Raw genomic sequence first — 461,373 nt, forward strand, 5'->3', positions numbered from 1 at the left:
GGGGCGGGTCCGCTGAGCAGGGCGCTGGTCATCGCCTTGACGGTTTTCTTTTTGTTGAACCATCTGACATCTGGCACGGCGTAGGTGAAGCTGGGATCGTAAAAGTAGATGGGGTAGGCGCCGTAAATCACCTTGAACGTCTGTTCGGGGATAGCGATTCCGTCAGGGATGGCAGAGATGCGCCACTGGCCGTCCACCTGTGTGAGCGTGACCGGGATATTCTCCTTGGTGCCTACGGGAAACTGCGTGGCGATCCCGTCCGCATCCACGGAGTAAGCCACGTCCAGCTCGTAGTTGAAGACATTTTCGACGCCGGTCCGGACCACCCTTGTTGACCGGAATACAAGTGTGCGCTGGTCCGGCTTCCAGGCCACGGAGGCTGCCTGCGTCAGGTATTCCCGCGCCACCGCATAGTCGTCCTCATAACCGCTGCCGGCGAGGTAGAAGTCTTCAATGACTGATTCCGGTCCCGCACCTTCCCGCGGCGCCACGGGAAAGAAGACAGGGGCGTTGTTTGGCTTTCCGGCACTCTCATCCGTGCTCTTGCCCACCGGACCTGACCGCGGAATCTGTGCGCAGGACGCCAGGAGCAGGAGCAGTACAGTCAGCAGGGCCGCAGCCACGGAGCCTGACCTTCGTCGCGCGCCGGTCATGGCCGCTCCTTCGCGTCCATTGTTGAGGCGGGCGCTTCAGCCGGCTCAGCCTGCGTGGGAGCCTCGGCCGGCTCAGGCAGTTCGGATTCTGCAGCCGGAACGGCACCTCCGTCTTCCGGCAGCGGCACCGATCCGTAAAGCAGCATGGTGCCCTGGCCTGTGCCGCCTGGCAGTCCGACGTCGGCAGGTTCCAGCTGGAGGGGAGATTTGGCGATGGCATCGCCTTGCTTCAGCGGCAACGTCAGCCGGAAATTCGAACCCGTTCCCTTGTTGCCCCAGGCCTGCAGCCAGCCGTTGTGGAGTTTGGTGTCTTCCGCCGCGATGGACAGGCCCAGCCCGCTACCGCCGGTGGTGCGCGCCCGCGCGGGGTCGGCCCGCCAAAATCGGTCAAAAACCCTGGCCGCCTCGGACCGCGTCATACCGATGCCGTAATCCCGGACAGCAACAGCAACGGCGGTTTCGTTGGCCGCCACGGAGATGTTGACCGGTTTCCCTTCGCTGTGCTCCAGTGCGTTCAGTACCAGGTTGCGAAGAATCCGCTCTATCCGCCTGTCGTCCATCTCCACCACTATGCTCTTTTCGCGGGAATTGATGGTGACCACAGAACCGTATTCGGCGGCCACGGGCCCTGCGTCTTCCACGACGTTGGCCACGAGCTGCAGGATGTCGGTGGGTTCGGCGTCGAGCATGGCCACGCCCGCATCGAAGCGCGAAATCTCGAGGAGATCAGCCAGCAGCGACTGGAAACGCTCCACCTGGTTGTACAGCAGTTCCGCCGAGCGCTTGTTGATGGGGTCGAAGTCGTGCCGCGCGTCGTACAGCACCTCAGCGGCCATCCGCACCGTGGTGAGCGGGGTGCGGAGCTCGTGGGACACATCGGAAACGAACCGCTGCTGCATCTGGGACAGCGTGGCAAGCTGGGTGATCTGCTCCTGCAGGCTGGCAGCCATGTGGTTGAAGGACGCGCCCAGCCGGGCCACCTCGTCCTCCCCCTTGACCACCATCCGCTCCTGGAGCTGTCCGGCCGCCAGTTTCTCAGAGACGACCGCGGCGTGGCTGACGGGGCTGACCACATTCCGTGTCACGTACCAGGCGATGGCGCCGATGATCAGAACGAGGACGGCCCCGCCGGCCAGCAGCACGTTCTGTATTTCGTCCAGGGTTTTCTGGGCGGTGTTCAGGTCGTAGATAAGGTACAGCTCGTACACCGTGCCGTTGAAGGTGACCTTGTTGCCGACTGCGATGCCGGGCCGGTCCTCGGTTCCCACCGGGAACTCAGTGGACGCCCAGTACTGGTCCTTGCCCGACTCCTGAACGGCCTTGCGCAGTTCCGGCGGAATCACGCTGACAGTCAGTTGGTCCGAAGCCCGCGATTCCACCCAACGGTTGCGGGGCTTGGTCTGTTCAGGCATCGCTTCGAACACATAACGCCGCTGAATGACGCTTCCGCGCCCCTCGACGGCGTTCAGGGTGTCGTAGACCAGCGTAATCACACTGGACTGATCGGTGACCTGGGCGCCGTCAAACGTGTCCTGAACCTGCTTGACGTTGTACAGCGTCTCCGACTCCGCCTGGGTCAGACGCTCCTGGAACAGGTTGTTGGCAATCTGGTTGGACAGGTAGGCACCAACCACCGCGAACGAGCCGATGGAAAGCAACAGCGTGGTGAGGACCGTGCGGAACTGCAATGACCGGCGCCAGCGGCGGCGCACCGCGCGCAGGAGGAACCGGACGCCCGGCAGGAGACGGATGATCCCGGTCCGGACAAGACGCGCCACGCGCAGTCCTACGATTCGGGCTCGGCGCAGCCAGATCCTGGTGCGGAACGGCAGCCCTGTGATCACGCCGGCGAGCGCGTCAGTATGTTCCGGAGCAGCGTGGACGTGGGCGTGATCCGGTTTCGGGGTGCTATTCAGCTCCGGCCCGCTGCCGGGATCGCCACCGGACGGTTCAGGAACCTGCTTTGTAGCCGACACCACGGACCGTCAAGACAACTTCGGGGGCTTCGGGGTCACGTTCGATCTTTGACCTCAGCCGCTGGACATGGACGTTCACCAGCCGCGTGTCCGCCGCGTGCCGGTAACCCCAGACCTGTTCCAGCAGCAACTCGCGGGTGAAGACCTGCCACGGCTTGCGGGCAAGAGCAACCAGCAGGTCAAACTCGAGGGGGGTCAGCGAGATGCGTTCGTCATTCCGGCTGACCAGGTGCCCGGCAACGTCAATCGTGATATCGGCGATGCGCAGGGTTTCGGGGGCCTTCTGGTCACCGGGACGGAGCCGTGCCCGGACCCGCGCCACGAGTTCCGCGGGCTTGAATGGCTTGGGAACGTAGTCATCCGCGCCGGACTCCAAGCCACGGACCACGTCAGAGGTGTCCGACTTCGCGGTCAGCATGACGATGGGCGAATCGGACTCGGCGCGGATCTGCCGGCACACTTCGATGCCGTCAGTACCCGGGAGCATCAGGTCCAACAGCACAAGGTCCGGTTTCGATGAACGAAAGACTTCCAGCGCCTGTCCGCCGTCTGCGCAAAAGACCGGCTCGAAGCCGTCGTTGCGCAGGACAATTCCGATCATCTCGGCCAGCGCCTCGTCATCGTCCACTACCAGAATGCGTGCCTTCATAGTTATATATTCGCCTATTGAATGGGCTTTGTCCCGTTGAAGCCCCACACGGCATGGCGCAGGCATCCGATTGCAGCAGTGCGGAGCGAGGGATGGGCACGGGACGGAAACGCGCCACAGCCGGAACTACCCGCCCGAAGCTATGAGGCATGGTGGCAAAACTATAGGCTGGGAGCGGGCCGGACTGTGCAGACACCGTCGGGCTCCAACAACGGGCAACGGCTCAGGCCGGGGCGTCCGCGGACAGCGTCTTTTGGGGAGGAACAGGTTGTCAGAGCAGGATCCTAACGAACAACCTCGCGGGGAGCAGCCGGTACCGGCACAACAGCCCCCATGGGGCACACCGCCGGAGCACGCCGCAACGCCTCCCGACGGCGGTCAGCCCCCACCATGGGGCGCGCAGCAGCCTTCCAATAACGCAGCCCAGCCCCAGTGGGGCGGACAACCGCCAGGCTACGGGGCCCAGCCCCAGTGGGGCGGACAACCGCCAGGCTACGGGGCCCAGCCCCAGTGGGGCGGACAACCGCAGTGGAACCCCCATCAATGGAGCCCTCAGCAGCCCGGTTTCCCAAACCAGCCGGGGTACGTGGCCCCGCCGAAGCCCGGCATAGTGCCATTGCGTCCGCTGATGTTCGGCGAAATCCTCGACGGGTCGTTTCAGACAATCAGGCGCAATGCGAAGGCCATGCTGGGGGCGGCGTTGCTGGCGCAGGCCCTGGGAACGATTGTCGGTGCCGTCTTCACCGCAGGAGCCGGATCGCAGGGACAGTCCCTCGGGCTGTGGATGGAAAGCCTGACGCCCACGCAAATGGCCGGTGTGGGCATGGGCCTCGCTGCCGCGGGCATACTGCTGGGAACGGTGTCAGTTGTTATTTCGGCCGTTCTCCAAGGCGTCATGGTGGTCCCTGTGGCACGGTCAGTCCTGAACTGGCGCACGGGTTTCAAGCAGATGTGGTCGCTTTCCCGGTCCAGGATCGGTTCCCTTCTGGGCCTCGGCCTCCTCCTGATCCTCGCGACCGTGGCAGTAGTCGTTGTACTGGTGGGAGGCGCGGTCCTCCTGGCGGATGCCATGGGCGGAATGGCAGCGCTGATCATCGTGCCCCTGTTCCTGGGAACGATGGTGGCCGTACTGCTGCTGTACATCCGGCTCCTGGTGGCGCCGGCGGCGATCGTCGTCGAGGAACTCGGTGTGCTGGACGGTCTCCGGAGGTCGTGGCAGCTCACACGGCACAACTGGTGGCGGATCTTCGGCATCACCCTCGTCATTTCGCTGCTCCTCGGTATCATCAGCCAGATTGTCCTGGTCCCCATTACCTTGGCGTCCGCCGGCCTTTCGTCGGTCGTCGCTCCCCACAGCGGCGACGACGGCCAGGTCGCCCTCGCGGTGGGCGTTGGAATTGCCTCGATTGTTGTCTCGGCGCTGGTGGGTGCCGTGGCCTACGCATTCCAGACGTCCGTCATGGGCCTGCTGTACATGGACCTCCGGATGCGCAAGGAAGGACTGGACCTTGCCCTGCTCCGGCTCCTCGAAGCCGGCGGCAGCGAGAGCGGCGTTCCGGGGCGCGGCATCGCACCAACAGGCCATGCCGGAGGCACAGGCACAGGCAGCTGGCCACAATCCCCCTATGGGCCCCCACCGGGCGCCGGATGAGCCCGGTCCTTTCCGCGCTGGCCTCCGCTTCCTGCGTAGCCCTGCGGTCGGCCGGTGGATGGCCCCTGGCCCGGCCTCCTGTTGATCCTGACCGGCAGGAGGCCCGCAAATGGGCCGTCGATGAACTCGCCAAGCCTGTCTACCGTGACGCGCAGCCTGATTGGCTTACTGATCTCTGGCGGCAGTTCACCGAATGGCTGCGATCGCTCAGCACCGGCGAGGCGGGAATCGACAGCGGTGTTGCTGTGCCTGCCATCGGTGTGACCATTGCCGTCCTCGTGGCCCTCGCCATCCTCCTCGCGCGTCCCCGGCTGAACGCCCGCCGGCGCACTGTCGGGGAGGTCGTCGACGCCGATCCCGCAATCACTCCGGCGGAATACCGCCGGCGCGCCGAGGCTGCGGCGGCACGCTCGGACTGGCGCACCGCCGTCGTCGAACAGTTCCGGGCCGTTGTCCGGTCCGCGGAGGACCGGACTGTCATCGACCCGCAACCCGGGCGGACGGCGGACGAGGTGGCCGGCCAGCTGGCCGCTGCCTTCGGTGCACAGGCCGCCGAGCTGCGTCAGGCCGCCGGCCTCTTCGACGCCATCCGATATGGCAGCGCGGCCGCCAGCGCCCTTGACCACAGCGTCCTGATTGCGCTGGATCAGCTCCTGGAATCAGCCAAGCCCTACTTCGCCGGCAAGGCCGCAGACCGCCTGGCGCTGCCGTCATGACCGCCGACGTCGCGACGCAGAGCCCCGCACCGGTAGGGCCGGACCGCGCGGGCGGCTCCGTCGGGACCGTGAGGAGATGGATCCGCAGGCACCGGACCTGGACCCTGGTCTGCCTGGTCTTTGCGCTGGGCGTCACGGTGACGATCATGGCGCAGCTCTCTCCCCACGGCGACGCCATTCCCCTGTCCGCCCGCAACGCCGCCCCGGACGGAGCCAGGGCGGCAGCGGAAATACTGTCGAACCAGGGAGTGGCTGTCCGGCCCACGGACAACTTCGACGCAACGGTGTCCGCACTGGAAGGCGCCTACGCAGACGGGGACGGCACCACATTGCTGCTGTACGACCGGAACGGCTATCTGGACAGCGGGCAGGTGCAGCAGCTGCAGCAGGCAGCCGACAGAGTCGTCGTGGTCACGCCCCGGCTCAACACCCTCAGTGCGCTTGGCGGCGATATCCGGCCCGCGGGAGTCGTCCCGGCCGCTGTTTCCACCCTGGAACCGGGGTGCGAGCTGGACGATCCGGCGAGCGCCGGTGCAGTCACCGCGGAATCCGCGTACCTCTACAGGGCCAGCCAGGTCTGCTACGAGCCGTCGGAGGGTTTCGGCGGCCTGTATGCCAGCAGCGACGACGGCCGGCTCGTGGTGCTGGGCAGTACGCAAGTCATGAGCAACGACCTGCTGGATGAACACGGAAACGCGGCGCTGGTTCTGCGGACCCTCGGCTCGTCTGACACCCTCGTCTGGTACCTCCCCGGCATCGCCGACGTCACCGCCAGCGGGAAACCGAAGACGCTGGACGAACTGGCTCCGCCGTGGGTCGCATTCCTCGGCCCCTGGCTTGCCCTTGTGGCTGTATTGGCCATGTTCTGGCGTGGACGGCGGTTGGGGCCGCTGGTTTTCGAGCCGTTGCCCGTAGTGGTTAAGGCGGTTGAGACCGCTGAAGGCCGGGCCCGGCTCTACCATGACGCCCACGCCGTGGACCGGGCGGCTGACAGCCTTAGGGCAGGAACCCTTGTCCGGCTCGCGAGGGCCCTGCAGCTCGGGCCGGATGCCGGGTCAGCTGCGATAGTCAACGCCGCCGCCCGACATCTGGGCCGTACACCGGAAGAGGAAGCCCGTGTGCTGGAGGGCCGCCCCCGAACCGAGAGTGAGCTGGTCCGCTGGGCCCAGCAGCTGGACACACTAGAGAAAGAGGTAACCGCCCGATGAGTGAGCACACCAACGGATTCACCCAGGGCGGCCACGGCGGCCCGGCCCTTGCGACGACAGACGGGGTTCCCGGCGCGGACCCTGTCCGGCAGGCCCTGCTCGACGTCAGGGTCGAGGTGGCCAAAGCTGTTGTCGGCCAGGACTCCACCGTCACCGGGATGCTGATCGCGCTGCTATGCCGCGGGCATGTGCTGCTGGAAGGCGTCCCCGGGGTGGCCAAGACGCTTCTGGTAAGAACGCTTTCCGCGGCGCTCAGCCTGGATACGAAGCGCGTGCAGTTCACTCCGGACCTGATGCCCGGTGACATCACCGGCTCGCTAATTTTCGACTCCAGGTCCTCCGAATTCAGTTTCCGGGAGGGGCCGGTTTTCACCAACATCCTGCTGGCCGATGAAATCAACAGGACGCCGCCGAAAACGCAGGCATCCCTGCTGGAGGCCATGGAGGAGCGCCAGGTTTCGGCAGACGGCGTATCGAGGCCGCTTCCCGTGCCCTTCATCGTGGCGGCCACGCAGAATCCGGTGGAGTACGAAGGCACCTATCCCCTGCCCGAAGCCCAGCTGGACCGCTTCCTGCTCAAACTCTCCATGCCGCTGCCGGGGCGGGCGGACGAAATCGAAGTCATCCGGAGGCACGCGGCCGGCTTTGATTCCAGGAACCTGGCCGCGGCCGGGGTGCGCGCCGTAGCGGGTGCCGCGGAGCTGGAACAGGCACGGCAGGCCGTGGCCTTGGTGGAAGTGGCACCGGAAGTGGCGGCGTACATCGTTGACATTGCCAGGGCCACCCGTGCGGCACCGTCCTTCCAGCTCGGGGTGTCCCCCCGCGGCGCGACTGCGTTGTTGAGCGCGTCGCGGGCGTGGGCGTGGCTGTCAGGCAGGCATTTTGTCACGCCCGACGACGTCAAGGCCCTGGCGCTCCCCTGCCTGCGGCACCGTGTGGCGCTGCAGCCCGAGGCCCAGATGGACGGCGTGCACGTCGACGGGGTCCTGGCCAGCATCCTGGCTTCCGTGCCCGTACCTCGCTGACCCATGGCCATTTCCGGGCGGTTCGTTCTTCTGGCGCTGGCGGGTCTGGTGCCGGTGATGCTGTTTCCCCACTGGGGCACGGTGCTGCTGGTCTGCGCCGTCCTGGGTGCCTTGCTGCTGCTGGACGTGTCCCTCGCCGCGTCGCTGCGCAGGGTAATCGTGGAACGCACGTTGCCGGGCAATGTCACGCTCACCGGCAGCACCGAATCCGTCCTGATGATTGCGAATACCGGTTCGCGCACCCTCCGGGCCATGGTGCGGGACGCGTGGCAGCCGTCCGCGGGCGCACAAAATTCCCGCCAACCGGTGCAGGTTCCGGCTGGCGAGCGTCGGCGAATGAAGGTACTGCTGAAGCCGGCGCGGCGCGGCGACCTCAAGGCGCCCCACGTGACCCTGCGCGCTTCAGGGCCCTTGGGCCTGGCCGGGCGGCAGCGCACCATCCCGTGCCCCGGAATCCTGCGTGTGCTCCCGCCTTTCCACTCGCGGCGCCACCTTCCGTCCAAACTCCGCAAGCTGCGCGAGCTCGACGGAAAGGCTGCTGTCCAGATCCGGGGCGCGGGCACCGAGTTTGATTCGCTCCGGGATTACGTGCGCGGTGATGACGTGCGGTCCATAGACTGGCGCGCCACGGCGCGGCGGTCCGCCGTCGTGGTCCGTACCTGGCGGCCCGAACGGGACCGGCGGGTGGTGATCATGCTGGACACGTCCCGGACGTCGGCGGCGAGGATCGACGACGAGCCGCGCCTTGACACCGGGATCGAGGCGGCGCTGCTGCTCGCGGTCCTGGCGGAACGCGGCGGGGACCGGGTGGACTTTTTCGCCTTCGACCGGCGGATCAGGGGCCGGGCCGGCTCCGCGGCCAAGGGCAACCTGTTGGGACAGCTCGTCCAGGCCATGGCACCGCTGGAACCCGAGCTCATCGAATTGGACTGGAGCCAGATCCCCGGCCAGGTCCGGCAGATTTCCGCCCACCGCTCACTGGTGGTGCTGCTGACCCCGTTGGAGGGCGGCGCCCCCGAGGAAGGACTGCTGCCGATGGCAGCCCAGCTGGTGCAGCAGCATGTTGTGGTGGTTGCGTCCGTGCGGGACCCGATGCTCGGCACCATGCAAAAGGAACGGGCGACGGCGGCACAGGTGTTCCGCGCGGCCGCCGCCGAACGCGCCTTGCTGGAACGCGAGGCAGTGGCCATCCAGCTTCGCCAAATGGGCGTCGAAGTGGTGGATGCCGAGCCCCACCAACTGCCGCCCGCACTGGCGGACGCATACATCCGGCTGAAGGCCGCGGGACGGCTATGAGTCACATGCCGACAACCAGGAGGTACCGTGAGCACGCCTATCTATGAACGCGCCCTGGGCAGTGACTTCGCCCGGCTCCAGCCCGAGCTCCAGGAGTATTTTTCGCTCGCTCCCGGCTCCGGACGCTACGGCGTCGGCGAGGGAGTTTTCGACGTCGTGGGGTGCCGGCAGCAGTGGCTCCGGCCATTGCTGCGGCTCACCGGCAGGGAGGAAGCGTTCTTCCCCGAATACGGTGAGCGCATTCCCTTCCGGATCGAAAACCACGCACACCTTGATCCCTTCGGCAGGTCGAGTCTCACGGCGCGGCGCGAGATCCACTTTCCCGGACGCACGCGGCTGTTCCATGACACCACCAGCCTTGATGATTCCGGAAACAAACCGGGGCTGGTGGACTATGTCGGCCGCTACCGCCGCCTCGCCACGGACCTCAACCTCAGCGTGACGGCAGACGGCCGGCTGCGCGGTGCCTCCGAGGCCTCGAGGCTTTTCCTCGGCCCGCTGCGCATCCCGCTGCCGGCCGCACTGGACGCCAAAGCCTATGCGGAACAATGGTGGGACCCGTCCGGGGGCAGCCACGGAAAGCACCGGATCCAGGTCAAGGTGATCCAGCCGCAGCTGGGACTCGTCCTGGTCTACGCGGGCAGCTTCGACTACCGGCTGCGCCTCTACCCCGGCCGTCCCGCGGGACAGGGCCACCTCCCCGGCTATGCGCTGCCGGAGCGGTGGGAGAGCCGGGTTTAGCCCATCGCCAGCTGGTTTAGTCCGTCCGCCACCTGCGTCAGTCGGGTCAGGACGGCGGTGGCGGACGACGGCGTGTAACCCTCCAGTCCGCCCGACGGCGTCACCCGGATCGAACTGAGCGAAGAGGCCGGAAGCCCCAGCTGGCGCCATGGCCGCCAGACGTTCTCCACTACTTCAGATACGCGCGGCAGGGCGGCCGATGCGTCTTTAGGCGGCAGTACGCCGGCCCATAGGCTCTTCCCCGCCTCCACGGCACCTGCGAGCTGTTCCCATTGGCGGGACGTCAGGGCTTTGAGCGGGACGGCGATCCCGTCCGCCCCGGCGGTAAGTATCCGATCGAACGGCGCCTCGATTTCGGGCACCGCAACCACAATCTCGGCAGCTCCGGCGGCCCTGGCCGCATCGATCACCAGCCGCCATGTCTCCGTGACTTCCTGGCCAGGGACGGAGCGCAAAGTCCGGTAACCGCTGGACGTGGGAATGGTGCCGGCCAGGACGGCGGCAACGTCGGGTTCATCGATCTGGACCACCAGCCGCGCTCCCGGAACAGCCGCGCCCACACGCGCCAGGAAATCCCCGACGCCGGCAGCGAGCGACGCTGCGATGTCACGCCGGGCGCCGTGGTCGATCAGGGCCCGCTCGCCGTTGTGGAGATGCAGTCCCGCAGCCAGGCTCAGCGGGCCGCGCAGCTGGACCTTGAAGTCCCGCGCGGGGCTTTCTTCCGTTCCGGCCACGTCGGCGAGAACGTTGATGTCGGTGGAGAGCGCCGACTTGGCGCGCTTGAAATCGCGTCCGGGCCGGTCAACGATCCGCCACCCGTAGGGCTGCACATCGACTGACAGGTCCACAAGGAGCGATGCCGTCCTGCCGAGCGCATCCGAGCCGACACCGCGCCCCGGGAGCTCCACGAGGAAGGGCAGGTGTGGGCTGCCGAGTTCGCCGCGGACTGTCCGGGTGGCTTCGATGGGATCCTCACCCGGCCACGGCCCCAACGCAGTAGCGGTCACCTGCGGAGATTCCGTGCCGCGGAGTTCGGCGATCCGGGCCTCGGCCTCGCGCGCTTCGGCGTCGCGGTCGTCGCGCCCCCTGACGTGGCTGCGGGTTGATTCCGGCATGGGCTAGGCGTCGACGGCGGCTGATGGGGCTTCGGACGGTACCCGCGGCGGGCCGGCGGCCGCGCCGTTGCTTTCTGCGGCCTGGTGGTCCTCTGCAATGGCCTCGTGGTGCCGGATGACCTCGCCGATGATGAAGTTCAGGAACTTTTCGGCGAAGGCGGGGTCCAGGTGCGCTTCCTCAGCGAGCCGCCGCAGCCGTGCGATCTGGGCGCTTTCGCGTCCCGGGTCCCCTGCCGGCAGCTTGTGTGCCGCCTTGAGGAAGCCGACCTTCTGGGTCGCTTTGAACCGCTCCGCCAAGAGGAAGACAAGCGTGGCGTCGATGTTGTCGATGCTGGACCGAATGGACAGCAGCTCCGCCATTACCGATTTGTCCACCTGTCCGGCCAGTGAGCTGGCTGAGGGGTCGTAGGATTCGGCGTCTGGAAGTTCTTGGTTCTGCTCGGTCATGGTTCCAGTCTATGGGCACCGCAGCAATTCCCTGTGGCTGTTAAGCGTCCGCGAAACGCTGCCGGAGGAACGGAAATGCCCGCCGCCCCGAAGGGACAGCGGGCATCTCCAACGCCGAACGGACCTAGCCGGCCAGCAGGGAACGGTTCGCTTCCCTGCGCCTGGCCTGCTCGTCCGGATCAGGCACGGGCAGGGAGGCGATGAGCCGCCGCGTGTAATCGTGCTGCGGGGAGCCCATGACCTGGGTGCCCAGCCCCTGCTCCACGAGCTTGCCCTTGTAGAGCACGCCTACCCAGTGCGACAGGATGTCCACCACCGCGAGGTCGTGGCTGATGAACAGCGCCGCGAATCCGAACTCCTTCTGGATGTCCTTGAACAGTTCCAGCACGACGGCCTGGACGGAGACGTCCAAGGCCGAGGTCGGTTCGTCGGCAATCAGGAGCTTGGGGTTCAGGATCAGGGCCCTGGCCAGTGACGCCCGCTGCCGCTGTCCGCCGGACAGTTCGTGCGGGAACCTGTCAGCGTACGACGCCGGCAGCTGCACCGATTCGAGCAGCTCCCCCACGCGCTTGCGCGCCTGGGCCGGGGTCGGGTTGGAGTGGATGATCAGCGGTTCTGCGACGCAATCGCCGATGGTCAGCTGCGGGTTGAACGATGCCGCCGGATCCTGGAACACGAAACCGATCTCTTTGCGGAGCGGCTTGAAGGTCCGCTCCTTGAGGTTCAGCATCTCGTAGCCCAGCACTTTCAGGCTGCCGCCGGTGGTGCGGTTGAGGCCGGCGATGGCCCGCCCGATGGTGGTCTTGCCGGACCCCGATTCGCCCACGAGGCCGAATACTTCGCCCTCCGAGACGGTAAAACTCACGCCGTCCACTGCCTTGAACCCCGGGCTGCCCAGGCGTCCCGGATACTCGATGGTCAGGTTCTTCGCCTCCACCAGCACCTTGCCGCCCTGATGGGCGCGTTCCGTCAGCCCCGCGGAGGCGGAGTTGCGTCCGAGGTGCGGAACGGCTGCGAGCAGCTTCTTGGTGTAGTCCTCCCTGGGCTGGGCGAACAGGACCCGTGAGGGAGCTTCCTCCACCACGTCACCCTGGTACATCACCACCACGCGGTCGGCGAGGTCGGCCACGACGCCCATGTTGTGGGTGATCAGCACAATGGACGTCCCGTACTGGTCCCGGAGGTTCCGGAGCAGGTCCAGGATCTCCGCCTGGACGGTGACGTCCAGGGCTGTGGTCGGTTCGTCGGCCACGATCAGTCCAGGGTTCAAAGCTAGCGCGGCGGCAATGACGACGCGCTGTTTCTGGCCGCCGGAGAACTGGTGCGGATAGTAGTTGGCCCTGGTTTCCGGATCCGGGATGCCCACCTTGCGCAGTGCTTCGATGGCCCGGGCCTTGGCCTCCTTGGCGGAGACACGGTGGCCGCCGGTGCCGGCGTGCGCGCGGATGCCTTCGGCAATCTGCCACCCCACGGTGAAAACGGGATTCAGGGCTGTCGACGGTTCCTGGAAAACCATGGCTACGTCGCGGCCGCGGATCTGCCGAAGCTTTGCCGCGCTGACGCTGATCACGTTGTTGCCGTTGATCAGTACAGCGCCTGAGCTGGTGGCCGTTTCCGGCAGCAGCCCCAAAATGGTTTTGGCGGTGACGGTCTTGCCTGAGCCGGATTCGCCGACGATTGCCACGACCTCGCCGGGGTTGACTTCGAGGCTGACGTCCTTGACGGCGTAGACGTCGCCGCCATCTGTGGCGAAGGTGACTTTAAGCTTGTCGATGTCCAGCACCGGCCCGGTTCCGTGCTCGTCGATGTTGGTGGTCATGAACCTCTCACTTCTGCTTGGAGCGCCGCCTGCGCGCCCGCGGTGGAATCGGGCCCGCTCTTGCCGGTAGCGGCCTTTTTGCGTCCGCGCAACCGCGGATCGTTGAGATCGTTCATGCTCTCGCCGACGAGCGTCAGCCCTAGTACGGTAAGAACGATCGCAGTACCGGGGAAGACGCCGGTCCACCAGATGCCCGACGAGGCGTCGGCCATGGCCTTGTTGAGGTCGAAGCCCCACTCAGCTGCCGATGACGGCTCGATGCCGAACCCGAGGAAGCCCAGCCCTGCAAGGGTCAGGATTGCCTCGGAGGCGTTCAGTGTGAAGATCAGCGGCAGCGTGCGGGTTGCGTTCTTGAAGATGTGGCGCCCCATGATGCGGATGCTGGAGGCACCCACCACCTTGGCTGATTCGACGAAGGGCTCCGCCTTCAGCCGGATGGTTTCGGCACGGATCACACGGAAGTACTGCGGGACAAACACCACGGAGATGGCGAAGGCGCAGGCAAGGATGCCGCCCCAGAAACTTGACTGGCCCCGGCTGATGACAATCGACATAACGATCGCGAGCAGGAGGGACGGGAAAGCGTAAATCGCATCGGCGATCACCACCAGTACCCGGTCCAGCCAGCCGCCGAAGTAGCCGCTGACGAGTCCGAGGGCGACCCCGAGGAAGATCGACATGGCCACGGCGACAATAATCACAATCACGGCCGTCTGGGAACCCCAGATCACGCGGGAGAATACGTCATAGCCGCCCACTGTGGTACCCAGGATGTGGTTGCCCCCTGGCGCCTGCTGGGCGGGGAAGGTTCCGGATGCATCGCTGAGCTGCGAATATCCGTAGGGCGCGATGAACGGCGCCAGTACGGTGGTCAGGAGGAAAAAGATGGTCAGTACCAGCCCCGTAACGAGCATGCCACGCTGGAGCCCCACGCTCTTCCGGAAATGCGAAATCACCGGGAGCCGGTAGATGAGGGGCTGTTTGCGGCCGCTTACTTTGGTTGCGTTCATGGCTAGTACCTCACTCGCGGGTCGATCAGGGCTGCGACGACGTCCACGATGAAGTTGGTGACGGCAACGATGACCGCCAGCAGCACGACGATGCCTTGTACGGCGACGAAGTCGCGTGCGTTCAGATACTGAACCAACTGGTAGCCGAGGCCCTTCCATTCAAAGGTTGTCTCCGTGAGCACCGCTCCTCCCAGCAACAAGGCGATCTGCAGCCCCATGACCGTGATGATAGGGATCAGGGCCGGCTTGTAGGCGTGCTTTGTCACGAGTCGAAATTCGCTGACGCCGCGCGACCGGCCGGCCTCGATGTAGTCCTTGCCCAGGGTGCCGATCACGTTGGTGCGGACCAGGCGGAGGAACACCCCTGCCGTCAGTAGTCCGAGGGCAATGGCGGGCAGGATGGCGTGCGCCACCACGTCGCTGAGGGCTGCTGTGTTACCGCTGCGCAGCGCATCCAGCCAGTAGATCCCGGTGGGTGCAGCGAGGCTGCCCATGGCCAGTTCCGTCCGGGTGGAGGCCCGCCCGGCGACGGGCAGCCAGCCGAGCCAGACGGAGAACGTCAGCTTCAGAAGCAGGCCCGCGAAGAATACGGGAGTGGCGTAGCAGAGAATTGCGAAAAAGCGCAGGACGGCGTCCGGTGCCTTGTCACGCCGGTGGGCGGCGATCATTCCGAGCGGGATGCCGACTACCAGGGCCACGATCAAGGCGTTGACGGCGAGCTCAAGCGTTGCTGTGCCAAAAGTGGCCAGCATTCCCACGACGGGCCGCCGGTCCGTGATGGTGGTGCCGAAGTTACCGGTGGCCATCTGGCCAAGATACTCAAAGTACTGCACCAGGATGGGGCGATCGTACCCGGCGTCGTGAATCCGCTGTGCGAGTACGTCCGGCGGAAGCCGCCCGCCTTGGGCCGCCGTAATGGGATCGCCAATGACCCGCATCAGGAAGAAAACCATGGTGACGAGAATGAAAATGGTTGGAAGGATCAGGAGGAATCGGACCAGGATGTACGTTCCCAGACCACCGCCCGACGATTTTTTCTTTGACGGAAGAAGTCCGTCGGCGTCGCTTGGGGGCGCCTCAATCAGTGTTGTCATTACTACCTAAATTTGTGCTTTCGGGGCCCGTGGGCAGGCCCCGTGAACTGCAGCGCTGCAAATGACCAGGAAAGGCGGGGCGCCCTGGGGGCACCCCGCCTCCTAGGCTGGCTGGAGCAGCAGGGACGCAGCCTTACTTGGAAACAGTTCCCAAACGGAACTTGAAGGATGCGTCGAGGGTGGAATCGACACCCTTGACGCCGCTACCGGAAACGGCAACCTGTGCACCCTGGAGCAACGGAAGCGTGGAGATGTCCTTGGCCAGGGCATTCTGGGCATCCTTGATCGCGGACTCGCGCTCGCCCTTGTCAACGGTGGTGAGCTGCTTATTGATCAGATCAGTGACCGTGGCGTTGTTGTAGTGGTTCTTCAGGAAGCCGCCGTCAGGGAAGAACGGGGTGAGGTAGTTGTCGGCGTCACTGAAGTCCGGGAACCAGCCGAACTGGAACAAGGGGTATTCGTCGGCCCGGCTTGCCTTGCTGTAGGTGACCCATTCCGTGGACTGCAGGTTGACTTTGAACAGGCCGGACTTCTCCAGCTGGTCCTTGACCATGGCGTACTCGTCCCCGAGGACTTGCCGTAGTGGTCGGGGTTGTACTGCAGGTTCAGTGTCACCGGGGTGGTCACGCCAGCGTCCGTGAGGACCTTCTTGGCCTTGTCCAGGCTCGGCTTGCCGGCGTCGCCGTAGGCATCCTTGAAGGATTCGTTGGCGCCGAGGAAGCCGCTGGGGACGTTGGAGTACAGGGGAAGGTACGTGCCCTTGTAGACCTGGTCGGCAATCGCCTGTCGGTCAACGAGGTTAGCCACGCCCTGGCGGACCGCGAGTGCCTTGGCCGGATCCGCATCCGCGGACTTGGCGCCGAACGGCATCGTGTCGAAGTTGAACGTGATGTAGCGGATTTCGCCGCCGGGACCCACATTGACTTTGACCTTGGAGTCCTTTTTCAGGTCGTCGATGTCGGTGGCGCTGAGGCTTCGGTTTGCGACGTCGATGTTACCCTGCTGGATGTCCAGCTTCATGTTCGTCGGATCGGCGTAGTACTTGATCGTTGCGCCATCGTTGGCCGGCTTCCCGAGCAATCCCTTGTAATCGGGGAAGGCCTTGAAGCTGATGAGCTCGTTCTTCTTGTACGTGTCGATCGTGTACTGGCCGTAGAAGGCTTTCTCCTTGACGATCGTGTCGTCGTCGAGCAGCTTGTCGGCCGGGAAAACTTCATCGTCAACGATCGGCGCGGCTGGGCTGCTGAGGATCTGCGCAAAGGTCTGGTCGTTGGCGAGCTTCAGCTTGAAGACAACCGTGTTGGCGTCCGGGGTGCTGACGCTGTCCACGTTGGCCAGCAGGCTCGCGGGACCGGCAGGATCGTTGATTTTGGTCTGGCGGTCGAAGGAGAACTTGACGTCCTTGGAGTCCAGAGTGTGCCCGTTGGCCCACTTCAGCCCGGACTTGAGTTTGACGGTGTACTCCGTCGGCGACGTGAAGGATGCAGAATCCGCGAGATCCGGCATCGGATCTGCGCTGCCCGGCTTGGAGTTGAGCAGGAAGGAATAGATCTGGTTCATCACCATGAACGAACCGTTGTCATACGAACCCGCGGGATCCAAGGCGGTGACCTTGTCAGTAGTGCCATAGGCTATCGGGCCACTTGCCGCAGCCGATGACCCGCCCCCGCCGCCGGACGGGCCCGTGCAGGCTGTCAGTGCAAACGCGGAAACACCCGCAAGCGCGATAGCGCTGCGCAGGGCCTTTTTGTTCATTGCCATCTGTGGACTTTCTGTTCGAAGAGTACTCGCGCGCCGTCCGGCAACCGGATCAGTTGGACTCGAAGGACGGCACGTTGTCCTGATCACACGATTCAATCAGACGACAGGCCAGTGAATCGTTCCATCCTGTGAGTTGAGACACAAAATTTACCTGATTGGGCTTGGACTATCGTTTTCTTCAGCGTTTTGGCCGGATCCGTGCCCGGCCGAACGATGACGCAGCACCATTGAAGCGCCTGCGCCCCCGGGAATAGAGTTGGACTGTGCCCCGCGCACCAACAGATTCCGCATATCAACAGATTCCTGACAACAGCCCGCTGGAAGGAAGCACGCCATGAGCAAGGCCGCCCTATGTGTGGGAATCAATGAATTTGAACATCTCCCAAAATCCAGCTGGCTTCAGGGATGCGCCAATGACGCCCGGGATCTCGCCGGCCTGCTGGAGTCCCGCTACGGATTCGACGCCGGCGAGATCTCCCTGCTGCTGGACTCCGGGGCCACCAAGGAAAACGTGCTTGCGCAGCTGACGTCGCTGCTGGACCGGGCCGCCGCCGGCGAGGTCCAGCACATCGTGTTCACGTTCTCCAGCCACGGAACCCAGATCCCGGACAGGAACGATGACGAGGCAGACCGCCTGGACGAGGCCTTCGCCTGCTACGACATCAACAACACGGGCGATGCCTGGGATCCGGCTACCGTCATTTCCGACGACGAACTGTTCGCTTTGTTTGCCCGGTTGCCTGACGGCGTCCTCCTGGACGTGGTGCTGGACACCTGCCACAGCGGCACCGGCCTCAAATCGCTGGACCTGCTGCCCGGGCGCCGGCCGCGGTTCCTGCCCGCACCAACGCCCAGCGGCGTCGCTGCCACCGAATTCAGCGACAGCAGGGCCCTCCGGGATCTGGTCAAAGCCGGCAGAGGCGTCAAACCGGTCCTCATGGCGGCCTGCCGTGCGGACCAGACAGCAGCAGACGCTTTCCTGGACGGCCGGTACAACGGCGCCTTCACCTACAACCTGATCAAGTCACTCACCGGTGACGGCCAGCTTGGCCGCACGGAACTCCTGAAGCTCGTCAGCAAGGGCCTCCGGTCAGGCGGCTTCGACCAGGTGGCCCAGCTGGAAGGTTCGACGGCGGCACGCAAGGCGCCCTGGGGAAGCTGACGGAGGCTCACTCCCGGCGTTCCTCCTCCGGGTGGAAGGTTGGCGCCGGCATGCTGGTGCCGGCTTCTCGTTTGATGGTTTCGAGCTTTTCCTGCTGCCACTCCGCGTCCATGACCGGCTTGAGCGCGGCGAAGCACAGCCTTCCACCCTCATCAAACCGCAGCAGGCCCCCGCCGCGGACCGTGTAATAGTCGCTGTCCACCCGGAGGCCCAACTTGTTCCTCGCTTCCGATTTGGACAAGGTGACCGACTGTACGAAGGAAGCGCCTATTTCGGAGACCACGAAACCGTCCGGTCCAACACGGGTACTGGGGCGCACCCGGTTCACCATGATGCTCGTGTCCTGATCGATGCCGCTTGCCTCGATCAACCGCGGGTTCTCCCAAATGAACCGGTTCACCTCCTCAGGGTCCGCGGCCAGGGCGGACAACCGGACGGGATAGCGCAGATCGCGCAGATGCTTCAGCCCGTCCAGGAGTTCGTCAGGTTCCGTGGAAAGGTCAATGTCCCAGAAAGCGTCGCGTACGGCTTGCCTGTATCCCATCATGTCTGTCGGCACCAGCACGGCATCTGCTGCGAGGATCCCCCGCAGCAGATCCTCCCAGCCCGGGTCCACCGGCGGCATGTAGGCGAGCCCACGCAGCACCATCCCCAGCATCTGATGCCCGAGGTTCGCCCCCGCTTCCGCCACTTGGTAGCGGCTCGACCGGCCCCCTGGCCTTTCCAGCCGCTGCAGCCAGAGTTTGACGACGGCGTCCAGCACGGCCTTTACGGCAATCTCACCCCGCCGGTGAGGTTCGGGATCCAGCCGCCACTCGAACGGCACGTCCTTGTCGAGCGGCCGCCTGGCCGCGCCCCGTGAAAACAGTCCGTCGGCAAGCCCAAAGAGCCCGGAGGCAAGGACTTCCTTTTCCATGTTCCGGGCGGGCACGGTTCCCGGACGGCCATCCGGGCCAGGGACAGCCACTGATAACTGCTGCTCCACCCGATCGGGCGACGAAAAAACGCTCAGCATTGCCACGAGGTCGGCTATGCACTCGTGCAGGGCATAGCCGTCCAGCAAGGCGTCGCTGTCTGTCCACTGCCGTCGGTACCCGTCCAGGATCGCGTGCGTCACCTCGTGGGCCACGAGATCGTGATAGAGCCCCAGCGGAACTGAACGCTTCGAGCGGTCATCGGTTCTGTGCCCAAATCGGATCAGGCCGCGCTCGCGGTCGTATCCGGTGGATGTGTAGGGGATCTTGTCGTAAACACTGATGACCAGCCGGTGTCCCGAGGCCCATCCCATTCGACGGCCCAGGGTTACCTCGAAGGCATGGAGTGTCGCGGTCGCCACCGCATAAACGTGCTGGGCAAGGAACCGGCTATCGGCCAGCAGGTCCTCAATCCCGGAGGGAGCGTCCTGGTCGTCGATGCACCACTCGTTGCGGTCCACAGAGAGGGAAACCGGCCGGGGCCCGTCAGCCCCGGGCGACCGCACCCGCAATGCGAGCCGTGAGCCCACCGGGCCGTTGATCATTCTCTCCACGGGCACCCGAATGCTGGTGGTAAGGGGTTTTCCCGATTTGCGGGTGAAGGGGCCTTCGGCGAGGGCGGTAAGCGCGACCATTTCAAGGCCATGCCCGATGCCAAGCGCTGCAGAGACCATAGCGGGCCCGCTTTCCTCAACTTTGCCGCCCACCCCACGAAGTGGTGGTCTGCATGAAGCCTGGTTCCCCAGGCCTCAATTATTGCGGTCGCGGAAGCGATTGACCACGGTTACCCGCCGCGGGCTGGTCCTCCCGGTGATATATGGTCACGGGGATGAGGCCCCGCAGCGCCGCCTTCTTCCCCTCAGCCTGAGCGGATCACGTCAGTCCCCGTGCCGCCGGGGACCGCCCCGGCGATAATGGCCGGGGCCGCACCGGCAAGTTCAGGACCACACTTCATCTTGTCGGCTAGAGTGCGGCCCGCTGCAGCGACCGCGCTGCATCGATGGTTGCCTGCCCCAGGACACGGCTGCCCTGGTACAGGACCACGGTCTGTCCGGGCGCCACGCCGCGCAGCGGGGTGGTCAGGGTCACCACGAGATTGGCCTGCTCCCCGCCGTCGCCGTCCGTCAGCAGTTCCATGTGGGCAGTGGCGGGGACAGGGTCCCCGTGCGCCCGCACCTGGGCGTAGCAGTCGAAATCTTCACCGGTGGCGATTTCCGCGACGGGCAGGCCCGCCCAGGAAACCTTGATGCCGCGGATCTCGTCGATGGCAAGGAGCGCTTCGGGGCCCACAACCACCTTGTTTTCCTTGGGCCGGATCTCCAGGACGAACCGGGGCTTCCCGTCGGAAGCGGGAGTTCCCAGCTTGAGTCCCCGCCGCTGGCCCACGGTGAAGGCGTTGGCGCCCGGGTGCTCGCCGACCTTCGCACCGGATTGGTCCACGATGTCGCCCGTGGTCATTTCAATTTTTTCCGCCAGCCACCCGGCAGTATCGCCGTCGGGAATGAAGCAGATGTCATGGCTGTCCGGCTTGTTGGCCACAGACAGGCCGCGGCGTTCGGCTTCCGCGCGGACTTCAGCCTTGGACGGCGTATCTGCCAGCGGGAACATGGAGTGCTTGAGCTGCTCGTGGGTAAGGACACCCAGCACGTAGCTCTGGTCCTTGGCCCAGTCGGCCGCACGGTGGAGTTCCGGATTGCCGTCGGCGTCGGTGATCACCTTGGCATAATGGCCGGTGCAGACGGCGTCGAACCCCAGCGCTATGGCCTTTTCGAGCAAGGCCGCGAACTTGATGCGTTCGTTGCACCGCATGCACGGATTGGGCGTGCGGCCGGCGGCGTACTCGTCGATGAAGTCCTGGACCACGTCCTCCTTGAACCGCTCGGAGAAATCCCAGACATAGTACGGAATGCCCAGGACGTCACAGGCGCGCCAGGCATCACGGGAATCCTCAATGGTGCAGCACCCGCGGCTGCCGGTGCGGAGCGTACCGGGCATCCGGGACAGCGCCAGGTGGACACCGACGACGTCGTGTCCCGCCTCGACGGCGCGGGCGGCGGCAACGGCGGAATCGACTCCGCCGCTCATGGCTGCAAGAACTCGCATGCTGGCTTTCTTTTGGGGGAAGGGTTTGGGTTACCGGCTGCGGCAGCTGTGGGGCCGGCCGGCCGGACAGACTGCATGCCCATCTATTCTACTGCCTGCCAAAAGGGACACCCGAAATCGAACCCCGGCCCTTGACGGCCATCCCTTCGCCTTCTATCGTCAGGATTACCATTTTTAGAAGAGCCGGCCCGCAGCCGGCAGCCCCAGGAATCGAGCGGCCCCATGCCCGTCGAACACAGCATCGAAAGTATCGTGATCGCGGGCGCCGGCCTGGCGGGCGCCACAGCGGCCCGCACCCTCCGCGCCGAAGGCTTTGCCGGACGGATCACGCTGGTGGGGTCCGAACTCCACCATCCGTACCTTCGACCGCCGCTTTCGAAGGAATACTTGCTCGGCAAAGCCGGCGAAGAGGCCGTTCCGGTGGTTCCGGACCCCTGGTACGGGGAGAACGACGTCGGCCTCCGCCTGGGCGTGGCCGTCACCGAAATCAGCCCCGGCCCGCGCACGGTCCGGCTCAGCAACGGCGACGCCCTGAACTACAGCGCCCTGCTGCTGGCCACCGGCGCGGTCCCCCGGCTGATCCCGCTGCGCGGCGGCGGGCTGAACGGCGTGACCACGTTCAGGACCCTGGATGACAGCCGCCTGCTCCGCGAGCAGCTGTCCAAGGGCGGGAAAAATGTGGTCATGATCGGCTCCGGCTGGATCGGCATGGAACTGGCCGCGGCAGCCAGCAGCTACGGCAACCGCGTGACGCTGCTGGGCCTGGAGGACATCCCGCTGGCAACCGCAATCGGACCCGAGCTGGGCTCCTTCTTCCGGTCCCTGCACGAAGCCAACGGCGTTCAGTTCCGGCTGCCGGAGACCGCAGCGGAACTCCGGGGCGAGTCCGGCCGCGTCACGGAAGTCACCACCGGGTCCGGCGAGGTGCTGCCTGCCGACATCGTGGTCATTGCAGTCGGCGTCGTGCCGTCGACCGGGCTGGCGGCGGAGGCCGGACTGGACGTAAACAACGGAATCCTGACTGATTCGGCCCTGCGAACCAGCAGCGCCGGCATTTTCGCGGCGGGCGACGTGGCCAACGCCCTGCACCCTTTCACCGGGGAGCACCACCGCAGCGAGCATTGGTCCAACGCACTGAACGGCGGAAAGGTCGCCGCCAAGTCGATGCTGGGCCAGGACGCCGCTCTGGATACCATCCCCTACTTCTACACGGACCAATACGACGTCAGCATGGAGTATTCGGGATTTCCCACGCTGGCCGCCGGCACCGGGCCGGTTATCCGCGGCTCGCTGGCCGACAGGAAATTCATCGCGTTCTGGCAGCACGATGGCCGGGTGGTGGCGGGCATGAACGTCAACATGCCCCGCACGCAGAAACCGATCAAGGCCCTGATCTCGAGCCGGTCATCGGTCCGGGCCAGCCGCCTGGCTGACGAATCAGTGGCTCTCGATCAGCTGCTGACCGAGGGCTGACCAAGAGGCGGCTGACGGGGCGCAGTTTGACGGGCGGCGGTTTGACGGGCGACGGTTTGACGGGCGACGGTTGCGGCCGTCTGGATCGTCGATTCGTGGCCGGCCATGCCTGCCTGTCTGGCCCGCTCATAGGCGCCCGGAAGTGCCGCAAGGAGGGCATCGACGTCGGCAGCCGTGGACGAGTGGCCCAGCGTGAACCGCTGGGCGCCCCGCGCCGTTTCCTCATCAAGCCCCATGGCCAGCAGGACGTGCGAGGGCCGCGGCACGCCTGCAGTGCAGGCAGAACCCGTGGACGATTCGACTCCGGCAAGGTCGAGGAGGAACAACAGGGAGTCGCCCTCGCAGCCGGGAAAAGTGAAATGGGCGTTGCCCGGCAGGCGTCCGTCGCCGGGCGCTCCCCGCAGGACCGCTTCCGGGACGGCTTCCCGCACACGGGCAATCAGGCTGTCCCGGAGCCCTGCAATGCGGGACGATTCACCCGCCAGGTCCCTGGTGGCCGCTTCCGCCGCAGCGGCGAAGGCGGCGATGGATGCCGTATCCAGCGTGCCCGACCGGACATCACGCTCCTGGCCGCCGCCGTGCTGCACCGGCGTCAGTTTCACCGACCGGCCCAGCAGCAAGGCGCCCACGCCGACTGGGCCACCGATCTTGTGCCCGGAAATCGACATGGCGTCCAGCCCGCTCGTGCGGAAATCCACGGGAACGGACCCGAAAGCCTGGACGGCGTCCGAGTGCACCGGAACGCCCACCGCGTGGGCCGCTTCAACGACCTCCCGCACCGGCTGGAGGCTGCCAACTTCGTTGTTGGCCCACATCACCGAAACGAGGGCGATTGACTCCGGGTCGCGGCTGAGTTCGGACCGCAGCACCGTCAGGTCCAGGACGCCGTCGGCATCCACGGGAATCCACGAGACCTCCGCCTGCTCGTGCCGCTCCAGCCACTCCACCGTGTCCAGGACGGCATGATGTTCGACGGCGGAGCAGAGGATTCGGGTGCGTCCCGGTTCTTCCGCCCGGCGCGCCCAGTACAGGCCCTTGACGGCCAGGTTGTCAGCCTCCGTGCCGCCGGAGGTGAAGATGACCTCCGACGGGTGCGCGCCCGCTGCGGCGGCGATGGTTTCACGGGCGTCCTCCACCGAACGCCTGGCGCGGCGTCCTGATCCGTGCAGGGAGGAAGGGTTCCCCGTCCGGGCGAGCTCACGGGTGAGCGCCGCGAGCGCCTCGGCGGCCAGGGGCGTAGTTGCAGCATGATCGAGGTAGGCGGGCACATGCCAATTCTAGCCGCGGCCCGGCCCCGGCCCGGGGCTCTGTGCAGATTCGGCCGGATGAAAGCCTCGATCTACCTGGCGCTGGCCACCCTTCTTCCGGTCCGGAAACCTTGTGGTGGAACAGTCCGCCGTCAGCACCATGACGCCGCTGGAACCGGCAGTGGACGTCAGGGCGGCGTAATCCTGGCGCAGCACTGGCCGGGGGCACTGTTGCCCGCTATCCGGTCTTCCCCAACGCCGCAGCCCGAGGCCGCACCTTTGAGGAAAGCCCCGTTCATGGCGCAGACCACGGATGTATGGCCGTCAGCCAGCCGGTGGAACGGACAGTTCCGCAACGTGTAGCCGCCAGCGCCGTCAGGTTCGGGCATGTATCCCTCTGCCGAAAGGAATTCGTCCAGGCTTTCGGCCCCTCCGCCATGGCCAGTCCTTTGGCATAGGACGTGGCCAGCAGGGCATTCTGGACCGGTTGGCCTTCGGCGGCGGACTGCTCGATCGCTGTGGCCATCAGTTCGCCGGCGAGATCGTAATTGCGGTCGGGCACGGAGGCGCCAACTTCCGGCTGCGCTGTCCGGTACATCTTGGCCGGCCGTCCTGATCCGGGTCCGCCCCTGCCCCTGAGCTTGCGGAACTCCACGGTGAGCAGGCCGTCCTGGACCATCTTGTCCAGCTGGAAGGAGGCAGTGCTTCGCGGGATGCCAAGCGCACCGGCGGCGTCGTCGCGCCCTACCGGCTGTGGCGAGGACGCGATGTAGCCAAAGAGGCTGCGGCGATTTTCGTCGCCAAGGGAAGCGACGGCGGCGATACGCCGGGCCCACGGAAGTCTGCGCATGGAACACCTTAACTCTAAAAACAAGATCTATTGCTTAATTCCGCAATGGTTTCTAAAATTATGATACCTACTTTTAGAAGGAGTGCATCATGAAATCGTCATCGGTGTTGAGTTCCCCCGGCCGGACAGTACCTTCGGACCCGGGCAGGCAGGCGTTCCTCCTGCTGCGCACAGTGTTTACGGTTGCGCCGATCGTTTTCGGCCTCGACAAGTTCACCAACCTGCTCGCGGACTGGACCATCTACTTGGCTCCGGCGGCAACGGCGGTTGTTCCGCTTCCGGCCCAGACCATCATGTACATTGTCGGCATCGTGGAGATCATCGCCGGAATCGCCGTGGCCGTCCGGCCGCGATTCGGGTCACTGCTGGTGGCCGTGTGGCTGCTCGGGATCATCATCAACCTGATAGTGCTGGGCAGCTTCTTCGACATCGCGCTTCGCGACTTTGGCCTGCTCGTCGGAGCGCTCGCGCTTAACCGGCTATCGCCGCGGCATTCACGCTAGTCACACTGCGGACGGTCAGGGCGCCGGCGGAACCACCACGAGGTGCCGCGCCACATCGGCCCTGGCCGTTGCGAGCGCGGCGGGATCCGAACACGAGACGGAAATGTAAACAGATGATCCTGCCTTGCTGAAGAGCCGCGCCAGCACCGCCGTCGACCTGGCTCCCGCAGCAGCTGCTCCCTGGTAAACCAGCACCTCCGCGCTGGGCGCGGGCTTGTCCGGTTCGCCGCCCCAGCGCAAGGAGTCGGTTTTCAGGTAGGCGGGCAGGATGGTCGGATCCAGATATTTGAAGAGCTCCACGGTGGACGCTTTGTCATCCCCCGCAACGGCAAGCGCCGCCTGGTTGGCCCGGACCCTGGCCGAAACCACGCATCCGTCGGACTTGATGTAGCGGTTCTCCCCCGCCACGTTCGCCTTGACCGGCTTCCAGCCCGGCGCCTCGCGGAGCCCGTCGGAGAGGCCAACGGCAACCCCCGCGGCCAGCGCGTCGCCGGCTGTGAAGGGAAGGTCTTTGGCCGCCACCGCCGCTGCGTCGTGGCCCGGGGTGATCGTGGGTGTTGCCACGGCGGAAGTGGTCTGAACATCCTGCTGGGCCGCAGGATCAGGTATGCCAACGCTGCAGCCGGCGACACCGGCCAGCACCGCGGCCGAAGTAATCGTAACCAACGAAAGGGGCCAGGTCCGCCCGCGTCCGGGCCGCGCCTGACTAAACTCCGGTCCCCTGCCATTCGTTCCCACATTGCCCCCAGGCCCAGTCCGCCGGCGCCGCTGTCCGGCCGGTCCTCCGCAAGAGTCTAGACTGCCTCACGCCAGTATCCGCACTGCGCCGGGCACCACTTCCACCGTCAGCGGCAGGGGACCTATCCGTTCGCCGTCGGCGTACGCAACCACGTTGTCCGCACTGATCTCCACCCGGCGCACCTGCCGGAGGTGTACGGCCCGGTGGCCCGTGTGGCGGCCGGAAAACACTTTGGGGAAAACGGCCAGGAAGCGGGTCCGGGACAACGGTTTGACGATGAACAGATCCAGGAAGCCGTCGTCCAGCAGGGCATCAGGGGTGATCTTCATGCCGCCGCCGATTGATTGCCCGTTCGCCACCGAGATGAGCATGGCCCCCTGCTGCCAGGTTTCGCCGTCGGCCGTTACCGTGTAGTCGATGGCCCGGAAGGCAGCCAGCTCCCGGAGCATGGCAAGGTTGTACCGGCCCTTGCCGCGGGGCCGGCGCCAGGAGTTGGCCCGCTCATTCACGGCTGCGTCAAACCCCGCGGAAACCACCCCGGCAAACCACCGCGTTTCGCCGTTGCCCGTCACGCGCCCCGCATCAATCAGCCGCCCGCCGGTCTTCAGGGCTTCCCAAATCCGTGCGCACGCGGCGGGGGCATCATCGAGCGGAAGGCCCAGTGCACGTGCCATGTCGTTGCCCGTTCCGCTGGGGACGATCCCCAGCGGAACCCCGCCGTACGGAGTGCCGGCCCTGGCCAGGGCGTTGATGCCGAGGTGGACCATGCCGTCCCCACCCACCACAACCAGAGCATCACACCCTCCGGCGAGGGCCTCGTCCACGGCGGTGGCCAGCCGGTCATAGCTGCCCTTCCTCAAGACACGAACCCTCGCCCCGGCGGCACGGAAGAACGCCACCACGGCCTCGCCGGTGTGCTGTTTGCCTCCGAAGGATGCCCGGGGGTTGATGGCAACCGCGATGATCATGCGCTGAATTATGCCAGCCGCGGGGAACCAAGGCCGCAGGCACGGACGTTGAGCCTGTAGACGGTTAAACTGGGCGGACCGGACTGCCTGAGTGGACTGGAATCAACAAGAAAAGGATCAGTGCTTGACCCAGGGCAGCAGCTCCCATTACCAGGTCCTCCGCCTCCCCATGACGGCGACGGACAAAGAAATCAAGGTGGCCTACCGCAAGGCGGCACGGCGGGCGCATCCGGACCACGGCGGTGACGCTGCCGTCTTCCGGCAGGTGACACTGGCCTATGAGACGCTGATCGATCCGAAGCGGCGTGCCGCCTACGACCGTTCCTACGCCCACGGTTCCCAGGGGGCGGCAACGCCGGACGGCGCGCATTTCGACGCACCTGCAGCCGGAAGCCGGGCTTCGGCAACCGTGCACCGGCCCAATACGCCGCGGAATACTGCCGGTGATCTGCCGGTATACGTCCCCCGTTCGGGCAGCCTGAGTCGGGCGAGGTTCCGCTGATCCCCAGGAGTTGGCCAGCCGGCAGGTCCACGGGTTGCCGCGGAAGCGCGGGATCTTCGGGGCGGAGGCCCGGATCCAGCGGGAGATGCGGACGGTCCAGCTGATCAGCCGGCAGATCCTCCCGGCCATCCCTGCCGCCCGGCTGATCAACGGCCTGCAGTCACCGGCCGATAACAGCCACATCGACCACGCCCTGCTGTCCGGCTACCGGCTGGCGCTGATCGGGTCCATGCTGCTGCCCAAGGGCGCGTACGCCTGGAACGGAAACACCCTGACGCATGGTGGCAGGGCCATCTCGCCGCCCCAGCTGGCGCATATCGTCCGCCGCATGCAGGACATCTTCCCCGAACTCAACGTGACGGGATGGACAGTCATCCACAGCCCGGACGGCAATCTCCATGAACCTGTGATCGACCAGCACCGGCGCTCCCCCGCCGGCCTCGAAACCGTGCAGGTGGTCAACGGCGCCGGGTTGGTCCGCGGCCTCAAGGAGTTCCTGACTTCGGGGCCCGCCCCCAATACTGTCAACGTCCCGGCCCTGGCCAGGCTGCTCCGGGGAATGCACTAGCCGTCAACCTGGCTCGGGAGGGACCTGGCGGTGGCTAGGATGGAACGGTGTTCCGCATCCTCTTCCTCACCCCCGAAATCCCCGGCAATACCGGAAACGCCATCCGCCTCGCTGCCATCACGGGCGCCGAGCTGCACCTGGTGGAGCCTCTCGGCTTTGACTTCTCCGACGCCAAGCTCCGACGGGCAGGGCTGGACTACCACGACCTCGCGGTGGTGACGGTGCACAAGAGCATCGGGGCCGCGTGGGAGGCTTTGCGGCCGCAACGCGTCTATGCGTTCACGTCCGACGGCGAAACCTCCTACACGGACATCGGTTACCTTCCCGGCGACGTCCTCATGTTCGGCCGGGAGTCGGTGGGGCTTTCCGAGGAACTCAAGCATGATCCGCACGTGACCACCCGCGTCCGCCTGCCGATGCTTCCTTCCCTGCGGTCCCTGAACCTTGCCAACGCGGCCTCCATCGCGGTCTTCGAGGCGTGGCGCCAGAACGGCTTTGCCGGCGCCACGCTGTAGCGGCCGCCCCGCCCGTGCGAACCTTCCGGGTGCTCCTCCAGCGTGCTGGAATGAGCGGAAGCCTCCTCCCATCCATCCATGGGCGGACTCCGAATCACCTGTAAAGGCCGACCACGGCCCCTTCAGGATCGCGAGGAGCGGCAGGTGACTACATTGCAGGTCCGCAGGTCCCCCGCGAGGGACCTTCCCGCCGACAGCGCTCCTCCGAGTGGTCCCGATGCCGGAAGTTCTTCCCCCACCGACTTATGCTTGACAGTGATGGATACACCCAACGCCCCGAACCCCGAGGCCACCGCTCCCGCGGGCACCTCCGCCGACGTGAACCGCCGGCTCGGTGACCTGCTGGCTCAAATCGCCAACGGGGACCAGAGCGCCTTCGCCGAGTTTTACCAACTGACCTCCCGGCGCGTCTTCGGCATGGCCCGACGCGTGCTGATCGACCCGGAACTCAGTGAGGACACCACGCAGGAAGTATTCCTTCAGGTATGGCAGAACGCCGGAAAGTTCAACCCCGACGCCGGCAGCCCGCTGGCCTGGCTGATGACAATTTCGCATCGGCGCGCTGTGGACAAGGTCAGATCTTCCCAGTCCTCTACGGACAGGGAAGCCAAATACGGTGCCAGCAGCCAGGACATCGACCATGACTCCGTATCGGATGAGGTCGGCAGCCGGCTGGAAGCCGAGGCCGTCGTCAGATGTCTGGATACCCTCACAGAGACGCAGCAGCAATCCGTCCGCCTGGCCTACTACGGCGGCCTGACCTACCGCGAGGTCGCGGAGAAACTCAACGCCGCAGTGCCCACCATCAAGTCCCGCATCCGCGATGGACTGATCCGCTTGAAGACCTGTCTGGGGGTGAGTTGAGATGACCGACATGAACCAACCGAACAGCAGCCGGCCGTCCGGGATGTTTGCCCACGACATCGCCACGGACCTAGCCTCCGGGCGGGCCGTGGACCTGGCCGAGGTGTATGCCCTGGATGCCGTGAGCGCATCAGAGCGGGCCGCCATCGAGGAATACATCTCGGCCGCTCCCAAGCCTGAGCGTGACGTGTTCGATGAGCGCGTCCGCCAGGCACGTGAAACGCTGGCTGTCAGCTTCACCGTGGAAGAGGAACCGCCTCCAGGGCTGTTCGACCGCATCGTAGCGCAGCTTCCCGCGCAGCACCCACCTCAGTCGGAAACAGCCCCGGTTCCCGGCCCCGCAATGCATGAGCAGGCGCCCGAACCTGCCGGTGCTCCGGACACCGATGAGCTCGGTGCCGCTCGGCAGCGCCGCGAAGAACGACGCCGGGCTCCCGGCCTCCGCAACTGGCTGGTGGGTGTTGCCGCCGCTGCGGTCATCGCCCTTGGCGGTGTGGGAGTCGGCGCCTATGTGGCCAACCAGAACGATCCGTTCAACCAGGTGCTCCAGGCACAGGACGTCCGACAGGCGACTGTCGACGTCAGCGGCGGAGGTACGGCCACGGTCTCCATCTCCCCGTCCAGGGACGCCGTTGTGGTCAGGATGAACGGCGTTCCCGCTCCCCCGGCCGGCAAGGTATACCAGATGTGGCTTATCCCCAAGGACGGCTCGGCCCCGGTTTCGCAAGGGCTCATGGACGCCGAAGCGCTGTCCAAACCGGCTGTGGTGAAGGGGATCGCTTCTGCGTCAGCCCTGGGCATCACGGTTGAGCCCGCGGGCGGCTCGGCTTCACCTACGCTACCCACTGTCGCCGCTGCCCCGCTCGGAGCGTAGCAAGCAAGCAAGCCAGCCAACAGCTGGAATCGCCGTCGACCGTCCGCCTTCTGCGACAAAGGCCGCGCAGGCCCTGCCCCCTACTTGTTCGAAGGGATCAAGGCCTACGCGGCCGCACGGCTTACATGAGCCGCAGTCGCCGGAAGTGGGCGCCGGCTAAATTATCAGCGACAGCAGCATCACAAAGCCGAAGCCGACCACGGAGATCAGCGTCTCCATGACGGACCATGTCTTGAACGTCTGGCCCACCGTGAGTCCGAAGAGCTCCTTGACCAGCCAGAAGCCGGCGTCGTTGACGTGGGAGAGGAAGAGTGAACCCGCACCGATGGCCAGCGCCAGCAGGGCCGCGTGCGTCGGGGTCAGTGAACTGGCCAGCGGAGCCACGATGCCTGCCGCCGTAACCGTCGCCACGGTGGCGGAGCCGGTGGCCAGCCGGAGGGCAACAGCCACGATGAAGCCCAGCACCAGGACGGACATGTTCGTCCCCTCGGCCCACTTCTTGACGGCATCGCCCACGCCTGCCCCGATCAGGGTCTGCTTGAAGCCGCCGCCGGCACCCACGATCAGGAGGATTGCGGCGATGGGGCCAAGGCTGGCGCCGACCTTGGACGTGATGCGGCTGCCGGTGAACCCCACGGCGTAACCGAAGGTGACGATCGCCAGCAGCACGGCGAGAGTCATGGCCACCAGGGGCTGGCCTACAAAGTCAAAGAAAATTCGGACCGGCGGCGCGGTCTTAGGGTCCGGCCAGACGATGTCCACCACGGCCTTGAGCAGCATCAGGACTACCGGGAAGATGATGGTCAGCAGGGTCACCAGGAAGGTGGGCTGGCGCTTGACGCCTGCCATGTCAGCACCGTGCTGGGTGTCGATGCCGCCGGCGACGGCAGGCGCACCCACCGGAACCCATTTGGCGGCAAGGCGTGAGAACAGCGGTCCGCAGATGATGACCGTGGGAATCGCAACGAGGATGCCGAGCGCCAGGGTGGTGCCAAGCTCAGCCTTGACCGCACTGATGGCGATCAGGGGTCCGGGGTGCGGCGGTACCAGTCCGTGGAGCACCGAGAGACCGGCCAGGGCCGGAATGGCGATGCGCATGAGCGGCATTTTGGAACGCTGGGTGACCAGGACGATCACCGGCAGGAGCAGGACCAGCCCGATTTCGAAGAACATGGGCAGGCCGATGATCACCGCCACCAGTGTGATGGACCACACCACCTTGTTGCCGCTGGCCTTGTCCAGCAGGGTGTCCACCACACGGTTGGCTCCGCCGGAGTCGGCGAGGAGCTTGCCGAGCATCGCACCGAGGGCGATCAGCAGGCCGACTTCCTTCAGGACGCCGCCTACGCCGTCCTCGAAGTTGGTGATGACCTTGGCCAGCTCGACGCCGGATGCCAGTCCGACGAACGCCGAGCCGAGCACCAGCGCCAGGAAGGGATGAAGCTTGAGTTTGGCGATCAGCACCACGATGAGTGCGATGCCGATTGCCGCAACCACCAGCAGCTGCGTGTCGTGGCCGGTCCAGCCCTCGACGGCAGCAGGTAGCTGCGTTGCTATCTGAAAATTCAAAATGGGGTTCCTAAATGCTTGATGCCGGAGTTACGCGGTCGCGGCGTCTGCCGCTTCCAGGTGGAGCCGGTCGATGATTTCCTGTGCTTCTTCTGCAGGCGAGGCCGAAACGCACAGGGAAATGTGGTTTTCGTCCTCCGTCGGCTCTTCCAGCGCGTCGAACTGTGACTGGAGCAGGGCGGGCGGCATGAAGTGCCCGTGCCGGGACGCCAGCCGGTCGGAGATCTTGTCCTTGCTTCCCTGCAGGAAGACGAACACGACTCCTTCGCCGCGAAGAATGTCCCGGTAGCGCTTTTTCAACGCAGAACAGGTCACCACGGCGGGGGTGCCGGCCGCTGTATGCTCCCGGATCCACTCTGCAATGATTTCCAGCCACGGCCACCTGTCCTCGTCGGTCAGTGGCTCACCGGCCTGCATTTTGGCAACGTTGGACGCCGGGTGAAGGTCGTCGCCTTCAGCGAGGTCCCAGCCGAGCCTGCCGGCCAGGAGGCCGGCCACAGTTGATTTGCCGGATCCTGAGACGCCCATGATCACCAGTACCGGTTGTTGCGCAGTCTTCGCCATCAAAGTCTGCCTTCCTGAATAAATATGATTTAAACAGAGGCCAGCATATGACACGCGTTACATTGGGGCAACCCTAGAACCCGGCGATGGTCCCGGAACCGTTGATTGTGACGACATGAAACGCCTCGGCACTGCGCCCTTCAGGCAGGCCGGCCCGCGTTCCGGTCCCCAGCATGAGTGAGCGCACCGTCCGGTCCATGGCCTCAAGATCCGGGTGCTGGCTGGCGTGGACATGGATCGCTGCGAGCTTGTTGTCCACGTGCTCCGTTACGTCGACGAAGTGGTTTTCCCGTTCCTCCGGCCCGGCGAAGAGCCACAGCCACGGCAGCTTGTACGCCGCCAGCCCGGACTCGGCCAGGTCAGGATAGGCGAACGGGTTTTCCAGGGCAGGATAAACCGCCCGTGTCACGGCCTCGCCCACGGCGAGGTGGTCCGGGTGGCTCTTCTGGATGCGATTCCAGTTGCGCTCGGGATGCATGGAGAGCACGACGTCGGGACGGAGTTCCCGGATCAGCTTCACCACTCCCCTCATGACCTCGTGCGTCGGCTCGAGGTAGCCGTCCCGCTCGTGGAGGTAGTGGATGTTACTGACGCCGACCAGCGCAGCGGCCCTACGCTGCTCTTCGGCCCGCATTGCAACAATCTGGTCCCGCTGCGCAGGGTCGAAGCCGCCGGCATCGCCGTCGGTCATGATGCAGTAGCTGACGTGGACTCCCGCGGCGGTCCACGCAGCGATGGTTCCGGCGGCACCGAAGTCGATGTCGTCGGGGTGGGCGGTAAAACAAAGGACCCGCTCAACCCGGTGGTGGTCCGGGTTGAACGGGCTCTGCGCCGTAGCGTTGGTGCTCAACTAATCAGCCTTTGCGTTTCTTGATCTCTTCGGTTGCCTGTGGAAGGACCTGGAAGAGGTCACCGATGATGCCAAAGTCGGCGATCTCGAAGACAGGCGATTCGGCATCCTTATTGACGGCGACGATGACCTTGGCGGTCTGCATTCCGGCTTTCTGCTGGATGGCGCCGGAGATCCCCGCGGAAATGTAGAGCTGCGGGGAAACCGTCTTTCCGGTCTGTCCCACCTGGGCATCGTGGCCGATCCAACCGGCGTCGGTCGCTGCACGGGAGGCGCCGACGGCGGCACCGAGGGCATCGGCGAGTTCCTCCACCGGGCCGAAATCGCCGTCGACTCCGCGGCCGCCGGCCACGACAATCCGGGCTTCGGTGAGGTCCGGACGGCCACTGGCGGGCTTGTCCTTGCGGCCCGTAATACGGGCTGCACGGGCCGAGGCCGCCTCGGGAACGTCAACAGTAACGACCTCCGGGCTGGCAGCTGCAGCGGCGGGTTCCGGGGTGACGCTGTTCGGCTTGACCGTCAGCACGGAGACGGCCGTGGTGGCCTTGGCGGTGGTGGTGTAGGACCCTGCCAGCACGGATTTGTGGGCGGTGCCGTCGGCTTCAACGGCAACTACGTCGGTGATGACGCCTGCGCCCAGCTTGATGCCCAGCCTGGCGGCGATCTCCTTGCCGTCGAAGGAGTTCTCCAGAAGCACCGTGGTGGCTCCCGAGGCCGCTACGGCTCCGGCAAGGTAGGCGGCCTTCGGGCCGACGAGGTACGCGTCCAGGTCGTCCGACGAGGGCCGGAAGATGGCAGTGGCGCCGTTGGCACCGAGGGCGGCCGCGACGTCGTCGTTCAGCTGTCCGTTGACGGCGACTGCCGTCTCGCCCAGCGAACGGGCAATGGTCAGCAGTTCCAGGCTGCTCTTCTTCAGCGCCGGGCCGGGGTTGTCAATGAATACAAGTGCTTTTGCCATGTCTGGAATCCTCTTAGAGCAGCTTCTGGGCGGCCAGGAACTCGACCAGCTTGATGCCGGCGTCGCCTTCGTCGGTGATGATGGTGCCGGCGGTGCGCGGCGGACGGGCGGCGGCGGTCTGCACTGCGGTCCAGGAACCTGCCTTGCCTACCTGTGCCGGATCGACGCCGATCTCCGCAAGCGTCAGGGTGGTGATGGTCTTGCGCTTGGCCGCAATGATTCCCTTGAAGTTGGGGAAGCGGGGCTCGTTGATCTGGTCTGTCACGGACACCACCGCAGGCAACGTTGCCTCGATGGTGTCGTAGTGCGTGTCGCTGTCACGGCGCGCAATGACCCGGCCGCCGTCGACTTCCAGTTCCGAGGCGAACGTGACCTGCGGGAGGTCCAGGCGTTCGGCCAGCTGCGCCGGGACGAGCGAGGTTTCGCCGTCGGTGGAGGCCATGCCGGTGAGGACGAGGTCCACAGGGCCGTCGGCACCGAGGTGGCGGACGGCTGCTGCCAGGGCGAGGGACGTCGCAGCTGCGTCGGATCCGGCCAGGGCGTCGTCGCGGAGGTGGACGCCTTCGGTGGCGCCGATCTGGAGGGACTTCTTGATGGCGTTGACGGCACCGGCCGGCCCCATGCTCAGGGCGATCACCTGGTTGCCGGCTTTCGCTCCGCCGCGGGCCTCGGTCAGCTGCAGCGCAGCCTCCAGGGCGTATTCGTCCAGCTCGGACAGGATGCTATCGGCGCGGTCCGTGGTGTTGTCCTCGCCGCTGAGGTGACGGTCCAATTGCGCGTCTGGTACATGCTTGACCAGAACGATGATCTTCAATGTCTCTTCCACTTTCTGTACAGCAGCCTTCCATGCTTGTGGATGGCCAGCCGGGTGAGGTTATGGCCGCGGATCTCCCCCGGGGTGCGGGTAGAACCAAGCTAACCATATAGCGGGGCGCCCGCGCCGCCCCGTTAACGCCTGTGTCAGCCACCTCGGTCCGCTGAGACGCCGACGGCGGGGCCACCGTTAGTGGTGGCCCCGCCGTCGCCGTTTGTTCAATGTTTCCACTGTCTCCGGATGTCTCCGGAAGTGATGACTGCGGCTACTGCTCCGCTGCCGCGCCGAGCGTGACGTCCACCTGCTGCTCCTTGCCGCCACGGAGGATGGTGACCTTCACGGAGGCGCCTGCCGGCTGTTCGCGCACCGCGGCCGTCAGCTGGTTCGGATCGCTGATGGCGAGATCGTTGAACTTCGTCACGACGTCGCCCACCTTCAGGCCGGCCTTGGCCGCGGCGGAGCCGGACTCCACGGTGGCCACCTCGGCACCCACCGAGAAGGACGAGCTTGAAGAAGTCGAAGATTTCGGCTTGACGCTCACGCCGAACTGGCCATGGGTGGCCTTGCCGGAATCAATGATCTCCTGGGCAACGCGCTTGGCGTTGTTGATCGGAACGCTGAAGCCGACGCCGATGTTTCCGCTCGAACTCGAATCGCCGCCAGCCGAGGCGATGGCCACGTTCACGCCAATGACCTCGCCCTTGGTGTTGACCAGAGCACCGCCGGAGTTGCCCGGGTTGATGGCGGCATCGGTCTGGATCACGTTGATCGAGATGGACCCTTGGTTGGTGGTGCTCTGGCTCTGGCCGCCGTCCGGCGGTGCGAACTGGAAGCCGCCCTGGCCATCGCCCTGTGAAGCATCCGCTCCGTCTTTCGGTGCAGCCGACGACGCGACGCTGATGGTCCGGTTCAGGGTGGACACGATGCCGTCAGTGACCGTACCGGTCAGGCCCAGGGGCGATCCGATGGCGATCGCGGTGTCGCCCACGTTGAGTTTGCCCGAGTCACCCAGCGTTGCGGGGGTCAGGCCGGAGGCGTTGTCCACCTTGATGACCGCGAGGTCGGACAGCGGATCCGTCCCTACAATCTGGGCGCTGAGCACGCGGCCGTCGCTGGTGCGGACTTCGATGGTCGCTTTGGCCGCCTTGCCGTCCAGTGTCACCACGTGGGTGTTGGTCAGGATGTGGCCCTGGTCGTCGAGGATGATCCCCGAGCCCGTGCCGCCGTCACTCCCGCTGGTTGCCTTGATGGTGACAACGCTCGGTGAGGCCTTCAGCGAGGCCGCGGTGATCACGTTGACGTCGTCCTTGTTGTTCACGATCACCGTGCCGGGCTGGCTGCCGGCGCTGCTGACGGCCGCGGGGGACCCATTGCCCAGCAGGGCATCTGAGGCCGCCACGACGCCACCGCCCACCAAGCCGGCCGCGAGGATGCTGGCCACCAGGGTTCCCACGCCGAACGCAGCTTTGCGCTTCGGGGCACTGGCGGGGTCGGAGGCGTACATGCTTCCTTGCTGGTGCTGGTTGCCCGGGTAGGGGCCGCTGCCATGCGGGGCGCCCGCCCCCGAGTAATTGCTGTTTCCCGATGGGGCGCCGTGTCCCGGTTGGGCGCCGTGCTGGGCGGATGGTCCGGCCTGCTGGCCGTAGAACGGCTGGGGCTGCGGCTGGTGCTGGGGGTAGACCGGGCGTGGCGCGTTGTCTGCCTCGCCCCACCCTGCCTGACCATCGCGTGCCTGGCCGCCGTGTGCCGGACCGCCGGTTCGGGAGTGATCAAGCTGCATAGTCGGGTTGTCCTGAGCTGAGTCCGCAGCCGGCTGCGCTGCTGATTGCGCCTGCACCCGGTGCTCACCGTCCAGCGGCTGCGTGTGCTCCTGAGGAGGCCGCGCCGGCCAGCCTTCTTGAGGCTTTTCCGGATCGCGGTCCTCAGGCGATGCACCCTGGGCTGGGTTCTCAGTCATTAGACTTCCTTTCGTCCTTGTCTGCCTTTAACTATGGACCCTCTGACTGAAGCCAACGCGGATGTTTGCTGGGAGGTTCCTGAACGCCTTTCCGGCGTCTTTTGCTGCGTCCCCAACATAGCGAAGCGCTTTTCGCTGGTGGCATATTCCCCGGTGTGGACGGGCTAATAGGTGCACCATAGAATCAAATGGAATTGCCACAGCGACCTGCGGCTTTACACATGCGTGGGGGCGCTGCTGCATTCTGTGACGACTGGCTCGGCCCGAATCAGTCGCAGAAGTGCTGAAGGGTTGCACATGCGGTCTAAGTTCAAACGTCTCCTCGCCGTGATCGGCCTTGCCGGGCTGCTGGCGGTTCCCGCCACTGCCGCCTGGGCCGAAGATCCGGTGACTATCCCGTCCGGCCAAAACATCGTGGACGACGCAAAGGTGTTAGGAAACCGCCAGGCGGACGTCCAGGACGCCATCCAGAAGCTGCTGAAGGACCACAAGTACAACCTGTATGTGGTCACCGTTAAGACTTTCGAGAACCCCGCGGACCCCAAGACATGGGCCCAGGAAGTGGCGAAAAATAAGGGCATGGGTAAGGCCGACGTCATTCTGGCGATGTCGGACGACGGGAAATACTACTTCGCGCCGAACTCAGCGAGTTCCATAGCCTCCAAAACGAGCACCATCTCGCAGAACGCGGTGGCGAGCAACTTGGGAGCTGGAAAACGCGATTTCGCCCAGGCGGCCATCGACACCGCCTCGGCCGTGGGTGACGCGGCCAGCGGTGGCAGCGGCAACGTGTCCTCGGGCGACGGCGCAGGAACTGCCGTCCTGGTCGGTACCGGGGTGGTTGCAGCGGGCGGTGTCGGGGCCTACCTCTACTTCCGTAACCGCCGCAAGAAGGCCGCTGTGGCCTCCAGTGCCAGCTACGGCCCGCAGGGCGCAGAGCTGGACCCGCTTGCTTCGCTGAGCGTGGAGGACCTGCGCAAGAAGAGCGGCCCGCTGCTTATTGAGGCCGATAACGCCATCAACTCGAGCGAGCAGGAACTCGGCTTCGCCCAGGCACAGTACGGCGATGCCGCCGTCGGGAACTTCACCAAAGCGCTGCAGGAAGCCAAGGGCCACATGTCTGAGTCGTTCAAACTGCAGCAGCAGCTTGACGACCACATCCCGGACACTGAGGAGCAGCAGCGAAGCTGGCTCGGCGAGATCATCCGCCGCTCCGAGGCCGCCCTGGCATCCCTCCAGGAACAAAAGGCCGATTTCGATTCGCTCCGTGAACTCGAAAAGAATGCACCGCAGGCCCTCGCCACAGTGAACGCCGGCGCCACGGAAGCAGACGCCCGGATCGCGACGGCGGAGCAGACCCTTGCGGCGCTCCGCGGGAAGTACGCGGACAGCGCCCTGGTCCAGGTCTCGGACAACATCGGCCAGGCCAAGGAAAGGCTGGCGTTCGTGCAGAATGCCAGCTCCACGGCCCGGGACAAGCTGGCGGCCGGGGAGGGCAGCCTCGCTGCCGTTGCCGTGCGCGCCGCGGAGGAAAGCCTGCACCAGACCAAGGTACTGCTCGAAGCCATCACGAAGGTCTCCGGAAACCTGGACGAGGCACGCAACAGCCTCGAGGCGGCAGTTGCTGACACTTCGCAGGACCTGGCGCAGGCCAAGGCCATCATTCAGTCCGGGGCCCACCCGGAACTGGCGGGCCCCGTAGCCGCTGTGGAAGCAGCACTGGCACAGGTAAAGACCGAAATCCAGGGTGGCAAGATTGATCCGATTGCCACTCTGGAGCGGGTTGAGACGGCCCATCAGTCGCTGGACCAGGCCCTCACCGGCATCCGCGACCAGCAGGAACAGGCCCGCCGCGCGCAGGCGTCGCTGCAGCAGACCATCATGTCGGCACAGGCGCAGATCAGCGCCACGTCGGACTACATCACTGCGCGTCGCGGAGGCGTGGGTACCGAGGCCCGGACCCGTCTGGCCGAAGCACAGCGAAACCTCGACTACGCCCTGTCCATTTCCCGCAATGATCCCGTCACGGCGCTCACGTATGCCCAGCAGGCGCACGCCCTTGCCGCGCAGGCAGCGCAGCTGGCCCAGGGCGATGTGGACAGCTTCGGCTACGCCAACCAGGGCTACGGCCGCGGCGGAATGTTCGGCGGCGGCGGTGGGGGCGGCGGCCTCGGCGGCGCCATCCTCGGCGGCATCCTCATCAACTCCATCCTCAACGGTGGCAGCGGAGGTGGCTGGGGCGGCGGCCACAGCGACGGCGGGGGCTGGGGCGGCGGTGATTTCGGCGGCGGCGGAGGAGACTTTGGCGGCGGCGATTTCGGCGGCGGTGACTCCGGCAGCTTCTAGCTGTTCCAAAAACTCGCGGCGGCCGGGTTGCTGACCGGCTGCCGGGTAGAAGCGGTACATCAACTGTTCACTGAATTCAGTGGCGACCACTGAGCAGGACGAAAGGTAACACCATGAAGCAGTCCATTTTCGGCCGCATGGCGCAGCTCGCGAAGGCGAACATCAACTCCTTGCTGGACCAGGCCGAAGACCCGCAGAAGATGCTGGACCAGATGGTCCGGGACTACACGAACAACATTGCCGAAGCTGAGTCCGCCGTGGCGCAGACCATCGGCAACCTGCGGATGCTCCAGGACGACTACAACGAGGACATCAAGAACGCCCACGACTGGGGCAACAAGGCTTTGGCGGCGTCCCGCAAGGCTGATGAGTACCGGAGCAGCGGCGATGCAGCCGATGCCCAGAAGTTCGACAATCTGGCCAAGGTGGCCATTCAGCGCCAGATGAGCGCGGAGAACGAAGCGAAAGCTGCCGAACCCAGCATCGCCTCACAGTCCGAGGTGGTGGACAAGCTCAAGTCCGGCCTGGACCAGATGAAGGGCAAGCTCAACGAGCTGACCAGCAAGCGAAACGAACTGGTGGCCCGCTCCAAGACCGCCGCCGCGCAGTCCCAGGTGCACGACGCCCTCAAGAGCATCGACTTCATGGACCCCACCAGCGAGGTGGGCCGCTTCGAAGAGAAAATCCGCCGCGAAGAAGCCAAAGTCCGCGGCCAGCAGGAGCTGGCCGCTTCCAGCCTGGACGCACAGTTCAACCAGCTGGAAGACCTCGGCGAACAGACCGAGATCGAGGCACGGCTTGCTGCCCTGAAGTCAGGCGGAGCGAAGCCGGCGATTGGATCATCGGCGAGCTCCTCTGCAGCCAGTTCCACCGTTGAGGAAGCTGACTTCGACAAGCTGTAGTCAGGTTCTGCGGTAAGCAATCCGGAAGGCCGGGTTCCCTTTGCGGGAACCCGGCCTTTCCGCTGCCGGAGGCTTACAGGAAAGAGCCTGATCCGAACGGAACCGTCCGTGGGGAAAAAACGCAGCGGGCAGCTGGGAGCGGGTCTGCGGCCAAGTTACCGTCCGGTAACTAGCACTGTCCGGCGTGTACCGTTGAAACGTGCCTTCCACCATCGTCTGGCTTCGTGACGACCTTCGCCTTGATGACAATCCGGCCCTGGCCGACGCGGCAGCCCTGGGCCAGCCCTTGACCGTCGTCTACGTTCTCGATGAGGAATCAGCGGGTGTTCGCCCTCTGGGCGGAGCCGCCAAATGGTGGCTTCACCATTCCCTTGTGTCCCTGGCCTCCGGCCTGGAAGCCGCCGGCTCGCGACTTGTGCTCCGGCGCGGGCCAGCCGGCGGGATCATCAAGGAACTGGTGGCCGAAGACCGGGGCCAGCCACCTCCGGTGGAACCGCAGGTACGGCGGCCCCGAACGGGACATCGACGCCGGGATCAAGAGTTGGGCGGGAGATCAGGGCCTGGAGGCCTCAAGTTTCCAAGCCAGCCTGATGTTCGAACCCTGGACCGTCCGCACCGGTGCCGGCGGTCCGTACAAGGTGTTTACGCCGTTCTGGCGCGCCTGCCTGGAAAGTGGTGAGCCCAGATTGCCGTCCGATGCGGCCGACACACTTCCCGCGCCCGCCACGGACACTCACGGCGGCCTGCCGGAAAGCGACGATCTGGACGGGTGGGGGCTGCTCCCCCGCACTCCGGACTGGAGCGCTGGCCTGGCCGGGACATGGACACCCGGCGAAGAGGGCGCCCACAACCGGCTGCAGGACTTCCTGGACGGCCCGGTGGAGGAATACGGCACCGGGCGGGACCGGCCCGGCGTCGAGGGCACCAGCCGGCTCTCGCCCCACCTTCGCTTCGGCGAGATCAGCCCCTTCCGCATCTGGCACGCGATCCGTGAACGCTACCCGCGCCAGGCACCGGCCGACATCGGCATCTTCCGGTCCGAACTGGGCTGGCGGGAGTTCTGCTGGCAGCTGCTGTTCGAGAACCCGCAACTGGCCACCCAAAACTACCGTCCCGACTTCGACCGCTTCGAGTGGCAAACGCCGTCGGACGGCGAACTGGAGGCCTGGCAGCGGGGCCGGACCGGCTATCCGCTGGTGGACGCCGGAATGCGTCAGCTGTGGCAGACGGGCTGGATGCACAACCGTGTCCGGATGGCGGCCGCCTCGTTCCTGGTGAAGAACCTGCTGACCGACTGGAGGCTGGGCGAGGCCTGGTTCTGGGACACGCTGGTGGATGCCGATTCAGCCAGCAATCCTGCCAACTGGCAATGGGTGGCCGGATCCGGTGCCGACGCCTCCCCCTACTTCCGGATCTTCAACCCGGTAACGCAGAGCAAGAAGTTCGACGCCGCGGGCCGGTACCTCCGGGAGTTCATTCCGGAAATCGCCGGCATGGACGACAAGAAGATCCACGAGCCGTGGAAGGCGGCCCAACAGCCGGCTGGCTACCCGGAGCCGGTGGTGGGCCTGCCGGAATCACGCGCGCGGGCCCTGGAGACCTACCAGAAGCTCAAGGACAACTGACCACCCGGCTGCTCAGCGGTTGCTGACCTTGCCCATGAGGGACGCAATCGGGCGCAGGAAGAGCGGGCGTGCCAGGAACCAGGCTGCGACCATTACCGCGACCGATGCCGCAAAGATGCCGAACCCGACCCAGCTGACGTCGTCACTGCCCCCGTACATGTGGTTGAGGTTCCGCAGGGCGCCCGTCGCCAGGACCAGGAACACATGGACCACGATGAAGGCCACAAAGTAGATCATCACGGGGAAATGGATCGCGCGTGCCACCTCGATCGGGTAGGCCTTGTTGAGGGCGGCGGCTTTCTTGGGCCACGCGGAAGATGTCCGCAGGCCGGAGATAAAGGCCAGCGGGGCCGCGATGAAGACAGTCACGAAGTAGGTCAGCAGCTGAAGGGCGTTGTAGTTGACCCAGCCGTTCTCCGTGGGCCAGTTCAGGGAGGCGTACTGGAGTGCGGCAGAGAGCGCGTTGGGGAAGACGTCCCAGCTTGTAGGCACGATCCGCACCCACTGTCCGGTGGCAAAGACGAGGATTGCGAACACAATCCCGTTAAGGATCCACAGTGCGTCCAGGGTCAGGTGGAACCATAGCTCCAGGCTGATTTTCGTCGGGGCGTTCCTGGTGCGGACCGGGCCCTTGTTGTTCCGGGTCCAATAGGCCGCAGGCCGGGTTTGGGTACGCACCTGCCACCCGGAACGGATGATCAGCAGCAGGAAGAAGCCATTTAGGAAGTGCTGCCAGGCCAACCAGGCCGGGAAGCCCACTGGAGCGCCTTCGGGCAGCTCCGCATGGCCCGGGTATTCCACCAGGAACTCCTTGACGCCGCCGAGCCCTGTGGCCCACTTCGCGAGCAGCACCACGAGAAGCAGGGCAACGAGCACAGCCGGCACTGCCCAGTACAGCTTGGCCCACTTGCTCTTTGCAGTTCCGGACTTCTTCTTGGTTGGTAGTGACATCGAACAGCATTCCTCTCGAGAATGATCGACAAGTGACGCGGGCGGATCCACCCTGCCGGGCTGCACCGGCGGGAGCGGCGACTGGGTTAGTGCGCCTTAATAGCTTGAATCATGAACAGCGGAAGCGCGAACCCGTGCGCAGCCACGGTCATGCCCCGCAATATTGGAGCCGTTCCACGGAGGCCACGCCCGCCAGTGCGGCGATCATCGTTGAACAGCCACTTGGCACGGTAGGACGTTTGCCCCCGCGAATGAGAATACTAGGAAATGCTAGTAGTTGGAGGCCCTCCAGACAAAGAAAGAGGCCCTGACCGGCTTATTTGCCGGTCAGGGCCTCTTCTGTGGTTGCGGGGACAGGATTTGAACCTGTGACCTCTGGGTTATGAGCCCAGCGAGCTACCGAACTGCTCCACCCCGCGTCGCTTGATCAACACTACCCTACTTTTGCGGCCGTCCCGACCACCGCCCATTCCGTACCGCTACCAGCCGGCGAAGACTGGCCCCAAGGACGACAAAGCAAAAGGCCCGGAATCTCTTTCGAGAATTCCAGGCCTTTCCTTCAGTTGCGGGGACAGGATTTGAACCTGTGACCTCTGGGTTATGAGCCCAGCGAGCTACCGAACTGCTCCACCCCGCGTCGCAAGAACAACACTACCTGCCGGTGAACGTGAGGCCAAATTGAGGGGACGTGATCTGCGTCTCCGCACCACTTGGGCGCTGGTACCGGGGTTCCTGCCCGTGTTGCCGGCTGGCGTTCCTGCACGGTGCTGCCCCCGGATATCGGTGAGGCGCCGGACACGGCAAAGGCCGGCCTCCCCTGTCCTCACGGAAGGGGAAACCGGCCTGTTCCAGGCTATTGCGAGCCCGCCCGCCTGATCAGTTGCCGGGAGAGGACGACGGCGAGGCTGCCGCCGACGGGGCCGCTGTCGGCGCCGGAGTTGCCCCCTGCGTCGGAGCTGCAGAACCAGTCCCGAGCTTAGCTTCGGCGTCGATCGCCTTTTGCAGAGCAGCGGACAGTTTCTTCTGCTGCTCACCGTAGCCTGCAAAATCACCCTTCGCGAGGGCGTCCTGGCCGGCCTTGATGGCTGCGTTCGCTTCGTCCAGCGCGGCCTTGAGGTCCGCCTTGGCATCCGTGCTGCCGGTGGCAGGCGGGGTGCTTCCCCCGGTTGCGGGCGGCGTCTGCCCGTTATTGGCAAAGTCACCGGCCTGGGCGCCCGACTGGCCACCGAAGAGCTGGTTGAGCGCCTCATCGAGTGTTGCCGCGAAACCGATCTTGTCGCCGAAGGCCACCAGCACGCGCTGCAGTGTGGGGTACGAGGTTTCACCCGTGGACCGCAGGTAAACGGGCTGCACATAGAGCAGACCGCCGCCCACCGGAAGGGTCAGCAGGTTGCCGTTGAGGACGGCGGACGCGCCCTGCCGGAGCAGGTTCAGGGCCTGCGACACAGTGGGATCCGAGTTGAACTTGTTCTGCGCCTGGCCGGGGCCGGGCACCTGGGCTTCCGGCGGAATCTGCAGGAGCCTGAGCTGGCCGTAGCTTTCGGCCTTGACGCCCTTCTGGTTGCCGGCGTCCGAATCCGCGGCGAGGAATCCGTACAGCACGTTGCGGGCGGTGCCGTTGACCACCTGCGGAATGAACGACGACGTGAGCTGGAAGGCAGGCTTGTCCTGGTCCGGCATCTTCAGCGACATGTAGAACGGCGGCTGCTTGACCTCGTCCTTGACCGTGGGATCGTTCGGCACGGACCACGCGTCGTTGTTCGTGTAGAAGTTATCCGGCTGGGTGACGTGGTAGCGGCCCAGCAGCTCGCGCTGGACCTTGAACAGGTCTTCGGGGTACCGGACGTGGCTCATGAGTGCGCCGGACATCTCCGAGTACGGCTTCAGGGAAGTGGGGAAGATGTTCTGCCAGGCCTTCAGCACCGGATCCTGGTCATCCCAGGCATACAGCGTGACGGAACCGTCGTAGGCGTCAACGGTTGCCTTCACGGAGTTGCGGATGTAGTTGACCGAGCTGTTCGGCAAGGCGACGGTGCGCCCGGCCGTGGTCTGCGAATCAGCGGTTGCCGCGGAAAGCTGCTCCTGCTGGGAATACGGGTAGTACTGGCTGGTGGTGTATCCGTCCACGATCCACTTGACCCGGCCGTCCACTACTGCCGGGTAGGCGTTTCCGTCGACCGTGAGGTACGGCGCCACCTTTTCAACTCGGTCCCGCGGGTTGCGGTCGTAGAGGATCTGCGAGTCGGCGTTCACTCCGTCGGACAGCAAGAGGTCGGAGGACTGGAACTTGACCGCGTAAAGGACCTTGTTGAAGAAGCTGCCGACGTTCGGTCCGCCGTTTCCGGTGAAGGTGTACTGGGTTTCGCCGTCACCTTCCTTGCCGGCGGGGCGGTCCTGCTCACGGTGCGGCGCACCGTCCGGGGCTCCGACGATCGAGTACTCGGGCGAGTTTTCGCCGAAGTAGATCCGGGGCTGATAGGTCGCATCTGTGCCGAGGACTCCGGTGGACGGGATGCCGGCCTGCAGGAACTCGGGTTTGCCGTCGGCCGTGAACTTGTTGCCTTTGGCCGCCACCACGCCGTAGCCGTGGGTGTAGACCACGTGCCGGTTCAGCCAGGACTGCTGGTTGGCGCTCAGGCCGTCCGGGTTCAGCTCACGGACGGCAATCACGGTGTCCTGGACCTTGCCGTCCACTTCATACCGGTCGACGTTCAGCGCGCTTGGGAACTGGTAATAGGGCCGGTACTGCTCAAGCTGGGCGAACGCGTCCGAAATCAGGTTAGGGTCCAGGAGCCGGATATTGGCAGTGGTCTGTGCGTCCGGTGCCAGCGCGCCGGTGGTGGCATTGGTGGTGGCGTTGTAGCGCTTTTCCTGGATCTTATCCAGGCCGTAGGCAGAACGGGTCATGCTGATGTTCCGCTCAATGAACGGCTTTTCAAGCGTCTGTTCGGACGGGCGCACCTGGAACTGCTGGATGACCCACGGGTAGACACCGCCGGCAAGGATGGACGTAATGACCAGCATGGCCGTGCCGATTACGGGCAGCCGCCATTTGCCGATCACGGCGGCAACGATGAACAGGATTGCCACGAGCGCGGCGGCAACGGCCAGGATCGACTTCGTCGGAATGACCGCGTTCACATCCGTGTACAAGGCACCGGCCCAGCGGCCGCCGGAGTTCTGGACAGCGGAATAGCGGTCCAGCCAGAAGTTCACGCCAAGCAGCAGAAGGAAGGCCGCACCCGTCACGGCGAGGTGGATCTGGGCAGCGCGGCTGGTGAAGATGCCGCGCTCCATGATCCGGATGCTGCCATAGAGATAGTGGGTAAGGATGCCGGCAATGCCCGCCACGATGGCGACGCTGATCAGGAAGCCGGTGACGAAACCCAGGAAGGGCAGCGTCATGAGGTAGAAGCTGATGTCCAGGTTGAACTGGGGATCGTTCTGGCCGAACGGCACCTGATTGAAAAAGAGCAGCACTTTCTGCCACTGGCTGGCGGCGGCGCTCCCGGCAAAGAGACCGAACAGTATCGGCAGGCCGATCATGACCACCCGGCGCACGGGTTCCAGCTGCGCCTGGTAGCGGTTCAGGTTGTCCCTGATTTCCGAGTCCGGGGCATAGACGGGACGGGCGTGATAGGCGATTCGGATGGCGTAGAACATCGCCACGAACATCAGGACGAATCCAGCCACGAAAATGGCGATCCTCGAGAGGTTCTCCGTCAGGAACACTTCAAAGAAACCGAGCTGCTGATACCAGAGAACGTCGGTCCAGACGTTGGCGAAGAAGATGAATCCGACCACAACCAGGGCAACGACGATCAACGTCGGCGTCAAGGCACCTCGCCTTGGCTGGGGTCTTCCGGGCGGAGTGGAGCTGGCGGGACGGGACAAACTCGGTACCTCATAGCTGGTTGTCAGTTACTGGTCTAGTAAAAAGCAGAGCGCGCGTGATGAGTGTTTGCTCTGACTGCGGTCTTGCCGAGCGAGGGTTCAACATCAGTCATAACTGCCACGAGTGGCGGTGGTGCTTAGTTCCTGCAATTAGTCTAGTTGCTGGTGCAGCCCGGAAGGCCGGATGTGTCGCCCCCTGCGCCGACCGCCGTCACCGCTTCCCGGGCCTCTGCCAGGTTCTCGACTTTCACCACCTGCATGCCGTCCGGGATGTGCCCCATCACTTCTGCGCAGTTGGCTGCCGGGGCCAGGAATACCGTGGCTCCGTCTTCACGGGCCCCGTACATCTTCTGGGCGATACCGCCGATGGATCCCACAATGCCGTCGGGAGTGATCGTGCCGGTTCCGGCGATGTGTTTTCCGCCGGTCAGGTCCCCCGGCGTCACCGTGTCGATGATGCCCAGGGCAAACATCATTCCGGCGCTGGGGCCACCAACCTTGTCGAGGGAAATCTTGACCTCGAACGGAAACTTGAATTCGTACTTCAACAGCACACCAAGGATAAATTTGCCCGCGGAATTCTCGGCGGGAGTGATGGTTTCGGTGACCGGCGCACCGTTGCGGTTGACGACGACGGTAGCCGGCTTCCCGCGTCCGGCGGCCAGTTCTTCCTGAACCACGGTCAGTGACGTTACGGGCTTGCCGTTCACTGTGGAAAAAACGTCACCGGCCTGAAGCTTGCCGGCTGAGGCAGACTGGTCCGCGAGGTCGGCGACCAACAGCTTCTGCTCAAACGGAATGTTCAGTTCCTTCAGGGCGGATGCGACGGCATTCTCCTGTGAAGTGGCCATGGCGACGGCGCTCTCCTGTTGGGATTCCTCCTTGGTTACGCCGCTGGGAAAGATGAGTTCCTCGGGGTAGACAGCCTTGGACCTGTCCAGCCACCCGGAGAAGGCTTCGAACACACTCACCGGACCGTTGGGGCCGCCGTTGACGTAAACGGTGGTGAGGTCGAGGTTTCCCTTCGCAGGAAACACCTCGCGGCCCGCCACGCTGATCACGGGTTTGCCGTTGTCGTTGGCGAGCGTATTGAACGTCGGTCCCGGTGACTCCACCACATAGGGAACCGGAAGGCTGGCAGCCGTGATGCCCAGCGCCAGCGCAATCAGCCCGGAAGCCACCATGGCCGCGTACCGGTTATCGCGCTCCTTGGCGCGGCGGGACGTTGGCCGGCCCGATGATGGGCGGCCCGATGTGGACCACCGGGACAGCAGGCCGGGAGTGCTCCTGCCGCTGCCCTGGTCCGCCGGATCCCCTGGAGTCTGGTCACCCTGAGTAATTGTCAATGAAGGACCTCTCCGCACCTGCGCCCGTGGGCACGGCACTGTGGCTGCGTCCAATCTCAATGCCGGCAGCCTGCAAATATTCCGATTACTAACACTACGCGTTGGGCGGGCTGGAGCGCTCTTTGCCTACAGCGAACGGGGCCGGTTTCGGCAGACAGCCGCCAACGCCCCGGGGTACCGTGAAGGTGATCAACAGTCACACCGACGATCGGCGGGATCATGACCTCCAACCCACTCAATCCGTCCAATGGCGACGACGACACCCCGAAGGATCCGCTTGCGGAAATGCTTCAGAACCTCATGGGTGGCAAGGGCATGGGTGACATAGACCCCGCCGAACTGGCCAAAGCCGCGGGACTTCCTAACGACCCGAACCTCCTGGCCCAGATGTTCTCGCAGGTGCAGGCAATGATGAGCACCTCCTCCGAGGGCCCGGTGAATTGGCAGCTCGCGCACGAGAACGCCCGCCGGGTGGCTGCGAGCGGGTCCGACCCGTCCGTCACCGCTCAACAGTCCCGTGAAATCGACGAGGCACTGCGCCTGGCCGAGTTGTGGCTCGACCAGGTAACGGAACTTCCCGCCACCGGCCTGATCGGCAGGGCATGGTCCCGGGCCGAGTGGGTCGAGGAGACCCTCGGTACGTGGAAGCGGCTCACTGAGCCGGTGGCCAACAGTATTGCCAATGCGCTGTCCACTGCCATGACCGAACAGATGCCCGAAGAAATGAAGTCGATGATGGGCGGGGCGTCATCCATGTTGCAGAACATGGGCGGTGCCATCTTTGGCATGCAGCTCGGCCAGGCCATCGGCGCCCTCTCCGCTGAAGTGGTGAGCTCAACGGACATCGGCGTTCCGCTCGCCGACCTCGAAATGGCGCTCCTCCCGGCCAACGTGGCCAAGTTCGGCGAAGGCCTCAGCCTGCCCGAGAACGACATCCGGCTTTTCCTGGCCGTCCGGGAAGCCGCCCACGCCCGGCTTTTCGTCCAGGTGCCCTGGCTCCGCGGCCACCTCCTCGGGGCCATCGAGGCCTACGCCCGCGGCATCCACATCGACACTTCAAAGATCGAAGAGCTGGCCCGGGAGATCGACCCGAGCAACCCCGAAGGCATCCAGGAGGCACTCTCCCAGGGCGTGTTCATGCCCCAGCGGACCCCGGCCCAGGAACAGGCACTCGAAAAACTCGAAACCGCGCTGGCCCTGGTGGAGGGCTGGGTGGACGAACTGACTGCTGCGGCCACGGAGAAGTTCCTGCCCTCGGCGTCGGCACTCCGCGAGACAGTCCGGCGGCGCCGCGCCACCGGCGGCCCGGCCGAACATGCCTTCTCCTCCCTGGTGGGACTGGAGCTGCGGCCCCGGCGCCTCCGCGAAGCTGCCACCTTGTGGGCCTCCCTCAAGGAAGAACGTGGCACCGAAGGCCGGGACGCCATCTGGCACCACCCCGACCTGCTGCCCACCGGCGAGGACCTGGACGATCCGCAGGGGTTCAGTGCACGCCGCAAACTCGCCGAAGCGAACGACACCGAGGTGGATGACGCCCTGCAGAAGCTGCTGAGCGGCGGATTCGATGAACCGGCCAAGGACGACGAAGGATCCGGGAACGACGACGGGGAGACCCCTAAGGCCTAGGGCATAAGCGGACTTAGAAGAGCACCGACGGGACTTCGGTTTCGTCGGTGCTCTCGCCGTGTCCGTCGGCGTCAGGCACCAATCCGCGCGAGGTGGCGAACGCCACGCCCTCGAGGAACGCTTTGGCCCGCTGCGTCTCGGGGTACGCCTCCAGGAGCCGCCAGAACGCGGGATTGTGCCCGGCGACCAGCAGGTGCGCGAGTTCGTGCAGCAGAACGTAATCGGTCACCCACTGCGGCATGGGCCGCAGCTTGTCGGAGAGCCGGATGGTCCGTCGGCGGGCGTTGCCGAGCCCCAGCGGGAATTCTGGTTGCTGACCCAGCGCACAGACGACGGCACGGACCGTCCGCCAAGATACTTCCTCGACAGTTCGGCCGCATGCTCGGCCAGTGCGGCATCCGATGCCGGGCCGCGCCGCCCGGCCCCGCGGGATCGCCGGACTCCCTGCAGCCGGAGTTTCTCCAGCATCCGGTGCACCCATTCGCTTTCCTGGGCCTTGCTGAAATGCGCCGGGATGGCCACGACCGCGGTGCCGTTCTCCCAGAAGGCCGCCACTGTCCGGCGGCGCCGTGCTGAACGCCGCACTACAACCGGGGCGCCGTCGTGCGTCGTCAGCGGGCTGCTTTGTTTGTTCGCGGTTCCGGCCATCAGGCGCTGCCGTTTTCCGTCAGCACTTCAAGCACCGCTTCGCCGTACTTTTCCAGCTTGGAGGGCCCAATGCCGGCCAGCTGTGACAGCTGTTCAAGGGAAGTGGGCCGGGCCTCCGCAATCGCCGTGAGCGTCGCATCGGTGAACACGACGAACGCCGGGACTTCGGCGGCAAGGGCGACGTCCTTGCGCCACTGACGCAGTGCTTCAAAGGTCTGCTCCTCATAGCTCGGCGGGCACTGGCTGCAGCGGCCCACCTTCCGTTCAGCGCCCGTGGACAGCATGCTTCCGCAGACCCGGCACATCGCCGGGGCAGCCGCCTTGCGCCGCGGGGCGGGACCTTTGCCGCGGGCCGTGGAGCTGGCCACGGAATCCGGACGCAGGCCGTCAAGGAAGCGCGAGGGCTTCCGGTTGGCCCTCCCGCCCGGGGTCCGGGCAACGGACCAGGAAAGTGAGAGGTGCTCGCGCGCCCGGGTGATGCCGACGTAGAGCAGGCGGCGTTCCTCGTCCACGTCTTCCGGGGAGTCGGCGAAGGAGATCGGCATGAGTCCTTCGCAGAGCCCCACGAGGAAGACGGCATCCCACTCGAGCCCCTTGGCGGCGTGCAGCGATGCCAGGGTGACGCCCTGCACGGTGGGGGCGTGCTGGGCGAGGGAACGCTCCTGCAGTTCGTTGACGAAATCCGAGAGGGTGAACTGGGGGCCCCTGCTCAGCACCAGCTCATCCGCCAGGGCAACCAGCGCGGCCAGGGATTCCCAGCGTTCCCGCAGGGCTCCCCCGTTGTGCGGAGCGGACTCCGTGTAGCCGAGGGAAGCCACGATGTCCCGGACCAGCTGGCCGAGCGGTTCGGGGGCCGAGGTCTCTGCCGCGGCGCGTGTGGCAGCCCTGAGCTGGAGGATTGCGTCCCGGACTTCCTTGCGGGCGAAGAACCGCTCCCCCCGCGCAGCTGGTAGCCGATGCCTGCTGATGCCAGGGCCTGTTCGTAGGCTTCGGACTGTCCGTTGGTCCGGAACAGTACGGCGATCTCGCTGGCCGGCGTGCCGGCGTCGAGCAGTTCGCGGATCTTGATCGCAACCGTGGCCGCCTCCGCTTCGTCGTCCGCGCATTCGGTGAACTGCGGCAGCGGCCCGGGCTCCCGTTGTGCCACCAGCTTGAGCGGTGCGGCCCACGCCGCGTCCGCGACGGGTCCCCCGCTGCGGCGGCCGGCGAGCAGGTCGTTGGCCAGTTTTACCACTTGGGGCGTGGACCGGTAGTCCCGGATCAGCTTGACGACGCTGGCTCCCGGGTACATGGCTTTGAAGCCCAGCAAGTGCTTGGGTGACGCACCGGTGAACGAGTAAATGGTCTGGCTGGCGTCGCCCACTACGCAGAGTTCGTCGCGTCCGCCCAGCCACAGTTCCAGGAGCCGCTGCTGCAGCGGCGAAACATCCTGGTACTCGTCCACTACGAAGTGCCGGTACTGTTCCCGCACAGTAGCCGCGACTTTCGGATCCTCCTGCAGGATGCCCACAGTAATCAGCAGGACGTCCTCGAAATCGATGACGTTGCGGTCGGTCTTGACGTCCTCGTAGGACTGGAAGACGCGGGCCACGGCGGTGAGGTCGAAGCCGCCCGGGTTGCCCCTGCCCTGCGCATTCTCCAGGTAGTTGGCAGGGGTAAGCATGGACACCTTGGCCCATTCGATCTCCGAGGCCAGGTCCCGGATGGACGCACGGTCAGTGCTCAGCCTGAGACGCCTGGCAGCCTCGGCGATCATCTGAGCCTTGTGGTCCAGGAGATTGGGAAGCGCGCCGCCCACCGCCTGCGGCCAGAAGAACTGGAGCTGCCGCAGTGCCGCAGCATGGAAGGTCCGTGCCTGGACGTTGCCTACGCCGAGGTCGCGCAGCCGGCTTCGCATTTCCGCAGCGGCGCGTGCAGTAAAGGTCACGGCCAGCAGCCGCTGGGGGCTGTAAACGCCCGAGTGCACGCCATAGGCGATCCGGTGCGTAATGGCGCGTGTCTTGCCCGTGCCTGCGCCCGCGAGCACGCAAAGCGGGCCGTTCAGCGTGCTGGCGACTTCCCTCTGCTCGTCGTCGAGTCCGCCAAGAATGCGGTCTTCAAGGGACCGGTTGTCCTGCGGAACTTCCGGGGACGCGCTATCGCCGGCGGCGATGCGTTCAAAATTGTCAGTTGTCACTTTGCTGCTCAGTCGGTCGATGGTTTCCGGTGGAGTGTCCGCTGCTGCCGCGGGGAATCAAGTGTCGGCGGGACGGTCCCGGATGACGCCGCCATACCAATGTTCAATGAGTGACCGGGCAATGGACAGCCTGCTGGAAATGACGATCTCACCCCTAAGCACGGCTTCCTGGAGTTCCGCACGGCTGAACCACCGGGCCCGGGTGACCTCCACGCCGTCGGGCGTTGCTTCCGTGTCGGCTGTTGTGGCGGTGAACCCCAGCATCAGCGAGGCCGGGAACGGCCACGACTGGGAGCCCAGGTACTGGGCGGCAGTGACCCGCACTCCTACTTCCTCCTGGATTTCGCGCACGACTGCCTGTTCGAGGGATTCCCCCGGCTCCACGAATCCGGCCAGGGTGGAATAGTTCTTTGCGTCCAGCGGCCCGCCGCCGCCCAGCAGGAGCCGGTCATCCGGGCCAACCACGGTGACGATGATGGCGGGATCGGTCCGGGGGTAATGCTCGGAGTTGTCCGCGGGGCAGCGGCGGACCCAGCCGCCGGCCTCCACGAGCGTTGCGGCGCCGCACCGAGGGCAGTGCAGGTGTGTGGCATGCCAGTTTGCGATGGCGCTGGCTTCGACGAACAGGGCGGTATCCGTGGCATTCAGGCGGGCCGCGATTTCGCGGAAACCCGTCCACACGGCGTCGGCCGGTATCCCGGCGATCCCCCGCTCAAACTGTTCGGCATGGACTTCGAAAGGTTCGTCCAGGACGAAGAGCACTAGCTCCGTGCCCTCTGCCAGGTCCGAACCTTGCAGGGCGGAACCGAGGTAAATCATCATCGACGGGGGCGATCCGGCCTGATGGAGGCTCTCCGCCAGGCCGGCAGCCTCCATCAGCAGCAGGCTATCGCCGCAGACCAGGGCCTGCCGGTGGGAGAGCACCATGGCGCGTGCTGTTCCGGAGCCGACCACGGCCTCAACCATTCCCGGCTTCATGCGGGCACCGGATCCGCGGTCAACCAACGCAGGGCGGACGGGAAGGACGGTGTCCATCAGATGGTTCGCCGGCAGGCGCTTCAAGGGGGCCGCACCGCCCGGTGACACATTCTCAGCTGCCTTGTTTTGTTCTGCTGTATTTTGGGCTGCCGGGGACTCCGCAAGACTCATGTACCCACCGTACTGACTCCGGCAGACAATTGACATTTGCCCAGGCCGCCCAGGCTGCCCCGGGAAGCCGCCCGACGGCCCCCTTGGCAATGGAAATTGCCACGTAAATCGTCCCGATCTGGAGACTCGCCGTAGTACATCGCCGTCTTGGGCGCCAGTCAATCTACCGTGGATGCGTGAGAAGAAAACCGATCGAACTGGCAGCTGTAGCAACTGCGGCAGTCCCCGGACTGACGCCCACCGCCGTGAGTTCAGCTCCCGACGATCCGGCGGACTTCGATTCGGCACTTCTGCTGGACTCGGAGGGGAAGCAGTGGCGTGTCCGTTCGCCCCGCCACGCCGAAGCCAGTGCACGGCTGGAAACGGAGTTCATGGTTCTTCGTGCCTTCGCGCCGGGCATCAGGGCCGAACTGCCCTTCCTCATGCCCACAGTTGCAGGCACCGTGCGGCAGGGGACACTCAGCACCTTCGTTTACTCCCACCTGGCCGGCACCACACGCAGTGTCGAAGAGCTGACAGCGGGCCCGGAAGGCCTCGCACGGGAGCTGGGTGCGGCCCTGGCCGCCATCCACGACCTTCCCCAGGCCCTGGTCAGCAACGCCGACCTTCCCAGCTACACTCCCAACGAATTCCGGCAGCGGCGACTCAACGAACTCGACCAGGCCGCGACCACCGGAAAGATCCCCCCGGTGCTCCTGCGCCGGTGGGAACACGCCCTTGAGGATGTGTCCCTCTGGCGCTTCAATCCCTGCGTGGTGCACGGTGACCTGCACGAGGACAACATCCTGGTGGACGGCCACCGGGTGACGGCCGTTACCGGCTGGACCGATTTGCGCATCGGCGATCCGGCCGACGACATGGCCTGGCTGGTGGCCTCCAATGAACAGGGCTTCGTCGACGCCGTGCTTCGCCACTACACGTCCAGCCGCAGGGATGCCCCGGACGCCCACCTGCTGCGCCGGGCAGCGCTCTCCGCCGAATTTGCGCTGGCCCAGTACCTCGTGAAGGGCCTCGCCGCGGACGATCATGACATGATCCGTGAAGCCGAAGCCATGCTTGCCTCGCTGGCCGAGGACATCGCCGAACACGGCGGACAGCCCATCAGCGTTGAGCCGTTGCCGCAGGCCGTTCCGGCGGTGAGTGTGGAACCGTTGCCGCAGGACCCGGCGGCCGGTGCCGCCCAGCCTGCTCTTGCCGCCGACCAGATTGCCGGGATGTCCGGAGCACCCTCAGCGGACGCCATGCCCTCCGTGCATGTGACGCCGATCCCGGCCGACGCCGTACAGGGTTCATCTGGCGTGGCCGCACCCCGCGGCGACCTGTCCGGTGGAACCGAAACCAAGCATTCCGGGGAATCCGTATCCTCCGGCGGGGACCAAGCCGGGACTGCTTCCGCCGGGGGCAGCGAATCGGGCCCGGCAGCCGGCGGCGGAAACCCGGCTTCTCCCCCGGCGTTCTCCGCGGACGACACGTCCACCGCAGCCCTCAAGATTGTGGACGCAAAGTTCCGCTAACGGCGGGATTACCGGCCAGTGCTGCGGCTCCGCCGAGGGCCGCGGTGATGATCTCTTCCAGCTGCTCCGCCGAGCCAAGATCATGGGGGCGCACCACCTGGTCCTCGCCCACGTAATAGAAGGCGGCGCGGACGCTGTCCAGCGGAACTCCTTGGAGCCTGGCCCACGCCAGACGGTAGACAGCCAGCTGGACAGCCTTCACCTTCAGCTGGCCTGCAGCGGGACGGCGGCCCGTCTTCCAGTCCACCAGGTCCCAGCCGCCGTCGGCATCCCGAAACACGGCATCGATGCGGCCGCGCACCACTACGTCGCCGATGCGAGTCTCCACCGGAACCTCAACATGGGCGGGTGCGCGGTGCGCCCACTCGGAATTCCGGAACGTCTCCACCATGGAGTCCAGCCCGTAGGCCTCGTCAATGTGGTTGTCCGAACCCGGCGCCTCGTCCAGGTCCAGCATTCCTGCCGAGCCGAAGTACTCCTCCACCCAGGCATGGAAAGCCGTGCCCTTGCGTGCCGACATGCCTGGCTCTCGGGGAACCGGCCGGCGCAGGCGGGCCACCACTGAACCGGGATCGTCGCCCAGGTCCACAAAAGTGGAAGCCGAGATATGCCCGGGCAGGTGGACATCCTGAACGGCGGACCGGCGGTGGCGGCGCTCCAGCAGCAGCGCCGCTTCCCGTGCCCAGTTTGCCGCGAGGCTGCGGGGCTGCCGGGGCTGTTCGGAAACGGAACCCCCAGCGGCATTCACCGGACCACCGGCAGCCACGGCTTCGCGGACCCGCACGGCAGCCGTTTCCATTGCTGCCCGCCGTCCCGGGACCAGCCTGAGCCTGGCGCCGGTTCGCGGGTCGACAGGTCCCTCCAGCGGGTCGTAGGGCCACAGCGCCAGTTCGAGATCCTGGGTCAACGGACTTTCGGCCGGCAACGATGTTTCCTCCACGGATTCAGGGTGCACGACGGCGGCCAGCTCCTGCGGCGCTTCCGGCAACCCGGCGGGTCCGCCCGCAGCCTGCCCGGTGGCGCCTGCAAGAGGCGCCAGCTCCGCAAGGAACGGCGACATCTCGGCCATCCCGGCGCGCGACCCGACCCAGGCGGCGCTGGAAACCCACAGCACGAATTTCGCCCGGGTGTAGGCCACGTAGGCGAGCCGGCGTTCCTCGGCCTCGCCGTGCGCCTGGACGTCAGCCTTGAAGTCCTTCTCGGCATCCAGCCACCCTTTTTGGTCGGGCTGGTCCAGGTCCCACTGCGGCAGATCGGCGCGGTCTCCCCGCAGCGGCCACGGCAGGGCAGCGCTTCCACTGCTCCAACGCGAATCCCGGCTGCTCGGGAAAGCCCCGGCGTTCAGCCCCGGGACAAACACAACGTCCCATTCCAGGCCCTTTGAGGCGTGCACAGTCAGAAGCTGAACGGCTTCATGGTTGACGTCCGGTGCTGCCACGTCCAGCCCGCCTTCCTCGGTGGCCGCTGCCTCCAGCCAGGCAAGGAAGGCGAGGACGTCAACGCGGTGCGAGGTGTGCAGGAAGCCCGCCGCAGCATCATGGAACGCGTCCAGGTTCCGCCGGGCCTGGTGGATGCTGAACCCGGGGCGGGCCGCCACCTCAATATCAAGAAGCATGGCCCGTTCCACCTCGCCGAGCAGCGTGGTCAGGTCATCGCCCATGAATCCCCTGAGCTGCCGGAGTTCGGACGAGAAGGCGTGCAGCCGGTCCAGGGCAGCCGTGCTCAGACTCCGGCCGTGGCCCGACGTCCACCCTTCGCGAGGCAGCCAGTCCAGGGCTTCCACCAGGCTCGCCGAATCGGTGATGTCGCCCTCAATGACGTCGGCGTCGGCATCGTCGCCCTCCTCCGGACCCGGGCGCCCGCGGCGCCGTGCAAGGAAAGCGGACCAGTCCCGGAATGCCATGAGGTCCGCCGGTCCTATCCGCCAGCGGGCCCCGGCAAGGAGGCGCATCAGCGAGTCCGAGCGGCCCGGATCGGCGAGGACGCGCAGCGTGGCTACCAGGTCCACAATTTCGGGGGTGTCCAGAAGGCCTCCGAGACCCACAATTTCATAGGGGATCCCCCGTACTTCAAACTCGCGCCGAACGCACTCCATCTGGGCCCGGCGGCGGCACAGCACGGCCATGGCAGGCGGTACGCGATCTTCCCCGGCTGAGTCCTCGAAGTCGGTGACGCGGTACTTCAGCACATCACCGGCAATGGCCCTGGCCTCGTCTTCGTCCGTCGCAAACCGGCCGATGACCACCTTCCCCTGCGCTGCGGCGGGGCTGGGCTGCAGCGGCGGGACTTCCACGGACTCTGCGGACTCCCGCTCCCCGGCCGGACCGGCCTGTACGGCAGCAGCGCTGAGCGGCGCCGAGATGACGTTGGCCGCGGACAGGATGTTGCGACCGTTGCGCCACGCAGTGGTCAGGTAGGAAGTGGGCGCCACCGTAAACGTGTCGCGGGCCAGAGCGTTCCCAAGCCCATCGGGCCCGGAACCTGGATCGGCCGCGGCGGCGTCCGGCGCGTCTGCATCCACCCTGACCGGGAACTCCCGGACAAAGTGGAAGAGCTGGCCGGCGGACGCGCCCCTGAACCCGTAGATCGACTGGTTGGGATCCCCCACTGCCGTCACGGCATGGCCGCCGCCGAAGAGCCGGGAGAACAGAACGAGCTGAGCGTGGGAGGTGTCCTGGAATTCGTCGAGCAGGACCACCTTGAACCGCTGGCGTTCCACTTCGGCGGCGAGCGGAATCTCGCTGGCCACACGGGCGGCCAGCGCCACCAGATCGCCGAAGTCGAGCGCTCCGCGTGCCCGCTTTGCTTCGGAATACCTGCCCACTATTTCGGCCACGCTGGCCCTCGTGCGCAGCATGGCGCCCAGTTCGCCGGCAGCCTGGGTCGGGTTCTTTTTGGCGCCGGCCACATAAGGCAGGGCGTCATATTCGGCGACCCGGTCCATCAGCCAGTCCTGCACCTGGCCGGGATCCCGGAGGTGTTCGGCGCATTCGCCCGCGAGCTGGATGACGGCCCGCACGAGCGTGGACTTGGCTGCGCGGAAGTGCTCGTAGTCGCCGTCGAAAGCCTCCACCACTTCGCTGGCAAGCTGCCATGCCTGGGCACCGCCCAGCAGCACAACGTCGCGTTCCACACCGAGCCGGAGACCATAGTCAGACACGATGCCGCTGGCGTAGGAGTGGTATGTGGACACCTTGGGTTCCAGGGCGTCCTCGCTGAGCAGTCCAGCCGGGAAGGTCAGGTGCCGGGTGTCCTCCGCTGCGATGCGTTGGAGGGCGGCCAGCTTGGCGCGGATCCGGCTGGCCAGTTCCCCGGCAGCCTTGCGTGTAAACGTGACACCAAGGACCTCCTCGGGCCGTACCCAGCCGTTGGCCACGAGCCACACCACGCGGTCCGCCATCGTCGCGGTTTTGCCCGAGCCTGCGCCGGCGATGACCAGCCGCGGCGTGAGCGGCGAGGAGATGATGGCAGACTGTTCCGCTGTGGGGCTGTTGCGTTCGCCCAACATGGCCGTCAGCTTCTCGGGTGAAAACCGCGGCGCCGGGACGTCGTGGGCCGGCGTCATTCGGTTACCTGCTTTCCGCGGGAGCACAGGGGGCACACTTCAGGCAAGCGGCAACCGTGGCCGCCGTGGCCTGATTTCGCCGGATCGTGGCGTGCCTCGAAAACATTTCCGGACATAAGCTGCGCGGCCTCGTTCACCATGTCCAGCGCCCAGTTCCCGGAAGGGTCCAGCGGTTCCTGGGCCTGGACGCCGGGGCTTTTGCTGCTGGTGCCGAGCTGGGCCAGAACTGCCCCGCCCGGCTGGGCGGCTGTGCCCGGAGCGTCCGGGTCGGTAAAACCGCCCGCCAGCACTGCCGCCTGGTACGCGCCCAGCTGCGGGTGGCGCGACAGATCGCCTTTGGCCGGCTGCCGCTTCCCGGTTTTGAGGTCCACCACCACCAGCCGCCCCTCAGAATCGATCTCCAGCCGGTCCACCTGCCCCCGCAGCACCGAGGATCTCACGGTCTTCTCGGCTTCAGCTTCCGCCGGTCCGTCTGTTTCCTGTGGCGGATCGTCCACGATGTCCGGCAGATTGACCTCAAAGTCGCGTTCCACGCCGACCAGGCTCCTGCCTTCACTGCGCATGACCAGGATGTACTGTGCCAGCTTCCGGACCATGGCTTCGGCCCGCTGGAAATCCAGCTTGCCCTCCCAGTTGTCCTTCATGCCGAGTGTCGGCCAGCGCCGGACCAGCTCTGCAACATATTCGCTGCCCGAAGCGTCAGGCAGATCCTGGGCGATGGCGTGGACCAGCGTTCCGAGGCTTCTGGCGAAGTCGGTGGCGGCTTCGCCCCCGGCAGCCTGGATGAACCAGTCGAGCGGGGACTTCTGGACGGTCTCCACTTTGGACGGCGAGACGAACACTGTTCCTCCGGGCGGCACAATCCGTTCCTCGGAAGACAGCGGCGCGAGCCCCCACCAGGAGTCGGGATGGGCTCCCGGCACGGACGGTTCGACCGCAGCAAGTCCGGCGAGCACCCTGGCTGCCTCGACGGAATCAGCTGCGTGCTTTCCGTCCAGCTGCGCGTATTGCCGCAGCTCCGCCACCAGGGCACGCAGTGTGAGCGGACGTTCCACGGGGGTGAATGTCCGCCGGTCCTGGCCGGCCTGCAGCGGCGCGGCATAGTCGAGAAAGGCCGAGGGCTGTTCGTCCTCGGACGATACCGCGGTGCAGATGAGCACCTCGGTGGCGCGGGAGACCGCCGTCGAAAAGCTGCGGAGTTCGTCGTACCGGATCTCACGCAGCCTGCTGATGGGGCCAAGCTGCAGGGCATGGTCCACGCCGTGCTCCACTGCGTCGGCAAAGAGCGTGCTGCCCAGGAGCTCCCCGCGAAGCCTCGTGTTGGGCCACACGCCTTCCTGCAGGCCGGCGACAATGACCACCGGCCATTCACGTCCGGCAGCACTGGCCGGCGTCATCAGTTCGACGGCGTCCTCCAGCTGCGCCCGGGCCGCGAGTGTGTCCATCGGGAGCTCCTGGCTGAGCAGGTACTCCAGGAACTGCTCAGGGCCGGAACCCGGCAACTGGTCCACATAGCGTTCGGCGGTGTGGAAGAGCGCCATCATGGCATCCAGGTCACGGTCTGCCCTGGCGCCCGCCGCACCACCGGCGAGGGCTGCATCGGTCCACCGGGCGGCGAGGCCGGTGGAGTTCCAAAGTGCCCACAGCACGGTTTCGGCGTTTCCTCCCGGTTCACTGGCGGCTGCCCGCCCGGCATGGATCATCCGGGCGACGCGGCGGGCAGAGTGCCCTTCAATCCCCAGCGTAGCCAGCGCCCCCGGCTCCAGCAGCGACTCAACCAGGAGTGCGTCGCTGGTCCGTCCGCCTCCGCCCAGGATCTCCTCGCGCCGAAGTGACTGCCTGAGGCGGCGGAGCTCGATGGAGGTGGCGCCCCCGATTCTGGAGGTCAGGAGGGAGACAGCCGACTCGGGGGTCAGCGCCGCGGGGTCAAGGGCGACGGCATAGGCATCCAGCAACGGCCGCACTGCCACCTCGTCCCGGACAGCAGACTCGGCAACGGGTACCTGCACGGGGATGCCATGCCCGGCGAGGTGACGCAGCAGCTGGTTCAGTTGCCCGCCGTTGCGGACGATCACGGCAATGTCGCCAAGCTCCCGTCCGTGGTTCAGGTGGGCGTCAAGAATGCGCTGCGCCACGTACCGGAGTTCGTGGACGGGGGACGGCAGGAGATGCCCTTCCACGCTGCCGTCATCTGCGGCAGCGCAACCTTCCGGAGTATCCGCCGGGATTCCCGGGATCTCCAGGCGGCGGGCGGACTGTCCGCCGGCGCGCTGGGAGATGCGCGCGGCCACGGAAAGCCAGGCCTGCGCAACGGCGGGCCGGTGGCGGTGGGTCACCCAGAGCGGACGCTCCAGGGCGGCGCCTGCAGCCGCTGGGTCGCCCGGCAGGCTTCCCGGCGTGCCAGCGGACAAGAGCAGGTGCGGCAATTCAGCAGTGAGGTCCGGCCTCGCGCCGCGGAACCCCTGGACAACGGTGTCCGGAGAGTAGGTCACATAGCTGTCCTTGCCCGTAGCAATGTCCGCCAGCAGCTCGAACACGGCCGGGTTGGCCTCCTGGATGTCGTCCACCAGGATGAGCTGAAGGCGGTCCCTCTCGGCGGCCAGGAAGTCCGGGGCGTCCTGGAATATCTGGCGTGCGGCCGTGATGATTCCGGCGGGATCAAACGCCTCGGGCATCCGCAGGTCCAGTACGTCGCGGTACTCGGCGTAGAGCGCGGCCGCGGCCACCCAGTCCGGACGGCTGCACTGGCGGGCCAGGGTCACAAGGTCATCAGGTGTCCGGCCGGATTCGATGATGCGGTCGAAGAGCTGGCGGACTTCCTGGCGGAATCCGCGGGTTTCCAGCGCTGCACCCAGGTCTTCCGGCCACGGCAGTTCCAGGCCGGGCCGGGCGTGGCCCTCGAGCAGTTCCTTGATGATGAGGTCCTGTTCGGGTCCGGAAAGCAGCCGCGGCGGCCGCGGCAGCGGCAGGATGCCTTCCGCCTTGGCGCGCCGGATCAGATCGAAGGCGTACGACGCCCAGGTGCGGGCCGGCGTCGTGCTGAGGCTCCTGTTGAGCCGTGCGGTGAAGCGGTCCCTGAGGGAATCGGCGGCCAGTCGGCTGGGCGCGAGCACGAGCATTCGCTCCGGGTCCACACCGTCGCGTTCCGCCCGGCGTACGGCCGCTTCGATGAGCACGGTGGACTTCCCTGTTCCCGGGGCCCCGGGGACGAGGACCGGACCGGAACCGTGCGGGACGTCCACGGCGGCCTGCTGGTCCGGCGACAGCACGGGAACAACGCTGTGCACGTGCCGGGGAGGCAGAAGCCGCAGGGCCGCGGCGGCTCCGGCAGGCCTGGCGATCGTTAGCTGGCGTTCCTGCTGTCCTGCCAGCTGTACTGCTTGGGCTCCCGCGGAGTCGGTGGTAAGTGTCACACGGTCATTTCATCATCCGGGGCCGACAATTTATGGAGCTGACGCTCCAGCCGCTCGGCAATGGAGTCAATGAGGTCAAAATCATGGTCATCCGGAGCCCACCGGGCGGCCATCAGGTCGACGCGCCAGCGGCCCTCGCCAGTCCGGATGAAGTCGAGGTAACGGCCCAGAAGGGGAGTCTTTTCTGCCAGGTAAAACTGCAGGGCTTCGGCTCCGAGCCCCTGGGGCGCCTCCCCGCTGGCCCTCAGCACGCGCCACCAGGGGACGGAACTTCCGTGGTGGCTCATGACGGATCCCACCTGCCGCGCGCCGCCGGAGCCGAGAAGCTCGGCGACATCCCCGTAGGCCACGGCTGCTCCCGGAGGAACGAGCTCAACCAGGGCGAGCACCGCCTCAACATACTCCGAACGCATGAACCCAGCTTAACGGTTTCGCCGGCCCCCTCGGCGCCCGCCGCCGTCCGACGGGGGACCAGCGAAGGCACGGCGGCCGGCCGGCGGCACGCCGGTGGCATGGCACAAAACTGTCAGTGGCGGCAGGTAGTTTTGGAGCATGAGCACTTGGAACTCCTTGCCCCGGGCAGCCTTCGACCTGGAAACCACCGGCCGCAACTCGCGCTCCGCCCGGATCGTCACTGCCTCCGTCACCGTGGTGGATGCCGACGGCGGTGTCCTCAAGGAGCACGAGTGGCTGGCCGACCCCGGGGTGGAGATCCCGGCCGAAGCCAGTGAGGTCCATGGAGTGACCACCGAAAAGGCACGGCAGGAGGGCCGCCCGGCTGCGGAAGTCACCCGCGAACTGGCTGCCGTCCTTCAGGGTCTGTTCGACGACGGTGTCCCGGTGATCGCGTTCAACGCCAGCTATGACTTCACTGTGCTGGCCGCCGAGTCCGCCCGGTACGGCATTCCGCAACTGAACCGGTTCCCCGTGCTTGACCCCTACATCATGAACAAGCAGGTGGACCGCTACCGCAAGGGCAAGAGGACGCTGACGGCGCTGTGCGAGGAGTACGACGTCAACCTGGATAACGCCCACACTTCCGCCGCGGACGCCCTGGCGACGCTTCGGATGCTGGATGCCATGGCCGGAAAATTCCCCAAGCTCCGGATGGCGGCCGGCCAGCTCCACCAACTGCAGGTCGGCTGGGCTGCAACGCAGGCTGCGGACTTCCAGACCTACCTCCGCAAGACCAAGCCCACGGCAGTGATCGAGGGTGAATGGCCGGTCCTCCCGCCCGAGGACGCCAGCAGGGGCGACTTCTGAGAGGTGCGACGCATTTCACAGTCGCGCATTCACCGGCCGAGGTAATGCTGATCGCTCTCTGATTCCGCTGCAGGTCGTTCTGCTGGCGGGTTCGGAACGGGGCAGCTAGAAATGCTGCACACCATTCGGATAATAGGGATTATGGGCACGCGTTTCTTCGTCTAACGGTCGCCGGAGTGCCTGGTGAGACAATTAAGTTTTGCGGGCGCGCCCTCTGCGACGCCGGATCTCCGCCGTGGACGGCCTCCCACCGCTCGCCGCCCCTGTGTCTCCCGAACGAAAGTGATGCGTGATGAAAGCCAAAGCCCTGAAGTGGCTGACCACAGTTCCTGTGGCCATTGCCGTGGCCGTGTCCCTGGCCGCGTGCGGCGGCGGCGCCGCCGCCCCAGCGGAACGCCCACCGATGCCCTCGCCGGCAGCGACCAGCAGACGCTGGACAAGTACACCACCGCAGATGTCACCGCGCTGGACAAGATCGACAAGTCCAAGCTCGGCCTCGCCACAGACGGCACGCTGCGCGTCGGCACCCTCTCGGACGCCCCGCCGAACATCTTCATCGACCCCTCCGGCAAATTCACCGGCTACGACAACGAACTCCTGCGCGCCATCGGCGACAAGCTGGGCCTCAAGGTCGAGTTCGCCTCCACTGACTTTTCCGCGCTTCTCTCGCAGGTAGCCAACAAGCAGTTCGACGTCGGGTCCTCCTCGATCTCGACCACCGATGCACGGCGCAAAACTGTCGGCTTCACCAACGGCTACGACTTCGGCTACATGGCTGTCGTGACCAAGACAGACTCCAAGATCACCGGCTTCGCCGATCTCAAGGAAGGCGCCCGCATCGGCGTCGTCCAGGGAACTGTCCAGGATGACTACGTCACCAACACGCTCAAGATCGAGCCCGTCCGCTTTCCGGACTACAACACCGTCTACGGCAACGTGAAGAACGGCCAGATCGACGCTTGGGTGGCTCCGTCGCAGCAGGCTACCGGCCAGGTCAAGGAAGGCGATAACACCAAAATCGCCGAGAAGGTCGTGAACACCCAGAACTTCACCGCTTACGCCGTGAACAAGGACAACAAGGCGCTGATCGATGCCCTGAACGCAGGCTTGGATGCCGTAATCGCTGACGGCACATGGGCCAAGCTCACGGCCGAGTGGTACAAGGACCGTCCGACGTTGGCCGAGCAGACGCCGCAGGGCTGGAAGCCTGGCAGCAAGGCCGTCCAGATCCCCGCCAAGTAACCGGGCGTTCCATGGATATCCTCAACCAGCTCGCCAACACCTTCTTTGACTGGAAGGCGATGGGCGAAGTCATTCCCAAGATGTTCGCCATCGGCCTGCCCAACACCCTCGTATTGGCTGTCATCTCCGGCATCATCGGGACGGCATTGGGAATGCTGCTCGCCCTCATGGGGATCTCCCGGAACGCAGCGGCCCGGTGGATTGCACGGGTCTACACGGACATACTCCGCGGGCTCCCGCCTGTGCTGACGATCCTGGTCATTGGCTTCGGTTTCGGGCCGATCATTCGTGAACTGACTGGCTCCACAAGTCCCTACCCGATGGCCATCGCGGCATTGTCCCTGATGTCGGGTGCCTACATCGGTGAAATCTTCCGCTCCGGCATCCAGAGCGTTGACAAGGGACAACTCGAAGCATCGCGTGCCCTGGGTTTCGGCTACGGCCCCTCCATGCGCCTTGTGGTGGTTCCCCAGGGAATCCGCCGGGTACTGCCTGCCCTCGTGAACCAATTCATTGCACTGATCAAGGAATCATCGCTGGTCTTTATGCTGGGACTGCTCGCGACGGAACGTGAAATCTTCCAGATCGGCAAGGACGCCGCTGCCAACAGCGGCAACCTGTCTCCGTACGTGGCCGCGGCCATCTTCTATCTGGCGCTGACCATCCCGCTCACGCACTTCGTGAACTGGATTGACGGCCGCCTGCGCTCAGGCCGGCCGGAAAAGAAGGAACCGGACGAGGCAGCCGCCGTCGTCGGAAAGGGAGCGCACGTATGAGCGAATTCGCATCCGGAACACTGACAGGGAAGAACATCCACCTTTCCTTCGGCAGCAACCACGTCCTGCGCGGCATTGACCTGCACGTCGAAAAGGGCACCACGGCCTCCGTGATCGGCCCTTCAGGCTCAGGAAAGTCCACGTTGCTGCGGGTCATGAACCGCCTCATCGAACCGGATCAGGGGGACATCCTGCTGGACGGCCGTTCGGTCCTGAAAGACAACCCGGACGAGCTGCGCCGGCGGATAGGCATGGTCTTCCAGCAGTTCAACCTCTTCCCGCATAAGACGGTGGCAGAAAACGTCTCGCTGGCTCTGCGCAAATTGCGGGGCATGTCCAAGGAACAGGCACGTGACGAAGCCCTCGCACAGCTCGACCTGGTCGGACTGAAGCACAAGGCCGATGCCCGGCCGGCCAACCTGTCCGGCGGCCAGCAGCAGCGGGTGGCCATAGCCCGGGCACTGGCCATGAAGCCGGAGGTCATGTTCTTCGACGAAGCGACCTCGGCGCTGGATCCGGAGCTCGTCAAGGGCGTCCTCGCGCTGATGGCGGACCTGGCCCAGGGAGGCATGACCATGGTGGTGGTTACCCACGAAATGGGCTTCTCCCGCAACGTGTCCGACACGGTGACGTTCATGGACGCCGGCGTAGTGGTGGAGTCCGGTCCGCCGGAGCAGCTGTTCAACAATCCGCAAACGGAACGGCTGCAGGGCTTCCTCTCCGACGTCCTGTAGACAGACCCGCACGCGAACCCAAAAAAGATCCCCGGTTACTGACCGCCATCCGCCCAAGGGCGGAGACGGCCAGTAACCGGGGATCTTTGCGTAGCGCAGGAATTCCCCGGCGCCCCCTGAAAGCCCTAAAGCGCCGCTGGCACTGCTGCCCCGGCGGCAGCCCGGGCTGCCGCGGGGAGTGCTTCGAAGATCCGGTTCATGGCGGCGTCGTCGTGCGCTGCGGAGAGGAACCACGCTTCAAAGACCGACGGCGGCAGGTAGACCCCGGAGTCCAGCATGGAGTGGAAGAACGGCGCGTAGCGGAACACTTCCTGGGCCTGCGCGTCGTCATAATTGTGGACGCCGCGGGCCGAGGTGCCGAAGGCTACCGAGAACAGGTTGCCTGCCCGCTGGATGGAGTGGTCCACGCCCGCGGCGTCCAGTGCCGCGGACAGCGCAGCGGAAAGCTCCAGCGAGCGTGCGTCGATGAACGCGTACACCTCCGGGGTGGCATGGGTCAGGGTGGCGACGCCGGCAGCCATGGCCACGGGGTTTCCGGACAGGGTCCCGGCCTGGTAGACGGGGCCAAGCGGCGCAAGGTAGTCCATGATGTCTGCCCGGCCGGCGAGGGCCGCCGTCGGCATGCCGCCGCCGATCACTTTGCCGAAGGTCAGCAGGTCCGGGGTCCACGGTTCGGCAGCATCCGCTGCCCCGCCCGTAAGCCCCCAGTAGCCTGAGTAGCCGGTGCGGAAGCCCGTGAGGACTTCGTCGACAATGAGCAGTGCACCGTGTTCGCGGGTGATCCGCGAAAGGCCCGCGTTGAAGCCCTCGCCGGGCGTAACCACGCCCATGTTGGCCGGAGCCGCCTCCGTGATGACAGCCGCGATGTTGCTGCCGTGCGTGGCGAACGCGGCCTCGACGGCTGCGAGGTCATTGTAGGGAAGCACCAGGGTTTCGGCGGCCGTGGCTGCGGTGACCCCGGCGGAACCGGGCAGCGCCAGGGTGGCGACGCCGGACCCGGCCGCAGCCAGGAGACCGTCGAGGTGCCCGTGGTAGCAGCCGGCAAACTTGATGACCAGGTCCCGGCCGGTAAAGCCGCGGGCCAGGCGGATGGCCGTCATGGTGGCCTCGGTACCGGTGGACACCATCCGGACACGCTCCGCGACGGGAACACGTTCCTGGACGATGGCGGCCAAATTGGCTTCATCCGGCGTCGAAGCGCCGAAGGACAGCCCGCGGTCCACGGCAGCGTGGACCGCTTCGAGGACGGCAGGGTGGGCGTGTCCCAGCAGCGCAGGGCCCCAGGAGCAGACCAGGTCCACGTACTCGGCGCCGTCGGCATCCGTCAGGTACGGGCCCTTGGCGGACACCATGAACCGCGGTGTCCCGCCGACGGAACCAAACGCCCTGACGGGTGAATTGACGCCGCCGGGCATGAGCCGGCGTGCACGGTCGAAGAGTTCCTCGTTGCGGGGAGAGCTGGAAGTCATGGTTCCTATTCTTTCAGTTTGCGGGAGCATGCCCGGACAGGAGCTCGGCCACCCGGGGTGCCACCACGGTGCCGAAGAGTTCGATGCAGCGCATCATGGAGGCGTGCGGGAGCGTGCCGTTGCCGTACTTGAGGTCGAAGCGGTCAACGCCCAGGTTGCGCTTCAGCAGGACGATCTTCTGCGCCACGGTTTCGGGCGAGCCCACATACAGGGCACCTTCCGGGCCGCACATGGCATCGAACTCGGCCCGGCTGGCCGGACCCCAGCCGCGCTCGGCCCCGATCCGGTTGCGCTGCGCCAGCCAGTGCGGGAACAGCTCTTCGCGGGCGGCCTCGTCCGTGTCGGCGATGTGGCCGGGCGAATGGGTGGCGATCTGCTGCATCGGATGGCCGTACTTGGCCATCGCCTCGCGGTACAGGTTGACGAGCGGCGCAAAGGAGCGGGGCTGGCCGCCGATGATCGCGAAGATGATCGGGTAGCCGTACTCGGCGCACCGCAGCACGGATTCCGGTGTGCCGCCCACCCCGATCCAGGCCGGCAGCAGGTGGTGCTCCAGCGGCGGATAGACGCTCAGTCCGCTGACGGGCGGGCGGGTCCGCCCTTCCCAATGCACCGGCTTCTGGGCGCGGACCTTGTCGAAGAGCTCGAGTTTTTCCTCGAACAGGACCTCGTAGTCCGCCAGGTCCAGGCCGAACAGCGGAAAGGATTCAATGAAGGAGCCACGCCCCAGCATGACTTCGGCCCGGCCGTCGGAGATGGCATCAACCGTGGAAAAGCGCTGGAAGACGCGGACGGGGTCATCGGAGCTCAGCACGGTCACGGCGGATCCGAGCCTAATGTGCTTGGTCCTTGCCGCGGCGGCGGCCAGGAACACCTCGGGAGCCGAGACGGCGAAGTCCCGGCGGTGGTGCTCCCCCACCCCAAAGGCGTGGAGTCCGACGTCGTCCGCCAGTTCCGCCTGTTCCAGCAGCTGCCGCAGCACCTGCGCGTGCGGGACCGGGTGCCCGTCCGGATACACGCCGACGTCGCCGAAGGTGTTCAGCCCCAGCAGGATCTTCCCCGGCCCGACGGGCGCGGTGGGGCTGACCGACGCGTGGCTCATCAGGATTCCTTCAGCCAGCCGGCAAGCTCGGACGCCCAGTAGGTCAGGACCATATTGGCTCCGGCCCGCTTGATGCCGAGGACCGACTCCGTGATGGCGGCACGCCGGTCAATCCAGCCGTTGGCCGCCGCCGCTTCGATCATGGAGTACTCCCCCGAAATCTGGTATGCGGCCACCGGAACGGTGCTCATCTCCGCAACGTCAGCGAGGATGTCGAGGTAGCTCATGGCAGGCTTCACCATCACGAGGTCCGCGCCTTCGGCCAGGTCCAGTTCCACTTCGAGGATGGCTTCGCGGCGGTTGGCCGCGTCCATCTGGTAGGTGCGGCGGTCGCCCTTGAGCTGCGAATCCACGGCCTCGCGGAAGGGGCCGTAGAACGCTGACGCGTACTTTGCGGCGTAGGCCACCACGGCGGTATTGACATGGCCTGCGTCTTCAAGCGCCTGCCGGATCACGCCGATCTGGCCGTCCATCATGCCGGAGGGGCCCAGCATGTGGGCGCCCGCGTCCGCCTGGGCCACGGCCATCGCCGCGTAGATTTCCAGCGTTGCGTCGTTGTCCACGTAGCCGTCGGCATCCAGCACACCGCAATGTCCGTGGTCGGTGAATTCGTCCAGGCAGACATCGCTCATGACCACCAGTTCATCGCCCACTTCAGCGCGGACATCCCGTATGGCCTTGTTGAGGACACCGTCGGGATCCAGGGAGGCGGTGCCCCGGGCATCACGTTCGGCCGGGATGCCGAAGAGCATGATTCCGCCGACACCCATTTCAACTGCCTCTGCCGCGGCGCGCTTCAGTGAGTCTGTGGTGTGCTGCACAACACCGGGCATGGAGGCGATGGGATTGGGTTCGGTCAGTCCCTCGCGGATGAAGGCGGGAAGGATCAGCTCCGGCGCCGCCAGGCGGTTTTCCGCCGTCATCCGGCGCATGGCCGGGGTGGTGCGGAGCCGACGGGGGCGGTGGGTCGGAAAACTCATGTTCTGTCCTTCACATGGTGCTCGGATGATGGAAATGGCGATGGGGCGGAATTTCCGGGAGCCAGCGCCCGGATAACGGCGGACACCAGGCCGGAAACGGTCGGCTCCCCGGCGACGGCGGCCACGGTCAGTCCCAGCGACTCTGCCTCCGCCGCCGTCGAAAGCCCGATGGCCACGAAACGGCAGTCCCCCAGGGGCGACAGTCCTTCCTGGATGCGCCGGGCCGCACTTGGTGAAGCGGCGACGACGGCGTGGAGCCTCCCCGCGGCGAGCTCGGCTTTCGCCTCGGGCGGGGTAAGCACCGCGGCCAGTGGCTGGGCGTCGGCGCGGCCGCCGGTGGCGAAGCTGCGGGACGGATCGGCGGGATAATCCACCGTGTGATAGGCGGTGACCGCCTGGACACTGGCCCCGCGCGCCTCCAGTCCTTCGGCCAGGCCACCGTCCGCAATGTCTGCCTGAGGCAGAAACACGCTGCCAGCTCCACCGGGCCAGATGTCAAGCAGCCCTGCCCCGGACTGGAGCCGGGACGGGGCCAGGTCAACTGTGATTCCCCGTGATTCCAGCTCACGTCGTGTGGCAGGCCCGATGGTGGCCACCTGGACGGAGCCCGGCAGCCATTGGGCGAAGGTCACCCCCTTGGCGGCGGCGAGTTCCTCCAGCGCCTGGACCGCGGTGACGCTGCTGATGACCAGCCAACTGTAGGCGCCCGCCCCCAGGGCGTCGAAGGCTACTTCCAGCGAGTGCTGGTCGCGGGCGTGCTCGAAGTCGATGAGCGGCAGCAGCAGCGGCTCAGCCCCGGTTTCCCGCAGGGCAGCGACGAGCGGCGCTGCCCTGTCCGGGCTGCGCGTGACCAGGACCCGGGCGCCCTCCAGCACCCGGAGCCCGGGCTGGCCCTCCACGCGTCGGGCACTGCGCCGTCCCATCATTAGCCGGGGTCCGCCGGGTCAGGACGCGGCCAGGTCCGCGATGTCGGCTGCCCCTGCCGCCAGCAGCACCTCGGCCAGCTCGATCCCCAGCAGCGTGGCGCCCACCTCGGTGAGGCCGTCCGTTGCCCGCTTGTCCCGCACTGAGGCCTTGCCGTCAACCGCGCAGACCACGGCCTCCAGGTAGAGCATGCTTCCCTTGCGGAACGCGTAGGCTCCCACCGGGGCTGCGCAGCCGGCCTCAAGCCGGGCCAGCAATGCCCGCTCGGCCGTGACGGCAAGCCGTGTGTCAGTGTCGTCCAGTGCTGCCAGGGCCTGGGCCAGCGGCCCCTGCGACCCTTCTGTGGACCCGGCCTTCCGCGGCGCATCGGCAGTGCGGCACTCGATGGCCAGCGACCCCTGTCCCGCGGCGGGAAGCATCACGTCCGTTTCGATATATTCGCTGATGGCGTCCAGCCGGCTGATCCGCTCCAGTCCGGCGGCCGCCAGTACGACGGCGTCGAGGTCGCAGGATTTGCCTGCTACGACGGCGTCGGTGGCGTTGCCCGGCAGGCCGGGGACGCGGCCCAGGCGAGTGTCCACATTGCCGCGGATGTCCACGATGTCCAGGTCGGGCCGGGCGGCCCGGAGCTGCGCCGCGCGGCGCGGTGAGCCGGTTCCCACCCGGGCGCCGTTCGGGAGGTCCGCCAGTTTAAAGCCGTCACGCGCACAGAGCACGTCGCGGACGTCAACGCGCTTCGGCGTGGCGGCCAGGGTCAGCCCCGGGGCGGCACCCGTGGGGAGATCCTTCAGCGAGTGCACGGCGACGTCGCACTGGTCCCGCAGGAGCGCATCGCGGAGGGCCGCAACGAAGACACCCGTACCGCCCATCTGGGACAGCGAGCCTGTCAGGACATCGCCGTCGGTCCTGATGTGGACGAGCTCCACGGGGAAGCCGCCGATTGCGGCCAGCTGGTCCGCGGTCTGCTGGGTCTGTGTGAGGGCCAGTTTGCTGGCACGCGTCCCGATGCGGACCGTCACTGGGAGACCTCTCCCGCCGCTTGCGCCGGTGAGCCGGTTTCCGAGGGGTAGGCGTCGTGGCCGGCCCCCACGGTGGTGTCCGCTCCCGCGATGGTGGGCTTCTGGCCCCGGAAGTTGGCACAGCATCCCGGCCGGCAGACGTCGTACCAGGGGCCGAGGTCTGTCACGTGGGGCCGGTCGGCGATGTTGTTGGCCCCGGTGCGCTCACAGATCAGCTCAACGATGCCGCCCACGAACTTGCGGTGGGTTCCGGGCGTTGGCACGCGGGTGGCGGCCAGGTCCAGCTTGGCGCAGGTTTCCAGCGCTTCCGTGTCGAGGTCCCAGACCACTTCCATGTGGTCGCTGACGAACCCCAGGGGCACGATCACGATGCCCTTGACACCCTGGCCGGCGAGTTCCTCAATGGCGTCGTTGATGTCCGGTTCGAGCCACGGCACGTGCGGGGCTCCGGAGCGGGACTGGTACACCAGCGACCACGGCGCGGTCGGACCGGACTCTGCCTCGACCCGGCGGATGACCTCGGCACCGGCTGCCAGGTGCTGCGCGACGTAGGCCGAATCTTCGGCGAACGTACGGGGCTCGTCCGCGGAACGTCCGGCGGCGTCGGCGTCGCGCGTGGGAATGGAATGCGTGGCGAACAGGATGTGGACCGGAGCGTCCGGCGTGCCGGCGGCGGCAAGCTGGGCGCGGACGTCGGCAAGCCCGGCAGCGGTGCCTTCCACGAAAGGCTCCACAAAGCCCGGGTGGTCGAAGTACTGGCGGACCTTGTCCACTTCCAGCTTCCCGTCCAGGCCGGTCTCTGTCAGTGCCATGCCGATGTCTTCGCGGTACTGGCGGCAGCTGGAGTAGCAGGAGTAGGCACTCGTGGTGACCATCAGCACCTTGCGGTGGCCGGCGTCGTACATGTCCTGCAGGGTCTGCGGAATGTACGGCGCCCAGTTGCGGTTGCCCCAGAACACGGGGAGGTCGATGCCGCGGGCTGAGAGCTCCGCTTCGATGCCGGCCTTGAGGTCGCGGTTCTGCTGGTTGATGGGGCTGATGCCGCCGTTGGCGCGGTAGTGGTGCGAGACCTCTTCGAGCCGTTCGTCAGGAATGCCGCGACCCCGGGTGACATTCCGGAGGAACGGGATGACGTCATCCTGGCCCTCGGGGCCGCCGAAGGAGGCGAGGAGGACGGCGTCGTAGTCCTTGGGGGCCATCCGGCCCGCTTCGGTGACGGGGTTGAGGGCAGTTACCGCCGCCCGGGATTCCAGTGGGCTCACGCGAGGACCTCGGCGATCTCGGCGGCGGTGATCCTCCGGCCGGTGTAGAACGGGATTTCTTCCCGGACGTGGTGGCGGGCCTCGGTGGCGCGGAGGTGGCGCATCAGGTCAACGAGGTCCACCAGTTCGGGGGCCTCCAGGCCGAGGATCCATTCCCAGTCGCCCAGGGCGAACGAGGACACCGTGTTGGAGATGACCTGCGGGAAGTCGCGGCCAAGCATGCCGTGGTCGCGAAGCATGGCACCGCGTTCGGCGTCCGGCAGCAGGTACCACTCGTAGGAGCGGACGAACGGGTATACGCACAGCCACTTCGCCGGCGCCACGCCGCGGGAGTAGGCAGGAGTGTGGTTCTTCGCGAACTCCGCCTCACGGTGGACGCCCATGGCGGACCAGACGATTTCGGTGCCGGCAAGGAGCTTGCTGCGGCGGATGTCGCGGACCGCCTGCTGCAGGGCCTCGGGCTTGGGGCCGTGGAGCCACACCATGATGTCCGCGTCGGCGCGCATGGCCGAGACGTCATAGCTTCCCCGGTGGACCACGCCGGCCTCCGCCAGGCGGGCGATCAGCGCGTCAAAGTCCTCGGCAGCATCGGCGCTGCGGAGGACGTCGGCGGAGCGCTTGAACACGGTCCAAAGGGTGAAGAACTGCTCGGCTGTTTCTTCGGTTTTACTGACAGATTCGGCAGAAGTGTGGCTCATAGTTACCAGTCTGCCCCTTCGGTGGGGCTAAGTCGAAACCGAGCACTTCTACAACGCGTAGAAGTGCTTAAATTCACAGCCAGCGGATTTAGTCCCCTATGCGCCCGCGTCCGGGGACCGAACGGCGGGCGCATATTTTCAGGCCCGGCGCAGCCTGACGAAGGCGAATCCGGCGGCGGCGGCGAGGCCCACGAGTCCGGCACCCCACCAGACCTGGGGCGAGACTTCACCCATTGGCGACACGCTCACCGCGGAGCGCATGACGGGCGCACTGGCCACCCCGAAGCCGGGACCGGAAAGCGGCACCACACCGGCCGACGTCAGGGTGGCCATGTTTGCAGGGCCGAACATCCTGGTGCTGGTCCATGCGGATGTGGGGGCCGCCATGGCCGGCCCGGACGACATGCTCCCGGACGGTACACGTGAGGCGCCCTTCGTGGCCGTGGCGTCAGCCGAAGGGGCGGGGGACGTTGCCCCTGTTCCAGGGACAGCCGGCGCCGCCGTGCCGGGAAGGACCGAAGGAGGTGCGGCGGGCGTGCCGGAGGGCGCCGGAGTGCCGGCCGGCTGGGTGGGATCGGCGGACGGCGCCGTGCCCCCGTTGGAGGGCCCTCCGCTTGAAGGCGACGGCGCAGGCGTTGACGGCGGCGCCGTGCCCCCGGACGGCGTGCCGCCGTCTGAAGGCGTGGGCGACGGTGAGGCCCAGTCCGGTTCGGTGGTCGGTGTCGGCGAGGGTGACGGCGGCGTGCGTCGGCCCGGCGGCGTCGGCTCACCGGTGTCCGAGGGATCCGGCTTGGGCGCCAGGACCACGGATGCCCAGGCATCGAGCAACGGAACGCCGGCCTGGACGGTTGCGGTGGTGTCTCCGCCATCGGACGTTGTGTCCGGGGCCGGGACAAGAGATACAGCGTGGGATGCAGGAACACCTGCGGAAAGGACCAGTACCGCTCCGAGCGCCGCTGCTGCCGTGCCGCGCCGAAGACCCCCATGGAAACCAGTCAGCGTTCGAGTTTCTTCGGACTTCTGAATGACCATAGTCATCGACCTTAGCCAGATTTTCGCGTCATTAGAAACTTGCGGCGAAAGCCTACGCAAGGTATCCGCGGGCTAGGGGAGGAGGCCCGCCATCTGCTTCCTGGTGTCCGCGACCACGGCGGCCAGTCCATTGCCGGCGAGCCATCCGCCCACCACGGCAAGTCCCCCGGTGCCGCTGCAGATCCGCCGGACTTCGGCGACCCGCTGCCTGTGTCCGACGGCGGCAAACGGCAGCGCGCCGCCCCAGCTGACGACGTCCCAATCGAGCACATCATCCGCTGTGACAGGAACAGTCAGCAGGGCCGACGCATCCCGTAAGGCCGCGTCAAGAAGATCGCTGTCATTTGCGCCTGCCCCCGTTCCGGCCGGCAGGCGCTCGGCCATGTAGCCGGCGTCCCTTTGCCGGGTTTCCCCCCGGCCGTAGGACAGCCGGACAACATGCGTTCCGGGGCCCGCAGCAGCCGCCAGCCAGTCCCATTTGGCGGTGGCGTGGGTGAGCGCCTTCGCCTGGATACCGGGTGTCTGCGGGGCCACCAGAATGCCGGTCCCCCGGGGCCGGCTGTCCAGTTCAGGTAGATCAACAACGAGTGTCACGAGCTTTACATCGGGCCCGGCTCCAGGCCGGTGGACGGCCAGTTCCGGCACCGCATCCTGGAGCAGGCCCACGGCCGTCGGGCCGTCCAGCGCCACCACCAGCAGGCCGGCGTCGAACGTCCGCTCCCCGGCGGAAACCCGCCAACCGCCCGCTGTCCGGGTCACCGATCCGGCCCTGGCACCGCCGATCAGGCTGACGCCGCGCCGCCGCAGCTCGGTCACCAGGGCAGTGATGAGCGTGTGCATGCCGCCCTTAAGCCCGGCGACGGCGGCCCCGGCCTTTGCAGGCTGGCCGACCGGCTGGTTCGCGGCCCCGGCCTGCTGACCGGCGGGCTGTTGGCCGTCCGGAACACCGCCCTGCCGGGATGCGCCTCCCCGCCGCTGGGCAGCAACCGCCGCCGCGAGGGTGCCGTTGGTGCGGATTCCGGCGCGGAGGCCGGGCGCAACCATGTCCACGTCCAGCAAGGCGGGATCAGCGGAATGGACGCCTCCCACCACGGGTTCCACGAGGCGTTCCAGGACCCGGCGGCCCATCCGGGCGCGGACCAGGTCGGACACGCTGGTTACGGCAGCGCGGGTGCCCACGGAGGCAGGGAGGAGCCTGTCCAGGGATGCCCGGAGGGAACCGGCGAACCCCAGGGTGCGGCGGACTTCGGGGTCCCACGGGTTGGCAGGGATGCCCAGGACGCCGGTCTTGGGAAGTTCCCTGGCGCCCTCCGGGAGCTGCACCCATGCGCCTCCAGGGTGCGGCGCCACGATGTTGCCGCCGAGCCCGAGTTCGGCTGCGAGGTCCGCGACCGCGCTAGACCGCGTCGCGAAAGACTCCGCCCCGCTATCCAGCGTCAGGCCGCCCACCTCATGGCTCCCCACGCAGCCGCCCCAGGCGTCGCTGGCCTCGAGGACGGCGACGTCCTTCCCTCCCTTGGCAAGCTCCAGCGCAGCGAGCAGGCCGGAGATCCCGCCGCCCACCACCACGGCCGAAGTAAAGGACGTTTCCGGTGTGGCTGCGTTCACGTGTTACTCCGGAGAAATCGAGTGGATCAGCTGGACGACGCGGGTCAGCACGTCGGGGTCCGTTTCCGGCGGCACGCCATGCCCCAGGTTCAGGACATGGCCGGGCGCCGCAGCGCCTGCCCTGATGACATCCCTGACATGGGCTTCGAGGACGGCCCACGGGGCGGACAGCAGCGCGGGGTCAATGTTGCCCTGCAGCGGCACCGTGCCGCCGAGGCGGCGGTTCGCCTCGTCCAGGGGAGCCTGTAGTCGACCCCCACCACGTCCACGCCGACGTCGCGCATGGCCACGAGCAGCTCCGAGGTGCCGGTGCCGAAGTGGATCAGCGGTGCCCCAAGGTGGCGGACATGATCCAGGGCGCGGGCCGAGGCGGGGGCAACGAAGCGTTCATAGTCGGACAACCCCAGCGAACCTGCCCAGGAATCGAACAGCTGGCCGGCGGAGGCGCCGGCTTCCAGCTGCGCGCGCAGGAACATGCCCGAGGTGTCCGCGGCCCAGTTTGCCAGCGCCGTCCAGGTTTCCGGGTCGGCGTGCATCATGGTGCGCGGGCCGAGGTGGTCGCGGGAGGGCTTGCCTTCCACCATGTAGGCGGCCAGGGTGAACGGCGCTCCGGCGAAACCGATCAGCGGCGTCTTGCCGAGCTGTGCCACGGTAAGCCGGACGGCTTCCCGGATCGGCTCCAGGGCTTCCCAGGTCAGCTGCGGCAGCGCGGCGACGTCTTCGGCGGTGCGGATCGGCTTGTCAAGAACCGGGCCGACGCCGGGGACGATGTCCACGCCCACGCCCGCCAGCTTGAGCGGGATGACAATGTCGGAGAAGAAAATGGCGGCGTCGACGTCATGCCGGCGGACCGGCTGCAGGGTGATCTCGGCAGCCAGTTCGGGACGCAGGCAGGAATCCAGCATGGCAACGCCTTCGCGCACCTTCAGGTACTCCGGCAGGGAGCGGCCGGCCTGGCGCATGAACCAGACGGGACGGCGGGACGGCTTGCCGCCACGGTAGGCCGTGATCAGCGGAGAATCAGCCGTGCGGCCATCCATCAGCGGGTGGCCTGCATCCAGGGTAGCATCGGAAAACGGGACGTTGGTTACCGTGCCGTCGGAGGTCGCAGCGCTTGAAGTCATGACTCCGATTGTCCCTAAAACCGCCGGCAAAAGATAACGACAGCCTGTCATCGGCACTCCGCGGGGGCCCTCCGTGGCGCGAATCACAGGGCTCCGTGCCCATCCCCACGGCGCATAGTTGTTCTACACCGGAACGAAAAAGCTATGATTGTGGTGCTGTGGTTCTTTTTTCATTGGTGGCTACACACGCCGACATCGACCTCGAGACCGTTGCTCAACTGAGCACCGGCGCTTCAGGGCTTGCTACATCCGCACTCTCCGGGTCGCCGGCAGTGACGGGTGCCGTTGTCCTTGCCACTTGCAACCGCTTCGAAATCTACGGTGAAGCCCCGCACGCCGACGACGTCGAAGCAGCGCGTGCCGCCCTTGTGGCCCAGATCAGCGACCTCTGCGGGCTCAACGAGCAGCTGGTGTCCCGGTCATTCAATACCCGTACCGGCGGCGAAGTCAGCCAGCATCTTTTCGCAGTCAGCTCGGGCCTGGACTCGGCCGTAGTGGGCGAACGCGAAATCGCCGGCCAGGTGCGCCGCGCCCTGATAAACGCCCAGCACGAAGGTACCGCGAGTTCCGGCCTGGTCCGGCTCTTCCAGGCCGCTTCCAAAACTGCCAAGGACGTCGGCGCCCAGACTGCCCTCGGCTCACGCGGACTGTCCATCGTCTCTGTTGCCCTGGACCTCGCCACGGACCTCTCCGAAAACGCCGACTGGTCCACCAAGAAAGCCGTGGTCTTCGGCACCGGGGCGTACGCCGGGGCCACCATGTCCCTGCTCCGCGAACGCGGCTGCACCGACATCTCCGTCTTTTCGTCCTCCGGACGCGCCGAAGGCTTCGTGGCCACCCGCGGCGGAAAGGCCCTCGACGCCGATTCGCTGCCAGCCGCGGTCGCGACTGCGGACGTCATGATCGGCTGCAGCGGCTCCGACACCCGCGTCGAGGCTGACGAACTTGCCCGTGTGCGGGCAGGGGCACTGCAGACCCTGATCGCCATTGACTTGGCCCTCACCCACGATTTCGACCCCGCTGTGGGAGAGCTCGACGGCGTTGAGCTGCTCACGCTCGAATCCGTGCGCCTCGCTGCTCCCCAGGAGCAGGCGGAATCGCTGGCCCAGGCCAGCGGCATTGTCAACGGTGCCGCCGCAGCCTTTGAGCAGGAGCGCGAAGCACGGTCAGTGGACTCCGCCATCGTCGCCCTCCGCCGCCACACCATGAACGTCCTGGACGCCGAAATGGAAAAGGTCCGCGCCCGGCACGGCTGCACGGCAGCTGCCGAAGAGGTCGAGTTCGCCCTGCGCCGGATGGTGAAGCAGCTCCTGCACGTCCCCACCGTCCGGGCCCGGGAGCTTGCCTCCAACGGCCAGCAGGAACACTACATCGCGGCCCTCGAAGCGCTGTACGGGATCACCGTTGAACAGCCCGGCGCCGCACGGGCGGCAGAGTGCCCGGTTGACCACAGCCAGGCAGACCCGGCATCCACCGAAGCCCGGCGGGAAACCGCCTAACCACCGTTCCCCCGCTCTTACCCCGGGCGCCACAGTTCCAACTTGCCGTATCCCCACGCTCGGGGCACGGCCGGGCAGGTCAGCCGAACGCGTTGACGCCGGTCATTTCCGCCGAGAGCGTCCACAGCCTGGCAGCATCTGCAGGATCAACGGCGTGCGCATCAACGCCCCGGATCCGGGCTTCCGGGCTTCCTGCCTTTGTGGGCTCCGCGATGTCGCAGTCCTCGCAGTAGACCCCGCCCTTTCCCAGCAGAAGCGGCGACGTGGCCGCCCATACCGACGTGGCCGCACCCTGTTCCGGGGTCTTGAACCGGGCGTCGACTGTACCGCGCTCATCCATCCATCCGGCGGCCACCATTTCCTCCCGCGGCAGGTGGCGCTGCAGTTCGGTCATGATGCCGCCGGGATGAACGGCAAAGGCCCGCACCCCGGAGTCCCTGCCGAGGAAGTCCAGCTGCACGGCGAAGAGCGAATTGGCAGTCTTGGCCTGGCCGTAGGCTTTCCATTTGTCGTAGCCGGAGTCGAAGTTGATGTCCTCGAACCGGATGGCGGACAGCTTGTGCCCGGTGGATGAGAGCGAGACCACCCTGGCTCCGCGCCCCTCCGAAAGCGCCGGCCACAGCAGGTTGGTCAGCGTAAAGTGCCCCAGGTGGTTGGTGGCGAACTGGGATTCCCAGCCCGGGCCCACCCGCTGCTCGGGGCAGGCCATGATGGCGGCGTTGTTGATGAGGATGTCCAGGCCGGTGCCGGATTCGCCCAAGGCCGAGGACAGGAAGCCGGCAGCGAATTCCCGTACGCTTGCCTGGTCCGCCAGGTCCAGTGCCGCAATCCTGACGGCTCCGCCTTCCGCTCCGGCAGGCAGTCCTCCGGAGGATATTCCGGCCGCCTCCAGCATCTCCCGTGCATGGCCGGGCCTCCGGGCACCCACCAGTACCTGGGCGCCGGCGGACACGAGTGCCCGGACCGTCTCCAGTCCGAGTCCGGAGTACCCGCCCGTGACGACGGCAGTCCTGCCGGTGAGGTCGATGCCGGCAATGACTTCAGCGGCGGTCGACTCCTTGCCGAAGCCGGAACCGGTCTTGCGTTGCGGAGTCCTGCTGTTGTCCTGGCTCATGGCCGTGCCTTTCTCGGGCGGGGGCGGGACGGGTCAGTAGACCGGCTTGCCGGGCTCCACTTCGCGCACCCATGCGAGGATGCCGCCGTCGAGATGGCTGACCCGCTGGTATCCTGCCTTGCGGGCAGCGGCCAGGACAGCGGCGGAGCGGGTACCGGCCTTGCAGTGGAACACGATGTCCTTGTCCTGCGGAAGCTCGGCCCACGCCTCACCCGCGAGGATCCTGCCCTGCGGGATCAGGACGGAACCGTTAATCCTGACGATGTCGTGTTCGCCCGATTCCCGGACGTCCACGAGCTCGAAGTCCTTCAGGCCGGCTTCGCGGGAAGCCAGCATGGTGGCCAGCTGTGTGGCCGTGACGGTGTTTTCCTTGGCCGTCGCTTCCTCGGGCACGATTCCGCAGAACGCCTCGTAGTCGGTGAGTTCCGTGATCCGCTCCGCTTCCGGGTCCCGGGCCACCTTGATCTCGCGCCAGCTGCCGCCGAGGGCATCGAACAGCGCCACACGCCCCAGCAGGGAACGCCCGACGCCGGTAATCAGCTTGACTGCCTCGGTCACCATCAGCGACCCCACGGCAGCGCACAGCATGCCGAACACGCCGCCCTCGCCGCAGGACGGCACCGAACCGGCAGGCGGGGCCTCCGGGTACAGGTCGCGGTAGGTAGGGCCGTGCTGTTCCCAGAACACGCTCACCTGTCCGTCGAACCGGAAGATGGAGCCCCACACGTAGGGCTTCCCGAGGATTGCCGCGGCGTCGTTGACCAGGTACCTCGTGGCGAAGTTGTCCGCGCCGTCCACGATCAGGTCATAACCGGCGAACAGCTCCAGCGCGTTGGAGGCGTCAAGCCGTACGTTGTGGAGCTGTACGTCCACCAGCGGGTTCAGCGCAGCTATGGCATCACGGGCCGACTCGATTTTGGCGCGGCCCACGTCGGCAACCCCGTGGATCACCTGGCGCTGCAGGTTGCTGAGGTCAACGGCGTCGTCGTCGACGATTCCCAGCGTCCCCACACCAGCTGCCGCCAGATACAGGAGGGCCGGTGAGCCGAGCCCGCCGGCGCCGATGACCAGGACTTTTGCGTTCTTGAGCCTGCGTTGGCCCAGCGTGCCGATTTCCGGAATGATGAGGTGTCGGGAATAGCGCTCCACCTCTTCGGCAGTCAGTGCATCGGCCGGTTCCACGAGCGGAGCCAGGGTTGCAGGGACAGCAGTTGCGGTGATCATGGAAGCCATACTTCAATGTATGCCCGAAGATGCCGCAAGGTCATATTACCCGCGCGTAAAGTGTAGGTAACTGCAACGAAAGAAGGCCAACAGTGGTTCACCAGGCACCGGTTGATCGGACTCCGGCCGGGAAGGCAGCAACAGGGCAGCCCAAGGCCGCCGGTGCACGTTCGGCGCGGCTCCCCCGTGATGAACGCCGCGCCCAGTTGCTTGCCGCCGCCCAGGAAGTCTTTGTTGCCAATGGGTACCACGGCGCCGCCATGGATGAGATCGCGGAAACCGCCCACGTCAGCAAGCCGGTGCTGTACCAGCATTTCCCGTCCAAGCGCGAGCTCTACCTGGCGCTGTTGGACAGCCACCTGACCACGCTGACCGGGCTCATGATGGCGGCGTTGAATTCCACCAAGGATAACGACGAACGCGTCCAGGCGGTCATGCGCGCCTACTACCGCTTCATTGCCAGCGACGACCAGGCCCACCGCCTGGTATTTGAATCGGACCTCATCAATGACAGCGACGTCAGTTCCAGGCTCGAAACATTCAACAAGACTTTTGCCGACGCCATTGCGCGGGTCATCGCCGAGGACACCAAGCTCCCCATGCTGGAGGCCCAGCTGCTGGGGCGCGGACTGGCAGGAATGGCCCAGGTCAGCGCGCGCTACTGGCTCGAAACCGACGGCAACCTGGACCTCGATGTGGCCAGCGACCTCATCTATCGTTTAGCTTGGCGCGGAATCTCGCGCTTCCCCAAGGAAACCTAGACTACAAATAGAGAACACCTTTAGAACTTTGATTGGCTGGGAGGCCTCGCTGTGGAAGTAAAGATCGGCATTCAGAACATCGGCCGCGAAATCGTACTGGAATCGGCTCAGGATGCTGACGCTGTTGCCACGCTGGTGGGGGACGCCATGGCCAAGGGCACCGAACTTCGCCTTACGGATGACAAGGGCCGCGTGGTCATCATTCCTGCCAACGTCCTGGGATACGTGGAAATCGGGGCAGAAGAAGCCCGCCGCGTCGGTTTCGGCCAGCTCTAGGCACCCGTGGCCACCCCCGCCGCCCTGCAGCAAGGAGTTCAGAAATGCTTTCCCTGGTAATCGTGACGCTGGTCACCGTGGCCGCCGGCTTTGTTGTCTGGGCCAACGACCGGCGGCATGCGAGGTACGGCATCGCAATGCCGGCGGGGGTGGCCACGGCCGTGGGGATGCTGAGCTGGATCATCTTCATGGCCGCGGGACTGGGATACCAGCCCGGCCTGACGTGGATACCGTGGGTGCTGCCCATGGTTCTGGGTACCGGGGCGGCCCTCGCCGCGGCAGTGTACCTGGGCCGTAAGCGCGCGCTGCACGACACCAGGCACCTGACCGCCGCGCTGAGGCTCTAACCAACGATCCTGGGCATTCGTGACCACCCCGTTGGGTGCGTGGTCACGGCTCATTAAGGCGCCGGCTGCTGACTTCTCCGGTGCCGGGCCGGATTCAGCCTTGCTCCGCGATCCCCGCGGTCGGGTACCGGCCCGGTTCCGCGATCGCTGCCACGGCGGCGGCCGCTGAACTGACCGCCGCGGCTGCCGTGACGTCGCGCCGGGTCACCTCGGTGCCGGCGTCGTGGGAGGTGAAACGGATAAAGACCCGGTTGAACCGCCAGTCGAGGTCGGGGTGGTGGTTCTGCTCTTCAGCCAATCGTCCGACGGCGGCAATCAGCTCAAGCGCCCCGGCCGCCGTCGGCGTCTTATAGACGGTCACGAGCCCTCCCAGCCGGTACAGCCAGTCGGGGAGGTCCGCCAGCGCGGCGTCGATCTGCGGTCGGGTGAGAGTGTCTTCCTTGCCGGTCACGGTGGCTCCTTGGTGGTCCGGAATGAGCCCGCTCCCTAGTGCCGGCGGATGCCGCCGGGCCTACAGGAACTCAGCCCGGCCCTCCATGGCCGACGACGCCAGGGCGTGCTCGCGGCGCGGGATCCGGCCGGCCGCTTTCGCCAGCCTACCCGCGATAACGGCGTGTTTGAAGGCCTCCCCCATCAGGGCCGGATTCTGTGCCCTGGTGACCGCGGTGGCCAGCAGGACGGCGTCGCAGCCAAGTTCCATGGCAAGCGCCGCGTCGGACGCAGTGCCGATACCGGCGTCCAGCACCACGGGAACGGAGGCCCGGGAAACGATCAGTTCGATGTTGTGCGGGTTCAGGATGCCCAGGCCGGTGCCGATCGGCGAACCGAGCGGCATCACCGCGGTGGCTCCGAGGTTCTCCAGCCGCAGCGCCAGCACGGGGTCGTCGTTGGTGTAGGCGAACACCTTGAACCCGCGGTTCACGAGTTGCTCGGTGGCGTCAACCAGTTCCACGGCATCCGGCAGGAGGGTGTGCTCATCGGCAATCACCTCGAGCTTTACCCAGTCCGTTTCCAGGGCCTCGCGCGCCAGTTCAGCGGTCATGATGGCGTCCTTGGCGGTGAAGCACCCCGCGGTGTTGGGCAGGACCCGGATGTTGTGGTCCACCAGGAGCTGGAACAGCGAACCTGTTTCAGCCGGCGAGTAACGGCGCATGGCCACGGTGGTCAGCTCCGTGCCCGACGCGATCAGTGCCGCGCCGAGGCCGTCCAGGCTGGGCGCGCCGCCGGTGCCCATGATCAGCCTCGATCCCAACGGGACACCGTCCACGATGAAGGGATCTGCTACCGCGTGCTGCGCTGCCCCGGTGACGCCGGCAACCGTTGTTCCTGCCATGAAGCTCAACCTCCCTGTACTGCTGTTACGAGTTCGACGTCGTCGCCCTCGGTGAGCGCGGTGACGTACCACTGGCTCCGGGGCACCACCTCCGAGTTCCGGGCCACCGCCACTCCGAGCTTCCGGCCGTCGGCGGCCTGCCCGTTGGGGGCGAGGTTCCTACCGGTGACCTGGCTGATGAGGGTGGTGACCGAAGCGCCGTCGTCGACAGCGTGGACCGCGCCATTCAGTTTGATGTTCATGCTGTTTCCTTGTTCGGGTCAATTGTGACAAAGTCTGCCGTCGTCGCCGGACGGCGGGAAAACCGGTCCGGCCGGAACGGCGCCCAACGCGGGTCGGCGTTGCCGTCCATGAGCTGCCGGCAGATGGACGCCGCCGCGGGTGTGAGCAGGACGCCGTGCCGGAAGAAACCGGTCGCGATGATCAGCCCTGCGATGTCCCGGCCGGTATCGGCAGCGGCAACCCGTCCCAGAAGCGGCGCGTTGTCCGGGGTTCCCGGACGGGCCCTCGCCGTGGCTTCCAGCAGTTCCAGTTCGGCGACGGCGGGCACCAGCACCTGGGCGTCGCGGAGCAGTTGGTAGACGCCGCCGGCTGAAACGCCGGAGTGCGCCGGAGCCGCGTTTCCGGCTCCGCGGTCCGCGGTGCCAGTGCCAGAAAGGGAGTCCTCCCGCTGGGTGGCGCCGATCACCACCGTTCCGTCCTGCCGCGGAACGATGTACACCGGGACCCCGTGGACCATGCCACGGACTGTGGACGTGAGCAGCGGTTGCAGGTACCCGGGAACCCGGAGGCGCAGGATGTCGCCGTACACGGGGCGGAGCGGCAGCTTCAGCCTCGCGGGCAACCCGTCGAGGGCGGCGGAACCCAGTCCGTTGGCAACGATGGTCTCCCCGGCGCGGACGGCATTTCCCCCCGACAGGCGGACGCCGCTGACCCGTCCTTCCTCCCAGAGCAGCCCGGCGGCCGGCTCACGGACGGCGGAGCCAGGAAGGGACTCAGCAATGCGGACCAGGAGCTTGCGGGGATCCACCTGATGATCCGCCGGGATGTTGAACGCGCAGGAGATGCCCGGGCTCAGCAGCGGCTCCCGGGTCCTTGCCTCCCTGACCGTCAGCGGTTCCACCGTCAGGCCACTGGCCTGCTGGACGCCTCGCAGGTCGGCGAGCGCCCGGCGGTCGGCGGCGTCGGCGCCCACGGCGAGGGTCGACGTCGTGAGGTATCCGGTACCGGTGCCCCCGGCAGCAGGCCCGCGTGAATCAAGTCCCGCCGCGAACGCGGGCCACAGGCCCGAAGAGTGGAGCATGAGTTCCAGGAGTTCTTCCTCCTGGTAGTGGAGTTCGCTGACGGGCGCCAGCATGCCGGCCGCGGCCCAGCTCGCACCTGTTCCGGGAGCGTCGTCGATAAGGGCCACGGACCGTCCCGACTGCAGCGCTTCCCATGCGATGCCGTGGCCGATGACCCCTCCGCCTATCACGGCGACGTCCACCCGGATATCCCGGCCGCGCACAGAAGGGCCGTCAGGTGCTGATTGGGGGTACATTCGATTCCTTCCCTACGCCGGTACTAACCGGATCAGGTCAAGCGGTCGGCTCTGACGCCCTCTCAGCCCTGCAGCTTTGTGACAGCTCCAGCGGGCTCCCGCGGTACCTGCCCAGTTTAGAGGAACTAGGCTGGTGCCATGACCCAGCAAGCCGTCCACACCAACGCCCGCCTGTACCTGTGCACCGATGCCCGTGCGGACAGGGGCGATTTCGAAGACTTTGTTAATGCCGCATATTCCGGCGGCGTTGACATCATCCAGCTCCGCGACAAGACCATTGAAGCCGCCGAGGAGCTCGAACTGCTGGAGGTGCTGAAGGCGGCCGCCAGCCGCCATGGCAGGCCGTGGGCGGTCAACGACCGGGCGGACATTGCGTCCCTGTCCGAGGCGCCGGTCTTCCACATCGGCCAGAAGGACCTTCCGCTCGCCTCGGCCCGGACAATCCTCGGCGATGACGCCGTGATCGGGCTGTCAACCCACAGCCCGGAGCAGATCGACGCTGCGGTCGCCGCTTCGCCGGGGCCCGGCGGGCTGGACTACTTCTGCGTCGGGCCGGTGTGGGCAACCCCCACCAAGCCCGGCCGTGCCGCCGTGGGCCTCGACCTGGTCCGCTACGCGGCCAGGGCCACCGGCAAAACACCCGCCAAAACAGCTGCCAGCGCGGCTGAGGGCACGGTTGACAGTCCGCTCCTCCCCTGGTTCGCCATCGGAGGAATCGACCTGGGCAACGTTGAGCAGGTGGTTGCGGCCGGAGCCCGGCGCATTGTGGTGGTCCGCGCCATCACCGACGCCGACGACCCCGCCGGGGCGGCGCGGTCGCTATTGGAGGCACTCGACGCCGCCTAGCTGCGAAGCTAGCCGGTCAGGCGCTAGCCGGTCAGGCGCTAGCCGGTCAGGCCGAGCTGAGTCATACGCTTGGAGTGGTTTCCGGCCAGGCCGGTGATGAGGCCGCCCACGAGTTCCTTCGCGGCGGCGTCGTCCTCGCCGGCGATCAGGCCGCCCAGGAAGGCGTGCTCGTAGCTGACGCGCTGCGCCTGCGTCAGGGCCTCGCCCAGGAGCCGCCTGCCCCACAGGGCAAGGCGGGACGCAAGCCGGGGATCATCGGCCAAAGCGCTTTTCAGCCGTTCGCGAAGCACTTCCGTCGTCTCCTCGGAATCCTGGATCTGCTCGATGAGTTCCCGCGTGCCTGCATCCGCATACCTCGAGATGGCGCGGTAGAAGTCCGCGGAAACCGTGTCGATTACGTAGGCCTTCATCAGCGATTCGTACCAGTCGGCCGGGCGCGTCCGCTCGTGGAAATAGTCAACAGCCGCCTGGAACGGCAGCATGGCGTCCTCGGCGTCGATGTCCATCGCTTGCAGCCGGGCATTCACCAGCTCGTAGTGCCGGAACTCCACCACGGCAATCCTGCCCAGCACGGCGCGGTCGTGGAGAGTCGGAGAGTACCGCGCATCCGCCGAGAACCGCTCAAACGCCGACAGTTCCCCGTAGGCCATCATTCCAAACAGGTCTGACACGAAACGGTTGTAGCGAGCGGTGTCTGCCGGGGATGAGCTCATCATTCAAGACTAATGGCGCAAATCGAGCTAACCTGACTTCGTGTCACATCATCACCTGACTCCGAGTGTCCACGAACAGACCAACCGTCTGAGCGAGGCGCTGAACGCGCTGCGAACGGAGCTTGAGCTTCCCGGGCCTTTTCCCGAGGACGCACTGAAGGATGCCCTGGCAGCTGTCGCGGACCATAAGATGCCGGAATCCGACCTCACCGCCGTGGAATTCGTGACCATAGATCCGCCATCCTCCACTGACCTGGACCAGGCTCTTTTCATTGAACGGACGGGCGGGGGCTACAAGGTCCTCTATGCCATCGCCGACGTGCCCTCCTTCGTGGCGCCGGGCGGGGCGCTCGACGCCGAAACCCGCCGCCGCGGGCAGACCTTCTACGCCCCCGACGGGCGGATTCCGCTCCACCCGGAAGCCATCAGCGAACACGCCGGCAGCCTGCTTGCCGGCCAGTTGTGCGCCGCCTTTGTCTGGGAGTTCGAGCTGGATGCGGCCGCGCACGTGCAGTCCGTGCTGGTGCGCCGGGCCAAGATCCGGAGCCGGGCGAAGCTCAGCTACAGGAACGTACAGGAGGACCTCGATTCCGGCCGCGCCGCTCCGGTCCTGCAGCTCCTGAAGGAAGTGGGGCTGAAGCGCGTGGAACTGGAGAGGCTGCGCGGCGGCGCAAGCCTGAACATGCCGGACCAGGAAATCCAGCAGCTGCCCGACGGCGGCTACCACATCGTCGCGGCGCCTCCACTGCCCGTGGAGGACTGGAACGCCCAGATCTCCCTGATGACAGGCATGGCCGCAGCGGACCTGATGCTTGCAGGCAAGGTGGGCATCCTGCGCACAATGCCGGCACCGGACGAACGCTCCCTGCTGCATTTCAAGCGGCAGACGCACGCACTGGGAAAGCCGTGGGACGGCGAGGCCAGCTACGGCGAGTATCTCCGGTCCCTTGATCCCACCGACCCGCGGCAGCTGGCCATCCTGCACTCTGCCGGCATGCTGTTCCGGGGCGCCGGCTACACACCTTTTGACGGCATTGTTCCGGAAGACGCCATCCAGTCGGCCATCGGTGCGGCCTACGCGCACACCACGGCCCCGCTGCGGCGGCTGATCGACCGCTTCGTCCTGGTGATCTGCGAAGCCCTGAGCAACGGCACCGCTGTTCCCGGTTGGGCACGCGAGGCACTCCCCTCCCTGCCTGAAATCATGGCCGGGTCGGACCAGCTCGCGGCCCGGATGGAGCGCCTGGCCCTTGACACCGTGGGGGCCGCGCTGCTGATCAACCACATCGGGCAGGAGTTCGACGCGGTGGTCATCTCGGGCTCGAAACCGGGCAAGCCGAACGGGAACGGCGGCAACGGGAACGGCAACGGACCGTCCGGCATCATACAGATCGCGGACCCGGCGGTGACGGCCAGGTGCCCCGGCGAGCTTGAATCCGGCACCACCGTCCGGGTCCGGTTGCTTTCCTCGGACATCGCCACGCGTGAGATCAAGCTGGAGCTGGTGGGCTGACTTACGCGGCGTGCCGGGGGCGCCAGTCGGGGATGGTTGCACTCAACAGCTAGACTGAATGAGTAGTAATGGATGCCCGGTCGTTGATTTCCTTGATTTTCGAATTCAACAAGCCCGCCCCTACGCGATCTTGAGATACACCCGCTGGTCACCAGTGCCAGCATTTAGATAGCCCGCGATCGGCTTCCACTGGATTTGCTTGCGCGCCCGAGCGTGCTCCGGAACGGCCTTTTCGGCCGGCCCCGTTGAGCAGGCAGCGCCAATGCCCAAATGAAGAAGGAAACTCCCCTGTGAGCGAACTGCACACGCACCAACTTCTGATCGACGACTCCGGAATAGAGTCGATCGAGCCGGAAGAAACCATCATCTCGGACGAAAAACCGCACGAGATCGAGGAGAAGTCCTTCGCCGACTTCAACGTCCGCGCCGACATCGTGGAGTCCCTGGCCGATGCCGGGATCACCCACCCCTTCCCCATCCAGGCCATGACCCTGCCGGTGGCCCTTGCCGGCCACGACATCATCGGCCAGGCCAAGACCGGCACCGGCAAGACCCTGGGTTTCGGCATTCCCGCCCTGCAGCGGGTCGTGGGCCGGGACGACCCCGGCTTCGACAAGCTGGCAGTCCCCGGCGCGCCGCAGGCACTCGTGATTGTGCCCACCCGCGAACTGGCCGTCCAGGTTGCCAAGGACCTGGAAAACGCCGCCAAAAAGCGCAACGCCCGCATCGCCACGATTTACGGCGGCCGCGCCTATGAGCCCCAGGTCGACGCCCTGCAGAAAGGCGTCGAAATCGTGGTGGGCACGCCCGGCCGCCTGATCGACCTGTACAAGCAGAAGCACCTGAGCCTGAAGAACGTCAAGATCGTCATCCTCGACGAGGCCGACGAAATGCTGGACCTCGGCTTCCTGCCCGACGTCGAGACGCTCATTGCCGGCACTCCGGCGGTACGCCAGACCCTGCTGTTCTCGGCAACCATGCCGGGCCCGGTCATCGCCATGGCCCGCCGCTACATGACCCAGCCCACGCACATCCGCGCCGCCGACCCGGACGACGAGGGCCTCACAAAGCGGGACATCCGCCAGCTCATCTACCGTGCGCACAGCATGGACAAGATCGAGGTCGTCGCGCGCATCCTGCAGGCCCGCGGCCGCGGACGCACCATCATCTTCACCAAGACCAAGCGCACCGCCGCCAAGGTGGCCGAGGAACTCGTGGACCGCGGCTTCGCAGCGGCGGCCATCCACGGTGACCTCGGCCAGGGTGCCCGCGAGCAGGCCCTCCGTGCCTTCCGCAACAACAAGGTGGATGTCCTCGTGGCCACGGACGTCGCCGCCCGCGGCATCGACGTCGACGACGTCACGCACGTGATCAACTACCAGTGCGTCGAAGACGAGAAGATCTACCTGCACCGCGTAGGCCGCACCGGCCGCGCCGGCAACAAGGGCACCGCCGTCACCTTCGTTGACTGGGACGACATGCCGCGCTGGGGCCTGATCAACAAGGCCCTGGGCCTGAGCGTGCCCGAGCCGGTGGAAACGTACTCTTCCTCGCCGCACCTGTTCGAAGAGCTGGACATCCCCGAAGGCACCAAGGGCCGCCTGCCCCGCGACAAGCGCGTGTTGGCCGGTGTCGATGCCGAGGTCCTCGAGGATCTGGGCGAGACCGGCAAGAAAAATGCCCGTTCCGGCGGCCGCGACGGTGCCCGTGACAGCGCCCGCGGCGGAAGCACCGGTGGCGGACGGGACGGCGGCCGCTCAGGCGCACGCGATTCCCGCCGCAGCGAGACCGGTGGCAGCCGGGAGAGCGGCAGCCGTGACAGCGCCCGCTCAGGTGAGCGCCGCCGTCGTACTCCAGACAGCAGCGCCGCAGCCGCTCCGGCAGCCGAGGCAGCACCAGCGGCTGCTGCGGCTTCCGCGCCCGCCGAGGTGGACAGGGCCACCCGCGCCCGCCGCCGCACGCGCACCCGCCGCCGCAACGGCGAAGTGGTTGGCGGCGGTAACGCAGCGCAGGACGGCGCACAACGCGGCAACACCGAGGCCTAAACCCCTCAATGACTGACACCGTCTGGGCGCCGGACGGCAGCAACCTGGTGGTACACGCGGACAACGCGGAATACCTCCCCACGCTGCCGGACGGCGCCTTCACACTCATTTACGTCGACCCGCCCTTCAACACGGGCCGCTCCCAGCGCCGCCAGCAGACCACCATGGTGCGCAACGCGGACGGCGACGGCGATCGCGTGGGATTCAAGGGACGCTCGTATGACACCATCAAGGGCGCCCTGCACAGCTACGACGACGCCTTTAGCGACTACTGGTCGTTCCTGGAACCCAGGCTTGTGGAGGCCTGGCGGCTGCTGTCTGACGACGGCACCCTGTACCTCCACCTGGACTACCGGGAGGTCCACTACGCCAAGGTGATGCTCGATGCCATTTTTGGCCGCGAGTGCTTCCTGAACGAGATCATCTGGGCCTACGACTACGGCGCCCGGGCAAAATTCCGCTGGCCCACGAAACACGACAACATTCTGGTGTACGTCAAGAACCCGGCAAAGTACCACTTCGACAGCGCCGAGGTGGACCGCGAACCGTACATGGCGCCCGGCCTGGTGACACCCGAAAAACGGGAGCTGGGCAAGCTGCCCACGGATGTCTGGTGGCACACCATCGTCTCCCCCACCGGCAAGGAGAAGACCGGCTACCCGACGCAGAAGCCCGAAGGTCTGATCCGCCGCGTTGTGGCCGCCTCAAGCCGTCCCGGCGACTGGTGCCTGGACTTCTTCGCCGGCTCCGGGACCCTCGGCGCCGTGGCCGCCAAGCTCAACAGGAAATTCGTCTGCGTGGACCAGAACCAGCCGGCCATCGATGTCATGGCTGACCGCCTCGGCGCCCACGCGACGTTCACCTCGTTCCCGCCCAACTGACTCGCATTCAACGTCGTCATTCGCGGTTTTCAGAGCGTTAACTGCCAGCTACTTGGGGGCACGCCCAGTTCACGGCCGCACGACGGCGGTCCCGGTGGCGAGCTCCTCGATCCTCGCCAGGACCTCTGGCGACGTCAGGTTCTCGCCCAGCAGGTTCGGTTTTCCCGTGCCGTGATAGTCGGAGGAACCCGTCACCAGCAGGCCGTGCTCTTCGGCGAGCGCCCGGAGGTACGCCCGTCCGTCTTCAGGGTTGTCGCGGTGTTCGATCTCCAGGCCCGCGAGTCCGGCGTCGATCATTTCCAGGTAAGTGCGCCTGCCCACCACCCGGCCGCGGGCGGACGCCACCGGATGGGCGAACACCGGAACGCCGCCGGCTGCCCGGACCAGTGCCACGGCAGTGGCCGGATGCGGCGCGTAGTGCTGAACGAAGTACCGGGAATGCGACGTCAGGATCGAGGCGAAGGCCTCCGTCCTGTCCGCGACCACGCCGGCCGCCACCAGCGCGTCGGCGATGTGCGGCCGGCCCAGCGTTGCACCGGGCGCCACGTGGTGGATAACGTCGTCCCACGTCAGCGGGTAATCCTCGGCAAGGAGGGTGACCATGCGTTCGGCCCGGGTGAGGCGGGCGTCCTTGGCCTTGGTGATTTCCTCGAGCAGGCCCGGATGCGAGGGATCATGCAGGTAGCTGAGGAGATGCACGCTGATGCCCTCATCGGTACGGCAGGAAATCTCCATCCCGGGCACCAGTGCGACCCCTTCCTCGCGGGCCGCCAGGGATGCTTCCGCCCAGCCGTCGGTGGAGTCATGGTCGGTCAGGGCCACCACGTCCAGGCCCGCCGCCGCAGCGGCCGCCATCACCACCGCAGGCGGCTCCGTGCCGTCGGAAACATTCGAGTGGGCATGCAGATCAATCCTCACCTGCCCAGCCTAGTAGATGGGCGCCGCAGTCATTCCCCGGGCATACCGATTACGCCGAGCTGCTGCATGAGGGCCAGATCGTCCCTGTTGGACCAGTGCTCGACAATCCGCCCCTGCTCGATCCGGTGCACGGCCACGGCGGTCTCCCGCAACTTCGCACCTGTGGCGGGGAGGGGACCCGGGAGCTCGGCCTCGTGGGTTCCGTACGCCGTCAGCCGGGTTACCACCTTGTCGCCCTCGGCGATCTGGTCCTCGATCTCGTGCCGCCCGGGAGTCGCCTTCCAGAAAATACGGAAGGCCGCCTTAAGGCCCTCCCGTCCGCCCGGCATTCCTGGAAACGGAGGGTTGTGGTCAAGATAATCCTCCGCAACCAACTCATCCATCGCGTCGATGTTTCCGGCGTCGATTTCTTCGTAGAACCGTCTGATAAGAGCCTTGTTGTCGTCCGTTTCCATGGCCGTCTTTCCGGTTGTTCGCGGACGCCCGCCCATTTGCGGACAATTCCCCGTGGGTGCACATCGTAGACCCAAACGCGGCCACGCGGGAGACCACCCATTCAGGCCCGTACCCATGGGCTGGAGTGACCGTTTCCCACCGTTGGCCTAAGCCGCTCCGCTGGTGAGACTATGGGACGGTGAACGATGCAGAAAACACCCACAACGGTGAAACGACAGCAAACCAGCCCCTCGAAGAGCGCGTCAACAACCGCTCGCAGCGGCCCAGTTCCGACGCCTTCAAGGCCTTTATGGCCAGTAACTGGGCGCCCTCGGCACAGGAGCTCCCCGATCGGGACGCCGTGGCCGACCACGCCGCACTCCGCCGCCGCACCATTTCGGGCCTGTTCAAAGGCGAACGCCTGGTGGTCCCTGCCGGGCCGCTGAAGGTCCGCTCCAATGACTGCGACTACCGCTTCCGCCCGCACTCCGGATTCGCGCACCTGACCGGACTCGGCCTGGACCATGAGCCCGACGCCGTGCTCATCCTGGAACCCGTTGAAGAAGGCAAGGGCGACGACGGCGGGAACCACCGGGCCACGCTCTACTTCCGCCCCCTGGCCGGCCGGGACACCGAACAGTTCTACGCCGACTCCCGCTCCGGCGAATTCTGGATCGGTGCACGCCCCACACTCGCGGAATTCGAGCGGCGGCTGGGCCTCGCCACGGCCCACATCGATCAGCTTGAACTGGCCATCACCAAGAATGTGGGCGCCCCCGAAATCGGCGGCATCTCCATCCGGCTGGTGCGCAAAGTGGACGAGAACATCGACGCCCTCGTGGATACGGCCCGCTACAACACGGCCAAGGACCCGGACAACCTGGACCTGGGCGTGCTGGATGCCCTCGACGAGAAGCTCACCGAAGCCCTGTCCGAACTCCGCCTGCTCAAGGACGCGTGGGAGATCGAGCAGATGCGGACCGCCGTGGCCGCCACCGTGGAAGGGTTCACCGAAGTGGTCAGGGCCCTCCCCCGCGCCCTGACGCACCAGCGCGGCGAGCGCGTGGTCGAAGGCGCCTTCTTCGCCCGCGCCCGGGAAGAAGGAAACGAACTGGGCTACGACACCATCGCGGCGTCCGGAAACAACGCCACCGTGCTGCACTGGACCCGGAACACCGGCAAGGTCAATGCAGGAGAACTGCTGCTGCTGGACGCCGGGGTCGAAGCCGATTCCCTCTACACCGCGGACGTCACCCGTACCCTGCCGTCCAACGGTACCTTCACCGACATCCAGCGGAAGGTGTACGAGGCAGTGCTGGACGCAGCCGACGCCGGCTTTGCCGCGGCGCAGCCCGGCACCAAATTCCGGGACATCCACACCGCCGCCACCACCGTCCTGGCGGAGCGGCTGGCCGAATGGGGTCTGCTGCCGGTGTCCGTCGAGGAAGCCATCAGCCCAGAGGGCCAGCAGCACCGCCGGTGGATGCCGCACGGCACCAGCCACCACCTCGGCCTGGACGTGCACGACTGCGCGCAGGCCAAGCGCGAGCTCTACCTGGACGGCATCCTCACCCCGGGCATGGTGTTCACGATCGAGCCCGGCCTGTACTTCAAGAACGAGGACCTCGCCATTCCGGCGGAGTACCGCGGCATCGGAGTCCGGATCGAAGACGACATCGTCATGACCGCCGACGGTCCCGTAAACCTCAGCGCGGCGCTGCCGCGCAAGGCCGACGACGTCGAGTCCTGGATGGCTGGTATCTACCAGGAAATCGACCACCAGCAGCCGTAAGGCATACGCAGAAGGCCTCCGCCCGGATCTCGTCCGGACGGAGGCCTTATGTGTTCCCCGGGCTACTGCTGTGTGTTGCCCTCGGCGGGCCCCTGCTTGGGGCCTTCCTCCTGTACGGGGGCATCGCTTACGCGGACGCCGTACTGCGGCCGGCCGTCCGGCAGGTCCGGATAGCGCACTGCGGGTGTGGGCGCGGCCCGGTGCTGTCCGTGCTCAGGCGATACTGGCTGCGCTCCCTGGCCAGGCGCCGGAGCGGCTGACGGCCCGCCCGCGGACGGCTCGCTGCCGGTTTCGGGAGCCCGCTGGCCATAGGGGTCGTTCCAGCCCGCGGGACGCTGCGGTCCGGTTCCCTGCTGCGGACCGTGCTGGTGCCCGGGCTGCTGGTTCTGGTAGTCCCGCTGGCCGTACGGCGCGGCACCTGCGGACGCATCAGAGGTGGACATAGGCAGCTGCTGAAGCAGGCGCCGGGCTTCGTGGGCGGCTTCAAACGCCACCACAACGTCGTAATTGGTGGCCACCACCTGGCTGGTCGACGTGAAGTCGCGCTTCCCGCGCTGCATGGCGTAGGTGACGATGCCAAAGAGCATAAAGAACGCCGCACCCATGAGCACCGAGGTCACGATCGAGAAGTAGCCGCCGGTGGGCGAGAAGAAGGACAGCATGACGCCGACGAACAGGCCAAACCACATGCCGCTCAGTGCGCCTGACAACGCGACCCTGGGGTAGCTCAGCCGGCCGGTAACCCGCTCCACCATCTTCAGGTCGTTGCCCACAATAGACACGAGCTGCACGGGGAACTGCTGGTCGGCGAGGTAGTCCACCGCCTTTTGGGCATCCAGGTAGGAGGTATACGAACCGACGGTGTCGCCTACGGGAACCGTACGGAATTCGTCTGGCCCGTTCGGGACACCAGCCTTGGGAGCACCAAAAATGTTTGACATACATCCATTCTTGCCCATCCGGCTGTGCGTGGGCTGAAATTCAGCTAAAAGAGAGCAGACTCGGTAGCCTGTACAAGTGAGCACAAATCTTTCGCGGGTGTTTGTTGCGCGCCTTCTCGGACTGGATGTCTTCGACCCACTGGGCGACCGGCTGGGTAGGCTGCGCGATGTCGTCGTTCTCTCGCGCGGCACCCGGGGCGCCCCGCACGTCGTGGGCATAGTGGTCGAAGTACCCGGCAAGAAACGGGTCTTCGTCCCAATGACGCGCATCACCTCGATCGACCAGACCCAGGTCATCTGCACCGGCCTGGTCAACCTCCGCCGTTTCGAGCAGCGCGGCGCGGAGACCCTCGTGGTGGCCGAAATGTTCGACCGCCGCGTGACCCTCGCGGACGGCAGCGGCGACGCCACTATCGAGGACATCGCGATGGACCGGCACCGTTCCGGCGACTGGTTCGTCAGCAAGCTGTTCGTCCGCCGCGGCCACTCCCTCTCACCGCTGAGCAGGCTCCGCCGCAACGAGACCATGATCATCGACTGGGCCGATGCCCAGCAGGGCGCCCGCACCGAACCGCAGGCCGCCACCCAGTTCGTCGCCACGCACGAGGACCTGAAGCCCGCCGACTTCGCCGAGGCGCTGCAGGAAATGAGCGACAAGCGCCGTTTCGAAGTGGCCAGCGAACTGCAGGACGAACGGCTCGCGGACGTCCTGCAGGAGATGCGCGAAGGCGACCAGGTGGAAATCCTGTCCGCCCTCGACGTCAACCGTGCCGCCGACGTGCTGGAGGAGATGGACCCGGACGACGCCGCCGACCTCCTCGCGGAACTGCCGTCGGCGCAGGCCGAAGAACTGCTCCAGCTCATGGAGCCGGAAGGAGCGGAGGACGTCAGGCGCCTCCTGGAATATGACGAGGACACTGCCGGCGGCCTCATGACCCCCGTCCCGGTGATCCTCCCGCCCGAGGCGACCGTGGCCGAAGCGCTGGCCCACGTCCGGCGGGAAGAACTCTCACCGGCCCTGGCGTCATCGATCTTCATTGCCCGTCCCCCGCTGGAGACGCCCACCGGGCGCTTCCTGGGCGTGGTCCACATCCAGCAACTGCTCCGCTACCCGCCGCCGGAGCCGCTCGGCAACCTGGTGGACAAGACCCTCGAACCCGTCTCGGACCAGGCGCACATCAGCGAGGTGGCCCGGACGCTGGCCACCTACAACTTGAACTCACTTCCCGTGGTCAACGCCGACGGACGCCTTGTGGGGGCGGTGACTGTTGACGACGTGCTGGATCACCTGTTGCCCGATGACTGGCGTGCCCACGAGGACGACGTCCCGATAAGGAAGCTTGGAGGCCGCATTGGCTGATAACACCGCCTCACGAAACTACAGCACCCGGCCGGGCAGCAAGGACGCGGGCAAAGGCAGCCTCGATACGCCCCTGAGCGGGCGGCAGCGCATTCTTCCCAAGTTTTCGCCCAATCCCGATGCGTTCGGTCATGCCACGGAAGGCTTTGCCCGTTTTATGGGCACTCCGCAGTTCCTCGTCTACATGACGATCTTCTGTCTTTTCTGGCTGATCTGGAACACCTGGGCGCCGGAGGACTGGCAGTTCGACTCCAAGGCCCTTGGCTACACGCTGCTGACCCTGATGCTGTCCCTCCAGGCCTCCTATGCCGCCCCGCTGCTGCTGCTCGCCCAGAACCGCCAGGACGACCGCGACCGGGTGTCCCTCCAGCAGGACCGGCAGCGCGCCGAACGCAACCTCTCCGACACCGAGTACCTCACCAGGGAGCTGGCCTCCTTGCGCATCGCGCTCCGCGAGGTCGCCACGCGCGACTACGTCCGCGCCGAGCTCCGCAGCCTCCTCGAGGACATGCTGGAGGCGCAGGAGGAACTCCGCACCCATGATCCGTCCGGCGCCGGAAGCCACGAATCGCCCAAGGACAAAGTCAAAGAGAAGCTGAAGGAACGCCGCGATAAGCAGCGCAACCCGCGCACCCAGCAGATCCCGAAGGTCAAACCGGAAAAGCCCGGTTCCCCTGCGCACCTCAACACCCCTGAAAGCTGAGCACTGACTGCATGAGCACCCCCTGGCCCAGGCAGTGGACACTGCGCTGGCCACTGTCATCGATCCCGAACTGCGGCGCCCCATCACCGAACTGGGCATGGTGGAGTCCGTTGACATCGCCGACGACGGCCGTGTCCGGCTCGTTGTGCTGCTCACCATCGCCGGCTGTCCGCTGCGCGGCACCATCACCGCGGATTCGGAGGCAGCGCTGTCCAAGGTCCCCGGCGTAACGGCCGTGGACGTCGTGCTGAAGGTCATGACGCAGGAGCAGCGGGACGCATTGAAAGAGCAGCTCCGCGGCCCCGGCGGCCTCCGCGGCATCCCGTTCAACCAGGCCGGCTCCCTCACCAAGGTCTTCGCGGTTGCCAGCGGCAAGGGCGGCGTGGGCAAGTCCTCCGTCACCGTGAACCTCGCCTGCGCCATGGCCGCCCAGGGCCTCCGGGTGGGAATCATCGACGCCGATGTGTACGGGTTCTCCGTGCCCGCACTGATGGGCATCGACCAGTCCCCACACGGGTGGACGACATGATCCTGCCGCCGGTCGCTTACGGGGTGAAGGTCATTTCCATCGGGATGTTCGTCAAGGGCAACCAGCCGGTGGCGTGGCGTGGTCCCATGCTGCACCGGGCCCTGGAGCAGTTCCTTACCGATGTCTACTTCGGCGACCTGGACGCCCTCTTCCTGGACCTGCCCCGGGGACCGGGGACATCGCCATCTCGGTGGCGCAGCTGCTCCCGAAGGCCGAAATCCTGGTGGTGACCACCCCGCAGACGGCGGCCGCGGATGTCGCCGAACGGGCCGGCGCCATCGCCACCCAGACCGGCCAGTCAGTGGCGGGCATCGTGGAGAACATGTCCTACCTGGAAATGCCCGACGGCGGCAGGATGGAACTGTTCGGCAGCGGCGGCGGCGCTGTCCTGGCCGAGCGGCTCTCGGCGACGGTCGGGTCCGAGGTGCCGCTTCTGGGCCAGATCCCGCTGGATATCCTGCTGCGCGAGGGCGGTGACGCGGGCGAACCGATCGTGCTCGGCCGGCCGGAGACGCCCGCGGCGAAGGCGCTGGCGGGGATTGCGGGAAAGCTTGCGGCGAGGCCGCGGGGGCTGACCGGGATGAAGCTCGGCCTCCAGCCCCGTTGACTGAAGCCTAGGTTGCCTAGGTTGCTTCGGAGTCGAAGGGGGCCTGCTCGCCTTCGGCCAAACGCTCAACAACTCGGGCGGGGCGCTCCTCGGCATGGGCTGCCGCGGACGCCGACGCCACCGCGGCCACCGCTGCAGGAGCTCCTGCGCTGACCGGCTTGGTGTCGTCGTCGAGCAGCGCTTCCTTGATGATCCGGCGCGGATCGTACTGGCGGGGATCGTACTTCTTCCAGTCGACCTCGTCGATATCGATGCCGACTTCGTCCTTGATCTGTTCCCGGGCGCCTGAAGCCATCCGGCGGACTTCCTTCACCAGGTTTGCCAGCTTCTGGGTGTATTCGGGCAGCCGGCTGGGGCCAATCACCAGAACGCCGATGATCAGCAGAAGAAGAAACTCCGGGCCGTTGATTCCAAACACTTTAGGAAGATTACCCTCTCCGGACTGCTGCTGACGATTCTGACGCTGGCCGCACAACACAAGCCATAGCGGGGCGGCGGCTCATGGCGTGAAAAGCTCCGCGATACGCCCCAGTCCCCGCTGCAGCCTGGCAGGCAGGGCTTCGGCCGCGGATGCAGCGATACTGGCCGTGCCCGCACCTCCCGGGCTTGCCGGCGTCCCTTCCGCGGCGGTGACTGAGCCGGAGCGCACCAGCTCGGCAACGCCGTCGTCGGCCGTGTCTGCGGGCAAATCCGAAATGTAGGTGAATGTGACGCCGGAGGCCTGGTAAATGGCCTTCCACGGAGCCGAGGCGTTGATCCACAGCACACCGCCGGGCGGGACGTCACCGAGCGAGGCCTGCACAAAGCCGTCTTCCGGGGCCGGACGCCCCGTCAGGATATTCGTGGGAGCGGAGGCCGTGACCGCCGACGGTGTGCCGCCGGCCTGGCCCGGTTCCGGGTGCTGCTCCAGGACGGTGGCAAAATGCTGCCCGTCGGACAGCCTCAATTCCAGGACGCCCTGGCCCGACACCGCCTCGCGCCGTGCCCAGAGAACGTGGAAACCCATATCCCGCAGCTCCGGGCAGGACCACCCCTGGGCACGGAGTTCCTGGAGGTCTGCGGGCCCCACAAGGCCGGCGGTACCAACGGCGGAAGCCTGCTGGCCGAATGTGGCGGCCTGCTGCCGGAAGGACGCTCCGGCGGCGCCGTCCGCCACGGGCATGGGATCACCGGCCAGCATGTACGCGGCAACCGTCACCACGCCGGCCGCAGCCAGGGCCCCGCCCGCTGCGAAGCCAAGCCCCCTAAGCGCCGGGGACACCGTGGCGGAGCTCCGGTCGGGCGCCGCTGGAGCGGCCATTGCCAACTGCCGGGTCCTGGCCAGGAGCCTGGCCGTCAGGTCGTCGCTGGCTGCCGGAATGGCGGCACGCTGGAGCCGTTCGAGGTATTGGCGTTCGCGCCACTGGAGCGAGGCGCATTCGGGGCAGGAGTCTATGTGGCTGACGCTGCGGCCGCGCCTTTTCCGCGACAGGAGTCCGCGGGTGCAGTTGCCTCCGAGGCCACGCAGCAGGTTTCTCAGCTGACCCATGGAGCCGATCAGAGAATGCCGGCGATGCGCGGCATCTTGAGCCGCGGCTTGAGGGACTGCCTGGTCCGCGGATCACGGTGTGCAAGCTTCTCCCGGAGCATGGTCCGGCCGCGGTGGATCCTGGACCGCACTGTTCCGAGCTTGACGCCCAGCGCCTCGGCCACCTCGTCGTAGGACAGGCCTTCAAGGTCGCACAGGACGACGGCGGCGCGGAAGTCCGGCGGTAGTTCCTCCAGGGCAGCCTGCACATCAATGTCCAGGTTGTTGAATTCAAAGCTCTGTTCCGGACCGGGCTCACGGCCGGGCAGCCGTGATTCGGCGTCCTCGGCAAGCGCATCGAAACGGATGCGGCTCTTGCGCCGGGCCTGGTCCAGGAAGAGGTTGGTGGTGATCCGGTGGAGCCAGCCATCGAGCGTTCCGGGCTTGAAGTTCTCCAGCGACCGGAACACGCGGACGAACACCTCCTGGGTGAGGTCCTCGGCGTCGTACTTGTTACCGGTCAGACGGTACGCAAGGCGGTAGACCTTCGCGGAGTGGTTGGTGACCACTTCCTCCCACGTTGGCCTGACCCACTCGGCTTCCGGCTGGGTGCCTGGATCTTCAATTGCCGGGACAGGTGCCACAACTGATGCTGACATCGTCCACTCCCCTCGTGGATGGTACTAACGCCTTGACGGTTCTGGTACCCGTTCTTCGGCGCCGATCACCTCCTGGATGAGCGGATAACCATCATTTCAAAGTTGGCTGGGAATTTCCTGACTTTCTCCGGGCTTCAGCCTTGGGCGGAAACCGCGCTACCGGGCAGCGGCGAACAGGTGGTTCCGGTCACATCCGCGCGCTGCCACAGCCTGCCGGGCCGTCACCTCCGGGCCCGGCCGTGCCGGACACAGTACGCTGTTAGAAACAAGCCCCTGCCGCCCAGAAAGCGAATCACTCATGAGCGCCGATAAGTCCACGAGCTGGTCCTATGCAGAAGACCTGCCTGCCGAGGATGACGTCCTGTTGCATGCTCGCGAACGCTCCTTTGAACTGGGAGTCACACCGGTCGGTCCGGGTGTCGGCGCGGTCCTGACGGTCCTGGCGGCGGCTTCCAAGGCCCAGACGGCTGTGGAAATCGGAACGGGCGCCGGCGTGTCCGGCGTATGCCTGCTCCGCGGACTCGGCACGCAGGCAGTCCTCACCACCATCGACGTTGACGTCGAACACCTCAAGGCCGCGCGGGAGGCGTTCCAGGAGGCGGGAAGCCCCGCCAACCGGACGCGCACGATTTCGGGCCGGGCCGGCGACGTCCTGCCGCGCCTGACCGACAGCGCCTACGACCTGGTGTTCATCGACGCGGACAAGCCGGGAATCCCGGGATACGTCGAGCAGGCCGTCCGGCTGCTCAAGTCCGGCGGCCTCCTGGTCATCAACGACGCCCTCGACAAGGACCGGGTGGCCAATCCGGCGGCCCGGGACTCCACCACCGTGGTTCTTCGGCAGGTGGGCAAGGTAATCCGCGACGACGACCGGCTGGCTTCGGCGATGCTGCCCACCGGCGACGGGCTGCTGGTAGCTGTCAAGAAATAAGGAAGGGCCCGCGGCCTTGCGGCTGCGGGCCCTGTCCGAGCAAATCTATTCGGTAACGACCACGAGGCATTCCTTAAGGTTTGCCGCCTCTGCTGCGTTAAGTTCGACCACAAGCCGCCCCCCGCCTTCGAGCGGCACACGCATGATCAAGCTGCGGCCCTCTTTGGTTACTTCCATAGGGCCGTCGCCGGTGCGTGGTTTCATAGCCGCCATGAGGAAAATCCCCTCCAATAGTCCCAGGACCTACCAGCCCGGGCGGGCTGTGGCCGCGTCGTCAATCAAGCCGCTATGGCGGCCTTGCAGCTGCCGCCATGGCTGAACAGTTCTGAATGCAATGGTCTATGCAATGTGTTCATGCTTAACCCCTATTATCCTGTAATTACCCGCCTGTAGCTAATTGATGGATTTTCTTCATCGCTTGGAAAATTGTGGCCCCCGACATATGTCCCGGTCCGGCTCAGGGCGGATAGTCTCCGCCCCCGGGCAGTTGGGCCCAGACCCAGAGCCACACGATCCAGACGATCTGGAGCAGCACAAACATGGTGACCACCGCCCCGCGGTAAGCGCGGGAACGCGATACCAGTGCGGCGCTGAGCGCCAGTGGAAAGAGCGGCAGCAGCATCCGGAACGTGCTGGTCTGGGGGTGCAGGAAAACCAGCAGATAACCCATGTAGCAGACGCACCAGAGCCTGAGCTCGGCGCCCAGTGCCACCACGGGGGACGAGGTCATCAGGAGCCCGAATGCGGCAACAAAGACAAACGGAGCCAGGACGCCCAGTACAGGACCAAAAAGCTGGATTCCGGTGTCGAACCAGGGCTTGAAGGGAACCAGGTCGTGGCCCCGCCATACCGTTTCGGTCTTGGTGTAAGCCGCGGGGTCTCCCGTCACGGCCCACGCGATGGCGGGCCACAGGAGGGCGCTGACGGCACTGGCCGCGGCCAGCCCCGCCAAGGAGGACAGTTCCCGTCCGTTGTGTACCGCGGTATCGGCATCGGGCCCTGCAGGACGGCTCCGCAGCCAGAGCCGGTACACAAACAGCCCTGCCGCCATGGCGGCGAACGGCACCCCGGTGGGCCTGGAGAGGCACATCAGCACAACCACGGGCATGGCCCACAGGTAGTGCCGCCGGACCACCAGGAGCAGCGCAGACGCCAGCAGCAGGAGGTTAAGCGATTCGGCATAAGGCACCTGCAGGACGGGCGATACGGGAAATGTGGAAAAGAAGACCACACCCCACAGTGCCGTGCGGTGGGCTACCTTGTGCCGGAAAAGATTGTAGGCCACGAGGGCGGCTCCCAGGCCCGCAGCCATCGCGATAAACGTCAGCGCAAGGGCGGGGTCGAGTCCCGTCATGGCCGACACGGCCCGGCCCATCATCGGGAACAGGGCGTAGAACGCCCACGCGTTCTCCTGGACGTTTCCGCTTCCGTCCACGGGAAGAACCTGCGGGTAGCCGTTCCGGATGACTTCCCCATACCAGCGTGCATCCCAGATGTTGATGAAGTTCCAGTAATCCGGTTTGGCGGGGAACCACGGATTCACTCCCTGGTGCAGGGCTGCTGCCATGAAAATGCACGCACTGACAATCCGCGAAGCCACATAGACGCAGGCCACCTGCGCCCACCAGGGCCACGTTCCCGCGCGCGCCGCGGCGGACACAAGGCCGCCCCGGACCAGTCCGTTCAGCCCGGGGGAGCCTGCCGGCGTCCTGCGCCCGGCAGCGGTTTCCGGTCGGCTCAAGCCCCGGTCTCCCCCGGGCGCGCCGGTTCAGCCAGCTCGGCCAGTTCAGTTTTCAGGTGTGCAATTTCGCGGTCCCTGGCAGCGAGCTGGTCCCGGAGCTCATCCAGCACCTGGTCCACCTGGTCCATGCGGTAGCCGCGGAGGCCGAGGGCAAACCGGACGCGGTCGACGTCGGCGGGTGCTGCATCAGCGGGAAGAAGCACGGGCGGCAGGGAGGCCACCGGCTCGTCGAATCCGTCCAACAATGCGGCGCCCGTGGGCCGCCGGTTCCGGAAAAGACCAGACGTGAAATCGGCTCCGACGAACAGTGCGGCACCGATCACCGCGATGGCGAGGAATATCAGGAAGAAACTCACAGGATCCATCGTGCCAGACGGCGGGCTGCCGGTTATTCAGGCCGCTGGTTGCCGTTGGGCCTTCCGTTAGCGGCACCGCTGCCGGGCGCCGGCCGGATGGCACCGTGAATGACGAGGTCAACGGCATGCGCAGGCTCATCAACGACCTGGATCAGCCCAAGGTCCTTCTCGGAGATCATGCCGTCTTCCACCAGGGTGCCCCTGATCCAGTCGAGCATGGGTCCCCAGAAGGCGGTACCCAGCAGCACGATCGGGAAGGACGTGACCTTTCGGGTCTGTACCAGCACCATGGCCTCGAAGAGTTCATCCAGGGTGCCCAGCCCGCCGGGGAGGACAATGAATCCCTGTGCGTATTTCACGAACATGGTCTTCCGCGCGAAGAAGTACCGGAAGTTGATGCCGAGGTCCACCCACTGGTTGAGCCCCTGTTCGAAGGGAAGCTCGATGCCGAGCCCCACAGATACACCGTTGCCCTGCACAGCGCCTTTGTTGGCGGCCTCCATGGAGCCCGGCCCGCCGCCCGTAATGACGGCCACCCCGGCCTCGGCAAGTTTCCGGCCAACCTCGACACCCAGTTCGTAGTAGACGGAGCCGGGCTTGGTCCGCGCGGAACCGAACACGCTGACGGCCGGCCCAAGGTCCGCCAGTGCACCGAAGCCTTCCACGAACTCGCTTTGAATCCGGAGCACCCGCCACGGGTCAGTGTGGACAAACTGGCCCGGTCCCTTCGTGTCCAGCAGATGCTGGTCAGACATCTCCACCGCCGCCTGTTTGCGCCTCAGCTCCAGCGGGCCTTTGTGGCGCGTGGCAATGGGAGGTACTGGAGTTGAAGAAGGCTGCGGATCGGTACTCATCCACCTAGGCTAGCGCGGTTCGGCAAGCTCGCCGGTCCGGCGCGTCCACGGCCGCTAATGGGACAGGCGGCGGTGCGCTGACCTGCAGGTATCTCTTGAATTACGATCTGTAGGAAGTTGGAGTGATTGGCGTCATATCGGAGCAATGTTCGCTAGATTCTCTATATGACTACTCAAGTGCCCGGCGACGCGCTCGTCTCCCTGAAGGCCGTGAATAAGCACTACGGCCAGCTGCACGTACTCAAGGACATCAACCTGGACGTCCGCAAGGGCGAAGTTGTGGTGGTCATCGGACCGTCAGGTTCCGGTAAGTCCACTCTCTGCCGTGCCATCAACCGCCTCGAGACCATCGACGACGGGAAGATCGCTATCGACGGGAAGGAACTGCCGGAGGAAGGCAAGGAACTCGCGAAGCTCCGCGCAGACGTCGGAATGGTCTTCCAGTCCTTCAATCTTTTCGCGCACAAGACGATCCTGGAAAACGTCACGCTTGGGCCGACCAAGGTCAAGGGCGTGCCCAAGGCCCAGGCCGACCAGGACGCCATGGCGCTGCTGGAACGCGTCGGCGTCGGACACCAGGCGCCCAAGCTCCCGGCACAGCTCTCCGGCGGCCAGCAGCAGCGCGTGGCGATTGCCCGGGCACTGGCCATGAAGCCGAAGGTCATGCTCTTTGATGAGCCGACGTCGGCCCTGGACCCGGAAATGATCAATGAGGTCCTCGACGTCATGATCCAGCTGGCGAAGGAGGGCATGACGATGATCGTCGTAACCCACGAAATGGGGTTTGCCCGCAAGGCCGCAGACCGCGTGGTGTTCATGGCTGACGGGCAGATCGTCGAGGACGCGACGCCCGAGGAGTTCTTCACGAACCCCCAAAGCAACCGCGCCAAGGACTTCCTCTCCAAACTCCTCACCCACTAAACGCCCGAGTTCGCACCTACAGAGTTCGCACCCAGGCCGTTACCCGCGGCCACCAATGAAAGGTATGTCATGAAGGCATTTATGACCCGACGGAAGTCTTTTGTGGTTGCCGCATCAGCAGCCCTCGCACTCACTCTGAGCGCCTGCGGCGGCGGCGGGGGTTCATCCACCAGCAACCCCACTGTCGCGGAAAAGCCCACCTTCGCGGCCGGCAGCACCATGGCGAAGCTCGCCTCCGCCGGAACCATCAAGATCGGTACAAAGTACGACCAGCCGCTGTTCGGCCAGGTGGGGCTGGACGGCAAGCCCATCGGCTTTGACGTCGAGATGGGCAAGCTGATTGCCGCCAAGCTGGGCATCGCAGCAGACAAGATTGAATGGTCGGAGACCGTCTCGGCCAACCGCGAACCGTTTATTGAACAGGGCAAGGTGGACCTGGTAATCGCCACATACACCATCAACGACAAGCGCAAGCAGGTCGTCAGCTTCGCTGGCCCATACTACGAGGCCGGCCAGGCGCTCATGGTCAACAAGGACAACGACTCCATCAAAAAGCCGGAGGACGTCGCCGGCAAGAAGGTCTGCTCCGTAACCGGCTCCACCCCCGCAGCCACCATCGTGGACAAATACAAGGCCGAGCTGGTGCCTGCCGCCACTTACTCCGCGTGCCTTGAGCCGCTCCGGAACAAGCAGGTGGAAGCTATCACCACGGACAATGTCATTCTGGCCGGATTTGTGGACAAGGAGCCCGATGCCTTCAAGCTGGCCTCGGACGAAACCTTCACCAAGGAGCCTTACGGCATTGGTCTGAAGAAGGATGACACCGTTTTCCGCAACTGGATCAACGACCAGCTGGAGGAGTTTGGCAAGGACGGGTCCTACAAGAAGGCCTGGGAAGCAACCGCCGGCTCCGTCATTAAGTCTGCCCCGGAACTCCCGGCCATCAACCGCTACTAGGTAACGACGGCGGTTGCCAGGATGGGCTCCTGCGCGCATCCCCGGCAACCGCCACCCCGTTTTCTCCCGCCTACGCCCAGAGCCGAAGGATCCTATGGACGTCATCATTGAAAACCTCCCGCTGTATTGGGAAGGCCTTCTCCGCACCCTTTTCCTATCTGTCGTCTCCGGGATCATCGCGCTGGTAGTCGGAACACTCCTGGCCGCAGCCCGCGTGTCGCCAGTTGCAGCCCTCCGCGGTTTCAGCACCGTCTACGTCGAAGTCCTCCGGAACACTCCCCTGACCATTGCCTTTTTCTTTGCAGCGATCGTTTTGCCCCGCCTCGGGGTGACGTTTCCGCAGTTTGAGGTCGCCGCCATCATCGCTCTCAGCGCCTACACAGCAGCCTTCATTGCCGAAGCTGTCCGCTCAGGTGTCAACAGCGTCCCGGTCGGCCAGGCCGAGGCCGCGCGCAGCATCGGCATGAAGTTCGGCCAAGTGCTGTCCCTCATCATCCTGCCGCAGGCCCTGCGGACGGTGATCCCGCCCATGATCAACATCCTGATAGCTCTCGTCAAGAATTCCTCCGTCGCCGGCGCGTTCTTCGTCCTGGAGCTGTTCGGCTACGGCCGCCAAATGGCCAACGCCAACGGAGACCAAGTTATGGCCGTGCTCCTGGGCGTTGCCTTCTTCTATCTGCTCCTCACCGTTCCGCTGGGCGTCCTGGCCAGCACGGTGGAACGAAAGGTGGCGATTGCCCGATGAGTTCAGTCCTCTACGACGTTCCCGGCCCCAAGGCGCGCCGGGTTTCCCTGATCGGCTCCGTGGTCGGAGCTGTCCTCATCGTTGGACTGCTCGCATGGATCGTCATGATTCTCGCGCAACAGGGCATTTTCGAAGGACGCCGCTGGGCGATCTTCACCCGCGCGGATGTGTGGACCCTGCTCGGCAAGGGCATCGGGGCCACACTTAGCGCCGCCGCCCTTGCCGCCGTCATTGCATTTCCCCTCGGCCTCTTGCTCTGCCTGCTGCGTATCTCCCTGGTCGCGTGGATCCGGATTCCCATCAGGGTGGTCCTCGAGTTCCTTCGTGGCATGCCGGTTGTCCTGATGATGCTCTTCGTCCTGCTGGTATTTGGTACGAGTTCCTTCGTTGCAGTGGTGGCTGGGCTTGTCTTGTACAACGCGGCCATCTTCGCGGAAATTCTACGGGCTGGCATTCAATCACTGCCCAAGGGACAGCGGGAGGCCGGCCTGACCATTGGCCTGACCAGCTTCCAGTCCCGGATGCTGATCGAGCTGCCACAGGCCGTCCGACGCATGATGCCATCGCTGGTAGCTCAGCTGGTGGTCCTTCTGAAGGACACATCACTGGGCTACATCGTGGCCTACGGCGAGCTGCTTCGGGCCGTACAGGTCATGGCGGACTTCCTGGGCAACGCTTTCCTGTTTCCGATCTTCTTCGTGGCAGCGGCGATCTACATCGCGATCAACATTTGCGTATCCCGCATCGCTGTCTGGATCGAACGCCGCGGCTCCCAGAAGGCCGCCGGCGGTGTGGCCAAGGCTGAAGCCGCCGCCGTTGAAACGGCCGCCAAATAGTTCCTGGCAAATCAATAAAGGGCCCGGATCCGCGTCGGCGGATCCGGGCCCTTCATTTTTGCTTGCCGGCGTGGGCGAGTTGTCAGCCCAGCCAGGTCCGCAGCGCCCGCAGGCACTCACGGATGGCGTCCGCGTCGACGTGTTCGTTGTCCTTGTGCGCCAGCAGCGGGTCACCGGGACCGAAGTTAACCGCCGGGATGCCCAGCTCGCTGAAACGCGCGACGTCGGTCCAGCCGTACTTGGGCTTGGGCTCCGCCCCGACAGCGGCCACGAAGGACGCCGCCGCGGGGTGGTTCAGCCCGGGCCGTGCCCCGGCGGCGCTGTCCGTTTTGACGACGTCGAACCCGTCAAGGAGTTCGCGGACGTGGGCTTCGGCCTGGTCGGGCGTTTTATCCGGAGCAAAGCGGTAATTGATTTCCACGACGCAGCGGTCCGGAATGACGTTGCCGGCCGTGCCTCCGTTGATCTTCACCGCATTGAGGCTTTCCCGGTAGTCCAGGCCGTCCACGTTGATGGTGGCCGGTTCATAGGCGGCCAGGCGGGCGAGGATGGGCGCCGCCGCGTGGATGGCGTTGCTTCCCATCCAGGCCCTGGCGGAATGCGCCGCCTCGCCGATAGTGGTTGCTTCAAACCGCATGGTGCCGTTGCAGCCACCTTCCACGGTGCCATGGGTAGGCTCCAGCAGGATGGCGAAGTCGCCGTCGAGCAGCCCGCCGTGGTTGCGTACCAGGCGGCCCAGTCCGCTCTTGACGGCTTCCACTTCCTCGTGGTCGTAGAACACGAACGTGACATCCTTGCTGGGCTCCGCGCCGCCGTCGAACACTGACGCCGCCAGGGCGAGCTGAACAGCCACCCCGCCTTTCATGTCCGTGGCGCCGCGGCCGTAGAGGAGGCCCTCCCCGGGGCGCCGGACGGCCAGAACGAGGGCACAGTGCCCAGGGACCCTTCGGTGGTGGGCAGGGGCACTGTGTCCAGGTGCCCGGCCAGGATCACCCGCTCAGCGCGGCCAAGGGCGGTGCGGGCAATGAGCGAATCACCGTCCCGCACGACGCTAAGCTGCGGAATTTTCCGCAGCCCGTGTTCGACGGCGTCGGCCAGGTCCTTCTCGTTGCCGGAGACACTGTTGATATCCAGCAGCGCGGCGGTGAGGAGGGCAACGTCCTGGCGGAGATCCAGGCGGACAGTGGAGGTTTGAGCAGTCACGAAGCCAGTCTAGTTCGAGTCCTGCTCCTGCCTCTCGATAGACTGGAGCCATGACTGAAACCGCTGCTGCTTCCGCTGTGCCCGCTGACCGTTCCGCGTCCGTTGACGCCCGCTCCGCCTATGGCTACGGTGTGGCCACCATTTCGACGCTCAAGGGCGAGGGCACTGTCCTGGACGTCTGGTATCCAGCGCCGGCCCTTGGAACCGCAGCGGACAGCCTCCGGGACGTGGGAAACGCGGATCCAGTGCTGGCCGAGATCGCCGCCGCTGGCGCTGATGCGGACCGCAGCACCGAGCAGCAGGTGGTTTTTGTCCAGATCAAGCTCGACGAAGCCCCGGCCGATACCGCGGACGCCTACCTCCGCCTCCACCTGCTCTCGCACCGCCTGGTCCAGCCGAACACCATCAACCTGGACGGCATCTTCGGCAAGCTCCCCAACGTCGTGTGGACGAACTTCGGCCCGGCCTCAGTTGACGGCTTCGAACTGACCCGGGCAAAGCTGCGCAGGCGCGGCGCCGTGACGGTGTACGGCGTGGACAAGTTCCCGCGCATGGTGGACTACGTGGTACCCGCCGGTGTCCGGATTGCCGACGCAGACCGCGTGCGCCTTGGCGCCCACCTGGCCGAAGGCACCACCGTGATGCACGAAGGGTTCGTCAACTTCAACGCCGGCACCCTGGGCACTTCCATGGTGGAAGGCCGCATCTCCGCCGGAGTCGTGACAGGCGACGGCACGGACGTTGGCGGCGGTGCCTCGATCATGGGCACGCTGTCCGGTGGCGGCAAGGAGAAGATCTCCCTTGGTGAGCGCGTGCTGCTTGGCGCCAACTCCGGCGTCGGGATCAGCATCGGCGACGACTCGGTTGTTGAGGCAGGCCTCTACGTCACCGCCGGGACCCGCGTCCGCGTGATCGGGCCGAAGGACGCCGACGGCGAAGACACCACCCGGGTGGTGAAGGCCGTGGAGCTTTCCGGCGTACCCAACCTGCTGTTCCGCCGCAACTCCACCAGCGGTGCCGTCGAGGTGCTCCCCCGCAAGGGCCAGACCGTGGAACTCAACGAGGCACTCCACGCAAACTGATTCCGCCCGCCCGCAGATGTTCAACCGGCCCGTCCAGGGCCTGAGGGAGTAACTTCTTGTCACGGAGACGTGGCCTGCGCCGCCTGCTTGTGCTGGGCTTGGCCCTGGCCCTGATCGGCGGCGGCGTCTACACCGCGGTGGCTTTCATCCAGCGCTCGGAAACACTTGTGGCCGAGAAGTGCACCGCAACTGTGGGATCCCTGAAAGCCGAGCTGGCTACCGACCAGGCGGCAAACGCCGCGCTGATCTCTGCCGTAGCGGTTCGCCGGGGGCTGCCGCCGCGGGCGGCGAGCGTTGCCCTCGCCACCGCGATGCAGGAATCGAAGCTCAGGAACATCGGGCACGGTGACCAGGCGGGCCCGGATTCCCGGGGGCTGTTCCAGCAGCGGCCCTCGCAGGGCTGGGGCACCGCGGAGCAGGTGATGGACCCCTACCATTCGACCGGGGCGTTCTACGACGCCCTGGTCAAGATCCCCGGGTACGAGTCGTTGGAAATAACGGCCGCCGCGCAGCGGGTCCAGCGGTCCGCCTACCCGCAAGCCTATGCCGAGCACGAGGACATGGGCCGGGCCTTCGCCTCAGCCCTGACCGGACAGGCCGCCGAAGCCCTGGACTGCACCCTCAAGTCTCCCGAAGGCCCCGGCGACGCGCAGGCCGTCCTCACCGAGCTGACGGCCGCCTTCGGCGACGTCCCGGCATCAGCGGACGGAAGCACCATCGTCCTCGAAGCCAGCGGCAGCCAGGCCTGGGCCGTCGGCCAATGGGCGGTGGCGAACGCGAAGTCGTTGGCCGTGACAGACGTGGCTGTGGACGGCCATAGCTGGCACCGGACGGCCAGGAACGGCTGGCAGGCCTCGGACGTGCAGCCGGGCCAGGTCACGGTCACAGTAGCCACGGGCTCGCCCTGATCCTTTCTCAGACGAGCAGCTCCACCACAGGCTGCACGTAACTTCGGAACACCTCGGGCTGGGTCAGGAGTTCATTGCTCATGATGATCTTGTCCGGTTCCAGGTACCACGCCCGTGGTTCAGTCAGCGGGAGTTCGATGATGGTCAGCGTGAAGTCCCGCGAGCCGCGGCCCACTTCCAGCAGCCTGTCCTCCACCATGTCGCCCAGAAGCTGCGGTGCCCCGCTGGCCTCCCGTTCCGCTTCCAGTGCTGCGTACTCGGCCCGGCGCTCCCGTGCCCAGGTCAACGCTGAACCAAAGTGCGCCTGAAGCACCCGACGCAGGGCCGGCGAGTTGCCGAAGGCCTCAAATTCGGGCGGCGTCACTTCCGGGGTCATTTTCGGATGCCCTTTGAGCAGCTGCTCCCACCACGCTTCCCACTCGGTCTTCAGGGCGCTGATCCCGCCCACATCGGATGTGAGATTGCTGTGATCCACCGGACGGATTTTGGGTGCCATGTGACAGAGCGCCGGCTGGCCCGCACTGTCCAGTCCGGCGGCGTCTCGGACATACAGTGCAATGAGCATGGGACCCGAAGTGTCCATCGTGATTCGCCAGCCAGGACCGCCTGTGTGGTGCATCCGAATGGCCTCCCTTGGCATGTTTACTGTCTCAGTGTATTCCTGATGACTACTGACGTTAATGGCTTGCCAGCGACTGGCCAAGGCTCTCAAGATGGGACGCCAGGACGTCCCGGCACATTTCCGCGGTCATCCATTCCGGCTGAAGGAGCGCGTGCATCGTCAGTCCGTCCAGGGTGGCCAGCAGCCGCTCGGCTTCGGTCACCAGCGATTGCTGGGCCTCGCCGTCGTCGCACCCGGCCTTGCCCGGTGCGCGAAGTTCCATGACCAGCCACCCCACGGCAGCGGCCACGGCACGGTGGCTGCGGTCGGCCTCCGCTGCCAGGAACGGCCTGATCCTTGCCGCGTTCTTGAACGCCATCCACACGCAGGCATCCACGGCCCGTTCCTCGTCCAGCGGGAGGAACTGGCCCAGGAGTGTTAACACGCCGTCGCGGTGTTCCTGTGTCCCCGGCACCAGCGACTCGAGGTGCTCCCGGGACCCGGCCAGGCGTCCGGTGACCCTGTCCACCACCACCCCGAAGGAGTGGGCCAACAGATCCTCGCTGCTGGCGAAATAGTGCCGGACGGAGCCAACCGCCAGCCCGGCCTCATCCGCGACTTCGCGGAGTGAGGCACGTTCCAGCCCGTCCGCCGCGATGATCCTGAACACTGCTTCGACAACTTCCTGTCGCCGGGCTGCGGCATCGACAATTTTGGGCACCCCTATTATTTAGCACGGTTGTGCCGCCAAGGTGTGGGCAACACGGGCGGAAGCCCTATTAATTGGGATAGCGTTGAGCCCATGAGAATTCTGGTTACGGGCGGCACCGGCTATATCGGTTCGCACACAGTTCTGTCCCTGCAGGAAGCCGGCCATGAGGTAGTGGTCATCGACAACCTGGTCAATTCAAGCGAGGAGTCGCTGCGCCGCGTGGCCGAGCTCAGCGGCAAGGAAGCGGCGTTCCATAACGTTGATCTGGTGGACGAGGCCGCTGTCGATGCCGTTTTCGCCCGGGAGCGGATCGACGCGGTGATCCACTTCGCCGGCCTCAAGGCGGTGGGCGAATCAGTCCGCGGGCCGCTGAAGTACTACTACAACAACCTCGTGGGCACACTGAACCTGATCCGGGTGATGGACCGTCACGATGTCCGGTCGCTGGTGTTCAGCTCCTCAGCCACGGTGTACGGCGAGCACAACCCCATCCCGTACGTCGAGAAAATGGAGATCGGCGCCAACAACCCCTACGGGCGGACCAAGGAACAGATCGAGGACATCCTCTCGGACCTCGGCGCTGCTGACGACCGCTGGCACATCGCGCTCCTGCGCTACTTCAACCCGGTGGGCGCACACCCGTCCGGCCGGATCGGCGAAGACCCCCAGGGCATTCCCAACAACCTCGTTCCCTTCATCGCCCAGGTCGCAGTGGGCCGCCGCGACAAGCTGATGGTCTTCGGCGGCGACTACGACACGCCCGACGGCACGTGCCTGCGTGACTACATCCACGTCGTCGACCTCGCCGAGGGCCATGTTGCGGCCCTGAACCACGTGGCTGACCGCACGGGGGTGTTCCGCTGGAACCTCGGCTCCGGCAAGGGCTCGTCGGTGCTGGAGGTCCTTCACTCCTTCGAAAAGGCCGTGGGCCACGAGCTCCCCTACGAGATCACCGGCCGCCGGGCCGGAGACCTTCCCGCGTTCTGGGCTGACGCCACGTCGGCGCTGGCGGACCTGAGCTGGTCCACTACGAAGACCGTGGACCAGATGTGCGAGGACCATTGGCGCTGGCAGAAGAACAACCCGATGGGTTACGACTCCTGACGCCCCTGCATCGACGTTAAACTACGACGCCGGCCACGCACCTTGGGTGCGTGGCCGGCGTCGTGATTTGGGCGCTCTCCCGTTACACGGACGGGTAGTTGCGCTCAGGCTCTCCTGTGTAGAGCTGGCGCGGGCGGCCGATCTTGGTGTTCGGATCGCTGATCATTTCGCGCCACTGGGCAATCCAGCCGGGCAGGCGGCCGATGGCGAACAGGACGGTGAACATCTTCTCCGGGAAGCCCATGGCCTTGTAGATCAGGCCGGTGTAGAAGTCCACGTTGGGGTAGAGCTTGCGCTGGATGAAGTAATCGTCATTCAGGGCCTTCTCTTCGAGGCGCAGGGCGATCTCCAGGAGTTCGTCGTTGCCGCCGAGCTTAGTGAGGATCTCGTGCGCCGTGGCCTTGACGATTTTGGCACGCGGGTCGTAGTTCTTGTAGACGCGGTGTCCGAAGCCCATGAGGCGAACGCCGTCTTCCTTGTTCTTGACCTTCTCCATATAGTCCTCAGGCTTGGTGCCGTCGGCCTGGATCTGGCGGAGCATCTTCAGTACGGCCTCGTTGGCGCCGCCGTGGGCGGGGCCAAAGAGGGCGTTGATGCCTGCCGACACGGAGGCGAAGAGGTTGGCGTTGGACGAGCCGACCAGCCGGACCGTGGAGGTGGAGCAGTTCTGCTCGTGGTCGGCGTGCAGGATGAGGAGCAGGTCCAGCGCCTTGGCGACTACCGGGTCCACCTCGTACTGCTCGGCCGGGAGGCCGAAGCTCAGGCGCAGGAAGTTCTCCACGAGGTTGTGGGAGTTGTCCGGGTAGAGCATCGGCTGGCCGATGCTCTTCTTCAGGGCGTAGGCGGCAATGACCGGCATCTTGGCCAAGAGTCGGTAGGTGGAGACCTCCACCTGCTCGGCGTTGAACGGGTCCAGCGAGTCCTGGTAGAACGTGGAGAGCGCGGACACGGCCGAGGACAGCACCGGCATAGGGTGGGCGTCCCGCGGGAAGCCGCTGAAGAAGCCCTTGAGCTCTTCGTGCAGCAGGGTGTGGTGGCGGATCCGCTGGTCAAAGGCTTCCAGCTCGATGGCGGTCGGCAGGTTGCCGTAGATGAGCAGGTAAGAGACTTCCAGGAAGCTCGAGTGCTGGGCGAGCTGCTCGATCGGGTAGCCGCGGTAGCGCAGGATGCCGGCGTCGCCGTCGATGTAGGTGATGGCGGACGTGGTGGCCGCGGTGTTCATGAAACCGGGGTCAAAGGCAACGGCACCGGTCTGCTTCAGCAGCTTGGAAACGTCGTAGCCTTCGTTTCCTTCTACAACCTGGATGCGCGGGAGTTCGAGCTCGCCGCCGGCATGGCGCAGGGTTGCGCTGGTGGTCTCAGTCATGGAGTCTCCTCATGAGGCGTCAGGGCCTCTCTGTAGAAAGCTTGATCCAACATCTGGTGAAGCCGCCCGAGGAGCCTGCATGGACAGGGATTCCAACGGCCGGGCTACCTTCTTGTAGAAAGCCACCATTGATAGTCAGTTAAAAAGTACCGCTCCTGGCAAGGTGGCACTAATCCGGTAGTGCCAAAATGCCCAAAAAACGCCCCACTTGTGTCGCGTGTCACACCATTGTTACGGACCTGCGGCAGTTAGGGCCCGGTGGTCAGCCGCGCCACTGCCGCATCGATCCGTTCGTCCGCGGCCGTGAGCGCCACGCGAATAAACCCGTTGCCTGCATCGCCGTAGAAAACGCCGGGGCCCACCACGATGCCGATCTCGGCGAGCCTGCCCACGGTGTCCCACGTGGCTTCACCGGCAGTGCACCACAGGTACAGCCCGGCCTGCGATTCGTGAATCGTCAGCCCGAACGCCTCGAGTGCCGGCACGATCCGTTCCCGCCGGCCGCGGTACAGGTCCTTCTGGGCCTGCACGTGGGCGTCGTCGCCGAGCGCCACGCGCATGGCTTCCTGCACGGGGTACGGAACAATCATGCCGGCGTGCTTGCGGCTGTTGACCAGGTTCGCCATGATGACCGGATCCCCGGCCACGAAGGCCGCACGGTAGCCCGCCAGGTTGGACTGCTTGCTCAGCGAGTACACCGCCAGCAGGCCCTCGTGGGAACTCCCGGCCACATGCGGATCAAGGATGCTGGGAACCGGCTGACCGCCCCGCTGGACGTCCCACTCCCCCCAGCCGAGTTCTGCGTAGCATTCGTCGGAGGCCACCACGGCGCCGAGTGCTCGGGCCTGGTCGACTATCCGCTTGAGCGACTCCGTGTCGCGGACGCTTCCGGTGGGGTTGGCCGGGGAGTTGACCCAGACGAGCCGAACCCGGGCCCTCGTGTCCTCGTCCAGTTCGTCGAGGTCGTCAGCGGCGACCTGTTCGGCCCCAGCGAAGGTCGCACCAATGTCGTAGGTGGGGTACGCCACGGTAGGACGGACGACGACGTCGCCCGGTTTCAGTCCCAGCAGGAACGGCAGCCACGCCACGAGTTCCTTGGAGCCGACCGTAGGCATCACGTGCCGGGGATCAAGTCCTGGGACGCCGCGGCGACGTTCAAACCAGTCCGCGATGGCCCTGCGCAGCGCCGGAGTGCCATGCACTGTGGGGTATCCGGGCGCGTCAGCTGCCCGTTGGAGCGCTTCCTGGACCAGCGAAGGGGTGTGGTCCACGGGAGTGCCGATTGAAAGATTTACCGCTCCGCCGGGGTGCTGCGCGGCCTTGGCAAGATACGGTGCCATGGCCTCCCACGGGTAGTCGGGCAGGCTGAGGCCAAAGCTTCGTACCGCAGATGTCACGCCTGGCGCCTCAGTGATCCTGGTTCTGGAGCGGCAAGGCGGCAATCATCGGGTGGTCGGTGTGGGTGTTGCCCACCTTGGCCGCACCGCCCGGCGACCCCAGTTCGTCAAAGAACTCGACATTGGCCTTGTAGTAGTCGGCCCACTCGTCAGGGGTGTCGTCCTCGTAGTAGATCGCTTCCACGGGGCAGACAGGCTCGCAGGCGCCGCAGTCGACGCATTCGTCCGGGTGGATGTAGAGGGACCGCTCGCCCTCATAGATGCAGTCGACCGGGCACTCCTCAATACATGCCTTGTCCTTGACATCTACACACGGCTGCGCGATTACGTACGTCACGTCCCTTGCCTCTCCACGTTGGTCCGGCACCTGGCCGGTGATCATTTCCGGCCTGAGCGCCGGACTGCTGACTTCTGAGCCTATTATCTCCCAGCCTGTTCCCGCGAACCTAGCGGCGCGTCATACAAGCCTGACGTCATACAAGCTCAGCGTCCTACTATGAAGTGGTGAGTTCGCAGATCCCCGCTCCCCGGCAGTTCCTTGCAGGCGCCTCCCTGGGCACCAGGGTGGTGGTGCGTTACAGGATATCGGATGGCCTCACGGATGCGCTGGGCGACCTCGTGGGGATGAGCGACGCCGAATGCACTGTCCGCACCCGGCGGTCCGACGTCGTCATCCCGCTGGACCTCGTGGTGGCAGCCAAACCGGTTCCGCCGGCGCCGCCGCGCCGGAACCCGCGCCCCGCTCCCTAAAAGCCCGCTCCCTAGCCGCCCGCTGCCAGGGCCAGCAGGGGCAGGAGCGTGAACACCAGGGTCCCGGAGGAGTTTGTGCCGGCGGTACACATCACGATGCGGCTGGGCGGTCACGGCGTCGGCCTCGCAGGAGTGATTGGCATGTGCCAATCACTTGTTGGTTACACTTTCCCTTATGGATCGGCCAGCGGAGGACGCGGATGCAGATGTTGTGGCCAAAGGCCGCGCCCTTAGCTCTCCGCTGCGGCTGCGGATCCTGCGGTTATGCTTGCACCAGTCCCGGACCAATAAGGAAATCGCGGAGCTACTCGACCTCAATCCGGCCTCGAGCCTGCACCACGTCAGGACGCTCGTGCGGACCGGGTTCCTGGTGGCGGAGCAGCGGCGCAAAGGCAACCGGGGCGCCGTCGAAGTCCCCTACATCGCGAGCCGCAAGTCCTGGCACACGCCCGTCGACAACGTGGCACCCGTGCTGATAGAGACGTTCCTGCAGGAGACCAGGGATCTTCCGCCGGAGGATATCGAGGTCTGGCGGCTCGGCGTCAAATTCAATGCTGCCCGCCGGGACGAAATGCTCGGGAAGCTTCGGGCCGTCATCGAGGAGTACATCGCGCTCCCGGCGGACGACGACGGCGAGGCCACCTCGCTGATGATCGCGCACCACCGGGACCCAACAGCGGGATGACGCGGAACGGATGGCCCCGTCCGCCTGACGCGATGTCAGGACGGCGGCTGCCGCGGCCGGTAGCGCCGGCACCAGGCGAGCATCAGGAGCGTTGCCCCGGCGATGCCGTAAACCCAAAGAGTCCCCGGCAGGTCACCCGAAATGAGGCGTTTGCCCGGCTCCAGTGCCGACAACCAGCCGGCCAGGACATAGCAGAGCACCCCGCACACCGCCGTCGGGATCGCCGACCGGAAGGCGGCCCCGAGCAACAGTTGGACCGAGGCGAGGAGAACCAGCGCCGCCACGGCACCCCACGGGAGGACGACGCCGGACACCATCAACTGCTGGCGGTGCAGTGCGGTACCTGCCGTGGCAGCAAAAAGAGCTGCCGGCACGGCGGCGGCAATGCCGCCTGCCATGCCGGCAGCTCTATTGTTCACGAGGGTGATGATCCGGACGTGCGGGATCAGACCTTGGCGCGGGCGCGGTTGGACTTGGCACGCTCGTTGGTGTCCAGGATGAGCTTCCGGATGCGGATGGACTCCGGGGTAACCTCAACGCACTCGTCTTCGCGGGCGAATTCAAGGGACTCTTCGAGGGTCAGGTCGCGCGGCGGCGTCAGGTTCTCGAAGGTGTCCGAGGAAGCGGCACGCATGTTGGTGAGCTTCTTTTCCTTGGTGATGTTCACGTCCATGTCGTCGGCGCGGGAGTTCTCGCCAACGATCATGCCCTCGTAGACCTCGGAGGTGGGCTTGACGAAGAAGGAGCCACGTTCCTGCAGGTTGATCATGGCGAACGGCGTCACAACACCGGCGCGGTCGGCGATCATTGAACCGTTGGTGCGGTACTCGATCGGGCCGGCCCACGGCTCGTAGCCTTCGGAGATCGAGGCCGCGATGCCGGCGCCGCGGGTGTCCGTGAGGAACTTGGTGCGGAAGCCGATCAGGCCACGGGCCGGAACGATGAATTCCATGCGGCACCAGCCGGTGCCGTGGTTGGCCATGTTGGTCATGCGGCCCTTGCGGGCAGCCATGAGCTGGGTGACGGCGCCGAGGTACTCTTCGGGCACGTCGATGGTCATGTGCTCCATGGGCTCGTGGATCTTGCCGTCGATGGTCTTGGTGACCACCTGCGGCTTGCCGACGGTCAGTTCGAAGCCTTCGCGGCGCATCTGCTCAACCAGGATGGCAAGGGCGAGCTCGCCACGGCCCTGGACTTCCCAGGCGTCGGGACGCTCGGTGGGCAGAACCTTGATGGAGACGTTACCGATCAGTTCCTTGTCCAGGCGGTCCTTCACCTGGCGGGCCGTAACCTTGGCGCCCTTGACCTTGCCGGCCAGCGGGGAGGTGTTGATACCGATGGTCATGGAGATCGCGGGATCGTCCACGGTGATCAGCGGCAGCGGCTGCGGGTTCTCGGCGTCAGTCAGGGTCTCACCGATGGTGATCTCTTCGATGCCGGCGACAGCGACGATCTCGCCCGGGCCCGCGGACTCGGTCGGAACGCGGTCAAGTGCCTTGGTGGCCAGGAGTTCGGTGATCTTGACGTTCTTCAGTTCGCCGTTGGCACGTGCCCATGCGACGGTCTGGCCTTTGCGCAGGGTGCCGTTGTAGATGCGGAGCAGAGCCAGGCGGCCCAGGAACGGCGAGGCGTCAAGGTTGGTGACGTGCGCCTGCAGGACGCCGTTCGGGTTGTACGTCGGTGCGGGGATGTGCTCGATGATGGTCTTGAACAGCGGCTCGAGGTCCTCGTTTTCCGGAGCCGTGCCGTCGGCCGGCTGCTCGAGGGAGGCGCGGCCAACCTTGGCGGCTGCGTAGACGACAGGAACTTCGAGGATCTTGTCCAGGTCCAGGTCCGGAACTTCGTCCGCGAGGTCCGAAGCCAGGCCCAGGAGCAGGTCCATGGACTCGTGGACAACTTCGTCGATCCGCGCGTCGGGGCGGTCGGTCTTGTTGACCAGCAGGATGACCGGCAGGTGCGCGGCCAGGGCCTTGCGCAGCACGAAGCGGGTCTGGGGCAGCGGGCCCTCGGAAGCATCAACGAGGAGCACCACGCCGTCAACCATGGACAGGCCGCGCTCAACCTCGCCGCCGAAGTCAGCGTGGCCCGGGGTGTCAATCACGTTGATGGTGATGGTCTCGCCCTTGGAGGACGGTCCGTTGTAGGCCACGGTGGTGTTCTTGGCCAGGATGGTGATGCCCTTTTCGCGCTCAAGGTCACCGGAGTCCATGACGCGGTCTTCGAGGTGGTTGTGCTCGGCAAAGGAGTTGGTCTGCTTGAGCATGGCGTCGACCAGGGTGGTCTTGCCGTGGTCAACGTGGGCCACGATCGCGACGTTGCGCAGGTCACTGCGCGATGCAGTGGCTACCGCGGTGTTGGTGGTGGTTTCAGACATGCGTTATTGCTCGATTCAGTGGTGAAGTCAGCTGTGGTATCGCGACATTTCCAACCGGAACGCACGACGGAAGAGACCCTTTGACACAGGGCACCTACCTCTAGTCTAAGCGCTAGGTCATTTATTGGCCTAAAAACCCGAAACCAGCCGCCCCCAACCCCTATAACGGCGCCGTTCCGGCCCCTGTTACCGGATCGTCACCGCGCCACGGTGAACAGTCGGTAAAATCGCTGGATTTTCCTAACCCTATGCCCCATCATTACGGTGATAACAGCAAGCAAAGCCCGGAGACCATAGATGCGAAACGCCTCGGCTCTGACCCGCTTGGTCGCACCTATGATCGCCATCGGCGTTCTGATGGCCGGCTGCGGTCAGGCACCAAACACAACAGCTGCCGCCCGGGATTCGACCGCGCCCGCAGCAAGCACGGCGGCCGCACAACCGGCTGCCCAGGCGTCAGGTCAGGCCACTCCCCGCAAATCGGGTGCCGCACCTGCCGCAGCGGCGCCGGGCGAACCGGTGGCGGCCGGCTCCGGAGCGAAATCGCAGCTGGTCCCGGCGCTGGATCCGAGCACCATGATTCCCGGGTCTGTTTACAAGAACCCGGCGAACGGCCGCAACGAGGTCATCGTGGCCAACATCAGGCGGACCGCCGTGCTGATCGGCGACTCCCAGTCTGAACCTGAGCTGGGCTGGCCCCGCCAGGGGCTGGCCGCGATGGGCTACAACGTCTTCTTCTGCGGCCGCGGCGGTACCGGATTTGTGGCCGCGAACGGCAAGACCGGAAACTACATCGATGCCCTGCAGCGCGGTGACTGGCAGCTCCCGTACGGTTCCCCTGCGCTGGTGGTCATCGAGGGCGGCGGAAACGACGCAGCCCGCGGAGCGACGGACGCCCAGATCGTGGTCAATGCCGAGCGGCTGATCTCATCGCTCAAGCAGCGTTACGCTGGCGCCAAGTTCGCCATGATCGGCACGCTGGCCCGCGGCATCAATTACGGCGGCGGCCGCCGGTCCCAGGTTGATGCCCTGCTGGGTACGGTGGCGGCCAAGCACGCCATCCCGTTTGTCAGCGTCGGCGACTGGCTGACCAAATACAACCTGGCCAAAGAGCTGGCGGACGGCGTTCACATGAACAACACCGGCCACAAGGCCCTGGGTGCGCTCCTGGCAACCCGGCTGAAGGAGCTGGGACTCGAGGCCCCTCCTGAACAGGTCACCTCGGCCTTGCCCATCAACTGAACCGGGTCACCGAACGCGGGGCAACTCGATGCGCCAACTGGATTCAGCCTGACCGTGTGCCGGGCAGTGTACAAAGTACAAAAAGGAGCCGGTATCCAAGCCCTTGGGCTTGGATACCGGCTCCTTTGCTATGCGGATGCCTCAGGCAACTTCGGGCGGCAGCATCAGCCGCGCTCCCGGGATGGCGTTAAGCAGTGCCTTCGTGTACTCCTGCTGCGGCGAGTCGAAGACGTCGTCCGTCGACCCGGTCTCCACTAGCTTGCCCTGCTCCATGACACACACGTGGTCCGCGATCTGACGGACCACGGCGAGGTCATGGGTGATAAACAAGTAGGTCAGGCCCAGCCGGGACTGCAGCTCAGCGAGCAGGTTCAGCACCTGCGCCTGCACCAGCACGTCCAAAGCCGAGACAGCTTCATCACAGATGATCACTTCCGGGTCGAGGGCCAGTGCCCGCGCAATGGCGACGCGCTGCCGCTGGCCGCCCGAGAGCTCGTTCGGGTACCGCTGCATGGTGGACTGCGGCAGGGCAACCTGGTCCAACAGTTCGCGGACCTTCTTCTCGCGGCTGGCCTTGTCCCCGATCCTGTGGGTCCGCAGCGGTTCCTCGATGGTCCGGAAGATGTTGTACATCGGGTCCAGGGAGCCATACGGATCCTGGAAGATCGGCTGCACGCGCCGGCGGAACGCGAAGATCTCCTTGTTGTTGAGCGTGGACGTGTCCACGCCGTCGAACACGATCCTGCCTGACGTGGGCTGCAGCAGGTTCAGCACCATCTGCGCGACGGTGGACTTGCCGGAACCAGACTCCCCGACAATCGCCGTCGTGGTGCCCCGCTTGACGCTGAAGGAAACGTCGTCCACCGCGGTGAAGTCGGTCGATTTCCCGAAGCCGAAACGCAGCTTGAAGACCTTTTTCAGGTTCTGGATCTGCAGCACGTCTTCAGTCATGGTCGGCTCGACGACGGCCTCGCCGGGAGCGAGCAGTTCGTCCGACTCGAGACCGAGTTCCTTGGCCACCTGGATGCGCCGGGAAGCAAGGGACGGTGCCGAGGCCACGAGCCGCCGCGTGTACGGGTGCTGCGGGTTCTGCAGCAGTTCCAGCGACGGACCGGCTTCCACCACGTTGCCCCGGTACATCACCACCACCTTGTCGGCGCGTTCGGCTGCGAGGCCCAGGTCGTGGGTGATGAGGAGCACGGACGTGCCCAGCTCCGAGGTCATCGTTTCGAGGTGGTCGAGGATCTGGCGCTGGACCGTCACGTCGAGCGCGGACGTGGGCTCGTCGGCGATGAGCAGCCGCGGCCGGCAGGACAGGCCGATGGCGATCAGCGCGCGCTGGCGCATGCCGCCGGAGAACTCGTGCGGGTACTGCTTCGCCCGCCGTTCGGCGTCGGGAAGGCCCGCCTGGGCGAGAACCTTCGCAACGTCTGCCGGTCCGCTCGGACGGCCGTTGGCCCGCAGCGTTTCCTTGACCTGGTAGCCGATCTTCCAGACCGGGTTCAGGTTGGACATCGGGTCCTGCGGGACCATGCCGATGGTGTTGCCGCGCAGCTCGATCATGCGCTTTTCGGAGGCATGGGAAATGTCCTCGCCGTCGAGCAGGATCTGCCCGCCGGAAACCCGGCCGTTGCCGGGCAGCAGCCCGATGGCGGCCAGCGCCGTCGTCGATTTTCCGGAGCCCGACTCCCCCACAATTGCGACCGTTTCACCCGGCATGATGGTCAGGTGGGCATTCCGGACGGCCTGGACTTCGCCGGACCCGGTTTTGAAGGAAATCGCCAGGTCGCGGATTTCCAGGAGCGGTTTATCCGTGAGGCCGGCCTCACTGATTCTGACATCGGACGTTGTCATGATTGCCTCGTTCATCGTTGACGGCTCTTCGGGTCGAGGGCGTCGCGCAGGGCGTCGCCGAGCATGATAAAGCTCAGGACGGTGACGGACAGCGCCATTGCCGGGTAGAGCAGGATCGCCGGGTTGGTGCGGACAGAGGACTTGGCGGCCGCGATGTCGTTGCCCCAGGACATGATGCTGCCGGGAAGCCCGATGCCGATGAAGGACAGCGTGGCTTCCGCGACGATGAAGACGCCGAGCTCCATGGTGGCCAGGACAATGATCGGCGCGAGGGCGTTCGGCAGCACGTGCCTGACGAGTGAGCCCAGGCGGGAAACGCCGAGCGAACGCGCAGCGGTCACGAAGTCGGCGTTGCGCACTTCGATCACGGCTCCGCGCGTAATGCGGGCCATCTGCGGCCAGCCCAGGACCACCAGGACCATGACCACAGTCCACACGCCCCGGTTTTCACGCATGAACGGAAGCTGCGAGACAACCAGCGCGCCCAAAATAAGCGGCAGGGCGAAGAAGATGTCGCCGAGACGGGCGATGACAGCGTCGATCCAGCCCCCGTAGAACCCGGCGAGGGCGCCGAGGGTGACCCCGATGATGAGGACGAACAGCACCGAGAAGACGCCCACCATCAGCGATGCCTGGGTGCCGTGGATGATGCGGGAGTACACGTCACAGCCCTGGAAGGTGAAGCCGAGGGGATGCCCGGATGCCGGAGCGCCGTCGGAATTCGCCAGCTGGCAGTTGTCGTTGGGCGCCACTTGGGTGAACAGTCCCGGAAAGATCGCCACAATGATGATCAGGGCGATCATCATTGTGGCGATGATGAACAGCGGACGACGGCGGAGCTTGCGCCAGGCATCTGCCCAGAGGCTCAGCGGCGCCTGGTCTGTTTTGAGCGAGTCTGTTGCGAGCAGAGGGGTCTCCTCCACGGGGGCAACAAAGTGCTCGATTACGCGATTAGTTTTCATAACGGATCCTCGGATCAAGCCAGGCGTACAGCAAATCGACCAACAGGTTGGCAATGACGAAGACAAGCACCAGGACGCTGACAATCGCGACGACAGTGGGGCCCTCGCTGCGGATGACGGCCTGGAACAGCTTCTGGCCGACGCCCGGGACGTTAAAGATGCTCTCCGTGACGATAGCGCCGCCCATCAGGCCACCGAGGCTGGCGCCCAGGTACGTGATGACCGGAATCATTGAATTGCGCAGGATATGGGTCACCACAACGCGGGGCCGTGACAGGCCTTTCGCGGTGGCGGTGCGCACATAGTCGGCGTTCATGTTTTCGATGACCGATGCGCGCGTGAGCCGCAGGACGTAAGCGAAGGACACCAGTCCCAGCACGGTGGCCGGCAGGATCAGGTTGCCCCAGTCCGCGCTGGCCCCCACGGTGGGTTTGGCCCAGCCGAGCTGCACACCGACCAGCAACTGCAGGACGAAGCCGAGTACAAACGTGGGGATGGCGATGACCACCAGGGACGCGATAAGCACCGTGGCATCGAAGATCCGGCCCTTGCGGAGCCCGGCGATGAGGCCGAATGTCACGCCAAAGACAGTCTGGATGATGAGGGCTTCGACGGCCAGCATGACGGTGACCGGGAAAATCCGGCCCAGGGACGCCGCAATCGGCTGGCCGGTGAAATCGACTCCGAGGTTGAAGGTGAACAGGTTCTTGAGGAAGAGCCCGTACTGCACCCAGAACGGCTGGTCGAGGTTGTACTGCTGGCGGAGCTGCGCGATGACGGCTTCGCTGGGGGGACGGTCGCCGAACAGCGCCCGGATTGGGTCACCCGGGAGGGCGAAAACCATGAAGTAGACGAGCAGGGTGGTTCCGATGAACACCGGAATGATCTGCAGCAGGCGCCGGAGGATGTACTGGATCACAGCAACGTCTCCTGAGCGTTTGTGGGGCTAAGGGGTTCATATAGACAGCTTTCGTGCCGATTCCAAGGCTATGGGGGCCCGGCTTTGTGGCCGAACCCCCATTAGCTTTTTGACGTGGATTTGTTCCGAGGACTACTTGGCGGTGATGGCCCAGTACTGCAGAACACCGTTCCAGCCAGAGTCAACGTTGCTGACGTTCTGGCTCCAGACGGCCTGGCGTGCGGAGTACCACAGCGGCAGGTTCGGGAGTTCCTGGAAGAGGATCTCCTGGGCCTGGGTGAACTTCTTGTTGGCGTCGTCCGTGGACTTGGCGCCCAGGCCTTCGGTGAGGAGCTTGTCGAACTCAGGGTTCGTGTATCCCTCGTAGTTGGCGCTGGCGCCGGACTTCAGGAGCGGGCCCAGGAAGTTGTACAGCGACGGGTAGTCGGCTTGCCAGCCTGCACGGGTCAGGCCCGGCAGGTTCTTGGCGGTGCGCAGCTTCAGGATTTCAGCGAACTTGGCGAACGGCTGGCCTTCGGCCTTGATTCCCAGGTTGTTCTTGAAGTTGTTGGCAACGGCGTCGATCCATTCCTTGTTGCCGCCGTCAGTGTTGTAGGCAAGCTGCAGGGTCTTGCCAGCGGGCCACGGGCTGATGGCGTCAGCTTTGGTCCACAGTTCCTTGGCCTTGGCGGCGTCGAACTTGAGGACGTCGGAGCCGGCAACATTGTCGTTGTAGCCGTCAACGGCCGGGGACGTGAAGTCCTTGGCAGGGATGCGCGTGCCGGAGAAGATGACCTTGGTGATCTCTTCGCGGTTGATGGCCATGGAGAGGGCCTGGCGGCGGAGCTTGCCTGCTTCGCCCTGGAACTCGGGCATGTAGCCCGGGATGTTCAGGGTGGAGTTGCCTGCGTACGGCTTGTTGAGGTGGTTCTCAGGGAAGTCCGTGGTGTAGGTCTTGAGGGCGTCGGTCGGCAGAACGTCCGTGACGTCGAGGTTGTTTGCCTGGATGTCGGTGTAGGCCGGAGCCGGATCAGTGTAGAACTTGAAGGTCACGCCGCCGTTCTTGGCAGTGCGCGGGCCCTCGTAGTCGGCGTTCTTGACCAGTTCGATCTGGCTGTCGTGCTGCCAGGAGCCTTCCTTGACCATCTTGTACGGACCGTTGCCGATCGGGTTCTCGCCGAACTTCTTCGGGTCCTTGATGGCGTCCGCGGGCAGTGGCATGAAGGCCGAGTAGCCGAGGCGCAGCGGCCAGTCGGCTTCAGGCTGTGCCAGCTTGACGGTGATGGTGGAATCGTCCTTGAGTACCAGGCCTGAGAGAGTCTGCGCGGTGGGGGCCGGAACGTCGGTGTCCTTGCCGTCCGCGCCCTTCTCGGTCTTGGTGGCACTGACGGCGTCGTAGCCCTCGATGGATTCGAAGAAGCTGCTGTTGTTCTGAGCGTTGGTGCTCAGCGCGGCGAAGTTCCAGGCATCAACGAAGCTCTTGGCCGTTACGGCCTCGCCGTTGGTGAACTTGCTGCCTGACTTCACCTTGATGGTGTAGTTCTGGCCGTCCGGGGATTCGATGGATTCAGCCAGCGCGTTGACCGACTTGCCGCTGGGGTCGTAGCTGCGCAGGCCCTCGAACAGGAGCTCAACCACGCGGCCACCGTAAACTTCGCTGGTGTCGGCGGGCATCAGGGGGTGCTGCGGTTCATTGCTGTACGCGGTGATGACCTTGTTGGGGTCGCCGGCAGCCTGGCTGGCACCGTCCGCAGCGCCGCCTCCGGCGCCGCATCCGGTCAGGGCAAGGGCTGCGATGGCAACCATGCCCAGTGCTTTGGAAGTGCGCGAAAAACGCATTCCGCCTCCTATGAGTTGTGGGAGTTGAGTAAAGAAAATCGTGTTTTCCCCGCAGGCCCAGGCACAGAGGTGTCCTGTGACGTGGCATACATAAGTGAGTAGCCTAACCCCAACATGTCCAGATAATGGAACTCTGTTGCCAAACTGTGACCGGGTCACAATTTGACCATTGGAGTCAACTCCTGAGCATTTCAAGTCACATGTTACTCACTGGTATGCTTCCCAGGTGTGACGGAGGCTACTCCACTCCTGTTGCCAGCAACTGGGCCCGGAGCTCCCTGCGCTCACGTTGTTTTTCGGGGTCCGGAAGGGGCACCGCCGCCAGCAGCCGCTGAGTGTAGGCTTCCTGCGGATTGCGCAGGATCTGGTCGCGCGTGCCCTGTTCAACGATCCTTCCCCGCTGCATCACGCAGATGCGGTCGGCCAGAACGTCAACCACTGCCAGGTCGTGTGTCACGAACAGGCAAGCGAACCCGAGATCCTTCTGGAGGTTCTGGAACAGTTCAAGGACTTTGGCCTGGACGGACACGTCCAGGGCCGACGTCGGCTCGTCCGCGACCATCAGCTTTGGCTTCAGGGACAGTGCCCGTGCGATGCCCACCCGTTGTTTTTGTCCGCCGGACAGTTCATGCGGGTACCGGTTGCGGTAGCTCCTGGGCAGCTCAACCTGGTCCAGGAGGGCTTCGATCCGCTTCTGCAGCGCGCTGCCCTTGGCCTCTCCGGCAAGGAACATGGGTTCACCGATGCTCTCGCCGATCGGCAGGCGTGGATTCAACGATGACGAGGGGTCCTGGAATACCATCCCGATGTGGCGCCGGACCTGGTGCAGCTGCTTTCCGTTCCTCTTGGCGGCGGAAATATCCTGGCCAACCACCCGCATTGTGCCCGCCGCGACAGGAAGCAGACCCACGGCGGCACGGCCGATCGTGGTCTTGCCCGACCCGGATTCACCCACAAGTCCCACCACCTGGCCAGGGTAGATGACGAGGTTGGCGCCTTCGACGGCCCTGAAGGCCGGTACACGGCCTTGTTTGGGGTATTCGATGGCAACATCCGTCAGTTCAAGGACCGGATCACCCTGCGGCCGTCCAGCCGCAGCGGCTTCCAGCGCAGCAGCGTTCTCGCGCTCCCGGCGCACCAGTTCGTCATGGTCCACGGACTCAAGCTCAGAGTGGGTGGCCGCCGCCAAGGCGGCAGTGACATCCACTTCGGCACCTTGGTCCGCGCCGCCCTGGCCAAGGTGCGGAACCGCGGCCAGCAGGGCCTGGGTGTATTCGTGGCGCGGGTTGCGGAACACCTGCTCCGCGGTTCCTGTCTCGACGATCAGGCCCCTGCGCATGACGGCAATCCGGTCCGCCAGGTCCGCCACCACACCCATGTCGTGGGTGATCAGCACAATGGCGCTGTCGAGCTTGTTCCGCAGGTTGCGCATCAGGTCCAGAATCTCGGCCTGGACGGTCACGTCCAGGGCGGTGGTGGGCTCGTCGGCAATCAGCAGTTTGGGGTCGCAGGACAGCGACTGGGCGATCATGGCCCTCTGCCGCTGCCCGCCGGACAACTGGTGGGGGTAGGACTTGAAGGCCTTCTCGGGATCCGGCAGCTCGACCAGCTCCAGCATCCTGAGGGCCCGCTCCTTCGCCTCGTCCGGGGACACTTCGTTGTGCAGCCGGACAGTCTCGACGATCTGCGCTCCCACCGTGTAGACGGGGTTGAGCGCCGTCATGGGCTCCTGGAAGATCACTGCCACGTCCTTGCCGCGGACCTCCCGGATATTGGCTGCGTTTGCGCCGAGGAGCTCCTTTCCGGACAGGCGCACGCTGCCGGAGACCCGGCTGTTGCTGGGCAGGAGGCCGAGCAGGGCCATGGAACTGGCGCTCTTTCCTGAGCCGGACTCCCCCACAATGGCAAGGACTTCTCCTGCCCTGACCTCGTAGTTCAGGCCGATTGCTGCCGGCACCCATTTCTTGTCGACGCCGAAATCGACGCTGAGATCGCGGACCTCCAGGACTACCGCCCCCTTGGCAGGCTCCTGAGCCGGGACGGCCTCCGTGTTGGGAGTGATGTTGTCAGTCATGACGGGGGTTCCCTTCCACCCAGGCCACTGCCGCACCGGTGATTAGTGCTGTGGCTTGGAATCCTGAATTATTAGGGGCATGAGCAGTGTGCCGCACGCCGGAAATGTTGAAGTATTCAAAGCCCGAACGAACAAGTGGTTCGCCTGGCTTTCCTGGCTGGTGGCCGGCCTTGGCCTTGCCGTCACTGCGGCGGCGGGAGGGCCGGGAGCACTGCTTGGTGCGGGCCCGCTGCTGTCGATCGGTTTTTTGGGCTGGCTGCTTTTTTGGATGCCCGCGGTGGTAGTTCACGACGGCGGCACCACCTTGGAAAACCCGTTCCGTTCCATCGAGGTCCCGTGGGCGGCCTTGGTGAACGTCGACACCCGTTACGCGCTGACCCTGATTACTCCGATGCGGAGCTATGCCTCGTGGGCCGCTCCGGCGCCCGGTATCTGGGGCGGCCGCAATGCGCGGCCGGAGGACCTCAAAGGCCTCCCTGCGGCAAGCTATGGACCTGCTAAGTCCGTGCGCCCCGGCGACCTGAAAGGCACCGATTCCGGCCAGGCCGCCCGGCTGGTTCGCGGCCGTTGGGAAGAGCTGATCGAGTCGGGCTCCCTGGATGCGGGGAATGCGGACACAACCAACGTGAGGGTGACACTTCGTTGGACGGCAATCGTCACCACAGCGGTCCTTCTGGCCGCCAGCTATTGGGGCGTCACACTCCCCTAGGGCGCATGCCCGGAACGACCGCATTCAGTCGCCCGCAGACCCGTCGGCCGCCACAGCGGGAGCCTTCTGCGCCTCCGCAGCAGGCTTCACATCTTTGGCTTTCTTTGCATTGAATTTCTTCTGCCGTGGATCAAACGCGTCCCGCAGGCCATCGCCGATGAAGTTGATGCTGAGGCAGATCAGGACAATGAAGAGCCCCGGAAACCAGAACAGCCACGGGCGGGTGGCGAACGCCTCCTGGTTTTGCGAGATAAGCAGGCCCAGTGACGTGTCCGGGGACTTCACGCCGACGCCGAGGTAGCTCAGGGCGGTTTCCAACAGAATGGCCGCTGACATTGTCAGCGTGACATTGACGATCAGGACGCCGATGGCATTGGGCAGGATGTGCTTGAAGATGATCCTGGCGTTGCTGGCGCCCGAGATGCGTGCCGCATCAACAAACTCGCGTTCCCGCAGCGTCAGGAACTCTCCGCGCATCAGGCGCGCGAGGCCGACCCAGCTGACCAAGCCAAGGAAGATGCCAAGGATCAGGATGCCGTTTGTGGACGCGAAGCCCGAAAACCAGCCGCCCTGGTCCCTGCGGTTGACGGACTGCGCCACGACGGCGGCCAGCAGCAGCACGGGGATGATGATGATGACGTCGGTGATGCGCATCAGCACGGCTTCCACCCAGCCCCGGAAGTACCCGGAAAGGCCGCCCACCACGGTTCCCAGCAGTCCTGCAATGGTCCCGATCAGGATCATGATGATGATGGATTGCTGAGCTCCGCGCATGGTCATGGCGAAGAGGTCGCGGCCGATCCGGTCCTGGCCGAACGGGTGTTCGCCCCAGGCCGGCGGCCAGAGCGACGCCGTCGGAACGCCGTCGTTGACGAGCGGTGAGACATCAAGGTGGTTGTATTTCCACCAGCCCGGAATCCCCGCCCAGCCCACCGAGGTGAAGGCCATGATGAAGATGATGGCAAAAATGGCCAGTCCGGCGATGGCGCCGCCGTGGCCGAGGAACCGCTTGCGGACAATCTGCCCCTGGCTGAGCCCCTTTGCTTCGGGTTCGAATGCCGCTCCCGGCGGTCCGGGGTGTGAGTGTTCGGCGAGGAATTCTTCCTGCTGTGTTGGCTGGCTCATGCCTTAATCCTTACGCGGGGATCGAGTGCGGAGTACGCAAGGTCTGCTATCAGGTTGAACACCATCGCGGTGACTGCAACGCAGACGAAGACGCCCATCACGGGGTTCGGATCGATGTGCACGATGCCATCCAGGAAAAGGAACCCCATGCCCCGGACGGAAAACACGGTCTCTGTAATGACGGCGCCACCGATGAGGGCCCCGATATCAAAGGCAACGATTGTCGCAATGGGGATCAGCGCGTTGCGGAACGCGTGGCCCATCACCACGGACCTTTCAGAGAGCCCCTTCGCGCGCGCGGTCCTGATGTAGTCCATATTCATGATTTCCAGCATGGAGGACCGCGTAAAGCGGGTGTAGCTCGCCAGCGAAACCAGGATCAGCGCCGAAGTCGGCAGGATCAGGTGCGTAAACGTGTCCAGCGTCAGGATCCAGAAATCGCCCTGGATGTTCGGGGTGCCGGCGCCGATGGTGGCGATGGGCCGGCCCCTGACCCTGCTGTTGCTGAAGTAGCTGGGCCACGCCTGCATGAAGCGGTCCAACATGATGAGTCCGCCCATCAGGAAGGCGGTAACACCGGCGGCCCGCATCGACTGGCCGCGGTCGTAACCGCCCGTCAGGTAGCCGGTGCCCACTCCGACGCCGATTGTGGCGAGCCCCAGTAACACGATCATCAAGGCAGTCGCCTGGTTAAGCAGCGGCTGTACAGCGAAGTAGGCAACCACTCCGAGGCCCACCACGATGAGGGATGCCTGCAGTGCTTTTCGGTTCTTGAGCCCGGAGACCAGGAGCGTCACTGCGAAGGCGAGCCCGACTCCGGCAATGGCAAGGACCACGGGGCCAAGGCCGGGGTTGCGGAACCACTGGACGAGCGAGAGGTAGATGAGGATGAGACTGACCGCGAGGAAGGCGATGCCGCCGGAAACCAGCCGGCGGCGGGCCACTCCACCTACCGCGACGGCCACAATCAGGCCAACGACAGCACCTATCCCCAGTGCCGCTGGCAGCGGGATTTCGGGGTTTCGGAGGAAGTCGTTGAAGCCGATGGCGCCGTATTCCTTTAGCAGCACCGCCACCCAGAAGATGGGCAGGGAGAAGAACAGGAACGCCATGAAGGTAACGCCGTAGTCCAGTGCGCTGTACTGCCGAAGCGCGGTGATGATGCCAAGGGCAATGCCGATGAGAATCGCCAGCACCGTGGCTCCGGTGACGAGGGTGAGTGTCTGGACCAGGGCGAATCCGAGGGCTTCAGTGATGGGCTGGCCAGCGATGTTCTTGCCCAGGTCGCACGATGTGCCGAAGGGCACCAGGCACTGGGCTGCTCCGCCCAGCCATTTGAAGTACCGGAGCGGGGCCGGTGTGTCCAGGTCCAGGAGCGTGCTCCGGGCGTCCATGAGTTGCTGTTTGTTCGGGGCGCTGCTGGCGCGGAATTCTTCTAGCGGATCCCCCGACGACGCTGTCAGGAGGTACACGAGGAACGATGCCCCGAGAAGTATCAGTGCGGCCGTTATAAGCCGCCGGACGATATACGTCACCATGGTGGAAAGCCTCGATATCCGGGCCGGAATCGCACCGGACCCATCGCAGAATCAGGCCGGCTTCCCGAGTGAGGTGAGCGGAAGGCCGGCGGAATGCCGGTGGTGCCGGCAAAGGCGCCGGGACGGTGCTGCAATTGTCCCGGCGCCTTCACCTGCTGTTTCGCTTGCTAAGCGTGGGGTTTACTTCTCTGCCCACTCCCAGAAGTTCCACCAGACACCGGTCTGGTTCGGCATGAACTTAACACCCGTGATGCGGTCGCTGTAGGCGTCCACTCCGACCGACTGGAAGAGCGGAAGACCATAGGCGGAGGCCCAGATCTTCTTGTCGATCTCCTTGCTGAGGTCATCCTGCTTGGCGCGGTCCGTGGTGACGATCAGTTCGTCCATCAGCTTGTCGGCATCAGGATCCGAGAAGAGGTTGAAGTTGGAGCCGTTGCCGCTGCGGAAGATCTGCGGTACGCCGGAAACACCAACGCCCGGATTGATCCAGCCGAAAATGGTGGCGTCATAGCTGCCGTCGCCAAGGGCTTTGCCCCAGTCCGACTTGCCCAGGCCGCCATCCACGATCTTGAACCCGGCCTTGGTGGCTGACTCACGGATCAGGGAGAAGGCGTCAACCCGGTTGGGGTTGTCCTTGTTGTACATGATGCGGATCTCAGGGGTCTTGCCAGCGAGAAGCGCCTTGGCGCCGTCGATGTCGACGTCCTGGTACGCAGAGGAACCGTTGTTCTTGGCGGAGTCGGCGTAGGCTGCCTGCGCCGGAACGAACAGCTGCGAGTCCAGCGGCTTGGCCTCCGGATCGAGCTTCTTCACGATCTTGTCCACAATGTCCTTGCGCGGGACGGTCTTCATGAATGCTTCGCGGACGCTCTTCTCGGCCAGCGGGCCTGAGTAGTTCAGGTCGATGTGATCGTAAGAGAGCTGGTTGCCCTGTTCCACAGTGACGCCCTGGCTTTCAAGGGCCTTGAGCTGCTCGATGGTATCTGCCGAGGCCTGCGGAGCGATAATGTCAGCTTCGCCGTTCTTGAGGGCCTGCACCTGAGCCGGAGCCGAACCGATGTAGCGGACCGTGATTTCGTCCAGGCTGGCTGCCGGGCCCCAGTTGTAGTCCTTGTTGCGGACCATAGTCAGCGACTGGTCCTGGGTGACGCTCTTGACGATGTACGGACCGTTGGAGAGGAACAGGCTGGGGTCCGAGGGCAGGGTCTTGGTGTCGAATCCCGTGTTCCAGAGATCCGCCATGGCCTTCAGCTTCTCATCGGCCGGCTTGGGGGCCTTGGGGTCGCCCTTGGGCTTTCCCTTCAGGTAGTCCACCAGCGCCTGCGCGTCGGTAAGGCCGGCTTTCTTGGCCATGACGTGCGCGGCGATATCGATGCCGGGACCGCCAAGGATGGTTTCCCAGTCAGCGAAAGGCTTCGAATACTTGATGGTCATGGACCGGTTGCTGTCGCCGATTTCGGGGAAGTCGGTGAGTTTGAGGCCGGTGGGGTCGCCGGCGTATGAGAAGTAGGACGTGCCCGTCTTCGCCTCGGAATCGGCGTCATCGTAGTAGCCCGAGAAGGCCGCCCACTGCAGCAGGAGGTCAGCTGCCGTTACCGGCGTTCCGTCAGACCATTTCACACCCTCATTGATGGTGTACTTCACCGTTAGGGGGTCGTCGGAGGTCTTTTCCATCTTGCCGAACTTCTCGTTGCGTACAACGTTCAGCTGGTTGTCGATGTAGTAGAAACCCGAGTGGGTGGCATAGCTGATTTTCGAGTTGATGTCAGTGTTGCCGTCAGCGGTGTTGGGGTTGAACGTGTTGAATGCGTTTACCTCGACAACCGTGGCTGAGCCACCCTGTTTGCCGGCAGTCGCGCTTGACGGGGTTGTCCCGCCGCTATTGCCGGCGCAGGCGCTGAGAGCTAGCGCAGCAGCTGCTGCGACGCCTACCGCTTTGGAAATACGACCTAAGCGCATTCCGCCTCCTATGTTTCTGTGGTGTTGAAAAGACCGCCGCTTTAGGCGCCGGCCAGACCGCCCATTCCCCCAATAAGAATGTGGCTGGTCTCACATGAGCAGTAGCCTAGACCCGAAAGGAATGCCTGTGGGACCAAAGTTGCCTATGAGTAAAGGTTGTTACCGAGCTGCAACAATGGATGCGCGGCGCATGTTTGGGTCGTTGGAGAACACCAACCTCCAAAAGCCTAAGAGCGCACTGTCCAATCACAACAAAAGCCCCGATTCGCGCGGAATCGGGGCTTTCACCGTTAATGCTCAATCACTGACTCTGCAGGAGCCCTGCTACACGTTGAAGCGGAACTCCACCGCGTTCAGTATCCGAAAACCATCAGGTCAAATGGATGTTCACGCCACCTTGCGAGCAGGCATCTATCTGGGTATCTCCTTGGACTGCTCGAACACGCGCCTCGCATAGACGTCCCCAGCGAGAAGGTTGGCGACCTGGTCCAGAGCCGCGGCTGGCAAGTCGTCGAGCTGGTCAGGAGCCCGATTCTTCGTTAGCGTGCCGACGTGCTTGTTGACGATCTGCCCGATGTCCCGCGGGTCCGCCCGGTCGTGCGAGTTGACCAAGAACGTCTCCCTAGGCGCACGCCCCGTCACTGGCCAAGCGCCGGCGCGTCCAGGAGATGCGGGAACGCGTGCGCCATCTCCAGCGCCGCCAGGGTTACTGCTTGGTTCTCGTTGATGGGCCGGCCGAGTAGCTCGGCGGCTCGTTTGACCCTGTACGCCACGGTGTTCGTGGCCAGATGCAGGGCTTGGGCTGCGGCGAGGCGGCTGCTGCCGGCCAGCAGGAAGTGGCGCAGGGTGTCGCGGATGTCGGTCAGTTTCTGGTCCGGACCCAGCAACCCATCGAGCTGGACCTGGACGAACCTGGCGGCTCCCTGGGAATCGGCAATGAGCAGCGCCAGCATGCCGGCGTCGTCGTATTCCCAAAATTTCTGCCGCGGCGAAAGCCGGGCGACCCGGGCAGCCTGTTGGGCCTCAAAGTGGCTGTCCCGTAACCCGACTAGCCCGGACCCGGGCCTTCCGGCTGCGAGGTGGATCCAGTCGGCGCGCGGCACAGCACCTAGCGCCCGTGCCACCGAGCGGTCCGGGCGGGTGTTGAACCCCCACCAGAAGAGCGTGGTGCCCTGGTACTCGACGGTCAGGAAGCCGGCGGCGCCGAGCTCCTGCGCCGCGTCAGTGCCGAATCGCTGGCGCGCCGCCTCACGGTCCGGGATGTGCCCGCTGGTGGCGGGCCACGCCAAGGCGACGAGATGGTGCCTGCCGAGCCGGATGCCGAGAATGCGTTCGGCGTCTGCGCCGGGCTCTTCGCCGTCGAGGATTGCCGTGAGAACCCTCAGTCGTTCGGCTGGAAGCCTGCCATGCCACAGGGAGAGTTCGTCCTCGTAGCCATGCATGAGGTCGCTGACGTAGGAGTTTACGTAAGAAAAAAGGGCCGCGTTGAGCTCGCGCACTTCAGCGACCATGCGATCCGCAGGAACTTCGCGCTCGATGACGGCCAGAAGCGCATCCTGGACCCGGGTATGGCAGGCCCATACCGTGCGCAGCACGGAACCGATCGGGACGCCCTGTCGCACGGACAACCGGACATTCTCCTGTGCACCGCGAGGGGCCACGATGTCCGCTGCCGCGGTGCCGCGGTGCAAGCCGATGAGGGTCGTGAGCAGGCACGCTTCACAGCCCTCCAGCTCGGTGCCGGTCATCATGCCCGGCGTTCCGGCCAGGCTGAAGTCCTCATCGACCTGGCGCACTATCTCCGCAGCGGCCTCTGCCGCCCAAGCAGTAGCGGGCGCGCCGATTTCCGCCTCGGCGCTGGCAATGATCTCCGGATCCGACGCCGGACCGTCAACCGCACCGTTTGCTGTCGGCGGAGACTTTCCATCCAGTTCATCACTGTTGCAAACCACCTTTGGTCTTGGCCACCGGAAGCTAAGTATAGGGATGCGCACAGGGGTCTTTGCTCCCGCACGCCATACGGAACGACCTTTCTTGCCGTCCGGCACCAAGAACCAACCCTGTGTGCCAGACCACACTTGAAGCAATCGGTGTTCGGAGCTGAACACCCGTCAAGCAACGGAGCGTGACACAGCACATGACAACAACAACTGAGACCAGCAATTCATCTTCGGTCCTGACCAAGGCCATTGCGCGGATGACCGAAGTTCTCGGCGCGGACGCCGTCTTGCTGGACGAAAGCCAGGTCAAGGACTTCCGCGACCCCTACGAGGGTGAGGACGCAAAGGACTACCAGCCCTCTTTCGTGGTCCAGCCCTCCACCGTGGAAGAAATCCAGGCCGTGGTCCGGATCGCTAACGAACTGCACATCCAGCTCTGGACCTCCTCCACCGGACGCAATTACGGCTACGGCGGCTCGGCCCCGGTGGTCAACGGCTCCGTGGTCCTGAGCCTGCGCCGCATGAACAAGATTCTGGAAATCAATGAAGCCGCCAGCTACGCGCTGCTGGAGCCCGGCGTGAGCTTCTTCGACCTCTACAACGAGATCAAGGCCCGAGGGCTGAAGCTCTGGATCTCCGTCCCGGACCTCGGCTGGGGCAGCATCGTCGGCAACACCCTGGACCACGGCTACGGCTACACCGTCAACGGCGACCACGCCAACGCCGTCTGCGGCATGGAAGTGGTCCTGGCCACCGGCGACGTGGTCCGCACCGGCCTCGGCGCCATCAGCAACAGCCCTATGTGGCAGCGCCACAAACGCGGCTTCGGCCCCTCCCTGGACAGCTTGTTCATGCAGTCCAACTTCGGCATCGTGTCCAAGATGGGCGTCTGGCTCATGCCCGAGCCCGAGGTATTCACCACGGGGGCAATCATCTGCCACAACGACGAGGACATCGCCCCGCTCATCGACGCGCTCCGCCCGCTGGTGCTGGACGGCACCATCCAGGGCGTCCCGCTGATCACCAGCTCACCGGAACCCCAGGACGGTCGGGCCAACCCAATGCAGAACACCACCGGGATGTCGAAGGCAGCGAAGCTGTCCGCGACACTGCCCCCGGGACGCTGGCACGCCCGCATCGCCTTCTACGGCCACGAAGCCATAGTGGAGGCACGGCGCCGCATTGTCTCCGATGCCGTGGCCCATCTCCCCGGCGTCACCGTGGACCTCAGGTCCTACCGCGGCGACGTCAGCCCGGAAGAAGTGCACCCGCTGGACCTGGTTCCGGCCGGCATCCCCAACATGTTCCTGCTGGACATGATGAAGAAGCACATCGGCGAAAACGTTGGCCACATCGACTTCTCGCCCGCGATCCCGTTCGACGGCGAATCCGCCGCCAAGCACGAACTTATGGTCCGCACCATCCTCGAAGAAGCCGGCCTGGTGGCGGGCTTCGGCTGGATCGCCAACACCCGCAGCCTCGTGGGCGCCTGCATGGTCTTCTTCGACGTGAACGACCCTGCCGAAGCGGCAGCCGCACACGCCGCCGTCGAACTCATGTGTGAAAAGGCCGCCGAATGGGGCTGGAGCGAATACCGCGCCCACCCCTCGCTGATCGAGCACGTGGCAGAGAACTTCGACTTCAACGACCATGCCTTGAACCGGCTCTACACCTCCCTCAAGGACGCCCTGGACCCCGCCGGAACGCTCTCGCCGGGCAACCACGGCATTTGGCCCTCCTCGGCCAAGAACTCCTAGAACTCCTAGAACTCCAAGAATCACAACACCGAAAGGCACCACCATGTGGGAGACAGACAACAAGTTCCTCAACGGACCCTTCACCCCCTGGCATGAGGAGACCGAAGCCTTCGACCTCGAGGTCATCGGCAAGATTCCCGGAGACCTGGACGGAGCCCTGTTCCGCACCGGGTCGAACCCCAAGTTCAAGCCGCGCAACACGGACCGTTATCACTGGTTCGAAGGTGACGGCATGGTCTACGCTACCTACCTCCGTGACGGCAAGGCCGCCTACCGGAACAAGTGGGTCATGACCGACGCCCTGAAAGTCGAGATGGAGGCGGGGGAGGCTGTCTACTCCGGGTTCGTCAACGGCGGCACAGCCCCATCGCTGCCGGTCGGCGCCCCGCCGATGAAGAACGTGCCCAACACTAACGTCGGCGTTCTCGCCGACCGCCTGCTCGTGTTCTTCGAAGGCGGCCTGCCGCACCAGATGAATCCGCAGTCCCTGGAAACATTCGGGACATATGACTTCAACGGCGATGTCCCGTTCACCTGCACGGCCCACTACAAGCTCGACCCGGACACCGGCAATATGCTCTTCTACTCCTACATGGGAACCAACGTCACCTGGTACGAGGCAGACCGGCACGGGACGATCCTCGACACGTTCGCTTTCAGCACCAGTGCCCCGTCTATGTTCCACGACTTCGCGGTGAGCAAGAACTACGCGATCTTCTTCGTTACCCCGGGGCTTTTCCTGGCGCCTAACATCGGCCAGGGCAAGCCGGGCCTTGTGTGGGACCCCGCAGCCACGAACAACGGCGTCGAGATCGTCACCATGCACCGGACGACCCACGAAGTGCGGACCTACCGGGTCGACGAGACGTTCTTCCCGACGCACTTCTTCAACGCCTACGAGCGAGGCAGCGAAATCGTCATCGAAGCCCCGCGCATCAAGGAGCGCTTCGGCACCCCGGCGGACCGTATCACCGGGCCCGTCGACTCCCATGAGTGGTTCATGAACGCAATCCCGTGGCGCTGGACCGTCAACACCGCCACCGGACGCGTTACTAACCAGGCCACCAGCCACATCGCCGGCGAATTCCCCGCCATCAACCCGAACAAGGTCGGGCTGGAACACAAGTTCGGCTACTTCGCCGCCACTCGTGGCCGGGACGCCGACACCATGACCGACGGCCTGGCCAAGACGGACCTCACCAAGGAAACGGTTACGGTGATCGAGGGGCTGGATGATCTGACCAATCCGTCAGAACCCATCTTCGTTCCACGGACCGGGGCCGTGAATGAGGACGACGGTTACCTGCTCTCCATCTGGTGGAACCGCCAGACCGAGCTGAGCGAGCTGTGCATCTATGACACTGCCGATTTCGGGCGTACACCGCTCGCCAGGGTGAAGCTTCCGGGGCGCATTCCCTTCGGCTTCCACGGCAGCTGGTCCGACCGCGAGCAGATCGAAGACTCCCTCCGGGTCCTCGCCAGCGAACACGCCAACTAACCACCTTCATACTTCTCCGCATACCGGATAGGAGCGACATCCATGAGCATGACCACCACCGAAGCCCCCGCGACATTCGCAGAGCAGTCCACCACCCTGCAATACATCGCCGGAAAGTGGCGTGAGGGCCGGTCAGCGAAGACCCTCACCGTGACCAACCCCTTCGACGACAGAGTACTGACAACCATCCGTCAGGCTTCCGTCGCCGACGTCGATGACGCCTATCGTGCCGCGGCTGCCGCCCAGACTGAATGGGCCGGCCTGCCCCCGGCCGAGCGCCAGACGGTGATGCGCCGTGCAGCGCAAATCCTCGAGGAGCGCCGCGAAGAGATCGTTGACTGGCTGGTACGCGAGTCCGGCTCCACCGTGCTGAAGGCCAACATCGAGGTTTCCCTCGCCGTCGGAATCACCCAGGAGTCGGCATCGTTCCCCACCAGGGTCCACGGCAGGATTTTCGACTCCAACACCCCCAACCGTGAGATGCGCGTCTACCGCAAGCCGATCGGTGTGGTGGGCGTGATCAGCCCCTGGAACTTCCCCCTGCATCTGTCGCAGCGGTCCGTCGCTCCGGCCCTGGCCTTGGGTAACGCCGTGGTCCTCAAACCGGCCAGCGACACTCCTGTTACCGGCGGCCTCATCCTGGCACGGATCTTCGAGGAAGCAGGCCTGCCGGCCGGGGTGCTCTCCACTGTCATCGGTGCCGGCTCGGAGATCGGTGACGACTTCGTCGCCCACCCTGTGCCTGGACTGATTTCCTTCACCGGCTCCACCCCGGTCGGACAGAATGTGGGCGCCGTTGCCACCAGCGGCGAGCACCTGAAGAAGGTAGCGCTGGAGCTGGGCGGCAACGCGCCACTGGTGGTGCTCGACGACGCCAACCTCGAAGCAGCCGTAGCCGCCGCCGTCCCGGGCGCTTTCCTTCACTCCGGCCAGATATGCATGTCCGTCAACCGGATCATCGTCGAAGCCCCGGTCTACGACGAGTTCGTCTCCCGTTTTGCCGAGGCTGCCGCGTCCGTGGCGTACGGCGACCCCACGGCCGAGGGCATCCTGGTAGGCCCTGTGGTGAACGACTCCCAGCTTGCAGGACTCAAGCAGAAAATCGCATGGGCCCGGGAGGCCGGCGCCCGCACCGTCGTCGAAGGCGAGATCATCGGTAGGGTCGTGCCCCCACACGTCTTCGCCGACGTCACCCCTGACATGGAGATCGCCCGCGAGGAGATCTTCGGTCCCATGGTCGCCATTCTGCGAGCCGAGGACGAGACTCACGCCCTTCAACTCGCCAATGATCACGTCTTCGGCCTCTCCAGCGCGGTCTTTACCCAGAACCTGGACCGGGGTCTGCAGTTCGCACACAGGGTCAAGGCCGGTATGACCTTCATTAACGAGATGACGATCCAGGATGAAACGCATGTGGCCTTCGGTGGGCAACGCAATTCCGGCTTGGGTCGTTTCAACGGCGACTGGGCCATAGAAGAGTTCACCACCGACCACACAATCGGAGTCACTCGGCTCTAAGCCCAAGCGAGAACATACGAAAGTAGCCTGCCGGGACAAGCATGTCCGGGCAGGCTACTTTCGTGCTGCAAAGCTGTCGGTGAGGGGTACTGAATTAATTGGACATATTCAGGCAGGCGCCACAACCGGGTCAGAGTCACACATTGAATCCGCAAAGGTGCCCGATGGCCGAAAGGTGTTCGTCCAGGAAGATGCTCAGTGAATTACATGCGGCGGTATTCGGTTGTCAGGTTGCCCTCCGGGAAGAAGTCGGGGGGCTGCGTCTGGCTCCTGGCGGCATCCAGGTCTGCCGGCTAGCCAGCGGGTCCCCCGAACCGCACCCCACCGGCGGGATCGGGGATCAGCACCTGATGTGGGCCGCCGACAGCGTCGACGCACTGGATCATTTTGCACAACTGCTCAAGGAGATTGGCTACTAAACCTATGCACATTTCGCCGCGGAGGTAACTTTCGTTGCATTTCAGTATCCGGTGAACTCCTCCGTGCGGATGTCGTCGTCGTCCACGCCCGCACCGTTGAGGAGGCTGCGCATGGCTTTGACCAGGCCGGCCGGGCCGCAAAGGTAGTAGATCGGAGTGCTCAGATCCCCGACGTATTTGGTGATCATGTCCTGGTCGATGAACCCGGTTTCTCCGTCCCAGGGCTGGTGCGAATTTTCGGGTTCGGTCATGGTGGCGATGAAGGTGACGTTGGCAGCTGACTCGTCCAGGCGTTTCAGCTCGTCCAGGAAGGCTGCGTCCTCAGGCCGCTTATTGGAGGAGAACGCAAAGATCGCGTGCCCCGTTTGGTCGTGAACCGACTGCAGGGCAATGCTGCGTACCGGCGTGATTCCGATACCACCGGTGAGGAAGACCGCGGGCCTGGCAACGTTATTGTGCAAGGTAAACGATCCATAGGGGGCATCCAGCTCCAGCTCGGTCCCGATGGGCATGCCCTTGAGAACCCGCTTGAACGCCGTGTCACGCATGCGCGTCGTGCACATCAGGTTGGGCTCATAGGGGGCGCTGGAAAGTGAGAATCCGCGGGTGTTTCCCTCCTTGTCGGTGTCCGGGGGGTCAATCAGCGTGTAGTCCGCGAATTGGCCGGCCTTGTAGCTGAACCCATCAGGCTTCTCGAACTCGAAGGCCATGGTTTGTTCGGCTACTTCTGTCTTCTTGATCAACTTCGTTCTTGGAAGCGACACAATGGAACCTCTATTCGATCGCGTCTGATGAATGTGACTGCCCCTGACGGAGCTTTCTTCTCTGCCTTACCTTGCGACGAGGAGATTCGGGTACAAATAGCCGCCCGACCAGTACGGGGCATAGCCGTAGTAGGCGTACGAGTTCTGGTTGTATTCCCTGTTGTTGATCAATTCGGGGTCGTACGGCGGTGCGCCGGCTACCCGCTGCCTGGAGTGGCCGAGGTGGACCTCGTCCTTGGTGATCAGGCTGATGGCGTCGACGGGGATAAAGGATCTTTTCTCCCCCATTCCGAGAAAGCCGCCGGACTCCACTACCAGGAAGCGGACCTTGTTCTCGGTCAGATCGACGAGCAGGTCATGGACCTTTCCGATGTCTTCGCCGTTCTTGTCTTTCACCAGGTGCCTGCGGACGTCCTCATCTCCGAGCTTGATGGTTTCGTTCGTGTCACTGAGCTTCACGAGCTTGTGGTTGTCCATTGTGGTCATTACTCATCCTTCCGTACTGCAGAGGATCGAATCACCCGCAGCCGGGCCGCCAGTGCCCGGCAGAGGGCCACCTTTTCTTTCTTCACGGCACATCCCCGATTTTGCGGTTCCACCCTTCTGCGGCGGAGACCTGCGGGAGGCTCCGGGCGGCACCACTAATCAATCTACGCCTGTGGACGGAGGCCGGATAAGGTAGTTCGTCCCTGCTGCGGGCACTGTTCAGCCGGCGGCGGTCACCCCAGAGATCGGGGCCGAAGACTTCGTCGTGGATGCGGCTGGCCGGTATTCCGGCGTCAGGGCTTCAGATCGGATTTTCTACATAAGCCGTGACAGTACGCATAAGAAAACCGAAGTCCCCGGCGCGATCTCGATGCTGTGTAATGACACATGTAGCCGGTTGGGCATCCGCGGCCGGCTCCTTGAGCCAGCGTTCGAGGCTGGTGCCGTCCAGGGAGTCGACATCCTGGCGCATCTGCGCTGCCAGTGACTCCTACGGGCGTTGCCCGGCGTTCAGATCAACACTTCCTGCAGGGGTGGCACGGAGTGGACGGGTGGTCGATGACGGGGAGCGCCCCGGTTTGTAGGTCGAGACCGATGGTGCCTCGTCTACCCAGTATCTCCAGGGAAATACTGCTCCGTCGCCGCCGGGCCCGTTGAGACCGACCCGCGGACCCGTGACATGGGGGACCATGGTGTGGTCGTCCGGAACGAGGAACTGCCAGTGGCCGTCGAAGAGGTCGTCACCGTCATTGGTCAGGTCCGCGGCAAAACATTGGGCCACGCAGCCCGGACCGGACGCCAGCCGGCGCTCGGGAAGCGGTGTTTTGCGTGGTTTCGCTTCACGCCGGGTGCGGGCCAGCTCCGCGCCCGCGATGACGTCGCCGGCACGGATGAGGCAACCGTAGGGCTGATCCGGCTGCGCCGTGACGAGATTGATAGCGTGATGCATCCCGTAGGTGAAGTAGCAGTAGATGTGGCCCGCAGGTCCGAACATGGTTTTGTTCCGGTTGGTCTTGCCGCGGTAGGCATGCGCCCCTGGGTCCCGTTCGCCTGCGTATGCTTCGACCTCGGTAATCCGGATGGAGACGGTTCCGTCACCATCCGTGCGTTGAAGGACGCAGCCAAGAAGCTCCGGTGCAACGTCGAGCACGTCACGGGCGAAGAACGTCCGGTCCGCCGCATGGAAGCCGGGGAGAATACTCACGGGACGACTTTACCTCTAAGCCGCCCGGCTCGGCTTCGGTCGCCCCGCCGGAGAATGGGAGAACTCGCCAGGTAGCCTCCTTGAAGAGACTGGAATATTCCGGAACCAAACTCTCCTCTATCGCTACCGATATCACAGGTGTCCACGGCGGAGCGATGCTCCGGGCCCTCATCGATGGCCAGAACGACCCGGCGGTGCCGGTCGACCTGGCGAAGAAGGGCATGCGCCGGAAGATCCGCGCACCGAGGGAGGACCGATGAAAGCTCTCGTCGCCGTGGAACGCTCCATGCTCAACTCCATTTAGCACATGCTCAAAACCGGCAAATGCTACGTCGACCCGGCCCCCGACTAGGCGAGTCTCCAAAATCCGGTGCGTGGTGGCTGGAATGTTTGAAGGGTCTGGCAGACAACTGTCCTGAGTGATGATCAGTGGTCCGGGTCGAGCGTTTGCTGCCGGGCTCGGACGGGCGGCGGGGCTGCCCGTTCCTCAAACAAGACTGCCGGTTTCCACATCGTCACTCACGCGCAGGCCAGCGTTGAGGCACGCCGGGCGGTAGGAAAACCATCCGACCTGACCCTGCTGGACGTCCACCTTCCGGACTCAAACGGTTTGGTCTTCTCCATGGGCGGCGGTGGAGGCGGGACCGGCCCACTGTCTCACTAAGCCGTTCGAATACAGCGATCTGGTCACCGCGGTGGGACGTTTCAAAGAACGTCACCAGCGTTTGAACCAGGACTCGGAAACGGTCCAGGGCGACGGCGAAATGATCTTCGGCTATGCGGACAAACCGCCGCCGGGATGGCAGTCCGGCTCGAATACGGCAAAACCGGACGGCCCGGATGGAGATATAGGCTTTTCGAAGGTTCTGGACGTGGTGGCACCCAGACCATGTCGGACCGCATTCTCGTCCATGGGAGAAGTTCTCAGGTGTGTCCGGCGCGCAGATGGCTCAGAACCAGACCGACGGGGATACTGACGACCAATACAAGGTAGAAGGCCCGAAGGAGCGCGACCGCGATTGGCCGTTGGGCGTGGCGTGTTCCGGCGCCGGCGAGCACCAACCCGGCCACCAGCAGGAGGCCGCCGGCATCGGTGATGACCGGGAAGGAAACAAGTGCGCCGGCGACGACCAGGGCGTTGCCGATGTTCCAGGACCCGAACAGCACCCACCGCTGTGCCGGTCGGAGCGGTGCCGCTCTGAGGATCCGGCGCTGGTTGCTGATGGCACATTGGGCCACGCCACAGACGAGCACCAGGTAGGCGGCAAGCCAGCTGCCGCGGTCGAAATGCAAGGGGCCGGCGACGGCGGCGACAAGGCCGCCGAGCACGATGAAGCCAACGCCGGCTGCGTAACCGACTCGTTCGGGGACCCCGTTCATGCCAGGTACGCGGCCGAGAATTGGAGCCGCCAAGCTTCCGGACCACGGTCGAGGTAGCTGACGGTAAAGCGTCCCGGGGTCCGCTGCTCGACCTGGATGAGCAGGGAGAGGGGATCGTGGGGTGCGACCAGAATCAGTCCCTCGCCGGCGCCGATCGCGTCGAGGGCACCAAAGACGGTGGCGTGCCGGATCGCGTGCGGGACGTTCCGGACATCCAGTTCCACGTATGCGGGTTCGTCTACGATGCCGCACTCGCACTGTGTGGCGCTCTTGGAAGCCGGGGCGCCGTCGTCGACCATCAGCGATTCGATGTCCGACCAGAGCGAACCGAGGGACAGTCCGCCTGTCCGGGCCAGGACCGGGAGGGCGTGGTCCGCGAAGAATCGCAGGTGCTGGCCGAGGTGCATGCGTAGCTCCACGGCCACGCTGGCAACCTCAACATGACCGCTGAGGTTAGCCAGGCGCCAGATGGCACCGGTGACGAGTTCGCGTTCTGTGCGGAGCCGGTGGACGACGGCGACATCGATCCGGCTTATGGCCGGATCGATTACCTCCTGTTCTGCCTCGAGCAGTGCGCCCAGCGTGCCGCGAGACCAGTCAAGCAGCGTTGCAGATGCCCGCCGCGTCCGCTCGTCGTCTCCGCCAACTGCCGCGTCGATGAGTTGCGTGGTGTAAATGGCAGCGCTCCCGGAGAGCTCTGCGTGCCGTGCGGTTACGCGTTCGACGGCGTCCGAATCCGGTCCGCTGGAGGCCAGCACCAGGTTCGACCGTCTTGCCGGCTCCGGCATCGAGGCGGCAGCGGGAGCGTCGACTGTCGCGGGGCTGTCCAGCTTGGGGGCGCGGGTGGTGGCTGGTGCACGTTCGCAGATGGTGAGAAGCAGGTGCGCGCGGGTCAACGCCTCGAGCGAATGCGGCAAGTTCGCGTCAAGGTGGATGATTGCACCGGCGGGCAGATCAACCCGTTCGCCGCCGACGTCGAGGGCTACATGGCCGCTCAGCACCTGCAGAAGGATCGGCGCGGCGGCCGTGTGCTCTCTCATCACCGCGCCCTCGTCGAAGGTGAGGCGGACAACGCCGGCTCCCTCCCCTTTGAAGACCCGCGTGGATCTCACCGCCCCGGCGCTGACCGGAAGTGCCGCCAGCAGAGCTTCGGCGTCAACGGCGATCACTGTGTGGTTTCCCGCAGCCATCATTCATCCTCCGTGGTCTCAAATGTGCTTTAAAAGTAACACCATCATTTTTATTCGATTACACTTGACCCATGAGCGGAGACCTGAAGGACCGGTCCGATGTTGCCCTGCTGGTCGAGGAGTTCTACCGACGAGCCTTTGCCGACCCGCTGATCGGGCCTATCTTCACCCATATAGCCAAGATGGATCTCGCCCGTCATCTGCCGATCATGTGCGACTTCTGGGAGACCGTGCTGTTCCGCGCCGGCCTCTACAGCCGCAACGCCCTGCAGATGCATCTGGTGCTGAACGCCCGTTTTCCGTTGCAGCAGGAACACTTCGAGCGGTGGCTCACCTTGTGGGTTGCGAACGTGGACGAACACTTCGCCGGTGAGAAGGCCGACCTCGCCAAGGTCCAGGCCACGCGCATTGCCGGGTCCATCCACCGGCGGCTTCAAGGCCGTTCCGGCAGCGATTTCGAGACCCTGAAGCCGCGCCAGGCCGAGGGGGAGGAATTGGCGGATGCCCGCGGGATCTGAAGCGGTGCAACAGACCGGGCGTTCAGCGCCGGGCAGCACCCGGAGGAACGAGAACTACCACGCCGCGTTGGCATCGCGCACGCGGCGGGGTGTCCTCGACGCTCTGGCCCGTTCGTCCGAGCCCCTGGATGCGCAGGCCATCGCCGGCGCGCTGGAACTTCATGTTTCCACGGTCCGGTTCCATCTGGACCAGCTCGAGGAGGCGCGCCTTGTCCGGCGCGAATCCGGCGGGGACAGGCGCCGCGGCCGCCCGCGTGTGCTGTATGCGGCGGTCCTCGAGGCTGAACGCGACGAGGGTTCACGGGAGCAGCTGATCGAGGTGCTCGCCGGAGCCCTCGCGCACAGAGACGCGGACCAGGGACGGAGCAGTGCCATTAACGCCGGCCGTGACTGGGCGCGCGGGCTCGTAGCCGAACGCTCCGACTCCGTCGATCGACGAAGCGGGCTCCTTGAGGTCCTTGACGGGCTCGGTTTCGACCCGGCGCCGGACGGCGATGTCGTCCAGTTGCGGGGGTGCCCGTTCCGCGATGCTGCAAGGCGGCACCCGCAGGTTGTCTGCTCGGTCCACCTCGGACTCGTGCAACAGTTGCTCGACGGCGACGGCGACGCGCCGCCGGACGTGCGTCTGCTCCCTTTTGTTCAACCAAGTCTATGCGTCATTACCCTGACCTGAAACGTTCCACCGCTACCGAACCGATTGCTGTTTAGCTCCGGACTTAGATCAATCGCGGTGACGGGGCCGTCCTGTCCTTCGACTATTAGCGGACGACTACACCCGACGCAAGGCGCCGCGCAGCAAAGAAAGAGCCGTTGACAACTCGAAGGTCTCGGCTACCAGGTCACCCTCGAACACCTGCAGCGGACCGGATAGGGGGCCGATACCCCGCGCCGGTGAACCCATTGGCCCGGCCGCACCCCGGCCCGTCAGGGCTGGAACGCGCTGGCTGGGGCGCGGGCGCAGGCCTGCTGGGCGGTCCGGTGCGTTCTCATGGTGATGTGGATTCTCAGGGGATCGGAAGAGCATAATGTCACCGAGGACGAAGACCCACAGGGTTTTTGGCCGCTTCGGGCGTCGCTTTTCCAAGGAAGGTATCAGTGCCGTGCCGCAAGTCAGCGAGGAGGCTGGGGAATGTCGACTGCAACGGATGTTCAGGTGCGCCGGGTCTATGATGCGATCAGGGACGACGACGGCGCACGGGTTCTGGTAGACCACATCTGGCCCCGCGGGATGACCAAGGCCAAAGCGGCACTGGACGAGTGGTGCAAAGACGTCTCCCCGTCAACGGAGCTGCGCAAATGGTACGGCCACGACCCTGCCAAATTCGACGAATTTGCCAAGCGCTACAAGGCCGAGCTCAAAGATCCGGCCCGGGCGCAGGCGCTCGAGCATCTGCGCGAACTCGCCAAGGGCCAACGGCTGACGTTGCTGACGGCAACCAAAGCCGCCGACATCAGTGAGGCCCACGTCCTGGCCGACCTGATCGGACGGTAGCCAACTTACTTCCGGCGCATCCCGAGATAAGGGCTTCGGGAGGGACCCGATTAGTGACTGGGAACGGGATCCACTGACGCGGCCGCTGATCGCCGGACAATGCGCATGGTGCGAGGATCGTGTAGGGGGACGGATAGTACGAATCCCTGGCCGCAATGAATTGAGCCGTTACAGAAGCGCGGTTCCACGGCGTCGGCCTCTCCGCCGACCAGAAAAACACGGGGTGGCGGCAGTTCTGGGAACCGTCGCGGATGCCTCCGGATTCTTTGCTAGCGGCGATGAATGCTGTACCCCGGCGGCAACTGCGCCGCCGCGTTTTCTACCTAGCCCGCTCCTCATGGCAGGTTCCGGGATTCGTCGGGCATGCCGGGTGCGGGGCATGTTGCTAGATGGATTGGCGGTAACCGAAGAATTCGTGGTCGTTGTTGTACCCGCCTTCGCCGCCGCCGACTTGGGAGAAGTCTTTGACGAATTCGATGCCTTTGATCCATTTGACGAGTTTAAAGCCGAGCTGGACCTCGTTGCGCAGACGCAGCGGAGCGCCGTGTCCGTAGGACAGCGGCGCATTGTTCATGTCGTAGGCGAGCATGGTGAGGTGGTAGCTCATCTGTTCGATCGGCTGCGCGTCATAGTAAATGCCGCCGTCCGAGCCTTCGGCGAAGGAGTAGAAGATCACCCACTTCGCCTCCGGGTCCGGCTGCACCAGGTCGATGATGGTTTGCATGGAGACGCCGCCCCATTTGGCCACGCCGGACCAGCCTTGGATGCAGAAGTGTTGGGTGATCTGCTCATGGTGGGCCAGGTCGTGAAGCTGGGCCAGGTCGAGTTCCACCGGGTTCTTTACGAGGCCGGATACCTGGAGGCGGTAGTCGGCGAAGCCTGTGGCCAGAAGCGTTTTGTATTCAGTGGATTCGGGGTACTTCCCGTTGTGCCACATATACGGGGAAATGTCTTTCTCGGTGTACCGGCCCGGTTTGGAATCGAGGTGCTCGAACAGCCGTTGCGCCGGGCCGATGAGCGCAAACCCAATCCGCTGGACCATCCGCGGATGCCGGTAGGTGAGCGGGGTGACGCCCACCCAGATCACGATCATTATGGCCAGGGATGCGGCGAAGACCCAGAACCCGTACCAGTCGCCGGAGTTGCGGCCCGCATACATGTAGTTGAAGTTCCGCAGCGCCTCTGTCGCGACGACGAGGGAGACGTGCATCACGATGAACAGCACGAACCAGACCAGGACCAGGAAATGCAGCGACCGGGCGACCTGGATGCTGAAGACCCTGCTGATCCACCTGAATTTTGTGGACAATGCCGGGGACATGCCCAGCCCGGTGATGAACGCCAGCGGCGCGGCGATAAAGACCGTGATGAAGTAGGCCATGACTTGGAGACTGTTGTAGGCCACCCAGCTGTCGTCGGTTGGCCAGTTCAGGGACGCGTACTGGATGGACATCGAGAGCGCATTGGGGATGACGTCCCAATTGGTGGGCACCAGGCGGAGCCACTGACCCGTGGTGAAGATGAGAATGTAAAAGATCAGGCCGTTGAGCAGCCACAGCGTGTCCATACCCAGGTGCCACCAGCGTGCCAGCCCGATCGAGTGCCGCCGGCCCGGCAAGCCCACGCCGTCGGGGAGGGTGATGGAGTCCTGCTTGGCCGTATACAGCGGGTCCGCGGGTACCGGCGTCTGCATCCGGAACCATTCCTTGCCCGGGGTTGAGTGCCGGGTCCAGTACAGCCGGGGATGATCGGCAAGGATGGCTAACCCGGCCCGGATGATGGGGATCAGGAGCAGCATGTTGAAGAAATGCTGCCACCCGATCCAGGCAGGGAACCCCGCCCGGGCTTCGGCCCCGGGCGGAACAACCCGGCCTGGATATTCCCTGATGAACTCCGCCACGGCGGGGACACCACGCAGTCCCTTGGCCACGGCCACGGCAGTGATCAGCAGCACGAAGCCGATCGGCAGCAACCACAGCAGGTTAAACCATTTGCTGTTCCCTATGCGCACCCGCGGCGCCACCCCGTATTGCGCGGGGGCGGACCCGGCCCAGGAGTCATCGACGACGGTGTTCGCTTCCGTTGAGAGCTCCTCCCGGAAGCTGGCCGGCGTCCGCGGGCCCGGGGCGGAGACGGTGGACCGGGAACCGGCCGGGTTGTCCTGATTATGGTCACGTGCCACGATGTACCTTCGGTCGTTGATGCCGGATACCTGATGCCTGATGCCTGATGCCTGATGCCCAGATTACGCTTCCGCGATGGACAGGCAACGGAAGATCTGGGATGACGGGCGCAAGTTCCCTCAGCGGGGGTCGAGGGGCTGCTGACTATATGCGCAATGGTATGGGCAGCTGGCCGTCCGTGGTCGGTTTCGTCGTCTTCCTTAATGTCCGGCTGTCGTGGATACCCGGGCGCCGGCGTCCCATCCGGGATCCGTGGCCCGATATTGCTCAACGACTTCCCGTTCGTGCGGGCGAGCCGGCCCCGATTATCACCTTTGTCTGCTGCGCCATTATCCCCTCGATCGCCTGCAATCCAATAGCGGGCTGTGCCCGGCGGGTTGACCTTTGCCTAGGCGGTCGTAGACTCACAGGTGAGGCCGCCGACAGACCATGTACGTCCTTTGGTTGCCGGCTCACGGAGCGAGGAGGGGCCGGTGTCAAAGACAGCATCTTGGACCCTTTACCGCGGGCAACAGGGACAGTGGGCGTGGGTTGCCCACCGCATTACGGGCGTTGCTATTTTCTTTTTTCTCCTCGTGCATGTTCTGGATACGTCCATGGTCCGGGTATCGCCCGAGGCCTATAACGCCGTCATAGGCACCTACAAGAACCCGATCATGGGCTTAGGAGAGGCCGGTCTGGTCGCGGCCGTGGTCTTCCATGCGTTCGGCGGTGTGCGGATAATCCTCATCGATTTTTGGAAGAAAGGCCCCAAGTATCATGTTCAAATGCTTTGGGGTGTCCTCGGACTGTGGGCGGTGGTGATGATCCCCTTCCTTTTCATCCATCTTTCCCATGTTTTTGGCGGCCGCTAATAATGTCCGCCATCATGGGAGCCCGGAACGGCGCCAACAGGGAGCGTAAGAGTCCATGAGCAGCCCGCAGACCACCGAACCCGCCTCGAAAATAGATCTGCCGCAGTCTGTTGGAGGCGGCGAGATCCCCACCTTCGAAGTCACTCTGCGGATCCGCCGCTACAACCCGGAAGTCTCCGACGAGGCCCGCTGGGAAGACTACCCGCTGACCATGTACGGCACGGACCGGGTCCTGGATGCGCTGCACAAGATCAAATGGGAAATTGACGGCTCGCTGTCCTTCCGCCGTTCCTGCGCCCACGGGGTGTGCGGTTCCGATGCCATGCGGATCAACGGCCGCAACCGCCTGGCCTGCAAGGTTTTGCTCAAGGACCTCAACCTGGACAAGCCGGTGACCGTTGAGGCCATCAAGGGCCTGCCGGTGGAGAAGGACCTGATTGTGGACATGGAACCGTTCTTCCAGTCCTACCGTGAGATCATGCCGTACTTTATCGGCGCCGGCCACGAGCCGACGAAGGAGCGACTGCAGTCCCCCGAAGATCGTGAACGTTTCGATGACACCACCAAGTGCATTCTCTGTGCCGCCTGCACGGGCGCCTGCCCCGTCTTCTGGACCGACGGACAATACTTCGGTCCGGCGGCGATCGTGAACGCCCACCGCTTCATCTTCGACTCCCGCGACGACGCCGGCGACTTGCGCCTTCAGATCCTTAACGACAAGGAAGGTGTCTGGCGGTGCCGCACCGTCTTCAATTGCACGGAAGCTTGCCCGCGTGGCATAAAGGTCACGCAGGCCATTGCAGAGGTCAAACAGGCCATCCTCTCCCGGCGGATATGACGCTCCGGCGCCGGCGGGCCCCCGCCTTGGCGGGTCAACGGCTCGGACCACGTCAGTCGGCCAGGAGCTGGCGCAGGACGTAGGGCAGGATTCCGCCGTGGACGTAGTAGGCTTCCTCGGCGGGCGTATCGATCCGTATGGCAGCCGTAAAGTATCGCGCGCGGCCGTGGTCCTCGACCCGGACCGTGACCTCCCGTGGCAGCGGGGTATGACCCTCGATGCCGATGATCGAGTAGAGCTCTTTTCCGGTCAGGCCCAGGCTTTCGGCCGTGTCACCGTCCCGGAATTGCAGGGAAGGACGCCCATCCCGATGAGGTTGGAGCGGTGGATCCGTTCAAACGATCCCGCCAGGACGGCTTTGACGCCCAGCAGCAACGTGCCCTTGGCCGCCCAGTCCCGGGAGGAACCGGACCCGTAATCCGTCCCGGCGATAACAATCAGGGGAACGGCCTCGGCGGCATAGGACGTGGCGGCATCGAAAATGCTCTGTTGCCCGCCATCGGGGAAATGCCGGGTGAAGCCGCCCTCCACTCCGGGCACGAGCCGATTGCGCAGCCGGACGTTGGCGAAGGTCCCGCGGATCATGACATGGTGGTTCCCTCGGCGGGAGCCGTAGGAGTTGAAGTCGGCCGCGTCCACGCCGTGTTCGGTGAGGTATCGGCCAGCGGGAGAGTCGTTCCGGATGGCACCGGCCGGGGATATGTGGTCGGTGGTGACGGAGTCTCCCAGGAAGGCCAGTACCCTGGCCCCGGTGATGTCCCGGACCGGCGCTGGCCTGGCGGTCATTCCGTCAAAGTACGGTGGCCGCTGCACATACGTGGAGTGGTCATCCCAGGCGAACATGTCACCCTCGGGCACCTGCATGCCCCGCCAGCGCCCGTCGCCGGAGTAGACGTCGGAGTAGCCTTGCGTGAACATTTTGCTTTCGAGGTTTTGGTCCACGATGGCCTTGATTTCCGCCGTCGTCGGCCAGATGTCGTGCAGATAGACCGGGCTGCCTTCCGGGTCCTCGCCGAGCGGATCGTGGAGCAGATCGGTATGCATGGTCCCGGTGAGGGCGTAGGCGATGACCAGGGGCGGGGAGGCGAGGAAGTTCATCTTCACTTCGGAGTGGATGCGGCCCTCGAAGTTCCGGTTGCCCGAGAGCACGGCTGCAACGGTCAGATTGTTTTCCGCGACGGCGGCGCTGACTTCCGGGATGAGAGGCCCGGAATTACCGATGCAGGTGGTGCAGCCGTAGCCGACCAGATCGAAGCCCAGTCTCTCCAGGTACGGGGTGAGCCCTGATCTGTTGAAGTAATCGGTCACCACCCGGGATCCCGGAGCGAGGGAGGTTTTCACCCACGGTTTACTGAGCAGGCCCCGTTCGACGGCTTTCTTGGCCAGCAGGCCGGCGCCAATCATGACTGTCGGGTTGGAAGTATTCGTGCATGAGGTGATGGCCGCGATGACCACGTCGCCGTGGTCGAGGCTGGCCACGGTTCCGGCCAGCTCAACGCGGACGGGTTCGGATGACCAGGTGAAGTCCGTGGCGTCCTGGTACTGGCGGGGCGGGGCGTCCCGGTGAACGCCGGGGCTGACGGCAATGGGGTCGCTCGCGGGGAAAGAGTGCTCGTCGGCATCGTCGAGGCCGCCCTGCACGGCTTCCTCCTGCGCTTCCCCGGACAGCAGTCCGCGCACGGCACGGGGCACGGCGCCCAGCGGGATCCGGTCCTGCGGCCGCTTGGGTCCGGCGATGGAGGGGACGATCGTGGCCAGATCCAGCTCGATAATCTCGCTGTAGTCCGGGACATGGTCGGGACGGTGCCACAGGCCCTGTTCTTTGGCATAGGCTTCCACGAGTTTTATCTGGTGCTCGGAGCGTCCGGTGAGACGCAGGTAGTCCAGCGTTTCATCGTCGATCGGGAAGATGGCGCAGGTCGACCCGTATTCCGGGCTCATGTTGCCCAGCGTCGCCCGGGTTGCCAGTGGCACGCTGGCCACTCCGGGGCCGAAGAAGTCCACGAATTTTCCGACGACCCTGGTGCGGCGCAGAAGTTCGGCGACGGTGAGCACCAGATCCGTGGCTGTGGTGCCCTCGGGCAGTTCGCCGGTAAGTTTAAGCCCGACTACCTGCGGGATGAGCATGCTCATCGGCTGGCCGAGCATGGCCGCTTCGGCTTCAATACCGCCCACGCCCCAGCCGAGCACACCGAGTCCATTGACCATCGGGGTATGCGAGTCCGTCCCTACGAGCGTGTCCGGGTACGCGATCGGCCCGCGGGCACCGTCCCGGGTGAAGACGACCCGGGCGAGGTATTCGAGGTTGACCTGGTGGCAGATGCCAGTGTCCGGGGGCACCACGAGGAAGTCATCGAAAGCCCGCTGAGCCCAGCGCAGGAGCTGGTACCGTTCCTGATTCCGCGTGAATTCCAGCTCCGCGTTGATTCCGAATGCCTCCGGGCTGGCGAAGGCGTCGGCGATGACCGAATGGTCGATGACCAGCTCCACGGGAATCAGCGGATTGATTTTCTTCGGTTCCCCGCCCAGGCTGGTCATGGCATCACGCATGGCCACCAGGTCCACCACGCACGGCACGCCGGTGAAGTCCTGCATCAGCACCCGGGCGGGAGTGTATTGGATCTCCGGGTTGGACGCCGATCCGGGGTCCCAGCCGCCGAGCGATGTGATTTGTTCGGGCGTGACCAGCCGGCCGTCCTCATTGCGCAGCAGGTTCTCCAACAGGATCTTCAGGCTGTAGGGAAGGCGGTCCGAGCCCTTGACCCGGTCCAGCCGGTAGATCTCATACGTCCTGTCGTGCACGTTCAGTTGGTCGCGCGCACCAAAACTGTTTGGATTCATCACTGTTCCCCTCGTGAGGTTTCTGTCGTGGTAACTTGCGGGCCGTGGACGGCAGCCCGCCACTCGACGAGCTTGCCGGTGCGGACTCGTTGTCGTGCATCAGTACCAGGACCAGAACCCCCGGATCGGCAGGTGCCGGTTCTACCCCTAGGGAGAATCGGCCCTGGCTCTGTCGGGCTCATTGATCCCTAGAGCATGTCGACGCCCGTGCGATGCTCCGGCGGTTCCACCAGCCCCCTCGAGTCGTGCGCGTCTGGGAACCGGATGCCAACCGGTGGCCAGGGAGCCTGTTCGGCCCTTCTTGTCTCATCGCCTGTTCCGGCGGTACGCCTGGCCGGGGCGTGAGGTCATGTGTGGACCGGGCGGCCTCCGCAGGAGGCGGGGCCCGAGGAAGGACGGTCCTGTTGTTCATGAACGACGACCGTCTGATGTGGGAATCGGTGTAGCCAGCGTTGCAGGGCTGGACCTGGACGGTTCCACCTCTACGCTCCGACCAGGGTTCGGGCGGCCGCAGTGATGTGCCGGGCGGAGATGCCGGCCGCATCGAGCAGCTCCGCGGGTTTGCCGGAGGTGGGCAGTCCTTTGACGGCCAGTAGGGTGATGTGCAGGTCGGGGGTATCCGTTCCGGCGAGGGCCTCGAGCACGGCTGAGCCGATGCCGCCCTGGGGGTAGTGGTCTTCGGCTACGACGATGTGGCCTCCGGTGTCCAGACAGGTCCGGCGCAGGGTGTCCGTGTCGATGGGCTTGATGGAATAGAGGTCGATGACGCGGGCGTTGATTCCGGCCTCGGCGAGTTGCCCGGCGGCGGCGAGACATTCGTGCAGTGTCACCCCGGCGCCGATGAGAGCCACGACGTCGTCGGGGCCGGCATTGTGGACTTTGCACCCGCCTATGGGGAATTGTTCCTCCGGGCCGTAGATCACAGGGTAGGCTCCGCGGGTGGCGCGCAGGTAGGAGATTCCGGTGGTGTCGGCCATGGTCTGCACGAGCCGGGCGGTGGAGGGAGCATCAGAGGGGTACAGCACTGTGGAGGTGTGCACGGCGCGCATGGCGGCGATGTCCTCCAAAGCCATTTGGGAGGGTCCGTCCTGGCCGATTTCGACGCCGGCGTGGGTGCCCACGAGGCGGACGCTGAGCTCGGATACTCCTGCCATCCGGATGAAGTCGTAGGGCCGGGAGATGAGGAAGGCGGCGAAGCTGGAGGCGAACGCGAGGTAGCCGCGGACGGAGAGTCCGACGGTGGAGGCGATGAGTTGTTGTTCGGCGATGAACATTTCGAAGAAGCGTTCCGGAGCGGCCCCTTTGAATTCCCCGGCGTGGGTTGAGTTCCCGACTTCGCCGTCCAGGACGACGACTTCGGGGCGGACTGCCATAGCGGCGATCGCGGCCCCGAAGGCCGCCCGGGTTGCCACCCGATCGCCTACCTCCCAGCGGGGCAGGATGATGGCGGCCTGCGGGTCGGGCGTTATGGCGGGAGTGCCGGGTTCGGGCATGCTGGTGGTGATCTGCAGATGGGTGGGTCCGCCAAGGGCAGCCACGGCACGCTCGGCCATATCCTCAGGGAGCGCCTTGCCGTGCCAGCCGTTTTTGTCCTCCAGTTCGGACACACCCTTGCCCTTGATGGTCTTCGCCAAAATGACCGTGGGCTGGTCCGGATCAGAGCGCGCCCGTGTCAGGGCGTGGTCGATTGCGGTGACGTCGTGACCGTCGATGATGATGGCGTGGGCGCCGAAGGCCTTAACCCGCCCGGCGTAGCCGTGCATGTCCCATTGAAGTTCGGTAGGGCCGTCCTGCCCCAGCCGGTTGACGTCCACCAGTGCGGTGAGATTGCCGAGCTTGTAAAAGGATGCTTTGTCCAGGGCCTCCCAGATGGAGCCTTCGGCCAGTTCACTGTCTCCGCACAGCACCCACGTATGGTACGGCAGTTGGTCCAGGTATCGTCCGGCCAGGCATACTCCGACGGCGTCCGGCAGTCCCTGTCCCAGTGATCCGGTCGCCACGTCCACCCAGGGCAGGACCGGTGTGGGGTGGCCTTCGAGCCGGGCCCCGAACTGCCGGTAGGTATTGATCAGTTCATCCTCACCGACCACGCCGACTGCCCGGTACATGGAATACAGCAGCGGGGAGGCGTGTCCCTTGGAGAAGATGAGGTGGTCATTGTTGGGCAGCGCCGGCTGGTCCCAGTCGTAGCGGAGGTGCCGTTGGAGCAGGACAGCCATCAGGTCCGCCGCGGACAGCGACGACGTCGGGTGGCCGGATCCGGCCCGGGTGCTGCACCGGATCGAGTCCACCCGCAGCTGTTTTGCCAGGGCGTCAATAAGACCCGCCTGCCCGCTGTTCATGGGTGCCTGCGTCATGTCCTGATGATCGGTCATTCCGGTGCCTTTCGGAGGCTGTTGGGGGTCTTCTTGTCCGGTCCCTTATCCCTGCCAGGGCCGCCCGCCCCGGGGTTCCGGAAGGTGCCAGCTGGCCGGGGCGACGAGCCGATCAGTCCCGCTCGGACCCCAGGATCCCTTCCTGTAGGGCAGCGGGACGGGCGGGTGCGCCAGCAGTGGGGCGGAAATTTCCCAAAGGCGTTCTATTCCGCCAGCCTGGGTGAACAGGGTGTGGTCCCCGGTCATGGCGTCGTGGAGCAGGCGTTCGTAGCCCAGGAGCCCATGGGCGGCGGTGAAAGAGTCCGCGTAGTGGAAGTTCAGGGACGCGTCATCGAGTCTGGTGTCGGCCCCGGGCGCCTTGGTGCGAAAGCTGATCGAGATCGACCCGGGGTCGGAGAGTTCGAAGATCAGCTCGTTGGGCGCCTCCCGGCCGGAGGTACAGTCGGCCGGGCCGAAGAGGTCCTGCGGGGCTTTGGTGAAAGTCAGGGTGACGGTGTGCCGGCTTTGCGCCATCGCTTTTCCGGTGCGCAGGTGGAAAGGCACCCCGGCCCAGCGGCGGTTGTCGATCTCCATGGTGAGGGCGGCGAAAGTCTCCACCGTGGAGTCCGTTGCCACGCCGGGTTCTGCGGTGTAACCGTCGTATTGGCCCAGCACCGTCCGGGCGGGGTCCACGGGATTCAGCGCTTGGAAGACGCCTTCGGCCTGTTCGTGCAGTGAGGCGGCGTCCAGGCGCGCAGGTGCTTCCATCGCGAGGAAGCCGAGAAGGTGGAACAGATGGGTGACAACCATATCCCTGAAGGCCCCGGTTTGCTCGTAAAAATCGGCCCGGCCTTCAATGCTGAGCCGTTCCGGCACATCGATCTGGACATGGTCGATATGATCGGCGTTCCAGACCGACTCAAACAGACCGTTGCCGAAGCGGAACGCGAGGATATTCTGGACTGCTTCCTTGCCCAGGAAGTGGTCGATCCGGTAGATCCGGTCTTCAGCGAACACGGCGCGCAACTCCCGGTTCAGCGCCTTTGCGGAGTCGAGGTCGTGACCGAAAGGTTTCTCGATGACCAGTTTTGCGCCCGTGCCCAGGCCCGTAGCTCCGAGCATCCGGACCGTCGCAACGAAGGCATCCGGCGGGACGGCCAGGTAGATCAGGCGCTGAACCTTCCCTCCCAGGTCATGCTCGGCCCGGGCGACGGCGTCCAGCAGTGCCTGCGGCTCCGTGGGGGTAGCCGGAGCGAAGTCCAGATTGACCGCGAACGGCTCCCAGCTCCCGGCACCGCGTCCGGTCCGCCCGTAGTCCTCGACGGCGGAGCGAACATGGGCGCGGAAACCATCGGTGCCGGGCGCGTTATACGGCAGACCGGAGCCGATGATGCGGTACCGGGCCGGCATCATGCCCGCGGCGGCCAGGTGGAACAGGCCCGGGAGCAGTTTGCGTTTGGCCAGATCCCCGGTGGCGCCGAAGAGGATCAGCAGCTGGTCCTCCGGGACCGGAGAGTGGACAGCCCAGGAGCCCGGGCCTGTCGTGGTCACGCTGTGACCTCCATGCCTTCCAGCGGCAGCCCCCGGTCAGGGAGGTGATCACACAGTCCGCGCCGGCCCTGCGGGGCTGGTCGGCGATGAGGTAGAGACTGGCGACGCCCAAGCAGGCGATTCCGGCGGCATGGCCGCCTTGCACGTCGTGCGGGTTGTCGCCGCCGACGACGGCCCGGGCCGCGGTGACAGGTTCGCCGTAGGCCAGGGCGGCACGCCGCGGTGCCATCCTGGCCAGCTCGCCCCGGTCGGTGGAGTCCGATCCGTATCCGCCCAAGGCGAAGAAACGGTTCAGCTTGGAAGGGAAAGCAACCATCGAAACCTCGATCACAGGTGTGGAACTCTGGTCAGCTTCTGTGCCGTCAGCTTACTCTCGGGCGCTGGTACTGGCGCAAGGCCCTCAGATTGACTCATCCTCCTGGCTTACCGCCCGCTTCTTCGGCACCGGAACCATGCCCTTGACAGTGCCGGGACGTAGGAGTGGGATGAGGTCACTGCAATCGACGTGAAGGCCAGCCGTGGCAGGCGTATCACCCCGGAGGCCCTTTCCGCCGCGGGCGACATCTACAGGTCTTCGGCGGTAGAGATCCCCGAAAGGATGATGACAATGAGCGAAGTGCGCGGCCGCCCAGGTGCTCGCCATTCACGGAAGGTAGGACCATGGAAACAAGGATCGCCACCACAGCTGGTGGGATCATGAGCCGCCCCGTCGTGACCGTCCCGCCCGGAATGGGGGTCGGCGCGATCGCCGAGCTCATACGCAAGCACCGAATCAGCGGCATTCCCGTGGTGGATCCGGAGGACCATCTGCTCGGGCTGGTCAGCGAATACGATCTGCTGGCCAAGACCGGGGCCACGGCGGCAGAGATCATGACCACGGCCGTGATTAGTGTCAGTCCCGATACTGCCATCGCCGATGTCCGCCAGCTGCTGGTCAGCCAGCACATCGGTCGGCTGCCGGTCTTGTCAGGCGGGCGTCTGGCCGGCATCATCAGCCGCGGAGACCTCGTGGCGCTGCTCGCCACCGAATGGGTATGCGGCGTATGCGGCGAACCTGCCCGTGGTGAGCGTCCGCCGGACAGCTGTCCCAAGTGCGGCGGGGAGAGCACCGGATTCACACTGCAGGAGCAGCCTCCGGGGCCGTGAATGCCGCCACGTTCCCCCATCTGCTGCTGGAGGCGCCAGCTGCAGGTAAGGCAGCGCACCAGCGCGAACACAGCCCAGCACACTTGGAGGAGAGCACATGGCAGAACGACGGAAACCGGCAGCGGCGCGGGGGCACGACCCGGCGGCGGCGCCGACGACGGAGAACTCCGGGCATTCCCTCGCGGACGAAACCCCCGAACGCCTTCTGGGCTATTACGCCGATATGGTCCTGATCCGCAAATTCGAGCTCAGCGCCGACCAGATGTACAAACGCGCCAAGATCGGCGGCTACTGTCACCTGAACCTGGGCGAGGAAGCCACCGTCGTCGGGCTGATGGCAGCGTTGCGACCTTCCGACTACCTGTTTACCAATTACCGCGACCACGGTTACGCCCTGATGCGCGGACTGGAACCTGGGCGGGTGATGGCCGAGCTCTTCGGCAAGTCAACAGGGGTATCCAGGGGCCGGGGCGGATCAATGCATATGTTCGACACCGGAGCCCGGCTGATGGGAGGCTACGGCATCGTCGGGGGCCAGATTCCGCCCGCCACCGGCGCCGCCCTGGCGCTGACCTACCGCGGGGGCCCGGGACCGGACGCCGAGGTCGTGATGTGCCAGATGGGCGACGGCACCACCAACATTGGAGCGTTCCACGAATCACTGAACCTCGCCGCCGTCTGGCACCTGCCCATCGTGTACGTGGTCGTCAATAACCGGTTGGGCATGGGAACCACAGTCGAGGCCGCAGCCGGGGAACCCGAACTATACAAACGCGGCAGTTCATACAGGATCCCCGGTGAGCGCGTTGACGGTACCGATGTCGTGGCGGTGCGCGAGGGTGCCCGGCGTGCCCTGGACCGCGCCCGGCTGGCGCGCGAGCCCGCACTCCTGGAAGTCATGAGCTACCGTTTGCGGGGGCACTCGGTGGTGGACCCGGCGCGGTACCGCTCCGCAGCCGACGTCGAAACCGCACAAGCCGCGGATCCTGTCCCCATGCTGCGCCGGCGTCTGCTGGCGGCGGGCCTACTGGACGAGGCACAAGCACAAAGCATCGAGGCCGACGCAGACAAAAAGGTCACCGCTGCTGTGGCCTTTGCCGACTCCAGCCCGGATCCCACTCCGGATCAGCTTTTCGACTACGCATACGCCAGCCCGGTCGCGAACGCCGCCCACGCCCTGCCCGGCGAGCCCGCGGTGGTGATCCCGTGACCGATGATCCCATGAGCACCGGTCCCGCGACGCGAAGCCCCATCCCCAGCGAAGGAGCCACCATTCCCGTCATCACCTACCGACAAGCCCTTAACGATGCCCTCCGAGCCGAGCTGGCCCGCGATAAGAGCGTCATTCTGCTGGGCGAGGAAATCGGGGTCTTCGAGGGCTCATACAAGATCACCGCCGGCCTGCTAACCGAATTCGGCCCGGAACGGGTGCGTGACACGCCAATCGCCGAGGAAGGCTTCGTTGGGGCCGCGATCGGGGCCGCCATGCTGGGGATGCGTCCAGTGGTGGAAATCATGACGCTGAACTTTAGCCTAATTGCGATGGACCAGATCATTAATCACGCGGCCAAAATCTATGGCATGTTCGGAGGCCAGACGCCGGTACCGCTGGTGATCCGGATGCCCGGCGGTGGCGGCCAGCAACTGGCCGCCACGCACTCGCAGAATCTTGAAGTCTGGTTCGCGCATGTCCCGGGACTCAAGGTTGTTGCTCCCTCCACCCCTGCCGATGCAAAGGCGCTACTGCTCGCGTCGATTCGGGACAACGATCCGGTGATCTTCCTCGAGAACCTGTCCCTTTACAACACCAAGGGCGAGGTGCCCGACGACGATCGCGTGGCCGAGCTCGGCAAAGCAGCCGTGGCACGGGAAGGGTCCGATCTGACGGTGATTGCATACTCCCGGGCGACGACGGTGGCGCTGGAAGTGGCGCGCCAGCTGGGGGACGAAGGCATCTCCATCGAGGTAGTGGACCTGCGCAGCCTCCGCCCGCTGGACCGTCAAACGGTCTGCGCTTCGGTCCGGAAGACCAGCCGGGCCGTGGTCCTCGAAGACGACTGGCTCAGCTACGGTGTCGGCGCGGAGATCTCCGCCACCCTCATGGAGGGAGCCTTCGACTACCTGGACGCGCCGGTCCGTCGGGTGGCAGCGGCGGAAGTTCCGCTCCCCTATGCCAAACCCCTGGAGCTCGCGGCGCTGCCGAATGCGAATGACCTGATCAAGGTCATCCGCGAGCTCCTCGATGCCACCCGCTTCAGCCCGGCAGAAGCAGGCGCCATTGCCACCGCGACCGCGACCGTCACCTGATAGGAAGATTCCATGCCCGAAGTAGTCATGCCCAGGCTTTCCGACACAATGGAGGAGGGAGTGCTCAGCCGTTGGCTCAAAAACGAGGGGGACGTGGTCCGGCAAGGGGACGTGATCGGCGAGATCGACACCGACAAAGCCACAATGGACCTGGAAAGCTTCGACGACGGAATCCTGGAGAAGCTGCTGGTCCCGGAAGGCACCACGGTGGCGATCGGCCAACCCCTGGCCGTGATCGGCGACGGCAGCGGCACCGGCCGTACGCGACCTCCGGCTCCTGCGCCGGTCAGCACCGTCCCTTCGGTCCAGGAGGCTTCCGTCCCGTCCGCTTCGAAACCCGTCCCGGCGCCGGCCGGTGTCGACCCGCAGCGACTGCTGAGCTCCCCCTCGCCCGGCGCGAGGCTGCCCGGCACGGACTGAATCCGGCAATGATCACCGGCACCGGTCCGGGCGGGCGCATTGTGCGCGCGGATGTGGAAGCTGCAATAGCCGCGGGGAAAACGGAACAGACACACCTTGAGGAGCAAGCAAAGCCGACTGCCCAGGGCAAACAGCCGGCCCTGCCGCCGTCGTCCGACACGGACTCGGTAGAGGTCCCGCTGAGCCAGATGCGCAAAGTGACAGCGCGCCGGCTCACCGAAAGCGCAGCCGCACCGCACTTCTACCTAACCGTCGTGGTTGGCGTCGACGCACTGTTCCAATTCCGGAGCGAGGTCAATGAACGGTTCGCGGACCAAGGCATCAAGGTCAGCGTCACAGACCTGCTGGTCCGGGCGTGCGCCGTCACACTGAGGACACACCCGCAGGTCAACTCGTCGTGGGCCGGAGACAGGATCCTGGCGCACCGGCGGATCAACATCGGTGTGGCGGTGGCCTTGGACGAAGGCCTGGTGGTCCCCGTAGTCACCGGCGCCGATGCCAAGAGCCTTGACCAGATTTCCGCCGAAACCCTATCCCTGGCGGCCAAGGCCCGCTCCGGGACACTGGCCCTGCAGGAATTCACCGGCGGAACCTTTACCATCAGTAATCTGGGAATGTTCGGCATCGATAACTTCACTGCGGTCATCAACCCGCCCGAGGCCGCCATCCTCGCCGTCGGGGCGGCCACCAAGGAGCCGTTCGTCCGGGACGGGGAGCTGTGCAGCCGGAACATCATCAAAATCACCATGACCTCCGACCACAGGGTACTGGACGGGGCCACGGCCGCGGCATTCCTCAGCGACCTGAAGCGAAGGCTGGAGGATCCACTGCGGATTGTCATCTGAGCTGTGGAAATCGCCCGATCCAAGCCATGGCTCGGCTGTCGCGGATCTACAGGAATTCGACGATGGCGGGCACGTTGCCGAACGACACCAGGCAACCCGGCGGCGGATCCACAATCTCCGGGATGATCTCGGCGACAGTGGTTCTGAGTGCGGTCAAGTCGGCGATTTGCCGAGGGCGTGAGGTCGCTCGCGTGGCTCCTCACCTACCTGACGGGATGGCGTTCAGAGCTGAATCAATGGCGTGATTATTGCTTGGTGACGTGGATGGATTCAGGGTTGGCAAGGTGGGTGAGGGGTTTTCCCCGGAGGTAACGGCTGAAGTCCGATGCGATGATCTGGGCTGCCTTGATTGCGGTTTGTTTGCTGGCGCCGGCCAAGTGGGGTGTCATCACGATGTTGGGGGTGGTGAGGAGCCTGGCGCCGGTTGGGATGGGTTCTTCGGGAAATACGTTCCGATACCGACACCCGCGGCATCGCAGCGGCGCAGGCCGCCGAGTTGGCAAATCCATGACCTCTCGCGCCAGGGTTCCTGCGGGAGAACGCACCTGATCCAGAGCGCTTCGGGCGCCATCCGCAGGTTCGCGGCTGGGCCCTCAAGTGAGCCGGAATCCTGCAACGGGTTCTGACGCCGCACATTTCCCCTTGATGCGCTGAGCGAAGTGCGGGCCAGAAGCTCGTGCTCAATCTGCGTCCCTCAACCTTCGGCTTACGGGAACAAAGCCAAGTTCATCGATGGTCTGAGCGAGTTGTGTAGACGAGTACTGATATTTGTGCAGACGAGTACGGAAGATGACAAAAATGCCCGATAGCCGGTCCCCCACCGGCGCCAACCGGGCACGGCCGGGACTCCGGGACGCGCTGGCCGCCTCCCGAAACGGGGACACCCGTGTCGTGACCACCCTCGACCGCCTGTCCTCCATGCGGGGGTCGACTTCGGTCGGGGGTCCTTGCTGTGCCGGTTCTTCCGGTTCGACCGGGTGGTTAGGCTGGGTGAATGGCGACAGTTATCCTCGTGCGGCACGGCCGCACCACAGCCAATGCCACTGGACTGCTGGCCGGTCGGGCCGTCGGCGTGACCCTGGACCAGATCGGGCGGGACCAGGCGGCTCTGACCGGAGACCGGCTCGCGCCCGTGCCCTTAGTCGGGGTGGTGTCGAGCCCTCTTGAGCGTTGTCAGCAGACCGCCCAGCTCATCCTCGATCGCCAGACTGGCGCGCCGTACGCGCCGGTCGATCTCGATCTCACCGAGTGCGATTACGGCCAGTGGCAGGGCCGCACGCTCAGTGATCTCACGACCGAGGATTTGTGGCCGCTTGTGCAGTCGCAGCCGTCCGCCGTCGTCTTTCCGGGCGGTGAATCCATGGCCGCGATGCAGGCTCGGTCAGTGGCAGCGATTCGCCGCCACGATGCAGCCTTCGAAGCCGAGTACGGGCCAGGGGCCGTGTGGGTGGCGGTGAGTCACGGTGACATCATCAAGTCAATCCTCGCGGACGCGCTCGGCATGCACCTTGACCTGTTCCAGCGTATTAACGTGGGCCCCGCCTCCGTATCGATCGTGCGCTACGGCGCTGGTCGGCCGAGCGTCTATGCGACCAACACCGACGCGGGGATCTGTCGTGGCTGTCGAACGGCATCCACTCTGGCGATGCGCCGGTGGGCGGCGGTGCAGGGCAAAAGGCGCCATGAACCTCATGTGCCTAAAATACTGACATGCCTACACGTGTTCACGAGTTTGCCTGGCCTGATCGGGTCGTCGTTGGCACCATTGGCCTTCCGGGGGCGCGCACGTTCTACCTGCAGGTGCGCGCAGGGACGCAGATCGTGAGTATTGCCCTGGAGAAGCAGCAGTCGGCTCTGCTCGCCGAGAAGATCGACGAAATTCTCGACCAGCTCATCACCGTCGAGGGCAACCCCTTCAGCGTTCCCACGAGTACTCCCATTGAACTTGTCGACAATGACCAGCTCGAGGCCGTTCAGGAGCAGTTTCGGACCGGCGCCATGAGCTTAGGTTGGGACCCAACGACGGCGCAGGTCCTAATAGAGGCCTACCCCCTCACCGATGTCGATGCTGATGACAACGACGAATCCCTTGATGAGGACGGCGCTAACGAGACCGAAATGCTGCTGGTGCGAATGCCGGTCGGCACCGCCCGCGCATTCGCCCAGCGCACCCGTGAGGTCGTGGGCGCCGGGCGTCCGATGTGCCCGCTCTGCGGTTACCCCATAGACGCCGACGGCCACATCTGCACCCTTCCCGAGCTCTGATGCCAGCGCCGGACCTGGTGACCGCCGAGCTGACGCTCACCGGCCGCATCACGACGGCTTCAAACGCTACATTCCTGGGCAGCATCGGCGACGTGGTGGTCGTCTATAAGCCGATAGCAGGCGAAAGTCCCCTGTGGGATTTTCCCCACGGCACCCTGGCTCACCGGGAGGTGGCCGCCTACATGGTCTCGCAGGTCTTTGGCTGGGACGTCGTGCCGCACACCTGGCTGCGCGATGGTCCGATGGGCGAAGGAATGGTGCAGCTCTGGCAGGAGCAAGACCCCGCCCAAAGCGCCGTGAACCTGGTCGCGACGGACCACGTGCCGGAGACGGGCTGGAAATACGTTCTCGAGGGACGAGATGAGAACGGACGTATGGTCGCCCTCGTTCACGAAGACTCGCCAGCGCTCAGACGCATGGCGGTGTTCGACGTCGTCGTCAACAACGCCGACCGCAAAGGCGACCACATTCTTGCCATGCCGTACGGACACCGGCACGGCGTGGACCATGGGCTCACCTTTCACCGTGACCACAAGCTGCGCACGGTGCTGTGGGGGTGGCTGGGAGACGCTCTGACCACCGAGGAACGCGACAGCATCGATCGTGTCAGCGAAGGACTGCACGGTGAGCTGGGCCGAAACCTGGCGGACTTGCTCAGCGCCGAAGAAATCGCTTCGCTCGCCGCGCGCTGCGCCCGGTTGCGCTTGGCAGGGCGGTTTCCGGCTCCGAGCGGTGAGATGTCGGCGGTGCCTTGGCCGCTGTTCTAAGGGAATTACGGCTACGGGGCTTCGCAGGCTGTGTCACGTCGAGTCGTCCTCTGCGGGCGCGTCCGCGGAGCGGATCCGACGCCAGGCAAGAACGGTGCCTTAAGTCTTTTGACCGACTTTGATTGCGGCCACGAGTTTGGTCACTCGTTCGTTATGCAGCAAAATGCGGGCGGCATCATTCGACTTGGCAACCGGTGGCAAAAAGCGCATGGCCGCTAAGAACACGTGTTCTTAGCGGCCATCGCAGAAGGTCTCAGGGAGGTCAGGACCTACACATTGAACCTAAATTCAACGACGTCGCCGTCACGGAATAACCTCTGCTCTCACAACGCACTCATTATCTGGCCACGCCCCATCCCCTCGGGCAGGAATCCGGGGCCACAGCACCGCCACAACCCCTTCGTTCTCAGCCGTCCAGGTCCAGAACCCTGGTGACCGCCACGCAGACGCCGGCAGGGCGGCACTCCGGGCAGGCCGGGCCCGCAGCACAGCCGCGGGGGCTGGGAACGGAGTCAGCTGTTCAGAGCGTCGACGCCGAATTCAAGTCCTCCCTGCCGAATCTGAGCCGCGGAGGCCAGTTGCAGACGACCGAACTGAACCCGAATCGCAAAGCCTTCCGCCACGAGATCGAATAGCAGCGCTAGGCTGTCATCTCGTTTGCCAGCTCGTGCTTCTCCGGGGTGACTTCCACCGGCAGGTTTGGCCTGACATTGTTGTCGAACCAGGCGTCGTGCTGCGTGGCCGCCTCCCAAATTTCCACAACGGTCATTCCGCCTTCGCTCTCATATGCGTAATGGGCGTTGAATCCGGGGGTGGCCATGAGTTTGTCCCTGAGGGCGGCAGCGATGCCTTCGTACTGTTCCCGGGTCAGGCCGGGCACCAGGTTTTGGACCAGAACAGTCATGGCGGACTCCTTAATAGGCGACTGCCGGCCGGGCGGACGGGTCCCACGGACAGAGCCGGCACAGCCGAAGCCTACGCCGGTAGCGGCGGCCGCGACAGGCTGACAGCATCATTTCGACTTGGCAGCCGGTGGCAAAAAACGCATGGCCGCTATGAACACGTGTTCTTAGCGGCCATCGCAGAGGTCTCAGGAAGCTCGGGAACTAGACGTTGAAGCGGAACTCCACAACGTCGCCGTCGGCCATCACGTATTCTTTGCCTTCGATGCGGACCTTGCCGCGGGCTTTGGCCTCGGCCATGGAACCGGCCTCGATGAGGTCGCTGAAGGACACAACTTCGGCCTTGATGAAGCCGCGCTGGAAATCGGAGTGGATCACGCCCGCGGCCTGCGGTGCGGTGTCGCCCCGGTGGATGGTCCAGGCGCGTGTTTCCTTCGGCCCTGCCGTCAGATAGGTCTGCAGCCCAAGGGTGTGGAAGCCGACGCGGGCCAGCTGGTCCAGGCCGGATTCGTCCTGCCCGTTCATTTCCAGCATCTCGCGGGCTTCTTCCTCATCCAGCTCCACGAGGTCGGACTCGAGCTTGGCGTCAAGGAAGATGGCGTCCGCAGGAGCGACCATGGCCCGCAGTTCCTCCTGCTTTTCCGGGCTGCCGAGGACCCCTTCGTCCGCGTTGAAGACGTAGATGAAGGGCTTGGCCGTCAGGAGGCCGAGCTCCCTGAGGTGCTCCATCTCCAGTTTGTCGGTCTTGACCGACGAAAAAATGGTGTCGCCGCGTTCCAGCACAGCCTGGGCAGCCTTGATGGCAGCCAGCTCGGCAGCTTCCCGCTTCTTGATCTTGACTTCTTTTTCGATCCGGGGAATGGCATTTTCGATGGTCTGAAGGTCGGCCAGGATCAGCTCGGTGTTGATGGTCTCCATATCCGAGCGGGGATCCACCTTGCCGTCGACATGGATGACATCGGGGTCGTCGAACACGCGGACAACCTGGGCGATGGCCTCGGCCTCGCGGATGTTGGCGAGGAACTTGTTGCCCAGGCCTTCGCCCTCCGACGCACCCTTCACGATTCCGGCGATGTCCACGAAGGACACCGGGGCGGGCAACAGCCGCTGGGATCCGAAAATGGCCGCCAGCTTCGCCAGGCGGGGATCCGGCAGGTTCACGACGCCGACATTCGGCTCGATGGTGGCGAACGGATAGTTCGCTGCGAGCACCTGGTTGCGGGTCAGTGCGTTGAAAAGGGTTGATTTGCCGACGTTGGGCAGTCCGACGATGCCAATAGTAAGAGCCACGAGCATTGATTCTACCGGTAATCGGCCCGGAACCATGCGGCCGCCCGTTCCTGTGCACCGCGGGTGTTCACGGGCTTCCACTGTGTTTTGCCGCGTTCGGCGGCATTCTGTCGCGTTGTAGGCGTTGTAGGCGTTGTGCGCCGAGTGGGTCCCGCGCCTGGGTCCGCCGGGTGCGTCCTGCGATCAAAATGTCTGGGGCCCGTGCCAAAGTGAACCCATGGACGCTTTTGCTCTGATACTTGCCCTGCTCATGTTGCTTGTCGGTGCCGCACTTGGTGCGGCCTGCACCTATGTCGTGTTCCGGCGGCGGACCGTTGCCCTGGAACAGGACTTCGACGCCGTCTCCGCCCGTCTCTCGGACGTCAGCTCTCAGTTCGCGGCCGCCGACGCCGAACGGCGCCTCCTGTCGGCCCAGAACCGGGAGCTGGGCGAGTCCCGCAACCAGGACGGCAGCGTGCTTCGGGCCCTGGCACCCGTCGCGGAGAAACTCACGGCAGTCCAACAGCAGGTGTCCCTGCTGGAACGGGACCGCCTGGAGCAATACGGCCAGCTGGCGCAACAGCTCCAGGAAGCCCGCCTCTCCGACGAGCAGCTGCTCCGCTCAACGCACGCCCTTGAGTCCGCTCTCCGGTCCAACAGTGCCCGCGGCCAGTGGGGCGAAGTGCAGTTGCGGCGGGTCGTGGAGGCCGCCGGCATGCTCCGGCACGTGGATTTCCACGAGCAGCACCACAGCACCGGATCCGGAAACGCTGTCCGGCCCGACCTCGTCGTCCAGTTGCCGGGAGACAAGCAACTTGTAGTGGACGCCAAGGTTCCGCTGGCGTCCTACCTCGAGGCCCAGGACCTCGGCCCCTCTTCCGGACGGCAACAGCACGGGCCCGCGCTCATGGGACAAAATGCCCTGCTGACAGCACACGCAAAAGCCCTGAAGTCACACGTGGACGCGCTGAGCAACAAGAAATACTGGGACATCCCGGGCAACTCGCCGGAGCTGGTAATCTGCTTCCTGCCGGCGGAATCCATTCTTGCGGCCGCGCTGGCTGCCGATCCCGGCCTCCTGGACTACGCACTGAACAAGAACGTGGTGCTGGCCTCCCCCAGCACCCTGCTCGCCGTGCTGAAGTCGGTGGCGTTCACGTGGCGCCAGGATGTGCTGACCGACAGCGCCCGGGAGCTCTTTGAGCTGGCCCGTCAGCTTTACGAGCGCATGGGGACCCTCGGCGATAACGTGACGAAACTGGGGTCGTCCCTCAAGACTTCCGTGGACCGCTACAACTCAATGGTAGGAACACTTGAGGCACGCGTCCTTCCCACCGCACGAAAGCTCAATGCTTTGGAAGTCGAGGGTCTGGCCACACCGCCCGCGATCGAAGTGACCACGCGGACGGTGGCCGCCCCCGAGCTTCAGGCCGAGGAATCAGCCGCGTAGCACCGTCGCAACCAGGGTCAGGCCCGCGCTTTGCGTCCTCCCAGGGCGCGGGTCACGTCCCCTGATTTCTTGAGTGTCGCGCGGAGTTCCTTGGGCAGGGAGAAGAGCAGGTCTTCCTCGGCGGTCACAATTTCCTCGACGTCGCCGTAGCCGTAGTCCGCAAGGAGGCGCAGCACGTCTTTGACGAGGACCTCGGGAACGGACGCACCGGAGGTGACACCCACCGTGGCGACGCCCTCGAACCAGGCTTCATCCACCTCGTTCGCAAAGTCCACACGGTACGAGGCCTTTGCGCCGTACTCCAGTGCCACCTCCACGAGGCGGACGGAGTTGGAGGAATTGGCGGAGCCCACAACGATTACCAGTTCCGCCTGCGGGGAAATCTTCTTGATGGCCACCTGGCGGTTGGTGGTGGCGTAGCAGATATCGTCACTGGGCGGATCCTGCAGCGTCGGGAAACGCTCCTTCAGCAGCCGGACGGTTTCCATGGTTTCGTCCACGCTCAGCGTCGTCTGCGAGAGCCAGATGACCTTTTCCGGGTCCCGGACGGTCACCTTGTCCACTTCGTGCGGGCCGTTGATGATCTGGATGTGTTCCGGGGCTTCGCCGGCCGTCCCTTCAACTTCCTCATGGCCGTCGTGGCCAATCAGCAGGATGTCGAAGTCGTCCTTGGCGAAACGGACAGCTTCCCTGTGCACCTTGGTCACCAGGGGGCACGTCGCATCAATGGTGCGAAGGCCGCGGTCCTCGGCCGACTGCACCACCGCGGGCGAAACCCCGTGGGCGGAGAAGATCACCAGGGCGCCTTCGGGAACCTCATCGGTTTCGTCGACGAAGATGGCGCCCTTCTCCTCCAGGGAGCTCACCACATGGACGTTGTGCACAATCTGCTTGCGGACATAGACCGGCGGGCCGTAGTGTTCCAGCGCCTTCTCGACGGCAATAACGGCGCGGTCCACTCCGGCACAGTAGCCGCGGGGGGCTGCCAGCAAAACCTTCTTGGGACCTGACACCGGAGCCGAAGCCAACACGTCCTCAGGCGAACGGCGCCTCCGCGGAATTGAAGGCATGGGGATGGAGACAGCTGAGGTGGTCATTGTTCAATGCTACCGGGAACGCACGGCGCGCCGGGCGCCGGCAATCAGGCGGAGAAGTACTCCGGCGAGGATCAGGACCGCCCCCGCGATGAGGGTTGCCAGGATCCACTGCCCAAACTGTTCGGAGGATGCGCTGACGAATTCACTCTTGAAGATGTCCGCCACTTCGTTGCCGCTTGCCGTTCCGTTAACGGCCAGGCCCGCGGCATCGGAGCCCAGCTTCCAGACCGCCGCCAGCACCAGCGCACCGGCTCCCGTACCCACCAGCACGGTCCAGCGGCGGCGTGCGGCGACGAAAGCCAGCAGCAGTGAAATGGCTGCGCCCGCGGCCAGCGCGTACCCCATTGGCGCGTAGGCCGAGACCTGGTCCACGAGCTGCCGCTGGCTGGGCTGTCCGATATCGATCAGCGTCTGGTCCGGCGCGTCCAGGGGCACTTTCGTAACGTCCGAAATCTGCTTCGTCAGCAGGCCGACCAGTGGTGCCACATCCAGCGTCAGCGAAGTCGATGGTTCGGCCTCGGACCCTGAAGACCCGGGTGCCGCGAAATTGAGCCGGTGGCTCTTCCGCAGTGTTTCCTCCCATGCCGCGGGATAGCCGGGGAGCGTGGTGAGTGATTTGGCGGCGGAATCGAGGATCGGCTGCACCAGATCCGCAAACGGTTCGGGAATCCGGTCGGCAGGATCGATGGTGCCCACAGCCGCCGATGCCAGTCGCTGCTGGAATGCGGCGTCCTTGCCCAGCGGAGCGGCAAGCGAAACGAAGCCGTCTTCCTGCACAATGTTCCGGTCCACCCAGATGGCCGGAACGGCGACGGCTGCCAGCAGCAGTCCAAGGATGACGGTGGCAGCTGAGACAAAAGTGCGCAAGTGATTCCTAGGTTTGGTTGGCGGTACTGCCATCCTAGGGGTGCAGGCGGGGAAGCAAAAATGTCGGCGGACAGTGGTAGAGCTATGGATAGAGTTGATTCGGTTTGATGCCCGCCACCCGCAAAGGATTCCCATGCCCCAGGCCACCACCCCGACACGGTCAGCCCGTGTCTGACAATAAGCCCGCGGCAACCACGCTTCCGGCGACAGCTGCAGACACAAGCCCGGACAATCCGTGGCCCCTGCAGCTGCTGTCCCAAAAGCTCAAGGCCCATATCGACCGCACGCCCCCGGCCTGGGTCGAGGGCCAGGTCATTGAGCTGAACCGCCGCGGCGGCAGCGCCTTCATGACGCTCAGGGATGTCGATGCTGAGATTTCCTTGCCTGCCTCGATCTGGTCGAGTGTGCTGGACCGCCAGGAGGTGCCCCTCGAACGCGGGTCGCGCGTTGTTGCGCTACTGAAAGCCGAGTTCTGGCTGAAGACCGGACGCCTGAACATGTCTGTGAAGGATATCCGCCCGGTAGGGCTCGGAGACCTGCTGGCGCGGATTGAACGGCTCCGCCACGCGCTGTCCCTGGAAGGACTCTTTGCGGACTCCAGGAAGAAACGCCTGCCGCTGCTCCCCCACAGGATCGGTCTGATCACGGGACGGGATTCCGATGCCAAGAAGGATGTCCTGCGCAACGCCGCCCTACGCTGGCCGGCCGTCGAATTCGCGATCCGCGAAGTGGCTGTGCAGGGCAACACCGCAGTGAACCAGATCATCGGAGCACTCAAGGAACTCGATGAGGACCCGCATGTGGACGTCATTGTGATCGCCCGGGCGGCGGCGCATTGGAGGATCTGCTCCCGTTCAGCAGTGAGGACCTGATCAGGGCAGTCTCTAACGCGTCCACGCCCGTTGTCAGCGCCATCGGCCACGAGGCAGACCGGCCCATCCTGGACGATGTCGCCGATCTCCGGGCTTCGACGCCGACTGATGCCGCCAAGCGAATCGTTCCGGACGTCGTCGAGGAACTCGCCAGGGTCCGGCAGGCCCGCGACCAACTCCGGCGCGGCGTGACTCTGCTCGTGGAACGTCAATCCGAGCGGCTGGCCTCCCTGCATTCCCGGCCGGTGCTAGCCTCGCCGGAGGTCATGGTCAGTTCCCGCGCGGAGGACGTGGCCCGGCTCAGCAGCCGCTCCCGGGCGGCCATCAGCACCGCGGTGGTGAGGTCCGCCGACCAGATCCTGCACCTCCGCAATCAGGTACGGTCGCTCTCACCACAGCAAACCCTCGACCGCGGCTATGCCGTGGTGCAGGTGGCCGGGCCGGACACAGGAGCGGAAGGACCGAAGGCAGTGGTCCGGCACCCGTCGCAGGCGCCGGAGGGCTCCGATCTGTCCGTACGCGTCGCAGGCGGCAGCTTTTCCGCCCGCTCGACCGGCGGCCACCACATTTCCGACAGCTGAATCAGCGCAGGGCCGTAGCGGCGCGGCACCACAAAAGCGCAGCGCCCTCCAGTGCGGGCGTAGATACCATCCAACAACCAGATGCAGGGAGCAACACAATGGCAGCAGAACAGAAGCCAAACGCCGACATTGAAACACTGAGCTATGAGGAAGCCCGCGAGCAGCTGGTCGCCGTCGTGGGCAAACTTGAAGCCGGCGGCGCAAGCCTGGAAGACTCACTCGCGCTGTGGGAGCGGGGCGAGGCCCTGGCCAAACGCTGCGAGGAATGGCTTGAGGGCGCACGCAAACGGCTCGCCGCCGCGAGGAACCAGGCCGGTCCGGAGTCCTAGTCCGGGCTCCTGCGCCTGCACTGCACTGCACTGCACGGCACGGCACGGCAATACCGGCCCGTCAGGACCTCTCCACCAGGCTGCGCTCCATGTCCACGTCGAACTCGGCGGGAGGCCACTCCAGTTTCAGGTCTTCCATTGCCTGCAGGAGCAGTTGCTGTACGGCGATGCGCGCGTACCACTTCTTGTTCGCCGGCACCACGTGCCATGGCGCAACCTTGGTGTGGGTTTTATCGAAAGCTGCCTGGTAAGCGGCCATATAGTCGTCCCAGAAGGCGCGCTCCTTCAGGTCGCCGCTGCTGTATTTCCAGTGCTTCGAGGGATCGTCCAGCCGCGCAAGCAGGCGGGATTTCTGTTCATCCCGGCTGATGTTCAGCATGACCTTGATGATTCGGGTGCCGGAGGCCGAAAGCCTGGCTTCGAATTCGTTGATCGCGGTGTAGCGTCGCTCCAGTTCATCCGGGGAGGCCCAGCCGTGAACGCGGTGAATGAGCACATCCTCGTAGTGGGACCGGTCGAAGACACCCACCATCCCGGCCGCGGGAACTTCCTTCTCGATCCGCCACAGGAAATCGTAGGATTTTTCCTCGTCAGTGGGTGCCTTGAATGCCTTGAGCTGCACACCCTGCGCGTCCATGGCACCCACCACGTGGGCAACGATGCCGCCCTTGCCCGCCGTGTCCATGGCCTGGAGGATCAGGAGGATTCGCTTGGTGCCACCAAACTTGGCTTCGGCGAACAGCTTCTCCTGGAGGGTAGTGAGCTTCCCGTCCAGGTCGGCAAGAAGTGCCCGGCCATCCGCTTTGTCGCCCGGATAGCCCGGGGTGGAATCAGGATCCACATCGGCCAACCTAAATCCGTCACCCGCGGCCAGGATCCCGGAGGGGTGTTTGTCGAAATCTTCGTTGCCTGCCATGTGAAGCCTTCCGCCGATGTTCCACCAGACCTGGGGCCGCCTCAACGCGGCACGTTCCGGCTGCCGCCGCCCGGGATATACCGGGCGGCATTGCTGCCATCAGGCTAGTTCCCCTGGTACCTGCTCAGGAAGTCCCCATGCGGCCAATTGCCTCTTCGATGTCCTTCACATTGGGCAGCGTGACCATCCGGAAGTGGTCGGGCCGGACCCAGTTGAACGCCCTACCGTGCGAAACCAGGATTTTCTGCTCGCGGAGCAGGTCCAGGACGAACTTCTCGTCGTCGCGGATGTGGTAGACCTCGGGATCCAGTTTGGGGAATAGGTACAGCGCACCCCTTGCCTGCTGTGTGCTGACGCCGGGGATGGCGTTGAGCAGATCGTAGGCCTTGTTGCGCTGTTCCAGCAGCCGCCCGCCGGGCAGTATCAGGTCGTTGATGCTCTGGTATCCGCCCAGTGCCGTCTGGATGGCGTGCTGGGCGGGCACATTGGCGCACAACCGCATGTTGGCCAGCAGGCTGATGCCTTCGAGGTAGTCGGAGGCGTCCTTCTTCGGCCCGGAGATCGCCATCCAGCCGGCCCGGTACCCGCACACCCGGTAGGCCTTGGAAAGGCCGCTGAAGGTCAGGCACAGCACGTCGTCACCGGTCAGGCCGGCCAGGTTCACGTGGACGGCGTCCTCGTAAAGGATCTTTTCGTAGATTTCGTCCGCGAACAGGACCAGACCGTGCTTCTCGGCCAGGGCCACAATTTTCTTGAGGGTCTCCTCCGGGTACACGGCACCGGTGGGGTTGTTCGGGTTGATCACCACGATGCCCTTGGTGCGCGGCGTGATCTTGGACTCGAGGTCCTCCAGGTCCGGCTGCCAGCCCGATTCCTCGTCGCACAGGTAGTGCACGGGCCGCCCGCTCGCCAGGGCCACCGAGGCAGTCCACAGCGGGTAGTCCGGGGTGGGAATGAGGACCTCGTCACCGTCGTCGAGCAGCGCCATGAGGGACATGGTGATCAGTTCGCTGACACCGTTGCCCAGGTAGATGTCGTCGACGTGGATGTTCTGGATCCCGCGGGTCTGGTAGTACTGGGACACTGCGGTCCGGGCAGAGAATATGCCGCGCGAGTCACTGTAGCCCTGGGCGTGCGGCAGGTGGCGGATCATGTCCACCAGGATGGCGTCCGGCGCTTCAAAGCCAAAAGGGGCCGGGTTTCCGATGTTCAGTTTGAGGATGCGGTGACCCTCTGCCTCCATCTGCTGGGCGGCCTGAAGGATCGGTCCACGGATGTCGTAGAGGACATTATGAAGCTTGGTGGACTGCTTGAATTCTGCCATCCATCAAATATGCCATATGGAGGATGTTCTTCCGCTGAGACTTGACTCACATCGGAACGGGCAATGTAGCGGCCGTGCAAACACAGACGGAAACGACGGCGGCGCCTTCCGGACCCGTGAGGTCCGGGAGGCGCCGTCGGTCCCGGGTTACTTAACCAGGCCCTTGTCCTTGAGCCAGGCGGCCGCAGCGTCCTTCGGGTTCTGCTTCTGGGTGCCGCTGACTGCGCGGTTGAGGTTGATCAGGTCATCCGTGGTGAGGATCTTGGACACGGAGTTGAGTGCTTCCTTGGCCTTGTCCGTCATCTTGGACTTGTTGTACAGCGGGAGGACCTGCTGGGCGATGAAGTTGTCCTTCGGGTCTTCCAGAACAACCAGGTCATTGTCGGCGATGGCAGGCGTGGTGGTGTAGATGTCGGCTACCTGGACCTGGTCCTCGAGCAGCGCCTTGACCGTGATGGGGCCGCCACCGTCGCTGAACGGTTCGAGCTTCTTGGGCTCGCAGTTGTAGTTTTTCTTGAGGCCGGGCAGGCCGTAGGCACGCTCGGCAAAGGTTGCCGGAGCACCGACCACAATTTGGCTGCAGACCTTGGCCAGATCTTCGATTGACTTGAGCTGGTACTTTTCAGCCGTCGCCTTGGTCACCACCATGGCGTCTTTGTCTTCGGCCTTGGAGGCCTCCAGTACGGCCAGGCCCTCAGGCAACTTGCCCGGCAGTGCCTTGAATATATCCTCGGCTGAAACTTCGGTGGCTTCCTTGTTTACATGCAGCAGGAGGTTGCCGCTGTAGTCGGGGATGACGTCCACGGAGCCGTCCTGGACAGCTTTGAAGTAGACCTCCCGTGAGCCGATGTTGGGCTTGGTGCTTGCGGTCACGCCTGCGGCGTTCAGGGCACCGGCGTAGACCTCGGCAATGATCTGGCTTTCCGGGAAATCCGCAGAGCCGATCACCAGCGCAGACCCTGACCCCGAACCGCCCGTGGCCGGCGCACTTCCAAGGGGGTTAGAGCTTCCCCCGCATGCCGAAAGTGCCAGGGCCAATCCGACGCCGGCGGCCAGACCGCCGAATGCGCGCCTGCCCAGGACTCTGTGGTGGGTTTCCTTCATGACGTACCTCCTTGAACAACAGGCTCCGCGGACACGGGCTCTGTGAGATCAGCCGGAGCCTGCTGGCTCCGGCCTGGCGTGGCAGGGGCTCCCCTGGACAGGAACAGCCTCTGGAATACAGCGAGAACCAGGTCGACGGCGATCGCCAGTCCGGCTATCAGGAGCGAACCGCCCAGCATCTGCGGAAAATCGGACAGCACCAGGCCGTCGAAGAGGTACCGGCCAAGGCCGCCGAGGTTGATGTAGGCAACCACAGACACGGTGGCGATCACCTGGAGCACGCCGGTCCTGAACCCGCCGAACATGACGGTCAGGGCATTGGGGAATTCGGCCCGGAACAGGACCTGCAGCTCTGTCATGCCCATGGCACGGGCTGCGTCCACCATATTCCGGTCCACGCTGGCGATCCCGGCATAGGTTCCGGCGAGCAGCGGTGGCACGGTCAGAATCACCAGCGCCCAGATGGGCGGCATCAGGCCTATGCCGGCGAGGAGGACGAACAGGGTCAGCAGGCCGAGCGTGGGCAGGGCCCTTAGCGCGCCGGCCAACGCCACAACGGCCACCCGGCCGCGGCCCGTGTGGCCGACGTAAAGTCCGATGGGGACCGCGATGGCGGTGGCGATCAGCATCACGAGCCCCGTGTACTGCAGGTGCTCGGCCAGGCGGGCAGGGATTCCGGCGCTTCCTGTCCAGTGCAGGGGGTTGCCAAGCCACGCGAAAGTGTCCGTGAATACGTTGCTCATGCGGAGGCACCGCCGGCCTGGACATCGGACAACCGTTCCGCCGCCGAGGCGGTTCCGGCCTTGTCCGTTCTCGCCGCCGCCCTGGTCCACGGCGTGAGGAGCCGTTCAAGCACCACCAGGATAGCGTCCATCACCAGCGCCAGGACCAGGATGGCAATGATTCCGACCAGCACCTCCGTGATGAAGCCCCGTTGGAGGCCGGAAGTGAAGAGCATCCCGAGATTGCCGATGCCCAGCAGCGCAGCCACGCTCACCAGCGAGATGTTGCTGACGGACACCACGCGCAACCCGGCGAACAGCACCGGCAGGGAGAGCGGGAGGTCAATCTGGACGAACCGTGCCGCGGGCTTGAAGCCCATGGCCACGGCAGCCTGGCGGAGGTCCTCGTCCACTGAGTCAAAGGCGTCCAGGGCGGCCCGGACCAGGAGTGCCACGGCGTAGATAGTCAGAGCAACAATCACGTTGACCGGGTCCAGGATCCTGGTGCCCAGGATGGACGGCAGGATGATGAACAGCGCAAGCGAAGGCACGGTATAGAGCAAGGACGTTGCCGTGACCACCACCGAGCGCAAGGTCCTGTTGCGCCGGGCGAACTGGGCCAGCGGAATCGAAAGGAGCAGCCCAAATGCCATGGGCAGGACGGCCAGCACCAGATGCTGGCCGGCGAGCTCAAACACCCGCCCGCTGTTGGCCAGGAACCATTCCATCAGAGAGCGTCCTGCCGGATCAGCCGGGCCGATTCGATGACGGCGAGCACCTCGTCCGCCTTGATGACACCGGCAACCCTGCCGTCCGCATCCACGGCAACGCCCACCCCGAAGGGGAGGACAGCGCTGCATCCAGTGCCCGCCGGAGGGTGTCGCCCTTCCGGAAGAGCGAACCGCCCGGAACGAGGACCGACCCGTCGCCGGGGCCGGTCCAGCCCAGCGGGCGCAGGTCAGCATCCACCACCAGCAGCCAGTCACCGCCGGCAGGGCCAGCCGTCGCGGACCCGAGGTCCGCCTGGCTTACCGTGGCAGCCTCGTGGAGGACCACGCCGTCGGACGGGCTGAACGCCAAGTGGCGGAAACCCCTGTCCCTGCCCACGAAGGACGCTACAAAGTCGTTGGCCGGGGCCCGGAGGATCTCCTCCGGGGTTGCGTACTGGGCCAGTTTGCCGCCGGTGGCGAAGACGGCGACTTTGTCACCGAGCACGGTGGCTTCGTCGATGTCATGCGTGACGAAAACGATGGTTTTGGCCAGGTCCCGCTGGAGGCGGAGGAGCTCCTGCTGGAGCTCGTCGCGCACCACGGGGTCCACGGCGCTGAAGGGTTCGTCCATCAGCAGTACCGGCGGATCTGCCGCGAGCGCCCGGGCCACGCCCACGCGCTGCTGCTGGCCGCCGGACAGCTGGGAGGGGTACCGCTTGCCGAGCACCGAAGCGAGCCCGACGACGTCGAGCAGTTCCTGGGCGCGCTTGCGCGACTCAGCCTTGGAGACCCCGTTCAGCCGCGGGACCGTGGCGATGTTATCCAGCACCGAACGGTGCGGCATCAGTCCCGAGGACTGCATGACATAGCCCATGGACCTGCGCAGCTGCGCGGCGGGCACGGAGGTGACGTCCTTCCCGTCCACAGTGATGGTGCCAGTGGTTGGTTCGACCATGCGGTTGATCATCCGGAGGGAGGTGGTCTTCCCACAGCCGGACGGACCAACAAACACCGTGATGGAGCCTTTGTCTATGGACATGGTCAGGTTGTCCACGGCCGGCTGCCCGCTCTGGTACTGCTTGGTGACGCTCTGGAATTCGATCATGGCTTCAGCCATTTCCGGGCTTACCTAACTGTTGGCGGCAACATCGGACGGACAAGCCAGAAGATCATAAGCTCACTGATTTTCGGCTGTAAAGCAGGTAGTACACAGCGTATCGAGCGGTCCCGCCAAAGTCAGCGGTGCCGCGGTTACCGTAAGCATTCGGTGACCTCCGTATTTTGGATGGGTGGCAGCCCCCTGCCACCCATCCCTGCCACGCATCCCGCGGCCGCCTATCCCGCGCGCTACCCGGGCTTCCGCCAGCCGCGCTTCCCGTCCCGGGCGGAACGTTCGTCGGCCTTTTCCTGCCCGTAGCGCTCGGCCGCACGTTGGCTCTTGCCCGCCACCACCACTTTCTGGTGCCACTCGCGCTGGTACGCACGCCGGGCAGCCGCGTCATGCCGCCGGTTAAGGGCCGCGAGCTCGCGCTGAAGCTTGAGGTAGCTCTCCCACCGGCGCGCATCAAGGGTTTCGTCCGCCAGGGCGGCCTGCACGGCACAGCCAGGTTCCCGGTCATGCGCACAGTCGGTAAAGCGGCACTGGCCGAACAGCTCTTCCAGGTCGCCGAACATTTCGCCCATGCCGTCGTCCGCGTCGAAGAGCCCGAAACCGCGCACCCCCGGCGTGTCCATGAGCACTGCTCCTCCGGGCAGTGGGACGAGCTCGCGGGACGTCGTGGTGTGCCTGCCCTTGCCATCGCCGGCCCGGGCTGCCCCGACCTCCTGGACCCTGTGCCCTGCGAGGGCGTTGATCAGGGTGGACTTTCCGGCACCGGATGGTCCCAGCAGGACGAGCGTCCCGCCGGCCGGGATGTGGCCGAGCAGTTCATCGAGTCCGTCGCCGTGCTCGGCCGATGTGGTGACAACGGCCACGCCGGCGGATTGCCGGATGACCTTGCCGACGACGTCATCCGCGATGTCGGCGAGGTCGGCCTTCGTGATGACCACCAGCGGCGTGGCCCCCGAATCCCAGGCCGCCACCAGGGTCCGTTCCAGCCGGTTATGCGTCAGCGGCCGGTCCACCGGGACGACGACACCCACCACGTCCACGTTGGCGCCGAGGACCTGCGCTTCCGAGGACGCCTCGAACGCCCGCTTGCGGGTCAGCGCGGAGTGCCGGGGCAGCACACTGACAACGGCCGGTTCCCCCGCCGCGTTCACGCCGAGCCAAACCCAGTCCCCGGTGGCAGGAACATCACCGCCCGAGGGGTAGGGCAGGTGGCAGAGTTCCGCGGCGGCCGCCACGAGGACCCTGTTCCGGTCAACGCGGACAACCCTGCCGGGTTTCTCGCCGCCCGGAACGGGATGGGCGCTGAACAGCGCGGCTATCGAAGCGGTGTAACCGAACTCCGCCGGGCCCGCCGTTTCCGGGCCCGGGTTCGCCGGATTCTGGTTGCGGGGTGGTGATGTAGTGGTTGATGAAGAATCTGCGGTGAGCAATTGACCTGAAGTAGTTTTCAATGAAGAACCTCTGTTGGGGCCCCCGTTGCACGGACTCCGCCGGTGATCCGGTCAGGCGGTTCAGCCTGGCTGATTCAAAAGGTGCGGGTCAGGACGTGCGGTTGGCCGGGGCAGGATTAATGACTTTGCTGATGCGCCGGGCGCGCAGGAATATTGCAGTCATCATCTCCACCTCCCCCTGTTGCCGTGTTAGATATCGGGGTCCAACCGTCCTCTTCGCCGGCGCTCTGTCCGGCGGCTTTTCAAGGGTAAGCCGTCCGCCCCCGGCTTGGCTAGGGGGAATGCGCGCCTGCCTGAGCCTGGGTTTGCCTTCGCTCCGGCTTGCCTCCACTGCGGCCGGCACCCCCACTGCCGGGAACCAGCCCTTCGTCCTAGAGTTGGTCTGTGACCAACCTTGAAGTAAGCCCCAGAGAAGAACTGTGCCCGCCCGGACAGCCGGGAGGCTACGCCGGGAACGGTCCGTGCCTGCAGTTGTGGCCCGCCCGGGAAGTTCCGCTGGGCGGAGTCCGGGCAATGAATGTCTTCCGCACGCTTCCGCAGCGCGGCCTGCCCACCGTAGGCGCTTGGTGCTTTTTGGACAGCTTCGGACCGGACCGCGTCGCCATGTCAGTCCTGCCGCATCCGCACACCGGCCTCCAGACGGTGACCTGGCCGCTCGCCGGCAACATCAGGCACCGCGACAGCGTGGGCAGCGACGTCGTCGTGCGGCCCGGCGAGCTCAACATCATGACGGCCGGGCACGGCGTCTCACACTCCGAGTTCGCCGTCCTGCCGCACCGTAATTCAGTGACCGACGACGCCGCCGGCGCCGGGACTTCCGGTCACGGAACGTCCGACGCGGGATTTGAGCTTCCGCTGCAGCGGGGCCTTCAGCTGTGGGTCGCCCTCCCCGATGGTGAGCGCCACCGCGCCCCGGCTTTTGAACAGCACCGGGACCTGCCGGAAGTGGTCGGGGACGGCTTCACCGCGACCGTCATGGTGGGAAGCTTTGCAGGCAAGGTCTCGCCCGCCACCATGTACTCCCCTATCGTCGGCGCCGACATCAGCTGCACCGGACCGGTCGCGCTGCCGCTCAACCCGGAGTTCGAGCACGCCGTGCTGGTGCTCGACGGCGCCCTCACCATCGATGGCCAGGATGTTCTGCCGGGCCCGCTGGGTTACCTCGGCACCGGCCGGCTTGTCCTTGAACTGGATGCACGTCCGGACACGCGTTTCATCCTGCTGGGCGGCGAACCGTTCCAGGAGGAGCTGCTGATGTGGTGGAACTTCGTCGGCCGGACCCACGATGAGGTGGCCCAGGCACGCCAGGACTGGCAGGCCCAGGCGGAGCTGACGGAACAGGACGCCGAGGCGGCGCGCTTTGGCCTGGTCCGGGGTCATGGGCCGGACGCGGGATCCGAAGCCGGGCGCATCCCGGCTCCGGCGTTGCCCGGAGTGCGCCTCCGGCCCCGCACCCGCTCCTGACTGCCCGGGCGCCGAAGGGCCAGAGAAACCCGCTCCTGAGGGCTGCCGCCGCCGGCTATCCCTGTTCGGCCACCAGCTGCAGGACGCCGAAGACGGGGTCCTGCTCCAGCACGCGCACGTCAGTAACGCCTTCGCCGGCCAGGCTCCGCCTGAAGGCGTCCTGAAGCCTCGCGACGTTCATGCCCAGGCCGCTGCCCAGGATCACCGGGCCCTGGATTCCCAGTTTCCGCAGTGCCTGGGCCGCCAGTCCGGCGAGGTCCGCGCCTGCCTGCTCAACAAGAGCCTGGCTGGGGGCGTGGCCGGCGTTCGCCGCCTCCACCACAAGCCGGGCCTGCTGCGCCCAGTAACGGCGCCCCGTTTCAGGCGCGTGGAAGAGTGCTATCAGCTTGTTGGGGTCATCAACGTTGCAGGAGCGCAGCAGTGCCGTGGTGAGTTCGTCCGGTTCCAGGCCCTGGTTCATCCGGCGAAGGCTGTGGCGGACGGCTTCGCGTCCCAGCCAGTATCCGCTTCCTTCGTCTCCCAGGAGGTAGCCCCAACCGCCAGCCCGGGCTTCCTCGCCCTGCGCATTCTTGCCCCACGCTGCCGAACCGGTGCCGGCAATGACTGCCACTCCGGTGCTTGCCCCGCCGGCTGCCAGCAACAGCCTGGAGTCGTGGACCACCGTGACCTTTGCGCCGGGCACATGGGGAGCGATGAGCGCTGCGAGCGCAGCTGCATCCTCGTCAGTGTCGATTCCGCCGGCGCCGGCGTAGACCTGGGCGACCCGGCCGCCGCCGATCCTTCCGAAGAGCTCCGCAAGGTGCAGGGCCGCTTCCTCGCGGCTTACGTTCTGCACATTGGAGCTGCCGACGCTTTCATCAGCTACCGCCTGTCCGTTTTCGAAACGGACGCCGCGGGTCTTGGTGCCGCCGATATCCAGGCCGATCACGGCACCGGCTACTGCACTGGGCTCCGCGCCGTGGCCGGCGCCGGTGGAAGGAACAGAATCCGTTGCCGGCAGGTTGTCAGAATTAGTCACGTGAACAGACTACTGAGTCGCTACAAGGAGCAGGGAATGACGGGCGCCATATTCGGAACCAGAATCATTGCGGCACCCATGGCCGGGGGCACATCGACGCCGCAATTCGTGCAGGCCGTTGCTGAGTCCGGTGGTTTGGGTTTCCTGGCCGCCGGCTATAAGACCGTGGAGGCCATGCAGGCGGAGATGCGCGAGCTCAGGTCCGCCGGGGCCCGGTTCGGCATGAACGTCTTCGTTCCCGACCGGGCACAGCTGAACCCTTCGGCCCCGGCAGTCCGGGAGCTGGAGGACTACCGGCAGAGCCTCGAGCCGGATGCCCGGCGGTACGGGGTAAGCCTTCCCGGGCTGCGCCTGGATGACGATGATCTGTGGCAGGACAAGGTGGACGCCCTGCTCGAAGACCCGGTGGAGTTCGTCAGTTTTACCTTCGGGCTGCCGGAGAGGGACGAGGTGCGTGCGTTAAAGCGGGCGGGCTCCGCGGTCCTGGCGACCGTCACGAACACCGCCGAGGCCCTACTCGCCGTGGAGCGGGGTGCCGACCTCCTGGCGGTCCAGCATGCCAGTGCGGGCGGCCACAGCGGCGCGTTTCTGCCGCCGGCAGGCGGGGCCGCCTCCCCCGGAACCCTGACGACGGCGGAGCTGCTCGCCTCGGTGCGTGCCGCCGTCGGCGTCCCGCTGGTTGCGGCCGGCGGGATCATGGATTCCGCCGGGCTGGACGCTGTGCTGGCCGCGGGCGCATCCGCTGCCCAGCTGGGCACGGCCTTCGTCCGCAGCGACGAAAGCGGGGCACGCCAGCTCCACAAGGACGCCCTCGCCAGCCCCCGCTTCACGGAAACACGCCTGACCCGCGCCTTCACCGGCCGGCAGGCCCGCGCGCTTGCCAACTCTTTCGTGCTGGACCACGGGGATGCCCCCGAGGGATACCCTGCGATTCACCACCTGACTGCCCCGATCCGGGCAGCGGCAGCCGCAGCGGGCGATCCGGAGCGGCTGAACCTGTGGGCGGGAACCGGGTGGAGGCAGGCTTCGGAAGGTCCTGTCGCGGCAATCATGGCAGGGCTGCTGGCGGGGTCGGCGCTGGCCTGAGTTGCCGTCTGCCCAACGGCCGGCGCTGCACGAAACACACCGGATCGGCCGGTCATCACCCGGAGCGCGCCCGGACCAGCCCTGCCAGCAGCGCCGGCCCGTCGGCCAGGACCATCTCGCGGAACAGCCTGACTTGGTCCGGCTCGGCCTCCTGGCCGCCGCGGCGTTCGCGCCATGCAAGACCGATTTCGCGGAAGGCCAGCCCCGATTCCAGCGGCACCTCCACCCAGCCCAGGTTGCCGGTGAGCGGACTCACCGTCCGCCCGGGCGCCAATCCGCCGGGCGGAAGGATGCTGACGCCCAGCCCGGCGGAAACAAGGCCGCGGACCGTGTGGGAGTCCTGGCTTTCGAAGGCGATGCGCGGGCGGAATCCCGCCTCGCGGAACAGTGCATCCGTTAGCGATCGCATCCCGAACCCGGCTCCCATGGCCACGAACGGGTCCTGCCTGATCTCCGCAAGCTGTGCTGTTTTTCGGCCGGCCAGACGGTGCTCATGGTGGACCACCAGCCGCAGCGGTTCCCGGTAGAGTGCGGCCGAGCCGATGCTCCGGCTGGCGGGCGCGACGGGAGCCGTGAGTGCCAGGTCCGCCGTTCCCCCGGCGAGTTCCGCGAGGCAGCCGTCGCGCGCGCCCTGGCTGAGGTCGAAGGCCGTTTGCGGATGGCGGCTGCGGAAGGCACTGATCAGCAGCGGCAGCGTGCCCTCGCCGAAGGTGTGCTGGAACGCCACGGCTATCCGGCCGCGCACCACCTCGGATTCATGCCGGACCAGGTCCAGGCCGGTCCGGAACTCGTCCAGGGCGGCGTCGATGTACGGCAGCAGCGCCTTGGCTGCCGGGGTGAGCCGGACTCCCCGGCCGTCGCGGACCAGCAGTTCGGTGCCCACCACCGCGCTGGCGCGGGCGAGCGCGCGGCTGACTGTGGACTGCGGCACGCCCAGCAGTTCGGCCGTTTCGGTCACATGCTGGGTCCGCCCGAGTTCGGACAGGATGGGAAGCAGCGGCAGCAGCTGCACCAGCTGTTTGTGCTCGATGTCCATCCGGCACCTCCGTCAATCAATCCGTATTCGGCATTTGTTCTATGTAAATCATGCATTGGAAGCATGTCTGATGGCGACCTACGCTGGGTTCATGCCGCTGCTCTCAACGCACACCATGTCCAGGCTGGAGCCGTGGGACGGCCACCCGAAGGGTTCGGCGGCCTACGGACGGCTGCTGGCAGGACTCGCGTTTGCCGGTGTGGCGACGTTCGCGCAGCTCTACTCCACGCAGGCCGTGCTGCCCATCATGGCCACTGAGCTGCGGGTGTCCGCTGCCGAGGCGGCCCTCACCATCTCCCTGGCCACGGTGGGCCTGGCCGTCACGGTCATCCCGTGGTCCTTCCTCGCGGACCGGATCGGCCGCATCCGGGCCATGACCCTCGGCATCTCCGCCGCGACGGTCCTTGGCCTCATGGTCCCCCTGGCTTCCACTTTTCCCATTCTCCTGGGGCTCCGGCTGCTCGAGGGCATGGCACTGGGCGGCATTCCCGCGATCGCCATTGCCTACCTGAACGAGGAAGTCCACAAGGCGCACGCCGCCCTGGCCGCCGGGAGCTACGTCGCGGGCACCACGTTGGGCGGGCTCGCCGGACGGCTGGTGGCCGGGCCTGTGGGTGAACTGTGGGGATGGCGTGCAGCGGCGCTGGCCGTCTCCGTCCTTGCGGCGGTGGCCGCGGTCCTGTTCCTGGTCCTGGTGCCCAAGGCACAAGGCTTCACCCCGGCGGCCGCCAGCGGATTCCGCGGGGCGGCCAGAACACTGGCCGGCCATCTGCGCAATCCCCGACTGCTGGCCCTCTACGTCCAGGCGTTCCTGCTGATGGGCGGCTTCGTCGCGGTCTACAACTACCTCGGGTTCCGGCTCTCCGGGGAGCCGTTCGGGCTCCCCGCTACGGTGATCAGCCTCATATTCGTGGCCTACCTCTCCGGAACCGTGACCTCACGGCTGGCGGCCGGCCTCACCGTGAAGTTCGGCCGCCGGACCATCCTGCTGGCCGGGATCGTGCTGATGGTCCTGGGCCTGGCACTGACCCTGACGCAAGTCCTCCTCCTGATCCTGGCCGGGCTCCTGCTGTTCACCGGCGGATTCTTCGCGGCGCACAGCATCGGGGCGGGCTGGACCGGAGGAATAGCCACCACCGGCCGGGCGCAGGCGGCTTCGCTCTACAACCTGGCCTACTACCTTGGGTCCAGTGCCATCGGGTGGGCCGGCGGCTTGGTGTTCCAGTCCCTCGGCTGGACCGCCCTGGCGCTGACCGTCATCGGGCTGGGATGTACGACGGCGGTGATCACCGCCGTCGTACATCCCGCCTCCGGTGCCCGGCAAGGGAAACCCGGCAGCTAGCGCGTCCCTTCGATTGCCTGCACAAGGTCCGCCACGATATCCGCGGAATCCTCCAGCCCGACGGAAAGCCGGAGCAGCCGCGCATGGGGCTTGGCCTCGGCGGCAACCGGCCGGTGGGTCAGCCCCGCCGGGTGCTGGATGAGGGTGTCGATCCCGCCGAGCGAAACGGCATGGGTGATCATCCTGACAGCCGGCGGGATCCTCTCCGCGTGTTCCGCGCTGGCCAGCTCAAAGGCCATCAGCGAACCGGGGCCTGACATCTGCGTCCCCACCAGGCCCAGCGGATCGCACTCCGGCAGCCCAGGGTAGAAAACATCCTTGACCAGCCCGTGCCCTGCAAGCGCAGTGGCAACTTTGTGGGCGGTTGCCTGTTGCGCCCGCACCCGCACGGGAAGAGTGGCCAGTCCCCGGTGCAGCAGGTAGGCCGGCCAGGGGGTCAGGATGCCGCCGGTGACGGCACGGACCTGGCGGAGCCGCGTGGTCCACTCCGGGCAAGCCGCTATGACCCCGCCCATGGCATCCCCGTGGCCGCCGAGGAACTTGGTGGCACTGTGCAGGACCAGCGTGGCGCCGTGCGCCAGGGGCTGCTGCAGCACGGGGCTGGCGAAGGTGTTGTCCACCAGCAGCGGGACGCCGTCCGCGTCGGCCGCCAGCCGCGCGATGTCCACGAGTTCCAGGCTGGGGTTGGCCGGCGTTTCCACAATCACCAGTCCGGTGTCGGGGCGCAAGGCTGCGCGGACGCCGTCCGCCGAACTGAACGTCACTTCCGTGCCCAGGACACCCGAAGCGAGGATGTGGTCGCTGCCGCCGTACAGCGGACGGACCGCCACAACGTGCTTCTTTCCGGCGGCGACCGTGGCAAGTAGCGCGGCACTCAGGGCGGCCATCCCGGTGGCGAAGGCCACCGCTTCCGGTGCACCTTCCAGGGCCGCGACGCCGTCCTCGAAGCGGGCGACCGTGGGGTTCCACAGCCGCTGGTAGACGGTGCTCTGGCCTTCCAGGTGCACGCCTCCGGTGGCCATCTGTTCGTAGGCCTGGCCGCCGTCGTGGACGGACGGAAGCGGCGCGGTGGTGGACAGGTCAATCGGTACGGCGTGCACGCCCTGTTCGGTGAGGCCGTTCCGGCCGGCATGCACAGCCAGTGAATCGCGAGAAAGCACGGGACTCCTTATGAATTATTCGCCATTGAATCCGGCAAGTATCTGGCAATAATTCGGAGTTTCACAGAGGGAATGAATGGAACTGTCGGAAAGCGGAGTTTATGATGAACTCATAACACTTTGAGGAGGCCCTGTGAGCAGCAGTGCGAAGAATATTCGGCTTGGAGCTGGGACGGAACCGCTGGACGCCATTGACGAGCGGCTGCTGGCCGCCCTGGTGGAAGACGCGCGAATTTCGAACAAGCAGCTTGCCGAGCTCGTGGGCATTGCCCCGTCCACGGCGCTCATGCGCACCCGGGCGCTGTCCGAACGCGGCATCATCCAGGGTTTTGAGGCGAAACTGAGCCTGTCCGCGATCGGCCGGTCCGTTCAGGCACTCATCGCCGTCAGGCTCCGCGCCCACGACCGGGAACAGATTGACCGGTTTACCTCCCGGGTGCCCAAGCTGCCTGCAGTGCTCTCCACCTTCCACACCTCCGGTTCGGTGGACTACCTGCTGCACATTGCCGTGGCCACCACCGAAGACCTGCGCGACTGGGTACTGGACAACCTGGCAACCGACCCCGTGGTGGGCCATACCGAAACCACCCTGGTGTTCGACCACATGCAGGGGAACCACGGCCCGCTGCCCGACTGAGCCGCCGGACTGACTGAGCCGCCGGACTGAGAGCCTTGCGGGTGGGCGCCTGCGGCGCCTAATGCCAAGCGGCGCCTAATGCCAGATGTAGAGCCCCGAATGCGCGGTGCCCATGACGTCGCTCCGCAGGACGTCCAACTGCTCGCGGCGGAGGGTTGCGGCCCGCTCGCGTTCCGCCCAGTCGGAGAGGATGACACGCCGGCGCTCGGCCCAGCGGACCAGCGCTGCACCCAGCCTGGCTGCAGCCGACTCGATGACCGTGGGACGGCGGTAGGGGCCGCACGCGGCTGAACCGGTGGCGGAGAGTGTGCTCATGGCTGTTTCCTTTCGGGACTTTCCTGGGGTGCGGTCCTTGACGTGCGGCTCCGGCTTCCTGCCGAAGCGGGCACGCCGAGGATGGGAAATGCATTGAGATGGATCTGGACTGGCCTGGCGCCTTCCTGCTCGCCCTCGGCACGGATTTCCTCCAGCACGCGGTGGCCGTACGCCTCCAGGGCGTGGGTGTACCTGGCCAGCTGGCCCGCAGTGAGACGGGCATTGGCAGTGCTTATGAGGGCGGCGTGGAGCCATTCGGCGTCGAGGGCTTCACTGCCGTGGGCCATGAAGTCGGCCAGCACGGCCTGCCGGCTGTGCTCGAATTCCCGGGTGACCAGCCTCGATGCCTCTTCCGTTGCCGGGGACGTCGCCAGTTCCGGGGATGTGATCTGGATGGCGCCACGGGGACGCTCCCACCAGCGCTCCCGCGCGGTGCCCTTGCCTTCCACCTCGCGGACAAAGTCATGCTTGGCGAGCTGGCGAAGGTGGTAGCTGGTTGAACCGCTGGATTCGTTGAGCAGTTCACCCAGGCTGCAGGCGGTCTGCGCGCCGTAACGCGAAAGCATCTCCAGGATCTGTACGCGCAACGGGTGGGCGAGGGCCTTCAGGGACACCGTATCCACCCGGCGGACCGGAAACGCGGCTTCCTCACCGGCCGGCAGGGCCGCGTCCGCCGGTGTCGCCGCACTGGACTTCAGTTCCGGCGGTGATGTTTCCGGTGAACCGTTCATAGGTCAAAACTACGCTTGCAAAGAAACCTTTGCAAGCATTTCTTTGCAATGATTTATTTGCAACAGTTTCTTTGCACTGGCGGGCTGCGGCAGGCCGCTGAGACAGGACGGTCAGGCAGGCCGTCGAAGCGCGGCAGACAGCGTCACTGCGGCCAGCACGGACGCCATGAGCGCGCAAAGCACCACAAAGCCGGTCACGGCCGCCTGCAGGCCATAGGCCGCCGTCGCAATTCCCAGGCCGATCACCGGCAGGGCGCTGCCAAGGTACGTGATCACGTACACCGTGCTGATGATTTGGGCGTGCCGCGGGGCCTCCACCTTTCCGGCCACATCGTTGAAAACAGTCCGGAACGACACCCCCTGTCCGACGCCGGCAGCGAGGCTAGCCGCGATCAGCAGCAAGGGGCTGCTCCATACTGCGGCGGCGGCAATCAGGAGCACCGAAGCGGCGAGCACTGCAAGGCCGGCGGGGACCACGAACCTTCCAGTGACGGTCAGCAGCTGGCTGAGCGCGGACGCACCGAGGGTCAGCCCGGCCAGGACGCCGATGAGCGGCCGGGAATCGGCTCCCATGATCTGGGCAAAGTATCCGGGTGCCAGGGAGAGGCAGAAACCGAACACGCTGAAGCTGAGGAACCCGACGGCGGAAGCCAGCCAGAAGGCCCCCCGCGCCTCACTGGACACGGAGGGGCGGCGCGGCGCCAGCACCTTAAGCGGCTGTGGCCCCGCTGCAGACTTTATGGCAGGGCGCGCCTTGAGCAGGTACAGCGGCACGAGCATCGCGACCAGGACTACCGAATGAACGTAGTACGGCGTGGACGTCGGCCCGGGCAGCAGCGACAGGACACCGCCGATGGCCGGCCCGGCAGCGACTCCCCCGGCAGACGCCAGAAGGGTGAACCGCGACGCCCAGTCCGGACGGGCGGGCAGCAGTTCGCGCAGCGCAGCGGAACTTGCGCCGGTGGCCAGGGCAACGGCGACGCCCTGGAGGGCGCGGCCGGCTGAAAGCATCGGCAGGCTGTCCGCAGTAGCGAAAATCACGCCGCCCACCAGCCCCACCACGACGGCGAGCAGCAGCGCGGCACGGCGGCCGATGTGGTCGGACCAGTGCCCGGCCAACATCAGGGTGGCCACCAGCGCCAGGACGTAGGAAGCGAACGCCACCGTGATGCCGAAGGACCCGATGCCAAGCTTCGCCTGGAGCAGCGGGTAGAGCGGGGTTGCGAGGTTCGCGCCGACCAGAAGCGTGAAGATCACAACGCCCGCCATGACCAGCCGGGCCGTGGTGGAAGCGTCCCATGCCCAGCGTCCGGCGGTGGCCGGACGCATGCGGAGTTCGCTGAAGACAGTCATGTGCGTACCTTTGCCTGCAGTGCCTGGCCACGCGCCTTCCTTGTGGGTATGGACGCGGCCCGGACGAAATAATTGGTACCTACAGAATGGGCCATTCATGATCTTGAGGAGCATAATCCGTGCCAAAATTGATCAAAACAGTCAATTACTACCCGCAATAATGAACGGAAGTGACGATTTGAACAGCTTGGACAATACGGATCTGAAGATCCTGCTCGAACTGATCCGTGATCCGCGGGTCCAGATCGGCGAACTCAGTGAGTCGCTGGGCATCGCCCGCAACACGGCGCAGTCCCGGATCCGGCGGATGCTCCGCTCCGGCCTGCTGCACGACGGCGGCCGGGAAATCGACCTCGAAGCGGTGGGATACGACGTCGTCGCCTTCGTGACGATCGAAGTGTCCCACCGGGAACTCGACGGAGTTGTGGGCGCCCTGCGCCTGATCCCCCAGGTCCTTGAGGTCCACGAAATCTCCGGGCGGGGCGACGTCTGGTGCCGGGTGGTGGCCACGGATACGCACAACCTGCAGACTGCGTTGCGGTCGATCCTGAGGATCAAGGGGGTAATCCGCACGGAGACCGTCCTCGCCCTGCACACGCACATCCCCTACCGGACCGAGCCGCTGATCAGCAGGCTCGCCCAAAGCGCCGCGCAGGCGGCCCCGCGCGGCGGATGACTGCGATAATGGCGCGTGACCATCATCGACAACGCCGTATATGTGAACGGCCGCCGGACCGCCGAGCCGCACAACCTCGAGCAGACATTTGAGACCCTCGCGGACCACGGCGGCATGGCGTGGATCGGGCTGTACCGTCCCACGCACGATGAGATGGCTGCGGTCGCCAAGGAGTTCGCACTCCACGGGCTCGCGGTGGAAGATGCCATCTCCGCCCACCAGCGTCCCAAGCTGGAACGCTACGACGACGTCCTGTTCACAGTGCTCCGGCCGGCCAGGTACCTCGACGAAACCGAAACCGTCGAGTTCGGCGAACTCCACGTCTTTACGGGCAAGAACTTCGTCGTCACCGTCCGGCACGCCGAAACCGCCGGTGTCGCCCAGGTGCGGCAGCGGCTGGAAGAACGCCCGGACCTCCTCAAGCACGGTCCGGAAGCCGTGCTTTATGCCCTGATGGACCAGGTGGTGGATGACTATGTTCCCGTGGTTGCGGGCTTGGAAAACGACATCGACGAAATTGAGGACCAGCTGTTCAGCGCGGATCCGGCCGTTTCCCGCCGCATCTATGAACTGGCACGGGAAGTGATCCAGTTCCAGCGTGCCATCCATCCGCTGCCGGCCATGATGCAGCTGCTCAAGCGCGGATTCGACAAATACGTTGTGGACACCGAACTGCAGCACCATCTCCGCGACGTGGAGGACCACGTGGAGCGGCTGATCTCCCGCGCCGATTCCTTCCGCGACATCCTCCAGAATGCGCTGACTTTGGACGGCACGCTGACCGCAAACCGGCAAAATGAGGCCAGCGCCGAGCAGAATGAGCAGGTCAAGAAGATCTCGTCATGGGCTGCGATCTTCTTCGCCCCGTCCTTCGTGGCCGGCGTCTACGGCATGAATTTCGACCACATGCCCGAACTGCACTGGACGCTCGGCTACCCCCTGGCGATCGCCATGATGGCCGGAACGGCAGCACTGATGTACACCATTTTCAAGCGAAAAGGATGGCTGTAGCGGCGATGACCGACTCCGTGGAACACAGCCAACAGACCGGTTACCGCCCGGGACGGATCATCAGCCCCGGCACTGCACGGCAGCTGGGAACCTTCGGGCTGTTCGTCCCGGCGCCGGGCCAGCGGCGCACCCTCGACGTGGGCGGCGCGCCCCTTGAGGCGAAAAGCGCCGAAGGCGGCCTGCTGTGGATCGGCTTCCGCGAGCTCACGGCAGGCACCGTCGCCGCTGCTGATCTGGCATCCGCGGCTGCCCGGTTCGGTGAGTGGGCCGTGGACGGAATCCCGGCTCCGGCGGACGCCCGCGCCGTATCGCCAGAGTGGAAGCGGCTCAGTGAGGTTGTCGAGCTGCTGTTTGCTGCTGGCGCAACAGTGTTCCTTATCGGCGCGCCACTCCCCGGATTTGGCCCGGACAGCCCCTTTTCCCGGCTGCTCCGGGTGCAATCAGACGAGGAACTGCCGGCTGGGCAGACCTCCGGCTGCTAGGCGGGACCGCGCAGGGCACCGAGCGTCACAGTGCCGGCGTCGCCGTCGACCTCCACCTGCTGGCCGCTGGCGATCCGCCGGGTGGCCACCCCGGTGCCCAGCACCGCAGGGATGCCGTACTCCCTGGCCACAATGGAGCCGTGGCTCAGCGGCCCGCCCACGTCCGTGACCACCGCAGAGGCCATGGCGAACAGCGGGGTCCAGGCCGGAGTGGTGATCCGGGCCACCAGCACCTCCCCCGGCTGCATGAGGGAAAACTCTTCGGGGCCAGCCAGCACGCGTGCAGGGGCACTGACCCTGCCTTGGCTGGCGCCAACCCCCTTGAGCGTGTTCCCGAGCTGGTCCTGGGAGCCCGCCGGCATCATTCCCTCCATGGACCGCTGCAGCCAAGGAATCTCGGGCAGCATCTGCGGGGCCTCCGCGTTGCGTTGTCCCCGCCAGACCATCCTGCGCGCGCTGGCGGCTTCGGCGAGGACCGGCCGGTCGGTCCCGGTGATTGCCGCCGTCCGCGCGCCCGAAGCGGTAAGCCCGAATTCGACGGCACTGTGGAGTTCCTGGTGCCGAAGCCAGAACACATCGTCCGGCTCCGTGATGACGCCGGCCGCCACCAGCCGTTTCCCCAGTTCGCGCAGCATCCGCCGCATCAGCGGCCAGCCCAGGCCGACGTCGGCCAGAGCGTCCTCGCGGATCGGCGCGGAACGCTGGGCCCACCGGAGCAGACGCACGAAGGCGGCCCTGCGTGCAGGGTGCAGCCTGGCCAGAATCCTGCGGGTGCTCTCCTCGCGGCGGGCGGCGGACCGCTGCTGGCGCCGGTGCGGGTTGGTGCCCTGTCCGCGCAGGAAGAACTTCACCGCCTCCAGCAGCGGGGACGGGTCATCGGCCGGCACAGGGTTGACGAAGTCCAGGTTGTAGACCGCGTGCCCGAAACGGTCCAGATGGAGCTGGAACCGCTGTTGCCAGCGCTCCCACAGCCCCGGATCCATCCCGGACGGAACCGTTCCTGTTGTCTGGGACCGGGCCAGCTCTTTGGTTGGCGTGCCAAGGATCGCCGCCGCCAGCCCCTGAACTCCACGGGACCACTCGGCAAGGTCGAAGAGGGCCTTCTCCGCCCGGATGGGCTCGCTCTCGTAGCCGAGCAGGAACGTCGGGGCCGGCGGATCGCCGTCTCCGCGCACAAGCCTGTCGTAGAACTTCTGGAAGGCAACCTCGCTCGTGACGGCAAGCGGGATGATCGACTGCACGGCCGTGTAGTACACGGTCCCCGCATCGAGCAGCGCCGATACGCCGTCGAGCAGTTCCTGCCCGGTGTGGTCGGCGACGGGCTTCACCGACCAGGACTCCACCACGCCCGCGTAGCGGGGATGCGAATATTCGCGCCACCCCTTGATTCCCATGTGCGCCTCGCCGCGCATCAGGGCCCGGACAGCTGCCGGAGTCTTCCCCAGCATCCGCCACAATCCGGCCGTCCGGTAGTAGTAGTAGGCGTAGCCGTTGATGGTGGGCAGCGCCAGGTCGCCGTCGCGGAGCCTGCTGTTGCCGAAGGCTTCCGCCAGCAGGGCATTCAGCGAGCGGGTCACCGAGCCGTCGATAAGGTCGGCGAACAATGGGCAGAGCGGGTCGGGCAGTTGTTCCACGATGCTCGCGCGGAAGTAGAGTCCCTTGGCGTACGGCACCGTCCAGTCGGTTGGCGTTTCACCTGCCGGCTCGGGCAGCGCCGTGATGGGCCGGGACTGGACGATGAAGAACTCGCCGTCCGCGAGCGCCCACTCGATGTCCTCCGGGGAGCCGAAGTGCTCCGCAATCCGGGTTCCGTAACCGGCCAGCCTGGCCGCTGCGGCGTCGTCGAGCACCGGCCGAAGGCGGCGGGACTCCGGCACGGGCACTTCCCGCGTACCGTCCATCCCCGTGGCGGGGTCGGCATAAACCGTCATGACCTGTTTGTCGGCGGTCCGCCTGGAAACCACCTTGCCTGTAGCCGCGTCGACGACGATATCGTCCGTTGAAACTGCCCCGCTGACCACGGACTCGCCCAGCCCCCACGCGGCGCCAATGACAATCTGGTCGCGGCGTCCTGTGGCGGGATTGGCAGTGAACATAACTCCTGCGGCATCGGCAGCCACCATTGCCTGAACCACCACCGCCAGCCGGACGTCCCCGGGCTGTATTCCCTCGCGGGCGCGGTAGGCCATCGCGCGGGCGGTCCACAGGGACGCCCAGCAGTTGATTACTGCCGTCGTCAGTGCATCAATACCGCGGATGTTGAGGTAGGTATCCTGCTGACCGGCAAAGCTGGCCAAGACGAGGTCCTCGGCGGTGGCGGAGGACCGCACTGCCACAGTGGCGTCCCCGCCGCCGGTTCCCTCTCCGTCCGGCCTGATGCCCTGGCCAGGACTCCGGCCGCTGGCTTTGCCCTGCCCCAGCCTCCGGTACCCTTCGCGGAGCTCAGCCGCAACCTCCGGCGGCATCGCGCCGCCGGCAAAGAGCGCACAGATGCGGCGGGATGCATCCTCGTAGTCATCCGGCGACGCCGTGGCAGGCAGCAACGCGTGTCCCTGGATGCCAACACCGATCTGGTTCGCCTCAACGAAGGACTCGTAGGCTGCGGTGTTGAGCAGGAACCCCGGCGGCACGGGCAGGCCGGCCCGAACCAGTTCGCCGAGCCCCGCGCCCTTGCCGCCCGCCGCAGCAACGTCCGCCCGGCCGACGTCGACGAAATCACTGATGTAGACCATGACCTGCGGCCTCCTGTCCGGCAGGGGTTGTCCTCGAGACCCCTGATTCACAAATACTGGCATGTGCGGCGGCAGCATGCCATGGCCGGAGGGCAGCGACATTCAGACCTGCCGGAGGTCTTCCGATCTCGGGTCCACGTCCATAAGGTGGGTGGCATGACTGATGCTTTTTCCTCCCTCGTGGAGACGTTCAGGAACGTGGGAGTATCGAGGGCTTACGGCGCGCCCGTGCAGATCGGCGGCGAGGAACTCATTCCCGTTGCGCTGGTGTCCTTCGGGTTTGGCGGCGGAGGCGACGCCGGGACCGGGGGCGCGGGCGCGGGCCAGGCCGCGGAGGGCGGAGGGGGCGGAGGCTTCGTGCTCCCGCTGGGCGTGTACACGCGGAACGGGCATGGCCACGTGGCCTTCCGGCCCAACACCATCATGGTCCTGGCCGGGCTGGTCCCCGTGGTCTGCGCGGTGGGGATCGCGGTCCGCGGTGTCCTCAGGACCATCCGGTCCTGAGGACACCGACCCCGTTGAGCCGTCTTACCGCACTCCGGCGGTGGTCCTGATCCACTCGAGCCCGTAAGGGATGGAGGCGGACAGGTTCAGGTACGCGGGGGCTGGCGGCAATTCGATGGCGTTCGTGACACCCACCAGTTTCTGTTCACCGTGATCGGACCAGATGACGGGTCCGCCGCTGTCGCCCCGGTTGGCCGACGTGTAGGGCGAATACGTGCAGAACTGCCAGGGTCCTGCGATGTCCGGGCACGCCGCGGCGGGAACGGCCGTCAGCCGGGTTTCCTCAAGCCTGCCGGCGTCGCAGGGCGCCGCAACGTTGAAGGGGTCCCCGGTGCAGCCGTAACCGGCCACCGTGATTTCCTCCCCCACCGGCGCGGGTGAGGAGGCCAGTTCGATGGTTGGCTCGGCGACGTCCGACCGCAGGAATATCAACGCAATATCGTCCTTGATCAGCGCCGGGTCGTAGTGCGGCATGGGCACGGCCGAGGCGACGGCGACGGTGTACTGGTTGCGCCTTTCGCCGTAGTGGAAGGTCACGCTGATGGCGGACGGGCTGCGTCCGTTGTTACGGATGCAGTGCGCCGCGGTGACCACAGTGTCCCGCTTGATCAGGGATCCGGTGCACCAGCCTGTTCCTTCGGGGTACGTCAGTTCCACCCTGACCGCCCACGCGTAGTCGTCCGAGTCTGCCCGGCTGCCGTTGAACACCGCGCGGGCGGGCACAGCGGTTGCGGAGAGGAGGACCGCGGCGATAAGAGCCGATATCAGCCGCGGTACGATTCTGCGGCCCCGAAATCCCGGACCCCCTGGTCCCGGGGTTGGACAGGTGCTGTCAGCGCCGTCTCGGCGAAGGGTTTTTGTGGGGTTGCCGTTGCGCATGAGGTGGCTCCTCATATTTGCCTAAGATATTCGCGGATGTTGTGACGGACCCAAGCCATACAGGGTCCGTCAGATGCACACATCTGCCCCCAGTCGCAGCACCCTAACTCTGCCCCCGGCGCAGCCCGCCGTCAAGGCAAAAACGACACCGGCCACCGGCCTGCCCGCCGGTTAACGCTGACTAGGCTGCGCGAACCTCGACTTCGCCGGGCTGCGCTGTGTCGGCACCGAAGATGAGGTGCCGGTTGGCGATCTTCTCGGAGAAGAAGCGGTCGTGGCTGACCACCACCACGGCACCGGGAAAATGCAGCAGCGCCCGCTCCATGACCTGGGTGCTGGACAGATCCAGGTGGTTGGTGGGCTCGTCCAGGAGCAGCACTGAAGCACCTGACAGGAGGCATTGCGCCATGGCGACCCGCGCCTTTTGACCGCCGGAGAGGTTTCCGATCTCTTGCTTGAGGTCCGCCTCGGAGAACTGGAACATGGCAAGGAACCTGTTGACTGATTTCTTGGTGGCGCTGAAGGCCAAACTGTCCGGCAGCGCATTGACCGCGTGGGAAACCGTGTCGCCGTCGTCGAGGTCCTCCAGCATCCGGTTGTAGGAGACAAATCCCGGACCTTTGGCCCACGTCACCGCTCCGGAATCCGCCTCCTCCTCGCCGGTCATGACTTTGAGCAAAGTGGACTTGCCGCTGCCGTTGGAGCCAAGGACCACGATCCGGTTCCCGCGCCTGATCTCGAAACTGAGGTCTTGGAACAGTTCCTTGTCACCGTAGGACTTGGCCAGCCCCTCCACGCGGCAGAGCACGTCCTTCACGTGAAGGCCGCCGTATATTTCCGTGACTATCTGGTCGACGGGCCGGGGTGTGCGGGACTTCTTGATTTTGGCCAGCTGGTTGCCCAATCCGCGGCTCGCGGCCTTGGCAGCTTCGCGGCGGTCTGCGATGCCTTCGGCTTCAAAGGCCAGCAGCTCGGATTCGTGCACAAACTGCTGTTCGAGGGACTTCAGCCGGAACTGTTTCTGCACGACGTATTCGCCGAAGTTTCCCGGGTATTCGTGCAGGTGGAAGTTCTCCACCTCGATGATCCGGGTGACCACGGCGTCCAGGAATTTCCGGTCGTGCGAGACGATGATCGCGGCGCCCTTGAAGTCCCGGAACCATCCTTCGAGCCATTCGACGCCGGCCACGTCCAGGAAGTTGGTGGGTTCGTCCAGAAGCAGCACATCCGGGTCTTCAAGGAGAATCTTGGCCAGCGCGGCACGGTTGCGCCAGCCGCCGGAGAGCTGGTCGATGGCGCACAGGCGGTGGGCCTCGTTGAACCCCAGCGTCGTCAGGACGGTATCGATGCGCCGGGGGTAGTCCCAGCCACCCAGACGGTCCATGTCCTCGAAGAGTTCGGACTGGCGATGGATAAGGCGGTCGATCTCAGCCTCCGAGGGTCCCGCCGCAATGGCAGAGTCGATGCAAGCCAGTTCAGCTTCGGTCGCCTTGATGCCGGTGAAAAGACCGTTGAGGACCTCCGTGATGGATTCTTCCCCGTTCAGTTCGGAGAACTGGGAGAAGTAGCCCACTTTGGTGCCCTGTTCAACCGTGACAGTTCCGGAGTCCGGTGTGATCCGGTCAAGGATCAGTTGGAGCAGCGTGGTCTTGCCCGAACCGTTCTTGCCGATGAGACCCACCCTGTCGCCCGGTTCGAGGCGGAAGAACGCTTCACGCAGAATCTGGGCATTGTCGAATCGTACGCTGACGTCGTGCAGCCGGATCAGGCTCATTGCTGCTGTCCTCTCGAGGGTGGTTCATTCGCGCATTGCCGGAGCGGCAAAGAGAAAGCTCCCCCACCCCGCGCTGGCGCCGGATGAGGGAGCATATTGGGTGGAGCTAAGGAGATTCGAACTCCTGACCTCTTCGATGCGAACGAAGCGCTCTACCAACTGAGCTATAGCCCCGGGCCGCCGCCATCCCTGGGGAGAAACCGAAGGAACAGGCGAACCGGTGTCCCTAGGCTACAAACTATTGGCGTGCTTCGCCAGCCAGCTGCCGAATGTCTCGCTTCCGTAGCGTTGTTCCGGGACAAGGTTCCTGCCTTCGCAGAGGAACCTGCCCACTGCACCAGGCACCGGCAGCCGGACAGGGCGTGCCCGCGAGCCGGTCTGGCGCTTCCAGGTGTCGGCGAGGTCCCGCATGTCATTGACCTCCGGTCCGCCAATGGTCCGCCGCCTGTGGAGTTCCCCGGCGGGCTCCTCCAAAGCTGCTTCGAGCAGGGCCGATGCCGCTTCCGCAGGCGCAATGGTCTGGAAGCGGGCACCCTTGAGAACGGGAATGAGTCCAAGGCTGGAGCCGGCGGAAAAGAACTGGGGCAGCAGGCTGTGGAACTGTGTGGACCGCACGGTCACGGTCTCCAGCCGTGAACGCGCATAGACCAGTTCCTTGTCGGCCTTGGAACGGTAGAAGCGAAGCGGCGCCTGGTCACAGTTGATGATGGAGCAGCACGGCCTTGGCCGTCCCTGCGTCGCGGGCCGCCCGGAGGAGGTTCGCGCCGCCGTCGGCGAACGTCCTGAGGGCCTTCCCCGATCTGCCTTCCAGGCAGTCGATGACGACGGCGGCACCGGCCAAAGCGTCCGCCAGCCCCTCACCGGTGGTGACGTCGGCACGGAAATACCGCGCGCCGTCGTACACGCCGCCCGTTGCAGAACCCACGGCGGCGGAAACCGGCGGGTTGCGGCTGATGACGGAGACCTCGTGGCCCAGCGCCAGGACTTGGGCCACCACCTCGGAGCCAACCTGTCCTGTGCCGCCGGCAACGCAAATGCGAGTCATGCTCCGAGGCTACAGGCCGGCAGCCACGGGGAAACAAGAAACCCCGGGCAGCCAGTGGCTGCCCGGGTCGAAGTCAGTGATCAGGCGCGACGGCGCTGCAGGACGTCGTCCAGATTGCTCAATGCGCTCTGCGCCTTGGTCAGGGGCTTGGCGGCCGGAGCGCTGGCTGCAGGTGCCGCGGCCGGTCCCTGCTTCAGGGACGGTTTGCCTACGGCCTTCGGGGCCTCCGGAAGAGCGAGCGGCTCGGGAGCCGCACGTTCAGCCTTGGCGGCCTCCACATAGGTGGGTTTGGGAACTTCAACCGGCTCCCAGCTGGACTCCCCGGCGACTCCGGAACCTGGCGCTTCTGCGGTCCGGAGGGCCGTGTCACCCGAAGCCTTGGCCTCGGCTAGTGCTGCCTCCCGGAGTTCCTGCGCCGTGAGGGGCTTCACCCGGGGGCGGTCCGCCTCGGCGTCAAACAGCGGGCTTTCCGGTGCTTCCACAGCCGGCTCCCGGTCAGGACGCGGCACGGCGGCCCGCATCTGCCGCGCTGGCGCATGCATGGCCGCACGGAAGGCGGCGTTCATCCTGGCACGCCGATCCCGTACAGCCAGCCGCCGAAGCAGTGCCACTGCCCCGACAGTCGCCATCAAGGCCGCAACAGGTACCCACGATGAGCCGATTCCGAATACCCGCAGGGCAGCGGTCACAATCCCGGTCAGCAAGGACACCAGTGCCACGAGTGCTATGGCACATCGTCCGTAACGGATCCTGAGTGCACCCGGACGTGCCTTCGCCGGCCCCTGGCCGGCGACGGAAGTCAGGGATCCCTGAGCGGATCCGGTGGCCTGCTTGGTTTCCATTGGTTTCTCCTGCTGGGCGGCCATTTTCATGACGTTTCCGGCTTGGGGTTGTGCTGGTTCAGCATCGTTGACATCGAACATCAGCTCGACGGCGGGTTGCAGCTGATGCTGGCGATTCCGGAGTACATACGGGGCCACCCACACAATCCAGAGCGCGACAGCGACAACAAGGATCACTGAGCTGCTAAGGGGGAAGTCCACAATCAAAACCGTATGAGCAATTTGCCTACTGCACTCGCATTAGCTCCGGTGTGTCGCGGGGCAGCTGGCAAATCAATGGATTTATGACCAAAGACACAGCTGGCGGACGCCGGGAAGCCGGAACGGATCAGGCCGGGCGGGTGCTCAACCATCTGGCCAGGAGCCCCTCGGGGACTTCCTCGGAGGTCAAGGCGAAAGACCTGTGGTCCGCCCATTCCCCGTTGATGTGGAGGAACCGCGGCCGGTACCCCTCGTCCCGGAAACCGAGCTTTTCCACCACCCGGAGGCTCGGCACATTCTCAGGGCGGATGTTGATTTCCATCCGGTGCAGTCCGAGGGCTCCGAAGCAGTGATCGGTGGCCATGGCCACGGCCGTGGGCGCGATGCCCCGGCCGGCGCAGGACTTGTCCACCCAGTAGCCCAGGGTGGCCATCATCGCCGAGCCCCAGATAATGGACGACACCGTCAGTTGCCCGACGATGACAGGATCCCGCTGCCCTGGTGTCCGTTCGGTGATCACAAAGGGCAATGCAGTGGCCTGGGCGGCCTGGGCGTTGAGGGACCTGACCATCTGCCGGTAGTCAGGCAACGCTCCGCCGGGAGCGGGATTCGAAGCCTCCCAGGGTGCCAGCCAGTCGGAATTCCGGGAGCGGACCGCCATCCATTCCTTGCGGTCGCGGTACCGGATGGGACGCAGCACAATATCGCCGCACTCCAGTGTCACCGGCCAGATACTGCCCCGCATGGGCCGTTACTTGGCCAGCGAGGCAGTGAACTCCGGCAGCCATTCGCGCAGGCCGGGGCCGAGGTCATCGCTGTCGCAGGCGAGCTGGACGCAGGCCTTGAGGTAGCTGAGCTTGTCCCCGGTGTCATAGCGGCGGCCGCGGAAGACGACGCCGTAGACGCCGTAACCTTCCCCGGTGCCGGCAGCAAGTTCCTGGAGGGCATCCGTGAGCTGGATTTCCCCACCACGGCCCGGTTTCGTGTTTTCGAGAACGTCGAAGACGGCGGGGTGCAGGACGTAGCGGCCGATCACGGCAAGGTTTGACGGCGCTTCATCTGCGTCGGGCTTTTCCACGAGCTTGCGGATCCGCACGTAGCCGTTCATGTCGGTTTCGTCGATGTCGGCGCAGCCGTACGCGCTGATCTGGGAAGGTTCCACCTCGATCAGGGCGACGACGGAGCCGCCGGTCTTGGCCTGGACCTCGATCATGGTGCTCAGCAATTCATCCCGGGCATCGATGAGGTCGTCGCCGAGCAGGACGGCGAACGGCTCATAGCCGACGTGCTGCTTTGCCCGCAGCACGGCGTGGCCAAGACCCATGGGGTCGCCCTGGCGGACATAGTGGATGTCGCCGAGGTTGCTTGCAGCCTGGATGGCTTCGAGCTTGGTGGTGTCGCCCTTGGCTTCAAGGGTGGCCTCCAGCGAGGGTACGCGGTCGAAGTGGTCTTCGAGGGCGCGCTTGTTCCGGCCGGTGATCATCAGGATGTCGGTGAGGCCGACGTTGACAGCCTCTTCGACGACATACTGGATCGCGGGCTTGTCCACGACCGGCAGCATTTCCTTGGGCATGGCCTTGGTGGCCGGGAGGAACCTCGTGCCGAGACCCGCAGCCGGGATGACAGCCTTGCGGACGGAAGTATTGGTGGTAGTCACTGGACTAATCTAACGTCAGGGGCCAAACATTGGGTAATTGCACGAACCGCCCGTTCAGCCCCGCACCGGGGCCGCCGGGCATGGAAGGACAGGCTCTGATGCCATCGAAGCAAGAGATCCGCTCCGCCCACAGAATCGAGCGTGCCGCTGTCTCTCCCGCGGGATTGGAAACCGCCGGAGCAGGCATCGCCCGCCACGGACTCCAGTGGGCCACGATGATTGCCGCGGGAGGGCGCAGCACGTTTGCCGCGTATCTGGGCGTGGGATTCGAGCCCCCCACGGTCCCCCTGATTACCGCGCTTCACGTCACCGGGCACCGGGTGCTGCTGCCTGTCTGCGGCCCGTCCCTGACCTTGACCTGGGTCTATTGGACCCCGGCGACCGAATTCGTCCGCAGCAGCTATGCCCCGATCGAGGAGCCTGTCGGCGAACGGCACGGCGCCGGGATCATGCAGGACGTGGCCGGGCTGTTCGTCCCCGCCACCGCCGTGGATCTCTCGGGAAACCGCATCGGCCAGGGTGGTGGCTACTACGACAAATTCCTGGGGGGCCTCGAAAGCGACGGCCTTCAGTTGCCCGCGGCTGCGGTGGTTTATGACGGCGAAGTCCTTCCGGCCGGCAGTATCCCCGCGGAGCCCTTTGACCGCCAGGTTCCGGTGGCGATCACTCCGTCGGGAATCACGCGCCTGATGTGAAGCACCCCCGCGGCGGATGATAGAATTGGCACTCAGGCCCTGCGACTGCTAAGGCCGGACATCCGTCGATAGACATATCGGCTGTGTTCCGAACCGGGCAGCACGGGACCTGCTCGTTTGTCCCAAAGGAGGATCCCCAGTGCCCACGTACGCATATGCCTGCAAGGACTGCAGCCACGCCTTCGAGATTGTGCAGTCGTTCACCGACAGCTCCCTGACCTCCTGCCCCGAGTGCGAGGGTGCGCTTCGCAAGAAGTTCAACAGCGTTGGCGTCGTCTTCAAGGGCTCCGGCTTCTACCGGACCGACTCCCGCGACACCAAGGGCGGCAGCGTCTCGCCCGCCCCGGCTGCGGCTCCCGCAGCTGCTCCCGCGGCAGCTGCCGCAGCCGCCAACTAACACCGGCGACGGCGTCCGCGGACGTTTCCCCACGAAGCCGTTTTCCACATAGGTCTTCCGTGGCCTGTCCGCAGCCGGCGGACCTTCCGTAGCGTGGCCGGTATGCCAGCCACCCTCCGCAGCAACGGACTTCCAACCACACGTGCCCGCAGCGCCAGGGCCCCGGGCCGCTCCGGCCCCGACCGGACTGCAGCCCCGCATTTGCGCCGGCAACCGTTCCGGTCCGGGCGCCCGGGCCGCACAGGACCGTCCGCGGTTCGGCGTCTCTCCGGGTGGCTTAACCGCAACCGCCGCCTCGCGGTCGCGCTGCTGCTGTGCGCGGCAGCCGGCATCTCCGTCCAGCAGCTGACGCCGGCCCCAGCCCACACGGTGACCGCCGTGGCGTCCGCAAGGGACCTCCCGGCAGGGGCTTCACTGACGGGCGCTGACGTGGTGGAGCTCAACGTGCCGCCGGGCCTGGTTCCTGCAGGAGCCTTCACCGATCCCGCCGCAGTCCAGGGCAAGCAACTTGCGGCGCCGCTGCGCAAAGGCCAGTTGCTGTCCGACGCGCAGCTGCTGGGGCCGGGGTTGCTGGCGGGCACAGCGCCCGGATCGGCAGCAGTGCCGTTGAGAATGGCCGATCCGTCTTCCATCCAGCTCGTGGCGCCGGGCCAACTGGTCAACATCGTCATGACCAACGGGACCGACTACGGCCAAGCGGCAGCATCTGAGGTCCTGGCGGCCTCCGTCCCGGTCCTCTGGACCTCCGGTCAGGGCGGAAAAACCGGCGAATGGCTGGGCACGGGCGAAACCGAAGGACTCATGGTGGTCGCCGCGGATCCCGACCAGGCCCGCAAGCTGGCCGGCGCTTCGACGCAGGGCAAGCTCTTCTTCGTGCTGGTGGGAGCTCCGGGCTGAGTCCTGCCTAAAGGTCGCGGCACTCAGCCCCAGTGCGGCGGCTTCTGTTCCTGGAGCCAGGCATCATGGTCATAGTCCGAGGCATGGTCTCCCCAGCGCTTCGGGTCATCTTCAGAGGCCTTGTTGGGCAGCACGCCGGCGGGCACGCCGGCGCCCACGGTCTGCTGTGTCCTGTTCGGTTCTGCCGTGGCCTCCGCGGTGCCGGCAGAATGGCTGCCCGCGTCTCTGCTATTGATGCTGGTGCTGCTGCTGTGTTCCATGCTGCTTTCCGTCTCGGGTTCCGCACTCGGGGCCGCGTTCCGGCCGGTGCCGGCCTGTTCCAAGGGTACCGAGTCAGGGTCCTTTGAAGCCACGCCGCCGAAACTGCCCGGCTCTTCGGTGCCGGACTCATCCGTACCCGACGCATCGGTGCCGGATTCATCGGTGCCGGTGCGGGACTGTCGGTTTGCGGACACCGCATTGTCGGACTCCGCGCTGTTCAGCGTCAGGTTATCGACGTCGTCCTCGAAGTACCCCTGTGAGGTGGTCTTGAGTCCGGTGACGGCCGGCTTCTCCAAACCCAGGTAGCCGCCGATGCGGTCAGCGCAGGCCGACGGGTCGGTGAACACCTCGATGGTCCACAGCGGCATGTACCGCCACCCCAGCCGCTCCAGCAGCTGCGGACGCAGCCGGCTTCGTTCACGGACACTCATGCGCCGGTACTGCTCGGTGCCGTCGGACTCAATGGCCACGGGTCTGGGGATCTCGGCCTCGTCATGCCCAATGGAATTCACCGGGTCCGCGGCGGCTGCCACGTCCAGGACGCCGTCGTATTGGTGCCAGACCCTGGCGCCCCGGGCGCGCAGCCGGTCACCCAGGTCTGCCACGAGCGGATCGGCCCCCAGCGCCTGTTCACTTGCCGCCGCGCGGGACGCCGGAGTGCCAAGGTCGGTGTTGCCGGCAATCTCACGGTTGAGGAGCTCATACAGGTCGAGTGCGCCGTGGCTGAGGCGGCTGACGTCCAGGTCCTCGGGTTTGAAGCAGCTGAGTACGTGCAGGGAACGCCGGGCGCGGGTCATGGCCAGCGCGAACTTCGCCCGTCCGCCTTCGGCTGACAACGGCCCGAAATTATGCAGCGCACGTCCGTGGGGTGTGCGGCCATACCCCGGGGAGAAGATGACGTGGTCGCGGACCAGGCCCTGGGCGCGTTCCAGGTCCACCACCCGGAACGACTCCGGACCTGCTGTGAAGAAGCTTGCCAGCAGGGGGTAGTTCGGCAACTGCAGGCGGATGGCCTCCCCGATCCGGGCGGCGTGGCGCAGGCTTGCGGTGACCACGGCAAGGGACGTCCGCGGCCGCAGCCGGGCATGCTCGAAGACAAGCCCCACTACCCGGTTCACCTCGGCCACGGCGGATTCCACGCCTTCCTGGTCGGCGCTCGGAAGGCCCGTGCCATCCGGCAGGTACTCGACCAGCAGGGCACGGTCCAGGCCGGTGGCAGTCTGCCCCTCAGGGAGCCGGCGCAGGCTCCCGTCATAGAAGCTCTTGCTTAGCTGCAGCACCAGGTCCTCGTCGACCGCCCGGTAGACGCAGGTCAGCCGCCGGGTGGGCAGCACTGCGGAAAGGGCCGTGAAGGCACTTTCAACGCTCTGATGGGCGGTCTCACCGGCAGCAAGCCGCTCGACTCCCACAGTGAAGGTGCGGGGACTGGCGATCTTGTCGTCGCCAAAGGCGATGACCTGCTTGGCGCGGGCGATGGCCGGGAGGACGGCCTGCAGGGAGGTTGCCTCTGCGTCGAGGATCACCACTGCATCGAAACTCTGCTGGGCAGGCAGCAGCCCGGTCATGAGGTACGGGCTGACGGACCACACCGGGACCAGCATGGGCACCAGCGCCGGAGCCTGCGCCGTGAGGGCGGCCAGGGTGACCCTGCCATCCTTCAGGAGGCTCCGCAGAAGATCGGCCTGGCGGGGGTTTTCGGCGATGCCGGCGCGCCAGCGCTCAGAAAGTGTCCACCGCAGCCGGGCCGCTCCGCTGGCGATGTGGGCGTTATCCGCCAGGCGGTATTCGGCTTCGAGCTGCCGCAGGGCGTCCCCGTCAGACATGGCCAGGTAGTCGTCACCGCTGATCATCGCCTCGAGGGCTGACTGCCACCAGGCAAGTTCCAGCTCGGAGGCGACGGACTCCGCGGGAACCTCACGCTCGGCGAGGTCTGCCAGCAGCTCCCCCAGCCCGTGTTCGCGCATGTTCTCGATGAGCAGCGTACGCTCCGGAAGCGTCTTGAGCGTCCGGGTATCCGCCACCAGCCGCTCCAGGCGTTCCATCAGTTCCTCGTACCGCGTGTTTTGCAGGTCCCCGCCTGCGGCCGTGTGCTTCACCGCCGCGCCGAGCTGTACCAGCTCGCGCTCCAGGCTGCGGTACATCACGTTCACTTCGCCCAGTCCGGATGGCACGGCCGGGTGGCGCTGCGTCGTTGCGTAGTTGGCCCAGAGCGCCCGCTGCTCCTGGACCAGGACCAGCGAGCTGTGGAGATCGGCAATGTGGACGCCAGGACGGACGTACTCTTTGGCAACGCGACGCAGCCGTGAACGCTGCATGGACGGCATCTCGATGTTCCGTTCACGGCGCCACGGGGAGGTGGCGGTCGCGGAGATGAGGTCGTGGACCGGCCTGTCGAAGATGTCAGGGGTAAATTTGTCCAGGCTTTCCCTGACCGCCATCAGCAACTCCAGCTGCGCGCCCCATTCGGCAAATGTGGACCCGAGGCGGATCTGCGCGTGCTCGGCGACGTCGTTCATGCGGCCGCGGAGCACAGGCAGGTTTTTTTCGACCGTGCGCGCGACCTCCTGGGCTTCCTCGGTTTCCTTGCGGGTCAGGAGCCGCGCGCCATGCCAGGGGCTCGTGGTGGAGGCCCGGCTGAAACTGCCCAGCTCCGCGGCGCGGTGGAGGCGGCCGGCCAGTTCGTCACGGTCACGGATGTTGTCCAGCACACTCCGCTTGAGCCGCACGGTGGTGGCAGGGGCGGGCTGGATGGACGTCAGCTCAGCCAGGGACTGCATGGCCTGGTAGGGAGAGCAGCCCCAGCGCTGGCGGACATTGTGCAGCGAGGCCACATGGTCCATGAGCGCGTGGCGGTGCTCCACGAGCGTGGTGTGCAGGTTCTCGAGCTGGGGCTGCAGGGACTTTTCGTTCCGCATGATGGCACGGACCAGCTGGCCCTTGAGCTGCAGGGGTGTTGCTGTTCCGGAGAGGGCGAACAGGATGGACTCCAGGCCCAGCGTCTCCAGTTGCCCTGCGATCTCGCCGAGGCTGGCGCGCCGGTCCCCCACGACCAGCACGGTTCTGCCCTCATCCACGAGGGCGCCGATGGTGTTGATGGCTGTCTGGGTCTGGCCGGTCCCCGGCGGGCTGCTCACGACAAGTGAGTCCCCTGCCCGGACGGCGTCCACCACATACTGCTGGTCGGCGTCGGCGTCGAGAAGCAGCAGCTCATTGGCCGGGTCCCGCTGATCGATGTCCTGGAAGCGCCCTTCCGCCAATTCGGCCACGTCCACGGCTTCGCCGGCCGCGGCGCGGGCCAGCTTTGCGACTACGGGATTGTTCTGGTTGATCCACGGGTCATCGAGGTTCCCGGAAAGATCGGCAAAGGTGGAAACGAGGAGGTTGTGCTCCACCTCGGCGCCGTGAATGGGTTTGATCAGGGTGCCCAGGCGGTCCAGGACCGGCAGTGGATCGAACCGCGCCGTGCTGTAGGCCATCCGGGTCACGGCGTTGACGTCAAAGACGATGCCGTGGATGCTTTTCAGGTGGCGGATGAGCGCCGGGTTGATGTGGGCCTGCTCCGTCAGCTGGAGTTCGTAGTCGTCCTCGCCCGGGCGGATGGTCAGGGATATGGCAGTGAGCATCACCGGCGCGGACACGCGCTGGGGCTTTCCGCCCACGGCCGACGTCCACGAAACCGTCCCGGCGGAGAAATAGCCCGCGTCAATGCCGCGGTCATTTCCAAGCTCGAAAATCTTGGACCGGAGGTTCCGCGAAGCCCTGGCAGCAATCACGTACTGATCGTGGTCGCGGATCAGCGTGGACAGGCGCGTCCGCCGTCCGGCCATGAGCTGCGCCAGGCCGGACGGATGGGCATGCGTGAGATCGATGGAACCTTCCGGCGTCTTGGTGAAGCGCAGCATCGTGTCTGCTCCGGTGACCGGTTTAAGCCCCGACAGCCATTTCCTGAGCTCCTCGGAGCCCTCTGGGAGGCCTTGACCAACTGACACTACTGCCTTCTTTTCTGCGCTTGCGCGTGACGCCCTGGACCATACCGGCATACTTTCGAGCGTAGCCCGAATCGGCGCCCAGTGAGAGACCGCAACACTGGGTCAGGCCAAATTAGGGCCGGTTTTGGCGTGAATAAAGAAAAGTGGCCGGTCTCATCGCTGAGACCGGCCACTCAAAGTGCTATTCCCACTCGATGGTTCCCGGCGGCTTGCTGGTTACGTCCAGCACCACCCGGTTGACACCCTCCACCTCGTTGGTGATGCGGTTGGAGATTTTCGCCAGCAGGTCGAACGGAAGCCGCGACCAGTCCGCCGTCATGGCATCCTCGGACGATACCGGGCGGAGGACGATGGGATGGCCGTACGTCCGGCCGTCGCCCTGGACACCGACGCTTCGGACGTCCGCCAGCAGCACTACCGGCATCTGCCAGACCTCATTGTCCAGGCCGGCCGCGGTCAGCTCGGCGCGGGCAATCGCGTCGGCCTTGCGCAGCAGGTCCAGGCGTTCCTTGGTAACTTCGCCCACGATGCGGATACCGAGGCCCGGGCCCGGGAAGGGCTGGCGGCCGACGATTTCCTGCGGCAGTCCCAGCTGGGCACCGACGGCACGGACCTCGTCTTTGAACAGCGCGCGCAGCGGTTCGACGAGCTCGAACTGCAGGTCTTCCGGCAGGCCGCCCACGTTGTGGTGGCTCTTGATGTTGGCTGCACCTTCTCCGCCGCCGGATTCGACGACGTCGGGGTAGAGCGTGCCCTGCACCAGGAACTTGATCTTCTCGCCGTGGGCAGCTGCCTCGGCGATGATGGCCAGTTCGGCTTCCTCGAAGGCGCGGATGAATTCGCGGCCGATGATTTTGCGCTTGGTCTCGGGGTCGCTCACGCCGGCCAGAGCGGCCTGGAAACGCTCCTGCTCGTTGGCGACGTAAAGCTTGACGCCGGTGGCTGCCACGAAATCGCGTTCAACCTGCTCGGCTTCGCCTTCGCGCAGCAGCCCGTGGTCGACGAACACACACGTCAGCTGGTCGCCCACTGCCCGCTGGACCAGGGCGGCGGCCACTGCCGAGTCGACGCCGCCGGAGAGGCCGCAGATGACCCTGGCGTCGCCGATCTGCTTGCGGATGCGGTCGACCTGTTCCTCGAGGATGTTGCCGGTGGTCCAGTTCGGTTCCAGCTTTGCGCCCTTGAACAGGAAGTTTTCGAGGACCTGCTGGCCGTAGGCCGAGTGCTTCACTTCGGGGTGCCACTGCACGCCGTAAAGGCACTTCTCCTCGTTGGCGAAGGCTGCAACTTCGGCGCCCGCGGTGGTGGCCAGCACTTCGAAGCCTTCCGGTGCCTCGTGCACAGAGTCACCGTGGCTCATCCAGGTGTTCTGGTGCTGCGGCATCCCCTCGAGCACGGAGCGACCCTCGCCGAGGATGGTGGTCTGGGTGGAGCCGTACTCGCGCAGGCCGGTCTTGTCGACCTTCCCGCCCAGGGCATTGGCCATGGCCTGGAAGCCGTAGCAGATGCCGAAGACCGGGATCCCGGCTTCAAAGAGGTCGGCGCCGACGGACGGTGCACCGTCAGCGTAGACGCTGGACGGGCCGCCGGAGAGGATGATGGCGGCGGGGTTCTTGGCCAGGAGCTGCTCGGTGCTGTAGGTATGCGGAACCACTTCCGAATACACGTTGGCTTCCCGGACGCGGCGTGCAATCAGCTGCGCGTACTGGGCACCGTAGTCAACAACCAGCACCGGCTTCTGGGAAGTCTGGGATGCAGTGGGAGTAGTCACCGTCCTAGACTACTTGGGCTGTTGCCGCGTCGCACCTTGAGACGGCCTCCCGCGGCCCGATTGGGCCTCCGGCGTTAGCGATCTCACACCGTCCGGGCCCGGTTGCGCCCCGGCGTCCCGGCTTGCGGGCCGGGAACGACGGCGGCTGCGTCAGTAGCGCTTGGATGCCTGCGGATTAGCAGCGAGCTCCGCTTCCACCTCGGCATGGAACTTCTTCTCCACGATGAACGACAGGAACGGAACCACGCCGCCCAGGGCGAGCAGGATCAGTTTCGCGAACGGCCAGCGCATCAGGGACCACAGGCGGAAGTTGGACATCAGGTACACGACGTACATCCAGCCGTGCACAATCAGCACAACCACCGAGAGGTTCACTCCCCCGAGGACACCCTGCGGCTCGGCGTCGGCGAATCCGAAGCCGAACGGCTGGCCGGTAACCGCGTTGGTTCCGCCGGCGAACAGGTACCGGCCGAAGGCATACCGCACAATCAGTTCGCAGCACAGCAGCAGGAGCATCCCACCGGTGAGGTATGCCAGGACTTTGTAGAACTTCAGGGCGGACCGGATCTGGGCTTCGGTCCCGCCGAAGCGGCGCTTCTTCACGGTGCCTGATCCGGTGGTCTTGGACGGCTCGGGCTGGATGGCCGGCTTGGGATCGATCATGGCTGTACCTTTTGTCCTGATGGGTTGGCTTGTTCAGACGGGTTGACTTGTTCAGACGGGTTGGCTTGTTCAGACGGGTTGGCTTGTTCAGACGGGTTGGATTTTTCTGGCGGGTTGGCTTGCTGTTCGGCCTGCGGAGGCTCTTCGTCGTGTTCGTCGTCGAACTCGTCCTCGAGGCCGCGGCGGTAGTCGTCCTTCACCATGCGCCACCAGATGAACAAGGCGAAGCCGGCAAACACGATCCACTCGACGGAGTAGAACAGGTTGAGCCAATTCACCTGCTGGGGCGGTGGCTGCGGACCTATGCGCAGCGGCTTCAGCTCGCTGCTGACGGCTGCTGCGCTGACGTCCGTGCCTCCGGCGACTTCGGCCGTGGCGGCGACGAAGCCCGGGTAGCTGCTGACTTCCCAGACGTTGATGAGCTCTGCCACTGACACGGCAGTGGCGCGTCCCGGGCCCGGATCGGTGTTGGGCAGCGGCGCTTCGGACGGCAGCAGCCGTCCGGCCAGTTCAATAGTGCCCGACGGCGGCGGGCCGGCGTCCGCGGGGTCTGCAACCCAGCCGCGGGCCACGGGAATCCATGTCCGGGGGGTGGCTCCGGCACCGTTGAGCACCGGTGCGTCCCGAACGGAAAACGCCGACACCACCCAATACCCCGTGGCGCCGTCCTTGAGCCGGCCCGGGACCAGAACCTGCTTGGCCGGATCGTAGGATCCCGTGGCGGTGACCATTTGGTCCGCCACGGAGCCGCGAAAGAAGTCACCGGGCTGCAGCACCGCTGTAAGCGGCTTGAGGTCTTCTGTTCCGGTCGATACAGGCACTTCAGGCTGGGTTGAGCGGCCGAATTGCCACTGGCTGAGCAGCACAAAAACCCCGGAAATGACGATCGCAAAGACCAGGCCTGCGATCCAGCGGGGTTTAAGGGCAGTTTTCAACACACATTAACCGTACTTCGTCCTCGTGTAGAACAACGAAACGGGCCGTGTCGTCGGCCCGGAGCGGGCTAGAGTGGGGCAGCCGGGTCCCTACGTGGCGACGAAGTCGACACGAAAGGGCCTGCCCCAATCTTTAGTGGTCGAAGAAGACCAGGCTGGAGTTGATGAGCTCTGCGATGACCTCGGGGTCGTACGCCCGGCGCAGGGATTCCCGGAAGGATTCCTTGGACAGCGAGCGGGCCAGCGTGGCCAACACTTCAAGGTGATCCGAGAACGAGCTTGCCGGCGTCGCGATCAGCAGGATGACCGTCGCCGGGCCGTCAGCAGCGCCGAAGTCCAGGGCCTTGCCGTACTTGGTGATCCCGACGGCAATGGAGGTCCGGGAGACGAATTCGCTGCGGGCATGCGGCAATCCCACTCCCCCGGGCAGGCCGGTGGCGAGCTGGTGCTCGCGTGCATTGACGTGCTTCAGGAAGCCGTCCAGGTCCGAGACACGTCCTGCCGCGTACAGCCGCTCCGCAAGCTGGGTTGCCGCGTCCGTTTTGTCCTTGGCATCAAGCTCGAGAATCACCATGTCCGGTGTAGTGAGTTCGGCATCATACCGGTCAAGTGGTTCCGCCAAGAGGTGTCCCTTCAGTGAGGCAGGAGGCGCGCGTCAGTCATTAACCCTGTCACCGCAACGGAACGATGTCCTCGACGCCCAGTCGCGCGGCGTCGGCCGATTCATCGTCAGGCTGCTCCTGGCTGAGCCGTTCGGCTTCCACCCTGGCAAGGTAATGCTTGATTTCGCTTTCGCGTTGCGCGTCGCTCCAGCCAAGAATTTCTCCCATCAGCTTAGCGACAACCGGGACGGCGGACACACCCCGGTCCCAGGACTCAATGGAAATACGGGTTCTGCGCGTCAATACGTCGTGTACATGGCGGGCCCCCTCGTGGGTGGCGGCGTAGACGGCTTCGGCCTGAAGGTAGTCGTCGGCGCCCGGCAGCGGTTCGGCCAGGGCCGGGTTCTCCTTGATCAGCGCCAGGACCTCCGTGGCCATGGAACCGTACCGGTTGAGCAGGTGCTCAATCCGGGCCACGTGCACGCCGCTCTCCTCGGCCGTCCGGTTGCGGCGGTTCCAGGCCGCTTTGAAGCCGCTGGCTCCGAGCAGGGGAATGGAATCGGTGCAGCTCGGCGGCACGCGTTCGTCCATGCTCCGGGTGGCCTCGTCGACGGCGTCCTTCGCCATGACACGGTAGGTGGTCCATTTTCCGCCAGCCACCACCACCAGGCCGGGCACGGGATGCGCCACAACGTGTTCGCGGGAAAGCTTGGCCGTGGAATCGTTCTCCCCGGCCAGCAGGGGACGCAGGCCGGCGTAGACGCCTTCCACGTCTTCCCTGGTCAGCGGCCGCTTAAGCACCTTGTTGACGTGCTCAAGGATGTAGTCGATGTCCTTGCTCGACGCCGCCGGGTGTGCCTTGTCCAGGTGCCAGTCGGTGTCTGTGGTGCCGATGATCCAGTGCCGGCCCCAGGGAATCACGAACAGCACCGATTTCTCGGTCCGCAGGATCAGCCCCACGGTCGACTGGAAGCGGTCACGCGGCACCACGAGGTGGATGCCCTTGGAAGCGCGCACCTTGAGTTGCCCGCGGTCCGTCACCATGGCCTGGGTTTCATCGGTCCACACGCCTGTGGCGTTGATGACCTGCTTGGCGCGGATGCTGAAGGTGGAGCCGTCTTCGTGATTGACCACTTTGGCGCCCACCACCCGCTCGCCTTCGCGCAGGAAGTCAACCACCGCCGTCTGGTTGACGGCGTGGGCCCCGTAGTAGGCGGCGGTGCGGATCAGGTTGGCAACGTATTTGGCGTCGTCCACCTGGCCGTCGTAGTAGCGGATCGATCCGACGAAGGCGTCATCCTTCAGGCTGGGAGCAGCGCGAAGGGTGCCGCGGCGGCTCAGGTGCTTGTGGAACGGCACGCCCCGTTTGTGCCCGCCGGATATGGACATGGCGTCGTACAGGGCAATGCCCGCGCCGACGTACGGCCGTTCGAGGAAGGGCTTGGTCAGCGGGTAGAGGAAGGGCACCGGCCTGGCGAGGTGCGGGGCGATTTCGGACAGCAGCAGCCCGCGCTCGTGCAGCGCTTCCTTCACGAGGCCGAAATCCAGCATTTCGAGGTAGCGCAGTCCGCCGTGGATGAGTTTGGACGAACGCGACGACGTGCCGGCCGCCCAGTCGTTGGCCTCCACGATGCCGACGCTCAGGCCTCGCGTGACGGCATCGAGGGCAGTGCCCGTGCCGACGATGCCACCGCCGACGATGAGGATGTCGAGTTCCTTGCCCGGCTCCATTGTTGCCTTGAGCGCCGCAAGCGATGCTTCCCGGGCGGCGGGGCCAAGGGCCCCCTGGGGAAAGGACGAACCACCGGAAGAACTGAACATTTCAAGCCTCCATCCGCATCAAACCTCGTAGTTCACAGACTACTTCCTAGGCATGCTGATGGGCAGGGCCCGCTGATGGCGCTATTGCAGCGGGCCCGGGACGGGGCCGGCCCGGAGCTGTCCGGGGCCGGCGCAACGTCAGTTTCCGGAATAGGGCGACACAACGACGTCGACCCGCTGGAATTCCTTCAGGTCCGAGTATCCGGTGGTGGCCATCGAACGGCGGAGCGCGCCGATCAGGTTGGACGTGCCGTTGGTGTGGTGTCCCGGGCCGAACAGGACTTCCTCGAGCGGCCCCACAGTGCCGACGTTTGCCCTGTCGCCGCGCGGGAGCTCCAGGTGGTGGGCCTCCTGGCCCCAGTGCCAGCCCTTGCCCGGAGCCTCTTCGGCGCGCGCCAGTGCGCTGCCGAGCATCACGGCGTCGGCGCCCATGGCGATGGCCTTGACGATGTCGCCCGAGGTGCCCATGCCGCCGTCGGCAATGACATGCACGTAACGGCCGCCGGATTCATCCATGTAGTCGCGCCTGGCGGCGGCGACGTCGGAAATTGCCGATGCCATGGGCGAGTGGATCCCCAGGGCGCGGCGGGTGGTGGTGGTGGCTCCGCCGCCGAAGCCCACCAGCACGCCGGCCGCACCAGTGCGCATGAGGTGCAGTGCGGGAGTGTAGCCGGCGGCGCCGCCCACAATTACGGGAACGTCCAGCTCGTAGATGAACTGCTTCAGGTTCAGCGGCTCGTGGTCTTTCGAGACGTGCTCGGCTGAGACGGTGGTTCCCCGGATGACGAAGATGTCCACACCGGCAGCCACCACGGTCTTGTAGTGCTCCTGGGTGCGCTGCGGGGTGAGCGAGCCGGCAACGGTGACGCCTGCGGCGCGGATTTCCGCCAGGCGGGACGTGATGAGTTCCGGCTGAATGGGCGCCCGGTAGAGCTCCTGCATCCTGCGCGTCACGGCGGGGCTGTTCGTCTCATCCTCCAGTGCTGCGATCTGGTCGAGCACGGACTGGGGATCCTCATACCGGGTCCAGAGACCCTCGAGGTCCAGCACGCCCAGTCCGCCAAGGCGGCCCAGGGCAATGGCGGTCTCGGGCGACATCGCCGAGTCCATGGGCGCAGCGATGACAGGCATGTCGAACTTGTAGGCATCTATCTGCCACGAGACCGAAACGTCCTTGGGATCACGCGTACGACGGTTGGGGACGATCGCGATGTCATCCAGGGAGTAGGCACGACGCCCACGCTTGCCACGGCCAATCTCAATCTCATAAGTCACGTGACCACTTTACTTGACCACGCGGGATACGGCGGGGCGACTCTCCCCGGGCCGTCCCGGAACGTGCCGGCGGTCAGACGCCCTCGGCCTCGTCCACAGTGAGCTGGGATTCGAACATCCGGAAGTAGCGGCCCCGGAGGGCAACCAGTTCGCGGTGCGTACCCTGTTCAACCACCCTGCCGTCTTCGAGCATGTAGACGATGTCCGCTTTCTCGATCGTGGCGAGCCGGTGGCTGATGGCGATGATGGTGCTGCTGCGGTCGGCGAAGAGCCGTGTGAAGATCCTGTGCTCGGCGAGTGCGTCGATTGCGGACGTGGGCTCGTCCATCACCATGAAGGAGGCGTTCCGGTAGAAGTTCCGGGCCATCGCCAGCCTCTGCCACTGGCCGCCGCTCAACCCGCTGCCCTTGCGGCCACGCGGGTCTTCCATCCAGTTGCTGACGTGGTTATCCAGGCCGTTAGGCAGCTTGTTGATGAACTCGAGTGCCTCGGCGTCAGACGCCGACCGCCGGATCCGTTCATCGTCCCGTGGCGAATCCACATCGCCAAAGAGAATGTTTTCCGCCGCTGTAGCGAACTCGTACTTGAGGAATTCCTGGCTCAGCACCGCCAGATGGCGGTGCCAGGACTTGACGTCGACGGCGGCGAGGTCGACGCCGTCGAGCATCACCTGCCCCGAATCGGGACTGTAGAGCCCTGCGAGAATCCGGATCAGGGTGGACTTTCCGGCGCCGTTCTCCCCCACGATGGCGATGTGCTGGCCTTCGCGGATGGTCATGCTGATGCCACGGATCACCTCGATGTCGCTGCCGGTGTAAGTAAAGCGGATGTCCCGCAGCTCAACGGTCTTAGGTGCCTGCAGCAGCGGCGGCGCATGCTCCGTGTGGACCGGCATGGCCATGAACAGTTCGTAGTCCTTGAGGTTCGCCAGGTCCTCATCGATGGAACTGAGCGAGGAGACCAGGTTGTTGGCCGTGGACAACGCCCGGCTGACGATCTGCTGGACGTAGAGGAACTGCCCCACGGGCTGGGCGCGGGCGATGATCTGGCCCACCACCCAGATCAGCGAAACAACCTCGGCGCCATACTGCAGGGCATCGGCCGCGAGCTGTTTGGGGATGTAACGCTTCTGGAAATCCAGCCGGCGCTTTTCGTCGGCGTCGCGGAGCCGGGAGCGCAGCCCCATCAGGTACCCGACGATCCCGTAGAGGCGCATCTCCGCGATGTGCTGCGGACGCAGGAGGTTGGTTTCGATCATCATCCTCCGCTGGCGGCGCGAATCGACCTGGGTGTTCCAGTGCGCAATCTGTTCGCGCGAAAGCTTGAACTGCAGGTAGACGCTGGGCACGATTGCCACCAGGACGATCACCGCGATCCACCAGCTGACCAGCAGCAGCGCGCCGATCGCCAGGATGACTGACACAAGCTGGGTGAAGATCGCGGCGATGCGGTCCAGGACCCGGGCGTAGGAATCGGAGAACCGCTTGGCGCGGTCGTAAAGGTCCACCGTCTCCTTATCGTCATAGCGCCAAAATTCCAGCGACAGGAAACGCTCGTACATGAGGTCCCCCACGATGGCACCCACCCTGAAGCTCATCAGCTGCTGGATGTAGCGGTCCACGCTGCTGAAGGCGCCCCAAAACAGGCCCAGGGCAGCAGTGATGACGACGTAGACAATGGCCTGCTGGCCGGCGGCCCTATCGCCGGTGTACGCGGCCGCCAGGGCCGTCGTTGTGAGCGAGGCAAAGTAGGTGGTGACCAGCGGCAGGAGGGCCGAGATCAACGAGCCCACAACCTTCATCACGACGGCGGCCGGCGAGGCACGGAAGCTGACCCGCAGAACTTGCGCCACTGCCCTGGCATAGGGCCGCAAGGCAAGCCGCCGCGGAGGGTCCCTCTTCGGGTTCAGTTCGGCGGGATGGCGGGGTTGGGACATAGCTCCAGCCTAGTGCCGTGCACAGACACCAACAGGCCGTAGGGAGAGCCCCCCACGGCCTGTTTGACGAAGAACCGGCGGCTTAGCGCGAACCGTAGTTCGGTGCCTCCACAGTCATCTGGATGTCGTGCGGGTGCGATTCCTTGAGACCGGCCGGTGTGATCCGGACGAACTTGCCGCGAGCCTTCAGCTCGGCAACCGTCGGGGCACCTGTGTAGAACATCGTCTGGCGGAGGCCGCCCACCAGCTGGTAGGCAACAGACGCCAGCGGGCCGCGGTAGGCCACGCGGCCTTCGATGCCTTCAGGAATCAGTTTGTCGTCACCGGACACGTCGGCCTGGAAGTAGCGGTCCTTGGAGTAGGAGGTGTTCTTGCCGCGCGTCTGCATGGCGCCGAGGGAGCCCATGCCGCGGTAGCTCTTGAACTGCTTGCCGTTCACGAAAATAAGCTCGCCCGGTGATTCGTCGCAACCGGCAAGGAGGGAACCGAGCATCACGGTGTCGGCGCCGGCAACCAGTGCCTTGCCGATGTCGCCCGAGTACTGCAGGCCGCCGTCGGCGATCAGCGGAACGCCGGCCGGAATGGCCGCCTTCGCGGACTCGTAGATGGCGGTGATCTGCGGAACGCCCACACCGGCCACAACGCGGGTGGTGCAGATGGAGCCCGGGCCTACACCCACCTTGATGCCGTCGGCACCGGCGTCGATCAATGCCTGCGCGCCTTCGCGGGTGGCAGCCTGGCCGCCAATGATGTCCACATGTGCTGCTACGGGGTCGGACTTCAACTGGCGGATCATGTCCAGGACACCCTGGGAGTGGCCGTTGGCGGTGTCCACGAACAAGGCGTCCACACCGGCGTCGATGAGCGTCATGGCCCGCTCCCAGCCGTCACCGAAGAAGCCGATGGCAGCGCCGACGCGCAGCCGGCCTTCGTCGTCCTTCGTGGCCAGCGGGTACTGCTCGGCCTTGGTGAAGTCCTTGGTGGTGATGAGGCCCTTGAGGCGGCCCTGCTCGTCCACCAGCGGAAGCTTTTCGATCTTGTTGGTTGCGAGCTTGTGCGAGGCTTCTTCGCGGCTGATGCCGACGTGCCCTGTGACCAGCGGCATCTTGGTCATGACGTCGCTGACGAGGCGGAGCGGGAAGTCCGCTTCCGGCACGAAGCGGGTGTCGCGGTTGGTGACGATGCCCAGCAGCCTCATGCCCTCGTCCACGACGGGCAGGCCCGAAACACGGTAATGCGAGCAGATCTCGTCCAGCTCGGCCAGCGTCGCTTCCGGCCCGATGGTTAGCGGGTTGGTGATCATCCCGGATTCGCTGCGCTTTACGCGGTCCACCTGGTCGGCCTGGTCCTGGATGGACAGGTTGCGGTGAACGACGCCGAGGCCGCCCTGGCGGGCCATGGCGATGGCCATCCGGGACTCCGTGACAGTGTCCATGGCCGCGGAGAGCAGCGGCGTCTGGACGGAGATGCGCTTGGAAATGCGCGAGGACGTGTCAGCCTCTGACGGGATGACGTCCGTGTGCCCGGGCAGGAGCAGGACGTCGTCGTAGGTCAGGCCGATGAAGCCGAACGGGTTGTGTTCGGGCTGGGTCATGAGTGCGCCTCTTACCTTATTTTCTGGGGTTCACGGGTAGGGGTTGCAGCTGATGACCAGCCCGTCATTACGGGACTGGCCTGTGCAGAATGTGGTGCGGCCGTTGGAGCCTGTGCGGAAGTGTTGAATAAATTCTAGAACCTCCGCGGCGATCCCCATATTCCGCGGCGGTAATGTGAGGAACCGCACCTGCGGGTTCCGGGGCCGCCGGGCCACAGCCCTGGCCTGCGGGGCCACCGGCCGGCTCAGGTCCAGCCGGTAGCACCCAGCAGCCGCTGTTCGAACATGGGAATCATGCTTTGGACATATGTCTTCGTCAGGTGGTTGTCATCCTTGTAGACGTATACGTTGCCCACCACCGCCGGACAAATGCCGTCAGTGCAAATGAAGTCACTCAGGTCCATCAGGTGGAGGCCGTCCACTTTGCCGCGGTACTCGTCCAATGGAGAGGAGCCAGCGAGCGATTCGCTCAGCGGCGGATTGCACGCTGCCGCGTCCGCGCCCTTCTTCTGCACGCATTCAGGCATGTTGAAAGCAAAGCGCGGATTGTCCCGGACCCCCACGACGTCCATACCGGCGTCGGTAAAAGGCTTGATGCCCTCAAGGTAGCCCGGCACTTCCGTCTCAAACGGGGCATCCTCGTGGGTCAGGGACGCAACCGTGAACACGGCATCCGGCTTGTGTTCGAGCACATATTGCGCGCTGGCCTTGTTAAAGGCGTTGCACTCCGCGTCGCGTTCGGCCGACTCGGCGCCGTAGCGGCAGTTGCCTTTGAGGAGGGTGACCACTTCCCAGCCGTGCTCCTTGGCGACGGGCCCCAGCGCCGCCATGTACTGCTGCGCATGCGAATCGCCCAGCACCACGATCCGTTTTGTGACCACGTCAGGCTTGCTGTTCTGAAGGCAGCCGGACAGCAGCGGATCACTGGGGACGTTGCCGTCAATGCAGAGGCCGTCGATGTCCGCCCACTCGTTCTTCATGGCGGCCGGCGCGGGGATGATCTTCGCTTCGGGCGTCGGCTTGCCGACGTTTTCCGGCGCCAGCGCAGCGGCCCCCGGGGTCAGTTCCCTGGGCTGGGCCGCGACGGCGGCTTCATCGGCGGTCAGCTTGGTCTGCCACAGCGACACCGGTCCCGCGAGCAGTGCGCCACACGCCACGATCACGACGGCGTTCCGCCAGGTCCGGCGCTGCGGCCAGTGCCAATCGCGCAACGGCTTTTCCACGAAACGGGTGGTGAGCACTGCCATCACCACGGAAGCTGCCACGACGGCAAGCCCCTGGACGAGGTTGGGCGACGCCACTCCGGTGCCCGCGAGGACCAGGACCAGGACCGGCCAGTGCCAGAGGTAGAGGGCGTAGGAATTGTCCCCGAGCGCAACCAGTGGCTTGGCACTCAGGATCCGGTCCACGCCGAACCTGCTGCCGCTCTGGCCGGCGACAATGATCGCCGCGGCCGCCAAGGTTGGCCACAGCGCCGCAAAACCGGGGAATGACCGGTCCACCGTGAGCAGCAGGCCGCAGGAGATCATGGCGGCCACGCCGGCCCACCCCAGGATCACGCGAAAGGCCCTCCCGGGCTTCAGGTAGGGAAGGGCCAGCGCCAGCAGGGAGCCCAGTGCGAACTCCCACAGCCGCGTCCGGGTATCAAAGTAGGCATAGGCCTGGTTCGTGGCGGTCTGGTCAATGGAGTAGACCAGTGAGGTTACAAAGATTGCCCCGAAGGCAACGGCCAGCAGTAGCCGGTAGCTGACAGCCGTCCGGCGGCGCACCGCCCGGTGCAGCACGGCAACGCCAGCGAATACCAGCGGCCACAGGATGAAAACCTGCCCTTGGATGGACAGCGACCAGAAGTGCTGCAGGGGGCTCGCGCCCGAGTGGTCCTGGGCGTAGTAATCAACGGCCGAGTCCGCGAGCAACCAGTTCTGCCGATAGAGCAGGGATGCCCACGCCTGGTCCAGGACTTCCGGCCAGCGGCTTTGCGGCAGGATGGCCCAGGTGCCGATCAGCACGCCCAGGATCACGACGACGGCGGCCGGCAGCAGCCGCTTGAAGAGGTGCAGCCAGTGACTGACCAGCCTGAGGGGTCCGCCGCCTTCCACCTTGCGCACGAACGAAAGCGTCAGCAGGAACGCGGAGATGAGCAGGAAGATGTCCACGCCGCCGGACACGCGCCCCAGCCAGACGTGATAGGTAACCACCATCAGCACGGCGAGCGCCCGGAGGCCCTGGACCTCGGGGCGGTAACCCTTTTTGGCTGCCTTATTAGCGCCGGTAGCTGTCCTCGGTTCGGGCGAGGGCCCCTCGGGGGAGGTCCGCGCCGTGCTGGTGGTTTCCGTCGTGGGAGTCGTCGTCATTAATTGTTCCAGCCGGTTGCTGCCAGAAACTCCTTCTCGAAGTAGGGGGTGATGCTGTCCATGTACGTCCGCGTGACGTGGTTGTCGTCCTTGTAGACGATCACGTTCCCGATGACCGCCGGGCAGGTCTCGCCCTGGCAGAAGAAGCGACTGAAATCGAGGAACTTCGTGCCCGGCACCTGCCCCGCTATGGCCGCATCCGGGGATTCAGGCAGGTAGCTGTCGGCCGTCTTGGCAGCACATGCCGCATAGTTGTCCGGATTGTCCTCCAGGCAATCCGGAACTGCCGAGGGCATGCGCGGGGTGTCCCGCAACGCGACCACCGGGATGCCGGCGTCGTTGATTTTCTTGATCTCCGGCACCCAGGCCGGGTCCATGAATTCCGTCTTATTCGGGTTCGGGTCAGTCCTGGTACTGGTGGTCACCACGAGGTCCGGTTTCATGTCCAGGACCTTCTTGAGGGTCTCCTTGTTGAAGTCCAGGCAGCCTTCGGAAAGCTCGGGCGCGGCCGCATCCGTCACCGGGCAGTAGCCCTTGGTGATGGCCTCCACTTTCCAGTTGTACTTGTCAGCCAGGGTGAGTATGGGCGTGGCCCAGACGTGGGCGTGCGAACTGCCGATGATGACCAGGGTCTTGCCCGCATCCGATTTGCCGTTGGTGCAGACGTTTGTGAGTTTCTTTTCATCCGCGGTGCAGCCACCTTGGTACTGCGGCCACTCTTCGGCCACCGTCGTGAGGCTGGGCAGGAGCGGAGCGGATTTGTCCGCACCGTCCACGTAGGCCGGATCCAGCACCCGGGCGCCGGGGTTGTTGGCCCAGGCCTGGCTCGCGGCGGCGGCCGTGGCACTGTTGATCTGGAACTGCCAGCCGGCCAGCGGAACTGATGCCGTAGCCACGGCGGCAGCAACGGCAATGATTGCCCGGCGGCGGTTGACTTCGGGCCACTTCCATTCGCGCCAGGGTTTCTCGACAAACCTGGTGGTCAGGTAGGCCAGGCCCATCGACACGACAATGATCACGGTTCCGGAGAGCGGTCCCGCGTGGTCCCGGCCTGTTGCTGCCAGGGAGATGACAAGGATGGGCCAGTGCCACAGGTACAGGGCATAGGAGTTGTCCCCGAGACGGACCAGGGGGCCGGCGCTCAGGATCCTGTCCACGCCAAACCGGCTGCCGGTTTGGCCGGCCGCGATAACGCAGGCAGCTGCGAGGGTGGGCCACAGCGCGGCGATGCCCGGGAAGGCCGCCTGGACATTCAGCAGGATTCCGCAGCTGAGCATGGCCACTACCCCCAGCCAGCCAAGGACTATCCGGCCGGTCCGGGGAATCCGGAGCCCGGGCAGGAGCAATGCCACGAGGGTGCCAAGGGCGAATTCCCACAGCCGCGCACCGGTATCGAAATAGGCCTGCGCCTGGTTGGTGAGCGTGAAGATGATCGAGTACACGAGCGACACCAGGAAGATGCCGGCGAAGATGTAGGACAACAGGATCCGGTAGTGCAGCCGGTACCGCTTCGCGATGAGGGCTGCGGCGGCGAAGATCAGCGGCCACAGGATGAAAACCTGCCCCTGGATGGAGAGGGACCAGAAGTGCTGGAACGGGCTGGCCAGGCTGTGGTCAGTGGCGTAGTAGTCGGTGGCCTGCAACTGCAGGAGCCGGTTTTCCGCATAGAACAGGGAAGCCCAGCCTTGGTCGATGACATCCAGCCACCGAGTCCGCGGCAGGAAGACGAAGCTCGCGGCCAGGACGGCGATGATGACGGTGACAGCCCCCGGAAGGAGCCGCCGGAAAAGGTGGAGCCAGTGCTTGAACAGTGCCATTGGCCGGCCCTGCTCGTAGCGGCCCACGAACTGCAGGGTCATAAGGAAGGCCGAGATCAGCAGGAACACGTCGACCCCGCCGGACACCCGGCCGAACCACACGTGGTACGTGACCACCATGAGCACTGCCAGTGACCGCAGGCCCTGGATTTCGGGCCTGAACTTTGATTTTCGGCTTGCTTGGACACCGGCGCCACTGCGGCGCGGCGAGGCCAGGGCTCTCGCTAAAGACATAGAAAAACCCTTCAGGCGGACAACCAAAGCATCCATGTTACCGAATCGTAATTTTCAGCGCGAATCGCCTGCGCCGACGGAAATGCCCCCGCCTCCCATTAAGGCACTGCAAGCTGGGAGTATCCAGAGCCTGCCTCCAGTCCCTAAAGGGTCCGGGAAACTAGGCTGGCTCCTGGGCCGGATGGCGAAGCCGGCAAACACTAAGGAGTGGACAACGTGATCGTTCAGGTGCGCATCTGCATACCAGCGGAACTCTCCGACCTGGTGGTGGAAAGCTGCACACAGCAAACCGGAACGGCGGAAGTGGCCGTGCACAAGGGTGCGTCAGTCCAGCCGCCCGGCGATGTCGTGGTGGTCCACGTGGCCAGGGAATCGGTGGAGGAGCTGCTGGAAAAGCTGCATGTCCTGAAGGCCCAGGAGCTGGGCTCCATCGCCATCACCATGCCGGAGCTCGTGCTCTCGCGGCGTGCGGACCTGGCCGAGGCGGCGGCACCCGGCGACGGGGCCGACGCGATGATCTGGGACGAGGTGACCGGCCGGACGGGCGAGGATGCGCGCCTCACCTGGAGCTATTTGGCGTTTCTGGTTTTGGCGACGCAGCTGGCCGCGATCGGCATCGTCACGGATTCGACCATCGCCATTGTCGGGGCCATGGCGGTCGGGCCGGAGTTCGGTCCCCTCGCAGCCTTGGCTGTCGCGCTGGCCCAGCGCAAATGGAAGCTGGGACGCAGTGCCGCACTGGCGCTCGGTGTCGGCTTTCCCGTGGCGATGCTCCTGGCGGCGCTGACCGCATGGCTGTCGGTGCCGCTGGGACTGTTTCCCGCCAACACCCTCGACACCGGATCTGCCGTGGAGTTCATCTACCATCCCGGCCCGTACTCGCTGATCGTTGCAGTGCTGGCCGGCGCCGCCGGGATGCTCTCCATGATCAGCCGGCGCTCGGCCGCCCTGATCGGCGTATTCATCTCAGTCACCACCGTACCCGCGGCGGGTTTCGTGGCTGTTGCTCTGGTCCTTGGCGAGTACCAGAAGGCGGCAGGATCGGCGATACAGCTGCTGCTGAACCTCGTGGGCATTGTGGCAGCCGCCGTTGCCGTGCTTGTTTTCTACCGTGTGATCAGCAGGAGACTGCCGGAGAGCATGGCACGGCGGCTGCGGAGCCAGGCACTGCGCGCCCAAAGCTAGCCCGCCCCGGAGGGCGGACCGCCTACGGCAAAGAAGCAGCCCGGATCTGTCCGGCGAGGTAGCGGGCGTCCCGGCATGAGCCCGGCAGCGTGGCCGACGCCGCGGCGTACATGAATTCCTCCCCCAGGAAGTAGAGGCCGGGCATGTCGGTGGCCACACCGCGGTGCTGCCTGGGCCGCCCGTCGCCGTCGAACACCCTGGGTTCCATCCAGTCGAAGGATTCCCGGTAGCCGGTGCACCAGATCACATTGGACACATCCAGGGGCTGGCTGCCACCAGCGGCTTTCCATCCATCACACCTGTCACACGCGGGACGAACTCGACGCCGGCGGCAGCGAGGTCTTTGCTTTTGGTCCTGATCAGTGGGTTAGCGTGCGCCAGCACGTGCGGTGCGGCCTTCCGGCCAAACGGAGTATCGAGCGTGAGCACATGGAGCCCGAGGAACCGCACCAGGGGCAGGACGAAGCGCGCCGCGGCCCGTCCGTGCCGCACCGGCAACTCGCCGCTCGGCTTTCCGGCTACGACTGTGGGGTGGGTCCGGCTGACCTCCAGCGCAATTTCCGCTCCCGAGTTGCCCAGGCCCACTACCAGGACGGCGCCGTTCTGGAGCTGGCCCGGATTCCGGTATTCGCTGGAGTGGAGCTGAGTGATGGACGGAGCGAGTCCTGACGCGAAGTCCGGGAGCTTGGACGCCTGGGTGGATCCGGTGGCCACGACGACGGTGCCGGCTTCCCACCGGCGGCCGTCCGAGGCGGCAACGTAACGTCCCTGTTCGTGCCACAGCCTCTCAACCCGGATGCCCGTGCGGACCGGAAGGTCAAATACGGCGGCATAGGCCTCAAGGTAGTCCGCGAGCTCATCCTTGGTGGGAAAGGACAATCCGTCTCCCGGAAATCGCATGCCGGGCAGGCCGTCATACTTTGCCGGCGTGAACAGCCTCAGGGTGTCCCAGCGTTGCCGCCAGGCGTCGCCGATTCGAGGGTTCGCATCCAGGATCAGGAATTTCCGGCCCTGCCGCTTGAGATAGTGGCCCATCGCGAGACCGGCCTGTCCCCCTCCGATGACGAGGGTGTCAAGCATTTCGCCTGACCCGCCGTCGTTCCTGGTGTTCATTGTGGTGCCTCCTGTTCGTTTACCACGGACTGATTGGATGAACTTTCCCGGCTGTCCACGGCCTCCCTCGCATCCGGGCCGTGCGCTTCATTCCTGTAGCGCAACCACCACACGAGCATCAAGGCGGACGCCAGCACGTACACCACGTGAAGCAGCCAGATGGGGCCGGCGGGCAGGTTGAACACGTACACCGAGTGGACGGTGTTGGCCACGTTGCTTAGGACCAGGTTGCCCAGGCTGTAGGATGCCAGATCCTTCGTCCGCGCAGCCTTGAGCAGCATCGGCAGCATTCCTATGGCGAACAGCACAGTCGAGAAGGTGCCGGCCAGGACGGGAAGGTTCATAGTTCGACAGTAGGACCGCAGCCCGGAGCCCCGCGTCGGCAGAATTATGCATCTTGGTCCGGGACGGACTGGGTAGTTCTGCGCAGTCCGCGGCTCAGCCTGTCAGTCCGTGTTCGTAGGCATACCGGGTGGCGGCGACCCTGGACTGCAGCCCGAGCTTAAGGAAGATGTTGCTGATATGGCGGGCAACAGTCTTCTCACTCAGATAGAGCTCACCCGCGATCACACGGTTGGCCTTGCCGGCCGCCACGAGGCGGAGCACTTCCAGTTCACGCGGCGTGAGGGGCGTGGCGGGCCTGCCCGGCGCCTGGGCGTGCTGGAGCGAGGCGGCCCACGCGGCCGCCGGGGCTGCGCCGAGGGCAAGGAACTCCGCCTGGGCTGCCTCAAAATCCATCACTGCCGAATTGTCGTCGCCCGATGCGCGGCAGGCTTGGCCCACCAGGGCGCGGCAGCGTGCTGCCTCGAACGGAACGCCCAGTTCCCGCCACAGCGTCCATGCCCGTCGCAGGACATGCTGCGCCCGGACAGGTTCGCCTTCGGCGACGAGGACGGCACCGTCGGCCTGGTGGGAGGCGGCCTCAACCATGGGTGTCGCGTAGTCCTGCACCGCCAAGGCCAGCTCATCGGCGGACCGCCGTGCCGCGGCAATATCCCCAGCGGCCAGTTCTATTTCAACAAGGGCCGGCAACAGGTGGCGGCGGGTGGCGAGGTCAGCGGCGTCGGCTGCCCTGCGGACGAGCGTCTGCGCGGCGGCGGTGTCACCGAGGGCCAGCTTCAGCAGGGCGAGCCCCGGCTGTGGCTCGTAACCGCTGTGCCCGGCCTGCCGGTAGGATTCCTCCGCCGCGGCGAACTCACCCCTCAGCCGTTCCACCTCGCCCTGCTGGTAGTAGCCTCCGTAAAGTGCTTCGTAGTCCCCCGCGGCAGACAGTGCCTGCGCCGCCTTCGCCGCGCCGGCGGCTTCGGACCAGGCTCCGTGCAGGCGGTACAGTTCGGCGCGGTGCGCCTGGCACTGGCCGCTGAAGAGGACCATGTCCGGCCGTCCGCCGCACCAGCGGTCCAGGGCCGCCGTCCATTCGAGGGCGCGGCGCAGGTCGAACGCCAGGTGGCAGTTGCCGATCACGGCGCAGTAGATGATTCCCGACGGAACCGGTGACAGCTCCCCGGCGGTGACGGCAACCATCACCTCGTCAAAAAGCCTGAGGCCCGCGTTGGCGTCCCCGAGCATGAGGGTGGCCTGGCCGGTGCCCAGCAACGAGAGCGAGATGATATCCCGGTCCTGGAACCTTTCCGCGATGGCGAAGGCCTGTCCGAAAACCTGAAGCGCACCGGCAGGGTCACCGCCGAACAACATGCCCAGTGCCGTGGGAATCAACAGCAGGCCCTCGACGGCGCAGGGTTCGTTCAGCTCATCGACGAGGCGCCCGGCACGGGCAAACCAGCCCGCGCTGCGCGCGATCCCGCCCGTGTCCATGAGGTGCATTCCGAGCCATCCGGCGCAGCGTGCGGCGCTGGCCACATCGCCGATGACGAGATACTCCTCATGGGCGCGGGTAAGGGTGTCAATCCCGGCGGCCGTTTTTCCGGTGAGGATTTCCGCGGTGGCCAGCCGCTCGAGATCAGGCGGAGGGAGTCCGCCCCTCCGGTCGGCGTCCAGGAAGTGCTCGAAGGCCTCGGTCCAGCGATGCTCCTCGAAGGCGGAACGGCCCCGGTCAAGACCGGCTTCAGACGATGCCATGGTGCCTCCCCGCGGATCCGCCCGGCCTCGCCGGCACGGTCAGCGTCCCTTCTTTAAGCGCCACGGTACGCCGGGCCTGCCGGGGGCACAAGCTCTGCCAGCGCGCCCGGAATGGAAGGCAAATGGGCACGAAAAAGCCGGCCCGGCGGAGGCCGGGCCGGCCTTTACTGCATTGGCTGCAAGCTAGTGCTTGTGGCCTGCGTGCTCGTCCTCGTCGGCCGGCTTTTCAACAACGAGGGTCTCGGTGGTGAGAACCAGCGCTGCGATGGAAGCGGCGTTGCGGAGGGCTGCGCGCGTCACCTTGACGGGGTCGATGACACCGGCGGCGATGAGGTCCTCGTAGTCGCCGGTTTTGGCGTTGAAGCCCTGGTTGACGGCAGACTCGGCAACCTTGGCCGCGACGACGTAGCCGTCGAAGCCGGCGTTCTGGGCAATCCAGCGCAGCGGCTGGACCAGTGCGCGGCGGACGATGCCCACAGCAGCAGCTGCGTCACCTTCGAGAGCCGTGACGGAGGGATCCTCGTCCAGTGCCTTCAGGGCGTGGATGAGGGCGGAGCCGCCACCGGCCACGATGCCTTCTTCGAGGGCAGCGCGGGTTGAGGACACTGCGTCCTCGATGCGGTGCTTCTTTTCCTTCAGCTCGACCTCGGTGGCTGCGCCGACCTTGATCACGCCGATGCCGCCGGCCAGCTTGGCCAGGCGTTCCTGCAGCTTTTCCTTGTCCCAGTCGGAGTCGGTGCGGGTAACTTCGGCGCGCAGCTGGGCAACCCGTGCTGCAACGTCCTCGGCCGATCCGGCGCCGTCAACGATGGTGGTGTTGTCCTTGGTGACCGTGATGCGGCGGGCGGTACCCAGCACCTCCAGGCCAACGGAATCCAGGCTGAGGCCCAGTTCCGGGGAGACAACCTGTGCACCGGTGAGGGTGGCGATGTCCTGCAGCATTGCCTTGCGGCGGTCACCGAAGCCGGGAGCCTTGACCGCAACAACGTTCAGGGTGCCGCGGATGCGGTTGACGATCAGCGTGGACAGGGCCTCGCCCTCGACGTCCTCGGCAATGATGAACAGCGGCTTGGAGCTCTGCAGCGCCTTCTCCAGCAGCGGCAGGAAGTCCTGGATCGAGGAGATCTTGCCCTGGTTGATCAGGATGAGTGCGTCTTCAAGGACTGCTTCCTGGCGTTCCGCGTCGGTGACGAAGTACGGGGACAGGTAGCCCTTGTCGAACTGCATGCCCTCGGTGAGGACCAGCTCGGTCTGCGTGGTGGAGGACTCCTCGATGGTGATCACACCATCCTTGCCGACCTTGCCGAATGCCTCGGCCAGGAGCTCGCCGATCTCATCGCTCTGGGCCGAGATGGCTGCAACGTTCGCAACCTGCGTGCCTTCAACGGGACGGGCGTTCTCCAGCAGGCGGGCTGCAACGGCTTCGACGGAAACCTCGATGCCGCGCTTGATCTGGCCGGGAGCGGCGCCAGCAGCAACGTTGCGCAGGCCTTCCTTGACCAGTGCCTGTGCGAGCACGGTGGCGGTGGTGGTGCCGTCACCGGCAACATCGTTGGTCTTCGTGGCGACTTCCTTGGCCAGCTGCGCGCCGAGGTTTTCGTACGGGTCGTCCAATTCGATTTCACGGGCGATGGTGACGCCGTCGTTGGTGATCGTGGGAGCGCCCCACTTCTTGTCCAGCACGACGTTGCGGCCGCGCGGGCCAAGCGTCACCTTGACCGTGTTGGCGAGCTTGTCGATGCCGGCTTCGAGCGACCGGCGGGCAGCGTCGTTAAACGCAAGCTGCTTTGCCATGGTTTTGTCCTTTCAAGACAGAAACCCCGCGCGCTGTTCCGGTCTGAGACGGAACAGCAGCGCGGGGATCCAAGAGTTACTTAACTACGATCGCCAGAACGTCGCGGGCGGACAGCACGAGGTACTCGGTGCCGCCGGTCTTGACTTCGGTTCCGCCGTACTTGGAGTAGATAACAACATCGCCAACGGCGACGTCGACCGGAACGCGGTTACCGTCCTCGAAGCGGCCGGGGCCTACTGCGACAACTTCGCCTTCCTGCGGCTTTTCCTGCGCGGAGTCCGGGATGACCAGGCCGGAAGCCGTGGTCTGCTCGGCTTCGAGCGGGCGGACAACAATACGATCCTCAAGAGGCTTAATAGAGACCGACACTCGGACCTCTCCTTCTTCGTCAGCAAATTCATGGACTGGAAAACTGCTGCGCCTCAGCGTGCAAACCGTCGTCGCGGTGCCGGCAGCAGCATGGCTGGCAGTTCTCCATGTGTTAGCACCCTCCTAGGGAGAGTGCTAATGATGACTCTATGTAAGTGGTTAGCACTCGGTCAAGGCGAGTGCCAGAATTTGTTCCCGGGCGACCGGTTAGCGTCCGGCCAGATCCTCGAAGTCGACGTCGTCGCCGTCGTCCGTGTCGTCGTCGTTCGTAACGTTGCGGTTCCGGTAGAGAACGACGGCGGCCGCGGCAGCCGTGACCACCGAGGCAATCAGGAACACCACGCCGCCGGTGCGGACTGCGGTGTACGACTCCCGGATTTCGCGTGCCTCGTCGGTGGCGTCCTGGATGTTCTTGCCGCCCACGGAATACACCGTTGCGTTGAAGGAGTCCAGGAAGAAGATGATTAGCAGGAGCGCGAGGCACACCACGGCGATTGCCGAACCGGCGATCAGCGCAGGCCGGGCGTACCTTGCAAGGCCCGTGCGTTGGTGGTGGTCATTGCCCTGATCATCGACGGGTGGCTGCGGCCCTGCGCTGTCTTCCATGCCCCCAACCCTATCGGCACCGTGGCTGTCCGGCCTCTCGATTAGGCTTGATGACATGGCTGACGCACCGCAGGACCTGATCGCCCCACTCCTGACCAGTGAAGGCTGGGAGCTGCTCGCATCGCTGGGGCCGTACCGCGAGGACGAGGCGTTCCGGCTCAATGACTCGCTTCGGAAGGCCGGCCACTCCCCCGCCCTGGTGTCCGCGGTCCTCACCCAGTCCCGGCTGCGGACCAAGGCCGAGGCGAAGTTCGGCGAATTCGCCCGGCAGATGATTTTCACCCAGGCCGGGCTGGAGCAGGCCACGCGGCTCAACGTTGCGGCCCGGCACGCCGAACGCTTCGCGGCCGCCGGGATTGGCCATGTGGCGGACCTCGGCTGCGGGCTGGGCGCCGATTCGATGGCGCTGGCCTCCATGGACATCAAGGTCACCGCCGTGGAAATGGACGAGACCACCGCCGCCTGCGCCACCATGAACCTCATTCCGTTCCCGCACGCCAGCGTGGTCCACTCCGATGCCACCTCCGTTCCGCTCGACGGGGTGGACGGCGTCTGGCTGGACCCGGCCCGCCGCACCACGTCCACATCCGGGACCCGGAGAATCTGGGATCCGGAGGAGTTCTCCCCGCCACTGTCCTTCGTGGAATCCCTCGCAGCGTCGGGACGGGCGGTGGGTGTGAAGATGGGCCCCGGCATCCCGCACGATTCAGTTCCCGCCGGCTGCGAGGCGCAGTGGGTTTCGGTGGGCGGCGACGTCACCGAGGTCACGCTGTGGTTCAACGCGGTCAGCCGGCCCGGCATCCGGCGGGCAGCCCTGCTGCTCGGCCCGCAGGGCGCCGCCGAGATCACCAGCACGGAAGAGTTCGACGGCGGTCCCGTCGCCCCGGTGGGCCCGGTGGCGGGCTACCTGTACGAGCCGGACGGCGCCGTCATCCGGGCTGGGCTGGTGGCGGATGTCGCGGCCAGGCTCGGCGGCCACCTCCTGGACGAGCACATCGCCTACATCTGCGCGCCCGGGCTCGTGGATACTCCTTTTGCCAGGGCCTACAAGGTCCTGGAGGTCATGCCCTTCAACGTCAAGGCGCTGAAGGCATGGGTTAAACAGCACAACGTCGGCGTGCTGGACATCAAAAAGCGCGGCACCTCGGTGACCCCGGAGGAACTGCGCAAGCAGCTTCTCGCCGGGGGCAGGAACGGCGGGAAGGGTTCGAAGGGCAAAAAGACAGCCACCCTTGTCCTCACCAGGATCGGAGAGGACCGGGTGGCCATCTCGGTGGAGCCTGTACAGGCACAGGCCTAGCCGGCGCCGCAGGCTGCCGGGCCGGAGCTACTGGGCCGGGTGACTGGGCCCGGAGTTACTGGGCCCGGAGTTACTGGGCCCGGGTAAACTCTTCGGCCGCACGGACCTGTTCGTCGGTGGGCCGGATGCCGGTGTACAGGACGAACTGCTCCAGCGCCTGGATGGTGGCCACTTCCGCCCCGGTGATCACCGTCTTTCCGGCTGCACGGCCTGCCTGGATGAGCGGCGTCTCAGCAGGGAGCGCCACGACGTCGAACACCAGCTGCGCGGCATCCACGGCCTCCTGCGGGAAGGACAGCGAGTCCGCATCCGGCCCCCCGGCCATGCCGACCGGCGTGACGTTGATGATCATGTCAGCCGTGCCGCCGGCGTCCGCGGCGGGAAGCTCGGCGCTCCACTTGAAGCCGTAGAGGTGGGCGAGCGCCCGCCCGGCTGCCTCGTTGCGGGCGATGATGGTGACGTCGGTGAAGCCTGCGTCACGAAGAGCCGCAGCAGTGGCCTTGGCCATGCCGCCGGCGCCTTTGAGCAGCACCGAGTAGCTGGTGGGGACCGCGTTGCGTTTCAGCAGCTGCTCGATCGCCGTGTAGTCCGTGTTGTAGGCCGTGAGCCGGCCGCCGTCGTTCACGATCGTGTTGACTGAATCGATGGCCTTGGCCGAGGGGTCCATGACATCCACCAGGGCAATCACGTCTTCCTTGTACGGCATGGACACCGCGCAGCCCCGGATCCCCAGGCCCCTGACCCCGGCAATGGCCTGGGCCAGGTCGGTGGGGGCGAAGGCCTTATAGATCCAGTTCAGTCCCAGTTGGTCGTACAGGTGGTTGTGGAAGCGGGTCCCGTTGTTGCTCGGGCGGGCCGAGAGGGAGATGCACAGGGTCATGTCTTTATTCAGAATTGGCACGGCTCCATTAAACGCCCCCGGCCGCAGTTTTCCCGTAAGCAGGGGACGGTTCGTGGACTATGACGGATGGCCCGGTGCTGTGACACTGCGGGCCAGCTGCTTCAGCAGCCGGTGCCCGGGGCAAAGGGCCCGACGGCGGCGGGCAGCTTTCCGGGGGCGGCTGCCTTGCCCGCCAGGACGGCGGCCAGGACGTTGAAGGCCTCCTGGCTGCGCCCGTACAGGGCCACCTTGGCCGGCGCAGCCGATTCCGCCAGCGGCCACGGCGCGTCCAGGGCGACCACCACGTCCCCTGCGGCCGGCGGCTGTTCGTAGCCGATCAGCGTCACCAGCGGCCCGTTGCCCAGGGCTATGCCCTCAGCCCGGGCCGCATTGGCGAAGCGGGCCCGGTCCAGCGCCGAGCCACCAGCCACCCGGACGCTGCCCGGCACCATCGGCCCGTGGCATGGTCCGGTGAGAACGGTGACCGCTGCGGCGGAAACGCGTTGGGAGACAGCGGTGCTGCTTCCCGGCGCTGTCCCTTGCGGAGGGTTGGTCCGGGCCCGCCACATGAGCATGGTGACCACCCGCTGCGCCGCCTCCTCCAGACGGGATGGCGGCACGGCGCCGGTCTTCACCGCACTGACGACGGCGGCATGCGCAGCAGCCACGTCCCCCGGCATCAGCAGCAGGTCAGCACCGGCAATGAGTGCCCGCGGTGCCGCGGATTCCCCGGGAAACTGCTTCTGGATGGCCCCCATGTTGAGGGCGTCCGTCACGGCCACGCCTTTGAAGCCCATGCCACGCAGTGCGTCGTAGCTGGGCTTGGACATTGACGCCGGCATCCCCGGTTCCAAGGCCGGTACGGCAATGTGGCCTGTCATGATCATGGGCAGGCCGGCGCTGATCGCGGCCTGGAAGGGTTTCCAGTCCTTCGCCCGGAGTTCCTGCACGGTGGCTTTCTGGACCGGCAGGCTCTCGTGCGAATCCACGGCCACGGAACCGTGCCCCGGAAAGTGCTTGGCCGAGGGAAGCAGCCCGGCAGCCAGCATTCCCTGGGCGAACCCGATCCCAAGGCCCGCCGCCGCGTCCGGGTTGCCGGACATGGACCTGGCCCCAATGGTGGGGTCCAGGGGGCCGGCTGTGACATCCAGGGACGGCGCGAAGTCCGCTGTGAAGCCCAGCCCGGCGAGCTCCGACGCGAGGGCCTTGCCGGCGTCGTTTGCCAGGCCCACATTGCCGGCGGCGCCGTAGCTCATGGGTGCGGGCCACTCCGTCAGCGGTGCACGCAGCCGGGCCACCATCCCGCCTTCCTGGTCCACCCCGATCAGCGCGGGCCAGGTGCGCCCGTCGGCCTTGGCCGCTTCCTGAAGCTGGCCCACCCCTGCGGCCATCGCGGCCGTGTCCACCGAGCCGTCCGCCGCAGCCGGGACGTTGTCACCCATGATGATGGATCCGGCCAGGTGCAGCCGTTCCACGGTTGCCGCATGGGCCGCGAAGTCGGTTCCGGCGAAGAACGGCACCAGCACCTGACCGGCCCTCTGTTCAACGCTCATTTTCGCGACGGCCGCGCGGGCCGCATCTTCGTCCTGCTGCTGCGGACCCCAGCCAAGCGGGCGTTCCCCCGGGGAGGGGCTTGCAGGTTTGGGGGTGGACGGTCCGGGTGAAGCGCCCGGTCCGGAGCGGGGTGTGCTTCCCGACGGCGAGGCCGGGGTTGCCGGGGAGCTTCCGGAGGCGGACGGAGCAGGTACGCCCATGCAGGATGCGGACGCAAGCATTGCCGTGGTCACCGCAAGCGTGGTCACTGTTTTATGAAGCGTGCAGTGCGGCGTTCTTGTGTGCGAAGTTTTTGGGTGCGATGTTTTTTTGTGCGATGTTTTTTTGTGAACACTGTCACTGCGTCCTCGAAACCAAGCCATCAACTCGATGCTACCCCTGCACTAGACTTGAACCACCCGTTGGCCGCCCATTAGAGGCTCAGGAAATGGACGGCGGAACAGTGAAGGGACCACATGAAGATTGATTTCGCTTCATCCAGGCAATCAACTCTTGGTGTGGAATGGGAGCTGGCCCTGGTCAATGCCCAGACCGGTGAACTCGCCTCCGTGGCCAACGAGGTACTGCGCGGCGTGGCCGCCAAACATCCGGAGCTCAACGAGGACGACGAGCACCCCCACATCAAGCAGGAACTCCTGCTGAACACCGTGGAACTCGTCACCGGCATCTGTGAAACCGTGGCCCAGGCCAAGGCCGATCTCAACAGTTCACTCGCTGCCGTGCGGGAAGTCACCGATCCCATGGGGGTTGAGGTCTTCTGCGCCGGCAGCCACCCTTTCAGCCCTCCGCAGCTGCAGCCTGTCACGGACAAGGCCCGCTACGCCAAGCTCATTGACCGCACCCAGTGGTGGGGCCGCCAGATGGTGATCTACGGCGTCCACGTCCATGTGGGCCTGGACAGCCGCGACAAGGTCCTGCCGGTGCTCGACGGCCTGGTGAACTACTTCCCGCACTTCCAGGCCCTGTCCGCGTCCAGCCCGTTCTGGGGCGGAGAGGACACCGGCTACGCGTCACACCGTGCCCTCATGTTCCAGCAGCTGCCCACCGCGGGGCTGCCGTTCCAGTTCTCCACCTGGGCAGAGTACGAGTCCTACGTCCAGGACATGTTCACCACCGGAGTGATCGACACCCTCTCGGAAATCCGCTGGGACATCCGCCCGGTCCCGAACCTCGGCACCATCGAGATGCGGATCTGCGACGGCCTGGCCACGCTGGAGGAGGTTGGCGCGATTGCCGCGCTGACGCAGTGCCTGGTGGACGAATTCTCCACCATCCTGGACAACGGCGGCACCATTCCCACCATGCAACCCTGGCACGTCCAGGAGAACAAATGGCGGGCGGCCCGTTACGGCCTCGAGGCGATCATCATCCTCGATGCCAAGGGCAACGAGCAGCTGGTCACCGAGCACCTGCTCGAAACCCTGAACCGGCTCGAGCCTGTGGCCGCGAAACTCGGCTGCTCCGATGAGCTTGCCGACGTCGAAAAGATCATCCGCCGCGGAGCCGGATACCAGCGGCAGCGCCGGGTGGCGGCCGAACACGGCGGCGACCTCCGGGCAGTGGTGCTGGACCTGGTCAAGCAGATGCGCAACGGCCCAACCGCCTGAGCCGGACGCTGCGCTCCAGCCCCGCGCTCCAGTCCTTTTCACGGACTGGCCGCGCGCCAACAGTGCCCGGGGCTACGCCGAGACAGTGGTCACCGGCATGGACGAATCCGGGGCGAAGCCGATCCCGCTGGGCCCGATCCCTGCCATCACCAGCTGGGCCCCGAGTGCGGCAACCATGGCGCCGTTGTCAGTGCACAGCTCAAGCGGCGGAACGGTGAGCCGGATCCCGGCCGCGCTGCAGCGCTGTTCGGTCAGCTGGCGCAGCCGTGAATTTGCTGCCACGCCCCCGCCAAGCAGGAGTTCGGTAATTCCGTTTTCCCTGCACGCGAGCACGGCCTTGGACGTGATCACGTCCACCACGGCCTCTTGGAAGGCCGCAGCGATATCAGCCACCGGCACATCTTCCCCGCGCGCTTCGAATTGCTCCACGCAGCGGGCGACGGCGGTCTTCAGTCCGCTGAAAGACCAGTCGTAGCGATGGGGCCGGGTTCCTCAGCGGTGCCCATGTATTTGGGCTGCGTCAGTCCGCGCGGGAACCGGATGGCTTTCGGGTTTCCGGTCCGGGCAAGTTTGTCGATGGCCGGGCCGCCGGGGTAGCCCAGGCCCAGGAGCCGGGCCACCTTGTCGTAGGCTTCCCCGGCGGCGTCGTCAATGGTGGACCCAAGCAGTTTGACGTCGTCGGTGATGTTCCTGATCCGGAGGATTTCGGTGTGGCCGCCGGAGACCAACAGGGCGCCCAGGTTCTCGGGCAGGGCGTTCTCCTGCAGGGTCCCGGTGAGCGGCCGCGGGCCGCCGTCGCCCGGTTGCAGCAGGCCAACGCCGACGTGGGCCACAAGGTGGTTGATGGCATAGAGCGGCTTGCCGGTGGCCACGGCGAGCGCCTTGGCGGCGCACACACCCACCATGAGCGCCCCTGCCAGCCCCGGACCCGAGGTGACGGCAATGGCGTCGACGTCCTCAAGGACCACACCGGCGTCCGCCAGGGCTTCCTGGAGGGTGGGCACAAAGGCATCGAGGTGTGCGCGGGAGGCGATTTCGGGGATGACGCCGCCGAAACGCACGTGCTCGTCCATGGACGACGACACTGTGTTGGTCAGCAGTACTGTTCCGCGGACGATTCCCACGCCGGTCTCATCGCAGGAGGACTCGATCCCGAGGACCAGGGGCTGTGATTGGTTCATGGTGTGTCTGCCTCCATCGACGGCACGTGGTCAGTTGTCGCCCCGGTGCCCTCCGGCGCGGGTGGCGGGCCGGCGTTCTGCAGCTGGAGCCTCATGATCAGGGCGTCTACGCCGTCGCGGTAATACCGGGGGCGGACGTGGATCTGCTCGAACCCGAACCTGCGGTAGAGCTCCTGCGCACGGGGGTTGTCCGCCCGGACTTCCAGCAGCACGTCCGCCGCCCGGCGCCGCCGGCTTTCGGTAATGAGCCGGGTCAGCAGTGCCGAGCCGATGCCGCGGCCCTCGCACTCGGGTATGACTGCAATGGTCTGCACGTCGGCGATGGGTTCAATGCACATCAGGCCGGCGTAGCCCACGATCCCGCCGTCGAGTTCAGCCACGAGGTAGTGGCGGGTCTCCGCCTGCGCGAGTTCGTCATGGAACATCTGCAGCGGCCAGGCGTCCACGGGGAACAGCCGGCATTCCAGGGCATGCACGGCAGGGATGTCCGACGCGCTCATGGTCCGCAGCGTCACCCCGGCCGGCGCATCCGCGCCGCCGCCGCCCACACCGTGGCCCGCAGTGCCGCTCACAGCGCACGCTTCCTGGGGCCGGGCACCTGTGCATCGGATTCGCGGAGGTAAAGCGGCGTGGAGTCCAGCAGCTTCTCCCCCGCGGCAAGCCTGGCCAGCGCGAACTGGCCCAGGTACAGGGCATCGGGCTGCTCGGAGCTGAAGTCCGGATCGGCTCGCAGGACATCGCTGTAGAGTCCCGCACCCGCCCCGTAGGCCGGCAGGTCCGGAAGGTCGGCAGCGAAGCCCACGTGCGGCCCATCCAGCAGCCGGGGCAGCTGGCCATCCGCGAGTGCATAGCGGGCCCAGTACACCTCTTTGCGCCGCGCGTCCGTGGCCACAAGGAATTCCGCTGCGGCGGCGGTGGATTCTGCCACTTCCAGCGCCATGGCGTCCAGGCTCATGACACCGTAAAGGGGTTTGCCCCACACGAAGGACAGCGTCCGTGCGGTGGCTATCCCGGAACGCAGGCCGGTAAACGGACCCGGGCCCACACCCACCACGATGGCGTCGATGTCCGCCCCGGAAACCCCCGCGTCGGCGAACATGGCGCCGATGCCCGGGGCCAGCACTTCCGCGTGGCTGCGGGTGTCCTCGGTGGAGAAGCTCGCGAGCACTCCCTCCAGCGCATCGTCCGAGACCAATGCGGCACTGGCCACGGCTGACGTGTCGATGGCAAGGATGAGCATCAGGAGTTCCCTTTCAAGGCGGCAGGCAGCACGGCCTGCTCGGCCCAGCGCGGGCCGTAGCCGCGGATAACCACGTTCCGGGGCTCGTCGTCGTCGTTCGTGTCGAAGTCCATCACGCCGTCCTGGGCCCCCGGTGTGGGTCCGTCCGGCGCCAGGCCGCCGAGCGGCCGGTGCAGTTCGACGTCGAGCACGCTGTCGCTCAGGTGTTCCACCCGTCCGCGGCCCCACTCCACCACCGTCACGGTGATGTCCATGGTGTTTTCGAGGTCGATGTCGTCGATTTCCGCCGCACTTTCCAGCCGGTAGGCATCGACGTGCACCAGGTCCGGGCCGCCGGGACGCGGCCCGTCAGGCAGGTTGGGATGGATGCGGACCAGGACGAACGTGGGGGAAATGATCCCGGCCCGCACACCGAGGCCCTCGCCGAGTCCCTGGGTGAATGTGGTTTTGCCGGCCCCGAGTTCGCCCGTGAGGATAACAAGGTCGCCTGCCTCGAGAACGGCCCCGAGGGCGGCGGCCAGGGCGTGGGTTTCGACGGCGGTCTGCACCGTCAGGGACAGTTCCCAGTGCGGGGCGCTCATGTGGCGCCACCCTGCCCGCTGACGAAGGCCTCGTTGATGTAGCGGCGCGGCACGCGCGGGCTGATCCGGGTCACGATCTCATAGTTGTTGGTGCCGGCCGCGCGGGCCCAGTCGTCCGCCGTCGGGCCGCCGTCGGCGCCGTCGCCGAACAGGACCGCTTCGGCACCCAGCACGCTGGCTCCGCCGGATGCCACGCCGCGGGGCCCGAGGTCGATCACCATCTGGTCCATGGCGATCCTGCCCACCACGGGGTAGTTCCGGTCCTCCACCCGTACGGGGCCTCCCGTGGCCACCCGCGGCACGCCGTCGGCGTAGCCCAGCGGAATCAGCCCAAGGGTGCTGGGGCCGGCGGTGCGGTAGTTGAGCCCGTAGGAGACACCCTGGCCGGCAGGGACATCCTTGCAGTGCGACACCATGGTGCGAACCGTCATGGCCGGGCGGAGACCCAGCTCGGCCGGCGACTGGCCTTCGAAGGGTGAAAGCCCGTAGATGCCCAGCCCCACCCGGACCAGGTCGAAGTGTGTGTCCGGGCGCGAAAGCGTGGCGGGCGTGTTGGCCAGGTGCCGGACTTCCGGGTCCACCCCGGCGTCCTCGGCGATGGCCAGAACCTCGCGGAAGGCCGCGAGCTGCTCGTCCGTCTCGGGGCGGTGCGGCTCGTCCGCCACGGCAAGGTGGGAAAAAATGCCCACCACCCGCAGCAGCCCTTCGTCCTGGTACTCCATCGCTTCACCCACGAGGCTGTCCCAGGCATCCAGGGTCGCCCCGTTGCGGCCCAGGCCGGTGTCCACTTTCAAGTGCACCCGCGCCGGTCGTTCCTGTTCGCGGGCCGCAACGACGATCTTCCCGAGCTCCCAGCCGGAGCAGCCGATGTCGATTCCCGCGGCAACGGCGGCGCCGAAGTTGCTCTCCGGCGTATGCAGCCAGGCCAGCAGCGGCGCCTCGATTCCGGCCGTGCGCAGGGCAAGCGCCTCGGAGATATGGGCCACGCCCAGCCAGCGCGCCCCGGCCTCGAGCGCCGCCCGTGCCACCGGAACGGCGCCGTGGCCGTAGGCGTCCGCCTTGACCACGGCCATGACCTTGGCCGGCGAAGCGACGGCCGCAAGGTGGCGGACGTTGTGCCGGATGGCGTCGAGGTCGATCACTGCGGAGCGTTCGTTGGCGGGGCCCGGTGCTGCGTCCGGGACGGGCCGGGAGTCACCGGTTGCTGCTGGGTAAGTCACTCTAGTGATTCTAGTGGCGGCGCGGCATGCGGCTTAATTCAGCGGCGGGAGCGGTGCGCCGGCCGGGCACACCCGGCTTCAGCCGGCCCGGCGCGCTAGGCGTCAGAAAGGTGGGCGATGGTGGCGGTGGCCCGGCGCAGCGCCTGCGACGGAACGTCACGGACAATGTCCTCCAGGAAGCTGAAGCGCCGCAGCCACTGGCTGCTTTGCCGTTCAGGCCTGGCATTGGCCCGCTTCCACCAGTCGGCGATGTCGCCCCAGCCCGGCGCCGCGAGGGACCCGCCCACTTCCTGGACCGCCAGGGACGCGCACAGGTTCGCGAACCGGAGCCGGTCCGCCAGCGGCCACCGGGCCAGGCTGCCCACAATGAAAGCGGCGCCGAAGCAGTCGCCGGCTCCGGTGGGGTCAAAGGCGGTGACCGGCAGGGAGGGTACCCACTCCTCCTCGCCCGTTTCCGAGTCCACGGCCATGGCGCCCTGCGGCCCGAGGGTCACCACCGCCACGGGAACCCGGTCGGCGAGCGCATACAGTGCCGCCCAGGGTGTGTCCCTGCCGGTGAAGGCCATGGCTTCGCGCTGGTTGGGCATGAAGGCGTGGAAGAACCGGAGGTTGTCCAACCTGGTTGAGGACCACTTGCCAGTGGCATCCCAGCCGACGTCGCCAAAGAGCTTGACGCCGGAACTGTGCGCCGTCACCGCCCACGGAGCGAGCTCCTCCTCCAGGTCGGCGACGGCGGCGAGCGCCGTCGGCGGCGAGCCGATCAGTTCCGAGGAACTGACCGGTGCAGGATGGCCGTGGGTCACCATGGAGCGGTCGTGCTGGACGCTGAGGGACACCGTCACGGGCGAGTGCCACCCGGGGATGCGTTTGGAAAGGGACAGGTCCACGTGTTCCTGGGCAGCCAGGATTTTCCAGTTGTAGTCCCCGTAACCGTCGTCGCCAAAGGCGGCTGCAAGCCCGGTGCGGAGTCCCAGGCGCGCCGCCGCGATGGCCTGGTTGGCCACCCCGCCGGGGCAGCTGCCCATGCCGTCGCTCCAGATTTCCGTGCCGGGTTCGGGGGCGTGGGGCAGGCCGGTGAAGATGATGTCCTGGAAGACTGTCCCGGTCAGGAGCAGATCGAAACTGCCGTCCGACGGGGTGCGGACGGCAGCGAGCGGGTCAAAGCGGCGCTCCGGTATCGCGTCCATGTTCGGCAGACTACGCCCTCGCGCCTGCCCTGCAAAGTGCCGCGCCGCCCGGAACCGGGCCCGGGTCGCCTGCCCGGAATAGACTGCCTGGTATGCGGCTCATGATTGCCGGCGGCGGCGGGTTCCGCGTCCCGCTGGTCTACCGGGCGCTCTCCACCGGCACGTTCGCCGGGCTGGTGCGGGAGCTCGTCCTGTTCGACGTCGATCCCCTGCGGCTCGCCGCGATCAATGCCGTCCTGTCAGCTCTGGGATCTTCCCTCGGCGGCCGAGGCCCCGCGGTTCGAACCACCGCGTCCCTGGCCGAGGGCCTCGAAGGTACGGACATGGTGTTCGCGGCCATCCGGCCGGGCGGAACAGCGGGACGGACCGCCGACGAACGCGTCGCGCTGGACCTTGGCCTGCTCGGGCAGGAGACCACCGGCGCCGGCGGCATCTCCTACGCCTTGCGCTCCATCCCCGGGATGCTGGAACTGGCCCACGAAATGAGGCGGCGATGCCCGGACGCCTGGCTGGTCAACTTCACCAACCCGGCCGGAATGGTCACCGAGGCGTTGGTGCCCGTGCTGGGCAAACAGGTGATCGGCATCTGCGACTCGGCCGGCGCTTTGGCGCACCGCGCGGCTCGGGCGGCGGGCGCGCCGCTGCCGGACGGAAGGCTCGACGGCGTGGGCTACTACGGGCTCAACCACCTGGGCTGGCTGTACCGGCTGGAGTCCGGCGGCAGGGATCTGCTGCCCGGGCTTTTGGCGGACGCCCAGGCGCTGTCCGGCTTCGAGGAGGGACGCCTCTTTCCGCAGCCGTTCCTGCAGTCCCTGGGGTGCCTGCCCAACGAGTACCTGTACTACTACTACGACACAGCCCGGGCCGTAGGCGCCATCCGCGCAACGCTGCAGACCCGCGGCGAATCCATCCATGAGCAGCAGTCGGAGCTGTACCCCGCCCTCGCCGCGGCCGGGTCCGGTGCCTACGAACTGTGGGACGCCGCCCGCCGCTCCCGGGAAGAGGGATACCTGGCCGAGGCCCGCGCCAACGGCGAACAGCGGGACGAAGAGGACCTTGCCGGCGGCGGGTACGAACGGGTTGCCCTCGGGGTGATGCGCGCCCTGTCCGTGGACTTCCAGTCCGGGCGCGGGGGCACCGAGCTCATCCTGAATACCCCCAACGCCGGCGCGATTCCCGGCCTGCCGGCGGACGCCGTCGTCGAGGTTCCCTGTGTGGTGACTCCCGACGGCGCGGTGGCGCTGCCGCAGGACCGTCCGGGCGACGCACAGCTGGCCCTCATGCAGCGGGTCAAGGAGGTGGAGCGCCTGACCGTGTCGGCCGTGGTGGAGGGGAACAGGGACCACGCCCGCCGGGCTTTCGCCCGCCATCCACTCATCGACTCTGACAAGCTCGCCGTCGAGCTGCTGGCGGGGTACGAGGCGGCGTTTCCCGCGCTCAGGCTGCTCTGGGGCGGCGAGGATTAGGCTGCCTGGCCAGAGCCTGCCGGACTAAAGCTTCCGGTACATCACGTGCAGGCCCACGTACCCGAGCGCCGGGTGGTGGAAGGCCTCCGGAACCGTCCCCACGATTTCGAAGCCCATGGCCTGCCATGCGGCCACCGCGCGGACGTTGCTTTCCACCACGGCGTTGAACTGCATGGCACGGAACCCCGCCGCCCGGGCCGCGTCCAGCGAGTAGGCACAAAGCGCTTTGGCCAGCCCCTTGCCGCCGTGGTCCGGGTGGACCATGTACCCGGCGTTGGCAACATGGCTCCCTCCGCCGCCCTGGTTGGCGTGCAGCTCCCCTGTCCCCAGCACTGCATCGTCCCGGACGGCCACGAACGCCTGGCCCGGAGAGTCCTTGAACCACCGGACGCGCGCCTCGTCCTCCGCGGTGTCACGGTCCCAGGTGAAGGTGTCCCCGGCCCTGATCACGGGTTCCAGGATGGCCCACATGCCGGGCCAATCAGCTTCGATGGCGGGGCGGATTTCGAACCCGGCGGCGGGAGTGTCTGATCCTGCGGTTGGGTCTGCGGTTGCGCTCACAGGCGACACGTTAGCAGGAGGGCTGAGAGTGCACGTGCCGCCGTGAGGGCCGGGCCGGTTCAGGAGTACTGTTTTATCGGATGCAGTTCCGCCAGCCGAAGGGAGAACCGTGACTCTGATCCGCCGTATTGCGTTCCTTTCCCTGCACACCTCCCCCATGGAACAGCCCGGTTCGGGCGATGCCGGCGGCATGAACGTGTACGTGCGGGGACTTGCCTCCGCGCTGGCCGCCAGCGGCGTGGAAGTGGAAATCTTCACGCGGTCCACATCGGTGGGACAGCCCGCCGTCGAGCACCCGGATCCCGGCGTGTGCGTCCACAATGTGATCTCCGGACCGCCGCGGAAGCTGCCCAAAGAGGAGCTGCCCGAACTGCTGCACAGCATGGTTGAAGAGGTTGAACGCATCCGCCAACGCCAGCCGCACGGCCGGTACGACGTCATCCACTCGCACTACTGGGTGTCCGGAGTGGCCGGGCTGGAACTGTCCAGGCTGTGGGGCGTCCCGCTGGTGCACACCATGCACACCATGGCCAAGGTCAAGAACCTCCTCCTGCACTCGGGCGAAAAGCCTGAACCGCGCCGGCGCGAAGACGGCGAGCACCGGATTGTCGAGGGCGCCGCGCGGCTGATCGCCAACACCCCGGCCGAGGCCGCCGAGCTCGTCTCGCACTACAACGCCGACTTCGACCACATCGACGTGGCTCCCCCGGGCGTTGACCTGACGGTGTTCACCCCGGCGTTCCGGAGCCGTTCCCGGGCGCAGCTCGGAGTTCCCGCCGGCAAGTTCCACCTGCTGTTCGCCGGCAGGATCCAGCGGCTCAAGGGCCCGCAGGTCCTGGTCCAGGCAGCGGCCCTGCTTCGCTCGCGCCGCCCGGACATCGATCTCCAGATAACCATCCTGGGGGCCCTGAGCGGGGCCAAGGACTTCGACCTGAAGTCGCTGATCAGCGCCGCCGGCATGGACGACGTCGTCACCCACCATCCGCCCGTGAACGCACCGGAGCTGGCCGGCTGGTTCCGGTCCGCCGACGTCGTTGTGATGCCGTCCTACAGCGAGTCCTTCGGCTTGGTTGCGCTCGAAGCCCAGGCCTGCGGGACGCCCGTGGTGGCCACCCGTGTGGGCGGCCTCTCCCGGGCCATCTTCGACGGACGCACCGGCCTGCTGGTGGAGGGCCACAAGCCCGCGGACTGGGCCGACGTGCTGGAAGCGCTCTACGACGATCCCGCCACGCGCAGGGACATGGGGATAGCAGCAGCGCTGCACGCCGAAAACTTCGGTTGGCAGCGGACCGCAGCCATCACGCTGGAGAGCTACCATGCCGCCGTCGACCAGAACATTGACAGTCACAGAATCCCGGTGGGCCACACGCCATAAGCCGGGCAGCGCCGGCCGGAAACCCCGGACGGCATACCCCCGAAGCCACGAACTGAAGGACAACGATGTCTGACACCAACGCCATGAGTGACCTTGAAATCGCCCAAGCCGCCACGATGCGCCCCATCGGGGAGATCGCAACCGCGGCCGGGATCAACGCCGACGCCGTGGAACTCTATGGCCCTTACAAGGCGAAGATCGACCCCGCCAGGCTCACAGTTCCGGCCGGCGCCCCGGAACGTCCGCCGGGGCGGGTGGTGCTCGTCTCAGCGATGTCCCCCACTCCGGCGGGCGAGGGCAAATCCACCACCACCGTGGGCCTCGCGGATTCCTTGGCCCGTGCGGGGCAGAAGGTGATGATCGCGCTGCGCGAGCCGTCCCTGGGGCCGGTCCTCGGCATGAAAGGCGGTGCTACCGGCGGGGGCTACTCCCAGGTGCTGCCCATGGAGGACATCAACCTGCACTTCACCGGCGACTTCCATGCCATCACTTCCGCGAACAACGCGCTGATGGCACTGGTGGACAACCATATTTTCCAGGGCAACGAACTCAACATCGACCCCCGCCGGATGACCTTCAAACGGGTCCTGGACGTGAACGACCGCTCGCTCCGCGAAGTGGTGATCGGCCTCGGCGGACCTGCCCAGGGCACCCCGCGGCAGGACAGTTTCGACATCACCGCGGCGTCCGAGATCATGGCGGTCTTCTGCCTGGCCACGGACATTGCCGACCTCCGGGCACGGCTGGGCCGCATCACCTTCGGCTACACCTATGACCGTGAGCCCGTCACGGTGGCCGACCTGGGGGTCCAGGGTGCCCTGGCCATGCTGCTGAGGGATGCGATCAAGCCGAACCTGGTCCAGACCATCGCCGGCACTCCGGCGCTGGTGCACGGCGGGCCGTTCGCCAACATCGCCCACGGCTGCAATTCGCTGATCGCCACGCAGGCCGCCCGACGGTTGGCGGACATCGTGGTCACCGAGGCCGGCTTCGGCGCGGACCTCGGGGCCGAAAAATTCATGGACATCAAGGCGCGCGTGGCTGACGTGGCGCCGTCCGCCGTCGTCCTCGTGGCAACCGTGCGGGCGCTGAAGATGCACGGCGGGGTGGCCAAGGACCGGCTGAAGGAGCCCAACGTGGAGGCTCTTGCAACTGGCGTGGCCAACCTCCGGCAGCACATCCGCAACGTGGAGAAGTTCGGGATCACGCCCGTGGTGGCCATCAACAAGTTCGCCACGGATACGCCGGAGGAGCTGGACTGGCTAATGGAATGGTGCGCCGGCGAAGGCGTGCCGGCCGCCGTGGCCGATGTCTGGGGCCGCGGCGGGGGCGGCGACGGGGGCGACGAGCTCGCGGCCAAGGTCCTTGCCGCGCTCGACGCCCCGCACACCTTCCGGCACCTGTATCCGCTGGAACTGTCTGTGGAGGACAAGATCCGCACCATCGTGCAGGAAATGTACGGGGCCGACGGCGTGGACTTCTCCGTGCCCGCCCTCAAACGCCTGGCCGACATCGAGAAGAACGGGTGGGCCGGACTGCCGGTGTGCATGGCCAAGACGCAGTATTCCTTCAGCGACGACGCCACCAAACTGGGTGCGCCGAAAGGCTTCACGGTCCACGTGCGGGACCTCATTCCCAAGACCGGCGCAGGGTTCATCGTGGCGCTGACGGGCGCGGTGATGACCATGCCGGGCCTGCCCAAGGTCCCGGCGGCCATGCGGATGGACGTGGACGACACCGGCAAGCCCCTGGGCCTCTTCTAGACCCTCTCTCACTTCCTGCCGCCTTTCCCGGGACGCTCTATCACTTTCCGCCGCCTTTCCCGGGACCCTCTCTCACTTTCCGCCGCCTTTCCCGGGACCCTCTCTCACTTTCCGCCGCGTCCCACGATGCCTGTGGATAACTTCTGCAGCATCGCCACGTTTCGGGCCACAATGCCAGCATGCACATGCGCAACAATCTGCCCAAGCCGTTGGCAACGGCACCGTTCACGTTGGATTCGGCGCGGGCCTCTGGTGTTTCCGCCAACAGGCTGCGGCGAAAAGACGTGGTCCATGTGGGTCGCGGACTCTACCGGCCGTCGGATTGGAGCTTTGAGCTGGAAGCCGCGGCTCGGGCGCTGTCTGCCGCATCACCCGGGGCCTGGATCTCACACGTCACTGCAGCACGCCTCAGGTGCCTACTGTTGCCGCCCTGGCTCGCGGACTCGACGGAGTTACATCTGAGCAAGCCCAGGTCGCTACCCTCTGCGCGCCGCAAGGGCATACTTGGCCACACGGTACTGACGCGGGAAGACGAGATTGAATCGGTCGACGGCATCCGCATCAGTACGCGATCGCGGACCTGGCTGGATTTGGCCAGGCGGCTGTCGGTGAGTGATCTGGTGTGCATGGGCGACCAGATCATCCGCGTTCCGCGGATGGAATTCGAAGACCGCTCACTGCCGTTCGATACGTTGGACGGGCTCCGCACCTTGGTCGGCCGCCATCCAAACCTGCAGGGCGTTGTCCGCGCCAGGCAAGCTCTGGACCTGATGCGGGTCGGCGCCGACTCCGCGCCCGAATCCCTGCTCCGCCTGGCAATGGCCGACGCCGGCCTGCCCGAACCTGACCTCCAACTGGCATTACGGGACGGTGATCCCAAATCCCCGACTGCCGATCTCGGTTACCGTCACCGGCGGATCGCCATCCAGTACGACGGCGGACATCACCTTGTTGACGCCCAGGCCCTTAGTGATCGACGGCGTGACAAGGCTTTCGAATCGGCTGGCTGGACTGTCCTGATAGTTCGCAAGGAGGATCTTGCCGATGGATTCCAACGGACCACAGGGAAGATCAAGCGGACACTGCGCACCGCTTGGCTAGATCATCCCTGCGCGTCAGGCTTTGCCGACGCCGGGTAGAGAGGGCTATCTCCAAACATGCAGGAAGCGAGAGAGGATCGCGCCGAAACCGACCAAAAGTGAGCGAGGATCGGGCCTAGACCTGCAGGAAGTGAGAGAGCGTCCGATCCTTCGAATCGCTCGACGGGCCACCCCTGCGGCCGCCGCGCTTGAGCGAAACGAACACCACCGCCACGCTCAGCACCACCAGCCCGGCAACGTAGGCCGCGGTGGCAGGGTCCTCGGCGAGAAGCTGCGGAATGGCCCGGCCCGGCACTGTGGCGGCAAAGATGAACGCCACGGCAATGCCGATGTAGCTGCCAATCATGTTCCCCAGGTGCGACCGGATGTTGCGTCGGATGGCGCTGACCAGCCCCAGAGTCACCGTCACGATGGTGAACGCAGACAGCCCGTGCAGCCAGGTGAAATGCCCGGCCGTCACGATCCAGAAACTGCTGAAGCAGACGTAGTACATGGCCGCCACCCACAGATATCCCATGGTGCGGTGGATGCGGTCACGGCGTCGGCGAAGAATTTGGAAGGGGCCAATCGTGAGGACAAACAGCGCGGCGATCACGTGACTGACAAGCAGTACATTCCAGTGGTCCATACCCTTAAGATAGAGTCACTATCCAATGCGTGTACATCAGGATAGTTGGCCCCGGGTCCGCTATCCAATGGATCCGCGGCCGGCAGGAAGGAAAGCGGGCATGCAGCTCAAGGAGCTGAGCGGGCAGTCGGGAGTTGCGGCGGCCAGCATCAAGTACTACCTGCGCGAGGGCCTGGTGCCGCCGGGCGAGACAGTCAACGCAACCCGCGCTGAATATTCGGCCAGGCATGTCGAGCGCCTCGGTTTGATCCAGGCGCTCCGCCGCATCGTCGGACTGAACATCGAGCAGATCCGGGGCCTTCTTAAAATAGCCGACGACGGCGCCCCGCGACTTGCGCTCTTAGCGGCGGTTCAGCGCGTGGTGCTGAATCTGGACACATCCGCCGGCGGTAGCGGCGACGTCCCCACCCCGGCGGCCGACGCCGTCGTACGCCTCAGAAGCTGGCCCGATTACCCAAGCGACGCCCGGAACGCTCTGAACGTCCATCTGGGACTGATGGACGGCCTGCATATCCCCGTGTCCCGCGAACTCCTGGACACCTACAGCAAGGCAATGGACGATGTCGCCGGGCTCGACATTGCGGCCACGACTGCCCCTGACAGCGTTGACCAGCTTATTCTTACGGCCGCCGTCGGCATGCACATGCACAGCCAACTGCTGCTGAAGCTCCTCGCCCTTGCCCAGGCCAGCCATGCCATCCGGCGCTACGACCAGGATCTTTAAAGCACAACGCTCCCCCACCAAAAGTGAGAGAGCGTCGCGCCAAAACCCACCAAAAGTGAGAGAGCGTCGCGCCAAAACCCACCAAAAGTGAGAGAGCGCCGCGGGCGGAGGACCGAGTGCTTAGCGCTCCAGGTCTCCGCGGATGAAGGCCTCAACCTTTTCACGGGCGAGGTCGTCGTTGAACTGCTCGGGCGGGGACTTCATGAAGTAGCTGGAAGCCGAGAGCAGCGGGCCGCCGATACCGCGGTCCAGGCCGATCTTGGCCGCGCGGATGGCGTCGATGATCACGCCGGCGGAGTTGGGTGAGTCCCAGACCTCCAGTTTGTATTCGAGCGAGACCGGGGCGTCGCCGAAGTTGCGGCCTTCGAGGCGGACGAAGGCCCACTTGCGGTCGTCGAGCCACTGGACGTAGTCCGACGGGCCGATGTGGACGTCCTTGGCGGCCAGCTCGGCCTCGACGTTGGAGGTGACGGCCTGGGTCTTGGAGATCTTCTTGGACTCGAGCCGGTCGCGCTCCAGCATGTTCTTGAAGTCCATGTTGCCGCCGACGTTCAGCTGGTACGTGCGGTCCAGCGTGACGCCGCGGTCTTCGAAGAGCTTGGCCATGACACGGTGCGTGATGGTGGCACCGATCTGGCTCTTGATGTCGTCGCCCACGATCGGCACGCCCGCGGCAGTGAACTTGTCCGCCCAGGCCTTGGTGCCGGCGATGAACACCGGCAGGGCGTTGACGAAGGCTACGCCGGCGTCGATTGCGGCCTGGGCGTAGAACTCGGCGGCTTTCTGCGACCCAACGGGCAGGTAGCAGACCATGACGTCGACTTTGGCGTCCTTGAGGGCCTGGACTACGTCGACAGGTTCTGCCGGGGACTGCTCGATGGTCTCGAGGTAGTACTTGCCGAGGCCGTCCAGCGTGTGGCCGCGCAGGACCGTCACGCCAGTGGGCGGAACATCGGCGATCTTGATGGTGTTGTTTTCGCTGGCCAGGATGGCGTCGGCCAGGTCAACGCCGACCTTCTTGCCGTCCACATCGAAGGCTGCAACGAATTCAACGTCGTTGACGTGGTACTTGCCGAACTCCACGTGCATCAGACCGGGAATCGTGGCCTGGGGGTCGGCATCCCGGTAGTAATGGACACCCTGGACCAGGGACGCGGCGCAGTTACCTACACCGACAATGGCAACACGAATCGGATTTGAAGACACGGAACTCCTTTGAGAACAACTTCAGGTGCCCGGCGCGGCCGCACTCTGGTGCACGGCGGCGGCTGATGGGCACGGCACCATTGGGCGCCCTTTGCATTCTAACCAACACCGCCGGGGCCGGAGTTGTTCCCGGCCCCGGTTATTTGTTAGGGACAGTTCTGTTACGCGTTCGCTGGGTTCTGTGCCCAGAGGTTGATATCGGATTCGACGGCGAACTCGTCGATCGCCGTCAGCTCCTCCTGCGTGAACTCCAGGTTGTTGATGGCGGACAGGGTGTCCTCCAGCTGCCTGACGCTGGATGCCCCCACGAGTGCGGACGTGACGGATGTTCCCCTGGGCTGGTCGCGGAGGATCCAGGCGATGGCCATCTGCGCCAGCGACTGCCCGCGGCCGGCGGCGATCCTGTTGAGTCCGCGGACCCGGTCCAGCTTCTCCTCGGTCAGCGCCGACTCGGACAGGAACCGCTCCTTTGCCGCGCGTGAATCGGCCGGGACGCCGTTCAGGTAGCGGTCGGTCAGCATGCCCTGGGCCAGCGGGGAGAACGCGATGGAGCCGGCGCCAACTTCTTCGAGTGCCTCGTAGAGGTTGGGCGTCCCGTTCTCCGTCCAGCGGTTCAGCATGGAGTAGCTGGGCTGGTGGATGAGCAGCGGGGTGCCGAGCTCCTTCAGGATCCGGGCAGCCTCGAGGGTCTGCTCCGGCGTGTAGGAGGAGATGCCGGCGTAGAGGGCCTTGCCGGAGCGCACGGCGTAGTCCAGCGCCCCCATGGTTTCCTCCATGGGCGTTTCCGGATCCGGGCGGTGGCTGTAGAAGATGTCCACGTAGTCCAGGCCCATGCGCTGCAGTGACTGGTCCAGGCTGGAGATCAGGTACTTGCGGGAGCCCCACTCGCCGTACGGGCCGGGCCACATGTAATAGCCGGCCTTCGTGGAGATGACCAGCTCGTCGCGGTACGGCTTGAAATCGTCCTGCAGGTGGCGGCCGAAGTTGGTTTCGGCGGATCCGTCCGGCGGCCCGTAGTTGTTGGCGAGGTCAAAGTGGTTGACGCCGAGGTCGAAGGCGCGGCGGAGGATGGCACGCTGCTCATCGAAGCGCTTGTCGTCGCCGAAGTTGTGCCAGAGGCCGAGGGAGACGGCGGGGAGTTTGAGGCCGCTGCGTCCGACGCGGCGGTAGGGCATGGATTCATAGCGGTTGTCCGCTGCCGAATAAGTCATACGATCCATCCTGCCAGTTGTGACGCACGCTACAGCCAACAAGACCGTTGTTACGCCGCGGGCTGACACAAACAGCCCGCGGCGCCGCAACAGGGGGCTAAGCCTTCAAGATGGCCGCGCTCCAGGGCGCCAGCACCAGGGAGGCACCATCCGGCCCCGTTGCCCCGTCGGTGGCGAGCAGCAGCGAGCCGCCGGCGTCGTCAAGCTTGACCGCATGCTCCGAAAAGTTGAGCGCCACGGCAACATCGCCCCGCCGGAAGCGCAGCCAGCCGTCCTCTTCGCTGAAGTCCACCGAAGTGTCCGTGAACCCCAGTCCGGCGAGTTCGGGCGTGGAACGCCGCAGCGCCGTCAGCGCACGGTACAGCTCCAGGAGGCGGGCGTGGTCACCTTCCAGGGCCTCGGCCCAGTTCAGTTTTGAACGGCGAAAGGTTTCCGGGTCCTGGGGATCAGGCACGACGGCGGGATCCCACCCCATGCGCTCGAACTCCTTGATCCGGCCTTCCGCCGTCGCCTTGCCCAGTTCCGGCTCCGGGTGGGAGGTGAAGAACTGCCAGGGCGTGGTGGCGCCGTATTCCTCACCCATGAAGAGCATGGCGGTGAACGGGGACGTCAGCGTGAGGACGGCGGCCACGGCCAGCTGGCCGTAGGACAGCGACTGGGACAGCCGGTCCCCGGTGGCGCGGTTGCCGATCTGGTCGTGGTTCTGGCTGCACACCACCAGCGCCGCGGGGTGCACCAGCCCGGTGTTGATGGGCCGTCCATGGTGCCGGCCGCGGAAGCTGGAGTAGCTGCCGTCGTGGAAGAAGCCGTCGCGCAGGACCTTGGCCAGGGCGCCCAGCGAATCGAAGTCACTGTAGTAGCCCTCGGTCTCGCCGCTGATGTTCACGTGGACCGCGTGGTGGAAGTCATCGCTCCACTGCCCTTGAAGGCCGTACCCGTTGACATCCCGCGGGTACAGCAGCCGGGGGTTGTTGAGGTCGGACTCGGCGATCAGGGTGATTGGCCGGCCGCTCTCCGCCGAGATGGCGTCTCCCAGTGCACCGAACTCCTCCAGGAGGTGGACCGCGCGCTCGTCCTTGAAGGCGTGCACGGCGTCGATCCGCAGCCCGTCCACGTGATAGTCCCGGAGCCACATGGCGGCGTTATCCAGGATGTAGCGGCGGACCTCGTCGGACCCGCCCCCGTCCAGGTTCACCGAGTCGCCCCAGGTGTTGCCCGCACCCGACTTCAGGTAGGGCCCGAACCGGGGCAGATAGTTACCGCTGGGACCAAGGTGGTTGTACACCACGTCCTGGATGACGCCCAGGCCGGCGGCGTGCGCGGCGTCCACGAAGCGCTGGTAGGCGGCAGGTCCGCCGTAGCCCTCATGGACGGTGTACCAGAGGACGCCGTCGTAGCCCCAGTTGTGGGTGCCGTTGAAGCCGTTGACCGGCAGGAGTTCCACAAAGTCGACGGCCAGCTCTTTGAGGTAGCCCAGCTTTCCGGCCGCGGCCTCCAGGGTGCCCTCCGGGGTGAACGTGCCGATGTGCAGTTCGTAGATGACGGCGCCCTGCAGTTCCCGGCCCGGCCAGTTCCCGTCCGCCCACTCATGGGCCGACGGGTCGAAAGTGCGGGACAGGGAATGGACGCCCGAGGGCTGCCGCCGGGACCGGGGATCCGGCAGCGGAGTGGTGTCGGTCCCCGGCAGGTAGCCGTAGTCAACCTCGCCGTCGGAGGGGGCGGCCGGGGCCGTCCACCAGCCCTGGCCGCGTTGGCTCATCGGGTATTCCGTGCCGTCCGCGACCAGGGTGATGGCGCTGACGTCGGGGGCCCAGATATCGAAGCGTTCGCTTGCGGGAGTGGTCATCCGTCGTTCTCCGATCGTTGGGAGGTGGCAGGAGCGAGCAGTGCAACGGGGTAGCTGGCCAGGACGTCGGCAACCGCGACGGGACCGGGGCCAAAGCTGTTGCCTGTGAGCTCATCGGTCATTGCCACCGGAAGGTCCACAGTGGTGTCCTTCCACCCGCCGGCCTGTTCCAGCCGCCGCGGCAGCCTGGTGGCCAGCGTGATGGCGCCGGCCGAGGAAGCACCGGAGGCACCGGCGCCGGCATTATCGGCTCCGCGGCTGAACGCCACCAGGTGTGCCGCGGCCGGACCGGTCGCAGCGATCGGCGTGTAGCCGCTGAACAGCTCCGGCCGGTCGCGCCGCAGACGCAGGGCCCGGGAGGTCACCAGCAGCTTGGCGGCGTCGTCCTGGTACGACGCCGGGCGCTCACCGGCGTCGAGGGCGGCGAGAGCCTCCTGCCGCGCGGCAAATTCGACCGTCCGGCGGTTGTCCGGGTCGGTGAGGGAACGGTCCCAGAACTCGGTGCCCTGGTAGACGTCCGGGACCCCCGGCATGGTCAGCTGCACGAGTTTGGCGGACAGCGAGTTCGCGGCGCCGTACCGCTCAAGGAGCGCCACGAAGGCCCCCAGCTCCGCACGGACGTCCGGATTGTCGAACGCGGCGTCGACGGCGGCGGCCAGCTGCTGCTCGAACGCTTCGTCCGGGTCGAGCCAGTCGGTCGAGTTCCCGGCCTCGCGGGCAGCCTTGGTGGCGTACTGCTGCAGGCGTTCCTTTGATGCCGGCCAGGCGCCGGCGATGGCCTGCCACAGGAGGCTGGCCAGCGGCCCGTCGGGCAGCGGTGCCAGTTCCTGGAGCCTGGTCAGCACCTTTTCCCATTCCGCCACGGATTCGGAAATTACGGAAATCCTGGCCCGGGTGTCCTCGCTGCGCTTCGTATCGTGCGTGCTGAGCGTGGTCATGGAGAGGGGCAGCTCAGCTTCCCGCCGCGCCATCCGGCGGTGGAATTCCGCCGGGTCGAGGGCGAACTCGGTGGGGTCGGCGCCCACCTCCGTCAGGGTGCCCAGACGGGTGTAGCGGAAGAAGGCGGTGTCCTCCACGCCCTTGGCCATCACCATGCCGGAGGTCTGCTGGAACCGCTGTGCAAGCGCCGAACCGCCGTCCAGCAGCAGCGGCTGCAGCAGGTCCACCGCCCGCGCCAGCTCGGGCCGCCGCCGTGATGCGAGCGCGCAGGCCTCCTTCAGGACGTCCTCCCCGAACGGGAGGTAGGTGCGGTACACCGGGAAAGCGGCGATGATCTCTGCGATCGCGTCCGCGGCCTGCCCTGCGTCAAACCCCGTCCCGGCGGGAACGGTTTCGGCCGGAATCAACCGTGCCAGCCGGAGGATTTCGGAGTGCAGGATGCCGTCAGTGATCCGGCGTTTGGTTCCGCGGATCATCTCCTCGTAGTCCGCGGGTTCTCCGCCGCGGAGCCTGCCGTCGAGCTGGTCCAGGGCCTGTTGGGCCTCGGCGTCGACGAAAAGCCGGTCCACGTCCGCCAGCGCGTCGTAGCCGGTGGTCCCTTCGCACTCGAAGGAAGCCGGCAGCTCCTCCCCCGGCTCCAGGATCTTCTCGATCAGCAGGTAACTCCCGCCGGTGGCTTCGCGGAGTCGCCGGAGGTAGCCCTCGGGGTCCGCCAGCCCGTCGGGATGGTCGATCCGGAGCCCGTCCGCCAGCCCCTCACGGAACCAGCGCACAACCTCCGCATGCGCCTCGTCAAACACGCGCGGGACTTCAACCCGAATTCCCGCCAGTGTATTGACGGCGAAAAAGCGGCGGTAGTTCAGCTCGTTGTCCGCGCGGCGCCATCCCACCAGTTCGTAGTTCTGCCGGGCATGAACGTCACGGGGGTCGTCCCCATCGGCGAAGCTCCCCTCCGCCAGCGGGAACCGGTGGTCGTAGTAGCGGAGTTCGCCGTCGCGGATTTCCAGCTTGTCGAGGTCGTCGTCGCTGCCCAGCACGGGCAGGCGGACGCGTCCGCCGGCGAAGTCCCAGTCGACGTCGAACGCCTCGGCGTAACGCGACTGTTTGCCTTCCTTGAGCAGTGACCACCACCAGGGATTCTGGTGGGGCGATGCCACTCCCACGTGGTTGGGCACAATGTCCACGAGCACGCCCAGTCCGGCGTCCCGCGCTGCCCGGGACACTGCGGCCAGCCCCTCCGGGCCGCCGCGGTCGGGGTCCACGGTGGAGGGATCGGTGACGTCGTAACCGTGGTCCGATCCCTTCTCCGCTGTCAGGATCGGGGAAAGGTAGATCCAGTCCACGCCCAGCGATTTCAGGTAGGGCACAGTGGCGGCAGCGTCCTGGAGCGTGAACGCGGGGCGGATCTGGAGCCGGTAAGTGGAGACGGGCGTCTTCATGACTTGGACTTTTTCGGCTTCGGCTTTGGCTTCGACTTCATGACTTTGGCCGAGGCTGCCCTATCCGGGACCACCGGGCTGGTCAACGTTGCCGTGTCGCTGGTGGTGGTCTGCGACAATGCCGCGAGCGAGGCCGCCACAGAGTGGTCAGGTTCGACTTCGGGGGTGCTGTGCGCACGGAGCACAACGAGGGACTTGGCGTCCACGGCCAAGACACCGCCAGCCATCACCGGTTCGGTATCGGCATTGTGCCCTGCGGTGTCGATGATGATGTCCCAGGCCGGGGCGTGTTCGTCGGATGGCAGCGTGAATTTAACTTCGTCGTCGTCGGCATTGAAGTACATCACAAAGTTGACGTCGGTGATCCGCCGGCCTCTCTCGTCCCGGCCCCGGATGCCGTCGCCGTTGAGGAATACGCCAACCGAACGGCCGATGCCGCTGTCCCAGTCTTCCGGCGTCATGGTGGAGGCGTCAACGTCCAGCCATTCGATGTCCGGAAGCCTTTCTCCCTCGCCGCGGAGCACCGGTCTGCCGTCGAAGAAGCGGCTGCGGCGGAACGTGGGGTGCTTGTGCCGGAGCGCGTTCACGGCGGCAGTGAATTCAACCAGCGGCTGGTCCACGGTGTCCCAGTTGATCCAGGTCAGTTCGGAGTCCTGGCAGTAGCCGTTGTTGTTTCCCTGTTGGGTGCGGCCCAGTTCGTCGCCGTGAAGCAGCATGGGCACGCCCTGCGAGAGCAGCAGCGAGGCGATGAAGTTGCGTTGCTGCCGGGCGCGGAGCCCGAGGACCTTGGGATCGTCGGTGGGGCCCTCGGCGCCGCAGTTCCACGAGCGGTTGTGGGATTCGCCGTCGTTGTTGTTCTCGCCGTTGGCCTCGTTGTGCTTCTCGTTGTAGGACACCAGGTCTGACAGTGTGAACCCGTCGTGGGCCGTGACGAAGTTGATCGAGGCGACCGGGCGGCGGCCGGAGTGCTCATAGAGGTCGGCGGAGCCGGTGATCCTGGAGGCGAATTCGCCCAGGGTTGCCGGTTCTCCACGCCAGAAGTCGCGGACGGTGTCGCGGTACTTGCCGTTCCATTCCGTCCACTGGGGCGGGAAGTTGCCCACCTGGTAGCCGCCGGGGCCAACGTCCCAGGGCTCTGCGATGAGCTTTACCTGGGACACTACGGGGTCCTGCTGGATAAGTTCGAAGAAGGTGGACAGCTTGTCCACGTCATAGAACTCGCGGGCCAGGGTGGAGGCGAGGTCGAACCGGAACCCGTCCACGTGCATCTCGGTGACCCAGTAGCGCAGGGAGTCCATGAGCAGCTGCAGGGAGTGGGGGTGCCGGACGTTGAGCGAGTTGCCGGTGCCCGTGTAGTCCATGTAGTGCTTCTCGTCGCCGTCCATGAGCCGGTAGTAGGCGGCGTTGTCGATGCCCTTGAAGGAGAGCGTGGGGCCCAGGTGGTTTCCTTCGGCGGTGTGGTTGTACACGACGTCGAGGATCACTTCGATGCCCGCCTGGTGCAGCGAGCGGACCATGGCTTTGAAGTCCTGCACCTGCTGGCCGGTGTCACCCGTGGAGCTGTACGTGTTGTGCGGGGCGAAGAAGCCTATGGTGTTGTAGCCCCAGTAGTTGTTGAGGCCCTTGTCTTCGAGGATGCCGTCGTTGACGAACTGGTGCACCGGCATGAGCTCGATCGCCGTGACACCGAGCTTCTGCAGGTGGGAGATGACGGAGGGGTGGGCCACGCCGGCGTACGTGCCGCGCTGGTCCTCAGGCACTTCCGGATGCAGCTGCGTCAGGCCTTTGACATGGGCCTCGTAAATGACCGATTTGTGGTACGGCACGCGGAGGGCGTGGTCGCCGTCCCAGTCGAAGAACGGGTTGATGACGACGCCCATCATCATGTGCGGCGCGGAGTCGGCATCGTTGCGGGAATCGGGATCGCCCATGTTGTAGGAGAACAGCGCCGGGTCCCAGTCGATCTGGCCGTGCACGGCCTTTGCATACGGATCCAGCAGCAGCTTGTTCGGGTTGAACCGGCTCCCGGAGTCGGGATCGTACGGCCCGTGGACGCGGTACCCGTATTTCTGTCCCGGTTGGATGTGGGGAAGGTAGCAGTGCCATACGTAGCCATCTACTTCAAGGAGTTCGGTCCGGCTCTCCGCGCCTTTGTCGTCGAAGAGGCACAGTTCCACCTTTTCAGCCCTCTCGCTGAACAGCGCAAAGTTCGTGCCAGTGCCGTTAAAGGTGGCTCCCAGCGGGTATGCCGATCCGGGCCAGACTTCCATGTGTACTCCTCGTGCGAACGAACAAATCTTTAGACAGACTACTAGTAAGTAGGATTACTATTGTGGCTTCCGCGCTTCGCGGCCAATGGTTACAGGGCGCGCATCACCTCGGGCAGGCAGTCTGCGATGGCACCGGCGGTCAGGGGACCGCCGGCCGAGGCGCGGGTCCCGGCACGGCCGTGCAGGCTGGCCGCCAGGGCGCCGATGGCGGCCCACCGCTCGTCCGGATCGATGCCCCGCGCAGTGAAGCGTCCGACGTCGGAACCCAGTTGCGCCATCAGCGCCCCAATGATTCCGGCAAGGACGTCCCCGCTGCCAGCCGTGGCAAGCCAGGGCGTGCCGTCCGCCTGGCTGTAGAAGTCCTGGAAGGGCGACGCCACAAGCGTGGTGGCACCCTTCAACAGGATCGTGGCCTCGGTCAGGCCCGCGGCCTGGCGCACGGCGGCAAGCGTGGAGGCCTCAACGGCGGAGCGGTCCAGCTCCTCACCGAGGCGCCCCAGCAGCGCTGACAGCTCGCCGGCGTGGGGCGTCAGGACAACCTGCGGGGCCAGCACATCGGGAAGTGCCGGCAAGGCGCCGGCGTCGGCAATGGTCGGCAGGCCCGAATCGGCGGCGTCACGCGCACGCTGAAGCTGCTGCCCATCGGCCTCGTCCAGGCCGCAGCCCACCAGCCAGGCCTGGACGTGGGTTTCGGTCACGGTCCCGGTGCTGCAGACCACTTCCGGGCAGGCCTGGCGGACCAGCCCAGCGACTTCCGGCGGCCCGAGGTAACGCACCATGCCGACGCCGGCGGCCAGGGCCCCCGGCAGGCAAGCACGGCTGCGCCGGGATACGCGGCGGAGCCTGCAACAACGCCGAGCACCCCGCGGGAGTATTTGTGCGCGCGCCTGGCCGGCCGGGGCAGCAGGGCCCTCAGGTCCTCGGCTTCGAGCCGCCGAAGCGCCGGCCACGGGAGCCGGTCTTCGATGCCGATGGGAATCACCGCAACGCGTCCGGCATGATCTGCACCGGGATCGGAAAGCAGGCCAACCTTTGCACCGCCGAAGGTCACGGTGATGTCCGCCGGCAGAACCGGGGCATGGGCCTCGCCGGTGTCGGCGTCCACTCCGCTGGGAATGTCGCAGGCCACCACCAGGCCGTGTGCCGCAGCACTAAGCTGCTCCACGAGGGACGCGGCTGAGCCGCGGAGGCCGCCCCGGGCGCCGGTCCCCAGCACGGCGTCGATTACGACGTCGGCATGGGCGGTTGCCGCTGCCAGCTCACCCGCGTTGTGGTCGGTTAGGGTCCGGGCGCGGCCGCCGGCCCGTTCAAAGGCCGCGAGGCCTTCCGGGTGGGCGTCCCCAGCGGTGAGCACCGCCGTCGTACGCATTCCGCGGCCGGCCAGCAATGCGGCGGCGAACAGTCCGTCTCCGCCGTTGTTTCCCTTGCCCGCCAGCACCGCAACGCTGGCGCCGTAGGCGCGGATCCCGCGCTTTGCGAGTTCCCGGACTACGGCGTTGGCCAGGCCATAGGCGGCCCGTTGCATGAGAACAGCGCCCGCACCGGAGCCCAGGCTTGCCTGGAGAAAGCGCCGCTCAGCCTCCCGTATCTGGGTTCCGGTGTAGGCGCTGATCATATTCAGTCCAATCGGTGCTGGGTCCGGGCAGGCTGTCAGGTGAAAGTCCGCGTCAGCCCTCCGCGAGGACGGTCGCCGTGGCGATCCCGCCGTCGTGGCTCATCGACAGGTGCCAGCGCTTGACGCCCTTGGATTCCGCAACGGCCAGCACCGTGCCCTTGACCTGGATCGTGGGTCCGTTCTGGTCCAGACCGATCCAGCAGTCCTGCCAGTTCATGCCCGCCGGAGCACCCAGGACCTTGGCCACCGCTTCCTTGGCCGCAAAACGCGCGGCCAGGGAACGCGTGTTCAGCTCACGCTCGGCTGGGACAAACAGCCTGTCCCGGAGTCCGGGGGTACGTTCCAGCTGCCGCCCGAACCGTTCAATGTCTACGACGTCTACGCCAATGCCTACAATCATGCGGCTTATTCTACGGTCACGCTCTTGGCCAGGTTGCGTGGCTGGTCCACGTCGTAACCCTTGGCCGTGGCAAGTTCGAGGGCGAAGATCTGCAGCGGCACGGTGGCCAGCAGGGGCGCCAGGAGCGTGGGCGTCTCCGGGATGTAGAAGACGTGCTCGGCGTAGGCCTTGACCGCTTCGTCGCCTTCCTCGGCGATCACGATCGTCTTCGCGCCGCGGGCCCGGACCTCCTGGATATTGGAGACCACCTTGGCGTGCAGCGAGTTGCGGCCGCGCGGGGAGGGAACCACAACGAACACCGGCTGGCCCTCCTCGATCAGGGCGATCGGGCCGTGCTTGAGCTCGCCGGCGGCAAAGCCTTCGGCGTGGATGTAGGCCAGTTCCTTGAGCTTGAGCGCGCCTTCCATGGCCACCGGGAACCCGACGTGGCGGCCCAGGAACAGCACCGACTTCGCGTCCTTCATCGAGCGGGCCAGCTCCTTGATCTCGTCCGCGTGGTCCAGGACGCGCTGAATTTTCGCCGGGACCTTGCCGAGGTCGGCCAGGATGTCCTTGATCTCGCCCTGGAACTTGTTGCCGCGCAGCTGTGCCAAGTAAAGGCCCAGCAGGTAGGCGGCGGTGATCTGCGCCAGGAAGGCCTTGGTGGACGCGACGGCGATCTCGGGCCCGGCGTGGGTGTACAGCACGGCGTCGGATTCACGCGGGATGGTGGAGCCGTTGGTGTTGCAGATGGAGAGCGTCTTGGCGCCCTGTTCCTTGGCGTAGCGGACGGCCATCAGGGTGTCCATGGTCTCGCCGGACTGTGAGATGGACACAATCAGGGTGTTCTCGTCCACGATCGGATCCCGGTAGCGGAACTCGTGGGAGAGCTCCACCTCGGTGGCAATGCGGCACCAGTGCTCGATGGCGTATTTGGCCACCTGGCCCGAATACGCGGAGGTGCCGCAGGCCAGCACGATGATCTTGTTGATCTTCTTCAGGTGCTCCGGGTCGATGCGCATTTCATCGAGGGTCAGCTTGCCGTCGAGGTCCGAGCGGCCCAGCAGGGTATTGGCGACGGCGTCGGGCTGGTCGTGGATTTCCTTTTCCATGAAGGACGGGTAGCCGCCCTTCTCGGCCGACGCCGGATCCCAGTCCACGTGGTATTCCTTGCCCTGGGCCGGGGCGCCGAAGAAGTCCGTGATCTCCACGGAGTCTGCGGTGATGGTGACGATCTGGTCCTGGCCCAGCTCCACGGCGCGGCGGGTGTAGTCGATGAAGCCGGAGACGTCCGAGCCGAGGAAGTTCTCGCCCTCGCCCAGGCCCACCACGAGGGGCGAGTTGCGCCGGGCAGCGACGACGACGTCCGGCTGGTCCGCATGCACGGCCAGGAGGGTGAAGGCGCCTTCCAGGCGCTGGCAGGCAAGCTGCATGGCCTTGGCCAGGCCGCCGTTGGAGGCGTCACCGTTCAGTTTGTTCCGGAAGATGTCGCCCAGGAGCGCGGCGGCCACCTCGGTGTCCGTTTCGGAAGCGAACGTTGTGCCGCTTTCCAGCAGTTCCAGCTTGAGCTCGGCGAAGTTTTCGATGATGCCGTTGTGGATCAGGGCGAGCTTGCCGCCGTCGGCCAGGTGCGGGTGCGCGTTCTGGTCGGTGGGACCGCCATGGGTGGCCCAGCGGGTGTGGCCGATTCCCGTGACGGAGTCCGGCAACGGATGCTCTTCAAGTTCCGTGAGCAGGTTGCTCAGTTTTCCGGATTTCTTGCGGGACGAAATGGTTCCGTCAGCCACCACGGCGACGCCGGCGGAGTCATATCCGCGGTACTCCAGGCGGCGGAGTCCCTCAAGGACAACGTCCAACGCGCTGTGGCCAACATTTACCCGGCCCGACGAATGGCCTACGTATCCTACGATTCCACACATAGAGCCAAGCTTATATGGCCGAGCGGGGCGCCGCCGTCGGACGTGGCCTCCTTGCCGGGCCGCGGGCCGTCGTTTACGGCGCTTCCCGGGCCCTCCATTTCGCTCTCGGCGTCGCGGAGGGCAGAATCTCTAACGTGACTTTGCAACGCAATGAAGCGAACGGAGAGGGTGTCTCCCCGTTCGTGGAGCTGGACAGGCAGACCTGGTCCCGGCTCGCAGCCCAGATGGAACAGCCTCTGAACGAAGAGGACGTGGTCCGTCTCCGAGGGCTCGGTGATCCGCTGGACATGAAGGAAATCCGCGAAGTCTATCTGCCCCTCTCCCGGCTGCTTCATCTCTATGTGGAGGCCGCGGGCCAGCTGCACGCCGCCACCACAACGTTCCTTGGGGAACAGACCCAGCGCACGCCCTTCGTGATCGGCGTTGCAGGTTCGGTGGCCGTAGGAAAGTCGACCATCGCCCGTGTGCTGCGCGAGATGCTCCGGCGCTGGCCCGGCACCCCGAACGTGGAGCTCATCACCACCGACGGGTTCCTGTATCCCCTGGCCGAACTCAATCGCCGGCACCTCCTGGAGCGCAAGGGTTTCCCGGAGTCCTATGACCGCCGCTCGCTCCTCCGGTTCGTGAGTGAGATCAAGGGCGGGGCCGAGGAAGTCCGGGCGCCCTGGTATTCCCACGTCACGTACGACATCGTCCCCGGCAAGGAAGTGGTGGTCCGCCGGCCCGACGTTCTGATCGTGGAGGGCCTGAACGTCCTGGCACCCGCCCGTCCCCGGCACGACGGCAAGCAGGGGCTGGCCCTGAGCGACTTCTTCGACTTCTCCATTTATGTGGACGCCAAAACCTCCTACATCGAGGAATGGTACGTGGACCGGTTCCGCAAGCTGCGCACCACCGCCTTCGCCCAGCCGGAGTCCTACTTCCACAGATACGCGACGCTGTCCGACGATGAAGCCGAAACCACCGCGCGCGACATCTGGAAGCGCATCAACGAGCCGAACCTGGAAGAAAACGTCCTCCCCACGCGGGGCCGGGCCCAGCTGGTGCTCACCAAGGAAGCGGACCACTCCATCCGCCGCATGCTGCTGCGGAAGGTCTAGCACACGTGTGCCACAACTGTGCTGGGACGGCGGGTACTCCTTCCGCTTTGGGCGCCGCGGTGGCGGCTTCAGCGGCTTCAGCTTTGGGGGCCGGGCCGAGCAGGAGGTCTGTTGCGAGGCTGCTGGCCCTCGGTGCCGGGCTGACTGCCCTGGCAGCCTGCACGCCCGACGGCGGGACCCGGCCGCCGTCGTCGTCCTCCCCGTCCGGAACGTCCGCGTCCGCCTCGCCGGCGGCAGTTTCGGAGTCTGCAGGGCCGGAGACGTCCACTGCTGCCGCCACTGAACCGGGGACGGCTTCAGCGTCTGCGCCCGCGCCGACCTCGGCGCCGACGCCCACGTCGCCCGCGGCCGGCTTAGCGAAGCAGTATTCGCTGACGGATCCCGCCAGCCCGTGGCTGGTGGTCAACAAGCACCGACCGCTGTCCCCCGCCGACTACGTCCCGGCCGACCTGGTCCAGCCCAACATCGCGCTGGCGGTTTCCGGCGAAGCGGCCCAGCTGAACAGCACGACGGCGGCCGCCGCGGAACAGATGTTCGCTGCGGCAGCGCAGGACGGCGTGAGCATGACCCTGGCCAGCGGCTACAGGTCGTATGCCACGCAGGTGGCCACGTACAACAGTTACGTTGCGTCCCGGGGCCAGGCTGAGGCGGACACGGCCTCGGCCAGGCCGGGCTTCTCGGAGCACCAGACCGGCTGGGCGTTTGACATCGGCGACGGCGGCGGGGCCTGCGGGTTCCAGCCCTGCTTCGCCGAGCAGCCGGCCGCGGTGTGGGCCAAGGCCAACGCCAACCGTTTCGGCTTCGTGGTGCGGTACCCGTGGATGCTCCACGAGATCACGGGCTACTACTACGAGCCCTGGCACCTGCGGTTCATCGGGGTGGAGGCCGCCGCGGACATGGCCAACCGCGGAATCGCGACGCTGGAAGAGTACTTCGGACTGGAAGCGGCGCCGGGGTACCTTTAGGACCCACTTGGCTCACGGGTGATCCGCGACACACCCCGTGAAATTACCTTTCAGTCACGTGGTGTTTACAGGGCTGCGCTAGCTTTGGAGCTATGTTGACCGGATTCAAGAATTTCATCATGAAGGGCAACGTCGTTGACCTTGCCGTCGCTGTGGTCATGGGTGCCGCCTTCGGAGCGGTGGTGACCTCCATCGTTCAAGGCTTGCTGACTCCGCTGATCGGCCGCCTGTTCAATGCCAAGGGCATTGAAGACATGCAGTGGGAAGGGTTTATGTATGGCTCGGTGATCTCGTCCATCATTTCGTTCCTGCTCATTGCATTTGCCATCTATTTTGTGGTGGTTCTGCCTATGAACCACATGATCGAACGCCGCAACCGTCGCCTTGGCATCGATACCGAGGTCAAGGAAGAGGCCGCCGAAGACCCCCAGATTGCACTTCTCACGGAGATCCGCGACTCGCTCCAGAGCGGCAGTCGCCGGGTGTAGTTCCTGGACATTACGAAAGCGGTCCGCCTCTGGATGGAGGCAGACCCCTTTTTTTGTCCTTCTGAGGGGCATGGGGTCGAGGGGCTTCTCCTCGGTGGCGGCACACGCCTTGTCCACGTTCATGAAGTTGAACATCGGCTGCGGGAGTCCGGCGAAGGACTGCCATTGCACAGCAGATTCGGGTGCACTACCGTGTCCACTGAACAACCACTTCTTGTGGACCTTGGAACGTCGGTAATTAAGCCGACGCTCTAGTGTGGATATGAGCCACGCGCGCACTCTTCCAAGAAGGGTTTCGCCCGATGGCAAACTGCACCAAGATCACCTATCCGACCCTCTGGCACGCTAACCATGTGCTCCAAACAATCGTTCGCAAGAGCTCGTCATCTGACGGCAAACTGCCCGCTAGCGTCTACCCGTGCTCAGGCTGCAAGGGATGGCATTTGACATCGAAAAAGGCGGCTGGAAAGGCCAAGAAATGGCAACTACAGCCCTCGTGACAATGCCATCACCAAGCCAACGGCCCTTACTGGTCTGGCTCAGACGGCCGGCGCTACCGCCAGGCGTTCCTCCACCACAGTGGCGAGCCGCTTGCAGATGCGTTCGGCGGTGGGCATGTCGGCTGCCTCCACCATGACGCGGACCAAGGCTTCTGTTCCGGAGGGCCGCAGGAGCACCCTGCCGGTCTCTCCCAGCTCTTCGGAAGCCTCGGCCACGGCAGCGAGGACTCCCTCGTCCGTGCCCGCCCGTGCTTTGTCCACGTTCTTGACGTTGATCATCAGCTGCGGGAGCTTGGTCATCACGGTGGCCAGTTCCTTCAACGAGCGTCCGGTGAGAGCCACCTGGGCGGCCAGCTGCAGGCCGGTCAGGAGGCCATCACCCGTGGTGGCGTGATCGGCGAAAATAACGTGACCGGACTGTTCGCCACCCAGGTTGAATCCGCCGTCGCGCATTTCCTCGAGCACGTAGCGGTCTCCCACGGCGGTCTCGCGGATGCTGATGCCGGCGTTGCGGAGGGCGATCTTCAAGCCGAGGTTGCTCATGACCGTGGCCACCAGGACGTTGTCCTTGAGTTTGCCGGATTCCTTCAATGCCAGGGCGAGGATGGCCATGATCTGGTCACCGTCCACCTCGTTGCCTTCGTGGTCGATGGCCAGGCACCGGTCGGCGTCGCCGTCGTGCGCGATGCCCAGGTCGGCGCCGTGCTCCACCACTGCGCGCTGGAGGGGGCCCAAGTGAGTTGAGCCCACGCCGTCGTTGATGTTCAGTCCGTCGGGATCAGCGCCGATGACCACTATCTCGGCCCCGGCGTCGTTGAAGAGCTGCGGGGAACAGCCGCTGGCGGCGCCGTTGGCGCAGTCGAGGACGATCTTCAGCCCGTCGAGGCGGTGCGGCAGAGTGCCCAGCAGGTGCACGATGTACCGGTCCTCGGCGTCGGAGAAGGTCGAAATGCGGCCCACGTCGCTTCCGGTGGGGCGGAATGCGTCCCTACCCATCTGTTCCTCGATGGCGTCCTCAACCTCGTCAGGGAGCTTCTGGCCGCCCCTGGCGAAGAACTTGATGCCGTTGTCCGGCGCCGGGTTGTGGGAGGCGGAGATCATCACGCCGAAGTCTGCGTTGAGGTCGGCCACGAGGTAGGCGGCGGCCGGAGTGGGAAGCACGCCGGCGTCGTACACGTCGATTCCGGAGCTGGAGAGCCCGGCCGAGACGGCAGCGGAGATGAACTCGCCGCTCGCACGCGGATCCCGGGCCACCACGGCGCGCGGCCGGGCACCGTTGGTATTGCGCTTGTGGCCGAGGACGACGGCGGCCGCCTGGGCCAGCTGCATTGCCAGCTCCGCTGTGAGCAGGCCGTTAGCAAGGCCCCGGACACCATCTGTTCCAAATAATCTAGACATCGGGTCAAGTTTAGACGATGGACCCGCCGGCGACTGGCGGTGCCACGTCTGGCCAGATGAGCAGCCTCTGAGGGAGGGGTAGTACGCGACGCTGACCGGCCTCTCGCTTGCGACTACTTGTTTATTGCTTGCGTGTACTCATCTTTGCCAAAAAGCCTCGCCACGCCTATATCCGTCTCTCTACTATTCGAGGCATGACACCTAGCTCTGGGGGCTTGGCGCTCGAAATCGTTGTACCGGTCTTTAACGAAGAGTCGGTGCTCGAAAAAAGCATCAGTCGGCTCGCCAATTACTTATCGCAGGAAATGCCTTCAACGTGGCAAATTACAATTGCGGATAATGCCAGTACCGATAATACGGCTGCCATTGCTATTCGTTTATCGACCCAACTGCCAAACGTTGTATATCGCAGACTCCAGGTCAAAGGCCGGGGCCATGCGCTGAGGGACGCGTGGGGGGCCTCGACCGCCAAAGTCCTCGCCTACCTCGATGTCGACCTCTCGACTGATCTAGCTGCTCTGCCGCCGCTAGTTGCACCTCTTCTGTCAGGCCACTCAGACATATCGATCGGCACCAGGTTGGGCGCTACTTCCAGGGTCAGCCGTGGTCCCAAGCGCGAATTCATTTCACGTTCGTATAACTTCCTTCTCAAGCGGACCATGCAGGTCAAGTTCTCCGACGCGCAGTGCGGGTTCAAGGCCATTCGGGCCGATGTTGCCCGTAGATTGCTTCCACTGGTCGAGGACAATGGCTGGTTCTTCGACACCGAGCTGCTGATCATTGCTGAGCGCTCAGGGCTGCGAATTCATGAAATACCGGTGGACTGGGTTGACGATCCGGATAGCAGGGTCGACATCAAACAGACGGCAGTTGATGATCTTCGGGGCCTAGTCCGGGTTGGCAGCGCGCTTGTAAAGGGGACAATTCCTGTTCAGGCGATCTACGCAGAACTTGGACGCAGACCGTTTGTGCCACCGGGAAGGCCAAGCTTCTTTGGCCAGGTGCTGCGATTTGGCTTGGTGGGAGCCGCGTCGACGCTCGCCTTTGCATTGCTCTACCTTGTTCTTCAGGGACCGATGGGAGCACAACAGGCGAACTTCATGTCCTTGTTGTTGACCGCAATTGGCAATACAGCGGCCAACCGCCGGTTTACGTTCGGCATCCGGGGCCCCACTAGGCTCTTTACCCAGCAAATCCAAGGGCTGGTTGTCTTCCTACTGGCCTGGGGAATTACATCGTCCTCGCTTTCGATTCTCCATGGCGTCTACTTCGATGCCGCTCCGAGCCATGAACTGATCGTTCTAACTTCGGCCAATGTTCTGGCCACCCTGATGAGATTCGTCTTGCTTCGGCTTTGGGTCTTCCGGAAGCACAACTCCAATGAGTCTGTCCGTGGAATCACATTGGCCCCGTCTGAAAAGGCAGCGCTGTGAGTCGCGGAGTTGCCGAGGCTACGGCGTCACCACAACACGGATTGCCATCTCGGGGAGCAGCGTCACGACGCATAATCCAATTGCTGCGGGGTCCTGCCGAAAGCCCGGCGTGGCAGCGTGCGGCATTGATTGCACTGCTGACGTTCACTGCCCTGCTATATACGTGGGGGCTTGATCGCAACGGATGGGCTAACTCTTATTACTCAGCGGCCGCAATGTCGGGTTCACTCGACTGGACCGCGTTCCTTTTCGGGTCCTCGGATCCGGGCAACGCGATCACCGTTGACAAGCCTCCCCTCAGCATCTGGATCATGGCGCTGTCGGTCCGTATGTTCGGGCTCAGTTCATGGAGTCTCCTGCTACCTCAATCGGTGATGGGAGTCCTGAGCGTGTACCTTCTGTACCGAATGGTGCAAAAGCGCTTGGACGCAACTACGGGCCTGCTGGCTGGGACATTCCTGGCGGTCATCCCGGTGTCCACGGTTATTTTCCGCTACAACAACCCGGACGCGTTGCTGACCCTGCTCATGATCGGGATTCTCTATTGCACCCTCGAGTCTGTTGACAATGCCCGCGTTCGATGGCTGCTGCTGGCGGGTGCCCTGACTGGCGCCGCCTTCCTGACTAAACAGCTTCAAGTGCTGGTGGTCCTGCCTGGGATTGCTGTCGCCTATGGCGTGTTCGCACGCGTTTCCGTAGCAAAGCGTCTGCTGCACCTATTGACGGCCCTCGCTACAGCCGCCATCGCCGCCGGCTGGTGGCTCGCAGTTGTCCAAATGACCAGCCCCGCAGATCGCCCGTTTATTGGCGGATCAAGGAACAACAGCGCCGTTGAGCTCACCCTGGGCTACAACGGTCTCGACCGGCTGACCGGCGAGGATGCAACCAGAACCATGTCCCCGGGAATCAACGCCGGGCTGACTGAGAAACTGGACGCCGGATTTCAACGATTCCTGCAGCCGCAGTTTTCGGGACAGTTCGGCTGGTTCCTGCCTTTAGCCGTAGCCGGCCTTTGTATCGGAGCCTGGCTGCTGTGGCGGCGCCAAGGAGAACCAGCCCAACGGGCCCTCCTGCTTATATGTTCGGTCTGGTTCAGTTGTTCGGCGACGGTCCTCGCATTTATGTCCGGGATCCTCCACCCCTACTATGTACTGACGGCGGTGCCTCCCTTATGTTGTCTGGCAGCGGTCGCACTCATGCGCTTACTTCGGGGCCTGGACAGCGGGCGAATTCGCCTCTTCGCAGCGGGAATCTTCGCTGCGACCATGGTTGTCGCGTTCATTACAGCAGTCCGCTCCACCGCGGACTTCCCTGGCTTCCCCGTCGCTGTGCTTGTTATTTGGAGTCTTGCAATTGCTGGGATCCTATTGCGGCCGCCTGGGGAGGTGGTCACACGAGTGGTCAGGATATTTGCAATCCTCGCGCTACTCCTTGGACCCGTACTTTGGTCTCTCAACACAGTCCTAAGCAGCCACATAGGTGCCGGAGTAGTTGCCGGGCCGAGCATTTTCAATATGAGGACAGACGACCGGGATAGGGCTTCTCCCGAAACCCCGCAAAGCTATCTATCAGTGATGTTCGGCGACTCTCCGAACTCCAAATTGCTGCAGCGATTGCAGGAAGCTCCCCCGGAAAGGACATGGACGGCGGCCGTCGTCGGTTCGGAGACGGCCGCAAACTACCAGTTGGAGTCCGGACGCGCCGTCCTACCCCTGGGTGGCTTCGACGGCACGGATCCATTTCCAACTCTGGAGCAATTCCAAGGCCTACTGGATGAAGGACGAGTTCAGTCCGTCGTGATCGAGAACCTGCCGCCGTTGACGCTCGAGGGCCGCGGAGAGTCCGCAAGAATCGTGGACTGGGTAAAGGAGAACTTTAGTGCCGAACAGGTTGGTGGGGCTGAATACTACCGGCTGGTCCGATAACGTCCGGCTATCACCGTGAGGAGGGCGGGGTCCAAGCCCTCCTCCCACATCAATGTACGTGCGGGCCTCGCAGACGGCGGCAGGCCGTCCTGTGGGGACGCCAGGCATCGTAGAGGACGATGACGTCTAAGGATCGCGGTACTCGTCGGCCAGCGCCCGACCCTGAATGGGAGATGACGACCCCCCATTGAGATCAGCCCCTGAGCGAGGCTCGCCGCAGTGATCTGCCTCCGGTTCCTTCCCACCCCACCTCGCTGTGACGCAGCTGCCCTCGGCTAGGACCTACGCGCTTTGTCCTCCAGAAGACTTCCACCTCGAAGCCCGTGCCGGGCGTACAACAAAAGCCCGCCCCGCCAAATGGCGGGGCGGGCTTCCGGTAAGCGCCAAAGGCGCTTGCAAGCGGATTTAGCGCTTGGAGTACTGCTGAGCCTTACGGGCCTTCTTGAGACCAGCCTTCTTACGCTCGATGACGCGTGCGTCACGGCGGAGGTAGCCGGCCTTCTTCAGGGTGGCGCGGTTGTTCTCGGTGTCGATCTCGTTCAGCGAACGGGCGATGCCGAGGCGCAGGGCACCGGCCTGGCCGGAAATGCCACCGCCGTGGATGCGTGCGAAGACGTCGTAAGCGCCATCCAGATCAAGGATCTTGAAGGGCTCGTTGACATCCTGCTGGTGCAGCTTGTTCGGGAAGTAGTTGGCCAGCTCGCGGCCGTTGATGATCCACTTGCCGGTACCGGGCACAATGCGAACACGTGCCACGGCTTCTTTACGACGGCCAACTGCGGCGCCGGCAACGGTCAGTGCCGGGCGTTCCTTCTTGGGCGCTTCTGCTTCCGCAGGACCGCTTTCCGAGGTGTAGCTGGTCAGGGTTTCCTCAGCCGCAACGGCTTCGGTGGTCTCTTCGTTCTGAGCCACGGTTCTCCTTGTATAGATAAGTTGTTTGGTGGCCAGGACTACTGGGCGACCTGGGAAATTTCGAAAGTCTTGGGCTGCTGAGCGGCGTGCGGGTGCTCTGCACCGCGGTACACCTTCAGCTTGCCCAGCTGCTGTGCAGCGAGGGAGTTCTTCGGGAGCATGCCCTTGATGGCCTTCTCCACAGCGCGGACCGGGTTGGATTCCAGCAGCTCTGCGTAGTTGACGGAGGTCAGGCCGCCCGGGTAACCGGAGTGGCGGTATGCGCGCTTCTGCTCCAGCTTGGCGCCGGTCAGGGCAACCTTTTCAGCGTTGATGATGATGACGAAGTCGCCCATGTCCATGTGGGACGCAAAGGTGGCCTTGTGCTTGCCGCGCAGCAGGATTGCGGTCTGGCTGGCGAGACGACCAAGGACAACGTCGGTGGCGTCAATGACGTGCCACTGGCGGTTGATATCGCCGGGCTTCGGGGTGTACGTACGCACGGTGTTTGCCTCGTTCTTGTTCTGGCGTTCTTGTTTAGGTGTCACGTAAGCGTGTGCACCTACTATCTATGCGCTACCGGAACAGAGGTGAGGGCTCTATGAATCCAGTGGTCCCGGAGTCTCGAATGTGCCCGAGGAGTAGTTATCCTGCAACCGGATTCTCAGCGGACACGCATCATCGAGAAAGGACACGCACAACGACTATCAAGAATAGCGGGTACAGAGGCCGCAGGTCAAAATAGGCTCTAGGTAGCCAGCCTGCGCCGGTCCTGATGCTCGGGCCGACGATCTTGACCACGTACAACTCCGAGCTTAGGTGCCCCGTTGACTGAAATGACCCCGGCTCCCTTGTTGGTACTCCTGTGCGCCCTAGTTGGCCTGGCCGCAGCGCCGGCCAGCCAGGCCGCGGCCCTGAGGCTGTACCCGTCCATCGAGCTGGGCGGAGGCCGCTGGCGGAGCGTGGCGAGCTTAGCCGGCACCCCCATTCTATTTGGGGCAATGGCCTGGCGGTTCGGGTGGTCGTGGGTTCTCCCGGCCTTCCTTTTCCTGAGCGCAGCTGGCGTTGTGCTGTCCCGCATTGACCTTGAGCACAAGTTGCTGCCCAACAGGATCGTCCTACCCACGCTTGGAATCGGAGTTGTGCTGCTGCTTTTGGATGCCGGCATGAACCAGCGATGGGGAAATCTGCTCGCCGCCGCGATCGGCTGCACCGTAACTTTCGTGATCTACCTGATTTTGGCGTTAATTTCTCCCCGGGGAATGGGGATGGGCGACGTAAAGCTCTCTGCGCCACTTGGTTTGTACTTGGGTTACATCTCAGTGGGGCATTTGATACTGGGCATAGCTCTTGGTTTTATTGTGGGCGCTGTTACCAGTGTTCTTCTTGTTATGGCCGGATTCGCGGGGCGGAAGACCTCGGTACCCTTCGGCCCATCCATGTTCCTGGGGTCCATAGTGGCCGTGCTGTGGGGCACCGACATCGGGCGGATTATCCTGCCCACCGTGTTCACGCGATAACCCATTCCGAGTACACCAAGTAGCCCTGTACTCCACTACTCAGGATTGCGCTCGCTCGCGGCAAGTAACGTCTAGTTACTGGAGTTAAAAAGACGAGTACAACCACGCGTTGTGTGTCTATTTGCGACTCCTGTATTCCTTAGTGCATCGAAGTTCCAGCAACGCCAAATTGGGGGAAGCGGGAAATTCGGAATCCAATTAGCACTCACAAAAGGAACACAAAATGAACTCTGCACTGGTCTCCATGGTTGCCTTCATCGCCGGCGTCAAGAACCGGCTCACTCGCGAAGAGAAGGGCGCCACGATGGTGGAGTACGGCATCATGGTCGCCTTCATCGCAGTCCTGGTGATGGCCGCGGTCATCATCCTCGGCCCGAAGATCGCCGGCCTCTTCACGGCTGTTTCGACAGCCATCTAGGCTCCTTGGCTGCGGTGGCCCTCCAGGCCACCGCAGCAAGCCCCTTCTTCCGCCGGCTGGGGAACTCTTCGAGTGGCCGGAACCGAAGGTCGAAATTTTGGTCTCACACAAGGAGCAAGTCATGAACTCATTCATTGCAACAATCAATGCCGTTCTTCACACAGCAAAAGGCAAGCTGCAAGAGGAAAAGGGCGCCACGATGGTGGAGTACGGCATCATGGTCGCCTTCATCGCCGTCATCGTAATGGTCGCAGTCATAGCACTCGGCCCCCAGATCGCAAGCCTCTTCACTTCTGTTTCAACAGCTCTCTGAGATTGCTTTCTGAGATTGTCGAAGCCAATGGGCTCTGGCGGTGGGCACAACCGCCGCCAGGGCCCATTCCACTTAATCAGGAAATATCAACCGCTCTAACAAGGTTCGGGGAGACGGTCTTGAAGTCAAAACGGAAAGAACGCGGCGCAGTGGCCGTTGAGATGGCGATCGTCCTCCCACTGCTATTAGTGATTCTTATCGGAATCATCGAATTCGGTCGAGTACTTAATGTCCAGGTCTCTCTGAGCCAGGCCGCCCGTGAAGGGGCCAGGTACGCAGCCATACATTACGACGACGCAAGCCTCAATGTTTCGGGAGCCGCGCTCGGAGGTGCGCCCTCGCTTTCCGGGCTCGCCGTGACGGTGACGGATAACGCAAGCAGTTGCTCCCCCGGGGGAAGCGTGAAAGTGACCACCAAGGTAACCATGCGTTCAATGACCGGTTTCCTCGACGCTGGCTTCTTCGGCCAGCCGGTGATATTTCCGCTGTCCATGTCTGGAGTAGGAGTAATGCGATGCGGCGGTTGAGAGCCCACGGCAAAGCACGGCACCGGGCGACCCGGAGAGCTGCACGCGACGAGCGTGGTGCTGCCTCAATCATCGTGGCCATCCTCCTCGTCGTATTGATGGGTTGCGCCGCCCTGGCCGTCGACGTCGGTGCCATGTATGCGGAGAAGGCCCAGCTTCAGAATGGGGCCGATGCCGCCGCCCTGGCAGTCGCCGGCGATTGCGCAAAGGGAAACTGCGGAACTCCGTCGGTGACGGGCTCCAATTATGCAAACAACAATGCGAATGACAGTACCAGCGGCGCCACCGTCTCATTTCCGAACGCAACGACGGTTCGGGTAGTCACGAAGGCGCGAGCGGCCGGCTCTTCAACAGATGGCTTTCCGCTCTACTTTGCCCGCGCCATGGGCTTCCAGTCCACTGACATAGGCGCAACGGCGGAGGCCATATGGGGAACCCCGTCAAAAGGCACCACCTTGCCATGGACTGTCAGTGAGTGCGTTTTCAAGAAGTACCTCTCTCCCACTCAACTCTCGGATTTGAACTCAACCGGACAATTTACGGGAGACCCAACGCCCACTCACATCCTGCTTCGATACGACACCGGTGCCACAGCGCTTCCCGGTTGTGCCGCCCAAAATGGGTACCAGCCTGGCGGCTTTGGTTGGCTTGTCACCGACACGGGTTGCTCTACGAACGTCAGCATCGGCGCGACAGTCGACGGTCAGCCGGGAAATCATTTCCCCAACGATCTCGCCTGCAACTCGGTTCTCGCCACGATCATGGACGAGCCGGTGCTTATACCTCTTTTTAGTTCGGCCACCGGTAACGGAAGCAATGCAGTCTACTCTCTGATCGGTTTCGCAGCCTTCCAGGTAACCGGGTACAAGTTCAGTGGTTCTGACGCGAATCTTGATCCCGCCGCACCGAACTGCAACGGCAATTGTCGAGGCCTCCAAGGCTTCTTTGCCCGTTTTGTGTCGCTCGACGAATTCACCTTGTCGAATAGCGGGCAACCCAATTACGGAGCCACCGTAGTTGCACTCACGCAGTAGAAGCAGCGCCCGTTCCAATAGCGGAACGGGTGCACTCAACACCAAGAAGGAGAACCGAAGTGAAATCACGCCTACTGGGAGGCATTGCAGCACTGCTGTTGGCAATCACCGGAACCGTACTACTCGTCGTGTACGTACAGGGAGCTGACAACAGGGCGCTGCAGGGGCTCGATCCCGTCAATGTGCTAGTCGTAAAAGAATCTATTCCCGCTGGAACAAAGGCCGAGGACCTCAACGGCAAAGTCCAGCTTGAGTCCATGCCGCAGTCGGCGGTGCCGGAAGGTGCCCTCGACCGGCTTAATGAACAATCAGGCAAAATTACTTCCGTTGCCTTGGAGCCGGGCGAACAACTTCTTGCAGCCAGGCTCGTGGACCCGCGGGACTTGTTGCCCGGAACCGTCCCAGTTCCCGCGGGCCTGGGGGAGGTCACTTTCCTTCTGGCACCTGAGCGGATCCTGGGCGGCCGGCTGGAAGCCGGCGACAAGGTCACCGTATATACGTCCTTCAAATCAGAAGACGGAATGCCGGCCAACGCCAACATTCCCGCCGAGATCCAGGGTTGGAAGCAGTCCACCGGCTTGCTGTTCCACGATGTCCTGGTGACAGCAGTTCAGAAGGCGGCTCCGGAAACCAAGGATACGAGCTCCGGTTCCACAGACAAGACTGTGGCGATGCCGAACGGTTCTGCCTTCGTCACGGTGGCCCGTAGTGACGCTGATGCGGCCAAGATGGTGTTTGGAGCGGAATTCGGCACCATGTGGCTCTCAAAGCAGACCGACACCACGGCCAAGTCCACTCCACCGGTCACGACATTTGGCGGGCTGTACTAATGAGCCGCTTTGTAGCTATCACCGCAGTTCGTGACTTCGAGGGTCGCGTTCGCCAGGCCATTTCGGGCGCGCTGCATGGAGAGCTGCAGACGCTTACACCAGACGTCCTCTCAGGGGGTCCCGACGACGTGTTCAAGCAGCTCCACGGAGCGCCACCGGAGGTTCTCATCCTTGGACCTGGTGTGACTCCCGAAGCCGCCTTGAAACTGGCTACGGTCTTTGATCTTCAGTACCCGGAGATCAGTCTCCTACTTGTTGCGGAGCCCAGCCCAGATTTGGTCTTGAAGGCAATGCACTCGGGGATCCGCGATGTGGTCACGCCCGAAATTGAGGTCAACGATCTCCGCGTGCTCCTGGAGCGGGCGTGTCTTGCCGCGGCTAGCCGGCGGCGCGGAATGGGCCCAGCAGCCGAACCCGACCAGGACCGCGGGCGCGTCATCGCCGTCATGTCCCCCAAGGGGGCGTAGGGAAAACCACCGTCGCAACAAATCTAGCCATTGGATTAGGCAAGGTTGCTCCAATGAGCGTGGTAATTGTGGATCTGGATCTGCAATTCGGTGATGTGGCTTCGGGTTTGCTGCTTGAACCTGAACACTCCATTACAGAGGCCGTCCACGGCGCGGCGTCGCAGGATTCAATGGTCCTGAAGGCGTTTCTGACGGTCCATCCAGCGGGCATTTACGCGCTGTGTGCCCCCCGCACGCCTTCAGAATCTGACTACATCACAGCTGATCACGTGAGCCGTCTCCTTAATCAATTGGCGAGCGAGTTCAAGTACGTCGTGGTCGATACTGCACCGGGTCTGGGGGAACATGTCCTTGCAACCCTCGAGCTGGCCACAGACGGGGTATGGGTGTGCGGCATGGACGTTCCCAGCGTCCGCGGCCTCCGCAAGTGTTTCACCGTCTTGAAGGAGCTCCAATTGCTGCCGCAAGGACGGCATACCGTCCTCAATTTCGCCGACCGCAAGAGCGGACTCTCGGTGCAAGACGTTGAAGCGACCATCGGAGTTCCCATAGACGCAGTGGTTCCACGCTCCCGAACTTTGCCGTACTCGACCAACCGTGGAATACCCGTACTACAGAGCACCTCCAGGGACTCAGCGTCCAAGGGCCTGAACAAACTAGTAGACCGCTTTGATCCCCAGTGGGTCTCCTCTACTCACAATAAATTGCACCGACGGGTGGTTGTCTCATGAAACTCTCAGATCGTCTATCCAGGACACAACGGGATGGTGCCTCGCAGCCTCCCAACGGAACAATCGGTGAAGTACCTGTTGCAGGGCTTGCCCCTTCGCTTCAATTCACTTCTCCGGCTGCCGGTGGCAGCCCCGCCGCCCTGCCGCGGCTCCGTCGCTCGGAGGAGGTCCGGTTGTCCCCGTTGTCGACGCCTTGGCGGGACTCAAACAGCGTGCCGCACTCGCTCTGTTTGAACGGATGGGAACGCGTTTCGGGGATACTTCGTCCTCCGAAGAAGAACTCCGCGCGAGCGCTGTTGAAGAACTGTCGGCTGTGATCGATCAAGAGCAGGTTCCGCTTACGCCGGAGGAACGACGTCGACTCATCCGCGACGTTGCCGACGAAGTCATGGGTCTGGGCCCGCTCCAGCGTCTCCTGGAAGATCCGGCCGTCACCGAAATCATGGTCAATCGCTGTGACCAGATCTACGTCGAGCGCCACGGACATCTGTCTCTGACAGGATCACAGTTCAGCTCGGATGACCACCTGCGGAAAGTAATCGAGCGAATCGTCTCCAAAGTGGGTCGCCGCATCGATGAATCGTCTCCGCTCGTAGATGCAAGGCTGGAGGACGGTTCGCGTGTCAATGCGATCATCCCGCCCTTGGCCGTGAACGGGCCATCACTCACCATTCGCAAGTTCAGCCAAGTGCCCCTGACTGTGCAGAACCTCATCGAATGGGGTTCCATGACGCCGGAAATGGCGGAACTCCTCAGTGCCTGTGTCCGGGCCCGGCTGAACATCATCGTTTCCGGCGGCACAGGAACCGGCAAGACCACGCTCCTTAACGTGCTGTCTTCCTTCATTCCCGAGGAAGACAGGATCGTCACCATCGAGGACGCCGTAGAACTGCAGTTGCAGCAGGACCATGTGGTCCGGCTGGAAAGCCGGCCGCCCAATATCGAAGGCAAGGGCGCAGTTTCCATTCGAGAGCTCCTTAGGAACTCGCTCCGTATGCGTCCAGACCGCATCATCGTTGGCGAAGTCCGCGGCGGCGAATCGTTGGACATGCTGCAGGCCATGAACACGGGCCATGACGGGTCGCTGTCCACGGTTCACGCAAACGCCCCTCGCGACGCCGTTGCGCGACTGGAAACGCTGGTCCTCATGGCCGGGATGGACCTCCCGTTGCGGGCGATCCGCGAGCAGATTGCCTCCGCCGTTGACCTGATCATCCAGGTAACCCGTCTGCGCGACGGCAGCCGCCGGGTCACACACGTCACGGAAGTCCAGGGCATGGAGGGAGAAATCGTCACCCTCCAGGATGCCTTCGTCTTCGATTACTCAGCAGGAATGGACGCCCAGGGCAGGTTCCTCGGCAAGCCTGTTCCTACTGGAATCCGTCCCCGGTTCCTTGATCGTTTCGCTGACCTGGGTATCTCGGTTTCCCCGGGCGTCTTCGGCGCGGCTCCGCTGCCTTCAGGGAGGCGGTAACCATGGACTCGCCGGCAGTCCTGGCATTTGCCATCTGTCTGTGCCTTGCGGCATTGGTAGTGGTCTTCCTCGTGGTGCTCAAGCCCCGGTACGGTGCCATCCCTGTGGAGCGCCGCCGCCTCTCCTCACAGGCCGAAAAATCAACCGTTAGCCGCTTCGCGCAATCAGCCGTAACGGCCGTGGATGGGGTCATTGGCGAATCCGGTGGCCCCTATAACCGGGCGGTGCTTTACAACGCCGGAGTCAAGATGGCGCCGGCTGACTTCACCGTTGCAGTCGGGATCGCGTCCCTCTTGGCAGGTGTATTCGCCTGGTTCCTGACGCACATTCTCATCGGTTTCATCGTCGCTGCCGCTGTGCCGTTCATCGCCAAGCTAGTCCTATCCGTTCTCACTGATAAGCGCCGCGGAAAGTTCGAAGCACAACTGACAGACACCATCCAGATGCTTATTGGCGGACTCCGTGTCGGACACAGCGTTATGCGGTCGATCGAGGCAGCGTCGCAGGAAGCGGACGCACCGACTTCGGAGGAACTTGCCCGCATCGTTAATGAGACCCGGATCGGCAAGGATGCCCGGGTGGCAATCGAGGATGCAGCTGACCGCATGGATAGTGAAGACTTCCGCTGGATTGCCCAGGCCGTCCAAATCAACCGGGAAGTCGGCGGGGATCTGGCCGAAGTCTTGGAGCAAGTGGCGGGAACCATTCGCGAGCGCAGCGACATCAAGGGCCAGATCCGATCTTTGAGCGCCGAGGGAAAGATGTCGGCGTACATCCTGATGGCACTTCCCATCGGTGTCGCACTGTTCCTCGGGGTCATCAATCCGGGGTATCTGAACGTCTTCGTCGAGCACATCGTCGGGATCATCCTGATGGTAACCAGCATCGTCATGTTCATCGTTGGCGGCTTCTGGCTTAGCCGTATCGTCAAGATAAAGTTCTAGGGGGAATCAAGATGAACATCATGGTGTTGTCGCTCATTGCGCTGATTGTTATCCCAATCTCGTTCCTCACGTGGTCGTTGGTGTCGATCGACCGGAGAGGCCTGGTTGCGGTCCAAACGAATCTGGGTCAGGGATTCACCGTTAACGGAAACCCCGTCATCCAGCGGACCCCGGCCTTGCTGGGGGCAGCCAAGAAGCTGACCCCAGGCGGCTATCTCGCAAAACTCGACCGATGGCTGTCTATGGCCGGACGTCCCGCGTCCATGCCGTTGGACAGGCTTATTGTCGCCAAGCCCAGTCTCGCTCTCGCCGGCGCCATGTTCGGGCTGCTCCTCTTCGGCAATTCCCCGTCGCCACAGACGTTTGCCTTGGGGTGGCGATGACCGCGTTCTTCTACTTCGTGCCAGATCTGCTGATCTACAACAAGGGTATTAAGCGCCAGCAGGAAATCGAAATGGAACTGCCCAACACTCTCGATCAGATGCTCATCTCGGTCGAAGCCGGGCTGGGTTTTGAGGCCGCGATGGCCCGCGCCGGACAAAACGGCACCGGGGCCCTGGCCCAGGAGCTGGTCCGGACACTCCAGGACATCCAGGTCGGGCGCCCTCGGCAGGAGGCCTACGCTGCCTTGGCGGCACGGTCTTCTGTGCAGGACCTCCGCAGCTTTGTCCGCGCCGTGGTCCAGGCTGACAAATACGGCATCGGGATTGCAAAGGTCCTTCGGATGCAGGCCAAGCAATCCAGGATCAAGCGGCGGCAGCGGGCCGAGGAGAAGGCCATGAAGCTTCCCGTCAAGGTGCTGTTCCCGTTGCTCCTGTGCATCTTCCCGGTCCTCTTCATCGTGATCCTTGGGCCCGCTGCGATCAACATCATCAAAGCCTTCAGCTAGGGCCTTCAAGCAGCCGGACCTCCGGTCACCAAGCCCGGACTCCCTCGGCACCCAGAACCGAGGGACGTCCGATGCCGCCCGGCACCGAGGAGCGGGATCTCGATCCGGGAGAAGGCCCTGAGCGCGTGTGAGTGCTCGTTCAGGGCCTTCGTGGGGAAACAAATCAAACAATCGAAGATTACGGACTCCCCCAGCCCAAAGCTGAGGGGGTCCTGTTGTGTGCCTAGGAACCCCCGGACGCAGACAATCCGCACGGTACACGCAGGATAAACGCAGGAAACAGGCAAGTTGGGAAGGCTTGGCACAGGGTACGCCAAGGACCGGTCGAAACCCGGAAAGTGGTTGCTACATTTTTGGCAGAGCTGGTGCAGGACCAGCCCACCCAAACTCGCTCAGGAGTCCCAATGCTTTCGACATTCAAGTACCTCGCCTCCCGCCTTCGCCGCGACGAAACCGGCGCCACCGCCGTCGAATACGGCATCATGGTGGGCCTCATCGCCGTTGTCATCATCGTGGCCGTCACCCTCCTCGGAACCACGCTCCAGGACATGTTTGTCCAGGTTCAGTGTTCGATCGGCGGCGGCGCCTACACCGCGGGCGCTGGCGGCGCCTCGGGCACTTGCGTCCAGCCGTAAGGGCAGTCCCCCACCGTCTGATGTGACCGGGTCACATCCCCAACCGCAGAGTGGCGGCGGCGACCAAGCCGCCGCCACTTCGGCTGTAAGCCCCCATTCGCCAGACGGAAAGGCAACTCCATGTCCAGGGCATCCGAGCGCGGAGCCGCAGCGGTCGAGTTTGCGATCCTGGCACCCGTCCTCGTCATGCTGCTCCTGGGCATCATGGAGTTCGGCCGGGCCTATAACGCGCAGGCCTCACTCTCGGCGGCCGCCCGCGAAGGTGTCCGGGTCATGGCCATCTCCAACGACAAAACCGCCGCCCGCACCGCAGCCAAGAACGCCGCAGTTTCACTCAAGCCGGCACTGACGGACGCGAACATCAGCTTCGGCGGTGCCTACTGCACGCCCGGCACTCAGATCACCATCACCATCAGCTACAACCTGTCCACTATGACCGGCATAGCGGGCCCGTTTCCGATGAAAGGCCAAGGGGCGATGCTATGCGGCGGCTGACACATCGGCAACGGCCACAGAACGGCAATCACGACGACGAACGCGGCGCCGTGAGCGTGGTCGTCGCCCTATTGCTGGTAGTGCTTATGGGCTTTGGCGCGATAGCGGTGGACGTCGGGATGCTTTACGCCGAACGCACCCAGCTGCGTAACGGCGCCGACGCGGCTGCCCTAGCAGTGGCACAGAGGTGCGCAAAGAACGCCACCGATCCCGACTGCTCCACCAACTCCACCCTCGCCCGCAGCTACGCCAACAGCAATGCAAACGACGGCCTCAGCAACATCAAATCCACCGTGCTGGACAAGACCAACCGCACCGTAACTGTCACGGCCGGAGCCCAGGAATCGGGCAAGGCCGCCAACGAGGTCTCGCTGTTCTTCGCCCGCGCCCTTGGTATGGACTCCGCCGAAGTCAATGCCCCTTCGACTGTCCGATGGGGCAGCCCGCTGGCGGGACGCACCGCGTTCCCCCTCGCCTTCTCCGTCTGCCAAGTGAAGGACTCCATCGGAGGTGCGCTGCAGCTCCTGCGGGACCATGGCAAGAACCAGAATGCGGACTGCATGTACGGACCGTCCGGAGCTGCGGTGGAAGGCGGCTTTGGCTGGCTTGTGCAGGACGCGGGTGTCTGCGGCGGCACCATCGATCTCGCCATCAATGAAAGCGGAAGCGACCCTGGCAACAACGCCCCCAACAATTGCTCAACAACCCTGCAGAAATGGGCGGACGAGATCACAGCCGGCCGGGACATCACAGTGCTTCTTCCCGTTTACAACGTCGTCACGGGAACCGGTAACGGAGCCAGCTATCATCTCATCGCCTTCGCGGCCTTCAAAGTGAAGGGCTGGAAATTCAGCGGCGACAGCGGAACGCCAAACACTTTCCAGAACAAGGCACCCTTCGTGGATGCCTCCCTTGAATGCCGCGGCGACTGCCGCGGCATCATCGGAAGTTTCGTCAAATACACGTCCCTGGCGGACGGCTACACCCTCGGACCGGTCGACGCCTACGGCGCAACCATCGTTCGTCTTTCCAAATAATCCGTCCCGTAACCACAGGAGCAGTCAGTGAAGTCACGTTTGTTGGCCGGAGTGGCGGCAGTCCTGCTGGCTATCGTCGGGGCGGTCCTCGTGGTCACCTATGCCCAGGGCGCCGACCAACGGGCAGTCAAGGACCTGGACCCTGTAGGCGTGCTGGTGGTAACCAAAGCCGTACCTGCAGGCGCTTCCGCAGACACCGTGAAAGCCTCCGTGGCCCTGGAGCAATTGCCGGGAACCGCCGTCGCAAAGTCCGCACTGAAGACTCTCGACGCGTCCACAGGAAAGGTGGCCGCCGCCGACCTCGTCCCCGGCGAGCAGCTTCTGGAAGAGAAACTCATCGCCCCGGAAGACCTCCAAACCTCCGGCTCGGTAAAGGTGCCGGCCGGCCTGCAGGAAGTCTCCTTCCAGCTGGAGCCGCAGCGCGTCGTCGGAGGTCGCCTTGTCCCCGGTGACCACGTGGGTGTCTTCATCTCCATGAAAGCGGGCGGTGTCGAGTCGAAACCCGATAAAGAGACCACGCAGCTCTCCATCCACAAGGTCCTGGTGACCTCCGTGCAGAGGGCCCCGAAGGAGCCGCCGCCAAGCCGGCGCCGTCGGCGAGCGCCGGAACAGAACCTGACCCCCGGGATGTGAACCTGCCCACCGGATCCCTGATGATCACGGTGGCAGTCAACGACATCAACGCGGGAAAGATCGTGTTCGCTTCCGAGTTCGGCGATGCCATCTGGCTGACTCGGGAACCTCTGGACGCGCAGGACAACGGTCCCCGCGTAATGATCCGGCCGGACGTCTACAAATGAGCCGCTTCGTCCTCATCACGCCCGACGCCGACTTCGACGGCCGCCTTCGCCAAGCCGTTGCCGGCGGCCTCCAAGGCGGCGTGCAGACCTTCCTCACCAGCCTGCTGCCAGCCGACCCGAACGAGCTTTTCGCCCACCTCAACCAGGAACAGCCCGAAGTCCTCGTCCTGGGACCGGGCGTCCCGGTCGACGAAGCCCTCCGCCTCGCAACGGTCATGAATATCCGGTATCCGGAGCTCAGCGTCATCCTGGCCAGCGAGCCGGATCCCGACTTCATCCTGCATGCCATGCGCGCTGGGATCCGGGACATCCTCTCCCCCGACTCCGATGCTGCGCAGATCAGGGTCCTCCTGGAGCGCGTCACTCAGTCCTCCGCCGGCCGTTACCGCCTGCCGGCTTCCCAGCCCACCGCCGAAACCAACAAGGGCCTGGTCATCGGTGTCTTCTCCCCCAAGGGCGGCGTAGGCAAAACCACCATCGCCACCAATATCGCCATCGGTCTGGGCAAGATCGCCCCGATGAGCGTGGTGATCGTGGACCTGGACCTGCAGTTCGGCGACGTCGCCTCCGCCCTCTACCTCGACCCCCAGCACACCGTCACGGACGCGGTCTCCCCCGCCGCCAGCCAGGATTCCCTGGTCCTGAAGGCCTTCCTCACCGTCCATCCGGGCAGTATCTACGCCGTCTGCGCTCCGCCAACCCCCGTTGATGCCGACGAGATAACCCCTGAACAGGTCAGCCGGCTGCTGGAACAGCTGGCCGAACAGTTCCAGTACGTCGTGGTGGACACAGCTCCGGGCCTGCCGGAAATCGGCCTCGCGGCCATGGAACAGTGCACGGATGTGGTGTGGGTGAGCGCTATGGACATACCAAGCGTCAGGGGCCTGCGATCCGGCCTGGACGTCCTCCGCCAGCTGGATATCCTCCCGGAGACCCGGCACGTGGTGCTGAACATGGCGGATCCCAAGCTCGGGCTGACAGTCCAGGACCTCGAATCGACCATCGGAGCACCCGTCGACGTGAGCATCCCGCGGTCCAAGGCCGTGGCGCTCTCCACCAACCGCGGCATCCCCGTCCTGCAGGAGCAAGCGAAGGACCCGGCAACCAAGGGCCTGAATCAGCTCGTCGACCGCTTCAACCCCGCCTGGCGGGCCAAGTCGCAACGCAAACTGCACCGGAGGGTAGTGGTCTAGATGAAACTTTCAGAGCGCATCAGTGCCGTGCAAGCGAAGTCGCAATCACAGCCGCACACGCAAACCGTTCCCCCGCCGTCGCCGTCCGCGCGGGCTGCCACCGCAACCTTGGAACTGGACCGGCCGGACGTGTCCGGCCGGCAGCCGGATCCGTGGGCCGCACCTCGGCCGGAAAAGCGGACGACGACGTCGGCACCGGCTGCCGCCGTCGTCGTTCCGTCAACGGGGACTGATCACACGGACGAGGTGAAACAGAAAGCCCAGCAGCCTGTGGACGCCTTCGCCGCACTGAAGGAGCGGGCAGCCACGGCCCTGTTCGAACGCATGGGCTCGCGTTTCAACGACTCCGCGGTCACGGAGCATGAGCTTCGCACCACTGCCCGTGAGGAGCTCACGCGCATCATCGACGGCGAGCAGGTCCCGCTGTCCGCGGAGGAGCGCACTCGCCTGGTCCAGGACGTCGCCGACGACGTCCTGGGCTACGGCCCGCTGCAGCGCCTCCTCGACGATCCCGCCGTCACCGAGATCATGGTCAACCGGATGGACCAGATCTACGTGGAGCGCAAGGGTCACCTCACCCTGGCCGACTCCCGCTTCAGCTCGGAGGCACACCTGCGCAAGGTGATCGAACGCATCGTGTCCAAGGTTGGCCGCCGCATTGACGAGTCCTCGCCCCTGGTGGATGCCCGGCTGGAGGATGGCTCGCGTGTCAACGCCGTGATCCCGCCCTTGGCCGTCGGCGGATCATCGCTGACCATCCGTAAATTCAGCAAGGTGCCCCTCACCGTCCGGAACCTTATCGACTACGGAACACTCACCCCGGAAATGGCAGAGCTCCTCAACGCCTGCGTCAAGGCAAAGCTCAACATCATCGTCTCCGGTGGAACGGGAACGGGAAAGACCACCCTGCTGAACGTGCTTTCGTCCTTCCTGCCCGCGGATGAACGGATTGTCACCATCGAGGATGCCGTTGAGCTGCAGATCCAGCAGGATCATGTGGTCCGGCTCGAAAGCAGGCCTCCCAACACTGAAGGCAAAGGCGAAGTGACCATCCGTGAACTCCTGCGGAACTCGTTGCGTATGCGCCCTGACCGCATCGTGGTGGGTGAGGTTCGAGGCGGGGAGTCGCTGGACATGCTCCAGGCCATGAACACGGGACACGACGGCTCGCTGTCCACCGTTCACTCAAACTCGCCGCGCGACGCCGTCGCCCGCCTCGAAACGCTGGTGCTCATGGCCGGGATGGACCTGCCGCTGCGTGCCATCCGGGAACAGATAGCTTCAGCCGTGAACCTGATCGTCCAGATTTCACGCTTGCGTGACGGCAGCCGCCGCATCACCCACGTGACCGAGGTACAGGGCATGGAGGGCGACATTGTGACCCTGCAGGATGCCTTCGTCTTCGACTATTCGGCAGGCGTCGATGCCCACGGCCGTTTCCTCGGACGGCCAGTCGCCACGGGGATCCGTCCGCGTTTCATTGACCGCTTCGAGGACCTCGGAATCCATGTCTCACCCGGGGTCTTCGCCACCCCAGCCGGCGAAGGAAAGGCCTAGGACCACCGCCATGCTCATGACCGTTGGAGCCGCGCTCCTCCTCCTGGCACCAATCCTGTTGGCTGCGGCAATCCTCATACCCGGAACACCCGGGATCGCTATCAACCGACGCCGCCCCTATGACTCCGACCCGCCCTCACGGCTTACCAGGCTGGCAGGCATCACAGTCGTGGGCCTGGACCGCTTCCTGGCGGCCAGGAACGTTCGCCTCTACAGCCGTGATTCCCTGGAGAACGCCGGCGTCCGGCTCAGCCAGGCTGAGTACTTTGTCCTGGTCATTGCCGGTGGCATCGTCGGCGCCCTTGTGGGCCTTGTGATCGGCGTGCCGGTCCTCTCCGTCCTCCTTGTCATACTGGCGCCTGTTGCAGGGCACCTGGTGCTGGGCTTCCTGGCCGGAAAGCGGCGGGGAAAATTCGATCAGCAACTCGGTGATACGCTCCAGCTGCTGGCCGGCGGACTGCGGGCCGGCCACAGTATCCTCCGTGCCATCGATGCGGCTGCTACCGAATCCCAGAGCCCGACGTCGGAAGAGATGCGCCGCGTCATCACGGAAACCAGCCTGGGCCGCGACCTCCTTGCCTCATTGACCGACACCTCAGAACGCATGAGGAACGAGGACTTCGTCTGGATAGCGCAAGCCATCCAGATCAACCGCGAGGTCGGCGGGAACCTGGCGGAGGTCCTCGACCAGGTGAATGAGACCATCCGGGAGCGTTCCGAGATCAAGGGCCATATCAAGGCACTCGCGGCAGAAGGCAAGTTCTCGGCCTACATCCTGATTGCGATGCCGATCGGGATTGTGGTGATGCTCATGATGGTGAACCCGGGTTACATGGATTCGATGTTCACCCATCCGCTCGGGTGGGGAATGATGGCGGGATCGGTGGTGCTCATGACCATCGGCAGCCTGTGGATGCGCAAAATCATCGATCTGAAGTTCTGAGGTGCCCATGAATCCCGTGATCCTTTCCTCGCTCCTCCTGGTATGCCTCCCCGTCGGCTACCTGGCCTGGTCCGTCCTGTCCGTGGACCGCAAGGCCCGTGCCGCGACGGTGGCCATCCTGACCCGCGGCAGGAGGGCGGCCGACGTCCCGGAATCAAAGCAAGGCGGCTTCCTCGACAGGATCGGGTATGGGCTGACTCCAGCAGCCTACGTCCGCAAACTCGACAGGCTACTTTCACTTGCCGGCCGCCCGGCAGCGTGGCCGTTGGGGCGCATTTTGGCGGCAAAGCCTGCCCTGGGCCTGGTGGGAGCGTCGCTTGGCGTGCTCATCAGCATGAGCAGCCCCAAACCGATGATCAAGCTTGCCGGACTGTTCATTCTCTTCCTTGGGTACTTCATCCCTGATCTGCTCCTCTACAGCAAAGGCCTGGAACGTCAGAAGGCCATGCAGCTGGAGCTCGCGAACACCCTCGATCAGATGCTGATCTCGGTGGAAGCCGGCCTGGGCTTCGAAGGGGCGATGGCCCGCGCGGGGGAAAACGGAAAGGGCCCCTTGGCCGACGAACTGGTCCGCACGCTGCAGGACATGCAGGTAGGACGCAGCCGCCGGGAGTCCTACCTGGCCCTTGCCGAGAGGACCAACATTCCGGAACTCCGCAGCTTCGTCCAGGCTATTGTCCAGGCAGACACCTACGGCATCGCCATCAGCCGCGTCCTCAGGATCCAGGCCAAGGTCATGAGGGTCAAGCGCCGGCAACGGGCCGAGGAGAAGGCCATGAAGCTGCCAGTCGCGATTCTGTTTCCCCTCCTGTTCTTCATCTTTCCGGTCCTTTTCATCGCGATTCTTGGCCCAGCCGTGATCAATACAATTGACACATTCACCGGTCAATGACGCCATGCGTCGCGCCAGTCCGCCCTCCCAGCCCGCGAAACCGCAAGGTTTCCACAGGATTGGATGAAGTCATGCGAATTGACAGTTTCAGGAAGTAGCGTTGTCATATGTCCATTTCAGGTAGCTGCAGCGGCGTCGGAGGTGCGGGCCCCGCCCACACACTTCGACAGTCCACGGCTGCCCCGAGCCCTGTATCAAACCCGAGCGCTGTATCAAATCGGGATGACGCTGAACTTCCGGGCTCGGAACTTCCCCTCGTGGACCTCGAGGTGCTGCAGGACCTTTCAGACCAGCTGGCCCATCCGGCCGTCGCCCAGAACTTTGCACGGGACTATGCCACTCTCTGGACCCAGCGCTACCAGAAGCTGGCAGGAGCCATGGATCGCCAAGATCTTGCTGCGGCCCTGGACGCTGTCATTAGCATGAAGATCGCTTCAGCCATGGTGGGAGGGCTGCGGCTGTCCCGGCTGGCGGAACAACTGGAGGGGTTCATCCGAAATGGAGACCTCGAAAACGGACTTGCCCTCATTGCGGCCGTGGAAGTCCACGGAAGTGCGACAGTCAAGGAACTTCAGGAAACCTACATACTGGCGGATGAATAGTTAGCCCATCTCCTACCGCTGTTCGTGGACCTCTTGCCGTTCACGCTCCACTGGCGTCAGCTTGTATCCCACGCCGCGCACAGTCTGCAGCCATCGTGGGGATTGGGGATCTTCGTGCAGCTTCCGCCGGAGATTTCCGATATGGACCTCAACGGCCCTCTCATCGGATTCGCTGACGTAAGTATCGTCGCGATCTTCCTCGCCCCTGACTACGCGAACCAGGTCAGTCTTCGTACAAACAGCCCCGCCCACACGCAATAGCTCCTGAAGGAGATCGAACTCACTTCGGGTCAGCGGGAGGGTGTCACCATGGACAATAACGGACCTGGTCTTGCGATTGAGCGCCAAGCCATTATGCCGGAGTACCGATTCCTCAGCTGGCCCCCCACCGGACGACGGGGCGGGGGCGGGTGCCGGGGCAGGCGTCCGGCCTTGCGCCGACCGCGGCCGGGGTCTGCGCAGCATTGCCGCTACGCGCGCCCTCAGCTCCAAAGGCCGAAACGGCTTGGTGATGTAGTCGTCGGCTCCAGAGTGTAGCGCCGTCAGCAGGTCCGGTTCCTCCGTCCTGCCGGTGAGCATAACAACGTAGGCGTCACTAAACTGCCGGATTTGCCGCAGCACCTCGTAACCGTCGATATCAGGCAGGCCCACGTCCAGGGTGACGACATTTGCGTTGTGGTCGCGAACGGCCTCAACGCCCTCCCGTCCGTCCGCGGCTGAGTAAACCTCAAAACCAGCCTGACTCAGCACGGCCTCCAACAGATTCCGCACATCTGCGTCATCTTCAACAACCACTGCAACCCCAAGATCACCCATGGACTCCCCAGCCTGACGAATTGTCCGAATATGCCCATCACATATGCGAAATTCCTCACCACAAATTCACGTTACAACGCAGGAGCTAAATCGTCATCACTTTTTACCCTATGACCCCACACATCACTTCGTTTACTATGACACCAAATGCAACTTCTGCTTCTGGAAAATCGGAGATCGCGGGCAGCGTTGCCCGCATCCCGCCGCCGCTGCAGGCGAAACGAGCGATTTGGCCCCAACGTAAGGAAGTAGCTTCAATGAGCGAGCGGTTTCTGGCACGAAAGGCGGAGCACTACTTCAGCGGTCTCCGGCCACGTGCACAGGTCATTCTTTGCCAGTTGCCCCTGACGGTTTTCATTGCTGTCCTGGTCATCGCAGCGCCCGCCGTTTGGGCCGGGGTACTGACCAGCGGACTATTCCTGGCCGCCCTTGTACTTCATGCGATCATTTTTGCGGCCTGCGTTCTTGTCCCCTGGGAGAAGCTGGCACCGAATGCACCCCTATTGATACCGGTGCTGGACCTCGTAGCGATCTGGCTTACCCGTAACGGGGCCGCCGCAAATCTTCAGGGACTGGGAGTGCTGGCACTATTTCCGGTCATCTGGCTTTCCGCATCCGCCATTTCAGCCAGGACAAGCCTCCTCCTCAGCTTTTTCGGCACGTTGCTCATTGCATTACCGACCCTGTTTTCAAAGCTGCCGAACATTACGGCAGCCGACGTCGCGTCCATCCTGCTCCTGCCGCTAATGATGTTCGCCGTTTCGCTCGCCATTCGTTTTGCCAGCGTTCATATGCAACTTCAGCAACGCAGACTTGAAGCCAAAGACATCGAGCTTCAGGCACTCCTGGCAGAAAGCAAAGAGCGCGAACGGCTCTTGAATATCATCCTGGAAACAGTCGACGTCGGAATCATTGCTGTGGATGGCGACGGCAAGCGCCTGCTTTCCAACCACCAGCAGTCCCTTTTTGACCTGACCGCCAGTCCAGAAGGTTTGCCTGGACTCCCCCAGGAGTCGCTAATGATGGTCTCAGGCCATGATCGAAAGTCACCGGTTCCACCGGACCGGCGCCCTGTGTCCCGCGCTGCCCGCGGAGAAACCTTTGCCGACTATCTGGTTTGGTTAGGTGAAGGTACCCAACAGCGGGCCGTATCCACTGCGGCGCGTCCCCTCAAGAACGACGACGGCGAGTTCGATGGCGCGGTGGTCGTCTTCAATGATGTCACGGGGCTGGTGGAAGCCATTTCGGCCAAGGATGACTTCCTTTCCAACGTGTCCCACGAGCTTCGAACGCCCCTGAATTCAGTGATAGGGAACCTCGACCTTGTGCTCGACGGCGACCAAGGGCTTCCGCCCTTGGCAGTCCAGCGGCTTGAGGTGGCGCAACGCAACACCGAACGGCTCCTCACGCTCGTCTCCGACCTCCTGGCATCGGCGTCAGAGGCCTTGCATGTGCACCCACGCAGGACGGACCTTGCCGGCGTGGTGGAGGCGTCGCTCGGATCTGCCCGCGCACATGCGGAGACATCGAAGGTCTCGCTGCTGATGGACGTTCCCGCACCGTTGTGGGCGCACGTTGACCCGCTTCGGATAGGCCAGGCATTGGACAATCTGGTTTCGAACGCCATCAAGTACTCCCCCGACGGCGGAACGGTTAAGGTTTCGGCGCGGGCCGAGGATGGCTTCATCCGCCTTCAGGTGGAGGATGCCGGAATGGGCATGACAGCGGCGGATACCGCCAAGGTCTTCACCCGGTTCTACCGCAGCCCGGCTGCCCTCGAGGCTGACATCCCCGGCGTTGGACTTGGACTGTCCATTACCAAGGCCATCATTGAACGCCACGGCGGCGGCATTTCCTGTGCAAGCCGACCAGGCGAGGGCAGCACGTTTACCGTGTCCCTGCCGGCCGAGGGACCTCCGCCGGCCTTCTAGAAACAGCCCGCGCCCTACTTCCGCAGCGCCCGGGTCAGTTCGGCGCGGGCCAGCAGCTCGCCGTCGGACGGATACGCAACCTCTTCAAGCACCAAAGGATGCGGTGCGGCCAAGACCGACTTCGCGTCACGCTTTTGCTCCAGCAGCCGCTCGTACAGCCACCCGGGCGCCTCGACCCCCGAACCGACGTAGAGCGCAGACCCCACCAGGGCACGCACCATGTTGTGGCAGAATGCGTCGGCCTGGACTGTGGCTACGATGACGCCATCGGTGCCACGGGCGAACTCAAACCTCTGCAGCTCCCGGATGGTGGTGGAACCTTCGCGAGGCTTGCAGTAGGAACGGAAGTTCTGCAGGCCGAGCAACTTGGACGCACCCTCATTCAGAAGCGACACATCAAGCTGTTCCCTGTGCCACAGGGTCGAGGACCTGCCCAGCGGATCCCACAGGGCAGGCCCGTCGGCAATGCGGTAGCTGTACCGTCGCCACAGCGCCGAGAACCGCGCATCGAACCCCTCCGGAGCCAGGGTGACGCTGTGGACCTCAATGGCGCCGGTGAGGTCGCCCAGTCCCCTGCTCAGCGCGCCGCGCAGACGACGCAAGAGGGCGACGGCGGGGTCCAGTTCCACGCCGCGGTTCAGGCCCACCCACTCCTCTTCGCTGAGGTCCAGGTGGACCACCTGGCCGCGGGCGTGCACGCCGGCGTCGGTCCGGCCGGCTACGGTCACGCGCACCTTTCGCCTGACCAGCAGCGCGAGGGCCTCTTCCAGGACGCCCTGGACGGTGCGCATTCCCGGCTGCACTGCCCACCCGCTGAAGGGGCCGCCGTCGTACGCCAAATCCAATCGGATACGCAAAAACCCGCCGCCCCCCAAAACGGGGGCAGCGGGTTTCTGGTGGTTCATAGACTTAAGTCTATGCGAAGGAATTAGCGAATTACTTCGCGTCCTTTTCCTCTGCAGCAGGCTCGTCAGCAGCTTCCTCAGCGGCCGGGGCCTCTTCGGTTGCAGCAGCTTCAGCTTCCGGAGCAGCTTCGGTCTCAGCGACCTCTTCTTCTGCAACAGGTGCAGCAGCTTCCTCGGCGGCCGGGGCAGCCTTGTCTGCATCGCGCTTGGCAGCAGCAGTAGCCTCGGCCACGACAGCCTGCTTGGCGGAAACCGGCTCGAGGACCAGTTCGATGACAGCCATGGGAGCGTTGTCGCCCTTGCGGTTGCCGATCTTGGTGATGCGGGTGTAGCCGCCATCGCGGTTCTCCACTGCCTGTGCAATGTCGGTGAACAGCTCGTGGACTACGCCCTTGTTGCTGATCAGGCCGAGTACACGACGGCGGGAAGCGAGGTCGCCGCGCTTGGCGAAAGTCACCAGACGCTCTGCGTACGGCTTCAGGCGCTTGGCCTTGGTCACCGTGGTGGTGATCCGCTTGTGCTCGAACAGTGCTGCAGCCAGGTTCGCGAGCATAAGACGCTCGTGAGCCGGGCCGCCTCCGAGGCGCGGACCCTTAGTGGGGGTAGGCATAATTGTTTCTCCTCATATGGAAGCCGGTGGGCTGCGCACACCATGGTGCATCCAGCCAGCCGGCCAAGATCTGCTTGTTAGAGCTCGTCGTCGCTGAACGCGGCGTCGTCCTCTTCGATGGCTGCGGCGCGTGCTGCCAGGTCGAAACCGGGAGGCGAGTCCTTGAGGGACAGACCCAGTTCAACCAGCTTGGCCTTGACCTCGTCGATGGACTTCGCACCGAAGTTACGGATGTCCATCAGGTCGGCCTCGGAGCGGGCAACGAGTTCACCCACGGTGTGGATGCCCTCACGCTTGAGGCAGTTGTAGGAACGGACGGTGAGGTCCAGATCCTCGATCGGCAGGGCCATGTCAGCTGCCAGGGCAGCGTCCGTCGGCGACGGGCCAATCTCGATACCTTCAGCTGCGGTGTTCAGCTCGCGGGCCAGACCGAACAGTTCCACCAGGGTGGTGCCTGCCGAAGCAACGGCATCGCGCGGGGCGATTGCCTGCTTGGTCTCGACGTCGACAATCAGCTTGTCGAAGTCAGTGCGCTGCTCAACACGGGTAGCTTCCACGCGGAAAGTAACCTTCAGCACCGGCGAGTAGATCGAGTCGACCGGAATGCGGCCGATCTCGGAATCGCCGGACTTGTTCTGAGCTGCCGAAACGTAGCCGCGGCCGCGCTCGATGGTCAGTTCGAGTTCGAACTTGCCCTTCGAGTTCAGCGTGGCAATGTGCAGATCCGGGTTGTGGAATTCGACGCCGGCCGGCGGAGCGATGTCCGCGGCGGTGACGACTCCCGGGCCCTGCTTGCGCAGGTAAGCAACAACCGGCTCGTCGTGCTCGGAGGAAACCGACAGGTTCTTGATGTTCAGGATGATCTCAGTGACATCTTCCTTGACACCCGGAACCGTGGTGAACTCGTGCAGCACGCCATCGATCCGGATGCTGGTTACAGCAGCGCCCGGGATGGAGGAGAGCAGGGTACGGCGGAGGGAGTTTCCGAGAGTGTATCCAAAGCCCGGCTCCAGCGGTTCAATGATGAAACGGGAGCGGTTTTCGGAGACGACCTCTTCAGAGAGGGTGGGGCGCTGTGCAATGAGCACTTAGGTTTCCTTTCGGCGAGCATCCGCTATATGACGCAACACAGGTGGTGGAAATTCGGTCTGAAGACTTAACGCGGCTGGGCCTGCCCGGACCCGTGAAGGTCCGGGCAAGCTCCTGCTGCTGGAAACGTCTTAGACGCGGCGGCGCTTGGGCGGACGGCAGCCGTTGTGCGCGCTGGGGGTTACGTCCTGGATGGACCCAACCTCGAGGCCAGCGGCCTGCAGTGAACGGATTGCGGTTTCGCGTCCTGATCCCGGTCCCTTGACGAATACGTCAACCTTGCGCAGACCGTGCTCCTGTGCACGCTTTGCGGCAGCTTCGGCAGCCATCTGGGCAGCGAACGGGGTGGACTTACGTGAGCCCTTGAAGCCAACCTCACCGGCGGAAGCCCAGGAGATGACAGCACCGTTCGGATCCGTGATGGAAACGATGGTGTTGTTAAAGGTGCTCTTGATGTGCGCCTGGCCCAGCGCGATATTCTTCTTGTCCTTCTTACGCGGCTTGCGAACCGCGCCACGAGTCTTCGGGGGCATTATTTCTCCTACAGAAAGTTTATTGGGGGAAAACGCGTTAATCCCTCAGGGATTAACGTGCCTTCTTCTTGCCGGCCACGGTACGCTTCGGGCCCTTGCGGGTACGTGCGTTGGTCTTCGTGCGCTGTCCGCGAACGGGCAGGCCCTTACGGTGGCGAATACCTTCGTAGCTGCCGATTTCCACCTTGCGGCGGATATCTGCTGCTACTTCGCGGCGAAGGTCACCCTCAACCTTGTAGTTGCCTTCAATGTAGTCACGCAGCTCAACCAGCTGGGTATCGGTGAGGTCCTTAACTCGGACGTCAGCGCTGATGCCAGTGGCAGCCAGGGTTTCGTGTGCACGGGTCTTGCCCACGCCGTAGATGTAAGTAAGCGCAATTTCCAACCGCTTTTCGCGGGGAATGTCTACGCCAGCGAGACGAGCCATATTGGCGGTACTCCTTGTATAAACCGGAGGTCGTAGGCAGTACACCCGCACTTTCAGTGCGGCCCCAGCCTCCGACCGGGGGTTAGCTGTCCGGGCTCATACGTCCCAATTCAGCTTGTGCTGCCTTTATTTACTTGCGTGGGTTAGCAACCCAGGGTTTCCCGTGAAGGAAATTAGCCCTGGCGCTGCTTGTGGCGCGGGTTCTCGCAGATCACCATGACCCGGCCATTACGGCGGATCACTTTGCACTTTTCGCAGATCTGCTTGACGCTCGGCTTGACCTTCATGGCGTTCCTTTGCGTGTTGCAGTTGGTCAGCTGGACCGGCCTTCGGCTATTGCTCTGGCCGCCCAGTGTTTACTTGTAGCGGTAGACGATACGACCACGTGTCAGGTCGTACGGGCTCAGCTCCACCACTACCCGGTCCTCAGGGAGAATCCTGATGTAGTGCTGGCGCATTTTTCCAGAGATGTGCGCCAGAACGATGTGCTTGTTGGTGAGCTCAACGCGAAACATCGCATTAGGCAGCGCCTCAGTCACAACGCCCTCGATCTCAATGACCCCGTCCTTCTTGGCCATACCCTCCGCTAACTGTTGTTGCCACAGCCTTCCGGTTGGCACCGGACATGACTGCGAACGTTTTTGATTGATTGGTTTCTGCTATCCGACCGCAAAAGGGCGCAAACAGGGCAGACAACCAACAGACAACACTACGCCATCTTGGCAGGAATGTTAAATCGGACCATGGTAGCGCACTACCGGGCCGTACGCAGCATATTCGCCCGCCGGGGTTCTGACGGCTACAGCCCGGGAGATGCCGTCCAAGATGGCATCGGTCACGACGTCGGCCGCCGCGCTCTGCAGCGCGACGAGGCTGAACTGGCGGGGCGTCCCGGCGCCCTGGTCCAGCTCGACGGCGCCGGTGGCCAGGCAGAACACCGTGTCCCCGTCCGCCAGGGTATGGCTCGGATTCAGCGCCCGGGCCAGCCCGGCATGGGCAGCCGAGGCGGTCCGCTTGCAGTCCGCCTTGCTCAGGACGGCGTTGGTGGCGACGACGACGAGCGTTGTGTTGAGCGGTGGCGCTTCCTGCGCTGCCGGATCCGCGCCCTGCTCGCCTTTCGCCTCAGCAGCTGAAACCCTCGACCCGAAGGGCATCCCTACCGCATTGACGACGGCGATCGCGCCCACCACAACCCCGTTCTCGAGGGTGACTGAGGCTGTGCCGACCCCGCCTTTGTACGTCCCCCGGCCGACTACCGCTCCGGTGCCGGCTCCCACGTTGCCGCGTTCGACGTCGTGGCCTTCCGGCTGTGCGGCGGCGGCAGCAGTTGCCGCGTAGCCCATCTCCTCGTCGGGGCGGGCGGAGAAATCGCCGCCGCGGCCCAGGTCGAAGATGGCCGCGGCGGGGACGATCGGCACCAGGCCGCCGGGCACCGGGAAGCCCCTTCCGTCCTCCTCGCACCAGCGCTGGGCACCGCGCGCTGCGACGAGCCCGAAGGCACTGCCGCCTGTGAGCACCACGGCATCGACCCGCTGCGAGAGCGTTGTGGGATCAAGGGCATCGGTCTCGAAGGTAGCCGGGCCGCCGCCGCGGACGTCCACGGAGCCGACTGTTCCGGGCGGCGGCAGCACCACGGTTACCCCGGTGAGCCAGCCGTCGTCGGGGTGGACACCGCCGTCGGACCGGACACCGCCGTCGGACCTCTGGACATTTCCTGATTTCTGGACGTGGCCCACCCGGATTCCGGTGACGTCAGTGATCGCTCCCATGGCTCCATTGTGCGCCTTCGCCAACAAATGAGTGTCTACTCCCACCCGTTTCGCGACCCGCGGGGGCAAGTCCGGCCGCGAAAACAAACATCATGTAATACTGCCAGCAACACGGCGTTAACGGGCAAGGAAGCCTTGACTAACAATCCTCCGACGAGGGCTTGTGCGGGATTCCGCCCACCAACCATGTGGTGAAGTGAAGCTATCCCCACACCCATTGGCCTGCCACCCGCGGGCCCGGATCCGTTAGAGACCGAATGACAAGACAACTGACTGACCGGCCGCCCGCCGTCGTTGCAGCCAGTCCGGCGCTGCGGCGCCGGGCCAGGTGGTCCGGCAGGACGCGCCGGGACTTCTTCGTTTTCCTGGCCCTGGCGCTGCCCAACCTGGTGCTGATCGGGGTGTTCACCTACCTTCCCCTCATCAACAACGTGTACTACTCCACCCTGGACTGGACGCTGGGGTCTGCGTCGGCCACGGTGGTGGGGCTTGACAACTACGTCACGTTCTTCACCAGCGCCGATGCCGCCAAGGTGCTGGGCACCACCGCAGTCTTCACGCTGGTAACGGTGGGCGGCTCCATGGTTCTTGGCCTGCTGGTCGCGCTGGCGCTCAACTCGAAAGTCCGGGGCACCACGTTCGCCCGTTCCGCGGTGTTCGCGCCCTACGTGCTGAGCGGAGTGGGCGTGGGCCTGGTGTGGCTGTTCATCTTCGACCCCGGCTACGGCGTGCTCGCCTGGGTCCTCCGGGGCTGGGCCAGCAGAGCCCGCAGTGGATCAACGATCCGCAGCTGTCCCTGGTGATGGTGATCATCGTCTACATCTGGAAGAACCTGGGGTACTGCGCCGTCGTATACCTCGCCGGGCTGCAGTCCCTGCCGCAGGACGTCATGGAGGCCGCATCCCTCGACGGCGCCAACGGGTTCCGTCGCTTCCTCAGCATGTCCGTTCCGCTGCTCTCCCCCACCACGTTCTTCCTGCTGATCACCACCATGCTCAGCTCGCTCCAGGCGTTCGACCTCATCCGGATCATGACGCCCCTGGGCAACGGCACCAGCACGCTGATCTACGAGGCCTACCTCCAGGCCTTCGGCGCGTTCAACCGGGCGGGGTACTCAGCGTCGATCTCCGTGGTGCTCTTCGCCATCCTGCTGATCATCACCGTGCTGCAGCTGCGCTTCGTCGAACGGAAGGTGCACTACTCATGAGCACGCACCGCCCGCTGTCCCGGGCCAACCTTGTCCAGACGATCGCCGGCGGCTACGTCCCGCTGATCCTGGCCACGCTGGTGGTGTTCCTGCCGCTGCTCTGGATGATCCTGAGCTCGTTCAAGCAGCCCGGCGAGATCATCACCATGGACCTGAAGATCCTTCCGGAGAGCCTGAACCCGGAAAACTACAACATCGCCATGACCACGGTGCCGTTCGCGCAGTTCTTCCTGAACAGCACCATCGTCACTGTGGTTGGCGCAACCATCAAGGTGCTGCTGGCCATCCTCACCGCCTATGCCCTGGTGTTCGTCCGGTTCCCGTTCAAGAACGCCATCTTCGTGCTCATCCTCGTGGCGCTGATGGTCCCGCCGCAGGTGTCCATCCTGCCGAACTACATCCTCATTGCCGGCATGGGCGGGAAGAACACCCTGTGGGGCATCATCCTGCCCGGCCTGGGAACCGCTTTCGGCACCTTCCTGCTGCGCCAGCACTTCCTGACGCTGCCGGCCTCCATTTTGGAGTCTGCCGAGATCGACGGCGCCGGACACTGGCGCCGTCTCTGGCGGATCGTGGTGCCGGTTTCGGTGCCGTCCATCGCCACCGTGGCACTGGTCACCGTGGTGAGCGAATGGAACGACTACATCTGGCCGCTCATCATCACGGACAGGCCCGAGACAATGACCCTGCCCGTAGGCCTCACACTGCTGCAGAACTCCGAAGGCAACGGTTCCGGCTGGGGCATCCTCATGGCCGGTGCCGTGCTGGTGATCGTCCCCATCCTGGTGGTGTTCGCAGCGCTCCAGCGCTACATCGTGGCCGGCCTCACCCAAGGCAGCGTCACCGGCTAGGACCGCGTCGCCGCAGACCGGCACCGCCAGCTTCACGGCACCCGCCATCATCACGGCAGCAGTTCGTCATCCAACCCGTACAACGAGTCAGCATGAGCAATCACCTTTGAGAGGATCCACAATGGGTATGAATCTTGATCGCAGGCATTTCCTGGGACTGGCAGGCGCCGGAGCCGGCGCCGCCGCGCTGGCAGCCTGCGGCGGCCCGTCCACCGGAGGAACGACGCCCGCAAGCGAAGCCGCCGAGATCGATTTCAGCGGAGTCAAGCCGGCCGCCGCCATCGACTTCTGGACCAGCCACCCGGGCAAATCCCAAGACGTGGAAAAATCCATCATCGCGAAGTTTCAGGCCAAGTTCCCGGACATCAAAGTGAACCTGGTGACCGCCGGAGCCAACTACGAGGAAATCGCCCAGAAGTTCCAGACATCCCAGGCGGCCAAGGAAGCCCTGCCCGGACTGGTGGTGCTGTCCGACGTCTGGTGGTTCCGCTACTTCACCAACGGCAACATCATTCCGCTGGACGGCCTGGTGAAGCAGCTGGACATCAAGGTGGACGACTTCCAGAAGTCCCTTGTGGCGGACTACCAGTACGACAACAAGCAGTGGGCACTCCCCTACGGCCGGTCAACGCCGCTCTTCTACTACAACAAGGACCATTTCAAGGCCGCCGGCATCCCGGACCGGGCACCGAAAACCTGGCAGGAATTCGCGGAGTGGGCGCCCAAGCTGAAGGCAAGCTCCGGTGCGCAGTACGCCTACATCTACCCCGCACTGGCGGGGTACGCCGGATGGACCCTGCAGAACAACCTCTGGGGCTGGGGCGGCAGCTGGTCCAATGAGTGGACCATCAACTGCGACTCGGCGGAATCCGTGGAGGCGCTGCAGTGGGCCCAGGACTCCATCTACAAGGACGGCTGGGCGGGTGTCTCCTCCAAAGAGGCGGCCGACGACTTCGCCGCCGGCATCACCTCGTCCACCATCTCGTCCACCGGGTCGCTGCTCGGCGTCCTGAAGTCGGCCAAGTTCAACGTGGGTGTGGGCTTCCTTCCCGGCGGCCCCAAGGTGGAAAGCGGCGTCTGCCCCACGGGCGGTGCGGGCCTGGGCATTCCCAGCGGCGTCAGCAAGGAAGTCCAGCTGGCGGCCGCCACCTTCCTGAAGTTCATGACCGAGCCGGAGAGCACGGCGGAGTTCTCGGCCGCCACGGGATACATGCCCACACGTGTCTCCGCCGACATGACGTCGGTGCTGGCCAAGACCCCACAGATCAAGACGGCCATGGACCAGCTGACGGCCACCCGCGTCCAAGACAACGCCCGCGTGTTCCTGCCGGGTGCCGACCAGGAAATGGCCAAGGCCGCCGCGAAGATCCTCACCCAGCAGGGTGACGTCAAGGCCACGATGACCGACCTGAAGTCGACGCTGGAGGGCATCTACACGAAGGACGTCAAGCCCAAGCTCAAGAGCTGACGCGCCTTTCCGGACGTCGCTCCGGTTCCGCGATACGCAAAATCCCTGGCGACACCCGGATTCGGGTGTCGCCAGGGATTTTCTGCGTCCCAGGGGTATTTGCGCGTCGCTGCGGGATCGTCCCTTCGGGATCGTTGCTGCGGGATCCTTCTAGGGGATCGGCACGGGGACCACGCCCAGCGGCGCAAGCCGCTCCGCACCGCCGTCGGGCGCCGACAGCACCCAGATGCCCTTCTCATGGACGGCGACCGAGTGCTCCCACTGGCAGGAGCGCTTACCATCGGTGGTGACCACGGTCCAGTCGTCGTCGAGCACGGCGGTCTCGATGCTGCCGCGGACCAGCATGGGCTCAATGGCGAGGCACAGTCCGGGCCGGATCTTGGGCCCGCGGTGGCTGGTGCGGTAGTTCAGCACGTCAGGAGCCATGTGCATTTCCGAGCCGATGCCGTGGCCCACGTAGTCCTCGAGGATGCCCAGCGGCTTGCCCTGCACGGAGGAGACGTAGTCGTCCACCGCACAGCCGATGTCCCCCACGAACTTACCGGTGGCCAGGGCCGCGATGCCGCGCCACATGGCTTCCTCGGTGACTTCGGACAGCCGGACGTCTTCCAGATCGGGGGTCCCCACGATCACGGTCCGGGCCGAATCGGAGTGCCAGCCGTCCAGGATCGCGCCGCCGTCGATCGAGATGATGTCGCCGTCTTTCAGGACACGGTTGCCCGGGATCCCGTGGACCACTTCCTCGTTGACCGAGGTGCAGATGGTGGCGGGGAACCCGTGGTAGCCCAGGAAGTTGGACTTGGCGCCCGCCTCATCGAGGACTGCCGCGAAGACCGCGTCCAGCTGGGCCGTGGTGGTGCCGGGAGTGGCCGCCGCTACCGCAGCATCCAGGGCGCGGCTCAGGACCAGGCCGGCCTCATGCATGGTGCGCATTTGGGCGTTGGTCTTGTATTCGATGCGGGGCTGTCCGAATGCCATGTATACCTCAGTGCTTCGTCTCGCTGGCGGGATGCGTTCATCCCAGGTCTCTGATCCATTCTCCCGCACCCGCGAAGCTACTCGGAACAGGGGCCACTCCCAGCCCCTCCCGCAGGCGGCGCGTGGAGTACGTGCGCTCGAAGCCAAGCTGGCTGACGGCATAGCGGGTAAGCCACGGCGGCTTCCGCGTCACCCCTGCCACCGCCTCAAGCGACGCCGCCAGCGTCATCGCCGCACGCGCCGGGATGAACCCGAGTTCGACGTCGGACCGGCCAGCGGTGTCCAGCACCTCCCGCAGGACTCCGCCGAGGGCCACTGGCCGGTGGTCCGCCACATTGACGGGGCCGGTGACATCCGATGTGCACGCGGCGAGCGCCGCCTGCACGAGATTGCCGATCGACGTGAGCTGGTGCCGGACGTCCGGACCTCCGACGCTCAGGAGCCGGCCGCGGCTCACGTTGCTGATCAGGCGGGGCAGGAGCGTCCGGTCACCCGGACCGTAGACTCCGTGCGGCCTGAGGATCAGCGAATTCCGGTGCCTTGCAGCGGCTCCTTCTGCCAGGGCCTTGGAACTTGAATACGCGTTCAGGTACCGTCCCGCCACGGCTTCCTCCGGCCGGTCCACGCACGGCTGCCACCACGGGTAGACGCTGGAGCTGGAGATGTGGACCAGCCGTGCACGCGGGAAGGTCGCTGCAACCGCTTCGGTCCCCTGTACGTTGACACGGTGGAAGAGCTGCGGCGGGCCCCAGTCGCCTACGTGCGCTCCGGCGTGCACGACGGCGTCCACCTCCGGCGGTGCGGACAGTCCGCCGGCGCCGAGGTCCCACACGCTGAGACCCGGCAAGTGGCGCCGGCCGTACCTGACGACGTCCCACCCACGTTCCTCCGCAGCAGTGGCTACGGCTCCGCCAACGAAGCCGCTGGCCCCGGTCACTGCGATCCTCATATGGCGCTTTCGGGCGGCCGGCCGGGTGTGCGGTCAGCAAAGAGGGCCCGCAGGGCGAGCCGGTCGGGCTTGCGGTGCCGGCCGGACGCCGGCAGTTTGGCCATCATCTCGATCCGGTCCGGCAGCGCCGACTCGTCAATGAGTTTGGGAAGCTCCCGGCGCAGCGTCCGCAGCAGTGCCTCAGGCTCCCGGCCGGTCCGGGGCTCGACGGCGAGCCACACCGCTTCGTCCCCGATGCCGTCCGGCACTCCCACCATCACGGCCTGGCCCACGCCGTCGATCCCGGCGATTACCGACTCGTGGAGGGCCGGATAGATGTTGGTCTTTCCACGTATGATCATGTCCTTCTTGCGCCCCAGCAGGACCAGCCTCGGCTCGCTGGAGGAGCCGGCCGGGCCGGTGCTGGCCGGGCCGGCCGGGCCGCAGCCGGTGGCGGCCGGGCCACTGCCAGCCGGGCCACTGCCGCTCGGAGCCGCCGGGCCGTGGTCCACCCGCACCAAATCTCCGGTGGCATGTTCATGCATCGCGTCGTCGCCGAGGTAGCCCAGGCACATGTTCGGTCCGGAGACGATCAGCTCGTGGTCTTCGGCCACACGGAAGCTCACACCCGGCAGCGGCTCGCCGAGGTAGTCGCCCTCCCCCGACCCGCCGGCCGTGCGGAATTCGGCCGTGCGGCCGGAGGCGAAGTCCAGCTTTTCGCGGCCTCCTGCGATGGCGATGGGAAGCACCTCCGTCATGCCGTAGATGCAGTGGAACCGGACACCTGGCAGGAGCCTGGCTGCCCGGTCAAGGAAGGGGGCCAGCACCGGGGCGGCGCCCAGCATCACCGATTTCAGGCTGTCCGGCCAGGCCAGCTGTGCTGCTTCGACGGCATCGAGGATCGGCGCCAGCTGCGAGGGGACCAGGAAGATGTGGGTTGCCGCCGAATACCCCCTTGTAGCGCCGAGTTCGGACGCGAAGCGCAGCGGATCCAGTGTGGCGGACAGCCCGTACGCCGGCATGGTCCAGTGCGCCCCGGCGATCAGGGCAGGCAGCCCCATCATCAGTTGCTCCGAATGGATGCGGTCTCCGGCCGCGAAGGTGCAACGGGTGCTCAGCTGGCTGAATCCGGCGGCCAGGGTCCCCCGGGTGTGCACCACCCCCTTGGGATGACCGGTGGTGCCGGAGGTGAAGATGATCACCGCTTCCTGCCCCGGCGCGGGCATCATGCGCGGCATCCCGCCGCGGCTGCCTCCCCCGTCGCACGCGCCGCCGCCGTTCTTGGTGCCGCCGTCGTACTTGGTGCCACCGCCGTGTCGGGCCGTGCGGGACAGGGACCTGACGTTCGTGGATCTCAGCGGGACCCCCGGGAGCCACGGACCGGAGTGATAATGCCGGACCTTCATCGCCCCGTAGTCCGGGAGCAGCAGGCCGCGCCGCCGGGCAAGCGGCCGGAGCGGTCCCCTGGCGCTGAGCGCGTAGAGGAGGGACTCGGCTGCCGCCCACCGTGGGGATGCCAGCGCGGTCCTGTTCCGGAAGAGCTCCGGCCCCACGCCCGGGTCGATGAACACGATTGCACCGCCCGCCCGCACGGCGGCAAGAGCCAGGGTGAAAGCGGCCGGACCGGGCCGGACGGAAAACAGCAGACGCTCCCCCGGCCCGAAGCCGTCATTCCGTAAGCCCGCGGCCGTCAACTCGATCCCGGCAGCGAGGTCCCGGTACGAAATGGTCTTGCCGGGCCTGCCGTTGCGTTTGCCGGGCGCTGTGATGGCAGGGTGGTCAGGGTATCTGGCCGCGGCGTCGTAGACGGCGGCAATGAGGTCCAGTTCATTGTCAGTTGGCACGGGCAAGCTCCAGGGCTTTGTAGTGCGGAATGAGCACGTTACGGCTGACGGCGCGGGAGCGGATGTGCCACGGCCTGCGGCTGTACTCGTCCAGGAGCACGGTAAGGGCGCAGTTGATTTCGGCCATCGCCAGCGGCATGCCAATGCAGAAATGTGCGCCTGCTCCGAACCACAGCTGGCGGGCCGCCGCCGGGATGGGCGTTCCCGGGTCAAAACCGCCCAGGCTCTTGACGGCGTGCACAGTCGAAAGCAGGATCCTGTCCCCCGCCCTGATCCTGACGCCGCCCAGCCGGCCCGCCGCCGTCGCCTCGCGCAGCATCATCGGCGACGGCGCCGTGTACCTGAGCCCCTCGTTGACGGCGTCCGGCAGGCCGCTGCGGTCCGCCGCCAGGCCCGGCAGCCTGCCGTCGTCGAACAGCAGGGCCGCCAGGCGCGGAACATACGACACCAGGGTCTCGGTCCCGGCGATCACGAAGGCGCTGACAATCCCCACGGCTTCGTCCTCGCTCAGTCCCAGGACGCGAAGGCGCCCGGGAAACGTTGAGGCGTCGTCGCTGCGGTAGGCATGGCGTACCGGTCCGGCAAGAATTTCGACGGCGGACCTCGCCTTTGCCACCTGCGGCGCCGCCAGCCGCGGCCGGCCCAGCCGGACCAGCGAGGTGATGGAGGTGCCGAGGTTGAAGAGTTCGTTGTCCGGCAGGCGTCCGGGTGCATTGTCGCGGACGCCCAGCAGCCTGCTGATCACTCCCCCGGACAGTTCCTTCACCAGGCCCACGAACTCCACGGATCCCCGCGGTCCAGGCCCGCCGCCAGCCGCTCCCGCAGCCGGACTGCGGCCGGAGCCACTATGGACTCAACCGCCCGCGGCGTGAACAGCCCGTTCAGGCGGCGCCGTAGCTCAAGGTGTTCCTCACCGTGCATGTTCAGGAGGGCACGCGGGCCCACTACGGGAGTCCACAGCGCTCCGGAGGCTTTGCTTCCGGATTTCGAATAGCTGGCGTCCAGGAGGACTTCGCGGACCAGCGAGGCCTCGCTGACCAGCACGCCGAGGCCCGGCAGCCGGACCACGGGCCGCAGCTTCCCCAGGCCGCGGATCAGCGGATACGCCACCGGGTGGGCGCCTATGTGCAGGCGCCGCTCCCAGGCTGCCAGGCCGGGCGCGGCCGGGCTCCAGGCTGCCCCCGCCTTTCCGGCCAGGGCAGTCACCGGATGTCCACGTGCTCGGGGCGGAACCGGTGGTCCGCGTACCAGGCAAGGGTGTTGGGCAGGCCCCAGGCCCTGACCCGGCGGGAGGACCCGAACACCACCACGTTGCGGCGCAAGCCATAGGCGCGGGTGAGCTTCCGGACGCGGTTGGAGAGCGCCCGGTCCTCGTGCAGCTCCTCGATGCTGGTGCGGGGAAAGCCCCCCGAGCGCAGGTACAGCTCCGCCGTGATGGCCATATTGCAGCCGGGCAACATCTGGTAGGGGCCAAGGTACCCTTCCCCTTTGTTACCCGGGCGGATGCGGCCGAAGAACGAGGCCACCTCCACGGCCAGCAGCATGAGCCAGCGACTGCTGCGGCCCAAGCCCTCGTCCAGGCGCGGGTTCAGCTGCCCGGCAATCATTCCCAGCCCGTCGTCGAACGCTTCCATGATCCGCAGTGTCCAGTCCGGCGCCGGCAGGCAGTCCGCGTCCGTGCGGGCCAGCCAGCGCGCGCCGTTCAGGGCGCCGAAGCGCATGCCTGTATCAGCAGCGGCTCCGGTTCCCTTTTGCAGTTCGTGGATCAGGCGGACATCCATGCCCGGGTGCAGCCGGTCAAAGTCCGCCACGATGGCCCGGGTAGCGTCGGTGGAGCCGTTGTCCACCACCACGACAGTGAAGTCCTGGTGAAGCTGGACGGCCAGGGCGTCCAGGGACTGCCGGATCAGCTTTTCTTCGTTCAGCGCAGGCATGGCAACACATAGCGCCCGTACCTGCGGGGTCACAGGCGCACCACGGCGATGCCCAGGCTCACGCCACCGGCGAGTCCCACCAGCGCCACGAGGTCGCCGGGTCCGCACCTGCCCAGGTCCTGTGCCACCTTCAACTGGAGCGGCAGGCTCACCGAGGCCATGTTGCCGTACTCCTCCACGGTCTTGACGAGCTTGTCCTGCGGCACCCCGGCCCCGCGGGCAAAGATGTCCCGGTAGGGTGCGCTCACCTGGTGCACGCACACCACGGCGAAGTCAGACCATGTGAGGCCCAGTCCGCCCAGTGTCTCGTCGAGGATCCCCCGGCCCAGGTCCAGGAATGCGTCCTTGAGCTTTTCACCGTCCATGTTGAAGTACGTCGCCTCCGGGTCCCGCGGGGCAACAGAGCCTCCCGTGGCCAGCGTGCCCACGGCCCAGTGGCTGCTCTTCGCCGTGAAGCCCAGACCCAGCACCCGGGCACCGGCGTCGTCGTAAGGGTCGGCCGGTTCCAGGAGCAGGGCGCAGCCGGCGTCGCTCATGGTGTACCCCGGGAAGGCTGCGGCGAAGGTCTCCTGGTCCGGAACGGACCAGCGCACGGCCCGCGACGGCGACTCCCCGCTGACCAGCAGCACCCGCCGGTAGCGGCCGGTGCCGATCAGGGCATCGGCCACCTCGAGACCGTTCAGCAGGCTGTTGCAGGCATTCTTGACGTCCATCACCGGGCAGCCCGCGCCAAGTCTGGCGGCCACCATGTGGCCGGTGGCCGGTTCCACCATGTCCTGGCTTGCCGACGCGAAAATGATGAGGTCGACGTCGGCCGGCTGGAGACCGCGGCCGGCCAGCAGTTTGGCGGCGGCGGTGGCCGCGAGGTCGGAGGCCTGCTCAGTGCAGGCCATCACTGACCGTGTCCGGATCCCTGTCAGCCGGTCGATGAGGCCCTTCGGCACGCGGAAGTCCGGGCTGGAGGCGGCGAGCCGCCGCTCAAGTTGCCCGGTGCCCAAACGCGCCGCAGGCAGGTAGACCTCAAGGCCGGCGATTCTGGCCGCCCCTTGAAGGGTTTGGTTCATGCAGTATCCCCCACAGACAATGCGTCCGGTGATCCCGGGCTGGACGTGCCAAAACAAGGAAGGGCGCGTCCCGTACTCGATGGTACGGGACGCGCCCTTCACGGCACTGGAGGCAAGCCGGGACCGTTGTCAGTCCCGGGTCTCCGGCAAGTCCTCGATCAGGCTGCCTGTGCTGCCTTGATGGCCTGCATGACGCGGTCGGTGACCTCGTCGATGCCGCCGATGCCGTCAACCCGGGTCAGGATGCCGCGCTCGGCATACTTCGCCACCACGGCTTCGGTCTGCTCGTGGTAGAGGTCCAGCCGGTGGCGGATGACGGCTTCGTTGTCGTCGCTGCGGCCGGTTTCCTTGGCACGGCCCATGAGACGGTGGACCAGTTCCTCATCATCGGCGGTCAGCTGCAGGACAACGTCCAGCTTCTGCTCACCGTTGGCGAGGATCTCATCGAGGTAGTCCACCTGCGCTGTGGTGCGCGGGTAACCGTCCAGGAGGAAACCGTTCTCGACGTCGTCCTCGCTGAGGCGGTCGCGCACCATCTTGTTGGTGACGCTGTCCGGCACGAAATCCCCGGCGTCCATGTACTTCTTGGCCTCGACGCCCAAAGGCGTCTCACCCTTGACGTTGGCGCGGAAGATATCGCCGGTTGAGATCGCAACGACGCCGAGGCGTTCGGAAATCCGTTCCGCCTGCGTTCCCTTGCCGGAACCCGGAGGTCCGATAATCAACATTCTCGTCATCGCAAAAGCCCTTCGTAGTGACGTTGTTGTAGCTGCGCGTCAATCTGCTTGACCGTTTCCAGGCCTACACCCACCATGATCAGGATCGATGTGCCACCGAACGGGAAGTTCTGGTTGGCGTTGATCATGACCAGGGCGACCAGCGGGATCAGTGCCACGAAGCCCAGGTAAAGGGCGCCGGGCAGGGTGATCCTGGAAAGGACGTACTGCAGATAGTCGGCTGTCGGCTTACCGGCCCGGATGCCCGGGATGAAGCCGCCGTACTTCTTCATATTGTCGGAAACCTCTTCAGGATTGAAAGTGATTGCGACATAGAAGTAAGTGAAGAAAACAATCATGGCGAAATAGAGCGCCATGTAGATGGGGTGGTCACCGCGGGTGAGGTTGTTGTTGATCCACTCAACCCACGGCTGCATCGGTTCGCCCTGCTTGGGCCGGTTGAACTGCGAGATCAGGCCCGGCAGGTACAGCATCGATGAAGCGAAGATGACGGGCACGACGCCGGCCATGTTCACCTTGATGGGGATGTACGTGCTGGTCCCGCCCACGGTCCGGCGGCCGATCATGCGCTTGGCATACTGCACCGGAATGCGGCGCTGGGACTGTTCAACGAACACCACGAGGGCCACGGTGAGCAGGCCGATCACGATAACCATAAAGAACGTTCCGGGACCCTGGGCCTTCCAGATGGCACCCAGCGAGGTGGGGAAGCCGGCGGCGATCGAGGTGAAGATGAGCAGTGACATGCCGTTGCCCACGCCCTTCTCCGTGACGAGCTCGCCCATCCACATGATCAGGCCGGTGCCGGCGGTCAGCGTGATGACGATGAGGATCGTGGTGATGACACTCGCGTCCGGGATAATGTCCAGCTGGCAGTTGGGCAGCAGCTGGCCGGAACGTGCCAGCGACACCAGTGTCGTGGCGTTCAGCAGGCCCAGGGCGATGGTGAGGTAACGCGTGTACTGCGTCAGCTTGGACTGCCCGGATGCGCCTTCCTCATACAGCTGCTGGAACCGGGGAATGACCACCCGGAGCAGCTGCACAATGATGCTGGACGTGATGTACGGCATGATCCCGAGCGCGAAGATCGAGACCTGCAGCAATGCACCGCCGCTAAACAGGTTGACGAGCTGGTAGATGCCGCCCGTGGTCTGACCGTTCTGCAAGCATTGCTGGACATTCTGGTAGCTCACACCAGGCGAGGGGATGAAGGCACCCAAGCGGAAGATTGTGATGATTCCCAGCGTGAACAACAACTTGCGTCGCAGATCAGGCGTGCGAAAGGCCCGGCCGAATGCGCTAAGCAAGCGTCCTCCTGATTGGTTTATAAAGTCGTGTGAGATAGGTCAATAAAACCCAACAACCGAGTCTAACGGGTTGATGCGCCCCGCGAACAATCGGTGAGGTCCCAAATGATAAAAAACTCCCGGTACGCAGGGCCTGGGCCCCGCGCACCGGGAGTTCTCACAACGGGCTTCTGCCCCGCCGTCCCCTGTTAGAGAGCGGTGGTGCTTCCGCCTGCTGCTGCAATCTTTTCTGCGGCGCTGGCCGAGAATGCGTGGACCGTGACGTCAACCTTGACGGTGATGTCGCCGGTGCCCAGCACCTTGACGGGCTGGTTCTTGCGAACGGCACCCTTTTCGACCAGGTTGTCCACGGTTACTGCGCCACCTTCCGGGAACAGCTCGTTGAGCTTGTCCAGGTTAACAACCTGGTACTCAACCCGGAACGGGTTCTTGAAGCCGCGCAGCTTCGGCAGGCGCATGTGCAGCGGCAGCTGGCCGCCGGCAAAGCCAGCCTTGATCTGGTAGCGGGCCTTCGTACCCTTGGTACCGCGACCAGCGGTCTTACCCTTGGAACCTTCACCACGACCAACACGGGTCTTGGCGGTCTTGGCACCCGGGGCGGGACGCAGGTGGTGAACCTTCAGTGCGTTCTGCTTCTCAGCAGCGGCGCCCTGTGCCTTTTCGGCGGTGTTCTTCTCTGCCATTTACTTCGCCTCCTCTACCTTTACCAGGTGCGGAACCGTGTTGAGCATTCCAACGGTCACGGCGTCGGCGGTGCGGACAACGGTGTGTCCGATCCGCTTCAGGCCGAGGGACCGAAGGGTGTCGCGCTGGTTCTGCTTGCCGCCAATGGCGGACTTGATCTGAGTGATCTCCAACTGAGCGTCAGAGGGAATCAGGTTCTTAGCCATGACTCAGACACCTGCCTTCTGGTTCAGGAGGGCCTTCACCATTGCCGGCGGAGCGACCTCGTCGAGCGGGAGGCCGCGGCGTGCTGCCACTGCTGCCGGCTCTTCGAGGCGCTTCAGGGCATCAACGGTCGCGTGAACGATGTTGATGGCGTTGGAGGAACCGAGCGACTTGGAGAGGATGTCGTGGATGCCCACGCACTCCAGTACTGCACGGACCGGGCCACCGGCGATAACACCGGTACCGGCGGAAGCCGGACGCAGCATGACGACGCCTGCGGCGGCTTCACCCTGAACGCGGTGCGGGATGGTGCTGCCGATGCGGGGAACGCGGAAGAAGGACTTCTTGGCTTCTTCAACGCCCTTCGCGATTGCGGCAGGAACTTCCTTAGCCTTGCCGTAGCCAACGCCGACCATACCGTTGCCGTCACCAACGACGACCAGGGCGGTGAAGCTGAAGCGACGACCACCCTTGACCACCTTGGAAACGCGGTTGATGGTTACAACGCGCTCTACGAACTGGCTCTTTTCGGCTTCGCGGCCGCCGTCGCGGCCACCACGGCCACCACGATCGCCACGGCCCTGGCCGCGGTCGCCACGCTCGCCACGACGAGCGCCACGGCGGTCGTCAGTGGTAGCAGGCGCAGCGGTCTCAGTTGCCGGAGCAGCTACAGCTTCAGTCACCTGAATGTCCTTTTCGTTATTTTCGGTCACAGTGACAGCCCACCTTCACGTGCGCCGTCAGCGACGGCGGCGATCCGGCCGTGGTACTTGTTACCACCGCGGTCGAAGACAACAGCTTCGATACCGGCAGCCTTGGCACGCTCGGCAACCAGTTCGCCAACGCGCTTAGCCTTGGCGGTCTTGTCACCGTCGAATGCACGAAGGTCGGCTTCCAGTGTGGAAGCGCTCGCTACGGTCAGGCCCTTGGTGTCATCGACAACCTGGACGAATACGTGGCGTGCGGAGCGGTTGACGACCAGGCGAGGGCGTACAGCCGTTCCGGAGATGCGCTTGCGGATACGAAGCTGGCGGCGGCTGCGCTGGGCAGACTTGCTCTTGTTCGTACGCTTCTTGTTAATTGCGATGGCCATGGTTACTTACCAGCCTTTCCGACCTTGCGGCGGATGACTTCGCCGGCGTAGCGGATGCCCTTGCCCTTATAGGGGTCCGGCTTCCGCAGCTTGCGAATGTTGGCAGCAACCTCGCCGACCTGCTGCTTGGAGATACCTGAAACAGAGAGCTTGGTCGGGGTCTCTACTGCAAAGGTGATGCCGTTCGGTGCCGAGACGTTAACCGGGTGGCTGTAGCCCAGAGCGAACTCCAGGTCAGAACCCTTGGCCTGGACGCGGTAACCGGTACCGACAATCTCAAGCTTCTTCTCGTAGCCTGCGGTGACACCCTGGATCATGTTGGCGATCAGGGTGCGGGTCAGGCCGTGCAGCGAACGTGAGGCGCGCTCGTCGTTCGGGCGGGCGACAGTCAGGGTGCCATCTTCCAGGGTGACCTCGATCGGGCTGGGCACAGTGTGGCTCAGCTCGCCTTTGGAACCCTTGACGCTGACGACAGAGCCGTCAACCTTGACCTCAACGCCGGCAGGAACGGTGATGGGGAGACGTCCAATACGTGACATTATTCTCTTCCTTTCCCGTTACCAGACGTAAGCGAGGACTTCGCCGCCCACGCCCTTCTTGCCGGCCTGCTTGTCAGTCAAGAGGCCGGAAGAGGTGGACAGGATAGCGACACCCAGGCCACCGAGCACGTGCGGCAGGTTGGTGGACTTCGCGTAAACGCGGAGTCCCGGCTTGGAAATACGACGAACGCCAGCGATTGAACGCTCGCGGTTCGGACCGAACTTGAGCTCGAGGGTCAGCTTCTTGCCGACCTCAGCGTCTTCTTCTTTCCAGGAGGCGATGTAACCTTCGGCCTTCAGGATGTCGGCAACGCGTGCCTTGAGCTTGCTGTACGGCATAGACACGGTGTCGTGGTATGCCGAGTTTGCGTTGCGCAGACGCGTAAGCATGTCTGCGACGGGATCTGTCATGGTCATGTTGGGCTCTTGCCCTTCCTCATAACGGTTTCCGCCTTGCCATCCCGTGCGGGAAGCGGCAAAGCCGGACCTTCTATGTAGCTAGATTAAGCTTCGGTCTTGAACGGGAAACCAAGCGCCTTGAGCAGCGCGCGGCCTTCGTCGTCGGTCTTGGCGGTGGTCACGACGGTGATGTCCATACCGCGAACGCGGTCAATGGAATCCTGGTCGATCTCGTGGAACATAACCTGTTCGGTCAGACCGAAGGTGTAGTTGCCGTTGCCATCGAACTGCTTGCCACTGAGGCCCCGGAAGTCACGGATACGCGGCAGAGCCAGCGTGACCAGACGGTCCAGGAATTCCCACATGCGGTCCCCACGCAGAGTTGCGTGTGCACCGATGGGCATGCCTTCGCGCAGCTTGAACTGTGCGATCGACTTACGGGCCTTGGTTACCTGCGGCTTCTGACCGGTGATCAGGGTCAGATCGCGGACAGCGCCGTCGATCAGCTTGGAGTCCTTAGCGGCATCTCCAACACCCATGTTCACAACGACCTTGACCAGACGGGGAACCTGGTTGACGTTTTCGTACTTGAATTCCTCAATGAGCGTGCTCTTGATGGAATCCGCGTACTTGGTCTTCAGACGAGGAACGATCTTGCTTGCCGGAGTCTCGAGAGTCTCAGTCATTAGATGTCCTTCCCGGAGCTCTTGGCCACGCGTACGCGCACTTCACGCTTCACGCCATTGCGCTCAACGGTCTCGGTGCGGAAACCGACGCGGGTGGGCTTCTTGGTAGAGGGGTCAACCAGAGCCACGTTGGAGATGTGGATTGAAGCCTCTACGACCTCGATGCCACCGGTCTTGGTGCCGCGCTGCGACTGACCGACCTTGGTGTGCTTGGTTACGCGGTTAACGCCTTCGACCAACACGCGGTTGGTGTTCGGGAATACGCGCAGAACCTTGCCCTGCTTGCCTTTGTCGCCGCCGCGCTCAGCCTTGGCGCCAGTGATGACCTGAACGAGGTCACCCTTTTTGATCTTAGCCATGGACTAGAGCACCTCCGGAGCCAGAGAAACGATCTTCATGAACTTCTTGTCACGAAGTTCACGACCAACCGGTCCGAAGATACGGGTACCGCGGGGGTCACCGTCGTTCTTCAGGATCACAGCTGCGTTCTCGTCAAACTTGATGTAGGAACCATCCGCACGGCGGCGTTCCTTCTTGGTACGGACGATGACAGCCTTGACGACATCGCCCTTCTTTACGTTGCCGCCCGGAATTGCGTCCTTGACGGTAGCGACGATGACGTCGCCAATGCCTGCGTAGCGACGGCCAGATCCACCGAGAACGCGAATGGTAAGGATTTCCTTAGCACCCGTGTTGTCGGCGACCTTGAGTCGCGACTCCTGCTGAATCACTATTTACTCCTTGCGTCGCGCTGGTTCTCAGACCGAAAATCTCCCTACGGAATGAGCCTTGCGGAACGGTTGATCGGGGTGTCTCTTGACCTGCCTGGATTTTGCCAGACCAGGCCTAAACGCCCGTGCCAAAAACATTTGCTTCCCAAGTGGATCCCGACTGCTCGGGACGCGAGGGGCACTATGCCGTGGCACGATTGTTTACGAGGTAGATGACGGCGCACGAACGGCGCCATACAAACTCAAAATCTTAGCACGTTCCAGCCCCTGGGGACTAACCGGTGCGGAGGCTGTGCGTGGACACGGGAAAGGCCCGCTCCCCTTGCGGGGAACGGGCCTTCCTGGTCAGCAGGGACCTTCGCCGGACGGATCCGGACAGGTGCTACTTTGCCTTTTCGAGGATCTCCACCAGGCGCCACCGCTTGGTAGCGGACAGCGGGCGGGTCTCGGCGAGGAGAACGAGGTCGCCGATGCCGGCGGTGTTCTCTTCGTCGTGAGCCTTGATCTTCGTGTTGCGGCGGATGACCTTGCCGTAAAGGGCGTGCTTCACGCGGTCTTCGACCTGGACAACGATGGTCTTTTCCATCTTGTCCGAGACGACATAGCCGCGCTTCGTCTTACGGTAACCGCGCTCGTCAGCCTTGGCTGCGCCGGAAACAGTTTCCGTCACGTTCTCGTCCTTTTCACTCACTTGGCATCCTCCTCGGTCTCAACCGTTTCAGCCTTTTCAGCCTTCTTGGTTGCAGCCTTCTTGGACTTCTTTTCTTCCTTGGCTTCCACAACCGGTGCGGCAACCTCGGCACGAATGCCCAGCTCGCGCTCACGGAGAACGGTGTAGATGCGTGCGATGTCCTTCTTTACCGCACGCAGGCGACCGTGGTTCTCCAGCTGGCCGGTGGCGGACTGGAAACGCAGGTTGAACAGCTCTTCCTTGGACTTGCGGAGTTCTTCAACGAGACGCTCGTTGTCGAAACCGTCCAGCTGTGCGGGTGCGAGATCCTTCGACCCTACTGCCATTTCTATTCACCACCTTCGCGACGCACAATGCGTGCCTTCAACGGGAGCTTGTGGATTGCCAGGCGCAGGGCCTCGCGAGCTACCTCTTCATTGACACCGGAGAGTTCGAAGAGAACCCGGCCCGGCTTTACGTTTGAGACCCACCATTCCGGAGAACCCTTACCGGAACCCATGCGGGTTTCGGCCGGCTTCTTCGTCAGCGGACGGTCCGGGTAGATGTTGATCCAGACCTTACCGCCACGCTTGATGTGGCGGGTCATCGCGATACGGGCAGATTCGATCTGACGGTTGGTGACGTATGCCGGGCTCAGAGCCTGGATACCCCACTCGCCGAAGGAGACCTGGGTGCCGCCCGTAGCAGCGCCGGAACGACCCGGGTGGTGCTGCTTACGGTGCTTTACTCGACGTGGGATAAGCATTTAAGCCTGTCCTCCTTCTGCAGCAGCAGGTGCTGCCTCAGCTGCCGGAGCTTCTGCAGCAGCAGGTGCTGCATCAGCGGCCGGGCGGTCGGTACGACGACGGCGGTCACCACGGTCAGCGCCACCCGGGCGGCCCGGGCGGTCGCTGGCACCACGTCCGCGGGACGGAGCAGCAGCTGCCTGCTGTGCCAGTTCCTTGGAGGTAACGTCGCCCTTGTAGATCCACACCTTCACGCCGATGCGGCCGAAGGTGGTCTTGGCTTCGTAGAAGCCGTAGTCGATGTTCGCACGGAGGGTGTGCAGCGGCACGCGGCCTTCGCGGTAGAACTCCGAGCGGGACATTTCAGCGCCACCGAGGCGGCCCGAGCAAGCGATACGGATACCCTTGGCACCGGCGCGCTGTGCGGACTGCATGGCCTTCTTCATCGCACGGCGGAACGCCACGCGGGAAGTCAGCTGCTCAGCAACACCCTGCGCAACAAGCTGAGCTTCCATCTCGGGGTTCTTGACCTCGAGGATGTTCAGCTGAACCTGCTTGCCGGTGAGCTTTTCGAGCTCGCCGCGGATGCGGTCTGCTTCTGCACCGCGGCGGCCGATAACGATGCCCGGACGTGCCGTGTGGATATCCACGCGGACACGGTCGCGGGTGCGCTCGATTTCAACCTTGGCGATACCGGCGCGCTCCATGCCCGTGGACATCAGCTGGCGGATACGGATGTCTTCGCGAACGAAGTCCTTGTACCGCTGGCCGGCCTTGGTGCTGTCAGCAAACCAGTGCGATACGTGATCGGTGGTGATGCCGAGTCGGAACCCGTGCGGGTTAACTTTCTGTCCCACTTAGCGAGCCTCCTCTTTCTCCGGGGTAGCGACTACCACGGTGATGTGGCTCGTGCGCTTCTTGATCTGAAATGCACGACCCTGGGCACGCGGCTGGAACCGCTTCATGGTCGGGCCTTCATCAACAAACGCTTCGCTGATGATGAGGTCACCTTCGTCAAACGCCACGCCGTCGCGGTCCGCGAGGACCCGGGCGTTGGAGATTGCCGACTGAACTACCTTGAATACCGGCTCAGAAGCTGCCTGGGGGGCAAACTTCAGAATTGCCAGAGCCTCGTTCGCTTGCTTACCACGAACAAGGTTGACGACGCGCCGGGCCTTCATAGGCGTTACGCGGATGTGACGCGCAATTGCCTTGGCTTCCATTGCTTTCCTTCTCTCGTCTTTGACGTAAGTGCAGGCGCCTAGCGGCGCTTGCCCTTACGGTCGTCCTTGACATGGCCGCGGAATGTCCGCGTGGGAGCGAATTCGCCGAGCTTGTGCCCGACCATCGACTCGGTGACAAACACCGGAATGTGCTTGCGTCCGTCGTGAACGGCGATCGTGTGCCCGAGCATGTCGGGGATGATCATCGAACGGCGGGACCAGGTCTTAATGACGTTCTTGGTGCCCTTTTCGTTTTCCCTGTCCACCTTTACAAAGAGGTGCTGGTCAACGAAGGGACCTTTTTTCAGGCTGCGTGGCATGTGTCCAGGCTCCTATCGCTTGTTCTTGCCAGTACGACGGCGACGAACAATAAGCTTGTCGCTCTCTTTGTTGGGACGGCGGGTGCGGCCTTCCCGCTTACCGTTCGGGTTGACGGGGTGACGTCCACCGGACGTCTTACCCTCGCCACCACCGTGCGGGTGGTCAACCGGGTTCATCGCGACACCACGGACGGTCGGGCGAACGCCCTTCCAGCGCATGCGGCCGGCCTTGCCCCAGTTGATGTTCGACTGCTCGGCGTTGCCGACCTCGCCGATCGTTGCGCGGCAGCGCACGTCAACGTTGCGGATTTCGCCGGAAGGCAGACGCAGCTGGGCGAAGCGGCCTTCCTTGGCAACGAGCTGGATCGATGCGCCGGCGGAGCGGCCCATCTTGGCGCCGCCACCCGGACGCAGTTCAACTGCGTGGATAACGGTACCCACCGGGATGTTGCGCAGGGGCAGGTTGTTGCCAGGCTTGATATCAGCGTTGGCACCGGCCTCTACGAAGTCACCCTGGGACAGCTTGTTCGGGGCGATGATGTAACGCTTGGTGCCATCAACGTAGTGCAGGAGGGCGATGCGAGCCGTGCGGTTCGGATCGTACTCAATTTCGGCAACGCGGGCGTCAACGCCGTCTTTGTCGTGGCGACGGAAGTCGATCAGACGGTACTGGCGCTTGTGGCCACCACCCTTGTGACGGGTCGTGATCTTACCGGTGTTGTTACGGCCGCCCTTTTTGGGCAGCGGACGTACCAACGACTTTTCCGGCGTCGACCGCGTGATTTCAGTGAAGTCCGCTACGCTCGAGCCACGACGGCCCGGGGTAGTCGGCTTATATTTACGGATTCCCATAATTTATTTCCTCGTTAAAGTGGTCTCCGCTACGAGAGCGGACCGCCGAAGATGTCGATAGTGCCTTCTTTGAGGCTCACAATTGCACGCTTGGTGTTCTTGCGGGTACCCCAGCCGAATTTGGTGCGCTTGCGCTTACCGGCACGGTTGATGGTGTTGATCGAGTCGACCTTGACGGAGAAAATCTTCTCCACAGCCAGCTTGATCTCGGTCTTGTTCGAGCGGGGGTCCACCAGGAAGGTGTACTTTCCCTCATCGATCAGGCCGTAGCTCTTTTCCGATACGACGGGTGCAAGCACGACGTCGCGCGGGTCTTTGATGGTGGCTGCACTCACTTGGCATCCTCCTCGTTCTTTGCCTTGGCGGCAACGAATGCCTCATAGGCAGCCTTGGTGAAGACTACGTCGTCAGAGACGAGCACGTCGTAGGTGTTCAGCTGGTCTGCGTACAGAACGTGAACATCTGCGAGGTTACGCACGGACAGTGCGGCAACATCGTTGGCGCGCTCGATGACAACGAGCAGGTTCTTGCGCTCGGAAACGCCGCGCAGCGTTGCCAGTGCGTCCTTGGCGGACGGCTTGGTGCCGGCAACCAGTTCAGCAACAACGTGGATACGGCCGTTACGGGCGCGGTCAGACAGTGCGCCGCGCAGTGCAGCAGCAATCATCTTCTTGGGGGTGCGCTGGCTGTAGTCACGCGGGGTCGGGCCGTGGACAACGCCACCACCGGTCATGTGAGGAGCACGGATTGAACCCTGACGGGCGCGGCCGGTGCCCTTCTGCTTGAACGGCTTGCGGCCTGCACCGGAAACTTCAGCGCGGGTCTTGGTCTTGTGGGTACCCTGGCGAGCAGCAGCGAGCTGGGCAACGACAACCTGGTGCAGCAGCGGCACGTTGGTCTGTACGTCGAAGATCTCTGCAGGCAGGTCAACCTTGACAGTGCTAGTCATTGAACTAGGCTCCCTTCACGGCGGTGCGTACGAGTACGACCTGGCCGCGGGCACCGGGAACGGCGCCCTTGATGAGGAGCAGCGACTTCTCGACGTCAACTGCGTGAACCGTGAGGTTCAGCGTGGTGTGACGAACGGCGCCCATGCGGCCGGCCATTTTCATGCCCTTGAAGACGCGGCTCGGGGTGGATGCGCCACCGATTGAACCGGGCTTACGGTGGTTCTTGTGTGCACCGTGGGAAGCTCCAACGCCGTGGAAGCCGTGACGCTTCATAACACCGGCGAAGCCCTTACCCTTGGTGGTGCCAACGACGTCGATCTTCTGGCCGGCTTCGAAGACCTCAACAGAGAGCTCCTGGCCCAGCTCGTACTCGGCAGCATCTGCGGTACGGAGTTCGACAACGTGGCGGCGAGGCGTGACGCCTGCCTTTTCAAAGTGACCAGCCAGCGGCTTGGTGACCTTGCGGGGATCGATCTGGCCGTAGCCGATCTGAACGGCGACGTAGCCATCAACTTCTGCATTGCGCAGCTGGGTGATGACGTTTGAGTCAGCCTGGACAACAGTGACGGGGATGAGCTTGTTGTTCTCGTCCCAGACCTGGGTCATGCCGAGCTTCGTGCCCAGCAGGCCCTTTACGTTACGGGTTGCGGTCATAGTCTCTCAGCACCTCCCTACAGCTTGATTTCGATGTTCACGTCAGCCGGCAGGTCGAGACGCATGAGCGAGTCAACAGCCTTAGGCGTGGGGTCGATGATGTCGATCAGACGCTTGTGCGTGCGCATTTCAAAGTGCTCGCGGCTGTCCTTGTACTTGTGCGGAGAGCGGATAACGCAGTACACGTTCTTCTCCGTCGGCAGCGGCACGGGGCCAACTACCGTTGCGCCTGCGCGCGTGACCGTCTCAACGATCTTCCGTGCTGAAACGTCAATGACCTCGTGGTCGTATGACTTCAGCCGGATGCGGATTTTTTGTCCCGCCATGTCGCCTGACTCTCTTTCAGTCTGTGCTTCCCCTGATTAGGGCTGCCCTGTTCACTTACGTGTTGTATGGCTGCCGAAGCATTTGAAGTCGTAACTACCACCCGCCGCACAAGCTGAATCCGGAAGAATCCGGGTTCCTCAACCTGCCGGCGTAACCGACCCCCGCGGTCGGGCGTGTCGCGCTGTGCACGCGTACTCGTCCGCAATTCCTTGGGGAGTGGGTTATGTTTGGTCTCCTACCTGGACCCTGACACCCGGCATTATCCGGATCGGGACGCGAAGGAGCGCTTGAACAACTCATCTAGTATGCCGGATTTTATGGGCAGAAGCGAATCAGGCCGCAGGGGCACTCCCCCGGCAGCAGCGGGACCTCCTGCCCGTGTCAGCGGAGCCATTTAGATCCCGGGTTGTGCGGGCAGCGCCCGGTCATTGCCTTCAGCAACTGTCGAATGGATGATAGGGGCATGACTGTGCAGAACTCTGCGGCGTTGCAGAGCCTGGCCGAACGCTTGGATCCGGAATTCACCCTGGGCGTGGCGGCAGCCGCGTTCCAGATCGAAGGGTCCCTCAAGGCTGACGGCCGGGGACCCTCCGGCTGGGATGCTTTTGCCGAAAAGCCCGGCAGCATCATGGACGGTCACTCCCCCGCCGTGGCCTGTGACCACTACAACCGTTCCGGTGAAGACGTTGCCCTGATGCGCGAGCTGGGCGTTGATTCGTACCGCTTTTCCCTTTCCTGGCCCCGGATCCAGCCTGACGGCCGGGGCCCGTTCAACAGCCAGGGCCTGGACTTCTACGACCGGCTGATCGACCAGCTCCTCGACGCCGGCATCTCACCGATGGCCACGCTCTACCATTGGGACACCCCGCTGCCGCTTGAGCACAGCGGCGGCTGGATGAACCGGTCCACGGCGGAGCGCTTCGGTGAATACTGCGCGGCCGCCGGTGAACGGTTCGGGGACCGCGTGGCTCAGTGGGTCACCCTGAACGAACCGGTTTCGGTAACACTGAACGGCTATGCGCTGGGAGTCCACGCGCCCGGCCACGACCTGCTCTTCGACGCGTTACCGTCAGTCCACCATCAGTTGCTGGGCCACGGCCTGGCCGTACAGGCACTGCGCGCGGCCGGAGTCAAAGGCGGCATCGGTGTCAGCAACCTGCATTCACCCGTTCGGCCGGCCACCCGCAAGGTCACCGACCGGCTGCTGGCCAGGATCTTTGACCTGATGATGAATAGGGTTTATGCCGATCCCATCTTGCTGGGAAGCTACCCAAAGCCGCCCTTGTTTGCGAGGCCGTGGTTCCGCTCCCTGGCGAAAGCTTCTGACTCGGACCTACGGAACATCCACCAGCCACTGGACTTCTACGGGCTCAATTACTACTGCCCGGTGAAAGTTGCCACCGGACGCGGGCCCGACCATAGCCCTGTCGGCACTACCGAGGCCATGGCCCGCCTGCCGTTCCACACAGCGGACTTCCCCGAATACGACACGACCGGCTTCGGCTGGCCGGTGGCCCCCGACCACCTGGGAGTGCTGCTTCGCGAAATGAAGGACCGCTACGGCGAGGCGTTGCCGCCCATCTACATCACCGAGAGCGGTGCGAGCTTTCCCGAACCGGCACACGTGACGGGCCCCATTGCCGACAACAACAGAATCGATTACCTGGCCAGCCACTTGGAACATGCGGTGGCCGCGACCTCCCCGGGCGGAATCGCCGAGGACGTCAAGCTTCTGGGCTACTACGTCTGGACGCTGCTGGACAATTTTGAGTGGGCGGCAGGTTATTCGCAGCGCTTCGGGCTGGTCCACGTGGATTTCGACACGCTGGAACGCACCCCCAAGGAATCGTTCTACTGGTTCCAGTCGCTGAGCCGGGCACGGAAGGCGGCGCGGCAGGCCTAGCGTCGCCTACTGGTTCTTATTTGCGCGGTTGATGCGCTTGGCGCGGTCGATCTCTTGCCTGAAGTGCTTCTTCGCCCAAAAGACGCCGGCGACGACGGCAGCGGCCACCAAGAGGAAAATAATCCAGCCCATGTTGCTGTCCTTTCGTTGTGTGCAACCTTACCAAGGCTTCATGATGAATGATCCCTGCGGCTCTCGGGCTGCGGCTGCGCTTCCAACGACGGCGGTGCCTCTGCTGCCGCCGGCTTGGCGCGGGCCAGCTTCCACAGGGCAAAGGCAATGAGCCCGACGGCGATCAGCGCCAGCAGCGCGAAAGTGTAGGACCGCAGCGCCCACATGAGGCAGGCGGCAACACCGGCGGCGCCCCACCAGACAAACAGCCGCTCTCCGATCAGCAGGCCGGCCAGCAGCAGCGCCGCATGCAGTGCCAGGACCCAGAGCTGCTGGCCGCCGGATCCGCCGAACAGGATGCCCAGGCCGCTCAGGCCGAGCAAGGCGGCGCCGGAGCCGAGCAGGACGCGGCCCGCCAGATTGAATCCCGCGGCATAGCGCAGGGAGGCGAGGCCGGCGGCGAGGAGGACATACCACTGCACCGCCCAGAAGGGAGCCTGCAGCTGGCCATCCGAAATGAGGACCGCACGCTGTACCGCAACCGTCACCAGGAACGCACCGAGTTCGGCAGCCAGCCTCCTCCCCCGGGCCGGCACCTCCTTCACCACGACGGACACGGTGGCGGCCACGAGGAAGGCCGCCGTCAGCGAAGTCGCGTCCTGCCGCAGGCCCGCGCCAGCGGCAGCTGCCAGTCCCAACACCCCGGCGGAAACGAGGGTCCGCTTCCGCACGACGTCGCGTCCATCAAGGGCGAAGCTGACGCCGTAAAGTACCGCGGCGCCCAGCCCGCAGCCTGCCAGCCAGGGCAGATATGCTCCCCAGGGGCCGCCGGTACGCGCGGACGCGGCTGCAATGAGCGTGGCCCCTGCCAGCACAAGTGCTGCCGCCGGTGGGTACAGGAGCGGGATGCGTTCAACGTGTGACGCGGTGAAGCCCGTAGCGGCCAGGACCAGCAGCGTGGCTCCGGTGATCCAGTCCGCTGCCTGAACGGCCGTTGCCGCGGCCACTGCGGCCGGTGCTGCCGCCCCCGCCAGCCAGAACCAGCGGTCCGCGGGAGCCTCCTGCAAACTGCCTGGGTGGCGCCACCGTCGTGCGATTCCCACGATGTTGAACGCGAGTGATGCCGCAAGCAAGGCGACAGGGACGCCGTCGTTGCTGAGAAGCGGCGCCGCCATGAGCGTGCCGGCACCGAACTCCAGGGCCGGACCCGACGCAACGATGGCGAACACGCCCGCATAGACGGACAGGTATAGTGCACCGCGGGCGGCGAACAGCCGGTGCGCGGCAATGGCACCAAGCAAGAGAAGCAGCAACTCCAGGAGGACAACGCCCCGTCCCCTTCGGCCGCGTGGGGCGCTGAAACCCCGCTGCCCTGAATGACATAGAGGGCGGGCATGACTGTCTGGGCCCCCAGGGTGAACCACACAGCGCCCTGCTGGAAAGGCACCTGCTCCAGCCGGTGCCGCATGAGCCAGCGAATCACGTACTGGAAGGCCAGCACTCCGGCGAAGGTCAGGGACACCGCCGTGCCCGAGTCGCTGATGTCGTAACTGAACACCATGGCCAGGGCTGCTGTCAGAAGGCGGCCCGCAGCGAAGTAGGCGCCCTTCCCATGCCGCGGTTCCACCGCAACAACCATGACCGCGCTGAATAGCGCGAAAATGCCGAGCAGGAGTTCGACGTCGGTCAGGCGGCCTACGCTGCAGACGAGGAGGACTGCCAGTGTCGAGGGTGCAAAGCCTGCCGCTGCCGCCAGGTCACGGAACACGTAGCCGGACGCCGCGGCGCCGAAGGCCATGATGGTGAGGGCGACGGTTCGCTGCCAGTCCCATGCTCCGTCGCTGTTCACTGTGGACGGCAGGATCAGTGCCGCCGCCAGCGTTCCGGTCTGCAGCACCAAAATGAGGGCAACGTCGGCCACCACGGCGTCCGGCGCCCGGTCGCGCACCGTGGCGGCAAGCGGGAAGACCAGTTGCAGTCCCAGGGCCACGATCAGGACCGTGGCGAAAGTAACTTCCTGGCCGCCGAACACTATCGGCCCGGTGGAGTCCTGGAACTGCCGATAGGAGGCCAGCAGCAGGACGGTCGCCGCGCCGCGCGCCATCCACCAGTAAGACCAACGCCGGATGACCGCCGTTGAGCGCAGGGCCGAGACGACAAGATGCAGGACCACAAGCAATAGCAGGCCGTTGCCCAGTCCAGGCGAGGCACTCGTGTAGGCCGTGATCACTACAGCCCCGAAGACGGCCAGCGGCAGGGCCTCTGCGGCCGTCGGCTGCCAGGAGGCGCCCAATCCGTCCGGTCGAAACAGGACCGTGCCCACCGCCAATGAAGCCACCAGCTGGACCCCAAGGGCTAGGGCCAAAAGCACGTTGCCGGCCGTGGAGTCCGTTATGGACAGGGCGACGAGGTCTACGATCCCGGCAGCCGTGAACCCGGCCAATGTCGGTATGGGGGCCAGGGCACTGGCCTCCGCCTGCGCCGCCGCGGCGGATGCAAGCTGCTGCAGCACCAGGGCCAGCGACAGGGCGAACACAGCCGCGGCAAGCGCATCCCCGCTTCCTTCCATCACGGCGGACGTCAGCGCCGGAACCGCCAACGTGCCCGCTATCCGCGCGGCAAGGATCAACTGCGGGCGTAGTGGTGAGCGGGTTCCCGCCGAGCGTGCAGCCCAAAAAAGCGTCGCGGCCGCGATGACGTTGAAGACCAGCCACGGCCCCAGCTGCGCACCTGCGATGACGCCCGTTACCAGCGCTGCAGCGGGTGCCCATTCAGCGGCTCCTCCACTCCTGACCGCGATGATCATGGCCGTCACAGCACAGGCAAGAACCGCCCACAGCTGCAGCTCTTCCGGCCCGGCCGAAGCAGGCAGGAGCATGATGTAGACGAGGACCGTTTGGGTCCCAAAGGTGGAGAGCGAGTCCGCCTGCCAGTGCTGCAGCCCTCCCGGGGCTGGGCACCAACGCTGCAGCCATGATGCCGCGGCGGCCACCAATACCGACTGGATGGCCAGCAGGGACCCAGCCGTCACGAGGGCCCAGCTGACATTGCCTGTCAGATGCCAGGCCCAGGCCGACGCCGACAGTGTCAACGCCGCACGGGCGCCAAACGTTTTCGGGAGTCGGTGGCGGGCGGACGGCACCAGGGCCGCAAGCGCAAAGTACGCACCGCACAGGGCCATGATCAGGGCGAACTCACCACGGTCCAAACGCAACGGCATAACCGTGGCTGCGACGGCCACGGCCGGGACCACGAAGGGGTCAAGAAGCATGACCGGGCGCAGGAACAGGGGCGGGATCCAGCGTGGCTTCACCAGCGTCACCACCGTCATGGCCACCGCGAATCCGATCATGGCCGCGAAGTACCAAACGAGGGAAGCACCTACAACAGATACCCCGGACCAGGCCGTCGACACCACGAAAGTGAGGGACAGATAAACCAGGACCCGGCTTTCGAGCCGGATGGCGGCAGCGACGTAGGCCAGCGTTCCAATGACTGAGGTGAGGAGCCATGCCAGGGGCCCGTCCTGCACGGCAAAGTTGTACATGGCCAGGCCTGCGACGGGGACCAGTGCGAGCCCCGTGCCGGCAAATGCCACGGCGGCCGGCCGCAATCTGGGAGCCTTGGCATGGAGCACGATTCCCGCGCCATAGAAGAGCGCCGTGATGAGGCAGACACCGGCAAACCTGAACACGGCCGGCAGGCTGGTACCGACAAACAGCGTGCCCGCTGCCACCAGCAACAGGCCGGCCGCATAGAGCGTGACATTGATGTTCTGCCGTTCGCGCTTTTCCTTGCGGGCCAGCAGTTCGGCCGGCGACACCTCGAACTGAGCCACGTCCACCGGCGGCTCTTGGACAGCCGGCTCTTCAGACACCGGGTCATCACTTCCCGGTTCATGAACGGGATGGGCCGGTGCGGGCACGTGCGTGGCCGGTTGCCCGGCGGGCACAGCCGGCGCCCGGGGCGGCCCGGCCAGCGCTGTTTCGGCTTCTGCCCCGGCCGGAGGGAAGGGCGGAGGGAAGCTCGGCTGGAACGCCGGAGCGAAGGCTGGCTGGAAGGCCGGCCAGCCGACGGCGGGGCCGGCGGCCGCCGTCAGGGGCGCCTCAGCGCCAACCTGCTGTGGCATCCGGCCGGCCAGATTGGCGTCATGCCACCCTTGGACGTGGCCGGCCATGAACCCACTTCGGTAGGCCTCGCCGGCAGCCGCTTTGAGCTGGCGGATGGAATGCCGGGAGGCGATCAACAGTACGGCGGCAATGACCAGCAGAAGCGTCAGGAAGGCAGACCACATCTCGGTTCCTCTCGGTGTCATCGCCCTAGATGCAAGCTGCAGCAGTTTATCCAGCGACTGGATAAATCTTAGCAAAAAACAGCCCCGCTGCGACATGCGCAGCGGGGCTGTTGATAAGTAGCAGAAGGCCGTTAGCCGGCCACCTGGTACCAGATCAGCAAGTACTACTTGATGATCTTGGTGACGCGTCCCGAACCAACGGTGCGGCCGCCTTCGCGGATTGCGAAGCCGAGGCCCTCTTCCATGGCGATGGGCTGGATGAGCGCAACGGTCATCTCAGTGTTGTCACCAGGCATAACCATTTCCGTGCCTTCCGGCAGGGTGATAACGCCGGTTACGTCCGTGGTGCGGAAGTAGAACTGCGGGCGGTAGTTGGAGTAGAACGGGTTGTGACGTCCGCCTTCGTCCTTGGAGAGGATGTAGACGTTAGCCTCGAAGTCGGTGTGCGGGGTGATGGAACCCGGCTTGACGACAACCTGGCCACGCTCTACGTCATCGCGCTTCAGACCGCGGAGCAGGAGGCCACAGTTCTCGCCGGCCCATGCTTCGTCGAGCTGCTTGTGGAACATCTCGATACCGGTAACCGTGGTCTTCTGGACCGGGCGGATGCCGACGATCTCGACCTCAGAGTTGATGGGGAGGGTTCCACGCTCGGCGCGGCCCGTAACAACGGTGCCACGGCCGGTGATCGTGAAGACGTCTTCGATCGGCATCAGGAACGGCTTGTCACGGTCACGTACGGGGTCCGGAACAGAGTTGTCCACGGCCTCCATGAGTGCCTCAACGGACTTGACCCACTCCGGGTCGCCTTCCAGGGCCTTCAGGCCCGAAACGCGAACGACCGGTGCTTCGTCGCCATCGAAGCCCTGCGAGCTCAGGAGCTCACGAACTTCCATTTCAACGAGGTCGAGGAGTTCCTCGTCGTCGACCATGTCAGCCTTGTTCAGTGCCACCAGCAGGTAGGGAACACCAACCTGGCGGGCGAGCAGAACGTGCTCGCGGGTCTGGGCCATCGGGCCGTCAGTGGCGGCAACCACGAGGATTGCACCGTCCATCTGAGCAGCGCCGGTGATCATGTTCTTGATGTAGTCAGCGTGACCCGGAGCGTCTACGTGTGCGTAGTGGCGCTTCTCGGTCTGGTACTCAACGTGGGAGATGTTGATGGTAATGCCGCGCTGACGCTCTTCGGGAGCAGAGTCAATCGACGCGAAGTCACGCTTCTCGTTGAGAGTCGGGTACTTGTCGTACAGCACCTTGGAAATCGCGGCCGTCAACGTCGTCTTACCGTGGTCAACGTGACCAATGGTGCCGATGTTAACGTGCGGCTTAGTCCGCTCGAACTTTGCCTTTGCCACAGGTTCCTCCTAGAACGTTTTCAAATGACTTACCCTTCGACCGCGCTTGTCGCGGCGAAACTTCAGTAAGTCTACTTGGGGGGCTTTGGATTGATGAAATTGCAGATTCAGGAACTAATACTAGTCCCTCGAGCCTGTTCGCGCAGATGGCCGAAACCCGGCTTGACCGGATTGCATCGGACCGGGAACCGGCCATCTGCACCGGGCTAGTTTCCGGAACCGGAAACGCACCCGAGTTTGTCGCTTTGAAAGTCCGGTGGACTACTCGCCGCGGTTCTTCTGGATGATCTCGTCGGCAAATGCCTTCGGGACCTCGGCGTAGCTGTGGAACGTCATGGAGTACACAGCGCGGCCCTGGGTCTTTGAACGCAGGTCGCCGATGTAGCCGAACATGCCGGACAGCGGGACGTGCGCGCGGATAACCTTGACGCCCTGGGCATCCTCCATGGACTGCATCTGGCCACGGCGGGAGTTGAGGTCACCGATAACTTCACCCATGTATTCCTCAGGGGTGCGGACCTCGACATCCATCAGCGGTTCGAGCAGGATGGGGTTCGCCTTGCGTGCGGCTTCCTTGAAAGCCATACGGCCGGCGATCTTGAACGCCATTTCCGAGGAGTCAACATCGTGGTACGCGCCGTCAATCAGCGTGGCCTTGATGCCGACGACCGGGTAGCCGGCCAGGACGCCGTCGTTCAGTGCATCCTGGATACCTGCATCAACAGACGGAATGTATTCGCGCGGGATACGGCCACCAGTGACCTTGTTCTCGAACTCGTACAGCTCGCCGTCGGAAGTGTCCAAAGGCGCGATGGCGATCTGGATCTTTGCGAACTGACCCGAACCACCGGTCTGCTTCTTGTGCGTGTAGTCATGACGCTCTACAGCGCGCTTGATGGTTTCGCGGTAAGCAACCTGGGGCTTGCCCACGTTTGCCTCGACCTTGAATTCGCGGCGCATGCGGTCCACCAGGATGTCCAGGTGGAGCTCGCCCATGCCGGCGATAATGGTCTGGCCGGTGTCTTCGTTGAGGGAGACCTGGAAGGTCGGGTCCTCAGCGGAGAGCTTCTGGATGGCCGTGGAGAGCTTCTCCTGGTCACCCTTGGTGTTCGGCTCGATTGCAACCGAGATCACGGGCTCCGGGAAGCTCATGGACTCGAGGACAATCTGGTTGGCCGGATCGCACAGGGTGTCGCCTGTGGTGGTGTCCTTCAGGCCGATCGCTGCGTAGATGTGGCCGGCGGTAGCGCCCTCGACGGGCATTTCCTTGTTGGCGTGCATCTGGAACAGCTTGCCGATGCGCTCCTTCTTGCCCTTGGTGGAGTTGACCACCTGGGAACCTGCTTCCACGTGACCGGAGTACACGCGGATGAAGGTGAGCTGGCCGAAGAACGGGTGGGCAGCGATCTTGAACGCCAGGGCCGAGAACGGCTCTTCGGAAGAAGGCTTGCGCGTCAGTTCCTTCTCTTCGTCGCGGGGATCGTGACCGATCATCGGCGGGACGTCGAGCGGGTTCGGCAGGTAGTCAACGACGGCATCGAGCATCGGCTGAACGCCACGGTTCTTGAAGGCAGAACCACAGAACACCGGGTACAGCTCGGAGCTGATCGTCATCTTGCGGATGCCGGCCTTGAGCTCCTCGACGGTGATTTCTTCACCTTCGAGGTACTTCTCCATCAGCTCTTCGGTAGCCTCGGCAACGGTCTCGACGAGCGTTGCGCGGTACTCTTCGGCCTTGGCCTGGAGATCAGCGGGGATCTCCTGGACCTCGTACTTGGCACCCATGGTGACGTCACCCTTGGAGTCGCCGGGCCACACCAGTGCGCGCATCTCAAGGAGATCCACGACGCCGATGAAGTCGTTCTCGGCACCGATCGGCAGCTGCATAACCAGCGGCTTAGCGCCGAGGCGGCTGATGATGGTGTCCACGGTGAAGTAGAAGTCAGCGCCGAGCTTGTCCATCTTGTTGACGAAGCAGATACGCGGAACGTTGTACTTGTCAGCCTGGCGCCAGACAGTCTCGGACTGCGGCTCCACGCCTTCCTTGCCGTCGAAAACGGCGACGGCGCCGTCGAGGACGCGCAGTGAGCGCTCAACCTCAACGGTGAAGTCCACGTGGCCGGGGGTGTCGATGATGTTGATCTGGTTGTTGTCCCAGAAGCAAGTCACGGCGGCAGACGTGATGGTGATGCCGCGTTCCTTTTCCTGTTCCATCCAGTCGGTGGTCGAAGCGCCGTCGTGCGTTTCGCCGATCTTGTGGTTCACACCCGTGTAGAACAGGATGCGCTCGGTGGTGGTGGTCTTGCCGGCATCGATGTGGGCCATGATGCCGATATTGCGGACCTTACTAAGGTCGGTAAGCACGTCCTGTGCCACGGGGTCTCCCTTTCGGATGGACTGCACGTTCGCCGCCGGCTCGTCTGAGCCGGCGGCGTCCGGGAAGTATTACCAGCGGTAGTGTGCGAAGGCCTTGTTGGACTCGGCCATCTTGTGGGTGTCTTCGCGGCGCTTCACAGCGGCACCGAGACCGTTGGAGGCATCCAGGATTTCGTTCTGGAGGCGCTCGGTCATCGTCTTTTCACGGCGGGCCTTGGAGTAACCGACCAGCCAGCGCAGGGCGAGGGCGGTGGAGCGGCCCGGCTTGACCTCAACCGGAACCTGGTAGGTGGCGCCACCGACACGGCGGGAGCGGACCTCGAGGGAAGGCTTGACGTTCTCCATGGCCTTCTTGAGGGCTGCAACGGGGTCGCCGCCGGACTTGGCGCGTGCGCCTTCGAGGGCACCGTAAACGATGCGCTCAGCGGTGGACTTCTTGCCGTCTACCAGCACCTTGTTGATCAGCTGAGTGACCAGCGGGGAGCCGTATACGGGATCTAGTACTAGCGGCCGCTTGGGGGCCGGACCCTTGCGAGGCATATTACTTCTTCTCCATCTTTGCGCCGTAGCGGCTGCGGGCCTGCTTACGGTTCTTCACACCCTGGGTATCGAGGGCGCCACGGACGATCTTGTAGCGGACACCCGGAAGGTCCTTAACACGACCGCCACGGACGAGCACAATGGAGTGCTCCTGGAGGTTGTGGCCAACACCGGGGATGTAGGCAGTAACTTCAACGCCACCGTTAAGGCGCACACGTGCAACCTTACGCAGAGCCGAGTTCGGCTTCTTCGGGGTGGTGGTGTAGACGCGGGTGCAAACACCGCGGCGCATCGGGCTGCCGTTAAGCGCGGGAGCCTTGGTCTTTTTGACCTTAGGCGTGCGGCCCTTACGGACCAGCTGGTTAATCGTAGGCACTCTCGTGTTCTCCGTTTTATCCGGAGCGGCCGCTGACAGCCGCTCTCCTTTTGCTTTGCCCCGCCGCCCGAGCTTTGAAGAATCTCCAGAGCAGCTGAGGCGAAGCCTTAATAGTCGGATCGCACACCGGGGAACCTGACTCACATCAGCTTTGTCCCCTAGGCATGCAAAAATGTGGCATACGTTGCACAAGAACCCTGCAAACCGGAAACGTCGCTCTGGTTCAGCCTTTCAGCTCAACCGGCGCACTCATCCACTGCCACAATAACAATTGGTATCCAGTCTAACATGGACGGCCGCCCAGCCTTAATCGGCGGCCATGCGCCAACGGAAAGGCCCCGCCCCGCTCCGCTGATAGAAGCAGAGTGGGACGGGGCCTGACGACGGACTAACGGTTACCGGAAGTCGTTGCCGAGATCGTAGTCATCCAGCGGGATGGCGTGGAACTCAGGAGCTCCGTCGCCGCCCAGCGTGTCATAGGAGAAGTCGCTGAAAGCGCTGGGACCCGTGAACAGGTTGGCCTTTGCTTCTTCAGTCGGTTCCACCGTGACCTCCGTGTAGCGCGGTAGACCCGTGCCGGCGGGGATGAGCTTACCGATGATGACGTTTTCCTTGAGGCCGAGCAGCGGATCGCTCTTGCCTTCCATGGCCGCCTGCGTCAGGACGCGGGTGGTTTCCTGGAAGGAAGCTGCGGACAGCCAGGACTCGGTGGCCAGGGACGCCTTGGTGATACCCATGAGCTCCGGACGTCCGGAAGCCGGAGTCTTGCCCTCGGACACAACGCGGCGGTTGGCGTCTTCGAAGCGGCTGCGCTCGGCCAGCTCACCGGGGAGCAGGTCGGATTCACCCGATTCGATGACCGTGACGCGGCGCAGCATCTGGCGGACGATAACCTCGACGTGCTTGTCGTGGATACCGATGCCCTGGCTGCGGTACACGCCCTGGACCTCGTCCACCAGGAACTTCTGTGCGGCACGGGGGCCCATGATGCGCAGAACCTGCTTGGGGTCAACCGGACCGTTGATGAGCTTCTGGCCCACCGCGACGTGCTGGCCGTCTTCAATCAGGAGACGTGAACGGCGCAGGACCGGGTAGGCGATCTCTTCGCTGCCGTCATCCGGAGTGATGACCAGGCGCATCTGCCGCTCGGACTCTTCGATGGCGATGCGGCCGGCTGCTTCAGCAATCGGTGCGACACCCTTCGGAGTACGGGCTTCGAAAAGCTCCTGGATACGGGGCAGACCCTGGGTGATGTCGTCGCCACCGCTGGCCGAAACAGCACCACCGGTGTGGAACGTACGCATGGTCAGCTGGGTACCCGGCTCACCGATGGACTGTGCAGCGATGATGCCCACGGCCTCACCGATGTCCACGGTCTTGCCGGTGGCCAACGAACGGCCGTAGCACAGGGCGCAGGTGCCGACGCTGGACTCACAGGTGAGTACGGAGCGGACCTTGACCTCGGTGATGCCGGCTGCGAACAGCTCGGCAATGACGACGTCGCCGCAGTCAGTGCCGGCCGGTGCCAGGACCTTGCCCTTGGAGTCAACGACATCCACGGCCAGGGTACGGGCGTACGCGCTGTTCTCGACGTTCTCGTCCAGCACCAGCTCGCCGTTGGCGTCAGCCACGGCAATGGGAGTGATGAGGCCGCGTTCGGTGCCGCAGTCCTCTTCACGGACGATGACGTCCTGCGAGACGTCCACCAGACGACGGGTCAGGTAACCCGAGTTGGCGGTACGCAGGGCGGTGTCGGCCAGACCCTTACGGGCACCGTGCGTGGCGATGAAGTATTCCAGCACCGACAGGCCCTCGCGGTAGGAGGACTTGATCGGACGCGGGATGATTTCACCCTTAGGGTTGGCCACCAGGCCACGGATACCCGCGATCTGACGGACCTGCATCCAGTTACCACGTGCACCGGAGGACACCATGCGGTTGATGGTGTTCATCGGCGACAGGTTGTCACGCATGACCTGGGCGATCTCGTTGGTTGCCTTGTTCCAGATCTCGATCAGTTCCTGGCGACGCTCGTCGTCGTCGATCAGGCCCTTGTCGTACTGGCCCTGGATCTTGGCAGCGCGCTCTTCGTAACCGGCAAGGATGACCGGCTTCTCGACCGGAACCTCGATGTCGGAGATAGCAACGGTGACCCCTGATCGGGTGGCCCAGTAGAAACCGGCATCCTTCAGGTTGTCCAGCGTTGCCGCGGTAACAACCTTCGGGTAGCGCTCGGCGAGGTCGTTGACGATTCGGGACAGTTCGCCCTTGTCAGCAACAGCCTCAACCCACGGGTAGTCCTCGGGCAGGGTCTCGTTGAAGATGACCTGGCCCAGGGAGGTCTGGACGAGAGCGGTCTGACCCGGCTCCCAGCCTTCCGGAGCTTCCCAGCCGGCGTAAGGGACAAAGCCCTCAAGGCGGATCTTGACCTGGGAGTTCAGGTGCAGCTCGTGCAGGTCGAACGCCATGATGGCTTCTGACACGGAGGAGAAGATGCGGCCTTCGCCAGCTGAACCGACACGTTTGGTGGTCAGGTGGTAGAGACCGATGATCATATCCTGCGAAGGAAGGGTCACCGGGCGGCCGTCAGACGGCTTCAGGATGTTGTTCGAGGACAGCATCAGGATGCGTGCCTCAGCCTGGGCTTCGGGGCTCAGCGGCAGGTGGACTGCCATCTGGTCGCCGTCGAAGTCAGCGTTGAAGGCGCCACAAACCAGCGGGTGCAGCTGGATTGCCTTACCTTCAACAAGCTGGGGTTCGAACGCCTGGATGCCGAGGCGGTGCAGGGTAGGTGCACGGTTCAGCAGCACAGGGTGCTCGGTGATGATCTCTTCGAGAACGTCCCAGACCTGCGGACGGTAACGCTCAACCATGCGCTTGGCCGACTTGATGTTCTGGGCGTGGTTGAGGTCAACCAGGCGCTTCATCACGAACGGCTTGAAGAGCTCCAGCGCCATCTGCTTGGGCAGGCCACACTGGTGCAGCTTCAGCTGCGGACCGACGACGATAACCGAACGGCCCGAGTAGTCAACGCGCTTACCCAGGAGGTTCTGGCGGAAGCGGCCCTGCTTGCCCTTGAGCATGTCGCTCAGGGACTTCAGCGGACGGTTGCCCGGCCCGGTGACCGGACGGCCACGGCGGCCGTTGTCGAACAGGCTGTCAACGGCTTCCTGAAGCATGCGCTTCTCGTTGTTGACGATGATCTCCGGAGCACCCAGGTCAAGCAGTCGCTTGAGACGGTTGTTGCGGTTGATCACGCGGCGGTACAGGTCGTTGAGGTCGGAGGTCGCGAAGCGGCCACCGTCCAGCTGGACCATGGGGCGCAGTTCCGGCGGGATCACCGGGACGGCGTCCAGCACCATGCCGAGCGGGCTGTTGTTGGTGGTCAGGAATGCGTTGACAACCTTCAGTCGCTTCAGGGCGCGGGTCTTGCGCTGGCCCTTGCCGTTGGCAATGATGTCGCGCAGGAGGTCCGACTCGGCCTGCATGTCGAAGTTCTCAAGACGCTTCTTGATGGCTTCGGCACCCATGGAGCCTTCGAAGTACATGCCGTAGCGGTCACGCAGTTCGCGGTAGAGGCCTTCATCACCTTCGAGGTCAGCGACCTTCAGGTTCTTGAAACGGTCCCAGACCTGCTCAAGGCGCTCGATGTCGGCGTCGGCACGCTTACGCACGTTGGCCATCTGACGGTCCGCGGAATCGCGGGCCTTCTTCTTGTCGGCAGCCTTGGCGCCTTCGCCTTCGAGACGGGCAAGCTCGTTCTCAAGGTCGCGGGCGATCGTGGCGATGTCCGAGTCGCGGTTGTCTACCAACTGCTTCTTCTCGATGTCGTGCTCAACCTGCAGGTTGGGCAGTTCCTCGTGGCGGCTGTCGGCGTCGACGCTCGTGATCATGTAGGCAGCGAAGTAGATGACCTTTTCGAGGTCCTTCGGCGCCAGGTCAAGGAGGTAGCCCAGGCGGGACGGAACACCCTTGAAGTACCAGATGTGCGTTACGGGCGCAGCCAGCTCGATGTGGCCCATGCGCTCGCGGCGCACCTTGGCACGGGTGACCTCAACGCCACACCGCTCACAAATGATGCCCTTGAAGCGCACACGCTTGTACTTGCCGCAGTAGCATTCCCAGTCGCGGGACGGGCCAAAGATCTTCTCGCAGAAGAGGCCGTCCTTCTCGGGCTTGAGCGTGCGGTAGTTGATGGTTTCCGGCTTCTTAACCTCGCCGTAAGACCAGCCACGGATGTCTTCCGCGGTGGCGAGGCCGATCTGCATGAGGCCGAAGGAGGATTCGCTGGACATATGGTCCCTGTTCTCTCTTGTTCTCTAAATTCTGAAGTCTTGGGTTACGGGAAGAGGGAGGTGGTGCCTGGGAAAGACAGCGCGGCGGGGCCGCTTGCTTTTCCCAGACACCCCCTGCTAGACCTCTTCTACGGAACTGGGCTCTGCACGAGACAGATCGATGCCCAGTTCTTCCGCAGCCGTGAAGACTGCGTCATCAGAGTCACGCATTTCAATTGTGGTTCCGTCCGTGGAAAGCACTTCCACGTTCAGGCACAGCGACTGCATTTCCTTGATCAAGACCTTGAAGGACTCAGGAACGCCCGGCTCCGGGATGTTCTCGCCCTTGACGATGGCTTCGTAGACCTTCACGCGACCGTGGATATCATCCGACTTGATCGTGAGGAGTTCCTGGAGCGTGTAGGCGGCGCCGTAAGCTTCGAGCGCCCACACTTCCATTTCACCGAAGCGCTGGCCACCGAACTGTGCCTTACCACCCAGCGGCTGCTGCGTGATCATGGAGTACGGGCCGGTGGAGCGTGCGTGGATCTTGTCGTCCACCAGGTGGTGGAGCTTCAGGATGTACATGTAGCCGACCGAGATCGGATCCGGGAACGGTTCGCCGGAGCGGCCGTCAAACAGGCGGGTCTTGCCCGAGGAGTTGATCAGGCGCTCGCCATCGCGGGTCACGTTGGTGGAGTCGAGCAGGCCCGTGATTTCTTCCTCACGAGCACCGTCGAAGACCGGCGTTGCAACAGTGGTCTGGCCACTCTCGCGCGGCAGGTTCGGCAGCTGCTTGACCCACTCGGGCTCGCCTTCGATCTTCCAACCGGTCTTGGCAACCCAGCCGAGGTGCGTTTCGAGCACCTGGCCGACGTTCATACGGCCCGGAACACCCAGCGGGTTCAGGACGATATCAACGGGGGTGCCGTCGGCAAGGAAGGGCATGTCCTCGATCGGAAGGATCTTGGAGATAACACCCTTGTTGCCGTGACGGCCGGCGAGCTTGTCGCCGTCGGTGATCTTGCGCTTGGCGGCCACGTAGACGCGGACCAGCTGGTTGACGCCCGGGGGCAGTTCGTCGTCGTTGTCGCGGTCGAAGACGCGGACGCCGATGACGGTGCCGGACTCGCCGTGCGGAACCTTCAGGGACGTATCGCGGACTTCGCGGGACTTCTCGCCGAAGATGGCGCGCAGCAGGCGCTCCTCCGGGGTCAGCTCGGTTTCACCCTTCGGGGTGACCTTTCCGACCAGGATGTCGCCGGCTTCAACCTCGGCACCAATGTGGATGATGCCGCGCTCGTCCAGGCCCGCCAGGACTTCCTCGGACACGTTGGGGATATCACGGGTGATTTCCTCGGCACCAAGCTTGGTGTCGCGGGCATCGATCTCATGCTCCTCGATGTGGATGGAGGAAAGAACGTCCTCGGCAACAATGCGCTGCGAGAGGATGATGGCGTCCTCGAAGTTGTGGCCTTCCCATGACATGAATGCCACGAGCAGGTTCTTACCGAGGGCCAGTTCGCCCTGGTCCGTTGCCGGGCCGTCAGCGATGATGCCGCCGACCTCCAGGCGCTGGCCTTCGCTCACCAGAACGCGGTTGTTGTAGCAGTTGCCCTGGTTGGAGCGGGCGAACTTGTTGATGCGGTAGTTGGTTTCCGTACCGTCGTCGTTGAGCATGATGACGAGCTCGGCGGAAACCTCGGTGACCACACCGGCTTTTTTCGCGATGGTGACGTCGCCGGCGTCGACTGCAGCGGCGCGCTCCATGCCGGTACCGACGAACGGCGCCTCGGAACGGACCAGCGGCACGGCCTGGCGCTGCATGTTGGCACCCATGAGTGCGCGGTTAGCATCGTCATGCTCGAGGAACGGGATCAGGGCTGTAGCCACGGACACCATCTGGCGCGGGGAAACGTCCATGAACTCGACCTCGCCGGCGGGAACCAGCACAGGCTCGCCTCCACCACCACGGGCGCGGACCAGGACGGTCTCTTCGGCGAACTTCTTGTTCTCGTCCAGCGGAGCGTTGGCCTGTGCAATCAGGACCTCTGCTTCGTCGTCGGCCGTCAGGTACTGGACCTCATCGGAAACGACGCCCTCGGAGACGAGGCGGTAAGGAGTCTCGATGAAGCCGAAGGGGTTGATGCGGCCGTAGGAAGCCAACGAACCGATCAGACCGATGTTCGGGCCTTCAGGAGTTTCGATGGGGCACATACGTCCGTAGTGGGACGGGTGAACGTCTCGGACTTCCATGCCTGCACGGTCACGGGACAGACCACCCGGGCCAAGCGCGGACAGACGGCGCTTGTGGGTCAGACCCGACAACGGGTTGTTCTGGTCCATGAACTGCGACAGCTGGGACGTTCCGAAGAACTCCTTGATGGCTGCAACAACCGGGCGGATGTTGATCAGCGTCTGAGGCGTGATGGCCTCGACGTCCTGGGTGGTCATACGCTCGCGGACAACGCGCTCCATACGGGACAGGCCGGTGCGGACCTGGTTCTCGATGAGCTCGCCGACGGCGCGGATGCGGCGGTTGCCGAAGTGGTCGATGTCGTCGATCTCGACGCGCAGCTCGTGGTCCTGGCCGTCGCGCTTGCCCGTGAGGGTCTTCTCGCCGGCGTGCAGGGCAACCAGGAACTTGATCATTGCGACGATGTCTTCAACGTGCAGGACCGAAGCTTCCTTGTCACCAAGGGAGCGGTCGATGCCAAGCTTGCGGTTGATCTTGTAACGGCCGACCTTGGCCAGATCGTAGCGCTTGGAGTTGAAGTACAGGTTGTCCAGCAGGGACTGGGCAGCCTCGACTGTGGGCGGCTCGCCCGGTCGCAGCTTCCGGTAGATGTCCAGCAAGGCGTCTTCGCGGGTCTCGGTGGCGTCCTTCTCCAGCGTTGCGCGCATGGAGTCGTACTGGCCGAACTCTTCGAGGATCTGGCCTTCGGTCCAGCCGAGGGCCTTCAGCAGCACCGTGACGGACTGCTTGCGCTTGCGGTCAAGGCGCACGCCGACCTGGTCGCGCTTGTCGATTTCGAGTTCGAACCAGGCACCGCGGGACGGGATGATCTTCGCAGTGAAGATGTCCTTGTCACTGGTCTTGTCGGCGGTGCGCTCGAAGTACGCGCCCGGGGAACGGACCAGCTGCGAAACGACGACACGCTCGGTGCCGTTGACTACGAAGGTGCCCTTCTCGGTCATCAGCGGGAAGTCACCCATGAACACGGTCTGCTGCTTGATTTCGCCCGTGTTGTTGTTCATGAATTCGGCTTTAACGTACAGCGGAGCCGAGTACGTTGCGTCCCGGTCCTTGCACTCGGCCATGGTGTACTTGGGGTCAGCAAACTCCGGATCGGAGAAGCTCAGGGACATGGTGCCCTGGAAATCCTCGATCGGGGAGATCTCTTCGAAGATGTCAGACAGACCGGAGCTAGTGGCGACGCTGAGGTCGCCTTCTTCGACAGCTTTCGCAACGCGTGCCTGCCAGCGTTCGTTTCCGACCAGCCAGTCGAAGCTGTCCGTTTGCAGGGCAAGCAGATTCGGAACGTCAAGGGGTTCGTGAATCTTTGCGAATGAGAGCCGGCGAGTGGCACCATCGGTGCTGTCGGCATTGATAGCGGTAGCGTTGTTTACATTAGAGGTGCTCGAGGCGACCAAGAGGGATCCTTCCACAGACCTTCAGGCGTTTTCAGATCTCCCCCGTTGCAAGCCCTGCAGAATGACTCCGCAGCGCTACCAGTCCGGTTCCGCTATATGACCCGGGAACCCAGGCTGTCCATGATGATGCGCGTCTTTGACGGCACGTTAATGGATCAGCTGCTAGGCAAAGCCCACCGCTATATGAAGGCTGAAGGTAAACAGGGAAGACGCAAATATCTACGATACGGCAAAACATCGCAGGTGTCTACCCCACTTCCCCGGTTATTGCAAGCACCGTTGCCGAAGGCACCTATTCCGCCCCCTCTGCCCCTCCGGCAGGCGGCGCTCCCCCGCTACAGCTTTTTGGACGACGACGGCGCAGCTGACGCGCTGGACGGTTCCGTCGTCGGTGCGGCGTTTCCGCCACCCTACTCAGCCGCGTCCGGCGCCGCACACTGGCACCATGGGCAGTTGTCCCCATACCCGGCGGAATGGAGCCGGCCGGAACGGCGTTTGAATGGATAGGTGATTCGGCTCACGATAGCCTTGGCCTACATCGTCACAGATCGGAAGAGATAACCATGAGCAACTCCCCAGACAACAACGATGTTGTCATCCTCGCCGCGGCCCGCACGCCGCAGGGCCGCCTCAACGGGCAGCTGGCCAGCTTCACGGCAGTGGAACTCGGGGCGCACGCAATCAAGGCTGCCCTTGCGGCGAGCGGCGTCGGCGCAGACCGGGTGGACGCGGTGATCATGGGCCAGGTCCTTCAGGCCGGCGCCGGACAGAATCCGGCGCGGCAAAGCGCCATCGGGGCAGGCATCGGATGGAATGTCCCCACGGTGACTATCAATAAGGTATGCCTCTCCGGACTGACCGCGGTGATTGACGCCGCCCGAATGATCCGCAGCGGTGACGCCACCGTCGTCGTCGCCGGCGGCCAGGAATCCATGACAAGGGCCCCGCACATCCTGCCGGGCTCCCGGCAGGGGTGGACGTACGGCGCCATCCAGGCTCTGGACGTTGCCGCGCACGACGGCCTGACGGACGCCTTTGACGGGCAGTCCATGGGCCTTTCGACCGAAAGCAAGAACCTGGTCCTGGGCATTGACCGGACATCGCAGGACAATGTGGCGGCCCAGTCGCACCAGCGTGCCGCGCTGGCGGCAAAGGACGGCGTCTTCGACGACGAGATCGCACCGATCAGCGTCAAGCAGCGCAAGGGTGATCCCATCGTTGTCTCCACCGATGAAGGCGTGCGCCCCAATACAACGGTCGAATCGCTGGCCGGGCTGCGCGCCGCCTTCGTGAGCGACGGCACCATCACTGCGGGCAACTCCTCGCCCCTCTCCGACGGCGCTTCAGCGCTGGTGCTGACGACCAGGAAATATGCCGAAGACAACGGCCTGGACTACCTGGCAGTCGTCGGGAAGCCAGGCCAGGTCGCAGGCCCGGACAACTCGCTGCACTCGCAGCCGTCCAACGCGATAAAGAACGCCCTTGACCGCGCCGGCTGGACCACCGGGGATCTCGACTTCATTGAGATCAACGAGGCGTTCGGCTCCGTTGCCGTCCAGTCGCTCAAGGACCTTAAGTACCCGCTGGAAAAGTGCAACATCCACGGCGGTGCCATCGCCCTGGGTCACCCGATCGGCGCCTCCGGTGCGCGGCTGGCGGCGCATGCCGCCCACGAGCTCAAGCGGCGGGGCAGCGGCAAGGCCGCCGTTTCGCTGTGCGGCGGCGGCGGGCAGGGCGAGGCCCTTCTGCTGTTCCGGGACTGATGGCGGCTTCATCGGCGGACGCGGCGGGGAGCGTCGGCAGGGCACGGTTCCTGGCCGACGCCGCCGCGCGGGGCCTCGACGTCGAAATAGTGGAGCGGCTTGCAGCCAGGAGCCTTGAGGAGGCCGCCGGCATCCTGGGCATTACGCCGGCGGACATTGTGAAGTCCCTGGTGGTGAAGCACAAGGACGGAAGTTTCCTCTTTGCTTTGATACCCGGCGACCGGCAGATCTCCTGGCCCAAGCTGAGGGGGCTGGTGGGGGTCAACAAGCTCTCGCTGCCGCCGGCCGACGTCGCCCTGGAAGCCACGGGGTACGAACGCGGCACCATCACGCCGCTGGGGAGTACCACGCCGTGGCCGGTGTACGCGGACCGGACCATCACTGGGAGGCGCATTTCCATGGGCGCCGGGGAACATGGCTACAGCGCGTTCGTGGACGCCGATGCGTTGACCACTGCCCTGGACGCCGTGGTCGCGGACATCAGCGACGCCATCTAATGGGGCACGCTGGGTTAAACGCAGGAAACCCCGCCCACCGGAGTGGACGGGGTTCCCGGAGCCGTACGGAAAGCTGGAAGCCTTCCGGAGCAGAGAGTGTTACTTGACGGTAACGCGGGCGCCGGCAGCTTCGAGCTGATCCTTGGCCTTCTCTGCAGCTTCCTTGGTGACGCCTTCGAGGACGGCCTTCGGAGCGCTGTCGACAACGTCCTTGGCTTCCTTGAGGCCCAGGGAAGTGATGGCGCGAACTTCCTTGATCACTGCGATCTTCTTGTCGCCAGCAGCTTCGAGAACGACGTCGAATTCGGTCTGCTCTTCAGCTTCTTCAGCGGCGCCGCCACCGGCGGGGCCGGCAACAGCAACAGCAGCAGCGGTAACTTCGAAGGTCTCTTCGAAGAGCTTGACGAACTCGGAGAGCTCGATGATGGTCAGTTCCTTGAAAGCTTCAATGAGCTCTTCGTTGGTGAGCTTCGCCATGGTGTGGCGTCCTTCCTATAGGTGGTGCTTGGCGGCCTGGGCCGTTGCCTTCGCACCGGAGTCTGGTTTGAAAGAGAAAGTTAGTTCTCTTCGGTGGCTGCGGCTTCGGCCGGAGCTTCGGTCTCTGCTGCTTCTGCGGCCGGGGCTTCTTCAGCGGCGGGCGCTTCGGCTGCTGCCGGTGCACCGTTCTCTTCTTCAAGCTTGAGGCGCAGGGCGTCAATGATGCGTACAGCGGCGGCGGCAGGAGCCTTGAGGATCCCTGCAACCTTGGCGAGCTGCAGCTCGCGGGACTCGAGTGCTGCCAGGGCAGCAACTTCGCTGGCGTTCAGTGCCTTGCCCTCGAAGTAACCGGTCTTGATAACCAGCTGCTTGTTGGTCTTGGCAAAATCCGTCAGGCTCTTGGCCGCTGCAACTGCGTCACCCTTGATGAACGCGATTGCAGTGGGGCCGGCGAGCTGACCGTCGAATGCTTCGACACCAGCTTCCTTGGCTGCAATGGCGGTCAGGGTGTTCTTGACGACCGAGAACTTGGTGTCCTGGCCGAGAGAAACACGCAGCTGCTTGAGCTGTGCAACAGTGAGCCCACGGTATTCGGTCAGGACAGCGGCGTTCGATTCCTTGAAATCGTTAGTGATCTCAGCTACTGCTGAAACCTTTGCAGGCGTTGCCATAACCCTCCTTCCGGGGATAGTGCCGGTATACCGGGTCCCCGCTCAGGTGAGCTAAAACTAAAAAACGCCCCGCGCAGATGCACGGGGCTTGGCTCAACACAGTTTAACCGCGGAGCTTTGCTTCGTTCACCTGCGCCGGCCGCCCTATGTTCAGGGTCCTTCGTCCGAAAACCCACTGGCTCTCCCGCACACAACTGCAGTATTGAGCGATGCTCAGGAGAGTGGATTTCCAACAACCGACGGTCTTTGGTAGTTCAAGCTTACGGGCAACGCGGCCCGTACTCCAAATCGGTCTCCACGCGGGAGGCGAGGCTGCTGCCCGGCGCCGCTCAGCTGCTGCTCGGCCCGAAGTCCGGGAGGTCCTTCTGCCAGATTCCCGTGACACCTGCAGTGGTGAAACCCAACTGCTGGTTCACCTTGAGTAAATACCGGTTCTCCGGAGCGTTCCACGTGTAGATGACCCTGGCATCGGGGAACTGCTCCGTAAGGCGTTCCATGTTGGCCACCTTGATCAGCAGGCCCAGCTTGTTGCCCCGGTGTTCCTGCATCACCACCGTGTCGTCCTGGAACACCACGTCCTGCCGCTGGGACAGGACGCTGATGGTGGTCAGTCCCACTAGCATTCCGGTGGCGAGGTGCTCGACGGCGGTGACCACCGTGCGCCGGCCCTGCGCGATGGTGGCCTCTTCAGCTTCCCTGATCATGGCGCCGTCGAACACCAGCTGCTCTTCGGTCCTCGACGATGGTGTGGTGTCCTCACCTGCCTGGTTTTCCAGCGCGGCCACGGCCTCAAGCCATTTGTCCGGGCACCTGTCCGTCCAGTGATGGAGGCGGTACCTGCCGGCGTTAGCCTGTTCGGCCTCGTCTTCGAGCTCCGCGACAAGCTTGGTGTCCAGCGGCAGCAGGCACGAGCTGAACTGCTCAATGTGCTGCAGCGTGTAACCCGTCTTGCGGGCAAATTCGACTTCCCTGCTGCCCATCGGCACAAACCCCAGGCCGGAGCCGGGGACCAACTGGTCGGCCTCGCTGGTGCTCAGGGAGACGCCGGGATGGTTGGTGTCGATCAGGATCATGGTCCGGCCCTCGTCGCGGGCGAACTGCTCCGCCGCCTCCAGGAGCTGGCGGCCCACACCCTGGCGCTGGAACTCCGGCAGGATGTCCAGCGTAAATTCCGCGAGGTCCAGGTTGTCCGCCAGGGGCAGGGCAATGTCCACGGCTCCCACGATGTCACCGTCGACCTTGGCCACCAGAATCACCTGGCGTTCGTAGGGATCGGCAAGTTCCAGGAGCTTTTCAAGCGGGGTGTACGCGAGATCGTCACTCCCCCAGGTCTGCATCCGTACCTTGCGACCGACTTCGACGGCGGCCAGGAAGTCGGTGCAGTCCGGCCCGTCGAGGGAATCGGGAATCCAGAGTTGTTCGATCCGTACGTCTTGTGCCATAGAGGGCGTCATTCCAGTCGTTTCTGCCACTCACCTTCAAAGCCGGCGGGCTTGAATCCAAGCGAAATATTTATCGCCAGCATATGCCGGTTTTCGCTGGCATTCCACGTGATGACGGACCGCGCGGCGGGCCAGACCTCCCCGGCACGGCGGATATTGGCAATCTTGGCCAGCATTCCCAGCCGGTGGCCGCGGTGCGGTCCTGTCACGAGGGTGTCCTCCTGGATCAGGACATGGGGACGCTCCGGACGGTGACTCAGCAGGGTGTAGGCGACCAGTTCACCGGAAGCCCTGTGCTGCACCGCGGCCACAAGTGAATCCACACCGCCCCGAGCCCAGCTCTGTTCCTCGGCCCGGACCCGCGCGGCGTCCCATTCCTCCGCCTCGACTTCCAGGCCGGCCGTGGGCACATCGGCGCTCATCCGGCTTTTCAGCCCGGCATAGGCATCCACCAGCGTGTCCGGGCAACTGCCTTGCCAACCCACTGTGCGGTAGCCGTCCGCATACGCCCTGGCATCGGCCCCCAACCTGTCCAGCACCCCGGACTCGACCGGCAGCGGCAGCATGCTTGACCGCTCCACCTGCTCCAGTTCGTAGCCGCAGGCGAGGGCAAACCGTGTTGACGCCCCATTCAGCGGAACGCCTCCGCTTCCCGACTTCGCCGGCAGCAGGTCCCCCGGCCCGCCGTGGTCATCCGCCATTGCTTTGGAATGCGATAACGGCTCTTCGCAGTAGCCGTCAAACACGGTGCGTCCGCGCTCCCGTGCCACCTCCTCGGCACAGGCGAGGAGCCGCCGGCCTATCCCCTGCCGGCGGTGCGGGGCAGCCACCAGGACCTCGATCCATGCCGTGGCGGTATTCTCTTTCAGCGGCAGCACCACGGAGCAGGTGCCCACTGGTGCTCCGTCCAGCCTGGCCAGGTACTGCAGACGGTCCTCGTACCCGTTTCCCCGCCAGTACTCCTGGTCCTCCCGGAGCGTGGACGCGCGGTCCAGGTTTCCCCAGAGCGCCAGATGGTGGGCATCCCGGAGCGCGCGGCACGCCAACAGGTCGGGTTCCCGCTCAGTGCCTGAGCCCCGGTCTCCGGCCTGGGGGACGGCGACGGCGGTGATCACCAGACCGTTCACGGCGCCTTCTGCCACTCGCCGTCATACCCTGCAGGGCAGAACCCAAGCGCCACGTTGATGGACAGCATGTGATCGTTTTCCGCTGCGTTGAACGTGATGATGCGCTCCACTGCGGGGTAGCCGGACAGCAGCCTGCGGATGTTCAGGATCTTGACCAGCATGCCCAGCCGGTGCCCCCGGTGATGGCTGGCCACCAGAGTGTCGTCCTGGCTGGCCAGCCACGGCTTCCCCGCGGACACCTGCAGGACGGTATAGGCGGCAAGTTCGCCCGTTTCGCGGTGCCTCGCGCTGGCCACGAGCGAATGCAGGCCCGCCTGCTTCCAGGTCTTCTCGACATGGCGGACCCGCGCCACGTCCCACGATTCCGCGTCATTGCTCAGGGCGCCGCTGGGCGCATCGGTGCTCACGCGTGACATCAGGACTGCCAGCTGGTCCGCGTATTCATCGGGACAGCCGTCCGTCCAGTGCAGCAGCTAATACTCGCCAGCCTTGAGCTGCACTTCATTCCAAGGGCAGCCAAAGTGCCCTCCCCGGAAGGCAGGTTCATGCTGCTGAAGCGCTCCACCTGCTCCAGCCTGTAGCCGGTCCGCCGCGCGAACCGGACGCCCCTGGCCTCTCCCGGCACCCCTCCGGTTCCCGTTGCGGGCTTGAGCAGCCGGGGGTCCTCGGGGTCAAAGTCGGCGGGGTGTTCCGTGAAGGTCTGCAGCGTGGTCCGGCAGAGTAATGCCGCCAACTCCTCGGCATGGCACACCAGCGCCGTCCCGATGCCGCGTCCGCAGAACTCCGCAAGCACATTCACGTGAAGGAGCGCCGTGTGGACGTTCTCCTGGAGCCCGAACCGGATCCAGGACCTTGCCACCATGCGTCCGTCCACCCGCACAAAGAAAAGCCGCAACCGGGTGTACGGGTTATCGCGCCAATACTGTAGCCGGGCCTTGGCCGGTGACGAACGGTCCGGGTTGCCCCATGTTTCCAGCACCAGCGCGTCGCTGAGTCCTACGAATTCCAGGAACTCACCGGCGTCCGTTGAATCAATTGCGGCAGGCAGGACGAGTGGTTCGATGAGGTACGGCGCTGTATCCACGGGGGACAGCCTAGCCGCCGGGAGCCTGTGGCACACGCAATGCCTGCACGCGCCCTCGCGGCACATGCGTCCCTGCCGCCGGTTGGACACGCAAACAGGACGAACGCAGAAAGACCGCCCCGCACAAGCGGGACGGTCTTTCTTTCGAGCCTGGTGAGGATTAGACCTCGGTCAGGACCTTGGTGACGTTGGGGTCAACCGAGATGCCCGGGCCGAACGTGGTAGCCACGGTGGCCTTCTGGATGTAGCGGCCCTTGGAAGCGGACGGCTTCAGGCGAAGCACCTCTTCCAGAGCTGCGGCGTAGTTCTCGGCCAGCTTGGCGGCGTCGAACGAAACCTTGCCGATGATGAAGTGCAGGTTCGAGTGCTTGTCGACGCGGAAGTCGATCTTGCCGCCCTTGATGTCGTTGACGGCCTTGGCGACGTCAGCGGTCACGGTGCCGGTCTTCGGGTTCGGCATCAGGTTACGCGGGCCCAGGACCTTACCGAGGCGGCCAACCTTGCCCATGAGGTCAGGGGTGGCAACGGCGGCGTCGAAGTCGGTCCAGCCGGCTGCGATCTTTTCGATCAGGTCATCGGAACCAACGAAGTCGGCGCCGGCAGCGATTGCTGCTTCGGCCTTGTCGCCCGTTGCGAAGACCAGGACGCGGGCAACCTTACCGGTACCGTGCGGCAGGAGGACGGTGCCACGGACCATCTGATCGGCCTTACGCGGGTCTACACCCAGGCGGAAAGCGACCTCAACGGTGGCGTCGAACTTGGACGGGTTGGTGTCCTTGGCCAGCGTCACTGCCTCGAACGGCGCGTAGAACTTCTCCGCGTCGATCTTGGCGGCGGCTGCCTCATATGCTTTGCTGCGCTTTGCCATGCTGCTTATTCTCCTTGTGCAGTTGTGGTCTGCGGACCGCGCTGGGCCCTGCCACAGTCAGGATTCCGGCTGGATTATCCGTGCCGGGTTTCTGACATTTCAATGTTTCAGTGGTGCCGGTCTCCCGGCGGTGCCGTCCGGCGTCGTGATCGATTTCCCGATCCCGAGCCGCATCAGCGGTGGGGAATTAACCCTCGACGGTGATACCCATGGAGCGGGCGGTGCCGGCGATGATCTTCGCTGCGCCTTCGAGGCTGGTGGCGTTGAGGTCTTCCATCTTGGTGGTGGCGATCTCGTTGACCTGGGCCTGGGTCAGCTTGGCAACCTTGACGGTGTGCGGGGTAGGTGAACCCTTGGCAACGCCTGCAGCCTTCTTGATGAGCTCTGCAGCGGGCGGGGTCTTGGTGATGAACGTGAATGAACGGTCTTCGTAAACCGTGATTTCCACAGGAATAACGTTGCCGCGCTGGGCTTCCGTCGCAGCGTTGTACGCCTTGCAGAATTCCATGATGTTGACACCGTGCTGGCCAAGCGCAGGACCGATCGGCGGAGCCGGGTTAGCGGCACCTGCCTGGATCTGCAGCTTGATGAGGCCGGTGACCTTCTTTTTGGGAGCCAATGTAGGGTCCTTCTCTCAAATACGTCCTGGGACACAGGAGCGTGCCTCAGGTTGGTGGCCGCCATGGCGAGGCGACCGGCCGCTTCGGGGCTGCTAAGCGGGCAGCCCCGAGCGAATTCTGTGGGTATTGCTAGATCTTGGAGACCTGGTTGAACGCCAGGGTGACCGGGGTTTCGCGTTCGAAGATGGATACCAGAACCACGAGGGTCTGGGAATCGATCTTGATCTCGGAGATCGTGGCCGGGAGGGTCTCGAACGGACCTTCCTTGACGATGACGGACTCGCCGACTTCAAAGTCGACGTCGACCTGGGCGGCCGCATGCTTGATCGGCTTGCCCTTCTCGGCCTGCTCTTCTTCGAAGACCGGGGCCAGCATGGAGAAGACCTCGTCCAGGCGGAGCGGCACGGGGTTGTGGGCGTTGCCCACGAAGCCGGTGACACCGGGGGTGTGGCGGACGGCGCCCCACGAGGCGTCCGTCAGGTCCATGCGGACCAGGACGTAGCCAGGAATGCGGACGCGGTTGATCACCTTGCGCTGGGCGTTCTTGATCTCCACGACTTCTTCCATAGGAACCTGGATTTCGAAGATGTAATCTTCCATGTCCAGGGTCTGGATACGGGTTTCAAGGTTGGCCTTTACGCGGTTTTCGTAACCGGCGTAGGAGTGGATGACGTACCAGTCGCCTTCCTGGCGACGCAGTTTGGCCTTGAATTCCTCAGCCGGATCGACGTCGGCCTTGGCGGCCGCGGCGGCGAGGGCGTCGGCCTGCTCGTCGTCGGTGTCAGCGTCAGCTTCGTCCGTTTCGGCGTCATCAGCATCAGCGTCAGCGTCATCTTCGGCGTCGGCGTCATCTTCAGCGTCGGCCTCAGAGGAATCGTCGATGGAATCGGGCGCAGCAGACTCAACCTCGGACTCTTCCCCGGCTACCGCCGCGGCGTCTGTTGTGCTGTCCTCGGACCCATCCAGCTCAGTCTCAGTTACCTCGAGCTCCTGCTCAGACACTTGGTCTCCTGCTTCCTCATTGCCTAACATGCCTATTTAAATGGCTCAATTCCGCACACCCCGCGAATGCCTCCGGTTATCGGAAGCATTCCACGCAGTCTGCGGACGGATCGCCTTAGCGGTCCGTGGGGCCTGTGCCGCCGAAGACCCAGCTCACTCCGGTCCCGAAAGCCAAGTCCAGGACGGTGACGATGAGCATCATGATGATCACGAACACCAGCACCACGAGCGTGTAATTGATCAGTTCCTTGCGGGTGGGTGCAACGACCTTCTTCAGCTCACCGATAACCTGGCGGACGAAGAGTGCGATGCGAGCGAAGAAGCCTGCCTTAGCGGCATTCTTGGCGGGGCGGCCCTTGGAGCTGCTTGCAGCCGTTTCGGTCACCTGGTCCTCACTCATCCTCGCAAAGTCGGATACCCGGCTCTGAACTGAACCATGGTTGCTGCGCCGGCTCCGGCTCACCGCCGGAACCGCTTGCGCAGGGCAGACAGGACTCGAACCTGCAACCTGCGGTTTTGGAGACCGCTGCGCTACCAATTGCGCCACTACCCTATGGATCGAAAACCAATCACGCCACACTTCCCGCAGACTTCGCGGGGCGCAGGCCATCATCGTGTTTTCAACACCGGAGAACTAGTCTACGCAACAACTGCGCTTACGTCGAACCAGCCTCATTTCGGACCTTCGTTGCTGCCGCCGGGAACCGACCGGGGCTCCGGTCACATTCCTGGCCGCCACGCTAAACGATCCGCTGAACAGCATAGAGTAGATTTCGTCGAATCCCACATCCAGCCATCGAGCTGCACGCGAAGAATGGACCCGCCATGCCTGCCGCCCGCGTTTCCCAACGCATTTCCGCCATAGCCGAATCCGCCACCCTTGCCGTTGATGCCAAGGCCAAGGCGCTCAAGGCAGCCGGCCGGCCGGTCATCGGCTTTGGTGCTGGAGAACCTGATTTTCCCACCCCCGGATACATTGTGCAGGCCGCCATTGAGGCCGCCGGCCAGCCGAAATACCACCGCTACTCGCCCGCCGCCGGACTTCCGGAGCTCAAGCAGGCCATCGCGGAGAAGACCCTCCGGGATTCCGGTTACAAGGCCGAGGCATCCCAGGTCCTGGTGACAAACGGCGGTAAGCAGGCGGTGTACAACACCTTCGCAACGCTGGTTGATCCGGGTGACGAAGTGATCGTTCCCACGCCGTTCTGGACCACCTACCCGGAAGCCATCCGGCTGGCGGGCGGTGTGCCTGTGGAGGTTTTCGCGGGCCCGGAGCAGGAATACCTGGTCACCGTGGAGCAGCTTGAAGCCGCCCTCACCGAGCGCACCAAAATCCTGCTGTTCGTCTCGCCGTCCAACCCCACGGGTTCGGTGTACTCCCCGGAGCAGGTCCGCGAAATCGGACTGTGGGCCGCCTCCAAGGGACTGTGGGTGGTCACCGACGAAATCTACGAGCACCTGACCTACGACGGCGTTCCCTTCACCTCGATTGCCACCGCCGTGCCGGAACTCGGCGACAAGGTGGTCATCCTCAACGGAGTGGCCAAGACCTACGCCATGACCGGCTGGCGGGTTGGCTGGATGATCGGCCCGGCCGACGTCATCAAGGCGGCCACCAACCTGCAGTCCCACGCCACGTCCAACGTCTCCAACATCATGCAGATCGCTGCCCTCGCCGCCGTCTCCGGCCCGCTCACCGCCGTCGACGAAATGAAGGTCGCCTTTGACCGCCGCCGTAAGGCGATTGTGGCGGGCCTGAACGCCATCGATGGCGTGGAATGCCCGACGCCGACCGGCGCCTTCTACGTCTACGCGGATGTCCGCGGGCTGCTGGGCAAGGAATTCGAGACGGCGAACGGGACCGTCCGCCCGCAGACCTCCGCCGAACTTGCAGCCCTGATCCTGGACGAGGTTGAAGTTGCCGTTGTTCCGGGCGAGGCCTTCGGCCCCTCGGGCTACATCCGGCTGTCCTACGCCCTTGGCGACGACGACCTTGCCACTGGCGTGGCCCGGCTGCAGGGCTTCCTCGGCAAGGCCAAATAAGGACGCTCTCTCACCTTTCGCAGGAAAAACCCCAACGCTCTCTCACCCTGGTGAGAGAGCGTTGGGGTTTAAGCGACCGGAAGTGAGAGAGGGTTTGGGTTTAGGCGACCGGAAGTGAGAGAGCGTTGGGGCTAGAGCAGCCTGCGTTCGGCGGCCCATTTTGTCAGTTCGTGGCGGCTGGAAAGCTGCAGTTTGCGCAGCACGGCCGAGACGTGGGTTTCCACTGTCTTGATGGAGATGAAGAGCTCCTTGGCCACTTCCTTGTAGCTGTAGCCCCTGGCGATGAGCCGCATGACCTCCAGTTCACGGGCGGAGAGGCGGTCCAGTTCATCGTCGGCGATATCCGCCGGCGCAGTGCCGAACGCGTCCAGGACGAACCCCGCCAGCCGCGGCGAAAAAACGGCATCGCCGCCGGCCACCCGCAGCACGGCGTCAGTGATTTCGGTACCCGAGATGCTCTTGGTCACATAACCCCGGGCGCCGGCGCGGATGACCGATACGACATCCTCCGCCGCGTCGGAAACGCTCAGGGCGAGGAACCTGGTGCTGGCCAGCAGGGACGCCGAGCCGGCAATCACCTCCCGCCCTCCCCCGCCCAGTCCGCCGGGCAGGTGCACGTCCAGCAGCACCACCTCGGGCCGTGTCTGTGCGATCACGGCGATGGCCTGTTCCACCGTTCCGGCCTCGCCCACCACCGTGACGCGGGCGTCCAGGTCGGCCTTGAGTCCCGAACGGAAGATGGCGTGGTCATCCACGATGACCACGCGGATAACTGAAACACCTCCTGCATGCGCGCCCGCTGTGTCGATGTTGTTCACGACTTTCCCTCTCCGTTGTCCGCGGCGTCCGAAGGCAGCCTGAGCCGCACTTCCGTCCCGTCCGCACTGCTGCTGATGACGGCCGTGCCGCCGTGGCGCTTCATCCGTCCGACGATCGATTCCCTGACTCCCATGCGGTCGGCCGGAACCGACTGCGGGTCGAAGCCGGGTCCGCGGTCCTTGACGAAAACTTCCGCGCCGCCGTCGGCCACTTCCAGATAGACGGACACGGCACCGCCGCCGTGGCGGGACGCGTTCACCATGGCTTCGCGGCTGGCCTGCACCAGTGCTTCGTGCCGCTCGGTCATGGCGGTGTCGCCCACGCTCACCACGTCGACGGCGTTGCCCAGGGAGTCCTCAACCTCCGCCGCCGCGGCTTGGATGCGCTCCGAGAGCTGCCCGGCCTCCTTGCCGGGGTCGCGGTACAGCCAGCCCCGAAGCTCACGTTCCTGGGCGCGGGCCAGCCGCACGACGTCGTGCTCGTTTCCGGCGCGGCGCTGGATCAGCGCGAGTGTTTGCAGGACGGAGTCGTGCAGGTGGGCGGCAATCTCAGCCCGTTCGGTGGCGCGGACCCTGCCCGCGCGCTCTGCTTCCAGGTCGCGCCAGAACTTCAGGCCCCACGGCAGCAGCACCAGGGCTACGCCGCCGAGGACCGCCACGGATGCCAGCAGGGCCAGCCAGGTCTGCTCCCAGGACCCGGATCCGGAAACCATCACCAGCACACCGGCCACCACCAAGGCCAGTCCAGCGGCGAGCCTCGCCCAGCCGCCGGCCTGGTCCGCCTTGGTCTTGTCGAGGAGACCGGCCCGCCGGGTTTCATCCAGCTGCATCCACGCGATGGCCGCTCCGCCGAGGATCGCGGCGGCAGGGATCAGGGTTCCGAGCGGAACGTCGACGCCCAGCATCCGCGCGGTCAGGATTCCGCCCGCCAGCAAAAGGCCGGCGCCCAGCAGGATTTCCTTGCCGTACGGCATGCGGCGGAAACGGAACCAGGCGGGATTCGCCGTCGTGCTTTCTTTGAAGGCTCCGGCCTCTGCCGGCCCGCTCATCCGGGCAGCAGCCAAGCCGTCCTGACCGACGGCAAGCGGAAGCGTGGCGGGATCCGGGAACATGGCCGCCGGAGGTGGACCGGCAACAAAGTCCGGCGGTACCGGCAGCGGACCCGGCGCGCTGACTGCGGGGGCAATGGGCGACGCCGGACGCCTGGCGTTCCGCTTCGCGTTCTCGTCCGCGGTGGGAACCATGATCCAGAGCCACGCATAGAACGCCAGTCCGGCTCCGCCCGCGAGCGCGGCCACCACCATCCCGATCCGGACCATCCGCACCGGCCAGCCCAGGTGGGCGGCGAGTCCGGAGCACACGCCGGCAATCACGCGGTCGCTGCTGCGGACCAGCGGAGGGCGGGAAACGGCGGTTGTCATGTGTCAATCCAAACACGGATCAGGGTTTCCCACGCCTGTTTTCGGCACGAACCGGGGGTCACTCAGGGACAGCTCAGGGTGTTCCCCAATAGAGCGCAGACCTGACAACCGGCAGGATCGAAGTATGAACCCGCACAATGCAAACCCCAGTGAAGATCCGCTGCCGTCCGGCCGCCCCGAACCCGGTTCTGCCGAAGCAGCCAAAGGCAATTCTGACGCCGGCTCCGGCCCTGCCCAGGACGGCACCTACTCCGGCCCCGATGCTGAACCCAACGCCGGTTCCGCCGCAAAGGACCCGGCTGCAAAGGACTCCTCGACGGGGACCGGCCCGTCCGCCGACGGTCCCCTGCCGGCACCGCCGCTCTACCCAAACGGGGAATACCCGAATGCGTACCCTAACGCCTACCCGCAGTCCCAACCCCAGAACTTCTTCAACTGGGTCCGGGGACACGGTATCCAGCGTGGACGCGACCGCTGGATCGGCGGCGTAGCCAGCGGCATTGCACACCGGCTGGGCATCGACCCGCTGATCGTGCGCGGCGTCTTCATCGTCCTGTCCATCTTCGCCGGCATCGGCGTGCTGCTGTACGGCATCGCCTGGGCCCTGCTGCCCGAGCCCGACGGCCGCATCCATGCCCAGGAAGCAGGCGCAGGCCGATGGTCAACAGGCATGACCGGCGCCCTCATCACCACGGTGATCGGCCTGCCCAGCCTGGGCGGAGGATTCTGGGGCTGGGAACGGAACGGTTTCGGCGGCTTCTTCTGGACAGTCTTCTGGATCGCCGGCGCGATTTACCTCATCTACTACCTCTCGCAACGCGATAAGACCAGGAACGGAGCGCCCACCATGACCACCAGCGCCCAGGCCGGCGCCGCCTCCGGCGGAGCCGCATTTGCAGCCACCCCCACGGTGGACACATCATCCGCAACCGCGGCATCCGGCTCGCCGTATGCGACCGGCTCGTACGGCGGCACCCCCTACTCCAGCGGCCCGTACGACGGCGGCGCCCCAGGTTCCGCCAGCTACGGCCCTTCCGGCGCCGGCCCCGGCAGTTTCGGACCCGGCGGCGCCGGCCCCTCCGGCCCCCTTCCCCCGTACGGACCCAACCAGCCCTACGGCGGCGGCTACGGAGGACCCTCGGCACCCGCCCCCAAAGTGCGCAACATGGGCCCCGGAGCCCCGGCCGTCGCGGTGACGGCCGGACTCGCGCTCCTGGTTGGAGGCGGCATCAAAGCCCTTGAGGCGCTGAACATCACCCATCTCGGAGACGCCACGAACGCGGTGGTCTGGGCCAGCGGTGCCGCAGTCCTGGGCCTCGGCATCCTCATCTCAGGCCTGAGGGGCAGGACCTCGGGAATCCTTGGCTTCTTTGCGGTGGTGGCGCTCATCATCGGCGGCATCTTCAACGTGGTTCCCAATGGTGACCGGTTCCGGTTCCAGGAAGCCAACTGGAACCCGGTCAGCATTGAACAGGCCACGCAAGGTTTTGACGTCACCGGCGGCAGCGGTACCGCTGACCTGACGCGGCTCAACCTCACCCCGCCGCTGCGCACCGACGTCGTGATTCCCCTGGATGTCACGGCCAGCAACCTGACTGTCATCATCCCGAACACCGTCCCCGTGCAAATCAGGGCCGACATGACGATGGGCAATCTCAACGAAGGCTCCAAGAACCACGGGGGCATGACATCGCAGCAGAGCAACTACAACACCGACAAGCCCGGCGCCGCGCTCATCCTCGAGATCGACGGAACCATGAGCAACGTCACCATCCAGGAAGGAAACTGACATGAGCAGCTACGAACCTGCCCCGGACACCACGGCCCTCCCCACGGAACCGGCACGCAGCACCGGAGCGCGGCACGGCGGACCTTCGCCGGCACGCGTTGGCACGGTGGTCTGGGGGCTGATCGTCCTGGCACTGGCGGCTTTGATCATCATCGGCCAGCTGGGCATCGTGGCACTGAACGGCACCTATGTGCTGATCGGCCTGATGATCGGCGCCGGCGCCGCACTGGTGGTGGGAGGACTCCTCTCAGCCCGCGGACGTGACAAAGAAACCACAACAGGGAAGTCTTGAGGCATGGAAAAGTTCTTCAGCATTGTCAGGGGCCTTGGACTGAAACGTGGTCCGCAACGGTGGCTGGGCGGCGTGTGCGGAGGCATCGCTGCGAAGCTCAACGTGGATGTTGCCTTCGTTCGGATCGCGTTCCTGCTCCTCAGCCTGCTGCCGGGACCGGCCTTCGTGTTCTACCTCGCAGCCTGGCTGATCCTCCCGGACCAGCGGAACGCGATCATCCTCCAGAGCTTCCTGGACAAACGATCAATAAACGGATCCTGACTACGGGGTCCCAGGGCCCCTGCTCTCCGGAGCGGGGGCCTTTTGTCTGCCATGGAAGGGGGACGCCGCATGCCATGGAATACAGCCCTTTGTAACCAGTTTGTGTCGTAACCCACACTCACCAGTAGAATCTAGGGTGAGCTCAGCGTGGCGCTCTGCCTGTACACCCTCTCACCAGGATTTGAGCCGAGACATGAAAATTGGAATTCTCACCAGCGGCGGCGACTGCCCCGGACTGAACGCGGTTATCCGCGGCGCCGTCCTCAAGGGGATCGCCATCCACGGCCACGAATTCGTAGGCTTCCTCGACGGCTGGCGCGGCGTCGTCGAAGGCGACATCATCCCCATCCCGCGCACCATGGTCCGCGGCATCGCGAAGCAGGGCGGCACCATCCTTGGGACATCCCGGACCAACCCGTTCGAAAACGGCGGCGGCCCCGAGGTCATCAAGGCCCACATGGACCGGCTGGGCATCGACGCGATCATCGCCATCGGCGGCGAAGGAACGCTGGCCGCAGCCAAGCGCCTGACCGACGCCGGACTGAAGATCGTCGGTGTTCCCAAGACCGTGGACAACGACCTTGACGCCACGGACTACACCTTCGGCTTCGACACCGCCGTCCAGATCGCCACCGAGGCCATCGACCGCCTCCGCACCACCGGTGAGTCGCACCACCGCTGCATGATCGCCGAGGTCATGGGCCGCCACGTGGGCTGGATCGCCCTGCACGCCGGCATGGCCTCGGGCGCCCACGCCATCCTCATTCCGGAGCAGAAAGCCTCCATGGACCAGATCACCGAGTGGGTGCAGGAAGCCCACGACCGCGGCCGCGCGCCCCTGGTGGTTGTGGCCGAGGGCTTCGTTCCCGAGGGCCAGGAAACGCCGCACTCCGAGCGCGGCCTGGATACCTTCGGACGCCCGCGCCTGGGCGGCATCGCCGAGATGCTGGCCCCGAGCTGGAGGCCCGGACCGGCATCGAGACCCGCGCAACCGTCCTTGGCCACATCCAGCGCGGCGGCGTCCCGTCCGCGTTCGACCGCGTCCTGGCCACCCGTCTGGGCATGGCCGCCATCGACTCCGTGGTGGATCAGCGCTGGGGCACCATGGTGTCGCTCAACGGCACCGACATCGTCCACGTTGGCTTCGACGCCGCCCTGGGCAACCTCAAGAGCGTTCCGCAGGACCGCTACGACGAAGCCGCCGTCCTCTTCGGCTAGGCCACAATTGCGCGAACGGACACTTGAGGCCGCACTTCCAAGGGCCTCAAGTGTCCGTTCGCGCTGTTTCGGGCTGGGTAGGGTTGAGGCATGACTCTCCACCCCGGTTCCATAGACATCATCCAGCTGGCATGGGCCCGCCATTTGGGCCTCGATGATGGGGCGTTCGCCGCGGCCCGGAAGATCGACGCCGATTCCGCTGCTTCCGGGGCCGACTCAATTGCGGCCGCAGCACGGATCACGCGCGCGGACGAATCGCGGAAATCGGTGGATTTCGTGCGCTTGTTCGGGGCCTCGGCCCTGGTCGGACCCCAATGGGCCCTTGACGCCGCCGCGGGCATTGCGGACGAGGAACTCGCCCAGCACGTGACACTCCTGACCATCACACGGCAGCACGGCGGCCACGGGCAGGGCGCGGCTGCCCTCTTCTTCGCGGACGACCTCCCGCTGCGGCAGCCGGCGGAGGAGCTGACGGTCTCGCACGGAAACCCTGAGGCAATCGAACTAGAAGGGCTGTGCCCGCCTGACGACGTGAACGAAGTGGGCCTGTCCGACCTCGAACACCGGTTCACGATCCTGCGCGACGACGACGGCCGCAAGGTACCGGTGGCCTGCGGGGCCTACTCCGAGTGGGAAGGAATCCTCGCCCATATGGGCGTGCTGGTGGACCCTGACTGGCGGCGCCGGGGACTTGGCTCCCTGGCGGCATCCATCGCTGCCCATGAGGCACTCGCGGCGGGGCTCACCCTGCAGTGGCGCTCGGACGTCAGCAACAAGGGCGCCCTCGCGATTGCCCGGAGCCTCGGTTTCGTCACGGGCGGGATCCACACCAGCGTCCTGCTGGGCTGAACCGGCGGTTCACCCAGCAGGTTCAGACCACTACGGTTCAGCCCAGCAGGTTCAGGCGGATTTTGCCGGGGCTGAGTTGGCCCCGGCAGCGCCGGATTCCGGGGCGCCGGAGCCGCCCCAGTTTTCCACCGGCTTGGGCTTGGCGAAGAACAGTGCCACGGCGGCGCCCAGCACGATCACTGCAGCCGGCAGCATGATGGACTGGGCCATCGCTGTCGAAAAGGCCTCATGCAGGGCTTCGGGGAGCTGGCCGCCGAAACTCATGGGGCTGGCTTCCCCCGCAGGAGCGCCTGCCGCCGCCGGGAGTTCTGCGGCCAGGCGCGACTGCATCAGCACGGCAATGGCCGCGCTGCCCAGCACGGCGCCGATCTGGCGGGTGGTGTTATAGACCCCGGCGCCCGCGCCCGCCTGGCGCGGAGGCAGGTTGCGCGTGGCCGTTGAGCTGAGCGGCGCCCAGATGCCGGCATTAGCGAAGCCAAGGACGGCGCTGGGCAGCAGGAAGAGCCAGATGGGCGTGTCCGGGCGCATTAGTGCAGAGTTCCAGAACAGCGCAACCGACATCAGCGCCAGGCCGCCGGCGGTGATGTACTTCGGATTCACGCGGTCGATGATCTTGCCCACCACGGGTGCGAGGCCGCCCGAAATGAGCGCCATCGGAATCATCATCAGGGCCGACTGCGTGGGAGTCAGCCCCCGGACCACCTGGTAGTAGAAGATCAGAGGGAGGCTGAAGGCCGTTACCGTGAAGCCCACCGTGGTGATTCCCAGGTTGGCGAGCGAGAAGTTGCGGTCCCTGAACAGCGAGAGCGGCAGCAGGGGCTCGCCGCCGTTGAATTTGGGGTTGAAACGCTGCCACGCCACGAACCCGGCCAGAACCACGACGCCGGCAATGATCAGGCCCCACACCGTGATGGGGCCAGTGATGGTCCCCCAGTTGTACGTCTCGCCTTCCTGGATGCCGAACACCAGCAGGAAGAGCCCGACGGCGCTGAGCAGCACGCCGGGGATGTCGAACTTGTGCGGGTGCGTGGTCAGCGACGGAACGTAGCGAAGTGCCAGGATGAAGCCCGCGATGCCCACCGGCACGTTAATGAAGAAGATCCATGCCCAGCCGAGGCCGTCCACCAGCACGCCGCCGAGGATCGGTCCCACCAAGGTGGCGACGCCAGCGGTTGCGCCCCAGATGCCCATGGCCGCGCCGCGCCGGTCCGGCGGGAAGATCCGGGTGATCACAGCCATGGTCTGCGGCGCCATGATTGCGGCACCGAAGCCCTGGACCACCCGGGCCAGGATGAGGGTCTGGACGTCGCCGGACAGCCCGCACCACAGGGACGCTAGGGTGAACACCACCAGGCCCGTCAGGTAAAGCCTTTTGGGCCCGAACCTGTCACCCAGCCGGCCGGTGATCAGCAGCGGCACGGCATAAGCCAACAGGTAGGCGCTGGTCACCCAGATGACGGAATTGATGTCCGCATTCAGGCCTTCCATGATCCGGGGGTTGGCCACTGAGACGATGGTGGTGTCGATCAGGATCATGAAGAAGCCGATCACCAGGGACCAAAGGGCCGGCCACGGCCTAGCTACGTTTTCCATGTGGGTCCTTCGTGTGTTGTTGTCTTGTGTGTTCTGCTACCACGGGATTTCCCCGGAGCGGAGCTGGTCCTGCAGGCCGCGTATCCAGCCCATTTCGGTCTTCAGCATGGCTTGCTGGTACTGGAGGTCGATCCAGTACTTGCGCTCCACGTCCTTTTGCCGGACTGCCGCCTCCCCTGTTTCCAGGAACTGAAGTTGTTCCTGCAGCAGTTCCAGGCGGCGGTCCAGGAGGTCCAGCACGACGGCGGCCGGCAGGTTGTACGCCTCTGCCACCGCCAGCGGGAAGGTTGGATATTCGTTGATCGGCTCGGCGAGCATGTCCTGCAGCCGCGCGGTAAGGGCCTCGCGGCCCGCAGGCGTGATCCGGTAGGTGGTCCGTTCCGGCCGGTTGCCTTCGCGGTCCGTTCCGGCTGTTTCCACCAGGCCGCGTTCCTCCAGCCGGCCGACGGCGTGGTACAGCGTTCCGGGGCGGACCTTGACCAGCCGGTCTTCGTGCCTGGCCATCAGCAGCTGGTACATCTCGTACGGATGCATCGGCTCCTCCACCAGCAGGGAGAGGGCGGAAATGCCTAGCGGCGTCAAGGGAACTGATCGCGCCATGCTCTGGCCACTCCCCTATTGATCGACGGCACCTGGTGTTTGACGGCACCAGGTGTTCGACGGCACCAGGTGTTCGACGGCACCGTAGTCAATCGACGGCGCCGTGGCGGTTATTCCGCTTCAACTATTCCACATGGAGTATTAGGGCGCAAGAAAGCCCGCGGGTGCAACCACCGCGGGCTTTCCGGCTTCTTGCGCTTCAATCTGGCGGTGTTCAGCCCAGCAGCGCCAGAATCTCTGCGCGGGCAAACATCTGTGCCGCTGCGCGTGCGGAGGGCGTACCGGCGTCGGGATCTGCGCCCGCACCCAGGAGAGCCTCCGCCACGTCCGTGTAGCCCTTGAATGCCGCACCGGCGAGAGGCGTCTGCCCGCGATCGTTGACGGCGTTTGCGTCCGCGCCGTGCCGCAGGAGCAGCTCAACCGCGGGGGCATGGCCATGGTAGGCCGCCAGCATCAGCAGTGAGTCGCCGGATGCGTTGGTCATGTTGGCGGGCGCCCCGGCGTCGAGGTAGCTTCCCAGCAACGCCGAGTCACCCTCCCGTGCTGCATCAAAGAGCGCATGCGCGAGGGCCAGTGTTTCGTCGTCGGGTCCGGCGGTGCTGCTGTCCGCTGCGTTGTCGGTCATCGGTGTGTTCCCTTCAGGAATCCGGTCTGGCGGCCCACCACCTGGCCGGCGTCGGGAGCCACAATGACTTCCTGCGCAGCCGTATATGGTTCGTCGCCGTCTACGACCGTCAGTATTTCATCCGGGGCAACCGAACGCTTTATGACTGCCAGCGCGATGGGGCCCATCTCGTAATGCTGCACCACGGAGGTCACGTTTCCCACCTTTCGCTCACCCAGGCGCACCTCGCTGCCCGCGGCGGGGAGGGTGTGCTGCGAACCGTCCAGCTGCAGGAAGACCAGACGGCGGGGCGGATGACCCAGGTTGTGCACACGGGCGACCGTCTCCTGGCCTTTATAGCAGCCTTTCGCCAGGTGCACTGCGGTACGCAGGAGGTCCAGCTCATGCGGAATGGTCTTGTCGTCAGTTTCCGCGCCAAGGCGGGGGCGCCAGGCGGCAACGCGCAGCGCTTCGGCTGCCCACGCACCGGCCAGCGGCCGCTCGCCCACGGTCGCCTCCAGTTCGTCTGCGGGCACCAGGTATTCAAACCAGGGACGTTCGAGGCCGGGGTGGGATGCTTCGGCGACGACGGAGTACGAGTATCCTCCCGCCCCGACGTGCGGCCACGGATCCTCCCACACCTTCAGGCCGGACCACTCCTCCACCCGCCGGGTGGTGCCAAGGACCGCCCAGCGGTCCGACACGTCGGCAATCTCCACGCGGAGCATGAACTTCATCCGGTTCAGCCACTCCGCCAGCGGTGCCGCTTCGGCGGCCTCGACGATCAGCCAGGTGGTGGCGCCGTCGTCAATTACCCGCGCGTCGAACTCAATCCTGCCCTGGATGCTCAGCAGCAGCAGCTCGCTCGACTCGCCCGGGGCAAGGTTGGTGACCTGCTGCGAGGAAAGGGTGTTGAGCCAGCTCAACCGGTCGGGACCGGTAACGGTTACCACGCCGCGGTGCGAAAGGTCGACGACGGCGGTTCCGGCAGCCAGCGCGCGCTGCTCCCGCAGCGGCTCACCGTAGTGCGAAGCGACGCCGGAGTCGGCGCCACCGGCCTCGACCGCGCCAGGGCGCGACAACAGGGGGCTCTTGATAGTCATATGAAGGGAACATCCTTTGATAGGCAGGTATTCCGGTGCCGGCGGCCCGGCCACCGGGAAAGACGGCGGTTTGGTCTGGCGTCCGGGCCTAGCGGTACTCGGGGTTCTCGAAGTCGAACCTTGTGCCGGCCTTCCATTCCGCCGGCAGGTTGCCGTAGGCCGGGATGCCGCCCGCGTCCTTCAGGATCCGCGCGAGGTGCAGCAGGTTCCATGTCATGAAGGTGGTGTTGCGGTTGGTGAAGTCGCTCTCCGGGCCGCCCGAACCCTCATCCAGGTAGCTTGGCCCCGGACCCACCGGGCCGATCCAGCCGGCGTCCGCCTGCGGGGGGATGGTGAACCCGACGTGCTGGAGGCTGTAAAGAACATTCATGGAGCAGTGTTTGATGCCGTCCTCATTGCCGGTAATCAGGCAACCGCCCACCTTCGGGTAGAACGCCCATTGGCCTTTTTCGTTCAGTTCGCCGGAGTGCGCGTACAGGCGCTCGATCAGTTTCTTGGTTTGGGAGGAATTGTCACCGAGCCAGATGGGACCGGCCACCACCACGATGTCCGCGTCCTTGACGGCGGGATACAGTTCGGGCCATTCGTCGGTTTCCCAGCCGTGCTCGCGCATGTCCGGATACACGCCGCTGGCAATATCGTGATCCACCGTCCTGATCACGCGGGTGGTGACGCCCTGTTTCTCCATGATGAGGCGGCTGACCTCGATCAGGCCCTGCGTATTGCTGGTCTCCGGCGATTTCTTGAGCGTGCCGTTGAAAAAAACAGCTTTGAGATCGCCGTAGCTTGCGCTTTTTGCCTGGCTTGGCTTACCCGGGTCTGGCTGCTGGCTGTTCACGGTCTTGCTCCCTGCACTCGTTGCGGACAACAAAAATCAGTGAGACCCAGCGGCCAGGCTTCCGGGACTGGCCGCGCGGCCTAGGAAGTTTTACTGAGGATGGCCGACGCGTGGGCTTCCAGCCCGCCGCCCGGCGTCGAACCTTTTCCGGTGGCCACGTCCCAGCGCCAGAGGAGCTTTCCGTCTACCAGCCCGAAGATCCGGGTGGCGGCAGTGTACTCCTTGGAATGGCTCCCGCGCATCACCATGTCGGTGCTCAGCTGGATCTGCGGCCCCTTGATCTGGCCGTAGTACAGCTCGGTGATCCCGCCCGGGTGGGCAATGGAAACGGAGATGTCAAAGCCGCCGTCGCTGTTGCGCAGGGCCTCGACTTCGTCGGCGCTCTTCAGGACGGGGACGATGTCCGCCGGGATGAGCCCCGGCCCGCCGTCCTCCTCCCGCTGCTTCCGCTCCAGCGCCCAGAAACCGGTCTCGACCGTCAGTGGCCGCAGCTTCGTTCCGTCGTCGTCCGTCAGCCAGCTTTCGGCACGGTACTGGAGGTACGGCAGGCCGTTGTGCGTGAAGGAAACGTGCTGTAGGAAGTGCTCGGAATCTTCTTCGCCGGCCCCCAGGCGTCCGTTGCCCTCCCACTCACCAATGAGCCAGGACAACGGGACGAGCTCGGGCGTGAGGTCTGTAGGAATTTCAATCGGCACAGTAACTACCTCCGCAGACAACTAACTCTGAACTGGTATTACTTCTGGCCCTTGAACAGGCGGTAGACCACAAAACCTGCGAACCAGGCCATGGAAAGGCTGGCAATGCCAAGCAGGACAAGGAAGAAAATCTCAAATGCAAGTACGGACATGATGCCATCCTAACGCGTTAGTAGATGAGTAGTTTGTCTATGAAGTAGGCCAGCGAACCCACCGCGGCTACAGGCGCGAGGCCCATGCCAAAAGCGGCAGGAAAGTCAATCCGGTCCCCGCGGAGTATAACCAATCTGCGGAGGCTTACCAGAACCGCGCCCACCACAATGCCCACAACGGCGGCGGGTATTACGGCGATGTTCGAGAAGATCAGGCCCGCCAACGGGGCCGTAAGGCCCGCGAGCACGATACCCAGCGGGGCCACGATCCGGTCCGGCCACCGGATGAGGCCGGCCAGCAGTGCGAACGCAGCACTGATGCCGGCTACAAGCAGCATTTCCTTCACTCCGTTGAACCTCGAGGCCGCGATCCAGCCTGCGCCAAGACAGGACAGCAGGACGCCTGCGCTTGAGCCCAGCGTCGACTCCAGGCGCTGCGCCTGGCCCGTGCCCCGAAGGAGCTGCATCAGGAAGACTGCCATGACGCCTGCGGCGATGAAGGCGGGCGTCCAGTCGAGAAACCCTGGCGCCGGGACGTACGTGGCAGCCACGGCGGCACCGACTCCGGGAAGCCCGATGATCGCCGCGAGGGTCTTCTTCGCAGGGATGCCTAGGAAATGGGGCCAGCCGATGCCGACCGCCAGGGCGACGGCCACGGCAACCCCCAGCAGCACTTCCGGTGAGGTGTAAGCGCCGCCGATGAAGACAGCAAGCCCGGCCAGTCCGATGGTTCCGATCGTCCACGGCTTCACTGTTTACCCGCGCTCACTCTCTGCTGACGTCATCTTCGCTGCGTATCCGTCCAGCGCCCGCCCTGCTTTGGTCATCCCTGGGTTCCCGCGTGCGGACTCCGTTGGGGTTGGCAGGCGGTGCCTGACGGTCCAATCCTGCCCTATGTGACCTGCATATGTCGCAAATCGGGAACTGAAAGCAACTGGATCAGTGTCTGTGAAGAGGCTTTTAGGTATACTCAAAGCTCAGCTACGCTTCCTTCGGAGGATGCGGAACCCGCCGGAAATCCGGCTGGCCCACTACCGACGCGGGCGGCCAGTACCGGCCGGTGAAAGCCCGGTTCAGACGCCCAATGATGCGCGGACAGCCCCTTGGAGGAACAATGTCGCACATCCTGCTACTGACGAACAGCACCGGGTCATCGGTGGACATCCTGCCTGCCTTGGAACTACTGAACCACCGCGTTCATATCCTCCCGGCCGAGCCCACGGCGCTGCTGGAAACCGACCCCTGCGATGTGGTCCTCCTGGATGCCCGCAAGGACCTGGTGGGAGCGCGGTCCCTGACCCAGCTGCTCAAGGCCACCGGACTTAGCGCGCCCCTGATGCTGATCCTCACCGAGGGCGGCATGGCGGCGGTCTCCTCGGCCTGGGCCGTGGATGACATCGTGCTGGACTCTGCAGGTCCGGCTGAGGTCGAGGCCCGGATCCGACTTTCGGTAGCCCGTGCCGTTCCTGACCAGGAAGATACCCCCACCGAGATCCGTGCCGCAGGCGTCGTCATCGACGAAGCCAGCTACACCGCCAGGGTCAACGGGGCTCCGCTGAACCTGACCTTCAAGGAATTCGAACTCCTCAAGTACCTGGCGCAGCATCCGGGCCGCGTGTTCACCCGCCAGCAGCTCCTGACTGAGGTCTGGGGCTACGACTACTACGGCGGCACCCGGACAGTGGACGTCCATGTCAGGCGGCTGCGCGCCAAGCTGGGCGCCGACCACGAAAACCTGATCAGCACTGTCCGCAACGTCGGCTACCGCCTCACGCTGGTCCGCCAGCCCGAGGAAGAGCTGACCGAGGCGTAGCCACCGGCAGCGTCGGTGTCATCCGCCCGTGCAGTTCGCCGCACGCAGTTCATCGAAACGAAGAAGCCCCGGACCACTGGTCCGGGGCTTCTTGTTGGGCTTTGCGCCTGCAGTGGAGGACATACGGGTCGAACGTATCGAGGCCACCCCAGTGGTGGATCCCCCTCAAATTCCGCTTCAAGGAAGCCGGAACAGGTAATGACTATACGTGCCGGATCCCGCCTCATCAAATCGGCGCCCAATCCTCCGCCAACCAGACGGGCCGTATAGCCTGTACTCCATGAGTCCTGCGCATCCCGAAAACTGGCCCGTGCTCGTCATCAAAGGCGAAGTGGATGAAGAACTGCTGAGGGATTTCAAGGCCCTGGCGGCAGCCGCCGAAGAATCGGACGGCAACCCTCCCCTTTCCGAGCAGACCTTTGTCACGCTCCAGGCCGGCGAAACCGGAAGCCATTCGCTCCTGGCGCTGGCGCTCTACGCACCGGACGAGGACTCCGATCCCGCAACGGCCCAGGACCTCGCCGGATTCGCGGTGGTGGTCGAAGAAGCGGAAGGCACAGGAGTACTGGAAGTGGCCGTTCACCCGAGCTACCGGAACCAGGGCGTCGCGGACCGGCTGGTGGCCACGCTCAAGGCATCCCGGGGCTTCGACGGACTCACGGCATGGTCCCACGGGAACCACGAAGCAGCGGCCGACCTCGCAGCGAAATACGGCTACGGGCCAGTCCGGGAGCTCTGGAAGATGCGGCTCACCGCTTCGTCCACGGAACTTCCCGACGCCGTGCTGCCGGGGAATGTGGGCCTGCGCGCCTTCGTGCCCGGACAGGACGAAGAGGCCTGGCTGGCGGCCAACAGGGCAGCCTTCGCCCACCACCCGGAGCAGGGCAACATGACCAGGCAGGATTTGGAGGCGCGGAAGGCTGAGGACTGGTTCGATCCGGCCGGCTTCCTTCTCGCTGTTGATCCCGCCGACCGGATCCTCGGCTTCCACTGGACCAAAGTGCACCCCCGCCACGGCAGCCATCCCGCAATCGGCGAGGTCTACGTGGTGGGTGTGACGCCCGAGGCCCAGGGCCTGGGACTGGGCAAGGCCCTCACCGTGGCCGGCATCAGGTATCTCCACGACAAGGGCCTCCAAGCGGTGATGCTGTACACCGATGCGGACAATGCCCCCGCCGTTTCCCTGTACCGCAGGCTCGGGTTCACGCGGTGGGACGCAGACGTTATGTATGGACCCCTAAACGGCCGTTAATCCAATCGGCTGACGCATGCCTGACGGTTCAGGAAATCTGCGTATCCGCCGAATCGAATGCTTGTAAGGTTGAAGGTAAACCGCGCCAGCAAAAGGAGAGACCATGCAACCGGAATCAGCCGGGACCGTCACGTCTGAAGCCAAGGCGCTGCCGGTGCGCGCCCGTTTCGGGTCCTCCGAGGTGCCGGCTTCCCGTGCTACGCAGGACCGGATCGATATCCCGGAGTTCGCGCCGAACCTTGAGCCGGAGGGAGACATCAGCCCGGACCGTTTCCTGGACCGCGAACTGAGCTGGCTGGCGTTCAACGCCCGTGTGCTGGAATTGGCCGAGGATCCCGACCTCTATCTCCTGGAGCGGGTCAGCTTCCTCTCCATTTTTGCCTCCAACCTGGACGAGTTCTTCATGGTCCGCGTGGCCGGGCTGAAACGCCGTATCGCCACCGGGCTGGCCGTCCCCTCCCCGGCCGGCCTGAGCCCCTTGCAGGTGCTGGATCAGATCGGCGACGCCGCGCACCGTCTGGCGCAGCGCCATGCGAGGGTCTACGCCGAACAGATCCGGCCGGCCCTGGCGTATGAGCACATCCACCTGATGCACTGGGATGAACTTGATGACCAGGCCAAGGACCAGCTCAGTGCGATGTTCGCGGAGAAGGTCTTCCCCATCCTGACTCCGCTGGCGGTGGATCCTGCCCACCCGTTCCCCTACATCTCGGGACTGTCCCTGAACCTGGCCGTGGTGGTCCGCAACCCGGTCAGTGACAAAGAGCTCTTCGCCCGCGTCAAGGTTCCGGACCAGCTGCCCCGCCTCATTTCCATCGACGGCCCCCGCGCCGGTTCGGTGCCCGGCCGCGTGGCCCGGTTCATCGCGCTGGAAGAAGTCATCGCCGTCCACCTGGATCAACTGTTCGCCGGCATGGAGGTCCTGGAGCACCACACCTTCCGCGTCACCCGCAATGAGGACGTTGAGGTTGAAGAGGACGACGCCGAAAACCTGCTGCAGGCCCTCGAAAAGGAACTGCTGCGCCGCCGCTTCGGCCCGCCCGTGCGCCTCGAGGTCACCAACGACATCAACCCGAACATCCGGGCACTGCTGATCCGTGAACTGGGCGTGGAGGAATCGGAGGTCTACTCCGTACCCGCGCCGCTGGATCTCCGCGGCTTGTCCGTCATTGCCGGGATCGACCGTGCGGACCTGCACTACCCGAAGCATGTGCCGCACACCTCGCGCTACCTGAACGAGTCGGAAACGTCCAAGGCAGCAAACGTCTTCGCCGCCATGCGGCGGCGGGACATCCTCCTGCACCACCCGTACGATTCCTTCTCCACGTCCGTGCAGGCTTTCCTGGAGCAGGCCGCGGCGGACCCGAAGGTGCAGGCCATCAAGCAGACCCTGTACCGCACCTCGGGCGACTCCCCTATCGTCGATGCCCTCATTGACGCTGCCGAGGCGGGCAAGCAGGTCCTGGCCCTGGTGGAAATCAAGGCCCGCTTCGACGAACAGGCCAATATCTCCTGGGCCCGGAAGCTGGAGCAGGCCGGCGTGCACGTGGTCTACGGCATCGTGGGCCTGAAAACCCACTGCAAGCTGTCCCTGGTGGTGCGCCAGGAAGTCGACGGGCTGCGCCGCTACTGCCACATCGGCACGGGCAACTACCACCCCCGGACAGCCCGCTACTACGAGGATCTCGGGCTGCTGACGGCCAACGAACAGGTGGGCGAGGACCTTTCAAAGCTCTTCAACCAGCTCTCCGGGTACGCTCCGAAGTCCACTTTCAAACGTTTGCTGGTGGCTCCCCGATCGGTGCGTTCCGGCCTTATCGACCGTATCGAGAAGGAAATCCGCAACGCCAAGGCAGGCATCGCGGCCAGGGTGCAGATCAAGGTCAATTCGATTGTGGACGAGGCGATCATCGATTCGCTCTACCGCGCCTCCCAGGCCGGGGTGAACGTTGACGTGATCGTCCGCGGCATCTGTTCACTGCGCCCGGGCATCCCGGGACTCAGCGAAAACATCACCGTGCGTTCCGTGCTGGGACGCTTCCTGGAGCACTCGCGGGTTTTTGCCTTCGCCAACGGGGGCGAGCCCGTGGTCTACATCGGTTCCGCGGACATGATGCACCGCAACCTGGACCGGCGGGTTGAGGCCCTGGTCCAGCTCACCAGCGGAGACGACACCACCTATGTGTTGGACCTTCTCCGCCGCTACATGGACCCGGAAGCCTCCAGCTGGCACCTGGACAGCCAGGGCGAATGGACCAGGCACCACCTCGGCGAGGACGGCCAGCTCCTGGAGGACGTCCAGTCCTGGCTGCTCGCTTCGCGCTCACGGCAGCGCCCGACGATAAGGCGGTAGGACCCTGGCCTTGAAAAGCGACGCAAAAATCGATGCCACCAGCGACACGGGTAACGATTCACTTGTTGCAGACCAGACTGACCACCCCGGCGAAGCGATTGCCGTCACCGCGGCAGGAGCGCTGCCGTGGCGCGTCAACAAGGACACGCTGGAAGTCCTGCTGATCCACCGCCCACGCTATGACGACTGGTCATGGCCCAAGGGCAAGATCGACGCCGGCGAGACCATTCCCGAGTGCGCCGTCCGTGAAATTGAAGAGGAAATCGGCCTCAGCGCAACCTTGGGCATCCCGCTCCCGCCCATCCATTACCACGTGTCCGCCGGCCTCAAGGTGGTCCACTACTGGGCAGTGGATGTGGACGGTGCCATGTTGCGTCCCGATGGCAAGGAAGTGGACAGCGTGATGTGGTGTTCGCCGGAAAAGGCGGCCACCCTGTTAAGCAACCCCGGCGATGTCGCCCCGCTGGAACACCTGGTGGCAGCCCACGCCCGCAAGGAACTGGACACCTGGCCGCTGTTGGTGGTGCGCCACGCCAAAGCCAAGCCGCGGTCCTCCTGGACCAAGGCTGAAGGGGACCGGCCGCTTGCCGCCACCGGCCTGCGCCAGGCGCAGGCCGTCCGCAGGCTGCTGCACGTGTGGAGGCCGCTGCGTGTTCACTCGAGCCCGTGGCAGCGCTGCGTTGCCACGATCGCACCATACGCCAAGTCGGCCGATGCCAAGGTGAAACTGCACGACGCCCTGACGGAGCACCGCCACGCCCGCAGCCCGAAGAAGACCGCCACAGTGGTGGAATCCCTTTTCGACAAGCAGCGCGCCATTGCTCTGTGCACGCACCGGCCTGCGCTTCCCACCGTCTTCAAGCAGCTGGGTGAGCACATGAACGCCCGGCTTCGCGCCCTCCTGCCGTCCTCCGACCCTTATCTGGCGCCGGGCGAAATCATTGTGTGCCACGTGGCCCGCGGCAGCAACCACAAGATCGTGGCCGTGGAACAGTTCCGGCCCTTCGACGACTAACGGCGCACGCCGCGAGCCGCGCGCCGCGCGCCGGAAAGATCCTTTCGGTTGACCTTCACGGCTTTGTATCAAATACTCAGTACATTGATGCAAATCTGGGGGATTTATGCCGGTCCAATTCGAACTGCCGCCGATGATGCTGCTGGGACCGCTGGTCGCCGCCGTCGTTCTCTACCTCATCCTCAGGTGGGTGGTGTGGGAACCCAAGATGGGCGCCTCACCCGAAACTGTTTCCCAGCACGCGCTCTGGGTGGGCGCTATTGGCTGGATGGCCAGTTCACTGCAGGGTGCCATGAACATCGGCATCATCCCGGCGGGCCGAACGACCAACCCTGTCATCGGACCTTTCCTGGTGACACCCGAGACAATGATCCCGGCACTGGCCTGGCCCATTCTTGGGGTCCTCGGGATCCATGCCCTCGGCCAGGTCAGCTATCCGAGGCCCAAACGCCTCCGCCGCAAGGCAAGCCTCCATGTGCGGAAGATCCGCGATTTCCTTCCGCGGCCGCTGGCGTGGACTACCCTGGCTATCTTCGCGGCTGCGGCCGTTTTTATCGCCTGGACGGGCACGCTTCGGGCATACGCACCGCTGCCCTACGGGTCACTCGGGGAGGATCCGGAAGGGTTCCGGACCATCGGCGGCGACGGGCGGATCGCCGGTATCGGACTCGCCGCCTGGCTGGGAACGGCGCTGGTTGTCCTGGCTGCGGGCACGTGGGCCGTTCTGCTGCTCATCTCCCGCCGAAGGCAGCTCGAGCAACTGACGGACCACGACAACTCAATGCTCCGGACGATCGCCATGAACAGGCTCCTGCGCACCGTGGCCACCGTGGCATCAGGGCTGGCCATCATCGCCGGAAACTTCGCCGCCCGGCCGGACCCTGCCGCCGGCAGCATGTCATGGACAAACTTCGCAGGCATACCGGGCATGGCCGTGCTGCTCGCCATGTTGATCTGGGCACCGCCGAAACTGGCCGGGCCGGCGGGCTCCAAGGCCAGGCTCGCCAATCCTGCAGGAGGGTCGCACCCCGCCACACGGCTGGTTGTCTCGATCGGCGCCGCCCTCGGTGTCGCTGCAGCCCTTCCCCTCCTCGTAGGAGTCTTCTTCGTGCCCGCGATCATGGGCGCGGCGGCCGGCTACGGACCACCCGGTTTCGTGGCGCTGGTGACGCTGCTGGTGCTTTTGGTCCTGGCGGCCGGCGAGCTGCTGCTCGGGCGCAATTACTCCGCCCCTGAGGAACGCCGCAGCTGGCCCCGGCAGCCGTTTGGGCCCGCCCTGTTGACTACCGCCATCCTGGCGCTGCTCATTTTCCTGGCGGCACTGGTGGTCACGGCTCACGGGAATTCCCTTCTTGGCCAGGACGGCGGCTGGATCCCGTCGGCGGTCCTTAGCGCCGCCGGCGTGGCTGCGGCATTGCCTGCCTTCTTCGCGGCCCGCTTCCGGTACGGAATACCGGGTGCTCCCCCGGGCCTCGATGGGGCCCTGCGGGCAATCACCGTTTACCGGATAGTCCGGACCCTTGCGGCCATGCTGATGGCACAGGCCGGCCTGTTGCTGTTGGCGAACAGCCGCGCGTTGGCTGCTGTCTTCGGTACGTCACCGGCCCCGCCGGCCATCCCGTGGTGGCCTGCTTCCCTTGCGGGCGCACTCCTGGCCGCCGCCGCTGTTGTCATTGCCGTAATACCCGTCGGAAAGTTCGCGGGATCCAAACGGCTCCCTGCCCGGCGCCCGGACCAGGACCTCGTCACATGAGGGCGGGCATATCCGTGGATCTCGGGTCGGCTGTCCCGCCGTATGAGCAGATCCGCACGCAGATCTCCTCGCTGATCGCCGTGGGATCCCTGGCCGCCGGAACCAGGTTGCCTACGATACGCAGCCTGGCCTCCGACCTGGGCATCGCCGCGGGGACGGTGGCCCGGGCCTACAAGGAACTTGAGCAGGCCGGCCTGACCGAAACGCGGCGGCGGAACGGCACTGTCGTCGTCGGGATGCCCGACGACGACTTACCGGCGGGCGGCGCCGTCAACGCTGACGTCGTGGCCGCCGTCGACCGTTACATCGCGGAAGGCCGCGCGGCGGGACTCGATGACGGCACGCTCGAGGGCATTCTGCGGGTGCGGCTCGGCCTAAGTAGACTGGGACAGTGAGCATCCCAACGCCCTATGAAGACCTCCTGCGTGACGTCCTTGCCAACGGCACGCACAAATCTGACCGCACCGGCACCGGCACACTCAGCGTGTTCGGCCGGCAGATGCGCTTTGACCTCAGCCAAAGCTTTCCGCTGGTCACCACCAAGCGGGTCCATTTCAAGTCCGTGGCAGTGGAGCTGCTGTGGTTCCTGCGCGGCGAAACCAACGTGAAGTGGATGCAGGACCAGGGGGTGACGATCTGGAACGAGTGGGCGGATGCCGACGGCGAGCTCGGTCCCGTCTACGGTGTCCAGTGGCGCAGCTGGCCCACGCCCGACGGCGGCCACATCGACCAGATCGCCGAGCTTGTGGAAAACCTCAAGTCCAACCCGGACTCGCGCCGGCACATTGTCTCCGCGTGGAATGTGGCGGAGCTCCAGGACATGGCGCTGCCGCCCTGCCATGCCTTCTTCCAGTTCTACGTCGCGGACGGAAAGCTGTCCTGCCAGCTCTACCAGCGTTCGGCGGACACGTTCCTGGGCGTTCCGTTCAACATCGCCTCGTATGCGCTGCTGACCTGCATGCTGGCCCAGCAGGTGGGCCTGGAGCCGGGCGAGTTCGTCTGGACCGGCGGCGACGTGCACATCTACGACAACCACATGGACCAGGTGCTCAAGCAGCTCAAGCGGGAGCCGTATGAGTACCCGCAGCTGAAAATCCTCCGCAAGCCGGGCTCCATCTTCGACTACACGCTGGACGACTTTGAAGTGGTCGGCTACCAGCACCACCCTACGATTAAGGCGCCGATCGCAGTATGAGCACCGACCACGCCATGGATCCCCTGGCCTTCACTGAAAAAATTGCCGCCGGCACCACCGGCGTCGGGCTGGTCTGGGCACAGACCACGGCCGGCGTGATCGGCAAGGACGGCGATATGCCGTGGCACCTTCCCGAGGACATGAAGCACTTCACCCTGCTCACCACCGGGCACCCCGTGATCATGGGCCGCAAGACCTGGCTCTCCTTCCCGGACAAATACCGTCCCCTGCCAGGGCGCACGAACATTGTGGTGACCCGGCAGGAAGGCTGGGGGGAGACTGACGAGGCGCAGGGCGCCCTCGCGGTGAAGTCGCTCGACGACGCGCTGCTGGAGTCCCAGTTCGCCCCCGGCCACGAGACGGTGTGGGTGCTGGGCGGCGGGGAAATCTTTGCCCAGACCCTGGACATCGCCGACGTCGCCGTGGTGACCTTCATCGACTCCGAGACCGACGGCGACACCTACGCGCCCGAACTCTCCTACGAGTGGAAGCTGGCAGCGAGCGAGCCGGCCACGGGCTGGCTCACGTCCGCCAGCGGGACGCGGTACCGGTTCACCATGTGGCGCCGGACCGAGGGCTAGGGCCATGCTGAAGAAGCCGGAAACACTCTTTGTCCTGGGCTACATGCTGCTCCCGCTGCTGGCCCTTCTGTCCGCGATCGTGGGGCTGACCATGATCCTGGGCGGCAACAAGATCGCCGGAGCCATCGTGCTGGTGGTGGTCACCCAGGCGTTCGCGTTCGGGGCGTTCTATGCACTGCGCCTCCGCAAGGCGGCGGTCCTCGAGCAGCACGACGCCGAGTAGCGGCACCTCCGTGCCGCCGTCGTACGTTCGGCACCGTGACGTAACCGACTGCGCCGTGCCGGTTCCGAAGTCTAAACTGGACGAATGACTACAGCAGCTACCCCCTCCGTCGGCCTGGTCGGATGGCGCGGCATGGTCGGCTCCGTCCTGATGCAGCGCATGCAGGACGAAGGCGACTTCGCCAACATCAACCCGGTGTTCTTCTCCACCTCAAACGCAGGAGGTGCCGCCCCGTCATTTGCTGATGGGGCCGGCAAGCTCGAGGACGCGTTCGACGTCGAGACCCTGGCGAAGCTGCCCATTATCGTCACCGCCCAGGGCGGGGACTACACCAAGCGCGTGCACGCCGAGCTGCGCGGCCGCGGCTGGGACGGCCTCTGGATCGACGCCGCCTCCACCCTGCGCATGAACGACGACTCGATCATCGTGCTGGACCCGATCAACCGCGACGTCATCGACAAGGGCCTGGTCAACGGCACCAAGGACTTCATCGGCGGCAACTGCACCGTATCCTGCATGCTGATGGGCCTCGGTGGCCTGTTCAAGAACGGCCTCGTCGAGTGGGGCACGTCCATGACCTACCAGGCTGCCTCCGGCGGCGGCGCCCGCCACATGCGCGAGCTCCTCAGCCAGTTCGGCACGCTCAACGCCGAGGTCAGCTCGGAACTGGACGACCCGGCGTCGGCCATCCTGGAAATCGACCGCAAGGTCCTGGCGCACCAGCGCACCGACATCGATGCAACACAGTTCGGCGTCCCCCTGGCCGGTTCCCTGATCCCCTGGATCGACGCGGACTTGGGCAACGGCCAGTCCAAGGAAGAGTGGAAGGCGGGCGTGGAGACCAACAAGATCCTGGGCACCGCCGGTGAAAACCACATCATGATGGACGGCCTGTGCATCCGGATCGGCGCCATGCGCTCGCACTCCCAGGCGCTCACGCTCAAGCTGCGCGAAGACCTGTCTGTTGCCGAAATCGAGAAGCTGCTCGACGAAGACAACGAGTGGGCCAAGGTGGTGCCGAACACCAAGGAAGCCTCCATGGCGGGCCTCACTCCGGTGGCTGCCTCCGGCACGCTCGACATCCCCGTGGGCCGTATCCGCAAGCTCGAAATGGGCCCGGAATACATCAGCGCCTTCACCGTGGGCGATCAGCTCCTGTGGGGTGCCGCCGAGCCGCTGCGCCGCATGCTCAACATCGCCACCGGCACCCTCTAGGCGCCTCCCCCGGTTCGCGGCACCAGGCGCTACGCCGCTTGGCCGAGGAACCTCAGGTACCTCGCGGCCTGCAGCTCAAATGATTTTTGGGCTGCAGGCCGCAGTCCGTTAACCGTGTCAAAGGGTTCAGGCACGACGGCGGCCGTCCGGCCGGTGCCGGTCCGCGCCCAGGTGCCGATCACTTCGCCGCCGGACACGATGGTCTTCTTGAACATCCCGTTGCCGCCAGGAACAACCTTTTGGGCATGCTCAGGCGGGAGCACAAGTGAGCGGTCGGTGTAGCCCAGCAGGAATTCATCCAACCCCGGCAGGGCCAGCAGGGTGCGCTGGCCGGGAACGCCGTCGTCGAGCAGGGCCGCGGTGGCGGGCGACATCCAGTAACTGGTTCCTTCGAACTCCAGTTCAACGAGCTGGTCCTTCACCAGCGCGAGGCCGCTGCGAACTTCTGTTACTGGCGTGTTGGACCACCAGGCGAAGTCGCGTTCGGTGGCCGGGCCGTGGCTGAGCATGTACCGCAACACCAGCTCCGCGATGCCCTCTGCACGGTCCAGCTCCCGGGATTTCGGGATCCACTCGTCGAACGCTTTGATCAGCTGCTGGTTCCCCACCAGCGGCCCCTGCACCAGCCAGGCCCGTTGGCAGAGGACGCCCAGCAGGTGGATGCCGCGCTGGCCGGCGGTGGACTGCCCTGCGGCTTCAAAGGCCGCGAAGAGCCCCTGGCGCGTGGCCGATCCGCCGCCCGCGACGAGTTCCAGCGCCGCCTCACGGCTGGATTCGACGTCCCTGGCATCAATCTCCAGCTCACGGTGGCGCCCGCCCATCCCCCGGAGGAGGCGGTCTGCGGTGATGTCCAGGATCCAGCGCAGGTCTTCCGGAGCCAGCAGGTGAAGGGTCCCGCGCATGGGCCATGAGCGGACGATGAGTCCTTCATCGAGCGCAGCGCGGACGGCGTCGACGCCGGAGCTGCGCATCCTGAGCCCGACAGCCCACAGCGCGGCCTGAATGTCCTGGGCCTGCATGGCCGTCATCCAGCGCACGGCGTCCGGCGCCGATTCGAAGTCCGGTGCCAGCAGCCCCTGCGCGGCCAGGCGCAGCCGGCCGATGACATGCCGGGTGATCCGGGTTCGTGTGCCTGCTCCCATGCACTCATCGTAGGACGGCCCGCGGACATTTCCGGTCCCCAATCGCGTCCGCAATTCCGGAGGCTCCCGGCCCGCGTTACCGGAAGGTCCCACACCGACGGCGCGGTACGGGCAGTACACCGCCTCCTCCCAGCCTGCTTACAGCCGACGTCCCTACGCTGGATGCATGACCGTTGGAGAGCTCTGGCCGCACCTGCGGCCCCTATGCCGGTCCCTGGCCCTGCTGGGCTGGCTCACGAGTGCCGCCGGCATGGCTGCGGGACTCTCGATCGCCATCGCTGGCGGAACCAGCCTCTCCCCCACCATGCAGGCACTGCAGTTGGCTTCCACGGTCAGCATGGGTGTGGCCGTCCTCAGCTTCATCGCAGCCTCGCTGCTGCAGCCCCAGCACCGTGGCTGGCGCGCCTCGGATTCCCGCGGGGCGGATGCGGCGCATGAGCAGGCCGGTGAGCTCCCGCCGACCATCCGGAGCTTCCTGCTGGCGTCCTTCGCTTTACTGGCGGGCGCCGTGGTTTTCGCCTGTGCCGGACTTGTCCTGCGCAGCGGGCCCAGCGCGCAGTCGGTGGCATTCTGCCAGGTCTTCCTCCTTGGCGCCGCGGCGTCCGGTTTCACCTTCATGCTGTTCAGCAAAGTGACCCCGCGCCACAGCAGGAACTGACGGCTACCCGGACGGTTCCCGGAAAATCCCCACTGGACGGACCCGGGAACGCCGCGTCCTAGAGCTCGACGCCGATCAGCAGCGGCTCGGGGTGCAGCTCGATGCCAAACTGCTCGACGACGCCGCGGCGCACCTCGCGCGCCACGGCCACCATGTCCGCCGCGCTGGCGGAACCCCTGTTGGTGATGGCCAGAGTGTGCTTGGTGGACAGGGATGCACGGCCGCCGGAGACGCCAGCGGTTTCCAGCCCATAGCCCTTGCCAAAGCCGGCATGGTCGATCAGCCAGGCGGCGGACAGCTTCACCTGTCCGTCGGCTCCGGCCGGATACCGGGGAGCGCCCTCGGGGAGCGTCTCCGCCGCCTCTGCCGGGACAATCGGATTCGTGAAGAACGAGCCGGTGGAATAGGTGTCCCGGTCTGTCGGGTCCAGGACCATGCCCTTGGAGGCCCGGAGGCGCAGGACTTCCCGGCGCACATCGTTGGCGTAGGCCCTCTTCCCGGGCTCAACACCCAGGGATTTCGCGAGCTCGGCGTACCGGATGGGCGCGCTCATGCGGCCCAGCGGCAGCTGGAATTCGACTGTGAGCACCACATAGCGCGGAGACCCGTGGACGGTGGTCTGTTTGAGGACCGAATCACGGTAGCCAAACTTCAGCTCGGAATTGGTGAAGGTTCGCACGGCGTTCTGTTCCCGGTCCCACGTCCGCACCGCGGCAATGGTCTGGGAGACGTCCGCTCCGTAGGCGCCCACGTTCTGCACCGGGGTGGCACCCGTGGACCCCGGAATACCGGAAAGGGCTTCGATTCCCGACCATGCATGCAGCACGGCATGCTCCACAAGGGCATCCCAGTTGTGCCCCGCCTGGACCACCACGGCCACCCCGCCGCACGAGTCTTCGGCGTTGACGGTGAACCCCTCAGAGGCAATCCTGAGCACCGTGCCGGGGTACCCGTCGTCGGAAATCAGCAGGTTGGAACCGCCGGCGATGATCAGCAGCTGCTCCCCGGCGGCGTCCGCCGAGCGGACAGCGTCGATGATCTCCGACTCCGTACGCGCCTCAACATAGTTGCCGGCGGGACCGCCAACAGCGGCAGTGGTCAGGTCGGAAAGCAAGGTGTGGGTCACCTGTCCAGCCTAGCGGTGATTGGGGCGGGACCGGGATTCAGGAAAGTTTTCCGGGCCACGGGTGACAGCAGGAAACTGACCACGAGCATTACTATCACGGCGAGCAGCGAGTGCAGGATGCCCACGTGTTCGGCCAGCAGTCCCAGCAGCGGCGGACCGCAGAGGAAAGCGCCATACCCGATGGTGGACACCACCGAGACGCGGGCAGCTGCCCTGACCGGATCATCGGCCGCCGCGGACATGCCCACGGGGAAGCCCAGCGAAGCACCCAGGCCCCAGACAGCCAGCGCCACGAACGCCAGCCATGGCACGGGAGCGAACACGAACAGTCCCAGGCCGGCGACTGCCAGCGCGGCGCACCAGCGCATCACGGGAACCCGGTCAAACCGGTCCAGGACCAAGGTGCCGGCGAAGCGGCCGATGGTCATGAAGGTGACGAACAGACCGTAGCCCGCTGCCCCGGCGGCGTCGGTCTGGCCGTGGCCGTCGGCAAGGGCCAGGGCCACCCAGTCGCCTGCCGCCCCCTCGGCGAGGGCAAGGCCCAGCACCAGCACGCCCAGTAGCAGGGTGCGCTTGTCACGCCAGGCCTGGGCGATCTGGCGTTTGTTGTCCAGCGGCTGTTCCGGAACCGCGTCCGTCTGCCGGACGATAGGGATGGGCCCGGTGGACGGGTCCTCGAAGGTATCCGTCCCGGCGGCCCTGAAGGGGCGCTCGCCCTGGACCGGCGTAACGTCAGCACGGAACCAGGCCGCGGCAGTTGCCACCGAGCCGGCCACGAGGAGCCCGCCGGCGGCCAAGTGCCAAAACACCGGGATGCCCGCACCGGCGGCCCAGGCACCCAGCCCGGCTCCTGCCACTGTTCCCAGGCTGAAGGAGCCGTGCAGCCGGGGCATGATGTGCCTCCGGACGGCACGTTCCACCGCGGCACCTTCGACATTGGACGCGGTGTTCCAGCTGGCGGCGCCCAGCCCGATGACCGCCATTCCCGCGGCAACCACCACCGGGCTGGCGAGCACGGAGGTGCCGAATCCCGCCAGGACCAGCCCGAAGCCCACCATGATGCTGCCGATCCGGATGGTCCGCCTGGACCCCAGCCGCAGGACGATCAGCCCCGATGCGGACACTGAAACAAAAGAGCCGGCAGTGAGGCAGAGCAGGAGCAGCCCGATGGTGCCGGGCGTCAGGTCCAGGCCGTCCCGGATCGCGGGCAGCCGGGACACCCAGGTGGAAAACGCGATTCCGCTGGCCCCATAGGCCACCACCACAGCGTTGCGCCAGTGGGTGACCTCGGCGGCCGGGACGAAGGCGCCCTTGGTCACGGCAGCGCCGTTGTTACGCAAGCTTTGTCACGCAAGCCTGACGACTGCCTGGGCCTTCATCAGGACCTTCTGGCCGGCGAAGACAACGGTGAGGTCCACGCGGGCGGTGCCGGCCCCGGCGTCGAGCGCGCCAATGGCGCCGCTTACCTCGATGACGGCGCCCGGCTCATCGGTACCGGTGGTGTCAGTGACCAGGACCGGTTTGGTGAAGCGCGTCTGGAAATCGACGACGGCGGCGGGGTCGCCCGCCCAGTCGGTCACCAGCTGGACTGCCGCGCCCATGGTGAACATGCCGTGGGCAATGACGCCGGGAAGGCCCACGCCGGTGGCGAAGGCTTCGTTCCAGTGGATCGGGTTGAAGTCGCCGGACGCGCCGGCATACTTCACCAGGTCCTGGCGGCTGACGGTGATGCTGCGGCTGCCGAGGTCCTGGCCGACGGCGAGATCCGAGAAAGTGGGGGCAATGGATGCTGTGCTCATGGTTACTGTCCCTCTCCGCGGACCAGGATGGACGAGGTGGTGGTGGAGACGCTCTCGCGGGAGCCGTCTTCTCCGGTGAGGGCGAAGATCTCCGAACGGGTGGTGATCATGGCGCCGCCGCCCATGGCACGGACACCGTCCACGTGCAGCTCCGCCACCAGCCGGTCGCCGGCGAAAATGGGGCGGTGGTGAATGAAGCGCTGGTCCGCGTGGACCACGCGGGAGAAGTCGATGCCGGACTCCGGATCCTCGATCAGCTGCGCGTCGGCGCGCTGGGCAATGATGATGGCGAAGGTGGGCGGCGCCACGAGGTCGTTGTGGCCAAGGGCCTTGGCAGCGTCCAGGTCGAAATGCGCGGGGTGGGTGGCCTTGACGGCCCGGGCGAACTCGCGGATTTTCTCGCGGCCGACGTCGTACACCTCTGCGGCAGGGTAGCTACGGCCCTGCAGATCCGGATTGATAGTCATGGCCTCAAGCCTATCGTTCCCGTGCCGTCGGACGCCGAAGAGGTGGGCCGGCTCACGGCCTGTTACGCGCAGAGGGCCTGGCACCGTTCCCCCGCGAGCGGTATGATGGATTCATCATTCCATCAATTCATGGCGACCGGCACAGGCATCCTCGGCATGAACCCAGCGACAGCAGGTCACAATGCTTTCCGCGGCACAGGCCCCTTTGTACGAAATCAAGGCCAACCTCTTCAAAGCGCTAGCCCACCCGGCGCGCATCAGGATCCTCGAACTGCTTGCGGCCGCCCCCGACACGACGGCCCCCGTTAGCTTCCTCCTGGCCGAAACGGGGCTTGAGGCCTCACACCTCTCCCAGCACCTGGCAACGCTTCGCCGGCACAAGGTTGTCACGTCGGTGCGGACAGCGAATGCCGTCACGTACCGCCTGGCACACCCCAAGATTGCCGAACTGCTGTCCATTTCCCGGACCTTCCTGCTGGACAATCTGGCTGATTCGAACGAGCAGCTCCGGCTGGCTCAGGAACTGCCGAGTGCGCACCTCTCGGGTCCCGCATTGTGAGCGCCGTTCCGGCGGCCTCCCCCAAGTCGCGGCTGCGCTCCGCTCTGACGAAGTATCTGCCGTCCCGCGGGGATTACGACGGTCTCAGCTCCTCGTGGAAGACGGATCTGCTGGCCGGCATCACCGTAGGAATCGTGGCGCTCCCTCTGGCCCTGGCGTTCGGGGTCAGTTCCGGCGTGGGAGCCGAGGCCGGCCTGATCACGGCCGTGGTGGCCGGCCTCGTGGCCGCGGTGATGGGCGGATCCAACGTCCAGGTGTCCGGCCCCACCGGTGCCATGGTGGTGGTGCTCGCCCCGGTGGTGGCGACCCATGGGACCGGAAGTATTGCCTTGGTTTCCCTCATGGCAGGCCTTATGGTCTGCGCCCTCGGCATCAGCGGGCTGGGGCGTGCTGTGGCCTTTATTCCCTGGCCGGTGGTGGAAGGCTTCACCCTGGGGATCGCCACCATTATCTTCCTCCAGCAGGTTCCCTCGGCCCTGGGCACCGAGGGTATCCCGGGCCACAATATCCTCCTCGCGGCCATCGAGAGCGCATCGCTTGCCACTGTGCCCACAGTTGCCCAGACCCTGGCTGTGGTGGCGGGGGTCGCGGCCATCATGCTGATTGCGCCTAGGCTTCACAAGTCGCTGCCCGCGAGCCTGATTGCGGTGTTGCTGGTCACCATTGCAGCGGAACTGCTGCAGCTGGACATCCCACGGATCGGGGCCATGCCACATTCCCTGCCGGCGCCCCGGGTACCGACGTTTGACCCTGCCGCGCTGGGCGGCCTGGTAATGCCCGCGGTGGCAATCGCGATGCTGGCCGCCATCGAGTCGCTACTGTCCGCACGGGTGGGCGCAGGACTGGTTGGACCGGACGGCAGGCTCAGCGGCCCCTACACGCCGGACCGCGAGCTCACCGGCCAGGGGCTGGCCTCCGTGGCGGCAGGCCTCTTCGGCGGCATGCCGGCGACGGGCGCCATTGCCCGGACCGCCGTCAACGTCCGTTCCGGTGCCAAGACCCGTCTCTCCGCGATCGTGCACGCCGTGGTGCTGTTGGCCATCATCTACCTTGCAGCGGGGCTGGTAAGCCGGATCCCGCTGGCCGTGCTGGGCGGAGTCCTGATGGTGACCGCAACACGGATGGTTTCACAGCGGACCGTCACTGCCATTCTTCGCTCCACCCGCTCCGATGCGGCAGTCTTCCTTCTGACGGCACTCATCACCGTGGCGTTCGACCTGATCATCGCCATCGAGATCGGCCTCGCCGCTGCCGCCCTGCTGACCCTGCGAAAGTTCGCATCGATGAGTGGCGTCCGCCGGCAGGACATTGCCGGGGCGCCAGTGGAGGGGGACGAGCACATTGCCGTCTTCACCCTCGGAGGCGCCATGTTCTTTGGCGCCGCGGAACGGATCCTGCAGGAAATCAGCGAGGTGAAGGACATCCAGGTGGCCATCATCCGCCTGTCCCAGGTGCGGATGCTGGACGCCACGGGCGCCCACGCCCTGGTGGAGGTCATCTCAGCCCTCGAGCTTCGGGGCATCACCGTGTTGGTCAAGGGGGTCCAGCCGGAACATATGGCCCTCGTGACCAACGTCGGTGTGATCCGGTCCCTGCGGCACCACAAGCATCTGTTCACCACGCTGCCGGCGGCCGTGGAGCACGCCCGGAGCCACGTGCTGCGGAACGCCGCTGCTAGCGCCTGAGGTTCTTGCGGATCTGCTGCCCGCGCACCACGATGCCCACAACGTGCAGGACCAGGCCCAGCCCGATCACGGGCAGCGAGGCCACGGCGAGGCCCTGGTTGTTCGAGGTGTTGCCCACCAGGTTGAGGATGATGCCGACGGCGATCAGGCCCATGGCGCTGAAAACGAGCACCTTGTAGGCGGTGGATGCGGTGGCCCAGAATTCGTTCAGCACCGTGCCATTCTACGGGCCGGGGTTCAGAACAGGGATTCCTGCACTACCGGAACGTCAGAACCGTAGTCGTCTCCGAGCTCTACGGTGCGCGCCTTCAGCTGGCTCAGGTTCACCACGAACTCGAGCTCCGCGCCGTCCAGGGCGGCCACGGCGATGCCGCCGCTCACCGCGGCAATGCGGAATCCGTGGGTTCCGGTGGTTAGGTCGTGCGGGTAGGAATGCCGGGAAGCCGGCATGCACGCCCTGTCAGCGAGCGCGGGCCGCACCCAGCGCTCGTCCACAACCTCGAAGCCTTCGACGCCGGCGCGCACCAGCAGCGCACGGGCGTCTCCGGCCAACTTCCGGTTCAGGGCATCAAGTTCGACGGCGGGTGCCGGCGCCACCAGGGCGGCGGCCTTGGCCGCCGAGCGGACCTGCTGCGGGAGCCCGGCGTCCCGGGTCAGCATGTCTTCCAGGACCCGGACCACCCTGCCGTCGTCGGCGCGTGCCACGTACCGGGCCACCACGGCTCCCTGCTCGGCCAGCCGGTTCCATTTCCGCAGGTTCGAGGCGGTGCCCACCTTGCTGGCCCCGTTGGCGAAGGTGGCCACGTACAACCAGTGCTGCTGCATCAGGTAGGCGCGCAGGCCCGGAGGGACGCCGCCGCCGCGGTGGAAGTCGTGGATGAGCCGGGAATCGTCCACCACGAAGCAGCGCTCGCACTGGCTTCCCCTGGCTGCCGGCGCCTTGGCCGGGCAGAGGACGTGGTCCCGGCTGGCCGGGCCGTGCACCCTGTGATGCCCCAGGCAGAACTTCCCTTCGACGGCGACCCGGAAGCCCAGCCGGCTGCCGGCGTCGAGGGTCAGCTCCCTGAAACCGCCGGCGGGGTCCTGCAGCCGCATGGCCGGAGTCCCGCCGTCGTGCCTTACTGATCCGGGGCCCTCCGGGGAACCAGGAGGTGCACCATCCCAAAAGACCCCGTGAACCAGATAACGGGTATCGGTCACGGGGTCTCCTTGGTTCTTGCTCAGTGGCCGCTAGAGCGCCGGCTGCACGCCAAAGGCTACCGCGAGCTTCATGATCTTTTCGGCACGGCCCAGGCGAGGCAGGTCGGAGCCGTCGCGGATCACGCGGCCGTTGGCCTCGAAGTCGGACATGAAGTCCGTGGCCCAGGCGACGTCCGACGGCGTGGGGCTGATGACTTCATTGATGACGTGGGTCTGGTCAATGGCCAGGCACAGTTTGCCGGTCATGCCCATCATCACGGTGATGCCGGTCTGCTCGCGCAGGATCGGGTGGTTGGTGCCCACCGTGGGGCCGTCGATGGGGCCCGGGAGGTTGCCCACGCGGCTGGCGACAACCAGCTTGGCGCGCGGGTAGGCCATCGCTTCGGGGGTGGCTGCCATGCCGGTGTCGCGGCGGAAGTCACCGGAGCCGAACGCCAGGCGGAACGCGCCCTGGGCCTTCGCAATGTTGTTGGCTTCCTCGATGCCGACGGCGGATTCAACCAGCGCAATCACGGGGGTCTTGCCGTCCATGCGGTGGTAGCTCTCCGTGACCTGGTCCGCGGACTCGGTCTTGGCCAGCATGACGCCGAGCAGGCCCGGGGTGCCGCGCAGGCCGGCGAGGTCGGCGGCCCAGAACGGGCTCGTGGCATCGTTAATGCGCACCCAGGCCCGGCCGCCGGCAGTCAGCCAGTTGATGACGTGTTCGCGGGCGGTGTCCTTCTGCGAGGGGTCTACCGCATCTTCGATGTCAAGAATGATCGAGTCCGCGCGCGACACGGCCGAGACGTCAAAAAGCTCAGGCTTCATCGCGTTCACCAAAAGCCACGAACGGGCAATTTCGGCGGGGATGTTTCGTTCGGGCCGTACGGTGTCGACGGCGGCGGAGGTAGAGGTGGTCATACTCCTACCGTATCCGCCCGGAGCCCTCCAACGCTAAGTAACAGCCGCCCACCCTTGGAACAATACCGCGAACAATACGACCAAAATCCGGCACGGCGGGCGCGTCAAACTCCTTCACGGGCCGTTACCGGACGAAACGGGGCGTCTTGTGACCCGGAGTTTCCTCGTGTTTCCGCTCGTTTCCGAGGGTTTCCCGGCGTTACAGCCGCCCTTTTTTTGAGCCGGAAGGTGCGCTTACATCGTTCAAGCGGCAGGCAAACGGCCCCGCCGCTTCACCCCATCACTTACCCTAATGCACCACAAAGGAAACCCCCTATGAAACGACACCTGACCATCATGAGTGCCGCGGCCGCCGTCGTCATCGCGATGACGGTGTCGGGCTGCGGCGGAATTGCCAACGGCACGAGCACCGGCGCAAGTGCTGCCGCGAGCGCTGCCCGAGGAGGTTCCTCCGGCGCCACCGAGGTGAAGGAACTGCGCTACCAGGGCTGGGCCAACTCCGTCACGCTTCCCGAGCTGGCCCAGGACCTCGGCTACCTCGGCGACGTCAAGCTCAACTGGGTGGGCAACACCATCAGCGGCCCGCAGGACATCCAGTCGGCAGCCACCGGGCAGACCGACTTCGGCGGTGCCTTCACCGGGGCGGTGGTGAAGCTCGTGGAAGCCGGCGCCCCGGTGAAGGCCGTCATCAACTACTACGGCGAGGACGAGAAGACATTCAATGGCTTCTACGTCAAGGAAGACAGCCCCATCCGCACCGCCCGGGACTTCATCGGCAAGAAGATACCCCAACTAGGTCGCAGTTAATGTCGTTATGAGCGCTCATAACGACATTAACTGCGACCTAGTTGGGTTAAGCGGGGCACTTGGGCGGCCGGGGCTTAGGGGATGTTGCTCCCGCGGGCCGTGACCCACAGCCGGTACCACTCGGCACGGGTCATGGCAGCGGCAACCCGCGCGGCTCCGGCGCAGGCACGGATCCGGTCCGGGTTCGCCGAACCGATCACCGGCGCGATCCCGGCCGGGTGCCGCATGAGCCAGCCGAGGAGGATGGCTTCCCTGGTGGTTCCCTTGTCCCTCGCCATCTCGGCGATGAGCTCCGCCGTGGCGGTTTCCGCCGGCGTCGGGCTTTCCGGCGGGGCGCCGGTGTAATGTCCTTGTGCCAGCGCTCCGTAGGCCTGCAGGGTGATCCCCTGCCGGCTGCAGAATTCCAGGGTGCCGTGCGGGAAGCTGTGGTCCAGGGCCTCGGTATGGTTGACCAGCACGGTGCTTTCCAGCCAGGCCCGTTTCAGCAGGCTCATTTCCAGCTGGTTGGCCACCACCGGGGTTTCCAGGTGGTCCTGCAGTGCCTCGATCTGGGGTGCGGACATGTTGGACACGCCAAGCTGCCGGACTTTGCCTTCCTGCATCAGCTGCCCGACGGCGGACGCCACCTCCGCGGGGTCCGCCAGCGGGTCGGGGCGGTGCAGCAGGAGGACGTCCACGTAGTCGGTCTTCAGCCGCTTCAGGCTGCCGTTGACCCGTTCCAGGATTCCCTCGCGGCTCAGGTCGTAGTGCGTCTCGAGGCCCTGCTCGTTGAGCCGGATGCCGCACTTGGTCTGGAGCCGGATCCGTTCCCGCAGCCCCGGTGTGATCGCCAGGACTTCACCGAAGACGGCCTCCGACTTGCCGCTGCGGTAAATATCCGCGTGGTCAAACAGCGTGATGCCCGAATCCAGTGCGGCGTCGATCGCAGCGGCCGCCTGCTCCACATGCTGGGGTGCATAGGGCTCAGCAGACCAGCTCCCGCCGAGGCCCATGCAACCGTAAATAAGTTCCTGGGTACGGTTCAGTTCCTGTCCGGACGGGTTTGCAGATTGTGTACTCATGTCGCCACTCTTTCACTTGATCCTGCGGATCCGTCGATCCGGCCAGGGCCCAACGGAAAAAGCCCCGGTGGCGGCGCCCGGGCAGGGCACCGCCACCAGGACGAGTTTCATGGTTAAGCTAGCAGATCATGCTTGACCCCGGCCTTAGCGTAGCCAGGCCGTCGCGTTGGCAGGAAGCTTGCCGGCTTCCAGCGGGGCGCTGCTGAGCAGGACCTCGCCGGCCGGGAGTTCCACCGGCTCCGCACCGAAGTTGGTCACGGACTGCCAGCCGCCGTGGCGGCTGAACTGCAGCACGTTGGGGTTGCCGGTTTCCACCCATTCCAGCTCTTCCGCGGTCTGCAGCTCGCGGCGCAGCTTAAGCGCCTTGCGGTAGAGCTCCAGGGTGGAGCCCTCCACGCCGTCCTGGGCATCCACGGCGTAGCGGCTGAACCATTCCGGCTGGGGCAGGTGGGCGTCTCCGGCGCCGAAGCCGAATGACGTGCCCTCACTGGCCCACGGCAGCGGCACGCGGCAGCCGTCGCGGCCGATCTCCACGCCCTTGTTGCGGAAGAACGACGGGTCCTGGCGGTCGGCGTCGGGGATCTCGCCGACTTCCTGCAGGCCGAGTTCCTCGCCCTGGTACAGGTAGGCCGAGCCCGGCAGTGCCAGCATCAGCAGGCTGGCCGCACGGGCGCGGCGCAGGCCCAGTTCCACGTTCAGTTCCTCGGCCGGTGCGCCGGCCAGCAGCCAGCCCTTGCCGTCCTGGCCCTTGGCGTGGACTCCCCCGCCCATCGGCAGGCCGTACCGCGTTGCGTGCCGGACGACGTCGTGGTTGGAGAAGACCCAGGTGGAGGAGGCGCCGGTTGCCGTCGCTTCGGCCAGGTTCCGGGTGATGATTTCCTGGAATTCCTCGGCGTTGAAATCAGCCTGCAGCAGGTCGAAGTTGAAGGCCTGGCCCAGGCCCTGCGGGCTCGCGTAGCGGGCACGGCGGGTGGCGTGCACCCAGGCTTCGGCGACGGCGGTGCGCGGAGGGTTGTACTCGTTGAACACCTCACGCCATTCGGCATAGATCTCGTGGACTTCGTCGCGGTCCCAGAACGGGTGCGAGCCGTCCGGGAAGCCGTCCGTGCCCGTGTTGGCCTCGGTCAGCTCCACCTTGGAGATGAGCGGCTCGGTCAGGTCCTTGGTCAGGGCGTGCGCCACATCCACGCGGAAGCCGTCCACGCCGCGGTCGGACCAGAAGCGCAGGGTCTTCAGGAAGTCGTCGCGGATCTCGCGGTTGGACCAGTTCAGGTCCGGCTGCTCCTTGGCGAAGATGTGCAGGTACCACTGGCCGGGGGTGCCGTCCGGTTCGGTGATGCGCTCCCAGGCGGGACCGCCGAACACGGAGTCCCAGTCCGACGGCGGCAGCTCGCCGTTCTTGCCGAGCCCGTCGCGGAAGATGTAGCGCTCGCGCGCGGCGGAGCCCTTCGGTGCGGCGAGTGCTTCTTTGAACCATTCGTGCCGGTTGGAGGAGTGGTTGGGGACGATGTCCGCAATGAGCTTGATGCCGGCGGCGTGCAGGGCGGCGGACATCTCGGCGAAGTCCTCCAGCGTGCCCAGCTTGGGGTCCACGTTGCGGTAGTCGTCGACGTCGTAACCGCCGTCAGCGAGCGCGGACGGGTAGAACGGGCTGAGCCAGACGGCGTCGATCCCCAGTTCCTTCAGGTACGGCACCTTGGCCGTGATGCCCTTGATGTCGCCCAGTCCGTCACCGTTCGAATCCGAGAAGCTGCGCGGATAGATCTGGTACACGGAGGCCTGGCGCCACCAGTTGGGATCGGCTGCGAGGTTTGAATCGGACAGGGTTGCCAGAGTGGCGGTGGTGGACAAAAGAGATTCCTTTTCTTGGGTTGGTTGTTGTTGCCGGTCTTGGGAAAAATTGATGGGCGCCCGGATGCCTTGCGCCTGTTTCACTGGTTACTTCACTGCACCGCGCATGACTCCGGACAGTACCCAACGTTGCGCCAGGATGTAAACCACCAGCGTGGGCGCCATGGCCATGAGGTACGACGCGAAGGCCAGGCTGTAGTTGGTGTTGAATTCGCCCTGGAAGAGCATTTGCACCACGGGGAGGGTCTGCAGTGCGGGGTCCGCGATCATCATCTGCGGCAGCAGGAAGTCATTCCAGGAGCCGAGGAAGGCGAAGATCCCCACAGTTGCGTTCATGGGAGCCAGCAGCGGAAAGATGATCCTGCGGAACACCTGCCACGTGGTGGCGCCGTCCATGCGTGCCGACTCTTCCAGCTCCACGGGAATGGAGCGTACGAAGGCAATGTACAGCAGCGTATTGAACGAGATTCCGCCGAGGACGTGCAGGAACACAACGCCGGCCGGGTTGTCCAGGCCAAGGAGCGCCGTCTGCTTGATGAGCGGCAGGATGATCACCGGGAAGGGAATGAACATTGCCGACAGCAGGTAGACGAACGAGCCCCGGAAGAACCTGTGGTTCCAGTTCCGGGCAATGGCGTAGGCCACCAGGGAACTGCAGGCCAGGGAACCGAGGACGCTCAACACGGTAACGAACGCCGTGGACATGAAGGCCCGCGGGAAGTTGGTGGCCACGTAGGCGGCGGCGAAGTTTTCCCAGTTCATCGGGTTGGGCCAGGCGAGGCCCGTGCCGGTTCCGATCTGGTCCGGGGACTTGAGTGCCATGGCCACGGTGAAGTAGAGCGGCAGCAGGACGGTCAGCGAGGCCACCAGCATCAGGGCGGTGAGCCACCAGTTGACCTTGAAGCCCTCGCGGTTGGACTTGCGGTTCTTGCGGAAGCCCGACGTGACACTGGTGGGCCCCGCGGCTCCGGTGATGGGCGCGGAATGTGTGGAAACAGTCATTAGAGTGAAACCCCCCGGCGCTGGATGAGGCGCAGCTGGATGACGGAGATCAGCAGGGTGATCAGGAAGTAGATGACGGCGTTCGCCATCTGGTAGGAGTAGTCGCCGCCCGTGAAGCCGGAGAAGATGCGCATGGCCACGGACTGCGTCGCCATGCCGGGACCTCCGCCGGTGAGGCCCACGATGATCTCGTAGGTCCCCAGGAAGCCTTTGAACCCGAGGATCACGTTGATCACGAGGTAGCCCAGGATCAGCGGCAGCGTCAGGCTGAGGAACTGGCGGAAACTGCCGGCACCGTCCAGGTCCGCGGCTTCATAGACCTCGGAAGGGACACTCTGCAGTCCCGCCAGGTAGATGATGGTGGCGCCGGGCGCCGCCTGCCAGACAGTAACCACCACGATGGCGATCCAGGCCAGGTTCTCATTGGCGAGGATGCTGGTGGCGAGCGGGGTCATTCCGAACCGCTCCGCCAGCACCGGGAGGGTGTTGGAAAAGAGGTAGTTGAACACGAAGGAGACGATGAGCGCGGACAGCACCATGGGGATGAAGAAGACGGTGCGGATGCCGGTGCGCCACTTGATCTTCGCGTTCAGGCCCAGTGCAATGGCGAGCGCCACGACGTTGACCACCACTGTGGTGGTCAGGGCGAAGACGAAGGTGAAGATGTAGGACTGCAGGACAGCCGGGTCCTTGAAGATGTTGACGTAGTTCATCAGCCCGATGAACTTCCAGTCGCCGTAACCGGCGTAGTTCGTGAGGCTGAAGAAGACGCCCACGAGTGCCGGCAGCGTGATGAAGAAGGCGAACAGTGCCAGTACAGGCACCACCATCCAGTAGTACGTGGGGTCGATCTTGCTCTTGGACCGGAACGCTCCGGTGCCTGTGGAAGCTGAGGCGGGGGTCTTGCCTTCTGCGGGACGGGCTGTCTGGGCCACCCGGGAAGTTGTAGTCATTTGAACTCCTGGAGTCGGGGTGGGGTCAGACTGCGGTGCGCTGGGCCACGCGGCGCCATTCGTCGTCGAGCGCTGAAAGGAACTGCTCGCCGTTCCTGCCGTACACGAAGGACTGGATGTAGTTGTTCAGGGGCACCGACGGCGGGAAGTAGGTCGCAGCGCCTTGGTAGTAGCGCGCTTCCTTGACTGACTCGCCGAGCCCGCTGATCTGCGGGTTGCTGACGGCGGGAGCGTCCTTGAGGGGTGAGAAGGCCGCGTTCTTTTCGTTGAACGTGTTCACCACGGACGGCTCCAGCAGGTAGTTGACGAACCGCTGCGCCGCGGCCATGTTTGGCGTGTTGCGGGTGATGGAGAGCGCCATGTCCACGTTCACGCGGGCTTTGGTTTCCTCAGGGTTGTCCGTGACCGGCAGCGGGAAGCTCCCGAGCCTGATGTTCTTGTTGGCCGAAACGAGCTGGGACAGTGCCCACGGACCCTGGAGGTACATCGCCGCCTGGCCTTTGGCGAACGCCGCGTTGCCGTCCGCGTAGTTCTTGCTGGCGGCACCGTTCTGGGAGTAGGACGCGAGTTGCAGCATCTTGGGCAGCGCCGGGCCGAAGTTGTTGGAGAATGACTCGGCCGCATCCTTGCTGATTCGGGCGCCCTTGGCATTGATCCTGGCAAAGAAGTCCGCAACGTCCAGCGAGCCGCCGGACACATAGTCGAACATGCCCTGGGCGAGGGTCCAAGTGTCTTTGTACGTTCCGTAGATCGGGGCAATGCCGGCGGCCCTGAACGTTTCGCAGGCCGCGACGAACCCGCTCCACGTGGTGGGGACAGCGACACCTTGGGCCTCGAAAATATCGCGGTTGTAGATGACCCCGGCCGCGGCCAGCGAGAACGGCAACGCACTGATCTCACTGCCGTTGTACTGGCCCCAGGAGCTGATGAGCTCCTGCATTTTCGGGTCGATGCTGGCAGCCACGGGCAGGTCCGAGAGGTCGGCGAAGATGCCTTTCCGGACAAAATCGGCGGTGGCCTGCGCGAAGCCGCGGGTCACAACATCCGGCGGATCGTTGCGGACCAGGCCTGGGACGAAGTTGCCCTCATTGAAGTCCTGGACCACGTGGATGTCCGGGTTCAGCGCCTCGAAGTCCTTGATGACCTGGTTGAAGTAGGCCACCACCTCGGGCTTGTTCTGCATGAAGCGCAGGGTGGTGACGCCGGTCTGCGGTCCGGACGGTGACGCGCAGCCGGTGAAGGGAATCATGGCCGCGGCCCCGGCCAGGCCGGCGGCCCGGAGCAGGGAACGCCGGCTCAGCAGCGATGCGGGCACAGCGGCGTTCACAGGGCAGGGGCTGACGTGCGGAGGTGGCGGGGCTGGTGCCCGGGTCCGGGCGGGCAGTGCCTCAGGGTGCGGTTCACAGTTGCTCCTTTGCAAAAGGCTGAGTGAAGGGCTGGAACTCAAGCCAGTGGTCGGCGGCCGTCCGGTCCACATGCTCAAAGTTTATATGGAATCTAAATTTAGTTCCTCAAGTATTATGTGGTGCAAAGCACAGAGAGGTCAACACCATGTCTGAAATGACCGCGGCAACGCCCCAACTGTTGCGGCGCGTGAGCGCCGGAGCAGTGCTGGAATTCATGCGCGCCTCGCAGGCGGTGACGGTCACGGAAGTCATGGAGGCCACCGGGCTCACCCGGGCCACCGCAATTTCCGTCTGCGAGGACCTCATGCAGCGCGGCTGGATCACGGAACTGGAAAACCAGCGGGCATTTGGCGGCTACCAGAAAGGCAGGCCGGCACGGCGGTTCGAGCTCAACGAACGGGCAGGCTACGTCCTGGGCATGGACGTGGGCATCTCCAAGGCCACGGTGGTGGTGTCCGATCTCCGCGGCAAAGCCCTGGGCCGGTCCAGCCAGCCGTTCGCCGGTGCCGAAATTTCGGCAGAAGAGCGCATCGCCGTCATTGACCGGACCGCCATGCTGGCCCTGCACGGCATCGGCGCCTCACCTGAGGCCGTACTGGCCGTCTGCGCGGGCATCGCCGCACCGGTGGACCGCAACGGCGACGTGCTGGTGACCCAGCACTTCTGGGGACTGTTCGACGTCGGCCTGAAGGCAGCGTTGAGGGACCTGCACGGGTGGACTGTACTGCTGGAAAACGACGCCAACCTCGCCGCCCTGGGCGACCGCTGGCGCGGGGCGGCGGCGGGCGTGGACGACGTCGTGGTCATTCTCGCCAGTGAACGCCTGGGTTCGGGAGTGATCGACGGCGGGCGGCTGCTGCACGGCTGCGGCGGCGGCGCAGGCGAACTGGCGTTCCTGGACATGGTGGAGGGGGTGGGAGACACCTTCGGCATCGCGTCCCTGGCGAGGGGATGGGCCGCGGACGCCCTTGCCGCGAAGGCCAAAACCTCACTCCGCGAGCACGCCGGCGAAGGCGTCGAGGCCGAGCATGTCTTTGCAGCTGCGGCTGCCGGCGACGCCGTGGCCCTGAAAATCCTCGACCGGCTGGCCGACCGGATGGCCAGGGTCATTGGCGCCGTGGCCACCATCATCAACCCCGAACTGGTGGTCATCGGCGGTGCCGTGGCAAATTCTGCGGGCGTGCTGCTTGAACCGATTGCCGAACGGCTGAAGGAGTTCACCGTGACTCCCCGAGGGTGGCGGTCTCCCCGCTTGGCGATGCAATCGTGACCGTTGGGGCCGTGCGATGTGCCCTGGACTATGTCGAGGAGAATTCCCTCGACCTGGAGCTGGCAGCCCCGGCCCAGTCAGCTGCGTCGGGAGAAGCTACTCCGGCATGATCATGGTGCGCAGGTCCAGCTGCCGCAGCACGCGGTCCGCCACTTCCGGGTCCATGTCCGGTTCGTTCCGGGCGGCCACCACTTCCTGGCGCGCGGCATCGAGCGCAATGGTCTGCACGGCGATGGCCAGTTCGCGGCCGCGCTGGCGCTTCTCCACGAGGGATTCGTTCCGCAGGCTTCCGTCCAGGAGCTCCGCGTGCAGCCGCGTCATCTTTTCCTTGACCAGGGCCACCTTCTCCGCCGGGAGCTCCTTCATGAGGTCGTTATCCTTCAGTGCTGCGACGGCGGCCTGCTGCGCGCGTTTGGCCAGCAGGCGGGCGGCGTCACGTTCCTCCGAACCGTCGCCGGTGGCCTTCAGGACCTTCATCAGCCAGGGAAGAGTCAGGCCCGGCAGCACCAGCGTGGCCAGCAGCACGGCGCAGGCGATGACCAGCAGCTCGTGACGCGCCGGGAAGGGCGTGCCGTCCGCCAGGGTCAGGGGCAGTGCCAGGGCGAGTGCCAGCGTCGCGAGGCCGCGCATGCCGCACCAGGTCAGGATCAGGACTTCCTTGGCGGAGGTGGGCTGCAGCAGGTTCTCCCGCTTGCGCGCCGAGGCGGCCAGGAGGCCCAGCCAGAGGAACCGGACCGCGAAGACGATGATGCACACAACCACCGCGGTTCCGATCATGCCGTAGATCCCGGTGCCTTCGTCGTGGATGACCTGCCGGATCTCCAGCCCCACCAGCCCGAAGGCCAGCCCCGTCACCAGGAGCTCCACAACGTCCCAGAAAGCCGTGCGCGTCACCCTCTCGGCGGCGTCCTGCGGCCGAGAATGGCGCTGCATCTCCAGCGCGGTGACCACGACGGCGATCACGCCTGAGGCGTGGACCTCTTCGGCGAGGATGTAGGCGGCAAACGGCACCACAAGGGTGACCGCACTGCGGGCCACCATGGAGGTCACCAGCCGGGTGATCAGCGACGTAACCCAGCCCATGGCAATGCCCACCAGCACCGCCACCGCGGCTCCGACGAGGAACTTGAGGACGACGTCGGGCCCCATCCTGCTGCCCGAAACGGCGGCTGCAACGGCAGCCTGGAAAATGACGATGGCGGCGGCATCGTTGAATAGGCCCTCGCTTTGCAGGACGGTGATCAGCCGGCGCGGCATGTGCACCCGGCCGGCCACGGATTCCACCGCAACAGGATCCGGCGGAGCCACCATGGCGCCGAGGGCAATGGCGGCGGGAATCCCGATTCCCGGGATCATGAGCCAGGCCGCCCCGGCCACAGCAGCGGTGGACACAATCACCAGGGCCACGGCGAGCATGATCAGCGTCCGCCAGCGGACCCTGAACACCGCCCACGAGCTGCGCTGGGCCGTCGCGAACAGCAGCGGCGGCAGGAAGATGGGCAGGATCAGCTCGGGCGAGATGTCCATTTCCGGAAAGCCCGGGATGAAGGTCAGCGATGCCGCCAGGATCAGCATGAGCACGGGATAGGGAAGCCGGAGCCGGTCCCCCAGGCCCACGGCCACCACCGTGGCAAGCAGCAGTCCGATAATGAGTGCCAGCTGATCCATATGCTCACTTTCCCCGAAGTGGAGGCGCCCGCGGGGATGCGCAGCCGCCTCCTCCACGATATCGGGTGCGGGGCGGGCGTTACTCGCTGGTCAGCCGGCGGGCTCCAGTGCCGCGGCCACCGGCAGGGTTCCGTCCCGGAATTCGATGGTGCGCCCGGCGGTTTCCGGCAGTCCCAGGACGGCGGCCGTCACGAGCGCCACGTTCGCCCGTGAAGTGGCGGTGCCCGCGGAGGTGTCCGCCGGGTTGACGTCGATCAGCCCGTTGCCCGGTCCGTCCGTGAGGCTCCCGGGGCCCAGGACGGTCCAGGCCAGGTCCGTGCCGCGCAGGTACTGGTCCGCGGCGGCCTTCGCCTCGGCGTAGGCGTGGAAGCTGCTGTCCGCGGGGACTCCGTGATCGGGTCCCGCACCGAAGTAGGACACCATGACATAACGTCCGACGCCGGCCTCCGCCGCCGCGTCCATCGACCGGATGGCGGCGTCGCGGTCCACAGCGTACGTTCGTTCCGGGTTGCCGCCGCCGGCACCGGCGGACCACACCACGGCGTCGTGGCCCTGGAGGGCGCTGGCGAGTTCCGCCGTCGTCGTGTGTTCAACGTCCAGGACCGACGGCGTGGCGCCTGTCGCCGCGACGTCGTCAGTGTGGTCCGGGTTGCGGAAGAAGGACGTGACGTCCTCACCTTCCGCCGCGAGGATTCTGGCCAGTTCCAAAGCCACTTTGCCGTGGCCGCCGATGATTGCGATGTGCGTCATTGACTCATTCTGTCCCAAACGGATGTCAGTTGGGCAGACGCCCAACTGACACGCCCGGGAATCAGGTTAGGAGTAGTTGAGGCTGAGCAGCAGAACCTTCAGCTGGGCGTACCGTTCGCTCGCCATCCAGGCTCTTGCCGCGTCGGGCGTCGCGAAGACGGGCTGCCTTTCGACGTCGAACACAACGTAGGCGGACATCACCCCGTTGGGTAACGGAATCTGGTTGGTTCCGGAGCCGGTCTGTGTCGGAAGGAACTCCTGGGCCAGCCGCACGTCCATGAAGTAGTAGGAGGCACTGTCCGCCGGCTCCGTGGACTCTGTGGGCTCCGGCATCCCGGGATAAGGGACGGGCAGGATCTGGTCAGAGGCGAAGCCAAACTCGGCAGGGTGCCCTGACGCGTCGGTGATCCCGGGCACGGGCGCGTGGTCGAGAACAGTACGCTTGACGCTGCCCCCCGCCCCGTCGCCGTACATCCCGCTGAGGACCCGGGCCACCTCGGCCCCGGAACCGTCAAGGACCACCGCGGACACGGAACCGGCTTTGGCTTCCTCAGCCAGGTAGGGACCCTGTTCCGTCCGGACGCTCCACCCTTCGGGTAGGTGAAGGAGAGGTGGCCGTCGGGGAACACGAATTTACTGCCCGGTGTGGCCTCCGACGGCGTTGCGGTCGGTGATGCCGATCCGGTGACGGTGGCGGCCGGTGCGGGCACCGGGTTCACCGGACCGAGGTTGGTGGCAGTCAGCACACCCGCGGTGACGGCGGCCGCAGCCAGGGTGATCACGCCGGCGAGCCGGGCGCGCCGCAGCCTGCGCTCCGCGAGCGACGTCTCATGCACCGGGAGGCGGTCGCTGAACGCGGCGGATCCGGACATCATCCTGCGAAGGGCCGCTTCGCCATCCGGTGCGGAAAGATCGTCGCGCACCGGATCAGTTGCGGAAATCAAGTTCTTGAGCGGATCCATTTCAGGCACCCATCCTCTGTGTGATCGTGTCGGCGCCCGCAGGCATCTGTTTCCGGAACGCAGCCCGTGCCCGGTGCAGGCGGACCTTGGCAGCGGACTCGCTGCACTGGAGCACACCTGCGATCTCCGCCATGCCCAGCCCGTCCCAGTAGGCCAACTGGAGAATGTCACGGTCCTTCTCCCGCAACCCGGCCATGGCGTCCTGTACCGCAAGGTTCTCGGATCCGTCCCCGAACCGCAGCACCGCCGTGGCCCGCAGTTTCTCCTGCAGGGCCCGCTGGCGGTCACGGCTTCGGTAGGCGTTACCGATCAGGTTTCGGGCCACGGTGAGCAGCCAGGCGGCATCCGTCCGCGGTTCATCGCTCCATTTCTGCCACACCACCCGGAAAACGTCCGACGCGATTTCCTCCGCCACTTCGGGGGATTCCACCCTCCGGCGCACGAACCTGAAAACGGCAGGATAACTGTCTTTGTGTATGGCTATGAATGCCAGTTCACGCTCGGAAAGCACGGTATCCCCCTGATAACTAGTGTCCTGAGCCGCACGTTATCTGTATTGTTTCCGGCCCGCACGCGGCGGTTACCCATGCCGCAAACTTTCGGCTGATGCCTGGGTGTCCGTCGTCAGGTGACCCGGCCCTGACCAGCTTCCCGGTCCAGGACGAGGGCGTACTGGGCCAAGGTCCACAGATTGGAAACGGTCCAGTAGATCAGGACGCCGATGGGAAAAACGATGCCGCCCACACCGAAGACGAGCGGCAGGATGTACAGGATCACTTTCTGCTGGCGCATGATCGGATCCGCCATAGTGTCATCGGATATGTTCCTGGCCATGATCATCTTCTGCGTGATGAACTGCGCGGCCGTCATGGCGAGGATCATCATGATGGCCAGCACCGGGACCGCAGCTGGGTCCCCGCCGCCGTGGAGCATGGATGCGGACAGCGGGGCGCCGAAGACGCTCGACTGATCGAACTGGAGGGCTTGCGCGTGGCTCATCGCTCCGATCCCTTCGCCGCGGCCGGCCGCTGTGCTGATGCCGGACAGCACCTGGTAGAGGGCCAGGAAGAACGGCGTCTGGATCAGCACGGGCAGGCAGGCCGAAAACGGGTTCGTGCCGTGTTTCCTGTACAGGGCCATCTGTTCCTGCGCCATGGCCTGGCGGGACAGCGGATCGGTCTTGCCCTTGTACTCTTCCTGGAGCTTCTTCAGGTCCGGCTGCAGGAGCCGCATACGGCGCTGGGCGTTGACCTGCTTGAGGAAGACGGGGATCAGGGCCGCGCGGATGACCAGCACCAGCCCGATGATGGACAGCGTCCACGTCCAGCCGTCCGCCGCCGGCAGGCCGATGGCGCTCAGTCCATCATGGAACCCCACCATGATGGCGGACACCAGCCACTTGAACGGAAGCATGATTGCGCCAAAGAAGTCCACTGATTTCCCCATCCGTCAGGTGCTGCAAAGCTACGGCGAAACGGGCCGCTTGTCACGGTCGTGTCCTGCCTTTACCCACGGAGCCCTGGAAAACAGAAAAACCCCCGGAATCTCAAGGATTCCGGGGGCTTGTCCTGTAGCGGTGGGGAGGCTCGATCTCCCGACCTCACGATTATGAGTCGTGCGCTCTAACCAACTGAGCTACACCGCCACGAATGAGAAAAACCTGCATCAAGCCGGTCAAAAACCGCCTTGACACAGGCCCTCATTCAGAGCCCCCCACCGGAATCGATCCGGTGACCTCGTTCTTACCAAGAACGCGCTCTACCACTGAGCTAGGGGGGCAACGAGTAAATACTCTACCGGAAGATTCCCCTCCCAACAAATCGGCGGTGAGCCAGGTCTGCAATGGGGATATGTCCCCCGAAAAGCCCTGAAATCCGGGCCTACAACGGCCCCGGACGGCTTCGATGCGGGCGCGACGGGCGCCTGGCTGTGCCGATGTGATGAATCCAACAACCACGGCGGCCAAGGCAGCAGTGCCGGCCCAAGCGGAAGTCGGCTTAAACGGAAAACGGGCCGGCTCGAAAGCCGGCCCGTTCCTAGTGCCTGGTGTTGCTAGGGCTTACCACTTGCCCTTACGGTTGAAGCCGCCCTGTCCGCCTTCGTTGCCGTGGCGGGGCTTGCGTGAGCCGTCGCCGTGACCGCCGAAGCGGGAGTCACTGGCCTGGCCGCGGGTGGCGCCGCTGTCAGCGCCAACGGTGCGCTCCGAACGGTCGCTGTACGAACGGCCGCCGCGGTCGGCGGAGGAACGCTCGCCGTCGCTCTTGCGGAATTCCTTCTTGAACCCGCCGTTGCCCTTGAAGTTGCCGCCACGGTCTCCGCCGCCGGAGTAACCGCCGCGGTCGCCGCCACGGGTGCCCTGGTAGCCGCCACGCTCGCCGCCGCCACCGGACGGCTTGCGGCCGTTGTCCAGCTCCAGGTGGATCAGCTCGCCGCCGATCCGGGTGCGGGACAGGGCCTTGAGCTGGTCGGCGCTCAGGTCCGCCGGAAGCTCCACGAGGGAGTGGTCCGAACGGATGTCGATGCCGCCGATCTGGGCCGAGGAGATGCCGCCTTCGTTGGCAATGGCGCCAACGATGGAACCCGGCATGACGCGCTGGCGGCGTCCGACGGCGATCCGGTAGGTGGCGTTGCCCTCAGTCAGGGTGCGGGTGGGGCCACGTGAGCCGAAGCCGTCCTTGGCGCGCTCGCGCTTCTGGAACTCGGGGGCAGCAGGCAGTTCCTTGACCAGGAGCGGCTGTCCGCCCTGCGCCATGACGGCCAGCGCGGCAGCGATCTCTGCGGCCGGAACGTTGTGCTCTTCCTCGTAGGACGCGATCAGGTCGCGGAACGCTGCCACGTCTTCGGACTCGAGCGTCTCCGTGATGCGCTCGGCGAACTTGCCCAGGCGCAGCGTGTTGACGGTCTCGGCGGTGGGCAGGTGCATCTGCTCCACCGGCTGGCGGGTTGCCTTTTCGATGGAACGCAGCAGGTACTTTTCCCGCGGGGTCATGAACAGCACGGCGTCTCCGCTGCGGCCTGCACGGCCGGTGCGGCCGATGCGGTGGACGTAGGACTCGGTGTCGTGCGGGATGTCGTAGTTGATCACGTGGCTGATGCGCTCAACGTCAAGGCCACGGGCCGCGACGTCGGTGGCCACCAGGATGTCGATGCGGCCTTCCTTCAGCGCATCGACAGTCCGTTCGCGCTGCTGCTGCGGGATGTCACCGTTGATGGCGGCAGCCTGGAAGCCACGGGACCTCAGCTTGTCCGCCAGGTCCTCAGTGGCCATCTTGGTGCGAACGAAGGCGATGACGCCGTCGAACTCTTCAACCTCGAGGATGCGGGTCAGTGCGTCGAGCTTGTGCGGGCCCATGACCTGCAGGTAGCGCTGGCGGGTGTTCGCACCGGTGGTGGTCTTGGACTTCACCGAGATCTCAGCCGGGTTGTTCAGGTACTGCTTGGACATCCGGCGGATCTGGCTCGGCATGGTGGCCGAGAACAGTGCAACCTGGCGGTCCGAAGGCGTCTGCTGGAAGATCTGCTCCACGTCTTCAGCGAAGCCCATGCGGAGCATCTCGTCGGCTTCATCCAGCACGAGGTACTGGAGTTCGGACAGGTCCAGCGAACCCTTGGAGATGTGGTCGATCACACGGCCGGGGGTACCGACAACAACCTGGGCGCCGCGGCGGAGGCCGGCGAGCTGGGGGCCGTAGGCGGAGCCGCCGTAGACGGGGAGGACGGTGAAGTCGTCAATGTGCTTGGCGTACGAGGTGAAGGCCTCGGCAACCTGGAGCGCCAGTTCGCGGGTGGGAGCCAGGACCAGGGCCTGCGTCTTGCGGGACGGGCCGTTGAGGTCGTGAAGCTCGGCCAGGCGGGACAGTGCCGGTACTGCGAATGCTGCAGTCTTACCGGTACCGGTCTGGGCCAGGCCCACGACGTCGCGGCCTTCAAGGAGCAGCGGAATGGTGGCTGCCTGGATGGGTGAGGGCTTCTCGTAGCCGACATCCTGCAGGGCAGCGAGGACGCGGGGGTCGATGCCGAGGTCCACGAAGCGGATGCCTTCAGCTTCGGTGTCAGTTTCGCCGCTGGTCGGGTCAGCCTTGGGGGCTTCAGCCTTCGGGGCTTCTTCAGACTTCGGGGCTTCAGCCTTGGGTGCTTCTTCAGACTTCGGGGCTTCTTCAGCTACAGGCGCTTCCGCAGCGGCGGGGGCCTCGGTGAAAACAGGGGCAGCGCCGGCTACCGGGGTAGCGTTTTCGGCAGTGGTGTCGACGGTTGCGGCTTCGGCGGTGGCGTCGTTGTGATTTTCGGGCATAGGGGAGTTTTCCTCATCCATAGGGGGCCAGGCGGCACAACCCGAGGTGAGCGGAGCCGCAGTGCATGTGCCGTTTGGACGCCGGGCAGACATTGACCGGCCGGTCACGTAGAAGTCCGGCGCTTTCGCAATCCCGTGGCAGGACTTCCCGCTGCATCTCTTGGCTGCTATCCCAGCAGTCTGTACAGCGTTTTCTTTAGCCGGCTCTCCCTATGAAAATGCCCGCATCGCTTGTGCGGGCCCCAACACTTGCCAGTCCTGCCTCAAAAATTGGGCAGGAATAAGGGATTTCCGGAGTGGGGGATATTTCAAGTGTAAGGCATGGTTCCGGGTTGTACTAACCCGGCGGCCACCCAGGGGCGGTGACGTTGCGCACATGGGCCCGCACAGCGGGCGCACATGGGCCGCGCAGCCCGCCCCCGGGAGGGTGGAACCGGGCCCGCCGAGCTAGACGCCCAGGCGCCGCTGCAGCTTCTCGAATTCCTCGTGGTACTCCGGCTGCAGGCGGATCTCCCCGTCCGCATCGGCATCACGCAGCGCTTCGATGTCCTCCAGGGTGGGATCACTGAACCACTTGCCGATCGTGACGCCGTGGGTGGGGACGAACAGCCGGTGGATATGGTCGCCGGCCTGGACACTTCCGGTCCTGATGACGCGGAGGTAGGTGCCGACGCGGCCCGCGTCGGTGAAACGCTTGACCCACTGGTGTTGGTCCATCCGGCGCTGGAACGTGGCGCAGGGAACACGGGGTGAGGTCACTTCGACTTCGACGTCAAGGCCGATCTTCCAGCGTTCGCCGATGACCGCACTAGTGGTCCCGATGCCCGCGACCCGCAGGTTCTCGCCGAACACTCCGGGCGGGAGCTCCCGCTGCAGCTCCGCCACCCAGTAGTCGGCGTCTTCCTGGGAGTACGCATACAGTGCCTGGTCAACGCCGCCGTGGTGGATCCGGCTCGCCTGGATGTCCCCGTGGAGGCCGAGCTTGTGGACCTTGACCGGGCCGTCCACAGCACGCTTGTCGATGGCCGTGACGCCGACGCTCCCCTCGTCACTCAGAAGCTGGTGTACCCGGCAGACGGCAAGCACAGATGCGGTGTCCATGGCACCAGTCTAGGTTCTTCCGCCGCGATTCCGCGGGCACTGCCCGGACGGACCCGGCACCGGACCGTACGGGCGTCTTCCGCAGGGCTTCACGGATCGAAGCGGTATCCCATCCCGGCTTCCGTGTGCAGGTGCCGCGGCTTGGACGGATCCTGTTCCAGTTTGCGCCGCAGCTGGGCCAGGTAGACGCGCAGGTACTGCGTCTCCTTCGCGTACGCCTGTCCCCACACCTGGGTAAGGAGCTGGTGTTGGCTGACAAGCTTCCCCGCGTTGCGCACCAGAAGTTCCAGGATGTTCCACTCGGTGGGGGTGAGGCGGACTTCCTGCCCGTCCCGGACCACCTTGCGGGCGGCCAGGTCCACCACGAAGTCGGCCGTCTCGACGGTGGGCGTCTCGCGCTGCCCGGGCGACCGCCGCGATGCCGCCCGCAGCCGTGCGAGGAGTTCGTCGAGGCCAAAGGGCTTGGTCACATAGTCGTCCGCCCCGGCGTCGAGGGCGTCCACTTTATCCTCGGAGGCGTGCCGGGCGGACAGGACGATGATGGGCACCGAGCTCCAGCCCCGGATCCCCCGGATGACGTCCACGCCATCCATGTCCGGCAGCCCGAGGTCCACCACCACGATGTCCACCGGATGCTGGGCGGCGAGCTTCAGCCCGTCGGCGCCAAAGCCCGCGGTGATGGCCTGGTATCCGTGGGCCCGGAGGTTGATCTGCATGGCCCGCGCCAGCTGGGCCTCGTCTTCGATGATGAGTACAAGGCTCACGGCAGCGGCCCCTCCCACAGCGGCAGCGTGACCACCATGGTCAGCCCGCCTCCCGGCGTCGGCTCCGCCCCCAAGGTGCCGCCCATCGCTTCGGTGAAGCCGTTGGCCACAGCGAGGCCCAGCCCGATGCCCACGTTGCGGCCGCCGTCGGTGCGCTGGGAGTCGTTCAGCCGCTGGAATGGCCGGAACATCTCCTGCACTGCCGCCGGGGCCACGCCCGAGCCACCGTCCACCACCCGGAATTCGCTGGCGGGGCGGGTGCCCAGCGCGATCCCCTCCCCCGCCCGGGCTGTCAGCACCACGTCTGCTTCCGGTGCGTATTTGAGCGCGTTTTCCACGAGGTTGGCCACCACGCGTTCCAGCATGCCGGCGTCCGCCTCGATCCGGGGCAGGTTGGGCGGCATTTCCACCCGGATCCGGGTGGAAGGCAGCCCCCTCAGCGCGTCGGGCAGCACGTCTGCCCAGCCCAGCCCCCGGAGGAGCGGGTTGACTGAATCGGCCGTGATCCTGGACATGTCCAGGAGGTTGCCAACCAGGTGGTCCAGGCGGTCCGCGGAGTCTTCGATGGTGGCGAGCAGTTCGCGTTCATCCTCCGGGGAAAACCGCACATCCTCCTGGCGCAGGCTGCTGACCGCCAGTTTGATGCCCGCCAGCGGTGTCCGGAGGTCGTGGCTGACTGCCCGCAGGATGGACGTCCGCATTTTGTTGCCCTCGGACAGCCGCTGGTTGTCCTGCATGCTCGCCACCAGTTGCCTTCGCTCCAGGATGGCCACCAGGAACGCTCCGAAGGCGGCCAGCATCCGCTGGTGCTGTCCGGAGAACTGATGGCCGGCCGGCGGGCCGCCGTTGATCAGCAGGGTATAGCGGGAATCGACGGCGGCGGCGTGGTCCGCCGCGGCGTGCGTCACCGGCGGACTGGTCCCGGCGCTGGCGAGCACCGTCCATTCGGCGATGCCGGTGCCGGGACCGCGCCCGGGGGCCGCCTTCCGCGGTTCCCTCGGACCGCCAGGGGAACTGACTGCCACGAGCGTGACGGCCTCCACCCCCAGCCTGCTTCGGACCTTCTCGAGGAACGTCTCCAGGCTGCCGTCGGAACTCAGGATCCGAAGCGACAGCTCGCTCAGCGCCGTGGCTTCGGCTCCGGACCTGGCGGCCTCCTGCGCCCGGCGGGTGGCGAGGCCAACGGCCAGGGCCACGCTGCAGGCGACGGCCAGGAACACCAGCAGCGTGAAGAGCGTGGACGGATCGGCGATGGACAGCGAGCCCACGGGGTCGGCAGAGAAGTAGTTCAGCAGCGTCGTGCCAAGGACTGCAGCCACGACGGCGGGCCAGAAGCCTCCGATGGCGGCCACTGCCACGGCGACGGCCAGGTGCAGCAGCATGATGATGGCGAAGTTCCGGTAGCCCGCTAGCGTCACTCCGACTTCAACGGCGGGCGGCAGGACCACTGCCAGCACCATGCCCAGGACAAAGCGGCTCCACCCTATTCCCTGGACGGCCGAGCGTGCGGTCCCGGAACGGACGGGGCCGGAGCGCGCGGTGCCTGAACCGGCGGATTCAACTGCTGCCATGGCTCCATCTTGGCATGGGTACTTGTACCCCGATTTTCGTTACCCGCACCTGCTTCCAGGTACTAGGCTGACTTAAGGTTTATGCCCGCTCTGTGTTGCCGTCCGGCCTGGCCGGACGGCGTTGCCGGGCGGCGGCCCGCCGCGGCGTGGCCGGTCACAGTTTCAGCATGGACAACCAAGGGGACCCATGGACCCGCAGGACCCGCACCAGGATCCGCACCAGGATCCGTCGAACGATCCGACGAAGGATCCGAAGCGCAAGCGTTCCGGGGAAACCGGCGCGGACGGCGCAGCATCGACGCCCGGCGGCCCCGAAGAGCCAGGTGCCTCCGCTCCCGGCTGGATGACTTCCCCCGAAGATTTCACCCCTCAGCCTCACCACCCTGCGACGGGCCAGCTGCCGCCATGGCAGGTCCCCAAGCCGGAGCTCCGGCCGGACCTGCTCAGCGATTCAGCGGCCGGGAACCAGCGGCCAGATGGCGGGAAGAAGGCAGGGCGGGGAAAGCAGGGCGCCGCCGCAGGGCATGGGCAGGCAACGGCGCCGGGACCGGTTCCCGGAGGGGGACCGATCATCGATCCCTTCGAACGTGAACGCGAGCGTGAGGCAGCGGCACGGAAGAAGCGCTCGCAACGCCGTACCGTCGTCGTCGGCCTCGGCGTGACTGCCCTGCTGGCCGGCACCATCACCGCCATCGTGGCCAGCAACGAAGCGGAAGCCGACTACGCGCAGGTCTGCTTCAACGATGAGACCGGCGAGCGCGTGGACGACACGCAGTGCAACAACAGCAGCAGTGCGGGCCGGAGCTCCGGCATCTACGCCTGGTACTTCTACTCGCGCGGCGCCAGCGTCCCGGCCGTCGGGCAGAACAGGTCTCAGTACCCCAGCTTCACGAAGACCGCGCCGCAGGGTGCCAAGACGTCCACCGGGTACAGCACCAAGGGCGGCACAGTCAGCAGGGGCGGCTTCGGCAGCAGTTCCAAGGGCGGAAGCACGGGTGGCTAGGGCGTGAAGAGACTGCAGGCGACTCCGCGGCCCGACTGGAAGCAAAAAATCGAGGAACAGGGGCTGGTCTTTTCCACCACCACCACGCCGGACGGCAAGAAGATCGAGTACTGGAACGAGTCCGCGTACTACGAATTCAGCATGGACGAGGTGGAAACCCTTGAGAAGACCGCCGAGGACATGCACCTGATGTGCCTGGAGGCAGCCAAGTACCTTGCCACCGGAGCCATGGGCAACATCGGGATCGGGCCGCAGGCACTCGAACTGGCTGCTGAATCACTGCAGGCCGGGGATATGGACATCTACGGCCGCTTCGATTTCGTGTATGACGGCCGGGGCGGTCCGGCCAAGATGCTGGAGTACAACGCGGACACTCCCACGGGCCTGATCGAGGCATCGGTGGCGCAGTGGTTCTGGCTGCAGGATGTGTTCCCGGAGAAGGACCAGTGGAACGGCATCCATGAAGCCCTCATCCGGCAATGGAAGAAGCTGCAGTACCGCACCGGCATGAGCACCCTGCACATTGCCCATTCCGAAGCCGAACAGTCCGGCGAGGACTGGATGACCGCTGCCTACATGCGCGACGTCGCCGGCCAGGGCGGATGGACCACCATCGGCATCAACATGTCCGACGTCGGCTGGGACCCCAACCTGAACCGCTTCGTGGACCTCGACAACTTCATGATCAGCACCATCTTCAAGCTGTATCCGTGGGAACTGATGATGAAGGAGCCCTTCGGCCAGCGCCTGCTCCAGCGTGCCCACAATCCGCGATGGCTGGAGCCCGCCTGGAAGATGCTGCTGTCCAACAAGGCGCTGCTGGCAGCCCTGTGGCACCTCTTCCCGGACCACCCGAATCTCCTCCCCGCGTACCTCAACGAGCCCGGGCCGCTCAAAGAATGGGTGGCGAAGCCCCTGCACGGCCGCGAAGGGGACAACATCCGGATCCACGCCGCCGGCATCAACATGGAGCAGCCCGGCGGCTACGGCCGCGAGGGCTGGTGCTACCAGCAGTTCCATTCCCTTCCCGACTTCGAGGGCAACCACCCCGTGCTGGGCCTGTGGGTGGTGGACGGCGAGTCCGTGGGCTGCGGCATCCGTGAATCCGACGGCCCCATCACCGATTACTTCTGCCGGTTCGTCCCCAACACCATCGACGCCCCGGCACCACTTTCAGTCCAGGCCGCCTCGGCCTCCTCCAGCAAAGCAGGTATCGCACTATGAGCACAGGGACGCCGACGGCGGGAAGCAAGTCCGGCGGTCAGCCGCCGGCAGTTCCGTCCAAGGGACTGCGCGCCGGCATCCTGGACCTGGGCGACTCCGTCATGCTGGGCCTGGCCTCCACCGCCCCCGTCTATTCACTGGCGGCCACGCTCGGCCTTATTGTCGCGGTCAACGGCAACTACACGCCGCTGATCCTGCTCCTGGGGTTCGTGCCCGTGCTCTTCATCGCCTACGCCTTCCGGGAACTCAACAGCGCCATGCCGGACTGCGGCACCACGTTCATCTGGGCCCGGCGGGCCTTCGGTCCGTGGGCGGGCTGGCTGGGCGGCTGGGGAGTTGCACTGGCCGGCATCGTGGTGCTCGCCAACCTGGCGCAGGTGGCCGGGAAGTACCTGTGGCTGCTGATCGGAGACGGTTCCCTGGCCGAAAACGACCTGGTGGTGACGGCCACCGGTGTGCTGTTCATCGTGTTCATGACCCTGGTGAACTACCGCGGCATCCGGCTGGGCGAGCACGTCCAGCGCGTGCTGACCTATGTGCAGTATGTCTCGCTGGGCATATTCGCGCTGGCGATCGTTTTTAGGATCACGGGCGGGGCGCCCGAGGGCCAGGCGTTCGACATCGAGTGGTTTAACCCGGCCGGCGCCTTCGCCGATCCCGGCGCGGTGGTTCACGGGGCCCTGCTGGCGCTCTTTATCTACTGGGGCTGGGACACGTGCCTGGCTGTCAACGAGGAAACGGAAAACCCGGCCCACACGCCCGGCCGCGGTGCCATCATCTCGGCGTTCGTGCTTGTGGCGATCTATGTCTCCGTGGCCCTGCTGGTGATGATGTATGCCACCGTGGGCACGGACGGAATCGGCCTGGGCAACGAGGCCAACCAGGACGACGTGTTCCTGGCCATGAAGGACGTGGTGCTGGGGCCGTGGGGATGGCTGATCGTGGTGGCCGTCCTGGCATCTGTGCTGTCTTCCACCCAGACCACCATCCTGCCCACCGCCCGCGGCACCCTGTCCATGGGCGTCCACGGAGCACTGCCCGCCAAGTTCGGCGAAGTCCACGAGCGCAACCAGACACCGGGGTTCTCCACGCAGGTGATGGGTGCCGCCGCCGTGGTGTACTACGTGGCCATGAGCTTCCTGAGCCAAAACCTGCTCTCAGACTCCATCAGTGCCATCAGCCTGTTCATTGCTTTCTACTATGCGCTGACCGGCTTCGCGTGCTTCTGGTTTTTCCGCGGCACCCTGCGCGATTCCGCCCGCAACCTCTGGTTCCGCGGGATCCTGCCGCTGCTGGGCGCGTTCCTCCTGACCGCCGCGTTCTTCATCTCCGCCGTGCAGATGTGGGATCCGGCCTACGGCGATTCGGAGATCTTCGGTGTGGGCGGCGCGTTCGTCAGCGGCGTGGTGCTGCTGGCCCTCGGCGTGGTGCTGGCGGTGGTGTGCCGCTTCGCCCCCGCCACGCGGGGCTACTTCGTGGCGCGGCAGCCGGTTTCAAGCACGCGGTAGCAGCGGCGCGCAGGAGCAAACCCGTAGGATGCTCCAATGAGCAACGCTGCTGACGTTCCCGCTGTTCCGGACCCCTCTGACGTCCTGGCGCTTGATGCCCTGCTGACCGCTGAGGAACTGGCGGTCAGGGAGCGGATCCGCGACTTCACGGAGCAACGGATCAGGCCGGACATCGCGCGCTGGTACGACGACGCCGTCTTTCCCCTGGACCTGGCCCCGGAACTCGGCGAACTGGGCGTCCTGGGCATGCACCTGGAGGGCTACGGCTGCCCCGGCCGGTCCGCCGTCGAGTACGGCCTGGCCGCGATGGAACTGGAGGCCGGGGACTCCGGGATCCGCACGTTCGTGTCGGTGCAGGGGTCCCTGGCCATGACCGCTATCCACCGGTGGGGGTCCGAGGACCAGAAACAGGAGTGGCTCCCCCGGATGGCCGCCGGAGAGGTGATCGGCTGCTTCGCCCTCACGGAACCCACAGCGGGGTCCGACCCGTCCTCCATGACCACCGTGGCCCGCCGCGACGGGTCCGGGGACGACGCCGGCTGGGTCCTCGACGGCGCCAAGCGCTGGATCGGGCTCGCCTCCGTTGCAGGGGTGATGGTGGTGTGGGCCATGACCGACGACGGCGTCCGCGGCTTCCTGGTGCCGGCAGGCACGCCCGGGGTCACCGCGACGCCGATCGGCCGGAAACTGTCGATGCGCGCCTCGATCCAGTGCGACGTGGTGTTCGACGGCGTGAGGCTGGGACCCGAGGCCCTTCTGCCGGGTGCCCGGGGCCTGCGCGGGCCCTTTACCTGCCTCAACGAGGCGCGCTACGGCATTGCCTGGGGCGCCATGGGTGCCGCCCGCGACTCCTATGAAGCCGCCTTGGAGTACTCACAGGAGCGGCTGCAGTTCGGGCGGCCGCTGGCCGGCTACCAGCTCACGCAGGAGAAGCTGGTCAACATGCTGCTCGAGATCCAGAAGGGTACGCTGCTGGCCCTTCATCTGGGCCGGCTGAAGGACGCCGGCGCACTGAGGCCGGAGCAGATCTCCCTGGGCAAGCTGAACAACGTGCGTGAAGCCCTGGCCATTGCCCGCGAGGCCCGTTCCATCCTGGGCGGCAACGGCATCACCCTGGATTACTCGCCGCTGCGGCACGCCGCCAACCTGGAGTCGGTGCGCACCTACGAGGGCACCGACGAGGTCCACACCCTCATCCTGGGCCAGCACATCACCGGCATCGGCGCCTTCCGGTAAACGCCGTTCCGGCCCAACTAGGTAGCAGCAAGTGTCGTTTTGAGGGCCCATAACGACACCTGCTGCTACCTAGTTGGGTAGGACGCGCCGCTCAGGCCGAGAAACCGCCGTCGGCCTTGATCAGCTGGCCCGACACCCACCGGCCCTCCCGCGAGAGCAGGAAGGCCACCGTTCCCGCCACATCCGCCGGTGTTCCCAGCCGCCCGCCGGGCTGGCGCCGGGCGAGGTCCTCCCGAAGCGGCGCGTCCATCCAGCCGGTGTCCACCGGACCGGGATTCAACACATTTGCCGTGATGCCGAGCGGTCCCAGCTCCCTCGCCGCGGCAATGACCGTCCGGTCCAGCGCTCCCTTGGAAGCGCCGTACGGCAGGTTGAACGCCGTGTGGTCGCTGGTCAGCGCCACGATCGCGCCGCCGTCGTGCGATGCCTGCCGGGCAAAGGCGGCGATCAGCTGCCAGCTGGCCCGGGTGTTTACGGCAAAGTGCCTGTCCCAGCTGGCCAGGGTGGTGTCCAGGATGCCGGAGTCCACGGACTCCGCGTGGCTGAGGACCATGCCCTGCAGCGTCCCGGCCTGATCTGCAACGTCGGCCATGAGCCGGTCCACCGCGAGCGGATCCTCCAGATCCGCAGGCAGGGCGAGTATTCGGGCGCCTGTGGCCTCCAGTTCGGCAATGAGGCGTTCGACGTCGTCAGGCTGGACTCCCCAGGGCATCCGGGAGTCGTACTCCTGCCAGTAGGTCAGCACCAGGTCCCAGCCGTCGGCGGCCAGGCGGCGGGCAATGCCGGCGCCGATTCCGGCGAGGCGTCCGACACCGGTAACCAGCGCGGTCTTGCGCTGCTCGACCGTCTGGGGCTCGGCGGGCTGCACGCCAACGGGCTCCGCCGCAGGCTGGCCTTCCGGGAACAGGCTCACGCCGGCACCTCAGCCAGTGCGCCGCGCCGCAGCACCACCAGCCAGCAGGCCAGGATGGCAACACCGCAAAACACTCCCGCGCTGGAGGCCATGATCCACGGAACCGGGGTCTGGAAGTCCAGGTTCTCCGCTCCGAGGGCAGTGCCGATGCTTTTAGGTGAAAAGAAGAACACCATAATCGATGCCCCGAGCACGCCTCCCATGACCCAGCGGGTTGCCCGGTGGCGGTGTGGTGTCTCCCGCAGGGTCCAGGCGAAGGCCGGGAGGACCGCCGCCATCCAGACCCAGTGGTGGGACCACGAGACGGGGCTGATGAGGAGCATGGTGAGGGCGGTCGCCGAAATGGCCACCACCCGGGCGCCCTGGTCGCTGGCGGCCTTGATGACCAGGGCACCCACGCCCGCCACCAGCAGGCTCAGCAGCAGCCACGGGAGGGTGATACCGGCTTCGGGAACGCCGAAATGCAGCAGCGCGCCTTTGAGGGAGAGGTTGTCCACGTAGCCTGCGCCGCCGATCCGGGACGTGTCGGGGAGGATCTCCAGCCAGAACTGGACGGACTCCGCCGGGCGGACCAGCCAGCCCAGAACCACGGTGAAGGCGAAGCCGCCGGCCATGTTCATCAGCCCCCGCCAGTCCTTGCGCACCAGGAAGTACAGTCCGAACGCCAGGGGCGTGAGTTTGATGCCGGCCGCGATGCCCACCAGGAATCCGCTGCCCGGAAATCCCCGGTTCCAATGCTGGTTCCTGGCCAGGAGGTCGGCTGCCATCAGGCCCATCAGCAGGATGTTGATCTGCCCGAATGCCAGGGTCTCGCGCCAGGGGCCGAGATTGATGACGGCCAGCAGCAGCACCACAGCACCCCAGCGGTTCCGGGTAGCTGTGAAACCGGCGGCCCCAAAGGTGCTGCGCCAGTCCTGTTTGGCGCTCCAGTACCGCACTCCCCGCACCGCGACCCAGACGGCCACGGCCACCCCGGCCGTGTTGAACAGCCTCAGCGCCGAATCCTCCGGCAGCCTGGCCAGCAGGCCGAACAGCAGCGCGGCGAACGGCGGATACGTGAACGGCAGCTCCGGCCCTCCGGCCCAGCCCACTGTCAACCGGTAGAGGCCCGACGGCGCCTGGCCGGCGTCGTTGAGGATCTTGCCGCCGTGCCAGTACACGCTGAAGTCGAGGCCCTGCTCGCCCCAGGCTTCGAGCCTGGAGGACAGGAACACCGCGGCCGCCAGCACGGCCAGCAGGGTCACCAGCTCAGCCGGGATGCCGACTGCCAGCCGGCTCCGCGACCACCTCGCGACAGTCCTGGTTGCAGAAGTCCATGTTGCAGCACTTAGGGCGCGGGGCTGGATGTTCTTGCCGGCAGCGGGCCGTGTTCCGGCGTCGAGCTCTTTTTCGGCGTCGAGCACTGCCATCCGGTATCCCCAAACGTTGTTCCTGCAGAGCTGCGCCACTGAAGGCGCTTTGCGCGCTGTATCGCGATGTTGTGACGGCTGACTCGCGCCGGATTCGGCGCCTCGTCCTCACATCCTACTGAAGCAGCGTCCCAGTCCCGGGTTGCGCAGCACCGGTGTGGCGCGGCAAGCCGAAAGCCGGCCTGCCCCCTAGGAGCAGGGTTCAGCTGCCGGCGGTGCTGGCGGCCACCAGCACCGGCTCCCGCGTTCCGGCGTCCTTGCGGATGGTGGCGCTGATGACGGCGGCAATGGTGCACATGGCTGCTGCGCCGAACCACGCGTAGGTGTACTGGCCGGTGGCGTCACGGATGGCTCCGGCAGCCAGGGCCGCGGCGGCGGCACCGAGCTGGTGGGCCGCGAAGACCCAGCCGAACACCACGCTGCCGTCGGCCCCGAACACCTGGCGGCAGATGGCCGCCGTTGGCGGAACAGTCGCCACCCAGTCCAGTCCGTAGATCACGACGAAGACGATCATGCTGGGCTGGACCGTGGCACTGAGGAGGATCGGCAACACCAGGAGCCCGATACCGCGGAACTGGTAGTACACCGCCAGCAGGAGCCGCGGGTTGAAGCGGTCGGTCAGCCAGCCGGAGGCGATGGTGCCCACGATGTCGAAGATCCCGACGACCGCCAGCAAGCCAGCCGCCGTGGTCTCAGACATGCCGTGGTCGTGGGCGGACGGGATGAAGTGCGTGCCGATCAGCCCGTTGGTGGTGGCCCCGCAGATGGCGAAGCCGGCCACGAGCGCCCAGAACGTCCGGACTTTGCTGGCGCGCTTGAGCACCTGGAGCGCCCTGACAGCGGCATTTCTGCTGGGCTCGGTTGCTGCCGCCGTTTCGGTTCCCGGACTGGAGTCCGTCGCGGCTACCGGTCCGGCGGCGGGGCTGCCCGCGGCGGCCGCGCCGTCATCCGTACCGTCCGCAACTTCCTCAGCGCCGTAAGGCTCCACGCCGGCGTCGGCAGGCGAGTTCTTGAGGAATTTGAGCACCAGCGGCACCACGGCCAGAGCGCCGGCAGCGATCAGCAGTGACGCCTGCCGCCAGCCCGGTTCCTGGGCGAGCATGGCGATGAACGGCAGGAAGACCAGCTGTCCGGCGGCGCTCCCCGCGGTGAGGATGCCGATCACCAGGCCGCGGCTTTTGGCGAACCAGGTGTTGGCGATGGTGGCGGCGAAGACCAGGGCCATGGAGCCCGTCCCGAGTCCGATCAGCAGGCCCCAGGTGAGGAGGATCTGCCACGACTGGTTGACCAGCACGGTCAGCGCACTGCCGGCACCGATCAGCACCAGCGCCACGGAAGTCACGGCGCGGATGCCGAACCGTTCCATAAGCGCTGCGGCAAAGGGTGCGGTGAGGCCGAAGAGCACCAGGTTGATGCTGACTGCGGCGGACAGCACGGTGGTGGACCAGCCGAATTCGTTCTGCAGCGGCACCATCAGGACGCCGGGGGCCGCCCGGAAGCCGGCGGCGCCCACGAGTGCCAGGAACGCGACGGCGGCCACGATCCAGGCCGGATGGAGGCGCTTTTTGGGCGAGGGCAGCAGGGTGGTCTCGGGAGCGCTCATGCTGCGGGTCCGATCTGTGAGGCGGTCTGCGGGGAGTTGGTCTGAAGGCCTGCGTTCCGGCGCGCGGACGGCGAGCCCGCGGTGGCCAGGCGGACCGGTTCCGGGGTGCGGGTGAGGCTGTGCCAGCTGGTGTTTTCGGCGGTGAGCCGCTCGCCGCAGGCCGTGCAGGTGTCCGCCGAGGACGTCCGCTGCCCGCAGGTCGAGTGGATGACGAACATGTGCGCCTGCTGCGACGGTGCCGGCAGGTGCTTTTCGGCCCAGATTACGACGGCGTTGAGCACCGGCAGGGCGTCCTCGCCCTTTTCGGTGAGGACATATTCGCGGCGGGTGCGTCCGCCGTCGTCATACGGTTTCCGCGTCAGCAGACCGGCCTCCACGAGGCCGGCCAGGCGTTTGGTAAGCACGGAATCGGCAACCAAGAGCCGTTCCTTCATGGCATCGAAGCGGCCGTTCCCGAAGAAGACCTCCCGCAGCACCAGCATGCTCCAGGGATCGCCCAGGATGTCCAGGCCGCGGGCCATGGCGCAGGTGCGTTGGGACCAGTCAGAGCGGAGTGCCATGCAGGACACCCTAGCTGACTCTTTTCAAGAAAGCCAGGGTTTCCTGGATGAATTTCCGGGACTAAAACATCAGCGGAGCGTGGCCCTGGACGGACGATAGGCCAGCGCCCAGTAGGCCAGCATGGCGATGCCGCAGACAACTCCGAGGCTGGATACCGTGAGCTGCCACTGCGTCTGCGGGTCTTTGCCCCACTCATGCGCACCCGCCATGACAGCCAGGTACTTCGGCGTCAGGTAAAACGCCACTGCCGAGGCGGCCACGATGGCCCAGCCGGCAAGCCGCATCCGCCCGTCCCTCGACGGGACGCGGTGCAGGGCAAAGGCCATGGACGGCAGCGCCACTGCCATCCACACCCAGTGGTGGGACCAGGAGACCGGGCTGATGAGCAGCATTAGCAGGGCGGTGGCGGACACGGCCACGAAGTTCTCGTCCGCGGCAACAGCCCAGTTGATCACCAGCGCAGCCGCTGCCACCAGCACCAGCGAAATCACCAGCCACACCACACTGGTGACACCGGAGTCCGGCATGCCCAGATGCAGCAGCAGGCCCTTGACGGACAGGTTGTCCACGTAGCCCGGCCCGCCGATCCGTCCGGTGTCCGGCAGGATCTTGGTCCAGAACGTCAGGGAAGCCTGCGGCAGCACGGCCCAGGACATCGCGATGGAACCGAAGAAGCCCGCGGCCATCCAGCCGAGCGCCTTGAAGTCCCGGCGCACCAGGAAGTACAGGCCGAACGCCAACGGCGTCAGCTTGATCCCCGCCGCCAGGCCGATCAGCAGGCCCGCGGGCCACCGCAGCTCACCGGCGCGGGACTTCCCGTACAGGGCGAAGTCCGCGAGGATCAGGCCCATCAGGATGATGTTGATCTGGCCGAAATCGAATGTGTCACGCCAGGGCCCAAGCAGCAGGATCGCCGCCGTCCCCGCGAGCGCCACGGCCCGGAACCGCCAGTCGGCGAAGGCGTCCTTCCAGCGGCGTAGCCCGAAGTAGTGCCGTGCCAGCCAGGCAGACACAACGGCGGCCCCCGCAAGCGCCGTCGTGATGAAGATGAGGCTGCTGGCGCCGATGCTGAGCGTCGCCAGCAGCGCGAACAGCAGCGCGGCGAACGGCGGGTACGTGAACGGGAGGCCGTTCCGCGGCGCGTAAAGCTCGTTGACGCCGGTCTCGCCGGTCTGCAGCACCCGGCTGCCGCCGTAGTAGTACACCTCGAAGTCGTTCATCAGCGGGATGTACGCCGAGTACAGGACCGCAAGGGCGACGACGACGGCGGCAGCGCCGGCCGCCGTCGCGAGCCAGCCGCGCGTGGTGGGCGAAATGGCCCGAATCGAGATGGTCACCGGCTGCTAGCTGCCCGACCCGATGAAGGTGAAGGCATGCTCGAGGTCCGCGATCAGATCCTCGACGTCCTCGATGCCGCAGGAGAGCCGGATAAGGTTGACCGGAACGGCCAGTTCGGTTCCCTTGACGGATGCGTGCGTCATCTCCGACGGGTAGTTCATCAGCGACTCGATGCCGCCCAGGGATTCGGCCAGGGTGAACACTGACGTGTTTTCCGCGACCGTACGGGCAGCCGCTTCGCCGCCCTTGAACTGCACGGAGATCATGCCGCCGAACTTCTTCATCTGCTTCTTGGCGAGCTCGTGGCCGGGGTGCGAGGGCAGGCCCGGGTAGAGCACGGCCTCCACTTCGGGGCGCTCCAGCAGCCATTCAGCCACGGCCTGGGCGTTGTCGCTGTGCCGGTCCATGCGCACGCCGAGGGTCTTGAGGCCGCGGGTGGTGAGGAAGGCATCCATCGGACCGGAGACGGCGCCGACGGCGAACTGGACGAAGCCGATCTTCTCGGCGAGCCCGGCGTCCTTGACCACGATGGCGCCACCCACGACGTCGGAGTGGCCGCCGATGTACTTCGTGGTGGAGTGCACCACGATGTCGGCGCCGAGCGCCAGCGGGGTCTGCAGGTAGGGCGACGCGAAAGTGTTGTCCACCACCAGGAGGGCGCCGGCGTCGTGCGCCAGCTTGGAGAGGGCTGCGATGTCGGTGATCTTCATCATCGGGTTGGAGGGCGTCTCCACCCACACGAGGCGTGTCTTGCCGCCGTTCGATCCGCCCGCGGCGATTGCGGACGCGACGGCGTCAAGGTCCGCCATGTCCACGGGGGTGTTGCCGATCCCCCATTCGCCCAGCACACGGCTGATCAGCCGGTACGTGCCGCCGTAGGCGTCGTTTCCCAGCACGATGTGGTCCCCGGGGCGGGTGAGGGCGCGGATGAGCGAGTCTTCCGCGGCCAGGCCAGAGCTGAAGGAGTAGGCGTGCGAGCCGCCTTCGAGCGCCGCCAGCTGTTCCTGCAGGGCGTCGCGGGTGGGGTTGGTTCCGCGGCCGTATTCGTAGCCGTCGCGGAGCCCTCCGATGCCGTCCTGGGCATAAGTGGAGCTGAAGTGCACGGGCGGCACCACGGCGCCGGTGCGCGGCTCGAAGGCCTGGCCGGCGTGGACGGCTCGGGTGTTGAACCCTTGGTTTTCGTTAGACATGGAGTTCCTTTCGGCTGCCGATCGGGCTTGCAATCAGGACTAGTTGCTGAGGTATGCGAGGAGGTCGTGGCGGGTCAGGATGCCCACCGGGGCGCCGACGAACGTGACCATGACGGTGTCGACGTCGGAGAGGAGTTCGCGGGCGGCGGAGATGGTCTCCAGGGATCCGATGACGGGCAAACGCTCGCCCATGTGTTCGGAAATCTTGTCCGTCAGTTTAGCCTCGCCGCGGAACAGCTTGGACGTGAGGCTGCGTTCGTCCACGGCACCCAGCACCTCGCCCATGACCACCGGGGGTTCCTGGGACAGGACCGGGATGTGGGAGACGCCGAACTCGTTCATGATGTTGATGACGTCGCGGACGGTTTCGTTCGGGTGGATGTGCACCAGCTCGGGCAGTTCCCCGGTCTTCGACTTGAGCACTTCGCCGACCGAGGCCTCTTCGCCGCCGGAGAGGAAGCCGTAGGACCGCATCCACTGGTCGTTGAAGATCTTGGCAAGGTAGCCGCGGCCTGAATCGGGCAGGATCACCACCACCACGGCGTCCTCGGGCAGGTCCTTGGCGACCTGCAGGGCAGCCACCACCGCCATGCCGGAGGAGCCGCCCACCAGCAGGCCCTCCTCGCGGGCCAGCCGGCGGGTCATCTCGAAGGAGTCCGCGTCGCTGACGGCGATCACGTCATCCGGAACGGCTTTGTCGTAGTTCGCCGGCCACATGTCCTCGCCGACTCCCTCCACGAAGTACGGCCGGCCCGTGCCGCCCGAGTACACGGAGCCCTCGGGGTCGGCGCCGATGATCCGGACGCGGCCACCGTCGGCCGCCGGGCGGTTGGCGGAAACTTCCTTGAGGTAGCGGCCGGTTCCCGTGATGGTGCCGCCCGTGCCGGCCCCGATCACGCAGTGCGTGATCCGGCCGTCGGTGTCGTTCCAAATCTCAGGGCCGGTGGTCTCGTAGTGGCTGCCAGGGGCGGCGGGGTTGGAGAACTGGTCCGGCTTGTAGGCGCCGGGGATTTCGGTGACGAGCCGGTCCGAGACGCTGTAGTAGCTTTGCGGGCTGTCCGGGGCGACGGCGGTGGGAGTCACCACCACTTCGGCGCCGTACGCCTGCAGGACGGCGCGCTTGTCCTCACCCACCTTGTCCGGCACCACAAAGATGCACCGGTAGCCCTTCTGCTGCGCCACGAGGGCCAGCCCAACGCCGGTGTTGCCCGAGGTGGGTTCCACGATGGTTCCGCCGGGAAGGAGCTTGCCGTCCCGTTCTGCCTCTTCGATCATTTTCGCCGCGATGCGGTCCTTGATGGACCCTCCGGGGTTCAGGTATTCCACCTTCGCCAGGATGGTGGCTTTGATGCCATCAGTTACGTGGTTGAGTTTGACGAGCGGCGTGTTGCCGATGAGGTCCAGGATGGACTGGGCGTACTTCATAGGTACCAAGTTACCGTCTCGGCTGCCCGCCGGTGTGCCGGGCGACTGCGCAGGCGGGGGCGGGTGGGACGATTGGGCGGTGCAGCGGTTCGCGTGGTTGACCAAGATACGGAGTTACCTCCTGCCGGCCGGGATCCTTCTGGCCGGAGTGGCGGTGCTGGGCCTGGGCGCGTTGCCCTTACCGGCCTTCGCGGAACTGGCGGGCCGCACCGTTCCCATCCTGTCCTTCGTGCTGGCGATGTCCCTGGTCACGGAGCTGCTGGACGAGGCGGGCCTGTTCCGGGTGGTCACGGACCGCCTCGCCGCCCTGGGCCGCGGCCGCGTGTTCTTCCTGTGGCTTTTGGTCATCGCAGTGGCCACCGTCTCTACGATTTTTCTTTCCCTGGACACCACCGCCGTGCTGGTGACGCCCGTGGTGGTGCTCCTTGCCGTCCATGCCCGCATTCCGCCGCTGCCGTTTGCCCTGACCAGCATCTGGCTCGCCAACACGGCTTCCCTGCTGCTTCCGGTGTCCAACCTGACGAACCTGCTGGCGCAGGACAGGCTTGGACTCAGCCCGCTGGGATTCGCGGGCCTTGTCTGGGCGCCCGCCGTGGTGGGACTGCTGGTTCCGCTCACCCTGTTGTGGCTGGCGTTCCATAAAGACCTGCGCGGAACGTACGGCCCGCAGCCTGTCCATCCCGTGCGGGACCGCAGGCTGCTGATCTTCGCGGCTGTCACGGTGCTGGTGTTGCTGCCGGCCCTGGTGTCCGGCGTGCCGGTGCAGTACCCCGCCATGGCGGCCGCTGCCTTCCTGCTGGCTGTGTTCCTGCGGCGGCGCCCGGCTGCGCTGCGGTGGGCCATGGTGCCCTGGCGTCCGCTGATGCTGACGGTGGGCCTGTTCATGGTGGTGGAGGCCCTGCACGCCAACGGCCTCACATCGGCCCTTGCCGGCGTGGCCGGCTCAGGCGAAAGCCTGCCTGCCCTCCTGCAGTTGGCCGGGCTGGGCGCCGGAGCCGCAAATGCGGCCAATAACCTTCCCGCTTACCTGGCCCTGGAACCGGTAGCCGGCTCGCCCGCCCGGCTGGCCGCCCTGCTCATCGGCGTGAACATCGGACCGCTGGTGAGCCCGTGGGCCTCGCTGGCCACGCTGCTCTGGCACGAGCGGCTCCGGACGCTGAATGTCCGGATCAAGTGGGGCGGATTCGCGGTGGCCGGTCTCGTGGCCGCGGCGCTGACCGTTCCCCTGGCTGTCGTGGCGCTCTGGACGGCTTCGGGGATGCACTGAGGCGTTACGCGCCGATGTCGTTCGCGGCGGCGTCCGGGCTGACGGCGGAGCCTGGTTCGGCGTTTTGCCACAAGCCCACGATGTTCCCCTCGCTGTCCTTGAAATACGCGTTCCACCCCATGCCCGGAACCTCCATTTTGCCCCGGAAGACTGAACCTCCCACAGCGGCAATCTTCTCCAGGGCGGCGTCAATGTCCTCCACGTCAACGGTGACCACCGGTGCCGCCATCTCCCCCTCACGGCGAAACATGCCTCCGTTGATGGAACCGGCCGCGGACGGCATGCCGGTGTCATCGACCGGCGTCGTCGTGATCAGCGTGTAGCTCATATCCGGCAGCGGACTCATCTCCCAGCCAAACGCCGAACTGTAAAATTCCCGCGCGCGGCCCTCGTCGTCGGCGGGGATCTCGAAGTGCACTACTCCTCCGGCCATTGTCTTCACCTGGCATTCCACACTCTGGCCGCAATCGGCCCGGCGCGGGCGGTCCACGCCACATCTGGAGTCTAGGCCCGGGTGTCCGTGACGGGCAGGGCCGTTTGGCCTTGCCGTTTCGGGCCCTGACAGCCCTGCGTGGGACGATGGTTCAATGACCATCGCAGACGTCCCCGCCGGCCTGGCCACCGCGGCAGACGCCTCGCTGCGGTGGCATCCGGGCGGCCCGTTCAATCTCCTGCAGACCCTCGGAACGCTAATGCGCGGCAGCGGGGACCCTGCGTTTGCCTCGGCGCCGGACGGCGTCTGGATGGCCTTCGCGACGCCGGATGGACCGGTCACCCTGCGCCTCACCGTCAGCGGGGACCCCCGCGAACCGGCTATCGATGTTCAGGCCTGGGGACCGGGCTCCGCGGAAGCCATAGCGGCCGCGCCGAAGCTGCTGGGCTGCGGGGACGACTGGTCCGCCTTTGACCACCCTGACTTCCACGCCACGCTCCCCCGGATGGTGGTGGAAGCCCGACGCCGGAACCTTGCCCTCCGGCTCCCGGCCACCGGCCGGATGGTTGATGCCCTGGTGCCCACCATCCTCGAACAGAAGGTCACCGTCATCGAAGCCCGTCGGGGCTACCGCTACCTCATGTACCGCTTCGGCACGGCGGCACCCGCTGCCGGAACAGCCGCACCGGCAGGGCTCCGCGTTCAGCCCACACCGGAACAGTGGCTGCACATTCCGTCGTGGGAATGGCACAAGGCCGGGGTGGGACCCCAGCGCTCGGCGACGGTCATGCGGGCCCTGCGTTCCGCCGTCGCCCTTGAGCGTCTGGCAGCGGTCCCGGCAGCGGAAGCGTCCGCGAAAATGCAGACCATTCCCGGCATTGGCATCTGGACCACGGCGGAGGTGGTGCAGCGCACGCACGGCTGCCCCGATTCCATCGCCGTGGGCGACTACCATCTCGCCGCCTACGTGGGTGCCGCGCTGACGGGCCGGCGGACGGACGACGCCGGGATGCTGCGGCTGCTGGCGCCGTGGAAGGGGCACCGGCAGCGGGTGGTGCGGATGATCGGCCTCAGCGGTTTCCGGAAACCCACCTTCGGCCCCCGGATGACCATCCAGGACCACCGCAGCCACTAGGCGTCGCGGGCTGCCGGGCCGTGCCGGCGCCGCCGAAGCAGCCGGACTGACTAGAGCCCCAGCCGGGCCACTGCTTCCTTGCGCATCTCCACCTTGCGGACTTTTCCGGAGACGGTCATGGGGAAGCTTTCGCGGACGTCCACGTAGCGCGGGATCTTGAAGTGCGCCAGCCTCCCCCGGCAGAACTCGGCGACGGCGGCGGCATCGAGCGGCCCGGCGCCGGGTTTGAGGATGATGCAGGCCATGAGTTCCTCGCCATACTTGGCATCCGGGACGCCGATCACCTGCACGTCCTCGATCGAGGGGTGGGTGTAGAGGAACTCCTCGATTTCTCGGGGGTAGATGTTCTCGCCGCCGCGGATCACCATGTCCTTGATCCGGCCCTCGATCACCACGTAGCCGTCGGCATCCATGCGGGCCAGGTCCCCGGTGTGCATCCAGCCGTCAGCGTCGATCGCCTCGGCGGTTTTGTCCGGCTGGTTCCAATAGCCCTGCATCACGGCATAGCCGCGCGTGCACAGTTCGCCGATCTCGCCGCGCTCCAGCACGCTGCCGGTGACCGGGTCCGCCACCTGGCTCTCCAGCTGCGGCATGGTCCTGCCCACGGTCTCGGTGCGGTGCTGCATGGTGTCGCCGTCACGGGTCATGGTGGACACCGGCGATGTCTCCGTCATGCCGTAGCAAATGGCAACGTCCTTCATGTTCATCTCCGAAATGACCCGGTTCATCACCTCGATGGGACACGGGGACCCGGCCATCACGCCGGTGCGCAGCGTAGACAGGTCATAGGAGGCGAAGTCCGGCAGCGCGAGTTCGGCGATGAACATCGTGGGCACGCCGTACAGCGACGTCCCGCCAAAATCCTGGACCGCTTCCAGGGCGGCTGCCGGGGTGAACGACCGTCCCGGAATGATGGTGGCGGCGCCGTGGCTCAGGGCGTTCAGGTTGCCGATCACCATCCCGAAGCAGTGGTAGAACGGCACGGGAATCACCACGCGGTCGTGCTCCGTGTAGCCCAGCAGCTCACCGATGGAGTACCCGTTGTTCAGGATGTTGCGGTGCGTGAGGGTGGCGCCTTTGGGGAAGCCTGTGGTGCCCGAGGTGTACTGGAGGTTGATGGGGTCCTGCGGGTCCAGCCCCGCCAAGCGGGCCTTCAGGACGGAATGCCCGACGCCGTCAGCCCGCTTGAGCAGCTCGGCGTAGGTGAGTTCGGCGTCCGTTTCCGGATCACCCGCCTGCAGCTGCGGCTGCCCGCCGTCCGGGAGGAACACCAGTTCCTTCAGTTCCGGGCACTCGGCGAGCGCCTGCCGGGCCATCCCGGTGTAATCGCTGCTCCGGTCCGACGGCGCCGTGACGAGCATGCGCATGCCGTTCTGCCTGACCACGAACTCCAGCTCGTGGCTCCGGTAGGCCGGATTCACGTTGACCAGGATGGCGCCGATCTTGGCTGTGGCGTACTGCAGGATGGTCCACTCGGCGCAGTTGGGGCTCCAGATGCCGATCCGCTCCCCCGTGGCGACGCCGAGCGCGAGCAGCGCGCGGGCCAGCCGGTCGACGTCGTCGTTCAGTTTTGTGTAGCTCCAGCGGCGGGCATCCGCGCCGGGAACCGGAGCCGCCTCGATCAGGGCGTCGTGGAACGGGAACCGGGCCACGATCCGCTCGAAATTCTGTCCGATGGTCTCTTCGAGCAGCGGGACGTCAGTGTCCCCGGCTGTATAAGCGCGCATGCTGGCACGCTACCAACAGACCACCGGCAAGAGAAGCGCAAAACTAGGAAGTCCTACAAAATATTCAGGCGGCCGGGACCCCTGCCCGGTATTGTGAAACGCATGAGTGCACCAATTGACCTGCAGGCAACGTTCATCCCCAACGACGGCGAATTCTTCCGCGTGAAGCTCGCCCTCGAAATCGCGATCGACGAGGTGGTCAGCGAGCCCGGCTGCATCCGGTACGAACTGACCGAGGCCACCGAGGAAAGGCTGGTGCTGACCGAACAGTGGGCCTCCGAAGCGGACCTCGACAAGCACTCCAAGGGCACCGCCGTCCAGGATCTCAACGAGTCCCTGAGCGCGCTGCTGGCTGAAGCTGTTCAGCTCGAACGGGTGTAGTCCCCAGTACGTCCGGACACAAACAACGCGGGGTTCCTTCCGCCCGACGAACCTGGGTTCGTGGGAGGAGGGTACCCCGCGTTGGAGTTTACGGCGATGGATCTAAAAGCGATGGAAGCCCAGCCGACCTTTAGGCCTCAGGAATCTGGGTGCCGTCCTGCTTGCCGGCAGCGGCGGCTGCCTCAGCCTGTGAACGGGCCACGTGGGCGTGCACTTCTTCCATGTCCAGGGCCTTCACCGCGTCAACAACCTGTTCCAGCTGCTGGGCGTTCAGTGCACCGGGCTGGGAGAACACCAGAACCTTCTCGCGGAAAGCCATCAGCGTGGGGATGGACGTGATGCCGGCCTCGGCCGCCAGCTGCTGCTGGGCTTCGGTGTCCACCTTGGTGAAGACGACGTCCGGGTGCTTCTCGGAAACGGCGGAATACGTGGGTCCAAACTGCTTGCAGGGACCACACCATTCGGCCCAGAAATCAACGAGGACGATGTCGTTGCTCTCGACGGTTGATGCGAACTGTTCACCTGTAATGTCTACGGTAGCCATGGGTCAACGGTACGCGAGCCGCCCTGGGATGTCCCATGCGTTTCGCTCTTGGCACACCTTCACCGCACAGGGACGACGACGCCAGGGCCCCAGGCATGGGCCCTGACCCCGTTCGTCGTCATCAACTGATCTTGATGGTCGGGGCGACGCTGGGCACGCCGTTGCCGTCGACTGCGAAGAGCAGGTAACTGCCCGGCACCAGCACGCCGCGATCCGCCGGCAACGTCAGCGACACTGTGTTGCCCGAGACCGCAGTTGCAGTCAGCGGGATTCGCCGCTGATCGGTGTTCACAGTGTGGGTCACCGTGGACATCCGCATCAGGGAGAACTTGGTAATCTGCGCTCCGGTGGTCACCGCAATCGAACTGCCGGCCGCGGCGGTGGTCGGAGCGGTCACAATCGTCGGCCGGGTGCGCGCACTGCCGTCGGCGTTCAGCAGGTACGGCGGCGTGAAAATCTCTCCATCCAGATGGTTGGTCGTGCAGGTGCCGCACAGCCCGCCACCGCCGGCGAAGACCCGTCCATCAGGGAGCAGCAGGGCGACGCTGTGATACGTCCGGGGGACGGCCATCGGGGCCAGCGTGGTCCACTGACCGGTCGCCGGATTCCAGATTTCTGGGGCCATCCTGGCGCCAGTGTCGGTGAACGGAAGGGGCGTGGCCTGACCGCCGACCACGAACACCTGGCCATCGGGCAGCGCGACCCCGTTGGCGAACGACCGGGTGACGGCCATGTTTGCGGTACGGGCCACAGTGACACCGTTATTGATGTCGATCGTGTACGCCCCCGCCGTGGCATTGGCATTGTCGTAGGCGGTCGCCCCGCCCATGGTCAGAATCTTTCCGACGTCGTACATCACGGCGTCGCCGTTCATCGCGTCTGGGCTATCGGACCGCAGACCGGCTGAGGTGATGCTGCCATTGCCGGTTGTGGAGATCCAGTTCATCTGGCGGCTCGGGCCGGCGTGGAATACCCTGCCACCCCGGGCAGCAAACAACCAGGCGTGATTGTCGGAACGGTAGACGCCACTGGGATCGTTGGTCAGGATGTTGTCGACCGGTACATTTGGCAGCGTTCGCCAGCCGCCTGCGCTGGACCACACCTCTCCGTTCTTGTTGCCAATACCGCCCGCCCACGAACCGCCGATGGTGAACACCTCACCGGTGGACGTGGTCACGTTGGCCTGATAGGCGCGGGCGATCTTCATGTCCGGCCCCGGGGACCAGGTGTTCGTCTCAGGGTTGTAAAGCGTCGTTTTCGAGCTGTTGCTGCCGCCGCTGATCAGGATCTGCCCGTCCGGTAGCAGCGAAGTCCCGGGGGAGAACATTTCGTGACCGGTGTTGGCCACTTGGGTCTGGCTCACCGCACCTGTCGTGAGATTCAGGATGGACGTCTGAGTGATGCCACTGCTGCCACCGAAATTGGTCGGGGAATAGGCGGACCAGGTCAGGAGCCGATTGCCAGGCAATAGCGCCGCCGCAACCGGGACGATCGGGAAACTGATGGTCGGCCCCAGGACCCCAGCGTCCCACCCGGCGGTGGGCCGAGCAGATTGATCTCCGCGGCGCTGCTCCAGGGCCCGCGGTTGCCGGCCTCGGTAGTCGCGGTCAGCCGGACGTACCAGGCGCTAACCGCTGTGAAGTTCGCCGTCTTCTCCGCACTGGTGTCCGGCCAGGTGCCACTGGTGACCACTCTCCAAGTGGCTCCGTTGGAGCTGACATCGATCGAGTAGGCGCCGACCCGTCCGTTCGAACCGTCGGAACGAGGGAGATAGCGGAACCCCGAAACCTGGTTTTCGACACCCATGTCAATGGTCAGGCTTTGCGGCAGTGGGGCCGCGGGCGCCGGGGACCACCTGCTGTGCCAGATCGTAGCCGCACTGCCGTCGAGTACGTTGGCGGCGCGGCCGTTCCCGCTGGTGACCTCTTCGTCGCTGGCGCTCGCCACCCAGCCGGAGCGGGGCAGCACACGGGTTGTAGGCGGTGGAGGGGCGGTTTGCTCGGCGAGCAGGTTTATCGCGGCGGCACTGCTCCAGGGACCTCGGTTGCCGGCTTCGGTGATGGCTCGCAGCCGGACATACTGCGCCGACACCGTCGCGAACGTCACGCTTTTCTCGTCACCGGTGTCCGCCCAGGTCCCGCTGGCCACCAGGGTACCCTGGGTGGTGCCGTTAGTGCTCACCAGGATCTCGAAGCTGCCGATCCGCCCGTTCGCACCGCTGGAACGCGGGAGATAGCGGAACCCCGAGATGCTTTGAGTCACCTTGGTGTCGATCCTTATGGTGTGCGGTAACGGGACGGCGGGTGCGGTCCACTTGCTATGCCAAATGGCGCCTGCTTTCCCGTCGAGCACATTGCTGGCTCGGCCGTTCTCGCCGGAGGTCTCCTCGTCGCTGGCCGAAGCCGTCCACCCGATCCGTGACAATGGAGCCGGCGCCGCCGCCATCGCAGCGGCCGGCAGCATCGTGATGTGCCCGTGATGCGATCCGGTGGCGCTCGCGGAGTGGTGCCAAGTCACCGTTACGTACCCGCTGATCAGCAGTAATCCGACCAAAACTACGGCCGTGTGGCGGATCATTCGCCATTTTGACTTGGACATCAGACACCTCACGTCGTCAGTGACGCAAATCAGCTGCGAAATAGTTGGTCGCCTAGTAGCTTCAAGTCTAAGAATCGGAGGGCTCCCGCACGAGCGGGCCCTACGCGGAACTGCTGGCAAGCCAATTGCGTATTTGCAGCTCTACTCGATGAGTCGGTTGTTCAGCGCTGGAGCAAGCTGAAGTCAGCGCCAGACGTGCGGTGCCGGGCGGAGCGATCCGGGGAGCGCATTGGTTTCGCGCCACTCGTGGATCCACTCCGGCAGTTCAAGCTCCGCAGGTGGCTCACCGAATTCAGCGAAGATCTCTTCCTGGCTGACCGGCTTCCCCTTGCAGACAAGCCGCGTCGCGATGTGGGCGCGTGCGTAGATTTCCCCGTCCACCACCATGCGCTGCTCGAAGTAGATGGCTTTGGTGTCCAGCCCGATGATCCGGGACTCGATGGTGTACCGCTGCCACAGCTGCAGGGACCGGCGGAAGGCGATGGTCTCCCCCGCGGCCACCGGCGACCAGCCCCGCCGGCGCATCTTTGCCCAGGTCCCGCTCCGCGCCATGAGGTCAAAGCGGCCCAGGTCCATCAGGGAGAAGTACATCCCGTTGTTGACGTGCATGGCTATGTCGATGTCCGTTGGCAGCACGCGCAGCGGGAGGGAGGACGTCTCCCAGATGCTCAGGGGCGGGCGGCGGGAGGACGTGAACAGAAGCAGCAGGGTTCGCAGAAGCAAGTGCATGCCACCATGTTACCCATCAGTAACATCGGCGCCAAGAGCCGGGGCGCTTAGGATCTTCCCATGACGCAGCAACGCTACAGGGACATAGCCGAGTGGCCGCTCATGGGGACGGCACTCGTTTTCCTGGCAGCCTATGCCTGGCAGGTGATTGGCCACATCGAAGGACGCCAGGCGGACCTCCTGGAAGGCATCATGTGGATCACCTGGACAATCTTCGCTGCGGACTATGCGGCCAATCTGTGGCTCGCGGACAACAGGAAACACTGGTTCATCCGCAACCTGCACGAACTACTGATTGTGGCCCTGCCGTTCTTCCGGCCGCTGCGGCTGCTCCGGCTGGTCACCCTGCTGTCCGTGCTGCACCGAACCGTGGGTGAGACGCTCCGCGGCCGCGTCATCACCTATGTGGCCGGCTCCGCCGTCCTGCTGGTGTTTGTCGGGGCCCTGGCCGTCCTCGACGTCGAACAGAACGCTCCCGACGCCAAGATCCTGACCTTCGGCGACGCGGCGTGGTGGGCCATCACCACCATCACCACCGTGGGCTACGGTGACCTCTTTCCCGTCACGCCGATAGGCCGCCTGGTTGCCACAGCCATGATGATGAGCGGCATCGCCGTGCTGGGTGTCGTCACGGCGTCCATTGCCTCGTGGCTGGTGCAGAGGGTGGAAGAGAATACCGGGGCGGCCGTGGAAGCTGCTGAACTACCCGTCCGCGCGGAGGTCCGCGAACTGTTGGTGGAGGTGGCTGCACTGCGGCAGGAATTGGCGGAACTGCGCCTCGAACGCGAACGCTAGGGCGATTGCCCCAGGCAGCCACACCCCATAAAGCAGCGGCCGGCATAAGCCCGGACCGCCGCTTTCGTATTTCCATCATCCAGTGGATGAATTAACTATTCACAATTTGATCCCCATCTTTCCGCCATTCCGCAGCAAATCATTAACTAATTAGTGGTCCATTCCGCGCGTGTTCAAGCATTGGCGGGGCCCGACGGGAGGGCATTCAGGCCCCGGCTCCTGGAACCAAGTAATCTTGCGCGCCATTGCGAGTACCCCCGGCGTTGCACAAATATGCCTTTGGGTATGCGCCCCGAATTCGCGGGTGCTGTGCCTGAAGATTCGGGTAATGCCCACTCGTGCGGCCACCCCCGGCCCATTCATAGACTCGATATTCCTAGGGCAAGCAGTAATTCCGGAATATCACATGACCACCCCGTGGCCATGGGTCTTATCAATTGGGCTCCCGTAATTCGTCGTTAAATCGGCAGCCCTCTTCACGCGTCTTCGCGCAACGGGCTGCACCCCTACGTGCGGTCCGGCGCCGGCGCACCACCGCCCTGGGGCCTGCTGTCCGGTTGACCCTCAAGGGCATTGACTCTCGGGGGAACCGATGGATCAAAATGAGCTTAACCACGAGGACAAATATCCTGTCCCAACAACCACAAAAAAACTCCGGGGAAAGACCGCCAAGCTGAGGACCATACTGGCCGCGGGAGCCGTTGCTACGGCAATTGCCGTGACCGCCGTGGCTTACTCGGCCTCCGCCCAGACATCCCAGGTCAGCGAGGCCCATGCCGTAGCGGCACCTGAAACCGACAAACCCGCAGACCCGCCGGCGACGGCGTCCGCAACGGCCGGGGCCGGTACACCGGAGGCCGCCGTCGCCGCCGCCCCGGAACCAGCCCCCCAGCCGCCGGCCGCGGCCGCGGAAGCTCCACCGGCAGCCGAGGCGGCTCCAGCGCCCGCGCCGGCTGCAGCACCGGCACCTGACGCGTCCAACACCTACACGGTGGTTGCCGGGGACACTGTGGGGGCCATCGCGGCCCGCTTCGGTGTCGACATGAATGCCATGCTGGCAGCCAACGGGCTTGGCGTGTACTCGCCTATCGTGCCAGGGCAGGTCCTGAAGCTGACGGGACCGGCCATTGCCGCACCCGCTGCTGCGCCAGCAGCCGCAGCACCGGCACCCGATCCGGCCCCAGCCCCAGCCCCTGCCCCTGCTCCTGCTCCTGCGGTCCGGACCATCTATGTCGCGGGCTCCGGCGGCCAGTCAATGGTGGACGCCTGCATCGGCCCCATCCATTTCACACCGACTGACGCCTACGCCCTCTTCATCACGGAGCACGACTTCTGCGGTGGGTGGGCACGGTTCTCGGGGATCGGCGTCGGCGAAACGGTCAGCATTCCCGGGTACGGCACCTATACCGTCAGCGGGCGGGGACAGGTGCCAAACCCCGGCACTACCAACAATGTCTCAGCCGTTTTCGGGGGCTTTCCGCGGGTTATCCTGCAGACCTGCATCCCGGGTACCAACCAGATGCTGGTGATAGGCCTCAACTGATTTCCTGGGCTGTCCGCGGTTCCGAGCCTTCAGGGCCAGGTGCCGCGGACAAGCTTAGGCCCGATGGCGAAAAACGAAGTAAAACAGAAAAGTCTCCGGAACCTTACGGTTCCGGAGACTTTTCCTTGGGTGGCAGATGAGGGATTCGAACCCCCGTAGGCGTTGCCAGCTGATTTACAGTCAGCCCCCTTTGGCCGCTCGGGTAATCTGCCGAACTTCAAAAGAAGATCACTCGCGGCTTCCGTGTTCAGAACGGCTGTTTCCAGTCCGTTCCGCTTCCAGCAACCGCGGGCAAGACAACTTTACAGAACTTCTGCCGAAGAATCGAATCGGGCTTCCAGGGCACCCCAAAACCCCGGAAATCCGCGGAAAATCAGGCCTCGCCGAGAATACGCCCGGCCAGTTTGGCCTCAAACTTCGCGGCCTGCTCCTCGGTGATCTGGTTCAGCTGCACTGCCCGCATCAGGTCCGAGTGCACACCGTCCAGGCGTGAAGAGGCGTCCGCCACGGGACTGAGGATGATGGACGCGGCCACCGCGGCCGCTGCCACAGAGGTGGCCGCCGTGGCGATGGTTGCGGCTGCGGCGGCAGTTGAGCGGGTGACGTAACGGACGGCCTTTTGGGGCATGTGCTTTCCTTCCGGGGCAACTCTTCCAACACCTTCAACTCTGGAGGCCGAGGCTTCGTTCCCGCCATGCGTCCGCTATGAGGAAACTGTGAATCCCCCGGAACGTTTTTTCATTGTGGACGATTGACCGGGACCCGGCCTTCACTTGGACACCATCCGTACTAGGCTGGAATGCAGACAACACCGCCCTTCAAGGGGTATTCAGGCGATCAGCAGGAGGACAGTTATGGCAGGCGAATCCACATTCGACGTCGTCAGCAAGGTAGACAAGCAGGAGGTTGCCAATGCGCTGAACCAGGCGCAGAAGGAACTGGCCCAGCGGTATGACTTCAAGGGCGTGGGCGCCGAGGTCGATTTCAGCGGGGAGAAGATCCTGATGAAGGCGAACTCCGAGGAGCGGGTACTTGCCGTCCTGGACGTACTGCAGTCCAAGCTCATCCGCCGCGGCATCTCGCTGAAGTCCCTGGACACCGGCGAGCCCTACGCGTCCGGCAAGGAATACCGGCTGGAGGCCTCCATCAAGGAGGGCATCGCCCAGGACCTCGCCAAAAAGATCAACAAGCTGATCCGCGACGAGGCCCCGAAGTCAGTCAAGTCCCAGATCCAGGGCGACGAACTGCGCGTGACCTCCAAGTCCCGCGACGACCTCCAGGAGACCATGAACCTGCTTAAGGGTTTCGACGAGGCCGACCTGCAGTTCGTGAACTTCCGCAGCTAGCGTCCCGCCGTCGTTTTCGACGCGAAAAAATCCTGACGCTACGCAAAGAGGCTGGCGACGCCCGTATACGGGCCGCGCCGGCCTCTTTGCGTGTCGAAGGGTTTTTTGCGCGTCGAAAGGCCCCCTGGCTGTCCCCGCAAAGGGGAAAGTACGACGGCGGCGCTCAGCTGAGCGGGCGGCCCGCCATGAGTTCCAGCCGGGCGATGCGGTCCTGCATCGGCGGGTGCGTGGAGAACATCTTGCTCAGTCCGCCGCCCCGGAACGGGTTGGCGATCATCAGGTGCGAGGCGTTCACCAGCTTCTGGTCCGGCGGGAGCGGCACCATCTGCACGCCCTGGTGGATCTTGCGCAGGGCTGAGGCGAGCGCCAGCGGATCGCCGGTAAGTGCGGAACCGTCCTCGTCGGCGTCGTACTCCCTGGTCCGGGAGATGGCCGACTGGATCACAGTCGCCGCTAGCGGGGCAAGCAGGGCCATGGCGATCATCGCGAGCGGATTCGAATTGCGCCGGTCGCCGCCGCCGAAGAACAGCAGCATCTGCCCCACCGAGGTGATCACGCCCGCCACCGCCGCGGCCACCGATGAGGTGAGGATGTCCCGGTTGTAGACGTGCATGAGCTCATGGCCCAGCACGCCGCGCAGTTCCCGGACGGAAAGCAGCCGCAGGATGCCTTCCGTGCAGCAGACAGCAGCGTTCTGGGGGTTCCTGCCGGTGGCAAAGGCGTTCGGCGCGGGTGTGGGCGAAACGTAGATCCGGGGCATGGGCTGGTTGGCCCGGGCGGAGAGTTCCCGGACGGTCTGGTAGAGCTGGGGAGCCTGGTCCTCGGTCACGGGGTAGGCCTGCATGGACCGGAGGGCGATCTTGTCGCTGTTCCAGTACCCGTACACGGTGGTGCCCACGCCCACCAGCGCCATGATCCAGATGGGAGCGGCACTGCGCATGCTGGTGCCGATCACGGCGCCCAGTCCGAGAAGGACCGCCCAAAGCACCCCGAACAGCGCCGCGGTCTTCAGTCCGTTGTGGTGATTATGCACTGTGCCTCCTCGCGAGACTCCTGCCCTGGAATATGCCTATCCAACGTGCTGCTACGGAACGGGGTTCCGCGCGTCGTACTTCAGGAAGCCCGACTGCCAGCGTGCCACCGCCCAGGCCACGGCAATGCACACCAAGCCGCCCAGCAACAAGACCCAACCTTCACTCAAAAGTCTAGTACCGCCGCCGGCCAGCATGTCCCCGACCCGCGGACCGCCCGCAACCACCACCACAAACACCCCCTGCAGCCGCCCGCGAAGATGGTCCGGGGCGGCGGCCTGCAGGATGGTGGTGCGGAAGACGGCACTCACGGAATCGGAGATTCCCGCAAGGGCACAGCAGAGCGCTGCGGGCAGCAGCCACCATGTCACGCCGCCGGCACCGGAGCGCCCGGCCAGGACCACCACCAGCCCGAACCCGGCGATGGACGCGCCCCAGCCCATCACGGACCACACCACGGCACGTCCCTGCCGGCGGATCCCGCCGAGCGGTCCGGAGAAGAGCCCGGCCAGGAACGCCCCCACGGCCGTCGAGGCCAGCAGCACGCCCACGGTCGCTTCGCCGCCGCCCACCATCACGGCACCGATGGCCGGCATCAGGGCCCGCGGCTGCGCAAAGATCATGGCCACGAGGTCGATCACGAACGTCATGCGCAAGTTGGGGCGGGTGCCCAGGAAGCGGAAGCCCTCCACCACGGAGCGCAGCCCGGCGCGGTGCGATTGCTTGCCCGGCGGCATCGGCGGAAGGCTGAGCAGGGCCCAGAACGCAAAGGCGAAGCTCACCACGTCGATGGTGTAGGTCCAGCCGAAGCCCACCCAGGCCACCAGCACGCCGGCCAGCAGCGGACCGGCTGTCATGCCCAGTCCGAAGGTGATCATGCTCAGTGCGTTGGCCGCGGGCAGCAGCTCCTTGCGGACCAGCACCGGGATGATGGCACTCCGGGCAGGCTGGTTGATGGCCTGCGCCCCGCTCTGCACGGCCACCAGCCCGTACAGCAGCCACACGTTCCGCACCTCCAGCCAGGCCTGCAGCGCCAGTCCGGCGGTGGTCAGCCACAGGACGGTGGTGGCCAGGAGCGCCACCCTGCGACGGTCGTGGGCGTCCGCGATGGAACCGCCCAGCAGGCCTCCCAGCACCAGGGGAACCAGCGCGAAAATACTGAGGAGCCCCACGTAGAGGCTGTCCTGCGTCAGCCGGTACACCTCAAGGCTGACCGCCACGAGGGTCAGCTGGCTGCCAAGGTTGGACACGGCTGACCCGAGCCACAGCCGGCGGAAGTCAGTGCTCTCGCGCAGCGGAGTGATGTCGGCCAGAAGTTTTCCCACTGGCGCAACTCTAGCCGCGGGCACCGACGCCGCCGGATCATCCTGAAGCGGGCACCATGACACGGGCGCTTACCTTGATAGTCTCGGGCGGTGAACACAACGGGGGAAGGAGTGCGCATGGAGCTGTCCAGACGGCTGCTTTTCGGCTCGGCCGTGTGGGAAGTCACCCGCCCGCGCACACCGCTTACCGCCGGCCACCTGATGATCCGCCTCAGCAATCCGGCTACGGCCCTGGACCACCGTTCGGCCGCCGACTGGCTCCGGTGCCACAACGCAGCCCGTGAGGCACTCGCCTCAGTGCTCGGGGCCGGCGCCTGCACCCTCCTGTTTGCACACCGCTGGCACGCCCTCGGTGCCGCCATCGGTGAACCTGCGGCGGAGTCGTCCACGCCGTCCTTCCACCTGTTCGGCCGCTGGGACGGGGAACCTGTCACCCCGGCGGAGCAGCTCGCACTTCCGGCCTGGCGCCGCAGGCCCGTCCCGCACCAGGACCTGAACAAGCACGACGGCGGCCTGCGCGCCGCGCTGCTGCAGGCGGCAGTCGCAGCAGCGGAGGGCCCCGGCCCCGGAGGAGCGGCGCCGCTGCCTTCCGTCCGAGCCTGGACGCCGTCGTCCCCTGCCGGGACACACCACACGGTTCTGGCTCCCGAACGGGCAATCGGTTCCGTCCAGGATGTGACACCCCCGGAGCTGCTGGCCCTGGCCGCGGCGCTGGAGGACCTGGCGGTGAGGCAGCCTGTCACCGGACTCAGCTGCATCGTGCCCGATACCGCCGTGACTGGCGGGCAACTGGAGCTGCATGCGCTGGGCCGCGCCGCCGGCGAATCCGTCAATCCGCTGGAAATGTTGCTCGATTCACCGGAAGTTAACCCAGCCTTATTGTGATTCAGTCATAATAAGTGCTTGAATGGGGTCATGACAGTTCACGTGGCGGGCCAGGATGCATGGGCTGCCGCCCTGCGCGCCCACGGCCGCCGGGTGACCAAACAGCGGCTGGCCGTGCTGACCGCCGTCGAACACCACCCGCACTCGCCGGCTGAAAGCATTCTTGCCGCCGCGCGTGAGGAACTCCCCGAACTGACCGCACAGTCCGTCTACGTGGTCCTGGGCGATCTCACCGATCTGCACATGCTGCGACGCTTCGAACCGCCCCACTCCCCCGCGCTGTACGAAACTCGGGTGGGGGACAACCACCACCACGCCATCTGCATCAGCTGCGGCCGCGTGGAGGATGTCGACTGCGCCGTCGGCCACGCGCCCTGCCTCACCCCGCACTGGAGTCCGGACGCCAAGCCGATGGCCATCCAGATTGCCGACGTGATGTACCAGGGCATTTGCCAGGACTGCCAGCGCACCCAAAAACTTCCTTCTGAACGTCCCTCACAAGTAATCGAGAAATAGGAGAAAAATGACTGCGAACATCTCAACAACCCAGTCCGGCGCGCCCGTCACTTCCGACGCGCACGCACAGTCCGTCGGTGCCGACGGCGCCATCATCCTCACGGACCACTACCTGATCGAAAAGCTCGCCCAGTTCAACCGCGAGCGCGTGCCGGAGCGCGTAGTGCACGCCAAGGGCGGCGGCGCGTTCGGTACGTTCAAGGCCACCTCGGACATTTCCAGGTACACCAAGGCCGCGTTCCTGCAGCCGGGCGCTGAGACCGAGATGCTGATCCGCTTCTCCTCGGTCGCCGGCGAGAGCGGCTCCCCGGACACCTGGCGCGACCCCCGCGGTTTCGCCGTCAAGTTCTACACCTCCGAGGGCAACTACGACCTCGTGGGCAATAACACCCCCGTCTTCTTCATCCGCGACGGCATCAAGTTCCCGGACTTCATCCACTCGCAGAAGCGCCTCCCGGGCACACACCTGCGTGACGCGGACATGCAGTGGGACTTCTGGACCCTGTCCCCCGAGTCAGCACACCAGGTCACCTGGCTCATGGGCGACCGCGGCCTGCCGGCCTCCTGGCGTGAAATGCAGGGCTACGGCTCGCACACCTACCAGTGGATCAACGCCGCGGGCGAGCGCTTCTGGGTCAAGTACAACTTCAAGTCCAACCAGGGCGTCAAGACCATCTCCGGTGACCAGGCTGAAGAGCTGGCCGGCTCGGATGCGGATTTCTACATCCGCGACCTGCAGGACAACATCGCCGAGGGCAACTTCCCGTCCTGGGAACTGCACGTCCAGGTCATGCGATACGAAGACGCCAAGACCTACCGCTTCAACCCGTTCGACCTCACCAAGGTGTGGCCGCACTCGGACTACCCGCTGATCCACGTGGGCACCATGGAGCTGAACAAGAACCCGGAGAACTACTTCGCGCAGATCGAGCAGGCCACCTTTGCGCCGTCGAACTTCGTGCCGGGCATCGCCGCTTCGCCGGACAAGATGCTGCAGGCCCGCATCTTCTCCTACGCCGACGCACACCGCTACCGCGTGGGCACCAACCACGCGCAGATCCCGGTGAACCAGCCGAAGAACCAGGTCAACAACTACAGCCAGGACGGCGCCGGGCGTTACCACTTCAATGCCCCGTCCGTACCGGTTTACGCCCCGAACTCCTTCAACGGCCCCGCTGCAGTTGAGCCGGCTTCCCCGGCCGGCGGCTGGGAGAACGACGGCGAGCTCACGCTCTCCGCACACTCCCTGCACGCCGAGGACGGCGACTTCGTCCAGGCCGGCACGCTGTACCGCGAGGTGTTCGACGACGCCGCCAAGGCCCGCCTGCTGGACACCATCACCGGTGCGGTGGGCGGCGTGAAGAACGCTGGCATCAAGGAACGCGCCATCCAGTACTGGACCAACGTTGACGCCGAGCTCGGCGCCAAGCTGCGCGCCAACCTCGGCGCAGGCCAGACGGAATCCGACGCAGAGGCTGCCAACAAGCTCTGATCCGCGTTGCCCGGCACCTTGACAGTGCCACTTGCCTGACAGAGCACCCCGCCGCGGACAATCCGCGGCGGGGTGTTCTTTTCCACATACGGTGCCTTTTCGGGTGCCTTCCGGTGCTTTTCGGATGCCTTTCCACATACGCGGCGGAGCCTCTGGCCTGCTATGCCTGGCGGCCCTAGGCTCCCTACATGGACACATTCGAGGGCATTCCCGCCGCTGCGACCGGCTTCTACGCCGGACTCGAGCAGAACAACAACCGGCAGTGGTGGCTGGAGCACAAGTCCGGCTACGAGGCACTCGTCCGGGAACCGCTAACGGCCCTCCTGGCCCAGCTGGAGCCGAGGTTCGGTCCCGCGAAGATCTTCCGGCCGAACCGCGATATCCGCTTCTCCCAGGACAAGTCCCCGTACAAGACTGCCCAGGGAGCGGTCGCGTCGTTCCAGGAAGGCGTGGGCTACTACGTTCAGCTGAGCGCCGACGGTCTCCTGGTGGGCGGCGGCTGCCATTCGAGCACGCCCGCCCAGCTCACGCGCCTCCGGAACTCGGTGGACGCCGCCGGGACCGGCGAGTTGCTGCAGCAGATTATCGGCAACGTCACTGCGGCCGGCTTCACCGTGGACGGCGAACAGCTCAAGACTGTCCCGCGGGGCTTCCCGCGCGACCACCCCCGGGCCGAGCTCCTCAAATACAAGTCGTTGTCCGCGGGCCGGGAACTCGGCGAGCCCGGCTGGCTGTCGACTCCGGCCGCCGCTGACGAGGTTGCCCGGCTGTGGGAGCAGATTCGGCCGCTCGTCGAGTGGGTCGGGCGGCACGCGGCACCCTGACGGGGTCAGACGTGCTGGCCGTCGGTGGCCAGGCGGTGCTCAAGGTTGGAGAAGAATACGGCCACCATCAGCTCGAAGGCCCTGGTGGCTTCCTCCGGCTGGTTCATGACCACAAAATCGAACTGGAGGCCGTAGAACGTGGACGTGAAAAGCCGTGCGTCGGTGTCGGCGAACTCCGGACGGATGCCCTGCACCACCAGCCAGTCCCGCGCCTTTTCGTGGAGTAGCCGGAAGTGCTCCTGGGCAGTTCCGCGGGGCGTTGGCGCCACCACGTCCTGCGCCGTGGCCTCGAACTCCAGCCTGGCAAGGTGCCGGTTCCGCTGGGCCATGGTCCACTGCCAGGATTCCATCAGGTAGGCCCGCCAGGCTTCCCGGTCGATGTCGCGCACGTCCGTGGTGCGCATGCTGTCCAGCCGGGATTCGATGGAGCGGATGATCTCATTGACGAGCTGTTCACGGTTGCCGAAGTGATAGACCAGAACGTAGCTGCTGATGCCCAGGCCCTCGGCCAGGCTTCGGAAGGTAAGCTCCGCCAGGGTCTTGTCCATCAGGTAGTCCTGGATGGCGGACAAGAGCTCCATCTTGCGCTCCGGTTTAACTGCTCTGGCCATGACTCCATCTTATGGAATCATGGCCAGGGCAGTTTTCAGGTGCGGCAGGGCGCGTTGCGGCGCTGTACGGGCGTCAGCTGCGTGTCAGCGCGTCCTCGTCCTGCACGGCGTGCGGTGCGCCGTTGACTGCCGCCTTTGCGGCGGCAAACTTCTCGTTGAGCCGCGAGTGCCGCTGGCCGTAGGCGAAGTAGATGCCCACGCCGATGACCAGCCAGCCGGCGAAGAAGATCCACGTCTCCACGGCGAGGTTTGTCATCAGGTAGAGGCACAGGAGTGCGGATACCACCGGGAGGACCTTGCCGAACGGCACCCGGAACGCCGGCTTCAGGTCCGGGCGCTTCTTCCGCAGGACCAGGATCCCCAGGCTGACCATCACGAACGCGGAGAGCGTGCCGATGTTGATCATTTCCTCCAGCAGGTCCACGTTGGTGAGGCCAGCCACGAGGGCAACGCCGGCACCACAGATGATCTGGAGGCGGACCGGCGTCGCACGGATGGTGCTCGTCTTGGACAGCGAGCGCGGCAGCAGGCCGTCGCGGCTCATGGCCAGGACAACGCGGGACAGGCCCATCAGCAGCACCATGATTACCGTGGTCAGGCCAACCAGCGAACCGAAGGCGATGACCTTGGCGGCGTCGGTGTTGCCCACGGCCTCGAACGCGGTGGTGAGGGTGGGGTTCTTCGCCTCCGCCAGCTGCGTGTAGGACACCATGCCGGTCAGGGCGAGGGACACCAGGATGTAGAGGACGGTGACGATAGCCAGGCCGCCGAAGATGCCGCGCGGAAGCGTCTTCTGCGGGTTCTTGACCTCTTCGGCCGAGGTGGCCACGACGTCGAACCCGATGAAGGCGAAGAAGACCAGGGCCGCGCCGGCAAAGATGCCCAGCGTGCCGTACTGGGCCGGAACGGCACCGGTGAGGAACCCGAAGAACGACTGCTTGAGCACGTCCGCCGAGCCGGTGGCGGAAGTGGGCTCGGAGGCCGGAACGAACGGGGCGTAGTTCTCGAACTTCACGTAGCTGAAGCCGACCACAATGACGAACAGCACCACGGCGATCTTGATCAGCGTGAAGATGTTGCCGACGCGGGCGGACAGCTTTGTCCCCAGCACCAGCAGGACGGTGAATACAGCCACCACCAGGAAGGCGCCCCAGTAGAGGTCCACGCTGCCAAGCGAAATGGCGGGCGGAATGTCCACGCCCATCAGGGCGAACACCTTGCTGAGGTAGATTCCCCAGTATTTGGCGATCACGGCGCCGGCCGTGAACAGCTCCAGGATGAGGTTCCAGCCGATGATCCAGGCCAGCAGCTCGCCCATGGTGGCGTACGTGAAGACGTAGGCGGAACCGGCCACCGGGATGGCGGTGGCAAACTCGGCGTAGCACATGATGGCCAGGGCGCAGGTGACAGCCGCAATGGCAAAGGAAACGGTCACGGCAGGGCCGGCGAAGTTCGCCGCGGCCTTGGCACCGACGGAGAAGATACCCGCGCCAACGGCAACGGCGACGCCCATGATCATCAGGTCCCACGTGCTCAGGGAACGCTTCAGTTTGCGTCCGGGTTCATCGGCGTCAGCGATTGACTGCTCGATGGATTTCGTCCGGAAAAGGTTCATAGGAAAGTCCACAATCTCGATAGCTTGTTGGAAACAGACTTATCAAGAGTAGTGTCCATCCAGTGGACGGTCACATTTATCTCAGATAATGAGACAAATAAGCGGGCCGGGCCGGAGTCAACCCAGCGCCAACGAACACTTGAGGCCCCTCTCACGAGGGGCCTCAAGTGTTCGTTCGCGCTGTTGGACGGGTCTCTCAGGGCTGCTGGGCAGGGCCTCTTAGGCCGGCCAGTCCATCAGCTTTGACCGGATCATGAACCGCTTGCCTTCCGGCGCCTCCACCGAGAAGCCGCTCCCCCGGCCCTGGACCACGTCCACGGTGAGGTGGGTATGGCTCCAGTAGCTGAACTGCTCCCGCGACATCCAGAACTCGAGGGGCTGCGGTGCCACGCCGTCGGCGAGATCGAACAGGCCAAGGAGGACGTCCGCATCGGCTGTGATGAACTCCCCGGCCGGATAGCACATGGGCGAGGAGCCGTCACAGCAGCCGCCGGACTGGTGGAACATCAGGGGTCCGTGCTGGATCCAGAGTTTCCTGAGCAGTTCCACGGCCTCGGCGGTGAGCGCCACCCGGGAGATATCCTCCCCGGGCAGCGTCACTGCGGCATCAAGCCTCGCCTCCGTCATCAGTATTTGATGACGACGCGGCCATCGATCTTGGCGTGCTTCATCTCGTCAAGAACGGCGTTGACCTCGGAGAGCTCCCGGGTGGAGACGGTGGGGTGGATCTTGCCCTCCGCGTAGAATTCGAGGGCTTCCTCAAGGTCCTGCCGGGTACCCACGATTGAACCGCGGACGGTCAGGCCCTTGAGCACGATCTCAAAAATCGGCGCAGGGAAGTCGCCCGGCGGCAGCCCGTTGAAAACGATCGTTCCGCCACGGCGGGCCATGCCGATCGCCTGACCGAATGCAGACGGGTGCACTGCCGTGACCAGGACTCCATGGCAACCTCCGGTTTCACGCTGGATGACTTCGACCGGGTCCTCGTGCAGGGCGTTGACGGTCAGTTCCGCACCGTGCTTCTTGGCCAGGGCGAGCTTGTCGTCCGCGATGTCCACGGCGGCTACCCGCAGGCCCATCGCCACGGCGTACTGCACGGCAATGTGCCCGAGTCCGCCGATGCCGGAAATAGTGACCCACTGTCCGGGCCTCGCCTCGGTCATCTTCAAGCCCTTGTACACAGTGACGCCGGCGCAAAGCACGGGTGCGACCTCAACGGGGTCCGAACCCGCCGGGATGCGGGCGGCAAAGCGCGTGTCCACGAGCATGTATTCGCCGAACGAGCCGTCAACGCTGTAGCCGGCATTCTTCTGCGCCTCGCACAAGGTTTCCCAGCCGGTGCGGCAGTACTGGCAGTCGCCGCAGGCGGACCAGAGCCAGGCGTTGCCCACGAGGTCTCCGACAGCCAAATCAGTGACGCCTTCCCCCAGGGCCACCACTTCGCCCACGCCTTCGTGGCCGGGGATGAACGGCGGTGTCGGCTTGACCGGCCAGTCACCCTCGGCCGCGTGGAGGTCCGTGTGGCAGACGCCGGTGGTGATGACCTTGACCAGCGCCTCACCGCGTCCCGGGGTGGGAATGGGGAGGGTCTGGATCTGAAGATCCTTGCCGAATTCGGTTACTACAGCTGCTTGCATTGTCGTCGTCATTGGCGAAATCCTTGCGTCGATGGAGCGTTGGTGTGATTCGTGCGGTGAAGGGTGGTGCTGCCTTCCTGAGGGGTGGCCAGGGTGGTGCGGGCGGGGACGGATCAGTGCTGATCCGTCCCCGCCCGGGCCAAGGGCGGAGAGGGGCGCGAGGGCCCCGTCGTGGCGACGGAGTCGACACCACGGGAGCGCCCCAATCCCTTAGAAGAAGCCGAGCTTGTTCTCGTTGTAGCTGACCAGCAGGTTCTTGGTCTGCTGGTAGTGGTCCAGCATCATGGAGTGGTTTTCACGTCCGATGCCGGAAGACTTGTACCCGCCGAACGCGGCGCCGGCAGGGTAGGCGTGGTAGTTGTTGACCCACACGCGGCCGGCCTGGATTTCGCGGCCCGCACGGTAGGCGACGTTGCCGTTGCGCGACCAGACGCCGGCGCCCAGGCCGTAGAGGGTGTCGTTGGCGATTTCCATCGCGTCGTCGTAGTCACTGAACCGGGCGACAGACACGACAGGTCCGAAGATCTCCTCCTGGAAGATCCGCATCTTGTTGTGGCCTTCGAAGACGGTGGGCTGGACGTAGTAGCCGCCGGCCAGGTCGCCTTCCAGCTGGGCGCGGGCGCCGCCGGTGAGCACCTTGGCGCCTTCCTGCTTGCCGATGTCGATGTAGGAAAGGATCTTCTCCAGCTGGTCGTTGGAGGCCTGTGCACCGAGCTGGGTGTCGGTGTCCAGCGGGTTGCCCTGGATGATCTTCTCCACCCGGGCCACGGCGTCAGCCATGAAGGAATCGTAGATGTCCTCCTGGACGAGGGCACGGGACGGGCAGGTGCAGACCTCGCCCTGGTTGAAGGCAAAGAGCGCGAAGCCTTCCTGAGCCTTGTCGTAGAACGCGTCGTCGGATTCGGCAACATCGTTGAAGAAGATGTTCGGGCTCTTGCCGCCGAGCTCCAGGGTAACGGGGATCAGGTTCTGGCTGGCGTACTGGCTGATCAGGCGCCCGGTGGAGGTCTCGCCGGTGAAGGCGATCTTGCGGATCCGCGGGCTGGACGCGAGGGGCTTGCCGGCCTCCACGCCGAAACCGTTGACCACGTTGAGCACGCCGGCCGGCAGCAGGTCACCGATGAGTTCCATCAGGACCAGGATGGAGGAGGGCGTCTGCTCGGCGGGCTTAAGGACCACGGCGTTGCCGGCGGCCAGGGCCGGGGCGAGCTTCCAGACGGCCATGAGGATGGGGAAGTTCCACGGGATGATCTGGCCCACGACGCCGAGCGGCTCGTGGTAGTGGTAGGCCGTGGTGTCGTCGTCAAGCTGGGAGAGCCGGCCTTCCTGGGCGCGGACGGCGGAGGCGAAGTAGCGGAAGTGGTCCGCCGCAAGGGGAATGTCCGCATTCAAGGTTTCGCGGATGGGCTTGCCGTTGTCCCACGATTCGGCGACGGCCAGCATCTCGAGGTTCTCGTCGATGCGGTCGGCGATCTTGTTCAGGATGGCGGCGCGTTCGGCAACGGAGGTCTTGCCCCAGGACGGTGCGATCTTGTGCGCGGCGTCCAGCGCCAGCTCGATGTCTTCCGCGGTGCCGCGGGCAACTTCGCAGAAGACCTTGCCCGTGACGGGGGTGATGTTCTCGAAGTACTGGCCCTTGACCGGGGCAACCCACTCGCCGCCGATCCAGTTCTCATAGCGGTCCTTGAACGTGACCTTCGAACCCTCGGTACCGGGCTGTGCGTAGACAGTCATTGCTAGCTCCTTTGCTGTGGCAGTTACTATGCCTCCACCGTAGGAGCCGGGAGGTTGCAACCAGGTTGCAACCCTGTGACTCAGCTCACGCCGGCGCCGTCCCGCGCCGCAGGCGCCACCCTTCAGGCGCTAAGTTCGTTTTCCAGCCGTTCCAGATCGGCGACGACGGCGGCCCGCTTGGGCGAGCGCGGCGGCAGGAGCTTCAGCGCGGCGGTGCGGACGCCGACGTCGTCCTTTGCTTCCGGAAGTTCCGCGTACCTCAACAGCGCATCGGCGCTGCCGTCCGTCAGGACCGCCTCGCGCAGCAGCGTGGACACGCGGTCCCGCAGGTCGATGATGCCTGGCGCTTCCGAGCGCGGCAGCACCGCGCCGCGGTAGATCTCGAGGGCAATGCGGTGCGCCCCTCGCTGCAGGCAGTTGAGCACCTGGCTGGAATCCGGCATCAGGTCCATGGGGAGCCGGTAAGGGCGGGAATCGGGGACCGCCTCAGGGCTGAGCTGCTGGAGGACCTTGCGCAGGCGCACCATCTCCGGCCGGAGCGTCATGGAGGAGCCGTCGCCCGGATACAGCAGCGTGCAGAGTTCCTCCGCACTGAGCCCCTCGGGGTGGACGCTGAGCAACGCCAGGATTTCGCTGTGCCGGGCGGAGAGTGCCACGGTGCGGCCTTCGATGCTGAGCAGGGCCTGGTCCCGGCCCAGGAGCTGGAGGCTGTTGCGGTACAGGCTCCCTTCCGCACCGGAACCGGCGCCGTCAGCCCTGCGGGCAGCCAAAGAGGCCGTCCGCCGTCGGGCCGGCGCTGCCTGGCGGGCGGCCGCCAGCTGGAGCCGCTCCACGCGCAGCTGCGCCTGCGCTGCCGCCACGGTGGCCTCCACGAGGGACAGCGTGTGCGGAGCAACCGCGGATTCTGTGCCCGTGATGTCCACAACGCCCAGTAGGGCGCCGGAGTCCGGGTCGTGGAACGGCACCGCCGTGCAGCTCCACGGGTGGACTGAGCGCTTGTAGTGTTCGGCGCCGGAAATCTGGATGCTGCGGCCCAGGGCCAGGGCTGTTCCGGGGGCGCTGGTGCCAACGCTGGCCTCGGACCAGTCGGCGCCTGCCACAAACATCATGCCTTCGGCGCGGCGCTGCATGACGGCGTCGCCCTCCACCCAAAGCAGCCGCCCCACCTCATCGCCCACGGCGACCAGCAGCCCGCTGTCGTGGCTGGGCAGGACCAAAAGCTTGTGGATCACGGGCATGATGGTGGCCAGCGGGTGCTGCCGGCGGTATTCCTCGAGCTCCTCCCGGTCCATGGCCAGGGGCGCCTCGGGGTTGTCCGGGTTGGCACGGAATTGGACGGAACGCTGCCAGGACTCCTCCACCAGGCTGCGCAGCCCGGGCAGGTGCACGCTGCTGACGTGGCCGGCGCTGCTCGTTGAGTCGAGGCCGCCGGCCGGGCCGAAGCCGGTCGCACCGAGTAACTCGTGGCCCGCAAGGGCATGCCGCTGGAGCAGTGCCGCGGCGTCCGTGCCCGGAACTGCTGGCTGATTCGTTTTCCTCATCGAACTCCCTTGCCGGCACAACGGCGTGCCAGGCGTGACGGCATGCCGTGCTGGATTGGTCTGCTCAGTCTATTGCCATCCAGCAAGCCGCCATAGGGTTAGCCCTCCGAGTTCCGGGAGATGCGGATCATTTCCTCGCGGGGCACAACCTTGACGCGTTCACGCACGACGCCGGTGTCCGCCTCCGCTTCGGTCCATTCCTTCCCGAGGGCTGCTTCGTGCGCGTCCAGCCTGTTCCAGCCTTCCCAGGTGGTGTATTCCACGCCGCGTTCTTCCAGCAGCGCAATGATGGCGTGCGGGTCCGGGTTCTGCGCCGGCGGTAGGGTCAGCCGGTCCTCGAGCAGGCAGCCGATGGTTTCCAGGGCGTCGCCCTTGGTGTGCCCGATCAGGCCGACCGGGCCCCGTTTGATCCAGCCGGTGGCGTAGATGCCGGGGACCGGGTTGCCCCCGGGGTCCAGCACGCGGCCGCCTTCGTTGGGGATGACGCCGCCCCGGGCGTCGTATTCGAGCTCGTCCAGCGGCGAGCCGTGGTACCCGATGGCCCGGTAGACGGCCTGGACGGGGTAGTCGATGAACTCCCCAGTGCCCTTGACGTGGCCGGTGCCGTCCAGCTGCATCCGTTCAAACTTGATGCCCGCCACCTTGCCGGTGCCCGCGGTGTTGCCGGCGCCGTCGTAGATCTCCACGGGGCTGTGCAGGAAGTGCAGGTGGAGCCGCCGCGAGGAGGGCACTTCGGCTTCGGCGTGCTCCTCCACGAGCCAGTTGGTCATGGTGTTGACCATCGTCTTGATCTGGTTGTTGCTGCGGATGGCGTCGTCGGAGGCCTCGTCGAATTCGAAGTCCTCCGGGTAGAGCACAATGTCCACGTCCTTGGCGTGGCTCAGTTCGCGCAGTTCCAGCGGGGTGAACTTCACCTGGGCCGGTCCGCGGCGGCCGAAGACGTGCACGTCGGTGACCGGGGAGTTCTTGAGGCCCTGGTAGACGTTGTCCGGGATTTCGGTGGAGAGCAGTTCGTCCGCGTGCTTCACCAGCATGCGGGCCACGTCCAGGGCCACGTTGCCGTTGCCGATCACCGCGATTTCCTTGGCATCCAGCGGCCATTCGCGGGGTACGTCCGGGTGGCCGTCGTACCAGGACACAAAGTCCGCGCCGCCGAACGATCCCTCAAGCTCGATGCCGGGAATGTTCAGGTCCGCGTCCTTGATGGCACCCGTGGAGAAGATCACGGCGTCGTAGAAGGCGCGGAAATCGTGGAGTTTCAGGTCGCGGCCGTAGGTCACGTTTCCGAGGAAGCGGATGTCGCCGCGGTCCAGGACCTTGTGCAGGGCGTTGACGATGCCTTTGATCCGGGGGTGGTCAGGGGCCACGCCATAGCGGATCAGGCCGTACGGCGCGGGGTACGCCTCGAAGAGGTCGATACTGACCTCGAAGTCGCCGCCCTTGACCTCGTTGGACTTGGTCAGGATGTCCGCGGCGTACACGCCGGCCGGTCCGGCGCCGACGATCGCGACGCGGAGGGGACGTTTGGGGGTGGTTTCGGCCGAGTTGGACACCGGGAGCCCTTCTGAAAACTGAGAGACTGCGCCAGGTCACGTGGCGCACAGTGTCCCATTCTAAATGGTCAGCCCGCGTTCCCTGCCGGGCTGTTGAGGGATACTACGTCGCCTTCCCGGTACAGCAGCGCCCGCAGTTCGGATTCGGCCGCGCCGGTCCGGCGGGGGTCGATGGTCTCCCCCGCGGAAAAATGATCCAGCAGCCGCGGATCCACGTAGCTCTTCCGGGCAATGGCGGGCGTGTTTCCCAGCACCGCTGCCGCCTCCTGCATGGCCACACTGATGGCCCTCTTTTTCGCGGCCACCGTTTTCTGCGGCCCGGTGCGGGCCAGGCTGACAGCGGCGGCCACGGTTCCGCGCAGCGTGCGGAAGTCCTTGGCGGTGAAGTCGGCCCCGGTGCGTTCCTTCACGTAATCGTTGATCTCCGCGCTGACCACCGGATGCCAGCTGCGCCCGTTCCTGTACGCCAGCAGCCTGGCGTACCCGCCACGGCGCTTGAGCAGGCGGACCAGGGCGGCGAGGTCGGCGTCGTCGATTTCCGACTCCCAGGTCTTGCCGCTCTTGGCCGGGAAACTCAGCAGCAGGCATTCCCGCTTCACTTTCACGTGGGCGCAGAGCAGGGTGGCCAGGCCGTGGCTGCCGTTCTCGTTGGTGTACCGCTCGGACCCCACCCGCAGTGACCCGCTGTCCAGCATCCTGAAGGCTCCGGCCAGGACCCGCACGCGGGCCGCGCCGTCGCTGCGGAGGTCCAGGGTGACCAGCCTGCGGGCAGTCGGCAGGGATTCGGCGAGCTGGAGGGCACGATCGAACTTGAGCCGGTCCTTCTTTTCGCGCCAGGCCGGATGGTAGATGTACTGCCGGCGGCCCATCGCGTCCAGTCCCGTGGCCTGGATGTGCCCGTTGTCGTAGGGCGCGATCCACACGTCGGTCCACTCCGGCGGGATGCCGATGCCCTCCAGCCGTTGCCGGACAGGGCCCGGGGGAAGCGTGGATCCGTCCAGGTCCCGGTACGTGAAGCCGGCGCCCGCGGCCAGGCGCCCGTAGCCCCTCCCCGAGGCGTTGCTGTGGCGGAGCCTCATCGCGCGGCCGGTTCAGAATGCGAATTCATATTAGTAAGCGTACTGAGCACCACAAGGTTCCGGGAACCGGTCTGCGGCGAATCAGTGCCGGCTTGGCGGAATACGGGCCGCCGTGGTGGTGTTATTGATCGTGTGCCTACACCCGACGGAACCACTGCCCCAGCCCTGACCACTCCGGGTACCTCCGCTGCAGCCGGCGCGTCCGGCGGACAGCCGCCCCGCCCCGACGTCGCCCTTAAGGCAGTGGACAAGGACACGACGGCGGGTGTCCTCTTCGGGATCGGCGCATACGGTTTGTGGGGCTGCTGCCCCTGTACTTCTTTGCCCTGCAGCCGGCCGGTGCGGTGGAAATCGTAGCCAACCGGGTGGTGTGGTCGCTGCTGTTCTGCACGCTGCTGATCACGGTCACCCGCTCGTGGCGCGTCCTAGGGGCGGCATTCCGGGACCGGACCCTCCTTGGCACCCTGTCCATCGCGGCGGCCCTGATCGCGGTGAACTGGCTGACGTACACGTACGGCGTGACCACCGGCCAGGCCGTGGAGGCGTCCCTGGGCTACTTCATCAACCCGCTGGTGTCCGTCCTGCTGGGCGTGTTCGTGCTGAAGGAGACGTTGCGTCCGCTCCAGTGGGCCGCCGTCGGGATCGGCTTCATTGCCGTGGTGGTGCTGACGATTTCCTACGGCAAGCTGCCCTGGATCGCGCTGACACTGGCCGTCAGCTTCGGGCTCTACGGCTTCGTGAAGAAACGGATCGGGCCCAAGGCCGATGCCGTCACCAGCCTGACCATGGAAACGGTGGTGCTCACTCCCCTGGCAGCCGCCACGATGATCTTCCTCGGTGTCAGCGGGGCCGCCACCCTCGGCACGGAAGGCGCGGGGCACTTCTGGCTCCTGGCCGCCTCCGGCATCATCACCGCGGTGCCCCTGGTGTTCTTCGGCGCGTCGGCCCGCCGCCTGCCCATGACCACCATCGGCCTGCTGCAGTACTTCGCTCCCGTGCTCCAGTTCATCGTGGCCCTGGTGGTGTTCAAGGAAACCATGACCCTGGACCGCTGGATCGGCTTCGGCGTCGTGTGGCTGGCGCTGCTGGTGCTGACCGTGGACATGCTCGCGGCAACGCGCAGGAACTCGGTAATCCGGAAGTGCGCGCTGCGGGAAGCGCGAGCGGGCAGCTAAGCCCCGCCCGCCATCCCCACACCCACAACCTCCAAGCGCGAACGGGAAGATAATGCCCTGTTTTTCGCTTTTTGGGGGCCACTATCTGCCCGTTCGCGCTTAGGAGGGGTTGCTTAGGGGCTGTCGACGCGCTGGTAGTCGCGCGGGATAACCACCATCGGCACCGGCAGCGCACGCAGCACCTTGTTGGCCGTGCTGCCGATGAACAGCTTGTACTTCTCGGCCAGGCGTGACGAGCCCACGATCAGGATCTCGCCGTCGTCCCATTCGAGGTCGTCGATGCACTCCTCGATGATGCGGCCGTGGGCCACCTCCACGCTCACCTTGTGGCCCTCCGGAAGCCGGTGCGACGCTTCGGTGAGAACGGTGTTGGCGTGGATGTGCGCGGCGTTCACCACTTCACCGCTGTCCCCCTCGGCGTCGAGCTCCACCAGGGAAACCATGCGGAGCGGAACGCCGCGCCGTTGCGCGGCGTCGATGGCGACGTCGATCGCGGCATCCGCGCCGGCCCGCTGGCCGACGGCGAGGGTCAGCCGGGTCAGGGCCTCGGTGCGGCGGTAACCGCGGGGAGCCAGCGCCACCGGAACCGGCGAGGCGTGCAGGAGCGCGTTGGCCACGCTGCCCACCGTGTGCCGCTTGAACAGCCCGCTGCTGGCCGCCCCGACGACGATGAGCCCGGCCTGGTAGTCGACAGCGGCGTCGATCAGCCCCGACGCAAACGACTCGGCATGGCGCACATGGAATTCCACGGGGACGTCCTCCGGAACCAGCCCGAGCCCTTCCCGTTGCGCGTCCGCCACAGCCTTTTCGCCGGCGAGGGCGTGGCCGCCGGCCACCTCCTGCGCAACGTGCACGCCCTTGTTCACCACATAGACAAGGTCCAGCTGGGCGCCCTGCGCCCTGGCCAGGGCCGACGCGAGGGCAACGGCATCGGCGCCGCGTTCGTTTGGTGTGTAGCCAACTACGTATCGCATGGGTGAACCCCTTTTTGGGTCTGGGGCAGAATCCAGCCTCGCTCGGGATTCCCGGGCGACGTCGGCCGGTCTGCGTTCCTGCAGTGGTACTGCAGACTCTAGTCCAAAAGGCCACGTTTCAGGCGTACCTTTCGGCCCGGCGGGCGGCTTAAACGGAAGAGCCGCGGACGGTCGGTCCGCGGCTCTTCGGTTGGCTCCGGGTGCCCGGGTCAGGCATTCCGGTGGAGTCCCAGTGGATGGGGCCCTGGTGGGGTCGGTATTGGTCGGGCGCGGCCGTGGTTGCTGCTGGCCGTTAGGCGTGCGCCTTGATGGCGGCGGCCAGGACCTCAAGGCCGTCCAGCAGCAGCTCGTCGGTGATGACCAGCGGCGGCAGCAGGCGGATCACGTTGCCGTAGGTGCCGCAGGTGAGGATGATGACGCCTTCCTTGAGGCAGGCTGCGGCTACGGCCTTGGTCAGTTCCGGGTTCGGTTCCTTGGACCCGGCCTGCACCAGTTCGATGGCCAGCATGGCGCCGCGGCCGCGGATGTCGCCAATAACGGACCGCTCAGACAGCTCAGCAGCCAGCTCGCGGAGCCGGCCGGTGGCCAGTTCCTCGATGTGCCTGGCGCGGGCGTTGAGGTCGTACTCCTCCATGGAGCCGATCGACGCCAGCGCGGCGGCGCAGGCAACCGGGTTGCCGCCGTAGGTGCCGCCGAGGCCGCCGGGGTGGACGGCGTCGAGCAGGTCGGCACGTCCGGTGATCGCGGACAGCGGCATGCCGCCGGCGATGCCCTTGGCCATGGTGATGATGTCCGGCACAACGCCTTCGTGGTTCACGGCGAACCATTCGCCCGTGCGGCAGAAGCCGGACTGGACCTCGTCGGCGATGAAGACGATGCCCTTTTCCTTGGCCCAGGCGGCCAGTGCCGGCAGGAAGCCGTCGGCCGGGACAATGAAGCCGCCCTCGCCCTGGATCGGCTCAATGATGATCGCGGCAACGGATTCGCCGCCGATCTGCTTTTCGATCATGGTGATGGCGCGCTTGGCGGCCTCCGCACCCGTGATCGAGGGGTTTTCCTCGCGGTACGGATAGCTCATGGGCATGCGGTAGACCTCGGGCGCGAACGGACCGAAGTTGGTCTTGTACGGCATGGCCTTGGCGGTCAGCGCCATGGTCAGGTTGGTGCGGCCGTGGTAGGCGTGGTCGAAGGCGACGACGGCGTCACGGCCGGTGGCCAGGCGGGCCACCTTGACGGCGTTTTCCACTGCTTCGGCGCCGGAGTTGAACAGCACCGTGCGCTTTTCGTGGTCGCCCGGGGTGAGCCGGTTCAGCTGCTCGGCGACGGCGACGTAGCCTTCGTACGGGGTGACCATGAAGCAGGTGTGGGTGAAGTGCTCCACGGCTTCCTTCACGGCCCCGACGACGGCGGGATCGGACGCGCCGACGCTCGTCACGGCGATGCCCGAGCCGAGGTCGATGAAGGAGTTGCCGTCGACGTCGTGGATGATGCCGCCGTCGGCGTCGGCAACGAAAACGGGGACGCTGGAGGCCACGCCGGCGGCGACGACAGCCTTGCGGCGTTCGGTCAGGGCGACGGACTTGGGTCCCGGGAAGTCGGCCTGGACGCGGCGCTTCTGCTCGAGACGGTAGGTGATGTCATGGGCGGTTGCAGTCATGGGAATGCCTTTCTGGTGAGTGCCGGTCCGGGTCTTGACTAGCTCGACCACCGGGAGGGATGGGGTAATGCGTGCGGGTTAGGCGTCGAGCGCAGACATGACGTGCTTGATGCGCGTGTAGTCCTCGACGCCGTACATGGAGAGGTCCTTGCCGTAGCCGGACTGCTTGAAGCCGCCGTGCGGCATTTCGGCGGTGAGCAGGATGTGGGTGTTGATCCACACTGCGCCGAAGTCCAGGTCGCGGCTGACGCGCATGGCCGTGCCGTGGTCGGTGGTCCAGACGCTGGAGGCCAGGGCGTAGTCGACGTCGTTCGCCAGCTCCACGGCCTCGGCCTCGGTGCTGAACTTCTGCACGGTGATGACCGGCCCGAAGGTTTCCTTCTGCACCACGTCGTCCGTCTGCTTGGCGCCGGTGATGATGGTGGGTTCGAAGAAGAAGCCTTTCTCGCCCGCGCGGTGGCCTCCGGTCACAATCCGGCAGTTCTCCGGCAGGTGCTCCACCACGGAAGTGACCGCGTTGAAGTGGTTCACGTTGTTGAGCGGGCCGAAATAGTTGTCTTCGTCGTTCTGCGAACCGGTGTGCAGGGTCTTGGTGTGTTCCACCATGGCCGCCAAGAGGTCGTCGTGGACCGAGTCCTCAACCAGGACGCGGGTGATGGCGGTGCAGTCCTGGCCGGCGTTGAAGAAGGCGAACTCGGCAATGGCCGCAGCGCTCTTCTTGATGTCGGCGTCCTTGAACACGATGGCCGGAGCCTTGCCGCCGAGCTCCAGGTGGGCGCGCTTGAGTCCCTTCGCGGCGCCGGAGGCAACAGCGATCCCGGCGCGGACGGAGCCGGTGATGGAGACCAGGCCGGGGACCTTGTGGTCCACCATCATGGCTCCGGTTTCACCGGTTCCCAGGACAACGTTCAGGACGCCGGCCGGGAAGATGTCCTTGGCCAGCTTAGCCAGCACCAGGGTGGATTCGGGGGTGGTGTCCGAGGGCTTGAGGACCACGGTGTTGCCCGCGGCGAGCGCGGGACCGATCTTCCAGATGGCCATCAGGAACGGGTAGTTCCAGGGGGCCACCTGGGCCACGACGCCGATCGGTTCGCGGCGCACGTAGGAAGTGTGGCCTTCGAAGTACTCACCGGCGGACTTGCCTTCGAGGATGCGGGCCGCGCCGGCGAAGAAGCGGAGCTGGTCGGCGCCGGCGGCCACTTCCTCGGACGCGATCAGGCTGCGGACCTGGCCCGTGTTGCGGTGCTGGGCCTCAACGAGTTCGTCGCTGTTGGCCTCGACGGCGTCGGCGAGCTTGAGGAGCATGAGCTGGCGCTGGCCCGGGGTGACGTGCTTCCAGGTCTTGAACGCCTCGCTGGCGGCCGTCATGGCGGCGTCGACGTCGGCCTGCCCGGAGATGGGCGACTTCGCCACGACGTCACCGTTGGTGGGGTTCACGATGTCCAGCAGTCCGGTGCCGGCGGGCGTGACGAACTCGCCGTTGATGAAGTTCTGCAAGGTTTGGACCACGGTGTTCAACCTCTTTCATACTGATTTCTGCAACCGGTTCTGAAACGGGCTCAGTGTTGCAACTGCTCATGAGCCTATGCCAGGGCAGATAGACAGGGAATAGCCACCTGCACACCATCCCCCGAACCCTTTAGTGCGGTTGCCCAGCACGCGGTTATCCTGAATCCATGGCAATTTCCCTCGCCGCCCTGTTGGGCGTGCCGTCGCTGAAGCTCATCAAAGCCGGACTGGCCGAGACCACGTGGCACCAGGACATCCAATGGGTTGCCGTCACTGAGCAGGAGGACCCGCAGCGCTTCCTCAACGGCGGCGAGCTGGTGCTCACCACGGGCATGCGGCTGAAGTCCGCGCCCGAGCAGCGCCGCTTTGTGCGGCAGGTCCAGCGGGCCGGCGCGGTGGGGATCGGCTTCGGGATAGGACTGACGCACGACGCCGTGCCGCCGGCGCTGATTGCCGAGGCCAACCGCTGGGGCCTGCCCGTGGTGGAGGTTCCCTACGAGACACCGTTCATTGCCATCACCAAGCTGGTGGCCGATGCCCAGTCCGCGGACCACTACTCCAAGCTGGAACGGCTCATCGCCGGGCACCAGATCCTGGCCCGCGCCCTGCTGACCGGCGGCGGCCTCTCCGAGCTGCTCAAGAACCTGGGCTCCATGCTGCGCACTGACATCATCCTGACCCAGTTCACGGCCCAGCTGTACAACAGCGTGCCCGGCAACCCTGCGCCCACGGCGGACACCTGGGCGTCCTACCCCATCCCCACCGGCCGGCGGGACGCCTGCACCCTGTGGGTCCGGCAGCCCTTCGAGGACTCCGGCATCGTGGGGTACGCGCAGAACCTGATCAGCGTCGAGCTCAACAACATGGTCAAGCAGCGGCAGGCCCAGCGGGCACTGTCCGGCCAGGTCCTGGAGGACGTGATCCACGGGACGCTCGAGGCCAGCGAGGCGTCACGCCGTCTGGCCGGGATCGGCGTCAACAGCACCCGGAAGAACGTGGTCCTGCTCGCCGAGTCCGCGGCGCACCCCAAGCAGCTGGCCAGTTCATCGGTGCCGCGGCCGCTGGAGCACGGGGTGACCGCCGTCGTCGGGAAGGACCTGATCATCGTTGTCGCCGACGACGGCAGCGGTGCCAGCGCGCTCGCGAAGAGCCTCAGCGACCACCTGGCCGAGGCCGGCATCCACGCCACGATCGGCATCGGGGGCGCCTACACCAAACCCAACGGGCTGCGGTGGAGCTACTTCGAGGCCCGGGACGCGGCCAGCCACGGACTGCCCGTCAACGAGCCCGAGCGGCTCAGCCTGACGTCGCTGCTCCTGGCCAGCGAGGACGTGCCGCTGGCGGACATGGCGAATGAGTCGCTCAACCCGCTCAGGAACTTCGATGCCCTGCACGGCGCCGAGCTGATGACCACGCTGGAAAGCTACCTGAACAACAACGGCTCCGTGGCCGCCGTCGCCGAAGCCCTGACGCTGCACCGCAACACGGTGCGGTACCGGCTGGCCCAGGTCACCGAGCTGACCGGCTACGACCCGTCCCAGACGCAGGACCGCGTGCAGCTCTGGCTGGCGCTGGCCGTGCAGCGGCTCTCGCAGCGGCAACAGGGCTAGGCTAGGCGCGCGTTTTGAGCCTTCCGGAGATGTTTGCCACATCTTTACAAACATCAAACGTCTAACGTCTAATGTTTAAGTATGGCTACCACGACGACGGCACCTCCCGGAATTGACACCCCACCCACCGCACGGGTCAGCGCTGCCCGGCCGCGCGCCGTCGTCGTCCTCGGCATCCTTGCCATCGTCCTGATCGGCCTCAACCTCCGCGCCGGCATCACCGGGGCTTCCGCCCTGCTGCACGACCTCCAGGAAGTCCTGGGCTACGGGCCGTTCATTGCCGCCGTGATCCCCTCCATTCCCACCCTGTGTTTCGCCCTTGCCGGCGCCGCCACGTCCTGGCTGACCCGCCGGCTGGGCGTTGAGAAGGCCATCCTGCTGGCCCTGGCAATGCTGGCCGCGGGGCTGCTGCTGCGCGGCATCCCGTCCACCGGCATGCTGCTGACCGGAACGGTGGTGGGGATGTCCGGGCTCGCCGTCTGCAATGTGGCCATGCCGTCCTTCATCCGCGAGCACTATGCGGACCGTACGTCGCTGATGACCGGCCTCTACACGGTGACCATGACCACCGGCGCCACGGTCACCGCGGTGCTGATCGTGCCGATCGCCCAGGCCATGGGTTCGGCATCGGCCGGCATGGGCTCCATCGGCCTGCTGTCCGTGGCCGCCTTCCTGGGGTTCCTTCCTGTTGCGCTGCACGCCCACCGGAACGCTGCACCCGGCCGCGGCACCCACATTTCGCCGTGGCCGCTGCTGCGGACCCGCAAGGGCCTGCTGCTCACCGCCATCTTCACCCTGCAGGCGCTTCTTGCCTACGCCGTGCTGAGCTGGTTTCCGTACATGCTCACCACCAACGGCCTCACGGCGACGGACAGCGGCCTGATGTTCGGGCTGATGCAGCTTGTCTCGGTTCCGGCCGGCATGGTGCTGATCGCCATCGGATCGCGGCCGCGGATGCTGCGCCCGGCCTTCTACCTGGCCAGCGTCACCATGTCCCTGGGGGTGGCCGCCCTGATGCTGCTGCCTGCAACGCTGGCCGCCGTTCCGGCCGTGCTGCTGGGCTTCGGCCTGGGCATCTTCCCGCTGGTCATGGTGATGATTAGCCGCAGCGGACGCACGACGGCGGAAACCACCGCCATGTCCACGCTGGCCCAATCGGTGGGGTACCTGCTCGCCACGGCGGGTCCGTTCGGCATGGGCCTGCTGCACAGCGCCACGGGCGGCTGGACGGTTCCGTTGGTCCTGCTGCTGGCCATCGCCCTGGCCCAGATCGTGGTGGCACACCTGCTGACGGGCAAGAAAATGGCGTCTGCTGCCGCGGGCGCGGCGGCGGGCCAGGTCGCTGGCCTGTCCACCATCACTTCGGCAAGGAGCCGGGCATGACCCTCACCGCTTCGCACCGGCCCGTCCTGGCCGACGAGATCACGGACAAGCTCCGCGAGATGATCCACTCCGGCGAATGGCCGCTGCAGCAGAAAATTCCCGCCGAGCCTGAGCTCATGGCCGGCCTGGGCGTCTCCCGCGGCACCCTCCGGGAAGCCATCAAGGCGCTGGCGCACAGCGGGATGCTGGAAGTCCGCCGCGGCGACGGCACCTATGTGCGGGCCACGAGCGAGATCTCCGGTGCCGCGCAGCGCATGTACAAGGACCACACCCAGGAGCACATCCTCGAGGTCCGGGTGGGCCTGGACACCCAGGCGGCGCGGCTGGCCGCCCGCAACGCCACGGCGGACCACGTTGCCGCCATGAGGGCCCTCATGGATGTCCGCCGGAACGCCTGGAACTCCGAAGACTACCCCGCCTGGGCGCAGGCGGATTGGGACTTCCATGTGCTCGTGGCACAGGCATCGGGGAACCCGCTGCTGCACGAGCTGTACGTCAGTTTCGGTGCCGTGTTCCACGCGGACCTGCTCCGGCAGCAGCGCCGGGGAGGCTTCAACGGACTCCCGGACGAAGGGCACGGGGAGCTGGTAGACGCCATCGAGGCGCACAATGAAGCCGCCGCCGTGGACAGCGTCAACCGGAACCTTAACTCGTGCGCGGAGTGGCTCCGGGAGTAGCCGGTCCGGACGCTGCAGCATGCGTCCGCCGGAGTCAGTAGGCTTGTCTCTTTGGGGGAGTTCGTCATCCGGCCTTGGTCGCGTCCGGCTTGCCCGTTTTCTGCACGCTGACGAATTGGAGTACCCCTTGGCCAGAACAGTGGAAGTAACTGTCGAAGGCAGGGCACCGAACCCCTGGGCGGACAGCCTGGGCCGGGCCGGCGTCCGTTCGGCCCAGATCCTTCTGGTCATCACCGTCGTGGTGGTGTCCGTCTTTGCCCTGCTGCAGATCCGACTCCTGGTCATCCCGGTGCTGATCGCGCTGATCCTCGCGGCGGCGATCGCCCCGTTTGTGAACTTCCTGAAGCGTCGCGGGCTGCCGGCCGCAGCGGCAACGGGCGTGGCCTTTGTGGCCCTCCTCGTGGTCCTCGCCGGCGTGGCCACGGTGATTGTGTTCTCGGTCCGCAGCCAGTGGAATGACCTGGCAACCCAGGCGTCCTCCGGCCTGGACCAGCTGCAGTCCTTCCTCCTTAACGGCCCCATCCCCGTGGACCCGGAGCAGATTGAGCAGGCCCGGTCAGCCGTCGTCGACTTCGCGGCCAGCAGCCAGGTCCGCTCCGGAGCCATCACGGGGCTGTCCGTCATCACGGAGTTCCTGGCCGGCGCCAGCCTCGTGGTGGTGATCCTGTTCTTCTTCCTCAAGGACGGCACCGGCATCTGGAACTTCTTCCTGCGGCCCTACACCGGTGCACGCGAAGCCAAGCTGCGCCGCTCAGGCACCCGCACCATCCAGGTCCTGGGTGACTACGTGCGCGGAACGGCCATTGTCGCCCTGGTGGACACCGTTGCCATCGGCACGGCGCTGCTGGTCCTGCAGGTTCCGCTGGCCATACCGCTGGCCATCATCGTGTTCATCGGCGCGTTCGTCCCGATCGTGGGAGCCACCGTGGCCGGAATCCTGGCCGCGCTCGTGGCCCTGGTGGCCAGCGGACCCGTGGTCGCCCTGATCGTGGTGATCGTGGTGATCGCCGTCAACCAACTCGAGGGCAACCTGCTCCAACCAGTGGTTATGGGCAAGTCACTCCAACTGCACGCCCTGGTCATCCTTCTGGCGCTCACAGCGGGCACCATCCTCGCCGGCATCATCGGCGCCGTGCTGTCCGTTCCCCTGGCCGCCGTCGTCTGGGCCATCGTCCAGGTCTGGACGAGCGACGCCCCGGAACCGGACACTGTGGACCCGGACACCCAGAAGCCGGAGCCCGTGGACCCGGACCTTGTTCCGGCGGACAGCGCGCGGACGTAACCGCAGGCACGCCCCACACCGAAGGGGACACAGCTGAAAGCGGCCCGGACCCGGTAAATGAACTGTTCCCGGAAGTCGGAACTGAATATCTCAGTCCAACTTCCGGGAACAGTTCACAAGGGTCCGGGCCGCTTTTCGACGTCGGGGCGTCCGGGCGTCAGCCGGCTAGCTGGCTAGCTGGCGCGGTGCAGCAGGCCTTGAACCACATTCTTCGGCCGCTGCATTTCACCGTGCCTGGCACCGAGCACTATGACCCAGCCTGCAAATACCGGGATGGCCCACTGCAGGATCTTCAGTTGCTTCTGGGCCGCCTTGAGTTCGTCCGAAGCGCCAGGCTTGGGCTCGGTTGCGCCTTCCGACCCCTCAGCAGCGAGTTTCTCCACCTTGCTGCCCAGGATCCCCGCATACAAGGTCACTCCGGCGCCGGCCAGGGTGACCGCCGTTTTGTACACGTTGAGGCCGGCCACGCCTTCCTGCGCGGCAGTGCGGCCCTTGTTCTCCCAAGCGATGGCCAGGCCGGACAAAAGATGTACCGCGAAGGCTCCGGCCTGAACCGGCGCCCACTTCTTCCAGCCCAGGCTGGAGAGCCTGGTGCGCTCGGTTGAATCCTTTGCCGCGGCTGCCGCCCCGTTGAGTCCGATGGCGCCCATCAGGGAACCGCCGAACCACGCGCCGGCGGTCAGGTCGTGAAGGGACCGTGCAATCAGGTTTCCTGCCATGGTGATCTTTCCTAACGTGAGTGGGAATGTCCCAACATAGTAAGCACACTTATCAATATTTTGGTAGGGTATGGGATGCGTAAGATCAGCCCTATGAATGAATCTGGAACCCTTTTCGGCTGGGCCTTTGGTGACTCGTCCAGAGCCGGCGACGAGGAATATTTAGACCAGCTGCGGCGCGATGCCCTGGCCAACGCCACGCAGGATGCCGCATCACGCGGCTTCGACGTCGAACCGGGCACCGAGAGCTACACGGTCATCAAGCCCGGCGACACCCTGGCGGATGACGACAAAACACCCGACCAGGTCATTGTTCGCTCCACCGTGAAACTCGTGGGTCCGGGCTCCGACAAGGTCCACGCCGAAGGCCCCATGAACGGCTAGTACCGAGGGACGGCCAACACCGCACGGTCAAGGCAGGAGCCAACACATCCAATGGCGGACGAAGATACTGCCCTCGGCGAAGCCGCTGACGCGGTCGAAGCGGCGTCGAACACCAAGGCGCTGGACGTCGTCGCGCGTTCCGGCTTTGCCGTAATGGCCCTGCTGCACATCGTCATCGGGGCCATCGCCATCGCCCTGGCGCTGGGGCAGCCGGGCCAGGCCGAGCCCACCGGGGCCATTGAACAGCTGGCCGCCAACCCCTGGGGGCCGGGCGTTATGTGGGCCGGGCTGGTTGGCTGTGCCGGACTGGCGTTGTGGCAGCTCAGCGAAGCCACCCTCCGTGCCCGCCGCCTTCCGGCAGGCCAGCGGCTGGGCAAGCTCATTTCGTCCGGGTTCCTCGCCGTGGCGTACGGCAGTGTGGGACTGACCTTTGCCGGGTTCGCGGTGGGCATGCGGGGCGACTCCGGCGACTCCACCAAGGACTTCAGCACCGCCCTCGTCCAAGGCCCCTCGGCATTCCCGCGCTGATCGCGCTGGGACTGACGGTCATCGGCGTCGGGATCTATTTCATCGTCAAGGGCGTCCGGAAGAAGTTCAAGGAAGAACTCGGGTATTTCGAAGGGACCCGGCGCGGGCGCCTGATCAGCGGGCTGGGCGTGGCGGGCCACGTGGCCAAGGGCATCGCCCTGATCCTCGCGGGGCTGCTGTTCGTGGTGGCCGCGGCCAAGAACCGGCCCGGCGAATCCACGGGACTGGACGGCAGCCTCAAGGCGCTGCTCGGCCACCCTGCCGGACCGTACCTGCTGGCGGCCATCGGGGCCGGGTTCATCAGCTATGGCGCCTTTGCCCTGCTGCGGGCCAGGTTCGGTCGGATGTAGCATCCGGGCGCCGTCAGCACCCCTCAGGCCGCTTGTTGGCCGTGGGCCGAGGGACTATCGCTGAGCTTGTCACCGGCTTAGGCGCGAGCCCTCCGAGGTGAGCCATGAGTTACATCGCAGTCAGCAGGCGTACCGCAAGAAAACAGCGCGAATCCGAACGTTCCACCCGGCGGCTCGTCGTGGCGCTGTGTATTGCCGCCACCGTTGGTTGGCTGATCTCCCTCCTGATCGCGGGCGCGGTCCGCACGGAGGGCACCCTGCACACAGTTGCCGGGATCATTCACATCCTTGGCCTGGTCCTGTCCTTTGGAGCCATTCTCCTGGTGGACTGGCAAAGGTTTCTGTGGCTCCTCGGACGCCGCGACCTCTCTGAGACCATCCGCCTCGATGGTGCCGCCACGCCGCTGATTTGGGGTGGCGTGGCCGTGTTGTTGGCCAGCGGGTCGCTTCTGGACCCGAAGCTGGCCAGCCCCATGACCGACGTCAAGCTCGCCGCTGTCCTGGTGCTCATCTTGAACGGCATCATGCTCATTCCGCTGATGCGGCGGCTGGTCAAGCTGCCGCATCAGGCTACGTTCAGGGACCTGACCCCCGGCCAGCGGTTCCACATGCTGGCGTGCCTGAGCCTCTCGCAGTTGTGCTGGTGGACGGCCATTGTCATCGGCTTCATCAACGGAGAGTTCTGACCGCATCCGGGCAGGGGTAGGCTGGCGCCACTACCCTGCCCAACACCCCAGACCCAATACCCAAGCTCGCATCGCCCAGGAGAAAGCGAGCACTGAGATGGCGACTGTTTCCAAGACTTTCCTCACCCCACCGGCCGATGTATGGAAAGTGATAGCCGACGGCTGGCTCTCCTCCGGGTGGGTCGTGGGTGCGTCGAGGATCAGGGATGTGGACGCATTGTGGCCCGCTGTCGACGCTGTCCTTCATCACTCGGTCGGGGCGTGGCCGCTGCTGATCAACGACAAAACCCAGATGATGGCATCGGAGCCTGGTAAGTCCATCGAGCTGATTTGCCCGGGGCTGGCCGCTGGGAGAGGCCAAAGTTGTGATCACGGTAGAGCCGGACGAAACCGGGTGCAAAGTAACTATGGCCGAGGACCCCGCCAAAGGCCCCGGCCTTTGGATCCCCAAGTTCATCCGCGACCCACTCATCGCTGTCCGGAACACGGAAACGCTGAACCGGTTGGAACTTATGGCAGCGGGTGGGGCGGGCAGCTAGGCCAAAGCGCGAACTGGCAGCTGATGACCCCAAACACGGAGTTTGCGGTCATCTGCTGCCAGTTCGCGGGGTGGTTAGGGGTGGTGACTAGACCTGCGCGGCCACTCCGTCACGGGAGATGGACACCATGTCCTCGCGGGGCACAACCTTGACGCGCTCACGGGCAACCTCAATGCCGTGCGAACCGGTCTCCGTGGCCTTCTCGCCCAGTGCGCGTTCGTGCGCATCCAGGGCCAGCCAGCCTTCCCAGCTGGTGAACTTCACGCCGCGGGAGTCCAGAAGTTCGACGACGGCCTCCGCCTCGGGGAAGGCGGCAACCGGCAGGTTCTCGCGGTCTTCGAGCAGGTATGTCACGGTTTCGAGGGCGTCGCCCTTGGTGTGGCCGATGAGGCCCACCGGGCCGCGCTTGATCCAGCCGGTGGCGTAGATGCCCGGAACGTGGCTGCCGGCAGCGTCCAGCACGCGGCCGCCGTCGTTCGGTACAACACCCTTCTTGTGGTCGAACTCGACCTCCGGGAGGGCGGAACCGAAGTAGCCGATGGCGCGGTACACGGCCTGGACCGGGTAGTCCACCAACTCGCCGGTGCCGCGGGCGTTGCCCGTGCCGTCCAGCTCGGTGCGCTCAAATTTCATGCCGGCAACGCGGCCGGGGGCGTCGGCGTCGTCGTAAATTTCAACCGGGCTGTGCAGGAAATGCAGGTGCAGGCGGCGGGATGCCTTGAGCTCGGAAACGTCCTCGGGCTGCTCGGCAATCCAGTTGGTGAGCGTGCCCACCATGGTCTTGGTCTGGTTGTTGCTCTGGACCTGGCGGTCTGATTCCTCGTCGAACTCGAAGTCCTCCGGGTACAGGATGATGTCCACGTCCTTGGAGTGGGACAGTTCGCGCAGTTCCAGCGGGGTGAACTTCACCTGGGCCGGTCCGCGGCGGCCGAAGACGTGCACGTCCGTGACGGGCGAGTTCTTGAGGCCCTGGTAGACGTTGTCCGGGATCTCGGAGACCAGCAGGTCGTCGGCGTGCTTGGAGAGCATGCGGGCCACGTCCAGTGCCACGTTGCCGTTGCCGATCACGGCGATTTCCTTGGCATCCAGCGGCCATTCGCGGGACACGTCGGGGTGGCCGTCGTACCAGGAGACGAAGTCGGCGCCGCCGTAGGAGCCCTCGAGTTCGATGCCCGGAATGTTCAGGTCCGCGTCCTTGATGGCGCCGGTGGCGAAGATGACGGCGTCGTAGTGGGTACGGAGGTCCTCGATGGAGAGATCCGTGCCGTAGTCCACGTTGCCGAAGAACCTGATGTCGCCGCGGTCCAGGACCTTGTGCAGGGCGTTGACGATGCCCTTGATGCGCGGGTGGTCCGGGGCCACGCCGTAGCGGATCAGGCCGTAGGGGGCCGGGTAGCGGTCAAAGAGGTCGATGCTCACGGTCAGCTCGCCACTCTTGACGGCTTCGCTCTTGGTGAGGATGTCGGCGGCGTACACGCCGGCGGGGCCGGAACCCACGACGGCGACCCGGAGCGGGCGGGCGGCAGAACCTACGGTGGTGTTAGTTGACACGGCTGTGTTCCTTTTTTCTGTCACGGCCCAACTAGGTCGCACTAAGTGTCGTTTTGAGGGCTCATAACGACACTTACTGCTACCTAGTTGGGTGGGGGCTAGGTGGTGAGGACGCGGGTGGTTCTCGAGGTTTGAGGGCTTGGGGTGGTGCGGGGCTGGTTCGGGGTGGTGGTGCTGTAGTCGGCGGTCTTGAAGTGCGACGGCGCGAACGGGCTGACGCGGACAACGTCGCCGATCACGATCACAGCGGGATTCGCGACGCCGGTGGCCTCGGCCCGGTCAGCGATGGAACCGAGAGTGCCAATGGTCACGCGCTGGTTGGGCAGATAACCGTTCTCAACGATGCCAACTGGAGTGTCCTGAGGCAAACCGGCACCGGCCAGCGCGGCGGCGGATTCGCGGAGCTGGCCCACTCCCATAAGCAGCACGATGGTGTGGTCGGCCCGGGCCGGGACCTCGGAGAGTTCCTCGTGGCCGGTGACCACGCTGAAGCCCTTGGCCAGGCCCCGGTGCGTCACGGGGATGCCGGCGGCTGCGGGAACGGAAATCGCTGAGGTCACGCCTGAGACGACTTCAACCTCGACGCCGTGCTGGCGGCAGTATTCTGCTTCCTCGCCGCCGCGGCCCAGGACGTACGGGTCCCCGCCCTTGAGCCGGACTACCCGGTGGCCGGCGAGGGCTTCGTCGACGAGGATCCTGTTGATCTCGGCCTGCGGTACAGGGTGGTGGCCGGGAGTCTTGCCCACCTCAATGACACGGACATCCGGGGCGAGTTCCTTGAGGAGTTCGCGGGGTCCGAGGCGGTCTGCCACCACGACGTCGGCCTGGCCCAGGAGCCGGCGGCCGCGGACTGTGATGAGGCCGGTGTCGCCGGGGCCGCCGCCCACGAGGGCCACGCTTCCAGCAGAGGCGCGGCGTCGGCGCAGCGGAAGGTCCCCGGTTTCCAGCGCGGTGGCGACGGCGTCACGCAGGGCCATGGCGCGGCGCGGGTCTCCGCCGGCGTTCACGGCGATCTGCACGTCATCCACCACGGCGACGGCGGGGGTCCAGGCAGCAGAGGCTTCGTGGTCGGAGGCGTTGACGCACCAGACGCGCTGCGCCTCGGCGTCGGCCGAAACCCGGGAGTCCACGGCGGAATCGCCGGTGGCGGTCTGGACGAACCAGACGCCGTCGACGTCGGAAGTCCGGTAGGGGCGCTGCTCCCAGGCGAGGAGGCCGGCGTCGGCCAGTTCCTCAAGCCCGGCGGAGGCGGCGGGGGCAACCACGGTTACCCGGGCACCGGCGTCGAGCAGTCCCTTGGCGCGGCGCGTAGCCACGGGCCCGCCGCCCACCACCAGTACGGGGCGGCCCAGCAGGCGCAGTGCCGTGGGGTAAATATCCTGA

The 461,373-nt window shown here is 65.3% G+C and carries 404 protein-coding genes, 7 tRNA genes, 24 pseudogenes and 1 riboswitch (2 of these 436 only partly in view); of the genes and pseudogenes, 163 read left to right on the plus strand and 272 right to left on the minus strand.

The window, feature by feature from the left end:
• From FCN77_RS17510 to mtrA, 3 genes and pseudogenes are all read right to left on the minus strand, one after another.
• A pseudogene (locus tag FCN77_RS17510) lies at positions 1-653 on the minus strand (LpqB family beta-propeller domain-containing protein) (it extends 1,068 nt beyond the left edge of the window).
• Positions 650-2,497 carry an MtrAB system histidine kinase MtrB gene (gene mtrB, locus FCN77_RS17515; RefSeq protein WP_254679037.1) on the minus strand — a complete coding sequence of 616 codons (1,848 nt, stop codon included), beginning with the start codon at positions 2,495-2,497 and terminating at the stop codon, positions 650-652. The pseudogene FCN77_RS17510 and the gene mtrB overlap by 4 nt, the downstream one beginning before the upstream one ends.
• Positions 2,498-2,603: 106 nt before the next feature.
• Positions 2,604-3,278, minus strand: coding sequence for an MtrAB system response regulator MtrA (gene mtrA, locus FCN77_RS17520; RefSeq protein ID WP_137323296.1), 675 nt, complete (start codon positions 3,276-3,278; stop codon positions 2,604-2,606).
• 610 nt (positions 3,279-3,888) lie between these two features.
• Between mtrA and FCN77_RS17525 the strand changes: the two genes are divergently transcribed.
• The 6 genes from FCN77_RS17525 to FCN77_RS17550 are packed head-to-tail and all read left to right on the plus strand — an operon-like array spanning position 3,889 to position 9,915.
• The gene (locus FCN77_RS17525; protein ID WP_175417299.1) at positions 3,889-4,929 is read left to right on the plus strand and encodes a hypothetical protein; all 1,041 of its coding nucleotides are present in this window, start codon (positions 3,889-3,891) and stop codon (positions 4,927-4,929) included.
• Positions 4,926-5,645, plus strand: a complete 720-nt coding sequence (locus tag FCN77_RS17530) for a DUF4129 domain-containing protein (RefSeq protein WP_137323297.1) — start codon at positions 4,926-4,928, stop codon at positions 5,643-5,645. The genes FCN77_RS17525 and FCN77_RS17530 overlap by 4 nt, the downstream gene beginning before the upstream one ends.
• The gene (locus tag FCN77_RS17535; RefSeq protein ID WP_137323298.1) at positions 5,642-6,853 is read left to right on the plus strand and encodes a DUF4350 domain-containing protein; all 1,212 of its coding nucleotides are present in this window, start codon (positions 5,642-5,644) and stop codon (positions 6,851-6,853) included. The genes FCN77_RS17530 and FCN77_RS17535 overlap by 4 nt, the downstream gene beginning before the upstream one ends.
• The gene (locus FCN77_RS17540; RefSeq protein WP_137323299.1) at positions 6,850-7,878 is read left to right on the plus strand and encodes a MoxR family ATPase; all 1,029 of its coding nucleotides are present in this window, start codon (positions 6,850-6,852) and stop codon (positions 7,876-7,878) included. The genes FCN77_RS17535 and FCN77_RS17540 overlap by 4 nt, the downstream gene beginning before the upstream one ends.
• Before the next feature lie 3 nt (positions 7,879-7,881).
• Entirely contained in the window at positions 7,882-9,174 is a 1,293-nt protein-coding gene (locus FCN77_RS17545) for a DUF58 domain-containing protein (RefSeq protein ID WP_137323300.1), read from the plus strand.
• A 27-nt stretch (positions 9,175-9,201) separates the two neighbouring features.
• Positions 9,202-9,915: a DUF4166 domain-containing protein gene (locus tag FCN77_RS17550; protein ID WP_137323301.1), complete on the plus strand. Its 714-nt coding sequence runs from the start codon at positions 9,202-9,204 to the stop codon at positions 9,913-9,915.
• Here the strand turns inward: FCN77_RS17550 and FCN77_RS17555 are convergent.
• From FCN77_RS17555 to FCN77_RS17580, 6 genes and pseudogenes are all read right to left on the minus strand, one after another.
• Positions 9,912-11,030 (minus strand): hypothetical protein, encoded by a 1,119-nt coding sequence (locus tag FCN77_RS17555; protein WP_137323302.1) that lies wholly within the window; start codon positions 11,028-11,030, stop codon positions 9,912-9,914. The genes FCN77_RS17550 and FCN77_RS17555 overlap by 4 nt on opposite strands.
• Before the next feature lie 3 nt (positions 11,031-11,033).
• On the minus strand, positions 11,034-11,477 hold the full coding sequence (locus FCN77_RS17560; RefSeq protein WP_137323303.1) for a chorismate mutase: 444 nt from the start codon (positions 11,475-11,477) through the stop codon (positions 11,034-11,036).
• A gap of 124 nt (positions 11,478-11,601) precedes the next feature.
• Positions 11,602-13,296 (minus strand): ABC transporter ATP-binding protein, encoded by a 1,695-nt coding sequence (locus FCN77_RS17565; RefSeq protein ID WP_137323304.1) that lies wholly within the window; start codon positions 13,294-13,296, stop codon positions 11,602-11,604.
• Complete coding sequence (locus FCN77_RS17570; RefSeq protein ID WP_137323305.1) at positions 13,293-14,306, minus strand: ABC transporter permease; 1,014 nt, start codon at positions 14,304-14,306, stop codon at positions 13,293-13,295. The genes FCN77_RS17565 and FCN77_RS17570 overlap by 4 nt, the downstream gene beginning before the upstream one ends.
• Positions 14,307-14,308: 2 nt before the next feature.
• A complete protein-coding gene (locus FCN77_RS17575) occupies positions 14,309-15,400 on the minus strand; it encodes an ABC transporter permease (RefSeq protein ID WP_137323306.1) in 1,092 nt (363 codons plus the stop codon).
• Positions 15,401-15,533: 133 nt separating this feature from the next.
• Positions 15,534-17,161, minus strand: a pseudogene (locus tag FCN77_RS17580) (ABC transporter substrate-binding protein).
• Positions 17,162-17,495: 334 nt separating this feature from the next.
• Between FCN77_RS17580 and FCN77_RS17585 the strand changes: the two are divergent.
• Entirely contained in the window at positions 17,496-18,323 is an 828-nt protein-coding gene (locus FCN77_RS17585; protein ID WP_137323307.1) for a caspase family protein, read from the plus strand.
• A 7-nt stretch (positions 18,324-18,330) separates the two neighbouring features.
• Here FCN77_RS17585 and FCN77_RS17590 read toward each other — a convergent pair whose 3' ends face one another.
• Positions 18,331-19,971: a hypothetical protein gene (locus FCN77_RS17590; RefSeq protein WP_137323308.1), complete on the minus strand. Its 1,641-nt coding sequence runs from the start codon at positions 19,969-19,971 to the stop codon at positions 18,331-18,333.
• A gap of 289 nt (positions 19,972-20,260) precedes the next feature.
• Positions 20,261-21,400: a tRNA 2-thiouridine(34) synthase MnmA gene (mnmA, locus tag FCN77_RS17595; protein WP_137323309.1), complete on the minus strand. Its 1,140-nt coding sequence runs from the start codon at positions 21,398-21,400 to the stop codon at positions 20,261-20,263.
• A 222-nt stretch (positions 21,401-21,622) separates the two neighbouring features.
• Between mnmA and FCN77_RS17600 the strand changes: the two genes are divergently transcribed.
• Positions 21,623-22,873 (plus strand): NAD(P)/FAD-dependent oxidoreductase, encoded by a 1,251-nt coding sequence (locus tag FCN77_RS17600; protein ID WP_137323310.1) that lies wholly within the window; start codon positions 21,623-21,625, stop codon positions 22,871-22,873.
• Here the strand turns inward: FCN77_RS17600 and FCN77_RS17605 are convergent.
• Entirely contained in the window at positions 22,852-24,141 is a 1,290-nt protein-coding gene (locus FCN77_RS17605; RefSeq protein WP_254678610.1) for a cysteine desulfurase family protein, read from the minus strand. The two genes, FCN77_RS17600 and FCN77_RS17605, sit on opposite strands and share 22 nt — an antisense overlap.
• Positions 24,142-24,415: 274 nt before the next feature.
• Complete coding sequence (locus FCN77_RS17610) at positions 24,416-24,970, minus strand: helix-turn-helix transcriptional regulator (RefSeq protein ID WP_254678611.1); 555 nt, start codon at positions 24,968-24,970, stop codon at positions 24,416-24,418.
• A gap of 89 nt (positions 24,971-25,059) precedes the next feature.
• Here FCN77_RS17610 and FCN77_RS17615 point away from each other — a divergent pair, with 89 nt between their 5' ends.
• Complete coding sequence (locus FCN77_RS17615; protein WP_137323311.1) at positions 25,060-25,473, plus strand: hypothetical protein; 414 nt, start codon at positions 25,060-25,062, stop codon at positions 25,471-25,473.
• Positions 25,474-25,488: 15 nt separating this feature from the next.
• Here FCN77_RS17615 and FCN77_RS17620 read toward each other — a convergent pair whose 3' ends face one another.
• Entirely contained in the window at positions 25,489-26,037 is a 549-nt protein-coding gene (locus FCN77_RS17620) for a hypothetical protein (RefSeq protein WP_368074287.1), read from the minus strand.
• Positions 26,038-26,277: 240 nt separating this feature from the next.
• Positions 26,278-27,180: a diacylglycerol kinase family protein gene (locus FCN77_RS17625; protein WP_137323313.1), complete on the minus strand. Its 903-nt coding sequence runs from the start codon at positions 27,178-27,180 to the stop codon at positions 26,278-26,280.
• 124 nt (positions 27,181-27,304) lie between these two features.
• On the opposite strand from FCN77_RS17625, the pseudogene FCN77_RS17630 reads away from it, so the two are divergent.
• From FCN77_RS17630 to FCN77_RS17645, 4 genes and pseudogenes are all read left to right on the plus strand, one after another.
• Positions 27,305-28,250 (plus strand): annotated as a pseudogene (locus tag FCN77_RS17630) (J domain-containing protein).
• 47 nt (positions 28,251-28,297) lie between these two features.
• Positions 28,298-28,765 carry a tRNA (cytidine(34)-2'-O)-methyltransferase gene (locus tag FCN77_RS17635; protein ID WP_137323314.1) on the plus strand — a complete coding sequence of 156 codons (468 nt, stop codon included), beginning with the start codon at positions 28,298-28,300 and terminating at the stop codon, positions 28,763-28,765.
• A 258-nt stretch (positions 28,766-29,023) separates the two neighbouring features.
• Positions 29,024-29,629, plus strand: a complete 606-nt coding sequence (locus tag FCN77_RS17640) for a sigma-70 family RNA polymerase sigma factor (RefSeq protein WP_137323315.1) — start codon at positions 29,024-29,026, stop codon at positions 29,627-29,629.
• A 10-nt stretch (positions 29,630-29,639) separates the two neighbouring features.
• Complete coding sequence (locus FCN77_RS17645; protein ID WP_175417300.1) at positions 29,640-30,503, plus strand: anti-sigma factor; 864 nt, start codon at positions 29,640-29,642, stop codon at positions 30,501-30,503.
• Between the two features lie 156 nt (positions 30,504-30,659).
• Here FCN77_RS17645 and FCN77_RS17655 read toward each other — a convergent pair whose 3' ends face one another.
• The 6 genes from FCN77_RS17655 to FCN77_RS17680 form a co-directional block, all read right to left on the minus strand.
• Entirely contained in the window at positions 30,660-32,072 is a 1,413-nt protein-coding gene (locus tag FCN77_RS17655; RefSeq protein ID WP_254678612.1) for a gluconate:H+ symporter, read from the minus strand.
• Between the two features lie 30 nt (positions 32,073-32,102).
• Positions 32,103-32,636 carry a gluconokinase gene (locus FCN77_RS17660; protein ID WP_137323317.1) on the minus strand — a complete coding sequence of 178 codons (534 nt, stop codon included), beginning with the start codon at positions 32,634-32,636 and terminating at the stop codon, positions 32,103-32,105.
• Positions 32,637-32,709: 73 nt separating this feature from the next.
• On the minus strand, positions 32,710-33,486 hold the full coding sequence (locus tag FCN77_RS17665; RefSeq protein ID WP_137323318.1) for a PIG-L deacetylase family protein: 777 nt from the start codon (positions 33,484-33,486) through the stop codon (positions 32,710-32,712).
• A 4-nt stretch (positions 33,487-33,490) separates the two neighbouring features.
• Entirely contained in the window at positions 33,491-34,444 is a 954-nt protein-coding gene (locus tag FCN77_RS17670) for an electron transfer flavoprotein subunit alpha/FixB family protein (protein WP_137323319.1), read from the minus strand.
• Positions 34,445-34,457: 13 nt separating this feature from the next.
• Positions 34,458-35,258: an electron transfer flavoprotein subunit beta/FixA family protein gene (locus tag FCN77_RS17675; RefSeq protein ID WP_137324837.1), complete on the minus strand. Its 801-nt coding sequence runs from the start codon at positions 35,256-35,258 to the stop codon at positions 34,458-34,460.
• Positions 35,259-35,523: 265 nt separating this feature from the next.
• A complete protein-coding gene (locus FCN77_RS17680; RefSeq protein WP_137323320.1) occupies positions 35,524-37,215 on the minus strand; it encodes a S1C family serine protease in 1,692 nt (563 codons plus the stop codon).
• Positions 37,216-37,512: 297 nt separating this feature from the next.
• Between FCN77_RS17680 and FCN77_RS17685 the strand changes: the two genes are divergently transcribed.
• The 3 genes and pseudogenes from FCN77_RS17685 (at position 37,513) to FCN77_RS17695 (ending at position 42,088) form a co-directional block, all read left to right on the plus strand.
• Positions 37,513-39,561: a TPM domain-containing protein gene (locus FCN77_RS17685; protein WP_137323321.1), complete on the plus strand. Its 2,049-nt coding sequence runs from the start codon at positions 37,513-37,515 to the stop codon at positions 39,559-39,561.
• Between the two features lie 113 nt (positions 39,562-39,674).
• Complete coding sequence (locus tag FCN77_RS17690; RefSeq protein ID WP_137323322.1) at positions 39,675-40,463, plus strand: PspA/IM30 family protein; 789 nt, start codon at positions 39,675-39,677, stop codon at positions 40,461-40,463.
• 199 nt (positions 40,464-40,662) lie between these two features.
• Positions 40,663-42,088: pseudogene (locus FCN77_RS17695) on the plus strand (deoxyribodipyrimidine photo-lyase).
• Positions 42,089-42,100: 12 nt separating this feature from the next.
• On the opposite strand, the gene FCN77_RS17700 reads toward FCN77_RS17695, so the two are convergent.
• The 5 genes from FCN77_RS17700 to FCN77_RS17720 all read right to left on the minus strand — a co-directional run bounded on the left by FCN77_RS17700 (position 42,101) and on the right by FCN77_RS17720 (position 48,279).
• A complete protein-coding gene (locus tag FCN77_RS17700; protein WP_137323323.1) occupies positions 42,101-43,039 on the minus strand; it encodes a cytochrome b/b6 domain-containing protein in 939 nt (312 codons plus the stop codon).
• A gap of 342 nt (positions 43,040-43,381) precedes the next feature.
• A tRNA-Met gene (locus FCN77_RS17705) sits at positions 43,382-43,458 on the minus strand.
• Between the two features lie 144 nt (positions 43,459-43,602).
• Positions 43,603-43,676 (minus strand) — tRNA-Met (locus FCN77_RS17710).
• A 239-nt stretch (positions 43,677-43,915) separates the two neighbouring features.
• Positions 43,916-46,933, minus strand: a complete 3,018-nt coding sequence (locus tag FCN77_RS17715) for a UPF0182 family protein (protein ID WP_175417301.1) — start codon at positions 46,931-46,933, stop codon at positions 43,916-43,918.
• 155 nt (positions 46,934-47,088) lie between these two features.
• On the minus strand, positions 47,089-48,279 hold the full coding sequence (locus tag FCN77_RS17720) for a PDZ domain-containing protein (protein WP_175417302.1): 1,191 nt from the start codon (positions 48,277-48,279) through the stop codon (positions 47,089-47,091).
• A gap of 219 nt (positions 48,280-48,498) precedes the next feature.
• On the opposite strand from FCN77_RS17720, the gene FCN77_RS17725 reads away from it, so the two are divergent.
• Positions 48,499-49,905 carry a zinc-dependent metalloprotease gene (locus FCN77_RS17725; protein WP_137323325.1) on the plus strand — a complete coding sequence of 469 codons (1,407 nt, stop codon included), beginning with the start codon at positions 48,499-48,501 and terminating at the stop codon, positions 49,903-49,905.
• A 13-nt stretch (positions 49,906-49,918) separates the two neighbouring features.
• Here the strand turns inward: FCN77_RS17725 and FCN77_RS17730 are convergent.
• The 3 genes and pseudogenes from FCN77_RS17730 to nudC all read right to left on the minus strand — a co-directional run bounded on the left by FCN77_RS17730 (position 49,919) and on the right by nudC (position 53,764).
• A pseudogene (locus FCN77_RS17730) lies at positions 49,919-50,553 on the minus strand (M48 family metallopeptidase).
• A pseudogene (locus FCN77_RS17735) lies at positions 50,553-52,705 on the minus strand (ATP-dependent DNA helicase UvrD2). Before FCN77_RS17735 ends, FCN77_RS17730 begins: the two co-directional pseudogenes overlap by 1 nt.
• 81 nt (positions 52,706-52,786) lie before the next feature.
• The gene (gene nudC / locus FCN77_RS17740; protein WP_254678613.1) at positions 52,787-53,764 is read right to left on the minus strand and encodes an NAD(+) diphosphatase; all 978 of its coding nucleotides are present in this window, start codon (positions 53,762-53,764) and stop codon (positions 52,787-52,789) included.
• Between the two features lie 290 nt (positions 53,765-54,054).
• Here nudC and FCN77_RS17745 point away from each other — a divergent pair, with 290 nt between their 5' ends.
• Positions 54,055-55,392 carry a macrolide 2'-phosphotransferase gene (locus FCN77_RS17745; protein WP_137323327.1) on the plus strand — a complete coding sequence of 446 codons (1,338 nt, stop codon included), beginning with the start codon at positions 54,055-54,057 and terminating at the stop codon, positions 55,390-55,392.
• Here FCN77_RS17745 and FCN77_RS17750 read toward each other — a convergent pair.
• From FCN77_RS17750 to FCN77_RS17760, 3 genes are read right to left on the minus strand one after another with little or no spacing between them, the layout of a single operon-like run.
• On the minus strand, positions 55,364-58,957 hold the full coding sequence (locus tag FCN77_RS17750) for an ATP-dependent DNA helicase (RefSeq protein ID WP_137323328.1): 3,594 nt from the start codon (positions 58,955-58,957) through the stop codon (positions 55,364-55,366). The two genes, FCN77_RS17745 and FCN77_RS17750, sit on opposite strands and share 29 nt — an antisense overlap.
• The gene (locus FCN77_RS17755) at positions 58,954-62,328 is read right to left on the minus strand and encodes an ATP-dependent DNA helicase (protein WP_254679038.1); all 3,375 of its coding nucleotides are present in this window, start codon (positions 62,326-62,328) and stop codon (positions 58,954-58,956) included. Before FCN77_RS17755 ends, FCN77_RS17750 begins: the two co-directional genes overlap by 4 nt.
• Positions 62,329-62,366: 38 nt before the next feature.
• Entirely contained in the window at positions 62,367-62,783 is a 417-nt protein-coding gene (locus tag FCN77_RS17760; protein ID WP_137323329.1) for an MGMT family protein, read from the minus strand.
• A 139-nt stretch (positions 62,784-62,922) separates the two neighbouring features.
• On the opposite strand from FCN77_RS17760, the gene FCN77_RS17765 reads away from it, so the two are divergent.
• The 4 genes and pseudogenes from FCN77_RS17765 (at position 62,923) to FCN77_RS17780 (ending at position 66,385) form a co-directional block, all read left to right on the plus strand.
• On the plus strand, positions 62,923-63,633 hold the full coding sequence (locus FCN77_RS17765; RefSeq protein ID WP_137323330.1) for a 3'-5' exonuclease: 711 nt from the start codon (positions 62,923-62,925) through the stop codon (positions 63,631-63,633).
• Positions 63,634-63,925: 292 nt separating this feature from the next.
• Positions 63,926-64,875: pseudogene (locus tag FCN77_RS17770) on the plus strand (ABC transporter substrate-binding protein).
• 11 nt (positions 64,876-64,886) lie between these two features.
• Positions 64,887-65,651, plus strand: coding sequence for an amino acid ABC transporter permease (locus tag FCN77_RS17775; RefSeq protein ID WP_137323331.1), 765 nt, complete (start codon positions 64,887-64,889; stop codon positions 65,649-65,651).
• Entirely contained in the window at positions 65,648-66,385 is a 738-nt protein-coding gene (locus FCN77_RS17780; protein ID WP_137323332.1) for an amino acid ABC transporter ATP-binding protein, read from the plus strand. Before FCN77_RS17775 ends, FCN77_RS17780 begins: the two co-directional genes overlap by 4 nt.
• 125 nt (positions 66,386-66,510) lie before the next feature.
• Here the strand turns inward: FCN77_RS17780 and hemL are convergent, their stop codons facing one another.
• Genes hemL through hemQ form a run of 7 tightly spaced genes read right to left on the minus strand, consistent with a single transcriptional unit; the run spans position 66,511 to position 73,839 of the window.
• A complete protein-coding gene (hemL, locus tag FCN77_RS17785) occupies positions 66,511-67,854 on the minus strand; it encodes a glutamate-1-semialdehyde 2,1-aminomutase (RefSeq protein WP_137323333.1) in 1,344 nt (447 codons plus the stop codon).
• Positions 67,855-67,867: 13 nt separating this feature from the next.
• Positions 67,868-68,956: an LLM class flavin-dependent oxidoreductase gene (locus tag FCN77_RS17790; protein WP_137323334.1), complete on the minus strand. Its 1,089-nt coding sequence runs from the start codon at positions 68,954-68,956 to the stop codon at positions 67,868-67,870.
• Positions 68,956-69,936, minus strand: coding sequence for a porphobilinogen synthase (hemB, locus tag FCN77_RS17795; protein ID WP_137323335.1), 981 nt, complete (start codon positions 69,934-69,936; stop codon positions 68,956-68,958). The genes FCN77_RS17790 and hemB overlap by 1 nt, the downstream gene beginning before the upstream one ends.
• The gene (locus FCN77_RS17800; protein ID WP_137323336.1) at positions 69,933-70,862 is read right to left on the minus strand and encodes a uroporphyrinogen-III synthase; all 930 of its coding nucleotides are present in this window, start codon (positions 70,860-70,862) and stop codon (positions 69,933-69,935) included. Before FCN77_RS17800 ends, hemB begins: the two co-directional genes overlap by 4 nt.
• 18 nt (positions 70,863-70,880) lie before the next feature.
• Positions 70,881-71,879, minus strand: a complete 999-nt coding sequence (hemC, locus tag FCN77_RS17805) for a hydroxymethylbilane synthase (RefSeq protein ID WP_137323337.1) — start codon at positions 71,877-71,879, stop codon at positions 70,881-70,883.
• Positions 71,876-73,141 carry a ferrochelatase gene (locus FCN77_RS17810; RefSeq protein WP_137323338.1) on the minus strand — a complete coding sequence of 422 codons (1,266 nt, stop codon included), beginning with the start codon at positions 73,139-73,141 and terminating at the stop codon, positions 71,876-71,878. The genes hemC and FCN77_RS17810 overlap by 4 nt, the downstream gene beginning before the upstream one ends.
• Positions 73,138-73,839, minus strand: a complete 702-nt coding sequence (gene hemQ, locus FCN77_RS17815) for a hydrogen peroxide-dependent heme synthase (RefSeq protein WP_137323339.1) — start codon at positions 73,837-73,839, stop codon at positions 73,138-73,140. Before hemQ ends, FCN77_RS17810 begins: the two co-directional genes overlap by 4 nt.
• A 259-nt stretch (positions 73,840-74,098) precedes the next feature.
• On the opposite strand from hemQ, the gene FCN77_RS17820 reads away from it, so the two are divergent.
• Positions 74,099-74,863, plus strand: coding sequence for a hypothetical protein (locus tag FCN77_RS17820; RefSeq protein ID WP_137323340.1), 765 nt, complete (start codon positions 74,099-74,101; stop codon positions 74,861-74,863).
• 80 nt (positions 74,864-74,943) lie between these two features.
• On the opposite strand, the gene hemG is transcribed toward FCN77_RS17820, so the two are convergent.
• Positions 74,944-76,479, minus strand: a complete 1,536-nt coding sequence (gene hemG, locus FCN77_RS17825; RefSeq protein WP_137323341.1) for a protoporphyrinogen oxidase — start codon at positions 76,477-76,479, stop codon at positions 74,944-74,946.
• A 3-nt stretch (positions 76,480-76,482) separates the two neighbouring features.
• A pseudogene (gene hemE / locus FCN77_RS17830) lies at positions 76,483-77,603 on the minus strand (uroporphyrinogen decarboxylase).
• 158 nt (positions 77,604-77,761) lie between these two features.
• Between hemE and FCN77_RS17835 the strand changes: the two are divergent.
• A complete protein-coding gene (locus FCN77_RS17835; protein ID WP_137323342.1) occupies positions 77,762-79,102 on the plus strand; it encodes a glutamyl-tRNA reductase in 1,341 nt (446 codons plus the stop codon).
• A 79-nt stretch (positions 79,103-79,181) separates the two neighbouring features.
• Here FCN77_RS17835 and FCN77_RS17840 read toward each other — a convergent pair whose 3' ends face one another.
• Together FCN77_RS17840 and moeB are read right to left on the minus strand one after the other, a co-directional pair.
• Positions 79,182-80,216: an SDR family NAD(P)-dependent oxidoreductase gene (locus FCN77_RS17840; RefSeq protein ID WP_137323343.1), complete on the minus strand. Its 1,035-nt coding sequence runs from the start codon at positions 80,214-80,216 to the stop codon at positions 79,182-79,184.
• A 33-nt stretch (positions 80,217-80,249) separates the two neighbouring features.
• Positions 80,250-81,449: a molybdopterin-synthase adenylyltransferase MoeB gene (moeB, locus tag FCN77_RS17845; RefSeq protein WP_137323344.1), complete on the minus strand. Its 1,200-nt coding sequence runs from the start codon at positions 81,447-81,449 to the stop codon at positions 80,250-80,252.
• A gap of 83 nt (positions 81,450-81,532) precedes the next feature.
• On the opposite strand from moeB, the gene FCN77_RS17850 reads away from it, so the two are divergent.
• From FCN77_RS17850 to FCN77_RS17860, 3 genes are read left to right on the plus strand one after another with little or no spacing between them, the layout of a single operon-like run.
• Complete coding sequence (locus FCN77_RS17850; RefSeq protein WP_137323345.1) at positions 81,533-82,201, plus strand: TetR/AcrR family transcriptional regulator; 669 nt, start codon at positions 81,533-81,535, stop codon at positions 82,199-82,201.
• A 51-nt stretch (positions 82,202-82,252) separates the two neighbouring features.
• Positions 82,253-82,477 (plus strand): DUF3107 domain-containing protein, encoded by a 225-nt coding sequence (locus FCN77_RS17855; RefSeq protein WP_137323346.1) that lies wholly within the window; start codon positions 82,253-82,255, stop codon positions 82,475-82,477.
• 44 nt (positions 82,478-82,521) lie between these two features.
• Complete coding sequence (locus FCN77_RS17860) at positions 82,522-82,824, plus strand: hypothetical protein (protein WP_137323347.1); 303 nt, start codon at positions 82,522-82,524, stop codon at positions 82,822-82,824.
• A gap of 94 nt (positions 82,825-82,918) precedes the next feature.
• Here FCN77_RS17860 and FCN77_RS17865 read toward each other — a convergent pair whose 3' ends face one another.
• The 4 genes from FCN77_RS17865 to thiO all read right to left on the minus strand — a co-directional run bounded on the left by FCN77_RS17865 (position 82,919) and on the right by thiO (position 85,697).
• Positions 82,919-83,275, minus strand: a complete 357-nt coding sequence (locus FCN77_RS17865; protein ID WP_137323348.1) for a 4a-hydroxytetrahydrobiopterin dehydratase — start codon at positions 83,273-83,275, stop codon at positions 82,919-82,921.
• A 60-nt stretch (positions 83,276-83,335) separates the two neighbouring features.
• Positions 83,336-84,157 (minus strand): thiazole synthase, encoded by an 822-nt coding sequence (locus FCN77_RS17870; protein ID WP_302645738.1) that lies wholly within the window; start codon positions 84,155-84,157, stop codon positions 83,336-83,338.
• A 5-nt stretch (positions 84,158-84,162) separates the two neighbouring features.
• Positions 84,163-84,399: a sulfur carrier protein ThiS gene (thiS, locus tag FCN77_RS17875; protein WP_137323349.1), complete on the minus strand. Its 237-nt coding sequence runs from the start codon at positions 84,397-84,399 to the stop codon at positions 84,163-84,165.
• A complete protein-coding gene (gene thiO, locus FCN77_RS17880) occupies positions 84,396-85,697 on the minus strand; it encodes a glycine oxidase ThiO (protein WP_137323350.1) in 1,302 nt (433 codons plus the stop codon). Before thiO ends, thiS begins: the two co-directional genes overlap by 4 nt.
• Positions 85,689-85,809: riboswitch (TPP riboswitch) on the minus strand. Its footprint overlaps the gene before it by 9 nt.
• A gap of 26 nt (positions 85,810-85,835) precedes the next feature.
• Between thiO and thiE the strand changes: the two genes are divergently transcribed.
• Positions 85,836-86,543 carry a thiamine phosphate synthase gene (gene thiE / locus FCN77_RS17885; RefSeq protein ID WP_137323351.1) on the plus strand — a complete coding sequence of 236 codons (708 nt, stop codon included), beginning with the start codon at positions 85,836-85,838 and terminating at the stop codon, positions 86,541-86,543.
• Between the two features lie 38 nt (positions 86,544-86,581).
• Here the strand turns inward: thiE and FCN77_RS17890 are convergent, their stop codons facing one another.
• The gene (locus tag FCN77_RS17890; protein WP_137323352.1) at positions 86,582-87,256 is read right to left on the minus strand and encodes a ferritin-like fold-containing protein; all 675 of its coding nucleotides are present in this window, start codon (positions 87,254-87,256) and stop codon (positions 86,582-86,584) included.
• Positions 87,257-87,296: 40 nt separating this feature from the next.
• Between FCN77_RS17890 and FCN77_RS17895 the strand changes: the two genes are divergently transcribed.
• The 3 genes from FCN77_RS17895 to FCN77_RS17905 all read left to right on the plus strand — a co-directional run bounded on the left by FCN77_RS17895 (position 87,297) and on the right by FCN77_RS17905 (position 91,695).
• Positions 87,297-88,769 carry an RNB domain-containing ribonuclease gene (locus FCN77_RS17895; protein ID WP_137323353.1) on the plus strand — a complete coding sequence of 491 codons (1,473 nt, stop codon included), beginning with the start codon at positions 87,297-87,299 and terminating at the stop codon, positions 88,767-88,769.
• A 290-nt stretch (positions 88,770-89,059) separates the two neighbouring features.
• Positions 89,060-90,814, plus strand: a complete 1,755-nt coding sequence (locus FCN77_RS17900; protein ID WP_137323354.1) for a DEAD/DEAH box helicase — start codon at positions 89,060-89,062, stop codon at positions 90,812-90,814.
• An 8-nt stretch (positions 90,815-90,822) separates the two neighbouring features.
• Positions 90,823-91,695: a site-specific DNA-methyltransferase gene (locus FCN77_RS17905; protein ID WP_137323355.1), complete on the plus strand. Its 873-nt coding sequence runs from the start codon at positions 90,823-90,825 to the stop codon at positions 91,693-91,695.
• A 69-nt stretch (positions 91,696-91,764) separates the two neighbouring features.
• On the opposite strand, the gene FCN77_RS17910 is transcribed toward FCN77_RS17905, so the two are convergent.
• Both FCN77_RS17910 and FCN77_RS17915 read right to left on the minus strand, forming a co-directional pair.
• Positions 91,765-92,613 (minus strand): PHP domain-containing protein, encoded by an 849-nt coding sequence (locus FCN77_RS17910; protein WP_137323356.1) that lies wholly within the window; start codon positions 92,611-92,613, stop codon positions 91,765-91,767.
• Positions 92,614-92,642: 29 nt separating this feature from the next.
• Positions 92,643-93,068, minus strand: coding sequence for an ester cyclase (locus FCN77_RS17915; protein WP_137323357.1), 426 nt, complete (start codon positions 93,066-93,068; stop codon positions 92,643-92,645).
• 179 nt (positions 93,069-93,247) lie between these two features.
• On the opposite strand from FCN77_RS17915, the gene FCN77_RS17920 reads away from it, so the two are divergent.
• Positions 93,248-94,840 carry an aminopeptidase P family protein gene (locus tag FCN77_RS17920; RefSeq protein ID WP_137323358.1) on the plus strand — a complete coding sequence of 531 codons (1,593 nt, stop codon included), beginning with the start codon at positions 93,248-93,250 and terminating at the stop codon, positions 94,838-94,840.
• Positions 94,841-94,902: 62 nt separating this feature from the next.
• On the opposite strand, the gene FCN77_RS17925 is transcribed toward FCN77_RS17920, so the two are convergent.
• On the minus strand, positions 94,903-95,781 hold the full coding sequence (locus tag FCN77_RS17925) for a general stress protein (RefSeq protein ID WP_175417303.1): 879 nt from the start codon (positions 95,779-95,781) through the stop codon (positions 94,903-94,905).
• 76 nt (positions 95,782-95,857) lie between these two features.
• Between FCN77_RS17925 and FCN77_RS17930 the strand changes: the two genes are divergently transcribed.
• From FCN77_RS17930 to FCN77_RS17940, 3 genes and pseudogenes are all read left to right on the plus strand, one after another.
• Positions 95,858-97,141 carry a CBS domain-containing protein gene (locus tag FCN77_RS17930; protein WP_137323360.1) on the plus strand — a complete coding sequence of 428 codons (1,284 nt, stop codon included), beginning with the start codon at positions 95,858-95,860 and terminating at the stop codon, positions 97,139-97,141.
• The gene (locus FCN77_RS17935; protein ID WP_137323361.1) at positions 97,122-97,844 is read left to right on the plus strand and encodes a DUF1003 domain-containing protein; all 723 of its coding nucleotides are present in this window, start codon (positions 97,122-97,124) and stop codon (positions 97,842-97,844) included. The genes FCN77_RS17930 and FCN77_RS17935 overlap by 20 nt, the downstream gene beginning before the upstream one ends.
• Positions 97,845-97,851: 7 nt before the next feature.
• A pseudogene (locus tag FCN77_RS17940) lies at positions 97,852-98,980 on the plus strand (Mrp/NBP35 family ATP-binding protein).
• A 16-nt stretch (positions 98,981-98,996) separates the two neighbouring features.
• Here the strand turns inward: FCN77_RS17940 and FCN77_RS17945 are convergent.
• The 3 genes from FCN77_RS17945 to sigE form a co-directional block, all read right to left on the minus strand.
• On the minus strand, positions 98,997-99,398 hold the full coding sequence (locus tag FCN77_RS17945) for a Sec-independent protein translocase TatB (protein WP_137323362.1): 402 nt from the start codon (positions 99,396-99,398) through the stop codon (positions 98,997-98,999).
• Between the two features lie 81 nt (positions 99,399-99,479).
• Complete coding sequence (locus FCN77_RS17950) at positions 99,480-100,508, minus strand: anti-sigma factor (RefSeq protein ID WP_137323363.1); 1,029 nt, start codon at positions 100,506-100,508, stop codon at positions 99,480-99,482.
• Positions 100,509-100,516: 8 nt separating this feature from the next.
• On the minus strand, positions 100,517-101,146 hold the full coding sequence (gene sigE / locus FCN77_RS17955) for an RNA polymerase sigma factor SigE (RefSeq protein WP_137323364.1): 630 nt from the start codon (positions 101,144-101,146) through the stop codon (positions 100,517-100,519).
• 298 nt (positions 101,147-101,444) lie between these two features.
• Here sigE and FCN77_RS17960 point away from each other — a divergent pair, with 298 nt between their 5' ends.
• Positions 101,445-102,077: an O-methyltransferase gene (locus FCN77_RS17960; protein ID WP_137323365.1), complete on the plus strand. Its 633-nt coding sequence runs from the start codon at positions 101,445-101,447 to the stop codon at positions 102,075-102,077.
• Positions 102,078-102,122: 45 nt separating this feature from the next.
• On the opposite strand, the gene FCN77_RS17965 is transcribed toward FCN77_RS17960, so the two are convergent.
• From FCN77_RS17965 to FCN77_RS17980, 4 genes are all read right to left on the minus strand, one after another.
• On the minus strand, positions 102,123-102,290 hold the full coding sequence (locus tag FCN77_RS17965; RefSeq protein WP_137323366.1) for a DUF3117 domain-containing protein: 168 nt from the start codon (positions 102,288-102,290) through the stop codon (positions 102,123-102,125).
• A gap of 244 nt (positions 102,291-102,534) precedes the next feature.
• Positions 102,535-103,764, minus strand: a complete 1,230-nt coding sequence (locus tag FCN77_RS17970) for a hypothetical protein (RefSeq protein ID WP_175417453.1) — start codon at positions 103,762-103,764, stop codon at positions 102,535-102,537.
• 50 nt (positions 103,765-103,814) lie between these two features.
• Entirely contained in the window at positions 103,815-104,183 is a 369-nt protein-coding gene (locus FCN77_RS17975) for a DivIVA domain-containing protein (RefSeq protein WP_137323368.1), read from the minus strand.
• 23 nt (positions 104,184-104,206) lie between these two features.
• Positions 104,207-105,028 (minus strand): TIGR00730 family Rossman fold protein, encoded by an 822-nt coding sequence (locus FCN77_RS17980; RefSeq protein ID WP_137323369.1) that lies wholly within the window; start codon positions 105,026-105,028, stop codon positions 104,207-104,209.
• 165 nt (positions 105,029-105,193) lie between these two features.
• On the opposite strand from FCN77_RS17980, the gene FCN77_RS17985 reads away from it, so the two are divergent.
• The 4 genes from FCN77_RS17985 to FCN77_RS18000 all read left to right on the plus strand — a co-directional run bounded on the left by FCN77_RS17985 (position 105,194) and on the right by FCN77_RS18000 (position 108,487).
• Positions 105,194-105,949 (plus strand): amino acid ABC transporter ATP-binding protein, encoded by a 756-nt coding sequence (locus FCN77_RS17985; protein ID WP_137323370.1) that lies wholly within the window; start codon positions 105,194-105,196, stop codon positions 105,947-105,949.
• A 69-nt stretch (positions 105,950-106,018) separates the two neighbouring features.
• On the plus strand, positions 106,019-106,906 hold the full coding sequence (locus FCN77_RS17990; protein ID WP_137323371.1) for a glutamate ABC transporter substrate-binding protein: 888 nt from the start codon (positions 106,019-106,021) through the stop codon (positions 106,904-106,906).
• Between the two features lie 94 nt (positions 106,907-107,000).
• Positions 107,001-107,651, plus strand: a complete 651-nt coding sequence (locus tag FCN77_RS17995) for an amino acid ABC transporter permease (protein WP_137323372.1) — start codon at positions 107,001-107,003, stop codon at positions 107,649-107,651.
• Positions 107,648-108,487, plus strand: a complete 840-nt coding sequence (locus FCN77_RS18000) for an ABC transporter permease subunit (RefSeq protein WP_137323373.1) — start codon at positions 107,648-107,650, stop codon at positions 108,485-108,487. Before FCN77_RS17995 ends, FCN77_RS18000 begins: the two co-directional genes overlap by 4 nt.
• 82 nt (positions 108,488-108,569) lie before the next feature.
• On the opposite strand, the pseudogene dapE reads toward FCN77_RS18000, so the two are convergent.
• Positions 108,570-109,690, minus strand: a pseudogene (dapE, locus tag FCN77_RS18005) (succinyl-diaminopimelate desuccinylase).
• Positions 109,691-109,740: 50 nt separating this feature from the next.
• Between dapE and dapD the strand changes: the two are divergent.
• Together dapD and FCN77_RS18015 are read left to right on the plus strand one after the other, a co-directional pair.
• A complete protein-coding gene (gene dapD / locus FCN77_RS18010) occupies positions 109,741-110,772 on the plus strand; it encodes a 2,3,4,5-tetrahydropyridine-2,6-dicarboxylate N-succinyltransferase (RefSeq protein WP_137323374.1) in 1,032 nt (343 codons plus the stop codon).
• A 56-nt stretch (positions 110,773-110,828) separates the two neighbouring features.
• Entirely contained in the window at positions 110,829-111,680 is an 852-nt protein-coding gene (locus FCN77_RS18015; protein ID WP_137323375.1) for a hypothetical protein, read from the plus strand.
• A 7-nt stretch (positions 111,681-111,687) separates the two neighbouring features.
• Here the strand turns inward: FCN77_RS18015 and FCN77_RS18020 are convergent, their stop codons facing one another.
• Together FCN77_RS18020 and FCN77_RS18025 are read right to left on the minus strand one after the other, a co-directional pair.
• Positions 111,688-112,299: a hypothetical protein gene (locus FCN77_RS18020; RefSeq protein WP_137323376.1), complete on the minus strand. Its 612-nt coding sequence runs from the start codon at positions 112,297-112,299 to the stop codon at positions 111,688-111,690.
• 58 nt (positions 112,300-112,357) lie between these two features.
• The gene (locus tag FCN77_RS18025; RefSeq protein WP_137323377.1) at positions 112,358-113,002 is read right to left on the minus strand and encodes a TetR/AcrR family transcriptional regulator; all 645 of its coding nucleotides are present in this window, start codon (positions 113,000-113,002) and stop codon (positions 112,358-112,360) included.
• An 81-nt stretch (positions 113,003-113,083) separates the two neighbouring features.
• Between FCN77_RS18025 and galE the strand changes: the two genes are divergently transcribed.
• Complete coding sequence (galE, locus tag FCN77_RS18030; RefSeq protein ID WP_137323378.1) at positions 113,084-114,097, plus strand: UDP-glucose 4-epimerase GalE; 1,014 nt, start codon at positions 113,084-113,086, stop codon at positions 114,095-114,097.
• Positions 114,098-114,179: 82 nt separating this feature from the next.
• Here the strand turns inward: galE and FCN77_RS18035 are convergent, their stop codons facing one another.
• From FCN77_RS18035 to fdxA, 3 genes are all read right to left on the minus strand, one after another.
• Positions 114,180-115,463, minus strand: a complete 1,284-nt coding sequence (locus FCN77_RS18035) for a citrate synthase (RefSeq protein WP_137323379.1) — start codon at positions 115,461-115,463, stop codon at positions 114,180-114,182.
• A gap of 248 nt (positions 115,464-115,711) precedes the next feature.
• Positions 115,712-116,860, minus strand: a complete 1,149-nt coding sequence (gene dapC / locus FCN77_RS18040; protein WP_137323380.1) for a succinyldiaminopimelate transaminase — start codon at positions 116,858-116,860, stop codon at positions 115,712-115,714.
• 10 nt (positions 116,861-116,870) lie between these two features.
• Positions 116,871-117,197, minus strand: a complete 327-nt coding sequence (fdxA, locus tag FCN77_RS18045; RefSeq protein WP_137323381.1) for a ferredoxin — start codon at positions 117,195-117,197, stop codon at positions 116,871-116,873.
• Positions 117,198-117,364: 167 nt separating this feature from the next.
• On the opposite strand from fdxA, the gene FCN77_RS18050 reads away from it, so the two are divergent.
• Entirely contained in the window at positions 117,365-117,610 is a 246-nt protein-coding gene (locus FCN77_RS18050; protein ID WP_254678614.1) for a hypothetical protein, read from the plus strand.
• A gap of 175 nt (positions 117,611-117,785) precedes the next feature.
• Positions 117,786-118,295, plus strand: coding sequence for a helix-turn-helix domain-containing protein (locus tag FCN77_RS18055; RefSeq protein WP_137323382.1), 510 nt, complete (start codon positions 117,786-117,788; stop codon positions 118,293-118,295).
• 35 nt (positions 118,296-118,330) lie between these two features.
• On the opposite strand, the gene FCN77_RS18060 is transcribed toward FCN77_RS18055, so the two are convergent.
• Together FCN77_RS18060 and typA are read right to left on the minus strand one after the other, a co-directional pair.
• Complete coding sequence (locus tag FCN77_RS18060; RefSeq protein WP_254678615.1) at positions 118,331-118,714, minus strand: hypothetical protein; 384 nt, start codon at positions 118,712-118,714, stop codon at positions 118,331-118,333.
• A gap of 26 nt (positions 118,715-118,740) precedes the next feature.
• Positions 118,741-120,669, minus strand: a complete 1,929-nt coding sequence (typA, locus tag FCN77_RS18065) for a translational GTPase TypA (RefSeq protein WP_137323383.1) — start codon at positions 120,667-120,669, stop codon at positions 118,741-118,743.
• Positions 120,670-121,005: 336 nt separating this feature from the next.
• Here typA and FCN77_RS18070 point away from each other — a divergent pair, with 336 nt between their 5' ends.
• Positions 121,006-121,911, plus strand: a complete 906-nt coding sequence (locus tag FCN77_RS18070) for an SGNH/GDSL hydrolase family protein (protein WP_254678616.1) — start codon at positions 121,006-121,008, stop codon at positions 121,909-121,911.
• Between the two features lie 141 nt (positions 121,912-122,052).
• On the opposite strand, the gene FCN77_RS18075 is transcribed toward FCN77_RS18070, so the two are convergent.
• From FCN77_RS18075 to FCN77_RS18095, 5 genes are all read right to left on the minus strand, one after another.
• Positions 122,053-123,765 (minus strand): ABC transporter ATP-binding protein, encoded by a 1,713-nt coding sequence (locus FCN77_RS18075; RefSeq protein WP_137323385.1) that lies wholly within the window; start codon positions 123,763-123,765, stop codon positions 122,053-122,055.
• Between the two features lie 11 nt (positions 123,766-123,776).
• Positions 123,777-124,727 (minus strand): ABC transporter permease, encoded by a 951-nt coding sequence (locus FCN77_RS18080; protein ID WP_137323386.1) that lies wholly within the window; start codon positions 124,725-124,727, stop codon positions 123,777-123,779.
• Positions 124,717-125,646 (minus strand): ABC transporter permease, encoded by a 930-nt coding sequence (locus FCN77_RS18085; protein WP_137323387.1) that lies wholly within the window; start codon positions 125,644-125,646, stop codon positions 124,717-124,719. The genes FCN77_RS18080 and FCN77_RS18085 overlap by 11 nt, the downstream gene beginning before the upstream one ends.
• 132 nt (positions 125,647-125,778) lie before the next feature.
• Positions 125,779-127,464, minus strand: coding sequence for an ABC transporter substrate-binding protein (locus tag FCN77_RS18090; protein WP_137323388.1), 1,686 nt, complete (start codon positions 127,462-127,464; stop codon positions 125,779-125,781).
• 238 nt (positions 127,465-127,702) lie between these two features.
• Positions 127,703-129,538 (minus strand): ABC transporter ATP-binding protein, encoded by a 1,836-nt coding sequence (locus tag FCN77_RS18095; protein WP_254678617.1) that lies wholly within the window; start codon positions 129,536-129,538, stop codon positions 127,703-127,705.
• Between the two features lie 79 nt (positions 129,539-129,617).
• Here FCN77_RS18095 and FCN77_RS18100 point away from each other — a divergent pair, with 79 nt between their 5' ends.
• Positions 129,618-130,247 (plus strand): PH domain-containing protein, encoded by a 630-nt coding sequence (locus FCN77_RS18100; protein ID WP_137323389.1) that lies wholly within the window; start codon positions 129,618-129,620, stop codon positions 130,245-130,247.
• A gap of 24 nt (positions 130,248-130,271) precedes the next feature.
• On the opposite strand, the gene FCN77_RS18105 is transcribed toward FCN77_RS18100, so the two are convergent.
• The 4 genes from FCN77_RS18105 to FCN77_RS18125 form a co-directional block, all read right to left on the minus strand.
• Positions 130,272-131,372 carry an ABC transporter permease gene (locus tag FCN77_RS18105; RefSeq protein WP_137323390.1) on the minus strand — a complete coding sequence of 367 codons (1,101 nt, stop codon included), beginning with the start codon at positions 131,370-131,372 and terminating at the stop codon, positions 130,272-130,274.
• The gene (locus FCN77_RS18110; protein ID WP_137323391.1) at positions 131,369-132,910 is read right to left on the minus strand and encodes an ABC transporter permease; all 1,542 of its coding nucleotides are present in this window, start codon (positions 132,908-132,910) and stop codon (positions 131,369-131,371) included. Before FCN77_RS18110 ends, FCN77_RS18105 begins: the two co-directional genes overlap by 4 nt.
• Positions 132,911-133,090: 180 nt before the next feature.
• Positions 133,091-134,869 (minus strand): ABC transporter family substrate-binding protein, encoded by a 1,779-nt coding sequence (locus tag FCN77_RS18115; protein WP_137323392.1) that lies wholly within the window; start codon positions 134,867-134,869, stop codon positions 133,091-133,093.
• Between the two features lie 638 nt (positions 134,870-135,507).
• Positions 135,508-136,821 (minus strand): CdaR family transcriptional regulator, encoded by a 1,314-nt coding sequence (locus FCN77_RS18125; RefSeq protein ID WP_137323394.1) that lies wholly within the window; start codon positions 136,819-136,821, stop codon positions 135,508-135,510.
• Positions 136,822-137,006: 185 nt separating this feature from the next.
• On the opposite strand from FCN77_RS18125, the gene FCN77_RS18130 reads away from it, so the two are divergent.
• The 4 genes from FCN77_RS18130 (at position 137,007) to FCN77_RS26400 (ending at position 142,001) form a co-directional block, all read left to right on the plus strand.
• Entirely contained in the window at positions 137,007-138,566 is a 1,560-nt protein-coding gene (locus tag FCN77_RS18130) for an FAD-binding oxidoreductase (RefSeq protein WP_137323395.1), read from the plus strand.
• Between the two features lie 43 nt (positions 138,567-138,609).
• Positions 138,610-140,064: a carotenoid oxygenase family protein gene (locus FCN77_RS18135; RefSeq protein WP_137323396.1), complete on the plus strand. Its 1,455-nt coding sequence runs from the start codon at positions 138,610-138,612 to the stop codon at positions 140,062-140,064.
• A gap of 42 nt (positions 140,065-140,106) precedes the next feature.
• Positions 140,107-141,582 (plus strand): aldehyde dehydrogenase family protein, encoded by a 1,476-nt coding sequence (locus tag FCN77_RS18140; protein WP_217496157.1) that lies wholly within the window; start codon positions 140,107-140,109, stop codon positions 141,580-141,582.
• A gap of 191 nt (positions 141,583-141,773) precedes the next feature.
• Positions 141,774-142,001, plus strand: coding sequence for a hypothetical protein (locus FCN77_RS26400; RefSeq protein ID WP_137323397.1), 228 nt, complete (start codon positions 141,774-141,776; stop codon positions 141,999-142,001).
• Between the two features lie 41 nt (positions 142,002-142,042).
• Here FCN77_RS26400 and FCN77_RS18150 read toward each other — a convergent pair whose 3' ends face one another.
• The 3 genes from FCN77_RS18150 to FCN77_RS18160 form a co-directional block, all read right to left on the minus strand.
• Entirely contained in the window at positions 142,043-142,744 is a 702-nt protein-coding gene (locus FCN77_RS18150; protein WP_217496158.1) for an FAD-dependent oxidoreductase, read from the minus strand.
• Positions 142,745-142,831: 87 nt separating this feature from the next.
• Positions 142,832-143,251 carry a PRC-barrel domain-containing protein gene (locus FCN77_RS18155; RefSeq protein ID WP_137323399.1) on the minus strand — a complete coding sequence of 140 codons (420 nt, stop codon included), beginning with the start codon at positions 143,249-143,251 and terminating at the stop codon, positions 142,832-142,834.
• A 490-nt stretch (positions 143,252-143,741) separates the two neighbouring features.
• Positions 143,742-144,455, minus strand: a complete 714-nt coding sequence (locus tag FCN77_RS18160) for a DNA-3-methyladenine glycosylase (RefSeq protein ID WP_175417304.1) — start codon at positions 144,453-144,455, stop codon at positions 143,742-143,744.
• A gap of 80 nt (positions 144,456-144,535) precedes the next feature.
• On the opposite strand from FCN77_RS18160, the gene FCN77_RS18165 reads away from it, so the two are divergent.
• Positions 144,536-144,715: a hypothetical protein gene (locus tag FCN77_RS18165; RefSeq protein WP_137323400.1), complete on the plus strand. Its 180-nt coding sequence runs from the start codon at positions 144,536-144,538 to the stop codon at positions 144,713-144,715.
• Positions 144,716-145,379: 664 nt separating this feature from the next.
• Here FCN77_RS18165 and FCN77_RS18170 read toward each other — a convergent pair.
• Complete coding sequence (locus FCN77_RS18170; RefSeq protein WP_137323401.1) at positions 145,380-145,835, minus strand: hypothetical protein; 456 nt, start codon at positions 145,833-145,835, stop codon at positions 145,380-145,382.
• On the minus strand, positions 145,832-147,028 hold the full coding sequence (locus FCN77_RS18175) for a DUF2249 domain-containing protein (protein ID WP_137323402.1): 1,197 nt from the start codon (positions 147,026-147,028) through the stop codon (positions 145,832-145,834). Before FCN77_RS18175 ends, FCN77_RS18170 begins: the two co-directional genes overlap by 4 nt.
• Before the next feature lie 68 nt (positions 147,029-147,096).
• Here FCN77_RS18175 and FCN77_RS18180 point away from each other — a divergent pair, with 68 nt between their 5' ends.
• From FCN77_RS18180 to FCN77_RS18190, 3 genes are all read left to right on the plus strand, one after another.
• On the plus strand, positions 147,097-147,543 hold the full coding sequence (locus FCN77_RS18180; RefSeq protein ID WP_137323403.1) for a group III truncated hemoglobin: 447 nt from the start codon (positions 147,097-147,099) through the stop codon (positions 147,541-147,543).
• A complete protein-coding gene (locus FCN77_RS18185; protein WP_137323404.1) occupies positions 147,527-148,216 on the plus strand; it encodes a metalloregulator ArsR/SmtB family transcription factor in 690 nt (229 codons plus the stop codon). The genes FCN77_RS18180 and FCN77_RS18185 overlap by 17 nt, the downstream gene beginning before the upstream one ends.
• A 456-nt stretch (positions 148,217-148,672) precedes the next feature.
• Positions 148,673-149,035, plus strand: coding sequence for a DUF488 domain-containing protein (locus FCN77_RS18190; protein WP_137323405.1), 363 nt, complete (start codon positions 148,673-148,675; stop codon positions 149,033-149,035).
• A 385-nt stretch (positions 149,036-149,420) separates the two neighbouring features.
• Here FCN77_RS18190 and FCN77_RS18195 read toward each other — a convergent pair whose 3' ends face one another.
• Positions 149,421-151,217, minus strand: coding sequence for a molybdopterin-dependent oxidoreductase (locus FCN77_RS18195; protein ID WP_137323406.1), 1,797 nt, complete (start codon positions 151,215-151,217; stop codon positions 149,421-149,423).
• 474 nt (positions 151,218-151,691) lie between these two features.
• Here FCN77_RS18195 and sdhC point away from each other — a divergent pair, with 474 nt between their 5' ends.
• On the plus strand, positions 151,692-152,072 hold the full coding sequence (gene sdhC, locus FCN77_RS18200; RefSeq protein ID WP_137323407.1) for a succinate dehydrogenase, cytochrome b556 subunit: 381 nt from the start codon (positions 151,692-151,694) through the stop codon (positions 152,070-152,072).
• Positions 152,073-152,127: 55 nt separating this feature from the next.
• Positions 152,128-152,910 carry a succinate dehydrogenase iron-sulfur subunit gene (locus tag FCN77_RS18205; RefSeq protein ID WP_137323408.1) on the plus strand — a complete coding sequence of 261 codons (783 nt, stop codon included), beginning with the start codon at positions 152,128-152,130 and terminating at the stop codon, positions 152,908-152,910.
• Between the two features lie 52 nt (positions 152,911-152,962).
• On the opposite strand, the pseudogene FCN77_RS18210 reads toward FCN77_RS18205, so the two are convergent.
• The 3 genes and pseudogenes from FCN77_RS18210 to zwf form a co-directional block, all read right to left on the minus strand.
• Positions 152,963-155,754: pseudogene (locus FCN77_RS18210) on the minus strand (aconitate hydratase).
• A gap of 479 nt (positions 155,755-156,233) precedes the next feature.
• A complete protein-coding gene (locus FCN77_RS18215) occupies positions 156,234-158,126 on the minus strand; it encodes a transketolase (protein ID WP_254678618.1) in 1,893 nt (630 codons plus the stop codon).
• A gap of 45 nt (positions 158,127-158,171) precedes the next feature.
• The gene (zwf, locus tag FCN77_RS18220; protein ID WP_254678619.1) at positions 158,172-159,656 is read right to left on the minus strand and encodes a glucose-6-phosphate dehydrogenase; all 1,485 of its coding nucleotides are present in this window, start codon (positions 159,654-159,656) and stop codon (positions 158,172-158,174) included.
• Between the two features lie 660 nt (positions 159,657-160,316).
• Here zwf and FCN77_RS18225 point away from each other — a divergent pair.
• From FCN77_RS18225 to FCN77_RS18240, 5 genes are all read left to right on the plus strand, one after another.
• The gene (locus FCN77_RS18225; protein ID WP_175417305.1) at positions 160,317-160,802 is read left to right on the plus strand and encodes a CBS domain-containing protein; all 486 of its coding nucleotides are present in this window, start codon (positions 160,317-160,319) and stop codon (positions 160,800-160,802) included.
• A gap of 97 nt (positions 160,803-160,899) precedes the next feature.
• Complete coding sequence (gene pdhA / locus FCN77_RS18230; protein WP_137323409.1) at positions 160,900-162,012, plus strand: pyruvate dehydrogenase (acetyl-transferring) E1 component subunit alpha; 1,113 nt, start codon at positions 160,900-160,902, stop codon at positions 162,010-162,012.
• Positions 162,013-162,023: 11 nt separating this feature from the next.
• The gene (locus tag FCN77_RS18235; RefSeq protein ID WP_368074343.1) at positions 162,024-163,109 is read left to right on the plus strand and encodes an alpha-ketoacid dehydrogenase subunit beta; all 1,086 of its coding nucleotides are present in this window, start codon (positions 162,024-162,026) and stop codon (positions 163,107-163,109) included.
• Positions 163,110-163,121: 12 nt separating this feature from the next.
• A complete protein-coding gene (locus tag FCN77_RS27040; RefSeq protein WP_254678620.1) occupies positions 163,122-163,529 on the plus strand; it encodes a biotin/lipoyl-containing protein in 408 nt (135 codons plus the stop codon).
• A gap of 8 nt (positions 163,530-163,537) precedes the next feature.
• The gene (locus tag FCN77_RS18240) at positions 163,538-164,374 is read left to right on the plus strand and encodes a dihydrolipoamide acetyltransferase family protein (RefSeq protein WP_254678621.1); all 837 of its coding nucleotides are present in this window, start codon (positions 163,538-163,540) and stop codon (positions 164,372-164,374) included.
• Positions 164,375-164,619: 245 nt separating this feature from the next.
• On the opposite strand, the gene FCN77_RS18245 is transcribed toward FCN77_RS18240, so the two are convergent.
• Positions 164,620-164,763, minus strand: coding sequence for a hypothetical protein (locus FCN77_RS18245; RefSeq protein ID WP_175417306.1), 144 nt, complete (start codon positions 164,761-164,763; stop codon positions 164,620-164,622).
• Between the two features lie 605 nt (positions 164,764-165,368).
• Between FCN77_RS18245 and FCN77_RS18255 the strand changes: the two are divergent.
• The 4 genes and pseudogenes from FCN77_RS18255 to FCN77_RS18270 all read left to right on the plus strand — a co-directional run bounded on the left by FCN77_RS18255 (position 165,369) and on the right by FCN77_RS18270 (position 168,041).
• Positions 165,369-166,060, plus strand: a pseudogene (locus FCN77_RS18255) (histidine phosphatase family protein).
• Positions 166,061-166,084: 24 nt separating this feature from the next.
• Entirely contained in the window at positions 166,085-166,639 is a 555-nt protein-coding gene (locus FCN77_RS18260; RefSeq protein WP_137323410.1) for a DUF3090 domain-containing protein, read from the plus strand.
• A complete protein-coding gene (locus tag FCN77_RS18265) occupies positions 166,639-167,406 on the plus strand; it encodes an SCO1664 family protein (protein ID WP_137323411.1) in 768 nt (255 codons plus the stop codon). The genes FCN77_RS18260 and FCN77_RS18265 overlap by 1 nt, the downstream gene beginning before the upstream one ends.
• Before the next feature lie 431 nt (positions 167,407-167,837).
• Positions 167,838-168,041, plus strand: a complete 204-nt coding sequence (locus FCN77_RS18270; protein ID WP_137323412.1) for a hypothetical protein — start codon at positions 167,838-167,840, stop codon at positions 168,039-168,041.
• Positions 168,042-168,046: 5 nt separating this feature from the next.
• Here FCN77_RS18270 and FCN77_RS18275 read toward each other — a convergent pair whose 3' ends face one another.
• Positions 168,047-168,310 carry a hypothetical protein gene (locus tag FCN77_RS18275; protein WP_137323413.1) on the minus strand — a complete coding sequence of 88 codons (264 nt, stop codon included), beginning with the start codon at positions 168,308-168,310 and terminating at the stop codon, positions 168,047-168,049.
• A 202-nt stretch (positions 168,311-168,512) separates the two neighbouring features.
• Positions 168,513-169,598 (minus strand): redox-regulated ATPase YchF, encoded by a 1,086-nt coding sequence (ychF, locus tag FCN77_RS18280; protein WP_137323414.1) that lies wholly within the window; start codon positions 169,596-169,598, stop codon positions 168,513-168,515.
• Positions 169,599-169,815: 217 nt separating this feature from the next.
• Here ychF and FCN77_RS18285 point away from each other — a divergent pair, with 217 nt between their 5' ends.
• Complete coding sequence (locus FCN77_RS18285) at positions 169,816-171,027, plus strand: DNA recombination protein RmuC (protein WP_137323415.1); 1,212 nt, start codon at positions 169,816-169,818, stop codon at positions 171,025-171,027.
• A gap of 17 nt (positions 171,028-171,044) precedes the next feature.
• Here FCN77_RS18285 and FCN77_RS18290 read toward each other — a convergent pair whose 3' ends face one another.
• Together FCN77_RS18290 and FCN77_RS18295 are read right to left on the minus strand one after the other, a co-directional pair.
• A complete protein-coding gene (locus tag FCN77_RS18290) occupies positions 171,045-172,124 on the minus strand; it encodes a 4-hydroxy-3-methylbut-2-enyl diphosphate reductase (protein WP_137323416.1) in 1,080 nt (359 codons plus the stop codon).
• A 9-nt stretch (positions 172,125-172,133) separates the two neighbouring features.
• A complete protein-coding gene (locus FCN77_RS18295; RefSeq protein WP_137323417.1) occupies positions 172,134-172,991 on the minus strand; it encodes a hypothetical protein in 858 nt (285 codons plus the stop codon).
• Between the two features lie 167 nt (positions 172,992-173,158).
• Between FCN77_RS18295 and xseA the strand changes: the two are divergent.
• Positions 173,159-174,444, plus strand: a pseudogene (xseA, locus tag FCN77_RS18300) (exodeoxyribonuclease VII large subunit).
• A 98-nt stretch (positions 174,445-174,542) separates the two neighbouring features.
• Positions 174,543-174,773: an exodeoxyribonuclease VII small subunit gene (locus FCN77_RS18305; protein WP_137323418.1), complete on the plus strand. Its 231-nt coding sequence runs from the start codon at positions 174,543-174,545 to the stop codon at positions 174,771-174,773.
• Between the two features lie 61 nt (positions 174,774-174,834).
• Here the strand turns inward: FCN77_RS18305 and FCN77_RS18310 are convergent, their stop codons facing one another.
• From FCN77_RS18310 to rsgA, 7 genes and pseudogenes are all read right to left on the minus strand, one after another.
• On the minus strand, positions 174,835-175,689 hold the full coding sequence (locus FCN77_RS18310; protein ID WP_137323419.1) for a polyphosphate kinase 2 family protein: 855 nt from the start codon (positions 175,687-175,689) through the stop codon (positions 174,835-174,837).
• 104 nt (positions 175,690-175,793) lie between these two features.
• Positions 175,794-177,013 (minus strand): annotated as a pseudogene (locus FCN77_RS18315) (pyridoxal phosphate-dependent aminotransferase).
• 147 nt (positions 177,014-177,160) lie between these two features.
• The gene (locus FCN77_RS18320; protein ID WP_137323421.1) at positions 177,161-178,117 is read right to left on the minus strand and encodes an ABC transporter substrate-binding protein; all 957 of its coding nucleotides are present in this window, start codon (positions 178,115-178,117) and stop codon (positions 177,161-177,163) included.
• The gene (locus FCN77_RS18325) at positions 178,114-178,860 is read right to left on the minus strand and encodes an ABC transporter permease (RefSeq protein ID WP_137323422.1); all 747 of its coding nucleotides are present in this window, start codon (positions 178,858-178,860) and stop codon (positions 178,114-178,116) included. The genes FCN77_RS18320 and FCN77_RS18325 overlap by 4 nt, the downstream gene beginning before the upstream one ends.
• On the minus strand, positions 178,857-179,567 hold the full coding sequence (locus FCN77_RS18330) for an ABC transporter permease (protein WP_137323423.1): 711 nt from the start codon (positions 179,565-179,567) through the stop codon (positions 178,857-178,859). The genes FCN77_RS18325 and FCN77_RS18330 overlap by 4 nt, the downstream gene beginning before the upstream one ends.
• Positions 179,567-180,666 (minus strand): annotated as a pseudogene (locus tag FCN77_RS18335) (ABC transporter ATP-binding protein). The gene FCN77_RS18330 and the pseudogene FCN77_RS18335 overlap by 1 nt, the downstream one beginning before the upstream one ends.
• Positions 180,667-180,896: 230 nt before the next feature.
• Positions 180,897-182,111 (minus strand): ribosome small subunit-dependent GTPase A, encoded by a 1,215-nt coding sequence (gene rsgA, locus FCN77_RS18340; RefSeq protein WP_137323424.1) that lies wholly within the window; start codon positions 182,109-182,111, stop codon positions 180,897-180,899.
• Positions 182,112-182,495: 384 nt separating this feature from the next.
• Between rsgA and FCN77_RS18345 the strand changes: the two genes are divergently transcribed.
• Positions 182,496-183,575, plus strand: a complete 1,080-nt coding sequence (locus FCN77_RS18345) for a pirin family protein (RefSeq protein ID WP_137323425.1) — start codon at positions 182,496-182,498, stop codon at positions 183,573-183,575.
• Between the two features lie 55 nt (positions 183,576-183,630).
• Here the strand turns inward: FCN77_RS18345 and FCN77_RS18350 are convergent, their stop codons facing one another.
• Positions 183,631-184,593 (minus strand): N-acetylglucosamine kinase, encoded by a 963-nt coding sequence (locus FCN77_RS18350; RefSeq protein ID WP_254678622.1) that lies wholly within the window; start codon positions 184,591-184,593, stop codon positions 183,631-183,633.
• Between the two features lie 36 nt (positions 184,594-184,629).
• On the opposite strand from FCN77_RS18350, the gene FCN77_RS18355 reads away from it, so the two are divergent.
• Positions 184,630-185,679, plus strand: coding sequence for a nitronate monooxygenase (locus FCN77_RS18355; protein WP_175417308.1), 1,050 nt, complete (start codon positions 184,630-184,632; stop codon positions 185,677-185,679).
• 55 nt (positions 185,680-185,734) lie between these two features.
• Here FCN77_RS18355 and FCN77_RS18360 read toward each other — a convergent pair whose 3' ends face one another.
• Positions 185,735-186,715: a LysR family transcriptional regulator gene (locus FCN77_RS18360; RefSeq protein WP_137323426.1), complete on the minus strand. Its 981-nt coding sequence runs from the start codon at positions 186,713-186,715 to the stop codon at positions 185,735-185,737.
• Between the two features lie 91 nt (positions 186,716-186,806).
• Here FCN77_RS18360 and FCN77_RS18365 point away from each other — a divergent pair, with 91 nt between their 5' ends.
• Complete coding sequence (locus tag FCN77_RS18365; RefSeq protein WP_137324851.1) at positions 186,807-188,057, plus strand: MFS transporter; 1,251 nt, start codon at positions 186,807-186,809, stop codon at positions 188,055-188,057.
• Here FCN77_RS18365 and FCN77_RS18370 read toward each other — a convergent pair.
• Entirely contained in the window at positions 188,054-189,217 is a 1,164-nt protein-coding gene (locus FCN77_RS18370) for a PLP-dependent aspartate aminotransferase family protein (RefSeq protein ID WP_175417309.1), read from the minus strand. The two genes, FCN77_RS18365 and FCN77_RS18370, sit on opposite strands and share 4 nt — an antisense overlap.
• 133 nt (positions 189,218-189,350) lie before the next feature.
• Between FCN77_RS18370 and FCN77_RS18375 the strand changes: the two genes are divergently transcribed.
• Entirely contained in the window at positions 189,351-189,854 is a 504-nt protein-coding gene (locus tag FCN77_RS18375) for an Lrp/AsnC family transcriptional regulator (protein ID WP_137323427.1), read from the plus strand.
• Positions 189,855-189,929: 75 nt separating this feature from the next.
• Here FCN77_RS18375 and FCN77_RS18380 read toward each other — a convergent pair whose 3' ends face one another.
• The 3 genes from FCN77_RS18380 to FCN77_RS18390 form a co-directional block, all read right to left on the minus strand.
• On the minus strand, positions 189,930-190,169 hold the full coding sequence (locus FCN77_RS18380; RefSeq protein WP_137323428.1) for a 2-nitropropane dioxygenase: 240 nt from the start codon (positions 190,167-190,169) through the stop codon (positions 189,930-189,932).
• Positions 190,166-190,900, minus strand: coding sequence for a helix-turn-helix domain-containing protein (locus tag FCN77_RS18385; RefSeq protein WP_254678623.1), 735 nt, complete (start codon positions 190,898-190,900; stop codon positions 190,166-190,168). Before FCN77_RS18385 ends, FCN77_RS18380 begins: the two co-directional genes overlap by 4 nt.
• A 111-nt stretch (positions 190,901-191,011) precedes the next feature.
• On the minus strand, positions 191,012-192,253 hold the full coding sequence (locus FCN77_RS18390; protein ID WP_137323429.1) for an MFS transporter: 1,242 nt from the start codon (positions 192,251-192,253) through the stop codon (positions 191,012-191,014).
• A 160-nt stretch (positions 192,254-192,413) separates the two neighbouring features.
• On the opposite strand from FCN77_RS18390, the gene FCN77_RS18395 reads away from it, so the two are divergent.
• The 3 genes from FCN77_RS18395 to FCN77_RS18405 are packed head-to-tail and all read left to right on the plus strand — an operon-like array spanning position 192,414 to position 194,422.
• A complete protein-coding gene (locus tag FCN77_RS18395) occupies positions 192,414-192,929 on the plus strand; it encodes an Lrp/AsnC family transcriptional regulator (RefSeq protein WP_137323430.1) in 516 nt (171 codons plus the stop codon).
• Positions 192,930-192,944: 15 nt separating this feature from the next.
• Positions 192,945-193,940, plus strand: a complete 996-nt coding sequence (gene corA, locus FCN77_RS18400; protein ID WP_137323431.1) for a magnesium/cobalt transporter CorA — start codon at positions 192,945-192,947, stop codon at positions 193,938-193,940.
• A gap of 5 nt (positions 193,941-193,945) precedes the next feature.
• Positions 193,946-194,422 carry a cell division protein ZapE gene (locus FCN77_RS18405; RefSeq protein WP_137323432.1) on the plus strand — a complete coding sequence of 159 codons (477 nt, stop codon included), beginning with the start codon at positions 193,946-193,948 and terminating at the stop codon, positions 194,420-194,422.
• On the opposite strand, the gene FCN77_RS18410 is transcribed toward FCN77_RS18405, so the two are convergent.
• Positions 194,419-197,154 carry a PEP/pyruvate-binding domain-containing protein gene (locus tag FCN77_RS18410; protein WP_137323433.1) on the minus strand — a complete coding sequence of 912 codons (2,736 nt, stop codon included), beginning with the start codon at positions 197,152-197,154 and terminating at the stop codon, positions 194,419-194,421. The two genes, FCN77_RS18405 and FCN77_RS18410, sit on opposite strands and share 4 nt — an antisense overlap.
• A 156-nt stretch (positions 197,155-197,310) precedes the next feature.
• On the opposite strand from FCN77_RS18410, the gene FCN77_RS18415 reads away from it, so the two are divergent.
• A complete protein-coding gene (locus FCN77_RS18415; protein WP_137323434.1) occupies positions 197,311-197,658 on the plus strand; it encodes a hypothetical protein in 348 nt (115 codons plus the stop codon).
• A gap of 24 nt (positions 197,659-197,682) precedes the next feature.
• On the opposite strand, the gene FCN77_RS18420 is transcribed toward FCN77_RS18415, so the two are convergent.
• The 8 genes from FCN77_RS18420 to galU form a co-directional block, all read right to left on the minus strand.
• Positions 197,683-198,381: a trypsin-like serine protease gene (locus FCN77_RS18420; protein ID WP_175417311.1), complete on the minus strand. Its 699-nt coding sequence runs from the start codon at positions 198,379-198,381 to the stop codon at positions 197,683-197,685.
• A 337-nt stretch (positions 198,382-198,718) separates the two neighbouring features.
• The gene (locus tag FCN77_RS18425) at positions 198,719-200,311 is read right to left on the minus strand and encodes an ABC-F family ATP-binding cassette domain-containing protein (RefSeq protein ID WP_137323436.1); all 1,593 of its coding nucleotides are present in this window, start codon (positions 200,309-200,311) and stop codon (positions 198,719-198,721) included.
• A 101-nt stretch (positions 200,312-200,412) separates the two neighbouring features.
• Positions 200,413-200,485: transfer RNA gene (locus FCN77_RS18430), tRNA-Ala, on the minus strand.
• 57 nt (positions 200,486-200,542) lie between these two features.
• Positions 200,543-200,926: a hypothetical protein gene (locus FCN77_RS27045; protein WP_254678624.1), complete on the minus strand. Its 384-nt coding sequence runs from the start codon at positions 200,924-200,926 to the stop codon at positions 200,543-200,545.
• A 79-nt stretch (positions 200,927-201,005) separates the two neighbouring features.
• Complete coding sequence (locus tag FCN77_RS27050; RefSeq protein ID WP_254678625.1) at positions 201,006-201,356, minus strand: NAD(P)H-binding protein; 351 nt, start codon at positions 201,354-201,356, stop codon at positions 201,006-201,008.
• An 80-nt stretch (positions 201,357-201,436) separates the two neighbouring features.
• A complete protein-coding gene (locus tag FCN77_RS18440) occupies positions 201,437-202,375 on the minus strand; it encodes a hypothetical protein (protein WP_137324854.1) in 939 nt (312 codons plus the stop codon).
• Positions 202,376-202,526: 151 nt separating this feature from the next.
• Positions 202,527-203,144 (minus strand): GNAT family N-acetyltransferase, encoded by a 618-nt coding sequence (locus FCN77_RS18445; RefSeq protein ID WP_137323437.1) that lies wholly within the window; start codon positions 203,142-203,144, stop codon positions 202,527-202,529.
• 6 nt (positions 203,145-203,150) lie between these two features.
• Positions 203,151-204,056 (minus strand): UTP--glucose-1-phosphate uridylyltransferase GalU, encoded by a 906-nt coding sequence (galU, locus tag FCN77_RS18450; RefSeq protein WP_137323438.1) that lies wholly within the window; start codon positions 204,054-204,056, stop codon positions 203,151-203,153.
• A 98-nt stretch (positions 204,057-204,154) separates the two neighbouring features.
• On the opposite strand from galU, the gene FCN77_RS18455 reads away from it, so the two are divergent.
• From FCN77_RS18455 to FCN77_RS18465, 3 genes are all read left to right on the plus strand, one after another.
• Positions 204,155-204,751, plus strand: coding sequence for a 5-formyltetrahydrofolate cyclo-ligase (locus tag FCN77_RS18455; RefSeq protein ID WP_137323439.1), 597 nt, complete (start codon positions 204,155-204,157; stop codon positions 204,749-204,751).
• A 139-nt stretch (positions 204,752-204,890) separates the two neighbouring features.
• Positions 204,891-205,148, plus strand: coding sequence for an FmdB family zinc ribbon protein (locus FCN77_RS18460; protein WP_137323440.1), 258 nt, complete (start codon positions 204,891-204,893; stop codon positions 205,146-205,148).
• A gap of 102 nt (positions 205,149-205,250) precedes the next feature.
• The gene (locus FCN77_RS18465; protein ID WP_137323441.1) at positions 205,251-206,045 is read left to right on the plus strand and encodes a Flp pilus assembly protein CpaB; all 795 of its coding nucleotides are present in this window, start codon (positions 205,251-205,253) and stop codon (positions 206,043-206,045) included.
• A 23-nt stretch (positions 206,046-206,068) separates the two neighbouring features.
• Here FCN77_RS18465 and FCN77_RS18470 read toward each other — a convergent pair whose 3' ends face one another.
• The 11 genes from FCN77_RS18470 to FCN77_RS18520 form a co-directional block, all read right to left on the minus strand.
• Complete coding sequence (locus tag FCN77_RS18470; protein WP_137323442.1) at positions 206,069-210,346, minus strand: AAA family ATPase; 4,278 nt, start codon at positions 210,344-210,346, stop codon at positions 206,069-206,071.
• Positions 210,347-210,476: 130 nt separating this feature from the next.
• Positions 210,477-212,066 (minus strand): glutamine-hydrolyzing GMP synthase, encoded by a 1,590-nt coding sequence (gene guaA / locus FCN77_RS18475; RefSeq protein ID WP_137323443.1) that lies wholly within the window; start codon positions 212,064-212,066, stop codon positions 210,477-210,479.
• Between the two features lie 150 nt (positions 212,067-212,216).
• Complete coding sequence (locus FCN77_RS18480; protein WP_137323444.1) at positions 212,217-212,729, minus strand: DUF3817 domain-containing protein; 513 nt, start codon at positions 212,727-212,729, stop codon at positions 212,217-212,219.
• Positions 212,726-213,667: an SURF1 family protein gene (locus FCN77_RS18485; protein WP_137323445.1), complete on the minus strand. Its 942-nt coding sequence runs from the start codon at positions 213,665-213,667 to the stop codon at positions 212,726-212,728. Before FCN77_RS18485 ends, FCN77_RS18480 begins: the two co-directional genes overlap by 4 nt.
• A 130-nt stretch (positions 213,668-213,797) precedes the next feature.
• Complete coding sequence (locus FCN77_RS18490) at positions 213,798-214,286, minus strand: PTS sugar transporter subunit IIA (protein ID WP_137323446.1); 489 nt, start codon at positions 214,284-214,286, stop codon at positions 213,798-213,800.
• 49 nt (positions 214,287-214,335) lie between these two features.
• Positions 214,336-216,087, minus strand: coding sequence for a glycerol-3-phosphate dehydrogenase/oxidase (locus FCN77_RS18495; protein ID WP_137323447.1), 1,752 nt, complete (start codon positions 216,085-216,087; stop codon positions 214,336-214,338).
• Positions 216,088-216,225: 138 nt separating this feature from the next.
• Positions 216,226-217,362 carry a GuaB3 family IMP dehydrogenase-related protein gene (locus FCN77_RS18500; protein WP_137323448.1) on the minus strand — a complete coding sequence of 379 codons (1,137 nt, stop codon included), beginning with the start codon at positions 217,360-217,362 and terminating at the stop codon, positions 216,226-216,228.
• 73 nt (positions 217,363-217,435) lie between these two features.
• Entirely contained in the window at positions 217,436-219,298 is a 1,863-nt protein-coding gene (locus tag FCN77_RS18505) for an ABC transporter ATP-binding protein (RefSeq protein ID WP_137323449.1), read from the minus strand.
• Positions 219,299-219,380: 82 nt separating this feature from the next.
• Positions 219,381-220,892 (minus strand): IMP dehydrogenase, encoded by a 1,512-nt coding sequence (guaB, locus tag FCN77_RS18510; RefSeq protein WP_137323450.1) that lies wholly within the window; start codon positions 220,890-220,892, stop codon positions 219,381-219,383.
• Positions 220,893-221,137: 245 nt separating this feature from the next.
• Entirely contained in the window at positions 221,138-223,246 is a 2,109-nt protein-coding gene (locus FCN77_RS18515) for an acyltransferase family protein (RefSeq protein ID WP_137323451.1), read from the minus strand.
• On the minus strand, positions 223,246-225,297 hold the full coding sequence (locus FCN77_RS18520) for an acyltransferase family protein (RefSeq protein ID WP_137323452.1): 2,052 nt from the start codon (positions 225,295-225,297) through the stop codon (positions 223,246-223,248). The genes FCN77_RS18515 and FCN77_RS18520 overlap by 1 nt, the downstream gene beginning before the upstream one ends.
• Positions 225,298-225,513: 216 nt before the next feature.
• On the opposite strand from FCN77_RS18520, the gene FCN77_RS18525 reads away from it, so the two are divergent.
• Positions 225,514-226,482 (plus strand): DUF389 domain-containing protein, encoded by a 969-nt coding sequence (locus FCN77_RS18525; RefSeq protein ID WP_137323453.1) that lies wholly within the window; start codon positions 225,514-225,516, stop codon positions 226,480-226,482.
• A gap of 22 nt (positions 226,483-226,504) precedes the next feature.
• Here the strand turns inward: FCN77_RS18525 and FCN77_RS27790 are convergent, their stop codons facing one another.
• The 7 genes from FCN77_RS27790 to FCN77_RS18555 all read right to left on the minus strand — a co-directional run bounded on the left by FCN77_RS27790 (position 226,505) and on the right by FCN77_RS18555 (position 232,444).
• The gene (locus FCN77_RS27790) at positions 226,505-226,738 is read right to left on the minus strand and encodes a hypothetical protein (RefSeq protein ID WP_368074288.1); all 234 of its coding nucleotides are present in this window, start codon (positions 226,736-226,738) and stop codon (positions 226,505-226,507) included.
• A complete protein-coding gene (locus FCN77_RS18530; RefSeq protein WP_368074289.1) occupies positions 226,726-227,595 on the minus strand; it encodes a flavin-containing monooxygenase in 870 nt (289 codons plus the stop codon). Before FCN77_RS18530 ends, FCN77_RS27790 begins: the two co-directional genes overlap by 13 nt.
• Positions 227,592-227,939: a hypothetical protein gene (locus FCN77_RS18535; RefSeq protein ID WP_137323454.1), complete on the minus strand. Its 348-nt coding sequence runs from the start codon at positions 227,937-227,939 to the stop codon at positions 227,592-227,594. The genes FCN77_RS18530 and FCN77_RS18535 overlap by 4 nt, the downstream gene beginning before the upstream one ends.
• Positions 227,940-228,033: 94 nt before the next feature.
• Positions 228,034-229,674, minus strand: coding sequence for a response regulator transcription factor (locus FCN77_RS18540; RefSeq protein ID WP_137323455.1), 1,641 nt, complete (start codon positions 229,672-229,674; stop codon positions 228,034-228,036).
• 183 nt (positions 229,675-229,857) lie between these two features.
• Entirely contained in the window at positions 229,858-231,468 is a 1,611-nt protein-coding gene (groL, locus tag FCN77_RS18545; RefSeq protein WP_137323456.1) for a chaperonin GroEL, read from the minus strand.
• A gap of 76 nt (positions 231,469-231,544) precedes the next feature.
• Positions 231,545-231,838 (minus strand): co-chaperone GroES, encoded by a 294-nt coding sequence (gene groES / locus FCN77_RS18550; protein WP_003805290.1) that lies wholly within the window; start codon positions 231,836-231,838, stop codon positions 231,545-231,547.
• A 207-nt stretch (positions 231,839-232,045) separates the two neighbouring features.
• Positions 232,046-232,444 (minus strand): hypothetical protein, encoded by a 399-nt coding sequence (locus FCN77_RS18555; protein ID WP_137323457.1) that lies wholly within the window; start codon positions 232,442-232,444, stop codon positions 232,046-232,048.
• Between the two features lie 55 nt (positions 232,445-232,499).
• On the opposite strand from FCN77_RS18555, the gene FCN77_RS18560 reads away from it, so the two are divergent.
• Positions 232,500-233,744: a class I SAM-dependent methyltransferase gene (locus tag FCN77_RS18560; RefSeq protein WP_137323458.1), complete on the plus strand. Its 1,245-nt coding sequence runs from the start codon at positions 232,500-232,502 to the stop codon at positions 233,742-233,744.
• Positions 233,745-233,814: 70 nt separating this feature from the next.
• Here the strand turns inward: FCN77_RS18560 and FCN77_RS18565 are convergent, their stop codons facing one another.
• Both FCN77_RS18565 and FCN77_RS18570 read right to left on the minus strand, forming a co-directional pair.
• Positions 233,815-234,624, minus strand: coding sequence for a shikimate 5-dehydrogenase (locus FCN77_RS18565; protein ID WP_137324855.1), 810 nt, complete (start codon positions 234,622-234,624; stop codon positions 233,815-233,817).
• A gap of 122 nt (positions 234,625-234,746) precedes the next feature.
• Entirely contained in the window at positions 234,747-236,426 is a 1,680-nt protein-coding gene (locus tag FCN77_RS18570) for a glycoside hydrolase family 3 N-terminal domain-containing protein (protein WP_368074290.1), read from the minus strand.
• A 207-nt stretch (positions 236,427-236,633) separates the two neighbouring features.
• Here FCN77_RS18570 and FCN77_RS18575 point away from each other — a divergent pair, with 207 nt between their 5' ends.
• The gene (locus tag FCN77_RS18575; protein WP_137323459.1) at positions 236,634-237,785 is read left to right on the plus strand and encodes a glutamate--cysteine ligase; all 1,152 of its coding nucleotides are present in this window, start codon (positions 236,634-236,636) and stop codon (positions 237,783-237,785) included.
• A gap of 72 nt (positions 237,786-237,857) precedes the next feature.
• On the opposite strand, the pseudogene tsaD reads toward FCN77_RS18575, so the two are convergent.
• The 6 genes and pseudogenes from tsaD to FCN77_RS18605 form a co-directional block, all read right to left on the minus strand.
• Positions 237,858-238,966, minus strand: a pseudogene (gene tsaD, locus FCN77_RS18580) (tRNA (adenosine(37)-N6)-threonylcarbamoyltransferase complex transferase subunit TsaD).
• The gene (rimI, locus tag FCN77_RS18585) at positions 238,963-239,466 is read right to left on the minus strand and encodes a ribosomal protein S18-alanine N-acetyltransferase (protein ID WP_137324857.1); all 504 of its coding nucleotides are present in this window, start codon (positions 239,464-239,466) and stop codon (positions 238,963-238,965) included. Before rimI ends, tsaD begins: the two are co-directional and overlap by 4 nt.
• 68 nt (positions 239,467-239,534) lie before the next feature.
• Positions 239,535-240,206: a tRNA (adenosine(37)-N6)-threonylcarbamoyltransferase complex dimerization subunit type 1 TsaB gene (gene tsaB, locus FCN77_RS18590; protein WP_137323460.1), complete on the minus strand. Its 672-nt coding sequence runs from the start codon at positions 240,204-240,206 to the stop codon at positions 239,535-239,537.
• Complete coding sequence (gene tsaE, locus FCN77_RS18595; RefSeq protein WP_137323461.1) at positions 240,206-240,787, minus strand: tRNA (adenosine(37)-N6)-threonylcarbamoyltransferase complex ATPase subunit type 1 TsaE; 582 nt, start codon at positions 240,785-240,787, stop codon at positions 240,206-240,208. The genes tsaB and tsaE overlap by 1 nt, the downstream gene beginning before the upstream one ends.
• Complete coding sequence (gene alr / locus FCN77_RS18600; protein ID WP_137323462.1) at positions 240,784-242,007, minus strand: alanine racemase; 1,224 nt, start codon at positions 242,005-242,007, stop codon at positions 240,784-240,786. The genes tsaE and alr overlap by 4 nt, the downstream gene beginning before the upstream one ends.
• A gap of 95 nt (positions 242,008-242,102) precedes the next feature.
• A complete protein-coding gene (locus tag FCN77_RS18605) occupies positions 242,103-243,194 on the minus strand; it encodes a carbohydrate kinase family protein (RefSeq protein ID WP_137323463.1) in 1,092 nt (363 codons plus the stop codon).
• 92 nt (positions 243,195-243,286) lie between these two features.
• Here FCN77_RS18605 and FCN77_RS18610 point away from each other — a divergent pair, with 92 nt between their 5' ends.
• Positions 243,287-244,660, plus strand: a complete 1,374-nt coding sequence (locus tag FCN77_RS18610) for a 6-phospho-beta-glucosidase (RefSeq protein ID WP_137323464.1) — start codon at positions 243,287-243,289, stop codon at positions 244,658-244,660.
• 24 nt (positions 244,661-244,684) lie between these two features.
• On the opposite strand, the gene FCN77_RS18615 is transcribed toward FCN77_RS18610, so the two are convergent.
• The gene (locus FCN77_RS18615) at positions 244,685-245,221 is read right to left on the minus strand and encodes a GNAT family N-acetyltransferase (protein WP_137323465.1); all 537 of its coding nucleotides are present in this window, start codon (positions 245,219-245,221) and stop codon (positions 244,685-244,687) included.
• Between the two features lie 109 nt (positions 245,222-245,330).
• Here FCN77_RS18615 and mshA point away from each other — a divergent pair, with 109 nt between their 5' ends.
• From mshA to FCN77_RS18630, 3 genes are all read left to right on the plus strand, one after another.
• Positions 245,331-246,596, plus strand: a complete 1,266-nt coding sequence (gene mshA / locus FCN77_RS18620) for a D-inositol-3-phosphate glycosyltransferase (protein WP_137323466.1) — start codon at positions 245,331-245,333, stop codon at positions 246,594-246,596.
• Between the two features lie 65 nt (positions 246,597-246,661).
• Positions 246,662-248,359: a formate--tetrahydrofolate ligase gene (locus FCN77_RS18625; RefSeq protein WP_137323467.1), complete on the plus strand. Its 1,698-nt coding sequence runs from the start codon at positions 246,662-246,664 to the stop codon at positions 248,357-248,359.
• 179 nt (positions 248,360-248,538) lie between these two features.
• Positions 248,539-249,498: a DUF559 domain-containing protein gene (locus FCN77_RS18630; protein WP_137323468.1), complete on the plus strand. Its 960-nt coding sequence runs from the start codon at positions 248,539-248,541 to the stop codon at positions 249,496-249,498.
• A gap of 76 nt (positions 249,499-249,574) precedes the next feature.
• On the opposite strand, the gene FCN77_RS18635 is transcribed toward FCN77_RS18630, so the two are convergent.
• Positions 249,575-250,087: a DUF2306 domain-containing protein gene (locus FCN77_RS18635; protein WP_137323469.1), complete on the minus strand. Its 513-nt coding sequence runs from the start codon at positions 250,085-250,087 to the stop codon at positions 249,575-249,577.
• Positions 250,088-250,187: 100 nt separating this feature from the next.
• Between FCN77_RS18635 and FCN77_RS18640 the strand changes: the two genes are divergently transcribed.
• Positions 250,188-250,811 (plus strand): MerR family transcriptional regulator, encoded by a 624-nt coding sequence (locus FCN77_RS18640; RefSeq protein WP_137323470.1) that lies wholly within the window; start codon positions 250,188-250,190, stop codon positions 250,809-250,811.
• Between the two features lie 120 nt (positions 250,812-250,931).
• On the opposite strand, the gene FCN77_RS18645 is transcribed toward FCN77_RS18640, so the two are convergent.
• From FCN77_RS18645 to glmS, 8 genes and pseudogenes are all read right to left on the minus strand, one after another.
• Positions 250,932-252,017, minus strand: coding sequence for an inositol-3-phosphate synthase (locus FCN77_RS18645; RefSeq protein ID WP_137323471.1), 1,086 nt, complete (start codon positions 252,015-252,017; stop codon positions 250,932-250,934).
• 161 nt (positions 252,018-252,178) lie between these two features.
• Positions 252,179-253,228, minus strand: a complete 1,050-nt coding sequence (mgrA, locus tag FCN77_RS18650) for an L-glyceraldehyde 3-phosphate reductase (RefSeq protein WP_137323472.1) — start codon at positions 253,226-253,228, stop codon at positions 252,179-252,181.
• A gap of 97 nt (positions 253,229-253,325) precedes the next feature.
• Positions 253,326-255,074: a malto-oligosyltrehalose trehalohydrolase gene (gene treZ / locus FCN77_RS18655; protein ID WP_137323473.1), complete on the minus strand. Its 1,749-nt coding sequence runs from the start codon at positions 255,072-255,074 to the stop codon at positions 253,326-253,328.
• A complete protein-coding gene (gene treY, locus FCN77_RS18660; RefSeq protein WP_137323474.1) occupies positions 255,071-257,452 on the minus strand; it encodes a malto-oligosyltrehalose synthase in 2,382 nt (793 codons plus the stop codon). Before treY ends, treZ begins: the two co-directional genes overlap by 4 nt.
• Positions 257,449-259,722 carry a glycogen debranching protein GlgX gene (gene glgX, locus FCN77_RS18665; protein ID WP_137323475.1) on the minus strand — a complete coding sequence of 758 codons (2,274 nt, stop codon included), beginning with the start codon at positions 259,720-259,722 and terminating at the stop codon, positions 257,449-257,451. Before glgX ends, treY begins: the two co-directional genes overlap by 4 nt.
• Positions 259,723-259,811: 89 nt before the next feature.
• A pseudogene (locus FCN77_RS18670) lies at positions 259,812-261,337 on the minus strand (NAD(P)H-hydrate epimerase).
• Between the two features lie 52 nt (positions 261,338-261,389).
• Positions 261,390-261,737 (minus strand): holo-ACP synthase, encoded by a 348-nt coding sequence (locus tag FCN77_RS18675; protein ID WP_011692749.1) that lies wholly within the window; start codon positions 261,735-261,737, stop codon positions 261,390-261,392.
• A 5-nt stretch (positions 261,738-261,742) separates the two neighbouring features.
• Positions 261,743-263,635 (minus strand): glutamine--fructose-6-phosphate transaminase (isomerizing), encoded by a 1,893-nt coding sequence (glmS, locus tag FCN77_RS18680; protein WP_137323476.1) that lies wholly within the window; start codon positions 263,633-263,635, stop codon positions 261,743-261,745.
• A gap of 125 nt (positions 263,636-263,760) precedes the next feature.
• On the opposite strand from glmS, the gene coaA reads away from it, so the two are divergent.
• The 3 genes from coaA (at position 263,761) to mscL (ending at position 266,188) form a co-directional block, all read left to right on the plus strand.
• Positions 263,761-264,735, plus strand: a complete 975-nt coding sequence (gene coaA / locus FCN77_RS18685) for a type I pantothenate kinase (protein ID WP_175417457.1) — start codon at positions 263,761-263,763, stop codon at positions 264,733-264,735.
• 59 nt (positions 264,736-264,794) lie between these two features.
• Complete coding sequence (locus FCN77_RS18690) at positions 264,795-265,700, plus strand: D-alanyl-D-alanine carboxypeptidase family protein (RefSeq protein ID WP_254678626.1); 906 nt, start codon at positions 264,795-264,797, stop codon at positions 265,698-265,700.
• Between the two features lie 92 nt (positions 265,701-265,792).
• Positions 265,793-266,188 (plus strand): large conductance mechanosensitive channel protein MscL, encoded by a 396-nt coding sequence (gene mscL, locus FCN77_RS18695; protein ID WP_137323479.1) that lies wholly within the window; start codon positions 265,793-265,795, stop codon positions 266,186-266,188.
• 539 nt (positions 266,189-266,727) lie between these two features.
• On the opposite strand, the gene glmM is transcribed toward mscL, so the two are convergent.
• Positions 266,728-268,086: a phosphoglucosamine mutase gene (gene glmM / locus FCN77_RS18700; protein ID WP_137323480.1), complete on the minus strand. Its 1,359-nt coding sequence runs from the start codon at positions 268,084-268,086 to the stop codon at positions 266,728-266,730.
• 194 nt (positions 268,087-268,280) lie between these two features.
• On the opposite strand from glmM, the gene FCN77_RS18705 reads away from it, so the two are divergent.
• Positions 268,281-269,519, plus strand: a complete 1,239-nt coding sequence (locus FCN77_RS18705) for a bifunctional glycosyltransferase family 2/GtrA family protein (protein ID WP_137324858.1) — start codon at positions 268,281-268,283, stop codon at positions 269,517-269,519.
• Between the two features lie 329 nt (positions 269,520-269,848).
• Positions 269,849-271,444 (plus strand): glycosyltransferase family 39 protein, encoded by a 1,596-nt coding sequence (locus FCN77_RS18710; protein ID WP_254679041.1) that lies wholly within the window; start codon positions 269,849-269,851, stop codon positions 271,442-271,444.
• Between the two features lie 405 nt (positions 271,445-271,849).
• Here the strand turns inward: FCN77_RS18710 and rpsI are convergent, their stop codons facing one another.
• A complete protein-coding gene (gene rpsI / locus FCN77_RS18715; RefSeq protein WP_104172070.1) occupies positions 271,850-272,356 on the minus strand; it encodes a 30S ribosomal protein S9 in 507 nt (168 codons plus the stop codon).
• A gap of 38 nt (positions 272,357-272,394) precedes the next feature.
• Entirely contained in the window at positions 272,395-272,838 is a 444-nt protein-coding gene (gene rplM / locus FCN77_RS18720; protein WP_058931751.1) for a 50S ribosomal protein L13, read from the minus strand.
• A gap of 333 nt (positions 272,839-273,171) precedes the next feature.
• Here rplM and FCN77_RS18725 point away from each other — a divergent pair, with 333 nt between their 5' ends.
• The 20 genes and pseudogenes from FCN77_RS18725 (at position 273,172) to FCN77_RS18815 (ending at position 289,636) form a co-directional block, all read left to right on the plus strand.
• On the plus strand, positions 273,172-273,855 hold the full coding sequence (locus FCN77_RS18725) for an A24 family peptidase (protein WP_254679042.1): 684 nt from the start codon (positions 273,172-273,174) through the stop codon (positions 273,853-273,855).
• A gap of 223 nt (positions 273,856-274,078) precedes the next feature.
• Positions 274,079-274,273 (plus strand): Flp family type IVb pilin, encoded by a 195-nt coding sequence (locus FCN77_RS18730; RefSeq protein ID WP_175417313.1) that lies wholly within the window; start codon positions 274,079-274,081, stop codon positions 274,271-274,273.
• Positions 274,274-274,394: 121 nt separating this feature from the next.
• Positions 274,395-274,586 carry a Flp family type IVb pilin gene (locus FCN77_RS18735; RefSeq protein WP_137323483.1) on the plus strand — a complete coding sequence of 64 codons (192 nt, stop codon included), beginning with the start codon at positions 274,395-274,397 and terminating at the stop codon, positions 274,584-274,586.
• 149 nt (positions 274,587-274,735) lie between these two features.
• Complete coding sequence (locus FCN77_RS18740) at positions 274,736-275,113, plus strand: TadE/TadG family type IV pilus assembly protein (protein WP_254678627.1); 378 nt, start codon at positions 274,736-274,738, stop codon at positions 275,111-275,113.
• Between the two features lie 74 nt (positions 275,114-275,187).
• Positions 275,188-276,147 (plus strand): pilus assembly protein TadG-related protein, encoded by a 960-nt coding sequence (locus FCN77_RS18745; protein WP_254678628.1) that lies wholly within the window; start codon positions 275,188-275,190, stop codon positions 276,145-276,147.
• 59 nt (positions 276,148-276,206) lie between these two features.
• Complete coding sequence (locus tag FCN77_RS18750; RefSeq protein ID WP_137323486.1) at positions 276,207-276,977, plus strand: Flp pilus assembly protein CpaB; 771 nt, start codon at positions 276,207-276,209, stop codon at positions 276,975-276,977.
• A pseudogene (locus tag FCN77_RS18755) lies at positions 276,977-278,175 on the plus strand (CpaE family protein). Before FCN77_RS18750 ends, FCN77_RS18755 begins: the two are co-directional and overlap by 1 nt.
• A gap of 193 nt (positions 278,176-278,368) precedes the next feature.
• Complete coding sequence (locus FCN77_RS18760) at positions 278,369-279,649, plus strand: CpaF family protein (RefSeq protein ID WP_137323487.1); 1,281 nt, start codon at positions 278,369-278,371, stop codon at positions 279,647-279,649.
• Positions 279,650-279,720: 71 nt separating this feature from the next.
• On the plus strand, positions 279,721-280,593 hold the full coding sequence (locus FCN77_RS18765; RefSeq protein ID WP_254678629.1) for a type II secretion system F family protein: 873 nt from the start codon (positions 279,721-279,723) through the stop codon (positions 280,591-280,593).
• Between the two features lie 11 nt (positions 280,594-280,604).
• Positions 280,605-281,482: pseudogene (locus FCN77_RS18770) on the plus strand (type II secretion system F family protein).
• A 404-nt stretch (positions 281,483-281,886) separates the two neighbouring features.
• On the plus strand, positions 281,887-282,117 hold the full coding sequence (locus tag FCN77_RS18775; RefSeq protein WP_137323489.1) for a Flp family type IVb pilin: 231 nt from the start codon (positions 281,887-281,889) through the stop codon (positions 282,115-282,117).
• A 120-nt stretch (positions 282,118-282,237) separates the two neighbouring features.
• Entirely contained in the window at positions 282,238-282,612 is a 375-nt protein-coding gene (locus FCN77_RS18780) for a TadE/TadG family type IV pilus assembly protein (protein WP_137323490.1), read from the plus strand.
• Positions 282,600-283,649, plus strand: a complete 1,050-nt coding sequence (locus tag FCN77_RS18785) for a pilus assembly protein TadG-related protein (RefSeq protein ID WP_137323491.1) — start codon at positions 282,600-282,602, stop codon at positions 283,647-283,649. The genes FCN77_RS18780 and FCN77_RS18785 overlap by 13 nt, the downstream gene beginning before the upstream one ends.
• A 27-nt stretch (positions 283,650-283,676) precedes the next feature.
• A complete protein-coding gene (locus FCN77_RS18790; RefSeq protein WP_254678630.1) occupies positions 283,677-284,282 on the plus strand; it encodes a Flp pilus assembly protein CpaB in 606 nt (201 codons plus the stop codon).
• Positions 284,279-284,449 carry a hypothetical protein gene (locus FCN77_RS27055; RefSeq protein ID WP_254678631.1) on the plus strand — a complete coding sequence of 57 codons (171 nt, stop codon included), beginning with the start codon at positions 284,279-284,281 and terminating at the stop codon, positions 284,447-284,449. Before FCN77_RS18790 ends, FCN77_RS27055 begins: the two co-directional genes overlap by 4 nt.
• Entirely contained in the window at positions 284,446-285,642 is a 1,197-nt protein-coding gene (locus FCN77_RS18795) for an AAA family ATPase (RefSeq protein WP_137323492.1), read from the plus strand. Before FCN77_RS27055 ends, FCN77_RS18795 begins: the two co-directional genes overlap by 4 nt.
• A complete protein-coding gene (locus tag FCN77_RS18800) occupies positions 285,643-287,199 on the plus strand; it encodes a CpaF family protein (protein WP_137323493.1) in 1,557 nt (518 codons plus the stop codon). It begins immediately after the preceding gene.
• A 10-nt stretch (positions 287,200-287,209) separates the two neighbouring features.
• Positions 287,210-288,142, plus strand: a complete 933-nt coding sequence (locus tag FCN77_RS18805; RefSeq protein WP_137323494.1) for a type II secretion system F family protein — start codon at positions 287,210-287,212, stop codon at positions 288,140-288,142.
• Positions 288,143-288,149: 7 nt separating this feature from the next.
• On the plus strand, positions 288,150-289,034 hold the full coding sequence (locus FCN77_RS18810; protein ID WP_137323495.1) for a type II secretion system F family protein: 885 nt from the start codon (positions 288,150-288,152) through the stop codon (positions 289,032-289,034).
• A gap of 257 nt (positions 289,035-289,291) precedes the next feature.
• Complete coding sequence (locus tag FCN77_RS18815; RefSeq protein WP_137323496.1) at positions 289,292-289,636, plus strand: Hpt domain-containing protein; 345 nt, start codon at positions 289,292-289,294, stop codon at positions 289,634-289,636.
• A gap of 12 nt (positions 289,637-289,648) precedes the next feature.
• Here FCN77_RS18815 and FCN77_RS18820 read toward each other — a convergent pair whose 3' ends face one another.
• Complete coding sequence (locus FCN77_RS18820; protein ID WP_137323497.1) at positions 289,649-290,452, minus strand: response regulator transcription factor; 804 nt, start codon at positions 290,450-290,452, stop codon at positions 289,649-289,651.
• Between the two features lie 257 nt (positions 290,453-290,709).
• Between FCN77_RS18820 and FCN77_RS18825 the strand changes: the two genes are divergently transcribed.
• Positions 290,710-292,383 (plus strand): cell wall metabolism sensor histidine kinase WalK, encoded by a 1,674-nt coding sequence (locus tag FCN77_RS18825; RefSeq protein ID WP_137323498.1) that lies wholly within the window; start codon positions 290,710-290,712, stop codon positions 292,381-292,383.
• Between the two features lie 14 nt (positions 292,384-292,397).
• Here the strand turns inward: FCN77_RS18825 and truA are convergent, their stop codons facing one another.
• The 8 genes from truA to FCN77_RS18865 all read right to left on the minus strand — a co-directional run bounded on the left by truA (position 292,398) and on the right by FCN77_RS18865 (position 297,716).
• A complete protein-coding gene (truA, locus tag FCN77_RS18830) occupies positions 292,398-293,288 on the minus strand; it encodes a tRNA pseudouridine(38-40) synthase TruA (RefSeq protein WP_175417314.1) in 891 nt (296 codons plus the stop codon).
• A gap of 31 nt (positions 293,289-293,319) precedes the next feature.
• Complete coding sequence (gene rplQ / locus FCN77_RS18835) at positions 293,320-293,898, minus strand: 50S ribosomal protein L17 (protein ID WP_137323499.1); 579 nt, start codon at positions 293,896-293,898, stop codon at positions 293,320-293,322.
• A 77-nt stretch (positions 293,899-293,975) separates the two neighbouring features.
• Complete coding sequence (locus FCN77_RS18840; protein ID WP_011692778.1) at positions 293,976-294,986, minus strand: DNA-directed RNA polymerase subunit alpha; 1,011 nt, start codon at positions 294,984-294,986, stop codon at positions 293,976-293,978.
• Positions 294,987-295,118: 132 nt separating this feature from the next.
• Positions 295,119-295,520: a 30S ribosomal protein S11 gene (gene rpsK / locus FCN77_RS18845; protein ID WP_028265083.1), complete on the minus strand. Its 402-nt coding sequence runs from the start codon at positions 295,518-295,520 to the stop codon at positions 295,119-295,121.
• 52 nt (positions 295,521-295,572) lie between these two features.
• Positions 295,573-295,947, minus strand: a complete 375-nt coding sequence (rpsM, locus tag FCN77_RS18850) for a 30S ribosomal protein S13 (protein ID WP_066293239.1) — start codon at positions 295,945-295,947, stop codon at positions 295,573-295,575.
• 173 nt (positions 295,948-296,120) lie between these two features.
• Positions 296,121-296,234 carry a 50S ribosomal protein L36 gene (gene rpmJ / locus FCN77_RS18855; RefSeq protein ID WP_009358722.1) on the minus strand — a complete coding sequence of 38 codons (114 nt, stop codon included), beginning with the start codon at positions 296,232-296,234 and terminating at the stop codon, positions 296,121-296,123.
• A gap of 69 nt (positions 296,235-296,303) precedes the next feature.
• On the minus strand, positions 296,304-296,525 hold the full coding sequence (gene infA, locus FCN77_RS18860) for a translation initiation factor IF-1 (protein ID WP_009358723.1): 222 nt from the start codon (positions 296,523-296,525) through the stop codon (positions 296,304-296,306).
• Positions 296,526-296,678: 153 nt separating this feature from the next.
• The gene (locus FCN77_RS18865; protein WP_137323500.1) at positions 296,679-297,716 is read right to left on the minus strand and encodes a P1 family peptidase; all 1,038 of its coding nucleotides are present in this window, start codon (positions 297,714-297,716) and stop codon (positions 296,679-296,681) included.
• A 257-nt stretch (positions 297,717-297,973) separates the two neighbouring features.
• On the opposite strand from FCN77_RS18865, the pseudogene FCN77_RS18870 reads away from it, so the two are divergent.
• The 3 genes and pseudogenes from FCN77_RS18870 (at position 297,974) to FCN77_RS18880 (ending at position 301,242) form a co-directional block, all read left to right on the plus strand.
• Positions 297,974-298,923, plus strand: a pseudogene (locus tag FCN77_RS18870) (carbohydrate ABC transporter permease).
• On the plus strand, positions 298,920-299,774 hold the full coding sequence (locus FCN77_RS18875; RefSeq protein ID WP_137323501.1) for a carbohydrate ABC transporter permease: 855 nt from the start codon (positions 298,920-298,922) through the stop codon (positions 299,772-299,774). Before FCN77_RS18870 ends, FCN77_RS18875 begins: the two are co-directional and overlap by 4 nt.
• Positions 299,775-299,895: 121 nt before the next feature.
• A complete protein-coding gene (locus FCN77_RS18880) occupies positions 299,896-301,242 on the plus strand; it encodes an ABC transporter substrate-binding protein (protein ID WP_137323502.1) in 1,347 nt (448 codons plus the stop codon).
• 150 nt (positions 301,243-301,392) lie between these two features.
• On the opposite strand, the gene map is transcribed toward FCN77_RS18880, so the two are convergent.
• From map to rpsJ, 29 genes are all read right to left on the minus strand, one after another.
• Complete coding sequence (gene map / locus FCN77_RS18885; protein ID WP_137323503.1) at positions 301,393-302,220, minus strand: type I methionyl aminopeptidase; 828 nt, start codon at positions 302,218-302,220, stop codon at positions 301,393-301,395.
• 37 nt (positions 302,221-302,257) lie between these two features.
• A complete protein-coding gene (locus tag FCN77_RS18890; protein WP_137323504.1) occupies positions 302,258-303,169 on the minus strand; it encodes an NAD(P)-dependent oxidoreductase in 912 nt (303 codons plus the stop codon).
• Positions 303,166-304,992, minus strand: a complete 1,827-nt coding sequence (locus FCN77_RS18895) for a class I adenylate-forming enzyme family protein (RefSeq protein WP_137323505.1) — start codon at positions 304,990-304,992, stop codon at positions 303,166-303,168. The genes FCN77_RS18890 and FCN77_RS18895 overlap by 4 nt, the downstream gene beginning before the upstream one ends.
• Positions 304,982-305,776: a cytochrome P450 gene (locus tag FCN77_RS18900; RefSeq protein ID WP_254678632.1), complete on the minus strand. Its 795-nt coding sequence runs from the start codon at positions 305,774-305,776 to the stop codon at positions 304,982-304,984. The genes FCN77_RS18895 and FCN77_RS18900 overlap by 11 nt, the downstream gene beginning before the upstream one ends.
• Entirely contained in the window at positions 305,755-306,198 is a 444-nt protein-coding gene (locus FCN77_RS27060) for a hypothetical protein (protein ID WP_254678633.1), read from the minus strand. Before FCN77_RS27060 ends, FCN77_RS18900 begins: the two co-directional genes overlap by 22 nt.
• Complete coding sequence (locus tag FCN77_RS18905; RefSeq protein WP_254678634.1) at positions 306,195-306,959, minus strand: glycosyltransferase family 2 protein; 765 nt, start codon at positions 306,957-306,959, stop codon at positions 306,195-306,197. The genes FCN77_RS27060 and FCN77_RS18905 overlap by 4 nt, the downstream gene beginning before the upstream one ends.
• Entirely contained in the window at positions 306,956-307,990 is a 1,035-nt protein-coding gene (locus FCN77_RS18910; RefSeq protein ID WP_137323506.1) for a 3-oxoacyl-ACP synthase III family protein, read from the minus strand. Before FCN77_RS18910 ends, FCN77_RS18905 begins: the two co-directional genes overlap by 4 nt.
• 158 nt (positions 307,991-308,148) lie before the next feature.
• Complete coding sequence (locus FCN77_RS18915; RefSeq protein ID WP_175417458.1) at positions 308,149-308,718, minus strand: adenylate kinase; 570 nt, start codon at positions 308,716-308,718, stop codon at positions 308,149-308,151.
• Between the two features lie 5 nt (positions 308,719-308,723).
• Positions 308,724-310,034: a preprotein translocase subunit SecY gene (gene secY / locus FCN77_RS18920; RefSeq protein ID WP_137323508.1), complete on the minus strand. Its 1,311-nt coding sequence runs from the start codon at positions 310,032-310,034 to the stop codon at positions 308,724-308,726.
• A 188-nt stretch (positions 310,035-310,222) separates the two neighbouring features.
• Positions 310,223-310,717, minus strand: a complete 495-nt coding sequence (rplO, locus tag FCN77_RS18925) for a 50S ribosomal protein L15 (protein WP_137323509.1) — start codon at positions 310,715-310,717, stop codon at positions 310,223-310,225.
• Positions 310,718-310,924 carry a 50S ribosomal protein L30 gene (gene rpmD, locus FCN77_RS18930; protein ID WP_056626615.1) on the minus strand — a complete coding sequence of 69 codons (207 nt, stop codon included), beginning with the start codon at positions 310,922-310,924 and terminating at the stop codon, positions 310,718-310,720. It lies immediately after the preceding gene.
• Between the two features lie 3 nt (positions 310,925-310,927).
• Entirely contained in the window at positions 310,928-311,605 is a 678-nt protein-coding gene (rpsE, locus tag FCN77_RS18935) for a 30S ribosomal protein S5 (protein ID WP_175417315.1), read from the minus strand.
• Positions 311,606-311,631: 26 nt separating this feature from the next.
• The gene (gene rplR, locus FCN77_RS18940; RefSeq protein ID WP_091251989.1) at positions 311,632-312,015 is read right to left on the minus strand and encodes a 50S ribosomal protein L18; all 384 of its coding nucleotides are present in this window, start codon (positions 312,013-312,015) and stop codon (positions 311,632-311,634) included.
• A 2-nt stretch (positions 312,016-312,017) separates the two neighbouring features.
• Positions 312,018-312,554, minus strand: a complete 537-nt coding sequence (rplF, locus tag FCN77_RS18945; protein ID WP_137323511.1) for a 50S ribosomal protein L6 — start codon at positions 312,552-312,554, stop codon at positions 312,018-312,020.
• Positions 312,555-312,572: 18 nt separating this feature from the next.
• Positions 312,573-312,971 carry a 30S ribosomal protein S8 gene (rpsH, locus tag FCN77_RS18950; RefSeq protein ID WP_137323512.1) on the minus strand — a complete coding sequence of 133 codons (399 nt, stop codon included), beginning with the start codon at positions 312,969-312,971 and terminating at the stop codon, positions 312,573-312,575.
• Between the two features lie 86 nt (positions 312,972-313,057).
• Complete coding sequence (gene rplE / locus FCN77_RS18955; protein WP_011692799.1) at positions 313,058-313,639, minus strand: 50S ribosomal protein L5; 582 nt, start codon at positions 313,637-313,639, stop codon at positions 313,058-313,060.
• A complete protein-coding gene (gene rplX, locus FCN77_RS18960) occupies positions 313,639-313,998 on the minus strand; it encodes a 50S ribosomal protein L24 (protein WP_137323513.1) in 360 nt (119 codons plus the stop codon). Before rplX ends, rplE begins: the two co-directional genes overlap by 1 nt.
• 3 nt (positions 313,999-314,001) lie before the next feature.
• A complete protein-coding gene (gene rplN, locus FCN77_RS18965) occupies positions 314,002-314,370 on the minus strand; it encodes a 50S ribosomal protein L14 (RefSeq protein ID WP_003803789.1) in 369 nt (122 codons plus the stop codon).
• A 382-nt stretch (positions 314,371-314,752) separates the two neighbouring features.
• Positions 314,753-315,061, minus strand: a complete 309-nt coding sequence (rpsQ, locus tag FCN77_RS18970; protein ID WP_011692801.1) for a 30S ribosomal protein S17 — start codon at positions 315,059-315,061, stop codon at positions 314,753-314,755.
• Positions 315,058-315,387, minus strand: coding sequence for a 50S ribosomal protein L29 (gene rpmC, locus FCN77_RS27415; protein WP_043483019.1), 330 nt, complete (start codon positions 315,385-315,387; stop codon positions 315,058-315,060). Before rpmC ends, rpsQ begins: the two co-directional genes overlap by 4 nt.
• A gap of 2 nt (positions 315,388-315,389) precedes the next feature.
• Positions 315,390-315,806 carry a 50S ribosomal protein L16 gene (gene rplP, locus FCN77_RS18980; RefSeq protein WP_090950930.1) on the minus strand — a complete coding sequence of 139 codons (417 nt, stop codon included), beginning with the start codon at positions 315,804-315,806 and terminating at the stop codon, positions 315,390-315,392.
• Positions 315,807-316,643, minus strand: coding sequence for a 30S ribosomal protein S3 (gene rpsC / locus FCN77_RS18985; RefSeq protein WP_137323514.1), 837 nt, complete (start codon positions 316,641-316,643; stop codon positions 315,807-315,809). It lies immediately after the preceding gene.
• Complete coding sequence (rplV, locus tag FCN77_RS18990; RefSeq protein WP_003803798.1) at positions 316,644-317,009, minus strand: 50S ribosomal protein L22; 366 nt, start codon at positions 317,007-317,009, stop codon at positions 316,644-316,646.
• A 38-nt stretch (positions 317,010-317,047) separates the two neighbouring features.
• Positions 317,048-317,329: a 30S ribosomal protein S19 gene (gene rpsS, locus FCN77_RS18995; protein WP_011692805.1), complete on the minus strand. Its 282-nt coding sequence runs from the start codon at positions 317,327-317,329 to the stop codon at positions 317,048-317,050.
• A gap of 12 nt (positions 317,330-317,341) precedes the next feature.
• Positions 317,342-318,181, minus strand: a complete 840-nt coding sequence (gene rplB / locus FCN77_RS19000) for a 50S ribosomal protein L2 (protein ID WP_104172031.1) — start codon at positions 318,179-318,181, stop codon at positions 317,342-317,344.
• A 29-nt stretch (positions 318,182-318,210) separates the two neighbouring features.
• Positions 318,211-318,516, minus strand: coding sequence for a 50S ribosomal protein L23 (gene rplW / locus FCN77_RS19005; RefSeq protein ID WP_024366132.1), 306 nt, complete (start codon positions 318,514-318,516; stop codon positions 318,211-318,213).
• Positions 318,513-319,130, minus strand: a complete 618-nt coding sequence (gene rplD / locus FCN77_RS19010) for a 50S ribosomal protein L4 (RefSeq protein ID WP_104172030.1) — start codon at positions 319,128-319,130, stop codon at positions 318,513-318,515. The genes rplW and rplD overlap by 4 nt, the downstream gene beginning before the upstream one ends.
• Before the next feature lie 4 nt (positions 319,131-319,134).
• Positions 319,135-319,785, minus strand: coding sequence for a 50S ribosomal protein L3 (gene rplC / locus FCN77_RS19015; RefSeq protein ID WP_102973689.1), 651 nt, complete (start codon positions 319,783-319,785; stop codon positions 319,135-319,137).
• A gap of 17 nt (positions 319,786-319,802) precedes the next feature.
• Positions 319,803-320,111 (minus strand): 30S ribosomal protein S10, encoded by a 309-nt coding sequence (rpsJ, locus tag FCN77_RS19020; protein ID WP_003803825.1) that lies wholly within the window; start codon positions 320,109-320,111, stop codon positions 319,803-319,805.
• A gap of 464 nt (positions 320,112-320,575) precedes the next feature.
• Here rpsJ and FCN77_RS19025 point away from each other — a divergent pair, with 464 nt between their 5' ends.
• Positions 320,576-322,015 carry a GH1 family beta-glucosidase gene (locus FCN77_RS19025; RefSeq protein ID WP_137323515.1) on the plus strand — a complete coding sequence of 480 codons (1,440 nt, stop codon included), beginning with the start codon at positions 320,576-320,578 and terminating at the stop codon, positions 322,013-322,015.
• A gap of 6 nt (positions 322,016-322,021) precedes the next feature.
• Here the strand turns inward: FCN77_RS19025 and FCN77_RS27420 are convergent, their stop codons facing one another.
• The 9 genes from FCN77_RS27420 to rpoB form a co-directional block, all read right to left on the minus strand.
• Positions 322,022-322,147: a hypothetical protein gene (locus tag FCN77_RS27420; RefSeq protein WP_302646047.1), complete on the minus strand. Its 126-nt coding sequence runs from the start codon at positions 322,145-322,147 to the stop codon at positions 322,022-322,024.
• A 38-nt stretch (positions 322,148-322,185) separates the two neighbouring features.
• The gene (locus FCN77_RS19030) at positions 322,186-322,857 is read right to left on the minus strand and encodes a hypothetical protein (protein WP_137323516.1); all 672 of its coding nucleotides are present in this window, start codon (positions 322,855-322,857) and stop codon (positions 322,186-322,188) included.
• Positions 322,770-326,420 (minus strand): DUF2339 domain-containing protein, encoded by a 3,651-nt coding sequence (locus FCN77_RS19035; protein WP_137323517.1) that lies wholly within the window; start codon positions 326,418-326,420, stop codon positions 322,770-322,772. Before FCN77_RS19035 ends, FCN77_RS19030 begins: the two co-directional genes overlap by 88 nt.
• A 164-nt stretch (positions 326,421-326,584) precedes the next feature.
• The gene (gene tuf / locus FCN77_RS19040) at positions 326,585-327,775 is read right to left on the minus strand and encodes an elongation factor Tu (protein WP_137323518.1); all 1,191 of its coding nucleotides are present in this window, start codon (positions 327,773-327,775) and stop codon (positions 326,585-326,587) included.
• A gap of 261 nt (positions 327,776-328,036) precedes the next feature.
• A complete protein-coding gene (gene fusA / locus FCN77_RS19045) occupies positions 328,037-330,151 on the minus strand; it encodes an elongation factor G (protein WP_137323519.1) in 2,115 nt (704 codons plus the stop codon).
• 69 nt (positions 330,152-330,220) lie between these two features.
• The gene (gene rpsG / locus FCN77_RS19050; RefSeq protein WP_011692813.1) at positions 330,221-330,691 is read right to left on the minus strand and encodes a 30S ribosomal protein S7; all 471 of its coding nucleotides are present in this window, start codon (positions 330,689-330,691) and stop codon (positions 330,221-330,223) included.
• Position 330,692: 1 nt separating this feature from the next.
• The gene (gene rpsL / locus FCN77_RS19055; RefSeq protein ID WP_011692814.1) at positions 330,693-331,067 is read right to left on the minus strand and encodes a 30S ribosomal protein S12; all 375 of its coding nucleotides are present in this window, start codon (positions 331,065-331,067) and stop codon (positions 330,693-330,695) included.
• A gap of 395 nt (positions 331,068-331,462) precedes the next feature.
• Positions 331,463-335,362: a DNA-directed RNA polymerase subunit beta' gene (locus FCN77_RS19060; RefSeq protein ID WP_137323520.1), complete on the minus strand. Its 3,900-nt coding sequence runs from the start codon at positions 335,360-335,362 to the stop codon at positions 331,463-331,465.
• A gap of 117 nt (positions 335,363-335,479) precedes the next feature.
• Positions 335,480-338,995 (minus strand): DNA-directed RNA polymerase subunit beta, encoded by a 3,516-nt coding sequence (rpoB, locus tag FCN77_RS19065; protein WP_137323521.1) that lies wholly within the window; start codon positions 338,993-338,995, stop codon positions 335,480-335,482.
• A gap of 563 nt (positions 338,996-339,558) precedes the next feature.
• Between rpoB and FCN77_RS19070 the strand changes: the two genes are divergently transcribed.
• Positions 339,559-340,758, plus strand: a complete 1,200-nt coding sequence (locus FCN77_RS19070) for an acetyl-CoA C-acetyltransferase (RefSeq protein ID WP_137323522.1) — start codon at positions 339,559-339,561, stop codon at positions 340,756-340,758.
• A complete protein-coding gene (locus tag FCN77_RS19075; protein WP_137323523.1) occupies positions 340,758-341,255 on the plus strand; it encodes an aminoacyl-tRNA deacylase in 498 nt (165 codons plus the stop codon). The genes FCN77_RS19070 and FCN77_RS19075 overlap by 1 nt, the downstream gene beginning before the upstream one ends.
• Before the next feature lie 99 nt (positions 341,256-341,354).
• Here the strand turns inward: FCN77_RS19075 and rplL are convergent, their stop codons facing one another.
• From rplL to FCN77_RS19125, 11 genes are all read right to left on the minus strand, one after another.
• A complete protein-coding gene (gene rplL, locus FCN77_RS19080; RefSeq protein ID WP_104172021.1) occupies positions 341,355-341,732 on the minus strand; it encodes a 50S ribosomal protein L7/L12 in 378 nt (125 codons plus the stop codon).
• A gap of 80 nt (positions 341,733-341,812) precedes the next feature.
• Complete coding sequence (gene rplJ, locus FCN77_RS19085) at positions 341,813-342,403, minus strand: 50S ribosomal protein L10 (protein ID WP_104172020.1); 591 nt, start codon at positions 342,401-342,403, stop codon at positions 341,813-341,815.
• A gap of 329 nt (positions 342,404-342,732) precedes the next feature.
• On the minus strand, positions 342,733-343,845 hold the full coding sequence (locus FCN77_RS19090; RefSeq protein ID WP_137323524.1) for a GNAT family N-acetyltransferase: 1,113 nt from the start codon (positions 343,843-343,845) through the stop codon (positions 342,733-342,735).
• An 8-nt stretch (positions 343,846-343,853) separates the two neighbouring features.
• Positions 343,854-344,972, minus strand: a complete 1,119-nt coding sequence (locus FCN77_RS19095) for a GNAT family N-acetyltransferase (protein WP_254678635.1) — start codon at positions 344,970-344,972, stop codon at positions 343,854-343,856.
• Complete coding sequence (locus FCN77_RS27070) at positions 344,969-345,379, minus strand: hypothetical protein (RefSeq protein WP_254678636.1); 411 nt, start codon at positions 345,377-345,379, stop codon at positions 344,969-344,971. The genes FCN77_RS19095 and FCN77_RS27070 overlap by 4 nt, the downstream gene beginning before the upstream one ends.
• Positions 345,380-345,387: 8 nt before the next feature.
• Entirely contained in the window at positions 345,388-346,056 is a 669-nt protein-coding gene (locus FCN77_RS27075) for a GNAT family N-acetyltransferase (RefSeq protein ID WP_254678637.1), read from the minus strand.
• A 160-nt stretch (positions 346,057-346,216) separates the two neighbouring features.
• Positions 346,217-346,924 carry a 50S ribosomal protein L1 gene (rplA, locus tag FCN77_RS19105; protein WP_137323526.1) on the minus strand — a complete coding sequence of 236 codons (708 nt, stop codon included), beginning with the start codon at positions 346,922-346,924 and terminating at the stop codon, positions 346,217-346,219.
• A gap of 187 nt (positions 346,925-347,111) precedes the next feature.
• Positions 347,112-347,543, minus strand: coding sequence for a 50S ribosomal protein L11 (gene rplK / locus FCN77_RS19110; protein WP_024365990.1), 432 nt, complete (start codon positions 347,541-347,543; stop codon positions 347,112-347,114).
• Between the two features lie 130 nt (positions 347,544-347,673).
• Positions 347,674-348,546, minus strand: a complete 873-nt coding sequence (nusG, locus tag FCN77_RS19115; RefSeq protein WP_137323527.1) for a transcription termination/antitermination protein NusG — start codon at positions 348,544-348,546, stop codon at positions 347,674-347,676.
• Between the two features lie 115 nt (positions 348,547-348,661).
• Positions 348,662-348,946, minus strand: coding sequence for a preprotein translocase subunit SecE (gene secE, locus FCN77_RS19120; RefSeq protein WP_104172015.1), 285 nt, complete (start codon positions 348,944-348,946; stop codon positions 348,662-348,664).
• An 80-nt stretch (positions 348,947-349,026) separates the two neighbouring features.
• Positions 349,027-349,099 (minus strand) — tRNA-Trp (locus tag FCN77_RS19125).
• 272 nt (positions 349,100-349,371) lie between these two features.
• Here FCN77_RS19125 and FCN77_RS19130 point away from each other — a divergent pair.
• The gene (locus tag FCN77_RS19130) at positions 349,372-350,589 is read left to right on the plus strand and encodes a pyridoxal phosphate-dependent aminotransferase (protein ID WP_137323528.1); all 1,218 of its coding nucleotides are present in this window, start codon (positions 349,372-349,374) and stop codon (positions 350,587-350,589) included.
• Positions 350,590-350,720: 131 nt separating this feature from the next.
• Here the strand turns inward: FCN77_RS19130 and FCN77_RS19135 are convergent, their stop codons facing one another.
• On the minus strand, positions 350,721-351,398 hold the full coding sequence (locus FCN77_RS19135; RefSeq protein WP_254679043.1) for a response regulator transcription factor: 678 nt from the start codon (positions 351,396-351,398) through the stop codon (positions 350,721-350,723).
• A gap of 5 nt (positions 351,399-351,403) precedes the next feature.
• A complete protein-coding gene (locus FCN77_RS19140; protein ID WP_137323529.1) occupies positions 351,404-352,828 on the minus strand; it encodes an ATP-binding protein in 1,425 nt (474 codons plus the stop codon).
• 124 nt (positions 352,829-352,952) lie between these two features.
• Between FCN77_RS19140 and FCN77_RS19145 the strand changes: the two genes are divergently transcribed.
• The 5 genes and pseudogenes from FCN77_RS19145 to FCN77_RS19165 all read left to right on the plus strand — a co-directional run bounded on the left by FCN77_RS19145 (position 352,953) and on the right by FCN77_RS19165 (position 357,237).
• Positions 352,953-354,617, plus strand: a complete 1,665-nt coding sequence (locus FCN77_RS19145) for a PspC domain-containing protein (RefSeq protein WP_137323530.1) — start codon at positions 352,953-352,955, stop codon at positions 354,615-354,617.
• 1 nt (position 354,618) lies between these two features.
• On the plus strand, positions 354,619-354,909 hold the full coding sequence (locus FCN77_RS19150) for a hypothetical protein (RefSeq protein WP_137323531.1): 291 nt from the start codon (positions 354,619-354,621) through the stop codon (positions 354,907-354,909).
• Between the two features lie 3 nt (positions 354,910-354,912).
• A complete protein-coding gene (locus tag FCN77_RS19155) occupies positions 354,913-355,170 on the plus strand; it encodes a PspC domain-containing protein (protein ID WP_137323532.1) in 258 nt (85 codons plus the stop codon).
• A 193-nt stretch (positions 355,171-355,363) separates the two neighbouring features.
• Positions 355,364-356,388 (plus strand): annotated as a pseudogene (locus FCN77_RS19160) (6-phosphofructokinase).
• Positions 356,389-356,478: 90 nt separating this feature from the next.
• Positions 356,479-357,237, plus strand: coding sequence for a GNAT family N-acetyltransferase (locus FCN77_RS19165; protein WP_137323533.1), 759 nt, complete (start codon positions 356,479-356,481; stop codon positions 357,235-357,237).
• Between the two features lie 51 nt (positions 357,238-357,288).
• On the opposite strand, the gene FCN77_RS19170 is transcribed toward FCN77_RS19165, so the two are convergent.
• The 7 genes from FCN77_RS19170 to FCN77_RS19200 all read right to left on the minus strand — a co-directional run bounded on the left by FCN77_RS19170 (position 357,289) and on the right by FCN77_RS19200 (position 363,574).
• Positions 357,289-358,830, minus strand: coding sequence for a DHA2 family efflux MFS transporter permease subunit (locus FCN77_RS19170; protein ID WP_137323534.1), 1,542 nt, complete (start codon positions 358,828-358,830; stop codon positions 357,289-357,291).
• Between the two features lie 36 nt (positions 358,831-358,866).
• On the minus strand, positions 358,867-359,430 hold the full coding sequence (locus FCN77_RS19175; protein ID WP_137323535.1) for a PadR family transcriptional regulator: 564 nt from the start codon (positions 359,428-359,430) through the stop codon (positions 358,867-358,869).
• Positions 359,431-359,644: 214 nt separating this feature from the next.
• Entirely contained in the window at positions 359,645-360,055 is a 411-nt protein-coding gene (locus FCN77_RS19180) for an ankyrin repeat domain-containing protein (RefSeq protein ID WP_137323536.1), read from the minus strand.
• Entirely contained in the window at positions 360,052-361,137 is a 1,086-nt protein-coding gene (locus FCN77_RS19185; RefSeq protein ID WP_137323537.1) for a folate-binding protein YgfZ, read from the minus strand. Before FCN77_RS19185 ends, FCN77_RS19180 begins: the two co-directional genes overlap by 4 nt.
• Positions 361,138-361,225: 88 nt before the next feature.
• The gene (locus FCN77_RS19190) at positions 361,226-361,975 is read right to left on the minus strand and encodes a flavodoxin family protein (RefSeq protein WP_137323538.1); all 750 of its coding nucleotides are present in this window, start codon (positions 361,973-361,975) and stop codon (positions 361,226-361,228) included.
• 80 nt (positions 361,976-362,055) lie between these two features.
• A complete protein-coding gene (locus FCN77_RS19195; protein ID WP_137323539.1) occupies positions 362,056-362,670 on the minus strand; it encodes an FABP family protein in 615 nt (204 codons plus the stop codon).
• 169 nt (positions 362,671-362,839) lie between these two features.
• On the minus strand, positions 362,840-363,574 hold the full coding sequence (locus FCN77_RS19200) for a permease (RefSeq protein ID WP_137323540.1): 735 nt from the start codon (positions 363,572-363,574) through the stop codon (positions 362,840-362,842).
• Positions 363,575-363,936: 362 nt separating this feature from the next.
• Here FCN77_RS19200 and FCN77_RS19205 point away from each other — a divergent pair, with 362 nt between their 5' ends.
• The 10 genes from FCN77_RS19205 (at position 363,937) to asd (ending at position 374,222) form a co-directional block, all read left to right on the plus strand.
• Complete coding sequence (locus FCN77_RS19205; RefSeq protein ID WP_137323541.1) at positions 363,937-364,635, plus strand: response regulator transcription factor; 699 nt, start codon at positions 363,937-363,939, stop codon at positions 364,633-364,635.
• 280 nt (positions 364,636-364,915) lie between these two features.
• Positions 364,916-365,887, plus strand: a complete 972-nt coding sequence (gene mshD / locus FCN77_RS19210) for a mycothiol synthase (protein ID WP_137323542.1) — start codon at positions 364,916-364,918, stop codon at positions 365,885-365,887.
• A gap of 103 nt (positions 365,888-365,990) precedes the next feature.
• Complete coding sequence (locus FCN77_RS19215; RefSeq protein ID WP_137323543.1) at positions 365,991-368,240, plus strand: RNA degradosome polyphosphate kinase; 2,250 nt, start codon at positions 365,991-365,993, stop codon at positions 368,238-368,240.
• 10 nt (positions 368,241-368,250) lie between these two features.
• The gene (locus FCN77_RS19220) at positions 368,251-369,255 is read left to right on the plus strand and encodes an NUDIX hydrolase (protein WP_254678638.1); all 1,005 of its coding nucleotides are present in this window, start codon (positions 368,251-368,253) and stop codon (positions 369,253-369,255) included.
• Between the two features lie 106 nt (positions 369,256-369,361).
• On the plus strand, positions 369,362-371,008 hold the full coding sequence (locus FCN77_RS19225) for a hypothetical protein (RefSeq protein WP_254678639.1): 1,647 nt from the start codon (positions 369,362-369,364) through the stop codon (positions 371,006-371,008).
• Positions 371,005-371,403, plus strand: coding sequence for a GntR family transcriptional regulator (locus tag FCN77_RS19230; RefSeq protein ID WP_137323544.1), 399 nt, complete (start codon positions 371,005-371,007; stop codon positions 371,401-371,403). The genes FCN77_RS19225 and FCN77_RS19230 overlap by 4 nt, the downstream gene beginning before the upstream one ends.
• A complete protein-coding gene (locus FCN77_RS19235) occupies positions 371,400-372,203 on the plus strand; it encodes a thymidylate synthase (protein ID WP_137323545.1) in 804 nt (267 codons plus the stop codon). The genes FCN77_RS19230 and FCN77_RS19235 overlap by 4 nt, the downstream gene beginning before the upstream one ends.
• Entirely contained in the window at positions 372,200-372,784 is a 585-nt protein-coding gene (locus tag FCN77_RS19240) for a dihydrofolate reductase (protein WP_137323546.1), read from the plus strand. Before FCN77_RS19235 ends, FCN77_RS19240 begins: the two co-directional genes overlap by 4 nt.
• A 4-nt stretch (positions 372,785-372,788) precedes the next feature.
• On the plus strand, positions 372,789-373,007 hold the full coding sequence (locus FCN77_RS19245; RefSeq protein WP_028269619.1) for an NF038396 family protein: 219 nt from the start codon (positions 372,789-372,791) through the stop codon (positions 373,005-373,007).
• Positions 373,008-373,091: 84 nt separating this feature from the next.
• A complete protein-coding gene (gene asd / locus FCN77_RS19250; RefSeq protein WP_137323547.1) occupies positions 373,092-374,222 on the plus strand; it encodes an aspartate-semialdehyde dehydrogenase in 1,131 nt (376 codons plus the stop codon).
• A gap of 29 nt (positions 374,223-374,251) precedes the next feature.
• Here the strand turns inward: asd and FCN77_RS19255 are convergent, their stop codons facing one another.
• Positions 374,252-375,364: a winged helix DNA-binding domain-containing protein gene (locus tag FCN77_RS19255; RefSeq protein ID WP_137323548.1), complete on the minus strand. Its 1,113-nt coding sequence runs from the start codon at positions 375,362-375,364 to the stop codon at positions 374,252-374,254.
• Positions 375,365-375,530: 166 nt separating this feature from the next.
• On the opposite strand from FCN77_RS19255, the gene FCN77_RS19260 reads away from it, so the two are divergent.
• Complete coding sequence (locus FCN77_RS19260; RefSeq protein ID WP_137323549.1) at positions 375,531-376,022, plus strand: hypothetical protein; 492 nt, start codon at positions 375,531-375,533, stop codon at positions 376,020-376,022.
• Between the two features lie 58 nt (positions 376,023-376,080).
• Here FCN77_RS19260 and FCN77_RS19265 read toward each other — a convergent pair whose 3' ends face one another.
• From FCN77_RS19265 to FCN77_RS19280, 4 genes are read right to left on the minus strand one after another with little or no spacing between them, the layout of a single operon-like run.
• Positions 376,081-377,148 carry a UDP-N-acetylmuramate dehydrogenase gene (locus FCN77_RS19265; protein WP_137323550.1) on the minus strand — a complete coding sequence of 356 codons (1,068 nt, stop codon included), beginning with the start codon at positions 377,146-377,148 and terminating at the stop codon, positions 376,081-376,083.
• Complete coding sequence (locus FCN77_RS19270; protein WP_137323551.1) at positions 377,145-378,488, minus strand: sugar MFS transporter; 1,344 nt, start codon at positions 378,486-378,488, stop codon at positions 377,145-377,147. Before FCN77_RS19270 ends, FCN77_RS19265 begins: the two co-directional genes overlap by 4 nt.
• A 6-nt stretch (positions 378,489-378,494) precedes the next feature.
• Positions 378,495-378,932, minus strand: a complete 438-nt coding sequence (locus FCN77_RS19275) for a MaoC family dehydratase (protein ID WP_175417459.1) — start codon at positions 378,930-378,932, stop codon at positions 378,495-378,497.
• Positions 378,933-378,949: 17 nt separating this feature from the next.
• Positions 378,950-379,414, minus strand: a complete 465-nt coding sequence (locus FCN77_RS19280) for a MaoC family dehydratase N-terminal domain-containing protein (protein WP_137323553.1) — start codon at positions 379,412-379,414, stop codon at positions 378,950-378,952.
• Between the two features lie 181 nt (positions 379,415-379,595).
• On the opposite strand from FCN77_RS19280, the gene FCN77_RS19285 reads away from it, so the two are divergent.
• Both FCN77_RS19285 and FCN77_RS19290 read left to right on the plus strand, forming a co-directional pair.
• A complete protein-coding gene (locus FCN77_RS19285) occupies positions 379,596-379,973 on the plus strand; it encodes a metalloregulator ArsR/SmtB family transcription factor (RefSeq protein WP_137323554.1) in 378 nt (125 codons plus the stop codon).
• On the plus strand, positions 379,970-381,658 hold the full coding sequence (locus tag FCN77_RS19290; protein WP_137323555.1) for a SulP family inorganic anion transporter: 1,689 nt from the start codon (positions 379,970-379,972) through the stop codon (positions 381,656-381,658). Before FCN77_RS19285 ends, FCN77_RS19290 begins: the two co-directional genes overlap by 4 nt.
• Here the strand turns inward: FCN77_RS19290 and FCN77_RS19295 are convergent.
• The 3 genes from FCN77_RS19295 to FCN77_RS19305 are packed head-to-tail and all read right to left on the minus strand — an operon-like array spanning position 381,648 to position 383,758.
• Positions 381,648-381,872, minus strand: a complete 225-nt coding sequence (locus tag FCN77_RS19295; protein ID WP_137323556.1) for a DUF3188 domain-containing protein — start codon at positions 381,870-381,872, stop codon at positions 381,648-381,650. The two genes, FCN77_RS19290 and FCN77_RS19295, sit on opposite strands and share 11 nt — an antisense overlap.
• Positions 381,873-381,895: 23 nt before the next feature.
• On the minus strand, positions 381,896-382,858 hold the full coding sequence (locus tag FCN77_RS19300; protein ID WP_175417317.1) for a DUF2797 domain-containing protein: 963 nt from the start codon (positions 382,856-382,858) through the stop codon (positions 381,896-381,898).
• Between the two features lie 30 nt (positions 382,859-382,888).
• Positions 382,889-383,758 (minus strand): CoA ester lyase, encoded by an 870-nt coding sequence (locus FCN77_RS19305; protein ID WP_137323557.1) that lies wholly within the window; start codon positions 383,756-383,758, stop codon positions 382,889-382,891.
• A gap of 315 nt (positions 383,759-384,073) precedes the next feature.
• Here FCN77_RS19305 and FCN77_RS19310 point away from each other — a divergent pair, with 315 nt between their 5' ends.
• Positions 384,074-384,565 (plus strand): ABC transporter substrate-binding protein, encoded by a 492-nt coding sequence (locus FCN77_RS19310; RefSeq protein WP_254678640.1) that lies wholly within the window; start codon positions 384,074-384,076, stop codon positions 384,563-384,565.
• Between the two features lie 74 nt (positions 384,566-384,639).
• On the opposite strand, the gene FCN77_RS19315 is transcribed toward FCN77_RS19310, so the two are convergent.
• The 5 genes from FCN77_RS19315 to FCN77_RS19335 all read right to left on the minus strand — a co-directional run bounded on the left by FCN77_RS19315 (position 384,640) and on the right by FCN77_RS19335 (position 390,759).
• Positions 384,640-385,626: an aldo/keto reductase family oxidoreductase gene (locus FCN77_RS19315; protein WP_137323558.1), complete on the minus strand. Its 987-nt coding sequence runs from the start codon at positions 385,624-385,626 to the stop codon at positions 384,640-384,642.
• A gap of 144 nt (positions 385,627-385,770) precedes the next feature.
• Entirely contained in the window at positions 385,771-387,477 is a 1,707-nt protein-coding gene (locus FCN77_RS19320) for an alpha-amylase family glycosyl hydrolase (protein ID WP_137323559.1), read from the minus strand.
• A gap of 87 nt (positions 387,478-387,564) precedes the next feature.
• Positions 387,565-388,479, minus strand: coding sequence for a carbohydrate ABC transporter permease (locus tag FCN77_RS19325; RefSeq protein WP_137323560.1), 915 nt, complete (start codon positions 388,477-388,479; stop codon positions 387,565-387,567).
• The gene (locus FCN77_RS19330; protein ID WP_137323561.1) at positions 388,479-389,432 is read right to left on the minus strand and encodes a carbohydrate ABC transporter permease; all 954 of its coding nucleotides are present in this window, start codon (positions 389,430-389,432) and stop codon (positions 388,479-388,481) included. Before FCN77_RS19330 ends, FCN77_RS19325 begins: the two co-directional genes overlap by 1 nt.
• A gap of 25 nt (positions 389,433-389,457) precedes the next feature.
• Positions 389,458-390,759 (minus strand): ABC transporter substrate-binding protein, encoded by a 1,302-nt coding sequence (locus tag FCN77_RS19335; RefSeq protein WP_254678641.1) that lies wholly within the window; start codon positions 390,757-390,759, stop codon positions 389,458-389,460.
• Between the two features lie 224 nt (positions 390,760-390,983).
• Between FCN77_RS19335 and FCN77_RS19340 the strand changes: the two are divergent.
• Positions 390,984-392,218 (plus strand): annotated as a pseudogene (locus FCN77_RS19340) (ROK family protein).
• On the opposite strand, the gene FCN77_RS19345 reads toward FCN77_RS19340, so the two are convergent.
• From FCN77_RS19345 to FCN77_RS19395, 11 genes are all read right to left on the minus strand, one after another.
• A complete protein-coding gene (locus FCN77_RS19345; RefSeq protein ID WP_137323563.1) occupies positions 392,205-393,776 on the minus strand; it encodes a Na+/H+ antiporter in 1,572 nt (523 codons plus the stop codon). The pseudogene FCN77_RS19340 and the gene FCN77_RS19345 sit on opposite strands and share 14 nt — an antisense overlap.
• A gap of 90 nt (positions 393,777-393,866) precedes the next feature.
• Entirely contained in the window at positions 393,867-394,526 is a 660-nt protein-coding gene (locus FCN77_RS19350) for an SDR family oxidoreductase (protein ID WP_137323564.1), read from the minus strand.
• A 66-nt stretch (positions 394,527-394,592) separates the two neighbouring features.
• Positions 394,593-395,057 (minus strand): hypothetical protein, encoded by a 465-nt coding sequence (locus FCN77_RS27080; RefSeq protein ID WP_254678642.1) that lies wholly within the window; start codon positions 395,055-395,057, stop codon positions 394,593-394,595.
• A gap of 432 nt (positions 395,058-395,489) precedes the next feature.
• Positions 395,490-395,918, minus strand: a complete 429-nt coding sequence (locus FCN77_RS19360) for an RNA polymerase sigma factor (protein ID WP_254678643.1) — start codon at positions 395,916-395,918, stop codon at positions 395,490-395,492.
• Between the two features lie 194 nt (positions 395,919-396,112).
• Entirely contained in the window at positions 396,113-396,901 is a 789-nt protein-coding gene (yidC, locus tag FCN77_RS19365; protein WP_254678644.1) for a membrane protein insertase YidC, read from the minus strand.
• Positions 396,902-397,059: 158 nt separating this feature from the next.
• Positions 397,060-397,133 (minus strand) — tRNA-Met (locus tag FCN77_RS19370).
• Positions 397,134-397,195: 62 nt separating this feature from the next.
• Positions 397,196-397,267: transfer RNA gene (locus tag FCN77_RS19375), tRNA-Thr, on the minus strand.
• 280 nt (positions 397,268-397,547) lie between these two features.
• Complete coding sequence (locus FCN77_RS19380; RefSeq protein WP_137323566.1) at positions 397,548-399,779, minus strand: DEAD/DEAH box helicase; 2,232 nt, start codon at positions 399,777-399,779, stop codon at positions 397,548-397,550.
• A gap of 447 nt (positions 399,780-400,226) precedes the next feature.
• Positions 400,227-400,880, minus strand: a complete 654-nt coding sequence (locus FCN77_RS19385) for an MOSC domain-containing protein (RefSeq protein WP_137323567.1) — start codon at positions 400,878-400,880, stop codon at positions 400,227-400,229.
• Positions 400,881-400,969: 89 nt separating this feature from the next.
• Positions 400,970-401,644 (minus strand): response regulator, encoded by a 675-nt coding sequence (locus tag FCN77_RS19390; RefSeq protein ID WP_137323568.1) that lies wholly within the window; start codon positions 401,642-401,644, stop codon positions 400,970-400,972.
• The gene (locus tag FCN77_RS19395; protein WP_137323569.1) at positions 401,641-403,215 is read right to left on the minus strand and encodes an ATP-binding protein; all 1,575 of its coding nucleotides are present in this window, start codon (positions 403,213-403,215) and stop codon (positions 401,641-401,643) included. The genes FCN77_RS19390 and FCN77_RS19395 overlap by 4 nt, the downstream gene beginning before the upstream one ends.
• A 343-nt stretch (positions 403,216-403,558) precedes the next feature.
• Between FCN77_RS19395 and FCN77_RS19400 the strand changes: the two genes are divergently transcribed.
• The 4 genes from FCN77_RS19400 to FCN77_RS19415 are packed head-to-tail and all read left to right on the plus strand — an operon-like array spanning position 403,559 to position 408,186.
• Positions 403,559-404,218, plus strand: coding sequence for a Tat pathway signal protein (locus FCN77_RS19400; protein ID WP_254679044.1), 660 nt, complete (start codon positions 403,559-403,561; stop codon positions 404,216-404,218).
• 3 nt (positions 404,219-404,221) lie between these two features.
• On the plus strand, positions 404,222-405,442 hold the full coding sequence (locus FCN77_RS19405; protein ID WP_137323571.1) for a glutathionylspermidine synthase family protein: 1,221 nt from the start codon (positions 404,222-404,224) through the stop codon (positions 405,440-405,442).
• Positions 405,439-406,950: an APC family permease gene (locus FCN77_RS19410; RefSeq protein ID WP_137323572.1), complete on the plus strand. Its 1,512-nt coding sequence runs from the start codon at positions 405,439-405,441 to the stop codon at positions 406,948-406,950. The genes FCN77_RS19405 and FCN77_RS19410 overlap by 4 nt, the downstream gene beginning before the upstream one ends.
• Before the next feature lie 36 nt (positions 406,951-406,986).
• Positions 406,987-408,186 carry an acyl-CoA dehydrogenase family protein gene (locus tag FCN77_RS19415; protein WP_137323573.1) on the plus strand — a complete coding sequence of 400 codons (1,200 nt, stop codon included), beginning with the start codon at positions 406,987-406,989 and terminating at the stop codon, positions 408,184-408,186.
• 91 nt (positions 408,187-408,277) lie between these two features.
• Here the strand turns inward: FCN77_RS19415 and FCN77_RS19420 are convergent, their stop codons facing one another.
• From FCN77_RS19420 to FCN77_RS19450, 7 genes are all read right to left on the minus strand, one after another.
• Positions 408,278-409,054: an SDR family oxidoreductase gene (locus FCN77_RS19420; protein ID WP_137324867.1), complete on the minus strand. Its 777-nt coding sequence runs from the start codon at positions 409,052-409,054 to the stop codon at positions 408,278-408,280.
• A gap of 41 nt (positions 409,055-409,095) precedes the next feature.
• Positions 409,096-410,508 (minus strand): glycosyltransferase 87 family protein, encoded by a 1,413-nt coding sequence (locus FCN77_RS19425; protein WP_137323574.1) that lies wholly within the window; start codon positions 410,506-410,508, stop codon positions 409,096-409,098.
• A gap of 202 nt (positions 410,509-410,710) precedes the next feature.
• Positions 410,711-412,111 carry an MFS transporter gene (locus tag FCN77_RS19430; protein ID WP_137323575.1) on the minus strand — a complete coding sequence of 467 codons (1,401 nt, stop codon included), beginning with the start codon at positions 412,109-412,111 and terminating at the stop codon, positions 410,711-410,713.
• Positions 412,108-412,671 (minus strand): helix-turn-helix domain-containing protein, encoded by a 564-nt coding sequence (locus FCN77_RS19435; protein ID WP_254678645.1) that lies wholly within the window; start codon positions 412,669-412,671, stop codon positions 412,108-412,110. The genes FCN77_RS19430 and FCN77_RS19435 overlap by 4 nt, the downstream gene beginning before the upstream one ends.
• 69 nt (positions 412,672-412,740) lie before the next feature.
• Positions 412,741-414,009: a glycosyltransferase 87 family protein gene (locus FCN77_RS19440; protein WP_137323576.1), complete on the minus strand. Its 1,269-nt coding sequence runs from the start codon at positions 414,007-414,009 to the stop codon at positions 412,741-412,743.
• A gap of 6 nt (positions 414,010-414,015) precedes the next feature.
• On the minus strand, positions 414,016-415,200 hold the full coding sequence (locus tag FCN77_RS19445) for a cystathionine gamma-synthase (protein ID WP_137323577.1): 1,185 nt from the start codon (positions 415,198-415,200) through the stop codon (positions 414,016-414,018).
• Positions 415,201-415,239: 39 nt separating this feature from the next.
• On the minus strand, positions 415,240-416,625 hold the full coding sequence (locus FCN77_RS19450; protein WP_137323578.1) for a cystathionine beta-synthase: 1,386 nt from the start codon (positions 416,623-416,625) through the stop codon (positions 415,240-415,242).
• 79 nt (positions 416,626-416,704) lie between these two features.
• On the opposite strand from FCN77_RS19450, the gene FCN77_RS19455 reads away from it, so the two are divergent.
• The gene (locus tag FCN77_RS19455; protein WP_137323579.1) at positions 416,705-417,892 is read left to right on the plus strand and encodes an SLC13 family permease; all 1,188 of its coding nucleotides are present in this window, start codon (positions 416,705-416,707) and stop codon (positions 417,890-417,892) included.
• Between the two features lie 4 nt (positions 417,893-417,896).
• Here the strand turns inward: FCN77_RS19455 and FCN77_RS19460 are convergent, their stop codons facing one another.
• Positions 417,897-418,325, minus strand: a complete 429-nt coding sequence (locus FCN77_RS19460; RefSeq protein WP_137323580.1) for a VOC family protein — start codon at positions 418,323-418,325, stop codon at positions 417,897-417,899.
• 154 nt (positions 418,326-418,479) lie between these two features.
• Here FCN77_RS19460 and FCN77_RS19465 point away from each other — a divergent pair, with 154 nt between their 5' ends.
• Positions 418,480-419,460 (plus strand): DNA-3-methyladenine glycosylase, encoded by a 981-nt coding sequence (locus tag FCN77_RS19465; RefSeq protein ID WP_137323581.1) that lies wholly within the window; start codon positions 418,480-418,482, stop codon positions 419,458-419,460.
• Positions 419,461-419,510: 50 nt separating this feature from the next.
• Here the strand turns inward: FCN77_RS19465 and FCN77_RS19470 are convergent, their stop codons facing one another.
• A complete protein-coding gene (locus FCN77_RS19470) occupies positions 419,511-421,187 on the minus strand; it encodes an AMP-binding protein (protein WP_137323582.1) in 1,677 nt (558 codons plus the stop codon).
• Between the two features lie 102 nt (positions 421,188-421,289).
• Between FCN77_RS19470 and FCN77_RS19475 the strand changes: the two genes are divergently transcribed.
• Positions 421,290-421,568: a putative quinol monooxygenase gene (locus FCN77_RS19475; RefSeq protein WP_137323583.1), complete on the plus strand. Its 279-nt coding sequence runs from the start codon at positions 421,290-421,292 to the stop codon at positions 421,566-421,568.
• 130 nt (positions 421,569-421,698) lie between these two features.
• Here FCN77_RS19475 and trxA read toward each other — a convergent pair whose 3' ends face one another.
• The 4 genes from trxA to FCN77_RS19495 form a co-directional block, all read right to left on the minus strand.
• On the minus strand, positions 421,699-422,112 hold the full coding sequence (gene trxA, locus FCN77_RS19480; RefSeq protein ID WP_137323584.1) for a thioredoxin: 414 nt from the start codon (positions 422,110-422,112) through the stop codon (positions 421,699-421,701).
• 121 nt (positions 422,113-422,233) lie between these two features.
• Entirely contained in the window at positions 422,234-423,475 is a 1,242-nt protein-coding gene (locus tag FCN77_RS19485; RefSeq protein ID WP_137323585.1) for a galactose oxidase-like domain-containing protein, read from the minus strand.
• A gap of 83 nt (positions 423,476-423,558) precedes the next feature.
• Positions 423,559-424,710: a discoidin domain-containing protein gene (locus FCN77_RS19490; RefSeq protein WP_137323586.1), complete on the minus strand. Its 1,152-nt coding sequence runs from the start codon at positions 424,708-424,710 to the stop codon at positions 423,559-423,561.
• 183 nt (positions 424,711-424,893) lie between these two features.
• Entirely contained in the window at positions 424,894-425,439 is a 546-nt protein-coding gene (locus FCN77_RS19495; protein ID WP_137323587.1) for a thioesterase family protein, read from the minus strand.
• A 60-nt stretch (positions 425,440-425,499) separates the two neighbouring features.
• On the opposite strand from FCN77_RS19495, the gene FCN77_RS19500 reads away from it, so the two are divergent.
• On the plus strand, positions 425,500-426,234 hold the full coding sequence (locus tag FCN77_RS19500) for a potassium channel family protein (protein WP_137323588.1): 735 nt from the start codon (positions 425,500-425,502) through the stop codon (positions 426,232-426,234).
• A 592-nt stretch (positions 426,235-426,826) separates the two neighbouring features.
• The gene (locus tag FCN77_RS19505) at positions 426,827-427,777 is read left to right on the plus strand and encodes a LysM domain-containing protein (RefSeq protein WP_137323589.1); all 951 of its coding nucleotides are present in this window, start codon (positions 426,827-426,829) and stop codon (positions 427,775-427,777) included.
• 130 nt (positions 427,778-427,907) lie between these two features.
• Here the strand turns inward: FCN77_RS19505 and FCN77_RS19510 are convergent.
• Positions 427,908-427,989: transfer RNA gene (locus FCN77_RS19510), tRNA-Tyr, on the minus strand.
• 161 nt (positions 427,990-428,150) lie between these two features.
• On the minus strand, positions 428,151-428,405 hold the full coding sequence (locus FCN77_RS19515) for a hypothetical protein (RefSeq protein ID WP_137323590.1): 255 nt from the start codon (positions 428,403-428,405) through the stop codon (positions 428,151-428,153).
• A 226-nt stretch (positions 428,406-428,631) separates the two neighbouring features.
• Here FCN77_RS19515 and FCN77_RS19520 point away from each other — a divergent pair, with 226 nt between their 5' ends.
• Complete coding sequence (locus FCN77_RS19520; protein ID WP_137323591.1) at positions 428,632-429,123, plus strand: YajQ family cyclic di-GMP-binding protein; 492 nt, start codon at positions 428,632-428,634, stop codon at positions 429,121-429,123.
• Between the two features lie 163 nt (positions 429,124-429,286).
• On the opposite strand, the gene htpX is transcribed toward FCN77_RS19520, so the two are convergent.
• Positions 429,287-430,156: a zinc metalloprotease HtpX gene (gene htpX, locus FCN77_RS19525; protein WP_137323592.1), complete on the minus strand. Its 870-nt coding sequence runs from the start codon at positions 430,154-430,156 to the stop codon at positions 429,287-429,289.
• A gap of 51 nt (positions 430,157-430,207) precedes the next feature.
• The gene (locus tag FCN77_RS19530; protein WP_137323593.1) at positions 430,208-431,479 is read right to left on the minus strand and encodes an MFS transporter; all 1,272 of its coding nucleotides are present in this window, start codon (positions 431,477-431,479) and stop codon (positions 430,208-430,210) included.
• Between the two features lie 117 nt (positions 431,480-431,596).
• Between FCN77_RS19530 and FCN77_RS19535 the strand changes: the two genes are divergently transcribed.
• From FCN77_RS19535 to FCN77_RS19550, 4 genes are all read left to right on the plus strand, one after another.
• Complete coding sequence (locus tag FCN77_RS19535) at positions 431,597-432,364, plus strand: hypothetical protein (RefSeq protein ID WP_137323594.1); 768 nt, start codon at positions 431,597-431,599, stop codon at positions 432,362-432,364.
• Between the two features lie 30 nt (positions 432,365-432,394).
• On the plus strand, positions 432,395-432,880 hold the full coding sequence (locus tag FCN77_RS19540; protein WP_137323595.1) for a Fur family transcriptional regulator: 486 nt from the start codon (positions 432,395-432,397) through the stop codon (positions 432,878-432,880).
• A 7-nt stretch (positions 432,881-432,887) separates the two neighbouring features.
• Positions 432,888-434,372, plus strand: coding sequence for a catalase (locus FCN77_RS19545; protein WP_137323596.1), 1,485 nt, complete (start codon positions 432,888-432,890; stop codon positions 434,370-434,372).
• A gap of 188 nt (positions 434,373-434,560) precedes the next feature.
• The gene (locus FCN77_RS19550; protein ID WP_137323597.1) at positions 434,561-435,196 is read left to right on the plus strand and encodes a DUF2461 domain-containing protein; all 636 of its coding nucleotides are present in this window, start codon (positions 434,561-434,563) and stop codon (positions 435,194-435,196) included.
• Between the two features lie 5 nt (positions 435,197-435,201).
• On the opposite strand, the gene FCN77_RS19555 is transcribed toward FCN77_RS19550, so the two are convergent.
• The 8 genes from FCN77_RS19555 to FCN77_RS19590 form a co-directional block, all read right to left on the minus strand.
• Positions 435,202-435,807, minus strand: coding sequence for a TetR/AcrR family transcriptional regulator (locus FCN77_RS19555; protein ID WP_137323598.1), 606 nt, complete (start codon positions 435,805-435,807; stop codon positions 435,202-435,204).
• 73 nt (positions 435,808-435,880) lie between these two features.
• Entirely contained in the window at positions 435,881-437,422 is a 1,542-nt protein-coding gene (locus tag FCN77_RS19560) for an amino acid permease (RefSeq protein ID WP_137323599.1), read from the minus strand.
• 219 nt (positions 437,423-437,641) lie between these two features.
• Entirely contained in the window at positions 437,642-438,049 is a 408-nt protein-coding gene (locus FCN77_RS19565) for a DUF779 domain-containing protein (protein WP_137323600.1), read from the minus strand.
• Positions 438,049-439,071, minus strand: a complete 1,023-nt coding sequence (gene adhP / locus FCN77_RS19570) for an alcohol dehydrogenase AdhP (protein WP_175417318.1) — start codon at positions 439,069-439,071, stop codon at positions 438,049-438,051. The genes FCN77_RS19565 and adhP overlap by 1 nt, the downstream gene beginning before the upstream one ends.
• Before the next feature lie 198 nt (positions 439,072-439,269).
• Positions 439,270-440,793, minus strand: coding sequence for an aldehyde dehydrogenase family protein (locus FCN77_RS19575; protein WP_137323601.1), 1,524 nt, complete (start codon positions 440,791-440,793; stop codon positions 439,270-439,272).
• A 122-nt stretch (positions 440,794-440,915) separates the two neighbouring features.
• Positions 440,916-442,334, minus strand: a complete 1,419-nt coding sequence (locus tag FCN77_RS19580; RefSeq protein WP_137323602.1) for a GAF domain-containing protein — start codon at positions 442,332-442,334, stop codon at positions 440,916-440,918.
• A 98-nt stretch (positions 442,335-442,432) separates the two neighbouring features.
• Positions 442,433-443,887 (minus strand): FAD-dependent oxidoreductase, encoded by a 1,455-nt coding sequence (locus tag FCN77_RS19585; RefSeq protein WP_137323603.1) that lies wholly within the window; start codon positions 443,885-443,887, stop codon positions 442,433-442,435.
• A gap of 68 nt (positions 443,888-443,955) precedes the next feature.
• Entirely contained in the window at positions 443,956-444,966 is a 1,011-nt protein-coding gene (locus tag FCN77_RS19590) for a DNA topoisomerase IB (protein ID WP_137323604.1), read from the minus strand.
• A gap of 123 nt (positions 444,967-445,089) precedes the next feature.
• Here FCN77_RS19590 and rarD point away from each other — a divergent pair.
• Positions 445,090-446,141, plus strand: a pseudogene (gene rarD, locus FCN77_RS19595) (EamA family transporter RarD).
• 113 nt (positions 446,142-446,254) lie between these two features.
• On the opposite strand, the gene FCN77_RS19600 reads toward rarD, so the two are convergent.
• The 3 genes from FCN77_RS19600 to FCN77_RS19610 form a co-directional block, all read right to left on the minus strand.
• Positions 446,255-447,115, minus strand: a complete 861-nt coding sequence (locus FCN77_RS19600; RefSeq protein WP_137323605.1) for a universal stress protein — start codon at positions 447,113-447,115, stop codon at positions 446,255-446,257.
• 292 nt (positions 447,116-447,407) lie between these two features.
• Positions 447,408-448,772: a 4-aminobutyrate--2-oxoglutarate transaminase gene (gabT, locus tag FCN77_RS19605; RefSeq protein ID WP_137323606.1), complete on the minus strand. Its 1,365-nt coding sequence runs from the start codon at positions 448,770-448,772 to the stop codon at positions 447,408-447,410.
• 78 nt (positions 448,773-448,850) lie between these two features.
• Positions 448,851-450,281, minus strand: coding sequence for a gamma-aminobutyraldehyde dehydrogenase (locus FCN77_RS19610; protein WP_137323607.1), 1,431 nt, complete (start codon positions 450,279-450,281; stop codon positions 448,851-448,853).
• 167 nt (positions 450,282-450,448) lie between these two features.
• On the opposite strand from FCN77_RS19610, the gene FCN77_RS19615 reads away from it, so the two are divergent.
• The 4 genes from FCN77_RS19615 to FCN77_RS19630 all read left to right on the plus strand — a co-directional run bounded on the left by FCN77_RS19615 (position 450,449) and on the right by FCN77_RS19630 (position 455,233).
• Positions 450,449-451,891: a PucR family transcriptional regulator gene (locus tag FCN77_RS19615; protein WP_137323608.1), complete on the plus strand. Its 1,443-nt coding sequence runs from the start codon at positions 450,449-450,451 to the stop codon at positions 451,889-451,891.
• 81 nt (positions 451,892-451,972) lie between these two features.
• A complete protein-coding gene (locus tag FCN77_RS19620; RefSeq protein WP_137323609.1) occupies positions 451,973-453,274 on the plus strand; it encodes an MFS transporter in 1,302 nt (433 codons plus the stop codon).
• Complete coding sequence (locus tag FCN77_RS19625; RefSeq protein ID WP_137323610.1) at positions 453,271-453,951, plus strand: FadR/GntR family transcriptional regulator; 681 nt, start codon at positions 453,271-453,273, stop codon at positions 453,949-453,951. The genes FCN77_RS19620 and FCN77_RS19625 overlap by 4 nt, the downstream gene beginning before the upstream one ends.
• A 127-nt stretch (positions 453,952-454,078) precedes the next feature.
• Positions 454,079-455,233, plus strand: coding sequence for an AI-2E family transporter (locus FCN77_RS19630; protein WP_254678646.1), 1,155 nt, complete (start codon positions 454,079-454,081; stop codon positions 455,231-455,233).
• 173 nt (positions 455,234-455,406) lie between these two features.
• Here FCN77_RS19630 and FCN77_RS19635 read toward each other — a convergent pair whose 3' ends face one another.
• Complete coding sequence (locus FCN77_RS19635) at positions 455,407-455,952, minus strand: hypothetical protein (RefSeq protein WP_137323612.1); 546 nt, start codon at positions 455,950-455,952, stop codon at positions 455,407-455,409.
• A gap of 93 nt (positions 455,953-456,045) precedes the next feature.
• On the opposite strand from FCN77_RS19635, the gene FCN77_RS19640 reads away from it, so the two are divergent.
• The 3 genes and pseudogenes from FCN77_RS19640 (at position 456,046) to FCN77_RS19650 (ending at position 457,900) form a co-directional block, all read left to right on the plus strand.
• Positions 456,046-456,336 (plus strand): hypothetical protein, encoded by a 291-nt coding sequence (locus tag FCN77_RS19640; protein WP_254678647.1) that lies wholly within the window; start codon positions 456,046-456,048, stop codon positions 456,334-456,336.
• Positions 456,337-456,387: 51 nt separating this feature from the next.
• Positions 456,388-457,214: pseudogene (locus tag FCN77_RS19645) on the plus strand (DUF1206 domain-containing protein).
• Positions 457,215-457,318: 104 nt separating this feature from the next.
• Positions 457,319-457,900 (plus strand): hypothetical protein, encoded by a 582-nt coding sequence (locus FCN77_RS19650; RefSeq protein WP_137323614.1) that lies wholly within the window; start codon positions 457,319-457,321, stop codon positions 457,898-457,900.
• A 626-nt stretch (positions 457,901-458,526) separates the two neighbouring features.
• Here FCN77_RS19650 and FCN77_RS19660 read toward each other — a convergent pair.
• Entirely contained in the window at positions 458,527-459,990 is a 1,464-nt protein-coding gene (locus tag FCN77_RS19660) for an FAD-dependent oxidoreductase (RefSeq protein WP_137323615.1), read from the minus strand.
• A 98-nt stretch (positions 459,991-460,088) separates the two neighbouring features.
• Positions 460,089-461,373: the 3' portion of a uroporphyrinogen-III C-methyltransferase gene (gene cobA, locus FCN77_RS19665; protein ID WP_137323616.1), read on the minus strand. 8 nt of this gene lie beyond the right edge of the window; the window shows 1,285 of its 1,293 coding nt (coding positions 9-1,293); the start codon falls outside the window, past its right edge; it ends in the stop codon at positions 460,089-460,091.

It is taken from the genome of Arthrobacter sp. 24S4-2 (assembly GCF_005280255.1).
Classification (GTDB): domain Bacteria; phylum Actinomycetota; class Actinomycetes; order Actinomycetales; family Micrococcaceae; genus Arthrobacter.

What these genes read in the sequence shown, in the direction of transcription:
- glmM (WP_137323480.1), bottom strand. Translation starts at nt 268,086, where the DNA reads ATGTCTAGATTATTTGGAACAGATGGTGTCCGGGGCCTTGCTAACGGC.
- FCN77_RS17575 (WP_137323306.1), bottom strand. Translation starts at nt 15,400, where the DNA reads ATGACAACACTGATTGAGGCGCCCCCAAGCGACGCCGACGGACTTCTT.
- FCN77_RS17545 (WP_137323300.1), top strand. Translation starts at nt 7,882, where the DNA reads ATGGCCATTTCCGGGCGGTTCGTTCTTCTGGCGCTGGCGGGTCTGGTG.
- FCN77_RS19410 (WP_137323572.1), top strand. Translation starts at nt 405,439, where the DNA reads ATGAGCACAGGGACGCCGACGGCGGGAAGCAAGTCCGGCGGTCAGCCG.
- guaB (WP_137323450.1), bottom strand. Translation starts at nt 220,892, where the DNA reads ATGACCCAGCCCGAACACAACCCGTTCGGCTTCATCGGCCTGACCTAC.
- FCN77_RS18275 (WP_137323413.1), bottom strand. Translation starts at nt 168,310, where the DNA reads ATGACTGTTCTGGTCCAAAACCTGGTGCCCGGCCTGACCCGGGAACAG.
- rplQ (WP_137323499.1), bottom strand. Translation starts at nt 293,898, where the DNA reads ATGCCTACCCCCACTAAGGGTCCGCGCCTCGGAGGCGGCCCGGCTCAC.
- FCN77_RS18520 (WP_137323452.1), bottom strand. Translation starts at nt 225,297, where the DNA reads ATGTCTTTAGCGAGAGCCCTGGCCTCGCCGCGCCGCAGTGGCGCCGGT.
- FCN77_RS18560 (WP_137323458.1), top strand. Translation starts at nt 232,500, where the DNA reads ATGGCTGACGCACCGCAGGACCTGATCGCCCCACTCCTGACCAGTGAA.
- FCN77_RS17985 (WP_137323370.1), top strand. Translation starts at nt 105,194, where the DNA reads ATGACTACTCAAGTGCCCGGCGACGCGCTCGTCTCCCTGAAGGCCGTG.
- FCN77_RS19060 (WP_137323520.1), bottom strand. Translation starts at nt 335,362, where the DNA reads ATGTCCAGCGAATCCTCCTTCGGCCTCATGCAGATCGGCCTCGCCACC.
- rplJ (WP_104172020.1), bottom strand. Translation starts at nt 342,403, where the DNA reads ATGGCAACGCCTGCAAAGGTTTCAGCAGTAGCTGAGATCACTAACGAT.
- FCN77_RS18555 (WP_137323457.1), bottom strand. Translation starts at nt 232,444, where the DNA reads ATGGAAGACAGCGCAGGGCCGCAGCCACCCGTCGATGATCAGGGCAAT.
- FCN77_RS18110 (WP_137323391.1), bottom strand. Translation starts at nt 132,910, where the DNA reads ATGGTGACGTATATCGTCCGGCGGCTTATAACGGCCGCACTGATACTT.
- trxA (WP_137323584.1), bottom strand. Translation starts at nt 422,112, where the DNA reads ATGGCTACCGTAGACATTACAGGTGAACAGTTCGCATCAACCGTCGAG.
- FCN77_RS18535 (WP_137323454.1), bottom strand. Translation starts at nt 227,939, where the DNA reads ATGAACCTTCCCGTCCTGGCCGGCACCTTCTCGACTGTGCTGTTCGCC.
- FCN77_RS18325 (WP_137323422.1), bottom strand. Translation starts at nt 178,860, where the DNA reads ATGAGCAACGTATTCACGGACACTTTCGCGTGGCTTGGCAACCCCCTG.
- FCN77_RS17685 (WP_137323321.1), top strand. Translation starts at nt 37,513, where the DNA reads ATGCGGTCTAAGTTCAAACGTCTCCTCGCCGTGATCGGCCTTGCCGGG.
- mshD (WP_137323542.1), top strand. Translation starts at nt 364,916, where the DNA reads ATGAGTCCTGCGCATCCCGAAAACTGGCCCGTGCTCGTCATCAAAGGC.
- adhP (WP_175417318.1), bottom strand. Translation starts at nt 439,071, where the DNA reads ATGACGACGACAATGCAAGCAGCTGTAGTAACCGAATTCGGCAAGGAT.
- FCN77_RS18320 (WP_137323421.1), bottom strand. Translation starts at nt 178,117, where the DNA reads ATGAAGGAAACCCACCACAGAGTCCTGGGCAGGCGCGCATTCGGCGGT.
- FCN77_RS17565 (WP_137323304.1), bottom strand. Translation starts at nt 13,296, where the DNA reads ATGACCACCAACATCGACGAGCACGGAACCGGGCCGGTGCTGGACATC.
- FCN77_RS17590 (WP_137323308.1), bottom strand. Translation starts at nt 19,971, where the DNA reads ATGGTCTCTGCAGCGCTTGGCATCGGGCATGGCCTTGAAATGGTCGCG.
- hemB (WP_137323335.1), bottom strand. Translation starts at nt 69,936, where the DNA reads ATGAGTTTTCCGACCCACCGCCCCCGTCGGCTCCGCACCACCCCGGCC.
- map (WP_137323503.1), bottom strand. Translation starts at nt 302,220, where the DNA reads ATGGCATTCGGACAGCCCCGCATCGAATACAAGACCAACGCCCAAATG.
- FCN77_RS18215 (WP_254678618.1), bottom strand. Translation starts at nt 158,126, where the DNA reads ATGACCGATCATCAGGACATGACGCAGGCACCCATGAACAGCGGGCAG.
- FCN77_RS18155 (WP_137323399.1), bottom strand. Translation starts at nt 143,251, where the DNA reads ATGACCACAATGGACAACCACAAGCTCGTGAAGCTCAGTGACACGAAC.
- FCN77_RS17975 (WP_137323368.1), bottom strand. Translation starts at nt 104,183, where the DNA reads ATGGATCCTGTGAGTTTCTTCCTGATATTCCTCGCCATCGCGGTGATC.
- FCN77_RS18735 (WP_137323483.1), top strand. Translation starts at nt 274,395, where the DNA reads ATGAACTCATTCATTGCAACAATCAATGCCGTTCTTCACACAGCAAAA.
- FCN77_RS19415 (WP_137323573.1), top strand. Translation starts at nt 406,987, where the DNA reads ATGAGCAACGCTGCTGACGTTCCCGCTGTTCCGGACCCCTCTGACGTC.
- FCN77_RS18730 (WP_175417313.1), top strand. Translation starts at nt 274,079, where the DNA reads ATGAACTCTGCACTGGTCTCCATGGTTGCCTTCATCGCCGGCGTCAAG.
- FCN77_RS19035 (WP_137323517.1), bottom strand. Translation starts at nt 326,420, where the DNA reads ATGTGGTCTGCCTTCCTGACGCTTCTGCTGGTCATTGCCGCCGTACTG.
- sigE (WP_137323364.1), bottom strand. Translation starts at nt 101,146, where the DNA reads ATGTCAGCATCAGTTGTGGCACCTGTCCCGGCAATTGAAGATCCAGGC.
- galE (WP_137323378.1), top strand. Translation starts at nt 113,084, where the DNA reads ATGAGAATTCTGGTTACGGGCGGCACCGGCTATATCGGTTCGCACACA.
- FCN77_RS19535 (WP_137323594.1), top strand. Translation starts at nt 431,597, where the DNA reads ATGGAGCTGTCCAGACGGCTGCTTTTCGGCTCGGCCGTGTGGGAAGTC.
- FCN77_RS19465 (WP_137323581.1), top strand. Translation starts at nt 418,480, where the DNA reads ATGACCATCGCAGACGTCCCCGCCGGCCTGGCCACCGCGGCAGACGCC.
- treY (WP_137323474.1), bottom strand. Translation starts at nt 257,452, where the DNA reads ATGAAGACGCCCGTCTCCACTTACCGGCTCCAGATCCGCCCCGCGTTC.
- FCN77_RS19615 (WP_137323608.1), top strand. Translation starts at nt 450,449, where the DNA reads ATGGCAATTTCCCTCGCCGCCCTGTTGGGCGTGCCGTCGCTGAAGCTC.
- FCN77_RS19305 (WP_137323557.1), bottom strand. Translation starts at nt 383,758, where the DNA reads ATGACCACCTCTACCTCCGCCGCCGTCGACACCGTACGGCCCGAACGA.
- FCN77_RS18625 (WP_137323467.1), top strand. Translation starts at nt 246,662, where the DNA reads ATGTCTGACACCAACGCCATGAGTGACCTTGAAATCGCCCAAGCCGCC.
- moeB (WP_137323344.1), bottom strand. Translation starts at nt 81,449, where the DNA reads ATGGCTTCCATGATCACCGCAACTGCTGTCCCTGCAACCCTGGCTCCG.
- FCN77_RS17560 (WP_137323303.1), bottom strand. Translation starts at nt 11,477, where the DNA reads ATGACCGAGCAGAACCAAGAACTTCCAGACGCCGAATCCTACGACCCC.
- mscL (WP_137323479.1), top strand. Translation starts at nt 265,793, where the DNA reads ATGTTGACCGGATTCAAGAATTTCATCATGAAGGGCAACGTCGTTGAC.
- FCN77_RS18915 (WP_175417458.1), bottom strand. Translation starts at nt 308,718, where the DNA reads ATGTTGATTATCGGACCTCCGGGTTCCGGCAAGGGAACGCAGGCGGAA.
- FCN77_RS19225 (WP_254678639.1), top strand. Translation starts at nt 369,362, where the DNA reads ATGCCGGTCCAATTCGAACTGCCGCCGATGATGCTGCTGGGACCGCTG.
- FCN77_RS18090 (WP_137323388.1), bottom strand. Translation starts at nt 127,464, where the DNA reads ATGCGTTTTTCGCGCACTTCCAAAGCACTGGGCATGGTTGCCATCGCA.
- FCN77_RS18035 (WP_137323379.1), bottom strand. Translation starts at nt 115,463, where the DNA reads ATGACTGAGACCACCAGCGCAACCCTGCGCCATGCCGGCGGCGAGCTC.
- FCN77_RS19325 (WP_137323560.1), bottom strand. Translation starts at nt 388,479, where the DNA reads ATGACTGTTTCCACACATTCCGCGCCCATCACCGGAGCCGCGGGGCCC.
- glmS (WP_137323476.1), bottom strand. Translation starts at nt 263,635, where the DNA reads ATGTGTGGAATCGTAGGATACGTAGGCCATTCGTCGGGCCGGGTAAAT.
- FCN77_RS19635 (WP_137323612.1), bottom strand. Translation starts at nt 455,952, where the DNA reads ATGGCAGGAAACCTGATTGCACGGTCCCTTCACGACCTGACCGCCGGC.
- FCN77_RS18405 (WP_137323432.1), top strand. Translation starts at nt 193,946, where the DNA reads ATGACCGACTCCGTGGAACACAGCCAACAGACCGGTTACCGCCCGGGA.
- FCN77_RS18175 (WP_137323402.1), bottom strand. Translation starts at nt 147,028, where the DNA reads ATGATGGCTGCGGGAAACCACACAGTGATCGCCGTTGACGCCGAAGCT.
- FCN77_RS18910 (WP_137323506.1), bottom strand. Translation starts at nt 307,990, where the DNA reads ATGAACCAAACCCTTCAAGGGGCGGCCAGAATCGCCGGCCTTGAGGTC.
- FCN77_RS19625 (WP_137323610.1), top strand. Translation starts at nt 453,271, where the DNA reads ATGACCCTCACCGCTTCGCACCGGCCCGTCCTGGCCGACGAGATCACG.
- FCN77_RS18070 (WP_254678616.1), top strand. Translation starts at nt 121,006, where the DNA reads ATGATCGCCATCGGCGTTCTGATGGCCGGCTGCGGTCAGGCACCAAAC.
- truA (WP_175417314.1), bottom strand. Translation starts at nt 293,288, where the DNA reads ATGAACCACCAGAAACCCGCTGCCCCCGTTTTGGGGGGCGGCGGGTTT.
- FCN77_RS19140 (WP_137323529.1), bottom strand. Translation starts at nt 352,828, where the DNA reads ATGACAACCGCCGTTTCCCGCCCTCCGCTGGTCCGCAGCAGCGACCGC.
- FCN77_RS19490 (WP_137323586.1), bottom strand. Translation starts at nt 424,710, where the DNA reads ATGTCCAAGTCAAAATGGCGAATGATCCGCCACACGGCCGTAGTTTTG.
- rplP (WP_090950930.1), bottom strand. Translation starts at nt 315,806, where the DNA reads ATGCTTATCCCACGTCGAGTAAAGCACCGTAAGCAGCACCACCCGGGT.
- FCN77_RS19025 (WP_137323515.1), top strand. Translation starts at nt 320,576, where the DNA reads ATGACTGTGCAGAACTCTGCGGCGTTGCAGAGCCTGGCCGAACGCTTG.
- FCN77_RS19380 (WP_137323566.1), bottom strand. Translation starts at nt 399,779, where the DNA reads ATGCCCGAAAATCACAACGACGCCACCGCCGAAGCCGCAACCGTCGAC.
- FCN77_RS19425 (WP_137323574.1), bottom strand. Translation starts at nt 410,508, where the DNA reads ATGGCAGTGCTCGACGCCGAAAAAGAGCTCGACGCCGGAACACGGCCC.
- FCN77_RS18385 (WP_254678623.1), bottom strand. Translation starts at nt 190,900, where the DNA reads ATGAACGGTTCACCGGAAACATCACCGCCGGAACTGAAGTCCAGTGCG.
- FCN77_RS18540 (WP_137323455.1), bottom strand. Translation starts at nt 229,674, where the DNA reads ATGGCATCGTCTGAAGCCGGTCTTGACCGGGGCCGTTCCGCCTTCGAG.
- FCN77_RS19495 (WP_137323587.1), bottom strand. Translation starts at nt 425,439, where the DNA reads ATGCACTTGCTTCTGCGAACCCTGCTGCTTCTGTTCACGTCCTCCCGC.
- FCN77_RS19505 (WP_137323589.1), top strand. Translation starts at nt 426,827, where the DNA reads ATGGATCAAAATGAGCTTAACCACGAGGACAAATATCCTGTCCCAACA.
- FCN77_RS19230 (WP_137323544.1), top strand. Translation starts at nt 371,005, where the DNA reads ATGAGGGCGGGCATATCCGTGGATCTCGGGTCGGCTGTCCCGCCGTAT.
- treZ (WP_137323473.1), bottom strand. Translation starts at nt 255,074, where the DNA reads ATGACCACTCCCGCAAGCGAACGCTTCGATATCTGGGCCCCCGACGTC.
- FCN77_RS19070 (WP_137323522.1), top strand. Translation starts at nt 339,559, where the DNA reads ATGAGCAACTCCCCAGACAACAACGATGTTGTCATCCTCGCCGCGGCC.
- FCN77_RS19520 (WP_137323591.1), top strand. Translation starts at nt 428,632, where the DNA reads ATGGCAGGCGAATCCACATTCGACGTCGTCAGCAAGGTAGACAAGCAG.
- asd (WP_137323547.1), top strand. Translation starts at nt 373,092, where the DNA reads ATGACTACAGCAGCTACCCCCTCCGTCGGCCTGGTCGGATGGCGCGGC.
- tsaE (WP_137323461.1), bottom strand. Translation starts at nt 240,787, where the DNA reads ATGAGCGCCCCGCACTGGGAACTGTCCCTGACGGTGCAGACCGCCGTC.
- FCN77_RS18240 (WP_254678621.1), top strand. Translation starts at nt 163,538, where the DNA reads ATGATCACCGGCACCGGTCCGGGCGGGCGCATTGTGCGCGCGGATGTG.
- FCN77_RS18480 (WP_137323444.1), bottom strand. Translation starts at nt 212,729, where the DNA reads ATGATCGATCCCAAGCCGGCCATCCAGCCCGAGCCGTCCAAGACCACC.
- FCN77_RS17860 (WP_137323347.1), top strand. Translation starts at nt 82,522, where the DNA reads ATGCTTTCCCTGGTAATCGTGACGCTGGTCACCGTGGCCGCCGGCTTT.
- gabT (WP_137323606.1), bottom strand. Translation starts at nt 448,772, where the DNA reads ATGACTGCAACCGCCCATGACATCACCTACCGTCTCGAGCAGAAGCGC.
- FCN77_RS19460 (WP_137323580.1), bottom strand. Translation starts at nt 418,325, where the DNA reads ATGGCCGGAGGAGTAGTGCACTTCGAGATCCCCGCCGACGACGAGGGC.
- FCN77_RS19395 (WP_137323569.1), bottom strand. Translation starts at nt 403,215, where the DNA reads ATGGCAGCAGTTGAATCCGCCGGTTCAGGCACCGCGCGCTCCGGCCCC.
- FCN77_RS17790 (WP_137323334.1), bottom strand. Translation starts at nt 68,956, where the DNA reads ATGAGCCACGCGTCGGTCAGCCCCACCGCGCCCGTCGGGCCGGGGAAG.
- thiE (WP_137323351.1), top strand. Translation starts at nt 85,836, where the DNA reads ATGACCCAGCAAGCCGTCCACACCAACGCCCGCCTGTACCTGTGCACC.
- FCN77_RS19130 (WP_137323528.1), top strand. Translation starts at nt 349,372, where the DNA reads ATGCCTGCCGCCCGCGTTTCCCAACGCATTTCCGCCATAGCCGAATCC.
- FCN77_RS18190 (WP_137323405.1), top strand. Translation starts at nt 148,673, where the DNA reads ATGTCGACTGCAACGGATGTTCAGGTGCGCCGGGTCTATGATGCGATC.
- FCN77_RS18355 (WP_175417308.1), top strand. Translation starts at nt 184,630, where the DNA reads ATGACGGGCGCCATATTCGGAACCAGAATCATTGCGGCACCCATGGCC.
- FCN77_RS19175 (WP_137323535.1), bottom strand. Translation starts at nt 359,430, where the DNA reads ATGGCGCGATCAGTTCCCTTGACGCCGCTAGGCATTTCCGCCCTCTCC.
- FCN77_RS18135 (WP_137323396.1), top strand. Translation starts at nt 138,610, where the DNA reads ATGTGGGAGACAGACAACAAGTTCCTCAACGGACCCTTCACCCCCTGG.
- FCN77_RS17840 (WP_137323343.1), bottom strand. Translation starts at nt 80,216, where the DNA reads ATGAGCCAGGACAACAGCAGGACTCCGCAACGCAAGACCGGTTCCGGC.
- FCN77_RS19075 (WP_137323523.1), top strand. Translation starts at nt 340,758, where the DNA reads ATGGCGGCTTCATCGGCGGACGCGGCGGGGAGCGTCGGCAGGGCACGG.
- FCN77_RS19350 (WP_137323564.1), bottom strand. Translation starts at nt 394,526, where the DNA reads ATGACGCACATCGCAATCATCGGCGGCCACGGCAAAGTGGCTTTGGAA.
- FCN77_RS18785 (WP_137323491.1), top strand. Translation starts at nt 282,600, where the DNA reads ATGCGGCGGCTGACACATCGGCAACGGCCACAGAACGGCAATCACGAC.
- pdhA (WP_137323409.1), top strand. Translation starts at nt 160,900, where the DNA reads ATGGCAGAACGACGGAAACCGGCAGCGGCGCGGGGGCACGACCCGGCG.
- FCN77_RS18800 (WP_137323493.1), top strand. Translation starts at nt 285,643, where the DNA reads ATGAAACTTTCAGAGCGCATCAGTGCCGTGCAAGCGAAGTCGCAATCA.
- FCN77_RS18360 (WP_137323426.1), bottom strand. Translation starts at nt 186,715, where the DNA reads ATGGACATCGAGCACAAACAGCTGGTGCAGCTGCTGCCGCTGCTTCCC.
- FCN77_RS19280 (WP_137323553.1), bottom strand. Translation starts at nt 379,414, where the DNA reads ATGACTATCAATCCGGATCTGCAGGGCCGTAGCTACCCTGCCGCAGAG.
- FCN77_RS18365 (WP_137324851.1), top strand. Translation starts at nt 186,807, where the DNA reads ATGCCGCTGCTCTCAACGCACACCATGTCCAGGCTGGAGCCGTGGGAC.
- FCN77_RS19285 (WP_137323554.1), top strand. Translation starts at nt 379,596, where the DNA reads ATGCTTTCCGCGGCACAGGCCCCTTTGTACGAAATCAAGGCCAACCTC.
- FCN77_RS18205 (WP_137323408.1), top strand. Translation starts at nt 152,128, where the DNA reads ATGAGCAGCCCGCAGACCACCGAACCCGCCTCGAAAATAGATCTGCCG.
- FCN77_RS18290 (WP_137323416.1), bottom strand. Translation starts at nt 172,124, where the DNA reads ATGACCACCTCAGCTGTCTCCATCCCCATGCCTTCAATTCCGCGGAGG.
- FCN77_RS17760 (WP_137323329.1), bottom strand. Translation starts at nt 62,783, where the DNA reads ATGCGTTCGGAGTATGTTGAGGCGGTGCTCGCCCTGGTTGAGCTCGTT.
- FCN77_RS26400 (WP_137323397.1), top strand. Translation starts at nt 141,774, where the DNA reads ATGCTCAGTGAATTACATGCGGCGGTATTCGGTTGTCAGGTTGCCCTC.
- FCN77_RS27420 (WP_302646047.1), bottom strand. Translation starts at nt 322,147, where the DNA reads ATGGGCTGGATTATTTTCCTCTTGGTGGCCGCTGCCGTCGTCGCCGGC.
- FCN77_RS17780 (WP_137323332.1), top strand. Translation starts at nt 65,648, where the DNA reads ATGAGCGAATTCGCATCCGGAACACTGACAGGGAAGAACATCCACCTT.
- tsaB (WP_137323460.1), bottom strand. Translation starts at nt 240,206, where the DNA reads ATGCTCATCCTTGCCATCGACACGTCAGCCGTGGCCAGTGCCGCATTG.
- FCN77_RS18780 (WP_137323490.1), top strand. Translation starts at nt 282,238, where the DNA reads ATGTCCAGGGCATCCGAGCGCGGAGCCGCAGCGGTCGAGTTTGCGATC.
- glgX (WP_137323475.1), bottom strand. Translation starts at nt 259,722, where the DNA reads ATGGAAGTCTGGCCCGGATCGGCATACCCGCTGGGAGCCACCTTTAAC.
- FCN77_RS17680 (WP_137323320.1), bottom strand. Translation starts at nt 37,215, where the DNA reads ATGACTGAGAACCCAGCCCAGGGTGCATCGCCTGAGGACCGCGATCCG.
- rpmJ (WP_009358722.1), bottom strand. Translation starts at nt 296,234, where the DNA reads ATGAAGGTCAAGCCGAGCGTCAAGCAGATCTGCGAAAAGTGCAAAGTG.
- FCN77_RS19215 (WP_137323543.1), top strand. Translation starts at nt 365,991, where the DNA reads ATGCAACCGGAATCAGCCGGGACCGTCACGTCTGAAGCCAAGGCGCTG.
- secE (WP_104172015.1), bottom strand. Translation starts at nt 348,946, where the DNA reads ATGAGTGAGGACCAGGTGACCGAAACGGCTGCAAGCAGCTCCAAGGGC.
- FCN77_RS19090 (WP_137323524.1), bottom strand. Translation starts at nt 343,845, where the DNA reads ATGGCACAAGACGTACGGATCGAACAACTCTGGATTCCCGATTCCCTC.
- FCN77_RS18380 (WP_137323428.1), bottom strand. Translation starts at nt 190,169, where the DNA reads ATGAGCACACTCTCCGCCACCGGTTCAGCCGCGTGCGGCCCCTACCGC.
- FCN77_RS18080 (WP_137323386.1), bottom strand. Translation starts at nt 124,727, where the DNA reads ATGAAAACTAATCGCGTAATCGAGCACTTTGTTGCCCCCGTGGAGGAG.
- FCN77_RS19550 (WP_137323597.1), top strand. Translation starts at nt 434,561, where the DNA reads ATGGACACATTCGAGGGCATTCCCGCCGCTGCGACCGGCTTCTACGCC.
- rplC (WP_102973689.1), bottom strand. Translation starts at nt 319,785, where the DNA reads ATGACCGCAACCCGTAACGTAAAGGGCCTGCTGGGCACGAAGCTCGGC.
- hemL (WP_137323333.1), bottom strand. Translation starts at nt 67,854, where the DNA reads ATGACTTCCAGCTCTCCCCGCAACGAGGAACTCTTCGACCGTGCACGC.
- FCN77_RS18310 (WP_137323419.1), bottom strand. Translation starts at nt 175,689, where the DNA reads ATGGCAGGCAACGAAGATTTCGACAAACACCCCTCCGGGATCCTGGCC.
- FCN77_RS18000 (WP_137323373.1), top strand. Translation starts at nt 107,648, where the DNA reads ATGAGTTCAGTCCTCTACGACGTTCCCGGCCCCAAGGCGCGCCGGGTT.
- FCN77_RS18565 (WP_137324855.1), bottom strand. Translation starts at nt 234,624, where the DNA reads ATGACCCTGTGCATCTCCCTCTCGGCCCGCCCGAGCAACAACGGGACC.
- FCN77_RS19580 (WP_137323602.1), bottom strand. Translation starts at nt 442,334, where the DNA reads ATGAGGAAAACGAATCAGCCAGCAGTTCCGGGCACGGACGCCGCGGCA.
- FCN77_RS18285 (WP_137323415.1), top strand. Translation starts at nt 169,816, where the DNA reads ATGGACGCTTTTGCTCTGATACTTGCCCTGCTCATGTTGCTTGTCGGT.
- FCN77_RS19650 (WP_137323614.1), top strand. Translation starts at nt 457,319, where the DNA reads ATGAGTTACATCGCAGTCAGCAGGCGTACCGCAAGAAAACAGCGCGAA.
- FCN77_RS17600 (WP_137323310.1), top strand. Translation starts at nt 21,623, where the DNA reads ATGCCCGTCGAACACAGCATCGAAAGTATCGTGATCGCGGGCGCCGGC.
- FCN77_RS18865 (WP_137323500.1), bottom strand. Translation starts at nt 297,716, where the DNA reads ATGGGAGCGATCACTGACGTCACCGGAATCCGGGTGGGCCACGTCCAG.
- FCN77_RS18880 (WP_137323502.1), top strand. Translation starts at nt 299,896, where the DNA reads ATGGGTATGAATCTTGATCGCAGGCATTTCCTGGGACTGGCAGGCGCC.
- rplB (WP_104172031.1), bottom strand. Translation starts at nt 318,181, where the DNA reads ATGGGAATCCGTAAATATAAGCCGACTACCCCGGGCCGTCGTGGCTCG.
- FCN77_RS18265 (WP_137323411.1), top strand. Translation starts at nt 166,639, where the DNA reads ATGCCAGCGCCGGACCTGGTGACCGCCGAGCTGACGCTCACCGGCCGC.
- FCN77_RS17570 (WP_137323305.1), bottom strand. Translation starts at nt 14,306, where the DNA reads ATGAACGCAACCAAAGTAAGCGGCCGCAAACAGCCCCTCATCTACCGG.
- FCN77_RS19170 (WP_137323534.1), bottom strand. Translation starts at nt 358,830, where the DNA reads ATGGAAAACGTAGCTAGGCCGTGGCCGGCCCTTTGGTCCCTGGTGATC.
- FCN77_RS19345 (WP_137323563.1), bottom strand. Translation starts at nt 393,776, where the DNA reads ATGGATCAGCTGGCACTCATTATCGGACTGCTGCTTGCCACGGTGGTG.
- FCN77_RS19145 (WP_137323530.1), top strand. Translation starts at nt 352,953, where the DNA reads ATGAACCCGCACAATGCAAACCCCAGTGAAGATCCGCTGCCGTCCGGC.
- FCN77_RS18140 (WP_217496157.1), top strand. Translation starts at nt 140,107, where the DNA reads ATGAGCATGACCACCACCGAAGCCCCCGCGACATTCGCAGAGCAGTCC.
- FCN77_RS17890 (WP_137323352.1), bottom strand. Translation starts at nt 87,256, where the DNA reads ATGAGCTCATCCCCGGCAGACACCGCTCGCTACAACCGTTTCGTGTCA.
- rimI (WP_137324857.1), bottom strand. Translation starts at nt 239,466, where the DNA reads ATGAGCGCGTCGGACATCCCTGCCGTGCATGCCCTGGAATGCCGGCTG.
- FCN77_RS17965 (WP_137323366.1), bottom strand. Translation starts at nt 102,290, where the DNA reads ATGGCGGCTATGAAACCACGCACCGGCGACGGCCCTATGGAAGTAACC.
- rplL (WP_104172021.1), bottom strand. Translation starts at nt 341,732, where the DNA reads ATGGCGAAGCTCACCAACGAAGAGCTCATTGAAGCTTTCAAGGAACTG.
- FCN77_RS19310 (WP_254678640.1), top strand. Translation starts at nt 384,074, where the DNA reads ATGAAACGACACCTGACCATCATGAGTGCCGCGGCCGCCGTCGTCATC.
- FCN77_RS19205 (WP_137323541.1), top strand. Translation starts at nt 363,937, where the DNA reads ATGTCGCACATCCTGCTACTGACGAACAGCACCGGGTCATCGGTGGAC.
- FCN77_RS18495 (WP_137323447.1), bottom strand. Translation starts at nt 216,087, where the DNA reads ATGTTCAGTTCTTCCGGTGGTTCGTCCTTTCCCCAGGGGGCCCTTGGC.
- FCN77_RS19555 (WP_137323598.1), bottom strand. Translation starts at nt 435,807, where the DNA reads ATGGCCAGAGCAGTTAAACCGGAGCGCAAGATGGAGCTCTTGTCCGCC.
- FCN77_RS18410 (WP_137323433.1), bottom strand. Translation starts at nt 197,154, where the DNA reads ATGGTCTACATCAGTGATTTCGTCGACGTCGGCCGGGCGGACGTTGCT.
- FCN77_RS18505 (WP_137323449.1), bottom strand. Translation starts at nt 219,298, where the DNA reads ATGTCCCAACCCCGCCATCCCGCCGAACTGAACCCGAAGAGGGACCCT.
- FCN77_RS17540 (WP_137323299.1), top strand. Translation starts at nt 6,850, where the DNA reads ATGAGTGAGCACACCAACGGATTCACCCAGGGCGGCCACGGCGGCCCG.
- rpmD (WP_056626615.1), bottom strand. Translation starts at nt 310,924, where the DNA reads ATGGCTAAGAACCTGATTCCCTCTGACGCTCAGTTGGAGATCACTCAG.
- FCN77_RS18640 (WP_137323470.1), top strand. Translation starts at nt 250,188, where the DNA reads ATGCAGCTCAAGGAGCTGAGCGGGCAGTCGGGAGTTGCGGCGGCCAGC.
- FCN77_RS27040 (WP_254678620.1), top strand. Translation starts at nt 163,122, where the DNA reads ATGCCCGAAGTAGTCATGCCCAGGCTTTCCGACACAATGGAGGAGGGA.
- FCN77_RS18825 (WP_137323498.1), top strand. Translation starts at nt 290,710, where the DNA reads ATGAGCGAGCGGTTTCTGGCACGAAAGGCGGAGCACTACTTCAGCGGT.
- FCN77_RS19150 (WP_137323531.1), top strand. Translation starts at nt 354,619, where the DNA reads ATGAGCAGCTACGAACCTGCCCCGGACACCACGGCCCTCCCCACGGAA.
- FCN77_RS18725 (WP_254679042.1), top strand. Translation starts at nt 273,172, where the DNA reads ATGACCCCGGCTCCCTTGTTGGTACTCCTGTGCGCCCTAGTTGGCCTG.
- FCN77_RS17775 (WP_137323331.1), top strand. Translation starts at nt 64,887, where the DNA reads ATGGATATCCTCAACCAGCTCGCCAACACCTTCTTTGACTGGAAGGCG.
- FCN77_RS18465 (WP_137323441.1), top strand. Translation starts at nt 205,251, where the DNA reads ATGCCAGCCACCCTCCGCAGCAACGGACTTCCAACCACACGTGCCCGC.
- FCN77_RS17690 (WP_137323322.1), top strand. Translation starts at nt 39,675, where the DNA reads ATGAAGCAGTCCATTTTCGGCCGCATGGCGCAGCTCGCGAAGGCGAAC.
- FCN77_RS18260 (WP_137323410.1), top strand. Translation starts at nt 166,085, where the DNA reads ATGCCTACACGTGTTCACGAGTTTGCCTGGCCTGATCGGGTCGTCGTT.
- rpsM (WP_066293239.1), bottom strand. Translation starts at nt 295,947, where the DNA reads ATGGCTCGTCTCGCTGGCGTAGACATTCCCCGCGAAAAGCGGTTGGAA.
- FCN77_RS19475 (WP_137323583.1), top strand. Translation starts at nt 421,290, where the DNA reads ATGAGTGCACCAATTGACCTGCAGGCAACGTTCATCCCCAACGACGGC.
- FCN77_RS19240 (WP_137323546.1), top strand. Translation starts at nt 372,200, where the DNA reads ATGAGCACCGACCACGCCATGGATCCCCTGGCCTTCACTGAAAAAATT.
- FCN77_RS27050 (WP_254678625.1), bottom strand. Translation starts at nt 201,356, where the DNA reads ATGACTCGCATTTGCGTTGCCGGCGGCACAGGACAGGTTGGCTCCGAG.
- rplE (WP_011692799.1), bottom strand. Translation starts at nt 313,639, where the DNA reads ATGACTGAGACTCTCGAGACTCCGGCAAGCAAGATCGTTCCTCGTCTG.
- FCN77_RS17765 (WP_137323330.1), top strand. Translation starts at nt 62,923, where the DNA reads ATGAGCACTTGGAACTCCTTGCCCCGGGCAGCCTTCGACCTGGAAACC.
- FCN77_RS17615 (WP_137323311.1), top strand. Translation starts at nt 25,060, where the DNA reads ATGAAATCGTCATCGGTGTTGAGTTCCCCCGGCCGGACAGTACCTTCG.
- mnmA (WP_137323309.1), bottom strand. Translation starts at nt 21,400, where the DNA reads ATGCGAGTTCTTGCAGCCATGAGCGGCGGAGTCGATTCCGCCGTTGCC.
- rplD (WP_104172030.1), bottom strand. Translation starts at nt 319,130, where the DNA reads ATGACTAGCACTGTCAAGGTTGACCTGCCTGCAGAGATCTTCGACGTA.
- FCN77_RS18610 (WP_137323464.1), top strand. Translation starts at nt 243,287, where the DNA reads ATGCGGCTCATGATTGCCGGCGGCGGCGGGTTCCGCGTCCCGCTGGTC.
- hemQ (WP_137323339.1), bottom strand. Translation starts at nt 73,839, where the DNA reads ATGAGCCACACTTCTGCCGAATCTGTCAGTAAAACCGAAGAAACAGCC.
- FCN77_RS18180 (WP_137323403.1), top strand. Translation starts at nt 147,097, where the DNA reads ATGAGCGGAGACCTGAAGGACCGGTCCGATGTTGCCCTGCTGGTCGAG.
- FCN77_RS17995 (WP_137323372.1), top strand. Translation starts at nt 107,001, where the DNA reads ATGGACGTCATCATTGAAAACCTCCCGCTGTATTGGGAAGGCCTTCTC.
- FCN77_RS18425 (WP_137323436.1), bottom strand. Translation starts at nt 200,311, where the DNA reads ATGAGCCTGATCCGGCTGCACGACGTCAGCGTACGATTCGACAATGCC.
- rplX (WP_137323513.1), bottom strand. Translation starts at nt 313,998, where the DNA reads ATGGCTAAGATCAAAAAGGGTGACCTCGTTCAGGTCATCACTGGCGCC.
- rpsH (WP_137323512.1), bottom strand. Translation starts at nt 312,971, where the DNA reads ATGACCATGACAGATCCCGTCGCAGACATGCTTACGCGTCTGCGCAAC.
- FCN77_RS17960 (WP_137323365.1), top strand. Translation starts at nt 101,445, where the DNA reads ATGAGCGCCGATAAGTCCACGAGCTGGTCCTATGCAGAAGACCTGCCT.
- FCN77_RS17640 (WP_137323315.1), top strand. Translation starts at nt 29,024, where the DNA reads ATGGATACACCCAACGCCCCGAACCCCGAGGCCACCGCTCCCGCGGGC.
- FCN77_RS18705 (WP_137324858.1), top strand. Translation starts at nt 268,281, where the DNA reads ATGACACCTAGCTCTGGGGGCTTGGCGCTCGAAATCGTTGTACCGGTC.
- rpsK (WP_028265083.1), bottom strand. Translation starts at nt 295,520, where the DNA reads ATGCCCCCGAAGACTCGTGGCGCGGTTCGCAAGCCGCGTAAGAAGGAC.
- FCN77_RS17915 (WP_137323357.1), bottom strand. Translation starts at nt 93,068, where the DNA reads ATGGAAACGGACGACAACAAGGCTCTTATCAGACGGTTCTACGAAGAA.
- FCN77_RS19255 (WP_137323548.1), bottom strand. Translation starts at nt 375,364, where the DNA reads ATGGGAGCAGGCACACGAACCCGGATCACCCGGCATGTCATCGGCCGG.
- FCN77_RS18710 (WP_254679041.1), top strand. Translation starts at nt 269,849, where the DNA reads ATGTTCGGGCTCAGTTCATGGAGTCTCCTGCTACCTCAATCGGTGATG.
- FCN77_RS18455 (WP_137323439.1), top strand. Translation starts at nt 204,155, where the DNA reads ATGCCATCGAAGCAAGAGATCCGCTCCGCCCACAGAATCGAGCGTGCC.
- FCN77_RS18115 (WP_137323392.1), bottom strand. Translation starts at nt 134,869, where the DNA reads ATGCGCTTAGGTCGTATTTCCAAAGCGGTAGGCGTCGCAGCAGCTGCT.
- FCN77_RS17535 (WP_137323298.1), top strand. Translation starts at nt 5,642, where the DNA reads ATGACCGCCGACGTCGCGACGCAGAGCCCCGCACCGGTAGGGCCGGAC.
- FCN77_RS18890 (WP_137323504.1), bottom strand. Translation starts at nt 303,169, where the DNA reads ATGAGGATCGCAGTGACCGGGGCCAGCGGCTTCGTTGGCGGAGCCGTA.
- FCN77_RS18515 (WP_137323451.1), bottom strand. Translation starts at nt 223,246, where the DNA reads ATGACGACGACTCCCACGACGGAAACCACCAGCACGGCGCGGACCTCC.
- FCN77_RS17905 (WP_137323355.1), top strand. Translation starts at nt 90,823, where the DNA reads ATGACTGACACCGTCTGGGCGCCGGACGGCAGCAACCTGGTGGTACAC.
- mtrA (WP_137323296.1), bottom strand. Translation starts at nt 3,278, where the DNA reads ATGAAGGCACGCATTCTGGTAGTGGACGATGACGAGGCGCTGGCCGAG.
- FCN77_RS18095 (WP_254678617.1), bottom strand. Translation starts at nt 129,538, where the DNA reads ATGACTGACAACATCACTCCCAACACGGAGGCCGTCCCGGCTCAGGAG.
- FCN77_RS17800 (WP_137323336.1), bottom strand. Translation starts at nt 70,862, where the DNA reads ATGATGGGACGGCGCAGTGCCCGACGCGTGGAGGGCCAGCCCGGGCTC.
- FCN77_RS19180 (WP_137323536.1), bottom strand. Translation starts at nt 360,055, where the DNA reads ATGACCGACAACGCAGCGGACAGCAGCACCGCCGGACCCGACGACGAA.
- FCN77_RS18810 (WP_137323495.1), top strand. Translation starts at nt 288,150, where the DNA reads ATGAATCCCGTGATCCTTTCCTCGCTCCTCCTGGTATGCCTCCCCGTC.
- FCN77_RS18130 (WP_137323395.1), top strand. Translation starts at nt 137,007, where the DNA reads ATGACAACAACAACTGAGACCAGCAATTCATCTTCGGTCCTGACCAAG.
- FCN77_RS18795 (WP_137323492.1), top strand. Translation starts at nt 284,446, where the DNA reads ATGAGCCGCTTCGTCCTCATCACGCCCGACGCCGACTTCGACGGCCGC.
- rpsG (WP_011692813.1), bottom strand. Translation starts at nt 330,691, where the DNA reads ATGCCTCGCAAGGGTCCGGCCCCCAAGCGGCCGCTAGTACTAGATCCC.
- FCN77_RS19155 (WP_137323532.1), top strand. Translation starts at nt 354,913, where the DNA reads ATGGAAAAGTTCTTCAGCATTGTCAGGGGCCTTGGACTGAAACGTGGT.
- FCN77_RS17820 (WP_137323340.1), top strand. Translation starts at nt 74,099, where the DNA reads ATGACGGGCGCACTGGCCACCCCGAAGCCGGGACCGGAAAGCGGCACC.
- FCN77_RS17645 (WP_175417300.1), top strand. Translation starts at nt 29,640, where the DNA reads ATGAACCAACCGAACAGCAGCCGGCCGTCCGGGATGTTTGCCCACGAC.
- FCN77_RS18675 (WP_011692749.1), bottom strand. Translation starts at nt 261,737, where the DNA reads ATGATTGTAGGCATTGGCGTAGACGTCGTAGACATTGAACGGTTCGGG.
- FCN77_RS18445 (WP_137323437.1), bottom strand. Translation starts at nt 203,144, where the DNA reads ATGCGGGGCAGTATCTGGCCGGTGACACTGGAGTGCGGCGATATTGTG.
- FCN77_RS17670 (WP_137323319.1), bottom strand. Translation starts at nt 34,444, where the DNA reads ATGGCAAAAGCACTTGTATTCATTGACAACCCCGGCCCGGCGCTGAAG.
- yidC (WP_254678644.1), bottom strand. Translation starts at nt 396,901, where the DNA reads ATGCTTCCGTTCAAGTGGCTGGTGTCCGCCATCATGGTGGGGTTCCAT.
- FCN77_RS18225 (WP_175417305.1), top strand. Translation starts at nt 160,317, where the DNA reads ATGGAAACAAGGATCGCCACCACAGCTGGTGGGATCATGAGCCGCCCC.
- FCN77_RS19500 (WP_137323588.1), top strand. Translation starts at nt 425,500, where the DNA reads ATGACGCAGCAACGCTACAGGGACATAGCCGAGTGGCCGCTCATGGGG.
- FCN77_RS18530 (WP_368074289.1), bottom strand. Translation starts at nt 227,595, where the DNA reads ATGAACACCAGGAACGACGGCGGGTCAGGCGAAATGCTTGACACCCTC.
- FCN77_RS17625 (WP_137323313.1), bottom strand. Translation starts at nt 27,180, where the DNA reads ATGATCATCGCGGTTGCCATCAACCCCCGGGCATCCTTCGGAGGCAAA.
- FCN77_RS17870 (WP_302645738.1), bottom strand. Translation starts at nt 84,157, where the DNA reads ATGGCAGGAACAACGGTTGCCGGCGTCACCGGGGCAGCGCAGCACGCG.
- dapD (WP_137323374.1), top strand. Translation starts at nt 109,741, where the DNA reads ATGACTGAAACCGCTGCTGCTTCCGCTGTGCCCGCTGACCGTTCCGCG.
- FCN77_RS18245 (WP_175417306.1), bottom strand. Translation starts at nt 164,763, where the DNA reads ATGACACCCCACTTGGCCGGCGCCAGCAAACAAACCGCAATCAAGGCA.
- FCN77_RS18470 (WP_137323442.1), bottom strand. Translation starts at nt 210,346, where the DNA reads ATGCCGGTATGGTCCAGGGCGTCACGCGCAAGCGCAGAAAAGAAGGCA.
- FCN77_RS18185 (WP_137323404.1), top strand. Translation starts at nt 147,527, where the DNA reads ATGCCCGCGGGATCTGAAGCGGTGCAACAGACCGGGCGTTCAGCGCCG.
- FCN77_RS19435 (WP_254678645.1), bottom strand. Translation starts at nt 412,671, where the DNA reads ATGGCACTCCGCTCTGACTGGTCCCAACGCACCTGCGCCATGGCCCGC.
- mgrA (WP_137323472.1), bottom strand. Translation starts at nt 253,228, where the DNA reads ATGACTTATTCGGCAGCGGACAACCGCTATGAATCCATGCCCTACCGC.
- FCN77_RS17585 (WP_137323307.1), top strand. Translation starts at nt 17,496, where the DNA reads ATGAGCAAGGCCGCCCTATGTGTGGGAATCAATGAATTTGAACATCTC.
- FCN77_RS19445 (WP_137323577.1), bottom strand. Translation starts at nt 415,200, where the DNA reads ATGTCTAACGAAAACCAAGGGTTCAACACCCGAGCCGTCCACGCCGGC.
- FCN77_RS17980 (WP_137323369.1), bottom strand. Translation starts at nt 105,028, where the DNA reads ATGAGTACCGATCCGCAGCCTTCTTCAACTCCAGTACCTCCCATTGCC.
- FCN77_RS18395 (WP_137323430.1), top strand. Translation starts at nt 192,414, where the DNA reads ATGAACGGAAGTGACGATTTGAACAGCTTGGACAATACGGATCTGAAG.
- infA (WP_009358723.1), bottom strand. Translation starts at nt 296,525, where the DNA reads ATGGCCAAGAAGGACGGGGTCATTGAGATCGAGGGCGTTGTGACTGAG.
- FCN77_RS17610 (WP_254678611.1), bottom strand. Translation starts at nt 24,970, where the DNA reads ATGCGCAGACTTCCGTGGGCCCGGCGTATCGCCGCCGTCGCTTCCCTT.
- FCN77_RS19545 (WP_137323596.1), top strand. Translation starts at nt 432,888, where the DNA reads ATGACTGCGAACATCTCAACAACCCAGTCCGGCGCGCCCGTCACTTCC.
- FCN77_RS18605 (WP_137323463.1), bottom strand. Translation starts at nt 243,194, where the DNA reads ATGGACGCGATACCGGAGCGCCGCTTTGACCCGCTCGCTGCCGTCCGC.
- nudC (WP_254678613.1), bottom strand. Translation starts at nt 53,764, where the DNA reads ATGGACACCGTCCTTCCCGTCCGCCCTGCGTTGGTTGACCGCGGATCC.
- FCN77_RS19400 (WP_254679044.1), top strand. Translation starts at nt 403,559, where the DNA reads ATGACTTCCCCCGAAGATTTCACCCCTCAGCCTCACCACCCTGCGACG.
- FCN77_RS18055 (WP_137323382.1), top strand. Translation starts at nt 117,786, where the DNA reads ATGGATCGGCCAGCGGAGGACGCGGATGCAGATGTTGTGGCCAAAGGC.
- FCN77_RS18305 (WP_137323418.1), top strand. Translation starts at nt 174,543, where the DNA reads ATGGCAGCAGAACAGAAGCCAAACGCCGACATTGAAACACTGAGCTAT.
- FCN77_RS19260 (WP_137323549.1), top strand. Translation starts at nt 375,531, where the DNA reads ATGACCGTTGGAGAGCTCTGGCCGCACCTGCGGCCCCTATGCCGGTCC.
- FCN77_RS17925 (WP_175417303.1), bottom strand. Translation starts at nt 95,781, where the DNA reads ATGTCAAACATTTTTGGTGCTCCCAAGGCTGGTGTCCCGAACGGGCCA.
- rpsS (WP_011692805.1), bottom strand. Translation starts at nt 317,329, where the DNA reads ATGCCACGCAGCCTGAAAAAAGGTCCCTTCGTTGACCAGCACCTCTTT.
- FCN77_RS18630 (WP_137323468.1), top strand. Translation starts at nt 248,539, where the DNA reads ATGCACATGCGCAACAATCTGCCCAAGCCGTTGGCAACGGCACCGTTC.
- rpsJ (WP_003803825.1), bottom strand. Translation starts at nt 320,111, where the DNA reads ATGGCGGGACAAAAAATCCGCATCCGGCTGAAGTCATACGACCACGAG.
- FCN77_RS18075 (WP_137323385.1), bottom strand. Translation starts at nt 123,765, where the DNA reads ATGACAACGTCCGATGTCAGAATCAGTGAGGCCGGCCTCACGGATAAA.
- FCN77_RS18415 (WP_137323434.1), top strand. Translation starts at nt 197,311, where the DNA reads ATGACTGATGCTTTTTCCTCCCTCGTGGAGACGTTCAGGAACGTGGGA.
- rplA (WP_137323526.1), bottom strand. Translation starts at nt 346,924, where the DNA reads ATGGCAAAGCGCAGCAAAGCATATGAGGCAGCCGCCGCCAAGATCGAC.
- FCN77_RS17660 (WP_137323317.1), bottom strand. Translation starts at nt 32,636, where the DNA reads ATGGCGAAGACTGCGCAACAACCGGTACTGGTGATCATGGGCGTCTCA.
- FCN77_RS19185 (WP_137323537.1), bottom strand. Translation starts at nt 361,137, where the DNA reads ATGACTATCAAGAGCCCCCTGTTGTCGCGCCCTGGCGCGGTCGAGGCC.
- FCN77_RS19385 (WP_137323567.1), bottom strand. Translation starts at nt 400,880, where the DNA reads ATGGACACCGCATCTGTGCTTGCCGTCTGCCGGGTACACCAGCTTCTG.
- FCN77_RS18635 (WP_137323469.1), bottom strand. Translation starts at nt 250,087, where the DNA reads ATGGACCACTGGAATGTACTGCTTGTCAGTCACGTGATCGCCGCGCTG.
- rplR (WP_091251989.1), bottom strand. Translation starts at nt 312,015, where the DNA reads ATGGCCATCGCAATTAACAAGAAGCGTACGAACAAGAGCAAGTCTGCC.
- FCN77_RS19560 (WP_137323599.1), bottom strand. Translation starts at nt 437,422, where the DNA reads ATGAACCTTTTCCGGACGAAATCCATCGAGCAGTCAATCGCTGACGCC.
- FCN77_RS17700 (WP_137323323.1), bottom strand. Translation starts at nt 43,039, where the DNA reads ATGTCACTACCAACCAAGAAGAAGTCCGGAACTGCAAAGAGCAAGTGG.
- FCN77_RS19165 (WP_137323533.1), top strand. Translation starts at nt 356,479, where the DNA reads ATGACTCTCCACCCCGGTTCCATAGACATCATCCAGCTGGCATGGGCC.
- FCN77_RS19600 (WP_137323605.1), bottom strand. Translation starts at nt 447,115, where the DNA reads ATGCGATACGTAGTTGGCTACACACCAAACGAACGCGGCGCCGATGCC.
- rpmC (WP_043483019.1), bottom strand. Translation starts at nt 315,387, where the DNA reads ATGGCAGTAGGGTCGAAGGATCTCGCACCCGCACAGCTGGACGGTTTC.
- FCN77_RS19245 (WP_028269619.1), top strand. Translation starts at nt 372,789, where the DNA reads ATGCTGAAGAAGCCGGAAACACTCTTTGTCCTGGGCTACATGCTGCTC.
- FCN77_RS17990 (WP_137323371.1), top strand. Translation starts at nt 106,019, where the DNA reads ATGAAGGCATTTATGACCCGACGGAAGTCTTTTGTGGTTGCCGCATCA.
- rplO (WP_137323509.1), bottom strand. Translation starts at nt 310,717, where the DNA reads ATGGCAGAGAAGAACACCGCCGAAAAGGCACAGGGCGCCGCTGCTGAG.
- FCN77_RS17530 (WP_137323297.1), top strand. Translation starts at nt 4,926, where the DNA reads ATGAGCCCGGTCCTTTCCGCGCTGGCCTCCGCTTCCTGCGTAGCCCTG.
- FCN77_RS19575 (WP_137323601.1), bottom strand. Translation starts at nt 440,793, where the DNA reads ATGACTGTCTACGCACAGCCCGGTACCGAGGGTTCGAAGGTCACGTTC.
- FCN77_RS18170 (WP_137323401.1), bottom strand. Translation starts at nt 145,835, where the DNA reads ATGAACGGGGTCCCCGAACGAGTCGGTTACGCAGCCGGCGTTGGCTTC.
- FCN77_RS19620 (WP_137323609.1), top strand. Translation starts at nt 451,973, where the DNA reads ATGGCTACCACGACGACGGCACCTCCCGGAATTGACACCCCACCCACC.
- FCN77_RS19315 (WP_137323558.1), bottom strand. Translation starts at nt 385,626, where the DNA reads ATGAGTACACAATCTGCAAACCCGTCCGGACAGGAACTGAACCGTACC.
- FCN77_RS19540 (WP_137323595.1), top strand. Translation starts at nt 432,395, where the DNA reads ATGACAGTTCACGTGGCGGGCCAGGATGCATGGGCTGCCGCCCTGCGC.
- FCN77_RS19470 (WP_137323582.1), bottom strand. Translation starts at nt 421,187, where the DNA reads ATGCGCGCTTATACAGCCGGGGACACTGACGTCCCGCTGCTCGAAGAG.
- FCN77_RS17555 (WP_137323302.1), bottom strand. Translation starts at nt 11,030, where the DNA reads ATGCCGGAATCAACCCGCAGCCACGTCAGGGGGCGCGACGACCGCGAC.
- FCN77_RS17750 (WP_137323328.1), bottom strand. Translation starts at nt 58,957, where the DNA reads ATGACGCCGGCCCACGACGTCCCGGCGCCGCGGTTTTCACCCGAGAAG.
- FCN77_RS18330 (WP_137323423.1), bottom strand. Translation starts at nt 179,567, where the DNA reads ATGGAATGGTTCCTGGCCAACAGCGGGCGGGTGTTTGAGCTCGCCGGC.
- groL (WP_137323456.1), bottom strand. Translation starts at nt 231,468, where the DNA reads ATGGCAAAGCAGCTTGCGTTTAACGACGCTGCCCGCCGGTCGCTCGAA.
- FCN77_RS17725 (WP_137323325.1), top strand. Translation starts at nt 48,499, where the DNA reads ATGACCTCCAACCCACTCAATCCGTCCAATGGCGACGACGACACCCCG.
- FCN77_RS19515 (WP_137323590.1), bottom strand. Translation starts at nt 428,405, where the DNA reads ATGCCCCAAAAGGCCGTCCGTTACGTCACCCGCTCAACTGCCGCCGCA.
- FCN77_RS19450 (WP_137323578.1), bottom strand. Translation starts at nt 416,625, where the DNA reads ATGAAGTACGCCCAGTCCATCCTGGACCTCATCGGCAACACGCCGCTC.
- FCN77_RS18235 (WP_368074343.1), top strand. Translation starts at nt 162,024, where the DNA reads ATGAGCACCGGTCCCGCGACGCGAAGCCCCATCCCCAGCGAAGGAGCC.
- thiS (WP_137323349.1), bottom strand. Translation starts at nt 84,399, where the DNA reads ATGAACATCAAACTGAATGGCGCGGTCCACGCTGTCGACGACGGCGCT.
- FCN77_RS19590 (WP_137323604.1), bottom strand. Translation starts at nt 444,966, where the DNA reads ATGAGGCTCCGCCACAGCAACGCCTCGGGGAGGGGCTACGGGCGCCTG.
- rplV (WP_003803798.1), bottom strand. Translation starts at nt 317,009, where the DNA reads ATGGAAGCCAAGGCAATTGCGCGTCACATCCGCGTAACGCCTATGAAG.
- FCN77_RS17950 (WP_137323363.1), bottom strand. Translation starts at nt 100,508, where the DNA reads ATGGGTCAGCTGAGAAACCTGCTGCGTGGCCTCGGAGGCAACTGCACC.
- FCN77_RS19565 (WP_137323600.1), bottom strand. Translation starts at nt 438,049, where the DNA reads ATGACGGAGGCGAGGCTTGATGCCGCAGTGACGCTGCCCGGGGAGGAT.
- FCN77_RS19640 (WP_254678647.1), top strand. Translation starts at nt 456,046, where the DNA reads ATGAATGAATCTGGAACCCTTTTCGGCTGGGCCTTTGGTGACTCGTCC.
- FCN77_RS18105 (WP_137323390.1), bottom strand. Translation starts at nt 131,372, where the DNA reads ATGAGCCAGCCAACACAGCAGGAAGAATTCCTCGCCGAACACTCACAC.
- FCN77_RS18020 (WP_137323376.1), bottom strand. Translation starts at nt 112,299, where the DNA reads ATGCACCACACAGGCGGTCCTGGCTGGCGAATCACGATGGACACTTCG.
- FCN77_RS18805 (WP_137323494.1), top strand. Translation starts at nt 287,210, where the DNA reads ATGCTCATGACCGTTGGAGCCGCGCTCCTCCTCCTGGCACCAATCCTG.
- FCN77_RS18100 (WP_137323389.1), top strand. Translation starts at nt 129,618, where the DNA reads ATGAGCAGTGTGCCGCACGCCGGAAATGTTGAAGTATTCAAAGCCCGA.
- FCN77_RS18390 (WP_137323429.1), bottom strand. Translation starts at nt 192,253, where the DNA reads ATGACTGTCTTCAGCGAACTCCGCATGCGTCCGGCCACCGCCGGACGC.
- typA (WP_137323383.1), bottom strand. Translation starts at nt 120,669, where the DNA reads ATGTCTGAAACCACCACCAACACCGCGGTAGCCACTGCATCGCGCAGT.
- FCN77_RS18820 (WP_137323497.1), bottom strand. Translation starts at nt 290,452, where the DNA reads ATGGGTGATCTTGGGGTTGCAGTGGTTGTTGAAGATGACGCAGATGTG.
- FCN77_RS18575 (WP_137323459.1), top strand. Translation starts at nt 236,634, where the DNA reads ATGAAGATTGATTTCGCTTCATCCAGGCAATCAACTCTTGGTGTGGAA.
- FCN77_RS18875 (WP_137323501.1), top strand. Translation starts at nt 298,920, where the DNA reads ATGAGCACGCACCGCCCGCTGTCCCGGGCCAACCTTGTCCAGACGATC.
- FCN77_RS19430 (WP_137323575.1), bottom strand. Translation starts at nt 412,111, where the DNA reads ATGAGCGCTCCCGAGACCACCCTGCTGCCCTCGCCCAAAAAGCGCCTC.
- rplF (WP_137323511.1), bottom strand. Translation starts at nt 312,554, where the DNA reads ATGTCACGTATTGGACGTCTCCCCATCACCGTTCCTGCCGGCGTTGAG.
- FCN77_RS19330 (WP_137323561.1), bottom strand. Translation starts at nt 389,432, where the DNA reads ATGACTACAACTTCCCGGGTGGCCCAGACAGCCCGTCCCGCAGAAGGC.
- thiO (WP_137323350.1), bottom strand. Translation starts at nt 85,697, where the DNA reads ATGTACCCCCAATCAGCACCTGACGGCCCTTCTGTGCGCGGCCGGGAT.
- FCN77_RS18775 (WP_137323489.1), top strand. Translation starts at nt 281,887, where the DNA reads ATGCTTTCGACATTCAAGTACCTCGCCTCCCGCCTTCGCCGCGACGAA.